This is a genomic window from Micromonospora sp. WMMD1102, assembly GCF_029626265.1.
Classification (GTDB): Bacteria; Actinomycetota; Actinomycetes; order Mycobacteriales; family Micromonosporaceae; genus Plantactinospora.
This window is the reverse complement of the sequence record NZ_JARUBN010000001.1, coordinates 1,431,036-1,892,408: the sequence shown is the minus strand read 5'-3', so window position 1 is coordinate 1,892,408 and position 461,373 is coordinate 1,431,036. Positions and strand designations below refer to the sequence as shown.

The 461,373-nt window shown below is 72.2% G+C and carries 384 protein-coding genes, 4 tRNA genes, 22 pseudogenes and 1 riboswitch (2 of these 411 running past the window's edge); of the genes and pseudogenes, 194 read left to right on the top strand and 216 right to left on the bottom strand.

Features of this window, described 5'->3' with window-relative positions; genetic code table 11:
• The 3 genes from O7626_RS08585 to O7626_RS08575 all read right to left on the bottom strand — a co-directional run.
• Window positions 1-713, bottom strand: partial view of a hypothetical protein gene (locus O7626_RS08585; RefSeq protein ID WP_278060615.1) — the 5' portion only. 667 nt of this gene lie to the left of the window's left edge; only the first 713 of its 1,380 coding nucleotides appear in the window; its start codon is at window positions 711-713; the stop codon falls past the left edge of the window.
• Window positions 668-1,756: a ThiF family adenylyltransferase gene (locus O7626_RS08580; protein ID WP_278060614.1), complete on the bottom strand. Its 1,089-nt coding sequence runs from the start codon at window positions 1,754-1,756 to the stop codon at window positions 668-670. Before O7626_RS08580 ends, O7626_RS08585 begins: the two co-directional genes overlap by 46 nt.
• Window positions 1,757-2,736: 980 nt before the next feature.
• A complete protein-coding gene (locus O7626_RS08575; protein ID WP_278060613.1) occupies window positions 2,737-5,592 on the bottom strand; it encodes a glycoside hydrolase N-terminal domain-containing protein in 2,856 nt (951 codons plus the stop codon).
• Window positions 5,593-6,415: 823 nt separating this feature from the next.
• Here O7626_RS08575 and O7626_RS08570 point away from each other — a divergent pair.
• The 3 genes from O7626_RS08570 (at window position 6,416) to O7626_RS08560 (ending at window position 12,014) form a co-directional block, all read left to right on the top strand.
• The gene (locus O7626_RS08570; RefSeq protein WP_278060612.1) at window positions 6,416-7,885 is read left to right on the top strand and encodes an arabinofuranosidase catalytic domain-containing protein; all 1,470 of its coding nucleotides are present in this window, start codon (window positions 6,416-6,418) and stop codon (window positions 7,883-7,885) included.
• A 135-nt stretch (window positions 7,886-8,020) separates the two neighbouring features.
• On the top strand, window positions 8,021-9,481 hold the full coding sequence (locus O7626_RS08565) for a ricin-type beta-trefoil lectin domain protein (protein WP_278060611.1): 1,461 nt from the start codon (window positions 8,021-8,023) through the stop codon (window positions 9,479-9,481).
• A 262-nt stretch (window positions 9,482-9,743) separates the two neighbouring features.
• Window positions 9,744-12,014 carry an alpha/beta hydrolase-fold protein gene (locus tag O7626_RS08560; RefSeq protein WP_278060610.1) on the top strand — a complete coding sequence of 757 codons (2,271 nt, stop codon included), beginning with the start codon at window positions 9,744-9,746 and terminating at the stop codon, window positions 12,012-12,014.
• Window positions 12,015-12,327: 313 nt separating this feature from the next.
• Here the strand turns inward: O7626_RS08560 and O7626_RS08555 are convergent, their stop codons facing one another.
• Window positions 12,328-12,696, bottom strand: a complete 369-nt coding sequence (locus O7626_RS08555; protein ID WP_278060609.1) for a DoxX family protein — start codon at window positions 12,694-12,696, stop codon at window positions 12,328-12,330.
• 120 nt (window positions 12,697-12,816) lie between these two features.
• Here O7626_RS08555 and O7626_RS08550 point away from each other — a divergent pair, with 120 nt between their 5' ends.
• Window positions 12,817-13,671: a sigma-70 family RNA polymerase sigma factor gene (locus O7626_RS08550; protein WP_278060608.1), complete on the top strand. Its 855-nt coding sequence runs from the start codon at window positions 12,817-12,819 to the stop codon at window positions 13,669-13,671.
• A 3-nt stretch (window positions 13,672-13,674) separates the two neighbouring features.
• Here the strand turns inward: O7626_RS08550 and O7626_RS08545 are convergent, their stop codons facing one another.
• From O7626_RS08545 to O7626_RS08535, 3 genes are all read right to left on the bottom strand, one after another.
• Window positions 13,675-16,233, bottom strand: coding sequence for an excinuclease ABC subunit UvrA (locus O7626_RS08545; RefSeq protein ID WP_278060607.1), 2,559 nt, complete (start codon window positions 16,231-16,233; stop codon window positions 13,675-13,677).
• Between the two features lie 71 nt (window positions 16,234-16,304).
• A complete protein-coding gene (locus O7626_RS08540; protein ID WP_278060606.1) occupies window positions 16,305-16,526 on the bottom strand; it encodes a hypothetical protein in 222 nt (73 codons plus the stop codon).
• Between the two features lie 166 nt (window positions 16,527-16,692).
• Entirely contained in the window at window positions 16,693-17,415 is a 723-nt protein-coding gene (locus tag O7626_RS08535; protein WP_278060605.1) for an IclR family transcriptional regulator, read from the bottom strand.
• Between O7626_RS08535 and O7626_RS41470 the strand changes: the two genes are divergently transcribed.
• From O7626_RS41470 to O7626_RS08520, 4 genes are all read left to right on the top strand, one after another.
• Window positions 17,300-17,815 carry a transposase gene (locus tag O7626_RS41470; RefSeq protein WP_347404764.1) on the top strand — a complete coding sequence of 172 codons (516 nt, stop codon included), beginning with the start codon at window positions 17,300-17,302 and terminating at the stop codon, window positions 17,813-17,815. The two genes, O7626_RS08535 and O7626_RS41470, sit on opposite strands and share 116 nt — an antisense overlap.
• Complete coding sequence (locus O7626_RS08530; protein ID WP_278060604.1) at window positions 17,761-18,618, top strand: NlpC/P60 family protein; 858 nt, start codon at window positions 17,761-17,763, stop codon at window positions 18,616-18,618. The genes O7626_RS41470 and O7626_RS08530 overlap by 55 nt, the downstream gene beginning before the upstream one ends.
• A 378-nt stretch (window positions 18,619-18,996) precedes the next feature.
• Entirely contained in the window at window positions 18,997-19,689 is a 693-nt protein-coding gene (locus tag O7626_RS08525; RefSeq protein ID WP_347404763.1) for a response regulator transcription factor, read from the top strand.
• The gene (locus tag O7626_RS08520) at window positions 19,686-21,155 is read left to right on the top strand and encodes a HAMP domain-containing sensor histidine kinase (RefSeq protein WP_278060602.1); all 1,470 of its coding nucleotides are present in this window, start codon (window positions 19,686-19,688) and stop codon (window positions 21,153-21,155) included. The genes O7626_RS08525 and O7626_RS08520 overlap by 4 nt, the downstream gene beginning before the upstream one ends.
• A gap of 175 nt (window positions 21,156-21,330) precedes the next feature.
• Here O7626_RS08520 and O7626_RS08515 read toward each other — a convergent pair whose 3' ends face one another.
• Window positions 21,331-23,481 (bottom strand): MMPL family transporter, encoded by a 2,151-nt coding sequence (locus tag O7626_RS08515; protein ID WP_278060601.1) that lies wholly within the window; start codon window positions 23,479-23,481, stop codon window positions 21,331-21,333.
• A 314-nt stretch (window positions 23,482-23,795) separates the two neighbouring features.
• Here O7626_RS08515 and O7626_RS08510 point away from each other — a divergent pair, with 314 nt between their 5' ends.
• The gene (locus tag O7626_RS08510; protein ID WP_278060600.1) at window positions 23,796-24,950 is read left to right on the top strand and encodes a monooxygenase; all 1,155 of its coding nucleotides are present in this window, start codon (window positions 23,796-23,798) and stop codon (window positions 24,948-24,950) included.
• A gap of 170 nt (window positions 24,951-25,120) precedes the next feature.
• On the opposite strand, the gene O7626_RS08505 is transcribed toward O7626_RS08510, so the two are convergent.
• The 5 genes from O7626_RS08505 to O7626_RS08485 all read right to left on the bottom strand — a co-directional run bounded on the left by O7626_RS08505 (window position 25,121) and on the right by O7626_RS08485 (window position 26,932).
• Window positions 25,121-25,786: a response regulator transcription factor gene (locus O7626_RS08505; protein ID WP_278060599.1), complete on the bottom strand. Its 666-nt coding sequence runs from the start codon at window positions 25,784-25,786 to the stop codon at window positions 25,121-25,123.
• On the bottom strand, window positions 25,783-25,905 hold the full coding sequence (locus tag O7626_RS08500; RefSeq protein ID WP_278060598.1) for a hypothetical protein: 123 nt from the start codon (window positions 25,903-25,905) through the stop codon (window positions 25,783-25,785). Before O7626_RS08500 ends, O7626_RS08505 begins: the two co-directional genes overlap by 4 nt.
• Window positions 25,906-26,335: 430 nt before the next feature.
• Window positions 26,336-26,467, bottom strand: coding sequence for a hypothetical protein (locus tag O7626_RS08495; protein ID WP_278060597.1), 132 nt, complete (start codon window positions 26,465-26,467; stop codon window positions 26,336-26,338).
• 29 nt (window positions 26,468-26,496) lie between these two features.
• Window positions 26,497-26,733, bottom strand: coding sequence for a hypothetical protein (locus O7626_RS08490; protein ID WP_278060596.1), 237 nt, complete (start codon window positions 26,731-26,733; stop codon window positions 26,497-26,499).
• Complete coding sequence (locus O7626_RS08485) at window positions 26,708-26,932, bottom strand: hypothetical protein (protein WP_278060595.1); 225 nt, start codon at window positions 26,930-26,932, stop codon at window positions 26,708-26,710. The genes O7626_RS08490 and O7626_RS08485 overlap by 26 nt, the downstream gene beginning before the upstream one ends.
• Before the next feature lie 128 nt (window positions 26,933-27,060).
• Between O7626_RS08485 and O7626_RS08480 the strand changes: the two genes are divergently transcribed.
• A complete protein-coding gene (locus tag O7626_RS08480; protein WP_278060594.1) occupies window positions 27,061-28,152 on the top strand; it encodes an IS630 family transposase in 1,092 nt (363 codons plus the stop codon).
• Between the two features lie 388 nt (window positions 28,153-28,540).
• Here O7626_RS08480 and O7626_RS08475 read toward each other — a convergent pair.
• From O7626_RS08475 to O7626_RS08455, 5 genes are all read right to left on the bottom strand, one after another.
• Window positions 28,541-28,615 (bottom strand) — tRNA-Val (locus O7626_RS08475).
• 11 nt (window positions 28,616-28,626) lie between these two features.
• Window positions 28,627-28,697, bottom strand: a tRNA-Cys gene (locus O7626_RS08470).
• A 32-nt stretch (window positions 28,698-28,729) separates the two neighbouring features.
• A tRNA-Gly gene (locus O7626_RS08465) sits at window positions 28,730-28,802 on the bottom strand.
• 193 nt (window positions 28,803-28,995) lie between these two features.
• A complete protein-coding gene (locus tag O7626_RS08460; RefSeq protein ID WP_278060593.1) occupies window positions 28,996-30,015 on the bottom strand; it encodes a TAXI family TRAP transporter solute-binding subunit in 1,020 nt (339 codons plus the stop codon).
• Window positions 30,012-32,258 (bottom strand): TRAP transporter fused permease subunit, encoded by a 2,247-nt coding sequence (locus O7626_RS08455; protein WP_278060592.1) that lies wholly within the window; start codon window positions 32,256-32,258, stop codon window positions 30,012-30,014. The genes O7626_RS08460 and O7626_RS08455 overlap by 4 nt, the downstream gene beginning before the upstream one ends.
• A 305-nt stretch (window positions 32,259-32,563) precedes the next feature.
• On the opposite strand from O7626_RS08455, the gene O7626_RS08450 reads away from it, so the two are divergent.
• From O7626_RS08450 to O7626_RS08435, 4 genes are all read left to right on the top strand, one after another.
• Window positions 32,564-33,166 (top strand): TetR family transcriptional regulator C-terminal domain-containing protein, encoded by a 603-nt coding sequence (locus tag O7626_RS08450; protein WP_278060591.1) that lies wholly within the window; start codon window positions 32,564-32,566, stop codon window positions 33,164-33,166.
• Window positions 33,167-33,265: 99 nt separating this feature from the next.
• A complete protein-coding gene (locus O7626_RS08445) occupies window positions 33,266-33,847 on the top strand; it encodes a TIGR03086 family metal-binding protein (RefSeq protein ID WP_278060590.1) in 582 nt (193 codons plus the stop codon).
• A gap of 221 nt (window positions 33,848-34,068) precedes the next feature.
• A complete protein-coding gene (locus O7626_RS08440; protein ID WP_278060589.1) occupies window positions 34,069-35,034 on the top strand; it encodes a sugar ABC transporter permease in 966 nt (321 codons plus the stop codon).
• On the top strand, window positions 35,031-35,867 hold the full coding sequence (locus O7626_RS08435) for a carbohydrate ABC transporter permease (RefSeq protein ID WP_278060588.1): 837 nt from the start codon (window positions 35,031-35,033) through the stop codon (window positions 35,865-35,867). The genes O7626_RS08440 and O7626_RS08435 overlap by 4 nt, the downstream gene beginning before the upstream one ends.
• Window positions 35,868-35,890: 23 nt before the next feature.
• On the opposite strand, the gene O7626_RS08430 is transcribed toward O7626_RS08435, so the two are convergent.
• Window positions 35,891-36,898, bottom strand: a complete 1,008-nt coding sequence (locus O7626_RS08430; RefSeq protein WP_278060587.1) for a PmoA family protein — start codon at window positions 36,896-36,898, stop codon at window positions 35,891-35,893.
• 578 nt (window positions 36,899-37,476) lie between these two features.
• Here O7626_RS08430 and O7626_RS08425 point away from each other — a divergent pair.
• The 9 genes from O7626_RS08425 to O7626_RS08385 all read left to right on the top strand — a co-directional run bounded on the left by O7626_RS08425 (window position 37,477) and on the right by O7626_RS08385 (window position 49,159).
• Window positions 37,477-38,514, top strand: a complete 1,038-nt coding sequence (locus O7626_RS08425; protein ID WP_278060586.1) for a substrate-binding domain-containing protein — start codon at window positions 37,477-37,479, stop codon at window positions 38,512-38,514.
• 88 nt (window positions 38,515-38,602) lie between these two features.
• Entirely contained in the window at window positions 38,603-38,956 is a 354-nt protein-coding gene (locus tag O7626_RS08420) for an L-rhamnose mutarotase (RefSeq protein ID WP_278060585.1), read from the top strand.
• A gap of 1 nt (window position 38,957) precedes the next feature.
• Window positions 38,958-40,121 (top strand): L-rhamnose isomerase, encoded by a 1,164-nt coding sequence (gene rhaI, locus O7626_RS08415; protein ID WP_278060584.1) that lies wholly within the window; start codon window positions 38,958-38,960, stop codon window positions 40,119-40,121.
• Window positions 40,122-40,124: 3 nt separating this feature from the next.
• The gene (locus O7626_RS08410) at window positions 40,125-42,188 is read left to right on the top strand and encodes a bifunctional aldolase/short-chain dehydrogenase (protein ID WP_278060583.1); all 2,064 of its coding nucleotides are present in this window, start codon (window positions 40,125-40,127) and stop codon (window positions 42,186-42,188) included.
• Window positions 42,185-43,684 carry a rhamnulokinase family protein gene (locus O7626_RS08405; RefSeq protein ID WP_278060582.1) on the top strand — a complete coding sequence of 500 codons (1,500 nt, stop codon included), beginning with the start codon at window positions 42,185-42,187 and terminating at the stop codon, window positions 43,682-43,684. Before O7626_RS08410 ends, O7626_RS08405 begins: the two co-directional genes overlap by 4 nt.
• A gap of 174 nt (window positions 43,685-43,858) precedes the next feature.
• Window positions 43,859-46,048 carry an acyltransferase family protein gene (locus tag O7626_RS08400; protein WP_278060581.1) on the top strand — a complete coding sequence of 730 codons (2,190 nt, stop codon included), beginning with the start codon at window positions 43,859-43,861 and terminating at the stop codon, window positions 46,046-46,048.
• A 398-nt stretch (window positions 46,049-46,446) separates the two neighbouring features.
• Complete coding sequence (locus O7626_RS08395) at window positions 46,447-47,730, top strand: histidine kinase (protein WP_278060580.1); 1,284 nt, start codon at window positions 46,447-46,449, stop codon at window positions 47,728-47,730.
• Window positions 47,721-48,380, top strand: coding sequence for a response regulator transcription factor (locus tag O7626_RS08390; protein ID WP_278060579.1), 660 nt, complete (start codon window positions 47,721-47,723; stop codon window positions 48,378-48,380). The genes O7626_RS08395 and O7626_RS08390 overlap by 10 nt, the downstream gene beginning before the upstream one ends.
• A 56-nt stretch (window positions 48,381-48,436) precedes the next feature.
• Window positions 48,437-49,159: a hypothetical protein gene (locus tag O7626_RS08385; RefSeq protein ID WP_278060578.1), complete on the top strand. Its 723-nt coding sequence runs from the start codon at window positions 48,437-48,439 to the stop codon at window positions 49,157-49,159.
• Between the two features lie 313 nt (window positions 49,160-49,472).
• On the opposite strand, the gene O7626_RS08380 is transcribed toward O7626_RS08385, so the two are convergent.
• Entirely contained in the window at window positions 49,473-50,030 is a 558-nt protein-coding gene (locus O7626_RS08380; protein ID WP_347404762.1) for a DinB family protein, read from the bottom strand.
• A gap of 740 nt (window positions 50,031-50,770) precedes the next feature.
• Between O7626_RS08380 and O7626_RS08375 the strand changes: the two genes are divergently transcribed.
• Window positions 50,771-51,691 (top strand): IniB N-terminal domain-containing protein, encoded by a 921-nt coding sequence (locus O7626_RS08375; RefSeq protein ID WP_278060577.1) that lies wholly within the window; start codon window positions 50,771-50,773, stop codon window positions 51,689-51,691.
• A gap of 153 nt (window positions 51,692-51,844) precedes the next feature.
• Here O7626_RS08375 and O7626_RS08370 read toward each other — a convergent pair whose 3' ends face one another.
• Together O7626_RS08370 and O7626_RS08365 are read right to left on the bottom strand one after the other, a co-directional pair.
• Window positions 51,845-53,140, bottom strand: coding sequence for an extracellular solute-binding protein (locus O7626_RS08370; protein ID WP_278060576.1), 1,296 nt, complete (start codon window positions 53,138-53,140; stop codon window positions 51,845-51,847).
• Window positions 53,141-53,647: 507 nt separating this feature from the next.
• Complete coding sequence (locus tag O7626_RS08365; RefSeq protein ID WP_278060575.1) at window positions 53,648-53,974, bottom strand: hypothetical protein; 327 nt, start codon at window positions 53,972-53,974, stop codon at window positions 53,648-53,650.
• Between the two features lie 326 nt (window positions 53,975-54,300).
• On the opposite strand from O7626_RS08365, the gene O7626_RS08360 reads away from it, so the two are divergent.
• From O7626_RS08360 to O7626_RS08350, 3 genes are all read left to right on the top strand, one after another.
• On the top strand, window positions 54,301-55,143 hold the full coding sequence (locus O7626_RS08360) for a helix-turn-helix transcriptional regulator (protein ID WP_278060574.1): 843 nt from the start codon (window positions 54,301-54,303) through the stop codon (window positions 55,141-55,143).
• Window positions 55,144-55,155: 12 nt separating this feature from the next.
• Window positions 55,156-55,344, top strand: a complete 189-nt coding sequence (locus O7626_RS08355) for a DUF397 domain-containing protein (RefSeq protein WP_278060573.1) — start codon at window positions 55,156-55,158, stop codon at window positions 55,342-55,344.
• A 241-nt stretch (window positions 55,345-55,585) separates the two neighbouring features.
• Entirely contained in the window at window positions 55,586-57,034 is a 1,449-nt protein-coding gene (locus O7626_RS08350) for an IS66 family transposase (RefSeq protein ID WP_278060572.1), read from the top strand.
• A gap of 57 nt (window positions 57,035-57,091) precedes the next feature.
• On the opposite strand, the gene O7626_RS08345 is transcribed toward O7626_RS08350, so the two are convergent.
• Window positions 57,092-57,529, bottom strand: a complete 438-nt coding sequence (locus tag O7626_RS08345) for a hypothetical protein (protein WP_278060571.1) — start codon at window positions 57,527-57,529, stop codon at window positions 57,092-57,094.
• 292 nt (window positions 57,530-57,821) lie between these two features.
• Entirely contained in the window at window positions 57,822-58,727 is a 906-nt protein-coding gene (locus O7626_RS08340) for a hypothetical protein (protein ID WP_278060570.1), read from the bottom strand.
• Between the two features lie 221 nt (window positions 58,728-58,948).
• Here O7626_RS08340 and O7626_RS08335 point away from each other — a divergent pair, with 221 nt between their 5' ends.
• Together O7626_RS08335 and O7626_RS08330 are read left to right on the top strand one after the other, a co-directional pair.
• Entirely contained in the window at window positions 58,949-59,608 is a 660-nt protein-coding gene (locus O7626_RS08335; RefSeq protein WP_278060569.1) for a 50S ribosomal protein L11 methyltransferase, read from the top strand.
• A gap of 62 nt (window positions 59,609-59,670) precedes the next feature.
• Window positions 59,671-60,861, top strand: coding sequence for a cytochrome P450 (locus O7626_RS08330; protein ID WP_278060568.1), 1,191 nt, complete (start codon window positions 59,671-59,673; stop codon window positions 60,859-60,861).
• Window positions 60,862-60,975: 114 nt separating this feature from the next.
• Here the strand turns inward: O7626_RS08330 and O7626_RS08325 are convergent, their stop codons facing one another.
• Window positions 60,976-61,617, bottom strand: a complete 642-nt coding sequence (locus tag O7626_RS08325) for a signal peptidase II (protein ID WP_278060567.1) — start codon at window positions 61,615-61,617, stop codon at window positions 60,976-60,978.
• 81 nt (window positions 61,618-61,698) lie between these two features.
• Here O7626_RS08325 and O7626_RS41465 point away from each other — a divergent pair, with 81 nt between their 5' ends.
• Entirely contained in the window at window positions 61,699-62,262 is a 564-nt protein-coding gene (locus O7626_RS41465; RefSeq protein ID WP_347404761.1) for an ATP-binding cassette domain-containing protein, read from the top strand.
• A 39-nt stretch (window positions 62,263-62,301) separates the two neighbouring features.
• Here O7626_RS41465 and O7626_RS08315 read toward each other — a convergent pair whose 3' ends face one another.
• From O7626_RS08315 to O7626_RS08300, 4 genes are all read right to left on the bottom strand, one after another.
• Window positions 62,302-62,949, bottom strand: a complete 648-nt coding sequence (locus tag O7626_RS08315) for a response regulator transcription factor (RefSeq protein ID WP_278060566.1) — start codon at window positions 62,947-62,949, stop codon at window positions 62,302-62,304.
• A 39-nt stretch (window positions 62,950-62,988) separates the two neighbouring features.
• On the bottom strand, window positions 62,989-64,635 hold the full coding sequence (locus O7626_RS08310) for a histidine kinase (protein ID WP_278066103.1): 1,647 nt from the start codon (window positions 64,633-64,635) through the stop codon (window positions 62,989-62,991).
• A gap of 162 nt (window positions 64,636-64,797) precedes the next feature.
• Complete coding sequence (bioD, locus tag O7626_RS08305) at window positions 64,798-65,502, bottom strand: dethiobiotin synthase (RefSeq protein ID WP_278066102.1); 705 nt, start codon at window positions 65,500-65,502, stop codon at window positions 64,798-64,800.
• A gap of 76 nt (window positions 65,503-65,578) precedes the next feature.
• Window positions 65,579-66,715 carry an 8-amino-7-oxononanoate synthase gene (locus O7626_RS08300; protein WP_278060565.1) on the bottom strand — a complete coding sequence of 379 codons (1,137 nt, stop codon included), beginning with the start codon at window positions 66,713-66,715 and terminating at the stop codon, window positions 65,579-65,581.
• Between the two features lie 312 nt (window positions 66,716-67,027).
• On the opposite strand from O7626_RS08300, the gene bioB reads away from it, so the two are divergent.
• The 6 genes from bioB to O7626_RS08270 all read left to right on the top strand — a co-directional run bounded on the left by bioB (window position 67,028) and on the right by O7626_RS08270 (window position 73,369).
• Window positions 67,028-68,023, top strand: coding sequence for a biotin synthase BioB (gene bioB, locus O7626_RS08295; RefSeq protein ID WP_278060564.1), 996 nt, complete (start codon window positions 67,028-67,030; stop codon window positions 68,021-68,023).
• 12 nt (window positions 68,024-68,035) lie between these two features.
• On the top strand, window positions 68,036-68,230 hold the full coding sequence (locus O7626_RS08290) for a hypothetical protein (RefSeq protein ID WP_278060563.1): 195 nt from the start codon (window positions 68,036-68,038) through the stop codon (window positions 68,228-68,230).
• 615 nt (window positions 68,231-68,845) lie between these two features.
• Entirely contained in the window at window positions 68,846-70,009 is a 1,164-nt protein-coding gene (locus O7626_RS08285) for an ROK family transcriptional regulator (RefSeq protein WP_278060562.1), read from the top strand.
• 40 nt (window positions 70,010-70,049) lie between these two features.
• Window positions 70,050-70,754: a PIG-L family deacetylase gene (locus O7626_RS08280; protein ID WP_278060561.1), complete on the top strand. Its 705-nt coding sequence runs from the start codon at window positions 70,050-70,052 to the stop codon at window positions 70,752-70,754.
• A gap of 33 nt (window positions 70,755-70,787) precedes the next feature.
• Window positions 70,788-71,711 (top strand): hypothetical protein, encoded by a 924-nt coding sequence (locus O7626_RS08275; RefSeq protein ID WP_278060560.1) that lies wholly within the window; start codon window positions 70,788-70,790, stop codon window positions 71,709-71,711.
• A gap of 62 nt (window positions 71,712-71,773) precedes the next feature.
• Window positions 71,774-73,369, top strand: coding sequence for a beta-N-acetylhexosaminidase (locus O7626_RS08270; protein WP_278060559.1), 1,596 nt, complete (start codon window positions 71,774-71,776; stop codon window positions 73,367-73,369).
• Window positions 73,370-73,593: 224 nt separating this feature from the next.
• Here O7626_RS08270 and O7626_RS08265 read toward each other — a convergent pair whose 3' ends face one another.
• Window positions 73,594-73,986 (bottom strand): integrase, encoded by a 393-nt coding sequence (locus O7626_RS08265; protein WP_278060558.1) that lies wholly within the window; start codon window positions 73,984-73,986, stop codon window positions 73,594-73,596.
• Between the two features lie 237 nt (window positions 73,987-74,223).
• Window positions 74,224-74,844 (bottom strand): hypothetical protein, encoded by a 621-nt coding sequence (locus O7626_RS08260; protein WP_278060557.1) that lies wholly within the window; start codon window positions 74,842-74,844, stop codon window positions 74,224-74,226.
• A gap of 345 nt (window positions 74,845-75,189) precedes the next feature.
• On the opposite strand from O7626_RS08260, the gene O7626_RS08255 reads away from it, so the two are divergent.
• The 3 genes from O7626_RS08255 to O7626_RS08245 all read left to right on the top strand — a co-directional run bounded on the left by O7626_RS08255 (window position 75,190) and on the right by O7626_RS08245 (window position 78,439).
• On the top strand, window positions 75,190-77,217 hold the full coding sequence (locus O7626_RS08255) for a glycoside hydrolase family 3 protein (protein ID WP_278060556.1): 2,028 nt from the start codon (window positions 75,190-75,192) through the stop codon (window positions 77,215-77,217).
• 152 nt (window positions 77,218-77,369) lie between these two features.
• A complete protein-coding gene (locus tag O7626_RS08250) occupies window positions 77,370-77,675 on the top strand; it encodes a hypothetical protein (protein WP_278060555.1) in 306 nt (101 codons plus the stop codon).
• Window positions 77,676-77,761: 86 nt separating this feature from the next.
• Window positions 77,762-78,439, top strand: coding sequence for an SMI1/KNR4 family protein (locus O7626_RS08245; protein ID WP_278060554.1), 678 nt, complete (start codon window positions 77,762-77,764; stop codon window positions 78,437-78,439).
• Between the two features lie 176 nt (window positions 78,440-78,615).
• On the opposite strand, the gene O7626_RS08240 is transcribed toward O7626_RS08245, so the two are convergent.
• The 3 genes and pseudogenes from O7626_RS08240 to O7626_RS08230 form a co-directional block, all read right to left on the bottom strand.
• Window positions 78,616-81,402, bottom strand: coding sequence for a glycoside hydrolase family 9 protein (locus tag O7626_RS08240; protein WP_278066101.1), 2,787 nt, complete (start codon window positions 81,400-81,402; stop codon window positions 78,616-78,618).
• Window positions 81,403-82,233: 831 nt separating this feature from the next.
• Complete coding sequence (locus tag O7626_RS08235) at window positions 82,234-83,463, bottom strand: GNAT family N-acetyltransferase (protein ID WP_278060553.1); 1,230 nt, start codon at window positions 83,461-83,463, stop codon at window positions 82,234-82,236.
• A gap of 383 nt (window positions 83,464-83,846) precedes the next feature.
• Window positions 83,847-84,548: pseudogene (locus tag O7626_RS08230) on the bottom strand (amino acid-binding protein); the annotation flags it as partial.
• 223 nt (window positions 84,549-84,771) lie between these two features.
• On the opposite strand from O7626_RS08230, the gene O7626_RS08225 reads away from it, so the two are divergent.
• Together O7626_RS08225 and O7626_RS08220 are read left to right on the top strand one after the other, a co-directional pair.
• Window positions 84,772-85,875, top strand: a complete 1,104-nt coding sequence (locus O7626_RS08225; RefSeq protein WP_278060552.1) for a phosphotransferase family protein — start codon at window positions 84,772-84,774, stop codon at window positions 85,873-85,875.
• Window positions 85,876-85,934: 59 nt separating this feature from the next.
• Complete coding sequence (locus O7626_RS08220; RefSeq protein WP_278060551.1) at window positions 85,935-87,161, top strand: acyl-CoA dehydrogenase family protein; 1,227 nt, start codon at window positions 85,935-85,937, stop codon at window positions 87,159-87,161.
• 117 nt (window positions 87,162-87,278) lie between these two features.
• On the opposite strand, the gene O7626_RS08215 is transcribed toward O7626_RS08220, so the two are convergent.
• From O7626_RS08215 to O7626_RS08190, 6 genes are all read right to left on the bottom strand, one after another.
• Window positions 87,279-88,322 carry a LacI family DNA-binding transcriptional regulator gene (locus tag O7626_RS08215; protein WP_278060550.1) on the bottom strand — a complete coding sequence of 348 codons (1,044 nt, stop codon included), beginning with the start codon at window positions 88,320-88,322 and terminating at the stop codon, window positions 87,279-87,281.
• Window positions 88,323-88,494: 172 nt separating this feature from the next.
• On the bottom strand, window positions 88,495-89,928 hold the full coding sequence (locus O7626_RS08210) for a GH1 family beta-glucosidase (protein ID WP_278060549.1): 1,434 nt from the start codon (window positions 89,926-89,928) through the stop codon (window positions 88,495-88,497).
• Window positions 89,925-90,803, bottom strand: coding sequence for a carbohydrate ABC transporter permease (locus O7626_RS08205; protein WP_278066100.1), 879 nt, complete (start codon window positions 90,801-90,803; stop codon window positions 89,925-89,927). Before O7626_RS08205 ends, O7626_RS08210 begins: the two co-directional genes overlap by 4 nt.
• Window positions 90,804-90,829: 26 nt before the next feature.
• Window positions 90,830-91,813 carry a sugar ABC transporter permease gene (locus O7626_RS08200; RefSeq protein ID WP_278060548.1) on the bottom strand — a complete coding sequence of 328 codons (984 nt, stop codon included), beginning with the start codon at window positions 91,811-91,813 and terminating at the stop codon, window positions 90,830-90,832.
• Between the two features lie 127 nt (window positions 91,814-91,940).
• Window positions 91,941-93,251, bottom strand: coding sequence for an extracellular solute-binding protein (locus O7626_RS08195; protein ID WP_278060547.1), 1,311 nt, complete (start codon window positions 93,249-93,251; stop codon window positions 91,941-91,943).
• A gap of 492 nt (window positions 93,252-93,743) precedes the next feature.
• Entirely contained in the window at window positions 93,744-94,289 is a 546-nt protein-coding gene (locus O7626_RS08190; RefSeq protein ID WP_278060546.1) for a plasmid pRiA4b ORF-3 family protein, read from the bottom strand.
• A gap of 149 nt (window positions 94,290-94,438) precedes the next feature.
• Between O7626_RS08190 and O7626_RS08185 the strand changes: the two genes are divergently transcribed.
• Complete coding sequence (locus O7626_RS08185) at window positions 94,439-95,182, top strand: pyrimidine reductase family protein (protein WP_278060545.1); 744 nt, start codon at window positions 94,439-94,441, stop codon at window positions 95,180-95,182.
• Between the two features lie 49 nt (window positions 95,183-95,231).
• Here the strand turns inward: O7626_RS08185 and O7626_RS08180 are convergent, their stop codons facing one another.
• Window positions 95,232-96,770, bottom strand: a complete 1,539-nt coding sequence (locus O7626_RS08180) for a glycerophosphodiester phosphodiesterase family protein (RefSeq protein WP_278060544.1) — start codon at window positions 96,768-96,770, stop codon at window positions 95,232-95,234.
• A 292-nt stretch (window positions 96,771-97,062) separates the two neighbouring features.
• Here O7626_RS08180 and O7626_RS08175 point away from each other — a divergent pair, with 292 nt between their 5' ends.
• From O7626_RS08175 to O7626_RS08130, 10 genes are all read left to right on the top strand, one after another.
• Window positions 97,063-98,820, top strand: a complete 1,758-nt coding sequence (locus O7626_RS08175; protein WP_278060543.1) for an ATP-binding protein — start codon at window positions 97,063-97,065, stop codon at window positions 98,818-98,820.
• A gap of 17 nt (window positions 98,821-98,837) precedes the next feature.
• Window positions 98,838-99,986 (top strand): exonuclease SbcCD subunit D, encoded by a 1,149-nt coding sequence (locus tag O7626_RS08170; RefSeq protein ID WP_278060542.1) that lies wholly within the window; start codon window positions 98,838-98,840, stop codon window positions 99,984-99,986.
• Between the two features lie 42 nt (window positions 99,987-100,028).
• Complete coding sequence (locus O7626_RS08165; protein ID WP_278060541.1) at window positions 100,029-102,512, top strand: SMC family ATPase; 2,484 nt, start codon at window positions 100,029-100,031, stop codon at window positions 102,510-102,512.
• Complete coding sequence (locus O7626_RS08160) at window positions 102,509-103,477, top strand: hypothetical protein (protein WP_278060540.1); 969 nt, start codon at window positions 102,509-102,511, stop codon at window positions 103,475-103,477. The genes O7626_RS08165 and O7626_RS08160 overlap by 4 nt, the downstream gene beginning before the upstream one ends.
• Window positions 103,478-103,592: 115 nt before the next feature.
• On the top strand, window positions 103,593-104,447 hold the full coding sequence (locus O7626_RS08155; protein ID WP_278060539.1) for a fused MFS/spermidine synthase: 855 nt from the start codon (window positions 103,593-103,595) through the stop codon (window positions 104,445-104,447).
• A gap of 273 nt (window positions 104,448-104,720) precedes the next feature.
• Window positions 104,721-105,413 (top strand): sigma-70 family RNA polymerase sigma factor, encoded by a 693-nt coding sequence (locus tag O7626_RS08150; protein WP_278060538.1) that lies wholly within the window; start codon window positions 104,721-104,723, stop codon window positions 105,411-105,413.
• Window positions 105,410-106,162 (top strand): zf-HC2 domain-containing protein, encoded by a 753-nt coding sequence (locus O7626_RS08145; protein ID WP_278060537.1) that lies wholly within the window; start codon window positions 105,410-105,412, stop codon window positions 106,160-106,162. Before O7626_RS08150 ends, O7626_RS08145 begins: the two co-directional genes overlap by 4 nt.
• A 308-nt stretch (window positions 106,163-106,470) precedes the next feature.
• Window positions 106,471-107,103 carry a hypothetical protein gene (locus O7626_RS08140; RefSeq protein WP_278060536.1) on the top strand — a complete coding sequence of 211 codons (633 nt, stop codon included), beginning with the start codon at window positions 106,471-106,473 and terminating at the stop codon, window positions 107,101-107,103.
• A 665-nt stretch (window positions 107,104-107,768) separates the two neighbouring features.
• The gene (locus tag O7626_RS08135) at window positions 107,769-108,737 is read left to right on the top strand and encodes a Pecanex-like protein 1 (protein WP_278060535.1); all 969 of its coding nucleotides are present in this window, start codon (window positions 107,769-107,771) and stop codon (window positions 108,735-108,737) included.
• A 269-nt stretch (window positions 108,738-109,006) separates the two neighbouring features.
• Window positions 109,007-109,927 carry a DNA-3-methyladenine glycosylase 2 family protein gene (locus tag O7626_RS08130; RefSeq protein ID WP_278060534.1) on the top strand — a complete coding sequence of 307 codons (921 nt, stop codon included), beginning with the start codon at window positions 109,007-109,009 and terminating at the stop codon, window positions 109,925-109,927.
• Window positions 109,928-109,981: 54 nt separating this feature from the next.
• Here the strand turns inward: O7626_RS08130 and O7626_RS08125 are convergent, their stop codons facing one another.
• Window positions 109,982-110,482 (bottom strand): DUF1990 domain-containing protein, encoded by a 501-nt coding sequence (locus O7626_RS08125; protein WP_278060533.1) that lies wholly within the window; start codon window positions 110,480-110,482, stop codon window positions 109,982-109,984.
• A 146-nt stretch (window positions 110,483-110,628) separates the two neighbouring features.
• Here O7626_RS08125 and O7626_RS08120 point away from each other — a divergent pair, with 146 nt between their 5' ends.
• The gene (locus tag O7626_RS08120) at window positions 110,629-111,315 is read left to right on the top strand and encodes a GNAT family N-acetyltransferase (RefSeq protein ID WP_347404760.1); all 687 of its coding nucleotides are present in this window, start codon (window positions 110,629-110,631) and stop codon (window positions 111,313-111,315) included.
• 52 nt (window positions 111,316-111,367) lie between these two features.
• On the opposite strand, the gene O7626_RS08115 is transcribed toward O7626_RS08120, so the two are convergent.
• Entirely contained in the window at window positions 111,368-112,375 is a 1,008-nt protein-coding gene (locus O7626_RS08115) for a helix-turn-helix domain-containing protein (RefSeq protein ID WP_278060532.1), read from the bottom strand.
• Window positions 112,376-112,513: 138 nt separating this feature from the next.
• On the opposite strand from O7626_RS08115, the gene O7626_RS08110 reads away from it, so the two are divergent.
• The 6 genes from O7626_RS08110 (at window position 112,514) to nrfD (ending at window position 120,447) form a co-directional block, all read left to right on the top strand.
• Window positions 112,514-113,341 carry an isocitrate lyase/phosphoenolpyruvate mutase family protein gene (locus O7626_RS08110; RefSeq protein ID WP_278060531.1) on the top strand — a complete coding sequence of 276 codons (828 nt, stop codon included), beginning with the start codon at window positions 112,514-112,516 and terminating at the stop codon, window positions 113,339-113,341.
• A gap of 124 nt (window positions 113,342-113,465) precedes the next feature.
• The gene (locus O7626_RS08105; protein ID WP_278060530.1) at window positions 113,466-114,548 is read left to right on the top strand and encodes a glutathione S-transferase C-terminal domain-containing protein; all 1,083 of its coding nucleotides are present in this window, start codon (window positions 113,466-113,468) and stop codon (window positions 114,546-114,548) included.
• A 156-nt stretch (window positions 114,549-114,704) separates the two neighbouring features.
• Window positions 114,705-114,995 carry a hypothetical protein gene (locus O7626_RS08100; RefSeq protein WP_278060529.1) on the top strand — a complete coding sequence of 97 codons (291 nt, stop codon included), beginning with the start codon at window positions 114,705-114,707 and terminating at the stop codon, window positions 114,993-114,995.
• 78 nt (window positions 114,996-115,073) lie between these two features.
• Complete coding sequence (fdh, locus tag O7626_RS08095; RefSeq protein WP_278060528.1) at window positions 115,074-118,358, top strand: formate dehydrogenase; 3,285 nt, start codon at window positions 115,074-115,076, stop codon at window positions 118,356-118,358.
• 17 nt (window positions 118,359-118,375) lie between these two features.
• Window positions 118,376-119,335: a 4Fe-4S dicluster domain-containing protein gene (locus O7626_RS08090; protein ID WP_278066098.1), complete on the top strand. Its 960-nt coding sequence runs from the start codon at window positions 118,376-118,378 to the stop codon at window positions 119,333-119,335.
• On the top strand, window positions 119,332-120,447 hold the full coding sequence (gene nrfD / locus O7626_RS08085) for an NrfD/PsrC family molybdoenzyme membrane anchor subunit (RefSeq protein WP_278060527.1): 1,116 nt from the start codon (window positions 119,332-119,334) through the stop codon (window positions 120,445-120,447). Before O7626_RS08090 ends, nrfD begins: the two co-directional genes overlap by 4 nt.
• A gap of 162 nt (window positions 120,448-120,609) precedes the next feature.
• Here the strand turns inward: nrfD and O7626_RS08080 are convergent, their stop codons facing one another.
• Window positions 120,610-121,299, bottom strand: coding sequence for a TetR/AcrR family transcriptional regulator (locus O7626_RS08080; RefSeq protein ID WP_278060526.1), 690 nt, complete (start codon window positions 121,297-121,299; stop codon window positions 120,610-120,612).
• 84 nt (window positions 121,300-121,383) lie between these two features.
• Between O7626_RS08080 and O7626_RS08075 the strand changes: the two genes are divergently transcribed.
• A complete protein-coding gene (locus O7626_RS08075) occupies window positions 121,384-122,556 on the top strand; it encodes an FAD-dependent oxidoreductase (protein ID WP_278060525.1) in 1,173 nt (390 codons plus the stop codon).
• 192 nt (window positions 122,557-122,748) lie between these two features.
• A complete protein-coding gene (locus O7626_RS08070; RefSeq protein ID WP_278060524.1) occupies window positions 122,749-122,952 on the top strand; it encodes a hypothetical protein in 204 nt (67 codons plus the stop codon).
• Window positions 122,953-122,984: 32 nt separating this feature from the next.
• Here the strand turns inward: O7626_RS08070 and O7626_RS08065 are convergent, their stop codons facing one another.
• Entirely contained in the window at window positions 122,985-123,209 is a 225-nt protein-coding gene (locus O7626_RS08065) for a hypothetical protein (protein ID WP_278060523.1), read from the bottom strand.
• Window positions 123,210-123,350: 141 nt separating this feature from the next.
• Between O7626_RS08065 and O7626_RS08060 the strand changes: the two genes are divergently transcribed.
• From O7626_RS08060 to O7626_RS08040, 5 genes and pseudogenes are all read left to right on the top strand, one after another.
• Window positions 123,351-124,445, top strand: a complete 1,095-nt coding sequence (locus O7626_RS08060) for an ATP-dependent DNA ligase (protein WP_278060522.1) — start codon at window positions 123,351-123,353, stop codon at window positions 124,443-124,445.
• A 34-nt stretch (window positions 124,446-124,479) separates the two neighbouring features.
• Window positions 124,480-126,054: an alpha/beta hydrolase gene (locus O7626_RS08055; protein WP_278060521.1), complete on the top strand. Its 1,575-nt coding sequence runs from the start codon at window positions 124,480-124,482 to the stop codon at window positions 126,052-126,054.
• 281 nt (window positions 126,055-126,335) lie between these two features.
• Complete coding sequence (locus O7626_RS08050) at window positions 126,336-126,803, top strand: GNAT family N-acetyltransferase (RefSeq protein ID WP_278060520.1); 468 nt, start codon at window positions 126,336-126,338, stop codon at window positions 126,801-126,803.
• A 211-nt stretch (window positions 126,804-127,014) separates the two neighbouring features.
• Window positions 127,015-127,537: pseudogene (locus O7626_RS08045) on the top strand (helix-turn-helix transcriptional regulator).
• The gene (locus tag O7626_RS08040) at window positions 127,528-127,716 is read left to right on the top strand and encodes a DUF397 domain-containing protein (protein WP_278060519.1); all 189 of its coding nucleotides are present in this window, start codon (window positions 127,528-127,530) and stop codon (window positions 127,714-127,716) included. The pseudogene O7626_RS08045 and the gene O7626_RS08040 overlap by 10 nt, the downstream one beginning before the upstream one ends.
• 25 nt (window positions 127,717-127,741) lie before the next feature.
• Here the strand turns inward: O7626_RS08040 and O7626_RS08035 are convergent, their stop codons facing one another.
• Entirely contained in the window at window positions 127,742-128,143 is a 402-nt protein-coding gene (locus tag O7626_RS08035; protein ID WP_278060518.1) for a MerR family transcriptional regulator, read from the bottom strand.
• Window positions 128,144-128,187: 44 nt separating this feature from the next.
• Between O7626_RS08035 and O7626_RS08030 the strand changes: the two genes are divergently transcribed.
• Window positions 128,188-129,078 carry an NAD(P)-dependent oxidoreductase gene (locus O7626_RS08030; protein WP_278060517.1) on the top strand — a complete coding sequence of 297 codons (891 nt, stop codon included), beginning with the start codon at window positions 128,188-128,190 and terminating at the stop codon, window positions 129,076-129,078.
• Between the two features lie 20 nt (window positions 129,079-129,098).
• Here the strand turns inward: O7626_RS08030 and ligD are convergent, their stop codons facing one another.
• Complete coding sequence (ligD, locus tag O7626_RS08025; protein ID WP_278060516.1) at window positions 129,099-130,130, bottom strand: non-homologous end-joining DNA ligase; 1,032 nt, start codon at window positions 130,128-130,130, stop codon at window positions 129,099-129,101.
• A 110-nt stretch (window positions 130,131-130,240) separates the two neighbouring features.
• Window positions 130,241-130,780 carry a hypothetical protein gene (locus O7626_RS08020; RefSeq protein ID WP_278060515.1) on the bottom strand — a complete coding sequence of 180 codons (540 nt, stop codon included), beginning with the start codon at window positions 130,778-130,780 and terminating at the stop codon, window positions 130,241-130,243.
• Window positions 130,781-130,891: 111 nt separating this feature from the next.
• Here O7626_RS08020 and msrB point away from each other — a divergent pair, with 111 nt between their 5' ends.
• The 4 genes from msrB (at window position 130,892) to O7626_RS08000 (ending at window position 133,834) form a co-directional block, all read left to right on the top strand.
• On the top strand, window positions 130,892-131,320 hold the full coding sequence (gene msrB / locus O7626_RS08015; RefSeq protein WP_278060514.1) for a peptide-methionine (R)-S-oxide reductase MsrB: 429 nt from the start codon (window positions 130,892-130,894) through the stop codon (window positions 131,318-131,320).
• Between the two features lie 44 nt (window positions 131,321-131,364).
• On the top strand, window positions 131,365-131,628 hold the full coding sequence (locus O7626_RS08010; RefSeq protein WP_278060513.1) for a Prokaryotic metallothionein: 264 nt from the start codon (window positions 131,365-131,367) through the stop codon (window positions 131,626-131,628).
• Window positions 131,629-131,729: 101 nt separating this feature from the next.
• A complete protein-coding gene (locus tag O7626_RS08005) occupies window positions 131,730-132,212 on the top strand; it encodes a GNAT family N-acetyltransferase (protein ID WP_278060512.1) in 483 nt (160 codons plus the stop codon).
• Between the two features lie 143 nt (window positions 132,213-132,355).
• Window positions 132,356-133,834 (top strand): hypothetical protein, encoded by a 1,479-nt coding sequence (locus tag O7626_RS08000; RefSeq protein ID WP_278060511.1) that lies wholly within the window; start codon window positions 132,356-132,358, stop codon window positions 133,832-133,834.
• A 51-nt stretch (window positions 133,835-133,885) separates the two neighbouring features.
• Here O7626_RS08000 and hemQ read toward each other — a convergent pair whose 3' ends face one another.
• The 3 genes from hemQ to hemE are packed head-to-tail and all read right to left on the bottom strand — an operon-like array spanning window position 133,886 to window position 137,204.
• Entirely contained in the window at window positions 133,886-134,590 is a 705-nt protein-coding gene (gene hemQ / locus O7626_RS07995) for a hydrogen peroxide-dependent heme synthase (RefSeq protein ID WP_278060510.1), read from the bottom strand.
• A complete protein-coding gene (hemG, locus tag O7626_RS07990) occupies window positions 134,587-136,101 on the bottom strand; it encodes a protoporphyrinogen oxidase (protein WP_278060509.1) in 1,515 nt (504 codons plus the stop codon). The genes hemQ and hemG overlap by 4 nt, the downstream gene beginning before the upstream one ends.
• Before the next feature lie 20 nt (window positions 136,102-136,121).
• Window positions 136,122-137,204 carry a uroporphyrinogen decarboxylase gene (hemE, locus tag O7626_RS07985; RefSeq protein ID WP_278060508.1) on the bottom strand — a complete coding sequence of 361 codons (1,083 nt, stop codon included), beginning with the start codon at window positions 137,202-137,204 and terminating at the stop codon, window positions 136,122-136,124.
• 205 nt (window positions 137,205-137,409) lie between these two features.
• Here hemE and O7626_RS07980 point away from each other — a divergent pair, with 205 nt between their 5' ends.
• Entirely contained in the window at window positions 137,410-137,982 is a 573-nt protein-coding gene (locus tag O7626_RS07980) for a DUF3000 domain-containing protein (RefSeq protein ID WP_278060507.1), read from the top strand.
• Window positions 137,983-138,155: 173 nt separating this feature from the next.
• A complete protein-coding gene (locus O7626_RS07975) occupies window positions 138,156-139,478 on the top strand; it encodes a ribonuclease D (RefSeq protein WP_278060506.1) in 1,323 nt (440 codons plus the stop codon).
• A 93-nt stretch (window positions 139,479-139,571) separates the two neighbouring features.
• Here the strand turns inward: O7626_RS07975 and galE are convergent, their stop codons facing one another.
• Window positions 139,572-140,615: a UDP-glucose 4-epimerase GalE gene (gene galE, locus O7626_RS07970; RefSeq protein ID WP_278060505.1), complete on the bottom strand. Its 1,044-nt coding sequence runs from the start codon at window positions 140,613-140,615 to the stop codon at window positions 139,572-139,574.
• A 206-nt stretch (window positions 140,616-140,821) separates the two neighbouring features.
• Here galE and O7626_RS07965 point away from each other — a divergent pair, with 206 nt between their 5' ends.
• From O7626_RS07965 to O7626_RS07950, 4 genes are all read left to right on the top strand, one after another.
• Window positions 140,822-142,015, top strand: coding sequence for an acetyl-CoA C-acyltransferase (locus O7626_RS07965; RefSeq protein WP_278060504.1), 1,194 nt, complete (start codon window positions 140,822-140,824; stop codon window positions 142,013-142,015).
• Window positions 142,012-144,111, top strand: coding sequence for a 3-hydroxyacyl-CoA dehydrogenase NAD-binding domain-containing protein (locus tag O7626_RS07960; protein ID WP_278060503.1), 2,100 nt, complete (start codon window positions 142,012-142,014; stop codon window positions 144,109-144,111). The genes O7626_RS07965 and O7626_RS07960 overlap by 4 nt, the downstream gene beginning before the upstream one ends.
• A 355-nt stretch (window positions 144,112-144,466) precedes the next feature.
• Complete coding sequence (locus tag O7626_RS07955) at window positions 144,467-146,074, top strand: radical SAM protein (protein ID WP_278060502.1); 1,608 nt, start codon at window positions 144,467-144,469, stop codon at window positions 146,072-146,074.
• On the top strand, window positions 146,064-146,816 hold the full coding sequence (locus O7626_RS07950) for a class I SAM-dependent methyltransferase (RefSeq protein WP_278060501.1): 753 nt from the start codon (window positions 146,064-146,066) through the stop codon (window positions 146,814-146,816). Before O7626_RS07955 ends, O7626_RS07950 begins: the two co-directional genes overlap by 11 nt.
• A gap of 136 nt (window positions 146,817-146,952) precedes the next feature.
• Here O7626_RS07950 and O7626_RS07945 read toward each other — a convergent pair whose 3' ends face one another.
• The gene (locus O7626_RS07945) at window positions 146,953-147,336 is read right to left on the bottom strand and encodes a VOC family protein (RefSeq protein ID WP_278060500.1); all 384 of its coding nucleotides are present in this window, start codon (window positions 147,334-147,336) and stop codon (window positions 146,953-146,955) included.
• Between the two features lie 472 nt (window positions 147,337-147,808).
• Between O7626_RS07945 and O7626_RS07940 the strand changes: the two genes are divergently transcribed.
• Complete coding sequence (locus O7626_RS07940) at window positions 147,809-148,834, top strand: DUF2637 domain-containing protein (protein ID WP_278060499.1); 1,026 nt, start codon at window positions 147,809-147,811, stop codon at window positions 148,832-148,834.
• A 367-nt stretch (window positions 148,835-149,201) separates the two neighbouring features.
• Here the strand turns inward: O7626_RS07940 and O7626_RS07935 are convergent.
• The 3 genes and pseudogenes from O7626_RS07935 to O7626_RS07925 all read right to left on the bottom strand — a co-directional run.
• Window positions 149,202-150,347: pseudogene (locus O7626_RS07935) on the bottom strand (HAMP domain-containing sensor histidine kinase); the annotation flags it as partial.
• Between the two features lie 8 nt (window positions 150,348-150,355).
• Complete coding sequence (locus O7626_RS07930; protein WP_278060498.1) at window positions 150,356-151,042, bottom strand: response regulator transcription factor; 687 nt, start codon at window positions 151,040-151,042, stop codon at window positions 150,356-150,358.
• A gap of 91 nt (window positions 151,043-151,133) precedes the next feature.
• Complete coding sequence (locus O7626_RS07925) at window positions 151,134-152,513, bottom strand: PQQ-binding-like beta-propeller repeat protein (protein WP_278060497.1); 1,380 nt, start codon at window positions 152,511-152,513, stop codon at window positions 151,134-151,136.
• 195 nt (window positions 152,514-152,708) lie between these two features.
• Here O7626_RS07925 and O7626_RS07920 point away from each other — a divergent pair, with 195 nt between their 5' ends.
• Complete coding sequence (locus O7626_RS07920) at window positions 152,709-154,724, top strand: hypothetical protein (RefSeq protein WP_278066097.1); 2,016 nt, start codon at window positions 152,709-152,711, stop codon at window positions 154,722-154,724.
• A gap of 176 nt (window positions 154,725-154,900) precedes the next feature.
• Here the strand turns inward: O7626_RS07920 and O7626_RS07915 are convergent, their stop codons facing one another.
• Window positions 154,901-156,856, bottom strand: coding sequence for a hypothetical protein (locus tag O7626_RS07915; protein ID WP_278060496.1), 1,956 nt, complete (start codon window positions 156,854-156,856; stop codon window positions 154,901-154,903).
• Window positions 156,853-158,847, bottom strand: coding sequence for a hypothetical protein (locus O7626_RS07910; protein ID WP_278060495.1), 1,995 nt, complete (start codon window positions 158,845-158,847; stop codon window positions 156,853-156,855). Before O7626_RS07910 ends, O7626_RS07915 begins: the two co-directional genes overlap by 4 nt.
• A 191-nt stretch (window positions 158,848-159,038) precedes the next feature.
• Here O7626_RS07910 and O7626_RS07905 point away from each other — a divergent pair, with 191 nt between their 5' ends.
• The gene (locus O7626_RS07905) at window positions 159,039-160,232 is read left to right on the top strand and encodes a hypothetical protein (protein ID WP_278060494.1); all 1,194 of its coding nucleotides are present in this window, start codon (window positions 159,039-159,041) and stop codon (window positions 160,230-160,232) included.
• A 71-nt stretch (window positions 160,233-160,303) separates the two neighbouring features.
• Here O7626_RS07905 and dxs read toward each other — a convergent pair whose 3' ends face one another.
• Entirely contained in the window at window positions 160,304-162,301 is a 1,998-nt protein-coding gene (dxs, locus tag O7626_RS07900; protein ID WP_278060493.1) for a 1-deoxy-D-xylulose-5-phosphate synthase, read from the bottom strand.
• A 333-nt stretch (window positions 162,302-162,634) separates the two neighbouring features.
• Here dxs and O7626_RS07895 point away from each other — a divergent pair, with 333 nt between their 5' ends.
• Together O7626_RS07895 and O7626_RS07890 are read left to right on the top strand one after the other, a co-directional pair.
• Window positions 162,635-162,886, top strand: coding sequence for a hypothetical protein (locus tag O7626_RS07895; protein WP_278060492.1), 252 nt, complete (start codon window positions 162,635-162,637; stop codon window positions 162,884-162,886).
• Window positions 162,887-162,982: 96 nt separating this feature from the next.
• Window positions 162,983-163,765 (top strand): RNA ligase family protein, encoded by a 783-nt coding sequence (locus tag O7626_RS07890; RefSeq protein ID WP_278060491.1) that lies wholly within the window; start codon window positions 162,983-162,985, stop codon window positions 163,763-163,765.
• A 42-nt stretch (window positions 163,766-163,807) separates the two neighbouring features.
• On the opposite strand, the gene O7626_RS07885 is transcribed toward O7626_RS07890, so the two are convergent.
• Both O7626_RS07885 and O7626_RS07880 read right to left on the bottom strand, forming a co-directional pair.
• Window positions 163,808-165,226: a TRAM domain-containing protein gene (locus O7626_RS07885; protein WP_278060490.1), complete on the bottom strand. Its 1,419-nt coding sequence runs from the start codon at window positions 165,224-165,226 to the stop codon at window positions 163,808-163,810.
• The gene (locus tag O7626_RS07880; protein ID WP_278060489.1) at window positions 165,223-167,346 is read right to left on the bottom strand and encodes an APC family permease; all 2,124 of its coding nucleotides are present in this window, start codon (window positions 167,344-167,346) and stop codon (window positions 165,223-165,225) included. The genes O7626_RS07885 and O7626_RS07880 overlap by 4 nt, the downstream gene beginning before the upstream one ends.
• 193 nt (window positions 167,347-167,539) lie before the next feature.
• Between O7626_RS07880 and O7626_RS07875 the strand changes: the two genes are divergently transcribed.
• Window positions 167,540-168,205: a TrkA family potassium uptake protein gene (locus O7626_RS07875; RefSeq protein ID WP_278060488.1), complete on the top strand. Its 666-nt coding sequence runs from the start codon at window positions 167,540-167,542 to the stop codon at window positions 168,203-168,205.
• Between the two features lies 1 nt (window position 168,206).
• Entirely contained in the window at window positions 168,207-168,899 is a 693-nt protein-coding gene (locus tag O7626_RS07870) for a TrkA family potassium uptake protein (protein ID WP_278060487.1), read from the top strand.
• A gap of 35 nt (window positions 168,900-168,934) precedes the next feature.
• Here the strand turns inward: O7626_RS07870 and O7626_RS07865 are convergent, their stop codons facing one another.
• Complete coding sequence (locus tag O7626_RS07865) at window positions 168,935-169,480, bottom strand: TetR/AcrR family transcriptional regulator (RefSeq protein WP_278060486.1); 546 nt, start codon at window positions 169,478-169,480, stop codon at window positions 168,935-168,937.
• Window positions 169,481-169,621: 141 nt separating this feature from the next.
• Here O7626_RS07865 and O7626_RS07860 point away from each other — a divergent pair.
• Window positions 169,622-170,522: pseudogene (locus tag O7626_RS07860) on the top strand (SDR family NAD(P)-dependent oxidoreductase).
• On the opposite strand, the gene O7626_RS07855 reads toward O7626_RS07860, so the two are convergent.
• The 4 genes from O7626_RS07855 to dut all read right to left on the bottom strand — a co-directional run bounded on the left by O7626_RS07855 (window position 170,458) and on the right by dut (window position 173,144).
• On the bottom strand, window positions 170,458-171,159 hold the full coding sequence (locus tag O7626_RS07855; protein WP_278060484.1) for a DUF3159 domain-containing protein: 702 nt from the start codon (window positions 171,157-171,159) through the stop codon (window positions 170,458-170,460). The pseudogene O7626_RS07860 and the gene O7626_RS07855 overlap by 65 nt on opposite strands.
• Before the next feature lie 43 nt (window positions 171,160-171,202).
• A complete protein-coding gene (locus O7626_RS07850; RefSeq protein ID WP_278060483.1) occupies window positions 171,203-171,583 on the bottom strand; it encodes an OB-fold nucleic acid binding domain-containing protein in 381 nt (126 codons plus the stop codon).
• Window positions 171,584-171,744: 161 nt separating this feature from the next.
• The gene (locus O7626_RS07845) at window positions 171,745-172,482 is read right to left on the bottom strand and encodes a DUF3710 domain-containing protein (RefSeq protein WP_278060482.1); all 738 of its coding nucleotides are present in this window, start codon (window positions 172,480-172,482) and stop codon (window positions 171,745-171,747) included.
• Window positions 172,483-172,592: 110 nt separating this feature from the next.
• Entirely contained in the window at window positions 172,593-173,144 is a 552-nt protein-coding gene (gene dut, locus O7626_RS07840; protein WP_278060481.1) for a dUTP diphosphatase, read from the bottom strand.
• 91 nt (window positions 173,145-173,235) lie between these two features.
• On the opposite strand from dut, the gene O7626_RS07835 reads away from it, so the two are divergent.
• Window positions 173,236-173,730 (top strand): DUF3093 domain-containing protein, encoded by a 495-nt coding sequence (locus tag O7626_RS07835; protein WP_278060480.1) that lies wholly within the window; start codon window positions 173,236-173,238, stop codon window positions 173,728-173,730.
• A gap of 13 nt (window positions 173,731-173,743) precedes the next feature.
• Here the strand turns inward: O7626_RS07835 and O7626_RS07830 are convergent, their stop codons facing one another.
• Together O7626_RS07830 and O7626_RS07825 are read right to left on the bottom strand one after the other, a co-directional pair.
• On the bottom strand, window positions 173,744-174,463 hold the full coding sequence (locus O7626_RS07830; RefSeq protein ID WP_278066096.1) for a hypothetical protein: 720 nt from the start codon (window positions 174,461-174,463) through the stop codon (window positions 173,744-173,746).
• Window positions 174,464-175,019: 556 nt separating this feature from the next.
• A complete protein-coding gene (locus O7626_RS07825) occupies window positions 175,020-175,316 on the bottom strand; it encodes a DUF4193 domain-containing protein (RefSeq protein WP_101370510.1) in 297 nt (98 codons plus the stop codon).
• Between the two features lie 423 nt (window positions 175,317-175,739).
• On the opposite strand from O7626_RS07825, the gene O7626_RS07820 reads away from it, so the two are divergent.
• Window positions 175,740-176,288: a LytR C-terminal domain-containing protein gene (locus tag O7626_RS07820; protein WP_278060479.1), complete on the top strand. Its 549-nt coding sequence runs from the start codon at window positions 175,740-175,742 to the stop codon at window positions 176,286-176,288.
• A 7-nt stretch (window positions 176,289-176,295) separates the two neighbouring features.
• Here O7626_RS07820 and O7626_RS07815 read toward each other — a convergent pair whose 3' ends face one another.
• Window positions 176,296-177,120 carry an inositol monophosphatase family protein gene (locus O7626_RS07815; protein ID WP_278060478.1) on the bottom strand — a complete coding sequence of 275 codons (825 nt, stop codon included), beginning with the start codon at window positions 177,118-177,120 and terminating at the stop codon, window positions 176,296-176,298.
• 290 nt (window positions 177,121-177,410) lie between these two features.
• Between O7626_RS07815 and O7626_RS07810 the strand changes: the two genes are divergently transcribed.
• Together O7626_RS07810 and O7626_RS07805 are read left to right on the top strand one after the other, a co-directional pair.
• Window positions 177,411-179,057: an RNA polymerase sigma factor gene (locus O7626_RS07810; protein WP_278060477.1), complete on the top strand. Its 1,647-nt coding sequence runs from the start codon at window positions 177,411-177,413 to the stop codon at window positions 179,055-179,057.
• A 244-nt stretch (window positions 179,058-179,301) separates the two neighbouring features.
• Window positions 179,302-179,535 carry a hypothetical protein gene (locus O7626_RS07805; RefSeq protein WP_101371992.1) on the top strand — a complete coding sequence of 78 codons (234 nt, stop codon included), beginning with the start codon at window positions 179,302-179,304 and terminating at the stop codon, window positions 179,533-179,535.
• Window positions 179,536-179,707: 172 nt separating this feature from the next.
• On the opposite strand, the gene O7626_RS07800 is transcribed toward O7626_RS07805, so the two are convergent.
• Window positions 179,708-181,417: a DEAD/DEAH box helicase gene (locus O7626_RS07800; protein ID WP_278060476.1), complete on the bottom strand. Its 1,710-nt coding sequence runs from the start codon at window positions 181,415-181,417 to the stop codon at window positions 179,708-179,710.
• 138 nt (window positions 181,418-181,555) lie between these two features.
• Between O7626_RS07800 and O7626_RS07795 the strand changes: the two genes are divergently transcribed.
• Window positions 181,556-182,203, top strand: coding sequence for an NAD(P)H-binding protein (locus O7626_RS07795; protein ID WP_278066095.1), 648 nt, complete (start codon window positions 181,556-181,558; stop codon window positions 182,201-182,203).
• A gap of 443 nt (window positions 182,204-182,646) precedes the next feature.
• On the opposite strand, the pseudogene O7626_RS07790 reads toward O7626_RS07795, so the two are convergent.
• Window positions 182,647-183,249 (bottom strand): annotated as a pseudogene (locus tag O7626_RS07790) (TRIC cation channel family protein); the annotation flags it as partial.
• 39 nt (window positions 183,250-183,288) lie between these two features.
• The gene (locus O7626_RS07785) at window positions 183,289-183,507 is read right to left on the bottom strand and encodes a DUF3039 domain-containing protein (RefSeq protein ID WP_278060475.1); all 219 of its coding nucleotides are present in this window, start codon (window positions 183,505-183,507) and stop codon (window positions 183,289-183,291) included.
• A 107-nt stretch (window positions 183,508-183,614) separates the two neighbouring features.
• Here O7626_RS07785 and O7626_RS07780 point away from each other — a divergent pair, with 107 nt between their 5' ends.
• The gene (locus tag O7626_RS07780; protein WP_278060474.1) at window positions 183,615-184,535 is read left to right on the top strand and encodes a pseudouridine-5'-phosphate glycosidase; all 921 of its coding nucleotides are present in this window, start codon (window positions 183,615-183,617) and stop codon (window positions 184,533-184,535) included.
• A complete protein-coding gene (locus tag O7626_RS07775) occupies window positions 184,532-185,482 on the top strand; it encodes a PfkB family carbohydrate kinase (protein ID WP_278060473.1) in 951 nt (316 codons plus the stop codon). Before O7626_RS07780 ends, O7626_RS07775 begins: the two co-directional genes overlap by 4 nt.
• A gap of 40 nt (window positions 185,483-185,522) precedes the next feature.
• On the opposite strand, the gene O7626_RS07770 is transcribed toward O7626_RS07775, so the two are convergent.
• The gene (locus O7626_RS07770) at window positions 185,523-185,879 is read right to left on the bottom strand and encodes a DUF3099 domain-containing protein (RefSeq protein ID WP_278060472.1); all 357 of its coding nucleotides are present in this window, start codon (window positions 185,877-185,879) and stop codon (window positions 185,523-185,525) included.
• A 164-nt stretch (window positions 185,880-186,043) separates the two neighbouring features.
• On the opposite strand from O7626_RS07770, the gene O7626_RS07765 reads away from it, so the two are divergent.
• Both O7626_RS07765 and O7626_RS07760 read left to right on the top strand, forming a co-directional pair.
• Entirely contained in the window at window positions 186,044-186,331 is a 288-nt protein-coding gene (locus O7626_RS07765) for a hypothetical protein (protein WP_278060471.1), read from the top strand.
• Window positions 186,332-186,422: 91 nt separating this feature from the next.
• Window positions 186,423-186,734, top strand: coding sequence for a hypothetical protein (locus O7626_RS07760; protein WP_278066094.1), 312 nt, complete (start codon window positions 186,423-186,425; stop codon window positions 186,732-186,734).
• Between the two features lie 106 nt (window positions 186,735-186,840).
• On the opposite strand, the gene O7626_RS07755 is transcribed toward O7626_RS07760, so the two are convergent.
• Window positions 186,841-188,070, bottom strand: coding sequence for a low temperature requirement protein A (locus O7626_RS07755; RefSeq protein ID WP_278060470.1), 1,230 nt, complete (start codon window positions 188,068-188,070; stop codon window positions 186,841-186,843).
• A gap of 195 nt (window positions 188,071-188,265) precedes the next feature.
• Window positions 188,266-188,847: an HhH-GPD-type base excision DNA repair protein gene (locus O7626_RS07750; protein WP_278060469.1), complete on the bottom strand. Its 582-nt coding sequence runs from the start codon at window positions 188,845-188,847 to the stop codon at window positions 188,266-188,268.
• Between the two features lie 190 nt (window positions 188,848-189,037).
• On the opposite strand from O7626_RS07750, the gene O7626_RS07745 reads away from it, so the two are divergent.
• The 5 genes from O7626_RS07745 (at window position 189,038) to O7626_RS07725 (ending at window position 192,859) form a co-directional block, all read left to right on the top strand.
• Window positions 189,038-189,469, top strand: coding sequence for a hypothetical protein (locus tag O7626_RS07745; protein ID WP_278060468.1), 432 nt, complete (start codon window positions 189,038-189,040; stop codon window positions 189,467-189,469).
• Window positions 189,470-189,945: 476 nt separating this feature from the next.
• On the top strand, window positions 189,946-191,130 hold the full coding sequence (locus tag O7626_RS07740; protein ID WP_278060467.1) for an MFS transporter: 1,185 nt from the start codon (window positions 189,946-189,948) through the stop codon (window positions 191,128-191,130).
• 33 nt (window positions 191,131-191,163) lie between these two features.
• Window positions 191,164-191,688, top strand: coding sequence for an SRPBCC domain-containing protein (locus tag O7626_RS07735; RefSeq protein WP_278060466.1), 525 nt, complete (start codon window positions 191,164-191,166; stop codon window positions 191,686-191,688).
• Window positions 191,688-192,011 (top strand): metalloregulator ArsR/SmtB family transcription factor, encoded by a 324-nt coding sequence (locus O7626_RS07730; RefSeq protein ID WP_278060465.1) that lies wholly within the window; start codon window positions 191,688-191,690, stop codon window positions 192,009-192,011. Before O7626_RS07735 ends, O7626_RS07730 begins: the two co-directional genes overlap by 1 nt.
• Complete coding sequence (locus O7626_RS07725) at window positions 192,011-192,859, top strand: DUF899 family protein (protein WP_278060464.1); 849 nt, start codon at window positions 192,011-192,013, stop codon at window positions 192,857-192,859. Before O7626_RS07730 ends, O7626_RS07725 begins: the two co-directional genes overlap by 1 nt.
• Before the next feature lie 247 nt (window positions 192,860-193,106).
• Here O7626_RS07725 and O7626_RS07720 read toward each other — a convergent pair whose 3' ends face one another.
• The 3 genes from O7626_RS07720 to O7626_RS07710 form a co-directional block, all read right to left on the bottom strand.
• Entirely contained in the window at window positions 193,107-193,532 is a 426-nt protein-coding gene (locus tag O7626_RS07720; RefSeq protein WP_278060463.1) for a peptidase inhibitor family I36 protein, read from the bottom strand.
• Window positions 193,533-194,004: 472 nt separating this feature from the next.
• Window positions 194,005-195,780, bottom strand: a complete 1,776-nt coding sequence (locus O7626_RS07715) for a hypothetical protein (protein WP_278060462.1) — start codon at window positions 195,778-195,780, stop codon at window positions 194,005-194,007.
• Between the two features lie 828 nt (window positions 195,781-196,608).
• Window positions 196,609-196,929 carry a hypothetical protein gene (locus O7626_RS07710; RefSeq protein ID WP_278060461.1) on the bottom strand — a complete coding sequence of 107 codons (321 nt, stop codon included), beginning with the start codon at window positions 196,927-196,929 and terminating at the stop codon, window positions 196,609-196,611.
• Between the two features lie 848 nt (window positions 196,930-197,777).
• Between O7626_RS07710 and O7626_RS07705 the strand changes: the two genes are divergently transcribed.
• Window positions 197,778-198,365: a hypothetical protein gene (locus O7626_RS07705; protein ID WP_278060460.1), complete on the top strand. Its 588-nt coding sequence runs from the start codon at window positions 197,778-197,780 to the stop codon at window positions 198,363-198,365.
• Window positions 198,366-198,541: 176 nt separating this feature from the next.
• Here the strand turns inward: O7626_RS07705 and O7626_RS07700 are convergent, their stop codons facing one another.
• Complete coding sequence (locus tag O7626_RS07700) at window positions 198,542-200,062, bottom strand: hypothetical protein (RefSeq protein WP_278060459.1); 1,521 nt, start codon at window positions 200,060-200,062, stop codon at window positions 198,542-198,544.
• A gap of 415 nt (window positions 200,063-200,477) precedes the next feature.
• Here O7626_RS07700 and O7626_RS07695 point away from each other — a divergent pair, with 415 nt between their 5' ends.
• The 5 genes and pseudogenes from O7626_RS07695 (at window position 200,478) to dtd (ending at window position 205,497) form a co-directional block, all read left to right on the top strand.
• Window positions 200,478-200,918: a cupin domain-containing protein gene (locus O7626_RS07695; protein ID WP_278060458.1), complete on the top strand. Its 441-nt coding sequence runs from the start codon at window positions 200,478-200,480 to the stop codon at window positions 200,916-200,918.
• 403 nt (window positions 200,919-201,321) lie between these two features.
• A pseudogene (locus tag O7626_RS07690) lies at window positions 201,322-201,945 on the top strand (lytic polysaccharide monooxygenase); the annotation flags it as partial.
• A gap of 316 nt (window positions 201,946-202,261) precedes the next feature.
• Window positions 202,262-203,482 carry a type II CAAX endopeptidase family protein gene (locus tag O7626_RS07685; protein ID WP_278060457.1) on the top strand — a complete coding sequence of 407 codons (1,221 nt, stop codon included), beginning with the start codon at window positions 202,262-202,264 and terminating at the stop codon, window positions 203,480-203,482.
• Window positions 203,483-203,584: 102 nt separating this feature from the next.
• A complete protein-coding gene (locus O7626_RS07680; protein ID WP_278060456.1) occupies window positions 203,585-205,069 on the top strand; it encodes a methyltransferase in 1,485 nt (494 codons plus the stop codon).
• Window positions 205,070-205,074: 5 nt separating this feature from the next.
• Entirely contained in the window at window positions 205,075-205,497 is a 423-nt protein-coding gene (dtd, locus tag O7626_RS07675) for a D-aminoacyl-tRNA deacylase (RefSeq protein ID WP_278060455.1), read from the top strand.
• A 26-nt stretch (window positions 205,498-205,523) separates the two neighbouring features.
• Here the strand turns inward: dtd and O7626_RS07670 are convergent, their stop codons facing one another.
• Window positions 205,524-206,312 (bottom strand): sporulation protein, encoded by a 789-nt coding sequence (locus O7626_RS07670; RefSeq protein ID WP_278066093.1) that lies wholly within the window; start codon window positions 206,310-206,312, stop codon window positions 205,524-205,526.
• 351 nt (window positions 206,313-206,663) lie between these two features.
• On the opposite strand from O7626_RS07670, the gene sigB reads away from it, so the two are divergent.
• Complete coding sequence (gene sigB / locus O7626_RS07665; RefSeq protein ID WP_278066092.1) at window positions 206,664-207,701, top strand: RNA polymerase sigma factor SigB; 1,038 nt, start codon at window positions 206,664-206,666, stop codon at window positions 207,699-207,701.
• 83 nt (window positions 207,702-207,784) lie between these two features.
• Here the strand turns inward: sigB and O7626_RS07660 are convergent, their stop codons facing one another.
• Entirely contained in the window at window positions 207,785-209,413 is a 1,629-nt protein-coding gene (locus O7626_RS07660; protein WP_278060454.1) for an anibiotic ABC transporter, read from the bottom strand.
• Window positions 209,410-210,336 carry an ABC transporter ATP-binding protein gene (locus O7626_RS07655; RefSeq protein WP_278060453.1) on the bottom strand — a complete coding sequence of 309 codons (927 nt, stop codon included), beginning with the start codon at window positions 210,334-210,336 and terminating at the stop codon, window positions 209,410-209,412. The genes O7626_RS07660 and O7626_RS07655 overlap by 4 nt, the downstream gene beginning before the upstream one ends.
• Before the next feature lie 193 nt (window positions 210,337-210,529).
• Here O7626_RS07655 and O7626_RS07650 point away from each other — a divergent pair, with 193 nt between their 5' ends.
• Window positions 210,530-211,417, top strand: a complete 888-nt coding sequence (locus tag O7626_RS07650; protein WP_278060452.1) for a TetR family transcriptional regulator — start codon at window positions 210,530-210,532, stop codon at window positions 211,415-211,417.
• An 85-nt stretch (window positions 211,418-211,502) separates the two neighbouring features.
• Here O7626_RS07650 and O7626_RS07645 read toward each other — a convergent pair whose 3' ends face one another.
• Entirely contained in the window at window positions 211,503-212,684 is a 1,182-nt protein-coding gene (locus O7626_RS07645) for an acetoin utilization protein AcuC (protein ID WP_278060451.1), read from the bottom strand.
• Between the two features lie 90 nt (window positions 212,685-212,774).
• Window positions 212,775-213,647, bottom strand: a complete 873-nt coding sequence (locus tag O7626_RS07640; protein ID WP_278060450.1) for a sulfurtransferase — start codon at window positions 213,645-213,647, stop codon at window positions 212,775-212,777.
• 96 nt (window positions 213,648-213,743) lie between these two features.
• On the opposite strand from O7626_RS07640, the gene O7626_RS07635 reads away from it, so the two are divergent.
• Window positions 213,744-214,430 carry a metal-dependent transcriptional regulator gene (locus tag O7626_RS07635; RefSeq protein WP_278060449.1) on the top strand — a complete coding sequence of 229 codons (687 nt, stop codon included), beginning with the start codon at window positions 213,744-213,746 and terminating at the stop codon, window positions 214,428-214,430.
• A gap of 23 nt (window positions 214,431-214,453) precedes the next feature.
• Here O7626_RS07635 and O7626_RS07630 read toward each other — a convergent pair whose 3' ends face one another.
• The 10 genes and pseudogenes from O7626_RS07630 to O7626_RS07605 all read right to left on the bottom strand — a co-directional run bounded on the left by O7626_RS07630 (window position 214,454) and on the right by O7626_RS07605 (window position 223,088).
• Window positions 214,454-215,002, bottom strand: a complete 549-nt coding sequence (locus O7626_RS07630) for a hypothetical protein (protein ID WP_278060448.1) — start codon at window positions 215,000-215,002, stop codon at window positions 214,454-214,456.
• A 148-nt stretch (window positions 215,003-215,150) separates the two neighbouring features.
• Complete coding sequence (locus tag O7626_RS07625) at window positions 215,151-215,435, bottom strand: DUF5522 domain-containing protein (protein ID WP_278060447.1); 285 nt, start codon at window positions 215,433-215,435, stop codon at window positions 215,151-215,153.
• 110 nt (window positions 215,436-215,545) lie between these two features.
• Entirely contained in the window at window positions 215,546-216,481 is a 936-nt protein-coding gene (locus O7626_RS07620; protein ID WP_278060446.1) for a DUF2332 domain-containing protein, read from the bottom strand.
• A 242-nt stretch (window positions 216,482-216,723) separates the two neighbouring features.
• Window positions 216,724-217,935 (bottom strand): annotated as a pseudogene (locus O7626_RS41460) (vitamin B12-dependent ribonucleotide reductase); the annotation flags it as partial.
• A 3-nt stretch (window positions 217,936-217,938) separates the two neighbouring features.
• Window positions 217,939-218,493: pseudogene (locus O7626_RS41455) on the bottom strand (LAGLIDADG family homing endonuclease); the annotation flags it as partial.
• Between the two features lie 729 nt (window positions 218,494-219,222).
• Window positions 219,223-220,401 (bottom strand): annotated as a pseudogene (locus tag O7626_RS41450) (adenosylcobalamin-dependent ribonucleoside-diphosphate reductase); the annotation flags it as partial.
• A 189-nt stretch (window positions 220,402-220,590) separates the two neighbouring features.
• A pseudogene (locus O7626_RS41445) lies at window positions 220,591-221,463 on the bottom strand (LAGLIDADG family homing endonuclease); the annotation flags it as partial.
• A gap of 9 nt (window positions 221,464-221,472) precedes the next feature.
• Window positions 221,473-221,949: pseudogene (locus O7626_RS41440) on the bottom strand (vitamin B12-dependent ribonucleotide reductase); the annotation flags it as partial.
• A 69-nt stretch (window positions 221,950-222,018) separates the two neighbouring features.
• The gene (gene nrdR, locus O7626_RS07610) at window positions 222,019-222,537 is read right to left on the bottom strand and encodes a transcriptional regulator NrdR (protein WP_278060444.1); all 519 of its coding nucleotides are present in this window, start codon (window positions 222,535-222,537) and stop codon (window positions 222,019-222,021) included.
• Between the two features lie 299 nt (window positions 222,538-222,836).
• Window positions 222,837-223,088 carry a LysM peptidoglycan-binding domain-containing protein gene (locus O7626_RS07605; RefSeq protein WP_278060443.1) on the bottom strand — a complete coding sequence of 84 codons (252 nt, stop codon included), beginning with the start codon at window positions 223,086-223,088 and terminating at the stop codon, window positions 222,837-222,839.
• 322 nt (window positions 223,089-223,410) lie between these two features.
• On the opposite strand from O7626_RS07605, the gene lexA reads away from it, so the two are divergent.
• Window positions 223,411-224,196 (top strand): transcriptional repressor LexA, encoded by a 786-nt coding sequence (lexA, locus tag O7626_RS07600; RefSeq protein ID WP_278060442.1) that lies wholly within the window; start codon window positions 223,411-223,413, stop codon window positions 224,194-224,196.
• Between the two features lie 54 nt (window positions 224,197-224,250).
• On the opposite strand, the gene O7626_RS07595 is transcribed toward lexA, so the two are convergent.
• From O7626_RS07595 to O7626_RS07585, 3 genes are all read right to left on the bottom strand, one after another.
• On the bottom strand, window positions 224,251-226,110 hold the full coding sequence (locus tag O7626_RS07595) for a hypothetical protein (protein WP_278060441.1): 1,860 nt from the start codon (window positions 226,108-226,110) through the stop codon (window positions 224,251-224,253).
• A gap of 81 nt (window positions 226,111-226,191) precedes the next feature.
• Entirely contained in the window at window positions 226,192-227,619 is a 1,428-nt protein-coding gene (gene hflX, locus O7626_RS07590) for a GTPase HflX (RefSeq protein ID WP_278066091.1), read from the bottom strand.
• Between the two features lie 235 nt (window positions 227,620-227,854).
• Entirely contained in the window at window positions 227,855-229,018 is a 1,164-nt protein-coding gene (locus tag O7626_RS07585) for a tetratricopeptide repeat protein (protein ID WP_278060440.1), read from the bottom strand.
• Between the two features lie 316 nt (window positions 229,019-229,334).
• Here O7626_RS07585 and O7626_RS07580 point away from each other — a divergent pair, with 316 nt between their 5' ends.
• Window positions 229,335-230,816: an NAD-dependent malic enzyme gene (locus O7626_RS07580; RefSeq protein WP_278060439.1), complete on the top strand. Its 1,482-nt coding sequence runs from the start codon at window positions 229,335-229,337 to the stop codon at window positions 230,814-230,816.
• A gap of 121 nt (window positions 230,817-230,937) precedes the next feature.
• On the opposite strand, the gene dapF is transcribed toward O7626_RS07580, so the two are convergent.
• The 3 genes and pseudogenes from dapF to O7626_RS07565 all read right to left on the bottom strand — a co-directional run bounded on the left by dapF (window position 230,938) and on the right by O7626_RS07565 (window position 233,743).
• Entirely contained in the window at window positions 230,938-231,783 is an 846-nt protein-coding gene (dapF, locus tag O7626_RS07575) for a diaminopimelate epimerase (protein WP_278060438.1), read from the bottom strand.
• A 317-nt stretch (window positions 231,784-232,100) separates the two neighbouring features.
• A pseudogene (gene miaA / locus O7626_RS07570) lies at window positions 232,101-233,003 on the bottom strand (tRNA (adenosine(37)-N6)-dimethylallyltransferase MiaA); the annotation flags it as partial.
• Window positions 233,000-233,743 (bottom strand): class III extradiol dioxygenase subunit B-like domain-containing protein, encoded by a 744-nt coding sequence (locus O7626_RS07565; protein ID WP_278060437.1) that lies wholly within the window; start codon window positions 233,741-233,743, stop codon window positions 233,000-233,002. The gene O7626_RS07565 and the pseudogene miaA, both read right to left, overlap by 4 nt.
• A gap of 209 nt (window positions 233,744-233,952) precedes the next feature.
• On the opposite strand from O7626_RS07565, the gene O7626_RS07560 reads away from it, so the two are divergent.
• Both O7626_RS07560 and O7626_RS07555 read left to right on the top strand, forming a co-directional pair.
• On the top strand, window positions 233,953-235,161 hold the full coding sequence (locus O7626_RS07560; RefSeq protein ID WP_278060436.1) for a DUF349 domain-containing protein: 1,209 nt from the start codon (window positions 233,953-233,955) through the stop codon (window positions 235,159-235,161).
• Between the two features lie 332 nt (window positions 235,162-235,493).
• Window positions 235,494-236,867 carry a cellulose binding domain-containing protein gene (locus O7626_RS07555; RefSeq protein ID WP_278060435.1) on the top strand — a complete coding sequence of 458 codons (1,374 nt, stop codon included), beginning with the start codon at window positions 235,494-235,496 and terminating at the stop codon, window positions 236,865-236,867.
• 83 nt (window positions 236,868-236,950) lie between these two features.
• Here O7626_RS07555 and miaB read toward each other — a convergent pair whose 3' ends face one another.
• Window positions 236,951-238,441 (bottom strand): tRNA (N6-isopentenyl adenosine(37)-C2)-methylthiotransferase MiaB, encoded by a 1,491-nt coding sequence (gene miaB, locus O7626_RS07550; protein WP_278060434.1) that lies wholly within the window; start codon window positions 238,439-238,441, stop codon window positions 236,951-236,953.
• Window positions 238,442-238,523: 82 nt separating this feature from the next.
• Between miaB and O7626_RS07545 the strand changes: the two genes are divergently transcribed.
• On the top strand, window positions 238,524-238,769 hold the full coding sequence (locus O7626_RS07545) for a DUF2277 family protein (protein WP_278060433.1): 246 nt from the start codon (window positions 238,524-238,526) through the stop codon (window positions 238,767-238,769).
• A 23-nt stretch (window positions 238,770-238,792) separates the two neighbouring features.
• On the opposite strand, the gene O7626_RS07540 is transcribed toward O7626_RS07545, so the two are convergent.
• Window positions 238,793-239,275 carry a hypothetical protein gene (locus O7626_RS07540; RefSeq protein ID WP_278060432.1) on the bottom strand — a complete coding sequence of 161 codons (483 nt, stop codon included), beginning with the start codon at window positions 239,273-239,275 and terminating at the stop codon, window positions 238,793-238,795.
• A gap of 452 nt (window positions 239,276-239,727) precedes the next feature.
• Window positions 239,728-239,941, top strand: a riboswitch (cobalamin riboswitch).
• A 272-nt stretch (window positions 239,942-240,213) separates the two neighbouring features.
• On the opposite strand from O7626_RS07540, the gene O7626_RS07535 reads away from it, so the two are divergent.
• Both O7626_RS07535 and O7626_RS07530 read left to right on the top strand, forming a co-directional pair.
• Window positions 240,214-242,541 (top strand): ribonucleoside-diphosphate reductase subunit alpha, encoded by a 2,328-nt coding sequence (locus O7626_RS07535; protein WP_278066090.1) that lies wholly within the window; start codon window positions 240,214-240,216, stop codon window positions 242,539-242,541.
• Entirely contained in the window at window positions 242,538-243,596 is a 1,059-nt protein-coding gene (locus O7626_RS07530; RefSeq protein ID WP_278060431.1) for a ribonucleotide-diphosphate reductase subunit beta, read from the top strand. Before O7626_RS07535 ends, O7626_RS07530 begins: the two co-directional genes overlap by 4 nt.
• A gap of 120 nt (window positions 243,597-243,716) precedes the next feature.
• Here the strand turns inward: O7626_RS07530 and O7626_RS07525 are convergent, their stop codons facing one another.
• Window positions 243,717-244,217, bottom strand: a complete 501-nt coding sequence (locus O7626_RS07525; RefSeq protein WP_278060430.1) for a hypothetical protein — start codon at window positions 244,215-244,217, stop codon at window positions 243,717-243,719.
• On the bottom strand, window positions 244,214-245,242 hold the full coding sequence (locus O7626_RS07520) for a LuxR C-terminal-related transcriptional regulator (RefSeq protein WP_278060429.1): 1,029 nt from the start codon (window positions 245,240-245,242) through the stop codon (window positions 244,214-244,216). The genes O7626_RS07525 and O7626_RS07520 overlap by 4 nt, the downstream gene beginning before the upstream one ends.
• A 299-nt stretch (window positions 245,243-245,541) precedes the next feature.
• On the opposite strand from O7626_RS07520, the gene O7626_RS07515 reads away from it, so the two are divergent.
• From O7626_RS07515 to O7626_RS07495, 5 genes are all read left to right on the top strand, one after another.
• A tRNA-Sec gene (locus O7626_RS07515) sits at window positions 245,542-245,637 on the top strand.
• A 261-nt stretch (window positions 245,638-245,898) separates the two neighbouring features.
• Window positions 245,899-246,654, top strand: coding sequence for an amino acid ABC transporter ATP-binding protein (locus tag O7626_RS07510; RefSeq protein WP_347404851.1), 756 nt, complete (start codon window positions 245,899-245,901; stop codon window positions 246,652-246,654).
• A gap of 81 nt (window positions 246,655-246,735) precedes the next feature.
• The gene (locus tag O7626_RS07505; protein ID WP_278060427.1) at window positions 246,736-247,671 is read left to right on the top strand and encodes a glutamate ABC transporter substrate-binding protein; all 936 of its coding nucleotides are present in this window, start codon (window positions 246,736-246,738) and stop codon (window positions 247,669-247,671) included.
• Between the two features lie 86 nt (window positions 247,672-247,757).
• Entirely contained in the window at window positions 247,758-248,414 is a 657-nt protein-coding gene (locus O7626_RS07500; RefSeq protein WP_278060426.1) for an amino acid ABC transporter permease, read from the top strand.
• Window positions 248,411-249,298, top strand: coding sequence for an amino acid ABC transporter permease (locus tag O7626_RS07495; protein WP_278060425.1), 888 nt, complete (start codon window positions 248,411-248,413; stop codon window positions 249,296-249,298). The genes O7626_RS07500 and O7626_RS07495 overlap by 4 nt, the downstream gene beginning before the upstream one ends.
• A gap of 58 nt (window positions 249,299-249,356) precedes the next feature.
• Here O7626_RS07495 and rny read toward each other — a convergent pair whose 3' ends face one another.
• From rny to O7626_RS07435, 12 genes and pseudogenes are all read right to left on the bottom strand, one after another.
• Window positions 249,357-251,132: a ribonuclease Y gene (gene rny, locus O7626_RS07490; protein ID WP_278060424.1), complete on the bottom strand. Its 1,776-nt coding sequence runs from the start codon at window positions 251,130-251,132 to the stop codon at window positions 249,357-249,359.
• 703 nt (window positions 251,133-251,835) lie between these two features.
• A complete protein-coding gene (locus O7626_RS07485; RefSeq protein WP_278060423.1) occupies window positions 251,836-252,543 on the bottom strand; it encodes a 3-keto-5-aminohexanoate cleavage protein in 708 nt (235 codons plus the stop codon).
• A gap of 9 nt (window positions 252,544-252,552) precedes the next feature.
• Window positions 252,553-253,323: a regulatory protein RecX gene (locus O7626_RS07480; RefSeq protein ID WP_278060422.1), complete on the bottom strand. Its 771-nt coding sequence runs from the start codon at window positions 253,321-253,323 to the stop codon at window positions 252,553-252,555.
• A 23-nt stretch (window positions 253,324-253,346) separates the two neighbouring features.
• A pseudogene (locus O7626_RS07475) lies at window positions 253,347-253,781 on the bottom strand (DNA recombination/repair protein RecA); the annotation flags it as partial.
• 1 nt (window position 253,782) lies between these two features.
• Window positions 253,783-254,579, bottom strand: a pseudogene (locus O7626_RS07470) (recombinase RecA); the annotation flags it as partial.
• A gap of 306 nt (window positions 254,580-254,885) precedes the next feature.
• Window positions 254,886-255,500 (bottom strand): annotated as a pseudogene (gene recA / locus O7626_RS07465) (recombinase RecA); the annotation flags it as partial.
• A 217-nt stretch (window positions 255,501-255,717) separates the two neighbouring features.
• Window positions 255,718-255,918, bottom strand: a complete 201-nt coding sequence (locus O7626_RS07460) for a DUF3046 domain-containing protein (protein WP_278060421.1) — start codon at window positions 255,916-255,918, stop codon at window positions 255,718-255,720.
• Between the two features lie 42 nt (window positions 255,919-255,960).
• Window positions 255,961-257,445, bottom strand: a complete 1,485-nt coding sequence (locus O7626_RS07455; protein WP_278060420.1) for an MFS transporter — start codon at window positions 257,443-257,445, stop codon at window positions 255,961-255,963.
• Window positions 257,446-257,615: 170 nt separating this feature from the next.
• Window positions 257,616-258,758: an acyl-CoA dehydrogenase family protein gene (locus O7626_RS07450; RefSeq protein ID WP_278060419.1), complete on the bottom strand. Its 1,143-nt coding sequence runs from the start codon at window positions 258,756-258,758 to the stop codon at window positions 257,616-257,618.
• A gap of 52 nt (window positions 258,759-258,810) precedes the next feature.
• A complete protein-coding gene (locus tag O7626_RS07445) occupies window positions 258,811-259,509 on the bottom strand; it encodes a UdgX family uracil-DNA binding protein (protein WP_278060418.1) in 699 nt (232 codons plus the stop codon).
• A gap of 132 nt (window positions 259,510-259,641) precedes the next feature.
• The gene (locus O7626_RS07440) at window positions 259,642-260,985 is read right to left on the bottom strand and encodes an aminotransferase class I/II-fold pyridoxal phosphate-dependent enzyme (RefSeq protein WP_278060417.1); all 1,344 of its coding nucleotides are present in this window, start codon (window positions 260,983-260,985) and stop codon (window positions 259,642-259,644) included.
• Window positions 260,986-260,990: 5 nt separating this feature from the next.
• Window positions 260,991-261,233: a hypothetical protein gene (locus O7626_RS07435; RefSeq protein WP_278060416.1), complete on the bottom strand. Its 243-nt coding sequence runs from the start codon at window positions 261,231-261,233 to the stop codon at window positions 260,991-260,993.
• A gap of 24 nt (window positions 261,234-261,257) precedes the next feature.
• On the opposite strand from O7626_RS07435, the gene O7626_RS07430 reads away from it, so the two are divergent.
• Together O7626_RS07430 and leuE are read left to right on the top strand one after the other, a co-directional pair.
• Window positions 261,258-262,544, top strand: coding sequence for a bifunctional pyridoxamine 5'-phosphate oxidase family protein/GNAT family N-acetyltransferase (locus tag O7626_RS07430; RefSeq protein ID WP_278060415.1), 1,287 nt, complete (start codon window positions 261,258-261,260; stop codon window positions 262,542-262,544).
• Window positions 262,541-263,209, top strand: coding sequence for a leucine efflux protein LeuE (gene leuE, locus O7626_RS07425; protein WP_278060414.1), 669 nt, complete (start codon window positions 262,541-262,543; stop codon window positions 263,207-263,209). Before O7626_RS07430 ends, leuE begins: the two co-directional genes overlap by 4 nt.
• Before the next feature lie 11 nt (window positions 263,210-263,220).
• On the opposite strand, the gene O7626_RS07420 is transcribed toward leuE, so the two are convergent.
• Genes O7626_RS07420 through O7626_RS07410 form a run of 3 tightly spaced genes read right to left on the bottom strand, consistent with a single transcriptional unit; the run spans window position 263,221 to window position 266,690 of the window.
• On the bottom strand, window positions 263,221-264,246 hold the full coding sequence (locus O7626_RS07420) for a sporulation protein (RefSeq protein ID WP_278060413.1): 1,026 nt from the start codon (window positions 264,244-264,246) through the stop codon (window positions 263,221-263,223).
• Between the two features lie 18 nt (window positions 264,247-264,264).
• Entirely contained in the window at window positions 264,265-265,329 is a 1,065-nt protein-coding gene (locus tag O7626_RS07415) for a hemolysin family protein (RefSeq protein ID WP_278060412.1), read from the bottom strand.
• Window positions 265,326-266,690, bottom strand: a complete 1,365-nt coding sequence (locus O7626_RS07410; RefSeq protein ID WP_278060411.1) for a hemolysin family protein — start codon at window positions 266,688-266,690, stop codon at window positions 265,326-265,328. Before O7626_RS07410 ends, O7626_RS07415 begins: the two co-directional genes overlap by 4 nt.
• A 250-nt stretch (window positions 266,691-266,940) precedes the next feature.
• Here O7626_RS07410 and O7626_RS07405 point away from each other — a divergent pair, with 250 nt between their 5' ends.
• Window positions 266,941-268,134 (top strand): D-arabinono-1,4-lactone oxidase, encoded by a 1,194-nt coding sequence (locus O7626_RS07405; protein ID WP_278060410.1) that lies wholly within the window; start codon window positions 266,941-266,943, stop codon window positions 268,132-268,134.
• On the top strand, window positions 268,134-268,514 hold the full coding sequence (locus O7626_RS07400) for a sensory rhodopsin transducer (protein ID WP_278060409.1): 381 nt from the start codon (window positions 268,134-268,136) through the stop codon (window positions 268,512-268,514). Before O7626_RS07405 ends, O7626_RS07400 begins: the two co-directional genes overlap by 1 nt.
• A 70-nt stretch (window positions 268,515-268,584) precedes the next feature.
• On the opposite strand, the gene O7626_RS07395 is transcribed toward O7626_RS07400, so the two are convergent.
• The 8 genes and pseudogenes from O7626_RS07395 to O7626_RS07360 all read right to left on the bottom strand — a co-directional run.
• Window positions 268,585-269,031, bottom strand: a complete 447-nt coding sequence (locus tag O7626_RS07395) for a hypothetical protein (protein ID WP_278060408.1) — start codon at window positions 269,029-269,031, stop codon at window positions 268,585-268,587.
• A gap of 135 nt (window positions 269,032-269,166) precedes the next feature.
• Complete coding sequence (gene mnhG, locus O7626_RS07390; protein ID WP_278060407.1) at window positions 269,167-269,526, bottom strand: monovalent cation/H(+) antiporter subunit G; 360 nt, start codon at window positions 269,524-269,526, stop codon at window positions 269,167-269,169.
• On the bottom strand, window positions 269,523-269,783 hold the full coding sequence (locus tag O7626_RS07385) for a monovalent cation/H+ antiporter complex subunit F (RefSeq protein ID WP_347404759.1): 261 nt from the start codon (window positions 269,781-269,783) through the stop codon (window positions 269,523-269,525). Before O7626_RS07385 ends, mnhG begins: the two co-directional genes overlap by 4 nt.
• Window positions 269,780-270,388 carry a Na+/H+ antiporter subunit E gene (locus O7626_RS07380; RefSeq protein ID WP_278060406.1) on the bottom strand — a complete coding sequence of 203 codons (609 nt, stop codon included), beginning with the start codon at window positions 270,386-270,388 and terminating at the stop codon, window positions 269,780-269,782. Before O7626_RS07380 ends, O7626_RS07385 begins: the two co-directional genes overlap by 4 nt.
• A complete protein-coding gene (locus O7626_RS07375) occupies window positions 270,385-271,890 on the bottom strand; it encodes a Na+/H+ antiporter subunit D (RefSeq protein ID WP_278060405.1) in 1,506 nt (501 codons plus the stop codon). The genes O7626_RS07380 and O7626_RS07375 overlap by 4 nt, the downstream gene beginning before the upstream one ends.
• The gene (locus O7626_RS07370; protein WP_278060404.1) at window positions 271,890-272,378 is read right to left on the bottom strand and encodes a Na(+)/H(+) antiporter subunit C; all 489 of its coding nucleotides are present in this window, start codon (window positions 272,376-272,378) and stop codon (window positions 271,890-271,892) included. Before O7626_RS07370 ends, O7626_RS07375 begins: the two co-directional genes overlap by 1 nt.
• Window positions 272,375-275,329 (bottom strand): Na+/H+ antiporter subunit A, encoded by a 2,955-nt coding sequence (locus O7626_RS07365; protein WP_278060403.1) that lies wholly within the window; start codon window positions 275,327-275,329, stop codon window positions 272,375-272,377. Before O7626_RS07365 ends, O7626_RS07370 begins: the two co-directional genes overlap by 4 nt.
• A 356-nt stretch (window positions 275,330-275,685) precedes the next feature.
• Window positions 275,686-276,006: pseudogene (locus O7626_RS07360) on the bottom strand (hypothetical protein); the annotation flags it as partial.
• A 181-nt stretch (window positions 276,007-276,187) separates the two neighbouring features.
• On the opposite strand from O7626_RS07360, the pseudogene O7626_RS07355 reads away from it, so the two are divergent.
• Window positions 276,188-280,555: pseudogene (locus O7626_RS07355) on the top strand (ATP-dependent helicase); the annotation flags it as partial.
• Between the two features lie 592 nt (window positions 280,556-281,147).
• On the top strand, window positions 281,148-282,083 hold the full coding sequence (locus O7626_RS07350) for a siderophore-interacting protein (protein ID WP_278060402.1): 936 nt from the start codon (window positions 281,148-281,150) through the stop codon (window positions 282,081-282,083).
• Between the two features lie 17 nt (window positions 282,084-282,100).
• Here the strand turns inward: O7626_RS07350 and O7626_RS07345 are convergent, their stop codons facing one another.
• Together O7626_RS07345 and O7626_RS07340 are read right to left on the bottom strand one after the other, a co-directional pair.
• The gene (locus tag O7626_RS07345) at window positions 282,101-282,703 is read right to left on the bottom strand and encodes a histidine phosphatase family protein (protein WP_278060401.1); all 603 of its coding nucleotides are present in this window, start codon (window positions 282,701-282,703) and stop codon (window positions 282,101-282,103) included.
• 9 nt (window positions 282,704-282,712) lie between these two features.
• Complete coding sequence (locus O7626_RS07340; RefSeq protein ID WP_278060400.1) at window positions 282,713-283,357, bottom strand: transcriptional regulator; 645 nt, start codon at window positions 283,355-283,357, stop codon at window positions 282,713-282,715.
• Window positions 283,358-283,455: 98 nt separating this feature from the next.
• Here O7626_RS07340 and O7626_RS07335 point away from each other — a divergent pair, with 98 nt between their 5' ends.
• Window positions 283,456-284,718, top strand: coding sequence for a PEP/pyruvate-binding domain-containing protein (locus tag O7626_RS07335; RefSeq protein WP_278060399.1), 1,263 nt, complete (start codon window positions 283,456-283,458; stop codon window positions 284,716-284,718).
• Window positions 284,719-284,805: 87 nt separating this feature from the next.
• Here O7626_RS07335 and O7626_RS07330 read toward each other — a convergent pair whose 3' ends face one another.
• The 3 genes from O7626_RS07330 to O7626_RS07320 all read right to left on the bottom strand — a co-directional run bounded on the left by O7626_RS07330 (window position 284,806) and on the right by O7626_RS07320 (window position 289,371).
• Window positions 284,806-285,744, bottom strand: a complete 939-nt coding sequence (locus O7626_RS07330) for an LLM class F420-dependent oxidoreductase (RefSeq protein ID WP_278060398.1) — start codon at window positions 285,742-285,744, stop codon at window positions 284,806-284,808.
• A gap of 148 nt (window positions 285,745-285,892) precedes the next feature.
• Window positions 285,893-288,070, bottom strand: coding sequence for a PQQ-binding-like beta-propeller repeat protein (locus O7626_RS07325; protein ID WP_278060397.1), 2,178 nt, complete (start codon window positions 288,068-288,070; stop codon window positions 285,893-285,895).
• Window positions 288,071-288,369: 299 nt separating this feature from the next.
• Entirely contained in the window at window positions 288,370-289,371 is a 1,002-nt protein-coding gene (locus tag O7626_RS07320) for an Lrp/AsnC family transcriptional regulator (RefSeq protein WP_278060396.1), read from the bottom strand.
• Between the two features lie 130 nt (window positions 289,372-289,501).
• Between O7626_RS07320 and O7626_RS07315 the strand changes: the two genes are divergently transcribed.
• From O7626_RS07315 to O7626_RS07265, 11 genes are all read left to right on the top strand, one after another.
• Window positions 289,502-290,845, top strand: coding sequence for an alkaline phosphatase family protein (locus O7626_RS07315; RefSeq protein WP_278060395.1), 1,344 nt, complete (start codon window positions 289,502-289,504; stop codon window positions 290,843-290,845).
• A 62-nt stretch (window positions 290,846-290,907) separates the two neighbouring features.
• On the top strand, window positions 290,908-292,284 hold the full coding sequence (locus O7626_RS07310) for an extracellular solute-binding protein (RefSeq protein ID WP_278060394.1): 1,377 nt from the start codon (window positions 290,908-290,910) through the stop codon (window positions 292,282-292,284).
• Window positions 292,281-293,240, top strand: coding sequence for a sugar ABC transporter permease (locus O7626_RS07305; protein ID WP_278060393.1), 960 nt, complete (start codon window positions 292,281-292,283; stop codon window positions 293,238-293,240). The genes O7626_RS07310 and O7626_RS07305 overlap by 4 nt, the downstream gene beginning before the upstream one ends.
• Before the next feature lie 103 nt (window positions 293,241-293,343).
• Window positions 293,344-294,204: a carbohydrate ABC transporter permease gene (locus tag O7626_RS07300; protein WP_278060392.1), complete on the top strand. Its 861-nt coding sequence runs from the start codon at window positions 293,344-293,346 to the stop codon at window positions 294,202-294,204.
• 62 nt (window positions 294,205-294,266) lie between these two features.
• Window positions 294,267-295,601, top strand: a complete 1,335-nt coding sequence (locus tag O7626_RS07295) for a Gfo/Idh/MocA family oxidoreductase (RefSeq protein WP_278060391.1) — start codon at window positions 294,267-294,269, stop codon at window positions 295,599-295,601.
• 2 nt (window positions 295,602-295,603) lie between these two features.
• The gene (locus tag O7626_RS07290) at window positions 295,604-297,844 is read left to right on the top strand and encodes an alpha-N-acetylglucosaminidase (protein WP_278060390.1); all 2,241 of its coding nucleotides are present in this window, start codon (window positions 295,604-295,606) and stop codon (window positions 297,842-297,844) included.
• Between the two features lie 103 nt (window positions 297,845-297,947).
• Window positions 297,948-298,724, top strand: coding sequence for an SAM-dependent chlorinase/fluorinase (locus O7626_RS07285; protein WP_278060389.1), 777 nt, complete (start codon window positions 297,948-297,950; stop codon window positions 298,722-298,724).
• A 137-nt stretch (window positions 298,725-298,861) separates the two neighbouring features.
• Complete coding sequence (locus tag O7626_RS07280; RefSeq protein ID WP_278060388.1) at window positions 298,862-299,107, top strand: CPCC family cysteine-rich protein; 246 nt, start codon at window positions 298,862-298,864, stop codon at window positions 299,105-299,107.
• Between the two features lie 287 nt (window positions 299,108-299,394).
• A complete protein-coding gene (locus tag O7626_RS07275) occupies window positions 299,395-300,936 on the top strand; it encodes an arabinofuranosidase catalytic domain-containing protein (RefSeq protein WP_278060387.1) in 1,542 nt (513 codons plus the stop codon).
• 187 nt (window positions 300,937-301,123) lie between these two features.
• Entirely contained in the window at window positions 301,124-301,954 is an 831-nt protein-coding gene (locus O7626_RS07270) for a DNA-formamidopyrimidine glycosylase family protein (protein WP_278060386.1), read from the top strand.
• Between the two features lie 197 nt (window positions 301,955-302,151).
• Window positions 302,152-305,802, top strand: a complete 3,651-nt coding sequence (locus tag O7626_RS07265; protein WP_278060385.1) for a fibronectin type III domain-containing protein — start codon at window positions 302,152-302,154, stop codon at window positions 305,800-305,802.
• A gap of 46 nt (window positions 305,803-305,848) precedes the next feature.
• Here the strand turns inward: O7626_RS07265 and O7626_RS07260 are convergent, their stop codons facing one another.
• The 8 genes and pseudogenes from O7626_RS07260 to O7626_RS07225 form a co-directional block, all read right to left on the bottom strand.
• Window positions 305,849-306,628: a hypothetical protein gene (locus tag O7626_RS07260; RefSeq protein ID WP_278060384.1), complete on the bottom strand. Its 780-nt coding sequence runs from the start codon at window positions 306,626-306,628 to the stop codon at window positions 305,849-305,851.
• 90 nt (window positions 306,629-306,718) lie between these two features.
• Window positions 306,719-307,585: a PspA/IM30 family protein gene (locus O7626_RS07255; protein ID WP_278066087.1), complete on the bottom strand. Its 867-nt coding sequence runs from the start codon at window positions 307,583-307,585 to the stop codon at window positions 306,719-306,721.
• 689 nt (window positions 307,586-308,274) lie between these two features.
• Window positions 308,275-308,541: pseudogene (locus O7626_RS07250) on the bottom strand (helix-turn-helix transcriptional regulator); the annotation flags it as partial.
• A gap of 210 nt (window positions 308,542-308,751) precedes the next feature.
• Window positions 308,752-309,279, bottom strand: a complete 528-nt coding sequence (locus tag O7626_RS07245; RefSeq protein WP_278060383.1) for a CinA family protein — start codon at window positions 309,277-309,279, stop codon at window positions 308,752-308,754.
• A gap of 74 nt (window positions 309,280-309,353) precedes the next feature.
• On the bottom strand, window positions 309,354-309,950 hold the full coding sequence (gene pgsA / locus O7626_RS07240; RefSeq protein WP_278066086.1) for a CDP-diacylglycerol--glycerol-3-phosphate 3-phosphatidyltransferase: 597 nt from the start codon (window positions 309,948-309,950) through the stop codon (window positions 309,354-309,356).
• Window positions 309,951-310,197: 247 nt separating this feature from the next.
• Window positions 310,198-311,766, bottom strand: a complete 1,569-nt coding sequence (gene rimO, locus O7626_RS07235) for a 30S ribosomal protein S12 methylthiotransferase RimO (protein ID WP_278060382.1) — start codon at window positions 311,764-311,766, stop codon at window positions 310,198-310,200.
• Between the two features lie 230 nt (window positions 311,767-311,996).
• A pseudogene (locus O7626_RS07230) lies at window positions 311,997-312,887 on the bottom strand (ornithine cyclodeaminase family protein); the annotation flags it as partial.
• Window positions 312,888-313,020: 133 nt separating this feature from the next.
• Entirely contained in the window at window positions 313,021-315,498 is a 2,478-nt protein-coding gene (locus tag O7626_RS07225; protein WP_278060381.1) for a DNA translocase FtsK, read from the bottom strand.
• A gap of 224 nt (window positions 315,499-315,722) precedes the next feature.
• Between O7626_RS07225 and O7626_RS07220 the strand changes: the two genes are divergently transcribed.
• On the top strand, window positions 315,723-317,054 hold the full coding sequence (locus tag O7626_RS07220; RefSeq protein ID WP_278060380.1) for a YbjN domain-containing protein: 1,332 nt from the start codon (window positions 315,723-315,725) through the stop codon (window positions 317,052-317,054).
• Here the strand turns inward: O7626_RS07220 and O7626_RS07215 are convergent.
• From O7626_RS07215 to thyX, 5 genes are all read right to left on the bottom strand, one after another.
• Window positions 316,979-317,479, bottom strand: a complete 501-nt coding sequence (locus O7626_RS07215) for a DUF2784 domain-containing protein (protein ID WP_278060379.1) — start codon at window positions 317,477-317,479, stop codon at window positions 316,979-316,981. The two genes, O7626_RS07220 and O7626_RS07215, sit on opposite strands and share 76 nt — an antisense overlap.
• A gap of 154 nt (window positions 317,480-317,633) precedes the next feature.
• Window positions 317,634-319,265, bottom strand: coding sequence for an alpha-lytic protease prodomain-containing protein (locus O7626_RS07210; RefSeq protein WP_278060378.1), 1,632 nt, complete (start codon window positions 319,263-319,265; stop codon window positions 317,634-317,636).
• 193 nt (window positions 319,266-319,458) lie between these two features.
• Window positions 319,459-321,147 (bottom strand): ribonuclease J, encoded by a 1,689-nt coding sequence (locus tag O7626_RS07205; RefSeq protein ID WP_278060377.1) that lies wholly within the window; start codon window positions 321,145-321,147, stop codon window positions 319,459-319,461.
• A gap of 79 nt (window positions 321,148-321,226) precedes the next feature.
• Entirely contained in the window at window positions 321,227-322,147 is a 921-nt protein-coding gene (gene dapA / locus O7626_RS07200) for a 4-hydroxy-tetrahydrodipicolinate synthase (protein WP_278060376.1), read from the bottom strand.
• A gap of 46 nt (window positions 322,148-322,193) precedes the next feature.
• Entirely contained in the window at window positions 322,194-322,937 is a 744-nt protein-coding gene (gene thyX, locus O7626_RS07195; protein ID WP_278066084.1) for an FAD-dependent thymidylate synthase, read from the bottom strand.
• A gap of 713 nt (window positions 322,938-323,650) precedes the next feature.
• Here thyX and O7626_RS07190 point away from each other — a divergent pair.
• Together O7626_RS07190 and O7626_RS07185 are read left to right on the top strand one after the other, a co-directional pair.
• Window positions 323,651-324,874, top strand: coding sequence for a helix-turn-helix domain-containing protein (locus tag O7626_RS07190; RefSeq protein WP_278060375.1), 1,224 nt, complete (start codon window positions 323,651-323,653; stop codon window positions 324,872-324,874).
• Window positions 324,875-325,044: 170 nt separating this feature from the next.
• Window positions 325,045-328,443, top strand: coding sequence for a S8 family serine peptidase (locus tag O7626_RS07185; protein ID WP_278060374.1), 3,399 nt, complete (start codon window positions 325,045-325,047; stop codon window positions 328,441-328,443).
• Window positions 328,444-328,516: 73 nt separating this feature from the next.
• On the opposite strand, the gene O7626_RS07180 is transcribed toward O7626_RS07185, so the two are convergent.
• On the bottom strand, window positions 328,517-329,212 hold the full coding sequence (locus O7626_RS07180; protein ID WP_278060373.1) for a hypothetical protein: 696 nt from the start codon (window positions 329,210-329,212) through the stop codon (window positions 328,517-328,519).
• 172 nt (window positions 329,213-329,384) lie between these two features.
• On the opposite strand from O7626_RS07180, the gene O7626_RS07175 reads away from it, so the two are divergent.
• Window positions 329,385-329,765, top strand: coding sequence for a VOC family protein (locus tag O7626_RS07175; RefSeq protein ID WP_278060372.1), 381 nt, complete (start codon window positions 329,385-329,387; stop codon window positions 329,763-329,765).
• Between the two features lie 19 nt (window positions 329,766-329,784).
• Here the strand turns inward: O7626_RS07175 and O7626_RS07170 are convergent, their stop codons facing one another.
• Both O7626_RS07170 and O7626_RS07165 read right to left on the bottom strand, forming a co-directional pair.
• Window positions 329,785-330,354 carry a DUF2752 domain-containing protein gene (locus O7626_RS07170; RefSeq protein WP_278060371.1) on the bottom strand — a complete coding sequence of 190 codons (570 nt, stop codon included), beginning with the start codon at window positions 330,352-330,354 and terminating at the stop codon, window positions 329,785-329,787.
• A 34-nt stretch (window positions 330,355-330,388) separates the two neighbouring features.
• A complete protein-coding gene (locus O7626_RS07165) occupies window positions 330,389-331,618 on the bottom strand; it encodes a crosslink repair DNA glycosylase YcaQ family protein (RefSeq protein ID WP_278060370.1) in 1,230 nt (409 codons plus the stop codon).
• A gap of 72 nt (window positions 331,619-331,690) precedes the next feature.
• Between O7626_RS07165 and O7626_RS07160 the strand changes: the two are divergent.
• Window positions 331,691-332,131, top strand: a pseudogene (locus O7626_RS07160) (GNAT family N-acetyltransferase); the annotation flags it as partial.
• Window positions 332,132-332,140: 9 nt separating this feature from the next.
• Here O7626_RS07160 and O7626_RS07155 read toward each other — a convergent pair.
• Window positions 332,141-333,445, bottom strand: a complete 1,305-nt coding sequence (locus tag O7626_RS07155) for a glycosyltransferase 87 family protein (protein ID WP_278060369.1) — start codon at window positions 333,443-333,445, stop codon at window positions 332,141-332,143.
• 35 nt (window positions 333,446-333,480) lie between these two features.
• Between O7626_RS07155 and O7626_RS07150 the strand changes: the two genes are divergently transcribed.
• Window positions 333,481-334,053 (top strand): GNAT family N-acetyltransferase, encoded by a 573-nt coding sequence (locus tag O7626_RS07150; protein WP_278060368.1) that lies wholly within the window; start codon window positions 333,481-333,483, stop codon window positions 334,051-334,053.
• 62 nt (window positions 334,054-334,115) lie between these two features.
• Here the strand turns inward: O7626_RS07150 and dapB are convergent, their stop codons facing one another.
• The 6 genes from dapB to truB all read right to left on the bottom strand — a co-directional run bounded on the left by dapB (window position 334,116) and on the right by truB (window position 341,634).
• Window positions 334,116-334,895, bottom strand: a complete 780-nt coding sequence (dapB, locus tag O7626_RS07145; RefSeq protein ID WP_278060367.1) for a 4-hydroxy-tetrahydrodipicolinate reductase — start codon at window positions 334,893-334,895, stop codon at window positions 334,116-334,118.
• A 98-nt stretch (window positions 334,896-334,993) separates the two neighbouring features.
• Entirely contained in the window at window positions 334,994-336,346 is a 1,353-nt protein-coding gene (locus O7626_RS07140; protein WP_278066083.1) for a pitrilysin family protein, read from the bottom strand.
• A gap of 162 nt (window positions 336,347-336,508) precedes the next feature.
• Window positions 336,509-338,899, bottom strand: coding sequence for a polyribonucleotide nucleotidyltransferase (locus O7626_RS07135; RefSeq protein WP_278060366.1), 2,391 nt, complete (start codon window positions 338,897-338,899; stop codon window positions 336,509-336,511).
• Between the two features lie 313 nt (window positions 338,900-339,212).
• Window positions 339,213-339,482: a 30S ribosomal protein S15 gene (gene rpsO, locus O7626_RS07130; RefSeq protein ID WP_278060365.1), complete on the bottom strand. Its 270-nt coding sequence runs from the start codon at window positions 339,480-339,482 to the stop codon at window positions 339,213-339,215.
• Window positions 339,483-339,666: 184 nt separating this feature from the next.
• Window positions 339,667-340,614, bottom strand: coding sequence for a bifunctional riboflavin kinase/FAD synthetase (locus O7626_RS07125; RefSeq protein ID WP_278060364.1), 948 nt, complete (start codon window positions 340,612-340,614; stop codon window positions 339,667-339,669).
• 126 nt (window positions 340,615-340,740) lie between these two features.
• Entirely contained in the window at window positions 340,741-341,634 is an 894-nt protein-coding gene (gene truB / locus O7626_RS07120; RefSeq protein ID WP_278060363.1) for a tRNA pseudouridine(55) synthase TruB, read from the bottom strand.
• Between the two features lie 228 nt (window positions 341,635-341,862).
• Between truB and O7626_RS07115 the strand changes: the two genes are divergently transcribed.
• A complete protein-coding gene (locus O7626_RS07115; RefSeq protein WP_278060362.1) occupies window positions 341,863-342,876 on the top strand; it encodes a DUF5954 family protein in 1,014 nt (337 codons plus the stop codon).
• A 343-nt stretch (window positions 342,877-343,219) separates the two neighbouring features.
• On the opposite strand, the gene O7626_RS07110 is transcribed toward O7626_RS07115, so the two are convergent.
• On the bottom strand, window positions 343,220-343,912 hold the full coding sequence (locus tag O7626_RS07110; RefSeq protein ID WP_278060361.1) for a serine protease: 693 nt from the start codon (window positions 343,910-343,912) through the stop codon (window positions 343,220-343,222).
• Window positions 343,913-344,265: 353 nt separating this feature from the next.
• On the opposite strand from O7626_RS07110, the gene O7626_RS07105 reads away from it, so the two are divergent.
• The 3 genes from O7626_RS07105 (at window position 344,266) to O7626_RS07095 (ending at window position 345,796) form a co-directional block, all read left to right on the top strand.
• On the top strand, window positions 344,266-344,604 hold the full coding sequence (locus tag O7626_RS07105) for a hypothetical protein (RefSeq protein WP_278060360.1): 339 nt from the start codon (window positions 344,266-344,268) through the stop codon (window positions 344,602-344,604).
• Between the two features lie 130 nt (window positions 344,605-344,734).
• Window positions 344,735-345,256 carry a hypothetical protein gene (locus tag O7626_RS07100; protein ID WP_278060359.1) on the top strand — a complete coding sequence of 174 codons (522 nt, stop codon included), beginning with the start codon at window positions 344,735-344,737 and terminating at the stop codon, window positions 345,254-345,256.
• Window positions 345,257-345,280: 24 nt separating this feature from the next.
• The gene (locus O7626_RS07095; RefSeq protein WP_278060358.1) at window positions 345,281-345,796 is read left to right on the top strand and encodes a hypothetical protein; all 516 of its coding nucleotides are present in this window, start codon (window positions 345,281-345,283) and stop codon (window positions 345,794-345,796) included.
• Window positions 345,797-346,043: 247 nt separating this feature from the next.
• On the opposite strand, the gene O7626_RS07090 is transcribed toward O7626_RS07095, so the two are convergent.
• Both O7626_RS07090 and O7626_RS07085 read right to left on the bottom strand, forming a co-directional pair.
• Complete coding sequence (locus O7626_RS07090) at window positions 346,044-346,370, bottom strand: nuclease-related domain-containing protein (protein WP_347404758.1); 327 nt, start codon at window positions 346,368-346,370, stop codon at window positions 346,044-346,046.
• A gap of 29 nt (window positions 346,371-346,399) precedes the next feature.
• A complete protein-coding gene (locus O7626_RS07085) occupies window positions 346,400-347,680 on the bottom strand; it encodes an MATE family efflux transporter (protein ID WP_278066082.1) in 1,281 nt (426 codons plus the stop codon).
• A 399-nt stretch (window positions 347,681-348,079) separates the two neighbouring features.
• Between O7626_RS07085 and O7626_RS07080 the strand changes: the two genes are divergently transcribed.
• The gene (locus O7626_RS07080) at window positions 348,080-348,550 is read left to right on the top strand and encodes a hypothetical protein (RefSeq protein WP_278060356.1); all 471 of its coding nucleotides are present in this window, start codon (window positions 348,080-348,082) and stop codon (window positions 348,548-348,550) included.
• A gap of 382 nt (window positions 348,551-348,932) precedes the next feature.
• Here the strand turns inward: O7626_RS07080 and O7626_RS07075 are convergent, their stop codons facing one another.
• The 5 genes from O7626_RS07075 to O7626_RS07055 form a co-directional block, all read right to left on the bottom strand.
• Entirely contained in the window at window positions 348,933-350,312 is a 1,380-nt protein-coding gene (locus O7626_RS07075; protein ID WP_278060355.1) for an ABC transporter substrate-binding protein, read from the bottom strand.
• Between the two features lie 8 nt (window positions 350,313-350,320).
• Complete coding sequence (locus O7626_RS07070; protein WP_278060354.1) at window positions 350,321-351,460, bottom strand: hypothetical protein; 1,140 nt, start codon at window positions 351,458-351,460, stop codon at window positions 350,321-350,323.
• On the bottom strand, window positions 351,460-352,995 hold the full coding sequence (locus O7626_RS07065; RefSeq protein ID WP_278060353.1) for a VWA domain-containing protein: 1,536 nt from the start codon (window positions 352,993-352,995) through the stop codon (window positions 351,460-351,462). Before O7626_RS07065 ends, O7626_RS07070 begins: the two co-directional genes overlap by 1 nt.
• 67 nt (window positions 352,996-353,062) lie before the next feature.
• The gene (locus tag O7626_RS07060; protein WP_278060352.1) at window positions 353,063-355,414 is read right to left on the bottom strand and encodes a serine/threonine-protein kinase; all 2,352 of its coding nucleotides are present in this window, start codon (window positions 355,412-355,414) and stop codon (window positions 353,063-353,065) included.
• The gene (locus O7626_RS07055) at window positions 355,411-357,057 is read right to left on the bottom strand and encodes a trypsin-like peptidase domain-containing protein (RefSeq protein WP_278060351.1); all 1,647 of its coding nucleotides are present in this window, start codon (window positions 357,055-357,057) and stop codon (window positions 355,411-355,413) included. The genes O7626_RS07060 and O7626_RS07055 overlap by 4 nt, the downstream gene beginning before the upstream one ends.
• A gap of 212 nt (window positions 357,058-357,269) precedes the next feature.
• Here O7626_RS07055 and O7626_RS07050 point away from each other — a divergent pair, with 212 nt between their 5' ends.
• Window positions 357,270-357,851, top strand: coding sequence for a Uma2 family endonuclease (locus O7626_RS07050; RefSeq protein WP_278060350.1), 582 nt, complete (start codon window positions 357,270-357,272; stop codon window positions 357,849-357,851).
• Window positions 357,852-358,046: 195 nt separating this feature from the next.
• On the opposite strand, the gene O7626_RS07045 is transcribed toward O7626_RS07050, so the two are convergent.
• The 3 genes from O7626_RS07045 to O7626_RS07035 are packed head-to-tail and all read right to left on the bottom strand — an operon-like array spanning window position 358,047 to window position 360,798.
• Complete coding sequence (locus O7626_RS07045) at window positions 358,047-360,236, bottom strand: hypothetical protein (protein ID WP_278060349.1); 2,190 nt, start codon at window positions 360,234-360,236, stop codon at window positions 358,047-358,049.
• Entirely contained in the window at window positions 360,233-360,487 is a 255-nt protein-coding gene (locus O7626_RS07040; protein WP_278060348.1) for a hypothetical protein, read from the bottom strand. The genes O7626_RS07045 and O7626_RS07040 overlap by 4 nt, the downstream gene beginning before the upstream one ends.
• Window positions 360,487-360,798, bottom strand: a complete 312-nt coding sequence (locus O7626_RS07035) for a DivIVA domain-containing protein (RefSeq protein ID WP_278066081.1) — start codon at window positions 360,796-360,798, stop codon at window positions 360,487-360,489. The genes O7626_RS07040 and O7626_RS07035 overlap by 1 nt, the downstream gene beginning before the upstream one ends.
• A gap of 320 nt (window positions 360,799-361,118) precedes the next feature.
• On the opposite strand from O7626_RS07035, the gene O7626_RS07030 reads away from it, so the two are divergent.
• The 6 genes from O7626_RS07030 (at window position 361,119) to O7626_RS07005 (ending at window position 364,354) form a co-directional block, all read left to right on the top strand.
• Window positions 361,119-361,364 (top strand): winged helix-turn-helix domain-containing protein, encoded by a 246-nt coding sequence (locus O7626_RS07030; RefSeq protein ID WP_278060347.1) that lies wholly within the window; start codon window positions 361,119-361,121, stop codon window positions 361,362-361,364.
• A gap of 156 nt (window positions 361,365-361,520) precedes the next feature.
• The gene (locus tag O7626_RS07025; RefSeq protein WP_278060346.1) at window positions 361,521-361,784 is read left to right on the top strand and encodes a hypothetical protein; all 264 of its coding nucleotides are present in this window, start codon (window positions 361,521-361,523) and stop codon (window positions 361,782-361,784) included.
• Between the two features lie 13 nt (window positions 361,785-361,797).
• Window positions 361,798-362,058, top strand: coding sequence for a hypothetical protein (locus O7626_RS07020; RefSeq protein WP_278060345.1), 261 nt, complete (start codon window positions 361,798-361,800; stop codon window positions 362,056-362,058).
• Window positions 362,055-362,735 (top strand): hypothetical protein, encoded by a 681-nt coding sequence (locus O7626_RS07015; protein WP_278060344.1) that lies wholly within the window; start codon window positions 362,055-362,057, stop codon window positions 362,733-362,735. The genes O7626_RS07020 and O7626_RS07015 overlap by 4 nt, the downstream gene beginning before the upstream one ends.
• The gene (locus O7626_RS07010) at window positions 362,714-363,145 is read left to right on the top strand and encodes a hypothetical protein (protein WP_278060343.1); all 432 of its coding nucleotides are present in this window, start codon (window positions 362,714-362,716) and stop codon (window positions 363,143-363,145) included. The genes O7626_RS07015 and O7626_RS07010 overlap by 22 nt, the downstream gene beginning before the upstream one ends.
• A gap of 60 nt (window positions 363,146-363,205) precedes the next feature.
• Window positions 363,206-364,354 (top strand): hypothetical protein, encoded by a 1,149-nt coding sequence (locus tag O7626_RS07005; RefSeq protein WP_278060342.1) that lies wholly within the window; start codon window positions 363,206-363,208, stop codon window positions 364,352-364,354.
• Window positions 364,355-364,430: 76 nt separating this feature from the next.
• On the opposite strand, the gene O7626_RS07000 is transcribed toward O7626_RS07005, so the two are convergent.
• Window positions 364,431-365,351: a hypothetical protein gene (locus O7626_RS07000; RefSeq protein WP_278060341.1), complete on the bottom strand. Its 921-nt coding sequence runs from the start codon at window positions 365,349-365,351 to the stop codon at window positions 364,431-364,433.
• Window positions 365,352-365,423: 72 nt separating this feature from the next.
• On the bottom strand, window positions 365,424-366,311 hold the full coding sequence (locus O7626_RS06995) for an NADP-dependent oxidoreductase (RefSeq protein ID WP_278060340.1): 888 nt from the start codon (window positions 366,309-366,311) through the stop codon (window positions 365,424-365,426).
• 161 nt (window positions 366,312-366,472) lie between these two features.
• Between O7626_RS06995 and O7626_RS06990 the strand changes: the two genes are divergently transcribed.
• Window positions 366,473-366,916 carry a helix-turn-helix domain-containing protein gene (locus tag O7626_RS06990; protein ID WP_278060339.1) on the top strand — a complete coding sequence of 148 codons (444 nt, stop codon included), beginning with the start codon at window positions 366,473-366,475 and terminating at the stop codon, window positions 366,914-366,916.
• Between the two features lie 170 nt (window positions 366,917-367,086).
• Window positions 367,087-370,563 (top strand): hypothetical protein, encoded by a 3,477-nt coding sequence (locus O7626_RS06985; RefSeq protein ID WP_278060338.1) that lies wholly within the window; start codon window positions 367,087-367,089, stop codon window positions 370,561-370,563.
• A 34-nt stretch (window positions 370,564-370,597) separates the two neighbouring features.
• Here O7626_RS06985 and O7626_RS06980 read toward each other — a convergent pair whose 3' ends face one another.
• From O7626_RS06980 to rimP, 13 genes are all read right to left on the bottom strand, one after another.
• Complete coding sequence (locus O7626_RS06980) at window positions 370,598-371,557, bottom strand: MOSC N-terminal beta barrel domain-containing protein (RefSeq protein WP_278060337.1); 960 nt, start codon at window positions 371,555-371,557, stop codon at window positions 370,598-370,600.
• Window positions 371,558-371,772: 215 nt separating this feature from the next.
• Window positions 371,773-372,204 carry a hypothetical protein gene (locus O7626_RS06975; RefSeq protein WP_278060336.1) on the bottom strand — a complete coding sequence of 144 codons (432 nt, stop codon included), beginning with the start codon at window positions 372,202-372,204 and terminating at the stop codon, window positions 371,773-371,775.
• A gap of 85 nt (window positions 372,205-372,289) precedes the next feature.
• Complete coding sequence (locus O7626_RS06970) at window positions 372,290-373,927, bottom strand: alpha/beta hydrolase (protein ID WP_278060335.1); 1,638 nt, start codon at window positions 373,925-373,927, stop codon at window positions 372,290-372,292.
• A 4-nt stretch (window positions 373,928-373,931) separates the two neighbouring features.
• Entirely contained in the window at window positions 373,932-374,300 is a 369-nt protein-coding gene (locus O7626_RS06965; protein WP_278060334.1) for a hypothetical protein, read from the bottom strand.
• A 677-nt stretch (window positions 374,301-374,977) separates the two neighbouring features.
• Complete coding sequence (locus tag O7626_RS06960; protein WP_278060333.1) at window positions 374,978-375,187, bottom strand: DUF6186 family protein; 210 nt, start codon at window positions 375,185-375,187, stop codon at window positions 374,978-374,980.
• A complete protein-coding gene (locus O7626_RS06955) occupies window positions 375,184-375,591 on the bottom strand; it encodes a hypothetical protein (RefSeq protein ID WP_278060332.1) in 408 nt (135 codons plus the stop codon). Before O7626_RS06955 ends, O7626_RS06960 begins: the two co-directional genes overlap by 4 nt.
• Window positions 375,592-375,643: 52 nt before the next feature.
• Complete coding sequence (locus O7626_RS06950; protein WP_278066080.1) at window positions 375,644-376,705, bottom strand: bifunctional oligoribonuclease/PAP phosphatase NrnA; 1,062 nt, start codon at window positions 376,703-376,705, stop codon at window positions 375,644-375,646.
• 20 nt (window positions 376,706-376,725) lie between these two features.
• Window positions 376,726-377,241: a 30S ribosome-binding factor RbfA gene (gene rbfA, locus O7626_RS06945; protein ID WP_278060331.1), complete on the bottom strand. Its 516-nt coding sequence runs from the start codon at window positions 377,239-377,241 to the stop codon at window positions 376,726-376,728.
• 165 nt (window positions 377,242-377,406) lie between these two features.
• Window positions 377,407-377,700, bottom strand: a complete 294-nt coding sequence (locus tag O7626_RS06940) for a DUF503 domain-containing protein (protein ID WP_278060330.1) — start codon at window positions 377,698-377,700, stop codon at window positions 377,407-377,409.
• A 136-nt stretch (window positions 377,701-377,836) separates the two neighbouring features.
• On the bottom strand, window positions 377,837-380,827 hold the full coding sequence (gene infB / locus O7626_RS06935; protein ID WP_278060329.1) for a translation initiation factor IF-2: 2,991 nt from the start codon (window positions 380,825-380,827) through the stop codon (window positions 377,837-377,839).
• 93 nt (window positions 380,828-380,920) lie between these two features.
• Complete coding sequence (locus tag O7626_RS06930) at window positions 380,921-381,265, bottom strand: YlxR family protein (RefSeq protein ID WP_347404757.1); 345 nt, start codon at window positions 381,263-381,265, stop codon at window positions 380,921-380,923.
• Window positions 381,266-381,280: 15 nt separating this feature from the next.
• Entirely contained in the window at window positions 381,281-382,336 is a 1,056-nt protein-coding gene (gene nusA / locus O7626_RS06925) for a transcription termination factor NusA (protein ID WP_278060327.1), read from the bottom strand.
• Window positions 382,333-383,085, bottom strand: coding sequence for a ribosome maturation factor RimP (gene rimP, locus O7626_RS06920; protein ID WP_278060326.1), 753 nt, complete (start codon window positions 383,083-383,085; stop codon window positions 382,333-382,335). The genes nusA and rimP overlap by 4 nt, the downstream gene beginning before the upstream one ends.
• A gap of 242 nt (window positions 383,086-383,327) precedes the next feature.
• Between rimP and O7626_RS06915 the strand changes: the two genes are divergently transcribed.
• The 3 genes from O7626_RS06915 (at window position 383,328) to O7626_RS06905 (ending at window position 384,956) form a co-directional block, all read left to right on the top strand.
• Complete coding sequence (locus tag O7626_RS06915) at window positions 383,328-383,789, top strand: hypothetical protein (RefSeq protein ID WP_278066079.1); 462 nt, start codon at window positions 383,328-383,330, stop codon at window positions 383,787-383,789.
• A 37-nt stretch (window positions 383,790-383,826) separates the two neighbouring features.
• The gene (locus O7626_RS06910) at window positions 383,827-384,249 is read left to right on the top strand and encodes a ferritin-like domain-containing protein (RefSeq protein WP_278060325.1); all 423 of its coding nucleotides are present in this window, start codon (window positions 383,827-383,829) and stop codon (window positions 384,247-384,249) included.
• Between the two features lie 203 nt (window positions 384,250-384,452).
• The gene (locus tag O7626_RS06905) at window positions 384,453-384,956 is read left to right on the top strand and encodes a nitroreductase/quinone reductase family protein (RefSeq protein WP_278060324.1); all 504 of its coding nucleotides are present in this window, start codon (window positions 384,453-384,455) and stop codon (window positions 384,954-384,956) included.
• Window positions 384,957-385,050: 94 nt separating this feature from the next.
• Here the strand turns inward: O7626_RS06905 and O7626_RS06900 are convergent, their stop codons facing one another.
• The 6 genes from O7626_RS06900 to O7626_RS06875 form a co-directional block, all read right to left on the bottom strand.
• Complete coding sequence (locus tag O7626_RS06900; protein WP_278060323.1) at window positions 385,051-385,761, bottom strand: VIT1/CCC1 transporter family protein; 711 nt, start codon at window positions 385,759-385,761, stop codon at window positions 385,051-385,053.
• 46 nt (window positions 385,762-385,807) lie between these two features.
• Complete coding sequence (gene map, locus O7626_RS06895; protein ID WP_278060322.1) at window positions 385,808-386,665, bottom strand: type I methionyl aminopeptidase; 858 nt, start codon at window positions 386,663-386,665, stop codon at window positions 385,808-385,810.
• A 77-nt stretch (window positions 386,666-386,742) separates the two neighbouring features.
• Window positions 386,743-387,513 carry a 3-oxoacyl-ACP reductase gene (locus tag O7626_RS06890; protein WP_278060321.1) on the bottom strand — a complete coding sequence of 257 codons (771 nt, stop codon included), beginning with the start codon at window positions 387,511-387,513 and terminating at the stop codon, window positions 386,743-386,745.
• Window positions 387,503-388,876: an aldehyde dehydrogenase family protein gene (locus O7626_RS06885; protein ID WP_278066078.1), complete on the bottom strand. Its 1,374-nt coding sequence runs from the start codon at window positions 388,874-388,876 to the stop codon at window positions 387,503-387,505. The genes O7626_RS06890 and O7626_RS06885 overlap by 11 nt, the downstream gene beginning before the upstream one ends.
• 22 nt (window positions 388,877-388,898) lie before the next feature.
• A complete protein-coding gene (locus O7626_RS06880; RefSeq protein ID WP_278060320.1) occupies window positions 388,899-390,269 on the bottom strand; it encodes a glutamine synthetase family protein in 1,371 nt (456 codons plus the stop codon).
• On the bottom strand, window positions 390,266-392,023 hold the full coding sequence (locus O7626_RS06875; RefSeq protein WP_278060319.1) for an amino acid permease: 1,758 nt from the start codon (window positions 392,021-392,023) through the stop codon (window positions 390,266-390,268). The genes O7626_RS06880 and O7626_RS06875 overlap by 4 nt, the downstream gene beginning before the upstream one ends.
• A 196-nt stretch (window positions 392,024-392,219) precedes the next feature.
• Between O7626_RS06875 and O7626_RS06870 the strand changes: the two genes are divergently transcribed.
• Window positions 392,220-392,900, top strand: a complete 681-nt coding sequence (locus tag O7626_RS06870; RefSeq protein WP_278060318.1) for a hypothetical protein — start codon at window positions 392,220-392,222, stop codon at window positions 392,898-392,900.
• Complete coding sequence (locus tag O7626_RS06865) at window positions 392,897-394,009, top strand: XRE family transcriptional regulator (protein ID WP_278060317.1); 1,113 nt, start codon at window positions 392,897-392,899, stop codon at window positions 394,007-394,009. The genes O7626_RS06870 and O7626_RS06865 overlap by 4 nt, the downstream gene beginning before the upstream one ends.
• 397 nt (window positions 394,010-394,406) lie before the next feature.
• On the opposite strand, the gene O7626_RS06860 is transcribed toward O7626_RS06865, so the two are convergent.
• The 3 genes from O7626_RS06860 to O7626_RS06850 form a co-directional block, all read right to left on the bottom strand.
• Window positions 394,407-394,910, bottom strand: a complete 504-nt coding sequence (locus O7626_RS06860; RefSeq protein WP_278060316.1) for a DUF456 domain-containing protein — start codon at window positions 394,908-394,910, stop codon at window positions 394,407-394,409.
• A 96-nt stretch (window positions 394,911-395,006) separates the two neighbouring features.
• Window positions 395,007-397,427, bottom strand: a complete 2,421-nt coding sequence (locus tag O7626_RS06855; protein WP_278060315.1) for an EAL domain-containing protein — start codon at window positions 397,425-397,427, stop codon at window positions 395,007-395,009.
• A 2-nt stretch (window positions 397,428-397,429) separates the two neighbouring features.
• On the bottom strand, window positions 397,430-398,248 hold the full coding sequence (locus O7626_RS06850) for an SAM-dependent methyltransferase (protein ID WP_278060314.1): 819 nt from the start codon (window positions 398,246-398,248) through the stop codon (window positions 397,430-397,432).
• Between the two features lie 238 nt (window positions 398,249-398,486).
• Between O7626_RS06850 and O7626_RS06845 the strand changes: the two genes are divergently transcribed.
• The 3 genes from O7626_RS06845 (at window position 398,487) to O7626_RS06835 (ending at window position 402,116) form a co-directional block, all read left to right on the top strand.
• Window positions 398,487-399,263: a DUF998 domain-containing protein gene (locus O7626_RS06845; RefSeq protein ID WP_278060313.1), complete on the top strand. Its 777-nt coding sequence runs from the start codon at window positions 398,487-398,489 to the stop codon at window positions 399,261-399,263.
• A 349-nt stretch (window positions 399,264-399,612) separates the two neighbouring features.
• Window positions 399,613-400,926: a dicarboxylate/amino acid:cation symporter gene (locus O7626_RS06840; RefSeq protein ID WP_278060312.1), complete on the top strand. Its 1,314-nt coding sequence runs from the start codon at window positions 399,613-399,615 to the stop codon at window positions 400,924-400,926.
• A gap of 122 nt (window positions 400,927-401,048) precedes the next feature.
• A complete protein-coding gene (locus O7626_RS06835; RefSeq protein WP_278060311.1) occupies window positions 401,049-402,116 on the top strand; it encodes an NADH:flavin oxidoreductase/NADH oxidase in 1,068 nt (355 codons plus the stop codon).
• Window positions 402,117-402,234: 118 nt separating this feature from the next.
• Here O7626_RS06835 and O7626_RS06830 read toward each other — a convergent pair whose 3' ends face one another.
• The 5 genes from O7626_RS06830 to O7626_RS06810 form a co-directional block, all read right to left on the bottom strand.
• Window positions 402,235-403,074 (bottom strand): DUF4081 domain-containing GNAT family N-acetyltransferase, encoded by an 840-nt coding sequence (locus tag O7626_RS06830; protein ID WP_278060310.1) that lies wholly within the window; start codon window positions 403,072-403,074, stop codon window positions 402,235-402,237.
• Between the two features lie 82 nt (window positions 403,075-403,156).
• Window positions 403,157-404,185 carry a LacI family DNA-binding transcriptional regulator gene (locus O7626_RS06825; RefSeq protein WP_278060309.1) on the bottom strand — a complete coding sequence of 343 codons (1,029 nt, stop codon included), beginning with the start codon at window positions 404,183-404,185 and terminating at the stop codon, window positions 403,157-403,159.
• A gap of 90 nt (window positions 404,186-404,275) precedes the next feature.
• A complete protein-coding gene (locus O7626_RS06820; RefSeq protein ID WP_278060308.1) occupies window positions 404,276-405,196 on the bottom strand; it encodes a carbohydrate ABC transporter permease in 921 nt (306 codons plus the stop codon).
• Window positions 405,197-405,242: 46 nt separating this feature from the next.
• Window positions 405,243-406,172 carry a sugar ABC transporter permease gene (locus O7626_RS06815; RefSeq protein WP_278060307.1) on the bottom strand — a complete coding sequence of 310 codons (930 nt, stop codon included), beginning with the start codon at window positions 406,170-406,172 and terminating at the stop codon, window positions 405,243-405,245.
• A 15-nt stretch (window positions 406,173-406,187) separates the two neighbouring features.
• Window positions 406,188-407,489, bottom strand: coding sequence for an extracellular solute-binding protein (locus O7626_RS06810; protein ID WP_278060306.1), 1,302 nt, complete (start codon window positions 407,487-407,489; stop codon window positions 406,188-406,190).
• A 182-nt stretch (window positions 407,490-407,671) separates the two neighbouring features.
• On the opposite strand from O7626_RS06810, the gene O7626_RS06805 reads away from it, so the two are divergent.
• From O7626_RS06805 to O7626_RS06770, 7 genes are all read left to right on the top strand, one after another.
• Window positions 407,672-409,804: a beta-galactosidase gene (locus O7626_RS06805; protein ID WP_278060305.1), complete on the top strand. Its 2,133-nt coding sequence runs from the start codon at window positions 407,672-407,674 to the stop codon at window positions 409,802-409,804.
• Between the two features lie 202 nt (window positions 409,805-410,006).
• The gene (locus O7626_RS06800; RefSeq protein WP_278060304.1) at window positions 410,007-411,584 is read left to right on the top strand and encodes an arabinogalactan endo-1,4-beta-galactosidase; all 1,578 of its coding nucleotides are present in this window, start codon (window positions 410,007-410,009) and stop codon (window positions 411,582-411,584) included.
• Between the two features lie 34 nt (window positions 411,585-411,618).
• Window positions 411,619-413,208: an arabinogalactan endo-1,4-beta-galactosidase gene (locus O7626_RS06795; RefSeq protein ID WP_278060303.1), complete on the top strand. Its 1,590-nt coding sequence runs from the start codon at window positions 411,619-411,621 to the stop codon at window positions 413,206-413,208.
• 274 nt (window positions 413,209-413,482) lie between these two features.
• Window positions 413,483-414,046: a DUF4956 domain-containing protein gene (locus O7626_RS06790; RefSeq protein ID WP_278060302.1), complete on the top strand. Its 564-nt coding sequence runs from the start codon at window positions 413,483-413,485 to the stop codon at window positions 414,044-414,046.
• Complete coding sequence (locus tag O7626_RS06785) at window positions 414,043-414,909, top strand: polyphosphate polymerase domain-containing protein (RefSeq protein ID WP_278060301.1); 867 nt, start codon at window positions 414,043-414,045, stop codon at window positions 414,907-414,909. The genes O7626_RS06790 and O7626_RS06785 overlap by 4 nt, the downstream gene beginning before the upstream one ends.
• A gap of 5 nt (window positions 414,910-414,914) precedes the next feature.
• Window positions 414,915-417,008 (top strand): CotH kinase family protein, encoded by a 2,094-nt coding sequence (locus tag O7626_RS06780; protein ID WP_347404756.1) that lies wholly within the window; start codon window positions 414,915-414,917, stop codon window positions 417,006-417,008.
• A gap of 169 nt (window positions 417,009-417,177) precedes the next feature.
• Window positions 417,178-417,759, top strand: a complete 582-nt coding sequence (locus tag O7626_RS06770; protein WP_278060300.1) for a PadR family transcriptional regulator — start codon at window positions 417,178-417,180, stop codon at window positions 417,757-417,759.
• Between the two features lie 180 nt (window positions 417,760-417,939).
• Here the strand turns inward: O7626_RS06770 and ispG are convergent, their stop codons facing one another.
• The 5 genes from ispG to O7626_RS06745 form a co-directional block, all read right to left on the bottom strand.
• Window positions 417,940-419,112 (bottom strand): flavodoxin-dependent (E)-4-hydroxy-3-methylbut-2-enyl-diphosphate synthase, encoded by a 1,173-nt coding sequence (gene ispG, locus O7626_RS06765; RefSeq protein WP_278060299.1) that lies wholly within the window; start codon window positions 419,110-419,112, stop codon window positions 417,940-417,942.
• 5 nt (window positions 419,113-419,117) lie between these two features.
• A complete protein-coding gene (locus O7626_RS06760; RefSeq protein WP_278060298.1) occupies window positions 419,118-420,359 on the bottom strand; it encodes a site-2 protease family protein in 1,242 nt (413 codons plus the stop codon).
• Window positions 420,359-421,570, bottom strand: a complete 1,212-nt coding sequence (dxr, locus tag O7626_RS06755) for a 1-deoxy-D-xylulose-5-phosphate reductoisomerase (RefSeq protein ID WP_278060297.1) — start codon at window positions 421,568-421,570, stop codon at window positions 420,359-420,361. Before dxr ends, O7626_RS06760 begins: the two co-directional genes overlap by 1 nt.
• Window positions 421,571-421,750: 180 nt before the next feature.
• Window positions 421,751-422,392: a response regulator gene (locus tag O7626_RS06750; protein ID WP_278060296.1), complete on the bottom strand. Its 642-nt coding sequence runs from the start codon at window positions 422,390-422,392 to the stop codon at window positions 421,751-421,753.
• Complete coding sequence (locus O7626_RS06745) at window positions 422,389-424,788, bottom strand: ATP-binding protein (RefSeq protein WP_278060295.1); 2,400 nt, start codon at window positions 424,786-424,788, stop codon at window positions 422,389-422,391. The genes O7626_RS06750 and O7626_RS06745 overlap by 4 nt, the downstream gene beginning before the upstream one ends.
• Before the next feature lie 130 nt (window positions 424,789-424,918).
• Here O7626_RS06745 and O7626_RS06740 point away from each other — a divergent pair, with 130 nt between their 5' ends.
• Window positions 424,919-425,770, top strand: coding sequence for a serine protease (locus O7626_RS06740; RefSeq protein ID WP_278060294.1), 852 nt, complete (start codon window positions 424,919-424,921; stop codon window positions 425,768-425,770).
• A gap of 318 nt (window positions 425,771-426,088) precedes the next feature.
• Window positions 426,089-426,538, top strand: coding sequence for a hypothetical protein (locus O7626_RS06735; protein WP_278060293.1), 450 nt, complete (start codon window positions 426,089-426,091; stop codon window positions 426,536-426,538).
• A 167-nt stretch (window positions 426,539-426,705) separates the two neighbouring features.
• Here O7626_RS06735 and O7626_RS06730 read toward each other — a convergent pair whose 3' ends face one another.
• Both O7626_RS06730 and O7626_RS06725 read right to left on the bottom strand, forming a co-directional pair.
• A complete protein-coding gene (locus O7626_RS06730) occupies window positions 426,706-426,894 on the bottom strand; it encodes a DUF397 domain-containing protein (RefSeq protein ID WP_278060292.1) in 189 nt (62 codons plus the stop codon).
• On the bottom strand, window positions 426,885-427,697 hold the full coding sequence (locus O7626_RS06725) for a helix-turn-helix transcriptional regulator (protein WP_278060291.1): 813 nt from the start codon (window positions 427,695-427,697) through the stop codon (window positions 426,885-426,887). The genes O7626_RS06730 and O7626_RS06725 overlap by 10 nt, the downstream gene beginning before the upstream one ends.
• A 666-nt stretch (window positions 427,698-428,363) precedes the next feature.
• Here O7626_RS06725 and O7626_RS06720 point away from each other — a divergent pair.
• Window positions 428,364-428,582 (top strand): hypothetical protein, encoded by a 219-nt coding sequence (locus tag O7626_RS06720; protein WP_278060290.1) that lies wholly within the window; start codon window positions 428,364-428,366, stop codon window positions 428,580-428,582.
• An 11-nt stretch (window positions 428,583-428,593) separates the two neighbouring features.
• On the opposite strand, the gene O7626_RS06715 is transcribed toward O7626_RS06720, so the two are convergent.
• Window positions 428,594-429,136, bottom strand: a complete 543-nt coding sequence (locus O7626_RS06715) for a GNAT family N-acetyltransferase (RefSeq protein WP_278060289.1) — start codon at window positions 429,134-429,136, stop codon at window positions 428,594-428,596.
• Window positions 429,137-429,341: 205 nt separating this feature from the next.
• Between O7626_RS06715 and O7626_RS06710 the strand changes: the two genes are divergently transcribed.
• Entirely contained in the window at window positions 429,342-429,590 is a 249-nt protein-coding gene (locus tag O7626_RS06710; protein ID WP_278060288.1) for a zinc-ribbon domain-containing protein, read from the top strand.
• 34 nt (window positions 429,591-429,624) lie between these two features.
• On the opposite strand, the pseudogene O7626_RS06705 reads toward O7626_RS06710, so the two are convergent.
• Window positions 429,625-430,038, bottom strand: a pseudogene (locus O7626_RS06705) (class I SAM-dependent methyltransferase); the annotation flags it as partial.
• A gap of 385 nt (window positions 430,039-430,423) precedes the next feature.
• Here O7626_RS06705 and O7626_RS06700 point away from each other — a divergent pair.
• From O7626_RS06700 to O7626_RS06665, 8 genes are all read left to right on the top strand, one after another.
• Complete coding sequence (locus O7626_RS06700; RefSeq protein ID WP_347404755.1) at window positions 430,424-431,212, top strand: glycoside hydrolase family 11 protein; 789 nt, start codon at window positions 430,424-430,426, stop codon at window positions 431,210-431,212.
• Between the two features lie 239 nt (window positions 431,213-431,451).
• The gene (locus tag O7626_RS06695; RefSeq protein WP_278060287.1) at window positions 431,452-433,071 is read left to right on the top strand and encodes an AAA family ATPase; all 1,620 of its coding nucleotides are present in this window, start codon (window positions 431,452-431,454) and stop codon (window positions 433,069-433,071) included.
• A gap of 33 nt (window positions 433,072-433,104) precedes the next feature.
• Window positions 433,105-433,569 carry a hypothetical protein gene (locus tag O7626_RS06690; protein WP_278060286.1) on the top strand — a complete coding sequence of 155 codons (465 nt, stop codon included), beginning with the start codon at window positions 433,105-433,107 and terminating at the stop codon, window positions 433,567-433,569.
• The gene (locus O7626_RS06685) at window positions 433,559-433,777 is read left to right on the top strand and encodes a DUF2997 domain-containing protein (protein WP_278060285.1); all 219 of its coding nucleotides are present in this window, start codon (window positions 433,559-433,561) and stop codon (window positions 433,775-433,777) included. The genes O7626_RS06690 and O7626_RS06685 overlap by 11 nt, the downstream gene beginning before the upstream one ends.
• Window positions 433,770-434,603: a helix-hairpin-helix domain-containing protein gene (locus O7626_RS06680; RefSeq protein ID WP_278066077.1), complete on the top strand. Its 834-nt coding sequence runs from the start codon at window positions 433,770-433,772 to the stop codon at window positions 434,601-434,603. Before O7626_RS06685 ends, O7626_RS06680 begins: the two co-directional genes overlap by 8 nt.
• Window positions 434,596-435,300 (top strand): 4Fe-4S single cluster domain-containing protein, encoded by a 705-nt coding sequence (locus O7626_RS06675; RefSeq protein WP_278060284.1) that lies wholly within the window; start codon window positions 434,596-434,598, stop codon window positions 435,298-435,300. Before O7626_RS06680 ends, O7626_RS06675 begins: the two co-directional genes overlap by 8 nt.
• 234 nt (window positions 435,301-435,534) lie before the next feature.
• Entirely contained in the window at window positions 435,535-435,903 is a 369-nt protein-coding gene (locus O7626_RS06670; protein WP_278060283.1) for a hypothetical protein, read from the top strand.
• An 8-nt stretch (window positions 435,904-435,911) separates the two neighbouring features.
• On the top strand, window positions 435,912-438,908 hold the full coding sequence (locus O7626_RS06665) for a hypothetical protein (protein WP_278060282.1): 2,997 nt from the start codon (window positions 435,912-435,914) through the stop codon (window positions 438,906-438,908).
• Between the two features lie 196 nt (window positions 438,909-439,104).
• Here O7626_RS06665 and O7626_RS06660 read toward each other — a convergent pair whose 3' ends face one another.
• Entirely contained in the window at window positions 439,105-439,545 is a 441-nt protein-coding gene (locus tag O7626_RS06660) for a DUF6326 family protein (RefSeq protein WP_278060281.1), read from the bottom strand.
• A 210-nt stretch (window positions 439,546-439,755) separates the two neighbouring features.
• Here O7626_RS06660 and O7626_RS06655 point away from each other — a divergent pair, with 210 nt between their 5' ends.
• Both O7626_RS06655 and O7626_RS06650 read left to right on the top strand, forming a co-directional pair.
• Window positions 439,756-440,895, top strand: a complete 1,140-nt coding sequence (locus O7626_RS06655; protein ID WP_278060280.1) for a histidine kinase — start codon at window positions 439,756-439,758, stop codon at window positions 440,893-440,895.
• Complete coding sequence (locus O7626_RS06650) at window positions 440,892-441,548, top strand: response regulator transcription factor (protein WP_278060279.1); 657 nt, start codon at window positions 440,892-440,894, stop codon at window positions 441,546-441,548. Before O7626_RS06655 ends, O7626_RS06650 begins: the two co-directional genes overlap by 4 nt.
• Here O7626_RS06650 and O7626_RS06645 read toward each other — a convergent pair.
• Window positions 441,545-441,811: pseudogene (locus O7626_RS06645) on the bottom strand (transposase); the annotation flags it as partial. The gene O7626_RS06650 and the pseudogene O7626_RS06645 sit on opposite strands and share 4 nt — an antisense overlap.
• 276 nt (window positions 441,812-442,087) lie before the next feature.
• On the opposite strand from O7626_RS06645, the gene O7626_RS06640 reads away from it, so the two are divergent.
• Together O7626_RS06640 and O7626_RS06635 are read left to right on the top strand one after the other, a co-directional pair.
• Window positions 442,088-442,717 carry a hypothetical protein gene (locus O7626_RS06640; protein ID WP_278060278.1) on the top strand — a complete coding sequence of 210 codons (630 nt, stop codon included), beginning with the start codon at window positions 442,088-442,090 and terminating at the stop codon, window positions 442,715-442,717.
• Between the two features lie 232 nt (window positions 442,718-442,949).
• The gene (locus O7626_RS06635; RefSeq protein WP_278060277.1) at window positions 442,950-443,876 is read left to right on the top strand and encodes a hypothetical protein; all 927 of its coding nucleotides are present in this window, start codon (window positions 442,950-442,952) and stop codon (window positions 443,874-443,876) included.
• On the opposite strand, the gene O7626_RS06630 is transcribed toward O7626_RS06635, so the two are convergent.
• Window positions 443,864-444,829, bottom strand: coding sequence for a LysR family transcriptional regulator (locus O7626_RS06630; RefSeq protein WP_278060276.1), 966 nt, complete (start codon window positions 444,827-444,829; stop codon window positions 443,864-443,866). The genes O7626_RS06635 and O7626_RS06630 overlap by 13 nt on opposite strands.
• A 176-nt stretch (window positions 444,830-445,005) precedes the next feature.
• On the opposite strand from O7626_RS06630, the gene O7626_RS06625 reads away from it, so the two are divergent.
• The gene (locus O7626_RS06625; RefSeq protein ID WP_278060275.1) at window positions 445,006-445,464 is read left to right on the top strand and encodes a DUF1801 domain-containing protein; all 459 of its coding nucleotides are present in this window, start codon (window positions 445,006-445,008) and stop codon (window positions 445,462-445,464) included.
• A 487-nt stretch (window positions 445,465-445,951) separates the two neighbouring features.
• Here O7626_RS06625 and O7626_RS06620 read toward each other — a convergent pair whose 3' ends face one another.
• A complete protein-coding gene (locus O7626_RS06620; protein WP_278060274.1) occupies window positions 445,952-446,449 on the bottom strand; it encodes a hypothetical protein in 498 nt (165 codons plus the stop codon).
• Window positions 446,450-446,591: 142 nt separating this feature from the next.
• Between O7626_RS06620 and O7626_RS06615 the strand changes: the two genes are divergently transcribed.
• A complete protein-coding gene (locus O7626_RS06615) occupies window positions 446,592-447,197 on the top strand; it encodes a hypothetical protein (RefSeq protein WP_278060273.1) in 606 nt (201 codons plus the stop codon).
• 67 nt (window positions 447,198-447,264) lie between these two features.
• Here the strand turns inward: O7626_RS06615 and O7626_RS06610 are convergent, their stop codons facing one another.
• Window positions 447,265-449,478 carry an MMPL family transporter gene (locus tag O7626_RS06610; protein WP_278060272.1) on the bottom strand — a complete coding sequence of 738 codons (2,214 nt, stop codon included), beginning with the start codon at window positions 449,476-449,478 and terminating at the stop codon, window positions 447,265-447,267.
• Between the two features lie 115 nt (window positions 449,479-449,593).
• Between O7626_RS06610 and O7626_RS06605 the strand changes: the two genes are divergently transcribed.
• Both O7626_RS06605 and O7626_RS06600 read left to right on the top strand, forming a co-directional pair.
• Window positions 449,594-450,304 carry a TetR/AcrR family transcriptional regulator gene (locus tag O7626_RS06605; RefSeq protein ID WP_278060271.1) on the top strand — a complete coding sequence of 237 codons (711 nt, stop codon included), beginning with the start codon at window positions 449,594-449,596 and terminating at the stop codon, window positions 450,302-450,304.
• A gap of 65 nt (window positions 450,305-450,369) precedes the next feature.
• Window positions 450,370-452,061 (top strand): NAD(P)/FAD-dependent oxidoreductase, encoded by a 1,692-nt coding sequence (locus O7626_RS06600; RefSeq protein WP_278060270.1) that lies wholly within the window; start codon window positions 450,370-450,372, stop codon window positions 452,059-452,061.
• A 47-nt stretch (window positions 452,062-452,108) separates the two neighbouring features.
• Here O7626_RS06600 and O7626_RS06595 read toward each other — a convergent pair whose 3' ends face one another.
• On the bottom strand, window positions 452,109-453,704 hold the full coding sequence (locus tag O7626_RS06595) for a Rieske 2Fe-2S domain-containing protein (RefSeq protein ID WP_278060269.1): 1,596 nt from the start codon (window positions 453,702-453,704) through the stop codon (window positions 452,109-452,111).
• Window positions 453,705-454,024: 320 nt separating this feature from the next.
• Between O7626_RS06595 and O7626_RS06590 the strand changes: the two genes are divergently transcribed.
• Entirely contained in the window at window positions 454,025-454,249 is a 225-nt protein-coding gene (locus O7626_RS06590) for a hypothetical protein (RefSeq protein WP_278060268.1), read from the top strand.
• A gap of 197 nt (window positions 454,250-454,446) precedes the next feature.
• Here the strand turns inward: O7626_RS06590 and O7626_RS06585 are convergent, their stop codons facing one another.
• From O7626_RS06585 to tsf, 6 genes are all read right to left on the bottom strand, one after another.
• The gene (locus O7626_RS06585; protein ID WP_278060267.1) at window positions 454,447-455,868 is read right to left on the bottom strand and encodes a DivIVA domain-containing protein; all 1,422 of its coding nucleotides are present in this window, start codon (window positions 455,866-455,868) and stop codon (window positions 454,447-454,449) included.
• 102 nt (window positions 455,869-455,970) lie between these two features.
• The gene (rlmN, locus tag O7626_RS06580; protein ID WP_278060266.1) at window positions 455,971-457,104 is read right to left on the bottom strand and encodes a 23S rRNA (adenine(2503)-C(2))-methyltransferase RlmN; all 1,134 of its coding nucleotides are present in this window, start codon (window positions 457,102-457,104) and stop codon (window positions 455,971-455,973) included.
• A gap of 145 nt (window positions 457,105-457,249) precedes the next feature.
• Window positions 457,250-458,971 carry a phosphatidate cytidylyltransferase gene (locus tag O7626_RS41435; RefSeq protein WP_347404754.1) on the bottom strand — a complete coding sequence of 574 codons (1,722 nt, stop codon included), beginning with the start codon at window positions 458,969-458,971 and terminating at the stop codon, window positions 457,250-457,252.
• A complete protein-coding gene (frr, locus tag O7626_RS06570) occupies window positions 458,971-459,528 on the bottom strand; it encodes a ribosome recycling factor (protein ID WP_278060265.1) in 558 nt (185 codons plus the stop codon). Before frr ends, O7626_RS41435 begins: the two co-directional genes overlap by 1 nt.
• 85 nt (window positions 459,529-459,613) lie before the next feature.
• A complete protein-coding gene (gene pyrH / locus O7626_RS06565; RefSeq protein WP_107258475.1) occupies window positions 459,614-460,381 on the bottom strand; it encodes a UMP kinase in 768 nt (255 codons plus the stop codon).
• 169 nt (window positions 460,382-460,550) lie between these two features.
• A protein-coding gene (gene tsf, locus O7626_RS06560) for a translation elongation factor Ts (protein ID WP_278060264.1) crosses the window boundary here: on the bottom strand, window positions 460,551-461,373 show its 3' portion. 8 nt of this gene lie beyond the right edge of the window; 823 of the gene's 831 nt are visible here — the last part of the coding sequence; its start codon lies beyond the right edge, outside the window; the stop codon is at window positions 460,551-460,553.

The following is a 461,373-nucleotide window of genomic DNA, read 5'->3' as shown; positions in this document are numbered from 1 at the left end:
ACCAGAAAGTACAGGCGGCGACTGATTGCGAACCGGGCAGCCACGCCTTCCCGGCAGGCAGCGAGCCAGTGGAACGCCTCGTGCGCGGCGGCGAGCACGAACGCGGTGACCGACAGGAGCGCCAGGCTTGTCACCGGGTCGTCCAGGAAGAAAAACGCGTCCGAACTGATCCGGTACGCCGGGTGGACCGCCAGCGTGGTCACGCAGACCACCGCGGCGAGGGCGTAGACCGCCCAAGCCACCGGACCAAAGAGCCAGCGGACGGCCCCGGGCGGCGGGCCTTGGACCCATCGTGGCCGCCGGCCCGCCCGCGCGCCGGCTGCGTCGTCCGGCACCTGGGCAACGCCGTCGATGTGACTGACGAAGCCGAGATCGATCAGCGTGCCGACGAAGTCGAGTACATCGATGTCTTCGCCGATGTCGGCCCGCAGGTCGGCGGAGGCCTGTGCGATGGTGTGCCCGGCACGCAGAAGCTCGATGGCCGCGACGGCGACCGGTGGTACTTCGACGAACATGCCGTGGTCCGCGCTGCCGACGACGAACCCCTCACCCTTCGCAACAATGCTCAGCGGGACCACCGTGACCCGGGAACCCGGGCGGGGACGCAGCGGTGGATCGGCGGCCGGGCGTGTCGGCTCAGGCTGCGACCCGCCAGTTGCAGGCGCGGTCAACACGCGCTCGTGCAGACGGGACAGTTGGCCCGCCGCGCCCAAGCCGTCAGGGAAGGCGACCCACCACCCGTCACGTCCAGTTCGTACACCGCCCCTGCAGTCACCGGGGGCGCGAACCGGGTCAGGTAGCGCAGCGCCTCCATCGCCACCAGCGAGCCGAGCAGGCTGGCGAACGGCCCGATGCCGTTGTTGGGTGGGGCCAGCCGCTGCCGTAGCTCGGCCATCGAATAGTCACGGGCGGCGTCCTCCTCATTTGCGGCCAGCTCCGCGCAATGTTGGCAGGCGGACACATCAGGATCGACGGAGTAGTACATCAGGCGGGTGCCGAACAGTCCGCCGCCGATGTGCGGCACCCCCGCCTGTGTGCACGCCTCGTTGACCCAACCCGCGATCTCCCTCGGCGGTTGGTCGACACCCCTGATCACGAGGTGGACGCCCGGCAGCAGGTCGGCAATGTCGCGTGGTCCGGCGATCCGGCGTTCGATCGCCCGGACCTCGATCGCCGGATCGAACTCTTGCACCCACTCCGCTGCCCGTTCGACCTTCGACCGCCCAATGTCGGCGGCTCGGTAGAGAAACTGCCGGGCGAAGTTCCGCGGCTCGACCGTATCGACGTCAAGCAGCGTGAGTCGACCGACTCCGAGACCGGCAAGATTCATCACGACGGTGCTGCCGAGGCCGCCAGTGCCCAGGACCAGTACGTGACTGTCGACCAACCGGCGTTGCAACTCGTTTCGGCCGAGGTGCAGGCGCGAAAAGTAGTCGAAGAACGCAAGGCTGCTGGCGAAGCGGCCGACCGCCTCAGTAGGCTGCGACCCCGCGACGTCTTCCAGGAAGCCGAGTTCATCGAGGCTGCTAACCGCTGCGTCCAGCTCGTCTCGGGTGACCTCGGGGAACTGCTGAGCGATCGCCGCATGAAGCTGGCCTACCGATCGGTCGCCCGCACGCAGCATTGTAAGCAACGCTTCGACCTGCCCATTCGGGTCGGCCAGAGTTGTTGCCTGGTGCGGGTGCACCAGAACGACGAGGGTGTCGTTGGTGCGTGTCCAAACGCAGTGCTTCAGCTTCGGAACGATCCCGTCCACCCCCTCGAGAAGGCCAGGCACGACCGTACCGGGCCGGAGACAACCGGCCCGGTACGGCATTGGTATCAGGTGCAGGGACCTTCGCCCCCGCAGGTCGTCCGGATCTCCTCGACCTTGCGAACCTCGATCTTCATGAGCACCTCTCCCAGGGTGGCGGTCTGCTGCGGGCGACAGTACGGATTATCGGCTTCATCCGAGCTTCGACTGGTTCGTCGATGGCCCGCCGACCCTTTCCTTGATATTCAATCTTCGAGGGTCCGTGGAGACCTGGCCAGGTAGGGAAACAGCCCGTGGTCGATGCTCGGGCTGGTCGTCGCCAGCGCGCGGCTCGGCCCGGCCGCGGCACTCGTCGCGGTCCCCGCGATGCTGCTCCAACGGGCCGTCTTAAGTGCTGCTGTCCAAGGTGGCTGGTCGGGCTGGTCGGGCTGGCGCTGCGCAGCCGGCTGCGGTGCTGCTGACGGTGGTATGCACGGCGATCACCGGTGGCCCGTGGCCACTGGCCCTCGCCCTGCTGCCCGCGCTGCTCGGCGGTGCGGACGGGCCTGGTCCCGCTGATCTCCGTCTACGGTCTGGTGCCGGGCACCGACCCGTACAGGCGGGCGAACAATCCACTGCGGACCACCGAGGACGAGGGATGCCTGACCGGCCCGGCGTACCTGGCACTCGCCCTGGTCGCCGCGACCGGGCTGCCGGCCGGTTACCTGGCGATCCGGTTCGGCTGGGCCGGGGTGGTCGTGGGGGTCGTGACGGGCGTGCTCTGCTGGTGGGGCCTCGGGCGACTGGCCGCGGTCCGGCTGCGGGAGCGCGGGCCGGAACTGCTGTCCACCATGTGGCTCGTCCTGCCGCCCCGGCGGGCCGCGACACGGGATAGCCTGGTCGGCCACGCCCAGTCTCGCCTCGACGCCGGCAGTCGAGGCATCGAGGCGAGACGGGGCCGGTGGTCCCGACGGGTGGCAGTCCCCCGCCGGCCGATGGAGGCCCTAGACCCGCTGGAGTTGGAATCGCTGGTTGGCGCCGGTCGACGGGGTCCACTGGGAGATGCGTGCACCGTCGGCTGTCGACGCCTGCCACACGTCCATGGCCAGGCCGCTCTGCCGGTTGACCATCCTGACCACCCCGCTGCCCTGGTCCTCCACCCGCCACTGCTGGCTGGTGGCGCCGCTGTCGGGCTGCTGGGTGATGTCGGCGCCGGTGCTGTTGCCGGCGACTTGGAGGACCAGACCGCTGTGCCGGGACCGGATCCGGTGGTAGCCGCCGTCCGAGGCGAGGAACTCGAACTGCTGGTTGAGACCGCTGCCGCTCTGCCACTGGATCAGCTGCGCACCCGCGGCGGTGGACGCACCGTTGATGTCGGCGGCCTTGCCGCTGTGCTGGGCCAGCAGCCGGTAGTACCCGCCGGTCTCCACCGGCCCGGACCGCTCCGCGGACGCGCGGTAGGTGTGGCCGGCCTGGCCGGCGAACTGGACGAGATCGGTCTCCAGCCGCGTCGGCTGGACCTGGGCGCCACTCGTCTCGTCGTGCAGTTCGAAGGTGCCGGCGAAGACCCGGCTCCGCACCCGGACGGTGCCGTCGCGGTCGGGAGTGACCGTGAGCTCGGTCCGGCTGCCGGTCCAGGTGGCGCCGACGGTGTATCCGCCGCGGCCACGCAGGCCGGTGACGCTGCCGGTGGACCAGGCCGACGGCAGCGCGGGCAGCACGTGCAACTCGTCGTTGTGGCTGTGCAGCAACATCTCGGCGATCCCCGAGGTGGCTCCGAAGTTCCCGTCGATCTGGAACGGCGGGTGCAGGTCGAACATGTTCGGTGCGAGCCGGTCCGTGCGCACCAGATCACGGACGAGTTTGTGCGCGCGGGCGCCGTCCTCCAGCCGGGCCCAGAAGTTGATTTTCCAGGCCAGTGACCAGCCGGTCCCGTCGTCGCCGCGCAGTTCCAGCGTCTGTCGGGCGGCCTGGTGCAACTGCGGCGTGCCCCGCCTGGTGATCTGGTTGCTCGGATGCAGGCCGTAGAGGTGGGAGACGTGCCGGTGGGTGCGCTCGATCTCCACCCAGTCGGCGAGCCACTCCTGCACGTTGCCGCGCGAGCCGACCCGGGTCGGCGCCAGCCGGTCCCGGGCGGTGAGCACCTGGGTACGGAAGCTGGCGTCCACCCCGAGGACCTCGCTGGCCCGGGCGCAACCGTTGAACAGGTCCCGCAGGATCTGGTTGTCCATGGTCGGGCCCGCGCAGACGCTGGCGTTGGCGTGGTGCGGCAGCTCCGGGGAGTTCGAGGGGTTGGTGACCAGGTATCCGAGCGTCGGATGGCTGACGAGGGTGTCGAGGAAGAACTGGGCGGCTCCCTTCATCGCCGGATAGTTGGCGCGGAGGAAGTCGACGTTGCCGGTGAACCGGTAGTGATCCCAGATCAGCGTGGCCAGCCAGGCGCCGCCGGTCTGCCACATGCCCCACAGGGCCCCGTCGACCACCGAGGCGCCCCGCCACCCGTCGGTGTTGTGGTGCGCCACCCAGCCGCCGGCGCCGTACTGCACCGAAGCCACCCGGGCACCGGTCACGGTCAGGTCTCTGATCATGTCGAAGACCGGCAGGAAGCACTCCGCCAGGTTTGTGGTGTCGGCGGGCCAGTAGTTCATCGGCAGGTTCGCGTTGATGGTGTACTTCGAGTCCCAGGACGGGGACAACGAGTCGTTCCAGACGCCCTGTAGGTTCGCCGGTTGGGTGCCCGGCCGCGACGAGGAGATCAGCAGGTACCGGCCGAACTGGAACAGCAGCGCCGAGAACTGCGGGTCGTTCACGCTCGCGTGCTGCGCGATCCGCACGTCCGTGGTCTGGTCTGCCGCGGACGTGCGACCCAGGTCGATCGTCACCCGGTTGAACAGCGTCTGGTAGTCGGCGACGTGCCGGGCCCGCAGCTGGTCGAAGCCGACGTTGCGGGCGGCGTTGAGGTGGTTGCGCGCGATGCCCTGGTAGTCGCCGTTGACGGTGCGGTAGTTGACGTAGCTGGTGCCGATCGAGACCAGCAGTGTCACGCTGGTGGCGCCGGTCACCCGCAGGGTGCCACCGGAGCTGCTCACGGTGCCGCCGGTCACCGCGGCGTGCGTCAACGCCAGGAACCGGACCTGCCCGCTGAGGCCCTCCATGTTGCCGGAGATGCCGTCCAGCCCGATCGTCGCGCCGTCCGGGCTCGACACCGTCGTCCGTTGTGGACTGTCGAAGGTGGCGGTGAAGGTGACGGAGTTGGCCCGGTCGGCGGTCAGCCGGACCACGATCACCTGATCCGGCGCGCTGGCGAACACCTCCCGCGAATGCCGCACCCCGTTCAGGACGTACGTCGTCGAAGCGATCGCCGACGTCAGGTCCAGCGTCCGGTTGTGCTGCGACGCCCCACTCGCCGACCCGAACGACAGCCGGAGGTTGCCGACCGTCTGGTACGCCAGCTGCCCGACGGGCCTGCTCAGCATCGTCTGGTTGATCAGGTCCTGCGCCGAGGTCCACTGGTCGGCGAAGACCCGCCGCCGGATCTCCGCGAGGTTGGCCGCCCCGGACGGATTGCTGGAGTCGTGCGGCCCACCGGCCCAGACCGTGTCCTCGTTGAGCTGTAGCCGCTCGGTGTCGACGTTTCCGAACACCATCGCGCCCAGCCGACCGTTGCCGATCGGCAGCGCCCGCAGCCAGTCCGTACCCGCACCCTCGTCGTACCACAGCGCCATGTCCCCCGCCGCCAGCACCTGCGGCGGCGCCACCGGATCGGCCTTGGCCGTCGCGGTCCAACCGGCCGGCATCAGCGCGGCTCCCGCGCCGGCCGCAGCGGCGGTGAGCAGTTTTCTTCGTGTCGTTTCTGTCATGGTGGTGTCTCCAGGTGGCGAGCGGTGTCGGTGCGAAGGGTTTCAGCGCTGGCCGGTACCGCCAAAACGGCTCCGGGTCACCGATCGGGTTCCGGCGGCGGCGGTGACCGGGCCGATTCGCGGCCCGGTGCCGGCCGCCGGGAGGACTGCCGCGGCTGTCGCCGCCAGCGCGCTTGTTGCTGTGGGACGGTCACACATCTGGTCGTCAGCTCTCGGCTCGAACGGGGGCAAGGGGCTCCCCGGATGCTGCGGCGGCCACCGCAACACCGGGTACGCCTCGCGGCCCGGCGCCGTCCGGTGCGCGCGATCCAACTGCGTCAGACGTCATACGTTAGGTCTCTTGATAGGGCTTAGTCAATACATTCGCTGGTCGTCGCAGCCGAGGCGAGCGGCCCCTCGCTGTCCAGGGCACGTACACCCCGAGAAGCCGCGCCGCCGCCCTCGCCCGGATCGACAGACCCGGCAAGCACCACAGAGCCGAGACGGTATAGATCCGATGTTTGGACTCCGCGCAGCGCGTCCGGCCCAACGGGCTGCGCCGACCCTCCGCGAGTCCTCCGGGATCACGGCGGGGAAGGCAGCGACACCGTCCCGGCGACACCGACCCATTGACGGTTTCCTATCGAGGTCCTAACGTATGACGTCTGACGTCGGCGCGTCACCGGGGGCACCCTACTGGGAGGAACTTCCTGTGGCCCGACCGCCCACGAGCTGCCACCGAGCAACGGGCGCCGTGCGCGACGGAAGTCTCTCCCGGCGGCTCCATTGTCGGCCGGAACTCAGCACCGTGGCGCCGGCCGGACCTCATCACCGGAGGGAATCCATGAACGCGAGAAGTAGCCGCCGTCGCCTCATGGGCGCAGGGATCTCGTTGACTCTCCTCAGCACCGGGATCGGAATCGTCTCCACCGCACCTCCGGCGACAGCCGGCCTGTCGGGACCCTGTGACATCTACGCCTCGGGCGGTACGCCCTGCGTGGCCGCGCACAGCACCACCCGGGCACTGTACGGCGCCTACACCGGCCCCCTCTACCAGGTTCGACGCTCCTCGGACAGCGCCACGCAGGACATCGGTGTGCGCAGCATCGGTGGTTATGCCGAAGCCGCCGCCCAGGACTCGTTCTGCGCGAACACGACCTGCCTCATCACGATCATCTACGACCAGTCCGGCCGGAACAACCGCCTCACCCAGGCACCGCCCGGTCATTTCGTCGGCCCTGCCCCCGGCGGGTGGGACAACCTCGCCGACGCGAAGGCCGCGCCGGTCACCGTCGGCGGCCAGAAGGCGTACGGCGTCTACATCGCGCCCGGCACCGGCTACCGCAACAACAACACCACCGGCGTCGCGACCGGCGACCAGCCAGAGGGAATCTACGCGGTCGTCGACGGCACCCATTACAACCAGTGGTGCTGCTTCGACTACGGCAACGCGCAGACGAACAACCTGGCGGACGAGCGCGCCATCATGGAAACCGTCTACTTCGGCGCCAACAAGCAGTGGGGCTACGGCGCGGGCAGCGGCCCCTGGATCATGGCCGACCTGGAGTGGGGACTCTTCTCGGGGGTCAACGCGGGCTACAACAACATCGCGTCCGTCAACCACCGCTTCGTCACCGCCATGGTCAAGGGCGAGCCGAACCACTGGGCGATCCGCGGCGGCAACGCCCAGTCGGGCGGCCTGACCACCTACTTCGACGGGCCACGCCCCGCCGGCTACCACCCGATGAAAAAGGAGGGGGCCATCCTCCTCGGGATCGGCGGCGACAACAGCATCACCGGCCGCGGCACCTTCTTCGAGGGCGTGCTGACCGCCGGCTACCCGTCGGAGGCCACCGACAACGCCGTACAGGCCAACATCACCGCCGCCGGATACGCCCCGGCCGCCGGCGGCAACCCGCAACAGAACGTGCAACTCCTGGGCGGCCAGTCCGGCCGCTGCGTCGACGTACCCAACGCCAGCACCAGCAACGGCACCCAGGTACAACTCTGGGACTGCATCGCCAACAGCACCGCCCAGCGCTGGAGCCACACCGCCAGCCGGCAACTCCAGGTCTACGGCAACAAGTGCCTCGACGCCAACGGCGCCGGCACCGGCAACGGCACCCAGGCGATCATCTGGGACTGCCACGGGGGCACCAACCAACAATGGAACCTCAACGCCAACGGCACCATCACCGGCGTACAGTCCGGGCTCTGCCTCGACGCGAGCGGCGCCGCGACCGCGAACGGCACCAAACTCATCCTCTGGTCCTGCAACGGCGGCGCCAACCAGCGATGGACCCCGCGTAGCTGAACGGAGCAGCGACAACCCTCGCCCCTGAATACCCATGCCGAGCCGGAGATCTCCGCGCCTCGACGTACTCGTCGCCTCGACCTGACAGTCGGCCTCGACCCAACAGTCGAACCTCATCCTCAAGGGGAACGCGCCATGCACGAATCCCGACCCAAACGCCAGCTGGTCCGGGCACTGGCCTGTGCGGTGGCCGCCGTCAGCGTGGCACCGATCGCCGCACTCGGCGGCGCCCCGCCGGCCGCCGCCGAGACCAGCCAGTTCCGCGGCGTCAACTGGGCCCGGCTCGGTGACAACTTCCACGGCGGACCACTGGTCCTGGCGGGATTGAGTGGCTCCGACAGCTACAGCACGGTCGTGGCCAAGGCGAACGCCGTGTACGCCGGCTTCCAGGACAATCTCGGCGCCAACACCGTGCGGCTGCCGGTCAACACGTTCAGCGTGGGTACGAGCTGGTGGAACGCCTACACCGGCGCGATCGACGCCGCCACGGCCAAGGGCTTCAAGGTGGTGTTGTCCTACTGGGAGGACGGCGTCGCCGCCAGCGGTGGCCGCATCGTGAACACGACGGCCTTCGACAACATGTGGAACACGGTGATCGCCAGGTACGGCAGCAACGACCTGGTCTACTTCGAGCCGATGAACGAGCCGGGCGGGCACAGCGCCGCCGACTGGGCGAACGTGGTCTACAACTGGATCAGCGCCCGCCCCTCGATCCCGCGAGGCCGCGTCTTCGTCAGCGGTGCAGGGTTGAACACCGACATCAGGTCGATGTGCGCCGACCGCCGCCTCGACGGGACGATCCTGTCACTGCACCACTACACGTTCTTCAGCGGCGCGAAAACCTACGACCAGTGGGTGTCGTTCCTGCGGGACGCGATCGGCTCCTGCGCCGAGCGCACGGTCATCGACGAGTTCGGCGCGCCGATGGATACCGGCCTGAACTACCACGACGCCGCCAGCACCGACAACTTCGTGCGCTACTTCCGGGCGACGACCACGGTCGTCCGGGAACTGCGGATGGGATCCGTCTACTGGCCGGGGCTGGGTGGCAAGGTCACCGCCGGCCAGAGTGACGACTGGTACGCGATGCAAAAGCTACACGGCACCGGCACCGCCCTCACCCTCAGTACGCCGAACGCCAGCGGTGTCGAGCGCCTCCAGTACGGCTGGGGAATGGGCGGCGGCCCCACCCCGACGCCGACCGCGACCTCGGCCCCGACGAGCCTGCTGCGAAACGTCGGCACCGGACGCTGCCTGGACATCCCGGGCGCCACGACGGCCAACACCCAGGTGCAGGTCAACACCTGCGCCGACTCGGCCGCCCAACGGTGGACCCGGACAGCAGGCGGGCAGCTCAGCGCCCTCGGCGGGCAGAAATGCCTGGACGCCTACAACGCCGGAACCACAAACGGCACCGTGGTCGGCACCTACCCCTGCAACGGCGGCGCCAACCAGCGATGGACGGTCAACACCGACGGAACCATCCGCGGCGCCCAGTCCGGGCTCTGCCTGGACGTCAACACCAGCACGTCCAAGGTCCAGCTGTGGACCTGCTGGGGCGGCGACAACCAGAAGTGGCAGACGCAGAACCCATGATCCTCGGTGCCGACCTCGCACCAAGCCCGGCCGAGTTGCATTGATTGACGTGCTTGAATGCAAGGGGTATGTTACCGATCACAACCAACCGGGTGGCGGTGCTCGGAACGGACCACGTCATGCCGCAGTGCCTGGGCAACCACGCAGAGCAAGGCGTCCTGTCGCAACCGACCTACCCGGCCGGAAAGCCGGCATCCGCTCCGCTGGACCACGTACACGAAGCCGACCGTTGCCGCCCATCTCAGCGCGAGGAGTCGAGGCAATGGCAGGTACGTTCCAGCAGTGGTGGCGGACACGCCGCACCGGTTTACGCCGCCGCCTGGCGGTGTTCGGCACCCTCGTCCTGGCAGCGACGACGGTGCTGACCGGAGCCCAGCCGGCCACGGCGGCGGTGACCGGAGCCCAGCCGGCCACGGCGGCGGTGACCGGAGCCCAGCCGGCCACGGCGGCGGCCACCCCCTGGCTCACCGTGTCCGACGGCTTCGTCTCGATCCGGGTTCCGGCCGCCGACCTGGAAAGCGCGCTCGGCGCGGTGTCGAGCGTCGTCGTCGAAGCGGACTTCGGTCCGTCCTTCGCCATCGCGGACCTGGGCCTCGGACGTTCCGGGGACGCCTGGACCTCGGTGATCGGCCCGCTGCGGCCCGGCCTGTACCAATACCGGATCCGGGCCGACGGCAGCAAGCTGCTCAAGGACCCGACCAACCCCAGCACGGTCACCTCGGACCCGACCTGGAGCACGTTCCTCGTTCCGGGTGACTCCGCGAGCCTGCTCGCGGACGTGCCCGCCGGTCAGGGCGGCACCCTCGGCACCGTCAGCTACCTGTCCGGGTCGCGGCAGGCGCGGTCCGCCACCGTCTGGACCCCACCCGGCTACGAGGCGCGCCGGAGCCGTCCCTACCCGGTGCTCTACCTCCAGCAGGGCGGGGACGGCAGCCGTACCGACTGGCTCGACCTCGGACGCGCCAAGCAGATTCTCGACAACCTCGCCGTGCAGCGGCGGATCGAACCCATGGTGGTCGTGCTGGGTGACGGCGACGCCCCCGACTTCCGGCAGGAGCTACGCGCCCTCGCGCGGGCGGTCCGGCGCGAATACAACATCGCCGACGACCCCGCGCGCCGGGCACTCGCGGGCGCGTCGGCCGGCGGAACCCAGGTGCTGCACTCCGCCCTCACCCATCCCGGTGAGTTCGGCTACGTGGGCTCGTTCGCCGGCCCGCTGACCGACGACCACCTCCGGATCGACGGCCGGGCCGTCAACGCCGGAACCCGGCTGCTGCGGCTGTACACCGGGAACATGACCGACCCCGGGTACAACCCGAGCTACCGGACGCTGCGCAAGCTGGACCGGTCCGGGGTCCGACACGACTTCGACGGAGTGAACCCGGACGACGGCCACACCTGGAACGCCTGGCGGGAGAACCTGGCGGACTTCCTGCCGCGGCTGTTCCGCCCGGTCCGCGACCACCGTCCGACCGCCGGCCACCTGCCGCTGGTCCGCGAGTTCGCGACGCCGGCCCCGGGCACCACGCCGACGCCGTGGCTCACCCAGGACGCCAACGGAGACACCTTCGTCACCGTCGAGACGGGCAGCGAGTTCGCGGGCGCGGGCCGGGTGACCCTCTGGGGCAACTGGGCGCCGGGCGGAAGCTGGGTCGACGTTCCGCTCACCCGCACCGGCGACCGGTGGCGGGGAACCGTGGGTCCGCTCAAGCCCTGGTTCTACTACTACAAGTTCATCGTGGACCTGGTGTCGAAGAAGGACACCGCGAACCCGACCCGCGTCACCACGGAACCGACCTGGAGCACGTTCCTCGCCCCGGGACGGGCCGCCCGGCCGCTGACCGACGTGCCCGCCGGTCGGGGTGGCACGCTCGCGACCCTGACCTACACCAGCACCGTGGTCGCGGCCGAACGCACCGCGTACGTCTGGACACCGCCCGGGTACGACCCGGCCCGCGCGCAGCCGTACCCGGTGCTGTACCTCCAACACGGCGGTGGCCAGAACTACACCGACTGGGTGGAGATGGGTCGCGCCAAGCAGATCCTCGACAACGGCTTCCGCGACGGGAAGCTCGTGCCGATGGTGGTGGTGATGGGCAACGGCAACGTGCCGGACTTCGGAAAGGAGTTGCTGGACAACATCGTCCCGGCGGCCCGGTCGGCGTACCACATCTCGGACGACCCGGCGCGGCAGGCGCTCGCCGGCCTGTCGATGGGCGGGTTCCAGTCTCTCGACATCCTCAAGGCGCATCCCGGGGAGTTCGCGTACATCGGTACGTTCTCCGCGGGGGTGTTCAACTCCACCGGCTTCGACGTGGCGGCCGTCAACGACGGCACGAAGCTGCTGCGGATATACACCGGCAACGTGACGGACTTCGTCTATCCGCTCGTGTTGTCCACGATGGCGACCTTCGACACCCTCGGAATCAGGTACGAGTTCGCCGGGCTGACGGCAGGCCCGCACGGCTGGGACGCCTGGCAGAAGAATCTCATCGACTTCGCACCGCGGCTGTTCCAGCCCGACCGGGACTGACGGGGCACCATTCCGGGGCGCCGGCAGGCGCCCCGGAATGCGTGGCAGCCGTCGCCGGGCCGGGCGCCGATGTCCGGGCCGACCAGACCGACCCAGGTGTGGAAGTCACCCTCGTCCGGCGAGCCCTTCCAGACGCTCCACAGGTCTCCCTGCACGGCACTGAGGACCTGCGCCAAGGTCGCGTCGACGCCGCCGGTGAGCGACGCGCCACGGCTTGCTCCGCACCCACCCCGGGCGGCAGCGTCCCGACGTCGACCGCCGACCGCGGCTCGGCGCCGCTGCTCCCGTACCGCTTGGGCCGATCGGCGATCGATCAGGCGGCCGTCCGCGCGAAATGTCCCACGGCGGCGACGGCGAGGACGAGGAAGACCGCGGGAAACGCGATGTTGTGGAACACCCGCGCGCGGACGTGGGCCAGGATCGCGCCGACGAAGAACAGGACGAGGCCGACGGCTGCGGCCAATCCGAAGGGAGGTACGCCGAGAAGGCCGAGCACCAGGCCGATGACGCCGGCCCCCTCGACCGCCGCGAGGTAGGGGATCCACCGCGCGGACAACCCGACCTCGGCGCAGTTGCGCGTCACGAAGTCCGCCCTGATCACCTTGGCGGTCACCTCGATGGCGTTGGCGAGGGCGCAGAGGACGGTCGCGACGACCAGGGCGCCCTCCAGTACGGCGATCATGGCTCGCACCGGGGCGATCGAGTAACCGGTAAGCTCATAGCTGCCTCCACGTGCGCGGGTTCATCAGGTTGTGGTCTCTCGCCCCACCTGACGCCCGGCACGCATGAAAGGTGACCAGACGTGCAACTCGTCGAACACTTCGAGGCTTCGCGGGCCCGACTGATGTCGCTGGCCTATCGCATCGTCGGCTCGCACCACGATGCCGAAGACGCGGTGCAGGCCGTCTGGCTGCGCGCCCGGTCGGCCGACCCGGCGCAACTGGTCAACCCCGAGGGCTGGCTCACCACGGTGACGGCACGCCTGTGCCTCGACCAGCTTCGCGCCCGCCATCGCCGGCGCGAGGTCCCGCTCAGGGCCGACGACATCCCCGACGAGCAACTCGCGGCCGACGAGGCGTTCGTCCGCCGCGAGGACGTCTCCCGGGCACTGCTGGTCGTGCTCGACGAACTGTCTCCCCAGCAGCGGGTGGCCTACGTGCTGCATGACCTCTTCGCCGTGCCGTTCGACGAGGTCGCGTTCGTGCTCGACGTGACGGTGGCCGCGGCGAAGAAGCTCGCGAGTCGGGCGCGGATCCGGCTCAGGGACGCTCGTGCGGTCGACCTGCCGGGGTCCGCCCACCAGCTGGAGATCATCGACGCGTTCCTCGCCGCGGCGCGTGGCGGCGACATCGCGCGGCTCGTCACGCTCCTGGCGCCTGACGTCGTCCGCACGGCCGACCTCGGATTCCTCGCGGACGGCGCCGCGCCTGTCGTCCAGGGCGCCTGGGCGGTCGCGAACGAGACCAGGGTGTTCGTGGACCGCATCGCCGCCGCCGTCCCGGTCCTCGTCGAGGGTCGCCCGGGAGCGGTGATCGCCCCTGGTGGGCACCCGTTCGCACTGATCCGGATCCGCGTCCACGACGGTCTCGTGACGAGCATCGACATCGTGCCCTACGAGCGGGGCACCGTGTCCCTCCCCGCTGCCGTGGATGCGTGATTCTCAGGGCGACAGCACAGCCGTGCCGTCGTACGCGTCCGACCTCCTCAGCAGCGCGCGTCGTTCCACCGCCAGGAGCGGCAGGCCAGCCGCGTACCGCCGGAAGAAGTTGGCGGTCGGAGTGTCCGCCGTCGCGACGGCGTCCGGGGTGCCTTCCGCGACCACCACGCCCCCGTGCGGTCCGGCTCCGGGCCCGAGGTCGATCACCCAGTCCGCCGACGCGGCGACGGGGATGTCATGTTCGGCCACGACGACGGTGTTACCCGAGTCGAGCAACACATCGAGTGCGTCCACCACCCGCTGGATGTCCGACGGGTGCAGGCCCGAGACCGGCTCGTCGAGAACGACGAGGCCGGCCCTGCGACTCGCGGCACCGCGCTGGATCGCGGATGCCAGCTTCAGACGCTGCGCCTCACCGCCGGACAACTCGGTGGCGCTCTGTCCGAGTTGGAGATAACCGAGCCCGACCCGCTCCAGTGCCCCCAGGGTATCGGCGAGCTGCCGGGGCTCGGAGAACCGCTGCACGGCTTCGGCGACGGTGAGGTCCAGCACCTCGTCGATGGCCAACCCGTCGTACCTGATGTCCAGAGCCTCCGGTTTGTAGCGGCGACCCTCGCACGCGTCGCAGACCACCCACACATCCGGCAGAAAGTGCATGTCGACCAGTTTGCGACCATAACCGGTACAGCTCTCGCAGCGACCGCCGCCCGCGGTGTTGAAGCTGAACCAGGAGGCGTCGGCCCCGCGCCCGCGCGCGATGTCGGTAGCGGCGAACAGCTTGCGGACGATGTCGAACGCCTTGCTGTACGTGGCCGGGTTGGACCGGGGCGTTCGCCCGAGCGGTTCCTGGTCGACGACGGCGACCCAACTGAACCCCTCGACGCCGGTGACCTCCCGCACCGTGTCCGCCACCGTCCCGTTCAGAGCGGCCTGCACACCCGATCCGAGCGCACCGAGCAAGCTGCTCTTGCCGCTGCCGCTCACCCCGGTCAGGCAGGTGAGCCGATTGGCCGGGAAACTCACCAGATTCGCGGTCACGTTGTGCGTACGCAGGCCGTGCAGCTTCACCCAGCCGGTGTCATCCCCGGCCGGGCGGCGGGTCCGGTGTAGCCGCGGCCCCTTACCGGCCAGATAACGGCCCGTCAACGACCTCGGGTGGACGGCCACGTCGGCGGGAGGCCCCGACACGAGGACCTCCCCGCCGAAACGGCCCGCACCGGGCCCCAGGTCGATCACCCAGTCGGCTCGGGCGATCAGCTCAGGGTCGTGCTCGACGAGGAGTACCGTGTTGCCGGCCTCGCGCAGCTCCAGTGCGATGTCGAGCAGGTGCGCCTTGTCCGCCGGATGCAGCCCGGTCCCGGGCTCGTCCAGGACGAAGATGATGCCGCTCAGTTCGGTGCTGAGCTGCGCGGCGAGCCGGGTCCGCTGCAACTCGCCCGCGGACAGCGTGGCCGCGCTCCGGGACAACTGGAGGTGGGCCAGGCCGAGCCGGTCAAGGATTCCCAACCTGCGGCCCAGGTCATGCAGCAGCGGCTCACCCACCTCGCGCTGCCGGGCGCTCAGGTCGTCCGCCACGCGGTCCGCCCAACTGCGCACCTCCCGTACTTCCACCTCGAGCAGGTCGGGGTACGTCAGCCCGCCGAGCCGCACGGAGCGGGCCACCTGGTCGTACCCGCTGCCCCCGCAGGTGCCGCAGGGCTGCTTGCGCATGTACGGCAGGTAGCGTTGCCGGGCGCTGGACGTCTGGGCGTTCACGAACACCCGCTCCACCTCGGCGAGCGCGCCCCGCAGCGGCTGGCTCGACGTGTAGGTCAACTGGACGGTCTCGTTCCTGTTCGACATGTCGACGGTCGCCTCGATCTTCTCGTCGCCCGTGCCGTACAACACGCAGCGACGGAACTCCTCGGGCAGCGACCGCCACGGCCGGCCGAGGTCCACGCCCCGCTTCTCGGCAAGCGCCGGTACGAACGCGTGCTCCCCCGACCGCCACTTCGCGTACCACGGCGAGGCCCCCTCGAAGAGCGGAAGCTCCGGGTGGGTGATGACCAGGTCCTCCCGCGCCTGCCAGTGTCCGCCCACCCCGTGGCACTTCACACAGCCCCCTTCCGCTGTGTTGCGGTCGAAGTGAGCGGTTGTCAGCCCGTCCCCGAGCGCCGCCGCCGAAACCGTGCCGACCCCCGGAAGACGCGAGTACAGCAGCCCCAGGTGCCCGTCGATGCCGGTGATCGTCGCGACCGTGGAACGGGGGTTGCGGTTCAGGCGGCGCTGGTCGACCGTGAGCGTCGCACCGAGTCCGAGGATGCGGTCGACCTTCGGCCGGTTGCGCTGGGTGATGTACTGCCGTACGAACGGCGAGAGCCCTTCGAGATAGCGCAACTGCGCTTCGTTGTGCAGGGTGTCGATGGCCAGCGAGGTCTTGCCGCTGCCACTCACTCCGGTGAAGGCGACGAGTTGTCCCTTGGGGATGCTCACGGACACGTCCCGCAGGTTGTTGGTACGAGCCCCCACCACGTCGATCGTCTCGGCGCCCGTACCCGCGACGTTCCGTACGAATGCAGTCAACCTTCGTTCACCCTCCCGCAACGCGGCATGGCCCGGGCGCAGCGGCCCACCACCCGTGCCGAACACATCGATCACGCCACTACCCGACCGGCCGTCATCAGCGGCGCGGAGCGGTCAACGCACCAGACCTCTCGGCCCGTCGCCCGGCCCCGGTGCGGCGTACTGCGAACCCAGGTCTCGGATTCCGCAGTGAGCTTCGCGGTGTCGGAGGCGAAGACGGTCCTCCGGTGCGGATGCGGCCGGTGGTAGACCACGTCGTAGTCCCAGTCGGAGAAGTCATGGAGTCGGTCCACCCCGGCGTCGACGCCGGCCCGACGAACCCCATCCTCGATCCAAATCCTGACGTCTAGTGTCAGGTATCCTCGTCCATTCTGCGGACGCCACCGGAACGCCGCGAAGACCAACGGCAGTGATCCCAGCGCCGCGAAGGTACCGGCCAGCACCAGACCCGCCGAGGGGTCATCCGCCGGCGATCAGCGCGGCCGTCCGGACGGCGGCCCGGCCGCAGCGCTCGATCTCCTCGCCGGTCATCCGGCTGGCCGGCGCGGAGATGGCGATGCCCGCCTGCACGTGACCCGGGTCCTGTGGGATGCGCGCGCCGACCGCCACGATGTCCGGGTCGCTCTCGGTACGGGCCAGGGCGAAGCCGGTCTCGCGGATCGCGACCAGCGCCTGCTCGAGTTCTGTCCGGGTGGCGAGCGAGTCGTCGGTCATCACCGTCAGTTGCTCCTCGGGATAGATCGCGCGCAGTTCCCGGGGTGGCAGTGCCGCGAGGATGGCCTTGCCGGCGGAGGTGCAGTGCGCCGGCCGGCGCAGCCCGATCCGGCCGCCGACCCGTAGTGCCCGCGGCGTCTCGATCGCGTCGACGAACCGGACGCTGTCGCCTTCGAGCACGACGAGGTTGACCGTCTCGCCGATCTCGTCACACAGGGCCTGCATGTGCGGCCGGGCCCGGGCGCGGATGTCGAGGCTGCGGATCGCGTTCAGGCCGATGGTCAGCAGCGCCTCGCCCGTGCGGTAGGTGCGGGTCGCCGGGTCGCGGCGGAGGAATCCGTGGTGGTCGAGCATGGCGAGCAGCCGGTGCGCGGTCGACCGGGCCACGCCGAGTTCCGCCGCGCAGTCCATCACCCGCAACTCGTCGCGGTCACGCAGCAGCAGCAACAGCCGGACCACCCGGCGCACGATCCGGGTCCTACCAGCACCGCCCGACCTGCCGTTCCCGCACGTCAACCAGGTCTGGCTGATCGAACGCTACGTCACCGACACTCACGGCGCGCACCTGTCCGCGGCCGCCCAACTCGGCGTCGCCAACCATACTCCCCAGCAGGCGACTCCCACTCACCTCGCGGCTTTCAACCAGGGCCACTGGGCCGTTGAATCGCTGCACTGGATCCGTGACACCTGCTACCGGGAAGACCACTCCCGCGTCCGCACCCGGTCCGGACCGCGCGCCCTTGCCTCGCTACGCAACCTGGCCGTCAATGCGCTGCGTCTGGCCGGACGCAGCGACATCACCGAAGCCACCCGATGGGCGAGCCGGAACATGACCAGGCCCTTCACCATCCTCGGAATCACATCATGATCTTGAAACGGCCGTGGAGCAACCCGAGTGGCACGCTCACCGTCTCCTGCCCGGGTGCCGAGGCCTTCATCCAGGTCGACTGGAAGGCCGGCGACAAGGTGACCGTCCGCTGGCGGATCGAGGACACCGGCACGGCGAGCAACATCTCTCCGGTGCTACGGATCCAGGCCCACAATGCCGACCACGACGCGGCACCGTTCATCTTTCCCAGTGGTGACCCCTTCTTCGTCCTCCGAGGCGGCAACGGTCATCACGAGGTCGGCCTCAGGTCCGACTGGAACCCCGACAACATCCCCAACATCAACCACCTCAAGGTGAGGGTCCAGAACGGGACGACCGAGCAGGGGACCTCGTGCTTCGAGGAGCGGGAGATCTTCAACTGGACGATGATCGGTCACAAGAACGCCATGGCGAAGCTCGGCGCCCCCTACGTTCTGGGGGGTGAGGGCCCAGGCTATGACTGCTCGGGTCTGGTCTACGCCTCCTACAACCCGATCGGCAACTTTCCCGGCTGGCCGGTCCGCCGTGCGGTCGACATGTGGAACTGGGCCAAGGACCACCAGTCCCCGGGCAAGTTCTATGCCAAGTCGGCCGACTACTCGGACCTGAAGGTCGGTGACCTGATCTTCTACAAGACGACCAGCGAAGCCGTCGGTCACGTTGCCTTCTGGGAGGGGGACGGCCGGATCCTCGACGCGCCCGAACCTGGCACCGAGGTCTCGGTCCGCGCCGAAGGCGGCCTCCGCAACGTCCGCGTCGCAGCCTTCCGCATCCTCGGAGTCTCGACCGTCGCCAACGGGTGACATCCGCTCCTGGGTGTCCCGGGCCCGCCCGGGACACCCAGGAGACGGTGACCACCGGCCCCAGCACCCGACCTCCAGAACATCGACCCCGTGCTCCCAACCGACAGCATCTGCTGCGGCAAGGCCTGCACCACCAGCTTCAACGAGCCGTCCTCTCGTCCTCCCGGGCCTTCGATACTCCGTCCCCGGACGCGAGGTGCTCACTGTCCCACGCCGGCGGGTCGGATGTCGTTGCGGAAGCGTTGAGACCTCGGGGAGGTGCAAGCGTCCGTAAGAGCACGGCCAGCGGGCACCACAGCGGCGACGGCTCTAATCCTGTCCTCAGGTTGACCGGGAAGAGTAAGCGGCAAAGGTATCGACCGGAGGGGGCGGTCCGGCATGCGGATCATGATCGCGGATGATGACGCGGCCATCCGTGAGTCGCTGGAGCGGGTGCTCCAGGTCGAGGGTTATGACACCAGCAGCGTCGCCAACGGTCTCGCTGTGCTCGACGGGGTCGGTGCGGCCGGCGGTGACGCGCTGGATCTGCTGATCCTCGACGTGATGATGCCCCGCCTCGGCGGGTTGGAGACCTGCCGGCGGTTGCGGGCCGCGGGCCAGGGTCTGCCGGTGCTGATGCTGACCGCCCGTGACCAGGTCTCCGACCGGGTCGCGGGGCTGGACGCGGGCGCCGACGACTACCTGCCCAAGCCGTTCGCCACCGAGGAGCTGCTGGCCCGGGTGCGGGCCCTGCTGCGCCGGCGCACGCCGGCCGACGGGGAGTCGCAGATCCTGTCGTTCGCCGATGTCCGGGTCGATCCCGACAGGTTCGAGGCGTGGCGGGGCGGGCGGCCGCTGCACCTGACCCGGACCGAGTTCTCCCTCCTGGAGGTTCTCGTGCGCAACGCGACCCGGGTCTTGACCCGCGACGCGCTGTTCGAGGCGATCTGGGGCTTCGACATGAGCGCCACCGCCAACAACCTTCAGGTGTACGTGAGCTACCTGCGCCGAAAGATGGAGGCCGAGGGTGAGCCGCGATTGATCTACACGCTGCGCGGCCTGGGATACACGTTGCGGGAGACTCCTCCGTGAGCAGGCCCGCCAGCCGGGAACCGCGCCGGCTGACCCGCTGGTGGCGCCGGCAGTCCCTGCGGACCAGGCTGACGGTGATCGCGGCGACGGCCATCGCGGTCAGCGTGTTCATGTCCTTTCAGGTAGCCAGCGAGCTGCTGGACTGGCAGCTGCGGGACACCGCCGAGAATCAGCTACGCGCCGACTCCCGCGTCCTGGCGACGGACGCGGAGCGCGCCGGTCTGGCGCAGGTCGAGCTACCGCCGTACTCCGGATCCGGTCGGCTGGTGCGGGTCATCCTGCCTGACGGCTCGACCCGGACGCCGGCCGGCCAATCCGCGCTGCCTCCGGTCAGCGAGCGCGCGGGGCGCGTGGCGCAGGGCGGGCTGGCCGACCTGGTGGAGTCGGGCGACAGCGACGAGGACGGCTTCCTCATCTACACGCTGCGGGCGGGCGACGGCGCGGTCCAGGTGGCCCGCGTCGTCGACGACAGCCCGATCAACCAGTTCGGGTTTGGCATGTTGGTGATCGGGCTGCTCTGCGTGGTCGGCGGCGCCCTTGTCGGGCGGACCGTGGCGCGGACCGGGTTGGCACCGATCGACCGGCTGACCGCCGCCGCGGTACGTGTCGCGCACACCCGGGATCTCGACGCCGACATCCCGGACGAGGGCGGTGGGGAGATCCGGCGGCTGATCCAGGCGATCAACGACATGCTCGCCGCGCTCCGGGATTCCCGGCGGGCCCAACGGCTGCTCGCCGAGGACGCCGCCCACGAGCTCAAGACCCCGCTCACCAGCCTGCGCCTCAACATCGAGCTGCTGGTCCGGCTCGACCGGCGCGGCACCCTCGACACTGCCCTCTCGGCGGAGAGCCGGACCCGGCTGCTCAATGATCTTGGAGCCCAGGTGGCCGAGTTGAGCACCCTTGCCGCCGAGCTGACCGACCTGGCACGCGGTGACGTCAGCGACGAGAGCACCGAGCTGCTCGACCTCGCCGACGTGGTGGTGGCCGCCGCGGCCCAGGCGCGTTCCCGCGTGCCCGACATCGAGGTCGCGCTCGACGTGACGTCCGTGTGGGTGAACGGGCGTCCCGCTGCGCTCCAGCGGGCGGTGCTCAACCTCGTCGAGAACGCCGGCAAGTGGTCCCCGCCGGACCAGCCGGTCCAGGTCCGGCTCCGTGCCGAGGGCGCGTCGGCGATGCTCGAGGTCGACGACGCCGGTCCGGGCATCGACCCCGCCGACGCACCGCGGGTGTTCGACAGATTCTACCGTGCCGACAGCGCCCGGGCGTTGCCGGGATCCGGTCTTGGGCTGTCGATCGTGCGGCGGGTCGTCTACGCCCACGGCGGCCGGGCCACCGTCGGCCGCTCCGCACGCGGTGGCGCACTGCTCCGGATCGACCTGCCGGCCGCGACCCCGCCCGCCCCGATCGCGCGCCGCGCCGCCGGGGAGGACAGCACGGCCCCCCGCCCCGGCGGCGCGGCGTAGGACAGGCGACGGCGGCCCTCGGGCAGGGCGCCGCGGCACTCACTGTCGGGGCAGCACACCGCGCAGTGCGCCGGCCCGGTCCCGGCAGGACCAACCGGCGGCGACTGTCGGGCCATGAAAAAGATCCGGGACGGGGCCTGGGTCCCCGTCCCGGATCTCGTCCGTGCCGCCGTGCTCACCGTTGCAGCGCGGGCTCCTCGTCGTCGGCGGGCGAGTGTCGCCCCTTCGGCGGCGCCGCCATCGGACGGGACAGCCGGCTCGGCCACCAGATCCGCCGGCCGATCAGCAGGGTGAGGGCGGGCACCAGGACCGACCGCACCAGCAGGGCGTCGAGCAGCACGCCGAAGGCGACCAGGAACCCGACCTCGATCAGCATCACCAGCGGAAGCGAGACGAGGACCGCGAACGTGGCCGCCAGGACCAGGCCGGCCGAGGTGATGACTCCACCGGTGGCCTTCAGGGCCTTGAGCATGCCCTCTCTGGTGCCGAGACGCGCGGTCTCCTCACGGGCCCGGCTGACCAGGAAGATGTTGTAGTCGACGCCGAGCGCCACCAGGAACAGGAATGCCAGCAGCGGCACCGAATAGTCGACACCCTTGAACCCGAGGATCGTGTCGAAGACGAATACGCTGCCGCCGAAGGCTGCGGCGAACGAGACGATCACGGTGGCCATCAGGACCAGCGGGGCCACGATCGCGCGCAGCAGCAGCCCGAGGACGATCAGCACGACGGCGAGCACCAGCGGAATCACCAGCTTCTCGTCACGACCGGTGGTCGCCTCGGTGTCGAGGTTCTCCGCACTCGGCCCGCCGACGATCGCCTCCGCCCCGTTCACCGCGTGCACGGCGGTACGCACCCGCTTGATCGTGTCGTACTCTGCGGCGGTGTCCGGCGCGTCCGTCGGGAACACGGAGATGTCGGCCCAGCCGCCGCTGGTCTGACCTGGGATGGCCACGGCCACACCGCGAGTGCCCTTGACGACGTCGAGCACCCGCTCCTGGTACGCCGGCCGTGTGTAGATCGTCATCGGCTGGCCGCCGAGTTCCGGGAAGTGCTGGCGCAGAACGGTGAAGCCGGTCACCGACTCCGGCGCGGACAGGAACTGGTCCTGCTCCCGCAGGGCGCCGGTGTTGCCCGACAGCCCGATGGCGAGCACGCCGAGGACTCCGAGCGAGCCGAGCGTCGCCACCCACCGGCGGCGCCTGATGGCGGCGCCAAGCCGTCCCCACAGCCCCGGCTTCTCGTCCAGGGTCGCGCTGAACCGTGGGATGGCCGGCCAGAAGATCCGCCTGCCGAGTACCACGAGCACCGCCGGGAACAGCGTCAGCATGGCCACCAGCGCGCACAGGATGCCGGCCGCACCGATCGGGCCCAACCCGCTGGTGCTGTTCAGGTCCGCGACGAGCAGGCAGAGCAGGCCGGCGACCACGGTGGCCGCGGACGCGACGATAGCCGGCGCCGCGCCGCGTAGCGCGTGGACCATCGCGACCCGGACGTTCTCGTGGTGGTGCAGAGTCTCCCGATATCGAGCGATGAGCAACAGCGCGTAGTCCGTGCCGACGCCGAACACCAGGATCGTCAGCAGCGCCGAGTTCTGGTCGTTGACCACGATGCCGAAGCCTTTGACGAGCAGGTAGACGGTCGCCATCGCGGTCAGTGCGGCCGCGCTCACGACCACCAGCGGGATGAACCACAACACCGGGCTGCGGTAGGTGAGGATGAGCAGGAGCGTGACGACGGCGACGGTGGTGAGGAACACCTGTAGGTCGATGCCGTCGAAGACGGCGTCCATGTCGCCGTCGACCGCGGCCGGGCCGGTCACGTCGAGTTCCAGGCCGGCGGGGCGGTCCTTCGCGGCGTCACGCAACGGGCCGACGATGGCCTCCGGTGCGCCGTAGCTCGTGCTCACGTCGAGGGTGAACATCATCGCCCTGCCGTTGGTGGAGAGTCTCGTCGGTGGGCCTTCGTCGTCCTCGCCGGCCAGGGCCGCCACCTTCGGCGGGTACCGGTTGGCAAAGACGTTGTAGTGGCGCTCGACCGTCGCGCGGTCGGCGTCGGTCAAGCCGCCGGCGCGGTGGTACACGAAGACGAACGTGTTGTCCTCACCGCCGGGGAGACTGTCCTCCAGCACCGCCACCTTGGTGGACTCGGCGCTGGCCGGCAGGGTGTCCACGGCTCTGTCGGTGGTGACCGAGCTCAACTTTCCGCTCAGCGGCACCATGACCGCCGCCAGCGCCAGCCACAAGCCGATCACCAGCCACGGCACCCACCGGCCTGCCAACCGACCGGGCGGCGCTTCCCTGGGCGGCGCTGCGTTGACTGACATCAATAGCCTCCTGACGGGTTGCATCGCTTGTCTGAGGCCGACTTCGTACCGAGCGAAGCTGAGACGACCGTTAAACCGGTGATCAGGCCGGTTGGACAGGGCCCAGGCGACACAGCCGTTAGACCGGATGAGCAACGCGGCACGGCTCTCGTGCGGGGGTCGAACGCGCTCCGTGCGTAGTACCGCGGTACCGCCTCCCTCCCGACGATCACGACCGCGGTACGACGAAACGAGGCGGAATCGGTCCTAGCGTCTGGATTATGAGGAAGACTGACAGTCCACGGTGGAAATTTGCAGCGGGCGCCGTGACGCTGGTGACAGCGTTCGCTGCTGTCCCCGCCTGCGGGTCGGACGCCGACAGTGCGGCGCCCCCAGCGGCCGGCCCGCACAGCGTGCACGCGGGCGGGTCGTCGGCTCCACCGCAGCCGCTGCGCGCCGGCGAGCGGTTCCTGGACCTGAAGATGGCCGAGGCCTACACGCCCACGCCGCCGGAGGGCGGCGGCTCGGACGAGTACCGGTGCCAGATGGTCGATCCGGGCCTGACCAGGACGGCGTTCCTGACCGGGACCCAGTTCGCACCGGAGAACGTCGCCATCGCGCACCACGCCATCGTGTACGCGGTGCCGCCGGGCGGCGCTGCCGCGGTGCGCAAGCAGGACGCGAGGACCCCTGGTCTCGGCTGGCAGTGTTTCGGCGGCACCGGCGTGGCCGGCGCCGAGGTCGAAGAGGGGGACGCGGCGTGGGTGGACACCTGGGCGCCGGGTGCCACGGAGACGCTGCTCGACCAGGACGCCGGCTACAAGCTGGAGCCGGGCAGCCTGCTCGTCCTCCAGATCCACTACAACCTGCTCGCGACCGACGGCAAGCCGACCGGGTCGGACCGCTCGGCGGTGCGGCTGCGGCTGACGGACGGCACGCCCCAGACCCGGGAACTCGACACGTGGTCGCTCGACGCGCCGACCGACCTGCCCTGCGCCGCCGACGAGTCCGGTCCGCTCTGTGACCGGGCGGCCTCGATCGCGGACGTGACGAAGCGGTTCGGGCCGGATGTCGGCGAGATGGCGGACCGTCAGGTGGAGGAATGCAACCAGGGCGGTGTGCCGAAGCCCGGTGACACCCAGACCTGCGACCACGAGGTGGAGGCGCCGACGACGCTGTTCGCCGGTTTCGGTCACATGCACATGCTCGGGCGGGCGCTGAAGGTCGAACTCAACCCGGGCACGCCGAACGCCAAGGTCGTGCTGGACGTGCCGCAGTTCGACTTCGACAACCAGCGGCTGATGAAGCTGCCGTCGCCGGTGGAGATCGGTCCGGGGGACACGCTGCGGGTGACCTGTACGCACGACGCGGGGCTGCGCAAACAGCTGCCTCAGCTGAAGAAGCTGCCGCCCCGCTACGTGGTGTGGGGCGACGGCACCAGCGACGAGATGTGCACGGGCATCATGACGGTCTCCCCCCGCGAGTCCTGACGAAGCGTCGAACGTGTGTGAGCTCACCGAGGTCGACGAGCCGAAAGGCGGCTCTGAGCTCACACACGTCCGCACTGAACGGGCGGTGCGGTGGGCGGCTGCCGGCGGACCGGGCGGCGGAGCGGCTGGGAACTACGGTCGCGCCTTCGACGCACGCGCGAGATGATGTGCTAAACCGGCCGGGTGAGTCTCAGGTTATAGGCGAGGATGACGGCCTGGATCCGGTCCCGTGCGCCGATCTTGGCGAGGACCCGCCCGACGTGGGTCTTCACCGTCGACTCCGACAGCGTGAACCGCTGCGCGATCTCGCCGTTGGTCAGGCCGTGGCCGATGGCGACGAGGACCTCGCGCTCGCGGTCGGTCAGTAGGTCCAGCCGGGGATCCTCCCGCACGGGCCCGCAGAGGTCATCGTCTAGCCGGTCGGCGAACGCGTCGAGCAGCCGCCGAGTCAGCGCCGGCGCGATCACCGAATCCCCGGCGGCGACGGCCCGGATGCCGGCGAGCAGTTCCTCCGGGCGGATGTCCTTGAGCAGGAAACCGCTCGCCCCGGCCCGCAGTGCGGCGAACGCGTACCGGTCCGAGTCGAACGTCGTCAGCACCAGGACCCGCGAACGCCCACCGGCAGCGACGATGCGCCGGGTGGCCTCGATCCCGTCGACGCCCGGCATGCGGATGTCCATCAGCACCACGTCGGGACGCAGCTCGGTGATCCGCCGAACGGCCTCGGCGCCGTCCTCGGCCTCGCCGACGATTTCGGTTTCGGGGGTGTTCTCCAGCAGCATGCGTAAGCCGAGGCGCTGCATCGGCTGGGCGTCCGCCACGAGCACCGAGATCATGAATGGCTGCCTTTCAGGGTCGCGGCCGTCCGGTGCTGAACCATGCCGCCGTGAAGCGCGGCGCGTTCGGCCATGCCGACGAGGCCGGGACCCGCGTCGCCCGGCGATGCCTTCTTCATACTGAGCGATCCTGAGACGACTGTTAAAACGGCGTTCAGGCCGGCCGGCCGAGGGCGCGGGTTGGTCGGCGGGCCGGTGTCGTGCCCGCGCAGTCCCCTGCGACCTCGCGCTCGACAAGATCGAAATAAACAGCAAAGAGGCCCGGCCGATATCTCGACCAGGGCACAGATGCCAGCTCGCGAAATGATCGCGAACGTAACCCGAGTGGGCGACACTGGGTTCGAACCGGGGGATTCCAGAAGGCAGGCCGAGGGCGCGGCTGCCGGTCATCCATCCGCAATCAAGATGGCAACCACGCCACCGCGTCCCGGACGTCTGATCAAACCGCGGTACTCGTCCTTGAGACGGCCGAAGAACGACTCGCTCCACGCCCGGGTTGAGGTGCCCGGCCCGCAGGGAAACCATCTGACCGCGGGCCGGGCCGGTGTATTACACCGTGGCGACCTGGTCGTGTTTCATGATCGGTCGCCACAGGTAGATCCCGATGGCGAGAATCAGTATGAACGGGACGTCGGTGAGGAACTTGCTCCAGTAACGGTCCAGTTCCGTTGCGGCCTGCACTGCCATGAGCAGGCCATGGCCCAATGCCGTCAACTTAGCGTGTCTGGCCTGGTCAGGATCCACAGTCTGATCGTCGTGCGGGGTGGTAGGGGTTTCTTGTAGTCGTCGGTCTGGCGGGGGTAGCGGCGGCCGGGTTGTCGTTGCTGGCGGGCGAAGCTGCGGTTGCGGGGTGTGGCGGGTAGCAGGTTGCGTTCGTCGGTGATTTCGTAGATGACGTCGTTGACCAGGTCGGTGAGGTCGTCAGGGGGAAAAGGCCGCGTCGTCACTGACGTGACGCGCGGCTGCTTGAAGGGTGCGGGTGAACGATATGCGGTCGGGGTCGAGGTCGGCGTGCTCGGCACCGGCCACGATCAGCGCGCGGATGGCCTGGTAGACGCAGAGCAGTGCGTAGACCTCCTGGTAGACCAGGTCCGGGCGGCCGGAGCGCAGCACGACCTCGGCACCGCCGCGTAGCCGGGTTTCCACATCACCGATCGCGGTTTCCAGGGTCCACCGTTCGTGGTAGAGCTCGGGGAAGTCGCCCAGGGGGTAGACGTCCGGGTCTAGTGTGTCGCGCCGGAAGTTCGCCTTATAAGTGGGTGTAGGCTGCGGAGATGCCGAGAACCGGGCGTCCGACCCCGCCGTTGACGTTGACGGATGAGGAGCGTGTGACGTTGACGCGGTGGTCACGGCGGGCGAAGTCTTCGCAGGTACTGGCGATGCGGTCACGGATCATCCTGGCGTGTGCCGAGGGCGCCTCGAACGTCGAGGTGGCGGCCGAGTTGAACGTCCACCTGTCCACTGTGGGGAAGTGGCGGCGGCGGTTTCTGAAACTGCGGCTGGACGGGCTGATCGATGAGCAGCGGCCGGGCCGTCCACCGTCGATCGGCCTGGACCGGGTCGAGGACGTCGTGGTGACGACCTTGGAGCAGACGCCGCGTAACGCCACGCACTGGTCCCGCACCTTGATGGCGCAGCGGTCGGGGCTGTCGAAGTCGACGATCGGCCGGATCTGGCGGGACTTCGGCCTTAAACCCCACCGCGCGGACACGTTCAAGCTGTCGACCGATCCGCAGTTCGTCGCCAAGGTCGTCGACGTGGTCGGCCTGTACCACAACCCGCCGGAGCGGGCGGTGGTGCTGTGCGTGGACGAGAAGTCCCAGATCCAGGCGTTGGACCGGTCCCAGCCGATACTGTCGATGATGCCGGGCATGCCGGAGCGGCGTACGCACGACTACCACCGGCACGGCATCACCAGCCTGTTCGCCGCGTTCAACATCGCCGACGGCACCGTCATCAGTGAACTGCACCGGCAGCACCGTGCCACCGAGTTCCGCACGTTCCTGACCACGATCGACAAGACCGTGCCCGCCGACCTCGACATCCACCTGATCTGCGACAACTACGGCACCCACAAGACCCCGGCCGTCCGGGCCTGGCTGGCCCGCCATCCCCGCTTCCACATGCACTTCACCCCGACCGGCTCGTCCTGGATCAACCAGGTCGAACGCTGGTTCGGCTACCTCACCGAGCAGAAGATCCGCCGCGGCGCCCACAAGAGCGTCCGGTCCCTCGAGGCCGATATCCGGGCGTGGATCGCCGCCTGGAACAGCAACCCACGCCCGTTCATCTGGACCAAGACCGCCGAGGAAATCCTCGAATCACTCGCCCGATTTTGTAGGCGAATTTCCGGCGCAGCACACTAGCTGGCGCGGCGGGAACTCTCGGCGGGAACTCAGTCCGATAGCCTCACGATTCTCACGGTGCAGTCCGACCGCGAGTTGATCGATGAGAGCTGAAGGGTGCGGACGGGAGGCCGATCAAGCGCTCCCCCAGCGACGCCACCCGCCGCCAGACATCCACTCACAGCCGCGACGACACGCGGGGAACCCCGGGCCGTAAACCACGGTCGGCTCGCCGCGCCCACCCCGTCCCGGATGGGCGCAAGCTGGAAATCGGCCGGACGCAACAACCCCTGCCGCCCAACCCCCGGCGCGAATCACTGCTCCCAGTTTGCTCCCATCGTAAGGAGCACAAGCAGAACGGCTCGTTACCGAAGATCCGGTAACGAGCCGTATGACCTGCTTGTATAGCTGGTGGGCGATACTGGGTTTGAACCAGTGACCTCTTCCGTGTCAAGGAAGCGCGCTCCCACTGCGCCAATCGCCCTCGTTTGACCGAGGTGGAGACGGGATTTGAACCCGTGTACACGGCTTTGCAGGCCGTTGCCTCGCCTCTCGGCCACTCCACCGAGGTAGCCCCCGACTTGTGGCGGCATCTCCGAGCGGACGACGGGACTCGAACCCGCGACCCTCACCTTGGCAAGGTGATGCGCTACCAACTGCGCTACGTCCGCTTGTCTCCGGTGTTTCCTGGTGACGGATGAGAACTTTAGCCGAGCCCGCGAACAGATGCCAACTCGGGGGCCCGCGCGGCGGGTCAGTAGGCCAGAGGCGTCCCCCGCGCCCCCCCTATAGCATCCTAGGAACCTGGAATGAAGGGGAGGGACGGCGCGGGGCGAACGGGACGGTGGCTCCGGCGGTGGCTGATTACTTCGCGGCGTTCAGGTCGTCGAGGGCCTTGCCGGCACCGCGGTGCAGGGGTACCGGGTCGGTCTTCCGGGCGGTGTCCAGGCTGATCTCCCTGGCCGCCGCGTTGGCCTGCTCCAACTGGGGTTTCCGGTCGAAGAGCGCCTTGGTCAGCACGCAGACCAGGTTGGCGTCGAGGTCGTCCTTCACCAGCAGGACGTTCGGCACCACGATGGTCCTGACCTCGGCCGGAGTGCCGTAGGTGGCGGCCGGGATGGTGCCCTCCTCGTACACCGGGTTGATCTTCTTCAGCTCCGGCAACAACGGCGTGATGTCCAGGAAGGCGACCTGACCCTTGGCGGTGGTGAGCAGGTCGGTGATGCCGGGGGTGGGCAGTCCGCCCGACCAGAACAGCGCGTCGATCGAGCCGTCTTTCATCCCGTCCACGGTCTTGGCCAGGTCCAGCCGCTGCGCCTGGACGTCCTTGGCCGGGTCCAGGCCGGCCGCCTGGAGCAGGCGGTTCGCGATCACCTCCGTACCCGACTTCGGCGACCCGGTCGAGATCCGCTTGCCCCGCATGTCGGCCACCGAGCTGATCCCGGCGCCGTTGCGCACGATCACCTGGGTGTAGTTGGTGTGGATCCGGGCCAGCGCCTGCACCGGCTGCCGCTGCCCGTCGAAGCTGCCGGTGCCCTGCACCGCGTCGGCGGCGGTGTCGGCGAGCGAGAACGCCACCGCGTACGTGCCGGCGACGAGCTGCTGGATGTTCTGCACCGAGGCCCCGGTCTCGGCGGCGGTCGCCTTCACCCTGCTGCCCGGCGCGTTGGAGACCTGCTCGGCGTACGCGTTGCCGAGCGCGAAGTAGACCCCTGTCGCGTTGCCGGTGGCGATCCCGATCCGGGTCTCCGTACCCACCTCGCAGCTGATCTCGCCACCCGCGTCGGTACTTGCCGTGTCCTGCCGTCCGCCGCAGCCGGCCAGCCCGGTCAGGCCCAGCCCGGTGGCGACGACCGCCGCCAGGATCCTCGTCGTACGCCTCATCTGACATCCTCTCCCACGCTCGAACAGATATCGGGGCTGTCCAGGCCGACGCCACCGCCCGACCGACCGGCGTCCCCCGCGCCGGGGTCTCGATCTCGGTCTCGGCGTCGGCGGGCGAGTGCCGTCAGCACGGCGGCGACGGCCAGCCCGGCGCCGATCGCGATCGACACCGGGTGCAGGTAGAGCAGCAGCAGCCCGGCGAGGCCGCCGAGCGCCCGCTCGATCGTTCCGGCCGGCCCGACGCCGAGCACCCAGCCGCCGGTCGCCACCGCCAGCGCCGCCACGCCGAGACAGCCGACCAGCCCGGCCCAGAGCACCTCGACCGGTGAGCCGCGGCCGAGCAGGTACTCCCCCGGCCCGGTGAGCACGAAGGCGATCGGGGCGAGGAAGGCCGGCAGGGCGTACTTGAGCGCCTGCCACATGGTCGGCACGGTCCGGCCGCCGGTGATCGCCGCCGCACCCACCGCCGCCAGTGCGGTCGGCGGGGTCACCTCGGAGAGCACCGAGTAGTAGAAGACGAACATCGCCGCGGCCGGGGCCGGTACGCCGAGCGCCAGCAGGGCCGGCCCGATGATCACCCAGCCGATGATGAACGAGGCGGTGACCGGTACGGCGAGCCCGAGCAGCGAGAGCGCCACCGCCGCGAGGAGCACGGTGAGCGCGAGTACCACCGTGGGGTTGTCGGTGACCGCCTCGGCGGCCCGGACCAGCAGCGAGGCGAACTGGGCGCCGAGCCCGGTCTTGGTGGTGGTGGCGGTGATGATGCCGGCGGCGCCGCAGACCGCCGCGACCGGGAGCACCCCGCGGACCCCGGCGGAGAGCGCGGTGTAGAGCCGCCCCGGGGTCAGCCGGTGCCGCCGGTCGAGGAAGCTGAGCAGCACCGCGAGCACGGTGGCGTAGACGACCGCCCGGGTGGCGCTCAGCCCGACCGCCAGCAGCACGACGATGACCAGCAGCGAGGAGAAGTGGTAGCCGAACCGGGCCAGCAGCCGCCAGGCGGACCCGGTGGCCACCTCGACCGGGCGTACCTTGAACCGGCGGGCGTCGATCTCGACGGCGAGCAGGATGCCGAGGTAGTAGAGCAGGGTCGGGATCACCGCCCAGCCGAGCACGGTCAGGTAGGAGACCTCGAGGTACTCGGCGACGATGAAGGCCGCCGCGCCCAGGGTGGGCGGCGAGAGGATCGCGCCGACCCCGGCTGCCGCCAGCATCCCGCCGGCGTGTTCGGCGGGATAGCCGGCGCGGCGCAGGATCGGCCAGGTGACCGCGCCGACGCTGACCGCCGTCGCGGTGCCGGAGCCGGAGACGGTGCCGAGCAGGAAGCCGGAGGCGACGGCGGTGCGGCCGGCGGCGCTGCGGGAGCGCCGGAACGCGGCCACCGACAGGTCGACGAAGAACCGGCCCGCGCCGGAGAGGTCGAGCACCGCGCCGTAGATCGTGAACAGCACGATGTAGGTGGCGGCGACGTCCAGCGGGGTGCCGTAGAAGCCGCTGCCGGAGTTGTAGAGCGCGTCGACGATCTGTCCGAAGTCGAGGCCGGCGTGCGCGATCGCCCAGCTCTGCGGCAGCAGCCCGCCGTAGTAGCCGTAGCCGAGGAAGAGCAGGCAGACCACCGGCAGGATCCAACCGGTGGTGCGTCGGCACGCCTCGACCAGCAGGACCAGCAGCAGCGCGCCCATCACCACGTCGACCGGGGCGAGCAGGCCCTGCCGGTCGAGGAAGGCGTCGTAGCCCCCGCCGGCGTCGCCGATCGCCAGCGGCAGCACCGGATAGAGGCAGACCACCAGGGCCAGACCGGCCAGCAGCCAGTCCGGCACCGTCGGCAGGTCCCGCCGCGCCGCACCCGGAGCACCCGGATCGGGTACCCGGCCAGCGGCGCCCGCCGGCAGTCCGCGCGCCGCCCCGTCCGGCGGTCGGCGTGCCAGCGCATCCGGCAGGCGGCGTGCCACTCCGTCCGGCAGGCGGCGTGCCAGCGCATCCGGCAGGCGGCGTGCCAGCCCGTGCGGCAGGCGCAGGCCGGACCGGTAGGCGAGGAAGGCCAACGGCAGCACGCCGGTGAGGAAGACGATCAGATAGAACTGGCTGCCCTGGGCCAGTGGCCGGAACACCTGCCAGAGCACCAGCAGCGCGACGGCGAAGGCGACCGCCGCCACCGCCGCCTCGACCGGTCCACTCAGCTGGCGGGCCGGCCGCTCCTCGTCGTCGTAGGTCACCGCGACGGCGGCGACGTCCGGGGCAGCCACGGCGGGCGGCTCGGTCCGCCCGGTCGGGACACTTTCCGGCGCCGGTCCAGCTCCGGCGGATGTCGGCGGAGGGACTTCGGCCACACCGTCTGGCATGAGCGGACACTACTACGCGGTACCGACGGTTGCCGATCTTTCGCCGCCCCGCGATCGGCCCCCGGATGCGGCGGTGCTGCGGCGATGGCCGGCGTGCCGGTACCCGGGCGTGCGGCTTCTGATGCGCTAGTGGACAGTCTGACCCGCTAGTAACTTATCCGTCGTGTTGATAGCTTATTGTCTTCGCCGGAATGGGCTAACGTAACCGCGTGACGAGACGTGCGGCAGAGGTGCGCCTGGATGCGCTACTACGCACCGCCTGCGACGTGATCGCGACGCGGGGGCTGGCCAACACGCGTACGGCGGACGTGGCCCAGGCCGCCGGGGTGAGCCAGGCGCTGGTCTTCTACCACTTCGCCACCAAGGAGCGGCTGGTCGCCCAGGCGTTCGCGTACGCCGCCGAGCAGGACCTGGCCCGGGTCGAGGCGGTGCTCCGCTCCCCCGCCACCCCGCTGGCCAAGTTGAAGAAGCTGCTCCGCCTCTACGCCCCGCCGGGCCGGTCCCGGTCCTGGGCGATGTGGATCGACGGCTGGTCGGAGTCGCTGCGCACCCCCGAGCTGGAGAAGGTGTCGCGGCGGCTGGACCTGCGCCGCCGGGAGGGGCTCGGCGAGGTGATCGCGGCCGGGGTGACCGACGGGGTGTTCAGCTGCGACGACCCGGCCGGGGCCGCGTGGCGGATCAACGCCCTGATCGACGGGCTCGCCGTGCAGCTCGCGGTGCACGACCGGGTGATTCCGCGCCGGCAGCTCACCGAGTGGGTCCGGCTCTCGGTCGCCCGCGAACTCGGGCTGCTCCCCGCCCAACTGGACTGAGCGGGTACGGGGTCGGGCCGTCCCGGCCGAGGCCCCGGCGGCCCCGGCACACCCCGCGCTTCGGCGGCGGACGGGCGCGGCGCCGGGCAGAATCGCAGCATGGACTTGCTGACGACGTACCGGCGGACGGTGGCGGACTTCGCCGACCGGGTGGGCGAGGTGGGGCCGGACCGGTGGGACGCGGCCACCCCCTGTGCCGACTGGGACGTCCGGGCTCTGGTGGGCCACGTGGTCGGGGAGGAGCGCTGGTCTGTGCCGCTCTTCGGCGGCGCGTCGCTGGCCGAGGTCGGCGACCGGTTCTCCGGTGACCTGCTCGGCGACGACCCGGCCGGCTCGGCCCGGGACGCGGCCGAGCAGGCGTGCCGGGCGGTTTCCGAGCCGGGCGTACTGGACCGCACGGTGGAGCTGTCGGCCGGGCCGACGCCGGGTCGGGAGTACCTGCACCAGTTGCTGGCCGAGCACCTGGTGCACGGCTGGGACCTGGCGGTCGCGATCGGTGTCGAGCCCGGGCTCGACCCGGCCGGGGTGGACGAGTGCGCCCGCTGGTTCGCCGAGCACACCTCGATGTACCGGGACAGCGGGCTGACCGCGCCGGACGTACCGGTGCCGCCGGGGGCGAGCGCGCAGGACCGGCTCGTCGCGGCGTTCGGCCGGGATCCGGGTTGGCGTCCGGGGTCCTGATCGACGGCGGTTCAAACACTGAATCGATTCATACCGCCCCGACAATCGGCCGACCCACACCGGCCCGAAGCTGGTCGAGGTAGCCTCCGTTGACAGGCTCCGCTCGTCGGCGGTACCTTCGTGCGGCTTGTTGAATGGTTTCATCACACCGCCTCGCCACCCGGGGGCGCGCACCCCGCCCGGCGCGGGCGTGGCCACCAGGAGCCGATGGGAATTCGACCATGACAACTGGGACCCTGCGCAGGCCGCCGCCCCGGCCCGCCGCGCCGGACGGCACCGCCGCCGGAGCCCGGCCCCGATACCAACGCAACCGGCCCGGGATCGCGTACCTCTTCCTCTCCCCCTGGGTGCTCGGGGCGCTGCTGCTGACCGTCGGACCGATGCTCGCCTCGCTCTACCTCTCCTTCACCGACTACGACCTGTTCACCTCGCCGGAGTGGGTCGGGCTGGAGAACTACCGGCGGCTCTTCGCCGACGACGCGCGGTTCCTCGCCTCGGCCAGGGTCACCGCGACGTACGTACTGGTCTCCGTACCGCTGAAGCTGGCCGCCGCCCTCGCCGTCGCCCTGCTGCTGAACCGCAGGCGGCGCGGACAGGGCTTCTACCGATCGGCCTTCTACGCCCCGTCGCTGCTCGGCACCGGGGTGGCCATCGCGCTGGTCTGGCGGGCGATGTTCACCGACGCCGGTGTGGTCGACTCGGTCACCGGCAACTTCGGCTGGGACACCGGCGGCTGGATCAACGAGCCGGACTACGCGCTCTACGTGCTGATCATCCTGGCCGTCTGGCAGTTCGGCGCCCCGATGGTGATCTTCCTGGCCGGGCTCAAGCAGATCCCGACCGAGCTGTACGACGCCGCCGCCGTCGACGGCTCCGGCGCCTGGCGCACCTTCCGCTCGGTGACCCTGCCGATGCTCTCCCCGATCATCCTGTTCAACCTGGTGCTGGAGACGATCCACGCCTTCCAGGCGTTCACCCCGGCGTTCATCGTCAGCGGTGGCCGGGGCGGGCCGAGCAACTCGACCCTGTTCTACACGCTCTACCTCTACGAGCGCGGATTCTCGCAGTTCCGGATGGGCTACGCCTCGGCGATGGCCTGGCTGCTGCTGCTCGTCATCGCGATCGTCACGGCACTGTTCTTCGGCACCTCGCGCCGCTGGGTGTTCTACTCCGGGGAGGACCGGTGAGCACACGGCTGCGTACGGCGGGCTGGCACGCGCTGATCATCGGGGTATTGGCCCTGCTGCTGTATCCGGTGGTGTGGCTGCTGTCCACCTCGGTCAAGCCGACCGACGAGATCCTCTCCAGCCTGAGCCTGCTGCCGAGCCGGCTGGCGCCGGAGAACTACTCCGCCGCCCTGGACGGGATCGCCGGGATCGGCGTCTGGCGGTTCTTCACCAACTCGGTGGTCGTGGCGGTCGGCGCGGTGATCGGGAACCTGGTCTCCTGCGCCCTGGCCGCGTACGCCTTCGCCCGGCTGCGGTTCAGGCTGCGCGGGCCGCTGTTCGCGTTCACCCTGCTGACCATCATGCTGCCGTACCACGTGGTGCTGATCCCGCAGTACACGATCTTCCAGCAGCTCGACCTGGTCGGCACCTTCGTCCCGCTGATCCTGCCCAAGCTGCTCGCCACCGACGCGTTCTTCGTCTTCCTGATGGTGCAGTTCATCCGGGGTCTACCCCGGGAGCTGGACGACGCGGCCGAGATCGACGGCTGCGGCCCGGTGCTCACCTTCCGGTACGTGATCCTGCCGCTGCTCAAGCCGGCCCTGGTCACCACCGCGATCTTCACTTTCATCTGGACCTGGAACGACTTCTTCAGCCAGCTCGTCTACCTCAACGACCCGGAGTCCTACACCCTGCCGCTGGCGCTGCGTCTCTTCATCGACCAGACCAGCGAGTCGGCGTTCGGCCCGATGTTCGCCATGTCGGTGCTGAGCATCGTCCCGGTGATGCTCTTCTTCCTGGCTTTCCAGCGCTATCTGGTCGAGGGGATCGCGACCTCCGGCCTGAAGGGCTGACCAGCGACCCGGGTTGGCGCCGGTCAGCCGGCGAGGACCGGTGCCAGCCGCACGATCTCGTCGCGGGTCAACCCGCCGTCCGCGACCACGATCCGGTGCCGGCGCCGGACGGTGCCGCCGGCCGGCACCGGCAGGGTCCGCGCGAAGGCGAGCGCGACGCAGACCCCGGGATAGATCCCGGTCCGCACGAACCAGTGGTCGCCGTCGGCAAGGCCGGCGAAGACCAACGTGTACGCCCGGCCGTCGCCCGCCGCGCCGGCCAACGCGAGCCACGGTTCGGTACTGCCGTTGACCCGCTCCTCCCCGTCGGCAGCCAAGCTGAACGCCCGGTGCCGCCCCGGGGCGACCCGCCAGAAGAACCCGCCGTAGCCGGCGCCGTCCGGCCGGCCGTTGGTGGCCGGGCTGCCGAGCACGATGTCCCGGTCGGTCGGCGCGGTCAGGGTGTAGCCGAAGTCGAGCAGCCAGGCGTCGTCCCGGCCGGCCAGCTCGGTGGCGGCCACCCGGCGCTCCTCGGTCAGCAGGGTGGCGCCGGCCGGATCCAGCCAGCACAGCCGCTCCGCGAACCCGTCGTCACACGTCCCGGAAGCCGCATTGCCGCGCACCGCGCCGTCGGGAGTCGCGCCGCCGGGAGCCGCACCGGCCAGAAGGTCGGGGAGCCAGTCGTCGTGCACGATCCGGCCGTGGTCGTCCCGCCAGGTGTAGCCGACGTCCCGCACGTAGGTCCTGCCGCCCCAGAGGTTGCTGCCGGAGACGTCCTGCACGGCGACCGAGACCCCGAGGTGCCAGCGGTGGTCCTCGGGCAGCGTGTCGGTCACCACCACCCCGCCGAGGGTACGCACCGGATGCAGGTACGGCCGGCGTCCCCAGCGCGGCTCGACGAACGGGTCGTCGAGGACGTACTCCGCCACGGTCTCGCCACGCAATCGCAGCCGTACCCCGGTCAGGTCCTCGCCCATGCTCGCCGTCCTCGGTCCGTCGCTGGCGTCGATCCGGTGCCGGTCGGGCGGCACCGGGTGGGAAAGCGCTTCCACTGATCCGACAGGGTACCGACGGTGGCGCCCGCGGGGGAACGGCGATGCGCCGTCCGTCCGCCGACCGGCCACCGCCGACCATCGCGTCGTCGCGGCGGCTCACCAGGGCCGGTTGGCCGGCGAGTGTCCGGTGGCGAGACTGTCGAGCTGCCCCGCCTGTGCACCCGCCCGCCGGGAGCGCGAGCGGGGCCGGGTGTCCCGTGCGTGCGCCCAGCTCGACAGTCGGCGCTCGAGAGATCTGCTGGCAGCGGGCGTGGCCGGACCGGACCGCACAGCCGGACCGCACAGCCGGACCGGACCCGCACGCCGGACCGCACAGCCGAACCGGACCGCGCAGCCGGGCGGCGAGGTGCGCCCGGCGTGGTGCGCCGGAGGGTTACTGTCGGTCGCACGCGGATCCTCGCCAGTCGGCGGCCCGCCCCGCGGTGCTGCCGGCTCCTTGCCGGCGGTCGCCGCAGGTGGCCGGGCCGGTGGGTCGGCGCGCCGGGTCGAGGTCCGGGCGTACCGGCAGGCGCAAACCGCCAGGTTAACCTTGACACGTTTCAGCCCGACGGACCGGGCTGCGGGAGGAGACGGCGGTGCCGGGACCAGCGGTGAGCATCCGCGACGTGGCCAGCCAGGCGGGGGTGTCGGTGGGCACGGTCTCCAACGTGCTCAACCGGCCGGACATCGTGGCGGCGTCGACCCGCAACCGGGTGCTCGCCGCGATCAGCGAGCTGGGGTTCGTCCCGAACGACGCCGCCCGGCAGTTGCGCCGGGGCCGGGGACGCACTCTGGGCCTGGTGGTGCTGGACGTGGCGAACCCGTTCTTCACCGATGTCGCCAAGGGGGTGGAGGACGCCACCGGTGCGGCCGGGATGGCGGTGATCTTCTGCAACAGCGACGGCGATCCGGCCAAGGAGAGCAGATACCTGGACCTGCTGGAGGAGCAGCGGGTCCAGGGGGTACTGATCACCCCGGTCGACGACGCCAACGAACGGCTGGTCCGGCTCCGGGACCGGGGCGTACTCGTTGTCCTGCTGGACCGGCGCTCCACCCGGCCGGACGTCTGCTCGGTGGCGGTCGACGACCGGCTCGGCGGGGAACTCGCGATGCGGCACCTGGTCGAGGCCGGGCACCGGCGGATCGCCTTCGTCGGCGGCCCGTGGCGGTTGGCGCAGGTGCGGGACCGCTACCACGGTGCCGGGCACGCACTGCGCGAGGCGGGGCTGGCCGAGGAGGAGACCCTGCGCCGGTTCGACACGCCGAGCCCGACCGTGGCGGCCGGCCGCGACGCCGCGTCCAGGATTCTCGGGCTGCCCCGGTCCACCCGGGCCACCGCGGTCTTCTGCGCCAACGACCTGCTCGCACTCGGCGTACTCCAGGAACTTACCCGGCAGCAGGTGCGGGTGCCGGAGGACATTGCGCTGGTGGGCTACGACGACATCGACTTCGCCGCCGCGGCTGCGGTGCCGCTCTCCTCGGTACGCCAGCCGCGGCAGCGACTCGGGCAGACGGCGGCGCAGTTGATGCTGGACGAGGCGAACGATCCGGCGAACCACGAGCACAAACAGGTGGTCTTCGAACCGGAACTCGTCGTCCGGGAATCCAGCCGGTATTCCCGTGCTCCCGGCTGACCGTTGGCGGTTTCTTGACAGTTCGGTGAGGGCGCTCGTATGTTGTCTGCGAGTTGTTGAAACGGTTCATATGTTGGGAGGCCCGCCGATGCGGCGCGTGTGCTTCGTCCTCCGGGTCCGGCCTGACCGGCTTGCCGAATACCGTGAACGGCACGCGGCCGTCTGGCCCGGGATGCTCCGGGCGCTGCAAGCGGCCGGGTGGCACGACTACTCCCTCTTCCTGCACGACGACGGACTGCTGGTCGGGCACTTCCGCACCGAGGACCTGGCCGCCTCGCTCGCCGCGATGGAGGCCACCGACGTCAACGCCCGGTGGCAGGCCGAGATGGCCCCCTTCTTCGTCGGTCTTTCCGACCGCCGCCCCGACGAGGGTTTCGTGGTCCTCGACGAGATCTTCAACCTGGACGCGCAACTCGCCGCACTCGACGACACGGATGCCTGACATGACCGAGACCGACGTCCGGGCGGCGCTGCGGGCGCAACGGATCGAGGTGCCCTCCTGGGCGTACGGGAACTCGGGCACCCGGTTCAAGGTGTTCGCCCAGCCCGGGGTGCCGCGCAACCCCGAAGAGAAGATCGCCGACGCGGCACAGGTGCACGCCTTCACCGGAATCGCCCCGGTGGTCTCCCTGCACATCCCCTGGGACCGGGTCGACGACTTCGGCAAGCTGGCGTCCTACGCGGCCGAGCGGGGGGTGCGGATCGGCACCATCAACGCGAACGTCTTCCAGGACGACGACTACCGGCTGGGCAGCGTCACCAACCCCGACCCGCGGATTCGGCGCAAGGCCCTCGGCCACCTGCTGGAGTGCGTCGACATCATGGACGCCACCGGCTCACGGGACCTGAAGCTGTGGTTCGCCGACGGCACCAACTATCCCGGGCAGGACGACATCCGGGCCCGGCAGGACCGGCTCGCCGAGGCACTGGCCGCCACCTACGCCCGACTCGGCCCCGACCAGCGGATGCTGCTGGAGTACAAGTTCTTCGAGCCGGCGTTCTATCTGACCGACGTACCGGACTGGGGCACCGCGTACGCGCACTGCCGCAGGCTGGGTGAGCGCGCCCAGGTGGTCATCGACACCGGCCACCACGCCCCCGGCACCAACATCGAGTTCATCGTCGCCTTCCTGCTCCGCGAGGGGAAGCTCGGCGCCTTCGACTTCAACTCCCGGTTCTACGCCGACGACGACCTGATGGTCGGTGCCGCCGACCCGTTCCAGCTCTTCCGGATCATGCACGAGATCGTCCGGGCCGACGCGCTGCGCGCCGGCTCCGGGGTCAACTTCATGCTCGACCAGTGCCACAACATCGAGCCGAAGATCCCGGCGCAGATCCGCTCGGTGATGAACGTGCAGGAGGCGACCGCCAAGGCGCTGCTCGTCGACGCCGAGGCCCTGGCCGCCGCGCAGGCCGCCGGGGACGTGCTCGGTGCCAACGGGCTGCTGATGGACGCCTACGCCACCGACGTACGGCCGCTGCTGGCCAGCGTGCGCGATGAGCTGGGCCTCGACCCGGACCCGATGGCCGCGTACGCCCGCTCCGGTTACGCCCAGCGGATCGCCGCCGAGCGGGTCGGCGGGCAGCAGGCGGGCTGGGGGGCCTGAGGCGTGCGCACCGGACAGACCCACCCGGAGGTCGCCGCGCTGCTGGAGCGCGGGCACCGGCTCGGCGCCGACCGGCGCAACACCAACTACGGCGGCGGCAACACCTCGGCGAAGGCGACCGGCACCGACCCGGTCACCGGCGGCCCGGTCGAGCTGCTCTGGGTCAAGGGCTCCGGCGGGGACGTCGGCACGCTCACCGAGGCGGGTCTGGCGGTGCTCCGGCTGGACCGGCTGCGCTCGCTCGTCGACGTCTACCCCGGGGTGCACCGGGAGGACGAGATGGTCGCCGCCTTCGACTACTGCCTGCACGGCCGGGGCGGCGCGGCGCCGTCGATCGACACCGCGATGCACGGCCTGGTCGACGCGGCACACGTCGACCACCTGCACCCGGACGCCGGGATCGCGCTGGCCACCGCCGCCGACGGACCCGAGCTGACCCGCCGCTGCTTCGGCGACCGGGTGCTCTGGGTGCCGTGGCGCCGGCCCGGCTTCCAGCTCGGCCTGGACATCGCCGCCATCGCCCGGGACAACCCGCAGGCGATCGGCGTGATCCTCGGCGGGCACGGGATCACCGCCTGGGGTGCCACCAGCGCCGAGTGCGAGGCCCGGTCGCTGGAGATCATCGAAACCGCCACCCGGTTCCTGGCCGAACACGGCCGGCCGCAGCCGTTCGGCCCGGTGCTCGACGGGTACCGGCCGCTGCCGGCGGAACAGCGGCGGGACCGGGCCGCCGCGATGGCCCCGACGCTGCGCGGGCTGGCCAGCACGGACAGCCGGCGGCAGGGGCGGTTCCAGGTCGGACACTTCACCGACGACGCCGACGTGCTGGACTTCCTGGCCCGCACCGAGCATCCGAGGCTGGCCGCGCTCGGCACCTCCTGCCCGGACCACTTCCTGCGGACCAAGGTCCGGCCGCTGGTGCTGGACCTGCCGCCGGACGCGCCGCTGCCGGACGTACTGGACCGGCTGCGCGAGCTGCACGAGGAATACCGGCAGGACTACCGGGCCTACTACCAGCGCTACGCCGGGCCGGACTCGCCGCCGATCCGGGGCGCCGACCCGGCGATCGTGCTGGTGCCCGGGGTCGGGATGTTCAGCTTCGGCCGGGACAGGCAGACCGCCCGGGTGGCCGCCGAGTACTACCGCAACGCGATCGAGGTGATGCGCGGCGCGGAGGCGGTCTCGACGTACGCCCCGATCGACGAGGCGGAGAAGTTCCGGATCGAGTACTGGCAGCTCGAAGAGGCGAAGCTGCGCCGGATGCCGAAGCCGAAGACACTCGCCGGCCGGGTCGCGCTGGTCACCGGCGGCGGCTCCGGGATCGGCGCCGCGATCGCCCGGCGACTCGCCGACGAGGGCGCCTGCGTGGTGGTGGCCGACCGGAACGTCCAGGGTGCCGCGTCGGTGGCCGACGGGATCGGCAGCGCCGACCGGGCGGTCGCGGTCTCGGTGGACGTGACGGAGGCGGCCGGGATCGAGGCGGCGTTCGCCGAGGCGGCGCTCGCGTTCGGCGGGGTCGACCTGGTGGTGAACAACGCCGGGCTCTCCATCTCGAAGTCGCTGCTGGAGACCACCGAGGCGGACTGGGACGTCCAGCACGACGTGATGGCCAGGGGCTCCTTCCTGGTCTCCCGGGCCGCCGCCCGGCTGATGCTGGCCCAGGGCCTCGGCGGGGACCTGGTCTACGTCGCCAGCAAGAACTCGGTGTTCGCCGGCCCGAACAACATCGCGTACAGCGCGGCAAAGGCCGACCAGGCACACCAGGTACGCCTGCTCGCCGCCGAACTCGGCGAGCACGGCATCCGGGTCAACGGGGTCAACCCGGACGGCGTGGTACGCGGCTCCGGGATCTTCGCCAGCGGCTGGGGAGCCCAGCGCGCCGCCGTGTACGGGGTGCCGGAGGAGGAACTCGGCGCGTACTACGCCCGGCGTACCCTGCTGAAGCGGGAGGTGCTGCCGGAGCACGTCGCGAACGCGGTCTTCGCGCTGACCGGCGGCGAGTTGTCGCACACCACCGGACTGCACGTACCTGTCGACTCCGGTGTGGCCGCGGCCTTCCTCCGATGACCGCCCCGACCTCCCCGACCCGCTCGACCGCCGTCGCGGCGGTCGACCTCGGGGCGGCGAGCGGCCGGGTGATGCTCGCCGAGGTCGCCCGGGACGGGGTGACGCTCACCGAGGTGCACCGGTTCGACAACGGGCCGGTCCGGTTGCTCGACACCCTGCACTGGGACGTGCTGCGGCTGCACGCCGAGACGCTGGCCGGGCTGCGGGCCGCCCTGCACCGCCGGCCCGACCTGGCCAGCGTCGGCATCGACTCCTGGGCGGTGGACTACGGCCTGCTCGACGCGACCGGGGCGCTCGTCGGCAACCCGGTGCACTACCGGGACCGGCGCACCGACGGGGTGCCGGAGTCGGTGGTAGCCGCGCTCGGCGCCGACTATCTCTACCGGACGACCGGGCTGCAACTGCTGCCGTTCAACACGCTCTTCCAGCTCACCGCCGAGCTGGGCACCCCGGCGCTGGACCGGGCGCGGGCGCTGCTGCTCGTGCCGGACCTGCTCGGCTACTGGCTGACCGGGGAGATCGGCAGCGAGGTGACGAACGCCTCGACGACGCAACTGCTGGACGTGCGTACCCGGGAATGGTCGGCCGACCTGATCAGCCGGGCGAAGCTGCCGGCCCGGCTGTTCGGGCCGCTGCGCCGGCCGGGTGACCGGGTCGGTGGGCTGCGGCCGGCGGTACGGGAGGCGGTCGGCACCGACCGGCCGGTACCGGTGACCGCGGTCGGCTCGCACGACACCGCCTCGGCGGTCGTCGCGGTACCCGCCGGGCCCGAAAGGTTCGCTTACGTCTCCTGTGGCACCTGGTCGCTGGTCGGCGTCGAGCTGCCGGCCCCGGTGCTGACCGAGGAGAGCCGGGCGGCCAACTTCAGCAACGAGGCCGGGGTGGACGACACGGTCCGCTACCTGCGCAACGTGATGGGGCTCTGGCTGCTCCAGGAGTCGCTGCGGGTGTGGCGGGCGCAGGGGGTGGCCGACGACCTGACCGGGCTGCTCGCCGCCGCCGCCCGGCAGCCCTCGCTGGCCGCCGTGGTCGACCCGGACGACCCGGAGTTCCTGCCGCCGGGCGACATGCCGGCCCGGATCGCCCGGGTGTGCGCGCGGCGTGCCGAGCCGGTACCGGACGGGCCGGCGGCGGTGACCCGGTGCATCCTGGACAGTCTCGCCCTCGCCCACCGGGTCGCGGTACGCCAGGCGCAGCGGCTGTCCGGCCGGGATGTCGAGGTGGTGCACGTCGTCGGCGGCGGTGCCCGTAACGAACTGCTCTGCCAGCTCACCGCCGACGCCTGTGGGCTGCCGGTGGTGGCCGGGCCGGTGGAGGCGACCGCACTGGGCAACGCGCTGGTGCAGGCCCGGGCGCTGGGCGTACTCGACGGCGGGCTGGCGGAGCTGCGGGCGCTGCTGCGGCGTACCGGATCGACCCGGTCCTACCGGCCGCGTGTCGGTGGCGAGGCCGCCTGGCGGGCGGCGGCGGAGCGGGCCGGCCTGGCCGACGGCTAGTTTCTCCGCCGGTGGTCCTCGGCGGTCCTTGGCCGTCGCCCGCGGTCCCTGGCCGTCGGCGCCGGTGCGGCGGGGACGTCGAAGGACATTCATGAAGGACAAAACACGTCTATCTCGGTGTTTATCTGTTAAGAAGGGGACTAACTGGACGGACGATCGGCCGGAGGTAGACAGATGAAGACGCGGCCACGGCCACGGCCACTGTCCGGGACGGCTGCCGTCCGCCCGTCCGGGCAGCGGGCGGACCTCGCCGGGCTGCGCGCCCTGGCGGTCGGCTCCCTGCTGCTCGGTACCACCGGGATCGGCATCGTCCCGGGTGGCTTCGTCGGCGTCGACGTCTTCCTCGTGGTCTCCGGTTTCCTGGTCACCGCCGCGCTGCTCGGCGACCGGCGGCGGATCGGCCGGGTCGACCTGGTCGGCTTCCTCGCCCGGCGGGTCCGGCACGCACTGCCGGCCGGCACCCTGGTGCTCGCCGCGTCGCTGCCGCTGGCGCTCGCCTGCCTGCCCCGGGAACGCTGGTCGGCGGCCGGTTGGGACGTGCTGGTCGGTGCTGGCCAGCTGCTGAACTGGCGACTCGCCGCGCAGGACGCCCAGGCGACGGTCCCGGACGCGGACAGCAGCCTGCTGGCCCACCTCTGGGCGGTCGGGGTCGCCGCACAGTTCGTGCTGGTCTGGGCACTGCTGGTGGCCGGCGTGACAGCCCTGGCGATACGCCGCCGACGGCCGCTGGACAGCGGTCCGCTGCTGCTCGTCGCCGGCCTGCTCGGGGTCGGCTCGTTCGCCTGGTCGGTCTGGTACACCACCGCCGAACCCGGACGCGCCTTCCTGGTCACCACCACCCGGTTCTGGGAGCCGGCCGTCGGGGCCGCGCTCGCCCTGCTCGGCACGCGGCTCGCCGGACTTCCCCGGTGGCTCGGCGCCCCGCTCGGCTGGGCCGGACTGGCCGCCGTGCTGGCCGCCGTCCTCACCCTGCGGCCCGGACCGGAGTTCCCCGGCTTCCTCGCCCTGCTCCCGGTGCTCGGCACGGCCGCGATCATCGCCGGCGGCGCTACCGGCGGCCCGGCCACCGCCGGCGGCAGCGGGCCGGCCGGCAGGCCGGCAACGGTGCGGCCGGGCGCGCTGGGCCGGCTGCTCGGAGCCGCGCCGTTGCGCGCGGCGGGCGCGGTCAGCCATCCGCTCTACCTCTGGTACTGGCCGCTGCTGGTCGCCGCGCACGCCCGGTTCGGCGAGCTGCGTCCGGTGGCCGAAGTCGGGGTACTCGGCGGGGCGGTACTGCTCGCCGTCCTGACCCACCGGTACGTCGAGATCCCGGCCCGGACCGGCGTGCCGAACCACTGGCCGCCGGGGCAGGTGCTACGGATCGGCACGCTGCTGCCGGCCGTCGGAGTGGTCGCCGGGCTGCTGTTCCAGCTCACCGTCTGGCCGCCCGCCCAGCCGCCCGGGGCAGCATCCGGGGCGGTGCTACCCGCACCGGCACCGTCGGCCTCCTCGGGTGCCGCCGCGCTGGGCCGATCGCCGGCGACCAGCCGGGCCGGCGTGCCGGTCGACCGGGTACCGTCGATCGACCCGAAGCCGGCCGAGGCCCGGGCCGACCTGCCCGACGCGTACCCGCACGGCTGCTTCCCACCGGCGACCAGCGCCGAGGCCCGGGCCTGCCTGTACGGCGACCGGACCTCCTCGTTCACCGTCGCGCTGGTCGGGGACACCCACGCGGCCGACTGGGTACCGGCGCTCCAGGCGGTCGCGGCGGCGAAACGCTGGCGGCTGGTCACCTACCTGAAGGCAAACTGTCCCTTCCTCCGACTGGAGGTATCGACCAGGAGCGAGGCGCAGCGGAACGCCTGTGCCGGGTGGTACCACAACGTGCACGCCACCCTCACCGGTCCGGAACGGCCGCAGCTGCTGCTCACCACCAGTTCCCGGTACCGGCCGTGGGTCGACGGCCGGGCTCTGACCGGTCAGTCCGCCCACGACGCGCTGGTCAGGGCCATGCGCCGGACCTGGTCGGAGCTGGCCTCGGCCCGGGTGCTCACGGTGGTGCTCCGGGACACCCCGATGCTCCCCGCCGACAACCCGAGGTGCGTGGCGGCGAACCCGGACAGGTTGACCCGGTGCGCGCCGCAGCGGCGGCCCGCGTTGTCGGCCAGCGCCGGGGAGGCGCAGCTCGCGGCGCTGGACGAACTCCCCGAGGTCGGCCTGATCGACCTGACCGGGGCGGTCTGCCCCGCCACACGCTGCGCCCCGGTCATCGGCGGGGTACTTGTCTATCGGGACAACCAGCACCTCACCGCCACCTACGCGGCGACGCTCGCGCCCCGGCTGCGCACCGCCCTCGACCGGATCGTCGCGTCGAGCTCGCCCTGACCGCCGCTCCGCCTGCTCGTCGCCCCGCCGCCTGATCACCACTCCCCTGGTCGTTCCCGCCCGCCAACCCGCCCGGCGACTTGACGTCTCAGCGGGAGACGCAGAGCTCGTTGCCCTCCGGGTCGGCGAGGGTCGCCCAGCCGTGCGGCCCTGCCGGCCGTGGTGCAGGAACGTCGCACTCCGGGCCACCAGTGCCTCGACCACCGGCGTGAGGTCGTCGGACCCGGTGCGGACGTCGAGGTGCATCCGGTTCTTCACCGTCTACGGCTCTCCGGAACGCGGGAGCAGACGCGACCCGGAACGCGGAGGCAGACGCGACCCTCCGGCCCTGGTGGGCTTGCCGTACGCCTCCAACACGACGCCGGCCACACCTGATGGCCACCGTACCCTGGGTCACGATGGGGAGGGCCTGGTTCGCGGCGGGGATCGCTGTCGCCGTTCTCGGAACGGCACTGACGGTCGTCGTGCTCGGTCGCGGCGGCGGCCTGAGCGTGTTGCACGTCGTGCTTACTCCGGTCGTGGGTTGGTCGTTCGGCCTCGCCGGCCTGGTGGCGTGGCGGCGTCCCCGGTGGCGGGCCGTGGGTGTGCTCATGGTGGCGGTCGGCCTGGCCTGGTTCGTCCACCTGTTGGACTGGACGCACTTGCCGGTGTTGGAGGCGGCCGCAGCGCCGCTGCGTAACGCGTACGCGGCCGTGTTCGTGCATCTGCTGTTGGCCTTCCCCACCGGCCGGCTCGGAGCGACGGGGACGCGTGCACTGGCCGTGGCCGGCTACGTCGACGCGGTCGGCCTGCATCTCGCGGCGACCACGACGGGAGCCACGATCTGGTTTGACGTCGAAGCCGCCGTGGGAGTCGTGCTGGCCGTCATCGTGATGGCGGTGCTGGTACGGCGCACCCGCAAGAGCGCTCCACGGCCCGCGATCGTCGTCTGGTGCGCCGCGCTGGTGGCCTGCGCCGCGCTGGTCGGAAACCTCACCAGCGGCTGGCTGGCGCCCGACCTGGCGCTGGCGCTATGGGTGGTGTTCTCGGCCGCGTTCTCGGCCGTGCCGTTCGGTTTCCTGGCCAGCGACCAGTTGGACGGCCTTGCCGCGCGGTTCGGCGCCGCCGAGCGGCGCCGCGTCGAGCGGAATCTGCACGACGGCGCGCAGCAGCGCCTGGTGTCGGTCGCGTTCGCGCTGGGTGTGGCGCAGTCGCGACTGTCCGGCGACCCGGCGGCGGCGAGCGCCGCGTTGGCCGAGGCCCGGACGGGCCTGGCCACCGCGCTGGACGAGCTGCGCCGCCTGAGCCAGGGTATTCACCCCGGCGTGCTCGTCGAGCGTGGCCTCCGCGCGGGCGTCGCGGAGCTGGCATGGGCTTCGCCGGTACCGGTGGATGTCGAGTGGCACGCGCGCGATGGGCGGCTGCCGGAGGCGGTCGAGCTGGCCGCGTACTATGTCGTGGCGGAGGCGCTCGCGAACGTGGCGAAGCACGCGCGTGCAACCGCTGTGCGCGTCCGGATGGCGGAGCGGCGTGGCCGGGTGATGATCGAGATCATGGATGACGGCGTCGGAGGCGCGTACATCGCCGGTGGCAGCGGCCTGCGCGGGCTCACCGAGCGGGTCGAGGGCGCGGGTGGCTCTCTGACGGTACGCGGTGGGCCGGCCGGCGGCACGACGGTGCGTGCGGAGCTGCCGTGCGGGTGATCGTGGCTGACGACGCCGCCCTGCTGCGCGAAGGGCTGCAGCGGCTGCTCGTGGAGGCCGGCATCGACGTGGTGGGCGCAGCCGGCGACGAACCGACCCTGCTGGCCCAGGTCGAGGCGGCGCGGCCCGACGTGGCCATCGTCGACATCCGGATGCCGCCCTCGTACACCGACGAGGGTCTGCGCGCCGCGCGGCGGATCCGGACCGACCACCCCGGTACCGGCGTGCTGGTGCTGTCCCAGCACGTGCGGGTGACGTACGCCCTCGACCTGTTCTCCGACGGGTCGCGCGGACTCGGGTACCTGCTGAAAGACCGTGTGGCCGACGTGGCGGAGCTCACCGCGGCCCTCGACCAGGTCGCGCGCGGAGGCACGGTGACTGACCCGGAGGTCGTCGCACTCCTCGTCGGTCGCGCCGCGCGGCGGCCCGGGGCGCTCGACGGCCTCACCGGACGTGAGCGCGACGTCCTCGGGCTGATGGCGCAGGGCCGCTCCAACCAGGCCGTCGGTCAGCGACTTGGGATCAGTGAACGCACCGTCGAGAAGCACATCGCCAGCCTCTTCGACAAGATCGGGTTGCCGGCGAGCCCGGACGGCCACCGGCGGGTGCTCGCCGTGCTCACCTTCCTCGGACTGCGTGCTGGCACGTAGCGGCGGGTCGGGCTGGCACGCTTCACCGCCGTGACCGTCCCGGCGAGGCTGTGCCGATGAAGCTGACACGACGGCGGCGGGTCGCCGTGTGGGTGGCGGGCGTGCTGGTCGCGGTGCTAGCAGCGACCACCGGTGCGCTCGCGTACGCGTACCCGTCCGTCGCCGCGACGACCTGCCCCCGCTGCTACGGCCTCATCCCGCTGCGCGACGGGCTGTACGCCGAACGGGGCCTGTCCGAAGCCCGGCGACAGCAGATCGTGGCGCTGTACACCGAGGCGAACGCCCGAGTCGCCGGCTTCTACGGCGGCCGCGCCAGCTCGCCGACGGTACTTGCCTGCGACACCGCCGCGTGCTACTCCCAAATCGGCGGCGGCGGGGAACGCGGCGTCGCCGTGCTGAACCGCGCGGTCATGCTGTCTCCGCGCGGCCTCGATGCGGTGATCGCGGCGCACGAGATGTCGCACGTCGAGCTGCATCAGCGCCTCGACGCCGGACACGTGCCCCAGTGGTTCGACGAGGGCCTGGCGGTGCTGATCGCTGGCGACGAGCGGTACCTGCTGCCGCACACCGGCGGGGACCGGTGCCGGCTCGCCTCTGACGAGGCCCTGCCGGAGACGCTCGACGAGTGGTTGCGGGCCGCGAGGAGCGACGAGCAGGTGTACGCCAAGGCGGCGTGCAGGGTCAGCCGGTACGTGGACGCGAACGGCGGCCCCCAGGCGATCCTCACCCTGATCAACTCCCTCAACCACGACGCCCCGTTCCCTGCGATCACCCCGTAGCCCTCCCTTCCCCATGATCCGGGCATCCCTCAGGTGGGAGGCCGAGCTGGCCGCCGTAGCCGCAGAACTGACCCATGTGGACGCCGTTTGACCTGCAGCCGCCGTCCTGATCCCATCTCGCTATCGGCACCGATGTATGCCCGACCGCACTCGACGGCGGCCGTCGACGGCCGTTGCCGTCGGGACCGGGTGCGCCGAGCCGGGATCTCGAGGCGCCGCTCACCCCGGCGCCGGAGATTCCGTGGCGGTAGCCGTTTCCACACGTGCGGGTCGGCGCTGTCCTGGGTCACCTGGAACTCGTACGCCATCGCCGTCACCGCCGGGCCCGGTAGAGGTCACGGAGCAGACTGATCTCCGCGCCGTGGTGGATGGTCTCGCGGTTGATGTGCAGCACCAGGGCGGCCAGCGGGTAGTCGGCGTACGGCCCCTCGGCCGGGCCGCACGGCCGGGCCAGCCCCGCCGCGCCGAGCCCGCGTACGCCGTCCCGCCAGGTCGCGTACGCCGTGTCGAGTTGGTGCAGCGCCGCGTCGGCGGTGCCCGCGAACTCGAAGCTGTCGTAGTCGACCGGCGGTGCTCCGAAGTGCGCCGCGCTGCGCTGCCCGAACACTCCGACCACGAGGTGTCCCAGCCGCCAGGCGATGGTGGTGACCGGTGGCGGCACCGGCGCGGGCACCGCGTACTCGACGACGTACCGGCCGGCGCCGTGCGCGCTGGTTGGGTCGACCTCGTCGCGCGGTCGTACGCCCCAGCCGCCGCCGGTCGGCTCCCAGTGGTACTCGGCGTCGGTCAGCCCGTCGAGCCGGGGTCGCAGCTGGTGTTGCCAGTGCCAGTCCAGCTGGTCCAAGAGTTGTCCGGTCCAGTCGATGTCCATGTCTGGCAGGCTAGCCCCGATTGCGGACTGGTACACCGGCCGGGACGGCACGGCAGGCCAGCGGGTCGAGCCGCACCGGCTGGTGCACACCGCGCCGCTGGTATCTGGTCGCCCGGGACGCCGACCGGGACGGCTGGCGTACGTTCCGGGTGGACCGGATCGGCGCGATCGGACCGCCCGGCCGCGGTTCACCCCGGTCGATCCGCCCGACGCGGCGACCTCCGTCGCGGAGTCGGTCGGGGCGGCACTGTACCGGTTCCGTGCCCGGGTGCTGCTGGTGCACGCCCCGAAGTCGGCGTACTGCCGGCCGGCTGGACCGGGCACGTGCCCGGTCCAGCCCCCGCACCGGAGCGCACCCGCCCGCTCGGAACCGGGCCGGCCGCGATCGGCTGAGCTGGGCGGGCCGCGCTGGGCTGAGCTGGGCCGTTCCGTCGGTCGGGCCGGGCGCACCGGCCCGGCACCCGAGCCGCAGCCCCGGGTCAGCACCCGTCGGCACCCCCTATGCCCCTAACCCGGCAGGGGTTCGCACACCCAACCGGTTGGGGCGAGAACGGGGTGTCGTCCCCGATGTCCGGTACCTCGGCAGGCCCGTACGGTCGACGCCAGATCTGGAACGACATGCCCAGATCATCCCGCCCAACTCTGAGGAGATCGTCACCGTGGAATCGGCACCGACCGTGGAGACCCCCGCCCCGGCTCCGGCCCCCGCCCCGGCCCCCGCCACCGAGTCGGCTCCCGCCGTGGAAACGACCCAGACCCTGCACGAGTTCGTGGTCAACCTGCTGACCGACGTGGACCTGCGCGCGGCCTACGAGCTCGACCCGACCGGCACGCTGGAGAGCGTCGGGCTCTGCGACGTGGTTCCCGGCGACGTCGCGGACGTCATCCCGCTGGTTGTCGACTCCGTACCGCTGGCCGGGCTGACCGACCTCAGCGCGGTGGAGAGCCTCGGCCTCGGCTCGGTCAGCCTCGGCCCGACCAGTGTCGTCGGCCAGGTGCAGACCGTCGCCAACCAGTTCACCGCCGGTGTCTACAGCACGGACGTCGACGTCGACCTCGCCGGCCTGGGTGCCGTCAGCGTGGACCCGAACGGCGTCGAGGTCGGCGTCGGCTCCACCCTGCCGGTGCTGGGCCTGGACAACGGCCTGAGCGTGGACCTGTCCGGGGTGCACGACCTGGCCGACAGCCTCGACTCGACGGTGCTCGGCACCGCGGGCGGCGTCGACACCGTCGACGGTGTGCTCGGCACCGCCGACTTCGCCGCCACCACCGTGACCTCCACGGTCGCGGGCACCACCGGCCTGGTCGGGGCCGGCGACCTGGGCAGCGTGACGGACCTGACCAACGTCACCGACCTGGCCGACCTGGGCACCATCACCGACCTGGGTAACGTCGCGGATCTCGGCAACGTCGCCGACCTGGACGGCACCGTGGGTAGCGTCACCGGCACGGTCAGCGGGGTCACCGGGACCGTCGACGGCACGCTCGGCACCGTCGGCCTGGACGGCGTGACCGACACCGTCGGCGGCGTGACCGACGTGACCGGGACCGTCGGCGTCACCGGCACCGTCGAGAGCACCGTGGGCAGCGTGACCGGGCTGGTCGGCGGCACCGCCGACCTGGGCGGCACCACCGACCTGCTCACCGACGGCCTGCTCTGAGCCGTAATCGCACAGTGACGGCGGTGCCCGGACCAGAAAGCGGCTGGTCCGGGCACCGCCGTCGGCAGGTCGGCCGTCCTCGGGCGGGGCGGTCGGCCCCGCCCGCAGCACCGTCCGGTGGGCGCCCGACCGAGGAGAGCCGGTTACCGACGCTCAGCCGAGCTGGCCCCTGGCCTCGTCGATAACCCGCTTCGCGCCTTCGGCAGCCGGGATCCGGCCGAAGATGACCTCGTCGTAGATCCGCTGGAACTCGGCCTTCACCGCGCCGCCGCCCTTGGGCTGCGGCGGCGGGGTCGGCAGCAGCTTGTCGACGACCGACTGCTCGAACTCGTAGACCAGCTTGTCGTTCGGGGACAGGCTCGGCGCGATCGCGTCCCGCACCTTGGCGTTGGCCGGCATGCCCCGGGAGACCGCCAGCACCTTGCCGGCCTCGACGTCGTTGACCAGGAAGTCGACAAGCATGGTCGCCTCCTCAGGGTGCTCGCTGCGCTGGGCCACGCTGTAGGCCATCGACATCGCCGCGATCATCCCCCGCTTCGGGGTGTCGCTCGGCATCGGCGCGATGGCCAGCGGCGCGCCGTACGCGCTGACCATGCCGGTGAAGCCGGAGTCGTAGTTGACCTCGGCGGTGACGCCCTTCTTGATCAGCGAGGAGTTCTGCACCGAGCCGTCGAGCTGGGTGGTGAGCGCCGGCGGGGCCAGCGCACCGACGGCCCGCATCTGGCCGGTCATCGTCCAGAACTGGGTCAGCTCCGCCTCGGTGAAGCCGAGTTTGCCGTCGTCGGTGTAGATGGCCTTGTCCCGCTGGCGCAGCCAGATGTCGAACCAGTCGATGGCAAAGCCGAAGTCGCCGAAGCCGGCGACCTTGCCGCCGCTGGACCGGCTGAGCTTCTGCCCGGCCGTCTGGAGGTCGGCCCAGCTCCACTCGGGGCTCGGCGCCGGCACGCCGGCCCGCTGCCAGAGCGCCGGGTCGTAGACGACACCCTGGGTGTTCTGCGCGATCGGCACCGCGTACGTCTCGTCGCCCACCTTGCCGGCCGGCAACAGCGTCGGCGTGATGTCGCCGACCTTCAGGGTGCCGTCCTCGATGTACTCGGTGAGGTCGCGCAGCGCGTTGCGGTCGGCGTACTCCCGCAGGTAGGCACGGTCCATCTGGACCACGTCGGGTGCGTCGCCACCGGCGATCTGGGTGGAGAGCTTCTGGAAGTACGCGTCGAAGGCACCGAACGAGGTGTTCACCTTGATGTTCGGGTACTTCTTCTCGAACAGGTCGATGGCCTGCTCGGTCACCTTTGCCCGGTCTTCGTTGCCCCACCAGGTGAAGTCGAGGGTGACCGGGCCGTCCGAGGCGTCGTTCCCACCACAGGCGGCGAGTGGCAGAACCAGCAGGGCCGTCGCGGCGAGAGCCGCCGCCCTTCCGGCTCGGCGGGCCCGTCGGATGTGCACCATGGACATTCTCCTTCCAGGCGCGACCGGCGGTGCGGTGGTGCGGACGTCGGAGCAGGAAACCGCTTGCCTGTGCGGGCGCAGGGGTGCCGGGGTGGGCAGCGGCGCGTCCTGGCTCGACGCCTGCCGGGTCGCGGGGCGGTAGTTGACGGTGACGGGTCGTGCGGTACGGCAACGAGACGATCTGTACGGCAATGAAACGATCCAACAGAACCGGACGCTAGGTGTGACGCCGGTCGCTTGTCAAGCGGTGCCGCCGCGACGAAGACCGACCGGACCTGCGAGAACACCGAAGAACAGACCTGCCGCGCCGAACCGTTACCCGAACGGGACCTACGCCATGCCGGGTAGCCGTGCTGGCCGCAGCCCTGCCGCCCGGCGCAACCGCCGCCGACGCGGCGCCCGCCACCGACCCCGGCGGCCCGGCCCAGCCGACAGAACACCCGGAGTCGTACACAGCAGCTACTGGCCCCCGGGTGATAGTGGCACCGGGGTCAGGGGCAGTACGGGTTAGATGCGCCGTGCCGCAGGCCGCAACAACTTCAGTCCGGCGACCTGGACATAGATTTCCCGCTTGTCGGTGGCGATTTCGTTTCGTCCAAGGACGTAGCCGGCGATCCACGCCCAGCCGTAGTACGTCGGGCGGGAGTCCACCGCCACGACGCGCAGCACGAGCTTGCGTTCTCCCCGGAACTGGATGTTGGCGGCAGGGCCGACCCCGACCACATCCCCGGGTACGGGCGCGCGGTTCATCGCATCCGAACCCAACGCCCATGCCGAGCAGACGAGATCAAGAAGATGCCCCGCCGCTCGCGTCGCTCGGGTTCCTGATGCCACCGGTAGTCCTTCACTCGGCCGTGGCGTACGGGACATGGCCACACTTCCCCACAACGGCACATCCACTTGTCGTATAGCCACGAGTGCACCGGCCCGTGTCGCTTGAAGACCTCACGCAGCTCGTTCAGGTACCACCGGACCAAGAACACGCCTGACCTCCCGTCGGCTGGGAGCACGGTGGCCGGGCCTTCGAGTTAGTCACCCGACCACCGCACCCGGCATCCATATTGCGCGCGCATTTTTACCAGGTCAATGACTGTAGGCCATTCATGTACTACGGCGTGTGAACGGCGCAGACTGCCGAGACCCGGAGCACAATGACCACCATGGACAGCCCGACGTTCCTTCGCTTCCAGCTCGGCGCGCGAATCAAGCGAGTCCGCGAGGAAGCCAACGTGACGGCCGAGCAAGCAGCCGACATCATCGAGGTCTCGGCGAGCACGATGCGCCGAATCGAGCAGGGCCGCGTCGGGATCAAGGGACCGGCACTGAACGCCTTGCTCGACCGGTACGGCGTAACGGATCCCGAGCTGCGCGAAACGTTGTTGACGATGGCCCGGTCGGGCAAGCAGCGCGGGTGGTGGGCCAAGTACGGCGATCTTCCACCGTCGTACCGGCAGTACATCGGGTTGGAGTCAGCCGCGGAGGAAATCCACAACTTCGAAACTCTGGTTGTGCCGGGCTTGCTTCAGACCGAGGACTACGCCCGAGCGATCATCACCGAGGACGCCTCTCGCCCGACGCCGGCCGGTGTGGAAGAACGAGTTGCCGCGCGAGCCCAGCGACAGAAGCTCGTCATGGATGGCGCACTCCCTCTGGTCGCGGTGATCGATGAAGCGGTGCTACACCGACAGATCGGCGGACCGGAGGTCATGAAGGCCCAGCTCACGGCGATGCTTGAGAAAGTAAAGCTGTGGAACGTCACGCTCCAGGTGATCCCGTTCCGCGAAGGTGCGTACGCGTCGATGTTGTCGAGCTTCCACATCCTGACGTTCAACGAGGGACCAGGAGTGGTCTACATCGAGGGCTTGACCGGTGACCTCTACGCTGAGGGCGAAGACGTACGACGGTGTGCCGATGTCTTCGCCAGCCTTCGCGCAGTAGCGTTGTCGGCAACCGCCTCGGCTGCGATGATCAAAAAGATCCGCGACACCGAGCACCAGACCTGAGGGAGAGGCGCCATGCTGACCGACCAGTGGCGCAAGAGCACCCGCAGCGGTGGGAACGGCGCGTGTGTGGAAGCTCGGTACCCCGGCCACACCGCCGAGGTCCGCGACAGTAAGGACACCGGTGGCCCGGTGCTGGCGTTCACCCCGGCTGCGTGGCGCGCGTTCGTCGCCTCCGCCGGAACAGCTCCGCGACAGCCTTGAGATGCCGGGCCGATCCTTCGGTTCGGACCCGCGCAGGGCCATTTGCACGACGCTGATCCGGCCGACGACTGCGGCCGTGAAGGTCAGGGCAAGAGGAAGAGGCCCTGTGCCACGAAGGGTTCGAGCATCGCCCGCCATATCTACGAGCAGCGCGCCGCTGCACCCTTCGCCGGACGTGACTGATCAGGTGCTCGTCGGCGGGTTGGCTTGACCTGAGCTGGTCTGGGTGGATCATGGTCGGGTGTCCGGAACGCCGTCCATCGTGGAGCTGCTTGAGCGGCTTGCCCGGCTGGAGGCCCGGGTTCTTGAGCTTGAGCGGGACAACGCCGGGTTGCGGCGGGAGAACGCGGTGTTACGGGCCGAGAACGCGGATCTGCGGGCCCGGCTTGGGCAGGACTCGTCGAACTCGTCGCGGCCGCCGTCGTCAGACGGGTTGGCCAAGCCGGCGCCGAAGTCGTTGCGAACCCGGTCGGGTCGGCGTGCCGGCGGTCAGCCGGGCCATCAGGGGCGCACGTTGCGGCAGGTGGATGACCCACACGAGTGGGTGGAGCACGAACCTGCTGGCTGTGGCGAATGTGGTGGGGATCTGACTGGTGCCAGGGTTGCCGGGGTCGTCGCGCGGCAGGTGTTCGACCTGCCGGAGGTTGGTGTGCGGGTGACCGAGCATCGGATCGTGTCCCGCCGGTGCGGGTGCGGGCACGTCACCGCCGGCCGGTCTCCGGACGGGGTGGACGCCCCGGTTCAGTACGGGCCGAGGGCTCAGGCCGCGGCGGTGTATCTGCAGCAGGCGTTGTTCGGGGCGCAGGCACGGACGGCGCAGGCCATGAGTGATTTGTTCGGCGTGCCGATGTCGGCGGGCGCGGTCGCCGCCGCTCACGCCCGCGCCGGGGATGCTCTGACCGATTCGGAGTTCGTGGATCAGGTCCGTGACGCGCTGGCCAGCGCGGGCGTGGTGCACGTCGACGAGTCCGGGCTGCGGGTCGCCGGCAAGCTGCACTGGGTGCATGTGGCTACCACCGGCAAGTACACCCTCGTCTGGGTGCACCCGAAACGCGGCCGGGCCGGGATCGACGCCGGCCAGGTGATGGCCTCGATCACCGGGATCGCCGTGCACGACGCGTGGGCCCCATACGACACCTACACCCCGGCCGCCCACCAGCTGTGCTGCGCCCACCTGCTGCGGGAACTGACCGCCGCCGCCGAACTGGCACCGCGGGCGGTATGGCCCGGGCAGGCAGCCGACGCGATCCTACGACTCAAGACCGCCGCGGACACCGCACGCGTCCACAAGGCGTCCGGTATCAACCCAGACCTGCTGGCCGAGCAGACCGGCCTGTTCCGCCAGGCCGCTCTGATCGCGGTCAAGGACCACCAGCACGAGAAGTCGAAGACCGGCCGGAAACTGACCGCGCTCGGCCGCCGGATGCGTGACCGCATCGACGACTACCTGCGTTTCACGGTCGACCTGCGGTCCCCGTTCGACAACAACGCCGCCGAGCAGCAGATCCGCATGGTCAAGATCCGACAGAAAGTATCCGGGAGCTTACGCACCCTCGACGGAGCCCAGCAGTTCGCGCTGATCCGCTCCTACCTCGCCACCACCACCGCACACGGCCGCAACATCATGAACGCCCTCACCGAACTCATCGCCGGCCGCCCCTGGCTACCCACCGCCACAGCGACCACCTGATCAGTCACCGCCGGACTAGGTCCAGCTACACGGGTCGGGTAGTTGAGACAGGAGCAGTCATGGGATGGGTACGGCGACGGGGATTGAACGCCCGTCCCAAGTAACCCAGAGTTCGTCTGGCGCTGGGTTACCCATAGTCGCGGCGATCAGAAACGGCACACCAGCATTAGGCGGCACCTCCGTCGGCACCTCGTCGACAGCCCAGAGGATCGCGTCGTGATCCTGGATTTGCACACCGGTCGCAGTTTCGACTCCAACGTTGCGGAGCACGTACCTGCTCTTCTGCTGATGGACGATGCGCCAGTCGACGGCCGGTGGCGGCGGCGGGACGGCCGCCTCAGCCGCAGCGGCTTGACGCTCTGCCGCGTCAGCGGACCGCCGGGCTGCCCCGGCAGAGTCCCTGGCGTGACGTGTCGCGCGTACCGCGACGAGGACCGAGACAACAGAGACGATCAAAGCCACCCACGCCGGGACATCACCAACGTCAAAATTCATGGTCGCGAGCGTATTGATCCTTTGTCTCGCGTTCTGTCGGCACCGTGACCGAACACGGCAACTATCAGGCATAATGCTGGGCACACTCGGAGGTAAGCCATCGTTCATGTGTCGTCATCGCCCGCCGTCTGGCGCCGGGCCATGCAGGCCACCTATGCGCAGGAGAAGCTCGCGGCCTTGCGGAACGGGGTGCTCATCACCCTGAGCGCGGACGCGCCGACCCTCGATGAGCAGACCCGGGTTCTTACGGCTGGTCGATCAGTTCGCTTCAGCGGGGCCTCGGCGTGCCGGATCACCAGTCGGAGTAGTGGCGGGCGGCGCTGTCCCGGCGGCGTACCGCCTCGGGGTTCCCCCGCCGGACCGCGGGCCGGCTCCGCCGCGACGGCGACGTGGCCGTGGCCGGCTCCGGGAAGCGGTTGCGGAAGTGCAGCCGGAGCAGCAGGCCGGCGCCGAGGAAGAGCAGCAGGGCACCGAAGCCGAAGCCGAGCAGGGTCAGCCCGGCACCGCCCCGGTCGGCGGCGGCGGCCTCGCCGCCGCCCGAGCCGCCGTCGGCCGCCCCAGCACCGTCCGTCCCCTCCGCGAGCACCGGTGCGTCGCCGTCGACCGGTTCGGTCGGGCGCACCGCCTCGGTGGGGGTGGGTCGGGCCTGCTGGGACGGGGTCGGCGCCCGGCGCCGTGACGCCGGGCCGCCACTGCGCTCGCTGACCACCTCGCGGGTGGCGCTGGCCGCATCGAGCAGCCGGGACTGGGCGTCGAACGCCTCGACCGTCAGCTCGATCCGCCCGTCCGTCACCGCCGCGTCGACGGCCAGCCGGTACTGCGCGGTGACCGTGCGGTTCCGGCACAGCGTGCCGGGGTCCAGTTCCCGGTCGGTGAGCCGGGCCCCGCCGTTCGCACCCCGGACCTCCATTCCGACGACGCCGTTCTGCTCGATCCGGTCGATCCCGACCTGGTCGAGCCGCAGGCCGTCCGCCCGCAGCACCAGCGACCAGCGGACCTTGCGGCAGCCGTCGTCCCGGTTGGTGGAGATCACCGCGGTGATCGTCTCGGCGCCGGCACCGGCGACGAACCGTCCGGGTAGCCGGGTCAGGGCGGTCTCGAAGCCGGGCGCCGCCTCGGCCGGGGGCACCGGCAGCAGGATCCAACCCGTCGTGGCACACACCAACGTGGACCCGAGCCGGATCGCGAACCGCCGCACCGTCACCACCACCCCATTCGCGCCGATCCCGACCTGATCAACGTTATGGGGCCGGTTGACCGGACGGAAGACTGGCGTATCAGCACCATCCAGTAATGAAAAGGGCACATTTGACGCGCAGTGCTGAACCCGTTACGAGCCCGCCGCGACACGCCCGAACGCGGGTCACGGAAGCGGGCCGGCGCCGCCGCCCCGGTCGGCTACCGGCACAATCGGCGGTTGTGTCCGAGAGTCCGGCGGAGTTCGTCCGAACGTACGCCCAACTGACCCCGGTTTCGGCGGTGCCGGAGATCCGGCTGCACCAGGCTGCCGAACCGATCGGCCTGTGGAAACTGACCGAGGGCGAGTTCCGCAGCGAGCAGCCGCCACCGTTCTGGGCCTTCGCCTGGGCCGGCGGCCAGGCGCTGGCCCGCCATCTGCTCGACCACCCGGAGACGGTCGCCGGCCGGCGGGTGCTGGACCTCGCCTGCGGCTCAGGGCTGGTGGCGATCGCCGCCGCCCGGGCCGGCGCCGCACGGGTCCGGGCCGTCGACGTCGACCGGGTGGCGGTGGCCGCCGTCGCGGTGAACGCCGAGGCCAACGGGGTGACGGTGGCCGGCGAGGTCGGCGACGTACTGGACGGCGACGCCGGCGACGCGGAGGTGGTACTGGCCGGCGACGTCTTCTACAGCCAGGCGATGGCGAACCGGGTGCTGCGGTTCCTGCTCCGAGCCAGCCGGGCCGGTGCCCGGGTGCTGGTCGGCGACCCGGAGCGGGCGTACCTGCCACGGGAACGGTTCCGGCCGCTGGCCGGCTACGACATCCCGGTCACCGTCGCCCTGGAGAGCGTCAGCGTGAAGCACAGCCGGGTCTGGGAACTGACGAGCGGGTCCGGGACCTGACGAACGTCACCCCGGCGACCGGCGGCAGCGGCCGGCGGGACAGCACTGGTTAGCGTGGTCGGGTGCTGTTCCGTAGCTGGCAGGAGCCGGTCGAGCGAACCTGGCCGGACCTGGTCGCCGTACCGGACCACCTCGGCGTCGAGCATCTGGTGGTGACCCGGCACGAGCTGGTCCGCCGGGTACTCGCCGACCCGGAGACGTTCCGCCCGGACAACGCGCTGGACGCGATGACCCCGATCCCGGTCGGCGCGCTGCGGATCCTCGCCCGGCACGGCTTCCGGCTGCCGGCGACGCTGGCCAACAACGGTGGGCCGAGCCATCCGCTGATCCGGGGCATCGTGGCCGAGGCGCTGCACCCGCACCGGGTCGCCGCCCAGCGGCCGTGGCTGACCGCCGTCGTGCGGGAGCGGGTCGGCCGGCTGCGCGGCACCCTCGACGCCGGGCATCCCGTCGACCTGTACGCGGAACTCGCCGCCGACCTGCCGCTGCTGGTACTGGCCCGGCTGGTGGAGCTGCCGGAGGCGCCCGCCGAGGTGGTCAAGGAGTTCACCCGGGCCGCCCTGGAACTGTTCTGGGCCCCGGTCGACCCGGACCGGCAGCGGGTACTCGTCGAGCTGGTGGGCCGGTTCCACGCCGTACTGCGGGAGTTCGCCGCCACCGGGGCCGGGCTGGCCGGCGAGCTGCGTTCCGCCGGGCAACCGCCGGACGTGGTGATCGGGGCGCTGTTCTTCCTGCTGGTCGCCGGCCAGGAGACCACCTCGCAGTTCCTCACCCTGCTGGTGCACCGGCTCACCGGCGCCCCGGAGGTGCTCGCCGGCCTGCACGCCGGCACGGTCGAGGTGGCGGACGTGGTCGAGGAGGGGCTGCGGTTGGACCCGCCGATCGTCACCTGGCGCCGGGTGGCCGCCCAGGACACCGAGCTGGCCGGCACCGCCGTACCGGAAGGGAGCAGCCTGGTGCTCTGGCTGGCCCGCGCCGGCCGCGACCCGGCGGTGGTGGCCGCACCGGAGCGGTTCCTGCCGGGGCAGCGCGGCTCCCGCCGGCACCTGGCGTTCGGGGCGGGGGCACACCGCTGCGTCGGCGCGCAGCTCTCCCGGCTGGAGGCGGCGGTGGTGGTCGCCGAGACGGCTCCGCTGCTGGCCGACGTGACGGTGCTGCGCGCGCCCTGGTGCCCGGACAACCTGTCGTTCCGGATGCCGGACGCGCTTGTCGTCACGCGCCGCCGACCGTCCGCTGCCGGCTCTGCCCGCTGACTCGTGCTGCCCGGTGCACGTGCCGCCCGGTGCACGTGCGGTGCCGCCCGGTGCACGTGCCGCCCGGTGACGGTTCGGAGCGGACGGTCCCGCCCGCTGACGGTTCCGGCCGGGTCAGGCCCGGTCGCGCCGGCCGTCGATGTCGACCCCGCGCAGGTACAGCAGCACGATGAGCACGCCGCCCAGCACCAGGCTGATGTCGGCGACGTTCCCGACGAAGAAGCCGGCGTAGTCGATGAAGTCGACGACATGTCCCCGGGCGAACCCGGGCTCCCGGAACAGCCGGTCCAGCAGGTGCGTGGTGGCGCCGCCGAGCACCAGGCCGAGGGCGATCGCCCAGGCCCGGTTGCGGACCTTCCAGGCGGCCCGGGTGATCGCCACCACCGCGACGGCGGCGATGATCGTGAAGACCCAGGTGACGCCGGTGCCGATCGAGAACGCCGCCCCCGGGTTGTAGAGCAGCCGCAGGCTGAGCAGGTCGCCGAGGACCGGTACGACACCGCCGTCGGAGAGTGCGGCCACGGCCAGGTATTTGGTGACCTGGTCCACCAGCACGATCACTACGGCCAGGGTGAGCACCTGCGGGTACCACCGCACGGAGCCGACAGCGCGGCCCGTTTCCGGCATCGAGGAACCCGCCTCGACGTGCTGCATGACGAAGACCTCCAGCGCCGACGGCTGTCCGGACGGCACCCAGCCTACGTCGCCGCCCGGCCCGGAGCACCAGCCGGCATTCCCGACCAAAGTCGGCCCCACCGGCCATCCATCGTCCGCTGTGTGACCGCCGTCCGGATTCCTAGCCTCGCTGCGGAGCTGCTGCGAACACCGGAAGGATCCATGATCACGTTAACCGAACTGACCAAGCGCTTCGGCGCGACCACAGCCGTCGACCGGCTCACGCTATCGATCATGCCAGGTCGGGTCACCGGCTTCCTCGGGCCGAACGGCGCCGGCAAGTCCACCACGATCCGGATGACCCTCGGCCTGGACCGCCCCGACTCGGGTACCGCCCTGATCGACGGCCGGCCCTACCGGAGCTTCCGGCACCCGTTGCGGGAGGTCTTTCCGGTCCTGTGCCCCGGACCGGACAGCCTCGGGCTGGCCGGGTACCTGGCGCTGATCAGCCTCTTCACCCTCGGCCTCGGCGCCGCGCTGCGCAGCGCGGTCGGCACCCTCGTGACGGTCTTCCTGCTGCTCGCGATCGTGCCGGCCACGCTGCGACTGCCGGACATCGGAGCACTCAACGCGATCGCCGACGCGCTGCCCGGCAGCGCCGGGCTGCACTTCCTGCGCGGCGAGACCGATGCCTATCCGTCGGCCGTCGGCCTGGTGCTCGTCGCCTGCTGGGCGGTCGCGGCCCTGCTGGCCGGGCTCGCCGTGCTGCGCCGCCGGGACGCCTGAACCGGGCGGGGCGCTCGCCGGGCGCCCCGCCCGGACGGCTCAGCCCGTCAGGCCCGCCTCGTACGCGATGATCGCCGCCTGCACCCGGTTGCGTACCCCGAGCCGGGTGAAGATGCTGCTCAGATAGCTCTTCACCGTTCCCTCGACCAGGAACAGCCGCCGGCCGATCTCGGCGTTGGAGAGCCCGGCACCGACTAGCGCCAGCACCTCCCGTTCCCGCTCGGTGAGCCCCTCGATCCGCTCCCGGGCGGCCGGTGCCCGGGCCAGCAGCCCGCCGCCGAGCTCGATCACCCGCCGCGCCACCTCCGGCGACAGGTACGCCGCACCGTCCGCCACGGCCCGCACCCCGGCGATCAGCTCCCGGGGGTCGCCGGACTTGAGCAGGAACCCGCTCATCCCCTCGCCGAGCGCCCGGGCGATGTAGTCGTCCTCGCCGAACGTGGTCAGCATGACCACCCCGGTCTCCGGGACCAGCCGGCGGATCTCCACCCCGGCGGCCAGCCCGTCGAGCCGGGGCATCCGGATGTCCAGCAGCGCCACCCGGGGCCGGTGGGCCCGGACCAGTTCGACCGCGTCGCGCCCGTCGGCAGCCTCGGCCACCACCTCGATCTCCGGGTCGGCGGCGAGGATCGCCCGGACCCCGGCCCGGATCATCGCCTCGTCGTCGGCCAGCAGGACGGGGATCACGGCACTCCTCTCGATAACTGTCGGTCTGGCTCGGCCGGGTCAGTCGCCGAGATGGTCCTTGAGCACCAGCCGACCGTGCAGGAAACAGACCTGGTAGACCGCCTCGCGGGACGGGAAGGCCCCGTCGGAGTAGAACTCGCAGCTGGCGCCGCTCGGCACCGACCGGCCGGCGTCGGGCGGCGCTTCGACCTGCCGGTCCGGCAGCAGGTCGCGCAGCTCGGCCCGGTCCTGGCCGACCCGTAGCTGCTCGTACCGGTCGGAGTCGAGCACCGTCCCGAACGTCGCGATCGGGTAGTAGGCGAGTACCAGCAGGGCGCCGACCGCCACCGGGACGGTGACCGCGGCCAGCAGGCTGCGCCGGACCCGCTGCCGGGCCGAACGCAGCCGGTGCGCGGTGGCCACCCCGGGCGGCCCGTACGGCGGCAGGGTCGCCTCCGCCGGTGCCCCCCGCTCCGGGTCCGCCGTCCCGGCCGGTCGCTCCGGGTCTGCCGTCCGGGCCGGTGCGGCCGGGCCGATGACCGGGCGGGGGGCGGCCGGCAGTTCGGCGTACACCTCGAAGCCGGTGCCGTCCGGGCCGGCCCGCAGGGTGCCGCCGGCCAGGCGTACCCGCTCACCGAGCCCGATCAGGCCGGAACCGGCGCCCCGGATCCCGGGCAGCGGTCCGGCCGGCCGGCCGTTGCCGACCCGCACCGAGATCCGGTCGGCGGCGCGGCGCACGGTCACCGTCACCGCTGCCCCGGGCGCGTGCCGGGTGGCGTTGGTAAGCCCCTCCTGCACCACCGAGCAGACCGCCTGCCGCACCATCGGCGGTACGCCGGCACCCGCTGCACCGGACGTGCCGTCCTCCTCGACCAGCAGGCGTACCGCCATCCCGGCGGCCCGGGCCCGCTCGACCAGGTCCTCGACCCGCTCCCCCGCCGGTCGGGTCGGCGCCGGCTCGCCGTCCTCGCGCAGTACGCCGATGACCTGGCGGAGCCGGTCGGTGGCCAACGCCACGCTGGTCCGCAGCTCACCGGCGGCCCGCCGGTGCCCCTCGTCGAGGTCGGCCGCCATCTCCAGGGCACCGGCGCGCAGCGCGATCAGGCTCAGGTCGTGGCCCAGCGAGTCGTGCATGTCCTGGGCGATCCGGGCCCGCTCGCGCAGCCGGATCCGTTCGGCGGCGCCGCGCTGCTCCCGCTCCAGCAGGTCGGCCTGCTCCCAGCCGGCCAGCACCAGCGCCCGGTGCTGCCGGTGGTAGCGACCGACCAGCCAGGGCAGGACCCCGCCGAACAGCAGCGTGCTGGCCAGCAGGAACCACACCTCGGCTGCGGTGCCGAGCAGACCGAGGTTGATCACGGTGCCACCGAGGCCGATCCCGGCGAAGACGGCGGTGGCCGGGCCGGAGCGGCGCTCACGCAGCCCGACGAGATAGCTCAGCACGGGAATGGCGAACATGAAGTTGCCGTCCCAGGCGGTCGGCAGCACCACCAGGACGAGGCCGAGCAGCGGCGCCCGCCGGCTGGCCGACACAGCCAGCCCGGTCACCAGCAGCGACCCGACCAGCCGGGCGGGATACCAGGGCCCGTGCGGCGGGGTGAGCAGCGCCAACGTGACCGGGGCCGAGATGACGCCCCAGAGGGTCAGGTCGAGCAGCAGGTCACGCCGGCGCGGCAGGCGCCGGAGCCGTACGTCGCGGAGCCCGGCCATCACCCGGCCAGGCTACAAGCCCCGGCACCCGCCGGTTACCGCCGAAAGTAAGCAACCGCCGGTGCGGTGCCCGGCTGCTGCGCCACAGCTCCCGGCTGCTGGGGCCAGAGTGCCCGGCTGCTGGCGCGACGGTCCCGAGCTGCCGGTGCGACGGTCGGACCGTCAGCTGACGTCTTCGGCCCAGGCCCGCCAGTCGTCGAGTACCCCGTATAGCGCCGGGGTGAGCCAGCCCGGGGCGGAGCGGCGGAACACCCCGGGTTCGAGCGTGCCCGCCCCGTCCGGCAGCGCGCCGACCATGTTGGGGACCAGGTCCCGCAGGTTGGCCCAGTGCACCAGCTCGGGCTCGGCCGGCCAGGCGCCGAGCACCACACCGCAGGGCACCGCCCGCCGGTCCAGCGCCTCCAGGGTGAGCGCGGTGTGGTTCAGCGTGCCGAGCCCGGCCCGGGTGACCACCACCGCCGGGGCGCCGATCGACACCGCCAGGTCGGCCAGGGTCCACGCCTCGCCGGACGGGCGCAGCCCCATCGGGACCAGCAGCCCGCCGGCCCCCTCGACGAGTACCAGGTCGTGCTTGTCCGCGTCGGCCCTGATCTCGTCGACGACCGCGTACAGCTCCAGCGGCTCGGCCTGGGCGACCCGGGCCGCCGCCAGCGGGGCCAGCGGATCGGGGTAGCTGACCAGGGTGCGTGCGGTCATCGGCGCGGCGAGCCGGTTCACGGTGTCGATGTCGGATTCCGCGCCGGTCGCCGTACCGGTCTGTCCGGGTTTGATGACCGCCACCCGCAGGCCGGCGGCCTGGGCGGCGGCGGTGACGGCTGCGGTGACCACCGTCTTGCCCACGTCGGTGTCGGTGCCGGTGACCAGGATCGGCCCCCGCCACGCCAGACCGGTCACCACTCGTCTCCGGTCACGGTTCTGCTCACGACACGCCTGGCGGTCCTGGTCACGGCGCACACTCCACGATCACCTCGATGGCCCGGTCGAAGGCGGCCCGGTCGACCCCGACGTTGATGGTCAGCCGCAGCCGCGAGCGGGTGTCCGGGGTCGACGGCGGCCGGAAGCACCCGACCGCGACCCCCCGGTCGCGGCAGTCGGCCGCCCAGGCCACCGCGGTCTCCGGGCCGGGCGCGGTCACCGAGACCACCCCGGCGGCCGGTGCGGAGACCTCCAGCCCGGCCGCGCCGAGCCGGCTGGTCACCGTGCCGGCCCGGTCGGCCAGCTCGGCCCGGAGCGCGTCGCCGGAGCGGGTCAGCCCGGCGGCGGCGAGCACCCCGGCCACCACCGCCGGGGGCGGCGCGGTGTCGTAGATGAAGGTCCGCCCGGTGTCGATCAGGTGTCGGACGAGTTCGGCCGGCCCGGCCACCACCCCGCCGGCACCGCCGAGCGCCTTGGATAGCGTCGCGGTGACCACCACGTCCGGCTCGCCGGCCAGTCCGGCGCCGGCCACCGCGCCCGCCCCGGCCGGTCCGAGTACGCCGAGCGCGTGCGCGTCGTCGACAAGCAGCAGCGCGCCGTACCGGCGGGCGACGGCGTGCAGCTCGGCGAGCGGGGCGAGGTCGCCGTCGACCGAGAAGACCGACTCGGTGACCACCACCGCCGGCCGGCCCGGTGCGCCGGCCAGCGCGGCCGAGACGGCGGCGACGTCCAGGTGTGGGGTGACCAGGGTCTCGGCGCCGGAGAGCTTGCAGCCGTCGATCAGCGAGGCGTGGTTGTGCGCGTCGGAGAGCAGCAGGGTGCGGGGTTGCACCAGGGCGCGTACCGCCCCGAGGTTGGCGAGGTAGCCGGAGGAGTAGACCAGGGCCTGCCCGGTGCCGAGCCAGTCGGCCAGGTAGGACTCCAGCGCGTGGTGGGCCTCGGTGGAGCCGCGTACCAGCCGGGAGCCGGTGGCGCCCAGCCCGTACCCGGCCAGCGCGTCGGCCGCGGCGGCGACCACCGCCGGATGCCGGGCGAGCCCCAGGTAGTCGTTGCCGGCGAGGTCGACCAGGTCCTCGGTGCCGTTCCTCGGCCGCAGCCGCCGGGTGAGCCCGGCCTTGGCGCGCAGCCGCGCCCGCCGGTCCAGCCCGTCCAGCCAGCTTGGCACCGCCACTCCCCACACTGGTCCGCGTCCGCCCCAGGCGCTGTCGGAAACCCGATCGCCGCAGGCTGCACGGCCTCCGGCCCGGGGCGGCCCTCGGCGCGCACCCGCCCCGGTCGGCTGGTCTGCGGCGCCGCCCGCGCGACAGCCCCCGACCGGCGAAAATACCACCCGGAGCGGTCCTGTGGCGGCTCGCCGGGCCGGCAGAACCGGCGGCCGGTCCGCCGGTCGCACGGCCCGTCGGCCGGGCCCGGGGTGTCCGGCCAGCCCTGCCGGGTGGCCCACATCGACCGACGGTGCGCTTGTAGGGTACGACCCATGCCAGAAATCCTCGACCGGGCCCGTACCCAGGTACTCGACGGCGGTGTCGGTCTCGACGAGGCCGGCGTGCTCGCCGTGCTGCGGCTGCCCGACGAGCACCTCTCGGCGGCGCTCCAGCTCGCCCACGAGGTGCGGATGCGCTGGTGCGGCCCGGAGGTCGAGGTCGAGGGGATCGTGTCGCTGAAGACCGGCGGCTGTCCGGAGGACTGCCACTTCTGCTCGCAGTCCGGGCTGTTCGCCTCGCCGGTCCGGTCCGTCTGGCTGGACATACCGTCCCTGGTCGAGGCGGCGAAGCAGACCGCCGCCACCGGCGCCACCGAGTTCTGCATCGTCGCCGCGGTCCGGGGGCCGGACGAGCGGCTGATGAAGCAGATGCGCGAGGGTGTCGCGGCGATCCGGGCCGAGGTGGACATCCAGGTGGCCGCCTCGCTCGGGATGCTCACCCAGGCCCAGGTCGACGAGCTGGTCGCCATGGGTGTGCACCGGTACAACCACAACCTGGAGACCTGCCGCTCCTTCTTCCCGAACGTGGTGAGCACGCACAGCTGGGAGGAGCGCTGGGAGACGCTGCGGATGGTCCGCGCCTCCGGCATGGAGGTCTGCTGCGGCGGCATCCTCGGGCTGGGCGAGACGGTCGAGCAGCGCGCCGAGTTCGCCGGGCAGCTCGCCGAGCTGGACCCGCACGAGGTGCCGCTGAACTTCCTCAACCCCCGGCCGGGGACCCCGCTGGGCGAGCAGCCGGTGGTCGCGCCGCGCGACGCGCTGCGGGCCATCGCCGCGTTCCGGCTGGCCATGCCGCGCACCATCCTGCGGTACGCGGGCGGCCGGGAGATCACCCTCGGCGACCTCGGCACCCGGGACGGCCTGCTCGGCGGGATCAACGCGGTGATCGTCGGCAACTACCTGACCACCCTGGGCCGCCCGGCCGACGAGGACCTGGCCCTGCTGGACGAGTTGAAGATGCCGGTCAAGGCGCTCTCGGCCACGCTGTGACCCGGTGACCCGGTGACTTCCGACAGCTGGTGCGACAGGTGCGGCGAAGCCGCCGACAGCGGGGGCCACGACGCCTGTCGGCTGGCCCGGATGCTGGAGCCGCCGCGCTACTGCCCGCACTGCCGGCGCCGGATGAAGGTGCAGGTGCTGCCCGCCGGTTGGTCGGCAAGCTGCGTCGAGCACGGCGGGACGGCTTCCGCCCGCTGAACGTCGCGGCGTCCGGCGGGCCCGCGCCCGGCCGCCGCATACCGTCGCACCGTCCACCGACCCACCGCCGCCCGGTCAGCGCCGGGCTGCTCGGGTTGCGGTTCATCGTTCGCGGCGCTGTGACGTGGCACCGGCATCGCTGGGCGGACGGCCGGCCAGCTGAGCGACCCGGCGGCGGAGCGGAGGTAGTCGGCGTGCAGACTGTCGAGCTGGGTGCACAAGCGGGGCACGGTAGCGGGTTGCCGATGGGGTGATGCGGTTCGGGTCGACCGGCGGGCTGGACCGGAGTTCGGGCAAGCCCGGCAGGATGGGCGCACAAGCGGGGCAGCTCGACAGTCTCCCCGGCGACTATCCCCGCTCCGCACCCGACCCGACGTCAGATCGCTGGCTCGATGCCGCACGATCGCCCGGTAGGAGCCACTCCTGCCGGGCGATCGTCATTCACCTGTCGACGGCGGAGTTGTCGACCGTGGACCTTGCTTGGCTCACCGCTCGCGGCGTAAGGTAAGTAATCCTTACTTACCTCCCAGGATGCAGCCTATCTTGACCAGCGCCGTGCCAGCTATGCCCCGAAAAGGGTCCCCGGCCCTGATGCGAGTGATCAACGCAGCCGGCGTGATCAGAGAGCTTCGCGCCAGGGGGCCGATGACCCGGGCGGATCTCGTCCGGGTGACCGGCCTGTCGAAACCCACTGTCACCAGCGTCGTCGCACACCTGGAGAGCCTCGGATGTATCGGCCTGGTTCCACCCGACGCGCGGGCGGTCCCGGCCCGGGCCCCCGTCTACGAATACGGCGCCGACCGCGGCCAGGTGCTCGGGATCGACGTCGGCGCCGGCAAGACCCTGCTGATTCTCGCCGACCTCTCGGGCAGAACACTCGCCTCCACCAGGTTGGCGACCCTGGCAGTCGCGCCCGACCAGCCCGAGCGGTTCTTCGGTACGGTCAGGAACGCGACCGACGCCCTGCTGGACCAGGCAGCGCCGCAGACCCGCAACCTGATGGCCGTCGTGGCGGGGACCCCCGGTGTCGTCTCCCCTGACGGCGTCGTCACGATGGCGCCCCAGTTGCCGGGCTGGGACGGCCTGCACCTCGTCGAGCGGCTGCGTGCCGCATTCGACTGCCTGGTCGTCGCCGAGACCGAAGCCACCCTCTCGCTGGAGGCCGAACGATCCGGCGGCGTCGCGCAGGGCATCGACGACGCGCTCTTCGTACACCTCGGCATCGGCATCGGAGCCGGGCTGCTGCTCGACGGGCGCGTGCACCGCGGTGCGCACGGCGGCGCCGGGGAGATCGGCCAGATGCCGTACCGGCAGTGGTCTGCCGGGCGTGACCCGGGCGTCGTCCCGCTCGAGGCCGTGGCCGGCGGCGGGGCAATCCGGCGCAGCGGGCGCGAGGCAGCCGGTACGGCCGGCGGCGCTGCCATCCTCGAACTTGCCGGCGGAGACGTCGACCGGGTCGAGGCGTCGACCGTCTTCGCCGCCTGCCGCGCCGGCGACCCGGTGGCCCGAGCCGTGGTCGACGCGGCCGTCGACGCGCTGGCCTGGGGAATCGCCGCGGTCGGAAGTGCGATCGACCCCCGCACGGTCATCCTGGGCGGTGGCATGTCGCGTTCTGCCGACCTCTTCCTCGACCGGCTCGCCGACCGGGTACGCGAATGGGCCCCGTTCAGCCCCGAGTGGGCCGTCTCGAACCTTGGCGACGAAGCCGTCGCCCTCGGCGCCGTCAACCACGCGGCGAACCTCGTCGAGCAGGAGTTGGTCCGTGCGCTGAGCAGCTGAGAGTCCAACCGGACAGGTGAACGGGAGAGGGGACGGTGCCGTGCGCGTACTGGCTGTTGCCGCACATCCGGACGACCTGGAGCAGTTGTGCGGCGGCACTCTGGCGAGGTTCGCCGCCGAGGGTCACGAGGTGACGATGTGCCACGTCTCGCGCGGCGACCGTGGCTCGTACGTCAACACGATGGAGGAGATCGCAGCGATCAGATTCGCCGAGGCCGGGCGGGCGGCTGCGGTGATCGGCGCGACCCACGTCACGATGGGCGTCTCCGACGGGGAGGTCAACGCCGCCGATCCCGCCCAGCGGACGCAGGCGGTCGAGATCGTCCGCCGGGCGAGGCCCGACCTGCTCCTCACCCATCACCCGCACGACTACATGCCCGACCACGTCGAGACCGGGCGGCTGTTCGAGGAAGCCAGCTTCATCGCGACCCTTCCGCTGTACGAGACGGCCGCGCCACACCATCCGGTCGTGCCGGCGGTGTACTACATGGACACGCTCGCGAGCGTGAACTTCGTGCCCACCGAGTACGTCGACGTCTCGTCAGTGATCCAGGTGAAGCTCGACGCGCTCGCCGAGCATTGCAGCCAGGTGGAGTGGCTTCGGGACCACGACGGCGTCGACGTGATCGAGCAGACCCGCACACTCACCGCGGCCCGCGGCTACCAGTGCGGAGTCGCCTACGCCGAGGGCTTCCTCCCGTCACTTCGCTGGCTGCGCCCCCGCACCGTACGGATGCTGCCGTGACCATCCGGGCCACCTTCCAGAAAGGACCGACCGGTGACTGTCGACTTCTCACCCGGGCTCGCCTCGATCAGCACGTTCCGGGACGCCGAGGCGTGTGAGCGGGCCCGCCGGATTCCCCGGTCACGGATCACCGAGCATCCGAATCCCGACTTCCGGATCAGGGTGATCGAGGACCCGTCCGAGTTCTACCAGGCTTTCGCGGCCGACCTCGTCGGCGAGATCAGGCGCAGCCGGGACGCCGGGCAGGGCCTGGTGCTGATCCTGCCGGTCGGCCCGGTGCCCCAGTTCGAGATCGCCGCCCGTCAGATCAACCGGGAGCGCCTCAGCCTCGCGCACGTGACGACCTTCAACATGGACGAGTACGCGGACTCGTCGGGTACCACCGCCCCGATCAGCTGGGCGGGGTCGTTCCAGCGTGCGATGTGGGACTCGTTCTTCTCCCGGATCGACGAGGAGCTCCGCCCACCCGAGACGCAGATCCACTTCCCCACCAGCGAGGTCGTCGCCGACTACAGCACGATGGTCGAGGACGCCGGCGGCGCGGACGTCGTCTACGGCGGGATCGGCTGGGGCGGGCACATCGCCTTCTGGGAACCACACCTCGCGGACGAGTTCCGGGACGACCCGGCCGGCTACCGCGCCGCGGGCGCCCGGACCGTCGAACTGCACCCCATCACGATCATGCAGAACGCCCTGCACTCGTTCGGCGGCGACTGGTCCTGGGTGCCACCGTTCGCCTGCACGATCGGGCCGAGAGAAATCCTGGGTGCCCGTCGCCGGAGTTTCTGGCTCGACGGGGATCTCGGCAACGGTTACTCGTGGCAGCGGTTCATCGCCCGACTCGTCGCGCACGGCCCGGTCACCGAACACGTTCCGGGGAGTCTGTTACAGGAGGCCGGGGCCGACTACGCCCTCCTCGGCAGCGTCGCCGACGACCTCGTCATCTCGATGGCCTGAGCGGTGCCGTACGCCCAGCCGGGCGCCGGACCTGTCGACCCAGCTGTGAAGGAGCGCGTCGGGTGGCCACCGGAATCATCCCTCGTCCCGAGTCAGTCACCGAACTTCCGACGACGTTCCGGATCGACGCCGAGACCGTGATCGGGGCCTCGGCGGAATGCCGCAGGACCGCCGAGTTGCTCGCCGCGAGGTTGCGGGCCTCGACCGGCCACGGCATCCCGGTCGTGGTCGGGCCACCCGCCGACAGTGCCACGATCTCGCTGTCCACCTCGCCCGGGTTGGTGGAGTCCGCGTACACGGTCGTGGTCGAGGAGTCGGGCGTACGGCTGACCGGGGGTGACCCGGCGGGTGCGTTCCACGCGACGCAGACCTTCCTCCAGTTGTGCCCGCCCCAGGTGTTCCGGCGGGTGCTTCTGGGCGGCGTCGACTGGACCATCGGCGGGATACGCGTCGCCGACCGTCCCCGCTTCGGCTGGCGCGGCATGCTCGTCGACGTGGCGCGGCACTTCTTCGGCCGGAACGCGATCTTCAAGCTCGTCGACGCGCTCGCCCTGCACCACATGAACGTGCTGCACCTGCACCTGACCGACGACCAGGGCTGGCGCGTGCAGATCGACCGCTATCCGGAACTCACCCGCGTCGGCTCCTGGCGGGAGTTCTCCACTGCCGACAGCCAGTACATCCGCCCCGAGGGGGCCCCGCCGGTACGCGACCACGCTCCGCACAACGGGTACTTCACCAAGGAGGACCTCCGCGAGATCGTCGCGTACGCCGCGGACCGGTTCGTCACCGTCGTACCGGAGATCGACCTGCCCGGCCACTCGCAGGCGGCGATCGCCGCCTACCCCGAGCTGGGTAACGTCTCCGGCCCACTCGACGTCTGGACGGACTGGGGTGTCAGCAGGCACGTGCTCAACGTCGAGGAGTCGACGATGCGGTTCTACGAGCACGTGCTCGACGAGGTACTGGAAATCTTCCCGGGCCCGTTCGTGCACATCGGCGGCGACGAGGTCCCGACGGACGAGTGGCGGACGAGTGCCGCGGCGCAGGCACGGATCCGGCAGCTCGGGCTGCGCGACGAGTCCGAGTTGCAGGGCTGGGTGACGGACCGGTTCGCGACCTTCCTGGAGAAACGTGGGCGACGGGCCGTCGGGTGGGACGAGATCCTCGACCACCGGGTCCCGGTGCGGACGGTCGTGATGTCGTGGCGCGGCACGGCGGGCGGGATCGCGGCCGCGCGGGCGGGTCACGACGTCGTGATGACCCCCGACAGCGAGACGTATCTCTACCACCCGCAGACGGACGACCGCGGCGAGCAGCCCCTCGCCGCGGAGCCGCCGGTCACGCTCCGGCAGGTCTACGACTACGACCCGATTCCGCCCGGCCTCGCGCCGTCGGACGGGGCGCGGATCCTCGGCGCGCAGTGCCAGATGTGGACCGAGTTCGTGGTGTCGGAGCGTCAGATGCACCAACTCGTGTTTCCGCGCTTCTGTGCCTTCGCGGAGGCGGTGTGGCGGACGGGTCCGGGAGACTTCGACGACTTCTCGGACCGGCTCGCGGCGCACGCCGCGCGGCTGCACGCCCTGGATATCGACGGCTTCGAGCGGCGACCCTCGCCGGGGCCGACCGAGTCGACGAGGTTCCGGCCGGCGCCCTGAGCGCGGCACCCGCCGCCGATCCTGGTGATCCAGATGCTTCCCGCGACCGCTCCGCTGATCCCGACCTCCCTGGTGTTCAACTGCTCGGCCTGCTCGGTACGTACGCCGGGCTCATCCTCAGCTATGTCGCGTCGGTACTGCCGATCACGATCTGGCTGCTCCGCGGATTCCTCCGGGCCACAGTGGCAGCGGGTGCGGTGCAGGGATGACCACGGCCGTGTCGGCTATCCTCCGCCGCCGTCCCGCTCGGCGAGCAGCAGCAGGTCGGTGAGGACGAAGCCGGGCAGCGGCAGCGCCTCGGCGTGCCCGGCACCGGTCAGCACGAAGGTGCCGCCGATCTCGTCCGGCTGCCAACCGTGCCCGAGGGCGTGGTCGATCACCGCCCGGACGTGCCTCGGCTCCGGGTATACGCCGTCGGTCGCCGCCGGGTCGCCCCACGCCGAGCGGGGTGCCGTGGAGAGCAGGTCCACCTGGAGTGCCCGGCTGTTCTTGCCGGCGCCCCAGACGCGTACCCGGACGCACCGGCGCCAGCCCTGGACGGTCCGAACCTGGTCGATCCGGGCCGTCCAGGTGAACTGCCGGTCGTGGGCGTGCAGCCGGCGCAGCCTGGACCTCAACGGGAGCCACCCTCTCGGCGTTTTCGGGCCGACCCGGCGCGGCTACCATCCCGGCGGCGCCGCGGTCCGCTTCACTTGCCGAGGGTACGGCGTCCACCGGTCCGCCGGAGCCGCACGCCGGTCCCCGGTCGCGGCCGGCGGGTCTGCGAAGCTGCGGGGCAGACCCGCCGGCTCCGACCGGGGACCCGCCGTACGTCCGGCTGCCCGGGTGGGCCGGACGTACGGCGGGCCGGACGGTCAGCCGCCGCTCGGGACGGGCGGCAGGTCCTGGTGCCGGACGGTGTAGTCACCCCGGACGACCGGGGCGAACGGGCCCGGTCCCATGCAGGTGCCGGCATCCGCCGGGCCCCAGGTGCCGTTCTCGTCCTGTTCCGCGTTCACCACCGACCAGGAGAAACCCACCCGGTCAGGGCCGCCGTGCCGGCCCGCGTCGTAGACGCTGAAGCCGAGGCGCCGGCCGATCTCGTCCTGCGCCGGCTCGTCGGCCTCGGTGACGACGGCCGTCAGGACCGCCACGCCGGGCCCGGTCGCCAGGCAGTCGACCCGGGCCACCATCCGGACGGTGACGTCCACCTCGGCCACCCGGTGCGCGATGCGCACCGTTCCGGAGGCGTCGGTGGGCAGGCCCTCCGGCAGGTCCGGCATCGGCCGGCTGTACGGCCTACCGACCGCGTCGAAGGTGAACGTCCGGACGTCACTGTCCGGCCAGTACGTCAGCCGGACGTCCGCCGAGCCCGTCACCCGGGCCGCTGGTTCGGGCCGGAACTCCGGTACGGGTGCGGCGGACGCTTGCGACCCGGTCAACACGATGGCCACCGCTGCCGCCGCCGCACCGATCCGATAACTTGTCGTACCCATCGTCTCCCCCTTCGGTGGACGCCCGTCCGGGCGCTCCGGAGTCCAGGGTCCGGACACCGGCGCTCCGGCACCTCCCGCTCCGGAGCCAGCCCGCCCCCCCCGCCCGGGGTAGTCACCCGGCCACCGGCACCGTCCACTCCGATCCGGCACGGTCCACCCGGGAGTTCGGTGCAGCCTCCGATGACCGCTCTCGACGGCGAAGAAATGAACCATCCCAAATAGGCGTCAAAGTGGACAAAAAGCCTAGGATAGAGCGCTCTCACAGGCGCTTCGATATTGACGTCGTCTTATGTTCGCGGGAAGGATCGGGCTGGCGCGTACCCGAACCGTCCTGGAGGCACGACAATGCGTTCGCACTCGCGACCCCGAACACCACTGATAACGCTGCTCACCGGTCTGCTCGTCGTCTCGCTGCTGCCCTCCGGCTCCGCGTCCGCGGCGCCCGGCGAAGCCGCCGACTCCGCCGCCGCCACCGGCACCGCCGCCGGCTCGGGCGGGCACGGCGGCCGGCCCGACTACCGCAACCCGAGACTGCCGATCGACCGGCGGGTCGCCGACCTGCTCGGCCGGATGACCCTGGAGGAGAAGGTCGGCCAGATGGCCCAGGCCGAGCGGGCGGCGGTGGACGCCGACCCGACCCTGGTCGCCGAGTGGAACCTCGGCTCACTGCTCTCCGGCGGTGGCTCGCTGCCAACCCCGAACACCCCGGAAGCCTGGCTGTCGATGGTCAACAACTTCCAGCGACAGGCGCTGACCACCCGGCTGGGCATCCCGATCATCTACGGCGTCGACGCCGTGCACGGGCACAACAACGTCTACGGCGCCACCGTCTTCCCGCACAACATCGGCCTGGGCGCCACCCGCAACCCGCGACTCGTCCGGGAGATCGGCAAGGCCACCGGCGAGGAGGTGAAGGCCACCGGCATCCCGTGGAACTTCGCCCCCTGCCTCTGCGTCTCCCGCGACGAGCGCTGGGGCCGGGCGTACGAGGCGTTCAGCGAGGAGCCGGGGCTGGTCGGCGAGATGAGCAGCTACGTCGACGGGCTGCGCGACGCCGGGGTGCTCGCCACCATCAAGCACTACGCCGGGGACGGCGACACCGTGTACGACCAGGCCACCGCCGACGCGAACGAGAGCCTGCCACCCGGCTCCCAGCGGTACACCATCGACCAGGGCGTCACCGTGACCACCCGGGCCGAATTCGCCCGGACCAACCTCGCGCCGTTCTGGACCGCGCTGCGCCGGCACGACGTGGACAGCGTGATGCCCTCCTTCTCCAGCGTGGACTGGATCGAGGACGGCGTCGGCAACCCGGTCAAGATGCACGCGCACAAGGAGCTGCTCACCGACGTGCTCAAGGGTGCGCAGCGGTTCGAGGGTTTCGTCGTCTCGGACTGGGAGGGCCTGCACCAGATCCCCGACCCGGACGAGCCGACCGTGGCCGGGCTGACCGCGCACAAGGTACGGACCGCGGTGAACGCCGGCATCGACATGGCGATGGTGCCGAACAACGCCAAGCTCTTCATCGACCTGCTGCTCGCCGAGGTGCGGGCCGGCCGGGTCAGCCAGGCCCGGATCGACGACGCGGTACGCCGGATCCTGCGGGCCAAGTTCGAGATCGGCCTCTTCGAGCGCCCGTACGCCTCCGCCGACGACCTCGACGAGGTGGGCAGCCGGGAGCACCGGGCGCTGGCCCGACGGGCCGTCGCCGAGTCGCAGGTGCTGCTGAAGAACAGCAACCGGGCGCTGCCGCTGCGCTCCGACGCCAAGATCTATGTCGCCGGGCGGAACGCCGACGACATCGGCAACCAGTCGGGCGGCTGGACGATCACCTGGCAGGGCGCCTCCGGTGACATCATCCCGGGCACCACGATCCTGGAGGGCATCCGCGAGGTGGCGCCGCGCGCGAAGGTCACCTACAGCGCGGACGGCTCCGCCCCGACCGCCGGCTCGGACGTCGCGGTCGTGGTGGTCGGCGAGACGCCGTACACCGAGGGTTTCGGTGACGTCGGCGGGCCGGAGTGCGGCTGGTGCAGCACGCCGCAGCAGGAGGAGAAGTCGCTCTCCCTCCAGCCGGGCGACAGGGCGGTCGTCGACAAGGTCTGCGGGGCGATCGACACCTGCGTGGTCCTCGTCGTCTCCGGCCGGCCGCAGGTGCTCACCGACCAGCTCGGCCAGATGGACGCGCTGGTCGCGTCCTGGCTGCCGGGCAGCGAGGGTGCCGGCGTCGCCGACGTCCTCTTCGGCCGGCGCCCGTTCACCGGCCGGCTCTCGGTGACCTGGCCGCGCAGCGAGGCGCAGGTGCCGATCAACATCGGTGACCGGAACTACCGCCCGCTCTTCCCGTACGGGTACGGGTTGCGTACCCGCTGAGAGTCCGTCCGAGGAGATGCCGCCGCCGGTGCCCGTGACCCGGGTGCCGGCGGCGCGCCCCGGCCTACGGCGGCGGGCACCGCCGCCATGCCGGCCCACCGTCCGGCGGGCTTACCCGGCATCCCCCGGACCACCTGGTTGAATACCGGTCCATGGAAATCTGGGTAGTCCTCGCCGTCGGTCTCCTCCTGCTCGTGCTGCTCCTGTTCGAGTCCTCCTCGGCCACCCAACGCCAGCGGGAGACCGCCGCCCGACTGCGCCGGGTCGAACGGAAGCTCGACCTCGTACTGGACCATCTCGGTCTGGTCGATCCCGAGGCGGTGCCGTCCGAGGTGGTGGAGCACCTCCGGAAGGGACAGCGGGTCGCGGCGGTGCGGGCGTACCGGCAGGCGACCGGTGAGGGCCTGCTGGATGCGAAGCAGGCGGTCGACCGGATCGCGGAGCAGCGCGGGCTCTGACCGGTCGCCAGGTCCGACGAACCTGTCGAGGTGGGGCGGCGACCGGCGCCGGAGGATCGTCGGACCGGCCCGGTATGGTCCGGCCCGTGACGCACATCGACTGGTCCGGGGTTCGCGACCAGGTGACCGCGCTGGCCGGTACGCCGGACGGCAGGGTCTTCGGCGCCAACCGTCACAGGTTCCAGCTCGAGCCACCGCTGCGCCCCGCCGAGCTGGCGGAGTTGGAGGAGCAGCTCGGCGTGCGGCTGCCGGACGACTACCGCCACTTTCTGCTGGAGGTGGGCCGGGGCGGGGCCGGGCCGTTCTACGGGCTGTTCCCGCCGCGCCGGGTGGACGGCCGCTGGGGCTGGGCGGGCGACGGCGCCGAACTCACCGGGTTGGAAACCCTCGCCGAGCCGTTCCCGCACACCGCCGCGTTCAACCCGGCGGTGGACCTGCCGGAGCCGCCGGACGAGGCGGAGTTCGGCACCGACGAGGAGTTCACCGCGGCCGAGACCGCCTACTGGGAGCACTACGAACGGGTGATGTACGACCCGAGGCACACCGTCGGCGCCGTCTACCTGTGCCATCTCGGCTGCGCGTACCGGCACGTGCTTGTGGTCAGCGGCCCGGAGCGGGGCTCGATGTGGGCCGACGACAGCGCCGACGACAGCGGTTTCAGTCCGCTGGCCGGGCCGCACGGCGAGCGGATCGGCTTCGCCCGGTGGTATCTCGACTGGCTGGACGAGGCGACCGCCAGGGCCGCTCAACCACTGCCGTCGTAGATCGCGGCTACCCCGAACGGGATGCGCCCGGCCGAAGCCCGGAACGGCACGCGACGGCATCGGACCGGGGCGGCGAGCCGCTGTCGGGACAGCCGGCGGCGACACCGGACCGGGGCCGTCGGGCAGCCTGCTGGTTATCACCCGACGGCCCCGGCGGGGACCGGCCAAGGGACGGATCAGCCGGTCGCGCAGGCCGCGCCGTTGAGCGTGAACGACGCGGGCCGAGGGTTGCTGCCGGTGTGCGTGCCGTTGAAGCCGAAACTCGTCGAGGCGCCCGGGGCGAGCGTCCCGTTGTAGCTCAGGTTGGTGGCGGTCACCGCCGCGCCGGACTGGCTCACGGTGGCCGACCAGGCCTGGGTGATCCGCTGCCCGGCGGCGAAGGAGAAGGCCAGCGTCCAACCGTTCACCGTGCTCGTCCCGGTGTTGGTGACGGTGATCGTGCCGCTGAACCCGCTGCTCCAGTCGTTGCTGATGTAGCCGATCCGGCAGCCACCGGCCGGCGCGCTCGGGGTGGTCACCGACACCGGCGCCGACGCCGCCGAGACGTTGCCGGCCGCGTCCACCGCCACCACGTAGAACTGGTACGTGCTGCCGGCCGTCAACCCGGTGACCGCGAATGTCGGGGTGGTCGGCGAGCCGAGCAGGGCGTCGGTGGCGCCGGCCTCCCGGTAGACCCGGTAGCCGGTGACGCCGACGTCGTCGGTCGACGCGGTCCAGCTCAGGGTCGCTCCGGTCGCCGTCACCGCCGGGGCGGTCGGGGTGCCGGGCGTACCCGGTGGGGTGGTGTCGCCGGTCCCGGTCGGACGGGTGGTCACCGAGACCGGCGCGGACGCCGCGGAGCGGTTGCCGGCGGCGTCCTTTGCCACCACGTAGAACTGGTACGTCGTTTCGGCCGCCAGCCCGGTCACCGCGTACGTCGGGGTGGCCACCGAGCCGAGCAGCACGTCGGTGGCGCCGTTCTCCCGGTACACGTCGTAGCCGGTCACCCCGACGTTGTCGGTGGCGGCGGTCCAGGACAGGGTGGCTCCGGTGGCGGTCACCGCCGAGGCGGTCGGGGTGCCGGGCGCGCCCGGCGCGGTGCTGTCCGGCGCCGACGGTGCCGGTTCGGCGCCCCAGATCAGCGAGCCGCCCGCGTAGAGCGCCACCTTCGGGTTGGGTCCGGCGGTGGCCTGGTACGACGGGTCGTTGCTCGGATCCCAGGTGCCGCCCTCCGGTACGCCGATCTTGAACTGCACCTCCATCCGGTGCGCCGACTGTCCGGCCGGGGCGATGGTGTGCCCGGAGCAGTCGACCTCGACATACCAGACGTCGCCGGAGAGTTGTCGGGCGGCGGTCGGTGCCGGGCAGCCCTGGGTGTAGCCGCTTGTCACCTGGATCGCGCTGGTCCCCTCTGGCCGGAAGTAGTACCGGAACGCGGAGTCGGTGAGCGCCCGGGCCGGGAACGCGGACTTGTTGTAGACGATCGCCTTGATCCCGGTGGCCCTCGGCTCGGCCTGCATCACAGTGGTCTCCACGGTGATCTCGTCGATGTCCGGCCGTTCGGTCGGCGGGAAGCTCGCCGACGGCGTGCCGCCGTACTCGGAGACCAGCCGGGCCAGCGCGGAGGTGAGCCCGGCGTTGTAGTCGGTGGCGACCTCGTTCATCACGTAGTCGCTCCGGCTGTCGGTGTACGCGTCGTTCGGCGAGGACGGCCCGCCGACGAGTGCGCCGTAGAGGGTGTGCCGGGTCGCCTCCGGCACCTGCATGCTGTCCCACCAGGAGCCGTGCGCGGTGCGGTGGTGCGGGTTCTTCGGCGGGTTGGCACCAAAGCCGATCATGTAGCTGGAGTTGCGCGGGTTGTCGCCGAGGGCGTAGTCGATCTGCCGCACCGCGAAGTCGTGGTAGCGGGCCTTCCGGGTCGCGTCGGTGGTCCTGTCGCTGTAGACGAGTGCCGCGAACGCGGTGTTGGCGGCGTAACGCAGCGCACCCCAGGTGTCCAGCACGGCCATCCCGCCCGGGGAGGTGCGCACCTTCTCCCCGTTCACCCCGACCGTCCAGTAGTCGAGCCAGCGGTTGGCGTCGTCGACGTACTTCTGCTTGCCGGTCAGGTTGGCCAGCAGCACGTACGCCCCGAACTGCTTGTTGTCCCAGGCCACCGTCCACTTGTACATCCGGGTGCTGGACTGCTGCTCGGTGCCGAGCCGGTCGTACTCGGTCTCCGCCTTGGTCAGGTAGCTGGCGTCCCCGGTGGCCCGGTAGAGCCAGATCGCGCCCCAGACCAGTTCGTCCTGGTAGCCACTCCACGACTTGTAGAAGTTCGTCACGTCGGTGATGCACTCGTGGTACGCCCGGCGCACCGTGTCGGCGAAGCTGTAGAGCTGCCGGGCGTGCGTGACCAGCCGGTCCGCGTAGGCCGGGTCGGTGGGACGGAACACCATCGAGGAGGCGGCCATCGCCGCCGCCGTCTCGCCGGCCAGGTCCGAGCCGCCACAGCTGGCATCGATCTTGTACGCCGGCCGCGCCATCGGCAGCACCTCGGCCGGGCCCCACCACTTGTGGTCGTCGTCGCCCTTGCCGACCTGCCCGTAGAGCACGTTCGCCGACGGGTGCGCCCTGATGAAGTAGTCGTTGACGAAGCGCAGGTTGTTCAGCAGGTGCGGGAGCTGGCCGGAGGCCTGGTAGCCGGCCCGGTACTCCACAGCACCCCAGGCCAGCATCGTGGTGCTGAACGCCATCGGGAAGCCGAACTTGACGTGGTCGCCGGCGTCGTACCAGCCGCCGGTGAGGTCCAGCCGCACGTCGGAGCCGTCGGTCAGGGCCGAGTCGCCGCGCCAGGAGACCCTGCTCCAGTCGGGCAGCGGACCGGACTGCTGAGCCTCGTAGAAGTAGAGCGACTTCTGCAGCGCCTCGGCGTAGTTGAAGGCCGGCGCCGCCGCCACGGCCGGTCCGCTTCCCGCCGCCGTCGATCCGGTCGCGGCGAGCATCGGTCCGTTCCCGGCGGAGTCCGATCCGGTCCCGGCAGCCGTCGGGCCGGTCCGGGCCGAAGCGCCGCCGGGCGGTGCCGGGGCGGCGGTCGCCGGGGCGACGCCGGTCAGCACCAGGGCTGCGGCGCTCAGCGCCGCCGCACCGGCCACCGCCACCGAGCGGAGGTACCAGCGGCCCGGCCGCTGGCCGCGGTCGGGCCGCTGCCGGCCGTCTGGTCGCTGCCGACCGTCGAGGCGTTGCCGGGCGCCTGGCTTGGGCCGGGGACCGGGCCGGGGACGTTGCCCGTTCGGCCGGGCCGGGGCAATGCGGTCGCGCACTAGAATCGCTCCTGTCCGTGGAGCCGCGCGCGGCGACGCGTAGCGGAGGACACGAGGGGCGGATGTGGGCGCATCCGCCCCTCTCCCTGCGCGGTGCACGACGCGGGTGCTGGGCCTGGGAATTTCTGCTGCGGTGTGGTGCCGGTGCGAGGGAGGGTGGATCTCGTCCGTCGGAGCCCCGGGAGCGCTCCCATGGATGTCCAACAATGTAACCGCGCCATTGCCGGTTTGTGAAGGACCCAAACCGGCGACACCTCGATCACGATCGGGGACCGGCGACAGCCGACGGGGGACATCGGCGGGTTCCGGCGCCGCCCGCCCCGCGTATCGGCGGTCCGCGCCTCCGGCCGTACGCCCCCGACTCCCGACTCCCGACTCCCGGCTTCCGGCGCTCGTGGCGAAGGGGCCCCTCCGGCCGTCCTACCGGAGGGACCCCTCCCTTCTCGCCCCAGTCAGGCGGTTCCGGGGCCCGGCCCCGAACCAGGACCGGACCGCCGGGTCTGTGCCACGCCGCTACGCCTCGGCGGCGGCGGGAGTCTCTACCTCGGACGTCGCGGCGGCGCGAGCCCCGGCATCGGGAGCCCCGGCCGTCGAAGCTCGGGCCGTCGAAGCTCGGGCCGTCGAAGCCCCGGCCGTCGAAGCCCCGGCCGTCGGAGTACGCGCCGCGGGGACTCCGGTGGGGCTCTCGGTGGCGGGGACCCCAGCGGCCTGCCGGTCGTGCAGCGGCACCGTCACGGTCCACCGGCTACCGTCCCGGTCGATCGTCCGCGGCCGGCACAGCCGGTCCAGGAGACGCAGCATCCCCACGTTGTCGGCCCGGGTGTGCGCCAGCAGCGCGGCGTAGCCGGCCCGGCTGCCGTACCCGACCAGGCGGCGCAGAAGTGCCGTGCCGAGGCCCCGACGCTGCCAGCCGTCCTCGACCAGCAGGGCGAGTTCGGCCAGCACCCCCTCGGCGGACAGGTTCGCCATCCCCACCACCCGCTCCGGCGTGCCGTCCGCACCACCGGCCAGCGCCAGCAGGGTCACCCCGTGTGCCGGGGAGAGCAGCCGGCGCACCCGTTCCGGCGTCGCCACGCCCCGCGCCGGATAACGCCGGCCCAGACTCCGCGCCGAGCAGCGTGCGTGCATCGCCAGCAGCCCCGGCAGGTCGGCCGGCACCGCCGGGCGTACGGTCAACTCGGCCCCGTCCGGCAACACCAGGGTCACCCGGTCGGCGGCCTGCCGGGCCAGCACACCGGCCAGGTCCACCAGCGCCTGCGCGCGGGCGTACTCGGCAGGGGTGAAGCTCGGTGCGGTCCGGAGCACCTCGAAGGAGCCGCCGTACGGGTCGGGCAGTCGCATCGTCCCGGCGCCGTGCCCCGGACCGGTCGGGCCGCCGGCCACCGGCCGCCAGGTGACCGAGTCCGCGTTGAGCAGGCTGCGCAGCGACTCGCCGAGGGCGTCCGGGTCACGCACCAGCCGGCTGGCCAGGCCGAGTGCCCGGGTCGGCTGGTCGGCCAACCCCTGCGCCTCGCTGCGGGCCACCCAACAGTTCCGACCCCTCCCGCGCTCCACCGCCGCGACCAGGTCGTCCGAGGTCAACTCGGCCGGCGCGTCCACCAGGAAGTCGTCGACCGCTCCCGCCTCGGTCGTGTGCACCTGGACGGTGAGGATGTTCACCCCGCGCAGCGCCAGGCTGGCGGTGAGTACGGAGAGGAACCCCGGCCGGTCGGCCACGGTCGCCCTGATCCGCCACAGTGTCATCGCAACTCCTTCCGCTTCCAGGCTGCCGCCCGCTGTTGCCGGCCGGTTGCTCAGCGGTGACGGGTCGTGATCGCCGGCAGTCGCCCGGCCGCCGGTGCCGGCCCGGCCGTACCGACCGGCGCCACGGCGGAGCCGGCCGTCATCCGGGCCGGACCGACCGGCGCCACGGCGGAGCCCGCCGTGATCCCGGCCGGCGTCATCGTCCCGGTCGTCTCCGGCCCGATCGCCGGACCGGGCCTGTGGGGCGCCATCGGCCCGGCCAGCATCGCCGTGGAGCCGCCCGGCACCACCACCGGCGGCATCGGCACCACCGGGGACGGCCCGTCCGCCACCGGCCCGTCCGCCACCGGCCCGGCCGGCGTCGCCGCCTGCCCCGCGGGCGGCGCGCTGACCAGGTCGAGCCGGTCACCGAGAATGGTCGCGGCGGCGCGCACAAGTTGGGCGATCCGGTCCACCTCGGTGACGTGGAAGCCAGCCGCCTTGAGCCCTTCGCCGTCCACCCGGGCGAGCATCAGCACCAGTCCCGCCCGGCCGAACGGGGCGGCCGCGTAGTGGGTGCCCACCGGCCCGTTCAGTGCCCGGGCCCGCAACGGGGTCACCTCCGGCAACTCCAGCGGGCTCGGTGCCCGCCAGCTCGCGTACGCGACGGCGGGTGCGCCGCTGCCCCGCACCGTCCCGGCGCCCATCCCGGTGCGCGCGGCCCAGTCCGCCGGCACCACGGCCGCCGCGGCCCAGTCGGCGGCGAGCAGGCCGGGTACGGCGTCGACCAGGGTGCCCAGCCCGTCCGCCGGGTTGGCGGCGATCTGGGCGAGCAGCTCGGCGTCCTGACCGCCGCCGGTCGGCGAGCCGATCGCCCGCCACATGCCGTTCACCCGCACCCCGGGGATGGCGCCGAGGCCGGCGCAGAGCCGGTCGACCCGGGAGGCGCCCGGCCAGACCACCGTGAAGTCGTCCACCGCCCGGCCACCCAGCCGCTCCAGCACCACCACCTGGACGATGTCGGCACCCGCGACGCCCAGCGTGCGAGCGACCTGCCCGAGCGTTCCGGGTCGATCCGGCAGGGTCACCCGAACCCTCAGCAACATGTCCGTCCCCTCCGTCGGCGGACCGGCGCGCGTTCCGCCGGCGAACTGTCAACCAGGCTGCCCGATGACCATTTCGCCCCTGTTGCCGTGCCATGTCCCCACCGCAACAACCCGTGTTCACCCCGGAGACGTACGGTGCGCGCCGGCGCGCGAGCCAGCCGGCTCGGCCGGTCTCCCCCGGCAGGGCTTGACCGGACGGCCGAAGATGTCATCAACTGTCCGGATGACCGATCCGCCGGCCACCGCCGTCCGGCCGGAACCACCCGCTCCGTCCGGGCTCGACCTCGACCGGCTGGCCGGGCATCTCGCGGCACACCGCCCCGACCTGCTGGCCGGCCCGCTCCGGGCGGAAGTGCTCGCCGGCGGCCGGTCCAACCTCACCTACCTGGTCCGGTCCGGCGACCGCGAGTTCGTGCTGCGCCGGCCGCCGCTGGGACACGTACTGGCCACCGCGCACGACATGGGCCGGGAGTTCCGGGTGATCTCCGCGCTCGCCCCGACCGGCGTGCCGGTCCCGGCCGCCCTGCTGCACTGTGCCGACGAAGCGGTGCTCGGCGCGCCGTTCTACCTGATGGAGCGGGTGCCCGGGGTGGTGTTCCGCAGCCGCAACCAGACCGATCCGCTGACCTCCGCGCAGCGCCGCGCGCTCGCGCTGGTCATGATGGACGTGCTGGCGGAGCTGCACACCGTCGACCCGGCCGCCGTCGGGCTGGCCGACTTCGGCCACCCGGAGGGCTTCCTCGCCCGGCAGGTACGCCGCTGGGGCGGGCAGCTCGACCGGTCCCGCAGCCGGCCGCTGCCCGGCATCGACGAGCTGCGCCGACGGCTGGCCGCCACCGCACCGGACGGCGCCAACGCCGGGCGGATCGTGCACGGCGACTACCGGCTGGACAACCTGGTCGCCGCGTGCGGTCCCGAACCGGGCGACGCCCCGGAGAGCCCGCCGGTCGCGGTCCGGGCGGTACTCGACTGGGAGATGGCCACCCTCGGTGACCCGCTCGCCGACCTCGGGCTGCTGCTGACGTACTGGGAGGTGCTCGGTAACTCCGAGGTGGCCGAGGGCAACCCGGTGGCGGACGGGCTCGGTCCGCGGGCCGGCTTCCCCTCCGGCGCCGAGTTGCTCGACCGGTACGCGTCACGCAGCGACGTCGACGTCGGCCCGTTGGACTGGCACGTGGCGTTGGGCTGCTTCAAGCTCGCCGTCATCTGCGAGGGCATCCACTACCGGCACACCCTGGGGCAGACCGTCGGCGACGGGTTCGACCGGATCGGCGCCCTGGTCCACCCGCTGGTCGCGTACGGCCTGACCGCCTTCCGCCGGAACTGACCCGCCCCCGCCGCCACACCGCCGGACATCCCGCCGAGCGCACCTGCCGAGGAGTACCGATGGACTTCGGGTTCGATCCGCGCACCGCCGAGCTGCACGAGGCGCTGCACGACTTCCTGACCGACCGGATCCTGCCGGCCGAGCCGGTCTACGCCGAGCAGGTCGCCGCCGCGGAGAGCGGAACCGGCCGGTGGAGCCGACCGCCGGTCATGGCGGAGTTGCAGGCCGAGGCCCGGCGCCGGGGCCTGTGGAACCTCTTCCTGCCCCATCCGGAGTACGGCGCCGGGCTCGGCAACCTCCAGTACGCTCCGCTGGCCGAACTGACCGGCCGCAGTCCGCAGCTGGCCCCGGAGGCGCTCAACTGCGCCGCACCGGACACCGGCAACATGGAACTGCTGGCCGACTTCGGCAGCCCGGCGCAGCGGGAGCGCTGGCTGCGCCCGCTGCTCGACGGCGAGCTGCGGTCGGCGTTCTGCATGACCGAGCCGGAGGTCGCCTCCTCGGACGCGACGAACATCGCCACGAGGATCGAGCCGGACGGCGACGGGTACGTGGTCACCGGGCGGAAGTGGTGGTCGACCGGGGCGATGGACCCGCGCTGCGGGATCTTCGTGGTGCTGGGCAGGACCGACCCGTCGGCGCCCCGGCACCGGCAGCACAGCATGGTGCTGGTGCCCCGGGACACTCCGGGGGTGACGGTGCACCGGGGCCTGACCGTCTTCGGCTACTCCGACGGCGCACACGGCGGGCACGCCGAGGTGAGCTTCGACGACGTACGGGTGCCGGCGGACCACCTGATCGGTGCTCCCGGCGACGGCTTCCCGATCGCACAGGCGCGGCTCGGTCCGGGCCGGATCCACCACTGCATGCGCCTGGTCGGGATGGCCGAGCGCGCCCTCGAACTGCTCTGCCGGCGGGCCGCCGAGCGGGTCGCGTTCGGCCGGCCGCTTGCCGAGCAGGGCGTGGTGCGGGAGTGGATCGCCGAGTCCCGGGTGCGGATCGAGCAGGCCCGGCTGCTGGTGCTGAAGACCGCCTGGCTGATGGACACCGTCGGCAACAAGGGCGCGCACACCGAGATCCAGGCGATCAAGATCGCTACTCCGGCGATGGCCGAGTGGGTGATCGACAAGGCGATCCAGGCGCACGGCGGGGCCGGAGTCAGCCAGGACACGCCGCTGGCCGCGCTCTGGGCCGGCGCCCGTACCCTCCGGTTGGCCGACGGCCCGGACGAGGTGCACCGGGCCGCGCTGGCCCGCCGCGAGCTGCGCCGCTGGACCGGCGACTGAGCCGCCGCGCCGCCCGGGGCGCACGGCCAGGATGTCAGCTGGCCGGACCACCGCTACCCGGGGGACAGAGCCACGACGCCGCCCGGCCGGAGCGGCGACCGGTGCGGCCGGCCGGGTTCAGCCGGACTGGCGGTGCACCAGATGGGTGTCGAGCAGCACGTAGGGCACGTCGCGCTCCTCCCGACGGATCCGCGAGACGAGCAACCGGGCCATCTGCCGCCCCATCTCCTCCATCGGCTGGAAGACGGTGGTAAGCGGCGGCTCGGTCTGCCGGGCGATCGGGGCGTCCTCGAAGCCGACCACCGCCACGTCCTCGGGGACCCGCCGGCCCGCCTCGCGCAGCGCCCGCAGCGCCCCGCAGGCCATCAGGTCGGAGGCGACGAAGACCGCGTCGAGTTCGGGGCAGCTGTCCAGCAGCCGGCGCATCGCCGCCGCGCCACTTGTCTCGCTGAAGTCGCCGTACGCGATCATGCCCTCGCTGACCAGCCCGCCGCTGTCGCGTACCGCCTCCCGGTAGCCGGTCAGCCGGGCCACGCCGACGCCCATGTCCTGCGGGCCGGCGATCGTCGCCACCCGCTTGCGGCCCTGCCCGACGAGGTATTCGACCGCCTGCCGGGCGCCACCGGCGTTGTCCACGTCGACGAAGTACGCCCCGGAGGGGTCGCCGAGCATCCGGGCCGGCCGGCCGCCGAGCACGGTCGGCAGCTCGCGCTGTTCCAGCAGGGTGGGCAGCGGGTCGGCGTCGTGCAGCGAGAGCAGCAGCACGCCGTCGACGTGCTGGTTGGTCAGGTGGTGCTCGACCCGTTCCCGCTCGGCCGGCGACTGTGCCATCGCCAGCCAGAGCTGCATCGGGGTCTCCAGCAGTGCGGAGCTGATCCCGCGCACGATGCCGGCGAAGAACGGCTCGCCGAAGACCCGCTCCTCCGACTCGGAGACCACCAGGGCCACCGAGTCGGTCCGCTGGGTGACCAGGGCCCGGGCCGCCCGGTTCGGCACGTAGCCCAGCTCGGCGATGGCCCGCTGCACCGCCGCCCGGGCCTCCGGGCTCACCTGTGGTGATCCGTTGACGACGCGGGACACGGTGCCCCGCCCCACTCCGGCGCGGGCGGCGACCGCGTCCAGGGTGGGCCGCCCGAGCGAGCGGGTGCGCTGGGTTGTCATCGTCTGTCCCTCCGACGTCGGATGTCCGGCACCGACCCGCTGCGGATCGGTGCCGGGCACCCCCAATACTGGCTGACCACGCCTATTGAACCCTCTTCGGCCTGGACAGCGCCTCGCCTGCGTCCCGACCTTCACTCGGGGGCATGCCGGACCGCGAGCAGAGGTCGAAGGTTCATTGTGCGGCCAAACCGTTACGTCGGACGACCTCCGAGTACCACCTGGCGCTCGACTTGGGTATCCGGCGCTGGCTGTCGTAGTCGACGTAGACCATGCCGAAGCGCTTGGTGTAACCCCACGCCCACTCGTAGTTGTCAAGCAGTGACCAGGCGAAGTAGCCGCGCAGCGGCACCCCCGCGCTGATCGCCGCGTGACAGGCCCGCAGGTGCGCGTCGAAGTAGCCGAGCCGGTCGACGTCGTCGATCCGGTCGTCCACCACCTCGTCGACGAACGCGGAACCGTTCTCGGTGATGTAGAGCGGCAGTTCCGGATATTCCCGGTGCACCCGCTCCAGGGTCTCGACCAGCCCGGGGGCGTCGATCTCCCAGTCCATGTCGGTCACCGGCACACCCCGGGTGACGAACCGGACCTGCTCGCTGCCGGGCCAGGTCGACGGGGCCCGCCAGTACGGCTCCGGCTCGACGCCCTCGATCGGGGCGGCGACCACGTGCCGGCTGTAGTAGTTGATGCCGAGGAACGACATCGGGGTGGAGATGGTCGCAAGGTCGCCCTCCCGGACGTGCCCGAAGTCGGTCACCGAGGCCAGGTCGGCGATCACGTCGGTCGGGTAGCTGCCGCGCAGCACCGGGTCCAGGAAGATCCGGTTGGCCAGCCCGTCGATCCGGCGGGCCGCGTCGGCGTCACCGGCCGAGGAGGTCTGCGGGGAGACCGCGTACAGGTTGAGGGTCACCCCGACCTCGGCCTCCGGCCGGGCCGCCCGGATGGCCTGGGTGGCCAGGCCGTGCCCGAGCATCAGGTGGTGCGCCGCCCGGACCGCCTCCCTCGGGTTGGTCCGCCCCGGCGCGTGCACGCCGGAGCCGTAGCCGAGGAAGGCCGAGCACCAGGGCTCGTTCAGGGTGATCCAGTGCCGGACCCGGTCGCCGAGGGCGGCGACGGTCAGCTCGGCGTACTCGGCGAACCGGGCGGCGGTGTCCCGGTTCGGCCAGCCGCCGGCATCCTCGATCGCCTGCGGCAGGTCCCAGTGGTAGAGCGTGATCCACGGCTCGATGCCGTGCTCCAGCAGCTCGTCGGTGAGCCGCCGGTAGAAGTCCAGCCCCTCGGCGTTGCCGGACCCGTGCCCGTCGGGCTGGATCCGGGGCCAGGCGACCGAGAGCCGGTACGCCTTCAGCCCCAGCTCGGCCATCAGCTTCACGTCGTCGCGGTAGCGGTGGTAGTGGTCGCAGGCGACGTCACCGGTGTGCCCGTGCAGGACCCGGCCGGGGGTGTGGCTGAAGGTGTCCCAGATCGATGCGCTTCGACCGCCCTCGTGCACCGCCCCCTCGATCTGGTACGCCGCGGTCGCCGCGCCCCAGACGAAGCCGGCGGGGAAGTCCGCGGCTCCGCCTCCCTCGAGCAGTTGCGTGGACTGTGGGCTCGCGGAGTTGCTCACGACTTGACGGCGCCTTCCATGATGCCGCCGATGATCTGGCGGCCGAAGATGATGAACACGATCAGCAGCGGCAGGGTCGCCAGCGCGGTACCGGCGAACAGGGCTACATAATCCGTCTGGTACGGGCCCGACGAAAGGATCTTCAGCGAGTACTGCACGGTCGGCGTGTCGGGGGTGAGCACGACGAACGGCCAGAGGAACTCGTTCCAGGTCTGCATGAAGGTCAGCAGGCCGAGTACGGCCGCCGCCGGGCGCAGCGCCGGCAGGACGACGTTCCAGTAGACCCGCCAGGTGGAGCAGCCGTCGAGCCGGGCGGCCTCGATCAGTTCGTCGCTGATCGCCGACATCGCGTACTGGCGCATCATGAAGACCCCGAAGCCCTGCACCAGGAACGGCACGATGACCGCCTGGAGGGTGCCGGTCCAGCCCAGCTCCACCATCATCAGGTAGAGCGGGATGATGCCGAGCTGGGTCGGCACCATCATGGTCAGGATGATCACCAGCAGCAGGGCGTTGCTGCCCCGGAACTTGAGCTTGGCGAAGGCGAAGCCGGCCAGGGTGGAGAAGAAGATCACCGAGATGGTCACCACGGAGGAGACCACCGCCGAGTTGATCAGACCGTAGACGAACGAGGCGTCCTCGTTGGCCAGCATCCGGTCGATGTTCTCGAAGAGCTTGCCGCCCGGGGTCGGCGGCATCTCGTAGACCGCGCCGTTGTCCCGGGATGCGATGATGAACGACCAGACGATCGGGAAGATCGAGAGCACCGAGCCGATGATCAGCGCGAGGTAGGTCAGCGGGCTGGCCTGCCAGAGCTGGGCACCGGGCGCCCCACGGCGGCGACGGCGACGGGCCGGTGCCGGGGCGGGGGTCACCGTCCGGGGCAGGGTCTGGATGGTGGTCACTTCTGCTCCCCCTTGACCGAGCGGCGGACCATCGCGAAGTTGATCAGCGCGAAGATGACGATCATCAGGAAGAGCAGCCAGGACATCGCGGCACCGGAGCCGTACTCGAAGTTGCCGGTGAAGGTGCGCTCGTAGATGTACATCGCCAGGGTCTGGAACTCGTTGGAGGCGCCGCCCCGGATCATGCCGAAGCCGTACATCAGGGGCTCGGTGAAGATCTGCAGGCCGCCGATGGTGGAGATGATGATCGTGAAGAGGATGGTGGGCCGGATCAGCGGGACGGTGATCTTCCAGAACTGCCGCCAGCTGGAGGCGCCGTCCAGGGCAGCCGACTCGTAGAGGTCCTTCGGGATGGCCTGCATCGCACCCAGGTAGATCAGGGCGTTGTAGCCGGTCCACCGCCAGTCGACCATGAAGGCGACCGCGAACCAGGAGGCGTAGCGGCTGTCCCGCCAGGCGACCGGGTCGAAGCCGACGGTGCCGAGCAGCCAGTTCACCAGGCCGTACCGGTCGGCGAAGATCAGCGCGAAGATGATGCCGACGGCGGCCACCGAGGTGATGTTGGGGATCAGGATGCCCATCCGGAACAGCGTGCGGGCCCGCATCTGCCGGTTCAGCAGGTTGGCCAGCATCAGCGCCACCACGAGCTGCGGCACGGTGCTGAGCACGAACATGCCGAACGTGTTGTAGGCGGCGTTCCAGAACTGGGAGTCGTCCATCAGGACCCGGTAGTTCTCCAGCCCGACGTACTCCTTGCTGCCGCTGAGCAGGTCGTACTCGAAGAGGGAGACGTAGACCGTGTAGAGGACCGGGAAGAGGCCGAAGATCCCGAAGAGGATGAAGAACGGTGCGACGTAGAGGTACGGCGAGTACTTGATGTCCCAGCGACCGAGGCGGTACGACCGCCGGCGGTGCGACGGTTCCGGGGTGGGTGGCGTGGCAGCGTGCCGTGGTGTTGCCGCGCCGACAGCAGTGCTCATTGCGGGGTCCTTCCGGGGAGGTGGACCGGCCGGTGACCTCGCGGCGGTGCCCACACCCAGCGCGGGTGTGGGCACCGCGCCGGGCCCACGGGCTGCTCACCCGTGGGCACGGCAGGTCACCGGTCGACTAGCTGGTCGCCTTCTTGGCCTCGTCCATCGCCTTCTTCCAGGCGGCGTCCGAGCTGAGCTGGCCGCGCTCGGCTGCCTGCATCTGCGGCTCGACGATGGTCTCCCAGACCTGCTGGTGCTTGGCACCGAGGAAGACCGGCTTCATGTTCTTGACGCTCTCGCCGAAGATCTGGCCGGTCGGGGCGCCGCTGAAGTAGTCGCTCTTCTTGTCCTTGAAGGCCGGGTCCTCGAGGCCGGCGATGTCCGACGGCATCGCACCGGCCTCCTTGAACGCCGCCAGGTGACCCTCCTTGCTGGTCAGGTACTTGGCCAGCTGGTACGCCTCCTTCGGGTGCTTGGTCTGCGCCGGCACCGCGAGGTAGGAGCCACCCCAGTTGCCGCCACCGCCGGGGATCTTGGCGATGTCCCACTTGCCGGAGTTCGCCGGGCCGGACCGCTGCGCGATGACGCCCTCGGTCATCCAGGCCGGGCAGGGGATGGTGGCGAACGCCGAGTTCTTGAAGGCGGCGTCCCAGTCGGCGCTCCAGCGCTGCGCCTTGGCGGTCAGCCCGTCGGCCGCCATCTGCAGGCCCATGTCCCAGGTCTGCTTGACGACCGGGTTGGTGTCACCGATGAACTTGTTGTCCTTGTCGAAGAAGAACGTCTCGGAGTTCTGCATGACGTGCGGCTGCATCAGGCTGGTGGCGCTGTCCAGCCAGGCGGCCTTGACCTTGCCGCTGGCCTTGAACTCCTTGCCCAGCGCGATGTAGTCCTGCCAGGTGCTGATCCGCTGCGAGACCTGCTCGCGGTCGGTCGGCAGACCGGCCTGCTCGAACAGGTCCTTGCGGTAGCACATGGCCAGGCCGCCGACGTCGGTGCCGAGCCCGATCAGCTTCTTGCCGTCCGGGGTGAGGGCGTTGTTCCACTTCCACTCCGGGAAGCTGGACTTCAGCTCGTCGGCCCCGAGTTCCAGCAGGTTGGCGAACTTGTCGTGGTTCTGCACGTAACCCAGCAGGACACCCTCTTCGAGCCCGACCACGTCGCCGGCACCGCTGCCCGCGGCGAGCCACTGCACCAGCTTCGGCTGGAAGTCGCGCAGCTCGCCCATCTTCTGGTGCTCGACCTTGATGTTCGGGTTGGCGGCCTCGAAGTCCTTGATCGCCTGGTCGTAGCCGAAGTTCTGGAAGGTCTGCAGGACCAGCTTGACCTGTCCCCCTTCGCCGGAGGACCCCTCGTTGTCGCTCTTGCTGCACGCCGTGCTGCCGAGAGCCACGCCCGCGGCGAGCGCGGCGACCGCGACGGTGCGGAGCCGGCGCCTGATGACGCTCATCCCTGACCCCTCTCAGGTGGGTTAACTCGTGTTGTGGTGGCGGAGATTTCGTGTGTCCGACGGTGCTGCTGGTGCGTTTCCCGGTGCGGGAAGGTGCGTATGTCCGCCCGCCGAGCGGCGCCGGGCTGATGGCTCGGCGCCGTGCGTTGGGGATTCGGTTCGACGCCTCGACGTGGCTTCTGTGGCTTGGGCCACAACCCTCGGGAGCGCTCCCATGAGATTGCCGGGACGTTTCGGGGGTGTCAATGGGCATCTGGGAGCGTTCCCATTTCGTTACCGTCGGCGCCGGGTCACTCACCCGCAAAGCGGGCGTTATCCCCGAGGTAACGCGGAAGCTGACCGGCGGGTAACCAGACCGGCCCGGGTGCCCCCGCCGCAGGACGGGTTCCGCACCCGACGTCGAGAAGGGGCCCGGTCCCGGGCGTCCGGGAGTTCACTGTGGAGCGGCGGAACGACGTGGCGGTGGAGCGTCGGTGCCGGCCCGGATCCGGGTCAGCTGAGCCAGCGGGCCAGGGTGCTGGCCCGGCCGGGGTCGAAACTCGACGGCTCGAAGGGCCGGCCGAGCCAGGCCCGCAACGAGTCGTGCTCCGGATGCCCCGGGTCGGCCATCGCGGCGAGGAACTGCCGGTAGCCGAACGGGCCGCCGACGTCCTCGGGCGGGCAGGCCCCCTCGCCGGCGGAACAGACCGGATAGCGCTCCTCCGGGTCGGCGCCGAAGACGTCCTCGACGGTCACGTCGTGTTCCCACCAGTCGCCGAAGTCGTAGGTGTAGAGGAACCGTCCGCCCTTGGTCGCCACCGCGTCCAGCCGGGTGTCCAGCTCGTCCCGGAGCGTCAACTCCCCCTCGGGGTCCGGTACGCCGTACTGGGCACCGTCGATGTCGAACGAGTGCAGGTGGCAGTTCTGCCAGCCCAGTACGGACTGGAACACCCGGTGCACCCGGTCCAGGGTGTAGCCGCCCGGCACCAGCACCCGCCGCCAGACCGGCGGTGTGACGTCGGCGAGCGACACCTTGAGCTGGAAGATCTGACGGCGCATCGTCTCCCACCCTCTCGGCATAGGCTTACCGGCATGATCTGCCGAGCCTGCCGGGACGACAGACACGACGAGTGCCGGGGCCGCAACTGGTGCGACTGCCAGCACCGTACCCCCGCACCCGTCCCTCCGGTCACCGGTCCGGCCAGCGAATGAGCGGGAATGTCGGAATATCCCGGCTCTGGCCTGCCCCGACGGCGACTCCGCTGGACTCACCGGCACTGATCGCGCTCTATCCGCGCGCCGACCGGCCACACCTGCGGATGAACTTCGTGACGAGCGTCGACGGTGCGGTGGAACTGGACGGGCACTCCGCCGGGCTCTCCAGCGGGCCGGACAAGCGGGTCTTCGGACTGCTCCGGATGCTCTGCGACGTGCTGCTGGTCGGCGCCGGGACGCTGCGGCACGAGGGGTACCGAGGGCTTCGGCTGGACGAGCGGCGCCGGGCGTGGCGGCGGGAGCACGGGCTGGCCGAGTACCCGACGCTGGTGGTGGTCTCCCGGACGCTGCACCTCGACCCGGAGTCGGCGGCCTTCGCGGACGCCCCGGTCCGGCCGGTGGTGCTCACGACCGGGCGGGCCGAGGCCCCGGCCGGGCTCGCCGGGGTCGCCGAGCTGCTGCGCCGGGGCGAGGAGCAGGTCGACCTGGCCGCCGGACTGGCCGAGCTGCACCGCCGGGGGCAGCACCAACTGCTCTGCGAGGGCGGGCCGCACCTGTTCGGTTCGCTGACCGCCGCCGGCCTGGTCGACGAGGTCTGCCTGACCGTGGCGCCGATGCTCACCGGTCCGGGCGCCGGCCGGATCACCGCCGGACCCACCACCAGACCGCACGGGATGACGCTGCGGCACGTGCTCGCCGCCGGGGACGAACTGCTGCTCCGGTACGTCCGGGAGTGAGCCGGCGGTGGTGCCCCGGCCCGGTGCCCGGGGCGCCGCCGCACACCACCTACCGCCGGGCGGCGTTCCAGCCGACCAGCTCGGCCGGACGGTTGGTGATGATCCCGTCCACCCCCAGGTCGTCGAGCTGGCGCCAGCCGGCCGGGGTGTCGACCGTCCAGACCATCAGCGCGATCCCGGCCCGGTGCAGGTCGCCGACGACCGCCGGCCGGCCGAGCAGCGCCGACGACGACGGGTTGTAGGTGGCCAGCCCCAGCTCGGCGGCGACGGCCACCGGGTCGGCGTCCAGCGTGCTGCGGAGCAGCCCGAGCGGCAGCTCCGGGGCGAGTTCGCGGCTGTACCGCAGCACGTCGACCTCGAAGCTCTGCACCAGTACCCGGTCGGCCATCTGCTGCTCGCGGACCACCGAGACGATCCGGGCGACCTCGGCCCGGCTGTGCGCGCCCTTGATTTCCAGCACCAGGCGGCCGCCCCGGGTACGCAGGTCCGCCAACTGCTCGGCCAGGGTCGGCATCCGGACCCCGGCGTAGTGCGGGGCGAACCAGGAGCCGGCGTCCAGCGCCCTGAGCCGGCTGCTGGTCAGCGTGCGGACCGCCCCGGTGCCGTCGGTGGTGCGGTCCACCGTCGCGTCGTGCAGCACGAACGGCACACCGTCGCTGCTCGGCTGCACGTCGTTCTCGATCCAGTCGGCGCCGCCGCGCCGGGCGATCTCCTGGGCGACGAGGGTGTTCTCCGGTGCCGCCGCCGAGGCGCCCCGGTGCGCGATCACCGCGACCGGGCTGCCCGGCGGCCGGAGCAGCGCGCTCGGGGCCAGCTCGGTGATCCGTACGTCGTCGAAGGAGACGGTGGCGCCGTTGACGAAGAGCGCCTGCCCGGCGCTGCCCGAGCGGCGCAGGCTGCCGGTCCGGAGCAGTTCCCGGCCGTCGAAGGACCACCGGGCCTGGCTGCCGTGCACGTCGATCGCCACCCGGACGTCCCGGCCGGTGCCGGCGGCGGTCGGCGCGGCGGCGGTGTCCGTGACGTTCCAGGCGTTCCCGGCGGTGCGCTCGGCGAACTCCAGCCCGTTGGCCGCGGTGGTGCCGCTGCGCACGGTGGCGATCCACCACGGCGTCGCCCCGGTGGCCGGTACGTCGAGGCCGAGCGCGGCCCAGCGGGTGCTGGCGGTCACGGACTCGAAGCGTACGGTCGCCTCGAACCGGAAGTGCTCCAGGTACGCGCCAAATGTGATCTTGTTGTTCTGCCCGGAGCCGGTCGAGGTGCCGTACAGCCGGCCGTCCCGCACCTGCCAACTGCCGTCCACCGCCCGCCAACCGGCCGGCAGCGTGCCGCCGTCGAAGTTCTCCGCGACATGCACCCGGCCCGGCTCGGCGGCGGCCGGTCCCGGCTCGGCGGTGGCGGCGGCTCCGGTGCCGGCGGCGACGGCCAGCAGCAGCGCGGCGGCGAACGCCGGGGCCTGCCGGCCGCGTCGGATGCCGGGTCGTCCCGGCCGGGCACCCGGACTCCGGCGGCTCGCGGCACTCCGGCGGAGAGGCTGCCGCCCCGCGACCGGCGTGTTGCCTCCGGCTCGCGCCGGATCGAGGGTCATCATGGCCACGGAGGTTAGCCGGGCAGCGGGAGCGGACCGCCAAGATCAGGTTAACGTGTTGCGAACCGACCGGGTACGGCCGAGCGCGGGACGAAGCCGGCGACCGCCCGGCGGTTCCGCACCGTCGGCCCGCCCGGCGGTTTCGCACCGTCAGCCCGCTCGCCGGGCCGGGCACCGCCGCGCCGCGTGGCACGGTGTCGTACTAGTGAGGCAGGATGCGACTCGTGTGTCTTGACCTGATTCCCACCCTGACCGGGGCGGCACGGGCCGGCGCGACACGGATCGGGGTGGCACGGTGACCGACAGTCCACCGGAGGGTCCGGGTCCGGTGGTCGGCCGGGTGCTCGGCACCGCCGACGCCACCCCGTTGCAGTTCTGGACCGCCGTCAACCCCGGCAGCTACCTCCAGCTCGACGACGTGGTGGTGACCCGTCGCGAGCTGCCCGACCGGGAGCCGGTCACCATCGCCGGGGTGGTCACCCAGGTCCGGGCCCGGCACGAGGGCGCGCAGTTCGACTCCGACGTCTTCGCCATCGCCGACGGCACCCTGCCGGCGATGGTGCAGGAGGCCGCCGAGATCACCACCACCCGGGTCGACCCGGAGCTCTACGTGCCGCCGTCACCAGGTGCGGTGGTGCACCGGGCCGAGGGCGAGGCCCGGTCGGCGGCGCTGCACTTCGACCGGATGGAGCGCCGGGTGCCGATGGGGATCGGCCGGGACGGCGTGCCGGTCTTCCTGAACGCCGACTTCCTGGACGGCTCGCGCGGTGCGCACGTCTCGATCTCCGGCATCTCCGGGGTGGCCACCAAGACCAGCTTCGCCACCTTCCTGCTCTACTCGGTGTTCCGCTCCGGGGTGCTCGGCGGCGACGCGGTGAACGCCAAGGCACTGATCTTCAACGTCAAGGGCGAGGACCTGCTCTTCCTCGACCACCCGAACAGCCGGCTCGACGCCGCCACCACCGAGACGTACGCGAAGCTGGGACTCGACGCGGGCGCCTTCCCGGACGTCCGGGTCTACGCGCCGCCCCGGGCCGGCGACTCCTCCGGCACCCCGGACGTGAGCAGCCGGCTCGCCGGGGTGGACAGCTTCTACTGGACGCTCACCGAGTTCTGTGCTGACCGGCTGCTGCCGTACGTCTTCGCCGACGCCGACGACGAGCGCCAGCAATACACCATGGTGGTGCACTCGGTCGCCGCCCACCTGGCCCGGTACGCCCAGCCCGCCGACGGCGGGGTGAGCGTCGACGGGGTGCGGATCCACTCCTACCCCGACCTGGTCGACCACGTCGTCGAGCAGCTCACCGACGACGAGACCCGCTCGGAGTGGGCCGGCAGCGCGGTCAACATGGGCACCGTCAACGCCTTCGCCCGCCGGCTGATCGGCAGCAAGAAGGACCTGGCCAGACTCATCCGGGGAGATCTGGCCACCCGCCGGCCGCACAGCGTGAACACCGCCGAGAGCGCCCAGGTGACAGTGGTCGACCTGCACAACCTGCCGGACCGGGCCCAGCGGTTCGTGGTCGGGGTGACCCTGAAGACCGAGTTCGAGCGCAAGGAGAAGGCCGGCACCGCCAAGCCGCTGCTCTTCGTCGTCCTCGACGAGCTGAACAAGTACGCCCCCCGGGAGGGGTCCTCGCCGATCAAGGAGGTGCTGCTGGACATCGCCGAGCGGGGCCGCTCGCTCGGGGTGATCCTGATCGGGGCGCAGCAGACCGCCAGCGAGGTGGAGCGGCGGATCGTCACCAACTCGGCGATCCGGGTGGTCGGCCGGCTCGACCCGGCCGAGGCGTCCCGCCCGGAGTACGGCTTCCTCCCCGCCGCGCAGCGGCAGCGGGCGCTGCTGGCCAAACCCGGCACCATGTTCGTCAACCAGCCGGACATCCCGGTGCCGCTCTGCCTGGACTTCCCCTTCCCGGCCTGGGCGACCCGGGTCTCCGAGGCCGGCGCCGCGCCGACCGGGACGCTCCGGTCGATCACGCAGGCCGCCGACCCGTTCGCGGTGGTCGGCTCCCGGGCCGGCACGCTCTCCGACGACGACATCCCCTTCTAGAAAACGACGGGTGAGGCGTGAAGATCCTGCACACCTCCGACTGGCACGTCGGCAAGGTCCTCAAGGGACAGTCCCGGACCGGCGAACACCGGGACGCTCTCGCCCAACTGGTCGAGGTCGCCCAGGCCGAGTCCCCCGACCTGGTGATCGTCGCCGGTGACCTCTACGACACCGCCGCGCCGACCCCGGAGGCGACCCGGCTGGTCACCCGGGCGCTCTCCGCGCTGCGCCGCACCGGCGCGCAGGTGGTGGCGATCGGCGGCAACCACGACAACGGCCCGGCGCTGGACGCGCTGCGCCCCTGGGCCGACGCGGCCGGGATCGCCCTGCGGGGCAGCGTCCGGGACAACCCGGCCGAGCACGTCATCGACGGCAGCACCGCCGACGGCGAGGAGTGGCGGCTGGTCGCCCTGCCGTTCCTCTCCCAGCGGTACGCGGTCCGCGCCGTCGAGATGTACGAGCTGACCGCCGCCGAGGCGGTGCAGACGTACGCCGACCACGTCGGCCGGGTGCTCGGGCGGCTGACCGAGAGCTTCGACTCCGCCGACCGGGTGCACCTGGTCACCGGCCACCTGACAGTGGTCGGTGCGCGCACCGGCGGCGGCGAGCGGGAGGCGCACACGGTGCTCAACTACGCCGTACCGGCCTCGGTCTTCCCGGGCAACGCGCACTACGTGGCACTGGGGCACCTGCACCGGGCCCAGCAGGTGCTCGGCCCGTGCCACATCCGCTACAGCGGCAGCCCGCTGCCGATCGACTTCGGGGAGGAGGAGAACCGCCCCTCGGTAAGCATCGTCGAGGTGGGCACCCGGACGGCCGCCCGGGTCCGGGAGGTGCCGATCACGGCGGCGGCGCCGCTGCGTACCGTACGCGGCACCCTGGCCGAGCTGGCCAAGGTCGACGACCCGACGGCCTGGCTGCGGGTCTACGTCCGGGAGGCGCCGCGAGCCGGGCTGCGCGAGGAGGTGCAGGAGCTGCTGCCCCGGGCACTGGAGGTGCGGATCGACCCGGAGATGCTGCCCGACACCGGTGCGACCCGGGCCGCCCAGCGCGCCGGCCGCTCCCCCCGGGAGCTGTTCGGCGACTACCTGACCAGCCGGGGTCAGGCCGACGACGGGGTACGCGAACTCTTCGACGAACTCTACGACGAGGCGAGCAAGGCGTGACCGAGGAGGCGAGCAAGTGATGGACGAGGAGGCGACCCGATAGTGCGTCCGCTCCGGCTCGACCTGGCCGGCTTCACCGCCTTCCGGGACGCCACCACCGTCGACTTCACCGACGCGGACTTCTTCGCCCTGGTCGGGCCGACCGGCTCGGGCAAGTCCAGCGTGCTCGACGCGATCTGCTTCGCGCTCTACGGCACGGTGCCGCGCTGGGGTGGCGCCCGGGGCATCGCGAACGCGCTGGCACCTTCGGCGAACGAGGCCCGGGTCCGGCTGGTCTTCGAGTCGGCCGGCGCGCGGTACGTGGCGACCCGGGTGGTCCGTCGGGACAGCCGGGGCAACGTCAAGACCGGCAACGCCGGGCTGCAACTGATGCCGCCCGGGTTCGACGTGACGAAGCTGGACACCGGGCTGAGCCCGGAGGATCTCGGCGAGGTGGTCGCCGGCACCCCGGCCGAGATGGACGACGCGGTGCTGGAGGCGGTCGGGTTGCCGTACGAGCAGTTCACCAGCTGCGTACTGCTGCCGCAGGGGCAGTTCGCCGACTTCCTGCACGCCAAGCCGGCGACCCGGCAGCAGATCCTGGTCAACCTGCTCGGCCTCGGCGTGTACGAGGAGGTGCAGAAGCGGGCCACCGCCCGGGCCGGCAGGGCCGACGCCGCGCTGGACGCGGTGGACCGGATGCGGCAGGGGCTCGGCGAGGTCGACGACGAGACGCTGGCCGCTGCCGCCGCCCGGGTCGACGCGATGCGGGAGCTGGCCGCCGGGGTGGACGCCGCCGTACCCGAACTCCGGGCCGCCCGGACCGCCGCGACGGACGCCGAGGCGGCGCTGGCCGGGCTCGACGCCGAACTCGCCGAACTGGCCCGGGTCCGCCCACCCGGCGACCTCGGCACCGTCGCCGAGGCGTTGACGCTGGCCCGGACCGGGGCGACCGAGGCCACCGCGGCGGTGACCGTCGCCGAGGAGCGCGAGGAGAAGCTCCGGGGCGAGCTGGCCGGTGCCGGCGACCCGGCGGCGCTGCGGCTGCTCCAGCAGGCGCACGCCGACCGGTTGCGGGTCGCCGACGAGGCCGCGACCCTGGCCGACGCGCTGGCCGGCGCCGACGCCGACCACGCCGCGGCGGTGGCCGCACTGGACCAGGCCCGCGCGCAGGCGCAGCGGGCCGGTGCGGAACTGGAGGCGGCCCGGGCCGCCTACCAGGAGGCGCAGACCGCCGACCGGGCCGCCGCGCTCCGCGCCCACCTGCATCCCGGGGCGCCCTGCCCGGTCTGCACCCAGCCGGTGACCGAGATACCGGAGCTGCCGGCCGGCTCGGCGGTGGCCGCCGCCAAGCAGGCCGGCGAGGCCGCCCGGACCGCCGCCGACGCCGCCGACCGGCTGGTCGGCCAGCGGGACACCGCCGCCCGGGAGCTGGAACGCACCCTGCACCAGGCGCGGGCCCGGCACGAGCAGCTCACCGGCCGGCTCGCCGAACTCGACACCCGACTCGCCGACTCCCCCGGCCCGGCCGCACTGCGCCGGGAACTCGACCGGATCGCCGGGCTGCGCCGCGACCTCGAGGCGGCCGGTGCGGCGGTCCGGTCCGCCCGGGAGGCGGCCCGGCGGGCCCAGTCCGGCGTGACCGCGGCCGAGGAGCGGCTGCGCGGCGCCTGGCACGCCTTCGACACCGCCCGGGACGGGCTGGCCCGGCTCGGCCCGCCGGCCGCCGACCGGACGGACGTGACCGCCGCCTGGGCCGGGCTCGCCGACTGGGCCGCCCGGGCCACCGACGAGCGGCGGGCGGGGCGGGCCGACGCCGCCTCGGCGGTGACCGGGGCACACGCCGCCGTCGACGCGGTCGCCGAGCGGATCGCCGGGCTCTTCACCGCCGTCGGGCTGGACCGGCCGGGCGCGGACACCGATCCGGTACGGCTGGCGGTGGTCGCCGCCGAGCGGGCCGACGCCGAGCACCGGCGGCTGGTCGAACGCCGGGAACAGCTCCGGGAGCTGACCGAGCAGCGGGCCGGGCACGAGCGGGAGTCCCGGGTCGCCAAGGCGCTCGCCGGACATCTGCGGGCGAACAACTTCGAGCGCTGGCTGCTGGCCGAGGCGCTCGACATGCTTGTCGACGGCGCCTCCCGGATCCTGCGCGAGCTGACCGGCGGGCAATACGACCTGGCGCACGACAAGGGCGAGTTCTTCGTCGTCGACCACCACGACGCCGGGCTGCGCCGGGCGGTCCGGACGCTCTCCGGCGGCGAGACCTTCCAGGCGTCGCTGGCGCTGGCGCTGGCCCTCTCCGAACAGCTCGCCGGGCTGTCGACCACCACCGCCAGCCTGGAGTCGATCGTCCTCGACGAGGGCTTCGGCACCCTCGACGCGGCCACTCTGGACACGGTGGCCGCCACCCTGGAAAATCTCGCCGCCCGGGGCGACCGGATGGTCGGGGTGGTCACCCACGTGCCGGCGCTGGCCGAGCGGATCCCGGTCCGGTTCGAGGTACGCAAGGACGCCCGCAGCTCCCGGGTGGAACGGACCGGCCGGTGAGCACCCGGCTCTTCGTCGACGCCTGGGATCCCGCCTACGGTGCCTCGTTCGAGGCGGCCGGCGGCCCGGCGGCACCGTCCAGCGCCCAGGTGCGGACCGACGTGGAGCTGCCCGCCGACGAGTGGCGGCCGATCGCCGCCCCGGACACCGTCGAGCCGCCGGACGTGGTGCTACTTGTCGACGGGGTACGCCGGATCGACGCCAGCGTCTGGACCGAGGAGCCGGACGGCACCTCCTTCCCGGGACTGGCCGCCTCGTACGCCGCCGGAGTGGTCCGCTGCGACCTGCGCCGGGGCGCCGCCGAGCTGGCCGGCGCCGAGGTCGAGCGGGGGCTCTTCACCGCCAGCCCGTCGGCGCAGGACGTGGTCGCCGGGCAGATCCGGTACGCCGTACACCGGTTGAGCGGGACCGGGGAGCTGAGCAAGTTGCCGGCGGCGGTCCAGGGGCCGCTGACCGCGCTGGAGGTGAAGGTCTCCGGTGCGGTCCGGGACGACGGCGACCTGCTGGTGGTGGACGGCCCGCTGCGCAGCCGGCGGCAACTGCCGCGCACCATCGGCTACATCAAGACCCAGCACAGCCAGTACCTGGACGCCCGGCACACCGCGCTGGTCACCGGGCTGGCCGCCCGGGAACGCTCCCCGGTCTTCCGGCTCGGCACCGCGTGGGGCGGCTACTCGTGGTATCTGCGGCTGCCCGGCTCGGGGCGCGGCCCGTGGGCCGGGATCGTCCGGGTCGAGTGCTCGGCCGAGCTGGCCGAGCGGCAGGCGATCGAGCTGGCCGACCTCTCCCTGGCCACGCTGCCGAAATTCGCCTCCACCCCCTACAAGGACCCCCGGGCACCGCAGAACCTGATCCCGATCGCCGGTCTGGAGCGCCGGCTGCGGGCCCGGCTCGGCGACGGCCGGCTGCTGCACCGCGCCCTCACCCTGGCCACCAGCCGAGCCGCCACCGGCCTCCCCCGGTGACCCGCCGGTCTCCCCCGGTGACCCGCCGGCCTCCCTCGCCGACCCGCTGCTGACCCGCCGCCGACCCCGCTGACCCGCCGGACCAGGTCGGACGGTTCGGCGGGATACTTCACCGGTGGGGCGGAAGAGGCGGACCGACGCGCTGGCGGTCAAGGTGGCGAGCGGGCTGGCGGAACTGCGCCCGGACCCGGACCGGCCCGAGTCGTACACCCTGCTCGTCGACGGGGCGCCGCAGTCGCACGTCGACCTCGCCGACCCGACCCACCTGGAGTTCGAGTACGTCCGCCGGATCGCCATCGTGCTCGACCTCGTCGCGCCCTCCGGCGAGCCGCTGCGGGTGCTCCACCTCGGCGGTGGTGCGCTGACCCTGCCCCGGTACCTCTCGGCCACCCGGCCCGGCTCGACTCAGCGGGTCGTGGAGATCGACGCCGGCCTGGTCGACCTGGTCCGGGAGAAGCTCCCCTGGCCCGCGGACTCCCGGCTGCGGGTCCGGATCGGCGACGCCCGGGAGGTGCTCGGCACGGCCCGGGGCGGCAGTTCCGACGTCGTGGTCGCCGACGTCTTCGCCGGGGCCCGCACCCCGGCACACCTCTCCTCGGTGGAGTTCGCCGCCGAGGCGGCCCGGGTGTTGCGCCCCGACGGCGTGTACGTGGTCAACGTGGCGGACGGCCCGCCGCTGCGGTACGCCCGCTCCCAGGTCGCCACCGTCCGGGCCGTACTCCCCGAGGCCTGCCTGATCGCCGACTCGGCGGTGCTGCGCGGCCGCCGGTACGGCAACCTGGTGCTCGCCGCCAGCCGGGCCGAGCTGCCGGTGCCGGAGCTGCTCCGGCGCGCCGCCGGGGACTGGTTTCCCGGCCGGGTGCTGGCCGGGGCCGACCTGGACCGGTTCGCCGACGGTGCCCGGGTGGTCGCCGACACCGCCGCCCGACCCTCCACCCCGCCGCCGGGCAGCGTCAACATCGCCATCTAGCCGGACGTCCGGGATCCTTGGACGTCGCCGTCCGGCGGACACCGGCGGATGCGTCGACGTCGCCGTCCACTCACGCGTCCGGCATCCCTCGACATCCCCATCTAGTCGGACATCGATGGATGAACCGTCGCCGGGCTGCCGCCGCCGGCGCCAACTTCTCCGAGCTGCGTTGATCCGGCCCGAGCCGGAATCCGTACATCCGGGCGGCGAGATCGACCGGGCCTCGGGTGTGGGGCCGGGCACGCGCGCCTTCGACGCGGAGGTATGGGTGGGATGCAGGCGGTAGCCGGCAGATGGTATGGCGACACGGTCATGCCGGGGCGAATGTGCGCCACCTCGCAACGCCGGTCAATTCGGCACCGGAAAAGTCTCGACGCGCGGCCCAACGGACGGAATGATGGGCCGGTGACACCGCGACCGGCTGCCGGCCGCCACAATTCGACCCCCGCCGAGACGAGGCACTCCGACGAACTCGTTCGAGTGCTCTACGAGGAACATGCCAAACCTCTGCTGATGTTCGTCCTGCGGCTGACCGGCGGCGACCGGCAGCGCGCCGAGGACGTGGTACAGGAAACCCTGTTGCGCGCCTGGCGCAACGCACATCGACTCGGCACCCACGGCCAGACGTCACTGCGCCCCTGGTTGGTGACGGTGGCCCGGCGGATCGTGATCGACGACCACCGCAGCGAGCAGGCCCGGCCCGCCGAGACGTACGACCGTGATCTCGAGGGGTTCTCCGAGTCGGACGACACGGATCGGGTGCTGCGGATGATGACCATCACGGACGCCCTGCGCACGTTGAGCCAGCCGCACCGGGAGGTGCTGGTGGCGACGTACTTCCAGGGGCGCACCGTGCCGGAGGCGGCCGAGGAGTTGGGGCTGCCGCTCGGCACCGCCAAGTCCCGGGTCTACTACGCGCTCCGGGCGCTCCGCGCGGCCCTGCTGGAGCGGGGGGTGACCGAGTGAGCGCCGAGATCCACTGGGACGTCGCGTCGTACGCGCTCGGCGTCCTGGACGAGCGGGACACCGTGCGTTTCGAGGAGCATCTGGCGAGCTGTCCGCAGTGCGGGCTGGAGCTGGAGTCGCTGCTGCCGGTGGCGGAGATGTTGGGCGAGGTCGACGGCCGCGACCTGATGATCGCCGAGCGCGCCGAGTCCGACGGGCTGCTGTTCGAGCGGGTCGCCGCGGCGGTCGGCGCGGACCGGCGGCGGGCCCGCAGCCGGCGGCTCTACAGCCTCGCCGCCGGGGTGGTGCTGGTGGCGATGCTGACCGGTCTGGCGCTGTTCGCCGGGACCCGGTTCGCCGACCCGGGTACGACCACCGCCAAGCCGCCGCAGACCGGCACGTCCGCCAGCCCGGGAGCCGGCGGCCGGCCCAGCCCGACCGGCGAGCGGTTCACCGCTACCGACCCGACCAGCGGGGTGAAGATGGAGGTGGTCCTCGGCTCGACCGCCTGGGGCACCCGAATCTGGTATTCGCTGAGCGGACTGTCCGGCCCGAAGACCTGCCGGCTGGTGCTGCTGCACAAGAACGGGCAGGCCGAGGCGCTGTCCAGCTGGAAGGTGCCCCGGAACGGGTACGGCACCGCGGCCCAGCCCAACCCGCTGATGCTGGAGACTGCCACCTTCGCCGGTCAGGACGACATCGACCGGATCCAGGTGCAGGTCATCGACGACGACGGTACGACCGAGCCGCTGGTGACCGTGCCGGCCTGACCACGCCGGCCGGTCACCACCGGTGGTCGGTCCCACCCGTGCGGCTGTTGGTCCGGCACCGCCCGACACGCATTGTTCCGGCGGCGCCACTCCTCGAACAATTGCGTGCCGAAAATCGGGTCGCGGGTCGACTCGTCGACGTTGCGACAGCACTCGGAACGGCGGACGGCCGGACGGCTTCTGATTTGTACGTGCCGCACGGCGGGGAAGTTCAACGTTTCGCTGTGAAATTGTCCACTGCAAATTGGCTCATCCGGGCGGCCGGGCCGGCCGTACTTCCCGGCAACCTGTCCAGCGAAGGAGGGGACGTGGCACCGACGAAGCGGACCGGCGTCGTCCTGGTCGGCGCGGCACTGGCCGCGATGACGGCCTGCGCACCAGCGGGAACCACCCCGAACACCAGTGTCGCCGGCAACGCGCAGCCGGCGGCGAACGCGGCCGCCGAGCCGACCGCCGAGCCCAGCCCCGTGCCGACCCCGGTCGAGGTGGCCGATGTGGACGTGACCGCCGGCCTGGTCGGCAAGCGGGTCCCCCGGATGGGGCAGGTGGTCACCGACGACAAGGGCTTCGTGCTCTACCGCTTCGACCGGGATTCGGCGAAGCCGCCGAAGACGAACTGTGCCGGCGAGTGCGCCCGGCTCTGGCCGCCGGCGCTGACCAACGGCAAGCCGGCGCTCAAGGGCGTCGCCGCGGACCGGGTCGGTACGGTCGCCCGCCCCGACGGCACCAGGCAGATCACCATCGGCGGCTGGCCGGTGTACCGCTACATCGGTGACAAGTCGCCCGGACAGTGGAAGGGCCAGGGTGTCGGCGGTACCTGGTTCGTGGTGACCCCGACCGGCGCCAAGAACCTGAGCTGCCTGCCGACCGGTACGCCGAAGCCGGTCGCCCCGCCGCCGGCCGACGGAGAGGAAGAGGAGCAGGCTCCGCTGAGTTACTGAGCGTCCCGCCACGGATGCTGTCCCCACAGTCGCGGCGGCCGGTCGTTGCCAGGGTGGGCGCGGTCGGTCGCCGCCGTGATTCCGGACGCGACGCGCGGCAACCGTCGCCGTCCGGCTGTGACGCCGGCCCTGCTCGGGGCCGGCGTCGCGGCCTGTTCAGCCCCGGCGTCGCGGCCTGTTCAGCCCCGGCGCCGACTGCCCACAGTGGACGGACACGACGCGGCGTTACGGGCTCCGGGGACCGCCGCGACGCCCCCCGCCGATGGTTCGCCCTCGGAAACATAATTTCCTTTTAAGTGGACCTCAAGAGATTCCTATCTTCTCTACTCCGGTTTGACTCTCAGGCAATGCATTCCGTACGGTTTTTTTCGCACCGTTACCGGCTGAATATTCGGAAAGGCAGGAAGATGGAGACGATATACGGGTTGCCACCCGGCGACTACGATCGTCCGTCCACTTCGCCGTTTTCCGTGGCCAGCGCCGCGCCCGATGACCCCCGCCGGGCCAACAGCACGCCGATCGCCGGCTTCCGGGCCCGCCGCAGCGCCGGCCCACCCAGCATCGGCGATCCGGCCGGAAGCCCCCCGTGGCCCCGGCATCACCGCCCTGGTCCCGCTGAGTTCCGACCTCGCTGACCGAACCCTCTAAGGAAGAGGTGGCACCACGTGAAGAACACCCCCGTCCGCTCCTCACGGCGGCGCTCGAACAAACCCCCACGCAACAAGCGCCTGATCGCCGTGCTGGCCACGCTGGGCGTGTTCGGCGCGATCGTCACCGTGACCCAGGTTTCGAACGCCGGCACGTGGAACCGGTTCGGCCGGCCCACGGCGTCCAAGCCCTGCCCGACCGCCCCGGCCCCGGCGACCAGCGCCCCGGGTGCGCCGAGCCCGTCCGCCTCGGCGGTCGCCGAGGGTCCTGGCACGGCGGCGAAGCCGCAGACCCGGTCGTACCACGACCACGGTGCCGTCCAGCACCCCGGTGACGGGCAGGAGCCGGGCACTCTGGCGCAGCGTGGTCGCCCCGGCGGCGGCGCGAACTGCACCCCGAGCCCGGGCACCAGCGGCAGCCCCGCGCCGGGCAACCCGGCCGCGCTCGAACCGCTCGCCGCCGACTGCTCCGACAGCGACCTCCAGGGGCACGACGGCTTCCAGAACGGGCCGCGCTGTGTCGGCACCGCGTTCGGCGAGGTCGGCGCGCCGGAGCAGAACCCGACCCTGCTGATCACCCAGGCGCCGAACTCGGTCCGGGTCAACCAGCAGTTCACGCTCCGGGTCAGCACCCGCAACCTGGTCCGGGACCGGTTCCTGCCGGCCGCCCAGGGCGGCTACTACAAGGAGAGCTCGTTCCTGACCGACGAGGGCCTGGTCCGCGGCCACTTCCACTCCGCCTGCCGGATGCTGACCAGCACCCGCAACGCGCCGGACCCGGCGCCGGTTCCGGCCTTCTTCGTGGCCACCGAGGACGGTAACGGCGGCGCCCAGCCGGACACCGTCACGGTGACCGTGCCGGGCCTGACCCAGCGGGGTACCGCGCAGTGCGCGGTCTGGGCCGGCGACGGCTCGCACCGGATCCCGATGATGACCCGCGCCAACCAGGTGCCGGCCTTCGACGTAGTGCGGATCACCGTCCGGTGATCCGCACCGGCTGAACGACCGGCCCGCTACAGGCCGGACGGCACCGGAACGCGCACGGGCGTTCCGGTGCCGTCCTGTCATATCCGCCCACGCTCCCCGTCCCACCGCCAGCCGTCCCACGCCCCCGTCCCACCGCCAGCCGTCCCACGCCCCCGTCCCCATCGTCGGCCCCCACGGTCCCCTACCCGTCGACTCGGCGGGCGTTCCGGTACGGGTGGCGGACACCTGCCGTCGGCGGGTTTCCCGGTCGGGCGTGGCAGAGTGTCCGGGTGACCGACACCGGGCCGAGCGCGAGCCGGCTGCTGCGCCCGCCCGAGCCCTACCGGTTCGGCGGCTCGCTCCGGTCGCTGGCGATGGGCGCGCACGACCCCTGCGCCCGGTTCGTCGGCGACACCTTCTGGTGGGCCACCCGTACCCCGGACGGGCCGGGGACGTTGGCGCTGCGCCGGGTCGCTGGCGACCTGGTCGCCGACGGCTACGGGCCGGGCGGCGGTTGGGTGGTGGACCGGGCCGATGCCGTGGCCGGGCTCCGCGACGACCTGACCGGCTTCGACCGGCTCGCCGCCGGGCACCCGCTGGTGGCCAGGCTGGCCAGCATCCACCGAGGGCTCCGGCTACCGGCCACCGGGCAGATCTTCCCCCGACTGCTCCGGGCGGTCCTGGAACAGAAGGTCACCGGCAAGGAGGCGTTCCGGGCGTACTCGGCGACGGTGCGCCGGTTCGGCGTACCTGCCCCCGGGCCGCTGCCCCGGCTCTGGGCGCCGCCGGAACCGGAGGTGGTCGCCGCCCAGCCGTACTGGGTGTTCCATCCCTTCGGGGTGGAGCAGCGGCGGGCCGAGACGCTGCGCCGGGCGGCGGGCGAGGCGGACCGGCTGGAACGGTGCGCCGACTCGGCCGAGGCGAGCCGCCGGCTCACCGCCATCGCCGGGATCGGCCCGTGGACCGCCGCCGAGGTGGTCCGGATCGCCTTCGGGGACCCGGACGCGGTGAGCGTCGGCGACTACCACATCCCGAACACGGTGGCCTGGGCGCTGGCCGGGGAGGCTCGCGGCGACGACGCCCGGATGCTGGACCTGCTGGAGCCGTTCCGGGGGCACCGTGCCCGGGTCTGCGTGCTGCTGGAGGCCGGCGGCCACCACGCGCCCCGGTTCGGCCCCCGGATGCCGATCCGCTCCTTCGCCCGGTTCTGACCCAGCCGGGGATCGGCCGACCGGCGGCGCATCAGGCAGTCGACCGACGGCCGGTCAACGGACCACCAGCCGGCGCAGGGTCGAGGCGCACCGCCAGGCGTAGCCGCGCTGGAAGAGCGGTAGCAGCGGGCCGGCGGTCCGGGTCAGCAGACTGGCGGGCCGGCTGAACGCGGTGAGGGTGAACCAGACCCGGCCGTCGTCGGCGCGCTCGACCAGGAACGCCTCCTCGCCCCGTACGGGGTGGCCGGGAAGGGTGCCGTAGCCGAAGCCGGCACGCCGGTCGTCGCGTACCGTCCAGACCACCTCGCAGGGTGCGGCCAGCCGGAAGCGGCCCAGTCCGAGCCCGGCGGTGACCGTCACCCCGGGCGCGGCCCGGGGCGCGCTGGCGTCGATGCGCACCCCCATGGCCCGGTGCATCCGCCAGCAGAGCACCGCCTCGCCCGCCACCTCGAAGCCGCCGGGCGGCAGGGCGGCACGGTACCGCAGGTGCCGGTAACCGGATGGCAGCCGGCCGGTACGGGTGGCGCCGACCTCCGGATAGGTCGGTCCGGACATCGCCTGGTGGCTCCTCCCCAGAGGTATCACCGGATGACCGGGGCTACCTGTCGATGGCGTCGCGGCGTCGCGTGCGCAGCCTAACCGCTGGGACACCCGCGCCCCCGGGATGGCCGGGATCGCGGCCCACCTGGTTGCCTGACGGCATGTCCACAGAGCTTCCCGCACCGAGCGCCGCAGACACCACCGACACCGCCGAAGACACCTCGGCCGACACCGCCGGAGACACCACCGGCGACACCTCCGGAGGCACCGCCGACACCGCCGGAGCGGTCGTCGTCTCGCCGGCCACGGTGGCCGATGCCGGCGAGATCCTGACCGTGCAGCGGGCCGCCTACCTGCGCGAGGCGCAACGCTACTCGGACCCGTGGTTGCCGCCGCTGTCCGAGACGCTGGCCCAGCTCCGGGCCGTACTGGCGCGGCCGTCCGAGGGCGGTGTCGTGCTTGTCGCCCGGCTCGGTACCCGCCTCGTCGGTGCCGTCCGGGTCCGGTTCGAGGACGGCACCGGGCAGGACGGTACGGGGCAGGACGGCACCGGGCAGGACGGCACCGGGCAGGACGGCACCGGGCAGGACGGCACCGGGCAGGTCGGCACCGGGCAGCTCGGTCGGCTCGCCGTCGCGCCCGACGTGCAGGGGCAGGGCATCGGCAGTCGACTGCTGCGCGCGGCGGAGGCGGCCAGCCCGCGCCGGATACGCCGGTTCGAGCTGTTCACCGGAGCCGACAGCGCGGAGAACCTGCGGCTCTACCGCCGGCACGGGTACGTCGACTACGCGCACCGGCCGCTCGACACCGGCCCGGGGCTGGTCTACCTGGAGAAGTACCGCTGCTGACCGGGCCACCCGCCCAGTAAACGGTCGACGGCCGGGTGCACTGGGTCGGGGGTCAGCCGGCCACCGAGAGCAGCGCCTCGGCGACCGTGGTACGACTGTTCAGCACGGTCCGGCCGCTACGGTGCGTGGTCACCAGGCCGGCAGCCCGGAGCACGGCGAGATGCTGCGACACGCCCCCGGCGGAGAGGCCGGTACGCCGGGCCAGCTCGGTGGTGGAGACCGGTGCCCGCATCTCGGCGAGTACCCGGGCCCGGCCCCGCCCGAGCACCGCCGCCAGACTGTCGGACGACTGCCGGGGCGTCTCCCACAGCGTGGCGACGCCCCGGGCCGGGTACGCCAGCTGCGGCGCCGGACCGGCGGCGACGCTCAACACCGACGGCCAGACGAAGACCGACGGGATCAGCACCAGCCCGTTCCCGTCCGGCACGTCGGCGGCGGTGCAGTGCTGCTGGGCGATCGCCAGTGTCTCGCCCTCCCAGCGCACCTGCCGGTGCAGGTCGTTGAGGAGTCCGGCGGCCCCGTCGGCGGCGAGCCGGCGGGCCCGGCGGTGCACCTCGGCGTCGAGCAGCAGCCGGAGCCGGGCCCAGTCCGGGGCGAGCGCGATCCGCCAGTACCGGACGATCTCGTCGGCGAGCCGGCGCAGCCCGGCGACCGGATCGGCGTACAGGTCGCGGACCGCCGGGGAGTGCCGGCCGGCGTAGCTGTCGAGGTCGGCCCGGACCACCTCGACCGGGGTGGCCAGGAGCCTGCCGAGTTCGGTGTCCAGGTCGGGGTTCAGCCCTTCGGGAGCCGGGGTGAGGAAGTCGGGCAGATAGTGCGGGCCGGCCGGAATCAGCTGCCAGAGCAGCCCGCCGGCGGAATCTCCGGGGAACGCGGCGGTGGCCGGGGGGATCAGGCCGGCGTCGGCGAGCCGGGGTCGTACCCGGGTCGCCCAGGGCAGGTGCACGGCGTGGTCGCCGGCGTCGCGCAGCACCCGGACGCTTGTCGCGACCTCCCAGAGGCAGGAGACGGCGAACCGGATCCGGGCCACGGCGCCACCCGGCAGGCCGATGGAGACCACGACACCCCCTCCGCTGCCGCGAACCGTCGCGGCCGTCCGTCCGCGCCCGGGTCTTCGCCCCGGGCGGGACCCTCGTTTACGTTTTAGGCAGGGCTGAAAGAATACGGCGGGTCGGGCGGGCGGGCGGAGACTACCCGCATGAGTGATCAACGCAGCCGCGCCGAACTGTTCCGCTCCCTGCATGTCCCGGGGAACCCGGTCGTCCTGGTCAACGCCTGGGATGCGGCCAGCGCCCGGATCGTGGCCGCCGCCGGTGCGCGGGCCGTCGCCACCACCAGCGCCGGGGTGGCGTGGAGCCTCGGCGCCCCGGACGGGGACGCCCTCGGCCGGGAACTGGCCACCGAACTCGTCGGGCGGGTCGTCGCCGCGGTGCCGCTGCCGGTCACCGCCGACATCGAGTCCGGTTTCGGGACCACCCCGGAGGAGGTCGCCGGGACCGTCCGCGCGGTACTGGCGGCCGGCGCGGTCGGGGTGAACCTGGAGGACGTGGCGCCGGCCGGCACAGCCGGGTTGCGCGACGTCGCCGACCAGTCCGCCCGGCTGGCCGCCGCCCGGGCCGCTGCGGACGAGGCCGGGGTGCCGCTGTACGTGAACGCCCGCGTCGACACCTTCCTGCGCGGTGCCGGCGGGCTGCCGGAGACGCTGGACCGGGCGGCCGAGTACCTCCGGGCCGGCGCCGACGGCATCTTCGTGCCCGGGGTGGTCGACCCGGACACCGTGACGGCACTTGTCGTCGGCATCCCGGCCCCGGTGAACGTCCTCGCCGGCCCGGGTGCCCCGACCGTGCCCGAACTGGCCGGGCTCGGGGTCGGCCGGGTCAGCCTCGGTTCGTCGGTGGCCGCGGCGGCGTACGCGGTGGTCCGGCGGGCCGCCACCCAGACGTATGGTGCGGGCGGCTACGACGCCCTCGACGGTGGCCTGGACTACGGAACGTTGAACGAGCTGATGCGCGATACGGGGCGTTGAACGAGCTGATGCGCGGCTGACCGCGGTGCCCGCGCCGCCTGCCGGCCGGTCCGTCGGGGGTGGTCGACCACCTACGGGGAGTATCGGCGGTGGATCCGAAGAAATTTTGGGGAACGATAGCGGGATGTCGAACACCGCAGAGGGCAACAGCAGCGCCGACGGGGACAGCACCACCGAGGGCGGCAGCGGCGCCAAGGGCAGCTACGTCAACCCGGGCGGCGAGTTCACCCGGGACCAGCGATACATCGCCACCCGGATCACCACCGACGGGCGGGACGGCTATCCGGTGGAGCCCGGCCGCTACCGGCTGGTGGTGAGCCGGGCCTGTCCGTGGGCGAACCGGGTGATCATCGTCCGTCGGCTGCTCGGGCTGGAGGACGTGCTGTCGATGGGGGTCGCCGGACCGACCCACGACGCCCGGAGCTGGACCTTCGACCTCGACCCGGGCGGGCGCGACCCGGTGCTCGGCATCGAGCGGCTCCAGGAGGCGTTCTTCGCCCGGTTCCCCGGCTACGAGCGCGGGATCACCGTGCCGGCGATCGTCGACGTGCCGACCGGGCAGGTGGTGACGAACGACTACGCCCAGATCACCCTGGACCTGTCGACGCAGTGGCGGGCGTACCACCGGCCCGGTGCACCCGACCTCTATCCGGAGGCGCTGCGGGAGGAGATCGACGAGGTGAACGGCGTCGTCTTCAAGGACGTCAACAACGGGGTGTACCGGTGCGGCTTCGCCGGCAGCCAGCAGGCGTACGAGCGGGCGTACCGGCGGCTCTTCGACCGGCTGGACTGGCTCTCGGCCCGGCTGGAGGGGCAGCGCTACCTGGTCGGCGACACCATCACCGAGGCCGACGTCCGGCTCTTCACCACCCTGGTCCGGTTCGACGCGGTCTACCACGGGCACTTCAAGTGCAACCGGCAGAAGCTGACCGAGCAGCCGGTGCTGTGGGCGTACGCCCGGGATCTGTTCGGCACACCCGGATTCGGCGACACCATCGACTTCGACCACATCAAGCGGCACTACTACGAGGTGCACCGGGACATCAACCCGACCGGGGTCGTACCGCTCGGGCCGGAGCTGGACAACTGGCTGGAACCGCACGGCCGGGAGGCGCTCGGCGGGCGTCCGTTCGGGGACGGCACCCCGCCGCCACCGCCGCGTGCCGACGAGACCGTGCCGGCCGGGCACACCCCGCTGGCCGGCTGAGATCGCCACGGACGGGCCCCGCCGGTGTGAAAACGACCGGCGGGGGCCCCGTCCGTGCCGGCAAACCCGCTCCGGTGGCCTGGGCGGAATGAGAGGCTTGTCGGCGATAGGCGGTCGGCCGGCAGGTGCCGGGCCGGCACGGCGAGCGGGGGCCGCGTGGCGAGCAAGGAGATGGTGCTGCACCTGGTCGGCCAGGGGCGCGGCTACCAGGAGATCGGCGCGGAGCTGGGCATCCCGGCCGGGCAGGCGTACCTGGTCGGCACCGGCCTCCCCGCCGACGGCGGCGGCACGGTCACCCGGGCGCAGCGGCAGCGGCCCGGCGTCCTGCCGTCCCGCTCCCAGGCCCTGGTGAACCCGCGCGAGGCCAACCCGACCTCGTCGTCCCGGGTGCACGACTGGATGCGGGAGCGGGCCCATGCCGACGGGCTCGGTCGACCCGGCCGGTGACCGACGGGCTGGGTCGAGCCGGCCGGTGACGGACGGGCTTAGTCGACCCGGCCGGTGACCCGAGGACAGGAGGCGCAGGTGCGCGGAGTACCGATCGGCTCGTGGCCGGTCTGGCGCCAGCTCACCGGTCCGGACCGGACCGGCCGGGCCGCCTCGGTGAAGTCGCGGCACAGCGCCGACCTGCACACCCGGACCGCCGACGCCGACCGGGTGGTCAAGTCCGTCTGCCCGTACTGCGCGGTCGGCTGCGCGCAGAACGTCTACGTCTCGGCCGAGCGGGTGGTGCAGATCGAGGGCGACCCCGACTCGCCGGTGAGCCGGGGACGGCTCTGCCCGAAGGGCGCCGCCTCGCTGCAACTGACCACCGACCCGGGTCGGCTGTCCAAGGTGCGTTACCGCTCGCCGTACGCGACCGACTGGCAGGACCTCGACCTCGACACCGCGATGGAGATGATCGCCGAGCGGGTGGTCCGGACCCGGCAGCAGACCTGGCAGGAGGAGCACGAGGGGACCCGGGTGGCCCGCACGATGGGGATCGCCAGCCTCGGCGGCGCCACCCTGGACAACGAGGAGAACTACCTGATCAAGAAGCTCTTCACCGCGCTCGGGGTGATCCAGGTGGAGAACCAGGCCCGGGTCTGCCACAGCTCCACCGTGATCGGCCTCGGCACCTCGTTCGGGCGCGGCGGGGCCACCACCTTCATGCAGGACCTCCAGCACGCCGACTGCATCGTGATCGAGGGCTCCAACTTCGCCGAGGCGCACCCGGTCGGCTTCCAGTGGGTGCTGGCGGCCAAGGCCCGCGGCGCCACCGTGATCCACGTCGACCCGCGGTTCACCCGGACCAGCGCGCTGGCCGACCTGTACGTGCCGATCCGGGCCGGCACCGACGTCGCCTTCCTCGGCGGGATCATCAACCACGTACTCAGCGAGGGCCGGGACTTCCGGGAGTACGTGCTGGCGTACACGAACGCCGCGACGATCGTCGACGAGCGGTTCCGGGACACCGAGGACCTCGACGGGCTCTTCTCCGGCTTCGACCCGGACAGCCACACCTACCGGGAGGAGAGCTGGCAGTACGAGGGCGTGCAGCTGGTCTCGGCGACCGGCGAGCGGGACCGGCAGTTCGAGGCCCGGGTGGCGGCCGGACGCGCCCGTGACGAGCCGGCGGGTGCGGCGGAGCGGGACGGGCGCGGCTCGGGCCGGGGCGAGAAGTTCGGCTCCGGCACCGCGGCCCTGGACGGCCAGCCCCGCCGCGATCCGACGCTGGCCGACCCGCACTGCGTCTACCAGATCCTCAAGCGGCACTTCGCCCGCTACACCCCCGAGATGGTCGAGCGGATCTGCGGCATTCCGCCGGAGGTCTTCGCCCAGGTCTGCCGGCACCTGGTGGAGAACTCCGGCCCGGAGCGGACCAGCGAGTTCGTCTACGCGGTCGGCTGGACCCAGCACTCCGACGGCTCGCAGTTCATCCGGGCGGCCAGCATCCTGCAACTGCTGCTCGGCAACATCGGCCGGCCCGGCGGCGGCATCCAGGCGCTGCGCGGGCACGCCAGCATCCAGGGCTCGACCGACGTACCGACGCTGTTCAACCTGCTGCCCGGCTACATCCCGATGCCGCACGCGCACCAGACGCAGACCCTGGCCGACTTCATCGTCGCCGACGCCGCCCGCAAGGGGTTCTGGGCGAACATGCGGGCCTACACGGTGAGCCTGCTCAAGGCGTGGTGGGGGGCGGCGGCGACGGCGGAGAACGACTTCTGCTTCGACTACCTGCCCCGGCTGACCGGCAGCCACTCGCACTACGACACTGTCTTCGAACAGCTCAACGGCACCTGCAAGGGCTACTTCCTGCTCGGCGAGAACCCGGCGGTCGGCTCGGCGAACGCCCGGATGCAGCGGCTCGGCATGGCCAAGCTGGACTGGCTGGTGGTCCGGGACCTCAGCATGATCGAGAGCGCGACGTGGTGGAAGGACGGGCCGGAGATCGCCTCGGGCGAACTGGCCACCGAGCGGATCGGCACCGAGGTCTTCGTGCTTCCGGCGGCGGCGCACACCGAGAAGGACGGCAGCTTCACCAACACCAACCGGCTGCTGCAATGGCACCACCAGGCGGTCGAGCCGGCCGACGACCGGCGCAGCGACCTCTGGTTCATGTACCACCTGGGCCGGCTCATCCGGCAGAAGCTGGCCGGCTCGACCGATCCGAAGGACCGGCCGATTCTCGACCTGACCTGGGACTATCCGACCGTGGGGCGGGCCGCCGAGCCGGACTCCGAGGCGGTACTCGCCGAGATCAACGGCTGGGACGCCGACGGCCGGCCGCTGTCGACGTACACCGAGCTGGCCGAGGACGGGTCGACGGTCTGCGGCTGCTGGATCTACTGCGGGGTGTACTCCGACGGGATCAACCAGGCCGCCCGGCGCAGGCCGGCCGAGGAGCAGCACTGGGTCTCGCCGGAGTGGGCGTGGGCCTGGCCGGCGAACCGGCGGCTGCTCTACAACCGGGCCTCGGCCCGGCCGGACGGCCGGCCGTGGAGCGAGCGGAAGAAGTACGTCTGGTGGGACGCCGACGCCGGCCGGTGGACCGGGTACGACGTGCCGGACTTCGAGCCGACCAAGCCACCCGACTACGAGCCGCCGGCCGACGCCAGGGGGATCGCCGCGCTGCGCGGCACCGACGCGTTCATCATGCAGGCCGACGGGCTCGGCTGGCTCTTCGCGCCGACAGGTGTGCTGGACGGCCCGCTGCCCACGCACTACGAGCCACAGGACTCCCCTGTGGACAATCCGCTCTACGGCCAGCAGCGCAACCCGGCCCGGCTGCTCCGGCCGCACGAGCAGAACAGGTACCACCCGAACGGCTCGCAGCGCGGCACGCAGACCTTCCCGTACGTCGTCACCACCTACCGGCTCACCGAGCACTTCACGGCCGGCGGGATGAGCCGGTTCACGCCGTACCTGGCGGAGTTGCAGCCGGAGTTCTTCTGCGAGGTCTCCCCCGAGCTGGCCGCCGAACGCGGGCTGGTGCACTGCGGCTGGGCCACCATCGTCACCGCCCGGGGTGCGGTCGAGGCCCGGGTGCTGGTGACCGAGCGGATCGCGCCGCTGCGCGTCGACGGCCGGGTGGTGCACCAGATCGGCCTGCCGTTCCACTGGGGACCGAACGGACACAGCCGGGGCGACGCGGCCAACGAACTCACCTCGATCTCGCTGGACCCGAACTCGCACATCCAGGAGAGCAAGGCGTTCTCCGCCGACATCCGCCCCGGCCGGCGGCCACGCGGCCCGGAGCGGGTGGCGCTGGTCCGGGACTACCAGCGCCGGGCCGGGGTCACCACGTCGACCGGGACCGAGGTGTGACGCCGGTGGCTCCGGACCTGCGCGAGACGACCGGGGACCGGCGCGATCCGGCCACCGCCGGCGGATATTCGCAGCCGCCGGAACGGGTCGGCTTCTTCACCGACACCAGCGTCTGCATCGGCTGCAAGGCGTGCGAGGTGGCCTGCAAGGAGTGGAACGCGGTACCCGAGGACGGGCTGAACTTCACCGGCATGTCGTACGACAACACCGGCCAGCTCGGCGCGAACTCCTGGCGGCACGTCGCCTTCGTCGAGCAGCCCCGCCGGCTCGGCCGGCAGGAGGCCCAGCTCGCCCCGGCCGAGGTCCCCGAGGCGCTGCGCCGGGCGGCCGGCGGCCGGACCGCCGTCTCGCTCGGGATGCCGGGGTCGGCACCGCCGGACGGGCACGTGGACGCCGTACCCGGGATGGACTTCCGCTGGCTGATGTCGTCGGACGTGTGCAAGCACTGCACGCACGCGGCCTGCCTGGACGTCTGCCCGACCGGTTCGCTGTTCCGCACCGAGTTCGGCACCGTGGTGGTGCAGCAGGACATCTGCAACGGCTGCGGCTACTGCGTGCCGGCCTGCCCGTACGGGGTGATCGAGAAGCGCGAGCGGGACGGCCGGGTCTGGAAGTGCACCCTCTGCTACGACCGGCTCTCGGTCGGCCAGGAACCGGCCTGCGCCAAGAGCTGCCCGACGGACTCGATCCAGTTCGGTGAGCTGTCCGAGCTGCGGGCCAGGGCCGCCGCCCGGGTGGACGCGCTACAGGCGGCCGGGGTGACCGACGCCCGGCTCTACGGCGCCGACCCGTACGACGGGGTCGGCGGGGCGGGCGCGTTCTTCCTGCTGCTGGACGAGCCCGAGGTGTACGGGCTGCCACCCGACCCGGTGGTCACCACCCGGGACCTGCCGGCGATGTGGCGCCGGACCGCACTTGTCGCCGCCGGGCTGCTCGCCGCCCTGGCCGCCACCGCCCTGCCCGGAGGTCGCCGATGACGCACACCGACGTACGCCTCGATGCCGCGCCGGACCTGCCGGTCGAGCGGGACGCGCTGGTCGGCTCGGCCGGCCGGCCCGGTCGGCGGCAGCGCGGCGAGCGGCTGATGGTGCCTCGGGCCGAGTTCCGGTCCTACTACGGCCGGCCGGTGCTCAAGCCGCCGCCCTGGGAGGCGGCGGACATCGCCGGCTACCTCTTCCTGGGCGGGCTGGCCGGCGCCTCGTCGACGCTTGCCGCCGCCGCCGAACTCACCGGCCGGCCGAGGCTGGCCGCCGGGCTCAAGGCCGGTGCCGGGGTGGCGCTGGCCGGGTCGCTCTACTCGCTGGTGCACGACCTGGGTCGCCCGGAACGGTTCCTGCACATGCTGCGGGTGGTGAAGGTGACCTCGCCGATGAGCATCGGCTCCTGGCTGCTCGCCGGGTACGGCCCGCTGACGCTTGTCGCCGCCGGCAGCGCGGTGACCGGTCGGCTGCCCCGGCTGGGCCGGCTCGGCACGCTGGGCGCGGCCGTGCTCGGGCCGGCTGTCGCCTCGTACACGGCGACGCTCGTCGCGGACACCGCCGTACCGGCCTGGCACGAGGCGTACCGGGAACTGCCGGTGCTCTTCGCGAGCTCGGCGGCGGCCTCGGCCGGTGCGCTCGGGCTGCTCGCCGCTCCCGCGTCCGAGGCCGGTCCCGCCCGCCGGGCCGCGCTGCTCGGTGTGGCCGGCGAGCTGGCTGCGGCGTACCGGATGGAGCGCCGGCTCGGCATGCTGGCCGAGCCGATGCGGCAGGGGTTGGCCGGCGGGCTGCTCCGGGCCGGCCGGCTGCTCAGCACGGCCGGCGCCCTGGCGGTGGCGGCCGGCGCCGGGCCGACCGGCCGACAACGGCAGCGGGAGCGGCCGGGCATTGGCGGCCGGGTCGCCACGGTGACCGGCGGCCGGATGGCGACGGTGGCCGGCGGGCGAGTGGCGACGGTGGCCGGCGCGGTGGCGATGCTGGCCGGTTCGGTCTGTCTCCGGTTCGGCGTCTTCCAGGCCGGGGTGGCGTCGGCGCGTGATCCGAAGTACACGGTGCAGCCGCAGCGGGACCGGGTGGCGGCGCGTACCGGCCGGCGCAGGCGGAACCCGTGAAGGCGGTGCTCCGGTTCCTGCCGTTCGCCGGCATCGTGCTCGGCACCTGCGCGGCGGCCGTGCTCGCCGGCCGGCGAGCCGGGCCGACCGGTCGGCGCGGCCGGCGCCGCTGACCGCTGAACGCTCACCGCCGCGTCGTCACCGTCACCGTCACCGTCACCGTCACCGGTCAGGCTCTGGCGGCGCCGAGGGGTCGGCGCCGGCCAGTGCGAACAGTACGGTGCGGACGGCCTGCTGGAGGTCCTGCCGGTTCTGCTCGCTGCCGGGGGGCGGGGCGGTAAGCGAACCGGCCCCGGCCAGGCGGTCGAAGAGCAGCCCGTCCACGCAGGCGACGAGGTGGTTGCCGCTGCGCTCCGGGTCCGCCGCACCCGCCTGGGCGAGCAGTGCCCGCGCCTGGTTCCGGGACGCGGTGCCGTAGGCGAGGATCTCCCGCAGCTCGGGGTGGTGGGTGGCCTCCAGCAGGCAGGCGTACCGGGCCAGCGTCCGGGTGCGTCCGGCGGTCAGCCAGTGGTCGAGCACGTTCGCGATCCGGCCGGCGAGCTGGTCGAGTTCCCGGGGTCCGAGCGGTCCACCCCAGGCAGGCGACTCGGCGGGTGGCTCGGTGGGTGACTCGGCGGGTGGCTCGGTGGGCAGGTCGGTGGCTTCGAGGTCGGCCCGGTCAAGGTCGGCGAGGCGGCGTACCACCGCCTCGATCAGCGCCTTGCGGGTCCGGAAGTACACCGAGGTCGAGCCGAGCGGCAGCCCGGCGCGGGCGTCCACGGCCCGGTGGGTGAGTCCGCGCATGCCGAGTTCCGCCACCAGTTCGATCGCGGCGTCGGTGATCACGGCGAACCGGTCCCGTCCTGCGGTCACCCGGTGCTCCCTCCGATGTCGTTTCTACGGCTGTAGTATGGCCTTCTACAGATGTAGAAGGGCCAGTTCTCGGAGGTGGGCGGGATGGATCGGACCGCAGTGGTGGTCGGGGCCGGAATCGGCGGTCTCTGCGCGGCCCTGGCGCTGCGCCGGCACGGGTGGCAGGTGACAGTCCTGGAACGGGCGCCCGCGTTCGGGGCGGTCGGCGCGGGAATCACCCTGCTGTCCAACGCGCTGACCGGGCTGGCGGCGCTCGGCCTCGACGAGCGGATCCGGGCCGCCGGCCGGGTGGAGGCGGCCGGCGGGACCCGGACCGCCGACGGCCGGTGGCTGTCCCGGCTCGACGCCGCCGACCTGGCCGGCCAGCTCGGCACGGAGTCGCTGGGCATCCACCGGGCGACGCTGCACGAGATCCTCCGCGCCGCCCTCCCCGAGGGCACGGCCGTGCACACCGGGGCGGAGGTGGTCGAGCTGGTCGCCGGACCACCCGCCGAGGTCACCTACGTCTCCGGCGGCGTCCGCGACACGCTCCGGGCCGACCTGGTGGTCGGGGCGGACGGGCTGCGCAGCGCGGTACGCCGCAGCCTGTGGCCGGACGCCCCCGCCCCGGCGTACGTCGGCAGCACCGCCTGGCGGGGGGTGACCGCCGCACCGTGGACCGGTGAGCTGCTGGTGGCGATCACCTGGGCCCCGGGTGCCGAGTTCGGGATGGTGCCGCTCGGCGACGGCCGGGTCTACTGGTTCGGTGCGGTGAACGCCCCGGAGGGCGGACGGGCGCCGGACGAGTTGCGGGCGGTCCGGGAGCGGTTCGGGTCCTGGCACGCGCCGATCCCGGCGCTGCTGGACGCGACAGGGCCGCAGGGGGTGCTGCGCAACGACCTCTACCACCTCGGCACCCCGCTGGGCAGCTACGTGACGGGGGCGGTGGCGCTGCTCGGCGATGCCGCGCACGCCATGACACCCAACCTGGGCCAGGGTGCCGCACAGGCCGTCGAGGACGCGGTGGTGCTCGGGTCCAGCCTGCCGGACGGCACCGAGGTGTCGACCGGTCTCGCCCGGTACGACGCGCAGCGCCGCCCGCGCAGTCAGCAGGTGGCCCGCGCCTCCTACCTGGTCGGCCGGTTCGGACAGCAGCTGCGCAACCCACTGGCGGTAGGACTACGCAACGTGACGATGCGGCTCACGCCACCCCGGGTCGCGCTCCGCTCGATGGCCCGGTACGCGGACTGGCGCCCGCCGGCCGAAGCCCGCGACTGAGCCGCCGCCCCGGGGCACCCCAATAGCAGAAAAAGCCCCGTATCCGGCGCGAGATGAATCGACCATTCACCTACATTCACGCCACCACGGTGCCGTAATCCGTGCCCGAACGTCCCGATTAGCCGCATAATGCAACACGGACCGCAGGGGCATCCGCCCCAAAAGCGGCTAAAAGGAGCGAAAGGCCCGATCGTGAAGCTCACTTTCATTCGCAAGACGGCGCAGTCCCAGGTCAACAACTGCCCGTCGCTGTACCGCACGGACCGTGACACCTTCATCGTGCAGGGCTGGCGCGTCGCGGACCCGGAGGCGCTGGCCCAGCTCGACATCCCGGCGCACGAAACAGCGGTGGAGGTGCCGGCCGACGTACTGGCCGAGATCGCGAAGACGCTGTAGGGACGCGCAGCCCCCCGATAGACATCGTCGGTTCACGAGGCCCGGCCGGCCGGACGTTCGCGCAGGTCGGCCAGGGTCACCGGGGTACGGGCCAGCAGCAGCCGCTCCAGCGCCGCGACCGTACCCACCTCGCCGACCACGTCCACCCCGCCCACCTCCCCCCGATAGGCGTACGCCAGCCGGTAGAGGTACCTCCCGGCAAGCCGCTCGACGGTCACCTGCCACCGCCCGCAGCAGGTGCAGACCCAGCCCCGCATCCGGCGAAGATAGCTCTGAACTGCGAAAACTCCTCGGTCGAGGTACCCGAGGCGAGACTGGCGGGCCAGTTGGGGCGGATGTGACACCGGGTACGGCCGCAGGGCACCCCGGCCCGTCGCCCATCTGGTTGACTTGGCCGGGTGGAGCTGCCGATCAACCCGCCGGTCGAACCGATGCTGGCCAGGAGCGTGCCGAAGATCCCCACCGGGCCCGGGATGAGTTACGAGCCGAAGTGGGACGGCTTCCGCTGCATCGTCTTCCGGGACGGTGACGAGGTCGAGCTGGCCAGCCGGGGCGGCAAGACGCTGACCCGGTATTTCCCCGAGGTCGTCGCGCAGGCCCGGAGGCAGTTGCCGACCCGCTGCGCGGTCGACGGCGAGCTGGTCGTGATCCGCCGGGACGGCCCGGACGGCGAGCCGAGGCTCGACTTCGAACTGCTCAGCCAGCGCATCCACCCGGCCGCCTCCCGGGTCAACATGCTGGCCGAGACGACCCCGGCCGACCTGGTCGCCTTCGACCTGCTCGCGGTCGGCGACGAGTCGCTTGTCGACCGGCCCTACCAGGAGCGCCGGGCCCGGCTGGTCGAGGAGCTGCGCGACGTCGTACCCCCGGTGCACGTCACCCAGACCACCAGCGACCCGGAGACGGCGGCCCGGTGGTTCGAGATCTTCGAGGGAGCCGGGCTGGACGGGCTGGTCGCCAAGCCCGCCGACATCCCGTACGAGCCGGGCAAGCGGCTGATGTTCAAGGTCAAGCACACCCGCACCGCCGACGTGGTGGTGGCCGGCTTCCGCTGGCACAAGTCCGGCCCGGTGGTCGGCTCGCTGCTGCTCGGGCTCTACGACGAGGCGGGCACGCTGCACCACGTCGGCGTCTCGGCGTCGTTCACCGCCGCCCGCCGGGTCGAGCTGCTGGACGAGCTGGCGCCGTACCGCGAGGGTGTCGAGGAGCATCCCTGGGTGCACGGCGACCACACCGCCGGGCAGCGCATCCCGGGCGGTCCGAGCCGGTGGTCCGGCACCAAGAGCCTGGAGTGGGTGCCACTGCGGCCGGAGCTGGTGGTCGAGGTCGGCTACGACGCGATGGAGGGGGACAGGTTCCGGCACACCGCCCAGTTCGTCCGCTGGCGGCCCGACCGGGAGCCGGCCTCCTGCGGGTACGACCAACTCGACCGTCCGATCCGGTTCGACGTCGACCAGGTGCTCCGGGGCGACCCGCTCGCCTCCGGCGCGTAGCCTGACCGTCGACACGAACACGGAGGACGTTCCCTTGCCCCGCTCGCACCTTCGCCGACTGCCCCTGGCCGGTCTCCTCGTCGCCGTGCTGCTGGTCGCCGGCTGCACCATCCCGCTGTTCCGGCCGGACGACGCGGGCGAGCGCGGTGGGCCGGCGGCGCAGCCCAACGGCGCCGCCGCCGCGGACTGGAAGCCCTGCCCGGAGGTGCCGCGCAAGCTGGTCGGCCGGGCCGCGTCCGGCATGCGGTACGACTGTGCCACCATCGCCGTACCCGCGGACTGGAACACGCCCGGCGGTGCCGGCGCGGGCGGCGACAAGCTGGAGATCTCGCTGCTGCGGATCCGCTCGGCGAAGCAGCAGGACCGGATCGGCTCGCTGCTGGTCAACCCCGGCGGGCCCGGCGGTTCCGGCGTCGACTCGGCGGTCTACCTGTCGTTCGGGGCCAGCTTCGGCGGGCTGCCCGACGAGGTGACCCGGCGTTTCGACGTCATCGGCTTCGACCCTCGCGGAGTGTCCCGCTCCTCCCCCGTCAAGTGCGTCTCCGACGCCGACCTGGACAGCACCTTCGGCTTCGAGCCCGACCCGGCCGACCAGGCCGAGTTCGACGAGCTGGTGGCGCTGAACCGCAGGATCGGCGACACCTGCGGCAGCAGGTACGGCGAACGGCTGCGGCTCTTCTCCACCGAGCAGGCCGCGCACGACATGGACGCGATCCGCACCGCCGTCGGCGACGAGAAGCTGAGCTACCTCGGCTACTCCTACGGCACCCTGCTCGGCGCGACGTACGCCCAGCTCTTCCCGCGCAATGTCCGGGCGCTGGTGCTGGACGGCGCGGTCGACCCGAAGCAGGACATCGTGGCCGGCTCGGAGAGCCAGGCCAAGGGCTTCGAGCGGGCCTTCACCAACTTCACCACCTGGTGCCGGCAGACGCCGGGCCGCTGCCCGATCGCCCCGGACGCCCGGGGTGCGGTGACCGACGCCCTGGAGAAGGCCCGGGTGAATCCGGTACGCGGCGAGGGCGGCCGGGATGCGACCGCCGGCTGGATCTTCTACGCCGTGATCTCCTCGCTCTACACCGAGTCCGGTTGGCAGAAGCTCGCCGCCGCGATCGACTCGCTCGGCGCGGGCGACCCGAAGGAGGTCTTCGAACTCGCCGACGCCTACGCCGAGCGGGGCGAGAACGGGACCTACACGAACCTGTTCGACGCGAACCTCTCGGTGAACTGCGCCGACGAGGAGGGCAGGGTCGGGGTGGAGCGGATCCGGTCGTTGCAGTCGGAGTGGCGTGAGAAGTACCCGCTCTTCGGCGCCCCGCTGGCAGTCGGCATGCTGAGCTGCGAGTTCTGGCCGGGACAGCGGGACCCGTACCCGACCGGCCCGGCGACCGGCGCCCCGCCGATCGTCGTGGTCGGCACCACCGGCGACCCGGCCACGCCCTACGAGCAGACGCCGAAGCTGGCCGAGATGCTCGACGTCGGCGTGGTGCTGACCTGGCAGGGCGAGGGACACACCGCCTATCCGCAGACCCGCTGCATAACCGACGCCGTCGACGACTACCTGATCGACCTCAAGCCGCCGAGCGGCGGCACCACCTGCCCCGCCCGCTGACACCCGGGGTCCGAGCGTCTCTCCTGGGCGGGTGGGGCGGTCCGGGCGCCCGGACCCAACCTCTCGGGCAGACTGTCGAGCTGGGTGCACAAACGGGGCAGCCGGCGCACACGCACCGCCCGACAGCAGGCCCACACGCACCGCACTGCAGCGGGCGCACGAACGGAGCAGCTCGACAGTCTGCGCTGCGACTACCTGCCGACCGCCAGGCCATGGCGGTCCGCCCGGATCCGCCCATTCGGTAGCGGCACCAGCAGGTGCGATGTGCCAGGCTGACCCGCATGGCTGAGCTGATCTTCCGAACCGCCCGCCGCGAGGACGTGCCGGCGATCGTCGCGATGCTGCTCGACGACGAGGTGGCCGTGAGCCGGGAGCCGGCGGAGCCGACCGGCGAGGAGGTCGACGCCGCCTACTGGGCCGGCTTCGAGGCGGTCGACTCCGACCCGCGCAACGAACTGGTCGTCGCCGAACTCGACGGCGAGCCGATCGGCACCATGCAGCTCACCTTCATCCCCGGAGTGAGCCGGCGCGGCGCCGAACGGATGCAGATCGAGGCTGTCCGGGTCCGCTCCGACCGGCGCGGCGACGGCATCGGGCGGCGGATGATGACCTGGGCGGTGGACCAGGCCCGGGAACGCGGCTGCCGGCTGGTCCAGTTGACCACCGACAAGCGGCGTACGGACGCGCACCGCTTCTATGCCGGACTCGGCTTCCGGGCCAGTCACGAGGGCATGAAACTGTCGCTCTGACGCGCTTAGCGAATCGCCGCTCCGACCGCAACACTGTTACTCGCCCGATCATGAGCAATCGTTGCTCAGCCGTTCCTCAACATATCGTCGCACGGCGGTTCGGTGTTTACAGCCCTGGTCACCACCCCTAAGGTCGGGAGTCCTACCAGGACCGTCCCGTGTGCCAGCGGATCGGACCCGCGCCGACATCTTCTGTGGGGAGTGAGCGATCGTGGGCGGCATGTCGGAATTCCTGATCACGGAACTGCGGATCCTACGCACGTCACGCGGCTTGAGTCAGGAGGACTTCGGAAAGGCGATCACGTATTCGGGAAGTCATGTCTCGTCCGTGGAGACCAGGCAACGGCCACCGACCGAGGACGGCCGGGAGAAGCCGCCGCTGGTCTTCGCGGTGCTGGACGAGGCTGTGCTACGCCGCTGCGTCGGCGGCCCGGCGGTGATGCGGGAACAGCTCGAACATCTGTTGGTGATGGCGGAGCGACCGAATGTGAACATCCATATAGTCCCGGCCGCCACCGGGGCGTACGTTGGACTGGCCGGTGCGTTCGCGATCGCCACGCTGGCGGACTGCCGGGACCTGGTCTATCTCGACCACCAACTCCAGGGGCTGGTCTCGGAGCGGCCGGGACGATCTCCTGCTCGTCCGTGAGGCGTGGGAGAAGGTGCGCGGCGTTGCACTGCCTGTGCAACAGTCCATCGAGTTGATCAGGGAAGTGGCGGAGACATGGACGTAGCAGAGGCCCGGTGGCGCAAGTCGACCCGATCCAGCCCCAACGCCGGCAACTGCGTGGAGGTGACCGGCAACCTGCCCGGCCGGGTGCTCGTCCGGGACAGCAAGGACCGGTCCGGGCCGGTGCTGGCCTTCGGCCCGGACGCCTGGCGGTCCTTCCTGGCCGAGGTGTCCCGGGACTGACCGGGCGGGCACGCGAGCACGCGGCTCACTCCGTCGGGCAGACGCCGGAACCGCCCGGGTACGTCGACACCCGCCGCTCGGTGACCGCGATGTAGTCGACAAGCGCCTGCCGGGAGCGGGTGAGCGTGTCGGTCCGGTCGTCCAACCCGTGCAGCCGGGCCCGCAACGTGTCCAGCAGTTCGGGGCAGGGTTCGAGTTCCGGGGCCGTACCGGTGGCGCAGGGCAGCAGGAATCCGATCTCCTGTGTGGAGAGTCCGGCTTCGAGCAGTCTCCTGATCTGGGTGACGGTCACCACGTCGCCGTCGCCGTACTCCCGGTAGCCGCTGCTGGCCCGTGCGGGTTCGAGCAGGCCCTGGGCCTCGTAGTAGCGCAACTGGTGCGTGTTGACTCCGGTCTGCCGGCTCAGCTCCCCGATCAGCACGGTCACGCCTCCTTGACCTTCATATCGGTGTGAACGTCGATGATCCTGCCATGAACATCGACAAGACTCCGGTGACCGTCGTCGGCCTGGGCCTGATGGGCCGGGCGCTGGCCGGAACGTTCCTGCGCGCCGGTCACCCCACCACCGTGTGGAACCGGACCACGGCGAGGGCCGCCGAACTCGTCGCCGAGGGGGCGCGGCTCGCCGGCTCGCCCGCCCAGGCGGTGGCGGCCAGCCCGCTCGTGATCGTCTGCGTGTCGGACTACGCCGCCGTACGCGAACTCCTGGAACCGCTGGGCGACAGCCTCGGCGGGCGGGTCCTGGTGAACCTGACCTCGGGTACCTCCGAGGAGGCCCGGCGGACCGCCGAGTGGCTGACCCGGCGGGGCGGCAGCTATCTGGACGGGGCGATCATGGCGGTCCCGCCGGCGATCGGCACGGCCGAGGCCACCCTCTTCTACAGCGGCCCCCGGGCCGCCTTCGACCGGCACGAACCGACGCTGCGGCTGCTCGGCGCCGGCACGACATATCTGGGTGCCGACCACGGGTTGTCGTCGCTGCACGACGTGGCGATGCTCGGGGCGATGTGGAGCGTGCTGAACAGCTTTTTCCAGGGCGCCGCCCTGGTCGGCACGGCCGGCGTGGACGCCGCTACCTTCGCCTCGTTCGCCGGCCCGCTGATCGGGACGGTACGCGACTGGCTGCCCGACCTGGCACAGCAGATCGACAAGCGCGAATACACGGCGCGGGACGCGACCATCGGCACCCACCTGGGCGCGATGGCGCACCTGGTGCACGAGAGCGAGTCGCTGGGAATCGACGCCGAACTGCCGAGGCTGCTGAAAGCGATGGCGGACCGGGCCGTCGCCGACGGGCACGCCGACAGCGACTACGCGGCGATGATCGAGCAGTTCCGCAGGCCCAGCCACGACGACGGGTGAGTCGACGCGGCACCAGTCGGTCAATCCTTGCGGTCGCGGTCCCGGGACGGCTGGACCCGCTTCGGCTCCCCCGGCATTTTCGGGTGGTCCGGCGGATAGGGCAGGTCACCGGAACCGTCCCGGTCGTCCCGGTCGGCCCACTCCAGCAGCGGGCCGATGTCCCACGGTGCGTCGTCGATGCCGGCGTGCGGGTCGCCGATCTTCGCGATCCGCTCCGGCACCGTCCGCAGGTCGAAGTCGTCCGGCTCCACGTCCGGCAGCTCGTCCCAGGTCACCGGGGTGGAGACGGTGGCCCGGGCGTTGGCCCGCAGCGAGTAGGCACAGGCGATCGTGCGGTCCCGGGCCATCTGGTTGTAGTCGACGAAGACCTTCTCGCCGCGCTGCTCCTTCCACCAGGCGGTGGTGACCAGATCGGGGCGGCGCCGCTCCACCTCCCGGGCGAACGCGATCACCGCCCGGCGCACCTCGGTGAAGGTCCAGCGGGGCTCGATCCGCAGGTAGACGTGCACACCCCGGCCGCCGGAGGTCTTCGGCCAGCCGGTCGCGCCCAACTCGTCGAGGATCGCCCGCACCTCGCCGGCCGCCTCCACCGCGTCGGCGAAGTCGGTGCCCGGCTGCGGGTCGAGGTCGATGCGCAACTCGTCGGGACGGTCGACGTCGCCGCCCCGGACCGGCCAGGGATGGAAGACCACCGTCCCCATCTGGGCCGCCCAGGCGACGTGCGCCAGGTCGGCCGGGCACAGCTCGTCGGCGCTCCGGCCACTCGGGAACTGGATCCTGGCGGTCTGGATCCAGGGCGGCACACCCCGGGCCGGCACCCGCTTCTGGTAGAACATCTCCCCCTCGATGCCCTCCGGGAAGCGCTGCAACGCCGTCGGCCGGTTGCCCAGCGCCCGCACGATCCCGTCGCCGACCGCGAGGTAGTAGTCGAACATGTCCTTCTTGGTGAACCCGCGACGGGGGAAGTAGACCCGGTCCGGGCTGCTCAGCCGCACCGTGTGCCCGGCCACCTCGACCTCGACGGGCTTCGCCTTCGCGCTCCCACCAGCCATGCGCCGACCCTATGCCACCGGTACGACACCCGCGGCCCGACCCGGAGACGCCGTCGGGCGGCACACCTGCCCAGCTCAGCCCAGCCCAGCCCAGCTCAGTGCAGCCCAGCTCAGCGCAGCGGTCGCGGCTCCGGCTCCGGCTCCCAACTGCCGTGCCGGTGCGCCTCCCAGACCTGGCAGAGCAGCACCAGCTTCTGCTCGAACCGGGGATCACGGTCGAAGAGGCCGCCGTCGTACGGGGCGGGAAGCCGCAACGGCGCGGCGTCGTCGAGATAGACCGCCACGACGGTACGGCCACGGCGCCGCTCCGCCCGCACGTCGGCCACCCGCGACCAGGCCACGAACGCGCACGACCGGTACGCCCGGCCGCACAGTCCCGCCTCGTCCAGCCGGACCCGGGTGCGGAGCCGGTCGGCGGTGCCGCAGAGCACTCCGAGCGGCAGCGGCGCCAACACGGCGACCCAGCCCAGTTCGCCGAGGTCCCCCTGGCCGGGCAGGGCACCCGCGATCACGATCGCGGCGCCGCTGCCCAGTCCGCCCCAGCGCAGTCCCCGGACCACCGCCTGCCGCCAGGTCAGCCGGAACTCGGCGAGCACCGGCCGGTGCTCGCGACGCCGTCTACTCCCGCCCGGCCAGGTGGCGGTTCGCATGTCCTGTCAACGATCCGGCCGCCGGCCGGTGATTTACCAGTTGTTTCCCGCTGTTTTCGCAAGTCTTCACGGCACTTCGCCGCCTGACGATCTCCGCCGTACCGTAGGAGCATGGCTGACAGCACCCGGGACGACCGGGGGAACACCCCCCTGCCCAGCAACGAGGAGGAGTGGCGGGTCCGGCTCACTCCGGAGGAGTTCACCGTGCTCCGCAAGGCGGGCACCGAACGGCCCTGGACCGGCGAGTACGTGGACACCAAGACCCCCGGCACCTACCACTGCCGGGCGTGCGGGGCGGAACTCTTCGCCAGCGACACCAAGTTCGACTCGCACTGCGGCTGGCCCAGCTTCGACCGGGCGCTGCCCGGCGCGATCCGCTATCTGGAGGACCGCTCGCTCGGCATGGTCCGGATCGAGGTGCGCTGCGCCAACTGCGACTCCCACCTCGGGCACCGCTTCGACGGCGAGGGCTTCACCCCGACCAACGCCCGGTACTGCATCAACTCGATCTCGATGCGCCTGGACCCGTCGACCACGTAGAATTGCCCCATCTGCGGTGAAACGGGGAATACGGGGGATTCGACATGGCGACCACCTGCGAGGTCTGCGGCAACGACTACTGGATGGCGTTCGAGGTCCGCACCACCAGCGGGGACGTGCACACCTTCGACTCGTTCGAGTGCGCGGCGCACAAGCTCGCCCCGGTCTGCGAGCACTGCGGAATCCGGATCATGGGGCACGGCGTCGAGGTCTCCGGCCGGTTCTTCTGCTGCGGGCACTGTGCCCGCGCGGTCGAGGGCGAGCGGGGGGCGGAGATCCGCGACGCCGTCGGCGCCCGCCCCGCCTGACGGGAAGGAAGGGCCCCTTTTTAGCGGATTCTGTAGATGCGGGGGCCCTTCCTAACACCCTCAGCGGCGGCGTGGGCATGGTCGGCGCCTACCATCGCGGGATGCACCAGTCGCAGACGCCATCGCTGGCGGCGGACCCCGCCAGCCGGGAGAAGTTCCGGGTCGCATCCTTCGCCGACCTCGACGCCCGGACCCTGCACGACCTGCTGAAGCTGCGGGTCGACGTCTTCGTGGTCGAGCAGGAGGCCGCCTATCCCGAACTCGACGGCCGGGACGTCGAGCCGGGCACCCGGCACCTCTGGTTCAGCCGGGGCGGCCGGCCGGTGGCGTACCTGCGACTGCTCGCCGACCCGGGCGGGGTGGAACGGATCGGCCGGGTGGTGGTGGCCCCCGAGGCCCGCGGCGGCGGGTACGCCGGACGCCTGATGACCGAGGCGCTGGCCCTGGTCGGCGCCCGGCCCTGCGTACTCGACGCCCAGGCGCACCTGGCCGACTTCTACGCCCGCTACGGCTTCACGGTCAGCGGCCCCGAGTACGTCGAGGACGGCATCGCGCACGTGCCGATGCGCCGCGAGCCGGTGTAGCACGCCGTTTCCGATGAATACTGCCGGTTGTCCGGCCGGTCGGGATTGTTCGGTCGGGGTCGCCGCACCGAGTGGCGCTGTCTAGGCTCGGGCCGTCAGCCAGGCTGCGCCTGCTTCGCCGTCCACCTCTCCGGGAGGCGTCCGTGCGTTCCCTCCGACAGATGTTCCGGATCGGCCTGGCCGTCTCGCTGGCCGGGCTGCTCTCGCCGGCCGTCGGCAGTCCCGCCGAGGCCCGCGAACCGGCAGCCGTGGTCGCCCTCACCGCACCGAGCCAGGTCCGGGTGCCGGAGGCCACCACCAGCCCCAAGTCGGCCAAGTTCCTGATCGAGAACCCGTCCGGGCAGACCGCCCGGAACGTCTCGGTGCGGATCGACGTCGCCGGCCTACCGGACACCATCACGACGGTGATCCCGGCCGAGGAGCGGGGCTGCCGCCAGGTCGAGGAGATCGTCTGCACCCTGCCGGAACTCGCGGCGGGCAGCGCACACACCTTCACCGTCGGCGTACTGCCCGCACCCGGGGCCGGCGCCCGGTCCGGCACGATCACCGCCAAATCGCGGGCGGACAACGCCGCCGAGTCCTACCCCGCCACCACCCAGGTGGCACTGGTCCGGGGCAGCCGCCACGACCTCTTCGTCGCGGCGATCGACGAGTTCGAGCTGGCGGCCGGCAAGACGGCCGAGCTGCCGGTGGCGATCCGCAACGAGGGCAGCGCCACCGTCTCCTCGGTGAGCATCGGCGTGCAGGTCTTCGCTCCGCTGGAGACACCCGACCCCTACGGCAACTGCGAGTACTTCGCACCCAACCGGACGCTGATCTGCCGGGTGGACCAGCCGCTCGCCCCGGGCGAGACCCTGGTCGTCGATCCGGCGACCCCGCTGCTGGTCAAGGTCGCGGCGAACGCTCCCGGACCGTACACCTACCGGGGCAAGGTGTCCGCCTATCCGTACGTGGACGAGGAGCCTCCGCTGCCCGAACCCGACTCCGCCGGGCGGTCCGGCGGACGGCAGCTCCGGCTGGTCCCGGCCAGCACCGCGGCGCGGGTGCCGGTCGAGGACGTCAACGAGGACGACAACACCAGCCTGGTCAGCATCCGGGTGCCGCTGAACCCGGCGGACAGCGTCGCGCTCGGCGCCAGTGTCAGCGGCCCGCTGGGCGTGACGAAGACGGTCCGGGTCGGCATCCGCAACGACGGGCCGGCCGACGTGCTGCTGCCCGACGTCGAGCCGTGGCGACCCTCGGCGCTGGTCACCATCCCCGAGGGCCTCAGCGTGCAACGCTTCCCGGCGGAGTGCGAAGCGGACGGCACCGGCGGGCTCCGCTACCGCTGCTATCCCGCCGACCCGCTGCGCGCCGGGGCCACCGTCCACTTCGAGTTCGCCGCCGAGGTCGCCGGCCCGGCCGGTGCCGCCGGCTCGATCGTCGTGGACGGCGGCGTGCAGGACCTGGAGACCGCGAACAACACGGCGACGATCACGTTCGACGACGGCGGGGGCGGCGGCGCTGACGAGCTGCCGATCACCGGCACGCCGACCGGTCCGACGGCGACGTTCGGGACGTTGCTGGTGACCGCCGGTGTGCTCTGCGTCGTGCTGACCCGGCGCCGCCGGCAGGAAGCCTGACGACGGCCCCGCCGGGCGTGACCGCTACGGCAGCCCCGCCGGGCGTGACCGCTACGGCAGCCCGTTCACCAGCTCGCCGATGCTGCGGCGCCGGCCGGTGTAGAACGGCACCTCCTCGCGGACGTGCCGGCGGGCCCCGGAGGCGCGCAGGTCACGCATCAGGTCGACGATCCGGTGCAGTTCGTCGGCCTCGAAGGCGAGCAGCCACTCGTAGTCGCCGAGCGCGAACGAGGCGACCGTGTTGGCCCGGACGTCCGGATAGCCCCGGGCCATCATGCCGTGCTCGGCCAGCATCTCCCGGCGCTCGGCGTCGGGCAGCAGATACCACTCGTAGGAGCGGACGAACGGGTAGACGCAGATGTAGGCCCGGGCCGGCTCACCGGCCAGGAACGCCGGGATGTGGCTCTTGTTGAACTCCGCCGGCCGGTGCAACGCCATCTGCGACCAGACCGGCGCCAACTGCCGGCCGAGCGCGGTGCGCCGCAGCCGCCCGTACGCGTCCTGGAGGGCATCGCTGGACGGCGAGTGCCACCAGACGAGTACGTCCGCGTCGGCGCGCAGCCCGGAGACGTCGTAGCTGCCCCGCACCACCACGTCCTTGCCGGCCAACTCCTCGAAAAGCGACTCGACCTCGGCGGCCACACCCTCCCGGGCCTCCGGCAGCGGCCCGGTCGCCCGGAACACCGACCACATCGTGTAACGGATGCTCTCGTTCAGCTCGCGCAGCCGCGCCGCGTTGCTCTGCTCCGCAGTCATGCCCTCGATACTCCCAGCACTTTGATGATCTCTTCGGCCGCGGTCTCGCCGGAGCGTACGCAGACCGGAATCCCCACCCCGTCGTAGCCGGCGCCGGCCAACGCCAGGGTCGGATGCGCGGTCCGCAGCGCCGCCCGGGCCGCCGCCACCCGGTCCAGGTGACCGGGGGCGTACTGCGGCAGTGCGCCGCCCCAGCGTTGCACGTGGCTGTCGACCGGCTCCGGCAGCGCCGCGCCGAGCAGCCCGGACAGCTCCCGGTGCACCGCCGTCACCAGCTCGTCGTCGGCGCGTTGCAGCAGGTGCTCCTCGCCGTACCGGCCGACCGAGGCGCGCAGCAGCACGGTGCCGTCCGGCCGGCGCAGGTGCGCCCACTTGCTGGTGAAGAAGGTGGCCGCCTTGACCAGGGTGCCCTCGGCGGCCGGCACCAGGAATCCGGAGAGGTCGGCCGGGACGGTGCCGGTCGCGGGGACCCGGCCGGCGGTCGGGGCGACGGCGGCCGACAGTGCCGACGGCCCGGCGCCGGCCGGTCCGGTTTCGGCCACCGGGCCGGGCAGGGCCAGGCTGACCAGCGCCACGCTGGCGTAGTCGAGCCGGCCGACCAGCGCGCCGGCCGCCACGTCGACCCCGCCGAGCAGCCGGGCGGCGGGCCGGGCCGGCAGGGCCAGCAGCACCGCGTCGACCTCGACCAGTTCCGGGTCGCGGGTCGGGCCGATCACCAGCCGCCAGCCGCCGGGGACGGGCAGCAGCTCCCGGACCGCCGCGTCCAGCCTGATCCGGGCCCGGGCCGCCTCGACCACGGCCGCCACCAGCCGGCTCACCCCGCCGTCGACGGTGGCGAAGACGGGGGTACCCGCCGGCCGGGGCGCGGCGGCCAGCGCCGCCCGGACCGCCCCGGTCAGGGTCGGTTCGGCGCGGGCCGCCCGGGCCAGCCCCGGCATCGTGGCGGCCAGCGAGAGTTCGTCGGCGCGGCCGGCGTAGACGCCGCCGAGCATCGGGTCGACGAGCCGGTCCACCACCTCGTCGCCGAGCCGGCGCCGGACCAGCTCGCCGACCGTCGGGTCCTCGTCCGGGCCGAGCAGCGGGTGGCCTCCGTCGGCGTCCCGCTCCGCCGCCGGCCGGGCCACCGGAGCCACCGCGGTCAGGTCACCGGGTACCCCGACCAGGGTGCCCGGCGGCATCGGCCGCAGTTCACCGGCGATCGCCAGGGCCGCCCGGCCGGTCGCCGGGTGCACCAGCGCGTCGGCCAGCCCCACCCGGCGGGCCAGGGCGATCGCCGCCGAGTCACCGCCGGCCGGGTCCCGGGTCAGGAACGCCTCGGCGCCGAACTCGACAGTCGATCCGGCCAGTTCCCCGGTGCGCAGCTTGCCGCCGAGCGCGCCGGACTGCTCGTACACGGTGATCTCGGTGTCGGCGGGGAGCCGGTCCCGCAGCCGGAGCGCGGCGGCCAGCCCGGTTATCCCGCCGCCGACCACGGCGATCCGGAACCCGTCGGCCCGGGTGGTGTCACTCACCGGCGTGCCCGCCTCCCGCCTCAGCTCGCGGACGCCTCGTGGACCAGGGCGACGACCCGGGTCAGCACGTCCGGGTCGGTCTCCGGCAGCACGCCGTGCCCGAGGTTGAAGACGTGCCCGGGTGCGGCGGCGCCCTCGGCGAGCACCCGGCGCACCTCGGCCTGCACCGCCGGCCAGGGCGCGAAGAGTACGGCCGGGTCCAGGTTGCCCTGCACCGCCCTGTCCTGCCCGATCCGCACCGTCGCCGCGTCCAGCGGGGTACGCCAGTCCACCCCGACCACGTCCGCGCCGGCCTCGCCCATCGCGCCGAGCAGCTCGGCGGTGCCGACCCCGAAGTGGATCCGGGGCACGCCCGCGTCGGCCAGCCCGCGCAGCACGGCCGTCGAGTGCGGCAGTACGAACCGGCGGTAGTCGGCCTCGGAGAGCGCCCCGGCCCAGGAGTCGAAGAGCTGCACCGCCGAGACGCCGGCACCGACCTGCACCCGCAGGAAGGCGAGGGTGATCTCGGCCAGCCGGGCCAGCAGGGCGTGCCAGACGTCCGGGGCGCCGTGCATCAGCGCCTTGGTCCGCAGGTGGTTGCGGGACGGGCCGCCCTCGACGAGATAGCTGGCCAGCGTGAAGGGCGCCCCGGCGAAGCCGATCAGCGGGGTGTCGCCGAGTTCGGCGACGAGCAGGCGTACCGCTTCGTCCACAAAGGAGACGTCGGTCGGGTCGATGACCCGGATCCGCTCGACGTCGCCGAGGGTGCGCACCGGCTCGGCCACCACCGGGCCGGTGCCGGGGACGATGTCCAGGTCCACCCCGGCCGCCGCCACCGGTACGACGATGTCGCTGAACAGGATCGCCGCGTCGACGCCGTGCCGACGTACCGGCTGGAGGGTGATCTCGGTGACCAGTTCGGGGCGGCGGCAGGATTCCAGCATCGGTATCCCGGCCCGCACCTCGCGGTATTCGGGCAGCGAGCGCCCGGCCTGCCGCATGAACCAGACCGGGGTGTGCGGCACCGGCTGCCGCCGGCAGGCCCGGACGAACGGCGAATCGGCCGGGCCACCGGTGGCCGGCTGGTCGTCTCGGGCCGCGTTGCCCGCAGTCGTGGTGCTCATCGGCGCAATCGTGCCACGCCTTCCGAACCCGGCGACGCCCACCGCCGGGTTTTGTGGCCTGCCGGACGGACCCGCCGGTGCGGCGGCGGACGTACCCGTCGGTGCCGCACCGGACGTACCCGTGGTGCGGCCGGCCGTTCGTCGGGGGCCGGCCGACCGGCGCGGCGCCCCACCACGGCGCCGACGATCGGCTTAGGCTGCGGATATGGCCTCCCCGATCGTCCAGCCCGAGACCTTCGCCCGCGCGGTGGCCGGGTTGCGGTCGGCGGCGCCGCGCGCCGAGATCGTGCTGGAGGAGGTGGGCGCTCCGCAGCGGCTCGCTCCGTACGCCTTCGCGCTGGCCGCCACCGTGCGCCGCGACGGCGAGGAGGTGGCCACCGGACGCCTGATCCTGCTGCACGACCCGGCCGGGCACGAGGGCTGGGAGGGAACGCTGCGCCTGGTCACCTACGTCACCGCCGAGCTGGAGATCGACCTCGCCGCCGACCCGCTGCTGCCGGGCGTCGGCTGGACCTGGCTGACCGACGCCCTCCAGGCGCGGGACGCGGCCTACCGGGCGCTCGGCGGCACGGTGACGCAGACCATGTCGACCCGGTTCGGCGAGCTGGCCGGCCCGCCGGCTGCCGGTGACATCGAGATCCGCGCCTCCTGGACCCCGACCGACGACGACCTGCGGGCGCACCTGCTGGCCTGGTGCACGCTGCTCGCCTCCACCGCCGGGCTGCCGCCGCCGGGTGTCACCGCGCTGCCGCAGTCCCGGCCGGCCGGCGCCGCCTGAGCCCGCCGACGCCACGCGATAGTCCCCGCACCGCCTGACCTCGGGTGAGCCCCGCCGGCTCGCACCGAAACCCGCTGCGTCCCAACCGCTTCACCGATCCCAGCCGCCCCACCCGACCCGACTCGCCGGACCGGCTGCACGATCACCAACGTGGCGAAGACTAGGGTTGTCAGGTGACCGACGAACCACCCCTGCGCCGTCGGGCCGCGCAACGCCGAGCAGGGGACGAGCCGCACAGCCTTCCGGTGACCGCGCCGGATTCCGAGACAGTGGGGCCCGACCCAACGCCCGGCGGGCCCGTACCGCTTCTCGCCCCTCGCGACGGCACCCCGGCCCCCGTCGAGACACCCGACGGCCTGGCCGAGCTGGTGTCCCGGTTCGCCGCCGGCACCGGCCCGGTCGCCGTCGACGCCGAACGCGCCTCCGGCTACCGCTACAGCCAACGGGCCTACCTGGTCCAGCTCCGGCGGGCCGGGGCCGGCACCGTGCTGATCGACCCGCTGCCGCTGGGCGACCTGCATACCCTGGACGAGGCGATCGCGGACACCGAGTGGGTGCTGCACGCCGCCAGCCAGGATCTCGCCTGCCTCGCCGATATCGGGCTGCGCCCCAGACGCCTCTTCGACACCGAGCTGGCCGCCCGGCTCGCCGGTTTCGAACGGGTCGGCCTGGCCGCGCTGACCGAGCAGCTGCTCGGCTTCACCCTGGAGAAACACCACTCGGCGGCAGACTGGTCCACCCGGCCGCTGCCGGAGTCATGGCTGACCTACGCCGCGCTGGACGTGGAGATGCTCGTCGAGCTGCGGGACAGGCTCGCGGCCGAGCTGGACCGGCAGGGCAAGGCGAAGTGGGCGGCGGAGGAGTTCGCCGCGCTGGTGGCCTGGGGCACCCAGCCGGCCCGGCAGCGACCGGACCCGTGGCGGCGGACCTCCGGCATCCACCGGGTGCGGGGGGCACGGGCGCAGGCCCGGGTGCGCTCGCTCTGGTACGCCCGGGACGAGATCGCCGCCCGCCGCGACTCGGCACCCGGCCGGGTACTTCCGGACGCTGCGATCATCGCCGCCGCCGAGCTGGACCCGAAGGACGAACGGACCCTGCTGATGCTGCCCGGCTTCGGCGGCCGTTCGGTACGCCGGCTCGCCCGGACCTGGCTGGACGCCCTCACCGACGCCCGGCAGTTGCCGGACGACGCGTTGCCGGTGAGTCCGACGATCGACGGCCCGCCCCCGCCGCACCGCTGGGCCGAGCGGGACCCGGTGGCGGCCGGCCGGCTGACCCGGTGCCGGGATGTGGTGACCCGGATCGCGGCGGCGCACACCCTGCCGCCGGAGAACCTGATCACCCCGGACTCGGTACGCCGGCTGGCCTGGATCCCGCCCGAGGAGATCACCGCGGATACGGTCGCCGAGACGCTGCGCGGGTACGGCGCCCGGGGCTGGCAGGTCGGCCTGATCGCCGAGGAGCTGGCGGCGGCCCTGGTCGAGCCGACCGCCTGACCCACCGACCCGACCCGGCCCGCCAGCCGATCCGGGCGGGCCGATCCGGACCGATCCGATCCGATCCGGGCGGTCGGGCCGGGCCGGCGGCGGTCAGCGGCCGTCGGAGGCGTGTAGTTGCAGGTGCCGGGCGGGTCGGCGGAGGCCGAGCAGTTCGTCGCGGATCCGGCACCACCGCACGGCGTCCCGGATGCCGTCGGCGACGGAGTACTCCGGTTTCCAGTCCAGCAGCAACCGGGCCCGGGTACCCCGGGTGAAGGCCCCGGCCCCGTCGCCGGGGCGGGGCGGGGCGTCCCGGGTGCGTACCGGGCCGACCGTCTCGGTGAAGGCGGCGACGAGTTCCCGGACGGTGGTGCCGTCCCCGGTGCCGAGGTTCACCGCCTCCACCGAGCGGCTGCCGCCGGCCGGCAGGATCTCGTCGAACCGGCGCAGCGCCCGCACGTGTGCCCGGGCCAGGTCCCAGACGTGCACGTAGTCGCGGACTCCCGAGCCGTCCCTGGTGGGCCACCCGGTGCCGGTGATCAGGAACTCCCCGCCCTCGGTCCAGGCGTCGATCAGCCTGCCCAGCGCGTGTGTCGGGCGGGGCAGCTGGAGGCCGGTACGCAGCAGCGGATCGGCGCCGACCGGGTTGAAGTAGCGCAGCGAGAGAGCCCGCAGCCCGGTCGCCTCGGCGGTGTCCGCGAGCACCGTCTCCATCATCGCCTTGGTCCGGGCGTACGGGCTGGCCGGCGCAAGCGGTGAACTCTCGTCGACCGAGAAATCGGCGCCGGCCCGGTAGATCGCCGCCGAGGAGCTGAAGACGTAGCGGGTGACCCCGTTGCGGATCACGTGTTCGAGCAGGTCCAGCGACTTGGCGACGTTCTCCCGGTAGTAGCGCAGCGGCTGGCTCACCGACTCGGGCACCACGATCAGCGCCGCCGCGTGCAGCACCGCGCCGATCTCCGGATGCTCGGCGAAGATCCGGTCCAACAGTGCCCCGTCGGAGATGTCGCCGCGGTAGAAGGTCCGTCCCCGGGTGAACTCGGCCCGGCCGGTGCAGAGGCTGTCCAGGATGACCGGCTCGATGCCGTCGTCGAGGCAGGCCGACGCGACGGTGCTGCCGATGAAGCCGGCACCGCCGGCGATCAGCACCTTCACCCGGACTCCTGGAGATTCGGAAAGTGTGGCTGATTGGTGGCCTTTACCGGCGTTAGTCGGCGTTTAGCCGGTGATAGCAGGATCAGCGGCCATCCAGCCGGACGATATGTGTTCCGGGCCACACGGGGGGCGCGAACGACTTTAGTTACTGGCTAGTAGCATCCGTGGTACCCGCCCACCCGGGCCCCTGCGGCAAGGAGGCTCCAGTGCCCCGTGAAGTCCGGGACGTCGTCTTCGTCGACGGCGTCCGCACCCCGTTCGGCAAGGCGGGTGGGATGTACGCCCACACCCGCGCCGACGACCTGGTGATCCGCTGCATCCGCGAACTGCTGCGACGCAACCCCGTGCCGCCGGAGCGGGTCGACGAGGTGGCGATCGCCGCCACCACCCAGACCGGCGACCAGGGCCTCACCATCGGCCGTACCGCCGCGCTGCTCGCCGGGCTGCCCAAGACGGTGCCCGGGTACGCCATCGACCGGATGTGCGCCGGGGCGATGACCGCGGTCACCACGGTGGCCGGCGGGATCGCGATGGGCGCCTACGACGTGGCGATCGCCGGCGGCGTCGAGCACATGGGCCGGCACCCGATGGGCGAGGGCGTGGACCCGAACCCGCGGATCCTGGCCGAGAAGCTGGTCGACCCCTCCGCCCTGGTGATGGGTTCCACCGCCGAGAACCTGCACGACCGGCTCCCGCAGATCAGCCGGGAACGCGCCGACACGTACGCGCTCGCCTCGCAGGTCAAGACCGCCAAGGCGTACGCCGACGGCAAGCTCCAGCCGGACCTGGTGCCGGTGGCCGTCCGGGACCCGGAGAACGGGTGGGGACTCGCCACCGTCGATGAGGCGCCCCGGGAGACCTCCCTGGAGAAGCTGTCCACCCTGAAGACCCCGTTCCGCCCGCACGGCCGGGTCACCGCCGGCAACGCCGCCGGACTCAACGACGGTGCCACCGCCGGCCTGCTCGCCGCCGAGGACGTCGCCCGGGAACTCGGGCTGCCGGTGGCGATGCGGCTGGTGTCGTACGGCTTCGTCGGGGTGGAGCCGGAGGTGATGGGGTACGGCCCGATCCCGTCGACTGAGAAGGCTCTGCGGATCGCCGGCCTCACCATCGACGACATCGGCCTGTTCGAGCTGAACGAGGCGTTCGCGGTGCAGGTGCTGGCCTTCCTCGACCACTTCGGCATCGCCGACGACGACCCCCGGGTCAACCCGTGGGGCGGGGCGATCGCCATCGGCCACCCGCTCGCCTCCTCCGGGGTACGGCTGATGACGCAGCTCGCCCGGCAGTTCGCCGAGCACCCCGAGGTGCGGTACGGCATCACCGCCATGTGCATCGGCATCGGCATGGGCGGCACGGTCATCTGGGAGAACCCGGCCTGGGAAGGTGGCGACAAATGACGGTCCCGCAGAACCCGAACGAGGTGGTCACCCGGGCGCTGCTGCGCCTGGTGCGGGTGCCGGGGCTGGACCGGCCGGCCGCACTCATCACCCTCGACAACGGACTCGACCACACCAGGCCGAACACCTTCGGCCCGGCCGGACTCTCCAGTCTGGACGAGGCGGTCACCGCGGCACTCGCCGCCGAGCCGGCGTTCGTGGCGGTGACCGGCAAGCCGTACATCTTCTGCGTCGGCGCCGACCTGACCGGCCTGCCGCTGCTCGCGGACCGCGACCAGGCCCGCCAGATCGGCCGGCTCGGCCACCGGGTCTTCGGCCGGCTGCGCACCAGCACCGTGCCGACCTTCGCCTTCGTCAACGGCGCCGCGATGGGCGGCGGGCTGGAACTGGCGCTGCACTGCCACTACCGGACCCTCTCCGGCGGCGCGGCGGCGCTGGCCCTGCCCGAGGTCTCCCTCGGCCTGGTGCCCGGCTGGGGCGGCACCCAACTGCTGCCCAACCTGATCGGCATCGCCGGTGCCGCCCAGGTGGTCATCCAGAACCCGCTGATGCAGAACCGGATGCTCAAGCCGAAGCAGGCCGCCGAGCTGGGCATCGCGGACGTGCTCTTCGAGCCGGCCGACTTCCTGGAGCGTTCGCTCGAGTGGGCCGCCCAGGTGGTGCGCGGCGAGGTCCAGGTGTCCCGGCCGGAGGTCGACCGGGAGATGTGGGACGGCGTCCTCTACTTCGCCAGGAAGACCCTGGACGAGCGGCTGCACGGCGCGGTTCCGTCCGCCTACCGGGCGCTGGAGCTGCTGGAGCTGGCCCGCGAGGCGCCGGACGTGCCGGCCGAGGGCGACCCGGACGGGCTGCCGAAGGGGATGGCCGCCGAGGTCGAGGCGCTGGCCGACCTGGTGTTCAGCGAGGAGCTGCGCAGCGGCCTCTACTCCTTCGACCTGGTGCAGCGCCGGGCGAAGCGGCCGGCCGGCGCCCCGGACAAGGGGCTGGCCCGGCCGGTGACGAAGGTCGGCATCGTCGGCGCCGGCCTGATGGCCTCGCAGCTCGCGCTGCTCTTCGCCCGCCGGCTCCAGGTCCCGGTGGTGCTCACCGACCTGGACCAGTCCAGGGTGGACAAAGGCGTCGGCTACGTGCACGCCGAGATCGACAAGCTGGTCGGCAAGCGCCGGCTCCCGGAGGGTACGGCCGCCAAGCTGCGCGGCCTGGTCAGCGGCTCGGTCGACAAGGCCGTCTTCGCCGACGCCGACTTCGTGATCGAGGCGGTCTTCGAGGACCTGGCCGTGAAGAAGCAGGTCTGGGCCGAGCTGGAGAAGATCGTCTCTCCGGAGGCGGTACTCGCCACCAACACCTCCTCGCTCTCGGTGAGCGCGATGGCCGCCGACCTGGAGCACCCGGAACGGGTGGTCGGATTCCACTTCTTCAACCCGGTCGCGGTGCTCCCACTGCTGGAGATCGTCCGGGGCGAGCGCACCGACGACGCCACCCTGGCCACCGCCTTCGCGGTCGGCAGGGAGCTGCGCAAGTCCTGCGTACTCGTGGCCGACGCGCCGGCCTTCGTGGTGAACCGGCTGCTGACCCGCTTCCTCGGCGAGATCTTCGCGGCCGTGGACGCCGGCACCCCACCCGAGGTGGCGGACGCCGCGCTCGACCCGCTCGGCCTGCCGATGCGCCCGCTGGCGCTGCTCCAACTCGTCGGGCCGGCGGTGGCGTACCACGTCGGCGGGACGCTGCACGCCGCCTTCCCGGACCGGTTCGCGGTCAGCGAGAACCTGCGGCGGATCGCCGAGTCCGGCAAGCCGCTGGTGGTCGACGGCGACGTCAACCCCGAGGTGGCCGGGCTGCTGGAGGTCGGTTCCGCACCGCTGACCGCCGAGGAGGTACGTCGGCGGGCGCTGGACGCCCTCGCCGAAGAGATCCGGCTGATGCTGGACGAGGGTGTGGTGGCGCAGCCGCAGGACATCGACCTGTGCATGCTGCTCGGCGCCGGCTGGCCGTTCCACCTCGGCGGGATCACGCCGTACCTGGACCGGTCCGGCACCGCCGAGCGGGTCACCGGCCGCCGCTTCCTGGCACCGGGCGTGGCCAGCCTGCCCGGCTGACCGACCGACGATCGCGGTGACCAGGGACCTGTCCCGGCGGGTCGCACGGCGCGCTGTGCGACCCGGTCCCTGATCACCGCGATCTGCCCGGACACCGGCGGCGTACGCCGATCGGCGGGTCAACCGATCCGCAGCCGCCGGCCCTCGGTGTGGCGGTGAGCCTGCCCGGCCGGGCGGGGGCGCCGGCCGGGCAGGACTCGAGATTCGCGTACCGGACTGAACCATCACTGGACGCCGACTGGATTCGTCCCGTCGGCAGGACCCGGACGGAAATCTTCACCGGTTCCGCACAGCGCGCACGGCCTGCACGGCGGGCACACCTTCGCCCCGCACCGGCGGTCTAGCGTCGCCTGACATGCGCGTCAAACTGATCCTGCCGGCCCTGACCGAGGCGACCAGCCCGTTCTTCCGACCGATCAAGTACTCGCTCTTCCCGCCGCTGGGCCTGGCCACCCTGGCCGGCTACCTGCCCGAGGACGTCGAAATGAGCCTGCACGACGAGCACGTCGAACGGCTGGAGCTGAACGACGACACGGTACCCGACCTGGTGGTGATCCAGGTCTACATCACCTCGGCCCGCCGGTCGTACGAGATCGCCGACCACTACCGGGCGCGTGGCGCGTACGTCGTGCTCGGCGGACTGCACGTCACCGCGCTGCCGGAGGAGGCGGCCGGACACGCCGACACGATCTTCCTCGGTCCCGGCGAGGACACCTGGCCGCGGTTCCTCGCCGACCTGCGCCGCCGCCAGCCGCAGCCCCGGTACGTCTCCACCACCCGGACCCTCGCCGGCCTCCCCCCGGTGCGCCGGGACCTGATCGCCCGGCACCGCTACCTGGTGCCGAACTCGATAGTGGTCTCCCGGGGCTGCCCGCACCACTGCGACTTCTGCTACAAGGACGCCTTCTTCAGCGGCGGGAAGTCGTTCTACACCCAGGCGGTCGACGACGCGCTCGCCGAGATCGACCGGCTGCCCGGCCGGCACCTCTACTTCCTCGACGACCACCTGTTCGGCAACCGGCGGTTCGCCCGCGCCCTCTTCGACGGGATGGCCGGGATGGACCGGCTCTGGCAGGCCGCCGGGACCGTGGACGCGGTGCTCGGGCCGGACCTGCTGGAACGGGCCGTCGACGCCGGGCTGCGCAGCCTCTTCGTCGGCTTCGAGACCGTCAACGACGGCAACCTGGCGGCCACCCGCAAGCGGCAGAACGTCGGCCGGGACTACTCGGCGGTGGTACGCCGGCTGCACGAGCACGGCGTGATGGTCAACGGCAGCTTCGTCTTCGGGCTGGACGACGACGGGCCGGACGTCTTCGACCGTACGGTGGACTGGGCGGTTGCGCAGGGGGTGGAGACGGCCACCTTCCACATCCTCACCCCGTACCCGGGGACCGCACTGTACGACCGGATGGCCGCGCAGGACCGCATCCTGCACCGGGACTGGGACCGGTACGACACCCGCCAGGTCGTGTACCGGCCGAAGCGGCTCACCCCGACGCAACTCGCCGACGGCTACCGGCGGGCGTACCAGGACTTCTACCGCTGGCCGGCGATCTGGCGTGGCGCGTCCACGAAGGACACGGTACGCGGCCGGGTCCGGCACGTCGCCTACGCGGGCGGCTGGAAGAAGTTCGAACCGGCCTGGGACGCGGTGATCCGGGCCGGCCGGGTGCTGCACGCCCTGCCGCTGCTGGAGGCGGTGCTCGGCGCCTTCGGCGAGCGCCCCGCCGCAGGGCGCCGCTCGGGCCGGGGCGGCGAGGGCGGCGCCCAGACCGACACCGGCACGGACGGCGCCCAGAACGGGGCCGTCCGGAGCGGCGTCGGGACCGAGGTCGGCCAGGGCGGTGTCGGGACCGAGGTCGGCCAGGGCGGTGGAGGCGACGGCGACGGCGGGATCCGGGCCGGGATGAATCCGGTTGCGCCGGTGCCGGTACCGGTCGAGATTCGGTCACATGGATCCTGAGACGAGACGGAACCGGGTCGCCTGGGAGACCGCCTCCGAGAAACACGTCCGGGAATACCAGGACCTGCTGCGACAGGCCCGGGAGGAATCGTCGCTCTTCCCGGCCGAACTCGCCCTGCTCCGGCCGCTGCTGCGCTCGGCGCCCGAGGTCGTACACCTACAGAGCGGGCACGGTCTCGACGACGTGGCGCTGGTCCGGGCCGGAGCCCGGTCCGTCGTCGGCGTCGACTTCAGTTCGGTCGCCGCCACCGCCGCCGGTCGCCGGGCCGCCGAGCTGGCGGTCCCCTGCCGCTACGTCGTCGCCCGGCTGCCCGGTGCCCCGCTGCGGGACGGCTGCGCCGACCTGGTCTACACCGGCAAGGGCGCGCTGATCTGGATGCCCGACCTGCGGGCCTGGGCCCGGGACGCCGCCCGGCTGCTCCGGCCCGGCGGGCACCTCTTCGTCTACGAGGGCCATCCGGCGGTTCCACTGTGGAGCTGGGACGCCGACGAGCCCCGGATCCGGCCGGACCACAGCTATTTCGGCCGCTCGCACGTCAACGACACCTTCCCGGGGAACGGTGCGGTGGAATGGCAGTCGACGCTGGGCGAGACCGTCGGCGCGGTACTCGCGGCCGGGCTGGAGCTGCGACACCTGGCCGAGTTCCCGGAACCGTTCTGGCGGCCCGAGGGGGTGTCGGCGGCGGCCTGGCAGGGCCGGCTCCCCAACGCGTACGCCCTGCTCGCCCGACTGCCCGGCTGAGGACCGCCGCGCACCGCCGCCGGTGCGGGGCGGCCCTCGGCCGGGCGCGGCGGCGGCCGGCCGCCGCCGCGCCCTTCACCGACACCAGCGCCACAACCGACGTCGTCTCCGGCGCGGCGCGACGGTGGCCGGTGACTCAGCCGGTGCGCTCGGCGACGCTGCGCAGCACGCAGAACTGGTTGCCCTCCGGGTCGGCCAGCACCGCCCAGCCGGTGCCGTCCGGCCGCCGACGGTCGGCGGCCAGGGTCGCGCCCAGTCCGAGCAGCCGCTCGACCTCCTCGTCCCGGGTCCGGTCGGCCGGTTGCAGGCAGACGTGCAGCCGGTTCGCCCCCGAGCTGCCCTCCGGCACCTGCTGGAAGAAGACCTGCGGTCCGACGCCGTCCGGCGCCAGCAGGGTGATCTCGTCGTCACCGGGCTGGTCCTCCGGGCGCAGGGACCGGCCCAGCACGGCCGCCCAGAAGCGCGCCAACTCGTACGTGTCGGCGCAGTGGAAACTCACGTTGTGAATGGTGGAACTCACGGATCCTCCGGATGGAAGTGTGCGCCTCGCGGAGAAACGCGGTTCGGTCAGCGGTGGCCGAGGCGAGGCGCGGGACAAGACGTGGAAACCATCACCGCACCTCCCTCCCATGATCAGGGCTGACGGCGGCAAGCTTTGCACGAGCGCCACGGGATTGGCAACCCGGGTTCCCCGCCGCCCGGGTGGGCGCTTCCGGTGGGCGCTTCCGGTGGGCGCTTCCGGTGGGCGCTTCCGGTGGGCGCTTCCGGTGGGCGCTTCCGGTGGGCGCTTCCGGTGGGCGCTTCCGGTGGGCGCTCGGACAGCAACGCCAAGCACACGGAAGGCCACCAGGCGGTGAGCGACACGCCGGAAATTCGACCGGTACACCGGCTGGACCGCTCCGGCCGCAAGGATGAACGATCAGGCCGGCTGGTCCGCTGCGGTGCCGGGGGACGGCCCGAGAGGAAGCACGACGACAGGCAAGGAGCGATCGGTGCCCCTCCCACAGCTTCGCCGGGTCCGCTGGGCCGTACGCGCCACCCTGGCCCTCGGGGTGGCCGCCTCGGTGGTCGCCAACGTCCTGCACGCCCGGGACAACCCGATCAGCCAGGCCATCGCCGCCTGGCCGCCGCTGGCGCTGCTGCTCACCGTCGAGTTGATCTCACGGGTGCCGGTGCACCGCCGCTCGCTGGCGTTCGCCCGGATGGCCGCCACCGCCACCATCGCCGGGATCGCCGCCTGGGTGTCGTACTGGCACATGGTCGGAGTGGCCGCCCGGTACGGCGAGACGGGCGCCTCGCCGTACCTGCTGCCGCTCTCGGTCGACGGGCTGATCGTGGTGGCCAGCATCTGCCTGGTCGAGCTGGGCGGCCGGATCTCCGCCGCCCAGGCCGCCACGACGGCTGACCCGGCCAGCACGGCTACCGCCGCCGCGACGGCCACGGCGATCCCGTCGGCCCCGGCGGTGGAGCCCGCCGTCCCGACCCAGCCGGCCGGCCGGAACCGCGACGAGGTCACCACCATCGCACCCGCCGTCACCAGCCCCGGAACGGCCCAGCCCACCAGCACGGCCGCCACCCGACCCGCCGCTGCGGGACCCGCCCGGCCGGTCAGCACCGGACGGGCCCAGCCGGTCAGCACCGGACGGGCCCGGCCAGCCGACACGGGTGTGGCCCGGCCAGCCAGCCTGGGAACGGGCGGGTCCGCCGGCAGGGGTGCCGCCCGGGCCGCCAGCGCGGGAGCGGGCGGGTCCGGGACACCGGTGCCGGGCCTGGCCGCGGCAGCGGCTGGGACAGTGGGCGGGACGGTCCGGAAGCGCGGCTCGGCCGGCCGGGCGGCCAGGCCGGGTAGCCAGGCACGGCCACGCCGCCCGATCACCGAGACCGCCGCACTGGCCGCCGCGATCCAGGCGGAGCGCCCCGAGGCCAGTGACGCCGACGTGGCGCAGGAACTCGGCATCACCACCGCCCGGCTGCGAGCGATCCGCCGCGAGGTACGCGACCTCGACCTGGTCGCCTGAACGCTTGAACGTCTGAACGCCTGAAGGCTCCGCCGCGCACCAGCGAGGCTCAACCGGGCACCAGCAAGGCTCAGTGGGCGCCAGCAAGGCTCGGTGAGCGCCAGCAAGGCTCAGTGGGCGCCAGCAAGGCTCAGTCGGGCGTCGAGGCCGCACCGGGGCCCGGCTCGGCCGGGCCGGACGGGGTGCCGGCGGTCGGCTGGGGCGGCGTACCCGAACTCGCCAGCCCGGCCGGGGTGGTGCGGCCGGCGACCGAGCCGAGCGGGTCGGTGCTGGCGGCGCTCAACGCGTGCGGCGGTGGCAGCGGCCGAACCGGCACGGCGACCGGGTTGCCGCCCACCGCCGCCGAGGCGGCCACCACCGGAGTGGTCTCGGCCGCCGGCAGTGTCACGGTCACCTCCAACCCGCCGCCGTCCTGGGCGATCGCGCTGACCGTGCCGCCGTGCGCGTCGCAGACGGCGCGGACGATCGACAGCCCCAGCCCTGAGCCACGGGCGCCGGTCCGCTCCCGGCCACCCCGCCGGAACGCCTCGAACAACCCGGGTACGTCCGCCTGCTCCACCTCGAACCCGGTGTTGCCGACCACCAGCCAGGCCTGCTCGGGGCCCGAACCGGTCCGCACCCACATCCGGCCGTGCAGGTGGTTGTAGCGCACCGCGTTCTCGATCAGGTTGCCGGCCAGCCGCTCCAGCAGGCCGGGATCGCCGACCACCGGCGCCGGGGCCAGCGCCGTGGAGACCTGGAGCTTGAGCCGGCTGGTCTCGTTGCGCACCGCCGAGAGGGCCGCGCTGGCCCCGGTGGCCAGGTCGGTCGGCGCCTTCCGGCCCAGCCGGCGGCCCGACTGCGCCTCGCTGCGAGCCAGCACCAGCAGCGCGTCGACCAGGTTGTTGGCCCGCTCCGAGGCGTCCCGGACCACCGTCGCCATCCGCCGGTACTCGGCCACGTCCGCCTCGTCGTCGGCCATCGTCACGTCGATCTCGGTACGCATCACCGCCAGCGGCGTACGCAGCTCGTGCGAGGCGTTTGCGACGAACCGCTTCTGCGCCTCGAAGGCGTCGGCGATCCGGTCCAGCATCGCGTCGAAGGTGCCGGCCAGCTCGGCCACCTCGTCGTCCGCCCCGGAGTAGCGGATCCGCTGGTCGAGGGTGGCCTCGCCGAGCCGGCGGGCCGTCGAGGTGACCTGGTGCAGCGGGCGCAGCGCCCGGCCGGCCACCGCGTACGCCCCGGCCACCCCGACGATGCTGATCACCAGCAGCGCCAGCAGCGCCTTGACCAGCAGTTCCCTGGTGGCGGCCTGGGCCATCTCCTGGTGCCACTGGATCGCGCCGACCGTCCGGCCGTCCGAGAGCACCAGATCGGGGTTCGACCGGAGCTGGATGTCCGGGGCCAGCGCGTCCCGGACCAGCAGCCAGGCGAGCAGCACCAGGATCGCACCGGCACCGATCAGCAGGATCCCGTTGAGCAGGGTCAGCCGCAGCCGCAGGGTGGGCCGCACCCGGGGCCGGCGGCGGGTCAGATAGACGGTCACGCGCTCACCTGCCCCGGCAGGTACGGGTCGGCCACCCGGTAGCCGGCGCCGACCACCGTCTCGATCAGCGGCGGATCACCGAGTTTCTTCCGCAGGGTCATCACGGTCACCCGGACCGTGGTGGTGAACGGGTCGGTGTTGGCGTCCCAGACCCGTTCCAGGAGTTCCTCGCTGGAGACCACCGCCCCGCGCGCCTTGACCAGTTCCTCAAGCACGCCGAACTCCTTGCGGGTCAGGTCCACCGCCGCACCGCCCCGGGTCGCGACCCGCCGGGCCGGGTCGACCGACAGGTCGGCCACGGTCAGCACCGGCGGGGTGACCGGGGTGGCCCGGCGGCCGAGCGCCTGCACCCGGGCGACCAGCTCGTCGAAGGCGAACGGCTTCGGCAGGTAGTCGTCGGCACCGAGTTGGAGCCCCTCCACCCGGTCGGCGACCGTACCGCTGGCGGTCAGCATCAGCACCCGGGTCAGGGTGCCGGAGCTGACCAGGTCGGCACAGATCTGGTCGCCGTGCACACCGGGCAGGTCCCGGTCCAGCACCAGCACGTCGTACCGGGTGACGAACGCCATCTCGTGTCCGGTCGAGCCGTCGTAGGCGACGTCCACCGCCATGCCCTGTCGGCGCAGCCCCCGGACGATCGCGTCGGCCAGGTTCCGCTCGTCCTCAACCACAAGTACCCGCACCACGACCTCCCCGGCTGCCTGTACGGGACAACCTATCCGCGCCCGACAAGTGACAGTCCGCTGGCGTCGGCCCGTTGGCGTCGGGCCGGGGTTATCCGGGCAGCCGCCACACCCCGATCGAGGCGTCCACCCGCCGGCAGTGCAGCACGGTGGCGCTCAGCCGGCAGTCGCCGGAGACCTCGGAGAGCACGGCCAGCGGCCGGGCCCGCCAGGTCGCCGGGTCGAACTCCAGCACCCAGGCCCGCCGGTCCGCGCCGTACCGGACGCCGTCGAGCTGCGATCCGCGTGGCGTCAGGTGCCCCAGGGCACCGAGGTCGGCGAGCACCCGCCCGGTTGCCGGGTCCAGCACCGCCAGCGTCCCGCTCGGGCCGGAGCCCTGGGCGGCGACCAGTGCGTCGCCGATCGTCCAGAGCCTGGTCCAGCGCCCGTCCGACCAACGGGTCGCGCCGGTTCGCGGGTCCCAGACCCGGATCCCCTGCTGGGGATACAGACTGCACAGGTCGGCCCCGCAGGCGACCGGCCCGCGTCCCATCTCCGGATCGGTGCGCATGGACCAGCGCCGGTCCAGCTCCGGTAGCTGGTACCCGGTCACCGTGCTCTCGTCGTACATCAGGAACATCCCGGCGATGACCTCGGCGTCGAAGCGGGGCGGCGAAGCGGTTACCGGCACCGGCAGCCGCACCGGCCGGACGACGGCCCCGGTGCCCAGGTCCCGCACCTCGACCAGACCGGACGGCAGGGCCAGGACCAGCGTCGACGCCCGGGCGAGTGCCGTCGGGTCGGCCGACGTCGCGTCGAAGTGCGGCAACACGCCGTCCGGCACCGGCAGCGACCACCGCACCGCGCCGGTGGCCGGATCCACCGCCTCCAGCCGGCCGGACCCGGCCGGCACCCCCGGCCGCCGGTCCTCGGCCGTCGTCCAGAGCACCAGGTCGCCGCCGTCGCTCGAGACCATCAGGATCGCCTGGCGCTCCCAGGCCAGGGTGCCGGTCCGCACGTCCAGCACGGTCAGCCGGGCGTTACGACCCAGCGACGCTTCCGGGTAGGTCGTCAGCAGCACTCGGTCACCGAGTACCTGGACATCGTCGACCCCGTCGGGCGGCGACAGCCGCCAGCGCGGCTCGACCGCGGGCAGCTCGTAGGCGACCAGTTCCCGACCGTCCCGGCCGCCCGGACCGGACCGGTCGGGTTCGCTGACGATCAGCCAGTCCCGGTCGGCGAGGACGGTGGCGCCGAGCCGGGCCGGTAGCACCGTTTCCGGCCACGGCCGGGGGAAGGGATTTCCGGCCGCCACGGTGCCGAGTACGACGATCAACATCGCGCCCAGCAGTCCCGGCCGGACCGCCCGGCGCCTCGCCGTTCGACGCCGGTCCGACCGGTGCACCGCCGTCCGGTGCCCCGCCGTCCGGTCCGGTCCGGTCGGTTGCCCACCCGACCCGGCGGGCAACTCCCCGAGCTCGATCGTGCGCATCCTGCTGCTCCTCCCCCGTTCTCCGTCCCGACACCGCTTTCCGCCGCCCTGTCGCCCCCCGGGTCGCCGCCGACCGGCGCCCGGATGGTCCGGTATGGCCGCCGTCCTGCGCGGGCACGTTCCGGATACACCGGAGCGGGTACCGGCAATTCGGACGCGAAGCCACCTGTACGATGGCGCCTCGTGGCAGTTCCGGTGGTGGACAGTTCTTCGGACGCCGAAGCCAGCTCGACCGAGGTCGGTCGCTCCCGACAGTGGCGGATTCTCCGCCCTCCGGTCCGGATCGACATACTGGCCATCGGAGCGTACGTCCTGCTCGGCGTCTTCATCTGCGCCAACTACTGGGTCGACGTGAACCACCGGGTGTCGTCGCACCTGCCGACCGACCACAGCTGGTTCGAGTGGCTCTTCGCGCATGGCGCGTACTCGGTCCGGCATCTGGAGAATCCGCTCTTCTCCGCCCGGCAGAACGCCCCGGACGGGGTGAACATGATGGCCAACACCTCGCTGCTGGGCGTGACCCTGCCACTGGCCCCGCTCACCTGGGCGTTCGGCCCGCAGGTGACGTACGCGCTGTATCTCGGCGGGGCGCTGGCGGCGACCGCGGCCACCTCGTACTGGGCACTCTCCCGGCACCTGGTCCGGTCCCGGGGTGCGGCGTTCGTCGGCGGGGCGTTCCTCGGCTTCGCCCCCGGCATCGTGCACCACGCCAACGGGCAGCCGAACTTCGTCTCCAACTTCCTGCTCCCGCTGATCGTCGTGCGGGTGTTCCGGCTCGGCGAGCCGGGGCGCTGGCCGCGCAACGGGCTGGTGCTGGGGCTGCTGGTGGCGTACCAGATCTTCGTCAACGAGGAGATGCTGCTGCTCACCGCGCTGGCCTGCGCGGTGGCCGTACCGCTCTACGTCGCCTTCCGGTGGTCGCTGATGCGCAGCCGGATCTGGACCTTCCTGCGCGGCCTCGGCGTCGGCGGCGCGCTGGCGCTGCTGCTGGCCGGCTATCCGATCTGGTACCAGTTCAACGGTCCGCAGTCCTACCGGGGCCTACAGGGCGGCGTCTTCCACAACTGGGGCGAGGACCTGCGGGCCTTCGTCACCTACTCCCGGGACACCATCGCCGGCTCGCCGGAGGTGGAGAAGACGATCGGGGTGACCGAGCAGAACACCTGGCTGGGCTGGCCCCTCGTCGGGCTGGTCGTACTGGTCGCGGTGCTGCTCTGGCGGGGCTCCGTCGCCGCCCGGATCGCCGCGCTGCTCGGTGCCGGTTTCGCGCTCGCCTCGCTGGGCCGGCAGATCCGCTACGACGGCCAGCTCACCGAACACGAGGGGCCGTGGCGCCTGCTGCCGGAGGACCTGCCGCTGGTCGAGATGATGATGCCGACCCGGCTCAGCCTGGTCACGGTCGCCACCGTCGGCATCCTGGTCGCGCTCGCCTGGAACGAGGTCGCGAGGACCCGACCGCGACCGGCGAACGCGGACACCACCGCGCCGGCCGGTTCGAACGGCATAACGTCGAACGGCACGGCATCCAACGGCACGGCATCGACCGACGCGGCCGACACCGTTGCGATCGGCAAGACCGGCACGACCGACCCGACCGGCACGACGGCGGCCGGCCAGGCCGCCCCGACTCCGGCCAGCGCGAACGGCACCGCTCCAGGCCGCCCGGACAGCGCCGGGCCGGTCGCGCGGCGGCTGCGGATCCTGGCGTACGCCGCGATCGTGCTCGCGCTGCTGCCGATCGTCCCGCGCCCGCTGCCGGCGATGCACGTCGATCCGCCGCCGACATTCATCACCTCCGGAGCCTGGCGCCCCTACGTACCGGCCGGCCGGACCCTGGTGCCGGTGCCGATCCCGAGCAACGTGCACGGCCTGTCCACACTGCGCTGGAGCGCCCTGACCCAACAGACGTTCCCGATCCCGGCCGGCTACTTCATCGGCCCGGACGCCGACGGCTTCGGGGTCTTCGGTGCGCCGTCCCGGCCGACCAGCCTGCTGATCTACGGGACCATGGACCGGGGCGCCGCACCGCTGGTCACCGAGGAGAACCGCCGGCAGGCGATCGAGGACCTGCGGTTCTGGAAGGCCTCGGTGGTCGTGCTCGGTGACCATCCGGCCGCGCCCGCCCTGCACGTCCTGCTGGCGGGACTGCTCGGCCCGGGACAGCGGGTGGACGACGTCTGGCTCTGGGACGTCCGCCCACTCGTCGACTGACGCCCGCCCGGCTCCCGGCTCCCGGCTCCCGGCCGCGGCTCCCGGCTTGCGGTCCCGGGCTCGCGGTTTCCGGCTCGCGGCTTGCGGTCCCCGGCTCCCGCCTCCCGGCTTGCGGTTGCCGGCTCGCGGTTGCCGGCTACCGCAGTTGGGGAAGACCGGCGTCAGCCGTCGGCGACTCAGCCGACGAGGGGGCGGACGTCCCAGACCCAGGCGCCGGAGATGTCCCGGCCCGGCCCGAGCAGCTGGTCCAGGGTCTCCCGGACCGGTACGCCCCGGTGCAGGCCGCCCTGCACCACGATCGCGGCCCGCCAGTGCCGCAGGTCCTCGACCGCCTGCCGTCGTTCGACGTCACCGATCGGCGGGACCTCGCCGGTGGCGGCCACCCGGTCCAGCAGCACCGCCGTCGGGCGGTCCGGCGCACCCCAGCGCCCCTGCGGATCATCCGGGCCGGTGGGTCCGATGAAGTAGCCGCCCGGCGTGGTGAAGGCAAGCCCGGTCCGGGCCGACCAGAACATCCCGGCGGTCGCCTCGGCGCCCCGGGTCGGCGGAACCGCCACGAGGGAGCGCCCCGGCGGCACGTACGAGCGCCACTCGCCGCTGGCGACGAAGTCCGGTACCGGCCAGACCGGCCTGGTCTGCAACGGAGTCGGGGTCAGTGGCAGCAGGGCGGCGGCCACCGCCCCGGTCCAGAGCAGCCGGACCGGCACCCGCCCGCCGGCCACCCCCGCCCCGGCCGCCGTCGCGGCACCGGACGACGCCCCCGCCCCGGCCCCCGCCGTCGCACCGGTGCCGGCGGTCCGCCGGAACACCTCGTCGAAGGAGAGCGCCAGCAGGATCGCCAGGGCCGGTACGCAGATCAGCGGGAACCGGGCCGGCACCGCCAGGTCGATCGGCGGCAGCGCGGAGACCAGCCGGTACGGGCCGGGCACGTCCAGGATCTCCCCGTTCAGCCGCAGGTCCTCGCCGAGGGAGAGCGCGGAGAAGACGAGTACGCAGAGCACCAGCGCCCGAACCAGCGGCCGGCGCCACAACCAGATCGCCACCACCGCGCAGAGCACGATGAGCGCCAGCCCGAAGAAGGAGTTCTCCTCGGTCAGGTTCGGCGACAGCATGCCCGGTACCGAGTCGTGACCGGTGATCGTCTGCCGGGACGCGGCGGTGAACGACGCCAGGTCCAGCGGGTACGCCTTCGGGTCGAACGGCAGCCCGCGATAGTGCCCCGGGCCGAAGAACTGGAACCACAGCGGGTACGCCAGCAGCACCACCCCAACCAGCGTGCCGACGCCGAGCCGGCCGAGGAACGCCGGGGCGAGCCGCCGGGCGGTACGCGGGGCGGAGACCGCGTGGCCGACGGTGAACAGCCCGCAGGCGAGTACCAGGAAGGCCAGTACCTCCTCGCCGAGGAAGACCTGGTAGCTGACCAGCACGCCGAGCAGTACGCCGCGCCGCACCACCCGGTCGGTGCGCGGGTCGAAGACCACCGCCAGGATCGCCGGTACCAGGAACTGGGCGATCATGTGCAGGTGCCCGGTGGCCTGCGAGATCATCCCGGGTGCGAACCCGCAGAACAGGCCGGCGACGGCGGCGCCGAGGCGGGAGTCCACGATCCGGCGGGACAGGAAGAGGTACCAGGCGGTGGCCGTACCGGCCAGCGAGAGGACGACCGCGAGCAGATAGCTGGTCTGCGAGCCGGAGAGCAGGGTCACCGGGGTCAGCGGGACGCCGAGGCCGAGCACCGAGGTGTTCGCCATCAGGTTGATCCCGTCCGGCGCGTTCAGCGCGGTGCTGTAGAACGGGTTCTCCAGGTGGGTCACCGCGCGGGCGGCCCGGGCCAGCATCCACTCGAAGAGCATCATGTCGTTGCCGGCGTACGTCATCCGGTCCCGGTGCAACCACAGTCCGGAGGTGACGTGACCGGCGGTGACCAGGTAGAGCAGCACGGCCGCCGCGTCGGCCAGCGGCCCCCGCCGCCGGGCCGCCCAGACCCGCGGCCCGGCCAGCCGGTCGGCGGCGGCGTGCCGGACGGCAGTCCACCGGCCGGCGCCGGCCGCCGGCACCGCCGCCACCACCGGCACCGCCGCCGGGACCGCGACCTCGGGCGCGGTCTCGGCGGGTCGCCCCGGCCCGCTCACCCAGCCGTGCGGTCGGTCAGGGCGCGGACGTCCCACAGCCACACGTCACCGGTACGCCGGGCCGGGCCGGCGAGCTGGTCGACGGTGCTGCGCAGCGCCTCGACGTTGTGCTGCTTCAGCGGCAGCACCAGGATCGCGGCCCGCCAGTGCCGCAACTCGTCCAGGGCGCGTCGGCGCTGCCGGTCGTCGAGCGTCGCCGGCTGGCCGCTGGTGGCGACCTGGTCCAGCACGGCGCTCAGCCCGCTGGGCCGCCCGCCGAACCGGCCCGGATCACCGGTGTTGCCGTTGCGGGGCGCCAGGAAGTAGCCGCCGGGGATCTTGAAGTCGAGGTTGACGGCGGCGGCCCAACGCATCCCGTTGGTGTGTCCCATCGCCGGGATCGGCACCGGAACCAGCGTCTGGTCCGGGCCGACGTACGGCCGCCACTGGCCGGAGGTGATGAAGTGCGGCACCGGCGGCCGGCTCACCTCGCGCAGCGGCAGCGGCAGGACCGGCACCAGCGCGATCGCCAGCGCGGCCACCACCACCGCCCGCACCGTCCGGCGGTCGGCCACCTCCGACTTCCAGGCGCGGTCGGTGGCGAGGGCGATCAGCAGCCCGATCACCACCGTGGTGATCAGTCCGAACCGGGTCGGCACCACCGCGTCCAGCAACGGAGCCTTGACCAGGACGTCCCACGGTCCCCAGAGGGCGCCCCGGTTCCACCAGGAGATCCGCTCGCCGAGCGACAGGATCGCGAAGAGCAGGCCGGTCACGGCGAGCGCCCGGATCACCACCTCGCGGCGGAGCCAGACCACGACCGCCACGGTCAGCAGCGCCAGGCTCCAGCCGAAGAAAGCGTTCTCCTCCGAGTAGTTCGGGGCGAGGTCGGCGTTGGCCTCCTGGTTTCCGCCGAGCGTGGTGGAGCCGGGTACGAAGAACGCCGCCAGGTCGTTGCCGTAGTCGCGTACCGCGTCGCTGAGCCCGTGGTACGCCTGCCGGCCCGCGAACTGCACGATCAGCGGGTACGCCAGCAGCGCCCCGGCGAGCACGGCGCAGACCGCCAGCCCGGTGCCGAGCGGGCGCCACGCCGCCTTCCAGCGGCCCGGTTCCTGCGCCAGTACGGCGAGCAGGAAGACGCCGCAGGCCATCGCGGTGAAGAGCAGGATCTCCTCGTTGATGAAGGCCTGGTAGGTGACGAGTAGCGCCAGGATCACGCCGTCGACGACCGGCCGGGTGGACCGGATCAGCACCAGCACCCGCCAGACGATGAACGGCAGCAGGAACTGCGAGATGATGTTCGGGTGCCAGTTGGCGTGCGACAGCAGCGCCGGGGAGAAGCCGCAGAACCAACCGCCGACGACGGCTGCGACCGGGTGGCCGACCAGGTGCCGGGACAGCACGTAATACCAGGCGGAGGCGGTGCCGGCCAGGCCGAGCGTCACCAGCACCACGAAGGAGACCGCCGGGCCGAACAGCAGTGTCACCGGCACCATCGGGATGCCGAGTCCCAGGATGGCGGTGTTGGCCATCAGGTTGACGCCGTCAGGATAGTTCAACCGGTCGGTGAAGAACGGGAATTCGCCGTGCAGCACCACCCGTACGGAGTGGGCGAGGAAGTACTGCACCTGCGCCGGGTCGCTGCTGTAGAGCGAGGCGACCCGGCCGGCCGGGTCGAGCCAGATCTGGCTGGTCACCCAGAAGCCGGCGACCAGGAAGGCCGCGTACACGGCGAGGTCGCGGCGCCAGGTGGGCCAGCGGGCCGGCCGGGTGGCCGGACTGCCGGTGTTCCGGTCCGGGGTACCCGGATCCCGGTCGGCGTCGCCGGAGCGCGGGGCCGGCTCCCGGCCGGCCGGCGCAGCCGCCGTCGCGGTTTCCGAACCGGTCTCGGAACGGCTGCCCGAACCCGTCGACTCCGCCGCGCCGCCGTCGGTTCCGGTCGCCGTTCGGCTGCCTGACCCGGGGCCATCCGGGTCGGGCGTGCTGTGCAGACGTGGCTCGGCAAGCGTCACAGTCGGCGGAGTCTACAGGAGTACCCCTTTGGTCCCGGTTGCCTGGGCGGCGGGTTTCCGCAGGGCGAGTCGCGGCGTCGGAGGCGGTGGTTCCCGATCGGTCGGGCTTTTCCGGGTCACGCCCGAGCCGCGTCCGAGATCTCGTAGGATGTGGCTTCTGTAGACGACTGAGGCGGATCAGGAGCACAGCGGTGGGTTCACTCGCTCGTAGCGGGATCGTCGGCACGGCCCTCACCCTGGCCCTCCTCAGCAGCGGGTGCGGCACCGTGCCGAAGGAACCTCCGGTGGCGCTCCGGATCGGCTACGACACACTGGACGGCACCCTCCAGGTGTGGCCCTCGCGGGGTGCCCTGGCCGGTGACGCGGCGGCTGCCGCCGCGGTGGCCCGAGCCGTCGACGCGTGGCGCTCCCCGGTCGAGGACCGGGTACACCTGCCCTCCTCCGGCATCCTCTGGCTCGGCGAGGTCGACGGCGGCCGGCTGGCGCTGGTCGCCGCCGACGTGCCCGGCGAGGCGGGGTCGTGGCTGTTGCAGCTCACCGGCGACGGGGCGGACTTCACCGTCGACCGGGCGGTCGAATACAGCGACCCCGGCTACCTGGTCTACTCCGACGTGCTGCCCGTGCAACTGCCGACCGGACGGCGCTACCTGGTCTCCGCCCGGGTGGACCGGCTGCTCGGGCCGGACCGCCGACCGCTCGCGGTCACCGACGGCCTGACCGGCCCGGTGGCGCTGCCGTCCTGTGCCGCCAGCACCGTCACCGCCCGGCTGCGTCCCAGCGAGTCGCTGCCGACCGGCAAGTCCGCCGACCGGCTCGTCGACCTGGGCACCGGCGTCGAGGGACCGCGCTACCCGCTGCTCGTCGACGACACCGGCTCCGCCGCCCGCGTGCTGGAGGGTCTGGACACCTGCGCCCTCGCCGCCAAGACCGGTCCGTTCGGCAGCATCGCGCACCGGGTGCACGGCGAGGTCCATCCCGGATCGGTGCCGGCGTCCTGGCCGATCGACCAACTCCGCAGCAAGGAGTTGGCCAAGGTGGAGCTGGCCGGCGCCGGGCCGGAGCCGGTCCGGCTCGAACAGCTGAGCTGGCGCACCGACGAGGGGACGATGACGGCGGCGCTGATCCGGCCCGCCGACGGGCCGCCGGTGGTCTCGGCCGCCGACCGGCTGGAGCCGCTCCAGGGGTACGTCCTGCCGCTGCCCAGCCCCGTCGTGGTGCTGGTCTGGACGCCGGACCCGGAGACCACCAGCCTCACGGTGCCGCCGAACACGACCCGCCTGGTCGACCGTCCCGGCCTGGTCGTGGTGCCGAAGCCGGCCGAGCGGGAGACCTTCAGGCTGATCGGCCCGGACAAGACCACCGACCGCTCGGCCGGCGGCAAGTAGCAGGTACGCCGGGTGTAAGGAAGGGCCCCTTCTACAACAGAAAACGATAAGAGGGGGCCCTTCCTTACACCTCAGCCCCGGCCGTTGCGTCCCTTCGCCGCCCGGTCGCCGTTCGAGGTGGCCACCCGGACCGGGGCGATCGGCTCGTCGTCGAGCTGGGAGACCCAGCCGGTGACGTCCCGGGCCACGTCCTGCGCGGTCAGTCCGAGGTCGGCGAGGATCTGTGCCCGGGTGCCGTGCGGCTGCCACACCGGCGGTACGCCGAGGTCGCGCACCGGCACCCGGACGTCGGCGTCCCGCAGCGCCTTGGCCAGCGCGTCACCGACCCCACCGGCGCGTACGCCGTCCTCGACGGTCACCACGAGTCGATGTCCGGCGGCCAGGGTGACCAGCTCGGTCGGTACCGGCCGGACCCAGCGTGGGTCGACCACCGTCACGCCGTAGCCCTGCTCGGCGACCCGGGCGGCCACCTCGACGCCGAGCTGCCCGAACGCGCCGACCGCGACCAGCAGCACGTCGGTGCGGGCCGACTCGGCGAGTACGTCCACCCCACCTGCCACCGAGTCGGCGGCGGTGACCCGGCGCAGTGCCGGCAGGTCGGCGACGACGGCACCGGTCGGGAAACGCAGGATGGTCGGCCCGTCCTCGACGGCGACCGCCTCGCGCAGCTCCGCCCGCAGGGTCGCGGCGTCCCGGGGGGCGGCGATGCGCAGCCCGGGCACCACTCCGAAGACGGACATGTCCCAGATGCCGTAGTGGCTCGGCCCGTCCGGACCGGTGATCCCGGCCCGGTCCAGCACGAACGTCACCGGCAGCTTGTGCATGGCGACGTCGAGCAGCACCTGGTCGAAGGCGCGGTTGAGGAAGGTCGCGTAGACCGCGACCACCGGGTGCAGGCCGCCCATCGCCAGGCCGGCGGCCGAGGTGGCGGCGTGCTGTTCGGCGATGCCGACGTCGTAGACCCGCTCCGGGTACTTGCCGGCCATCGTGGCGATGCCGGTCGGCTCGGCCATCGCGGCGGTGATTCCCACCACGTCCGGCCGCTCGTCGGCGATCGCGACCAACTCGTCGGCGAAGACCTGCGTCCACTTCACCGACGACGCGGCCAGCATCTTGCCGGTCTCCACGTCGAAGGCGCTCGGGCTGTGCAGGCAGTCGGCGTCGTCCTCCTCGGCCGGCCGGTAGCCCAGGCCCTTGCGGGTCACCGCGTGCACTATCACCGGCCCGCCGAAGCCCTTGGCCCGGCGCAGCGCCGACTCCATCGCCGCCACGTCGTGCCCGTCGACCGGGCCGAAGTACTTGATGCCGAGGTCCTCGAACATCGCCTGCGGCGCGACCGCGTCCTTGATGCCCTTCTTGACCGCGTGCAGCACCTCGTACATCGGCTTGCCGACCAGCGGTGTGGAGCCGAGCGCCTCCTTGACGGTGTCCAGCACCTTCTCGTAGCCGGGGTTGAGCCGCAGCGTCGCCAGGTGGTCGGCCAGGCCGCCGATCGTCGGGGCGTACGACCGGCCGTTGTCGTTGACCACGATGACCAGCGGGTTGCGGGCGGCGGCGATGTTGTTCAGCGCCTCCCAGCACATGCCGCCGGTCAACGCCCCGTCGCCGACCACCGCCACGACGTTGCGCGACTCGCCGCGCAGCGCGTACGCCTTGGCCAGTCCGTCCGCGTAGGAGAGTGCGGTCGAGGCGTGCGAGTTCTCGATGATGTCGTGTTCGCTCTCCGCCCGGCTCGGGTAGCCGGAGAGGCCGCCGCGCTGCTTGAGCTGGTCGAAGCCCTCCTGCCGGCCGGTGAGCATCTTGTGCACGTACGCCTGGTGGCCGGTGTCGAACAGGAAGCGGTCCCGGGGCGAGTCGAAGACCCGGTGCATGGCGAGGGTCAGCTCGACGACTCCGAGGTTCGGGCCGAGGTGCCCACCGGTCCGGGAGACCTTGGCGACCAGGAAGTCCCGGATCTCGGCCGCGAGCAGGGTCAGATCCTCGGCGGACATCCGCTTGACGTCCTGCGGTCCCCGGACCGCACCCAGCAGCCGTCGTCCGTTCGACGTCTCCGACTCCTCCACGGTCATGCCGTCACCTCGCGCTCGGCAGGGGTATCGGGCCGCACGGCGGTGGGCTGGCTGATTCGCTCCCTACACAGGCTCATAGCCGCAGAGTCTATCGGGGCCGGCCGGACGCGCAGCCGGGCCGCCGAAGCAGGGCCGCCGGATCCGGGTGGAGAGCGACGACGCCCGCCACCGATCATCAGAGTCCCGTTGACCGGACGGCGGACGGTCGCGGACAGTCGACGACCCCGTACCGCGAGTGGTGGGTCGGCGGTCCGCCAAACGAACGAAAAATCGGGCAGATGCCGCCAAGGGCCGTAGCATTGCCGGTAACCCACCCTCCTCGAAGGTTGCGACATGTCGCCTGCTGGCTCCCGCCCCGACCGGTCCACCGGTCGCGCCCGAACCACCCCGACATCCGGCCGGTACGCCGTCGGCCAGTTCCTCGCCGTCGGCATCGTGCTGCTGGTCGCCCTGCCGCTGCTGCCGCTGATCGCGCTGATCGTCGCCTGGATCCGGCTCCGCGACCGGGCTGCCGCCCGAGCCGCCCGCCGGGATACGGAGGCGGTTCCCACCGCACCCCGGTCCGCCCTGCACGCCACCCCCTGACCCCCGCGTCGAATCCCCGTTGCCCGCCCGGTCGGTGATCCCGCAGAGTTGCCGGAACACCGACGAGGGCCGGAAGGCAGATCACGGGGAGGCAGCATGTCCGACTTCGACGTGCGTACGGCAAACCTGGCGGCCGTCAACTCGTTGACGAAGTACCCGTCCATCCCGACCTACCACTCGCTCGACCCGCGCAACGGCGGCCTGCTCGACGAGACCGTCGCCTTCTCCGGCCGGGTCCTGCTGACCGAGAAGCTCGACGGTACGAACGGCCGGATCGTCTCGCTGCCGGACGGCAGTTACCTGATCGGCAGCCGCGAGGAGCTGCTCTACGCCCGGGGTGACCTGATCGGCAATCCCGCGCTCGGCATCGTCGACGCACTCCGCCCGATCGCCGACCGGCTGCCCCCGGTCGACGGGGACGCCGTCGTGGTGCACTACCTGGAGGTCTACGGCGGCAGGGTGACGGCCGCGTCGAAGCACTACACCGGCTCCCGCGCGGTCGGCGCCCGGCTCTTCGACGTGCTGGTGCTGCCCGGCTACGCCGAGCTGCTGGAGTGGCCGGCCGAGCGGATCTCGCGCTGGCGTGAGTCGGCCGGCCAGCCGTTCCTCGCCGAGGCCGAGCTGCTGGCCCGGGCCGAGGCCGCCGGGCTGTCGACGGTGCCCCGGCTGGACGTGCTGGACGCCGCCGAGCTGCCGACCGACCTGGAGAAGACGCACCGGCTGCTCGGCGACTACCTGCCGGCGACGACGGTGGCCCTGGACGGTACACCGGGCCGGGCCGAGGGCGTCGTGCTGCGTACGGAGACCCGCTCGGTCATCGCCAAGGCGAGGTTCCAGGACTACGAACGGACCCTGAAGCGCCGCCGTACGGGCCGCTGACCGCCACCCGGGTGGCCGGTGGGTCCGTCGGCGGACCCCGGCTCAGTCCTCGTCCGGCAGCAGCAGCGCCACCAGCTCGACGTGCTGGGTCATCGGGAAGAGGTCGTACCCGCGCAGCGCGGCGAGCCGCCAGCCCGCCTGCCGGAAGGTGCGGGCGTCCCGGGCGAACGCCGCCGGGTCGCAGGCCACGTAGGCCACCGCCCGGGTGGTGGCCACGGCGACCGCCCGGACCACATCGGCGCCGGCACCGGCGCGCGGCGGGTCCAGCACCACCAGGTCGACCGGCCCGACGATCCGGCGGCGGCACAGCGCCGGACCGACCGAGGCCCGGACCACCTCGATCGAGGGCAGGTCGCGCAAATTGTCCCGGGCGGCCTCGACCGCCGGCTCGGCCGACTCGACCAGGGTGATCCGGCCGGCCGGGCCGACCCGGCCGGCCAGCGCCGCCGCGAACAGTCCGGCACCGCCGTACAGGTCCCAGGCGGACTCGCCGGGCCGGGGTGCCAGCAGGTCCAGTACGGCCGCCGCCAGGGTGTCCGCCGCCGCCGGGTGCACCTGCCAGAACGCCTCCGGCGGCAGCCGCCACGTCCGGCCGACCGCCACCTCCCGGACCCGCTCCGCACCACCCGACGGGTCGCCACCGGCGGACGGGCCGGCGGCGGACAGGCCGGCGGTCGACAGACCGGCGGTGGACGGGCCGGCGGCGCGCCGGCCGCGTACCGTCACGTCGCCGGCCGAGGAGGCGACCACCTCCACCAGGTCGACGTCGGGCCAGCGGTGACCGCCGGGGGCGAGTACCGGCAGCTCCTGGAGGGCCGGGCGGGCGATCCGGCACCTGTCGATCGGGACCACCTCGTGTGAGCGGTGCTTGAGCAGCCCGGCCCGGCCGGCGGCGTCGACGGCGTACCGGACCCGGGAGCGCCAGCCGAGCATGCCGCCGGGCAGCTCGTCGACCCGGACGTCCAACGCGGCCACCTGCTCCGGGGTCAGGCCGGCCAGCCGGCGCAACTGTTCGTGGACCACCTCGGCCTTCCAGTGCCGCTGCGCGGCCGGGGAGACGTGCTGGAGATCGCAGCCGCCGCACCGCTGCGGCCCCGCCCACGGGCAGGGCGGGTCGACCCGGTCCGGCGAGGCGTCGAGTACGGTCACCGCGTCCGCCCGCAGGAAGTCCCGGCGTACCTCGGTGATCTCGGCGACCACGCGCTCCCCCGGCAGGGCGTGCCGGACGAAGACCACCTGCCCGTCCAGCCGGGCCACGCAGTGCCCGCCGTGTGCCACCGGGCCGACGGTCAGCTCGACCCGCTCCGCCTCACCCGGACCGGTCGATCCCTCACCCGGACCGGTCGATCCCTCACCCGGACCGGTCGATCCCTCACCCGGACCGGTCGATCCCTCACCCGGACCGGTCGATCCCTCACCCGGACCGGTCGGCAGCGCTCGGAGCTGCTCTCCCGCGTTCATCGCGGACCGGCCGCGTCCCGCCCGGGGGCGGGCGGCGGCTCTTCGAGGTCGGTACCGGCCAGCGGTGGCGGCGGGGCTGCGGCGGCCGCGGTGTTCGACGGTGGGGGCGGGCCGAAGAGCCCGCCGACCGGGGCACCGCCGCGCGGTCCGCGGGCCGGTCCACGGCTGAGGGTGGCGTCGAACCGGTCCAGGTTCTTCCGGGCGGTGGAGGCGAGCTGCCACGGCACGCTCGTCACCATCACCCCGGGTTCGAAGAGCAGCCGTCCCTTGATCCGCAGTGCGCTCTGGTTGTGCAGCAGGTTCTCCCACCAGTGCCCGACGACGTACTCCGGGATGAAGACCGTGACCACGTCGCGGGGCGACTCCCGGCGGGCCGACGCGACGAAGTCGAGGATCGGCCGGGTGATCTCCCGGTACGGGGAGTCGATCACGGTCAGCGGGACGGTGACCCCGTGCCGTTCCCACTCCGCCTGCACCGCCCGGGTGTCCGCCTCGTCGACGTTCACGGTGAGCGCGGTCAGGGTGTCCGGCCGGGTCGCCAGGGCATAGGCGACCGCTCGCAGGGTCGGCTGGTGCACCTTGCTGACCAGCACGATGGCGTGGTTTCGGGCCGGCAGCACCGGGCGGCCCTCGGCCGGGGTCAGCTCGGCGGCGACCCGGTCGTAGTGCCGGCGGATACCGAGCATCATGGCGAAGATCACCGCCATCGCGGCGATGGCGATCCACGCGCCGAGCAGGAACTTGGTGACCAGGACGATCACCAGTACCGCCCCGGTCAGCCCCATCCCGAAGGCGTTGATGGCCCGGGACCTGACCATCCTGCGCCGCACCACCGGATCCCGCTCGGTACGCAGCAACCGGTTCCAGTGCCGGATCATCCCGGCCTGGGAGAGCGTGAACGAGACGAAGACACCGACGATGTAGAGCTGGATCAGCCGGGTCACCTCGGCCTGGAAGGCGACGATCAGCAGGATCGCGGTGAGCGCCAGGAAGAAGATGCCGTTGGAGAAGGCCAGCCGGTCGCCCCGGGTGTGCAGCTGCCGGGGCAGGTAGCGGTCCTGGGCCAGGATCGAGCCGAGCACCGGAAAGCCGTTGAACGCGGTGTTGGCGGCCAGGAACAGGATCAGCGCGGTCGCGCCGGCCACCACGAAGAGGAGTACGCCGCCGCCGAAGATGGCCTCGCCGAGCTGCACGGTGACGGTCTTCTGCACGTACCCGACCGGGCCGTCCTCGAGCTGCCGGGCCGGGTTCTCCATGAACTGCAGGCCGGTCAGCCGGGAGAGCCAGATGATCCCCATGATCATGATGATCGCCACCGAGCCGAGCAGCAGCAGCGTGGTCGCGGCGTTGCGGCTCTTCGGCGGCTTGAACGCGGGTACGCCGTTGGAGATCGCCTCCACCCCGGTCAGCGCGGCACAGCCGGAGGAGAAGGCCCGCAGCAGCAGGAAGGCCATCGCGAAGGCGGTCAGGTCGGCGTGCTCGGCGCTGACCACCAACTCGGCGCTCGGCGCCCGGAGGTCGTGGCCGAGCACGAAGATCCGGACCAGTCCGGTGAGGATCATCCCGATGATGACGATCATGAAGCCGTAGGTCGGGATCGCGAACGCCGTACCGGACTCGCGCAGACCGCGCAGGTTGATCGCGGTCAGCAGGGCCACCGCGGTCACCGCGACCCCGACCCGGTGCTCGGCGACGAACGGCAGCACCGAGCCGAGGTTGGCCACCCCGGAGGAGACCGAGACGGCGACGGTCAGCACATAGTCGACGAGCAGCGCGCTGGCCACCCCGACACCGAACTTCGGCCCGAGGTTGACCGTGGCCACCTCGTAGTCGCCGCCGCCGGACGGATAGGCGTGCACGTTCTGCCGGTAGCTCGCCACCACGGTGAGCATCACCACCACGACGGCGAGCGCGACCCAGGGCGAGAAGAGGTACGCCGACGCGCCGGCGATGGAGAGCGTCAGCAGGATCTCGTCCGGGGCGTACGCCACGCTGGAGAGCGCGTCGGAGGCGAAGACCGGCAGCGCGATGCGCTTCGGCAACAGCGTGTGCTGCAACTTGTCCGACCGGAACGGTCGGCCCAGCAGCAGGCGCTTCACTAGCGAGGTGGGACTGGCCACAACCGCTAAGGGTACGGCCGCCGGATTCGCCCGGCCGTCCGGTGCGGCGATCTTCGGGACTGCCGGTCGGTCCGGCGCCCCGGGACGGTGCCGGGGAGGTCGGGCGGCACGGACGGGACGCCGGATGGCTACGCTCATGGTGACATCACCCCGCCGTCGGGTTCGGTCCCGCGGTGTCCCGGGAGGACGTACCTTGCACGTCGTGATCATGGGCTGTGGCCGGGTCGGTTCGACCCTGGCGCACAACCTGGAGTCGCGCGGCCACTCGGTGGCCGTCATCGACCAGGACGCGGACGCGTTCCGCCGGCTCGGCCCGGACTTCGGCGGGATCACCGTCACCGGCGCCGGGTTCGACGCCGAGGTGCTCCGGCAGGCCGGTGTCGAGCGGGCGGACGGCTTCGCCGCCGTCTCCAGCGGCGACAACTCGAACATCATCTCGGCCCGGCTGGCCCGCGAGACGTACGGCGTCTCCCGGGTGGTGGCCCGGATCTACGACTCCAAGCGCGCCCAGGTCTACGAGCGGCTCGGCATCCCGACCGTGGCCACCGTCCGGTGGACCGCCGACCGGATCGTCCGGCACCTGGTGCCGGAGGGACACGTGGAGATCTTCCGCGACCCGACCAGCACCGTGTCGATCATCGAGGTGCCGGTGCACGACCACTGGATCGGCCGGCCGATCCGCGGGCTGGAGGAGGCGACCGGCGCCCGGGTCGGCTATCTGACCCGGTTCGGGATCGCCGCCCTGCCCACCGCGTCGAGCGTGCTCCAGGAGGGCGACCAGGTCTCCATGCTGGTCACCGACGACATCGCCGACCAGGTGACGACGGTGGCCGGCTCGCCACCCGAAGGAGGGCGCTGAGATGCGGGTCGCCATCGCCGGAGCCGGCAACGTCGGGCGCTCCATCGCCCAGGAGCTGATCGAGAACGGCCACCAGGTGATGCTTATCGAGCGGAAGCCGAAGATGCTCCGCCCGGAACGCGTACCGGCGGCCGAATGGGTACTCGCCGACGCCTGCGAGCTGACCAGCCTGGAAGAGGCCGACCTGGCCAGTTGCGACGTGGTGGTGGCCGCCACCGGCGACGACAAGGTCAACCTGGTGGTCTCGCTGCTGGCCAAGACGGAGTTCGCCGTCGCCCGGGTGGTCGCCCGGGTCAACCGGGCCGAGAACGAGTGGCTCTTCACCGACCAGTGGGGCGTCGACGTGGCGGTCAGCAAGCCGCGGGTGATGGCGGCCCTGGTCGAGGAGGCGGTGACCGTCGGCGACCTGGTGCGGCTGATGACGTTCCGGCAGGGCGAGGCGAACCTGGTCGAGATCACCCTGCCGCCGACCGCCCCGTACGTCGGACACCCGATCCACTCCGTGCCGCTGCCCCGCGACTCGGCGCTGACCGCGATCCTGCGGGGCAAGCGGGTGCTGGTGCCGAGCCCGGACGATCCGCTGGAGGCCGGCGACGAGCTGATCTTCGTCTGCACGGCCGAGGTCGAGGACGAGGTCCGCAAGGTGGTCCTCGGCCCGGACAGCGTCGAACGGACCCGGGGCGGCAGCCTTTAGTACACCGTCCGGGCCGTTGCCCGGCCGGATCGGGCTCAGGCTTGCAGCAGGCGCAGCACCAACGCGAGGTAGCGCCGGGAATGGGCGGCGGCGTCGGGACCGGCGGCCAGGATCACGCCGTGATGGGCGGCGACCAGCAGCCGGAAGTCGGCGACGGTCAGGTCGGCGCGGACGCTGCCCACCGCGTGGGCTTTCTCCAGCAGCCGGGCGACGACACGTTCGGTCTCCAGCCGCTCGTGGTCGAGCCCGCGCCCGGCGACCACCGCGTCGACGTACGCCCTGGTGAAGCCTCTGTCCCGTAGCTGGTACGCGCAGAGCGTGGGGGTCAGCTCCCGCAGCGCACGCGCCGGATCCGGGTCGCGCAGGGCTGCGGCGTGCATGGCCGTGCAGTCGTTCCACTGGTCGGCGTAGGCGTCGGCGATCAGGCGATCCCGGGTGGGAAAGCGCCGGTAGACGGTGGCGACGGAAACCCCGGCGCGCCGGGCGATCCGAGCCACCGCGACGTCCTCACCCTTCTCGGCGAAGGCGTGCCGGGCCGCGGCCAGGATCCGGAGCCGCTTCTCCTCGGCGTCCCGGCGCATCCAACGAGCGTACGCGCGGACGCTGCCAGGCATCGGGTAGTGCGGCAACCGTACACCGCGATCTCTCAGTCCGTTGCGGTGCGCAGAACGCGGACCGGATCGTGGCTCCTGCTGCCCGACACGAGAAGCAGAGGAGAAGGCATGGGAACACTCGACGGCACCACCAGCCTCGTCACCGGCGCGAGCCGGGGCATCGGTCGCGCGATCGCCAGGCGGCTCGCCGCGGACGGGTCTCTGGTGGCGGTGCACTACGGCACGAACGAGTCGGCCGCGGCAGAAACGGTCGCCCGGATCACCAGGGCGGGCGGCGCGGCGTTCGCTGTCGGCTCGCGGCTCGGGATCGCGGGGGACGCCGACCGGCTCTGGGCTGCCGTGGACGCCGGTTTGGCCGAGCGCGGCGCGCGACCCGGCATCGACGTACTGGTGAACAACGCCGCGATCGGCGGTGCCACGCCGACGCTGGCCGGCGCGCGGCCGGAGGATTTCGACGAGTTGCTCGCGATAAACGTCAAGGCGCCGTTCTTCGTGGTCAAGCATGGTCTGGACCGGCTCCGGAACGGTGGCCCGGATCGTCAACATCTCGTCCGTCGCCACCCGGATCGCGATCTCCGACACGCTCGCGTACGCCATGACGAAGGGCGCGATCAACACGTTCAGCGTCACGTTGGCGCAGGAACTGGGCAGCCGGGGCATCACGGTGAACGCGGTGATGCCCGGGACCACCGCCACCGAGACCAACCTCGCGTGGTTCGACGCCCAGCCGTCGGTCCGCGAGGTCGTGACCGGGCTCTCGGCCCTGCGCCGGCTGGGAGAGCCGGACGATGTCGCGGACGTGGTGGCCTTTCCTCGCCTCTCCGGCGGCGCGCTGGGTGACCGGCCAGGTGATCGACGCGTCCGGCGGGGCGCATCTCGGCTTCTCGATCGGCCAGGGCCCACCGGAGAAGCTGTGACCCGCGAGTCCGCTGGCCCGAGCCGGGTCAGCCGCCCAGTGGGGCCGGTACGCTCGGCACCCGGTTCACCCGGCGGACCACCCAGATCGTGATCACCAGCAGCAGCGCGTACGGCGGGTAGCCGAGCAGCAGCCGGGCGATGCCGAGCGCGGTGTCCATGTCGGCCAGGTAGAGCCCGGCCTGCACGCCCACCTTGGCCAGCCACACCACGCCCCAGAGCACGGTGAGCCGGGTGAAGGTGCGGACCAGCCGGGGATCCTGCCGCCATTCCGACCGGCCACCGGCGGCGATGATCGACCAGATCCAGCCGACCAGCGGCTGCCGGATCACCGCCGAGCCGAGCAGCACCAGCCCGTAGACGATGCCGTAGAGGATGCCGGGCAGGTAGAAGTCGCGCTCGTCTCCGGTGCGCCAGGCGATCATCGCGCCGATGCCGATCCCGACCAGGCCGTTGACGGCATGCCGTACCGGGCGTCGCTGGAAGAGCCGGACGGCCGCGATCAGCACCGCGATCGAGACCGAGGCGATCACCGCCGGACGCAGTTCGGTGATGATGTTGACCGTCACGAAGACGACCACCGGGACGCTGGACTCGACCATCCCGCGCCAGCCGCCGAGCTGCTCGGCCATCTGCTCGGTCAGGCTGGGAAGCGGCTCCTCCTCCGCCACCTTCCGGCCGGCGGTCGGGTCGCTGCCCGTGCTGTCGGTGCGGGGCTGTCCAGCGGTCATCTGGGTATCTTCCGGTCGCGTCCGGGGCCGCCGCCGTCGATGCTCACCGCGGCGACTCCAGCTCGTAGTACGGGTTGTAGATGACTTTACGGTCATCGCGTACCGCCATGCGACCGCGCGCGGTCAATTGCCGGCCCGGCTCGATCCCGGCGATGTGCCGGCGGCCCAGCCAGACCAGGGTCACGACGTCGCTGCCGTCGTAGAGGTCCGCCTCCAGGGTGGGCAGGTTCGTCCGGGGGGTGTAGACGACGGTACGGAGCCGACCCGAGACCGACACCACCTGTCCTCGGCTGCACTGCCGGGCCGGGGTGCTGCCGCACTCCGCGCTCTCCCGGAGCAGTTCCTCGGCCTCGATCTCGGCCTCGCTCGCGGTCAGCCGTTGCAGGAAACCCCGCCACGAGACTCGGCCCTGGTCGGTGGCCATCTCCCGGTGTCACCCTCCTCGAGGCGCTGTCCCGGCGCGTAGCGCGTACCCGACACGACTGGCGGCGCGCCGTCCCGCAAGCGTACGCCGTCGCGGCACCGCGCACCGCCTGGCGGGCGGTGGGCGGTAGGCGGTGGGCGACGGGCGGCGGTGGGTGGGGCTCAGGAGCCGTCGCGGCGGGGTCGCGGCTCGGCGTGCCGCGGATGCTGCTGGCCGGAGACCACGCCGTTGACCGCGGTGCCGGCCTCGCCGCCGTCCGGCTCCGGTGCGGCCGCGGCCGCCTCCCGGGGCAGCCGCAGCGGCAGCGGCTCGCGGACCGGCTTGGCCTCCTGGCCCCGGTCGACCACCAGCCCGTTGAGGCACTCGGTAAGCGGTCCGGCCGCGTCCGGGTCGCTGGCGGCCCGTCCCTGGAAGACGCCCTGGATCATCCAGCGCGGCCCGTCCACCCCGACGAACCGCAGGTCGGCGAGGCCGCCGTCCGGGGTACGGACCCGGGCCCGCAGCTCGGTGCCGTAGTCGCCGGTCACCTCCTCCGCCGTCACCCCGTCGGCCGCCAGCGAGGTACGGATCTCCTCCCGCCACTCCGGCCAGATGTCGTCGCTACGCGGCGCCGCGAACACCCCCAGTTGAAGGGCGCTCTCGCCGTGCACCAGTACGACCTGCTGGATCACGCCGTCCGGGTTGGCCTGGACGCGCACCTCCACGTCCTGCACGGCGGGGATGTGCAGGCTGCCCAGGTCGAGCCGCTGGACTCCCGAGGGCGCGTCGTGGATGTCGTACGGCCCATGGCTGGGCCCCTCGGGCTCGGTCGCGGCGGCGAGGTCCTGGGTGTCGGCCGACTGCCGACCGGAGCGCTCGTCGCGGGAGTGGCGCCCGCCGCGTCCTCGGGAGAAGATCATCTTGCTTACCTGCTACCTTCCGTTTCCGGCTGTCGGATGGGCGGATCTCACTCGCATTGTCGGCCACGGCCCACGGCGACGGCCGACCCGGGCTCCACTTTCCGGCCCGTTCACCGACCACCCGCCTCCGCCACCGCCCGCTCGCCCCCGTCGACCGGCCCGCCGAGCCCGACGGACCCGGTGGGCTGGACCGGCGTGCGCGGGGCGGCCAGGCCGGCGTGTCCGCCGGTCGAGCCGTGTCCGCCCGTACCCCGGGCGGAGTCGGGCAGCTCGTCGACGGGCAGGAACTCCGCCCGCTCCACCCGCTGCACCACGAGTTGCGCGATCCGGTCGCCCCGGGAGATCTTCGCCGTGCGGTCCCGGTCGTGGTTGACCAGGTTGACCAGGATCTCGCCCCGGTAGCCGGCGTCGACCGTGCCGGGCGCGTTCAGCACCGTCACGCCGAGCCGGGCCGCCAGGCCCGACCGGGGGTGGACCAGGCCGACGTACCCGGGTGGCAGGGCGAGCGCGACACCGGTGCGGACCAGCCGCCACCGGCCCGGCGGGATCTCCACCTCCTCGGCGGCGACCAGGTCGGCCCCGGCGTCGCCGGGATGGGCGTACGCCGGCAGCGGCAACTCGGGGTCGAGCCGCCGGACGGGTACGGGCACAGGCTGCGTCACGCGCTCACTCTCCTGTCAGGGTTCGTCGGTCCACCGGTGCTGCCCCCATCCTGCCGGGTCGACCGGCCGCGCCGGGCCGTACCCTTCCAGCGTGGCCCCGACAAGTTCCGAGCCCTCCGCCGTCGTGCCGAGCAGGGCCGGGTTCGCCGAGCGGCTGACCCTGCCCTGGTGGCTCTGGCTGGCCGGGCTCGCCGTCGCCGGGTTGCTGGCCACCGAGCTCTGGCTCGGCTCCACCGGGGTACGCGCCTGGCTGCCGTTCGTGGTGCTGTTGCCGCTGGCCGCCGTGGGTCTCGGCTGGCTGGGTCGGATCCGGCTCGCCGTACGCGACGGCGAACTCCTGGTCGACGACGCCCGGCTGCCGGTGCGGTTCGTCGCCGACGCGATCCCGCTGGACGCCGAGGGCCGGCGCGAGGTGCTCGGGGTCGGTGCCGACCCGCTGGCCTTCGTGGTGCAGCGGCCGTGGGTGCCGGGGGCGGTGCAGGTGGTCCTGGCCGACCCGGCCGACCCGACGCCCTACTGGGTGGTCAGCACCCGCCATCCGGTACGCCTGGCCGAGGCGATCCTGGCCGCCCGCGCCCCGAACTGACACCCGGGTCCGGTCAGCCGTCGAGGGCCTTGGGCCCCTGGCGGAGGTCCTCCCGGATCCGGTCGCCGAGTCCCCGGGTGGCCCGGCCGTTGAGGAAGCCGGCCACCGCCGCGCCGGTCAGGAACGGCCCGAGGGTGGTCAGGTTGCGGCCGAACCGCCGCAGCAGCCGGTCCCGCAGCTCCTTGCGGGCCGCCGTACCGAGTACCGCGCCGACGCCCACCCCGGGCAGCAGCGGGTTGACTCCGCGCTGGGCCGCCCAGGCGCGGACCAGGGTCACCGCACGCTGGCTGCTGCCGCCGGGCAGCCGCACCCCGTACGCCTCGTGCAGCTCACCGATCAGCTTCAGCTCGATGGCGACCACGGCGACGGTCTCGGCGGTGAGCAGGATCGGTGCCGAGAGCAGGGTCGGGGTGACCACCCACTCCACCGCCGCCACCCCGCCACCGGCCGCGCCGATCCCGGCGGTGGCCCGTACGGCGTTGCGGACCAGTCGCTCGGCCAGGGCGTCCCCGTCGAGCCCGTCGAAGTGCCGGCGCAGTGTCTCCCGGTCGCGCACCGGGATGTGCGGCGCGATCTCCGCCACCGTGTCGGTGAGCCAGCGCAGCGCCGCCCTCGGCTTGAACAGGTTGCCGGGCCGGGCGACCCGCACCTGGTTGACCAGCCGGCCGAGCAGCCGGCGCCGCCGGGTCTGGTTGAGCTCGTCGGCGGTGAGCGCTGCGACGGTCGTACTCAGCTCGTCGTCGCGGAGCGCGAGTTCCCGGGCCGACGTGTCGGCCTCCGGGTCGTCCCCGGCGAGGGGCGCGGCGGACCGCTCGTCGACGGACGTGGCGGACCCGTCCGGAGCTGTCGACTCCGGCCCGGACGTGCCAACCCGCCCGGTCGCGGGCGTGCCGGCCGCGGGCGTGCCGGCCGCGGGCGTGCCGGCCGCGGGCGTGCCGGCCGCGGGCGTGCCGGCCGCATTCGGCGACCGGTCGCTCCGCGCCGGCGCGGACGGGTCGGCCGGTGCCGGCGCGTCACCCCGTGCCGGCGCAGGCTGGTCGGCGGGTACCGGCGAGTACGCGTCGGGCGCCCGGTCGGAGCGGCTCATCATGACCTCCCAGCGCGTGTCCTCGGATGGGCGTGCCAGCACGCGCCTCGAGTCAAGCAGTTACCCGCCAACCCCGCATGTCGAATCACGCGCGGCGACCCCCGGTGCGTGGAGGCCGCCGCTCCCCCCGTCCCGGCGGGTTCACCCCGTACCCGCCGGACCGGCTTCCCCGCCCGGGAAGGCCACTTCCGTCAGGCGGCTGTCAGGCGCACTCACGGCAGATGAGGTCACCGTTGCGCTCCACCGCGAGCTGGCTGCGGTGGTGCACAAGGAAGCAACGCGCGCAGCGGAACTCGTCCGACTGCATCGGCAGCACCTTGACGGTGAGCTCCTCGTCGGCCAGGTCGGCACCGGGCAGCTCGAAGCTCTCGGCGACCTCGGCCTCGTCGACGTCCACGGCGGCCGACTGTGAGTCGACCCGCCGAGCCTTGAGCTCTTCCAGGCTGTCCTCGCCGAGGTCGACCTCGTCGCGACGCGGGGCGTCGTAGTCGGTGGCCATCGGTCTCACTCTCCCATATCGATATAGTCGCTTCCGGTTGTAACGCCGGAGGACGCTGTTTCGGTTCCCGCTGGCCGGCCGTCTTTTCCGGTCGCCCGACCCGACGCACGCCCCGGGTCGCGGCCGCCGGGTGGAACTGCCCCGGCGAGCGGGGTACCTTACCCCCCTTCGGGCGAGGCATGTATACCGTCCCTGCGGCATGCATGTACGTCCGAGCGCGCGGAGTTGTTCCCAATGTGACTCAGGCGACACGAAGATAGGGGTACCGGTCGGCCGATCGTCGTCGCCGCGCCGACAAATCTGGCGGATTCAGCACCCGGTCGGACAACCGCCGGGCGCACCGGCATACTCGATAGCCACGGCGGCCCGTGTGGCCGGCCGGTCGGGGTCGTTCCACAAACCAGCTTCGCAGGAGCCAAGCAGATGAGTTTCGCGCGCGTCCGGGCCCTCGTCGTCGTCGGCGTGCTCGCGGTGATCGCCATGGTGTTCGTCGGCGTCACCCTCGTCCGCGACACCCAGGCCGGCAAGGAGGTCGCCAGCGACTGCCAGGAAGGCGACAAGCTCGCCGACACCCGGTTGCGGCAGTCGAAGGACATCAAGATCAACGTCTATAACGGGACCGACACCGTCGGCATGGCCAACACGCTGAAGATTGACTTCCAGAACCGGCAGTTCAAGGTGCTCAAGGCCGGCGACGCACCGAAGAAGGTGAAGGGCATCGACGAGGCCGTGGCGATCCTGCGGTACGGCCCGAAGGGCGTCGGCTCGTACCAGGTGCTCAGGGCGTACTTCCTGAACGAGGCGCAGCCGGAGTTCCAGCTCGAACGCGAGGACGACACGGTGGACGTGATCATCGGCGGCGAGTTCAAGCAACTGGCCACCATCACCGAGGTCAACCAGGCGCTGAGCCAGCGGGACCCGGAGAGCACCCAGCTGCCGCCGCGGACCTGCGCCGACCCCAACCTGAGCTGACCGCCGCTCAGGGCCCGCCGGCCGCGTCGAGCCGGGCCAGGTGGTCGTGCAGCGGCCCGAACAGCGCCGGTGGGGCCGCGATCACCAGGTCCGGTCCCGGGGCGGCACCGGCCAGCCCGGCGACCCGGAGTCCGGCCTCGGTGGCGACCAGCCCGCCGGCCGCGTGGTCCCAGAGGTTCAGGCCCTTCTCGTAGTAGCCGTCGACAAGCCCCTCGGCCGCCAGGCAGAGGTCGATCGAGGCGACGCCGAACCGACGGATGTCCCGGACGTGGGGAATGAGCCGGTGCAGCACCCCGGCCTGGTGTTCCCGGCGCGCGGGGTCGTAGCCGAACCCGGTGGCCACCAGCGCCTGGCCGAGGTCGGTCTCGGTCGAGCCGGCCAGCCGCCGGCCGTCCCGGTGGGCGCCGCCGCCCCGCACCGCCGTCCACTCGTCCCCGGTGGCGGCGTTCCGGACCACTCCGGCGACCACCTCCCCGTCGACCTCGGCGGCCAGCGAGACGGCGTAGTGCGGCAGCCCGTAGAGATAGTTCACGGTGCCGTCGATCGGGTCGAGGATCCACCGTACGCCGCTGTCACCGGCCGGGCCGGCACCGTCGGCGTCGCCGTACTCCTCGCCGAGTACCGCGTCGGCGGGCCGGGTCGCCCGCAGGGTCGCCACCGCCTGCCGCTCCACCGCCCGGTCGGCGGCGGTCACCACGTCGGTCACGGTGCTCTTGGTGCCGATTCCGGACACTCCCTCGGCACGCATCCGGTACGCGGTCTCCGCCGCCTCCCGGGCCACCTCGACCGCGATCTTCAACAGCTCCTCCGGAGCCGGTGCCGTACCACGCATGACGTCCCCTTCCCGCACGCCTGTGACGTGCCGCCCCGGCCGCGAGTATCATCCTTACAAAGTCAAAACGCGCATCGAGTCGGTGGCCCCGGACCACGTCTCCGGCGTGCGGCGCGGGATGATCGCCGCAGACGGCGCTACAATTCACGCCTGCCCACGCGCCACGGACCGCCGAGCACCGGCCGGCCCGGGACACGGGGGTCCCTCAACCACATCGGCCCGACACAACGCACCGCGCTGCGCCGGCCGATCCCGGCCGTGCTCAGCTCATCGCCTCCGGAAGGTCATTCGTGACAGAACCCCGCCACACCGGCGCCGACGTACGCTCGCTCACCGACACCCTGATCGCGCGGGCGCAGACCGCCGGCGGCCAGCTCACGTCGGCTGAGCTGGCGCGTACGGTCGAGTCTGCTGAGGTGACTCCGGCCCAGGCCAAGAAGATCCTGCGTGCGCTCTCCGACGCCGGGGTCACCGTCGTGGTCGACGGCTCGGCGAGTACCCGTCGCCGGGTCGCCGCCGCCCGGTCCGCCACCCCCGCGTCCCGGGCGACCACCGCCAAGGCGACCAAGAAGTCGGCGCAGCCGGCCCCGAAGCAGGCGCCCGCCGCCGACGAGGCGGCCGGCGCGGTCCGCAAGCCGGCGGTCCGCAAGCCGGCGCTGGCGGCCGACGGAGCGTCGCCGGCCGGTGCCGCGAAACCGGCCGCCAAGGCCGCCGAGGCAGCCGCCAAGGCTCCGGCGAAGGCCGGCCGGGCAGCGACCGGCGCCGGCCCGGCCAAGGCCGCCAAGGCCGCCAAGGCCGCCACCCCGGCCAAGGCCGGCGAGCCGGACGGCCCGGCCGAGGACATCGATCCGGAGGCGCTTGCCGCCGAGATCGAGGACGTGGTGGTCGAGGAGCCGGCCGAGCTGACCAAGGCCGCCGAGGCGGACGCCGCCGACGCCGCGACCGACAACGACTTCGAGTGGGACGACGAGGAGTCCGAGGCGCTCAAGCAGGCGCGCCGGGATGCCGAGCTGACCGCCTCGGCGGACTCGGTCCGGGCCTACCTCAAGCAGATCGGCAAGGTCCCGCTGCTCAACGCCGAGCAGGAGGTGGAGCTGGCCAAGCGGATCGAGGCCGGGCTCTACGCCGCCGAGCGACTGCGCGCCGCGGAGGAGGGCGAGGAGAAGCTCGTCCGGGAGATGCAGCGCGACCTGATGTGGATCTCCCGGGACGGGGAGCGGGCCAAGAACCACCTGCTGGAGGCGAACCTGCGGCTGGTGGTCTCGCTGGCCAAGCGGTACACCGGGCGGGGGATGGCCTTCCTCGACCTGATCCAGGAGGGCAACCTCGGCCTGATCCGCGCCGTCGAGAAGTTCGACTACACCAAGGGCTACAAGTTCTCCACCTACGCCACCTGGTGGATCCGGCAGGCGATCACCCGGGCCATGGCCGACCAGGCCCGCACCATCCGCATCCCGGTGCACATGGTCGAAGTGATCAACAAGCTGGGCCGGATCCAGCGCGAGCTGCTCCAGGACCTGGGCCGCGAGCCCACCCCGGAGGAGCTGGCGAAGGAGATGGACATCACACCCGAAAAGGTGCTGGAGATCCAGCAGTACGCCCGGGAGCCGATCTCGCTCGACCAGACCATCGGCGACGAGGGGGACAGCCAGCTCGGCGACTTCATCGAGGATTCCGAGGCGGTCGTCGCGGTCGACGCGGTCTCCTTCTCGCTGCTCCAGGACCAGCTCCAGCAGGTGCTCCAGACGCTTTCCGAGCGGGAGGCCGGCGTGGTGCGGCTGCGGTTCGGGCTGACCGACGGGCAGCCGCGTACCCTGGACGAGATCGGTCAGGTGTACGGCGTGACCCGGGAGCGGATCCGGCAGATCGAGTCCAAGACGATGTCGAAGCTGCGCCACCCGTCCCGTTCGCAGGTGTTGCGCGATTATCTTGACTGACCCCAAAAGTCAACCAGTCGTGTCCATCTGATCACCACACGTACATCGGGCGGTGGTGATCAGTTGGTTCCCCATTTGTGATCGTTGACGTGGCACCCTGGTAGCACGGCACACTGTCTCTACCACGTGTGACATCGGTCCCCCGGGGGCACACTGGGAAGGGCACACCCCACAAGGGTGTTGCACGATAGGTGAGCAATGAACGACGAGAGTGTTCATCGGTGACGACCGCAGGAGGAAGGCGATGACCCCGACCCTCACGCCGCCGCCCGAGACGGTGGCTCCCCCAGCCGCCGATGAACGGTGCGACCGCTGTAACGCCGCCGGCAAGCTCCGGATCACCCTCGCGGGTGGGAGCGAGCTGGTGTTCTGTGGCCATCACGCGAACAAGTACGCCGAGGATCTCGTGAAGATCACGGTTCGGTACGCGGTTGACCCGGAATTCAGCTGGCGTGGCGCCGATTTGATGGCGAACTAACCCAACCAGGACATAACTGACCGGAGGTGCCCGTACGGGCGCCTCCGGTCGTCTATCCCGGCTTTCGCTGGTGTCCCGGCTTTCGCTGGCCGCCCCGGCGGCGACAGCTGGCGACGCCGGCCGGGCGCGACCCCGGCAACCCGGAGAAAGCCGGCAGGCGGGCTTTCCCCGGTCAGAGCGTCTGGACGGTGGCGATCCGCTCCTCGAGCTGCTCGATCGTGGCCTGGGCGCTCGGCGGACCACCGCAGCGGCGGCGCAGCTCGGCATGGATCTTCCCGTGTGGCAGTCCGGTCCGGTGGTGGTGCGCCGCGACCAGCGCGTTGAGCTGGCGGCGCAGGGTGACCCGCCGTTCCGCCGCGCTCATCGGCCGGGGCGCCGGCACCGGCTCGGCGGTCTTCCGGCGGCGCTGGGCGGCCAACTGGTCGGCCTGGCGCTTGCTCAGCAACACCGCAACCTGGTCGGCGGTGAGCAGGCCGGGCAGGCCGAGATATTCCTCCTCCTCCGGCGTACCCGCCTGGGCGGCGGTGCCGAAGGAGGCCCCGTCGAAGATCACCTGGTCGAGTTCGGCGGTCGCGGAGAGCGCCTCGAACCGCTTCTCCAGCTCACCGCTGGCCTGCTCGTTGCGCTGCGCCCGCTCCAGCAGGTCGTCGTCGAGCCCGTCGCCCCGCTTCGGCCCGCCGAGCACGTGGTCCCGCTCGACCTCCATCTCGCTGGCCAGCCCGAGCAGGTGCGGCACGCTGGGCAGGAAGACCGACGCCGTCTCGCCCGGCCGACGGGCCCGGACGAACCGCCCGATCGCCTGGGCGAAGAAGAGCGGCGTGGAGGCGCTCGTCGCGTAGACGCCGACGGCCAACCGCGGGATGTCGACCCCCTCGGAGACCATCCGCACCGCGACCATCCAGCGCTGCTCGGAGACGGTGAACGCGGCGATCCGGTCCGAGGCGCCCTGGTCGTCCGAGAGCACCACCACCGCCCGCTCCCCGGTGATCCGTTCGATCAGCCGGGCGTACGACCGGGCCGCCTGCTGGTCGGTGGCGATCACCAGACCGGCGGCGTCGGAGACCCCACCGGCCCGGAGCACCTGCAACCGGGCGTCGGCGGCCCGCAGCACCTGCGGCATCCAGTCCCCGGCCGGGTCCAGCGCGGTACGCCACGCCTGGGCGATCAGGTCCTGGGTCATCGGCTCACCCAGCCGGGCCGCCAACTCGTCCCCGGCACTGGTCCGCCACCGGGTCTCCCCCGAGTACGCCAGGAAGATCACCGGGCGGACGACGCCGTCGGCGAGCGCGTCGGAGTAGCCGTACACCGAGTCGGCCCGGGAACGTTGCAGGCCGTCGGGGCCCCGCTCGTAGCTGACGAACGGGATCGGGTTCTCGTCGGAGCGGAACGGCGTACCGGTCAGCATCAGCCGGCGTACGGCGGGCTCGAAGGCGGCCTTGACCCCGTCCCCCCAGGATCGGGAGTCGCCGGCGTGGTGGATCTCGTCCAGGATCACCAGGGTCCGCCGGGTCATCGTCCGGCGGCGGTGCACCTGCGGGGCGATCCCGACCTGCGCGTAGGTGACGACCGCACCGTGGAAGTCCGCCGAGGAGTGCAGGTCGGCGTTGCGGAACGCGGCGTCGAGCTGGATGCCGACCCGGGCCGCCGCGACCGCCCACTGGGTCTTCAGATGCTCGGTAGGTGCGACCACGGTGACCGCCTCGACCGTACCGTCGGCGAGCAGTTCGGCGGCGATCCGCAGCGCGAAGGTGGTCTTGCCGGCGCCGGGGGTGGCGACGGCCAGGAAGTCATCGGAGCGGCGTCGCAGGTACTCCACCAACGCCTTGCGCTGCCAGGCCCGCAGCGCGGGGAACGATTCGAGTACCGGCAGTCGGGCTCCCACGCGAACACTCCCCTCCGACGGCCAGATATCCAGGCACACGAAAACGCCTCCGCGACCGGACGAGCGCGAAGGCCGTACCAGCATAACCAGCCGGCCCCGTGGGACCCAGGCGACACCGGCGGCACAGCAGCCCCAGAGCTGTCTCGCATCACTGTCCTCGGCGGTACCGGGTACGCCGGATCGGCCATCGTCGCCGAGGCCGCCGCTCGCGGTCACGAGCTCACCGCGTTCAGCCGGTCAGTTCCGGCCGACCCCGTCCCGGGCGTGACCTATGTCCGGGGCGACGTCACCGACCAGGCGGCGCTGACCTCGGTCGTCTCGACTGCCGACGTCGTGGTCGGCGCGCTCGCGCCGCGTGGTCCGCTGGCCGGTTCCTTCCGCGACGTCTATGCCATGATCGCTCGAATCGTCGACGCCGAGGGGATCCCGCTGTACGTCGTCGGCGGCTTCTCGTCATTGCGCCCAGCCGCCGGCGCGCCGCGCTTCGTGGCGGATCTGAGCCACGCCCCGGCCGAGTACCACGACGAGCTCGTCACCGTGGCGGCGCTGGTCAGCGACGACCTCCCGGCCACGCCGGAAACGCTCGACTGGGTTTTCGTCAGCCCGGCGGGCAGGTTCGGCGGACACGTTCGCGGGGAGCGGCTGGGCACGTACCGGGTCGGTGACGACGTCGCCGTCCAGCCCCGGGACGGCGGAGCGATCTCCGGCCCGGACTACGCACTCGGATTCGTGGACCTGATCGAGAAGCGCGAGCACCACCGGGCTCACCTCAACCTCGCGTACTGAGCCGCACCGTTCTGGCGGAGCTGTCCCCACCCGAACGCCCGATGATCACCAGGGCGCGGGGCTCCATCCCAGCAAGGGATTTCGCCGGCCCGGACCGGAATGGTTAGGATTCCGCCGAGGCCGCGGCAAGCCCGTCCGGCTGGCACTGCTGCCCGGCCCTGCGCCACCTGGCGATGTGCTCCGGCTGACGTCCATCACCAGCCGTCGACCCGACGCTCCTCCGGTGACCTGTCCGTCTCAGCTGAGCCATCGGTCGATGCCGGTGAGCCGGACTGGTTGGATGGGCCCGCCGAGCACCCCGGGATCGTGGCGACCAGGTCCGGTGCGGTCACGGTCGCCGCAGCCTGGGCCGGAGCAGCCTGAGCCTGGGCCGGAGCAGCCTGAGCCTGGGCCGGAGCAACCTGAGCCTGGCCCGGAGCAACCTGGGGCGGAGCGGCCAGCGGGACCGGCGCGGACCAGCGGCGGCGCAGCGCCACCAGCCGGAGGGCGAAGACGAAGAGCGCCGCCGCCATCAGCGGTCCGGGGCCGGCCAGGTCGACCCGGTCCAGGCCGACCACCGCGACCGCACCGGCCAGCGCCGCCACCGCGTAGATCTCCCGGCGCAGCACGACCGGAATCTCCCCGGTCAGCAGGTCCCGGCCCAGGCCGCCGCCGATCCCGGTCAACATGCCGATCATGCAGGCGCCGACCGGGGGCAGCCCGGCGTCCAGCGCGGTGAGGGTACCGGTGACGGTGAAGAGGCCGAGCCCGGCCGCGTCGAGGACCAGCACGGTGGTACGCAGCCGCGCCAACTGGGGGTGTAGCCAGAAGACCGCCGCGGCGGTGACCGTCGCGGTGACCGCGTACCGCCAGTCGGCGAAGGCCAGCGGCGGCCCGTCGTCGATCACCAGGTCCCGGAAGATGCCGCCGCCAAGTGCGGCGACGAAGCCGACGAAGACCACCCCGAACAGGTCCAGCCGCTTCACCACGGCGGCGGAGGCGCCGGACGCGGCGAAGATCGCCACACCGGTGAGGTCGGCGAAAAGCAGGGCGGCTGCGGCGGTCACCGCAGGATGTTACGCGCTGACGGGCGGCTCCGGCCCGGCTCAGTCGCGCATCGAGTCGTAGATCTCCTTGCACTTCGGGCAGACCGGCGAGCCCGGCTTGGCGGCCTTGGTGACCGGGAACGTCTCACCGCAGAGCGCGATCACGAAGGTCCCCATGACCGCACTCTCGGCGATTCTGTCTTTCCGGACGTAGTGGAACATCTCCGGCCCGGTGTCCGCGTCCTTCAGTTCCGGACGCTCGAGAACCTCAGTGCTCACGGCAGCGATTCCTCCCTCGGTGACCCCGCCAACGGTCAAGTCTGGCAGGTCACTGCCGAGCGGTCCACCGGAACACCCCCCGGCCCCGGCCCGTACGGTGGTCAGCCGTGACCGATTATCAGATCCGGTACGGCGCCGAGGTGGCCGAGGCACTGCGCGCCGACCGCCCCGTCGTCGCCCTGGAGAGCACCATCGTCTCGCACGGCCTGCCCCGCCCGGACAACCTGCGGGTGGCCCGCGAGATCGAAGCGGCGGTACGCGCCGACGGGGCGGTCCCGGCCACCATCGGAATGGTCGACGGCGACCTCGTGGTGGGCCTCGACGACACCCAGCTGACCCGGCTCGCCTCCTCGGACGGCGTGGCGAAGCTCTCCGTACGCGATCTGGCGCTGGCCGCCGCCACCCGGGCCGACGGGGCCACCACGGTGGCCGCCACCAGTGCGGTCGCGGCGGCAGCCGGGATCCGGGTATTCGCCACCGGCGGCCTCGGCGGGGTGCACCGGGAGGCGGCGCAGACCTTCGACGAGTCGGCCGACCTGACCGCGCTCTCCGGTACCCCGATCGCGGTGGTCTGCGCCGGGGTGAAGTCGATCCTCGACGTCGGCGCGACCCTGGAGCGGCTGGAGACGCTGGGTGTGGCGGTGGTCGGTTACCGCAGCCGCCGGTTCCCCGGCTTCTTCGTCACCGACGGCGGCTTCGACCTGGACTGGTCGGTCGATTCGCCGGAACAGGTGGCCGCCGCGCTCGCGGCCCGGGCCGGGCACGGGGTCTCGGCCGGCGCGCTGATCGTGGCCAACCCGCTCCCCACCGACGAGCAGCTCGACCCGGCCCTGCACGACCGCACCCTGGCCGACGGCCTGGCCCGGCTCGCCGCCGAGGCAGTGACCGGCAAGGCGGTCACCCCGTTCCTGCTGGCCCACTTCCACTCCGCCACCGACGGTGCCAGCCTGGCGGTCAACGTCCGGATCATCCTGCGCAACGCCGCGCTCGCCGCCCGGATCGCCGTGGCCGCCGCCGGCCGGCGATGACGCCCGGAGGTCCTCCTCCGGCTCCGCCGACGGGCGGGGGTGGGCCGCCGCACCGGATCGTCGTGGTCGGCGACGTCGTCACCGACGTGCTGGCGGTGCTGGCCGGACCGGTGGCGCCCGGCTCCGACACCTCGGCCGAGATCCGGGTCACCGGCGGTGGCCAGGCCGCCAACACCGCAGCCTGGCTGGCCTGGCAGGGCTGCCCGGTCACCCTGGTCGGCGCCGTCGGCGTGGACGACGCCGGCAGCTCCCGGATCGCCGAGCTGACCACGCTGGGCGTGCACTGTGCGGTGCGCCGGGATCCGGACGCCCCGACCGGCACCGTCATCGTGCTGGCCGGCGACGGCGAGCGGACCATGGTCACCCAGCGCGGGGCGAACCTCCGGCTGACTCCGGAGCAGGTCGACGCGGCGCTGGGCGAAACCCTGGACGCGGGGCATCTGCACCTGTCGGCGTACACCCTGTTGGACGCCGGGTCGCGCCGGGCCGGGCTGGCCGCGCTGGCCGCCGCGCGCGGGCGCGGCCTCAGCACCAGCGTCGACGCGGCCTCCGCCGAACCGTTGCGCCGGGTCGGTGCGCCCGCGTTCCTGGCCTGGGTACGCGATGCCGACCTGCTGCTCGCCAACGCGGACGAGGCGGTGGTGCTGGCCGGACCGGGTACGCCCGCGGCGCAGGCACGCACGCTGACCAGGGTGGCCCGGCACGTGGTGGTGAAGGACGGTGCCGCCGGTGCGGTCTGGGCCGAACGCGGCGGCCCGGTGGTCTCCGTGCCGGCCCGGCGGGTGCCGGTGCGCGACGTGACCGGGGCCGGGGACGCGTTCGCGGCCGGCCTGCTGGCGGCCCGGATCGGCGGCGCCAGCCCGGCCGAGGCGCTGGACCGGGCGGCCGAACTCGGCGCGGCGGCGGTCGGCACCCTCGGGGCCCGGCCGCCGGCCGAGCGGAGTTGATCACCGGCCCGGTTCGGCGTATCGGGGCGGTCAGCCCGGATCAGGGCTCGGCGTCGATCACCCGGTGCGGGCGTTCCTCGGCGGGCAGCGCCCGGGGCGGCGTCTGGTCGAGATGGTTCCGCCGCATCCGCGCGCCGATCCGGTGCTCCTCCTTCGGCGGGCGGTCGTTCGCGAGCAGCACGGCCAGCCAGGGGATCAGGACCATGCCGACGGCACAGAGCGGCAGCCAGAGCCAGAGCAGCGGCGCCTTGGCGCCGACCAGGATGGCACCGACGACGACACAGAGCGCCCGCACCGACATCATCACGAGGTAGCGACGCTGCCGGCTGTGCAACTGGTCGTCCTGGCTGCGTGAGGCGTCGGTGATCAGGATCGGCTGGTACGCCTGACGCTTCACCACGGGCCTCCGGAGGGATGCGGTCGGTCCTCCCCGGAACTCTCCCGTCCCGGGATGCCGTCTCCCATACTCGCACCTTCCACCGCGCGACGACGCCGGGCCGGCACCCGGGCCGGGTTCGTCGCGTCACATCCGCGTGTTACGTACGTGGTACGCTCCCTCGGGTGGGCAGCAGGTTCAGCTTCACCGACGAGGCACTGGGAAACCTGAAGGTCCACGACGTCACCCCCGGCGAGGTGTGGGAGGCGCTGCACAGCGCCCGACGGGTCATCCGGCACCTCGGCGACGACGTCATGATCGTCTATGCCATGGCACGGCGCGGACGACGACTGGCCATCCTGCTGGCCGAGGCCGATCAAGTTGACAACGACTGGGACATCCTCTCCGCGCGTGACCTGACCGACATCGAGTCCAAGCGCTACGAGGAGGCGATCCGGGGGCGCCGGCGATGAGTCCGTCCCACCAGGCGGGCCCGGGATCGCGCACCAGGAGACCGGGATCGATCACGAGATCGAGCACGGAGACGAGGAGGAGGCGGTGACGATGCACCGAGACGATGCCGTCAAGCGGTTCCACGCCGAAGACGACCAACTCGCGGATCTGATCGACGACGCGCAGCCGGTCGAACTGCCCACCCCGGACACCGACGTGCCGATGGTCAGCCGCTCCGTACGCCTGCCGCTGGACACCTACGAACGGGTCCGCTCGGCCGCCGAGGCGCGCGGCATCGGGGTGACCACCCTGATGCGGCAGTGGATCGAGGCAGGACTGGCCGACCTGGACGACTCGGCCACGGTGTCGCTGGCCGACGTACGCCGGGCACTGGCCGCGCTCGCCCACCCGACGGCGGCCTGAACCGGCCGCCGACCGAACGCCGACCGAACCGGCTGGACCGGTGGCAGCCGGGCGCGCTCCGGACCGGCTGCCGGCCAACGGGGCGACCGGGCTGTCTCCCGTTGCCTCAGACCGGCGGCGCCGGCTGCTCGGGCGACTGTCCCCATGCCCGGCGTAGGTCGGACAGGGCCACCCCGAGCAGCACCGCTGCGGTGACGCCGGCGACGGTCAGCAGTGGCAACCGGGTCGTCACCGGTACCACCACCGCAGACGCCGCCAGCAGGACCAGGCCGGCCACCCGGGTCCAGGAGACCCGAGCGAACACCTGGAACTCGAAACCGGCCCGACCGGCCAGGAAGAGCGCGGGACCGCCCAGGATGGCGATCAGCCAGGCGGGCGCGGTGTGCCCGAACGGGTGGGTGATGGACAGTTCGTAGCCGACCCCGGTGAGCACGATGCCGGCGATCATGACCAGGTGCGTGTAGGCGGCGGCCAGGCCGAGCCGCGTCGGATCCCGCGCCTGGATGATCGCGTTCGGTAGTACGTGCCCGGCCCGGTAGAAGTAGATCCGCCAGAGCAGCACCGTGGTCAGCAGCGCCAGCCCGAGCGCGGCACTCCTGGCCGGGGTGAAGGCGGCCCCCTCGGTGCTGCTGAAGCTGATCCCGGTGACCAGGATCAGCTCGCCGAGCGCGATCAACAGGAACTGCTGGTAGCGCTCGGCCAGGTGCTCCCCGGCGAACGGCTGCCCCCCGTGGCGTGCCCGGCCGAGTCGGGGCGTCGGCCAGCCCAGGGTGAAGCCGAGGTAGTCCACGCCGATCGCGATGCTCCAGAACACCCCCCGCAGGACGTTCTCACCGGCCAGTCCACCGACGAGCCACGGCAGGGTGGTCATCCCGGCCCAGAAGAGCACCCGACGCGGCGTATCAGGGTCGCCCGGAACGGACCGACCCCGCGTGGCCAGCAGGAAGAACCCGACACGGCCGTACTGGACCGCGAGGTACGCGCCGGCGAAGATCAGGCCCCGGTCGCCGAACCCCTCCGGGAGGGCGACCGCCACCACCATGCTGCACACCACGGTCACCACCACGACGCCCTGCACGGCCAACGTCTCGGGCTCCTGGGTGCTGGTGGCCCAAGCCGTCGAGGCCCAGATGAACCAGAGCGCCAGGAAGAGCAGCAGGGTCTGGCCGGCCTCGGAGAGCAGGATGCCCTGATCGCTGGTGAAGTCCTCGACCAGCCGCTGGGAGACCCGGGTGAGCGCGAAGACGAAGACCAGGTCCAGGAAGAGTTCCAGAAAGGTGGCCCGTTGCGAACTGGCCTCGGTACGCAGGAGCGGATCGATCGGCGTATCAGCCATGCGGCGTCGGCCCACCGGTTCGGCGCGGTGGTCCGGGGCGCACCCGGACCGGAGCCGGCGGTCCCGGGCCTACGCCGACCAGAACCTTCCGGGCCACTGCGTCGCTCCCTGAGTGTCGACGATCTCCTCAATCAACGAGCCAGTCCCCGCCGAGGCTCGCCGGACACGACGGCACAGCCCGGCGGACACGACGGATCAGCCCGGGGCGGCTGCGGCCTTGGCGGCGGCCTTCATCTGCTGCTTGTGCTGGCGCACCTTGGCCAGGGACGACTCGTCCACCACGTCGGCGACGGAGTGGTGGACGCCGTCGAGCCCGTAGTCGCCGGCCGCCTCCCGCCAGCCGGGCGGCTGCACACCGAAGCGTTTGCCGAGCAGAGCCAGGAAGATCTGCCCCTTCTGCCTGCCGAAGCCGGGCAGCCCGGTGATCCGCTTCAGCAGTTCACGGCCGTCCTCGGCCCCGGACCAGAGCCGGCTCGGGTCACCGTCGTACCGCTCGACGAGGGCTCGGCACACCTCCTGCACCCGAGCTGCCATGGCCTTGGGGAACCGGTGCAGGGCGGGCCGCTCGGCGAAGATCGCGGCCAGCGCCTCCGGATCGAAGCCGGCCAACTCGGCCGCGTCCGGGACGTGCCCGAGCCGCTTGACCAACTCGTACGGGCCGGCGAACGCCTTCTCCATGCTGACCTGCTGGTCCAGCACCATTCCGATCAACAGCGCTAGCGGGTCCCGCCGGAGCAGTTCGTTGGCTTCGGCGTCGATGGGCAGCGAGAGTGGCATGGTCCGATGATGCCGTAATCGGCGCCTGAGCAGTGCGACGGTGCGTTCATTGGTGACGAGGACGTCAGACCAGGTCGGCGAGATACTGCGTGATCATCCGCTGGCGGAGCGCATCGTCGTCAGACCAGCCTGGTACCACGGACACGGACGGTGCTGGGAGAATGATCCTTGCCTGTCGAATTGGAGGGCCATGGCGTTGATCCTGGCGGCGACGTCGGGTGCGCTCGTCGCCGTACTGGCGGTCGGCGTACTCGTGTTGACCGGTAGGGGTGGCGAGGGGCAGCGGCTGGTCCGCTGGTCGGGGCTGGTGATCACGGTGCTGGTGGCGCTCGTCCTCGCACCGCTCACCGTCGAGGATTCCGGTGCGGCGGCGGCGCTGGTGCTGCTCGGCGTACCCGTGCTCGCCGCCGCCCTGCCGGCACTGGCCCAGCAGCTCGCCGCACGCCTGGCCGGGTACCTCGACCTGGTCGCCGCGGTCGCGATCGGCGGCTGGGGCCTGCTGCTGGCCCTCGGCGGCCTCGGCGTCGCGTTCCTGCCCTCGGCGCTGTTGTTCCTGGCCGGCGCCGTCCGGAGCCTGGTAACCGGTCACCGGGCGCCCTCCGGTCCAGCGCCCGGCGGCTGACGGGCGCCGGGAGACGGCTGACGACTGACGGACAGCAGAGCCACCAGCCCCAGGGAGTCGCCGAGCACGGAGACGGCGCGAGCCGACCACAGCACCCGGAAGTCGCGGTTGCTTCGGAGTAGCCGAAGCGCGCCACCGCAGCAGGGAATCGAGGGCTCGACAGGCCCTCCCGCGCAACTCTCAGCAGGCGTTGGCCCAGGCGAGCCGGAACGCTCGATCGGCTGTGCCCCACAGCCGCACCAGCCGGTCTACCCCTACGGGTTCGCCGAGGACAGCGGTGAAACCCCACGGGGTTCCCACTGGGCGCTTACCACGGCCTCGACCTTCCCTAAACCTGGACGCTGAACGGCTACAACACCTATCCGTCGCACACCTGCAATCAATCGGTTGCATGTCACGGCAAACTGCAATACATTGGTTGCATGAGCTCTCGCACAGACCTCACACACCCGACAGGCAACCTCGGTGGTCACGGCATGGTTCTTGTCGTGTTGTTCGCTGGGGCGTTCGCGATGGGCAGTGCGGAGATGCTGGTCATGGGAATCATCGATCTGGTCGCCGTCGGCCTTGCGGTGTCGCTCCCGGCCGCCGGGGTGCTCATCACCGCCTTTGCCCTCGGCGTGGCGCTCGGCGGCCCGTTGCTCGCTCTGCTGACGGCATCGCTCGACCGCCGAGTGGTCCTGCTCGGCGCGGCCGCAACTTTCGTCCTGCTCAACCTGGTACCCGTGCTGGTCGCCGACTACTCGCTCTTCATCGTCGCCCGCGCCGCGGTCGGCGCGGTCCAGGGTCTGTTCATTGCTGCTGCGCTGACCACGGCGGCAGGCATCGTGCCGGCCGATCGCGCCGGCCGCGCTATGGCCACCGTGATCTCCGGGTTCGCCGCCGCGAGTGCCCTGGGCCTTCCGCTGGGGGCGCTGGTGGGCCGGACCCTCGGGTGGCGTGCCTCGTTCGCGGGACTCGTCATCCTCGGATCCGGAGTGTTCCTCGCCATCTACCTGGTACTCCCCTCGGTCCCCTCGGTGCGGGAGAGTCGTGCCAGGACCCAGCTGCGTCATGCCTTCGCGCCGCGAGTGCTCGCGGTACTGGTGCTGTGCGGCCTGGTCTTCGTGGCTGTCCAGTCGACACTGACCTACCTCGTGCCGTATCTGCGCGACGTCACCGGGGTTTCCGGGACTGCGGTGACGGGATTCCTGATCGCCTTCGGGGTGGCGACCACGGTCGGCACGGCGGCGGGGGGACGCCTGGCCGATAGCCACGCCGAGCGCACGCTGAAACTGGGGTGTCTCGGAATGACGATCTCGCTGCTGGCGATGTACCTGTCCGGCGCCCGGGCGGGAGTGGCGCTGGTCGCCGTGATCGGCATCGGAGCATTCGCCATGGGACTCGCACCGGCCTTGCAGACCCGAACAATGAGCCTCGCCGGGCCTGGAGCGGCGCTGGCGGCCTCGCTTCCGGCGTCTGCGGCCAGTGGTGGTGACGCCATCGGCGCAATGGTCGGAGCTGTCGCGATCGGACAGTGGGGGATTCCCGCCGCGGTCCTCGCAGGAGCCGTGGTTGCCCTGACGGCTGTCGCCGTCGCCGTCGCCACCGGCCGACTCCACCACCCGGTCCCGCCGAGCCTGGAGGACACTCGGCGGGCAGTCGAGCCCGTCCCCGCCTAGGAATCGAATTCGAGCAGAAGGGAAACCCGCGACATGACCGACAACCCGCTGTCCATCGTCGACCACGACACCTTCACCGTGCGACGTACGATCCGGATCGCCGCTCCGGTCGAGAAGGTGTGGCGCGCCGTCACCGAACCCGAGCACATCTCCCGCTGGTTCGGGCACACAGTGCTCGTCGGCGACGGCGACGGCGCCGGAGCCGGAGCCGGAGCCGGAGCCGGAGCCGGAGCCGGAGCCGGAGCCGGAGCCGAGGGCACAATCGTCTGGCCGGACGAATCCGCCATCCCGATCCGCGTCGAAGAGATGGATCGGCCACGGATGGTCTCCTACCGGTGGTGTAACAGCGAGGGCGCCGAACCGGTGCCGGGTCAGCTCGACCATGGCCATTCGACGGTGTTCACGTTCACCCTCGAGCCGGTGGGCGGCGACACACAGCTCACCGTGGTCGAGACAGGGTTCGAGACCTCTGCCGACCCCGCCGCCGATCTCGACAGCCACCGTCTCGGCTGGGACGAGCAGCTGGACCGGCTCGTCGGCGCGCTCGAGGCCCGGTGATGACGGTGACCTCGGAGACGGTGGTCCACGTGTGCGCCGCGCTGGGCGACGAAACCCGCTGGAGCATCCTGACCGCGCTGGGCGAGGGCCCTGCCTCCGCCTCGGCGCTGGCAACCCGGATGCCCGTCAGTCGTCAGGCGATCACCAAGCACCTCGAGATCCTCCAGCGGGTCGGGCTGGTCAAACCGGTCCGGGTCGGCCGCGAGATTCGCTACCAGGTGCTCGGCGCGGAGCTGAGCGCGACCGCACGCCGCCTCGACGCCATCGGCAGCGAGTGGGAGCGGCGTCTCGCAGACATCAAGGCGATTGCGGAGGACCTCTGATGAGCACGCGCGCCACGGCTCTCCACGACGCCGGCCTACCGCCCACCACCCACCGGGCGGCATACGAGGCCCAGATCCAGCAGCTGCGCCGACGGGAGAAGGCACATACCTGCGAGGCGGACGCGATCGCGGCAGCCCGTCGTCGGCTGCCGATGGTGGAAGTGGACGGCAGCTCGGAGCTGCTCGGCCCCGAAGGCTCGACCACGCTCCTCGACGCGTTCGAGGGACGCCGCCAGCTGCTGGCCTACTACTTCATGTGGTGGCCCGGACGTCCGGCCGCAGACCAGTGCGAGGGCTGCACCTACTACACCAACCAGGTCGCCGAACTGTCGGGCCTGCACTCACGCGACATCACCTTCGCAGTCCTCCTCCAGGGTCGCAACACCGCCTACGGGCCGGGTGACGCACAGGAGTCCTACGACGCGAGCCGGCGGTACCGGAAGTTCATGGGCTGGACCATGCCCTGGTACTCCGCCCAACCCTCACTCGAGGCGCTGCTCCCCGGCCGCGAGCTCGGGCTGTTCCACCTGGTCAGCTATGCCCGCGACGGCGACCGCGTCTTCGAGACCTACTGGACGACGCGACGCGGCGTGCAGGCGATGGACTACAACTACGCGATGATGGACCTGACCGTCTGGGGGCGTCAGGAGTCCTGGGAGGACTCGCCGGCCGGTTGGCCCCAAGCCTGCACCAACGTCCGCACCGACGCCGGCGCGCCTGCCTGGACACCCACGCCAGACTGGACCGGCCGCCCTGTCGGCCAGTGGCCCCGCCTCGATGCCGGACACGACGACGCCCTCGGGACCGGGGACACCGGACCCACGCCCACCCCAGCGCCCTGTCACTGACCGATCCCGCTGCCGTTTCTTCCGCTTCGGCGGCCGACCCGTTCCCGGTGCGGCAGGCAGCAGCGGGCCGGAGCAGCCCACTGCCTGTCGGTCAGGTCGTGCCGCCTCGTCACCGCCACGCTGGGCACGAGGTCTCCGGTATGAAGTTCCTGCTTGGTCGCAGAACCAGATACCGGAGACTCTCCAGTTGTCGATCACCGCCACGCCGTGACCTCGACGCGAGCCAGCCCGGCTTACGAAACACGCCTCAGCAGTACCGGTGCACGTGGGTGGCCCAGTTCCGGTACGGCGCGACGTCGCCGAGGGCCCGTGCGGCGGCGCCGACCGAGAAGAGTCGACTGCCGCTGTAGAGGAACGCCACCGACCCGCTGGAGAGGTTGTAGTGCGCGGATTCGACCCGGTACCGCCAACCCCATGCGGCCAGGTCCTGCCGGCCGCAGTCGGAGAGCCTGCCCCGGGGATAGCCGTAGCTGGTGCGGTCGTAGAAGCAGAACCAGCCCTGCGGGCAGTCGGCGACGGCGGCCCGGGTATGGGCGGGCCGGGTCAGGGCGACGACGAACCGTCCCCCGGCGTAACTGATCTCGTTGTCGTCGAGCAGCACGCCACCGGGGTGCGCGGCGAGATATTCGGAGACCGGTTTCGGGAGATCGGCCGACCGGGCCGGTGCGCCCACGGCCGGCGGAACGGAAAATGCGACGGCTGCGGTGCCGACGAGTGTGAGCAGGACGGCTGAGCAACGTCTGACAATTGTTGTCATGGACGACCTCACGGGGGTGATTGCATGACAGGGCAACACCGGTGCCGCGGTCACCCGGAGGGCCTCGACGACGCCGGACGACTAGGTAGCCGTATCAACACTCTCCGCTGTCACCGCTGCTCCCAGAGTAGGAACGCGGGGTCCGTGATCGCCACTCGACACAGTCGAATGACGTGAGTGAATAGCTGTCGGAAATCGGAACGTGGCACGGGCCTTCTAGACTGCCCGCCCTCGGGCAAGGTCCGCCGCCAGGTCAGGGCTGTTCGCGGCGATATCGCGGTCGATCGGGTACGCGAATATGCCGTGAATCAGCGGTGCGCCACAGTGCCCGGGTGCCCGGTGACGTAAAAGTGACAGCGGTGCGTGCGGTGAAATCGGCGCCCTCGGCTCAACCCCCGAGGCGGTCGGTACGCGTCCGTTCGAGGAAGAGCACGTAGCCGCTCGTGGCGCCGTCGGTCGGGTCGGGGCCCTCGGGGCCGGGCAGCCTGCTCGTCTCCTGGCTGAGCAGTTCACCGGTCAACGTACTGAACACCAGGGTGACCCGCTCGCCGGACGGGCCGCTCTCGGCGATGTCGGCGCTGATCGCGATGCCGCCGCGTCCCGCCCGGTCCTGCACCGTGCCCCGGTAGGTCAGGCCGGCCGTTCCGGCGAGCACGGTCAGCGCGGCGGCCCGCTGCGCACGGTCGAGCGGATGGAACATGTTGAGGTCGGCCACGGCCCGCAGCCGACCCACCGGCCCGACCTGCGGCGGCTGGACCTCGTCGAGCTGTCCGGCCAGGACCGCCGGGTCCGTCGAGGGGGACGGGACGACGATCGGCAGCTCACCGGGTGGGAACGGGTGCGAGGTGCGTCGCTCGACGCCCCCGTCGGTACGGACCACGACCCGTAGCCCGGACAGGTCCCCGGCCCACCAGAGCCGCTCCTCCTCGACGGTGGCGGCCTCGTTCCGTCCGGCCGGCGTGGTCTCCCGGGACCAGAGCCGGATCCTGGTGTACGCGTACCGCCCGACCGGCGGGTCGTCGGTGCCCTGCCGGACCAGCTCGGCGAGGTAGCCGAGCCAGTCCTGCGCGGTCGCCGGTGCGGCCGGGGGCACGGGTACCCCGGGTTGGACCGGTGGACTGGACGGTGCGCGGCCGATGCCCGGAGTCGTACCGTCGGGCCGGGTGGCCAGCAGCACTCCCCCGCCACCCAGCACCACCAGCCCGGCGGCCCCCGCCACGGTGGCGGTCAGCACCCTGCGCCGGGTCCAGCCGCTGCCTACCCACCTCGGTCGGACCCGTGACGGCCGCACCGTCCCGGGCGGCCACGCCGCTGCCGTCGCACCCGCCGCCATTGCTGCGGACGCCACCGTCGCTGCGGACGCCGCCGTCGTTACGGGCAGCGCCGCCGTCGTTACGGGCAGCGCCGCCGTCGCTACGGGCACCGCCGTCGTCGGCGCTGCCGCCACCGGTGTCGTTACGGAAGCCGTTGTCGTGGGCACCACTGTCGCCGGGGACGGCAACGGGGGTCGCTGCGCTGGGCCGGACCCTCCGCACGGGTGCGGCGGCGACCCGAGGGTCGCCAGTACGTGCCGCTCGCGTTCCAGTTCGCGTACCCGGCCGAGATGCTTGCGCCAATGCCGGACGTCCGCGTCGATCCCGCCGCAGGCGAAGATCACGTGATCCAGTACCCGCTCGGTCGGCGGGCGGGTCCGGTCGACGAACTCCGCGACGATCTCCGCCTCGCCGATCGCCTCGACGGTCCACTTCCGCCGGTCCTTCCTGGTCTCACCGACGACGCTGCCGGCCGCCTCGGCCAGCCGCCGGGCCAGCTCGGCGGTGTGCAGCCGCCGGTCGGCAGAGGTGAGCACCTGACTCCGGGCGAGTGTGAGCACCGCGTCGACGAGGGCGGCACCGGTCTCGCAGCCGGCCAGCTCCGGCCGGAACGCCTTGACCGCCTCGGACGTCTCCGCCCACCCCCGAAGCACCCGGTCGTGGATGTCGCCGCCCGTGATCCGACAACCGCGCAGGAACGCCTCCACACACTCCCGGGTCGGCAGCACCTGACCGCTCCAGGCCCGAGACAACGTGGGGGTACTGCTGCTGCGGCCGATTCTCATCTGATCCAGCGGCGGCTCGCCGGCGTCCTCGTGCACCTTGCGGAGCAACCGCGCCAGCTCGGCCACCGGCCCGAACCCGAGTACCGGATTGCCGGGCCGTCCGGTCCTGGTCCCGTCGGTACGCGGTCGGCGAATGCCGCCCGCCCCGCTGGCCGGCAGGCTGGCCGGGGCAGGGTGCCCGGCCGGGCGGGGCTGGCCCGACGGACCGAACCGGCCCGACGGACCGGGCTGGCCGGGTGGATCGGACCGGCCCGACGGACCGGGCTGGCCGGGTGGACGGGCGAGCCCGCGCGGTCGGGGATCGGAACCGTGGTCGGTCGGCTGCTGGCGACGGTGCCAGTCGTTGTCGTGCACGCTCAGGCCTTTCGAGGGGCGGGTAACGCATGACCGACGTGCTGCGTCACCCGCCGGGTCCAGCGGTTCAGACCATCGTTGGAGATCATTCCCCGTCCGGGACGGTTGCAGCCGATCCCGGATGATCTCGAACGACAATTCGGATCATCCCATCAGTGGGCAGCCGAGGCTAGTCCGGAAAAAGCAAAACCTCGGCCGCGATCCGGCGGTAAATCGGTCACTCCCTATGTGTCGTGACAACATTCGCACCGTCAAGAAGTTGTCGATCAATCCGAAAATGCTTCACTTGTTCCCGTGCACGTGCATTCGCAAAACCATCCCGGAGGCCCTGTCGCCATTCGGCTACGTACTGTAAGGTCTCCACGAAACGTGGTCAGCCGGTCACAGGTTCCCGGTTCGGCCTTCGTCATGGGTCCAGCGGAATCGGGCGGGGGTCTTCCGTTGCAGCGGAAGGCCCCCATTCAACCCGTCCTCGGGACCGGTGACCGGGCCGCGCCGCAGCTTCGCCGGCCCAGTCGGATCGAGCCGTGAAGTCGCAGCTCAACCCGCCGATCCCGGGCCCGCTCCGAGCAGCACCAGCAGCTTCAGCAGCCGACCCGCCCAGCCGTCGCGCCCCGCACCCGACGCTGGCACCGTCACCCGGCGAACCACCACGACAGCCAGCAGACAGAGGACGACCACGACCACCACCGCAGGCCACAACGGCACCCCTATTTTCAGTAACAACACGATGCAGACCATCGACAACGCGAGTACGGCGACGAGCAGCATTCCGGCGACGGCGGCGCCGGCAGCGCCCCGCCCCCGCTCCGACGATTCCACACCGGAGCCGGTATCCGGATCTCTCTTCTTCCCAGCCATTGTCGGCCTCCTTGCCTACGCCGGACAGCGACACACGATGGCGCACGCCGCCCGGGGTTTTCGATGGTCACGTCGAGAGCAGCGTTTACCGGACACCATTGGGCCGCCCACTGATCTCCTCGATTCAGGGATCATGTGCAAGTGAGGAGGATTCGTCAAGACGTGCCAGAAGTCCGTGCTTGTTCCGATTTACCGACGCATTGTTCTGTGCACCGGAGGCGCGACTCGCACCACGGCGGAAAAATTGGATCGGAGGGTGGAAGAAGGTCGCAAGCTGCGACATCGTCCGACGGAACAACTCCACCGAGAGCCGGAAGAACCGGCCCGGAAACGGAGTTGCCGGCCGGGCACCGGGTACCGGGCAGGACGCCTGGCCGGAACGGCGAAAAAACCTGCTGTCCCCGACCCGACACCCGCTCACCGCTACCCGTCACCCACCGGTGGCGGTACGTGTCGCGAAGGCCCGTGGTCACTTCCCGACCAGCGGAGCCCGACCGGTTGCCGGCGAGGCAGCCGCGCCACCGGGTCCCGGCGGTGCGGCCGGACGCGCCCGACGAGGTCCGGGGCGCCGCTGAGGATCGTCGATGTTGCCGGGGCGGGCCGGCCCGTGCTGGAATGGTTCATATCGCCGCAGTGCGGGGGCAACCGCACTGGGAACGGCCAGCACGGGAGCACCGCAGCGCCGGCAGCGCGCCGCCAGCACGACGCAGTCACGACGCCGGATCCGCGCTGCGTTCGCCGGGCCAGATTCCAACCGACGACGGCAACGCTCCCGCCCAGCCCGGGTCGGCGCGTCCGACGAGATATGCCAACGCAGCAGCAACCCGGCGACGAGAGAAGACACGATCATGAGTACCCGGAACGTTTTGGCGGGGTGGTACCGCAACCGCTTCGTGTGGGTGGCGGTCATCCTGCTGGCGGTGTCGGCCGGCACGGTCGTACTGGTGAACACGGCCGGTTCCGACGCCAAGCCGGCGGATCTCCGCGGGCAGATCATGACCCGGCTGCGTACCACCCTGGAGTCGGCCGACCCGGGGCAGCACCAGCACGCCGGCCACAACGTGCAGCAGGCGACCGCCGAGAAGGACGGCAAGAAGCCGGCGATCATCTGCGGCGTCCGCGTCTACGGCTTCGAGCCGGGCGAGGTCAGCACGCTGGCCGAGGTGAAGACGGTCTACGGCTTCCACCTCTGCGGCGTCGCCGAGCAGAAGCGCCCGTGGGACTGGGCGGTCAAGCTCGCCGGACCGGTGATCGTGGACATGAACACCGAGCCGCCGGGCATCCAGGTGGTCGAGGCGACCGAGAACGTACGGTTCGTCGACCGGCTGCGGGAGATGTTCCCGGACAAGTACGAGGAGCTGGCGCTCAAGGAGTCGCTGGACGAGGACGAGATGGCCAGCCTGCGCCGCCGGTACGACGAGGCGGCAGGGCTCTGACCGTTGACCCGAGCGGCAGTCGACCGGCGACCAGCCGGCGTGACCGGGCGACCAGCCGGCGTGACCAAGCGACCAGCCGGGATGACCGGGCGGGGGCGTCGTACCGCACCCACCCGGTCGTCCGAGGTCCCGCACGGCATCCGCGGCTGCAGGGCTGACCTGCCGCGAAGCCGCCCCTAGAGGCTGAACAGCTCGGCCACCCAACCGTTCGGGCCGCCACCCGGAAGGCTCGCCCAACCGGTGCCGGTCCACCGGGCGAGGTAGTCGGTCGGCGAGCCGAGCGCCTGGGTGAACCCGCCACCGACGATCAGCTCGCCGTAGTGCACGGTGACCGCGTAGACGGTGCTGTTCAGGGTCGTACCGGGTGCGGTGGTGAACGCCGACCAGGCGCTGCCGTCCCACCGCGCGACGTGGTTCACCGCGAGCGAGCCGGCGTGGGTGAACTCCCCGCCGACCACCAGCGTTCCCTGGTAGACGGCCATGTCCCGGACCGAGTTGGACAGGCCGGTGCCGGACGGCCCGGTCAGTGCCGACCAGGCGTTGCCGTTCCACCTGGCGATGTTGTTCACCTGCACACCGTCCGCGGTGTCGAAGGAGCCCGCCGCGACCAGGTTGCCGTTGTAGTTCTCCAGCGACGCGACCGAGCCGTTGAGTTCACCGGGGTTGATGCCACCGGCCAGCGCCGACCAGGCGCTGCCGTCCCACCGGGCGATCCGGCTGGCCGGCACCCCGCCCGCCTCGGTGAAGCCGCCGCCGGCGATCAGGGCGCCGTTGTGGACGGTCAGGTCCCAGACGGCGGCGCTGTTCAGCCCGGTACCGGACGGACCGGTCAGGGTGTGCCACTCGGTGCCGTCCCAGCGTGCGATGTGGTTGGCCGGCAGACCGCCGGCGTTGAGGAACTGGCCGCCGACGATCAGGCTGCCGTTGAAGACCTGGAGGCTGCTGACGAAGTCCAGCAGGTAGGTCATCACACCGGTGCCGGCGGAACCGGTCAGCGGCTGCCAGTCCGTGCCGTCCCAGCGGGCGATGCCCCGGACGAGTTTCCCGCCCGCGTAGACGAAGGCACCACCCGCGATCAGGTCTCCGTTGAAGACCGTCATGGCACTGACCTGACTGTCGGTCCCGTTGCCGCCCGGGCCGGTGAACGCCGACCAGGCGCTGCCGTCCCACCGGGCAACGTCGTTGGCCGGCACGGCGCCGGCCTGGTCGAAGGAGCCGCCCACCATCAGTCCCGGGAGCGCGGCGGAGACGCCCGACCGCCAGGCGAAGGCGGACTCGGCGCGCAGCGCGGCAAGGTCCTCGGTCAGGATGCGCAGAGGTGGTCCGGAACTGCCGCGTACCTCCATCCGCAACGTCCCCGCCGCGTTCGCCGGGAGCGCCAGACCGAGCAGGTTCGCCCCGGCGGAGAGGGGCTGGTCGGCGACCAGCAACCGGGACGTGCGCCCCGCCGTGGTCAGGCTGACCCGCAGGTGTACGCCTGCGTCGCCCGCCCAGTCCACGGCCAGCCGGGACCGGTCGGCCCGCTCGGGACTGGGCAGCAACGTGGCGGTCAGGCTGGTGCCGGTCCCGGCTCGGGCCGCCACCGGCAGCTGGGCGCCTGCCGCTCGGCCGTCCACCAGCACGGAGAGGCAGATCGCCGCCAGCGCCAGCAGCAACGCGGCGCGTCGACGGGTCGTGGCCCCGGGTCGATGACTCATGCTCGGATTCCCTCCACCAGGTCGGACGGTGCCATTTCGGCACGGGACACGGTGACATGGGGAACCCGCCGGTCGAGGCGCGGCTCGGAGCGGCACAGCTGATCCCAGATTCCCCCGTGTACGCACCGCCAGCAGCGCGTAGATCGATCCTCCACAATTTTTCAATCACCTGTCAAGGAATTGCTGGACCTGTCGCTCGGAGGCGACTTGCCTTTACGTTGACATGAACTGTTCGACCGCAATATCTGCCGACCACGAGTGCGGCGAAGAGGTTTTCGTCGATGACAATCCCAATTTCCGAGAAGAGCGACCGCGATCCTTCCGTCCCGTAGCCGCACGGCAGCGTCGCCGCCGCCCACGCCGGCCCCTGCCGGCCCGGTACGCTGCCCACCTGCCCCGAAGACCGGAGTGAACCGTGACGACGCCGAACCGACCCCCGACCGCCGAGCACCTCGACCTGGCGCCGCATCCGGAGGGCGGCTGGTTCCGCGAGACCTGGCGCTCGGCGCACGCCTTCACCCCCGACGGGTACACCGGTCCGCGGGCCGCCGCGACCGCGATCTACTTCCTGCTGAATCCCGGGGAGCGGTCCCGCTGGCACGTCGTCCGCTCCGACGAGCTGTGGCTGTGGCACTCGGGCGGCCCGCTGCGGCTCTGGCTCGGCGGCGCGGCCGAGGAGCCGGCGACGACGCCGACCGAGATCCGGCTCGGCCCGGAGGTGGCCGCCGGTGAGCGGCCGCAGGCGGTGGTCCCCGGCGGTGTCTGGCAGTCGGCCGAGCCGGCGGGCGAGCAGCCGGTCCTGGTGAGCTGCGTGGTGGCGCCGGGCTTCGACTTCGCCGACTTCCGACTGGCCTGACCCTGGCCCTGAGTCTTGCCCTGGGTCTGACCCCTTGCCCTGAGTCTGATCCCTTGCCCTGAGTCTGACCCTGAGCGGCCCGACCGCCTGCCCCGACCGGACATGCAGGATTATTCCGCGCGTCCGATATCTATCGGCATCTATTGAAGTGAGTCGGCCGGTCGTGCTCCAATGGTTCATATCGCCGCAGTACGGGGGCAACCGTGCTGCGTGTGTGGGATCCGGGCTAAACCCAGTATCCGGTGACCGGGCGCGACGAGACACCACCACCACGCCCGTACGCCCCACCGGAGTCGCCCGACCGCGCCGCCCGACTACGAACTCCCGCCGGCAGCGGTCGAACAGAAGGGATCAACTCGTGAAACTCCTGCGCAGACTGACGGTCGTCGGTGTCACCGCCGTACTGGCCGGCGGACTCCTGGCGGTCATCTCGCCGAACCCGGCCAACGCACACGGCGCGCTGATGGTTCCGGCGAGCCGGACGTACGCCTGCTACCGCGACGGCCTGACCCCGCAGGGCAACATCGTGAACCAGAACCCCGGCTGCGTCGCCGCGGCCAACGTGAGCGGCGTCTCCCCGCTCTACAACTGGTTCAGCGTGCTCCGCTCGGACGGCGCCGGCCGGACCCAGGGCTTCATCCCGGACGGCCAACTGTGCAGCGGCGGCAACTCCACCTTCCGGGGCTGGGACCTGGCCCGTGCCGACTTCCCGAAGGCGCAGGTCAGCTCGGGCGCCAGTATCGAGTTCCGATACAGCAACTGGGCCGCGCACCCGGGCCGGTTCGACCTTTACGTCACCCGGGACAGCTGGAGCCCCACCCGCCCGCTGGCCTGGAGCGACCTGGAGTCGACGCCGTTCTCCTCGGCCACCAACCCGCCGCAGCGGGGCAACGTGGGCAGCAACGACGGTCACTACTACTGGACCGGCCGGCTGCCGTCCGGCAAGAGCGGCCACCACATCATCTACTCGGTGTGGACCCGGTCCGACAGCACGGAGACCTTCTACGGCTGCTCGGACGTCACGTTCTGACGCACCGGCACGGCGGAGGCACGACCCTGCGCCGACGCATCGCTGCCGCTGACGCACATGCCGTGCTGACGCATCGGTTCGTCCGGCCGCTCGGCAGGGCGGGCCGCGGGCACCTCGCCCGCGGCCCGCCACCAGCCACCCTCGCCACCAGCCACCCTCGCCACCAGCCACCCTCGCCACCAGCCACCCTCGCCACCAGCCCCCCTCGCCACCAGCCACCCTCGGCACCGGCCACTAACCCCCACCGGCACCTTCGCGCCGGCAACCCTCGCTGCCCGTACCCCGGCTGGCGCCGGGGCGGCACCCTTGTCCCATGACGACCGCACCCCCGCCCGGCACCTCCTACCACCGGCTGGCCCGCACCGACCGGCACCGCTGGTGGCGCCCGCTGCTCGGCAGCCTGCTGGTCCTCGGCGGCACCTTCCTGGTGCTCTGCCTGCTGTTCGGGATCGGCGCCGCGATCGCCGCCGCCACCGGACGTCCGACCGGTCCGGACGGCCTGCCGGCACTGGGCGCGCTCGCCGACCTCGTACTGCTGCTGGCCTCGATCGGCGCCGCCCTGCCGTTCGTACTCCTCGCGGCCCGCTGGGTGCAGGCCCGTCCGGCCGGTACGGTCTCCTCGGTACTCGGCCGGTTGCGCTGGCGCTGGCTCGGCTGGTGCGCCCTGGTCTCCGTGCCGGCGGTGCTGCTGTTGCTGGTCGGCAGCTTCGGGCTGCTCGCCTTGACCGGCAGTGTGGACGACGCCGGGGCCGCCGGGACCGGCTGGCCGGGCTGGGCCGGTTTCCTCGGCGCACTGGCCCTGCTGCTCCTGCTGGTGCCGTTCCAGGCCGCCGCCGAGGAGTACCTCTTCCGGGGTTGGCTGTTGCAGGCCGTCGGGGCGTTCCTCCGCACACCGTGGCCGGCGATCACCCTCCAGGCCCTGCTCTTCGCCTCGGCCCACGGCTGGGGCACCGGATGGGGCTTCGCCGACCTGGCGGTGGTGGGCGGCGTACTCGGCTGGCTGACCATCCGGACCGGCGGGTTGGAGGCGGCGGTCGCGCTGCACGTCGTGAACAACCTGGTCTCGTTCGCCGGGGCGGCGGCCCTGGGGCAGCTCGCCAGTGAGGAGACGGCCGCGGACGGCCCCTGGGAGATGTTCGTGGTGAGCCTGCTGGTGCACGCCGGGTATGCCGTCGTGGTGCTCCGGCTGGCCGGCCGCCGCCGGTTGCCGACCCGCTCAGCCGAGCAACCGGCCCCCGCACCCGGCGATCCGGCGGCGATCGCGCCCGGCCGTCCGCTCCCCCTGCCCGGACACCCGCTCCCGCCGCCGGGAGCCCAGATCCCCGCGCCAGGACACCCGATCCCCATACCGGCACACCAGGCCGCCGCCCCCGGACAACCCGACGCCGCCCCGGGACCTCCGCAAGCCGTCGCCGATCCGGCTCCGGCGGACCCGGTGCCAGCGGGCCCGGTGCCAGCGGGCCCGGTGCCAGCGGGCCCGGTGCCAGCACCACCGCTGTCAGCTGGGGAAACGCCCGGCCGATCGGTGAGCTGAGGCCGCGACGACGGACCGGTTACACCCGACGGGGTGGTTCCGGGCCGGCAACTGCGGGGGTTGCGGCTCGGTCCGTCCCGGCCGGCGGGCAGGATGGACGCCGTGGACGGGAACGAGATGCTGCTGTCCCCGGCTGGGGTGGACCAGCTCCGGACGGCACTGACCAGGGCGGGCTACACGTCGAGCGGCATCGCCGACCGGCTCGGCCCGGCGGCCACCAGCGGCCTGGCCCGCAACGACTTCCGGGCGGCGCTGCGGGCCACCGACGACCGCGACCCGCTCGCCACCCTGATCCGGCTCTTCGTCTGCGCCCAGACCGAGCCGGAGCCGGCGGTACGGGCCGCCTTCGACCCGCTGCCACTGCCCGAGGCGCTCGGCGGAGGGCTGCTCGAACGGGTCGGCGACGGGTTCCGGCAGGGCGTCGACCTGGAGCCGTACGGCGACTCCTGGTGGATTCTCTCCGACGTGCCGGCGGACGCCCGGCCGGGCCAGCCACTCGCCGCCGACCACGTGCTCGGGATCGGCGGGGCGACCACCACCCTGGTCGGGGCGACCGTCCGGCGGCCGGTCGGCAACGCCCTCGACCTCGGCACCGGCAGCGGCGTGCAGGCCCTGCACCTGGCCGAACACGCCCGCTCGGTGACCGCCACCGACGTCTCCGACCGGTCGCTGCGGTTCGCCGCCACCACCGCCGCGCTGAACGGTCACCGCTGGGAACTGCTCAAGGGTGACCTGGTCGCCCCGGTGGCCGGCCGCCGCTTCGACCTGGTGGTGAGCAACCCGCCGTTCGTGGTCGGGCCCGGCACCACCACGCACAGCTACCGGGACTCGGGCCGGGTCGGTGACGGGATCGCCGCCGAGCTGGCCGCCGCCGCACCGGGGCTGCTCACCGAGGGCGGCACCATGCAGTACCTGGCCAACTGGCTGCACGTGGCCGGGGAGGACTGGGGCGAGCGGGTGGCCGGGTGGTTCGCCGGTACCGGCCTGGACGCCTGGGTCATCCAACGCGAGGTCGCCGACCCGATGGCGTACGTCGACCTGTGGCTCGCCGACGCCAGCGAGGCGGCCGACCCGCACCGGGTGGCCGCCTGGCTGGACTGGTTCGACGCGCAGAAGGTGGAGGCGGTCGGCTTCGGCGTGGTGAGCCTGCGCCAGGGTGGGCACGTCGATCCGGTGGTACGGGTCGAGGACCTGCGGCAGGCCGTACAGCCGCCGATGGGCGAGCAGATCGCGGCCTGGTTCGACCGGCAGGACTGGCTGCGCACCCGGGACGACGACGCGCTGCTGGCCACCCGGTTCCGGGCGGTCGACGGGCTGAAGCTGCGCCAGGAGGCGTCGATGGGCTCCGACGGCTGGGTGGTGGACCGGCAGGTGCTGGCCCAGTCGCACGGGCTGCGCTGGACCGAGGAGGTGGATCCGCTGGTGCTCGCCCTGGTCGGCGGGGCCAACGGTCAGGTGCCGCTGCGCGAGCAGCTCGCGGTGCTGGCGCTGGCCCACGACGTACCCGCGGAGGATCTTGCCGACGCAGCCGGGCCGATCATCGCGCACCTGGTGGAACGCGGCGTCCTGACACCCGTGGCAGACTGACCGCCGTGCGGGCGGTGGTGCAGACGGTCAGCCGGGCCAGCGTGACGGTCGACGGCGAGGTGGTCGGAGCGGTCTCCGACGGGTTGCTGGTGCTGCTCGGGGTGACCCACCCCGACACCGCGGCCACCGCCTCGACGATGGCCCGCAAGGTGCACGAGCTGCGCATCCTGGACGACGAGCGGTCCGCCGCCGAGGTCGGGGCGCCGCTGCTGGTGGTCAGCCAGTTCACCCTGTACGGTGACGCCCGCAAGGGCCGCCGGCCCAGTTGGGGCGCGGCGGCCCCGGCCGAGCTGGCCGAACCGCTGGTGACCGCGTTCGTCCAGGCGCTGCGGGACCGGGGCGCGAAGGTGCAGACCGGCCGGTTCCAGGCGCACATGCTGGTGGAGAGCGTCAACGTCGGCCCGCGCACCGTGCTCCTGGAGCTGTGAGGCCCCGCCCGGCGGCGCGGGACAGCTCAGAAGAAGAGGCCGCGCTTCTGCATCGACTGGCGCAGCCAGCCGTCGAGCTGGCGGACCCAGTCGGTCCGGTCCACCGTGGCGTGGTCGACGACGAACCGGCCGAACGCGTCACGGCCCTCGGTGAAGAGCCCGCCCCGCTTGTCGATCTCCAGCACGATCTGCAACTGCTGCGGTGTGGCCACGAAGGTCAGTTCGAGCTGGTTGATCGCCCGGGCGTACTGCGGGCCCGGGTAGAACTCGATCTCCTGGTAGAACGGCAGGCTCTGCTGTACGCCGTAGATCTGGCCGCGCTCGACGTCGGCCCGGCTGAACCGGAAGCCGAGCTGGAGCAGGGCGTCGATGACCCGCTCCTGGGCCGGCAACGGGTACACCGCCACCGGGTCGAGGTCACCCTTGTCCACCGCCCGGGCGACCTCCAGCTCGGTACGCAGCCCCATGGTCATCCCGTGCAGGTGGCGACCGCTGATCTCGGTAAGCGGCGTCTCCCACGGCACCTCGAAGCGGAACGGGATGTCGTGGCGCTGGCCGCTCTCCAGCCGGAACGGACCGGTCACCCGCTGCCGCTGGAACTCCTGGGTGGTGTTGTACTCACTGTCACCGCTCTCCACCTCGACCCGGGTCACCAGGCCGAGTGCGACGTACTCGACGTCCACCGGGTGGTCGCCGCCGGCAACGTGGATCTGGCCCTCCAGATGGCCGCCTGGCCGGCAGTTCGGGTTGCCCAGCACCGTCTCGACCGACGGACCGCCGACACCCATCGCCTGCATCAACCGCTTGAAGACCACCACGTCCTCCATCCGTCGTCGATCTCGATCCGTCTCGCACGGTAACCGCCATCGGCAAGTACCGCCCCGGGCCGCACACCTTCGCGGCTGCCGGGCCGAGCCGAATCCGGCCGACCGGCTGACGGCTGACCCGGCCCGACGGCTGGCCGGCCGACCGCTGACCGGCCGGCAGATGATCTATCGGATCAAGGGCAGGAAACCGGGACGAACCATCCCGGACAGCTTCCCGGTTTCATGCCAACCGCACGCTCTCCTCACCTCGGCTTCACGCCCTACCGGCCAAGCTATGTGTCACCAGCGCGGTTGTCCGCTGGGACGCGCCACATTGTCGAAGCGGGGAGGCGACAGATGATGGTCCTGCAGCACAGCGAGAGCCACACTCACCCGGCCGGCGCGGCCGGCGTCGAGAACGAGCCGGCGGGGGACGGTGGGCAGGTCGTGGTCGACCTCGATGCCACCGACGAGCGCGGCGCCTCGGCGGACCTGGTCCGGGCCTACCTGAACGGTATCGGCCGGACCAAACTACTCACCGCCGTCCAGGAGGTGGACCTGGCCCGGCGGATCGAGGCGGGGCTCTACGCCGAGGAGAAGCTGAACACCGACTCCCGGGGCGAGCTGCCGGCGGAGCTGCGCGCGGATCTGGGAATCATCGCCGCCCAGGGGCGGGCCGCGAAGAACCACCTGCTGGAGGCGAACCTGCGGCTGGTGGTCAGCATCGCCAAGCGGTACACCGGGCGGGGGATGGCCTTCCTCGACCTGATCCAGGAGGGCAACCTCGGCCTGATCCGCGCCGTCGAGAAGTTCGACTACACCAAGGGCTACAAGTTCTCCACCTACGCCACCTGGTGGATCCGGCAGGCGATCACCCGGGCCATGGCCGACCAGGCCCGCACCATCCGCATCCCGGTGCACATGGTCGAGCAGGTCAACCGGATGGTCCGGACCCGACGCGACCTGGCCACCCAGTTGGGCCGGGAGCCGGGTGTGGCCGAGGTGGCCGCCGCGCTGGGCGTACCGGAGTTCCAGGTCATCGAGCTGATCTCGTACGACCGGGAGCCGGTCAGCCTCGACCAGGCGGTCGGCGAGGACGGCGAGAGCGCCCTCGGTGATTTCGTCGCCGCCGTCGACCCCCGGGAGGAGCCCGGTGACACGGTCTCGGCGGGCATGCTGCGCAACGAGGTGGAGATCGTGCTCGCCACCCTCTCGCAGCGCGAGCAGGCCGTGATCCGGCTCCGCTTCGGCCTGGACGACGGCCGGCAGCGCACCCTCGACGAGGTGGGCCGGGAGTTCGGGCTCTCCCGGGAGCGGATCCGGCAGATCGAAAAGGTCACCCTGCTCAAGCTGCGCCACCCGTCCCGGGCCGATCGTCTGGAGGCGTACGCGAGCTGACCCGCACGACGCGCGGAGCCCTCGCCACCTGGTCGACAGGGGCGAGGGCTCGCGCGTCGAGAGGCTCAGCCGATCGACACGGCTCAGCCGATCGACAGGTCCCGGCGGCGGAAACTGGCCAGGCCGAGCCCGGTCAGCGCGACCGCGACGGCGAGCAGCACCACCAGCGGCGTGACGCTCGGGTCGGCGGCCGGCACCGCCGGCAGGTGGGTGAACGGCGAGAGGTTCAGCACCGGCTGCGGAAGCTCCAGCAGCGCACCGAGCTGGCCCAGCAGCACGCAGAGCAGGAACACCGACCAGGACAGCGCCACCGACAGCCGGGGCAGCAGCCCGAACAGCAGCACCACCAGGCCGGCCAGGACCAGCGCCGCCGGTGCCTGCACCAGTCCGGCCACGGTGAGCCGGGCCGTCTCGCCGAGCACGTCGCCGCTGACCAGGCCGTAACCGAGCCCGGTACTCGCGCCGGCCAGCGCCAGCAGCACGACCGTGCCGAGCGCGGCCCAGAGCAGGTGGCCGAGCAGCCAGCGGGGCCGACTGACGGCGGTGGCGAGTACCCCCTCCAGGGTCCCGGCCGCCTCCTCGGACCGCAGCCGGAGCACCGCCTGCACCGCAAAGCCGGCCACCGCGAGTGCGAACATCGCCATCATGGTGCCGAAGAACGCGTCGATCAGCCTGTCGCTGCCGCCGAGTTGGGCGATCAGCTCCATGGCCGCCTCGTTCTCCCCGACCAGGTCGTCCACCTCGTCGCCGACCGAACCCATCGACAGTCCCATGACCACGACGCCTACCGTCCAGCCCAGCACCACGCCGCGCTGCAACCGCCAGGCCAGGCCGCTCGGGCGGAGCAGGCCACGGGCTGCCGTCGCCGGCCCCCGGCGGACCGCCAGCACCCCGCTGCCCAGGTCGCGGTGGGCGGTCAGCACGAACGCGACGCCGATCGCGAGCAGCGCGAACCCGGCGGTCAGGGCGAGCACCGGCCAGCGGTTGCCGTCGAACGCCTGGACCTGGTTGGCCCAGCCGAACGGGGAGAGCCAGGACGGCCAGGCGCTGACCACCCGCATCCCGTCGGCGGTAACGGCCCCCCAGGCGTCCCCGGCGGCCCTGAGCAGGAAGGCGAGCCCGACGAAGGCCGCCGCCATGCCGTTCGCGCCGCGCGCCGTGCCGGAGAGCTGAGCGGTCACCGCGGCCACCGCCGCGAACGCCACCCCGATGCCGGCGATCGCCGCGCCGAGGGCGAACGAGCCGGCCACCGGCAGGTCGACTGCGATGATTACCAGGGCCAGCAGCGCCCCGCTGAGCAGGTTCGCCGCGACCGCGACGAGTAGGGCCGCGGTGAGCGGCGCATGCCGGCCGACCACCGCCGAGCCGAGCAGCTCCGCCCGGCCGGTCTCCTCGTTCTGCCGGGTGTGCCGGACCACCGCGAAGGTGCTGAGCAACGCGGCGAGCAGGGCCAGCATCGTGTACGACTCTGCGGTGACCACCGACCCGAGGCTCGGCCCCGAGACCGGCCCGTTGAACGCCCGCGCGACCACGCTGGCGGCGCTGGTGGTGGCGTAGCCGATCCGGTCGGCCTCGGTGCCGTAGAGGCCGGCGACGCTCTGCGCCACCGCCGCGGTGACCCCGGGCACCGCCAGCGCCCAGACCAGCAGCTTCACCCGGTCCCGGCGCAGGGCCAGCCGGGTCAGCCGGGCGGTGCCGGTGAACGCGGTCATCGGGCTGCCGCCGGCACCGCAGGCCGCGCGGTGGTGGCCGCATCGCCGTCGCCGTAGTGCCGCATGAACAGCTCCTCGAGCGTCGGCGGCGTACTGGTCAGGGCCCGTACCCCGAACCGGGCCAGGTGGGCCAGCACCGGGTCGAGCGTGCCGGCCTCGACCTCGAACCGGGTGGTGTCGCCGGAGACGGTCACCTCGTGCACCCCGGCGAGGTCGGCGAGGCCGTCCACCGGGCGCTCGGTCTGCACCGTCATCGGGGTCCGGGTCAGGTGCCGCAGTTCGGCCAGGGTGCCGGACTCGACGGTACGGCCGGCCCGGATGATGCTGACCCGGTCGCAGAGCGCCTCCACCTCGGACATCACGTGGCTGGAGAGCAGCACGGTCCTGCCCGCGTCGCGCAGTCCGGCGACGTACTCGCGGAACACCGCCTCCATCAACGGGTCCAGCCCCGAGGTCGGCTCGTCGAGGATCAGCAGTTCCACGTCGGAGGCGAACGCGGCCACGATCGCCACCTTCTGCCGGTTGCCCTTGGAGTAGGTCCGGCACTTCTTGGTCGGGTCCAGGTCGAAGCGCTGCAACAGCTCGTCCCGGCGGGCCCGGTCCAGGCCGCCGCGCAGCGCGCCGAAGAGGTCGATCGCCTCGCCGCCGGAGAGGTTGGGCCAGAGGTTGACGTCGCCGGGCACGTACGCCAGCCGGCGGTGCAGCGACACGGCGTCCCGCCAGGGATCACCGCCGAGTACGCCGACCTTGCCCGCGTCCTTGCGGAGCAGGCCGAGCAGGATCCGGATGGTGGTGGACTTGCCGGCACCGTTCGGCCCGAGGAATCCGTGCACCTCGCCGGACCGGACGGTCAGGTCCAGCTCGTCCAGGGCGCGGGTGGTCCCGAAAGTCTTCACCAGGCCGGCCACCGAGATCGCGGTCATGACCCTCCCTTGCTAGTCGCCGATTGCGTTGTCAGTTGTCGAATGACCCGTGGACCGGTGCCCGGCGGTGGTCCGCCCAGCGTGTCCGACCACCGACGGTCCGGAAGGTTGTCTCGGCCTCAGTGTACTGACCGATGGTAGGACGACGGTCACAGATGCCTGGTCATCGGTCAGTGGCCGGTACGCTGGCCGGATGGACCGTCCGCCGCCCGTGCCAGACACCCGGAGCCGGATCCTGCGAACCGCCCTGGACCTGTTCGGCGCACAGGGCTACCAGCGCACCTCGCTGCGGCAGATCGCCGACCGGCTGGGCCTGACCAAGGCGGGCATCCTCTACCACTTCCCCAGCAAGGAACACCTGCTGGTGGCCCTGGCCGAGCCCCTCGTCTCCGACCTGGAGGCGGCGCTGGACCGGGCGGCCCGGCTGCCCTGGCCGGCGGCCCGCTGGGCGGTGCTGGAGGGCTGGCTCGACACCCTGCTACGGCACCGCCGCCCGCTGGGGACGCTCTACCACGACATGACCCTGCTCGCCCGGGGCACCACGTACGCCCGGATCATGCGCCTCGCCACCCGGGCGTACGACCTGGTCGCCGGGCCGGGTGCGACCCGGGCGGAACGGATCCGGGCCATCCAGGCGACCGGGATGCTCGGCGACCCGATCGTGTTCTTCGCCGACGTACCGGACGAGGAACTGCGGGCCGCGCTGCTCGACGGGGCGGTCCGGCTCCTCGCCGAGCCGGCGCCACCGCCCGGCGGGGGTTTGCCGCGCCCGGCCCAGCCGACCGCACGGAGCGAACCGGCCCTTCCCGACGGCCCTACGGACGACCGGCGGGAGGGCCCGACCGAGGGCCGGGAGAGCGGCCCGGCGGGCCGGGCGGCCGGTCCGGAGCGGGTCCGGCCGGGACGGCGGCGGCGGGCGGGACGGCCACCCGGCCTCGACCCCGAACAGGTACGCACGGCCCGCGCGATGCACGACGCCGGGCTGTACACCGTGGACCAGATCGCGGCCGGGCTGGGCGTCTCCCGGGCCACCCTCTACCGGCACCTGCGGGCCGCCGACCCGACCCGGCCCGAGTCATAACGAGACAGCTTTCAAGACGGATTCGAGACAGTTTTGCGACAGCCTCCGGAGGGTTCCGTCGACTGTCCCGGCCCCGCCTGCCGGCTCAGAGCGCCGGATCCTGCGGGTCGAGGCCGAGCAGCGGGAAGACCGCCTTGCGGGTCGCCATGATCGCCCGGTCAACCGCGTCCGGCTCGCCGCTCGGCTGCCACGGCTCGTACGAGCCGTCCGCCTCGTCGGTCATCCGCAGCGGCACCTCACGCTCCGGACGACGGTCCTTGGCCAGCGCCCGCCAGGCCGGCGGAGTGAGCGCGTCCGGCGCGACCGGCTCGCCGGTGGCCACCGCGAGCAGGTGCGTCCAGGCCCGGGGTACCACCTCGACCAGCGCGTAACCGCCGCCGCCGGTGGCCACCCAACGGCCCTCGCAGAGCTCGTCGGCCAGCGCCCGCAACGCCAGATAGCTCGCCCGCTGCCCGTCCACGCTCAGCCGCAGGTCCGCCAACGGATCGAGCCGGTGGCTGTCCGCGCCACACTGGGTGACCAGGATCTGCGGCCGGAACGCGCGCAGCAGCGCCGGGACGGTGGCGTGGAAGCCGCGCAGCCAACCCGCGTCACCGGTGCCGGGCGGCAGTGGCAGGTTGACCGCGCTGCCCTCGGCGCCCGGCCCCCCGGTCTCGTCGGAGAAGCCCGTACCCGGAAAGAGGGCCAGCGGCGTCTCGTGCAGGCTCACCGTCAACACCCGGGGATCGGCGTAGAAGACCTCCTGCACGCCGTCACCGTGGTGCACGTCGACATCCACGTAGGCCACCCGCTCGGCGCCGAGGTCGAGCAGCCGGGCGATGGCCACCGCCGGGTCGTTGTAGACACAGAACCCGGCAGCCCGGCTCGGCATCGCGTGGTGCAGCCCACCGGCCACGTTCACCGCCCGCCGGGCCTCACCCCGCCAGACCGCCTCGGCCGCCGCCAGGCTCGCGCCGGCCACCAGGGCACTCGCCTCGTGCATCCCGTCGAAGATCGGATTGTCCGGCGTGCCGAGGCCGTACCCGGAGAAGAGCGGGTCGCTCGGCGCCGCCCGTACCGCGTCGAGGTAGTCCGGCCGGTGCACCCGGGCCAGGGCCGCGTCGTCGGCCGGGGATGGTGCGACCAGGCGTACGCCGGGGCGGTCCAGCACGCCGAGTTCCCGGGCCAGTGCCATGGTCAGTTCCACCCGTACCGGATCGAGCGGATGGTCGCCCAGGTCGTACGCCAGCAGACTCTCGTCCCAGACCACCACCGTGTCGTCCGACATGTCGTTCATCGTCGCACGGCGCGCGGCGACCAGCCGTGATCGCGTACCGGAGCGCCGCGCGCCGCCAGCACGACCGCCAGACCAGCCCGGCTACCGCTCGGCGGGGGGCGGGTCGCCCGGATCGGCGCCGAGCGCGACCGGCCGGCCGGGATCGGTGATCCAGTTGCTCCAGGAGCCGACGTAGAGGGCCGCCCCGGGACAACCGGCCCGGTGCAGGGCGAGTACCGCCTGTGCGGCGGTCACCCCGGATCCGCAGTACGCGCCGACCCGTAGCCCGGGCCGGACGCCCGCCGCGGCGAACCGGGCCCGTAGCGCCTCGGCGGCGGGGAGCCGGCCGTCCGCGCCGACGTACTCGGTGGCCGGCACGTTCACCGCGCCGGGAATGTGCCCGGCGACCGGGTCGACCGGCTCGGTCTCGCCCTGGTAGCGGGCCGCCGCCCGCACGTCGACCAGCACCCCGTCCGCCGCCACCTCGGCCGCCGAGCCGGCGTCCAGCACCGGCATGCCGCCGGGACGCACCGTCACATCCCCCGGCCGCGACGACGAAGGCTCGGTGCTGACCGGCAGCCCGGCCGCCGTCCAGGCCGGGAAGCCCCCCTCGAGTACCCGGACCTCGGCGTGTCCGGCCCAGCGCAGCGTCCACCAGGCCCGGGCCGCCGCCATCCCGTCGCCGCCGTCGTAGACCACCACCGGCCCGCCGGTCCGGACGCCGGCGGCACGGAGTACCCGTTGCAACGCCGCCGGGTCCGGCAGCGGGTGCCGGCCGCCCTCGCCGGGCGGCCCGGACAGCTCGGTGTCCAGGTCGACGAAGACCGCGCCGGGCAGGTGCCCGGCCAGGTAGTCGGTGCGGCCGGGCGGCCCGACGAGCCGCCAGCGGACGTCGAGTACGATCGGCGGCTCGGCCGAGGCCAGTGCGGCGGCGAGCCCGGTCGGGTCAACGAGAAGGTCATCCGGTACGGACACGGCCTCCAGTCAACACCATCCGGTACACAACCGCCGGCTCGGCGGCACTGAATATCGGTGTCCCGAGGTACCATCGTGACCGGGAGGACCACTGACGTGAACGACCTAGTCGACACCACCGAGATGTACCTGCGCACCATCCTCGAGCTGGAAGAGGAGGGGGTGCCGCCGCTGCGTGCCCGGATCGCCGAGCGGCTGCGCCAGAGTGGTCCCACCGTCAGTCAGACCGTGGCCCGGATGGAGCGCGACGGCCTGCTGACCGTCGAGGACGATCGTCACCTCCAGCTCACCGCGCTCGGCCGGACGCAGGCGATCTCCGTGATGCGCAAGCACCGGCTCGCCGAACTGCTGCTCGTCAACGTGATCGGGATGCCCTACGAGGAGGCCCACGACGAGGCCTGCCGCTGGGAGCACGTGATGAGTGACTCGGTGGAGAAGAAGGTCTACGAGCTGCTCGACCGCCCGACCCGGTCGCCGTACGGCAACCCGATCCCGGGGTTGGAGGCGTTCAGCACCAACCCGGACGTCACGGTCGAAACGGTCACCGAGGGTGAGCGGAACCTCGCCTTCCCCGGGCTGAGCGGCCCGGTGGTGGTCCGGCGGATCTGCGAGAGCGTCCAGAAGGACGGCGACGTACTGCGGCAGTTGCACGCCGCCGGGGTCGACCCGGGCGCGATGGTGACCGTGGCCCAGGAGCGGGACGGGGTGACCATCGACCGCTCCGGCGACAAGGTACGCCTGCCCCGGGAGGTCGCGTCCCGGGTCTTCGTCGCCGCGCACTGACCGTCACCTGACACCGGCGGCCCTCAGCGACTACTGGTGTCGATCTTCTTCGCCAGGTTGATCATCTTAGGTGCGAGGGCGTCAGCCTCGGCCTGCTCCTGCCCGGCCGGGAAGGTGAAGCGGAGGCTGACCAGCCGGCCGTTGCCGGTAAGCCAGCCCACCTCGATCGCGCTTCCGGCGCTCTTCGCCGGGGCGGTCGTGCTGCGGTAGGCGGCCTTGCCCAACCCCTTGACGGTCTTGCCGCCGCTCGGCACCACCTCGTCGGCGAAGATCGCGGCGTCGGCCGTGGTCGGCGTCACCGAGAGCGCGAGTTCGGGCCGGGCCTCCGCCTCGCCACGCAGAACGCAGGTGTCGGTCTTGCCGTGCCGGCTCGCCGCCGCCACCTCGAACCGGGTGCCGATGGCCTCCTCGACCGCCGGATATTCCAGCAACTGGCAGGCACCGCCGGCAGCCGACGCCGGCAACCGGACCACCTTCGGGGCCGGCCCGACCGGCTGCGGCGCGTCGACCTCCTCGGCGCAGCCGGCGAGCACCAGCAGGCCGGCGCCGATCAGGCAGAGTCGTCCGCGCACCTCGCACCTCCCGCCCCACCCGGCTCGACCGCCGGGAAGTCCGTCGGACACCGTACGGGTTCGACGCTCCCGACGAAAGCCCGCGCCCGCCACCTGGCGCGCCGCGGTCGCGCCCGGACAGCAGACCCGGCTGGTGCCCCGCGCTGGCTCAGCCGGTCGTGGGGGATGCCGGGTCGTCCAGGTACGGGCAGTGCCGGCAGCCGCGTCCGCAGCAGGTGCCACGCCGGGCCAGGAAACCGGCGGTGAGCACGAACAGCCCGGTGGCCGGGTCCCGGTAGCCGGCCTCGCCGGCCGCGAGCGCGGCGGTGTGAGCCGCCAGGATCCGCGCCCGGTCCGGATGCGTCGACGAAAGCCGGGACGGATGCGGCTGGTCGAGAGGCCGAGGCGCCAACGGCAGCCGCCGCCCGCCGGTCTGCTCCTCCACCCCGTCCATCGCGTCGACCCTACGACACCCGGACCGACGGCTCCCACCGGCAGCCGCGGCTATCCGGCAGCCGCAGGGGCTACCCGGCAGCCGCAGGGGCTACCCGGCAGCCACAGGGGCTACCCGAACCAGGCCATCGACTGTCCGTGTCCCCGGGTCCAGGCCAGTGGCCGGCCGTCCAGTGCGAGCACGTTGTGGAACCCGTCGCCCGGCTCCGCCGGCAGGCCGTCGTACGGCAGCACCTCCGGCGCCTCGTTCGCGATCCAGTGGCCGGGCAGTCCGCGTACCAGTTCGGCGAAGGCCGCCTGGCGCGGCGCCGGCACCTGGTAGAGCACCGAGGTGTGGAAGACCACCAGGGTCGCGCCGGCCGGCGCCTGCGCGGCGAGCGCCGGCAGGTCGTCCACCAGGTCGCCGCGGACCAGCAGTGGCGGGTCGGCCGCCACGACCGCCGCCGCGGCCCGCAGCCGGGCCCGCCGGTGCGCGTGCTCGGGCCAGATCGTCGCGTCCAGCCAGGCGAGGTCGGCGGGTACGGTCACGTCCAGCGGGTTCAGGTCCAGGCCGGCCCGCCACACCACCTCGGGCAGCCGGGCCGGCGGCTCCGTCCCGGTGAGGGCGCAGTCGAGCACCGGCTCGCCGGCGCCGAGCGGCTGGTCGTCGTAGCGGTAGGCGTAGCGGTCCGGATAGAGGCAGAGCCCGGCGGAGGCGCCGACCTCCAGCAGCGCGAGCGGCTGCGGCAGGCGCGCGAGTACCGGCAGCAGCAGGGCGCACCGGCCCGCCTCGTTGGTCTGGGTGGCCCGGTCGACGACCTCGTCGGCGATCACCGCCCAGTTCTCCAGCACGTAGTCGTGGAAGGCCGCCGGGTCCTCGACCGGGCCGCCGAGCAGGCGTACGACGCCGAAGAGCAGGTTCGGCTGCTGCTTGGCCGGCGGCAGCGTGCCGATCAGGTCGAGCAGTTCGTCGTCGCGGGCGACCGCGAGGGAGAGCCGCTCGTAGGCGGGCGAGACGCCCCGCGCCTCGCGGGAGCCGAACTCGGCATACGTGGTGGCGATCGTCATGTCCCGATGATCGCAGCGGGTCGGGTAGCAGTCCGTCCACATCGGGTGTGGCGGGAGGTGTCCCTGCTCACCTCGTGACCGTCAACAGTCGGGATCCCGTCGGTCGCACCCTTGAGGATTCGACCGGGTCCCCGACGGCCGGACGGGGAGCCGGCTCGGCGCCGGCTCCCCGTCTGTCGCAACGATTTGCGGTCCTGACTAACTCGGGCCGGTTCTCGCGGCCGAGGCGGTTCGGTCCGACATCAGCTGCAACCGGAGGTCGAGCCGCAGCCCTCGCAGACGTAACAACTGCCGGCCGGCCGCATCTTGGTGCCGCAGGTGAAGCAGAGCGGGGCGTCGGCCGCGGTGCCGAGTACCGCCTCCAGCAGTTCGGTGGAGGAGCCGGCCTGCACCGCCGAGCGGTCCGGCGCCGCCGCGACCGGCGGCTCCGCAGCCGCCGGCTCCGGCTTGGCGGTCTCCACCGGCGCCGAGGCGGCCATCGCGGCGAGGTCCACCGCGCCTTCCGCCTCGGCCTCGGCCCGCAGCTGCGCGGCCCGCTCCTTGGCCGTGAAGATGCCCAGCTCGGCGCGGCGCTCGTAGGGCAGGAAGTCCAGTGCCAGCCGGCGGAAGATGTAGTCCATCACCGAGGCGGCCATCCGGATGTCCGGGTCGTCGGTCATCCCGGCCGGCTCGAACCGCATGTTCGTGAACTTGCTGACGTACGTCTCCAGCGGAACGCCGTACTGCAGGCCGATCGAGATGGCCACCGAGAAGGCGTCCATCACCCCGGCCAGCGTGGAGCCCTGCTTCGACATCTTCAGGAAGACCTCGCCGAGGCCGTCGTCCGGGTAGGACGAGGCGGTGAGGTAGCCCTCGGCACCGCCGACCGAGAACGAGACCGTCTCGGAGGGCCGCTTCTTCGGCAGCCGCTTGCGCACCGGCCGGTACTCGACGACCTTCTCGACCGCCTTCTCCACCGCGACCGGCTCGACCGCCTTCTCCGGCTCCTTCTTGGCGGCGGAGAGCGGCTGGCCGACCTTGCAGTTGTCCCGATAGATCGCCAGCGCCTTGAGGCCGAGCTTCCAGCCCTCGAAGTAGATCTCCTCGACCTCCTCGACGGTCGCCGACTCCGGCATGTTGACCGTCTTGGAGATCGCGCCGGAGATGAACGGCTGCACCGCCGCCATCATCCGGACGTGCCCCATCGGGGCGATCGAGCGCTGCCCCATCGCGCAGTCGAAGACGGCGTAGTGCTCCGGCTTCAGCCCCGGCGCGTCGACCACGTGGCCGTGCTCGGAGATGTGCTCGACGATGGCCTCGACCTGCTCCTCGGGGTAGCCGAGGCTGCGCAGGGCGCGCGGCACGGTCTGGTTGACGATCTGCATCGAGCCGCCGCCGACCAGCTTCTTGAACTTGACGAGCGCGAGGTCCGGCTCGACCCCGGTGGTGTCGCAGTCCATCATCAGCCCGATGGTGTTGTGGCTGACGAAGCCGCTGGCGACGTAGGTGACGTTCTCCGGCACCGACAGGTCGTACGTCGGCTGGATTCCGCCGTCCTCGTTTGCCGCGACCGTCTCGAAGAGGTAGCCGAGCGCATGCCCGAGCCGGTCGTCACCGGTCTCGGCGAAGAGCCGCATCGCCACTGCCCGGGGCACTCCGCCGGTCTTGCGAATCGACTGGGTGACCGCGTCACGCAGTTCGTGGCCGGCCGGCACGAGCAGGTCCCAGAGCCCGGCAGGCAGGTGAATCCGGTCCCGGTTGCCGGTCTGGGTCGGCTCGACGACCAGCAGGCGAGCCTTGCGCTCTCCGATGAAGCCGACCACCTCCTCGAATGCCAGGGCGTGCTCCATGTTGCGCAGCCGAACCTGCCAGATGTCGGAGCCCATACCGCTTGTCGTCCGCCGGGTGGTGCTGGCCATCCCGAGCGTGAGCAGCAGCGTCCGGACCTCGGCGGCGAACGATTCGGTCGACGTCGAGACAGCCGGCACACCGGCGGCGACACTGCCGTCCGCCTCGAACAGACCGCGCAGGAACGCCGCGTACACGGCGGGGTCGTTGGTTTCCAGGACCGCCGACGGCACCCTGGGGGACCAGCCCTTGCCGGTGTGGTCGGCCTGCGGCAGGGTCTTGGCGAATCCGGCCGCCTGCCACCACCGGGCCAACCGCACCGACTGCAGCGTCACCTCCTGGTAGCCGGTCCGTGCCGTGACGACCGGCTCCAAACCGAAAAGCCCCTTGCTCAGCACCCGGAGCCGTTCGACGACGTCCAGATCGGTGTCGGCGACGCAGAACCGCAGACCTTCGGCGTGCAGGCTGCCGTCGCCCATGAAGTAGCCGACCAGTTCGGCGAGGTCCGTGTCGACCTGGTCGGGCGCGTGCAGCCGACGATCGCCTGCGTAGTACGCCTGGTCGAGCACTGGCAGCGGCACCCGACGCGGCTCGCCGACAAGCGTGCCGAGCTGGATCGGCACCAGGTCCCCCGGGGCGACGTCCGCCATCCGCTTCCAGACCCACTCGCCGGACCGCGCGTCGACGATCTTGATCCGGTGCGCGAGGGTGCCCTGGATCGCGTAGCCGCCGGCGGTGACCACCCGCCGGGTCGGCTCCTCCCCGTTGACGAAGAACTTGGTGGCCCTGCGGGCACCCTCGTCGGTGGAGACCCGCATGTCCAGGTCCTGCCAGCGATCGCCGTAGACGTCGCCGATCTCGCCGAGCCGCGTCAGGCCACGGTCGGTCGTGACAAGCGTGTCCGGGGTCAGGCATCCGGTGGGCGCCAGCACGCTCGCCTGGGCGTTGCGCCAGCCGTGCTTGTCGCCGACCTTGTTGCCCTGGGTCCACTGCCTGGTGGCCTCCCGGACGATCTCGGTGGCGACCGCGCCGGTCGGCTTGATCGCGTCGTTCGCGGCGGCGTGCTTGCGCATCACCCGCTTGTGCGGCTCGGCGTTGCGGGCGTACCCGTCGTAGGAGCCGACCACGCCGGCCAGCTCGGCCGAGCGACGGTAGGCGGTGCCGGTCATCAGCGAGGTGATCGCGGCGGCCACCGACCGTCCGCTCTCCGAGTCGTACGGGTGGCCGGTCGCCATCAGCAGCGCGCCGAGGTTGGCGTACCCGATGCCGAGCTGCCGGTATGCCCGGGTGGTCTCGCCGATCTTCTCGGTCGGGAAGTCGGCGAAGCAGATCGAGATGTCCATCGCGGTGATGACCAGCTCGACCGACCGGACGAACTTGGCGACCTCGAACCCGCCGTCGGCGCGGAGGAACTTCATCAGGTTCAGCGAGGCGAGGTTGCACGAGGAGTTGTCCAGGTGCAGGTACTCCGAGCAGGGGTTGGAGGCGGTGATCCGGCCGGTCTCCGGGCAGGTGTGCCAGTCGTTGATGGTGTCGTCGTACTGCAGGCCGGGGTCGGCGCACTCCCAGGCTGCCTGGGAGATGGTCCGGAACAGGCCCTTGGCGTCGATGGTCTCGATCACCGCGCCGTCCAGCCGGCCGCGCAGGTCGAACTTGCCGCTGTCCTGGACCGCCCGCATGAACTCGTCGGAGACCCGGACCGAGTTGTTGGCGTTCTGGTACTGCACGCTGACGATGTCGGAGCCGCCGAGGTCCATGTCGAAGCCGGCGTCCCGCAGCGCACGGATCTTGTGCTCCTCGCGTGCCTTGGTGAGTACGAACTCCTCGACGTCCGGGTGGTCGACGTCCAGGATGACCATCTTGGCGGCCCGCCGGGTCGCCCCGCCGGACTTGATGGTGCCGGCGCTGGCGTCCGCGCCGCGCATGAAGCTGACCGGGCCGGAGGCGGTGCCGCCGCTGGAGAGCAGCTCCTTGGACGAGCGGATCCGGGAGAGGTTCACCCCGGAACCGGAGCCGCCCTTGAAGATCAGCCCCTCTTCCTTGTACCAGTCGAGGATCGAGTCCATCGAATCATCGACAGCAAGGATGAAACAGTTGTGCACGCGGAGGTTGTCGGAAAGGTACTCCCCCGACTCGGTCTGGATGTCGTAGACCTCCATCGGGCCGAGGCGCTCGATCCGGTCGATCTGCAACCGCTTGGTCGGCTTCGCGGCCCGACCCGGCTTGCCGAACCCCTGCTCCAGCCGGTCCGACTTCCAGACATCGACGAACCCGATCTCGTCGGCGAAGATCTGCCGGTCGCCGTCGTTCTGGATCCCCAGCGACCAGCAACCGAGACGATCTTCCCGCTTATCGGCCTTGTAGGAGACCCGGGAGAAGATCCCGAAGCGCAGCAACAGCCGTTGCAGGCCACGGACCAGCTTCTCGGACACCATGTCGACCGCCACCCGGGTGGAGCTTTCCCGCGCCGAGACATACCCCTCGGCCTGGAAGATGCTCTTCAGGTACGCGGCGACCACCGGCAGCGGTGCCGCGAAGAGGGCGGCCGGCACCTCCATCGCGGTTCCCCGGTTCAGCAGGCCCCACTTGTCCACGAAGGGCCGCAGGTGCTCGCCGTAGAGGCGGGTACGCCGGCAGTCCAGGTTCTCGTCCTGGGTCGCGACCTCGCGCTCGTGTCGGTGTGCTCCCGGGAACACTTCGTCGATGGCGGTCACCACCCAGTCGAGCTCGTAGTCGTTCACCGTGATGGCCTCGATGGTCAGCGATCGGTTCGTGCCATGCGGGTACTGCCCCACGAAGCCGTCCGACTGCATCCATCCGGCCAGCGCCGCCTCGGCGATCTCCCGCAGCTGGATCTCGTCCTCGCCGTGGGCGTCCCGGCGGTGCCACTGGAGCTCGTCGCCGGCGACGAGCGTGCCTGCGGGCACGAACTGACCGCTCTCCTCACCCGTCGACTTCCAGACCAGGTGGTCGGCGGTGACATCAAGCGTGTAGCCGGCCTTGGTGTGTAGCCGCAACACGTCCTTCACGCCGTTGGCCTTGACCGCGAGGATCCTGGTCAGCCCGTGGGCGTCGTAGACCTTCGTGCCGACCGCGTTCTCCTCGACGAGCCGGCCGATCGGCACCAGGCCGCCGGGGGTACTCACCAGCGAGTCGTAGGGCTGACAGGCACTGACCTGCTGGGGCGACGCCGTTCCGACGTTGAACCAGACCGGCGAGTTGAAGCTGAACACCTGGTGCAGCAGCATCCAGGTCAGCTCGTGCGCGAAGACCTCCGCGTCGGCCGGGCTGGCGAAGTAGCCGTGCTGCTCCCCCGCCGCCCGGTACGTCTGCACCACCCGGTCGATGAGCTGCTTGAGCGACCACTCCCGCTCCGGCGTGCCGACCGCACCCCGGAAGTATTTGGTGGTGACGATGTTGGCCGCGTTGACGCTCCACGACTCCGGGAACTCGACGCCCCGCTGCTCGAAGTTGATCGAGCCGTCCCGCCAGTTCGTCATGACGACGTCCCGGCGCTCCCAGACCACCTCGTCGTACGGGTGCACTCCCTCGGTCGTCCAGACGCGCTCGACCTTCAGGCCGGCCGCCGCCGACGTCGCCCGACCACGTGACCTGCTCGCTGTCACACCTTCCCCCGACATCTCATCCGCCCCCTCACGCACGCACGACTCTTCCCGCCGTACGGCTCTGCTGATCTTTACCCGAAAGAACTAGTCGACCGACTGGCCCTGGCCCGCCGGCTGGACGGCCCCGCCACCGTCCTGCACCGGCCGGCTCCGAGCCACCGCCGCCGTCCGCAGCGAGTCGATCTCCCGCTCGAAGTCGTCCAACGACTCGAACGACCGGTACACGCTGGCGAAGCGCAGGTAGGCAACCTCGTCCAGCTCGCGCAGTGGGCCCAGGATGGCCAGCCCCACGTCGTGACTCGGGAGTTCGGCCGCGCCCTTGGCCCGGACGGTCTCCTCCACCCGCTGGGCCAGCAGGGCGATCGCGTCGTCGTCGACGGGACGGCCCTGGCACGCCTTGCGCACCCCGCCGATGATCTTCGTCCGGCTGAACGGCTCGGTGACACCGCTCCGCTTGACCACAGCCAGCACGGCCTCCTCGACCGTGGTGAACCGCTTGCCACACTCCGGGCAGGCCCGCCGGCGCCGGATCAGCTGACCGTCGTCGGCCTCCCGCGAGTCGACCACCCGCGAGTCGGCGTGCCGGCAGTACGGACACCGCATCGCCGACCTCCTTCGCACCGCCGGAACCACCCCGCCGGAGAACCACCGCGCCCACCGCCGCCCAGCGCGCGGCGACCCGCCCACAGGCAGCCGGCACCGGCGGTCCGGCCACAGTCGTGGCGCCCGCGATGTCGGGTGGACCTGAGAGCTGTGGGTAGTGGAACCCCAACTTCTAGGCGACTTACACCCATGTTACTACTACATCTAGGGGTCGACGGTATGTCGCCGAGCAGCCGAGGTCAAGTTGAACAGGGCGTGGCGCGCCCCGCAAATCTTCCAACCGCGGTGCCGAGGATCGGTTACCGCTCCGCCGGCAGGATCAACCGCTGACCGGCGTGCACCGTGTGGTCCTCCAGCCCGTTGAGCCGGCGGATCTCGTCGATCACCGCGAACGGCCGCTGGCCGGGTCGGTGCCGCTCGGCCACCGACCAGAGAGTGTCGCCCGGCAGCACCACGGCGGTCTCCGCCGGCCGGGCCGGGTCGGCCGCCCGGGAGGCGGGCGAGAGGACCGCCGCCAGCCCCGCCACGAGAAGCAGCAGGAGCACTGTCACGACCACTCGCCCCCGGCGGGTCAGCCGCAACCGGCCGGCGCCCCGGGAAGCCCTCGGGTACCCCGTCGAACCCATCGTGACCTCCAAGATCGAACATAAGTTCGAACGAACGGACGTACGATGGTTTATCAGAACAGGCGTTCGATGTCGAGCCGGCGGAAGCGACACGCCGCGCGGAATGTCGTACAGATGTTTGAAACTATGTGATCTCACCTATACGGTTTTGAACATCGACCCCGGGACCGCGTGGCACGCGGCACCGGTGCCGAGCCTACGACGCACCACGAGCCGCCAAGGCACCCACCGCCACCAGGAGGACGACGTGTCGACCGACGACCGGACGAGCCGGCAGAAGCCCCAGAAAAGCGGCGCACCGGGCAGCCGGGCCAGCCGACGTACGGCCACGCCGCGCAGCCGGGACGGCGGCCCGGCCCTGCGTGCGGTCACTCCGGTGGTGAGCGCCTTCCCCGACCTGGTCTCGGCGGACCTCACCGCCCGGCAGCGGCGCATCCTCGAGTTCATCCGCGACTGGGTGGAGCGCTACGGCTATCCGCCGAGCGTGCGGGAGATCGGCGAGGCGGTCGGCCTGGTCTCTCCGTCGAGCGTGGCCTACCAGCTCAAGGAGCTGGAGCGGAAGGGCTTCCTCCGGCGTGACCCGAACCGGCCGCGCGCCGTCGACGTGCGCCCGCCGAGCGAGCTGATCGACGACGAGACCGCCCGCGCCCAGCGCCCCACCCCGGCCTACGTGCCGCTGCTCGGTCAGATCGCCGCCGGTGGCCCGATCCTCGCCGAGCAGGCCGTCGAGGACATCTTCCCGCTGCCCCGGGAACTGGTCGGCGAGGGCGAGGTCTTCATGCTCCAGGTCAAGGGCGACTCGATGCTCGACGCGGCGATCTGCGACGGCGACTGGGTGGTCGTCCGCCAACAGCCGACCGCGAACTCGGGCGAGATCGTCGCGGCGATGCTGGACGGCGAGGCGACGGTCAAGACCTACCGCCGTCGGGACGGGCACGTCTGGCTGATGCCGGCCAACTCGGCCTTCGACCCGATCCCCGGCGACAGCGCCACCATCATGGGCCGGGTGGTGGCGGTCCTCCGCCGAATCTGACCGGCGAGTCCCTCCATCGAGACGGGCCGGTTCGTAGCCCCCGGGGTCAGTCGGTCAGCGGTAGTCGTGGTCGTCCGGGGGCCTGCCGGAGCGCTGCCGAGGCTGGCCGTACTGGCCACCCCGAGGTGCTCCACCACGCGGCCCGGCGCCCTGACCGCTGCGCGGCTGGTCGCTCCACTGGTCGTCCGGGCCGGGGCGACCACCCCGGCCGTTGCCGTTGCCGTAGGTGCCGCCCGAGGGCTGGCCGCCGTAGACACCGCCACCGCCGCCACCACCGGCCCGGGGGCGACCGGCCGGGGCGCCGCCACTGCCGCCGTAGACGCCACCGCCCGGGGCACGGCCACCGCCCTGGGAGCGTCCGCCACCGCCCTGCGGGCGGCCACCACCCCCGCCGCCCTGTGCACGGCCGCCGGCACCCTGCTGCGGGCGGCCACCGCCGGCACCCTGCGGGCGGCCACCGCCGGCACCCTGCGGACGGCCACCGCCACCCTGGGGGCGTCCGCCGCTGCCGCCGTACCCACCACCGTCGCCGGCCGGCTTCGCGCCGCCGTAGACACCACCGCCGGCCGGCTTTCCGCCGTAGACACCGCCGCCGCCCGAGGACCTGCCCCGGCCGGCCGGCTCGTAGTCGTCGGCCGGACGGTCCGAACGGTAGCCGTCGTCGTACCCGCCGGAGCGCGCCGGCCCCCAGTTCGAGTCGTCGTCGTAGTCCGATCGCCGGCCACCGGACTGCTCCCGGTCGCCACCCGGCGCCCGGTCCCGACCCGCCCGCGGGTCGAGGTCGTCACCGCCCGGCCCGACGGCACCCAGACCGTCGTCCCTCGGCCGCTTGCGGGCCCGGACGATCCCGAAGATGCCGAGCCCGACCAGCAGGGCTCCGAGCACCCCCACCGCCGCGATGAGGTAGGTGATGTCGTCAAGGGTCAATGAGCTGGTCCAGGAACCCGCCGACTTCTTGGTGTCGGCCTCGGATCCGCCGGCTGCCGCCGCCAACTCCTTCGCCGGGGTGTAGCTCAGCACCGTCACCTCCGCCTCCTCGTCGTTCAGCGAGGCGACGTCGGAGACGGTCAGGAAACTCTTGCCGTCCGCGGTGTAGGCGATGGCCTCGCCGAACGGGTCGGCCAGGGCGGTCATCCGGGGCTTCCCGGTGGTCAGGGTCTTGACCAGGTCGTCACCCTGGACGTCCCACTCGAAGGCGTCCGCGTACGTACGCAGCACCACCCGCCCGCCGTCCGGCGAACTGGCCCCGCCGGTGACGGTCACCCGGCCCGCCCCGCCGAACGGGTTGGCGGTGGTGGACTTGGGCAGGCTGATCTCACCCGCCTTCGTCAGCGGCACACCCTCGTCGTTGTTCTTCTCCAGGGCCGCGCTCGGCTTGAAGATCTCCGCCTTGCCGGTCGTCTTGGTGATGATCAACGGTACGTCGTCGGCGCCGATCAGCAGCGCCTCCGCGTCATGCCGCTTGTTCCCGGGAAAGGTGAGCCGGTGCAGGACGGGCTTGGACGCACCGCTGACCGGCATGCTCCAGAGCACGACGCTGGAGCGCCGCTCGGAATCGTTGTCACCCGTGTCGGCGATCCAGACGGTCTTGCCGTCCGCCGAGAGCGCGAGATCCTCCGGGTCGCGCGGATTACTCGCGAACTGGACGGCCTTCTTCAGCTTGCACTTGTTGTCCAGCAGGAAGACCCGCTCCCGGGAGGCGTCCTCGCTCCCGTCGTTGACCAGCACGTAACCACTCGACGTAGCGATCATGCCGGAGAGTTCCGTCATCCGCTCGTCGGTGATCGTGCAGACCTTCTTGCCGGCAGCGGCGGAGGCCGCGACAGCTCCGAACCCGAGGCTGGCTCCGAGCAGGCCAAGGGTCAGCCCGAGCAGGCCGGAGGCAACCAGCACCATGGAGAGGACTCGCCGCATCCGCCCAGTGTCGCATGCGGAGGCCGCCAACCGGGGAGGCGGCGTGATCGACGCTCCGTCACCAGCCAAGGCTACGAAGGGTCATGCCACTACCTCCCCGTACGGGGCCAACTCCGCGGCGAGCGCCTCGTCCACCCGTACGTGCAGTTTCGTCCCCTCCGGCAGGTGCGCGGTGCCGAGCACCTCGCCCCGGCGGTGCACCCGGGCCACCAGATCACCCCGGTCGTACGGCAGCACCGCGCGTACCTCGACCGCGGGGCGGGGCAGCCGGGCCTCGATGGCCGCCCGGACGTCCTCGACACCGCCACCCGTACGCGCCGAGACGAAGACCGCCTCCGGCCACGCCCGCTTCAGCCGGAGCAGGGTCTCCTCGTCCGCCGCGTCGGTCTTGTTGACCACCAGCAGCTCGGGGAGCTTGTCGGCGCCGACCTCGGCAAGGACCTCGCGTACCGCCCGGACCTGCTCCTCCGGGTCGGGGTGCGCCCCGTCCACCACGTGCACGACGAGATCGGCGTCGGCCACCTCCTCGAGCGTGGAGCGGAACGCCTCGACGATCTGGTGCGGCAGGTGCCGGACGAAGCCGACCGTGTCAGCCAGGGTGTAGATCCGCCCGTCGGCCGCGTACGCCCGGCGGGTCGTCGGGTCCAGCGTGGCGAAGAGGGCGTCCTCGACAAGTACCCCGGCATTTGTCAGCCGGTTGAGCAGGCTGGACTTGCCCGCGTTGGTGTAGCCGGCGATGGCCACCGCCGGCACGCCGTTGCGGGCCCGCCGGGCCCGCTTGGTGATCCGGGCCGTCCGCATGTTCTTGATCTCGCGGCGGAGCCGGGAGATCCGGATCCGGATCCGCCGCCGGTCGGTCTCCAGCTTGGTCTCACCGGGACCACGCAGCCCCACCCCACCACCGGCGCCGCCACCACGGCCGCTACCACCGGCCTGCCGGGAGAGGCTCTCACCCCAACCGCGCAGCCGGGGCAGCAGGTATTCGAGCTGGGCCAGCTCGACCTGGGCCTTACCCTCCCGGCTCTTGGCGTGCTGGGCGAAGATGTCGAGGATCAGCGCGGTCCGGTCGACGACCTTGACCTTGGTGCGCTGCTCCAGGTTGCGCAGCTGGGACGGGGACAGCTCGCCGTCGCAGATCACGGTGTCGGCGCCGGAGGCGAGCACCACCGAGCCGAGGTCGTCGACCTTGCCCCGGCCGATGTAAGTGGCCGGGTCGGGCCGGTTGCGCCGCTGGATCAGGCCCTCCAGCACCTGCGAACCGGCGGTCTCGGCGAGCGCGGCCAACTCGGCGAGGGAGTTCTCCGCCTCGGTCACCGAGCCTTCCGTCCAGACGCCGACCAGGACCACCCGCTCCAGCCGGAGCTGCCGGTATTCGACCTCGGTGACGTCGGCGAGCTCGGTGGAGAGGCCCGCCACCCGGCGGAGTGCCTGGCGGTCCTCCAGCTCCAGCTCGCCGGTGGTGACGTCGTCGCCATCGATGACGATGGCGTCAAGGTCCTCGTCCGCCAGCCGAACGAAGCTTTCCTGGTCTCGCAAGCCGTTCCTCCTGATCTCGTCCTGCCCATCCAGCCCGGTCAGCCCGTCCGCTCGCCGTCCGGCTGTCGCCTTCCGGTGGTCGGCCCAGCCGGTCGGAAGTTGTCGGGTCCGTCCCCGCCACTGCGTGTCGGCGACGTTCGTCGCATTGGTCACGCTCTGCGCGCTGGTCGCAATCAATCGTTACACGCGCGCTCCCGAGACGCACCCGCTATATACCCGGCTTCCGCCGGGCGGCCCGTGACTCGCGGCGACGGTCGCCCGCCCACCGCCAGAACGCCGCCACGCAGGCGGCCACCCAGCGGCCGAGGACGCGCAGGCTGGGATCGACGGCGTTCGCGCCGACATGCTCCGCCAGCAGGCAACCCACCAGAACCGGAACGAGAGCCAGCGCGAGCAGCGATCCCGGCCACCAACCGGTGGCGGCGTACCCGACGAGCAACCCGACCATTCCGAGCGAGGTGAGCAGGCCCAGGCCGAGTGCCCCGCGCAGCAGTGGGGACACCAGCGGCAGGCACCGCCACGGCGTGCGCCCGCCGTGGCGCAGCAGCCGGATCCAGAAGGCGACGGGGACCACGACGACCAGCGCGGCGACCACCCGAACCGGGACAGTGGCCGGGACCGGCAGCGCCTCGGCTGTGAGCGGAGCGGCCACGGCCAGCAGGCTGGCGCCGGCGACCAACCACAGGCTGGGCCCGGCAAGCGCCCGGCGCACCGGCCAGATCATGGCCAGCGGCCCGGTGCCGGCCGGATCGTCGGCGGCGAGGGCTGTGACGGTACGCATGAAGCCGTCGACCCGCCCCCGGTCGGCGTGCAGGAGCGCGAGCAGGCGGCGGCCCTCGACGTTGTCCGGATCGCGTCGCAACGCAGCCCGGACCGCCGCCTCCGCCGCGGCCTGGTCGGGGGCAGCCCGTTCCACGGTGGCCAGGGTCAGCAGCGAGAAGACCGAGTCCGGGTCATCCGCCAACGCCCGCTGAACCGCCTCCCGCGCCCGGTCGTACGCCTTCTCGAAGGCGAGCGCACGGGCCAGGGTCCGGTAGCTCCGGGGTTCCTGCGGATCGAGTCGGACCCCCTCGGTGGCGGCCCGCACCGCTGCCTCGCCCCGGCGAAGCGCGAGCAGGCACTCGGCCCGTTCGACGTAGGTGTCGGGGTAATTGGGCGCGACTGCCACGGTGGCGGCGCAGACGGCGAGGGACTCCGCGTACCGCCCGCACATCCGGAGCAGGTACGCGAGCAGGACCAGCAGCTCCGGGTCGTCGGGTGCGGCGGCCAGCCCGGCCCGGATCTGGCGCTCGGCCTCGTCGTACCGGCCGGACTCGACGAGCAGCCGGGCCCGCTGACGCACCTGCGCGACCGGTCTCGATACCTCGGACATCAACACATCTTGCCGGTTCCCGCCCACGGTTCGCGCGGGCGCCTCGGTGCGGAACCGCCCGAGGCCCCGCCGCGATCAGCGGGTGGGCCGGACAGCACACGGTCGGCACGCCCGCTGTGCGGGTGCGCGGACAGCAGGCGACGGCGACCGTTCGGCACAGCGGGCACTCCCCGCACCGAGCACCTGCCCGGCCCTCGGACCCAATCATCTAGTGTGGTGCGGACTCGCCGGGCGTCGGCCGGCCGACGGACGATCCGGCCCGCGGGCGAGAATGTTACGGCGGCAGCGAGGCCGCGGTAGGACGACGGAGGACCACGTGGCGATCACCCGACTGCCGAGTGCCGGATTCTCGATCACCATCCGGATCAGCGTAACGGCGGACGCCTCGGCCATCGGCCGGCTGACCACCTGTGTCGGCGAGGCCGGCGCGATCGTCACCGCACTCGACGTGGTCGACTCCGACCCCACCACGGTGGTCGTGGACCTCACCTGCGACACCGCCGACGCCACTCATGCCGACCAGGTGGTGAAGGCCCTGACCGCGCTGGACGGGGTGGACGTCCGGAAGGTCTCCGACCGCACCTTCCTGCTGCACCTCGGCGGCAAGATCGAGGTCTCCCCGAAGGTGGCGCTACGGAACCGGGACGAGCTGTCCCGGGCGTACACCCCGGGTGTGGCGCGGGTCTGCCTGGCCATCGCGGAGAATCCCGCCGACGCGCGGCGGCTCACCATCAAGCGGAACACCGTGGCGGTGGTTACGGACGGCTCGGCCGTACTGGGACTCGGCAACATCGGTCCGGCCGCCGCACTTCCGGTGATGGAGGGCAAGGCCGCGCTCTTCAAGCGGTTCGGCGGGGTGGACGCCTGGCCGGTGGTGCTGGACACCCAGGACCCCGACGAGATCGTCTCGATCGTCCGGGCGATCGCACCGCAGTACGGCGGGATCAACCTGGAGGACATCGCCGCGCCGCGCTGCTTCGAGATCGAGAACCGGTTGCGCGAGATGCTCGACATCCCGGTCTTCCACGACGACCAGCACGGCACGGCGATCGTGGTGCTGGCCGCGCTCACCAACGCGCTGCGGGTGGTCGGCAAGAAGCTCGCGGACGTCCGGGTGGTCGTCTCCGGTGCCGGCGCCGCCGGTACGGCGATCATGAAGCTGCTGCTCCGGCAGGGCGTCGGCGACATCATCGCGTACGACCGCCAGGGCGCCCTGCACCGCGGCCTGGACGGGCTGAACCCGGCCTGGCAGTGGCTCGCCGAGAACACCAACCGGGACGGCTTCTCCGGTGACCTCAAGGCCGCCCTGAACGGCGCGGACGTCTTCATCGGGGTGAGCGCCCCCAACCTGCTCACCGGCGACGACATCGCCGGGATGGCCGCCGGCTCGATCGTCTTCGCGCTGGCCAACCCGGACCCGGAGGTGGACCCCCGGGAGGCGCGCCGGCACGCGGCGGTGGTCGCCACCGGCCGGTCCGACCAGCCCAACCAGATCAACAACGTACTCGCCTTCCCGGGCGTGTTCCGCGGCATGCTGGACGCGCACGCCGAGGAGTTCACCGAGGAGATGGCGATCGCCGCCGCCCGGGCCATCGCGGACGTGGTGGGGGCTGAGAAGATCAACCCGACGGTCATCGTGCCGAGTGTCTTCGACGCCCGGGTGGCACCGGCGGTGGCCGCCGCGGTGCGGGCCGCCGCACAGCACCCGACGCCTCCGCCGGCCGCGGACCCCGGACCGGCCGACCTTCCCGAGATCGCCGCCGAGGCCGCCGCCCCGGCCAGCCCGCTGTCGAGCTGACCAGCAAGGCGTGTCGCCCACTGGACGAGGCGTCCCGGGCGGGGCGGAAACTCCCCTGTGGACCCCACCGGCGCCACAATCCTGAAGTCCGGGAACGCGGGCCTGGTCGACGCGGGAACGCTCAGGCGGCCAACGTGGCCAGCTCGACCTCGCCGTGCGCGACCAGCACGGCCGGGCCGGCCAGCCAGCAGCTCTCGTCGCCCACGGTCACCGTGAGCCGGCCGCCGGGCACGTCCACCGCCACCACTCCACCGGTACGCCCGGCGTCGCGCAGCGCCACCGCCGCCACCGCGCAGGCGCCGGAGCCGCAGGAGAGCGTCTCGGCCGAGCCGCGCTCGTACACCCGCATCCGCACGTGCAGATCGGCGCCGTCGACCGGCTCGGCCGGGGCGACGAACTCGACGTTCACGCCGCTCGGGAAGGCCGCCGGGTCGAAGCCGGGTGAACGGGTCAGGTCGAGCCCGCCCAGCTCGATGCTGGCCGGCAGTACGCAGACCAGGTGCGGGTTTCCGCAGTCCACCGCCGTACCCGCCAGGGTCAGGCCACCGAGCGTCGCCACGGCACCCCCGGTGATCCGAGGCGCCCCGAGATCCACCGCGATCTCCCCGGCCGCCACCTCGGCACGGACCACTCCGGCCCGGGTGGCGATCGGCAGGCCGCCGTCGACCGGCTCGGCCAGCCCGTTCGAGATCAGGTACCTGGTGAAGACCCGTACCCCGTTGCCGCACATCTCCGCGACGGAGCCGTCGGCGTTCCAGTAGTCCATGAACCACTCGGCCGCGTCGGCGTACCCGACCGCGTCCGGGTGCTTCGCCGCCCGGACGACCCGCAGTACCCCGTCCGCGCCGATGCCGCGACGGCGGTCGCAGAGCGCCGCGACGATCGACGGGGTCAGGTCGAGCTGGCTGTCTGGGTCGGGCAGGAGCACGAAGTCGTTACCGGTGCCGTGGCCCTTGGTGAACCGCACCCGTCCATCATCCCCGAGCGCCCGCCGGCCCCGCCGGGCACCCTCGCCCGCCGCCGTCGGACCAGCGGGTCCGGCCACCACTTCCGCCCCATCCATCCCTTCCGTCCCGCTCGTCACCGGTTCGTCACCGCCGGACCCGGGCCCGGCGACCCGGCCGGCGAGGACGGGTCGGCAGGGGAAGCCGGATCGGCCGGCACGGCCGGGTCGGCGGGTGACGCCGGATCGGCCGGTGACGGCGGGTGGGCCGGTGACGGCGGGTGGGCCGGTGACGGCGGGTGGGCCGGTGACGGCGAAGCGGCGGATGACGGCGGGGTGGCGAGGAGCGCCAGGGCTGCCTCGACCAGGTCGTCCCGGGCACCGTCCAACCAGTGGATCCGTCGGTCGCGGCGGAACCAGGAGCGCTGCCGCCGGACGAAGCGCCGGGTCGCCCGGACCGTGTCGGCCCGCGCCTCCGACTCGGAGATCTCACCGTCGAGCAGCCGGAGCACCTGCTGGTAGCCGAGCGCCCGGCTGGCGGTCCGGCCCTCCCGCAGGCCCTGTTCCACCAGCGCCCGGGTCTCGTCGACCAGACCGTCGGCCCACATCCGGTCCACCCGTACGGCGATCCGCTCGTCCAGCTCGGCCGTCTCCCGGTCCACCCCGAGCTGCACCGCGTCGCCGTAGTACGGCGTCGGGTGCGGCAGCGCGGCGGTGAACGGCGCGCCGGTCAGCTCGATCACCTCCAGCGCCCGCACGATCCGCCGCCCGTTGCCGGGCAGGATGTTCTCCGCCGCCGTCGGATCGGCGACCCGCAGCCGGGCGTACAGCGGAGCCGGCCCGGACTCGGCGAGTTCCGCCTCCAGCCGGGCCCGGACCAGCGGGTCCGTTCCGGGGAACTCGAACTCGTCGAGCACCGCCCGGACGTAGAGTCCCGAGCCGCCGACCAGCAGCGGTACCCGTCCCCGGGCCAGGATGTCGTCGACCGCCGCCCGGGCCAACGCCTGGTACGCCGCCACGCTGGCCGGCTCGGTCACCGCCCAGATGTCCAGCAGGTGGTGTGGTATCCCGGCCCGCTCGGCCGGGGTCAGCTTGGCGGTGCCGACGTCCATCCCCAGGTAGAGCTGCATCGAGTCGGCGTTGACCACTTCGCCACCGAGCGCCTCGGCCAGCGCGACGCTCAGCCCGGACTTGCCGGTGGCGGTGGGGCCGACGACGGCGACGACCCGGCCATGCCCGGTCATGCCGACGCTCCATCCGGCGTCGACGGCAGCCAGGTCGCCACGAAGTAGCTGACCCCGTAGGGCGCGGCATAGTAGGTGAGGTCGCCGTGCCAGGGTGTCCCGCTGCCGACGGCCGCGGCGGCGAGCACCTGCCAGGGTGCCCGGCCGGCGACCAGCAGCCGGGTCGCGAGTTCCGGCTCCAGACCGAGCAGGGCGGGACAGTCCGCATCCCGCAGTGCCGCGGCTGTCCGGTCGTCGTAGGGCCGGGCGCGCGGGTCGTCGTACCCCGGGGACCGCTCGCCCCGGCAGGCCGACCCGTCCCCCGACACCAGCAACGCGACCCGCTCGGCCGGATTCTCGACGAGCTCGGCACCGATCCGCCGGCACTGCTCGACGGTGGCGTCGGCGGCGACGCCGTATCCCCGGCGCGCCCCGGTCGCACCCGCCCGGTCCAGCAGCCAGGCACCGACCAGCAGACTGAGCGGCAACTCGGCCCGGCCGGTCCGGGCCCCGCCGGGCGCCAGCCGTACTTCCCGGTCCAGCCCGTACGGCCGCAGGGTGCCGGAGTCGCCGGGCCCGTAGCGGTCGCTCCGCTTCCCCGCTCCCACCAGGACGACGACGTCCGGCCCGGCCGCCAGCATCCGGCCGACCGCCTCGGCACAGGCCGTACGGAGATCATCCAGCTCACCGGCCGCGGCGGCGGCAAGTTCCGGAACGAGCAACGGAGGATGCGGGCAGACTGCGGCGGCGACCAGTGGCACGCCCCCACCGTAGCGGGGAGCGAACCTTACACCCGCGGGGTGGACGATCCGGGTGCGCTCTAGGACACCGTATGGTCACGGTCGACGATAGGCGCTCGACGCGGACGGGGTTGGACCTGTGACAATGCCGGGAGGAACTTCGCTGCGCCGTGGCGGCGACCGCCGGGGACCCCCATCCCCGGCAGCGCCGGGAGAACGAGGATGGGCTCATGAGTGACTGGACTGCCTTTGGACGGGTGGATGCGGACGGGAACGTCTACGTCAAGACGGCCGAGGGTGAGCGGATGGTCGGTTCCTGGCAGGCCGGTGCGCCGGAGGAGGGTCTGGCCCACTTCGCCCGCCGCTTCGCCGACCTGGTCACCGAGGTCGACCTGACCGAGGCCCGACTCAACTCGGGAGCGGCGGACCCGTCCGGATCGCTCGCCACCATCCGGCGGCTGCGGGCCTCCCTCGCCGACGCGCACGTGGTCGGTGACATCGACGCGCTCGCCACCCGGCTGGACCGGCTGGCCACCCTCGCCGAGGGAAAGGCCGGCGAGGCGCGGGCGGCCCGGGAGACCGCCCGGGCCGAGGCGGTGGCCAGGAAGACCGGTCTGGTCGAGGAGGCCGAGAAGCTGGCCGCGGAGTCCACCGGGTGGAAGACCGCGGGCGACCGGCTCAAGGAGATCCTGGAGGAGTGGAAGACCATCCGGGGGGTCGACAAGAAGACCGACGGCGAGCTGTGGAAGCGGTTCGCGGCCGCCCGGGACGGCTTCACCCGGCGCCGTGGGGCGCACTTCGCCACCCTGGACGCCCAGCGCAAGCAGGCTCAGGCGGCAAAGGAGGAGCTGGTGGTCGAGGCCGAGTCGCTGGCCGACTCGACGGACTGGGCCGCCACCGCCAACCGGCTGCGGGAGCTGATGGCCGAGTGGAAGGCCGCGCCGCGTGCCTCGAAGGAGGCCGAGGAGCGGCTCTGGGAACGGTTCCGAGGCGCTCAGGACAGCTTCTTCTCCAGGCGTAGCGAGGTCTTCTCGGCCCGGGACGCGGAGCAGCGCGGCAACCTCGATCGCAAGCAGGCTCTGCTCGCCGAGGCCGAGGCACTCGACGTCGACGGCGATCCGCGTGGTGCCCAGGCGAAGCTGCGGGAGATCCAGGGGCAGTGGCACGAGGCGGGTCGGGTGCCCCGGGACGCGGCGGCCAACCTGGACCGCCGGCTGCGCGCGGTGGACGAGAAGGTCCGCCAGGCGATGGACTCGGCGTGGCGGCGTACCGAGCCGTCGGCCAACCCGCTGCTCGCGCAGATGCGCGACCAGGTCGCCGAGGCCGAGCAGCGGCTGGCCCGGGCCCAGGCAGCCGGTGACGCGAAGCGGATCCGGGAGGCCGAGCAGGCCCTCGTCGCCAAGCGCCGGTTCCTGGAACTGGCCGAACAGGCCAGCTGACCCTCCTCGCGGGACCAGACCGCTGACGGTCCTCTCAGGACAGCACAGCTGACCGCCGCGCTCCGGCCACCCGGTACGTACCGGGTGGCCGGTCCGTTCCGGCCGTCCGGCCATTTACAACCATCGAAGACCGTGATTCCATCTTGAGGAAAGCGCTTGCCTCCGGACGCGACCAGAACCAGGCCGTACGGGGGCAGCGTAGGCGTGGGAGCCATCGTCTCGAACACGGCTTGGAACCGCGGCGCGGGTCGGCCGGCCACCGGGCGCCGCAGGGCACGGCACCCGAGGTGACCGGTCCAACGCGCGTGCGTCCGAACGAGAAGGAGAGCACGATGCTCGTACGACGGCGCCGGACGGCGCTGATCCTCAGCACTGCCGCCACCACTGCCGCGCTCGCCGGAGCAGGCGTCATAACCGCCGTATCCGCCTACGCCGCGGTCGGTTGTTCGGTCAGCTACTCGGTCGGCTCACAGTGGCCGGGTGGCTTCAACGGCAACGTCACGATCACCAACCTCGGCGACCCGCTCAACGGCTGGACCCTGCGCTGGTCGTATTCGGCCGGGCAGGCGGTGACCCAGGCGTGGAGCGCGAACGTGACGCAGAGCGGGAGCCAGGTCACCGCGACGAACGTCGACTACAACGGCAGTGTCGCCACCAACGCCAGCGTGTCGTTCGGGTTCAACGGCAGCTACTCGGGCTCCAGCAACCCGGCGCCGACCAGCTTCACCGTCAACGGCGTGGCCTGCACCGGCGGCACCAACCCGGGGACCCCCGGGCCGACCGCGACCACCCGGCCGCCGACCGACCCGACCACCCCGCCGACCACCGGCCCGACGCTGCCGCCGCAGACCGGGCTGGTCGGCTGGGCCACCCAGAACGGCGGCACCTCCGGCGGCGGCAACGCCGCGGCCACGACGGTGACCAGCGCGTCGGCGCTGACCAGCGCGGTCGGCTCCAGCAGCGCGGCGGTGATCCGGGTCTCCGGCACCATCTCCTGCTCCGGAATGCTCCGGGTCCGCTCCAACAAGACGATCGTCGGGGTCGGCTCCGGCGCCACCATCTCCGGCTGCGGGCTCAACATCAACGGCGACCGCAACGTCATCATCCGCAACCTCAACTTCCGGGGCTGGGACGACGACGCGATAAACGTCCAGGAGTCGGCGACGAACATCTGGATCGACCACAACAGCTTCACCAGCGGGTACGACGGTGCCGTGGACATCAAGCGCGGCTCCGACTTCGTCACCGTCTCCTGGAACCGGGTCTACGGCCACGACAAGTCGATGCTGCTCGGACACAGCGACGACAACGCCAGCCAGGACCGCGGCCACCTGCGGGTCAGCTACCACCACAACTGGTTCGACGGGTCCAACCAGCGGCACCCCCGGGTCCGGTTCGGCAACCCGGTGCACGTCTACAACAACTACTACAACAACATCGGCGGCTACGGTGTCGCCTCCACCGAAGGAGCCGGGGTACTCGTCGAGGGCAACTACTTCGAGAACACCGACGACCCGTACCACCTCGGTGAGGGCGACTCGGGGCCGGGCAGCCTGGTCGCCCGGAACAACCACTTCGTCAACTCCGGCGGCGGGCAGACCGGCGGCAGCGTGGCCGGCATCCCGTACTCGTACCAGCTCGACAGCGCCAGCAGCGTGAAGTCGATCGTCACCAGCGGTGCCGGCACCGGTCGCATCGGCCTCTGACACCCGGACCGGCCTCTGACACCCGGACCGGAAGGGCCGCCGTCGCCCGTCAGCGGGCGGCGGTGGCCCTGCCCCGGCAGCACTCAGCCGTTGCAGGCGGCGGCGGTGGGCAGCGGCGGCGGCACGCCGATGGCGGGCAGGCCGAGCGAGACCCCACCGGTACGTGTTGCCCGGCCCGCCTCGGCCGCGTCCCCGGCCCGGGTACGCCGGTGGGCCAGCGGCTCCCCGTCGGCGTTCAGGTGGTGCGGGGCCGCGTAGCTGACCGTGGTGTGCACGATGTCGCCGGGCCGGATCTTCCCCTCGTACGAGCCGGCGGCGAAGTGCACCAGCCGGCCGTCCCGGGCCCGCCCGGAGAGCCGTCCGGTGCGCTCGTCCTTGCGGCCCTCGCCGACCGCGACCAGCACCTCGACCGGGCTGCCGACGAGCTTCCCGTTCTCCGCCCAGGTGATCTCCTCGACGCAGCTGACCAGCCGCTCGTAGCGCTCCTGGACGACCTGCTTGGGCAACTGGTCCGGCATGGTCGCGGCCGGGGTGCCGGGACGCTTGGAGTACTGGAAGGTGAACGCCGAGGCGAACCGCGCCGCCCGGACCACGTCCAGGGTGCGTTCGAAGTCGGCCTCGGTCTCGCCGGGGAAACCGACGATGATGTCCGTGGTGATCGCCGCGTCCGGCATCGCCGCCCGGACCTTTTCGATGATCCCGAGATAGCGGTCCGCCCGGTACGACCGACGCATCGCCCGGAGCACGTCGTCCGAGCCGGACTGCAACGGCATGTGCAGCGAGTGGCAGACGTTCGGCGTCTCGGCCATCGCCGCGATCACGTCGTCGGTGAAGTCCTTCGGGTGCGGGCTGGTGAACCGGACCCGCTCCAGCCCGTCGATCTCGCCGGTGGCCCGGAGCAGCTTGCCGAACGCGAGCCGGTCGCCGAACTCCACGCCGTACGAGTTCACGTTCTGGCCGAGCAGGGTGACCTCCAGCACACCCTCGGCGACCAGGGCGCCTACCTCGGCCAGGATGTCGCCGGGGCGGCGGTCCTTCTCCCGGCCACGCAGGGCCGGCACGATGCAGAAGGTGCAGGTGTTGTTGCAGCCCACCGAGATCGACACCCAGCCGGCGTACGTCGACTCGCGCCGGGTCGGCAACGTGGAGGGGAAGACCTCCAGCGACTCCAGGATCTCCACCTCGGCGGCGGTGTTGTGCCGGGCCCGCTCCAGCAGCACCGGCAGCGAGCCGATGTTGTGGGTGCCGAAGACCACATCCACCCAGGGCGCCCGGCGGACGATCTCGCCCCGGTCCTTCTGCGCCAGACAGCCGCCGACCGCGATCTGCATGCCGGGGTGCTTGTCCTTGACCGGACGCAGGTGCCCGAGATTGCCGTAGAGCCGGTTGTCGGCGTTCTCACGTACCGCACAGGTGTTGAAGACCACGACGTCCGGATCGTCGGAGTCGGCGGCACGCACGTAGCCGGCCTGCTCCAGCAGTCCGGAGATCCGCTCGGAGTCGTGCACGTTCATCTGGCAGCCGTAGGTGCGCACCTGATAGGTGCGCGGGCTGCCGAGGGTTGCGGTAGTCATGACAGTGACAGAGTATCCGCAGGACCCGGGAAGCCCGATCCCCCCGGGACGTCCACCCCTGCCCCGACGGGAAGGTAGCGCCATGTGCCGGAGCATCAAGACCCTTCGCCAGCCGTACGCCGAGGTCGTCACCGAGACGGACATCGAGGCGGCGGCGTTGCAGTACGTCCGCAAGATCTCCGGGTTCCGGGCCCCGGCCGCGCACAACGCGGCGGCCTTCGACGCCGCGGTGGCCACGGTGGCCGAGGCGACCCGGACCCTGCTCGACCAGCTCGTGGTGAAGGGCGGCCCCGGCCGACCGACGCCGACCGAGCGGGCCGCAGGCTAACGACCGGGCGACCCGGTCGGCGGTCAGGCGGCGGCGAGGGCCGGGATCACCGAGTCCGGGGTCCAACGCGACCGCTGGCAGGGCGACCAGCCCCGGCAGCGCGGGCTGAGCACGGTGCAGAGCCGCTGCTCGGAGAGGACTTCGCCGTCCTCGTCCTCCCGCACGTCGTGGTGCACCGGTCGTATCGTGCCGTCCGCCGCCACCAGCAGGTGCCGTCCGGCGTCGAGGGTGTCGTCCGGCAGCAGGCAGGCCCGGCCCAGCCGCCGGGCGAACGCCGCGACGGCGCCCACCTCCGGCAGCCCTGCCGGCACCCCGTAGCAGTCGACGGAGGTCGGAAAGTCCCCGCGACGGTGCCAGACGTCGACAAGCAGCGCGCCGGACGGCACCCGAGCCGGGTCGACCCCGCCGAACGGCAGCACCGGTACGTCGAGCGCGTCGGCAAGCGCGCGGCGGATCTCCGAGGCGGCGACGCGCCTCTCCGTCCTCCAGTTCCACAGCTCGATCATTGCCGCCTCCTCGCCGTAATCGTTCGTGGCTGGATGCCGGTCTCACCTCGGGCATCCCCCGTCGGGCCGGATCACCCCTGGTGTCTGGGTGTAACGGCCTCACCCACGATGGTGCCGGGCACACCGGGCCGAGAGCGGCTAAGTTACCGGTCTGTGACCATATCCGCCGAAATAGACGAGCCTTGACTACCTATTGTAGTCGGAGCAGCACCTCGTTCCGGTGCGGCCTCGCCGGTGGCGCTCACCCAGCGTGGCCTGTTCGGCCAGCCCGGTCGGGCACCGGACAGTTCCGGACCGACCATCCTCCGGGCCCGGCTGCTCGCCAACGCTCCGACCTGGATGACGCCGGGGCCGGGTTTCCGGTCCGACTGTCGACCGGGGACACGACTGCTGGGATCCACGACACGCCCGACACACCATCTGGTGTTGCCCATCTCCCATCCCACCCAGATATGGTGTTTCCCGCAGCTGGTTCGGCCGTCCTGACTGGTCGGTCGAGACAACAGGGAACCCGGTGGAAGTCCGGGACTGCCCCGCAGCGGTGAGTGGGAACGACCGCCGTCAACCAAGCACTGGACCAGCCGGTCCGGGAAGCGACGGCCAGTAGGCGACGCCCCGGCGTCCTGCCCACGAGTCCGAAGACCTGCCAGCGCGCCGTACGCCGACCGGTGTGCGGCGGTCGAAGGCCGCGCGGGACGGCCGACGCCGGAGCCGGCCGCGGTTGTTCGCCGCGGGCCGGCGGCGTCCTCCCGCGCGCTCGACGACCTCGGGCGAGGCGTGAGGAGAGGGCCATGACGGTCGCGCACGAGCAGACCGCGGCGCCGGAGCAGGCTGCGGGTGGGCCGGACCAGGATGCAACTGGGCCGGGGCAGGCCGCGGTGCCGGAGCCGGCCGCGGTGCCGGAGCCGGCCGCGGTGCCGGAGCAGCGCCGGCAGGTCATGCGGGTCCGCAAGCGGAACGGCGACCTGGAGTCGGTGGACGTCAACAAGATCGTCCGGGCCGTGGAGCGCTGGGTCGACGACCTGGACGAGGTCGATCCGCTACGGGTGGCGACGAAGACGATAAGCGGGCTGTACGACGGGGCGACCACCGCCGAACTGGACAGGCTCTCGATCCAGACGGCGGCGGAACTCATCGGCACGGAGCCGCAGTACTCGAGACTGGCGGCCCGGTTGCTGGCCGCGTTCGTCGACAAGGAGGTACGCGGTCAGGGGGTGGCCAGCTTCAGCCAGTCCATCCGGTACGCGCACGGTCTGGGCCTGATCGGCGACGACACGGCCGCGTTCGTGGCCCGAAACGCCCGCAAGCTCGACGACGCCGTCGACCCGGACGGTGACCGGCGGTTCGAGTACTTCGGGCTGCGTACCGTCGCCGACCGTTACCTGCTGCGGCATCCGGAGACCCGACTGGTGGTGGAGACGCCGCAGCACTGGCTGTTGCGGGTCGCCTGCGGACTGTCCCGGACGCCGGGCGAGGCGATCGGGTTCTACCGGCTGATGTCGTCGCTGGCCTACCTGCCGAGTTCGCCGACGCTGTTCAACTCCGGCACCCGGCACACCCAGATGTCGTCCTGTTTCCTGGTCGACTCGCCGAGGGACGAGCTGGACTCGATCTACGAGCGTTACCACCAGGTGGCGAAGCTGTCCAAGTTCTCCGGTGGCATCGGCATCTCCTGGTCCCGGGTACGGGGCCGGGGCGCGCTGATCCGGGGCACCAACGGCCGGTCGAACGGGATCGTGCCGTTCCTCAAGACGCTCGACGCGGGTGTGGCGGCGGTGAACCAGGGTGGCCGGCGCAAGGGTGCGGCCTGCGTCTACCTGGAGCCGTGGCATCCGGACGTCGAGGAGTTCCTGGAGCTGCGGGACAACACCGGCGAGGAGGCCCGGCGTACCCACAACCTGAACCTGGCGAACTGGATCCCGGACGAGTTCATGCGTCGGGTCGAGGCCGACGGCGACTGGTCGCTGATCGACCCGTCCGACGCGCCCGAGCTGCCCGACCTGTTCGGGGACACCTTCGACGAGGCGTACCGGGCGGCCGAGAAGAAGGCCGTCCGGACCGTGCGGGCCAGGGAACTGTACGGGCGGATGATGCGCACCCTGGCGCAGACCGGCAACGGGTGGATGACGTTCAAGGACGCCTCGAACCGGCTCTCCAACCAGACCGGCGAGCCGGGCAACACCATCCACCTGTCGAATCTCTGCACCGAGATCCTGGAGGTCAACAGCGACACCGAGACCGCGGTCTGCAACCTCGGCTCGGTCAACCTGGCCGCGCACGTCACCGCCGACGGGGTCGACTGGGCGAAGCTGCGCGACACCGTACGCACGGCGGTGGTGTTCCTGGACCGGGTGATCGACATCAACTACTACCCGGCGGCGCAGGCGGCGGCGTCGAACCCCCGCTGGCGGCCGGTCGGGCTCGGGCTGATGGGCTTGCAGGACGCGTTCTTCACACTTCGGCTGCCGTTCGACTCGGCGCCGGCCCGGGAGCTGTCGACCCGGGTACAGGAGGAGATCTTCCTGACCGCGTTGGAGACCTCGGCCGGGTTGGCCGAGCGGTTCGGTCCGCATCCGGCGTACCCACAGACCCGGGCGGCCCGGGGTGAGCTGCACCCGGACCTGTGCGGCGCGGAGCCGGCCCAGGCGGAGCGGTGGGCCGCGCTGCGGTCGACGATCGCCGCGCACGGCCTGCGCAACTCGCTGCTGGTCGCGATCGCCCCGACGGCGACGATCGCCTCGATCGCCGGCTGCTACGAGTGCATCGAGCCGCAGGTCTCCAACCTGTTCAAGCGCGAGACGATGTCCGGGGAGTTCCTCCAGATCAACACCTATCTGGTACGCGAGCTGAAGGCGCGCGGACTCTGGACGGCGCCGATCCGCGACCAGATCAAGCGGGCCGAGGGCTCGGTGCAGGGCATCTCCGAACTGCCGCCGGAGGTACGGGAGCTGTTCCGCACCGCCTGGGAGCTGCCGCAGCGGGCGCTTGTCGACCTGGCCGCCGCCCGCGCGCCCTACGTCGACCAGTCGCAGTCGCTGAACCTGTTCATGAGCGCGCCGACCATCGGCAAGCTCTCCTCGATGTACCTGCACGCCTGGAAGTCCGGGCTGAAGACCACCTACTACCTGCGTTCCCGACCCGCCACCCGCATCCAGCAGGCCACCGTCGCCGTCACCCCGGTCGTCAAGCCCCTGGTGACCGTGACTGAGGACGAGGCGCTGGCCTGTTCCCTGAAAAACCCCGAGAGCTGCGAGGCCTGCCAGTGACCACCACTCCCGATCTCCGTACCAGTACCAGCAGCAGTACCGGCTCCGCTGAGCGGCGGATGCTGCTCGACCCGGGGATGGACCTGACGCTGCGACCGATGCGCTACCCGCAGTTCTTCGACCGGTTCAAGGACGCGATCAAGAACACCTGGACCGTCGAGGAGGTCGACCTGCACTCCGACCTCGCCGACCTGGCCCGGCTCTCCCCCGCCGAGCAGCACCTGGTCTCCCGGCTTGTCGCGTTCTTCGCCACCGGCGACACCATCGTGGCCAACAACCTGGTGCTGAACCTCTACCAGCACGTCAACTCCCCGGAGGGCCGGCTCTACCTCTCCCGGCAACTCTTCGAGGAGGCGGTGCACGTCCAGTTCTACCTGAACCTGCTCGACACGTACGTCCCGGACGAGCGGGAGCGGTTCGCGGCATTCGCGGCGGTGGAGAACATCCCGTCGATCGCCCGCAAGGCCGAGTTCTGCTTCAGGTGGATCGAGTCCATCTTCGAGCTGCGCGAACTGCGGACCCGGGCGGACCGGCGGGCGTTCCTGCTCAACCTGATCTGCTTCGCCGCCTGCATCGAAGGGCTGTTCTTCTACGGCGCCTTCGCGTACGTCTACTTCCTGCGCTCCCGGGGAGTGCTGCACGGGCTCGCCTCCGGCACCAACTGGGTGTTCCGGGACGAGTCCATGCACATGGCGTTCGCCTTCGACGTGGTGCAGACCGTACGCGCCGAGGAGCCGGAGCTGTTCGACGCCGAGCTGGAACAGCAGGTCCGGCAGATGCTGGCCGAGGCGGTGGAATGCGAGGTCCAGTTCGCCGAGGACCTGCTCGAACAGGGCGTCTCCGGTATGTCGCTTGCCGACATGCGCGAGTACCTCCAGCACGTCGCCGACCGCCGGCTGGCCGTACTCGGCATCGAGCCCAGCTACGGCAGCCGCAATCCGTTCGCGTTCATGGAGTTGCAGGACGTCCAAGAACTGTCGAACTTCTTCGAGCGGCGGGTCTCGGCCTACCAGGTCGGGGTGACCGGCTCGGTCAGCTTCGACGACGACTTCTGATCGAGGACCACGCCATCCGACGAGGGACCGCTGACCGGTCAAGCCGGACCGGTCGGCGGTCCCTCGTCGTGGGATGGCGGCGGTGCTGGTTCGGCACGGTCGTGGCGTCCTGAGAGGGGACTAGCAATGGCCGCAGATCGGGTTGGGAGCGCCGTCCCCCCGCCGTTGGAACGGCCGGTCGACGAGTTCGTCGTCGACGGGCGTGGGCCACACCAGCATCGGTGATGTCGCGCTCTTCCGGGTGACTTCGACACACGCGATACGCACCTCGTAGTCCGTGACGACGCAGATTCCCAGCTCCAGGAGCCTGTCCACGCGCATCCTGTCGGAGAACGCCGTCCTGCCCTCATAGGAGTACGCCCGCAGGTCCGTGTCGTTGAGGGAGCCGTAGGGGAGACTCCCGATGAAGACGGCGTATCCCCACCGCGCTTCGAGGCTGCTGTCCGGCACGTCGCAGTCCAGATATCCGGTCAGGGTGAGATAGTCGCCGTCGGTGACCTGCGTCTGCTCGATGGCCCCGGAGAAGCACGGAACGCGCAGCCATCCGCCGTCCGCCGCAGCGGATGCACCGGCGCCGAAGATCGCGACGAACGCGGCGGTCAGCACAGCCAGGTATTTCATCGGTTCTTCCCATCGATGCTGTCGGTGGGTGCGGACGAAACGGATGGCGTCGCCACGTTCAGTGCGCCGAGCGCGAGGCCCAACTGGAAGCGGTTGTCGACACCGAGGCGGTCCATCAACGCCCTCAGGGTGTAGGTGAGCGAACGGGTGGAGATGCCCATCTCCTGCGCGGAGGCGGCATCGGTGTATCCCTTGGCGAGCAGTGCGACGATCGCGTTCTCGCGTGATGTCAACACGATTGCAGGCACTCCGTTTCGGCTAGGGTCCACCGCGTTGCTCCAGTGCCGGATGAACAGTCTGACAAGCGAATCGACCGCAGCGTGGTCGACGATCTCCCATGTGCCGCGATCCAGGTCAAAAGGATCGACGGCGAGCAGTGCCACGCGTCGGTCGAAGATCATGAGTTTCTGCGGAAGCCGCGCCGCCTCCCGGTACTCGCCGCCGAGCCGGCCGAACTCGACCGCATGCTGCGCCGAGCGGTCCCCGTCCGCGGGCGGGCGGCTCAGCGTGCGCATTCGCACGCCGCGACGCAGGGCCGCGACATCCAGCGGCGCTCCGACCGTCAACTCGTCCGTGCTGAAAACCTGCTCGGGCTGCATCGACAGATGCTCGATCCGCTCCAGGGCGGCCAACTCGGCGATGCGCCGGCGGCGCGACTCGCGGTCCGGCAGGTGCCTCGCCGAGAGCGCGACCCGCTCAGATGGCCCAACAGTGCCGCCGGTAGCCGCAGCGGCACGCCGGAGCGCTTGGCGCCGCAGGGTCGTCACCACCGCAGCTGCGGGCCGTGCCCGCCAGACCGAGGCGTCCGCGCCGTGCCCCGACGGCTCGCGCTCCACCTTGACGATGTCGACGGCCAGCAACTCGTCCAGCGCGGTCCGGATCCTCCGTACCCCCAAACCAAGCTCTACCGCGACTTCACCGGCGGCTTGTGGCCCGAAGGTCAGCAGACATCGGTACACCAGATCGGCGTCCGCCGAGACCCCCCAGCGAACCAGCGCCGGTACGGCCCTTCCGATCGTGAGCACCCCCGCTCTCCTGCCTGTCATCTACGCCCTCCCCCGAACCGACAGACCTGGTACGCAGCGATACAAGCACGTGAGTACGACGATGTCTGCATTCCGCAAGATCATCAAAGAATTCGTTGCGTGATTCCGCAATCCAGCACGGTCCGCGCCCCCGCGGAACAGTCGCAGGCTCCAGGTGGACCGGGCGCCCGTGCGGGCAGACGATCTGACCGCCAAGCGGGGGAGTTATGGCAGACCCGGCGGAACACCGGAAACGGCGCACCGCCTACGATCAGGGGCGAAACAACGCCGCTGGCCTCGGAGGCGGGCAGGCGCCTGGTGGTCCTCACGGTCTTCAACACCGATGCGGCCGAGCAGCTCGGTCGGGCGGGTTCGATTCCCGTACGCCTCCGCCAGCTTTCCTCCCCGCACGGACCGCTCGCCCGGTTCGGGTCCCGCCCGAGCAGCGGACCGATGAGATGTAACTACTCACAGTCACATCTCGTTGACGGATGGTGAGGATCACCAGCCCTGCTGTTATCGCCCCGTGATGAACTCGATTACATTCCAGCACGTCAGGTCCCCTACAGTTGCGTAACCGATTCGGCCTGAATCCGGTGCGACAGCTCATGGACGAGACAGGTGGGGGCATGACCGAGCGGAGCGAGGCGGGCGAAGTGGCCGGTGCGACGACCGACCAGCCGCTCATCAGGCTTGACGGGGTCAACAAGTGGTTCGGCCCGCTGCACGTGTTGCAGGACGTCGACCTCTCCGTGCACCGGGGCGAGGTCGTCGTGGTCATCGGCCCGTCCGGCTCCGGGAAGTCGACCCTGTGCCGGGCGATCAACCGGCTGGAGCCGATCAACTCCGGGACGATCACGTTCGACGGCCAGCCGCTGCCGGCCGAGGGTCGGGCGCTGGCCCGGCTGCGCAGCGAGGTCGGCATGGTCTTCCAGTCGTTCAACCTCTTCGCCCACAAGAGCATCCTGGACAACGTGACCCTCGGCCCGATCAAGGTCCGCAAGGAGAAGCCGACCGCCGCCCGGGACCGTGCGATGCAGTTGCTGGAGCGGGTCGGCATCGCCAGCCAGGCGGAGAAATATCCCGCCCAGCTCTCCGGCGGGCAGCAGCAACGGGCCGCCATCGCCCGGGCCCTGGCCATGCAGCCGAAGGCGATGCTCTTCGACGAGCCCACCAGCGCGCTGGACCCGGAGATGGTCGGCGAGGTGCTGGAGGTGATGACCTCGCTGGCCAACGACGGCATGACGATGGTCGTGGTCACCCACGAGATGGGCTTCGCCCGGCACGCCGCCAGGCGGGTCATCTTCATGGCCGACGGCCAGCTCGTCGAGGACGCGCCGCCGGACGAGTTCTTCGGCAACCCGCGCAGCGAGCGGGCCAAGGACTTCCTGTCGAAGATCCTGACCCACTAGGTCGAACACCGGCCCCGAGCCTTTAGGTCCAGTGTGGAGCGTCGCTGCGGGCGCCGCTCCGTCAAGAGGAGGAGAAAGATAATGCGTATCGCACGCATGGCGGCGCTGACCGCGATGGCGGCGCTCGCCCTGTCGGCGGCGGCCTGTGGTGAAGAGGGCACACCGACGCCGAGCGGCGCCGGCAACGGTTCCGACGCCCCGAGCAGCGACACCTGCCAGACGTCCGGCACGACCTTCACCCCGGCCTCCAGCGTGACCATCACCGGCAGCCCGACCTACGACAAGATCAAGTCGGCCGGCAAGGTCACCGTCGGCGTCAAGTTCGACCAGCCCTTCCTCGGTTACAAGGACGCCCAGGGCACCCGGTGCGGCTTCGACATCGAGATCGCCCAGTACGTCGCGAGCAAGCTCGGCGTCGACCCGTCGAAGATCGAGTACAAGGAGATCCCGTCGGCCAACCGGGAGACCGCGATCAAGGGTGGCGAGGTCGACTACTACGTCGGCACCTACTCGATCACCGACAAGCGGAAGAACGACATCTCCTTCGCCGGGCCGTACTACGTCGCCGGGCAGGCGCTGCTGGTCCGCAAGGACGAGTCGGCGATCACCGGCAAGGACACCCTCAAGGGCAAGAAGGTCTGCTCCGCGACCGGGTCGACCCCGATCCAGAAGGTCCGGGACGAGGGCCTGACCGAGCCGGAGAACATCGTCGAGTTCAAGACGTACTCCGAGTGCGTGTCGCAGCTGCTCGACAAGAAGGTCGACGCGGTCACCACCGACGACGCCATCCTGAAGGGCTATGCCGCGCAGGCCGGCGACGAGCTGAAGGTCGTCGGCGAGCCGTTCAGCACCGAGAAGTACGGCATCGGCCTGCCCAAGGACGACAAGGCGCTGCGGGACTACGTCAACGACCAGATCGAGGCGGCGTTCACCGACGGCACCTGGCAGAAGGTCTACGACGGCACGCTGGGCAAGTCCGGCTCCGCGGCGACCCCGCCGACCCTGGAGCGGTACTGACAGTCGCGCAACCGCAACTGACCTGCTGACGACGCCGGGCGGGGAGTCCGCTCCCCGCCCGGCCCGGCGAGAACTGAGAGCGAGGCATGGGCGAGTTCTTCCGCGTGCTGACGGACAACCACAAACTGTTCGTCGACGGGTTCACCACCACCGTCCAACTCTTCCTTATCTCCGCCGTCTTCACCCTCGTTCTCGGCACCCTGCTCGGGGCGATGCGGGTCTCCCCGATCCCCGCGCTGCGCGCCTTCGGGGCAACGTACGTCAACGTGCTCCGCAACACCCCGCTGACCCTGGTCTTCGCCTTCCTCGTCTTCGCGGTGCCGAAGCTCGACGTCAACATCGACTACTTCCCGGCCGCCTGCATCGCCCTCACGCTCTACACCTCCGCGTTCGTCTGCGAGGTGGTCCGCTCCGGCGTGAACACCGTGTCGGCCGGGCAGGCCGAGGCGGCCCGGGCCCTGGGCATGACCTTCGACCAGGTACTCGGGCTGATCGTCCTGCCGCAGGCGTTCCGCTCGATGGTCCCGCCGATGATGAGCGTGCTGATCGCGATGCTCAAGAACACCACGATCGCCGCCGGCTTCTCCGTGCTGGAGGCCGGCGCCATCCCGGCGTACATGGCCGAGCGGGGTGAACCGCAGTTCGCCGTGCTGCTCTGGATCACGATCGGCTTCCTCATCCTCATCCTCCCGCTGGTCTTCCTACAGCGGTTCCTCGAGCGCAAGTGGACGGTGGCACGGTGAGCCAGGCGACGGTTCTCTATGACCTGCCCGGGCCGAAGGCACGCCGCCGCAACGGCCTGATCGGGATCCTCACGATCGTCGGCATCGCCGGCCTGATCGCCTTCGTCGGTTACCGGCTCTGGGAGACCGGCCAGTTCGAGGCGCGCAAGTGGGAGCAGTTCAGGTTCGAGGCCGTCCAGATCGAGCTGCTCAACGGGCTCTGGGCCACCCTCAAGGCGGCCGGCATCGCCGCCGTGCTCGCCCTGCTCTTCGGCGCCGTGTTCGCCAGCGCCCGGCTCAGCGACAAGTGGATCCTGCGTGCCCCGGCCAGCTTCGTCGTCGAACTCTTCCGGGCCATCCCGCTGCTGATCCTGATCTTCTTCGGCTACTACGTGCCGTTGCAGTACGGCTGGCCGATCGACAAGATCTGGGCCCTGGTCATCGGGCTGACGCTGTACAACGGCTCGGTGCTGGCCGAGATCTTCCGGGCCGGCCTCAACGCCGTGCCGCGGGGCCAGTCCGAGGGCGCGTACGCGATCGGCCTGCGGAAGAACCAGGTGCTGCGGCTGATCCTGCTGCCCCAGGCGGTCCGCTCGATGCTGCCGGCGATCGTCAGCCAGCTCGTCGTGCTGCTCAAGGACACCGCACTCGGGTTCATCATCACCTACCCGGAGCTGCTCTACGTCGGCAAGACGATCGGCGGCCGGCTGTCGTTCGGGCTGCCGTACGTGCCGACGTACCTGATCGTCGCCGCCATCTACATCTCCATCTGCGGCCTGCTCTCGCTGCTGGCCTGGTGGCTACAGAAGCGGATGACGCGTACCCCGAAGACGGCCGCCCCGGTGGTGCAGGCCGGGGAGGACCTCGGCAAGCCCACCAGCGGCACCACCACCGGCACCGCCTGAGAAGCAACCGGCGGCCGGCCCTTGAGAGGCGTACGCGCGGTCGTGGTGGTCGGTCCGGTCAGCGGGCGATCTCGGTGACCCGGGACTCGCGTACCACTGTCACCCGGATCTGACCGGGATAGGTCAGCTCCTCCTCGATCTGCTTGGCCACGTCCCGGGCCAGCACCGCGGCGCCGATCTCGTCGACGTCGTCCGGCTTGACCATCACCCGGATCTCCCGTCCGGCCTGCATCGCGAAGACCTTCTCCACCCCGGACTTGCCGGCGGCGATCTCCTCGATCCGCTCCAGCCGCTTGACGTACGCCTCCAGGCTCTCCCGGCGGGCGCCCGGCCGACCGCCGGAGCAGGCGTCGGACGCCTGGGTCAGCACCGCCTCGACGGTCTGCGGCTGCACCTCGTTGTGGTGCGCCTCGATCGCGTGCACCACCTCCTCGGTCTCGCCGTACTTGCGGGCCAGGTCGGCGCCGATCAGCGCGTGGCTCCCCTCGACCTCGTGGGTGAGCGCCTTGCCGATGTCGTGCAGGAAGGCGGACCGCTTGATCAACGGGATGTCCAGGCGCAGCTCGGCAGCCATGATCCCGGCGATGTGCGCGGTCTCGACCAGGTGCTTGAGCACGTTCTGCCCGTACGACGTCCGATAGCGCAACCGGCCGAGCAGACTGACCATTTCCGGGTGGATCTCGGTGATCCCCACCTCGACCAGGGCGTCCTCGGCGGCCCGCTGGCAGAGCCGCTCCACCTCGTGCCGGGCGGTCTCGAAGACCTCCTCGATCCGGTGCGGGTGGATCCGGCCGTCGAGGACCAGCTTCTCCAGGGTCAGCCGGCCGATCTCCCGGCGTACCGGGTCGAAGCAGGAGAGCAGCACCGCCTCGGGGGTGTCGTCGATGATCAGGTTGACCCCGGTGACCGACTCGAAGGCCCGGATGTTGCGCCCCTCGCGGCCGATGATCCGGCCCTTCATCTCGTCGCCGGGCAGGTGCAGCACGCTTACCACGCTCTCGGCAGTCTGCTCGCTGGCCACCCGCTGGATGGCGTCCACCACGATGTGCCGGGCCCGCTGTTCGGCGGTGTTCCGGGCGTCGGACTCGATGTCCCGGACCAGGATCGCCGCCTCCCGCTTCGCCTGGCCCTCGATCGCCTCCACCAGCTCGACCCGGGCGGACTCGGCGGTCAGCCCGGCGATCCGCTCCAGCTCCCGCCTGCGCTGCTCCTCCGCCTCGGCCAGCGCCTTCTCCCGGGCGACCAGTGCCGCCTTGCGGGCGGCCAGTTCGGCGGCCATCGCGGTCAGCCCGCGCTCCCGCTCGGCGAGCCGCTCCACCTCCTCGGTGTGCAGCCGCTCCCGCTCGTCCATCCGCTGTGCCCGCCGCTCCACCTCGGCCGCCTGTTCCCTGGTGGTGGAGGCGAGCAGCGAGATCTCCCGCTCGCCGCTGCGCCGGGCCGCCGCGCGTACCTGCTCGGCATCCGCCTCGGCCTGCCGGTGCGCCCGGTCCAGCACGGTGTCGGCCTCGGCCCGGGCGGCGTCGAGTACCCGCTGTGCCTCGGCCCGGGCGGCGCTCGCCTCGGCCTTCGCCGCGGCGGCGTCGGCTCGGGCGGCAGCCGCGGCGGACTTGGCCGTGTCGACGCTCGACGACGCCTCGTCGGCTGCGGTACGCAGCGCCGCAAGCGACTGCTCCTGCCGGTCCTTCTCGGCGACGAAGGCCGGGTCGTCGGCTGCCGGCGCGGCGGTCACGGTTCCGATCCGGCGCAGCGCACGGGCACCCAGACTGATCGCGACGACCACCAGCGCGGCCAGCCCGACGATGGCGGCCAGCAGCGCCCATTCGAGGGCGCTCATGCCGGCACTCCGCTGCGCTGCGTGCCGCCATGAGGCACATCCGCACTGAACTGGCCGATTCGCTCGCGCTGCTCGCTCATGCCGGCACTCCGCTGCGCTGCGTGCCGCCATGAGGCACATCCGCACTGAACAGGCCGATTCGCTCGCGCTGCTCGCTCATGCCGGCACTCCGGCGTGCCTGCATCCGCTACCGATCTTGGCCCGCTCGGTCATGGCCGCCTCCCCTGTGCCGTCCGCGCCGGAGGTCACGTCCATGGGTGAGACGTGCCCTACGGCTGTCACGACGCCCGACCGAGGCGGCTGGCCGAGGGTACGGCCACCGGGCAGTGCCCCCGGGGACACCGCCGACGACCGGGTGCTGCTGGTGCTGCGGTCACCGGACCGGCCCGTTCGGTGACCGAAATATCTGGCCGGTGAACCCGGCCTGAAGTGATGCCGTACTGTTACGCGATCTATGTTGTGCGCTTAGCCTGCAATGGTCGGGAAAACTCGTCTAAGGCGAGGCTAGGTCGCGATGGGGCATTCGGTCAAGAAACTCATGATCCAGCCCCCTGCCTGACGGAGGGCGACGGCACGCTCACCACTAGCTGTTAGCAGGGCGGGCATAAGGGGGCGAGTCCGAAATCCGACTCCACCGTCGGGGCCGGCGCCGCTCAACTTTCGGTTGTCCCGAGGCCCGACGTTCGGCCGTGCCGCTGCGCGGTCAACCGGCGCCCAGCGCCACCGCCGCCGCGACCAGCTCCGCGTTGCCGGGTGCGGGTGAGCCGTCCGGGAGGGTACGGATGTCCTCCAGTCCGATCCGGGTGGCGAGCCCGCGCCGGACCGCGTCGGCCAGTACCGCCCAGGTCGCCGGGCCCTCGCCGTGCAGCAACACCGGTGGGGCGTCGTCGGGAAGTGTGCCGAGGATCGCGACGGCGTCGGCCAGCGCGTCGGCCGGCTCCGGGCGCATGCACTCGACCAGGACCCGCAGGCAGGGCACCCGCCACCGCCGGTGATTCGCCGCGGCCTCGACCGTCCAGACGCCCGCCTCGACCCCGACGCCCCGCTCGTGCAGGGCGGCGGCCACCAGCTCGGCACCCGGCTCGTGCGCGTTCACCGAGGCGAAGTCCGGCAGCACGGTCCAGCCGCGCACCGCCGCCACCCGGGCCGCCGGATCCGGCTCGATCCAGGCGCCGGTGCTGACCCCGACCGGCAGGCCGGGGCAGGCTCGACGGATCGCGCCGACCGCGGCCGCGACGTCGGCACCGGCCAGCGACTCCCGCCCGTCCCGGTCCCGAGGGTGGACGTGCACCGCGCCGGCACCGACGAGACGGCACCGGGCCGCGTCGGCGGCCAGCTCGGCGGGACTGATCGGCACGGCGGGGTGCTCGGCACGGCGTACCCCGCCGTTGAGGCATGCCTTCAGCAACACGAGAGGTCCCTAGATCGCGTCCCGATCGGGTTCCGCACCGGATTCGGCCAGCGCGTCCGCGTCGATCTGGTCGGCGAACTCGGCCGCCTCGGCGTCCCGCTCGGCAAGCGCGTCCTTCACCGCCCGGATCGCCACCCCGGGCGGGTAGCCCTTCCGGGCCAGCATCCCGACCAGCCGCCGGAAGACCGCCTCCGGCGAGCCGGTAACGGTACGCAGTTTCCGGTCGACGAGTTGCCGGGCGGTCTGCGCCTCGGTCGACTCGTCCAGCTCGCCGAGCGCCTCGGTGGCGATCTCGGCATCCACACCCCGCTGGCGCAACTCGTTGGCGAGCGCCCGGCGGGCCAGCCCCCGACCCTGGTGACGGCTGCTCACCCAGGCCCGGGCGAAGGCGGCGTCGTCGATGATGCCGACCTCGTCGTAGCGGTCGAGGACCTCGGCGGCCACCTCCGTCGAGATGCCCCGCCGGGCCATTGCGGTGGCCAGCTCGGCTCGGGTACGCGGACGTACGGCGAGCTGGCGCAGGCAGATCTCCCGGGCCGCCTCCGCCTCGTCACGCGGCTTCGGCGCCGGCGCCTCGTCCGCCCCGTCACCGGACCCGGGTGCTTCGCCGGGCCCGCCGCCCCTCCCGGGCCACCGGCCCGCGCCGGCCCCCTGGCCGGAAGCCGCCGCCGGGTCACCGGCCCTGCCTCGGCGCGAGCGGCCACTGCCACTACCGCCCGTACGGGCCGACGGGGCGGCATCCCACCCCCGGCCCGTACGGGCACCACGTCGTCCTGCCACGTCGATGTGGAGTCAGTCGACGGTCAGAAGTCCACCGGCGGCAGCTCCGGCCCGCCGGCCGCGTCCGCGCCGGAGGCCACCCCGACGCCGAGCTTCTCCAGGATCTTCTTCTCGATCTCGGCGGCCACGTCCGGGTTCTCCCGGAGGAACTCGCGGGCCTTCTCCTTGCCCTGGCCGAGCTGGTCGCCGTCGTAGGTGTACCAGGCACCGGACTTGCGGATGATCGACTGCTCGACGCCGACGTCGATCAGCGAGCCCTCCCGGGAGATGCCCTTGCCGTACATGATGTCGAACTCGGCCTGCTTGAAGGGGGCCGCGACCTTGTTCTTGACCACCTTGACCCTGGTCCGGTTGCCGACCACGTCGGTGCCGTCCTTGAGGCTCTCGATGCGTCGCACGTCGAGCCGGACCGAGGCGTAGAACTTCAGCGCTCGCCCACCGGTGGTGGTCTCCGGGCTGTTGTGTACCAGGATGCCGTCCGCGAGGTAATTGTGCGAGCCCTCGATCTCGATGTCGAACCGGTCCATCGTCTTGTAGTCGCGCCGCACCTCGATGTCGAGAATCCGTGCGGGAAGCGGATGCATGACCGGCTCCATGAACTCCGGCACCACGGCACACTGCCTACGGAACTTCGGCAGGAGCTTGTATTCCATGCATTCGGGGATGTAGGGCGCCACGAGCTCCTGGAACTTCTCCGATGCTGCGGTGGTGAACAACAAAGTGTTGACCTGGCGCTTACCTCGGCGGTCCAGTTTGACGTCGAGGCGCCAACCGTCGCGTAGGTATTCCAACAGACGTTGCCGACTTCCCTCGCTCATCGCCTCGACACAGATCTCGACGCGACCGCTGCCGCCCCTGGTTCGTTCCTGGAGCCCCTTCGAGCGCAGGGTGAAAGTCCCGTCGTCCATGTACCACACGGCGAGAGCCAGCGGAGTGAGCCCCTTGAGGTAATCCCAGCTCAGGTGCTTCTTGCCATCGCCCAGGTAGACCGCCTGACGCAACTCACCCAGCTCGGCGAGCGGTGTGAAGTCGGCGAAGACGGCACCCTTGGCGTTGGAGGTGCGACAGTGCGGGACGTTGGCCAGCAGCGAGACCTTCCAGTCCAGGTAGGTGGCCTGCTTGGCGCCGTGCCCCATCCGGAACCTTCCGCTCTCACTGTCTGGCCGGGCGGCAGGCGAGAGATTGCCGTCTCCCATCAGCGAGCCGAGCACGATCTGCCACTGCGAGGGGCCGAGCAGGTGCGGCTGGGCGAGCATCACCCGGTCGCCGACCGTAAGCTCGCCGGCCTCGCGCCAACCACCGGGGGTCATGATGAGATGGTTCCGGGTCATCGACATGGTTGCCCGACCATGTCCCGAGCCACCACCGGCCCGATCGACCTTGAACCGCAGGAACTCCTCGGTCTTACCGTTGTTGAACCAGTTGACGACCCGACGCGGCCTGAGGCAACCCAGCTCTCCGTCGTAGGAGAGCACCTCGACGTCCATCTTCTCCGTGACGATCCTGCCGAGAAGCTCCTGAGATCCGTCGGCCAGGGTCACCTTCGTATCCCATGATCCACAACCGAACATGACCCCGATCTTTTCCCGGAGCTGGTTGATGAAGATCGCGGTGGTGCCGGTGTGGCTGAGCACGCCGGTGATCTTCCGCAGCGCCTGGCTCATCAGCCGGGCCTGGAGGCCGACGTGGCTGTCGCCCATCTCACCCTCGATCTCGGCGCGCGGCACAAGCGCGGCGACCGAGTCGATCACGATGATGTCCAGCGCGCCGGACCGGATCAGCATGTCGGCGATCTCCAGCGCCTGCTCACCGGTGTCGGGCTGGGAGACGAGCATCGCGTCGGTGTCGACGCCCAGCGCCTTCGCGTACTCCGGGTCGAGGGCGTGCTCGGCGTCGATGAACGCGGCGATCCCGCCGGCCTTCTGCGCGTTGGCCACCGCGTGCAGCGCGACGGTGGTCTTACCGCTGCTCTCCGGGCCGTAGATCTCGACGACCCGGCCGCGCGGCAGGCCGCCCACGCCGAGCGCCACGTCGAGCGCGATGGAGCTGGTCGGGATCACGGCGGTCTGGATGACCGGCCGCTCCCCCAGCCGCATCACCGAGCCCTTGCCGAACTGCTTGTCGATCTGAGCGAGAGCAAGGTCGAGTGCCTTCTCCCGGTCAGGCCCTGCCGCCATGGTTGCCACCCCTGCCTTCGCCGGCTGCTTCGCTGAGCTTTTCGTCACGCGCACACGCTAGGCGCTCGGTCCGACAGAAAACAGCCGGCTGGCCGCGACCTGTGGACGGGCACCCCGCTGTGGACAATAGCCGAACAGGTGTACGACTCGACACACGACACGCCAAACTACCGTAAGTGCCCAAGCGATCACGTGGAGACGTACGTCGATCGACGGGTCAGCGTAGCCGAGCCGGCACCCGGTCGGGGTACGCCGCGCAGACCGCCCGCCACACCACCACGGTCTCCTCGCCGGCCTCCAGCGCCTCCCGGACGGTCCGGCCACCCAACTGCGGCAACACCTGGTCGGCGGCGATACTGCCGGCGTACGCCGGACCGAACGCCTGCTCCAGCCGCGCCCAGAAGTCTGTCAGCCGCACCGGAAACTCCCCCTCCACCCCGGACCCGCCGGCCCGGTCGCCTCACCCGTCGGCGCGTACCCGTGGCAGCGCCGTCCGCAACGCTAGCGCCAGCAGCGGCACCACGGCGACCGCCGCCAGCAGGTTGAGCACGGGATAGCCGGCCACCTGGATGACAAACCCGCTCAGCGCCCCGGCGAGCGCTCCGGCCAGCCCCATCGTCAGGTCGGAGAGCCCCTGCACCGACGGACGCACCTCGACCGGCACCGACTCCGACAGCAGGGTCGAGCCGGCCACCATGGTCCCGGACCAGCCCAGCCCGAGCAGGGTGAGCCCGATCGAGATCCGGACCGTGTCGTGCCCGGCCGTCCCGGCGACCGCGCAGGCGACCAGGAGCAGGCCGAGCCCGCCGAGGATCACCGCCCGCCGGCCGACCCGGTCGGTGAGCCAGCCGACCACCGGGGCGAGCGCGAACATCCCGGCGATGTGCAGGCTGAGGACCAAGCCGACCACCCGGAGCAGGTGGGCGTCGGAGTGCCACTCGCCGAGGCGTACCGGGGTCATCACCATCACCCCGACCATCACCAGGTGCCCCATCGCGACGGCGGAGATGCCGAGCCGGGCGGCCGGCAGGTCCCGGACCACCCGCAGCGCGCCGCGCAGCCCCTCGTCCCGCCCGGCCCGCGCCCCCTTGCCCGGCGCACCGCTGGCGGGCGCGCCACTGCCCGGAGCACCGGCGCCGGAAACCCCGCTGCCGGGAACGCCGCCGCCGGGCGCGCCACTGCTGGGAACGCCGCCGCCGGGAACGCCGTCGGCAGCGGTGGCGGTGGTCCCGGCACCGTCGACGGGGGTGCCGGTCGCCGCGGCGCCGTTGGCACCGGCCGCCGCGAGCCGGCGCGCGGTCAGCAGCGGGTCGGGCCGGAGGAACACCAGGAGTACGCCGGCAGCCAGCACGAAGGCGAGCACGCTGAAGACGAACGGGCCGGCCAGCACGGGTACCCCGGTCCAGGCCAGCGCCCGGTCGGCCGGCGCGGCGAGGTTCGGGGCGGTGACCGCGCCGATGGTGGTGGCCCAGACGGCGATCGACAGGTGCCGCCCCCGGCGGGTCGGCTCGGCCAGGTCGACGGCGGCGTACCGGGCCTGGAGCCCGGCGGTCGTCCCGCCGCCGAAGAACACCGCGCCGACGAAGAGCAGCGGCACCCACTCCAGCATCGCCGCGACGACGATCAGGACCCCGCCCAGCGCACCGGCCAGGTACGCGACCGCCAGCCCCGAGCGCCGCCCGCCGGTACGCATGATCCGGCTCACCGGCAGGGCGAGCAGCGCGCCGCCGACCACCGAGGCGCTCTGCACCAGGCCGGAGACCGCGGTGCCGCCGAGTCGGGCACCGAGCAGCACGCCGACGGTCATCCCGATGGTCATCCCGGTGCCGCCGATTACCTGGGTGAGGCAGAGCAGCAGCAGGGTGCGCCGCTGGACCCGGCGTACGTCGAGGGGTGCCGCCCCGACGGGTCGGGCGTCGACTCCGGTGCGCAGTTCCGTCGCCATGCAGGCCGCTCCCGTCCCCCGTCCGGACCCGCCACCGCCAGGCGCCGGGCGGCACCCGTCAGCCGCGGCAAGGAGCGGTGGGCGGGGCCATCCTTACCCGCGGATCGAAGCACGCCCGCCGGGAACTCTTCAACCCCGATTCGCCGAGGGCGCAACCCGCCCGGCCGCCGTCACAGGCCCAGATCGCGGCCGATGATCTCCTTCATGATCTCGGTCGTACCGCCGTAGATGGTCTGCACCCGCCCGTCCAGCCAGGCCCGGGCGACCGGGTACTCCAGCATGTAGCCGTAGCCGCCGTGCAGTTGCACGCAGCGGTCGGCGACCCGGTTCTGCAACTCGGTGGTCCACCACTTCACCTTCGCCGCGTCCACGGCGGTCAGCCGGCCGGCATTGTGCTCGGCGACACAGTGGTTCAGGAACGTCCGGGCGACGGTGACCTCGGTGGCCAGCTCGGCGAGGAGGAACCTGTTGTGCTGGAACGCCCCGATCGGCTGCCCGAACGCCTCCCTGGACCGGGCGTGTTCCAGGGTGACCGCGAGCAGCCGCTCGGCGGCGGCGACCGCCGCGACCGCGATGCCGAGCCGTTCCCGGGGCAGGTTCGCCATCAGGTGGTAGAAGCCCCTGTTCTGCACGCCTAGCAGGTTGGCCGCCGGCACCCGGCACCCGTCGAAGAAGAGTTCGGCCGTGTCGTTGGCCCTCAGGCCGACCTTGGCCAGCCGGCGGCCCCGGGTGAACCCGGGCGTGCCGCGCTCGACCACCAGCAGGCTCACCCCGTGCGCGCCCCGCTCCGGCGCGGTCTTCGCCACCACCACGACGAGGTCGGCCAGCTCGCCGTTGGTGATGAAGGTCTTCTGGCCGTCCAGGACGTAGTCGTCGCCGTCCCGGGTCGCGGTGGTGCGGATCCCGGCCAGGTCGGAGCCGGCGCCGGGCTCGCTCATCGCGATCGCGGTGACGATGTCGCCCGCGCAGAAGCCGGGCAGCCAGCGCGCCCGCTGCGCCTCGGTGGCCAACTCGCTCAGGTACGGCGCCACCACGTCGTTGTGCAGCCCGAATCCGAGCCCCGAGCAGCCACTGGCCACGATCTCCTCGACGAGTACGGCGTTGAACCGGAAGTCGCGCTGGCCGCCGCCGCCGTACTCCTCGGGGATGTCCGTCCCGAGCAGCCCGGCGGCACCGGCCCGGCGCCACACCTCGCGGTCCACGATGCCGGCGGACTCCCACCGGTCGTGGTGCGGCACCGCCTCGCGGGCCAGGAACGCCCGGCACAGCTCGCGGAACTCCTCGTGCACGGGCTCGTAGAGGTGCTGTTCCATGCCGGTCAGTCTGCCCCGGCGACGCACGGGGCCCAACCCGCCGTCCTCCGGCTCAGCCGAGGGCGCCGGCCACCACCAACAGGTCGGCGACCAGACCGGCGTACGCGGCGTCCCGGTCGTCGGCCCGAAGCACCGCGGACGGGTGGATGGTGGCGACCAGCCGGGTCGGCGCGACCGACTCCTGTTGTCCGGTCGGCCCGACCGGCACCTTCGCGAAGTCCTGTGGCCGCTGCGCGGACTCGGGCCAGGGCAGGATCACGCCACGGGACTGGGTGACCCGGAACGACGGGCCGAGCAGCGCCTTGGCAGCCGTCGCGCCGAGCACCACCACGACCTCGGGGTGCAGCCGGGCGAACTCGGCGACCAGCCAGGGCCGGCAGGCGACGATGTGCACCCGGTCCGGTGTCTTGTGCAGCCGGCGCTTGCCGCGCATCTCGAACCTGAAGTGCTTGACCGCGTTGGTGATGTAGAGCTGGGCGGGGTCGATGCCCGCCTCGTCGACGGCCCGCCGCAGCAGGTGCCCGGCCGGCCCGACGAACGGCAGTCCCTTCTGGTCCTCCACGTCGCCGGGCTGCTCGCCGACGAAGACCACCCGGGCGTGCTCGTCGCCCCGGCCGAAGACCGTCTGGGTGGCGTCCCGGTGCAGCTCGCAGCCCCGGCAGCCGCCGGCCGCGTCGCGCAGCTCGGCCAGGCTGCCGGCGTCGGGTGGGATGAACTCCTGCGCTCCGGGAGCGGTCTCCGTCTCAGCCATAGCGCATGTTCTACCCGCCACCCCGGCCTCACGCACCGAGCCCGCCCGGCGTGGCGGGCCGGCAAGATTCTTGTTGATCCGTGGCGAGCTGCTGACCACGGATCAACAAGAATCTTGACCGACCGGGGTGGGTCAGGCGCTCAGTGGGGTGGGGGTGGTGGTGGGGGTGGTGGCTTGGGTTATGGCGTCGGCCAGGGGGGTGATGTCCGGCTCGGCGAGCGGGCTCACCGTGATCCGGATTCCCGGGGCGCTGGCCAGCCGGAACAGCGAGCCGGGCGCCACCACGTAGCCGGCGTCGCGCAGCACCGCGACCGCCCGAGTCTCGTCGGAGACCGGCAACCAGACGTTGATCCCGGTACGCCCGTGCCCGGTCAGTCCCCGCTCGGCGAGCGCGGCACGCAGCGCGGTCACCCGCCCGGCGTAACTCCGCCGGGCCAGCGCGATCCGTTCGGCGACCGCCGGGTCCCGCCACAGCGCGAGGGTGAGCCGTTGCAGCAGCGTGGAGACCCAGCCGGAGCAGACCCGCAGCCGCCCCGCCACCCGGGCCACTGTCACCTCGTCGCCGGCCAGCACGGCCAGCCGCAGGTCCGGCCCGTACGGCTTGCTGGCCGACCGGACGAAGGCCCAGCTTCCGGTGGCGCCGGCCAGGGTGTGCAGCGGCTCGACGGACAGCTCGGCGGCGTGGTCGTCCTCGACGAGGAGTACGTCCGGGTGGCCGGCGAGTTCCGTCCGCAGCGCCGCCGCCCGCGCCGCGGTGACCACCGCCCCGGTCGGGTTCTGTGCCCGGCTGGTCACCAGCACGGCCCGGGCTCCGGCGGCAAGTGCGGCGCGCAGCCCGGCCGGGGTGGGACCGGCGTCGTCGACAGGCATCGGCACCGCCCGCAGCCCGAGGGTGGCCACCAGGTCGATGGTGTTGGCCCAGCCCGGGTCCTCGATCGCGACCGCGTCGCCGGGGCTCAGGTTGCCCAGCAGCAGCAGCTCGATGGCGTCCGACGCGCCGCCGGTCACCGTCACCGCCTCGACCGGCACCCCGTCGGCGGCCAGCCGCTCCCGGGCCGCCTCGACGAGTTCGGGGAGCAGGCCGCCGTCCCGGTAGTTGACCGGGGCACCCGCGGTCTCGGCCAGCGCGGCCAGGTGTGGGCCGATCGGCGGCAGCAGCGCCGGGTCGGGCTCGCCGACCGAGAGGTCGAGCGCGCCGGGCGGCGCGGGCAGTCGCAGCGCGGCCCGCCGGCCGGTGACAGGTGGCGTCGGGCGGATCCGGGTGCCGTTGCGACCGGCGGTCTCCACCACGCCACGCTGACGAAGCCCCTGGTACGCCTTGGCGACCGTTCCCGGGCTGACTCCGAGCCGCTGGGCGAGCGCCCGGACGGCGGGCAGCCCGGCACCGGCCGGCAGCTCTCCGGTGCGGACTCCCGCCTCCACGCTGGCCGAAATCTCGGCCGCCGTCGCCCCGGCGATCTGATAATGTGCTGTCACAGTTGTCAGATTGTACTAGAACAAAGAGCGGACGCACAATGGCCGAGCAGCCCCAGCCCCAGACGCAGCCCCAGCCCCAGACGCAGCCCCAGCCCCAGACGCAGCCCCAGCCCCAGACGCAGCCCCAGCCCCAGACGCAGCCCCAGCCCCAGACGCAGCCCCAGCCCCAGACGCAGCCCCAGCCCCAGACGCAGCCCCAGCCCCAGACGCAGCCCCAGCCCCAGACGCAGCCCCAGCCCCAGACGCAAGGTCAGGCACTGGCACCGGCACAGATGCCGAGTCAGCCGCAGCCGCAGCCGGCGGGGTCCCGGACGTATCCGCAGACCCGGCGGACCGTCGCCAGCCGGGACCGGTCGAAGATGAACTACCGGCGGGACGCCGCGCACGACCTGCTCGACGAGGCGTACCACTGCCACCTCGGATTCACCGTGGACGGTGAACCCCGGATCCTGCCCACCCTGCACGTACGGGTCGGCGAGACGCTCTACCTGCACGGCTCGACCGGCAGCCGGCCGCTGCTGGCCGCCCGGGGCGACGGCGGCCTGCCGGTCTGCGTCGCGGTCACCCAGCTCGACGGGCTGATCTACGGACGGTCCCACTTCCACCACAGCGCCAACTACCGTTCCCTGGTCGCGCACGGCACCGCCCACCTGGTCACCGACGAGGCGGAGAAGCGGCACGTGCTCACCGCCCTCGTCGAGAAGGTCGGCCGGGGACGCAGTGCCGACAGCCGGCCGCCGAGCCGCCGGGAACTCGCGAAGACAGCCGTACTCGCGCTGCCGCTGTCCGAGGTGTCGCTGCGTACCCGCACCGGGAACGCGCACGACGAGCCCGACGACTACGACCTGCCGCACTGGGCCGGGGTGCTGCCGCTGCGTACCGTCGCCGGGCGGCCCGAGCCGGACGCCGGGGTGACCGCCCCGCTGCCGGCGTACCTGCGCCCGGAACGCTCCCCCTGGCACACCCCGGCGCCGATGGCGGGCATCCACGTCCGGCTCGCCCCGCTGGCCGAGTCGCACGTCGACGCCCTCTACGCCGCCAGCCGCGACCCGGAGGTCTGGCCGCACCTGTCCGTCGCCCAGCCGGCCGACCCGGCCGGGATGGCCGGGATCGTCCGGACCGCCCTGGACGCGCACTGGCGGGGCGAGCGGGTGCCGTGGGTGCAGCTCGACGCGACGACCGGCGAGGTGGTCGGGACCACCTCCTACTACGAGATCGACCCCGAGCACCGCCGCGTCGCGATCGGGCACACCTGGCTGGGCCGGCGCTGGTGGCGTACCGGGGTGAACACCGAGGCGAAACTGCTGCTGCTGACCCGGGCCTTCGACGAGCTGGGCGCCGAGCGGGTGGTCTGGCACACCGACATCCGCAACGAGCGCTCGCAGCGTGCCATCGAGCGGCTCGGCGCCACCCGGGAGGCGGTGCTGCGGCGGCACCGGATCCGGCCGGACGGCTCGTGGCGGGACACCGTGCAGTACGTGATGCTCGCCGACGAGTGGTCGAAAGCACAGGTCAGGCTACGGGAAAGGCTTCGCGCGGCGGTCCCGGCGGGGCAATGATGACCGGCGTGCTGGGGATCACCGACATCTGGACCTACGTGCTGGGCACGGTCGCCATCATCCTGCTGCCCGGACCGAACTCGCTCTACGTGCTGACCACCGCCGCGAAGACCGGGGTACGGGCCGGCTACCGGGCGGCCGCCGGGGTCTTTCTCGGCGACACCGTGCTGATGGTCCTCTCCGCCGCCGGGGTGGCGTCGCTGCTGAAGGCGTACCCGCCGATCTTCCTGGTGATCAAGTACGCCGGTGCGGCGTACCTGGGCTATGTCGGGCTGATGATGCTGCGCGGCGCGTGGCGGCGCTGGCGTACCCGGAACGACCCGGCGGTCGCGCCGCTCGTCGACACCCGGCCGGCGGCGGCCGACCGGCCGTTCCGGCGGGCGGCGGTGATCAGCCTGCTGAACCCGAAGGCGATCCTCTTCTTCATCTCGTTCTTCATCCAGTTCGTCGACCCGGCCTATCCCTACCCGGCGCTGTCGTTCCTGCTGCTCGGGGCGATCGCCCAGGTCACCAGCGTGATCTACCTGACCATGCTGATCTTCGCCGGCACCTACCTGGCCGCGCAGTTCCGCAGTCGTCGGCGGCTGGCCGCCGGGGTGAGCACCGGGATCGGCGCGCTCTTCCTCGGCTTCGGTCTCAAGCTGGCCACCGCCAGCGCGGGCTGAGCCGGAAGCCCTCACGTGCCGCCGCCGCCACCGCCGCCGGCGGCCCCGCCCGCACCGCCGCCGATGCCGCCCTCGCCGCCGCCGATCGGGCGCAGCCCGCGCTCCGGGTCGTGGCCGGCGGCCGGCGCGGCGCCGGACGGTTCCTCGCCGGGCGGGACGCTGTCCCGGGTGTTGGTGCCGGACGGGCCGGTGTGCGACTTGTCGGGGTCACTCGGCCGGGGCGGCGGCGACGGCCGGCGTTCGGTGAGCACCCGGTAGCCGGCGGCGGTGGCCGCGTGCCGCTGTACGGCGTACCGCAGCCAGCTGTCCAGCACCGTGACCCAGTCCAGTTCGGCCGCGCCCCGGTGCGCCGCCCGGAACCGGCTGAAGCTGACGTGCCCGGCACCGGCCAGCGCCACCCGGCGGTCCAGCGCGAAGAGCACCTCCACCCGCTCCGGGTCGGTGAAGAACGACACCTCCAGCTCGCTGAACGGGCCGCCGTACAGCGGCGCCGCCCAGTACGCGATCTTCTGGTGGAACGGCAGCCGTTGGTCGATCCCGGGCAGCCGCTCGGCGAGCAGCCCGACCTGCCGCAGCTCGAAGCCGAGTTCGGCAAGTGCGCCGAGCACCCCGGCCTGGGCGGGCAGCGGATGCACGTACACCGGGCGCAGGTCACCCCGGTCGAGCAGCGCGCTGACCGCGACCTCGGTGCGCAGTCCCATCCGCAGGTTGAGCAGGCAGTGCCCGTCGACCACCGTCACCGGGGTCTCCCAGGGCACCGGCAGCTCGAAGTCGAGGACCCGGCGCTCGCCGGGGGCCAGCACGAACGCACCGGCGGCCGGCACCCGGTGGAACTCCACCGGCTGGTACTCCACCGCGCCGCCGGCCGGCTCGACCCGGGTGACCAGGCCGAGGGTGACGCGATCGACGGTTGCCGGCGACCGGCCGGCGGTGACGGTGACCCGGCCGGGCAGCGACAACCCCGGCCGGGTACTCGGATTCGGCAGCGTGGTCCGCACGGTCAGTCCCGCAGCGGGCGGAAGTCCCCCGAGACCCACCGTCACCACCTCCGGTGCTCAGCGCAGGCGGCGGCCCCGCGGGATCGGGTCGGTCTCGTCGTCGAACTCGCCGATGACCTCTTCCAGCAGGTCCTCCAGGGCCACGAAGCCGATCGGCCGACCCGCGCCGGCACCGTTGCTGACCAGCGCCAACTGCACCTGTTCGGCCCGCATCGCGGCCACCGCCTCGGTGACGGTCGCGGTCGCCTCCAGGGTGAACGGGACGGTCATCAGCTCCCGTGCCGTCGCCGCCCGGCCGGCGGTGGTGGCCCGGACCGCCTCCCGGACGTGCACCAGCCCGGCCACCTCGCCCGGTGAGTCGAAGACGGCCAGCCGGGACCGGCCGCTGGACCGGCACACCTCCTCGATCCGCTCCGCGGAGTCGTCGGGGCGTACCGAGACGATCGTGGCGACCGGCTCCATCACCTGTTCGACGGTGGTGCCCTGGAGTTGCAGCATGCTGGTCAGCATCTCGTGCTGGTCGGCGGCGAGCAGGCCGTGCTCGCGGGACTGCTGGATCAGCATCCGCAGCTCCTCCGGCCCGTGCGCCACCGCCAACTGCTCCTCGGGGCGTACCCGGACCAGCCGCAGTGTGACGTTGGCCAGCCCGTTCAGTGCGGAGAGCACCGGCCGGGCCACCCGGGCGAACGCCCGGAACGGCAGGGCGAGCAGCAGCGCGGAGCGCTCCGGGTCGGTGATCGCCCACGACTTCGGGGCCATCTCGCCGACCACCAGGTGCAAGAACGTGACCAGGCCCAGCGCGAAGACCAGCGCGACGATGTGGCTCGCCGTGTTCGGCAGGCCGACCGCGTGCAGCGCCGGGCTGAGCAGGTGTTCGATCGCCGGCTCGGCCAGCGCGCCCAGCCCCAGGGTGCAGACGGTGATGCCGAACTGCGCGCCGGCCAGCATCAGGGTCAGCTCGCGTACCCCGTCCAGCGCCGCCCGGGCCGCCCGGCCGCCGGAGGCGGCGGCCTGCTCCAGCCGGTAGCGCTTCGAGGCCAGCAGGGCGAACTCGGCGGCCACGAAGAAGCCGTTCAGGGCGAGCAGCAGCAGCGAGATCAGCAGGGCCCAGGTGGCGCTCACGAGGACCGCTCCGCCCCGCCCTGCGGCACCAGGATCCGGAGCCGGACCGAGTCGGCGACGTGCCGGTCGACGGCGAGCACCTCGACGTGCGCCCGGGGCAGCGTCGCCTCCTGGTCCGGTTCCGCCTCGGCGGAGAGCCTGATCTCCAGCCGGTCGCCGACCTCGGGGATCCGGCCCAGCTCCCGCATCACCAGCCCGGAGAGGGTGTCGTATTCGGGCGCCTCCGGCAGGGTGATCCCGGTGCTGTCGGCGACCTCGTCGATCCGCCAGCGGGCCGGCACCACCCAGGAGCCGTCGGCCTGCCGGACCGGGGCCCGCTCCGGCGGGTCGTCCTCGTCCCGGATCGGCCCGACCAGTTCCTCGGCGATGTCCTCCAGGGTGATCACCCCGGCGAAGCCGCCGTACTCGTCGACCACGCAGGCGAGCTGGCGGTGCCCGGCCCGGAGCCGGTCCAGCACCGTCGGCAGCGGCAGCGTCGCCGGCACCAGCAACGGGGGTACGGCGACCGCCTCGACCGGGGTACTGGCCCGCTTGGCCGGCGGCACCCCGAGTACGTCGGCGATCCCGACCACCCCGACGACGTCGTCCACCCCCTCGGCACCGCGGACGGGGAAGCGCGAGTGTCCGGTGTCGAGCAGCTCGACCAGCCGGCTGAGCGGCTCGTCGGGCCGTACGGTGTGCACGTCGACCCGGGGCACCATCGCCTCGGCGGCGGTGAGTTGCCGGAAGTCGAGTCCCCGGTCGAGCAGGGTGGACATCTCGGCGTCCAGGTGCCCCTCCTCGCGGGACTCGGCGATGATCTGTTCCAGGTCCTCCGGGGTCGCGCCGCTGGGCAGTTCCTCGACCGGTTCGATGCCGACCCGGCGCAGCAGCCGGGTGGCGGCGGCGTCGAAGAGCCGGATCACCGGCCCGGCGACGGCGAGGTAGAACAGCGTGGAGCGGGACAGGGCCCGGGCGAGTGCCTCGGCCCGGACGATGGCGAGATTCTTCGGGGCGAGTTCGCCGAAGACCATCTGCACGACCGTGGCGATCACCAGGGCCAGCGCGACCGCGAGCGGCGTGCTGACCGCGGCCGAGACGCCGGCCACCCCGAGCAGGTCGGCGAGGCCGTCGCCGAGGTACGGCTCGGCGACGTAACCGACGAGCAGGGCGGTGACGGTGATCCCGAGCTGGGCCCCGGAGAGCATGAAGGAGAGCCGTCCGGTGACCGTCAGGGCGCGTTCGGCGGCGACGTCGCCGTCCTCGGCGAGTTGGCGCAGTTTGTTGCGGTCTGCGGCGACGTAACCGAATTCCTGGGCGACGAAGTATCCCGTCGCCGCGGTGAGCACGATGATCAGGACAAGACCGATTGCGATCAGCACGGGGTGCTCAGCGCTCCCCGCTGTCGCGGCCGGTACGAGAGGCGCCGGGTCCGACCCGGCTGGCTACAGCTGCCCTCCTGGACAGTTGAGTCGATCACCAGACCATCCTACCGAGCCCCGCCGGCCGCTGCCGGGCAACCGCCACGGGCTGTGACCAGCCGTTTCCCGGACCTCCGACCGGGTAGAGACGCGTGTCCCGATCTGTCCCGACCCCGAGAACGCAAGGCCGGGCAGCCGAGAAGGGAGGCTCGTGTTGGGACGGGAGTGGTGCAACTGGTCGGGCAGCCTTCGATTCACCCCTCGGGAGTACGCCACGCCGGAACGCGAGGAAGACGTCCGGGCGCTTGTCGACCGGGCCCGGCAGACCTCGACCAAGCTCCGGCCGGTCGGCTCCGGCCACTCGTCCAGTCCGCTGGTCCGCACGGACGACGTACTCGTCAGCCTGGGCGGGCTGCCGCGCAGCGTGCGCCGGCACGACGACCCGAACCTGGCCACGGTCTGCGCCGGGATGCCGCTCGGCGAGTTGGGCGAGTCGCTCTACGAGGCCGGGCTCGCCATGGACAACCTGGGCGACGTCGACGTGCAGTCGATCGGAGGTGCCACCGCCACCGGCACGCACGGCACCGGTCTCCGGTTCGGCAACCTCTCCACCCAGGTGGCCGGGCTCCGGCTGGTCACCGGCACCGGCGAGGCGCTGGACATCTGCGGGCAGCGCAACCCCGAACTGCTGCCGGCGGCGCGGCTCTCCCTCGGCGCGCTCGGCGTGGTGACCGAACTGACGCTCCGGCTCACCCCCACCTACCAGCTGCGCCGGCGCAACTGGTGCTCGTCGATCGCCTGGACCCTCGATCACCTGGACCAGTTGCAGCGGCAGAACCGCAACATGGACTTCTACTGGTATCCGCGCACCGACACCACCCAGATCCGCACCCTCAACCGGGCCGGCGAGGAGCCGGAGGTGATTCCGTCCGGCGAGCCCCGGACCATGGAGACCGGCCCGAGCCACCGGACCATCCCCCGGCACCGGGACCTGCGTTTCGAGGAGATCGAGTACGCCGTGCCGTCGGAGGCCTTCCACGCCTGCTTCACCGAGATCCGGCGCCGGGTCCTGGAGCGGCACCGGACCGGGGTGGCCTGGCGGGTCCTGGTCCGCACCATCGCCCCGGACGACATCTGGCTCAGTCCGGCGTACGACCGGGCCACCACGACGATCGCCTGCCTACAGAACAACTCCCTGCCCCACCACGAGTACTTCGCCGACGTCGAGGCGGTGTTCCGGGAGCACGACGGCCGCCCGCACTGGGGCAAGAAGCACTCGCTGACCGCTCCGGACCTGCGCCGGGTCTATCCGTGCTTCGACAGCTTCCGGGAACTGCGCCGCCGGCTCGACCCGGACGGGGTGTTCCTGACCCCCGATCTCGCCCAGCTGTTGGAGGACGGCTGATGGCCGGGCTCGGCGGGCGGGTCTGGGTGGTGCCGGGCGGCCGGATCCCGTTCCCCAGCCACGGAGAGGAGCCGGAGTTCACCGGCTTCGACCAGTTGTCGGTGCTCAACACCGGGGACGAACCGGCCCACCTGGAGATCACCGTCTACTACCAGGACCGGGAGCCGGTCGGCCCGTACCCGGTCACGGTCGGCGCCCGGCGGATCCGGCACGTACGCCTCAACGACCTGGTCGACCCGGAGGCGATCTTGCTGGACCGGCCGTTCGGCTGCGTCGTCCGCTCGCCGGTACCGGTGGTGGTGCAGTTCCTCCGCCAGGACACCCGGCTGCCCGGCTCCGTCGGGCTGACCGGCACGATGGCCTTCCCCGCCGAGCCCTGACGGTCGCCGCCGAACTCGCGGTACTCGTTCCGCTGCGGACACCGTCGCCGAAACGCGGGCCACGCCCCGGCTACCGGCCGTGCGCCACCTCGACGGTCGCCTGCCACAGCAGCACCGGCGCGCCGCAGGGCGGTCCGGTCTGCGGGCAGATGTCCCAGTAGGAGGTGACGGTGGCCGGCCCGGCACCGGTGACCACGAAGCTCGCCGCCGTCACACCGGGCGGCGGCAGGGCCGGCAGGGGTACCGGGGTGAGCGCCGTGCCGGAGGTCGTGATGGGCTTCCACCAGTTGGCCGGGTTCGGATACCTGGTGGCGTCGACGGTCAGTGTCACGTGCAGGCGCTGGCGCCGGAGCAGGCAGAGGGTCCGGCCGTTGTCGGCGTTGCCGAGCCGGACGGGCCGACCGGTCGGGTCGGTGGGGGCACAGCTCGGGGTGGCCGCGGGGCCGGCCGGGGCGGCCAGGCTCAGCGCCGCCGTCACCGCCGTCGCGGCGGCGGCGAGCAACGAACGGGTACGCATGGTTCTCCTCGGTGCCGGCAGGTGCCGGTCGACTTCGCCCGTAACGGACGGCGCTCGGCACCCGGGGCCACGAATCCTATTTACAGTCTTCTATTTAGCGCAAGACTCCGACCGGACATCGTCTGGCCCGGCCGCTCACTCCACCGCGCCCGGCGCGCGGTCCCGGTCGGCCAGCTCGTCGGCGTCCAGCGAATCCCGGTCGACCCGCCCGGTGCGGTAGGCGGCCCGGCCGATCATCTGCGCCGCGAGCGGGGCGGTGGCGAGCTGCAACCCGCCGATCAGCACCAGCGTGGCCAGCTCGGCGCCGTCGCGCAGGCTCACCGCCAGCGCCAGCAGGATCAGCAGTACGCCGAGCACCTGCGGCTTGGTCGCGGTGTGCATCCGGCTGATCACGTCCGGAAAGCGGGCCAGCCCGATCGCGGCGACCAGGCTCAGCAGTCCCCCGGCGACCAGGAAGATCCCGGTCAGCACGTCCAGCGCGACGGTACAGCTCACGCCTCCTCCCCGGCGGCGAAGCGCACCAGGGCCACCGAGCCGACGAAGCCCAGCGAGCTGAGCACGATCAGGATCGGCAGTGTGGTGGCGTGCCGGTTGACCGCCGCCTCGGCGCCGAGCGCCCCGATCATGATCGAGATCAGCACCTCGGCGGCGACCACCCGGTCCAGCAGGTTCGGGCCGCGTACCACGCGGAACAGGGCCAGTGCCGCCGCGCTCGAGAGCAGGAGGGCGACGAGGATGACGGCGACGATCACGATGGTCCTCCCGGTTCGGCGTTCTCGACCGTCGCCCTGAGCAACCGAAGCTCGGCCTCGGATCCGACGGTACGGACGATGCGGGCCTCGACGGCCAGGATGCGCTCCCGGCTCCGGGTCAGGTCCTCGGCGCCGCGCACGTCCAGCACGTGCACGTAGAGGGTGCCGCTGTCCCGGTCCGCCTCGACGATCAGCGTGCCCGGGACCAGCGACAGCACCTCCGCGGTCAGCGCCAGGTTGAGGTCGGTACGCACCCGCAGCCGGACGGCGATGATCGCGTTGCGGGGCCCCGGCCCGGGGCGTACGGCGGCCCAGCCGACGTGCACGCTGGCGGCCACGAGTTCGGCGACGAACCGTACGACGAAGCCGATCACCGCCAGTGGCCGGAGCCGGCCCCCGAAGGTCACCCGGGGCAGCGGCAGGAAAACCAGGATCACGGCGGCCACCAGTACGCCGCTGACCAGGTTGCCGAAGCTGAACTCGCCCCAGAGCAGGCTCCAGGCCACGACCAGCCAGCCGACCGTGATCAGCTGGTCCCGCCAGCGTCGCCGGTCCGGAAGCCGGTCCCGCAGCGCCCGCCAGCGCAGCCGCCCGGCGCCGGTCACGGCTTGCCCTCCGGTAGCACCGCTCGCACGTACGGAAGACGTTGCCGTAGGTCGTCGGCGGCCTCGGTGCTGACCTCGAAGAGCGGCCCGGCCGCCACGGTCAGCCCGAGCCCGATCAGCACCAGCAGGGTGGTGGCGCCGACCATCAACCGGGGCAGCCGGGTCGGCTCCTCGGGATCGGCCAGCCGGGGCTGCCGCCAGAACGCCAGGCTCCACACCTTCGTCGTCGCGTAGAGGGTGAGCAGGCTGGTCAGCGTGCCGCCACCCACCAGCAGCCAGGGCATCACCCCGCCGACCGACACCCCGGCCTGGATCAGCCCCAGCTTGCCGAGGAAGCCGGACAGCGGCGGGATGCCGGACAGGCTCAGCGCCGGCACCAGGAACAGCACGCCGAGCAGCGGGGCGACCCGGGCCAGCCCGCCGATCCGGTCCAGGTGGGTGCTGCCGGCCCGCCGCTCGACCAGCCCGGCCGCCAGGAACAGGGCCGTCTGCACGGTGATGTGGTGCACCACGTAGTAGATCGCGGCGGCCAGCCCGGGTCCCGAGGCCAGCGCCACCCCGAAGAGCAGATAGCCGATGTGGCTGACCAGGGTGAAGGACAGCAGCCGCTTGATGTCGGACTGCGCGATCGCGCCCAGGATGCCGACAAGCATGGTCAGCAGGGCCAGGGCCAGCAACACCTCGGCGGCGCGGCGGTCCGGGAAGAGCAGCGTCTCGGTCCGGATGATCGCGTAGATGCCGACCTTCGTCAGCAGGCCGGCGAAGACCGCGGTGACCGGCGCCGGAGCGGTCGGGTAACTGTCCGGGAGCCAGGCCGCCAGCGGGAAGACCGCCGCCTTGATGGCGAAGGCGAGCAGCAGCAGCCCGTGCAGCGCCAGCCGCAGGTCCGAGGGCAGGGCGTCCAGCCGGCCGACCAGCTGGGCGAGGTTCAGCGTGCCGGTCGCGGCGTACACCAGGGCGATCGCGGTGAGGAAGATCAGCGACGAGAGCAGGCTGACCACGACGTACGTGGTGCCGGCCCGGATGCGCTCCTCGGTGCCGCCGAGGGTGAGCAGTACGTAGCTGGCCGAGAGCAGCACCTCGAAGCCGACGAAGAGGGTGAACAGGTCACCGGAGAGGAAGGCGTTCGTCACCCCGGCCGTCATCACCAGATAGGTGGGGTGGTAGATGACCACCGGGGCGTGCACCCCGGGATCGGCCTGGTCCTCGCCGATCGAGTAGAGCAGCACGCAGAGCGTCACCGCCGCCGAGACCGCCAGCATCAGCGCGGCCAGCTGGTCGGCGACCAGGACGATGCCGAGCGGGGCCGGCCAGCCACCGAGGCGTACGACGAGCGGGGCGTGCCAGTGCGCGTTCAGCAGCAGCAGGAGTGCGACGACCAGGGTGATGGTCAGGACGCCGACGCTGATCATCCGCTGCGCCACCGGCCGGCGGGCCAGCACCAGGGTCAGCGCGGCACCCAACAGCGGCATCACCACCGGCAGCGGTACGAGGTACCTCATCAGTCCGGCCCGTCGTCGAGTCGGCGCGGCGGCGGTTCCGGGTCGACCTGCTCCGGGTCGACGCCGGGCACCCCGTCGGGCGGCGCCCACGGCCCCTCCCCGGCGTTGTCGTCCGGGCCGGCGAGTTCGTGCCGCTCGGCGCGGCGCACGATGCGGCGGTCCTCCGGGTCGTCGCGTACCTCGTCGTGGCCGGTCAACTGCCAGCTCCGGTACGCCATCGCCAGCAGGAACGCGGTCAGGCCCAGGGTGATCACGATCGCCGTCAGCACCATCGCCTGGGCCAGCGGATCGCTCATCTCCGCGGTCGGCGTGACGCCGAGGATCGGTGCCCCGCCGGACCGGCCGCCGAGCAGGATCAACAGGTTGGTGCCGTTGGTGAGCAGGATGGTGCCGATCAGCACCCGACTGAGGGTGCGTTCCAGCAGCAGGACGACCCCGCAGCCGAAGAGCACCCCGACGACCAGCGCCAGCACCAGGTTCGGTCTCACCGCCGACCCTCCGTGCCAGCCGGCCCGGGACCGGCGGTCGGGTCGGCACCGCCGATCGGGCCAGGGGCAGCGGCCGGTCCGGGGTGGCCGGCCGGATCCGGGCCGGCCGCGGCGTCCACCGACCGCGGCGCCGGTCCCGGCGGCCGGTCCGTGCGCAGCCCGGTGCCCGGCTCGTCCTCCACCTCGATCTGCCGGTCCACCTCGGCACCGAGGCTGCGCAGGATGTCCAGCATCAGGCCGACGACGATCAGGTAGACACCGATGTCGAAGAAGACCGAGGTGACCAGGTGCAGCTCCCCGACCAGCGGCAGCTCCCAGTTGAGCTGGAAGCTGCGCAGGATCTCCCCGCCGGTCGTCATGGCCAGCAACCCGGTGCCGACCGAGACGAACAGGCCGACCCCGAGCAGCATCCCGGCGTCGACCGGGGCCGCCTGGTCGAGTTCGTGCCGTCCGCTGGCGAGGTAGCGGACCGCGAGCGCGAGTCCGGCCACCAGACCCGCGACGAAGCCGCCACCGGGGGCGTTGTGCCCGGAGAAGAGCAGGAAGATCGAGAAGAGTACGACGGTGTGGAAGATCAGCCGGACGACCACCTCGAAGACGATCGACCGGCTCCGGGTCCGCAGCGTGGGCCCGGCCCGCAGCCAGACCCGCTCGGCGCCGGGCGGCGGAAGCTCCTCCGGCCGGACCCGGTCCGGACCGCGCTTGCGCTGGAAGATCAGGCTGGCCACCCCGGTCGCCGCCACCACCAGCACGGCGATCTCGCCCATGGTGTCCCAGGCACGGATGTCCACCAGGGTCACGTTCACGATGTTGCGGCCGTACCCGAAGGACTGCGCCGGTCCGGGAAACTCGGTCGCGACCGTCGGTGCCCGCCGGGCCCCGGCCGCGACCACCGCCGCCGCGCTCACCACGGTCGCGACCGCCACCCCGAGGGCGACCCGGAACCACCGGCTGCGCCGCAGCGGACGCACCGAGAACCGTTCCGGCAGCCGGCGCAGCACCAGGACGAAGATCACGATGGTGACGGTCTCCGCCAGGAACTGCGCCAGCGCCAGGTCGGGCGCGCCGTAGAGCACGAACAGGACACCGACGCAGTACCCGGAGACGCCGGTCAGGATCACCGCGGTCAGCCGCCGTCGGGCCTTCACGGCGAGCACCGCGGCGACGGCGAGCACCACCCCGACGACGGCCTGGATCGGGTTGTCCCAGGCGCGGACGTGATCCGGCCACGAACCGCCCAGCAGCGCGCCGCCCAGCACCACCAGCAGGACCAGCAGGATGACACCGAGGTACTGCGGCAGCGAACCGCGCTGGGTCGCCCCGGTCACCACCACGGCCAACCGGTCGAGTCCCCGGCTCAGCACCTGGTAGGCGGTGTCCCCGTCGAACGGCGCCCGCACCCGGGCCTGCACCGCCCCTACCGGAGTCCGCAGCAGGAAGAGCAGCAGACCGGCGGAGAGCGCCAGCAGGGACAGCACGATGGTGAGCCCCGATCCGGGCAGCAGCCCGAGTTCGTGCGGGATCGGCCCGAAGAGCCGCGGATAACCGGCGAGCGCCTCGCCGACCGTCCCGGCCAGTACGCCGAGCACCACGACCGCGACGGCGAGCACGGCAGCCGGGGCGAGCAGGATCGCCTCGACCGGCCGGGACGGGGTCGGCTCCGCGTGCGGCCGGCTCCCGAACGCCCCCCAGGCGAACCGGATGCTGTACGCGGTACTCAGTGTCGACCCGAGCACCATCGCGGTGAGCAGCAGCGGGTCGCCGGTGAACGCGGTCAGCACCGCCTCCTTGCTGACGAACCCGAACAGCGGCGGTATCCCGGCCATCGAGGCGGTGGCGAGCAGGCCGGTCGCGCAGACCACCGGCATCCGCCGCCACAGCCCGGAGAGCAGGGCCAGGTCCCGGGTACCGGCCCGCTTGTCGATCACCCCGACCACCAGGAACAGGGTCGCCTTGAGCATGGCGTGCCCGAGCAGCAGCGCCATGCCGGCGAGCGCGGCGTCCGGGGTACCGGCGCCGAAGAGTACGACAAGCAGCCCGAGCCGGCTGACCGTGCCGTACGCCAGCAGCAGTTTCAGGTCGACCTGGCGCATCGCCGCCCAGCCGCCGGCCAGCATGGTGACGATCCCGGTCAGGTAGACGATCGGGCGCCACGGGCCGACCTGGGCGTAGCCGGGGGCGAGCAGGGCGACCAGGTAGACGCCGGCCTTCACCATCGCGGCGGCGTGCAGGTAGGCGCTGACCGGGGTGGGTGCGGCCATCGCCGCCGGCAGCCAGAAGCTGGTCGGGAAGATCGCCGACTTGCTCAGCGCGCCGACCAGGATCAGCACCAGCGCGGTCCCGAGGTACCCGCCGGGCGGCGGCGGCCGGGCCGCGATCTCCGACCACCGGTACGTGCCGGCATGCTGGCCGAGCATGACGAAGCCGACAAGCATGGCCAGCCCGCCGAGGGTGGTGACCAGCAGTGCCTGGTTGGCCGACCGCCGGCTGGCCTGCTGCTCCGGATGGTGTGCGATCAGCAGGTAGGAGAAGACGCTCGTCAGTTCCCAGAAGACGTAGAGCAGCAGCAGGTCGTCGGCGACCACGACCCCGAGCATGGCGCCGGCGAAGCCGACGAAGACGGCGGCGAACCGGCCGAGTCCGGGCTCGTCGGCGTCGAAGTAGCGGACGCAGTAGACCAGCACCAGCGCGCCGATCCCGCCGACCAGCAGCACCATCAGCCAGGAGAGGGTGGTGACCCGCAGGGCCAGCCCGATACCCAGTTCCGGCACCCACGGGTACGCCTCGACGACCGCCCCGCCGGCCGTCACGACACCCGTCTGCCCGAGTGCCCAGCCGAACGCGGCGGCCGGTGGCAGCGCCAACGGCAGGAAGGCCAACCGGCCCCACCGGTGCACCAACGCGGGCGCCAGCGCCGCAGCCACCAGGTGCAGCGCCAGCAGCATCAGCATGCGTACTCCAGGTAGGTGCCGGCACGGCCCGGCGGCGAGGACGTGGACTCAGACAGATCACACGGCGAAGTCCGGCTCGGCGCCCGAAATGGCGCGAAACCACCCGAGCGGGGCGGTATCGCTGTTCGTACGACCAGCCACTCCGCCGGGAGGTCGAGAACCGGCGGGCCGAACGCTGGCCGGGCCGAACGCTGGCCGAAGGCTCGCGGGGTTGGCGGGCTACCGGGCCGGGATCAGCCGACGGTGCACGGGAAGTCGACGGCGGGCGTCGGGCTGCCGTCGAGGCGGACCGGGGCCGTGCGCCGGTCGGGGCGGGCACCGGCGGCGCTGTCGTCCGAGGCGTCCGGTGTGGACGGCACCACCAGGTCGGGACGGCCGAGTTGCCGGACGATCTGGTTGATCACTTGTTGGGCGGCGCCGAGAGACCGCTTGGGCAGCACCCGGCCGCGCGCCGCCCGGCGCAGCACCAGGGCGTGCACCGCGGCCCGGACCCGGGCCCGGTCCGCCGCGCTTGCCGTGGCGGTGGCGGCGACCAACTGGCGGAGGGAGGCGGCGAGCCGTTCGGCGAGTTCGAGGTCGTCGCCGCGCAGGCCGGCCCGCGCCACGGTCAGATAGGTCTCGACCCGACGGGTCAGCACGTCCGTGGTGGCGGGGGCATCGCGCGGAACGCCTGTCATCCGGACCCCCTCTGGCGCCGAGCTTGGGTTTCCGAGAAGTTACTGTAAGTTGCACATCATTCGCAAGCAGTTAAGTGAGACTTAGCCCTCATCTCAGCCGAAAACAACGATCAACCGGGCATGCGGACAACCGTCCGGTGAACCTGTCGGACCGACCGGGCACGATAGTCCGGTGAGCGATGTGCTGGCGACGTTCGGCGCGGCGACCCGGGAGTGGTTCGGCGCCGCGTTCGCCGCACCCACCGAGGCCCAGGCCGGGGCGTGGCGTGCCGTCGGCGCCGGCCACAACGCCCTGGTGGTCGCGCCGACCGGCTCCGGCAAGACCCTCGCGGCGTTCCTCTGGTCACTGGACCGGTTGACTCGCGAGCCGGCCGGGGCAGACCCCCGGCGGCGCTGCCGGGTGCTCTACGTCAGCCCGCTGAAGGCGCTCGCCGTCGACGTCGAACGCAACCTACGCGCTCCGCTCACCGGCATCCGGCACGCGGCGGCCCGGCTGGGTCTGCCGCCACCCGAGATCACCGTCGGGATGCGGACCGGTGACACCCCGGCCGACGAGCGGCGGGCGTTCGCGCGTACTCCGCCGGACATCCTGATCACCACGCCGGAGTCGCTCTTCCTGCTGCTCACCTCCGCCGCCCGGGACTCGCTGCGCGGCGTGCAGACGGTGATCGTGGACGAGGTGCACGCGGTCGCCGGGACGAAGCGCGGCGCCCACCTGGCGCTCTCCCTGGAGCGGCTGGACGCCCTGCTGCCCACCCCCGCCCAGCGGATCGGGCTCTCCGCCACGGTGCGCCCGATCGACGCCACCGCCCGGTTCCTCGGCGGCGCCCGGCCGGTGACCGTGGTGCAACCGGAGACCGCGAAGACCATCGAGGTCAGCGTGCAGGTGCCGGTCGAGGACATGACCCGGCTGGACGAGCAGGAGGCGCCGGACGACGAGTTCGGCACCCCGCGCCGGGCGTCGATCTGGCCGGCGTTGGAGGAGCGGGTCTACCACCTGGTCCGGTCACACCGGTCCACGATCGTCTTCACCAACTCCCGACGCGGCGCGGAGCGGCTCTGTGCCAGGCTCAACGAGCTGGCCGCCGACGAGGCCGAGCTGGCCCCCGACCCGAGCGCCGCGGCCGGCACCGGCCGGAGCGGCGCGCCCGCTGCCGACCCGACCAGCGCACCCGGCGCCGGCCGGAGCGGCGCACCGGCGGTGCCGCCCCGGCTGCCGGCCGAGATCATGGCGCAGTCCGGGGCGGCGGCCGGGGCGGCACCGGTGATCGCCCGGGCGCACCACGGCAGCGTGTCCCGGGAGGAGCGCCGGCACATCGAGGAGGCGTTGAAGTCCGGCCAACTGCCGGCGGTGGTCGCCACCTCGAGTCTGGAACTCGGCATCGACATGGGCGCCGTCGACCTGGTGGTGCAGATCGAGGCACCGCCGAGCGTCGCCGCCGGGCTGCAACGGATCGGCCGGGCCGGGCACCAGGTCGGCGCGGTCTCCCGGGGGGTGGTCTTCCCGAAGCACCGGGGCGACCTGCTCTCCTGCGCGGTGGTGGCGGAGCGGATGACCGACGGCGCCATCGAGGAGCTGCACTATCCGCGTAACCCGCTGGACGTGCTCGCCCAGCAGATCGTGGCGATGGTCGCCCTCGACCCGTGGCGGGTCGCCGACCTGACCGCGCTGGTCCGCCGCGCCGCCCCCTTCGCCGAGCTGCCCGACTCGGCCCTGCACGCCGTACTCGACATGCTCTCCGGGCGCTATCCGTCGACCGCCTTCGCCGAGCTGCGCCCCCGGCTGGTCTGGGACCGGGCCGCCGACCTGCTCACCGGCCGGCCGGGCGCGCAGCGGCTGGCGGTGACAAGTGGCGGGACCATCCCCGACCGGGGACTCTTCGGCGTCTTCCTGGCCGGAGCCGAGCGGGCCGCCCGGGTGGGCGAGCTGGACGAGGAGATGGTCTACGAGTCCCGGGTCGGCGACGTCTTCCTGCTCGGCTCGTCGTCCTGGCGGATCGAGGACATCACCCCGGACCGGGTGCTGGTCTCCCCCGCGCCGGGCCAGGCGGCCCGGATGCCGTTCTGGAAGGGCGACCAGCTCGGCCGCCCGGTGGAGCTGGGTCGGGCGCTCGGCAGCCGGCTGCGTGGACTGGTCCGGGCCGACGACGAGGCGGCCCGTGCCGCGCTGCGCTCCGGCGGGCTGGACGACTGGGCCGCCGACAACCTGGTGGCGTACCTGCGCGAGCAGCAGGCCGCCACCCGTTCGGTGCCGGACGACCGGACGGTGCTTGTCGAGCGGTTCCGCGACGAGCTGGGCGACTGGCGACTGGCCGTGCACTGTGTGCTCGGCGCCCGGGTCAACGGCCCGTGGGCGCTCGCCGTCGCCCGCCGGCTCACCGAGCGGTACGGCGTCGACGCCCAGGTCGTCCCCTCCGACGACGGTATCGTGGTCCGGTTGCCGGACACCGCCGACGATCCGCCCGGCGCAGAGCTGGTCGTCTTCGACCCCGACGAGATCGCCGCCGTCGTGGAGGAGTCGGTCGGCACCTCCGCCCTGTTCGCCGCCAGGTTCCGGGAGTGTGCCGCCCGCGCCCTGCTGCTGCCCCGCCGCGACCCGCGCCGCCGCCAGCCGCTCTGGCAGCAACGCCAGCGGGCCGCCCAGCTGCTCGACGTCGCCCGGGAGTACGCCGACTTCCCGGTCACCCTGGAGGCGGCCCGGGAGTGCCTCCAGGACGTCTTCGACCTGCCCGGCCTGGTGGCGCTGATGCGGGAGGTTGCCGCCCGGAAGGTGCGGCTGGTCGAGGTGGAGACGCCCCGGCCGTCGCCGTTCGCCCGTTCGCTGCTCTTCGGCTATGTCGGCGCGTTCCTCTACGAGGGCGACGCGCCGCTCGCCGAGCGGCGGGCCGCCGCGCTGGCGCTGGACTCGGCCCTGCTCGGTGAGCTGCTCGGCCGGGTCGACCTGCGGGAGCTGCTCGACCCGGCGGTGGTGGCCGAGACCGAGCGGCAGTTGCGCTGGCTGACCGAGCAGCGCCGGCCCCGGGACGCCGAGGACACCGTCGAGCTGCTCCGGCTGCTCGGCGACCTGACCGACGACGAACTCGCCGAACGCGGCGTCCGGCCGGACTGGTCGACCGGGCTGGCGGAGAGCCGACGGATCCTCCGGATCCGGGTCGCCGGGCAGGAGCGCTGGATCGGCGTCGAGGACGCCGGCCGCTACCGCGACGCACTCGGGGTGGCCCTGCCGGTCGGAGTCGCGCAGGCGTACCTCGAACCGGTGGCCGACCCGCTCGGCGATCTCGTCGCCCGGTACGCCCGGACCCACGGACCCTTCGCCGCGACCACCTGCGCGGCCCGGTTCGGCCTCGGGGTCTTCGTGGTGGAGCAGACGCTGCGCCGGCTCGGCGCCGCCGGCCGGGTGGTCTCCGGCGAGTTCTCGCCGACCGGTGCCGGTCCGGAGTGGTGCGACGCGGAGGTGCTGCGGCTGCTGCGCCGCCGCTCCCTGGCCGCGCTGCGCCGGGAGATCGAACCGGTACCGGGCCAGGCGCTGGCCACCTTCCTGCCCCGCTGGCAGCAGGTCGGCGCGGCGGCCCGGGGCGTCGAGGCGGTGGCCGCCGTGGTGGAGCAGTTGCAGGGTGTCGCGGTGCCGGCGTCCGCGCTGGAGAGCCTGGTGCTGCCCGCCCGGGTCGCCGACTACTCCCCCGGCTACCTCGACGAGCTCTGCGCCAGCGGCGAGGTGGTCTGGGCGGGCTCCGGTGCGATCGGCCGGGGTGACGGCTGGATCACCCTGGCCTACGCCGACAGTGCGGCCCTGCTGCTGCCACCGCCGGACGAGGCGCTGGCGCTCACCCCGCTGCACGAGGCGGTGTTGGCGGCCCTGGACGGCGGACAGGCGCTGTTCTTCCGGTCGCTGGCCGAACGGGTCGCCACCGACGAGCGGATCGTCGGTTCGGCCAGCGGGTCGATCAGCGGCTCGGCCAGCGGCCCGGTCGAGGACGCGACGCTTGTCGGTGTCCTCTGGGACCTGGTCTGGGCCGGCTGGGTCGGCAACGACACCCTCGCCCCGCTGCGGGCCGTGGTCGGAGGCGGTGGTGCGCACCGGCCGCGGAGCGCAGCGCCCCGGACCCGCTACCGGCGCCCGGGTCGCCAGGCGCTGCCGGCCCGAGGTGGACCGCCGACGGTCGCCGGGCGCTGGTCCCGACTTCCGGTACGCGACACCGACCCGACCCGGCGGGCGGCCGCGCTCGCCGACGTACTGCTGGAACGGCACGGGGTGGTGACCCGGGGAGCGGTCGTCGCCGAGGGGGTCACCGGCGGTTTCGCCGCGGTCTACCCGGTGCTCGCCGCGCTGGAGGAACGCGGGGCGGCCCGACGGGGCTACTTCGTCGAGGGGCTGGGCGCGGCGCAGTTCGCGGTCCCCGGTGCGGTGGACCGGCTGCGGGCGCTCGCCGAACCGGACGAGTTGCGCCGACGGGGCGGCGGTGCCAGGGTGCTCGCCGCCACGGACCCGGCTAACCCGTACGGCGCCGCCCTGCCCTGGCCGTCCCGGGTGGTCGACACCGGCGACGGGACCATCGGAGTCGACACCGGCGCGACCGGCGGTACGGCCGCGACAGGCAGCACGGCCGCTGCCGGCGGTTCGGCCACGACAGGCGGCCCGGCCACGGCCGGCGCTACCGGCGCAAAGGCAGGCCCCGGCGTTACCGGCGCGAGAGCGGGCCACGGCGCTGGCGGCGGTAACGCGACCGGACACCGGGCCGGGCGGAAGGCCGGTGCCCTGGTGGTGCTGGTCGACGGCGCACTGGTGCTCTACGTCGAGCGGGGCGGCCGGACACTCCTCTCGTTCAGCGACGACGCCGGGACGCTGGCCACGGCCGCCTCGGCGCTGGCCGCCTCGGTCGCCTCCGGCGCGCTCGGTGCCCTGGCGGTGGAACGCGCCGACGGCGCCTCGGTGCACGCCTCGCCGCTGCGCGACGCGTTGACCGCCGCCGGCTTCCGGACCACTCCACGCGGGCTGCGGCTACGCGGCTGAGCCGCCGCGGGAGCCGGGCGTCGGCGGGACGAAGATCGGATCCCCCGCTGACTTTACCGCGAGGTTAGGCTAACCTAACGAGGCGCCGCACTCGTCGTACCTGCGGCGACGCGTACCGAGAGGTTGGCCGATGACCGAGCTGTCCACCGCACCGTCGCTCGTCGCCCCGTGGCGGCTCTTTCCGGCCGAGGTCGTCCGGCTGCACCGGTTGAGCCCGTCCTTCCTGCGGGTGACCTTCACCGGCGACGACTTCGACACCTTCGCCGACCCCGGCTACGACCAGCGGATCAAGCTCGTCTTCCCGCTTGCGGCGCACGGCTTCGGGCACCTGCCGACCGGTCCCGACTGGTACCCGCGCTGGCGGGCCCTCCCCACCGAGCTGCGCAACCCGTTCCGCACCTACACCACCCGGGCGGTACGCCGGGAGATCCGCGAGGTCGACGTCGACATCGTGCTGCACCCCGACGGCGGTCCGTACGGCGCGCACGGCCCCGCGGCCCGCTGGGCGATGACCGCCGCACCCGGCGACCACCTGATGATCATGGGACCGGACCACGGCTACCCCGGCGACCACGGCGGCCGGGAGTTCCAACCCGCACTCGCCGACCGCACACTGCTGCTGGCCGGGGACGAGACGGCGGTACCGGCGATCGCCGCGATCGTCGAACGGCTGCCGGTCGACAGCCGGGGCGAGGTACTGCTGGAGGTGCCGGAGCCGGCCGACGTGCTCGCTCTGTCGGCCCCGCCGCTGCTGACCGTGACCTGGTTGCCCCGGGCGGCTGCGGCGCACGGCAGCCTGCTGGTCCCGGCGGTCCGCGCCGCCGCCGAGCGGCTCCTCCCGGCGGACCGGCCAACCCAGGACGACGGGTCGGAGGACGCCCCGGACGACGAGTTGTGGGAAGTACCGGTCGGCCTCTCCGGCGGTGGGCACTACGCCTGGCTGGCCGGCGAGTCCGCCGTGATCCGGGCGTTGCGCCGGCATCTGGTCGCCGAGCGCGGCCTGGACCGCGAGTCGGTCGCCTTCATGGGCTACTGGCGGCTCGGCAAGGCGGACGACGCGGCCTGACCACACCAGCGCGGCGCTCAGGGGCGTGCGTTCGCCCGGACCCCGGTCCAGCGCAGGTCGGTCGGCAGGTGGCTCATGTCGTTGAACATCACCAGGGTGGGTGCCAGGCCGGTGCGGTACTCGATCATCGTGAGTCCCGTGTTGGCGCTGTCCAGGCTGAGCCATCGGACCGGCGGCGCCTGCAGGGCGTCGCGCACCAACCAGGCGATCGGGTACGCGTGCGTGACCAGTACCTCGTAGCTGTCGGGCCAGCCCGGCTCGGGCACCCGCGCGAACCGGTCCAGTAACGCCGCCGCCACCCGGCTGCCCGCCGCCGCCTCGGCCTCGTCGTAGCCGTCGAAGAAGCCGGCCCAGGACCGGGGCAGCTCCGCCTCGTCGGGCACGTACGGCACGTGGTCGACGAGTTCGGCGGCCTCGGCTACCGGCACACCGGGCAGGTAGCGGGCAAGCTCGTGGGCGCTGGCCACGGCCCGTGGCAGCGGCGAGTGCCAGATGTTGCCGACCGGCAGCCCGGCGAGTCGTCCGCCCAACAGGGCCGCCTGCCGGCGTCCGGACTCCTTCAACTCCCCGAACGCGTCCGCCGCACCGTGCCGGGCCAGGTAGAGGTGCCGGGTTGCCATCGGACGAACCTATCGGGTGCCCTGTTCCGCGCCGCGTGCGATGCCGAGCGTCGAGAGCAGGTCCTCGTGCAGTTCCATCCAGACGGCGTGACACGAGGCGACACCGACCCCGGCCACCCACTCCAGCTGTCCCGCACGGGCCCGGCCCAGGGCTGCCGAGAACCTCTCGTCGTAGCCGCCGAACCGGGCCAGCACCGCGGACAGGTCGCCGACGACCCGGGCCAGTTCCCGGGCGAGCGTGCCGAGTTCGTCGAGCACCCGGGCGTCCCAGGCCGGATCGCCGTGGTCGTTGGCGGCCAGCCGGTCGCCCTGGCTGGGCCGCAGCTGCCAGTCGGTGCACGCCTTCACCAGGCGCCCGTTGAGCGACTCGAACTCCTGGTGCGCCCGCTGCACGACGGTCCGGGCGCCGGCCCGGTCCAGCTCTTCGGAGAGCCTTCCGGAGTCCTCCTCGCGGCCCCGCTCGGTGAGCGTCCATCCGCCGGTACCGGCGAACTCGGCGTGGGTCACCCAGCCGTACGCCTCGTAGTCCTTCAGCAGTTCCGAAACCGTGTCCGGGTCGACACCGGTGCGCCGCGAGACGGCCGCGTCCTCGGCCAGTCCGGTCACCCGGACGGTGTGCAGGACAAGCAGTTCCGGCGTGGAGGCGTGCGTCATGACAGCGAGCATCCCCGCCGCCGGGGCGGAACGCCAACAGGTTCGTCGGGAAAGCCGGTGACCGGTGGGATGCAGCGGACGAAGTAGAGTCTGCGGCTGTGTCCGGTCAGTCACCGGTCCGGCAGGGGGAACTGGTGCTCATCGACCTGGCTGACGCCGAACCCTCGACGTCGGGCGGCAAGGCCGCCGTCCTCGCCCGGCTCCTCGGGGCGGGACTGCCGGTACCGCCGGGATTCGTGGTGCCGACAGCCGCGTACGAGGCGGCGGTCGCCGGCCTCGACCTCGCCGAGCCCGGCGCCGCGCGGCGGCGGATCGGAGAGTTGCCGCTGGCCCCCGCACTGGTAGAGGCGATCTCCCGCGCCCTCGCCCGGCTCCGCCACGAGTCCGTCGCGGTGCGTTCCTCGGCGAGCGGCGAGGACACCGCCGACGGCACGGCGGCCGGACAGCACGACACGTTCCTGGGCGTCAGCGGGCCCGAGCAGGTGGCCGGGGCGGTGGGCGGGTGCTGGGCCTCGCTGTGGTCCGAGCGTGCCGTCGGTTACCGGCGCTGGCTGGCCACGCACGGGCCGGACCGGTCGCCGACGATGGCCGTGCTGGTGCAGCGCCTGGTGGACGCCGACGTCGCGGGAGTTCTGTTCACCGGGGCGGAGGTCCGGATCGAGGCTTCGTGGGGACTCGGCGAGAGCGTGGTCGGCGGGCGGGTCACCCCGGACTCGTGGACGGTCCACGGTGACACCGTGCTCCGCCGGGTACTCGGCGGCAAGGCCAACCGGCTCGACCGGGTGCGGAGCCGGGTCGTCGCCCGCGCCGTCCCGCTCGCCGACCAGGAGCGCTTCTGCCTGACCGACGAGCAGCTCGGCCGGCTGGTGGCACTCGGCCGCGACACGGCGGACCTGCTGGGTGGGCCGCAGGACATCGAGTGGGCGATCGCCGACGGTCGGATCTGGCTCCTGCAAGCACGCCCCGTCACGGCCCCGCCGCCGGACGCGCCGGCAGCGCACCCTGGACAACCACGGCACGGCCGGTCCCCGGCGGTGGGAACCAGCGTCCTGACCGGTACGCCCGGCAGCCCGGGAATCGCAGTCGGACCAGCCCGGGTGGTCGGCGGGCCCGGCGACTTCGCCCGGGTACGCGCGGGCGACGTCCTCGTGTGCCGGACCACCGACCCGGCCTGGACACCGCTGTTCGGCGTGGTCGCCGCGGTGGTCACCGAGACCGGAGGTGTGCTCTCGCACGCCGCCATCGTGGCGCGCGAGCAGGGCCTGCCCGCCGTGCTGTCGGTGCCCGGGGCGATGGCCGCCCTGCCGGACGGTGCGACCGTCGAGGTCGACGGCGGCACCGGCCGGGTCACGTCGGCGTGATCCCGTGAGCGCGGTTGCCGGCGTCCCCCTGGCGAGAACGGTCGCGGGATCGTGGCGGGCGGGTCGGACACCAACCCGGTAACGCCGTCAGAGCCGGGGTGCCACCTCGGCGGCGATCAGGTCCAGGTGGTCCAGGTCGGCGATGTCCAGCACCTGGAGGAAGATCCGGCTGGCGCCGTGCCGGGCGTACGCCTGGATCTGTTCGACGACCTGGTCCGGCGTGCCGGCGACGCCGTACGAGCCGGCCATCTCGACCGGGTCGCGGCCGATCGCCTCGGCCCGGCGGCGCACCTCGGCGTCCGACCGCCCGCAGAGCACCGCCAGCGCGGCGGAGAGCACCAGCGGATCCCGCCCGGAGTCCGCCCGACCGGTCCGCTCGGCGGCCTCGGCCACCGCCGCGTAGCTGCGGGCCACCTCGTCGGGCGAGCTGAACGGCACGTTGAACTCGTCGGCGAACCGGGCGGCCAGCATCGGGGTACGCCGAACCCCCTTGCCACCGACGATCACCGGTATCCCAGGCGTCTGGACCGGCTTCGGCAGCGCGGGCGAGTCGGTGAGCTGGTAGTAACTGCCCCGGTGGTCGAAGGTCTCGCCGAGCGGGGTACGCCACAGCCCGGTGACCACCTGCAACTGCTCGGTGAGCCGGCCGAACCGCTCGGCGAGCGGCGGGAACGGGATGCCGTACGCCAGGTGTTCCTCCTCGAACCATCCGGTGCCGAGGCCGAGTTCGACCCGGCCGCCGCTCATCTCGTCCACCTGCGCGACGCTGATCGCCAGCGGTCCCGGCAGCCGGAACGTCGCCGAGGTGACGAGCGTGCCGAGCCGGATCCGGGTGGTCTGCACGGCCAGGGCGGCGAGGGTGAGCCAGGCGTCGGTCGGACCGGGCAGCCCGGTGCCGCCCATCGTGAGGTAGTGGTCGGAGCGGAAGAAGCCGTCGAACCCGCACTCCTCGGTGTGCCGGGCGATCCGGAGCAGGTCGGCGTAGCTGGCGCCCTGCTGGGGTTCGGTGAAGATAACCAAGCGCATGCGGCTACCTTGCCAGGTGCCGGGCGGCAGGGCGGCAGGGCGGCACCTGGTGAGGCTTCCGGTCCGGACGTCCGGACCGGCGGAACCGATCCGGACGCCTCCGGCCAGCCGGACGCCTCCAGCCGGCCGGGCCTCAGCGCACGTCGCCTCAGCGCACGTCGATGCCGTGCAGCAGCCCGTCCTGGTCGCCGACCAGGAGTAGGTCACCGACGACGACCGGCGGGCTGTAGCAGTACCCGGTGGTGGTCATCTGTAGCCGGGCCCGGACCGATCCGGTGGCCAGGTCGAGCGCGACCAGCAGGCCGGTGGTGGTCGGAATCCACGCGACGGAACGGTGGATCGCCGCGCCGGTGCTGACCGGGCGCGCGCCGAGCCCGGTCGTCCACCGGGCCACTCCGGTGTCCGGGTCGACCCGGGCCGCGGTACGCCCTCCGTCGTCGCACATCAGCACGTCGCCGTCGTCGAGCAGCAGCTTGGGGGCGTAGATGTAGGAGCCCGGCACCGACCAGCGCTCCTGCCCGGTGACGGCATCCAGCGCGGACGCCTTCGCCACGGTGGAGACCAGGACCAGGCCGTTCGGGAGTACCTCCAGGTTGTCCGCCCACGGGCCGTAGATGAGCCGGCTGTACGCGGTGGTGCGGTCGGTGGTGGAGAACGACCACTGGACGGCGCCGGTCCGGGCGTCATGGGCGTAGACGTTGCCGTCCCCGGCACCGGCGTAGACCCGGGTGCCGTCGCTGGCCGCGCGCCCGGCGAACATGCCCGACCCGGTCACCCGCCACACCCGGACGCCGGTGCGCGCGTCGACCGCCTGCCGGGTCTCGCCGGCGGCGAAGACGACCAGGGTGCGGCCGGCCACCGTGGTGACCAGCGGGCTGCCCAGCACCGGGGCGCCGGCCCGGTAGGCGAACCTGCGCCGGCCGGTCGCCGGGTCGAGGGCGTGCAGATGGTGGTCGGCCGAGGGCACGTAGACGGTCCGGCCGTCGGGTGCGAACGCCGGCCGGCCGTACACCGAGCCGATCCGGGTCCGCCAGCTCTGCCCCAGTCCCTTGCGGGTGGGCCGGGCGCCGAGCACGGCGCCATCGCTGGTGGTGGCGACCAGCAGGCCGTCCCGAGCGGCAAGGCCGGCCTGCACCGGTGCGCCGAGCTGTTCCCGCCAGCGCAGCCGCCGCCGGGGGTCGGGGAGGGCGAACGTCCGGGTCTGCTCGTACCAGGCGCCCTCGGGGTCGGTGACCCGTACGGTCATCCGGTGCTCGCCGGGCGGCAGTGCGGCGATGTCCAGGTTGGTGCCGAAGCGGCGGCCGGAGGGGTCGGCGGCGAGGTCCCGCCACTGGCCGGCGTCCTTGAGACCGTACGTGTGCTGGGGGTAGAGCTGGGCCTGCACGCTGGCCGCCGTCGCGCGCGGAGCGAGCCGCACCGAGACCGCCAGGGCGGAGCCGGCCGGGGTCAGCGAAAGCGCCTGGGGCCGCTGCGCGAAAGCGGTCCGTGCGCCGTCGAGCGGGATCTCCAGCACCGGTCGGGTCTCGGCGCTGCCGTCGGCGGCCCGCTGCACGGCCGTGATCCGCAGCGCCGAACCGGCCCGGCCGGAGGTGCGCTCCACCCAGTAGTAGATCGGTGTCCCGCGGGTGTCGTCGACCGCCAACTGGGTCAACCCGTTGAACCGCTGGACCTGCTCGGCGTGCACGTGCCCGGCGAACACGGCCCGTACGTTGTGGCGGTCGAGGAGACCCAGCAGCCGTTCCTGGTCGTTGACGTAGTAGTTGTCACCGCCGAACGGGAAGTGGCAGAGCAGCACGATCGGCACACTGGCCGGTACCCGCTTCAGGTCCCGGGTCAGCCAGGCGATGCCGGACTCACCGAAGCCGCCCGGCTCCTGAAGCAGGTGGCTGGGGTCCAGTGCGACGAAGTGCAGGCCGGCGTGGTCGAAGGAGTACCGGCTCGGCCCGAACAGCGCGCCGTAGCGCGCCCCGGCGGTGCTGTCCCACCGCCAGTCGTGGTTGCCGGGAACGTGCCGGATCCGGGGCCGCAACGCCGCCGGAATGGTGCCCAGGTAGGTGTCGTACTCGGCCACCGAGCCGTGCTCGACGATGTCTCCGACGTGGCAGACGATCGACGGGTCTGCCGCGGCCATGTGCTGGTACGCCCAGCTCACGATCTCGGTCCGCTCGGGGATGTCCACGTCGATCTGGGTGTCACCGAGCAGCGCGAACCCGGACCGGGCGGGGCCGCCGGGCCAGGGCCAGTTGGCGGCGGTCGGTGCGCCGAGGGCGGGCGAGCCGCCGACCGCCGCGCCGGCGGCCACCGCGGCGGCGGTACCGGCGCTCAACCGGAGGATCCGGCGGCGGTCCAGCCGGAGGGGGTCAGGCTCACGGGCGGGCATCGATGACATCGGGTCCCTGTCCTTCCGGCTGACGTCGTCTGAAGTGCCGGTGAGCGTGGCACGGGCCCGAGTTTTCGATCAAGGTGGTCCGGGTGAATCGGCGATGATCTCGCAGGAAACCGTCAAAGATGGCCGGCGGAATGTCGGCTCCTTGCATCCGCCCCGGTCACCGCCCCGGCCGGACCTGGTGCGCGGCCTGGCGCAGGTGCCGGCATGGCCGTGGCAAGGGGTCGGCCGGGCCGGGCTCAGGTGCCGGCGTGGGCGGGCTCGGGTGCCGAGACGGGTAGCACCATCCCGGCCCGTTTGACGGAGCGGAGGGCTACCGCGACGTCGGCGTGCTGGAGGCCGGGTAGCTGGCCGACCGTCTCGGAGAGGAAGTCGTAGAGCGCGCTGTCGCTGGCCAGCGCGATCTCACCGCAGAGGTTCCGGTCTCCGGTCGTCGCGGCGATCATGAGTACGGCCGGGTGGGCGGCGAGGAGTTCGCCGGCCTGCCCGAGCTGGGTCGGATTCACGTTGAGCGAGACGAAGGCGTTCACCGGAAGCCCGACCACAGCTGGCTCGACAAGCGTCCGCATACGCAGGAACCCGGCGGTCATCATCGCCTCGGCCCGCCGCCGTACGGTGACCGGACTCGCGCCGCACCGCTCGGCCAACTGCTGCCAGCCCTGACGGCCATCCCGGCTCAGACCGGTGACGATCGCCTCGTCCAGCGGGCTCAGCCGTGGTGGCGGGACGGTGGGCACCTGTTCGTTCCACTGGTCCATCCGCTGGTCGCGCAGCCGGTCGACCACGTCGGGGGGAAGCAGGCTCGGGCTCCAGCCGTGTGGGGTGGAGAACCTGCGGATCACCTGGTTGCTCCAGACGGCGAGGATCCCGTCCAGGCCGGGCAGTTGCTCGAACATGAGCTGGCAGAGGTGCTCGTTCGAGGTGTAGGAGACCTCGGCCACGCACTCGACGCTGCCGGTGACCAGCTTGACCGATCCGCTCTCCGACCACCGGGCCAGGTGCTCCGCCGACCGGCTGGCGGTACCCGGCCGGCAGCGCAGCCGGACGAAGAGCGATCGCGCCCGACGGGTCGTCTCGCTGTCCATCACCCCGATCACCCGGACGGCCCCGCTGCGCATGAGTCGTGGCAGCCGGCGGGAGACGGTCGCCTCCGAGGTGAAGACCGCCTCGCCGATCTGCGCGTGGGTGGCCCGCGGATGTGCGAGCAGGGCGCCGATGATGCGGCGATCGAGTGCGTCCAACAAAGCCCCATACCCATCACTTTGGCGCGATGACATGCTGAAGTCTTGCATTCGCCGTGGAAAAGTTGACACTCTACCTCGCCGGTCCGCAGACTCGCGCTCACCTTCTTCCGGGGTGAGGAGACAGCGAATGGCGCTTCCGGTCAGGCGGCGGCACGTGGTCCGGACAATCGCGGCGGCGACGATCGCGCTGCTCGCGGCCGTTACGGTACCCCCAGGCCCGGCACCCGCCACCCCGCCGCCGCCCTCGTCGACGCCGCTGGCCCGGCCCGCGCAGCGGGTAATTTTGTTCGACTTCGACGGATTCGACCCACGGTTCGTCTCCGGCCGGTACGCCGGCGTGGCGGAGCTGCCGAACCTTCGGGCACTGATCGAAGAGGGCTCGTACGGCGTCGCGCGCGGCTCCTTCTCGTCGTACTCGAACTCGTCGAGGGCGACGACAGCGACCGGCACGTACCCGATCACCCACCGGAACACCGGCTACTACTACAGCCGGGACACCGATCGGGGCGTCTCCCAGGAGCGCTACCTCGAGCCCGGTGTCGAGACGATCGCCCAGTCGCTGCGGCGGCAGGACCGCACCGCCGCCTACCTCCAGTGGTACGTCGTGCAGAACTACGGTGCCGCCTTCGGCGACCCCGCCGCCCTCTACACCCAACCGGGCGGAGACTGCCAGACCCGCGCCGACCAGGCGATCGCGCTGCTGCACGGTGAGCCGGTCGACTCCGGGGGCACGATGGTCGACCCGGCGCGGATCCCGGACCTGATCACCGTCTACTGCGACGACGTCGACGCGGTGCTGCACTCCGACGGGTTCTCCGCCGCCGGCCTGCCGGCCGCGCTGGCCCGGGTGGACGCCCAGATCGGGCGGGTCCGGGACGCCGCCCGGGAGGCGGGCATCCTGGACGAGACCGCATTCGTCGTCACCGCCGACCACGGCGCCCGGGACTGGACCATCCCGCTGCTGCCCGAGGTGGTCGACCGGCTCGCCGGGACGGGCCTGACGGTCGAGGTCATCTCCTCCTCCGGTGGTGCACCGGACCCGGCGAGTGAGATCGTCATCGTGGCGGCGCCGCGTACCGCCGACATCACCCTCCGGGGCCGGGCCGACACACCGGCGCAGGCCCGGAACATCGCCAGGATCATCCGTTCCGTCCCTGGGATCGCGGCCGTCTACGACGAGCGGGACCTGCGCCGGATGAAGGCCAGCGACAAGCTCGGTGACCTCGTCGTCGAGCCGATCGAGCCGTACCACCTCTCCACGCTCACCGACGGCAAGCCGCGCGGCTCGCACGGCGGCCTGGCCGAGGCGTACGTGCCGCTGGTGCTCTCCGGCGCCGGGATCCGGGCCGGTGTCCCGCTGCACGACGTCGGTCTGGTCGACGTGGCCGCCACCATCGGCGCCCTGCTCGGTGTGCATCCGCCGTCGACCTCCCGGGGGCAGGCCGTTCGCCAAGCCATCGAGCGGCCCTGACCGGGCCGGGCTCTGCCGCCGACCCAGCTCCGATCCCAACGCATATCGAGGAGATGACACATATGACCCAGCGGACCAGGCGCGGGTACGTGGCGGCGGTCGCCGCCACGGCCGCGCTCACACTGCTCGCCGGCTGCGGCGACTCCGGTGATTCGGATGCGGGCGACCGCAACGAGATCACCGTCTGGACGCCGCAGACGACCCCGGAACGGGTCGCGGTGCAGCAGCAGGTGGCGGCCCGGTTCACCGAGAAGACCGGCATCGCCGTACAGGTCGTACCGCTGGCCGAAGCCGACCAGCGGCAGTCCCTGGTGACCGGCGCCGCCTCCGGCGACGTACCCGACGTGATCCTGCACAGTGCCACGTCGACGTCCGCCTGGCGCTCGCAGGGGCTGCTGGACACCAAGGCCGCGCAGCAGGTCGTCGACGACCTCGGTGCCGGCACCTTCAACCAGAACGCCCTGACCGCCTTCGGTCTCGACGGCGAGGTCGGCGCCGTGCCGAGCGACGGCTGGGTGCACCTGCTCGCCTACCGCAAGGACCTGCTCCAGGCCGCCGGGGTCCAGGTCCCCACCAACCTGACGGAGGTGGCGCAGGCCGCCACCAGGATGAAGGCGACCGGGGTGACCGGCATCGCCCTCGGCACCCAGACCGGCACCGCCTCGGGCACCGAGGCGATCTACTCGATGTTCCAGAGTGCCGGCTGCGAACTGGTCGACAACGGCGCGGTCACGATCGACTCGGCCGAGTGCACCCGGGCGGCCGAACTCTTCAAGGCGCTGCGGGACTCCAGCGTGCAGGGGGACTTCGACGTGACCAGCGCGCGGGCGGCGTACCTCGCCGGGCGTGCCTCGATGCTGCTCTTCTCGACCCACATCCTCGACGAGCTGGCCGGCCTCGACCCGGCGAACCCGCCGACCTGCCCGCAGTGCAAGGACGACCCGGCGTTCCTCGCGAAGAACTCCGGCTTCATCACGGTGCTCGACCGCAACCACCCGGCCCAGTACGGTGCGACGCTCGGCTACGCCATCCCGGAGGGCGCCCACACCTCGGAGGCGCAGCAGTACGTCAAGTTCGTGCTGGAGGAGGGGTACGCCGACACGCTCGGCTCGGCGACCGAGGGGCGGATCCCGCTGCGTAACGGCACCGCCGCCGAGCCGAACGCCTACCTCGACGCGTGGGGCAAGCTCGGCATCGGCCCGCAGCGGACGAAGTCCGTGGCCGAGCTGTACGGCCCGGAGATGGTCACCGCGATCCGGGACGGCATGAACGCCGTCCGGCTGTGGGGCATGGGGACCAAGGACTCCCCGCTGGCCGGTGAGGTCACCACGCAGGGCACCCTCGCACAGTTCCTGGAGCGGCTCTACGGCGGCACCCCGCCCGCAGAGGTGACCAAGGCGATGGCCGAGGAGGTCAAGAAGGTTCAAGCCGAGCTGTGAAGACACCGACAGCTCGAACCCTCGCCCGTTGGGAGCGGCTGAGCCGCTCCCAGCGGGAGAACCTCAACGGCCAACTCCTCACCGGGCCGTCGCTACTGCTGGTCACCCTGGTCGTCCTGCTCCCGTTCGTCCTGGTCGTGGTCTTCGCCCTCTCGGACACCCGGCTGGTCGACATCCCGAGGTTGTCGCCGTCCACCATCGAGTGGAGCCTCGACAACTTCAGGGACGCGGCGCGGTCGGAGGCGTTCTGGGACGCGCTCTGGACCACGATCGCCTACGCCGGTCTGACCACGGTCGGATCCATCGGGGTCGGCCTGGCCCTCGCCCTCGCGCTACGGCGCCCGTTCCGGGGACGCGGGCTGGTCCGGGCGCTGCTGCTGGTGCCGTACGTGCTGCCGGTCATCGCGGCGGCGACGATCTGGCGCACCATGCTCAACCCGCAGTACGGCATCGTCAACGCGGTGGGCCAGGAGTACCTGGGCTGGCAGACTCCGATCGGTTTCCTCAGCACCACGTCCGCGGAGCTGGCCGGGGTACCGGTGCCGGTGTCGCTGCTCGTCGTCATCTGTTTCGAGATCTGGAAGTCCTTCCCGCTCGCCTTCCTGTTCATCACCGCCCGGCTGCAGAGCGTGCCGGGCGAGATCGAGGAGGCCGGCGCGCTGGACGGGGCCTCCGGCGGGCAGAGCCTGCGCCACCTCGTCCTCCCCCAACTGCGGGGGGTCATCCTGCTCCTGGCGCTGCTGCGCTTCATCTGGTCGTTCCAGAACTTCAACGACGTCTACCTGTTGACCGAGGGTGCCGGTGGCACCCAGGTCATGGCGATCAAGGTCTACACGGAGTTGGTCACCAGGGCCGACATCGGCGGCGCCGCGGCGTACGGGCTGCTGATGTCGCTGATCCTGAGCGTGCTGCTCGCCGGCTACCTGCTGCTGTCCCGGCGCAAGGAGCCGATGTGAACACCGGTGACGGAGTCGAGATGCACACCGGCGACGGAGTCGACGTGCACACCGGCGGCACGGCGCGGCCCCGCGGCACGGCCACGAACCGAGGAGGCAACCGGTGAGTTCACCGATGCGGCCGTCACGTCCGGCCACCGTCCTGCGGTGGACGTTCATCGTGGTGGCCCTCGCATGCAGCGTCGGACCGGTCCTCTACGGGGTACTGCTGTCGCTGCGCCCGTACTCCGCCGCCCTGCTGGACCCGCTCGACATCGTTCCCGGGCTGGGCGAGATCGACCTGTCCAGTTACGTCGCGGCGATGAAGGACGAGTCGGCCGGAGGATTCGGGCTGGGCCGGTTCGTGCTCAACTCCCTGCTGGTCGCCCTCGCCACCGTCGTCGTGTCGATCGTCGCGTGCATCTTCGGGGCGTACGCCGTCGCCCGGCTCCGCTATCGGGGCCGCCGCGTCACCAGCGCGATCATCCTCGGCGTCTACCTGTTTCCGGGCATCGTGCTCGCGGTACCGAAGTTCGTCATCCTGAGCCGGCTGGGGCTGACCGGGTCGCTCGTCGGGCTGCTCGTCATCTACGTCGCCGCCACCGTCCCGGTCGCGCTGTACATGATGCGCAACTACTTCCTCGCCCTGCCGGAGAGCGTCGAGGAGGCGGCCCTGCTCGACGGCTGCTCGCTGCCGATGATGCTGCGCAAGGTGGTGCTGCCGATCGCCCTGCCCGGCGTCGTCGCAACCGCCATCTACGTCTTCATGATCGCGTGGAACGAGTACTTCTACGCGCTGCTCTTCCTCGTCCAGGACCGTTCGCTGTGGACCGCGCCGCTCGGCCTCTCCCAGCTCACCGACTTCCAGGTGCCGGTGACCGTGCTCCTGGCCGGCTCCATCGCGGTGACCGTGCCGGTCATCGTCATCTTCTTCCTCGCCCAGCGCTACATCGTCGCCGGCCTGACCTCGGGAGCGGACCGGTGAGCCCGGAAAGGACGTCGGTGAGCCCCGACAGGATGTTGGTGACCCCAGAAAGGATGATCGACGTGACAGGCCCGGCGCCATCCGGCACACGTCCGTTACGACTGCTCGTGCTCGGCGCGGGAGGGAGGGGCGCGCACGCGTACGCGCGGTGGTGCCTGGAGCACCCGGACGAGGCCCAGGTCGTCGCGGTCGCCGACCCCGACCCGGAGCGCCGCCACCGGCTGGGCGACACCCACGCCGTCCCGGACTCGGGACGGTTCACCGACTGGCGGCAGGCGCTCGCGGCGCCCGGACCGTGGGACGGCGTCATCGTCGCGACACCGGACCGCGACCACGTGGAACCCACGCTCCGCGCCCTTGAGCTGGGACGGCACGTCCTGCTGGAGAAGCCGATCGCGCCGACGCAGGAGGAGGTGCAACGGCTAACCGTCGCGGCCCAGCGCAGCAGCGGCACGGTCACCGTCGCCCACGTACTCCGGTACACCCCGTTCTTCCGTACGCTCCGCAGGCTGCTCGACGAGGGACGCATCGGCCAGTTACAGGGCATCTCCCACATCGAGAACGTCGCCTACTGGCATTTCGCGCACAGCTACGTACGCGGCAACTGGCACCGCACCGACCTGTCGAGCCCCATGCTGCTGGCGAAGGCGTGCCACGACATCGACATCCTCCGGTGGCTGGTCGGCGCGCCGTGCGTGGCGGTCGCGTCGTTCGGCGAACGCCGGCACTTCCGGGCCGAGCACGCCCCGAAGGGATCGACGGAACGCTGCATCGACGGCTGCGCCGCCGCCGACACCTGCCCGTACAACGCCGAACGGCTCTACGTCGACCAGCTCGCCACCGTCAACGGCCCGCCGGTGACGGTCATCACGAACGACACCAGCGTCGCCGGCCGGCGCCACGCACTGCGGACGACCGACTACGGGCGGTGCGTCTATCGGATGGACAACGACGTCGTGGACCACCAGACGTCGACGCTGCTGTTCGGCAACGGCGTCACGGCGTCGCTGGTGGTCTCCGCGTTCACCGCCCAGAACACCCGCACCCTGGTGCTGATGGGCAGCCACGGGCAGATCACCGCCGACATGCGCTCCGGACGGATCGAGGTCGCGCCGTTCCTGGAGACACCACCCCAGGTGGACGGGCGCAGGGCCAACCCGACGCTGGAGGTCGGCGCCGGCGCCCGCGGGATCACCGAGGAGGTCACCGAGGCCTTCACCGGGCACGGCGGCGGAGACTCCGGGCTGATGACCGACTTCGTGCGGCGGGTCCGGCACCGGCTGCACGGCGACGACCTCGGGGACGCCCCGAGTTCGCTGGCGGAGAGCCTGGAGAGCCACCTCATCGCGTTCGCCGCCGAACGGTCGCGGCGCAACCGCACGGTGGAGGAGCTGTAGCGATGCGGGGCCTTCTCCGGGAGCTGCTGGTGCGCGTCACCGGCAGCGCCGACCGGGTACGGGTGGAGCGGATCCCGGCCGCCGACGACGGCAGCGCGGTCGCCGGGTACGAGTGCCGGGACGGCGAACTCACCCTGCGCGGCTCGGCCCCGGTCGCCGCGGCCGCCGCCTTCGGGCAGTACCTGAAGGCGTACGCCGGCCGCCAGGTGAGCTGGGACAGCCCGCGCCTCGACCCGCCGCTGGCCTGCTGGCCGGCGGCCCCGCCGACCCGGCTGGGCACCCCGTTCCCGATCCGCTACCACCTCAACGCCGTGACCTACGGGTATTCGACGGCGTTCTGGGACTGGGACCGCTGGGAGCGGGAGATCGACTGGATGGCGCTGCACGGCGTCACTTATCCGCTCATGCAGGTCGGGCACGAGGCGGTGCTGGCGGAGCTGTACCGGCGGGCCGGGCTCGCCCCGGCCCGGATCGACGAGTGGATCGGAAGCGCGGCACATTTCCCGTGGACCTGGATGGGCAACACCCACTCGTTCGGCGGACCGCTGCCGGCGACCTGGATCGGCCGGCACGTCGAGTTGGCCCACCGGATCCTTTCCCGGATGCGGGCGCTGGGCATGACGCCGGTGCTGCCGACGTTCGGCGGGCACGTGCCGCCGGAACTCGCCGACCCGTCGGCCGGTGAACTCGAATGGCAGGGCTGGCGCACGCCGATCCTCGGGCCGGAAAGCCCGCGGTTCGCGCGGCTCGCCGCCGAGTTCCTGGGCATCCAACGCGAACTGTTCGGCACCGACCACCACTACGCCGTCGACCCGTTCGTCGAGTCCGTGCCGCCGAGTGGCGAGCCCGGCTATCTGGCGTCGATGGGTCGGGCGGTCTACCGGACGATGGCGGAACGCGATCCCGAGGCGGTCTGGGTACTGGCCGGCTGGCCGTTCCACTACCAGCGCGAGTTCTGGACGCCGGACCGGGTACGCGCGTTCCTCTCCGACATACCGGCCGAGCGGCTGCTGCTGCTCGACCTCTGGGGCGAGTACGCCCCGATGTGGCGCCGGGACGGCATGTACGGGCGGCGCTGGATCTGGTGCGCGATCCACAACTTCGGCGGCCGTTTCGCGCTCTTCGGCGACCTGCATGGGCTGGCCCGGGACGTCGACGAGCTGCGGCAGCGCCGGCCGTCCGGGTTGGTCGGCATCGGGCTGGCCCCGGAGGCGATCGAGAACAACACCGTCTTCTACGAGTTGGCCACCGACCTCGCCTGGGGCGTACCGCTGGTTTCCGAGTGGCTCGACGCGTTCGCCCGGCAGCGCTACGCGACCGCGCACGACGACGTCGTACGGGCGTGGCGGATCCTGGCCGACACGCTTTACGGGCCGGGGCGTACCCGTTCCATCCCGTCTCCGGTCATCGCCCGCCCCTGGGGGGTCGGCACCCCCTTCGCGGCGCAGCGCCTCGCCGGCGAATTCGTCCCGCAGGACGCCGAGCCACAATTCGTCCCGCAGGACGCCGAGCCACAATTCGTCCCGCAGGACGCCGAGTCACCACCGGAGCTGGCGGACGGCGACGCGGAGGTGGTACGGCCGTCGGCGAACATCGACGCGGAGAACGACCCGCTGGTGCTCGGCGCCCTGCCCCGGATCGCCCAGGCCGCGCGGCTGCTGCTGCGGCGGGCGGCCGAGGTGACCGTCCGGGATCCGCTGGAACGCGACGTCGCCGAACTGGTCGGCCACGTGCTGGCCCAGGGCGCCCGGGTGCACATCCGCGGCATCGTGGCGGCCTTCGCCGAGCGGGATCCGGCGGCGATCCTGGCGCATCTCGCCCGGCTCCGGAGCGACCTGCTCGACCTCGACGAACTCGCCGGCACCCGGGCGGATTCCAGGGTCGGGCAGTGGATCGCCGCCGCCCGCGCCTGGGGTGACTCCCCGGCCGAGGCGGACGTGATGGAGCGGGACGCCCGCAGCCTCGTCTCGGTCTGGGGACACCAGTCGAGCGGGCTGCACGACTATTCCGGACGCCACTGGTCCGGCCTCGTCCGGGATTACTACCTGCCCCGCTGGGAGTTGTGGGGCAGCTGGCTGGCCGAGGCGGCACGGGCCGGACGGGAGCCGGACGTCGGCGTGCTGCGGGATCGCATCGTCGCGCACGAGGAATCCTGGCGGGACGCCCTGGGCGGCTACTCCGCCGAGCCCGACGGCGACACCTGCGAGGTCGCGGCGCGGATCCTCGACCGGCTCGGGCGCTGACCCGGGCGCTCCCGGCCGCGCAGCCCGACTTCCCCGGCTCGGTCGAACCGTCTGCGCCGGCCTGAGCTGGTCCGGGCGCCGCGCCGGGCTACCCTTTACGGCTGTGCCCGGTTACCCATGGCTCAGCCTGACCACCGACTACGGTCTCTCCGACGGGTTCGTGGCCGCCTGCCACGGGGTGGTCGCCCGGATCGCCCCCGCCGTCCGGGTGATCGACGTCAGCCATCTGATCCCGCCCGGAGACGTCGCCCGGGGCGCCACGGTACTGGCCCAGACCGTCGGACACCTGCCGCCGGCCGTGCACGTGGCGGTGGTCGACCCGGGCGTGGGTACCGCGCGCCGGGGCGTCGCCCTGGGTACGCCCGGCGGCGTGCTCGTCGGGCCGGACAACGGACTGCTGCCCCGGGCCGCGGAGGTGCTCGGCGGGATCGTCGCGGCGGTGGAGCTGACCAGTCCGGAGTGGTTTCCCGAGCCGTCCCGTACCTTCCACGGCCGGGACGTCTTCGCCCCGGCCGCCGCCCGGTTCGCGCTCGGCGCCGCGCTGACCGAGGCCGGTCCGGCGTTCGACCCGGCGACCCTGGTGCGCCTTCCCGAGCCGGTCTTCGTGGCGGGTGCCGGCTGGCTGGAGGCCGAGGTGCTGACGGTCGACCACTTCGGCAACGTGCAGCTCGCCGCCCCCGGGTCCGCGCTGCGGCGGCTCGGTCCGGTGATCCGGATCGGCGAACGCCGGGCGGTCCGGGGCGGTACCTTCGGCGACGCCCCGCCCGGCGACCTCGTCGTGTTCGCCGACTCGGCAGACCGGCTGGCGGTCGCGGTCAACGGCGGCCGGGCGGACGCCCTGCTCGGCGTCACCCCGGGCGACGTACTCCGCCTGGAATGACCGCTCCCGGCCCGACGCTCCTGCCCTGCGCTCCCGGCCCGACGCTTGCGGCCCGGCAACGCAGGCCGGCGGGACGACGGAGGATGGCAGAACCGTCTACTGTGCCCGTGCCGGGGCGCTGTGAAATGCTTACCCGCGTGGGGAAACACTCGATCGATGTCGCCTCCTGCCCGTGCTGCGCGCACCGGACCGGCGGGGGCACCTGCCCAGTCTGCTTCTGGACCGACGACGGTTCCACCGACCAGAATGCCGGCACCGCCCGGGGCGGCCCCAACGGTGACCTGAGCCTGTCCGACGCCCGGCTCAACTACGCCATCTACGGCGCGAGCCACCCGCGTTACCAGGACGCCGTGCGTCCGGCCCGTCCCGAGGAGTTGCCCTGATCCTGGGTGGACGGCGCTAGGCGGGCCGCTGGCGTCCACCTCGCCGTCCACCCGACGGGCAGGATCATCAGACGTTTCGGGCGCGGTGCCCGGCGCGGTGTGCCGGTCGGCACCACCCTGAAGGGCCGCTTCGGGTCCATGATCGCGGCAGATTCCCTCTTCCCGGCCCAGATGCCGCCGGCACGGCTTCAGCGTGCCTCCGATAAGACGTCATACCAATTACGTTCAAGTTGTTCTATGATTTCGGCGCGGTGCTCGCCGGGCTCCTACCACACCGAGGAACCAGCATGAACGTCTTGAACCTCCGCCGCGGACGGCTGGCGGCGATCGGCGCGTTAGCGCTCAGCATGGTCGGTGGCTCCGTCCTGGCCACCCAGGTACACGTCGCCGTCGCGGCGCCGGGCCCGTCCCCGGCCGCGGCCATCGTCCCGGGCCAGAGCGCACCGATCACCGGTGTCGCGTCCGGCCGGTGCATGGAGGTGCCGAACTCCAGCACCACCAACGGCACCCAGACACAGCTGTGGGACTGCACCGGCGCCACCAACCAGACCTGGACCTACAGCTCCAACCGGCAGTTGACGGTGTACGGCAACAAGTGCCTGGACGCCAGCGGTGGCGGCACCGGCAACGGCACCCAGGTGATCATCTGGGACTGCCACGGCAACGCCAACCAGCAGTGGAACGTCAACAGCAACGGCACGATCACCAGCGCCCAGTCCGGACTCTGCCTGGACGCGAACGGGGCCGCCACGGGCAACGGCACCAAGCTCATCCTCTGGTCCTGCCACGGCGCCACCAACCAGCAGTGGAGCTCACCGTCGACGCCGCCGACCCCCACGCCGACCGTTACCCCGCCACCAGCCGGCTCCCTGCCGTGTGACATCTACGCGGCCGGTGGTACGCCATGCGTGGCGGCGCACAGCACCACCCGGGCGCTGTACGCGACCTACCGGGGGAACCTCTACCAGGTGCGGCGCTCGTCCGACAACACCACCCGGGACATCGGCCTGCTGACCACCGGCGGCACGGCCAACGCGGCGACGCAGGACTCGTTCTGCGCCGGCACACAGTGTGTGATCACCGTGGTCTACGACCAGTCCGGCCGGGGCAACGACCTGTGGTACCAGGGCTCCACCGTCGTACCCGGCTCGCCGCAGAGCCGGCCCGCGATCGCCACCTCCGAGTCGTTGAGCATCGGCGGCGGCAAGGCGTACTCGTTGTACATCAATCCGGGCAACAGCTACTGGCGCGACGGTCACCTCACCGGCGTGCCGACCGGTGCCGCACCCGAGGGCATGTACATGGTGACCAGCGGCACGCACGTCAACAACGGCTGCTGCTTCGACTACGGCAACAGCGAGACGACCCGCAAGGCGGACGCGGCCGGGGCGATGGACGCGATCAACTTCAGTACCCAGTGCTGGTTCGGCGGCTGCTCCGGGACGGGGCCGTGGGTGCAGGCGGACCTGGAGTGGGGCCTCTTCCCCGGCGGCAGCCAATCCTGGAACCCGAACCAGCGGGCCTTCCCGCACAAGTTCGTCACCGCCACCCTGAAGAACAACGGCACCACACGCTTCGCCATCAAGGGCAGCAACGCCCAGTCCGGCAGCCTCTACACGCTCTACGACGGGGCGCTGCCGCCGGGATACAGCCCGATGAAGAAGCAGGGCGCGATCATCCTGGGCAGCGGCGGCGACTGCTGCAAGCCCGACGGCGGGGCGAACCTCAGCGCCGGCACCTTCTACGAGGGTGCGATGGTCGCCGGCTACCCCTCCGACGCCACCGAGAACGCCGTGCACGCCAACATCATCGCCGCCAACTACCGCTAGGCGGTCCCGCTACCACCCCGACCATCCCCGCAACCGGTGGCCGGCGTTCCGTCCCGAAGCAGGGCGGCGCCGGCCACCGCTGTCGAGGAAACTCCGCCGGCCCCGGCCCCGGCCAGGCCCGGGGCGGGCGGGCCACCCGTCGGCGCGTACGCCGCTTCCAGCGGTGTCGCCGGAGGAGGATGGACGGGTGCCCGAAGGCGACACCGTGTGGAACACCGCCCGCGCGCTGCACCGCGCCCTGGCCGGTGACCGGCTGACCGCCAGCGACTTCCGGGTACCGCAGCTCGCCACCGCCGACCTGGCCGGGGCCACCGTGCTGGAGTCCGCCGCCCGGGGCAAGCACCTGCTGCTGCGGCTGCTGACCCCGGACGACGGGGCACGGCTCACCCTGCACTCGCACCTGCGGATGGACGGCGCCTGGCGGGCGTACGCCCCGGGGGAGCGCTGGGCGGCCCGCCCCGCACACACCATCCGGGTGGTACTCCGCAGCGCCGCGGCGGTGGCCGTCGGCTACCACCTGCACGAGCTGGCCCTGCTGCCGACCGCCGACGAGACCTCGCTGGTCGGGCACCTCGGACCGGACCTGCTCGGCCCGGACTGGGACCCGGCCGAGGCGGTACGCCGGCTCGCCGCCCAGCCGTCCCGGAGCATCGCCGAGGCACTGCTCGACCAGACCAACCTGGCCGGGATCGGCAACCTCTACAAGTCCGAGCTGCTGTTCCTGCGCGGCGTCTCGCCGTGGACGCCGGTCCGGGAGGTCCCCGACCTGCCCGGCATGGTGGCGCTGGCGCACCGGCTGCTGATGGCGAACCGGGGTCGGTGGACGCAGAACACCACCGGCTCGCTGCACCGGGGCCGGACCAGTTACGTCTACGGCCGCCGGGCCGAGCCGTGCCGCCGGTGTGGCGCGACGATCCGGAAAGGGGACCAGGGTGAACGGGTCACCTACTGGTGCCCGATCTGCCAGCCCGAGCCGGGGCACCGCGCGGGCTCCGGCCCCGGCCGGCCCGCCCGCTGAGGACCGCTCGATCCCGGCCGGAACCAGAAGGTTTTCAGCTGCCTGGCGACCGTATCCAACACTGGCCGTACGCGGTTGACTGCTTACGGATCGTCAGCAGCCCAGCGGGCCGGTCGGGCAGAACTCCTCCGGGTTCCCGTGGCGCTGGCGGACGGAGCGATCCGGTCGAGCTGATCTTCCCGGAAAGGGGTGCGGTCATGTTCAAGAGGTTCGCGGCAAGCCTGGCGGTCCGGGCGGGACAGGCCAGGCGATTGAGCGGGGACAGCCCGGAAGCCGGCACCGGCCGGACCGCTGCGACGGTGGTGCCGGCCGCCCGGACCAGCGCCGACGCCCTGCCGGCGGCCACCCTCGACCCGACCGCCCCGCCGGACTACTTCGGGTTCGTGCCCAACTTCGCCTACAGCCCGCTGCCGGTCTGCGACGCCGCCGGGCGGGTGGCGCCGGGCACCGGCATCCGCAAGTTCGTCGCCGCCCTCCCCCGGCCCGGCGACGTCCCGAACGAACTGGGCAACCTGATCCCGGTCGCGGTGCCGGACACCATCACCTACCCGGGCTGCGACTACTACGAGATCGGCGTGCAGGAGTACCGGCAGCAACTGCATCCCGACCTGCCGCCGACCCGGCTGCGCGGCTACCGGCAACTGAACAACGGCACCGACGACACCGGGCACAACACGGTGGCGCCACCGCTGCGGCCGTACCACCTCGGGCCGCTGATCCTGGCCCGGCGGGACCGCCCGGTCCGGGTCAAGTACGTCAACCGGCTGCCGGTCGGCCCGGCCGGCACGCTCTTCCTGCCGGTGGACCCGACCGTGCCGGGCGCCGGTACGGGTCCACTCGGCGGCACCGAGCACTATCCGCAGAACCGCTGCGCCGTCCACCTGCACGGCGGGTGTACCCCGTGGATCAGCAACGGCGGCCCGGCCCAGTGGACGACCCCGGCCGGCGAACCGACGTCGTACCCGCGCGGCGCCGGCTTCGCCGCCGTGCCGGACATGCCGGAGCCCGGTGCCGGGGCGAGTACCGCCTACTACCCCAACCAGCAGAGCGGGCGGTTGCTCTGCTGGCATGACCAGTCCGAGGGGATCGCCCGGCTCACCGTCTACTCCGGACAGCTCGGCCTCTACCGGCTGGACGACCCGGTGCAGCGCCGCCTGGTCGACGACGGCGTACTGCCGGCCGAGGAGGTCGTGCTGGTGCTCCAGGACCGGACCTTCGTACCGGACGAGACCCAGCTCGCCGCCCAGGACCCGACCTGGGACGTGGCCCGCTGGGGCGGCCCGGGGAGCCTCTGGTTCCCGCACGTCTACATGCCGAGCCAGAACCCGTACAACGAGTCGGGGACGAACCCGATGGGCCGGTGGGACTACGGGCCGTGGTTCTGGCCGCCGTTCACCGGCATCACCCACCCGGCGGCACCGAACCCGCACCACGACCCGCTGGCCCGGCCGTGGCAGCCGCCGGTCCAGCCGGGCACCCCGACCCCGTCGGCGGTGCCGGACGCCTTCGGCGACACCCCGCTGGTCAACGGTGCCGCCTACCCCTACCTGCGGCTGCGGCCGGCGGCGTACCGGTTCCGGATCCTCAACGCCTGCAACGACCGCAGCCTGAACCTCCAGCTCTACTACGCGGCCTCGAACGCGCCGATGTGGGGTCCGGACGGCACGCTGCTCGACGGCGGGGCCGGCGAGGTGCCGATGGTCCCGGCCCGGCCGAACCCGGACTTCCCGCCCGGCTGGCCGACCGACGGCCGGTGTGGCGGGGTGCCGGACCCGAACGCGACAGGTCCGGACTGGATCCAGCTCGGCACCGGCGGCGGGCTGCTGCCGGCGGTCGCGGTGCTGCCCAGCCAGCCGATCGACTACCGGTACGACCGGCAGGACGGCGCCGTGCCCGAGGTGACCGGGCACGCCCTGCTGCTCGGCCCCGGCGAGCGCGCCGACGTGGTCGTCGACCTCTCCTCCGTACCGTCCGGGTCGAACCTGGTCCTCTACAACGACTGCCCGGCGCCGCTGCCGGGCTGCGACCCGCGCAACGACCAGTACACCGGCGCCCCGGACCGGACCCCGTCGGGCGGGCCGCCGGGCACCCGCCCCGGCTACGGCCCGAACACCCGGACACTGCTCCAGATCCAGGTGGTCGGGACCCCGGCACCGCCGTTCGACACCGACCGGCTCCGGGTCGCGCTCCCGGCGGCGTACGCGGCGAGCCAGCCGCCGCCGATCGTGCCGCAGCCGGCGTACGACGTGGCGTTCGGCACCGCCACCGCGCCGGACGGGTACGCCCCGGCCGAGGCCGATTCGCTCACCTTCGTCCCGTACGGCGGCGGCACGCCGGTGACCCTGCCGTTGCACCGCAAGGCGATCGTGGCCGAGTTCGACACCGGGTACGGCCGGCGGACCTCCCTGCTCGGCACCGAACTGCCGAAGTCCAGCTCGCTGGTGCAGACCACCGTCCCGCTGACCCGGATCGACCCTCCGACCGAGGTGCTGCTCCCCTCCGACCCCGCCGCCCCGGTCGGCTCCCCCGGCGACAACAGCCAGCTCTGGAAGATCGTGCACCACGGCACGGAGACCGAGTTCGTGCACTTCCAGCACGTCGACGTCCAGTTGGTGAACCGGATCGGCCGGGACGGCACGGTCCGGCCACCCGAGCGCAACGAGTTCGGCTGGCGGGACACCGTCCGGGTGCACCCGTTCGAGGCGGCGGTGGTGGCGCTCCGCCCGACGCTGCCACCGGCGCTGCCGTTCACCGTGCCGGACAGCGTCCGGCTCGCCGACCCGACCCGTCCGGCCGGCGAGTCCGAATGCCACGCCCAGGTCGACCCGGTGACCGGCGAGCCGGCCGTGGTGGTCAACCGGCGGCACGACCTCGGCTGGGAGTACCTCTGGCACTCGCAACTGCTCGGCCACGCCGAGGGCCGGATGGCCCGGCCGTTGGTGCTGCGCTTCTCCCCGGCGGCGCCGACCGGTCTCGCCGCCCGGCCGGAACCCGGCTCGGCGAGCGTGCTCCCGGCGATCGTCCTGGCCTGGACGGACAACTCCCGGCGCGGCGCCGTGCCGGGGCCGCCAGCCACCCGCTGCCGGGTGCAGCGGGCCGTCGACCCCGGATTCGGCCGGGACCTGCACACCTTCGTCGTCCCGGCCGAGCAGAACCGGTACGTCGACTCGACGGTCGTCCCCGGAGTCACCTACTACTACCGGGTACGGGCCGAGAACGCCGTCGCCCACTCCGGGTACTCCAACACCACGAGCGCGCAGGTGTGGCTGCGGGCGCCGACCGGACTGGTCGCCACGGTGGCGAGCGGGCCACCGCTGCGGGTCAACCGGGGCTGGGTGAACCGCTCCTTCGCCACCACGGTGGAACTGCAACGGGCCACCAACCCGACCTTCAGCAGCGGGCTGGTCACCAGCACCCGCCCGGTCACCGGCAGCTGCCCGGACACCCGGGTGACGCCGGAGACCACCTACTACTACCGGGTGCGTACCAGCTATCTGGGCGCCTCGTCACCCTGGTCGAACGTCTGCACGGTGGTGATCCCGGCGGTGCCGCCGACGCCGACCGACCTCACGGTGACGCTGGACCGCACACCGGGGCCGGGCGGCGGCAGCCTGGTGCTGACCTGGCGGGTCCCGTTGACGAGCGTGGTCGGAAGTTTCCGGCTGCACCGGGCCACCGACGCCGGTTTCAGCTCGGCGCTGGTGACGTCCCGGCTGCCGGGCACGGTCCGCTCGTTCACCGACACCGGACTCGCCCCGGACACCGTCTACCACTACCGGATCCAGGCCGCCAACCCGGCCGGTACGTCGGAGGTCAGCCGCCCGGTCTCGATCCGCACCCCGAGCTGACCTGTCAGGTGTCAGGGCCGCCCCGCCCCCACCACTGTCGGCTCGGTCAGGACATCGCCTGGGTCGGGCCGGTCCGGGAGCGCAGCTCCGCCAACCCGCCGGCCACGCCCCGGAGCAGGTCGGTCGCCTCGGTGAGCCGGGTCACCGAGGAGTGGTCGTCGTACTCGCGGCCCTCCTCGGCCACGAAACCGGCCGCCGCCGCCACCAGCCGCTCGTACGCCGACACACCGCTCTCGAGCTGCGCGGTCAGGTGCCGGTGCGCGGCCTCCAGTTCGGCGCGGGTGTCGGCGGGCGCCACCCGCACCGCCCGGTCCACACTGGCCACCCGCTCGGCGAGGTCCCGGAGGGACTGCTCCGCCACCGTCGCCTCCAGCAGGGCGGGGCCGGCCGGACCGGTGAGCCGCCCGGCGAGCCCGGCCATCGTGACCGCGGCCCGGTCCAGCCGGGCCCACGGCTCGGCCGCGGCCGAGCCGCGCAGGGCGACCCGGGCACGCTGCCGGCGTACCTCGGCGAGAGCCTGACGCCCGGCGGGCAGTCGCTCGACCGCGGCGACCAGCCGGGCACCGACCTGTTCCGGGGTGATCGGCTCGGGAGGCGGCGGCACCGGCTGGGCGGCCAGCTCGCGGAGATCGGCCCAGCGCCAGACCGCCAGCATGACCGAACCACCGGCCGCCGCCACCCAGGCCGCGTCCGGCAGCCCCAGCCCCTGGTAGGGGGTGAGGACCGCCGCCGCACCGCCAAGACCGCCCGCGAGCACGCTCCACCGCCGCACCGACCGGCGCAGGCTACGCAGCCGGCGCAGGTGGCGGGTACGCAGATCCGCCATCTCGACCCCACTCCCCGACGACCGCCGGCCCGGCCGGCGGCTCCGCTGTGGTTCACCGGCCGCTCCGTCCGGGCCGCCGGGTCCTGCCGGTCAGCCTGCGGCGCTGCTGCTGCCGCCGCCGGTCTGCTTGTCCCGGCCCAGGCTGGCCCGGATCTCGTCCAGCCGGGCAACCCCGGCCGGATCCGCCGCCGGTGCCGGCTCGACCGCCGGGTTGGCGGTCCCGCCGGCAAGCTTCTCGCCGGCCATGCTGGAGCGGATCTGCTCCAGCCGGGACGCGCCGGCCAGGTCGAGGGTGGACTTCTGGATCTCCAGCATCCGCCCCTCGACCGAGTTGCCGGCCAGCTCGGCCCGGCCCATCGCGTTGGCGTAGCGCTGCTCGATCCGGTCCCGCACCTCGTCGAGCGACGGGGTGTTGCCGGGTGCGGCCAGCGCGGACATCGACTCCAGCGACTTGGCCACACTCTCCTGCATCTTGGCCTGTTCGAGCTGGCTGAGCAGCTTCGCCCGCTCGGCCAGCTTCTGCTGGAGGATCATCGAGTTGTTCTCGACCGCCCGGCGAGCCTGTGCGGCGGCACCGATCGCCTGGTCGTGCAGGGTCTTGAGATCCTCGGTCGACTGCTCGGCGGCGACGAGCTGGGTGGCGACGGTCTGCGCACTCTGCTCGTACTTGGTGGCCTCGGTCTCGTCACCGGCGGCCCGGGCCCGGTCGGCGAGCACCAGGGCCTGCCGGGCCATGCCCTGTAGCCGCTCGACCTCGGACATCTGGCGGGACAGCCGCATCTCGAGCTGACGCTGGTTGCCGATGACCGCCGCAGCCTGCTGGACGAGCGCCTGGTGCTGGCGCTGCGCCTCCTCGACAGCCTGCTGGATCTGCACCTTGGGATCGGCGTATTCGTCGATCTTGGCGCCGAACAGCGCCATCATGTAGCGCCAGCCCTTGACGAACGGGTTCGCCATCTCCCGGTATCCCCTCAGTGTCATCAGTCCGGTGGCCATGTCGGCCGGCGGCGGAAAGCGCCCGCACGACAGGATCTCCATCGTCCCAGGATCGCGCCACCCCGGCCTACGACCTCAGGGGGATATCCACCGGATATGCCGCTGGGGCCCACCGTAACGCGGTAGGCCCTCGGCGAGCCACACTTCACCGCCGCCGGGCCCCTGACGGACGGATCAGCCGGCATCGCGGCCGGTCAGCCGACGCAGACGACGTCGCGCTCGGGACTGGCGGTGGGGCGGATCCGCCGGGTGGTCCGCAGGGTCGTCTTGAGCGGCGATTCCTGCCGTACCGTCACCGAAACGGTGCCGTCGGTCGCGATCTGCCGTACCGGCTCGGCGGCCAGCGGGTGCACGCCGCCGTCGGCGAGCGTACGCACGGTCCGGTCGGCCAGCGCCGGCCCGACCAGGGACGCCTCGACCAGCGCCGACTGGGCGGCGGGCTCGGTACGCGCCGGCTCGGCCGCTGCGGCCTGCCGGGCCGGCTCGGCGGTCCCGGACTGGCGTACCGGCTCGGCCGCCGTCTCGCGGGTCGGCTCGGCCGCACCGGACTGCCGGGCCGGTGCCGGGTAGGTCGGAGCGGCCCGCCCGGCCTCCTCGGCCGGTCCACCCGACTCCGGACGCTTCGCTCCGGCCCGCCCCGGGGCCGGGCTCTCCTGGACCGGTATCAGCACTCCGGGCACCCCTTCGGCCACTTCGACCGTGTCGCTGACGTCCCGGAGCAGCTCGGAGAGCCGGGCTCCCAGCGCGTCGCAGATGGCGGCGAGCAGCTCGCTCGATGCCTCCTTCTGACCGCGCTCGATCTCGGAGAGGTAGCCCAGGCTGACGTTCGCGGCGGAGGAGACCTCGCGCAGGGTCCGGTGCTGCCCCTGCCGACGCGCCCGTAACGCGTCACCGATCACCCGGCGTAGCAGGACCATCGCACCTCCCGTGTCGCGGGCTCAGACTCTCCCGGACGTCGGACCGGCGTCGTCACGCCGACCCCGCCGTGCTGCGGCGACACCGACCTCGCCGCGGGTGCGGCGCGTCGATCCGGCCGCGATGCGGGGGGTACCGCGACGTCGACTGCCCGAGCCTTCCCGCAACCGTACCCGCTACGGCCGCCGACGACATCCCGCCCCGCCAGTTGGTCAGCGGGCGCCGCCGACCGGGCTCCCGTCGACCCCGGCGTGCAGCCGCTCGCTGAGCAGGTGCAGGGCACCACTCACCGCCTCGATCCGGATCCGCAGCCGGTTGCCGCTGATGTCGAGCCGGCGTACCTCGGTGCCGGTGGGTCCGGCCGCCGCCACGAAGACGAGCCCGACCGGTTTGCCGTCCTGTGGTTCGGGACCGGCGACGCCGGTGGTGGCGAGGCACCAGTCCGCGGCACAGCGCTGCCGGCCGCCCTCGGCCAGCGCCACCGCCACGTCCGGGTCGACCGCGCCGCGCTGGTCGAGCAGCTCGGCCGGTACGCCCACCAGCGACGACTTCAACTCGGTCGCGTACGCCACCAGGCCGCCCCGGAACACGCTGCTGACCCCGGCGATGTCGACGATGGTGGCGGAGAGCAGGCCGCCGGTGAGCGACTCCACCACCGCGAGCGTGGCACCCCGGTCGGCGAGCGCGTGCACCACCGCCGCCGCCGCGTTGTCGGCTGCCCGTGCGGGATCCTCCGCCATCCGGTCCTCCTGTCGGTTCTCGGCCGGGCCGTGCGGCCGGTACTGCTGTGCGTGCCCCGTCCTGCGGCGGCCGGTCAGCGGGCCGGGCGACGCAGCCGCAGCGCCCGGACCACGTAGTCGAGCCCGGTCACCACGGTCACCACCACGGCGACGCCGAGGATCCACGGTCCTACCCAGGCGACGCTCTCCGGAACCGGCCAGAGGTACCAGACGATGGCCAGGATCTGGACGGCGGTCTTGGCCTTGCCGCCCCGGCTGGCCGCGATGACGCCGTACCGGATCACCCAGAAGCGCATCAGCGTGATGCCGAACTCGCGTACCAGGATGAGCACGGTGATCCACCAGGGGATCCGGTCATACCAGGACAATAGAACCAGAGCGGTGCCGGTCAGGGCCTTGTCGGCGATCGGGTCGGCCACTTTTCCGAACGAGGTGACCAGCGCCCAGCGCCGGGCGATCCACCCGTCCACCAGATCCGTCACCGAGGCGACGACGAAGGTCAGACAGGCGGCCACCCGCCAGCCGGGGTGCACCATCCCGGAGGCGACCACCAGACCGACGAAGACGGGCACCAACGCCAGTCGGAGCGCGGTGAGCCCGTTGGCCGCGTTGACCAGCGGAACCGGACCCACCCGCCCGGTCGCCACCGGATCGGTCACCGGATCGGCCATCGGGTCGGTCCGCACCGGATGGAGCGCCATCGGATCGCCGGTCGCCGGATCGACGTCCGCGGCAGCCCGGCCAGCCGGTACCGCCGACGCCGCCACGCCTGGTACCGCCACGCCGGGTACCGCCGCGCCCGGCACCGCCGAGGCCGCCGCGCCGGGTACCGGATCCGCCGCCCCGGTCACGACGGCTTCCCGCCGCCGGCGGCGCCCCGGCGGGTCATCCCCGGCGGGACCGTCGCTGCCACCGGGGTCACCCCGCCCCACGCGGCGCCGCCGAGATCATCTCCTCCGGCACGGCCACCAGGTCCACGCCCTCGGTGCCGGTGACCCTGGCCCGGACCAGGTCGCCCGGGCAGAGCGCGGCCAGGTCGACCCCGCCGCCGGTCGGCGCGACCAGGGTGGTCGAGCCGTCCACCTCCGGCGCCTGGTGGGCCGCCCGGCCCTCCACGACGCCGTCGTCCACCGAGTCGACGAGCACCTCGACGCTGGAGCCGAGCCGCTCCTCGGCACGTTGCGAGCAGAGCTCGTCGGCGAGCGCGGAGAGCCGGTCGTAGCGCCGCTTGACCGTGGCCGGCGACACCTTGCCCGACAGGGTGGCGGCCTCGGTGCCGTCCTCGTCGCTGTAGTCGAAGACCCCGATCGCGTCCAGCCGGGCGGCGGTGAGGAAGCGCTCCAGCTCCGCCACGTCCGCCCGGGTCTCGCCGGGGAAGCCGACGATCACGTTGCTCCGGGCTCCGGCGTCGGGCGCGAGCCGCCGGACCGAGGCGAGCAGGTCGAGGAACCGGTCGGTCGAGCCGAATCGGCGCATCCGGCGGAGTACCGCCTCGCTGGAGTGCTGGAACGAGAGGTCGAAGTAGGGCGCCACCCCGGGTGTGCTGGCGATCGCCTCGACCAGCCCCGGACGGGTCTCCGCCGGCTGGAGGTAGCTGGCCCGGACCCGGACGATGCCGTCGACCGCGGCCAGCTGCGGGAGCAGTTTCTCCAGCAGCCGGGGGTCGCCGAGATCCTTGCCGTACGAGGTGGAGTTCTCGCTGACCAGCACCAGCTCCCGTACGCCGGAGCGGGCCAGCCACTCCGCCTCGGCGAGCAGCTCGTCCGGGGTACGCGAGACGAAGGCGCCACGGAACGCCGGGATCGCGCAGAACGCGCAGCGCCGGTCGCAGCCACTTGCCAGCTTCAACGAGGCGACCGGGCCGGAGTCGAGCCGGTGCCGGAGTACCGGGCGCAGGTGCGCCGGGGTGTGCTCGTCGGCCACCAGCGCACCGCCGGCCGGACGGCTCGCGGCGCCGCCCGACACCGGCCCGCCTGCCGGCCCCGGCACCGCCGCGTCGCCGGCCGGACGGCCGGCCGCGTCGCCGTGCCCGGGCACCACCACGGAGCCGCCGTGCCGGGCCACCGGAGTCAACGGCAGCAGCTCGCGCCGGTCCCGGGGGGTGTGCGCGGGGAGCTGCTTGCCGGCCAGCACGTCGTCCAGCCGGGCGGAGATGTCGGGATAGTCGTCGAAGCTGAGCACGGCGCCGGCCTCGGGCATGCCGTCGGCCAGCTCCCGGCCGTACCGCTCGGCCATGCAGCCGGCCGCCACGACCTTGGCTCCGGTGTCGGCGGCGGCCAGCAGGGTCTGGATCGAGTCCTGCTTGGCCTTCTCCACGAAGCCACAGGTGTTGACCAGCACCACGTCGGCGCCCTCGCCGTCGGTGGTCACCTGCCAGCCGTCGGCGTCCAGCCGGGCGGCCAGCTCCTCCGAGTCGACCTCGTTACGGGCACAGCCGAGAGTGAGCAGCGCGACCCGGCGCCGGGAGGAGGAATCGGCAGACACCATCCGAGCCTACCGGGAGGGCGGGCGGGCCCCGGCACGGCGCCCGCCCGGAGCGCTCGGGTCACCCCGCCCGGCGGCTCGGTCACCCCGCCCGGCGGCCCGGGTCACCCGCAGCCGGCGTTCCGTCCCGGCGCCGCCACACCGGCCGCCTCGCCCGGAGCCGCACCCGTCGACCCGGCCGGGACCGCATCCGTCGACCCGACCGAGGCGGCACTGGTCGGCTCCCGCTTCGGCCTGGTCAGCCGGTCGAGCAGGAACGCCTCGGCGCCGGCCAGGCCCACCGAGCAGAAGACGGTCACCTGGTCCGCCGTGGTCCGGCCGGGCAGCACCCCGCCCAGCGCCCGCAACCGCCCGGCGTACGCCCCGACGGTGCCGAGCATCGGCGGGTCGTACGCCCCGGCCTGCTCTAGTGACTCGGTGACCAGCAGATCCGCCCGGTCCAGCAGGTCGGGACCGAACTCCGCCCGACCCACCTGCTTGGGGCCGACGGTGTTGAGGTGGCAGCCGGGGCTCAGGTCGGCGGCCGAGATCACCGGTGTAGGGCTGCTGGTGGCGAGTACCACGATGTCGCGGTCGCGTACCGCCTCGGGGCCGGTGGACACCGGCCGGGCCGGGATGCCCAGTTCGGAGCGGACCCGGGCGGCGAACTTCTCCCGCCCGGCGGGGCTACGGCAGAAGACCGTCACCTCGCGCAGCCGGCGCACCGCCGCGACGGCCCAGACCTGCGCCCACGCCTGGCCACCGGCCCCGATCACACCCAGGGTGGCCGCGTCCGGCCGGGCGAGTGCCCGCACCGCCACCCCGCCGAACGCCCCGGTACGCCGGGACCCGATCTCCGCGCCGACCGCGATCGCCCGGACCCGTCCGGTACCGGCCTCGTGCAGGGCCACCACCTGCTCGCTCTCGCCATGCCCGAAGGTGTCGTACGAGCCGTAGCCGTACCACTCGCCGGTGAGCTGGCCGGCGGCGAGCACCAGCCGGCCACCCGCCAGCGGCACGGCCGCCCTGGGCGGGGTGACGAACCGGCCCCGGTACGCCGCCAGCAGGGCGTCCCGGATCGCCTCCACCGCGGTCGCCGCGTCCAGCCGGGCCGAAACCTCGGCGTCGGTGATGAACTGGGTCATCATCCGATTCTGGTACGTGAACCACGATTGAGGTCAACCGTGGTGTCCGGGTGAGGTGTCCCGGAGGGTGAACGCCGCTGCGGGTGCGGAGCCATTCCGGGATCTCTCCGACCTGTCCACTCCTCCGGCCGGCTCAGTCCTCCGGCCGGAGCGCCGCCAGTGCCTCCTCCAGCTCGTCTGGCTTGACCAGCACGTCCCGGGCCTTCGAGCCCTCGGACGGCCCGACGATCCCCCGGGTCTCCATCAGGTCCATCAGCCGGCCCGCCTTGGCGAAGCCGACCCGCAGCTTGCGTTGCAGCATCGAGGTCGAGCCGAACTGCGATGTCACCACCAGCTCGATCGCCTGCACCAGCAGGTCGACGTCGTCGCCGATCTCCTCGTCGACCTTTTTCTTGGTGTCCTGCGCCGGGGTCAGCACGTCGGGCCGGAACTCCGGCTCCCGCTGGTCCTTGCAGAACTTGACGATGTCGTTGATCTCGTTTTCGGTCACCCAGGCGCCCTGGATGCGTACCGGCTTGGAGGCGCCCATCGGCAGGAACAGCCCGTCGCCCCGGCCGATCAGCTTCTCCGCGCCGGGCTGGTCGAGGATGACCCGGGAGTCGGCAAGCGAGGAGGTCGCGAAGGCGAGCCGGGACGGCACGTTCGCCTTGATCAGACCGGTCACCACGTCGACCGAGGGGCGCTGGGTGGCCAGCACCAGGTGGATACCGGCGGCCCGGGCGAGCTGGGTGATCCGGACGACCGAGTCCTCCACGTCGCGCGGCGCCACCATCATCAGGTCGGCCAGCTCGTCCACGATCACCAGCAGGTACGGGTACGGCCGGATCTCCCGCTCACTGCCCGGCGGCGGCTTGATCTGCCCGGCCCGGACCTTGCGGTTGTAGTCGTCGATGTGGCGCACCCCGGCGGCGGCCAGGTCGTCGTAGCGCATGTCCATCTCGCGGACCACCCAGTCCAGCGAGTCGGCCGCCTTCTTCGGGTTGGTCACGATCGGGGTGACCAGGTGCGGAATCCCCTCGTAGTTCGTCATCTCGACCCGCTTCGGGTCGATCAGCAGCAGCCGCACCTCGTCCGGAGTGGCCCGGGTCAGAATTGACACAAGCAGACTGTTCAGACATGAGCTCTTGCCCGCACCCGTCGCCCCGGCGATGAGGATGTGCGGCATCTTGGCCAGGTTGGCCACCACGAAGCCGCCCTCGATGTCCTTGCCGAGCGCCACCAGCATCGGGTGGTGGTCACTCGCCGCCGCCCGGGACCGGAGCACGTCGCCGAGCGCCACGTCCTCCCGGTCGCTGTTCGGGATCTCGACACCGACCGCGCTCTTGCCCGGGATCGGGCTGAGGATCCGGACGTCCGGCGACTTGACCGCGTACGCGATGTTGCGGGAGAGCTGGGTGATCCGCTCGACCTTCACGCCGTGCCCGAGTTCGACCTCGTACCGGGTGACGGTCGGGCCCCGGGTGAAACCGGTCACCGCCGCGTCCACGTCGAACTGCTCGAAGACCCCGGTCAGCGCAGCGATCACCTCGTCGTTGGCCCGGCTGCGGGTCTTCGGCGCACCGCCGGGACGCAGCAGGTTGGCCGGTGGCAGCGTGTAGTCGCCGGCCAGCCCGGTGATCGCCAACTGCTCGGCCCGGGTCGGTGCCGGCGAGTGCTCCGGCGGTTCCGGCGGCTTCCGGGCCGCCGGTACCTTCCCCTTCGACCGGCGCGACGGCGGCACCGCCTCGGGCTCCGGAGTGTCGACCTCGTAGCCGGGCTCCTCCTCCTCGTCGGCCGGGCCGGGCAGCGGCGACGGGCGGCGGCGGGCCGGCCGGCGTCCCTCCGCGCCACGCGCCGATCCGGCTTCGGCGTCCTCGTCGGACTCCGGCCGGCCGAGCACCGCGCCGGCCAGCAGCCCGAGTCGCTCCGGCACCTTGTTGATCGGGGTCGCGGTCACCACCAGCAGACCGAAGAGCAACAGCAACACCAGCAGCGGTACGGCGACCCAGGCGCTTACCGCGCTCTCCAGCGGGCCGCCGACCCCGGCCCCGATCAGGCCACCGGCGTAGTCCCGCTCGGCGTTGTTCACCGGACGGGTTCCGATGTGCAGCAGGGCTGCCGTACCGACGATCAGCGCGGTCCAGCCGACCAGGCCCCGCCCCCGGTGCTCCGGCTCGGTGGGTGCCCGCATCAGCCTGACCGAGCCGATCAGCAGCAGGACCGGCAGCACGATGGAGATCGCGCCGAAGAAGAGCCGGATGGTGTCGGCGAGCTGGCCACCCAGCGGCCCGGCCGAGGAGAACCAGACCGCCACGGCACTGAGAATCGCCAGGCCGAGCAGGAGCAGGCCGGCACCGTCCCGGCGGTGCTCCGGGTCGAGGTCGCGGGCGGTCGCCGCCTGCCGGCCGGCCGCCCGCATGGCCCAGCCGACGCTGTGCGCCAGCCCCATCCAGGTCGCCCCGATCGCCCGGCCGACGTAGACCGCCGGACTGGTCCGGGTCGGCCGGCGTGCGGCGGCGGCCCGGCCCCGGGTCGGCTGACGTGCCCGGGTGTTGCCCGCCCGGGTACCGCCGGCGCGGGATGTCGACCCGTTCCGGCGCCGGTTCGCCTGAGAGGAGGCACGGCCCGCCATAAGTTCACACGTTAGCGGTGCGCGCAGGAGATTCCCCGCTTCTGCGGGTCGTGTCGGCCCGGCTACCTCGCAGATCACAGGTGCCGACGTAGTGAGCGCCGACGCGGGCAGTGCCGACGCAGCGAGTGCTGACGTAGCGAGGCCGCCACGCTGGGTAAGCTCACCGCCGGTCGGACCTCGCCGAAGAAAGGCACTCCCATGACCCAGCCCCGGGCAGCGGTCGGGTGACCGCCGACGAGTTGGCCGCCGCACTGGCGGACGCCCGGGACCGGCCGGACGACGCGGCCAAGCTCGCCGAACTCGACCGGATCGTGGCGTACGCCGACGCGGCCGGCGACCTGCGGCTCGGCTTCACGGCCCGGCTCGCCCTGGTCGAGGTGCGACAGCAGATCGAGCCGTGGCGGCTGCTCCCGCCGGTGCGATGGTGTCTCGACCTCGTCGACCGGGTGCCGGGGACGGTCGAGCAGTTCGACGCCGACCGGCTGCCCGACTACCACCGGGCGGCGGTGGCCGCCCTCTGCGCCACCTCCCGGCTGGCACTGGCCCGCGCCGAAGCCGCCCTCGACGACCTGGAGCGGCGACTCGGGGCGGCCGGGCGGAGCCGACGTCCGGCGTACGCGCTGCGTTGCCGGATCGCCGACCACGTCGGTGCCGAGCCGGCCGCCCGGCGGTGGTTGGCGCGGTGGCGGGCGGCGCCCCGGGACGGCTGGAGCGGTTGCGCCGGTTGCGAGGCGGTCGAGCAGGCGAGGCTGTTGACCGGCTGGGGCCGGTGGACCGAGGCGGTGCAGACCGTCGAGCCGGTGCTCACCGGCCGGCTGGACTGCCCCGACCAGCCGGAGCGGGCGCTCGGCACCGTCCAGTTGGCATATCTGCGCCTGGGCCGGTACGCCGAGGCCGCCGACGCGCACGTACGCGCCCACCGGCGGCACCGGCGGGAACGGGCCGGGTTCGCGTTCCTCGCCGACCACCTGCGGTTCTGTGCGCTCGCCGGGCACCACGACCGTGGGCTGACGATCCTCGCCCGGCACCTGCCCGAGTTGGACCGCCGGCACGACGAGGCGTCCGCGCTGGAGTTCGCCGCCGCCGGTGCGCTGCTCTGCCGGCTGGCCGGCGCGGCCGGTCTCGCCCGGCACCGGCCGCACCGTGCCGGACACGCGCAACGGCACCCCGCCGAGCTGACCGTCGCCGCGCTCGGCGGCGAACTCACGGTCACCGCCGAGGATCTGGCCGGCCGGTTCGACGCCCGCAACGGGACGAGCCACCAGTCCGGCCGGATCGCCGGCTGGCTGGCCGAATGCCCGGTGCCCGGCCCGGTGCCGCTGCCACCGGCGCCGACCGGCGCCGATCGGCGACCTGCTGCGATGCCGGGCGATCCGCGACGTGCCGAGGAATCAGGCGATCGTCGACCTGCTGCCCTGTCGCGCGATCCCCGGCGTGCCGGAAGACCAGACGATCCCCGGCGTGCCGAGGGACCAGACGATCACCGACGTGCCGAGGGACCGGGCGGAGCGCCACGTTCGCGGTCCGGCGGACACGATCGCGGACCGGTGGCGTGACGGGCTGCCCTGATCCGCGGCGCCGGCCCGGAGTCCTGGGCCGGGTCGAGCCGGTGCGCCGGGCGCAGCCGCCGGAACAGGCCGAGCCGGTGGGCCAGGCCGAGCCAGGAGACCAGGATCAGCACCGCGACGAGCGTCTGGGCGAGCCCGGCGTACCGCTCGGGATAGACCACGCCCTCGATGTAGCGGTCGATGAACCCCTGCCCGACGCCGGACTCGCCGGCCCGACGCCGTGCCCAGTGTTCGAGGTGGGTGAGCGGGCAGGCCAGGCGGGCGGCGACCACCAGCACCGCCCAGCCGGCAGTCGCCAGGTGCGGCCAGATCGTCCTCGGCCAGCGCCAGGCGATGAATCCGCCGAGCACCAGGTAGGCCAGGAAGCCGAAGTGCAGCGTCAACGCCAGCGTGACCAACAACCGGTAACTCATTGCCGCCTCCCGGGGCAAAGGCTACCCAGTCGGGCGACCGGCGGACCGGGTACGGATACTCAGCCCGCCGGCCGGCGCTGTATCGACTCGGGCCCCGGCCCCGCCCTTCGAATCGGAGCCGGGGTCGAAGCCAGAGCCGGGGTCGGGGGCAGCCTCAGCGAACCGAGAAGCCCAGGGTGTAGTCGCCGGAGCCGCGCCGGGCCTCGACCCGGTATCGGTAGAAGCCGGCGCTGCCGGTGAAGGAGATCCGCTCGTCGGCGGTCGGCCCGGCGGAGACGGCCACGGTACGCCAGCCACCCCGGCTCCACCTCTGGAGTACCAGGTCGAAGTTGGCCCCGTCCGGCCCGTCCAGGCAGCCGGTCTGCCGGCCGTGCCCGGCCCGGAAGTAACGGCCGGCGGGCTGCACCTGGCGGCGCCCGGCGCCCAGGGTGGCCGCCTTCAACGCCCTGTGCCCGACACACTCCGAACCCGGCGGCGCCTCGGCCGCTGGCGGGTCCTCGCCGGCCGGCGGCTCGGTGGCCGGCGGTTCGGTCGCGGCGGGCGGCTCGGTGCCGGCCGGCGGCTCGGCAGGCGGCGTCGCACCGTCGGCGGTGGTGACCAGGGTGAGCTGGTTGACCTCCAGGATCTCGGTCAGCGGCTGGAAGAACGTGGTGCCGCCCACCGTGCAGTCGCCGGAGCCACCGGAGGTGACCCCCTGGGCCTGGTCCCCGGACATCCACGAACCGCCGGAGTCGCCCGGCTCGGCGCAGACGTCCGTCCGGGTCAGCCCGGTGACCGTGCCCTCCGGGTAGACGACGGTGGCGTTCAGCGCCTCCACGACACCGCAGCGGGCCCCGGTGGTGGAGCCGAAGCGGCAGATCGAGCTGCCCACCGGCGCCTCCTGGCCACCGGCGACGGCGATCGTGCCGCCGTCGAAGTCGTTCACCACCGGCTGCGGCACCCAGTCGTCGTTGGTCTGCACCACGCCCCAGTCGTCACCGGGGAACGAGGAGGCCGAGACGACACCCTGGGCGACCCCGTCCGGGCTGCTGGTGGTGGCACCCTCCGCTCCACAGTGGCCGGCGGTGACGAAGCCGCCGACGACGGAGAAGCCGATCGAGCAACGCGCCCGCCCGTCGATCAGGTAGGGGTCACCGCCCCGCACGTCGATCAGCGGCACCGGCGCCTCCGCCGAGGCGACCACCTCGACCGCGTCCGCCGGGGCGCCACTGGCCCGGACGAAGCGCCGCACGTCGGCCTCGGTTCCCGGCTGGGCGCGTACCACGACGCGGTTGTTGGAGACGTCGACGTACCAGCCGGCGACGTCCGGGGTCGCCTCCTCGGCGATCCGGTCGAGGCTCGCCTTCACCGTGTCGAGCTGTCGGGCGTTCCGGGTGACGAGCTTCGGCTCGGCCCCGGCGGCACGTACCCGCGCCGCGGTCCCCTGGTCCGTCACCGCCACCATCAGCCGGTTGCCGTCGGCGGTGAACCAGGCGCCGCCGTACCCGGCACCCAGCTCGGCACGCAGCTGACGAGTGGTGGTCCGGGCCCACCGCTCACGGTCGAGGCGGGTGCGCGCCTGCGCCTCGGTCAGCGACAGGTCCCGGCGCAACGCGTCGACGAGCTGGCGGGACGGGTTGGCCGGTTCCGGTCGCGGCGGATCCTCGCCAGCCAACGCCGGCCAGGTCACCGCCGCCAGACCGGCCACGGTCGCCACCGTCACGCCGATCGCGATCCCCCGCCGCTGTGCCGTACTCCGCCGACTGACCGTGCCTCGCCGGCTCCGCGTCGCGCGTCCGCGATCCATCGATCGCCTCCTTCACCTCGGGCAGCCCGCGGGAAGGTACGGCCGACAGCCAGCCGGCGATGAACGATCGGCGATGGGCAATCTCACAGCCGATCGGTTGAACCGTCAGCGCCACGGCTACGTAGAAGGAAGGGCCCCCTCTTATCGCTTTGCGTTGTAGAGGGGGCCCTTCCTTACACCTGAGGCGGGGCGGTCAGACCTCGACCACGGTCGGGACGATCATCGGGCGGCGCCGGTACGCGTCGTTCACCCAGCGGCCGACGGTCCGGCGGACGATCTGCTGCAACTGGTGCGGGTCGGTGATCCCGTCGGTGGCCGCCCGGCCGAGCGCCTCGGTGATCAGCGGGATCACCGGGTTGAACGCCTCCGGGTCGTCGGAGAAGCCCTTGGCGGAGATGGCCGGGCCGCCGACCACCTTGCCGGTGACCGAGTCGACCACCACGGTCGCCGAGATGAAGCCGCCGTCGCCGAGGATCCGCCGCTCGGTGAGGAGCGACTCGCCGACGTCGCCGACGGCGAGGCCGTCGACGTAGACGTACCGGCTCTTCAGGTGGCCGACCACCCGGGCGTGCCCCTCGACGAGGTCGACGACGTCGCCGTCCTCGCAGAGCACCACCCGGTCCGGCGAGACCCCGGACTCGATGCCGAGCCGGGCGTGCGCCCGCAGGTGCCGCCACTCGCCGTGCACCGGCATCAGGTTGCTCGGTCGGACGACGTTGAGCAGGTAGAGCAGTTCACCGGCGGGGGCGTGCCCGGAGACGTGCACCTTGGCCACGTCCTTGTGGATCACGGTCGCGCCGGCCCGGGAGAGCTGGTTGATCACCCGGTAGACCGAGGTCTCGTTTCCCGGCACCAGCGAGCTGGCCAGCACGACGGTGTCGCCGGGGGCGACGGTGATGTGCCGGTGGTCGCCGGTGGCCATCCGGCCCAGCGCGCTCATCGGCTCGCCCTGGGAACCGGTCGACATCAGCACGATCCGGTCCGGCGGCAGCGCGGTCGCCTCGTCCAGCCCGACGACCAGGCCCGGCTCGATCCGGAGCAGCCCGAGGTCGCGGGCGATGCCCATGTTGCGCACCATCGACCGGCCGATGAAGGCGACCTTGCGGCCGTGCTCGGCGGCGGAGTCCAGTACCTGCTGCACCCGGTGCACGTGCGAGGCGAACGAGGCGACGATGATCCGGCCGCGCGCCTTGGCGAAGATCGAGTCGAGTACCGGGCCGATCTCCCGCTCCGGGGTGACGAAGCCGGGGATCTCGGCGTTCGTCGAGTCGGAGAGGAGCAGGTCGACGCCCTCGCCGCCGAGCCGGGCGAAGCCGGCCAGGTCGGTGATCCGGCCGTCCAGCGGGAGCTGGTCCATCTTGAAGTCGCCGGTGTGCAGCACCAGCCCGGCCGGGGTGCGGATCGCCACCGCGAGGGCGTCCGGGATCGAGTGGTTGACCGCGAAGAACTCACACTCGAACGGGCCGAGCCGCTCCCGGCCGCCCTCCCGGACCGTCAGGGTGTACGGCTCGATCCGCCGCTCGGCCAGCTTCGCCTCGACCAGGGCGAGGGTGAACTGCGAACCGACCAGCGGGATGTCCGGTTTGTGGGCGAGTAGGTATGGAACCGCCCCGATGTGGTCCTCGTGCCCGTGGGTCAACACGATCGCCTGCACGTCGCCGAGCCGGTCCAGGATCGCGGCGAAGTCCGGCAGGATCAGGTCCACCCCGGGCTGCTCGACGTCGGGGAAGAGCACCCCGCAGTCGACGATCAGCAGCTTGCCGTCGTACTCGAAGACGGTCATGTTCCGCCCGATGGCGCCGAGCCCGCCCAGTGGCATGATCCGCAGCCCGCCCTCGGGCAGCGGCGGCGGCGGCTCCAGCTCGATTCCCGGCTGGCTCATGCCGTCACTCCGCAACGCCGTGCCCCGGCAACACCCCGCGCCCCGGCGCGAAGCCGTGCCCCGATCTTCCCGCGCGTGCTCACGGCAGCTCCAGCCCGGCGTCGGCGCAGTCGACCCGCAACTGGGCGACCTCGTCGGCGGTGGCCTCCACCAGTGGTGGGCGTACCGGCCCGGCGGGCAGCCCCCGGGCGGCCAGGGCCGCCTTGACCAGGATGGTGCCCTGGGTGCGGAAGATGCCGGTGAACAGCGGCAGCAGCCGTCGGTGCAGGGCCAGCGCCTCGGCGGTGGCGCCCCGGTCGTACGCCTCGATCATCTGCTTGGTGAGTGCCCCGGTCAGGTGGGTGGAGGTGCCGACCAGGCCGACCCCGCCGATCGCCAGGGCGGGCAGCGTCAGGGCGTCCTCGCCGGAGTAGTACGCCAGGTCGGTCCGGCCGGTAACCGCCGAGCTGGCGATCAGGTCGCCCTTGGCGTCCTTCACCGCGACGATCCGCTCGTGCCCGGCGAGCCGCAACAGGGTCTCGGTGGCGATCGCCACCCCGCTGCGGTGCGGGATGTCGTAGAGCATCACCGGCAGCGCGGTGGCGTCGGCGACCGCGGTGAAGTGCCGGACCAGCCCGGCCTGCGGCGGCTTGTTGTAGTACGGCGTGACCACCAGCAGCCCGTGCGCCCCGGCCTTCTCGGCGGCACCGGCCAGCTCGATGGTGTGCCGGGTGTCGTTGGTGCCGACCCCGGCGACCACCCGGGCCCGGTCGCCCACCGTCTCGACCACCGTGCGGACCAGCCGCTCCTTCTCCGCGTCGCTGGTGGTCGGCGACTCACCGGTGGTGCCGTTCACGACCAGCGCGTCGTTGCCCTGCTCGTCCACCAGGTAGGCCGCAAGCCGGGCCGCACCGTCGAGATCCAGCGAGCCGTCGGTGGTGAACGGGGTCACCATCGCGGTGAGCAGACGGCCGAACGGGCGGGGTGCGGCCCGATCGGCGTTGACAGGGTGGTGGGTCATGCGAACAACCTATCGGACTGCCGCCGCCCGACCGGCGGGGAAGGGTTCAGGACAACTGGGCGTACGGGCTGGTGGCGATCTCGGTGCCGTCCGGCAGCGCCTTGATGGTGAAGTCGCCGAAGACGTTCGGGGCGACCCGCTGGAGTTGCCGCAGGCACTCGACGGCCAGCTCGCGGATCTCGACGTCGGCGCCCTCGGTGGCCCGCATCGCCACGAAGTGCCGCCAGGCGCGGTAGTTGCCGGTGACCACGATCCGGGTCTCGGTGGCGTTCGGCAGCACCGCCCGGGCGGCCTGCCGGGCCTGCTTGCGGCGCAGTGTCGGGTTCTGCACGTCGGCGAACCGCCGCTCCAGCCCCTCCAGCAGGTCGTTGTACGCCCGCAGGCTCGCCACACCCGCCTCCACGAAACGCTTGTGCAGCTCCGGGTCGTCGGCGATCACCGCCGGCTCCACCATCGCGGCCTCCCGCTCCGGCACGTACCGCTGGGAGAGCTGGGAGTAGGAGAAGTGCCGGTGCCGGACGAGTTCGTGGGTGAACGAGCGGGACACGCCGGTGAAGTAGAAGGTCACGCTGCCGTGCTCCAGCACGGAGAGGTGCTGGCTCTCCAGGATGTGCGTGAGATAGCCCGCGTTTGTCGCGGTGGCCGGGTTGGGCTTGCGCCACGACTGGTAGCAGGCCCGGCCGGCGAACTCGGCGAGCGCCTGGCCGCCGTCCGCGTCGGTCGACCAGGGGACGTCCTCCGGGGGTTCGAAGTGCGTCCACGCGATGACCTTGACCTGGGGGACCACCATCTCCGGCATTCCTCGGACTCTAGTCCGCCCCCGCCGCCGGCCGGACGACCCCCTGCCGACCTGTCGGCCGGCGCGTGCGGAGCGGTCGCCGGGGACGGCGGCCGGGCATGCCGGATCGGGCCTCAACGCTGGCCGGGCCGCCGGGGGCCGGGATGCGGGCGGGGGCCGGGATGCGGGCGGGGGCCGGGATGCGGGCGCGCAGGCCGGCGGCGGTGCCGTGGCCGATACCCGGCGGGTGGGCGGTCCCGCGGCCGATCCGGCACGATCACCCCGCCCGGCCCGCCCGGCCCGCCCGGCCCGCGCAGCCCTGCCGACCTGTCCGGCCCGTCCGGCGCCGGTTCGTCCGGGCGGGGCGGGCGGGGCGCCGGGGGACCGCACCGGCGCAGCCAGGCCCGAGCGGTCGCGGTCGCCACGGCGGTGCCGAGGAGCAGCAACCCGGTTCCCCAGAGTCGGGCACGATGAGGCATTCTGTCATCGACCTTCCACGATCAGTGATCTTCCCAGTGGTGGTCCTGCCGCAACCGGCGCGGGCTTGCCGACCGGCCGGCGCGGCAGGACCACGGCACGCCCGCCAGCCGGACCGACCGGCGAGGAACCGCAGGTACTCTCGCCGGCCCGTCGACTGTCGGAAAAGAGCACCGGCGCCCTACCCCCGCGTTCCCGACAGCCCCGCCGAATGTCGGGAACACCCACACCCGGCAAGGACGACCGACATGCCCTCCGGACCTCCCGGCATCGACGACGACACGATCCGCGCCCGCTGCGCCAGTACCGAGGCGGCGGCGTACACGCTCTACGTCCGGCGGCTGGCCGGCGGGCCGGAGCTGGCCGGCGGGCCGGCGGAGGTGCTGCGCAGGGCGGCTGCCCGGGGCGTACTGCCGGCCCGTTTCAGCAGGCAGACCCTCTCCGAGCACCTTTCCGGGCGCTACCGGCACGGGCCGCCGTGGGAGACCACAGAGATGATCATCGAGTGCCTGCCGGCGGACGCACCCCGGGACCGCATCCGGGCCGAGGCCGCCGACCTGCACCGCCGGGCCGAGGCAGCCGCGGCACAGCACCGGCCTTCCGCCGGACAGCCCGCCCGGCGTCGGAAAACGGCGCACCCGAGTTCCGACAAGCCGAGTTCCGACAAGCCCGGTTCCGACAAGCCCGGTTCCGACAACCCGCCCGATCCCGCTCGGACGGCGGCGCACACCAGTTCCGACAGACCCGGACCCGACAACCCGACCGGTCCCGACAGGCCGCCCCGCCCGGACAACTTGCCCCGCCCGGACGTCACCGGTCCGGAACCGGCCGGTTCCGGCGGCTCCGTCGACCGCTCTGCGGTCCGGAACCGGGCCGGTCTGGGGGTACGCCGGCCGAACGCCCCCGGGCCGGGCCGGCACGCCGCGACCCCGGCCGGACGTACCCCGAACAGCGCACCGGGCGCCGACGGCAGGCCGGACGCCAACCAGGCCCGGAGGCAGTACGGGTCGGCAGCGGATCGGGGCGGGCCGGGCCGCGACGTCGCGGTCGACATCGCGGACCTGCGGGCCGACTGTGCCCGGCTGACGGTGCAGGTGCTGCTGCTCGGGGAACACGGCAGCCGTCCGGACCACCGGACCGCCGAGCTGTTCGCCGCGCTCCAGGGACGGCAGCGCGGCCCGCTCGGCCAGCTCTCCCGGCACATCGTCCCGGCCGCGCCACTGCCGCTGCGCGCCCTGGCCCAGTACCTCTGCGCGTACGCCGAACTCGGTCGCTGCACCGTCACCGAACTGGCCGTCCGGACCGGGCTCTCGGTGGCGACGGTGGCCGAGATCCTCGCCGCCCGGCGGCCGCCGACCGAGGCCGAGCTGCACGACCTGGCCACCGTGCTCGGCGCGGACGCCGGGGTCGTCCGGCAGCTCGCCGGTCACGCCCGGAGCGTCCGGGCCGGCACGCCGGGGGCGCACCGGTAGATCCGCCCTGGCCGGTCCCGGTGGGCCGGGCCGGCCGAGTCCTTTTCGGACAGCTGAACCGCCGGTCGATCATCTCAATCTATGGACGTCAATGTTGCTGCTTCTCCGGCGATGTGTTTCGGTCGATGTGCAGCCGTGCCGGTATGACCGGTATCCAGGGGAGGCACACCATGAATCCAGTTAAAAGGCTTACGTGGGGAGTAACGGGTCTCGCCCTGCTGGTCACGTTCGCCGTACCGGGACCGCCGGCCGGCACGGCTGCCCTGGCGGCACCGCCGGGACAGACCGGGTACGCGGCAGCGGCGCCGACCGGGTTCCCGCCAGCGGCCGGGTCGCCGACCCCACCCGGCACCGGCCAGACCGACCCGTCGGCGGGTACCGGCGCCCGGACGGTCAGCCTGGTCACCGGCGACCGGGTCACCGTCACGGCCGACTTCAAGGCCAGCGTCGAGCCAGGACCCGGCCGGACCGGCGTCGAGTTCCTGACCCGCCGGATCGGCGACCGGCTGCACGTGATCCCGACCGACGCCCTCGCCCTGGTCCGGGGTGGGCGGCTGGACGAGCGGCTCTTCGACGTCACCGCCCTGCTGGAGTTCGGCTACGACCGCCGGGGCGACCTGCCGCTGCTGGTGACGTACGCCGGTGCCGACGACCGGGCACAGGGCGGGAGCGCGCTGGTCGGAGCCGGCGCACGACTGGTCCGCGACCTGCCGCCGGTGGCCGGACAGGCGGTGACGGTGGACCGGGACGGGCTGCCCCGGTTCTGGACCGGCCTCACCGGCGCCGAGCCGACCCGGCGCACCATGGCCGCGACCGTGCGCACCGTCTGGCTCGACGGACTGCGCCGGCCCGCCCTCGCCGAGAGTGTGCCCCAGGTCGGCGCCCCGGCCGCCTGGGCCGCCGGTTTCGACGGCAGCGGGGTGACGGTCGCCGTACTGGACACCGGGATCGACGAGACCCACCCGGATCTCGCCGGACAGGTGACCGGACAGCGCAACTTCACCGACGGCGTCGAGGACGACCGGGACACCATCGGGCACGGCACCCACGTGGCCTCCACGGTGGCCGGTACCGGCGCGGCCCGATTCACCGGCGTCGCACCCGGCGCCCGGCTGCTGGACGGCAAGGTCTGCGCGGCGAACGGCTGCACCGAGTCGGCGATCATCGCCGGGATGCAGTGGGCGGCGGAGTCCGGCGCCCGGGTGGTCAACATGAGCCTGACCGGCACCGACACCCCGGTGGTGGACCCGATCGAGCAGGCGCTCGGGCAGTTGACCGAGGCGCACGACACCCTCTTCGTCGTCGCCGCCGGCAACATCCCGGGCGCCGGTACCGTCGGCTCGCCGGCCACCGCCGACGCCGCCCTGGCGGTCGGCGCGGTGAGCAAGTCCGACGGGCTGGCCGGCTTCTCCAGCCAGGGCCCCCGACTCGGCGACGGCGCCATCAAGCCCGACCTGACCGCGCCCGGCCTGGAGATCGTCGCCGCCCGCAGCGTCGACTCCGGGCCGGAGGTGCCGGAAGGAAGCGGCATCGCCATGTCCGGCACCTCGATGGCCACCCCGCACGTCGCCGGAGCCGCCGCGATCCTGGCCCAGCGCCGGCCGAACCTGCCGGCGCCCCGACTCAAGGCGGCGCTGATGGCCGCCGCCCGGCCCAACCCCGAACTCGGCGTCTTCGCCCAGGGTGCCGGCCGGCTCGACGTCGCCCGCGCCGTCGACCAGCAGGTCACCGCCGACCCGCCGAGCCTGAGCTTCGGCCGCCAGTCCTGGCCGCACGACGACGACACCCCGGTCCGGCGTACGGTGCGCTACCACAACGCCGGCAGCACGCCGGTGACGATGCAGGTCGGGGTACGGGCGGTCGCGCCGGACGGTGTCGCCGTACCCGCCGGGATGTTCACGGTCACGCCGAGCAGCGTCACCGTACCGGCCGGCGGCACCGCCGAGGCGACGGTCACCGCCGACACGGCCGGCAGCGGCGGCCCGCTCGGGCAGCTCACCGGCCTGCTCACCGCGACCGTGAGCGGCGGCGGCGGTGTGCCCACCCCGCTGGCGCTGGACCGCGAGGTGGAGAGCTACGACGTCAAGGTCGCGCACCTCGGCCACGCCGGCGAGCCGACCACCGGCTACCTGACCATGCTGGCCGGACTGGACCGGTCGTACGCGGTCTCGATGCCGGCCACCGGCGACGGCACGGCCACCCTGCGGGTGCCGAAGGGGCGCTACTCGGCCCTCACCGCCATCACCAGCCCGCTGGACGGGGTCTACCTGACAAGCGTCCTGGCCCAGCCGGAGCTGGACGTCAGCGGCGACCGGAGCGTCGTGCTCGACGCCCGGCTGGGTCGGCCGCTCTCGGTGACCGTGCCGACCAGCGGCGCCCGGCAGGTCTTCGCCGAACTGGCCACCAGCGTGCTGGCCGCCGGGCGCACCGTCGAGGTCGGCACCCTCGGCAGCACCTTCGAGCGGCTGCGCACCGGCCGGGTCGGGCCGGACCAGGCCGCCGCCGGGTTCGTCTCCCGGACCACCGCCACCTTCGCCCCGCCGGAGCCGGCCGACCACTCGTACGCGTACCTGCTCTGCTGGCTGGACGAGGGGCGGATGGGCAGCGGCTTCACCCGGCAGGTGACCGCCGCCGAGCTGGCGACCGTCCGGGCCGACCACGGTCACGAGTCCTCCGGCAGCAACGGCCGGAAACTCGCCTGGGCGGTGCTGCCGGAGTCGGTGATGGGCGGCTTCGCACACGCGATGACGTTCCCGCTGCCGTCGACCCGGACCGAGTACTACAACACCGACGGCCGGGCCCAGTGGTTCCGGTCGGTCGACGAGACCACCGGCTCCGGTGCGGAGCAGGCGTACCTGACCAGCCTGGTGGCGCCGCCGATGACGTACCGGCCCGGACAGGCGTACCAGGAGCAGTGGAGTCGCGGGGTGTTCGGGCCGACGGTGGCGGCACCGCCGTACGAGCACCAGTGGGTGACCCGGCTCGGCGACACCCTCACCGTGCAGGCCCCGCTCTACGGCGACGGCGTCGGCCGGGCCGGCTTCTCCTCGATCGCCACCGGACGGATAACCCTGGAACACGACGGCAAGGTGATCAGCGACCTCGACGGCCTGTACGGGACGATCGAGCTGCCCCCGGAGACCGGCGACTACCGGCTGACGATGACGGCCGAACGCGGCGGCCCGGCGACGCTCTCCACCAGGGTCGGCGTCACCTGGACCTTCCGTTCCGGGCACGTCGACGGGGAGACGCCGAGCCGGTTGCCGATCTCCACCGTCCGCTTCTCGCCCCGGGTGGACAGCGACAACAGCACCCCGGCCGGCCAGACCGGCACCGTGCCGGTGACCGTCACGGCACAACCCGGGTCGGGAGCCGGCGCCAACGAGGAGCTGACCGTCGAGGTGTCCTACGACGACGGCGTCACCTGGGCTCCGGCCGAGGTGACAGCCGGGCAGGCGGTACTGCGGCATCCGGCCGAGTCGGGGTACGTCTCGCTGCGGGCCAGCGCCACCGACACCGCCGGGAACACGGTCACCCAGACGGTGATCCGGGCGTACAGGATCGGCTGACGGCGGATCTGGGCCTCCGGCCGCAGGTTGGCGGTGGGCGGGCGACGGGCTTGTCCGGGGTGGCCCGGCCGGCTCAGGTCGGCGGCTCGACGAGGAGGGACTGCCGCTCGCTCCACAGCCAGTGCAGGTACTGCCGCAGCTCGTCCAGGGTGGCGACCCAGCCCCGCTGCTGGTAGCTGAGGATCCGGACCGCCTCGCCGGGAAGCAGGTCGTAGGCGCTCGCCCCGGTCTCCGGGACGGCGCTGCCCGGCGGGACCGGTGTCGGGTCCGGGACGAGGGCCACCCGGACACCCCGCCGGCCGAGCGCCTTGAGCACCGTGAGGTAGACCCGGGGCAGGTGGTACGCGGAGACGCTGAGCCCGAGGCTCGCCAGGCCGAGCACGTCGACCTGCTCGGCGATCCACCCCGCCTGTAGTCCGGTGTTGGGGGCCGGCTCGGCCTGTAGGTGCACCCGGTCGAGCCGGCGCAGGCCGAGCCCGCGCAGGTAGTCGAGGGTGATCTCGGTGTACGTCTCCTCCGCCGGGTTGCCGTTCGCGACCAGGAGGTGGCCGATGTCCCGGTTGGTCTCCCAGCGCCGGATGGCGTGCCGCAGCCGGCCTTCCTCGCCCTGGCCGACCGGCACGACGAGCGCGTCGACGCGGTCGACGGCCGCCCGCGGCAGGGCCAGGATCGTCGTGAAGGCCGCCAGCACGTCGGTCAGCTGGGCGGCCGTGAAGCCGGCGAGATCTTCGGCCGGCGTCACCCGGCGGGGCAGTGTGGTCAGCGGCACCGGAGGTGGGTCTCCCGTCTCGGTTCTGGACATTTCGGATTCAGTTCTGGCGCTGGCTCTGGCGTGGAACGCGTGCAGGTTAGCGTGCGGGTCAGCCGGTCGAGGTACGGTCCTGGCGATTCGTACCCCGAAATCCGGCGAGGATGCCGGGCCGACGGACTGGAGGACGCCGATGGCCGGGCCTGTCACCTTCGACCGGGTCGCCCCGGTGGTACCGGTACGCGACCTGGACGCCGCGCTCGACCGCTACCGGCGGCTGGGCTTCACCGTACGCCCCTACACCGGTGCCGACCGGTACGGCTTCGTCGAGCGCGGTGCGGTCTGCCTGCACCTGACGGAGTGGGCCGAACACGATCCCGCCAGGACAGCCTCCACCGTCTACCTCTACGTCTCGGACGCCGACGCCCTGCACGCCGCCTGGGCCGGCGCGGGTGTCGAGGGCCGGCTCGGCGAGGTACGCGAGACCCCCTACGGGCTGCGCGAGTTCGCGTTCGTCGACCCGGACGGGACGCTGCACCGGATCGGCTCCCCGAGCCCGACCGGCACGCCGTAGCGGGCCGGGTGGGGCCGGATCAGACGTAGAACGCGTCGAACGGGGCCCAGGGCAGGTTGCGCAGTACCGAGAAGACGCCCCAGGCGGCCAGGAAGATGCCGATCGTCTTCGGGGTGATCTCCAGTTGAGGCAGCCGCCAGCCGAAGATCTGCTTCCCGGCCCAGGCGACGTAGAGGTAGAGCAGGAAGGGCAGGGCGAAGACGAAGAGCAGGTGGTGCCGGGCTGCTGCCGGCAGGTCGCCGTTCAGGACGTACCAGAAGGCGCGGGTGCCGCCGCAGCCCGGACAGTCCAGTCCGGTGGTGAGCTTGAGGATGCAGGACGGGGCGGCGTCGGGAGCGCTGCGGGTCGGATCGGTGAAGAGGGTGAAGCCGACGGCACCGGCCAGGCAGCCGAGCGCCGCCACCGGGGCGAGCCAGCGGGGTGCCCGCGCCTGGATCCGGTTGACGAACCGGGTGAGCCGGTCGGGTTCGGCGGCGGCGTACGGCGGCACCGCATAGCCCGGGTAACCCGGATAGTCGGGGTGACCGGGGTGACCCGGATGCTCGGTGGTCCCGGCCGGATCGGACCGGGTGTCGTCAACGTTTGTCATTCCGCCTCGCCCGTCACCGGTTCCGTCCACCAGGTCACCGTACCGCGAGCATGCCGGCGAGGGCGGCGGCGAGCGGCCCGGCCAGGTCTCCCCCGGTCGGCGGCGCCACGGTGGCCAGGCCGAGCCAGCCGGCCAGCCGGTGCAACTCGGCGGCGAGCGCCCCGGCCGTCTCGACCGGGTCGGTGCCGGGCTCGGCCCAGGCCGCCGGCACCAGCAGTGTCCCGGCCTTCCGGTCGGCCTTCAGGTCGACCCGGGCGACGAACCGGTCGCCGAGCAGGAACGGCAGCACGTAGTAGCCGTGGACCCGCTGCGGGGCGGGCACGTAGATCTCGATCCGGTAGCTGAACCCGAAGAGGCGTTCGGTGCGGGACCGTTCCCAGATCAGCGGGTCGAAGGGGCTGACCAGGGTGCTGGCCCGGACCCACCGAGGCAGCCGGGCGTCCCGGTGCAGATAGGCCGGCAGCCGCCAGCCCCGCACGGTGACCGGGCGCAACTCGCCCGCCTCGACCAGCTCGGCGAGGGCGGTCCGGGCGGCGGCGACCGGCAGCCGGAAGTAGTCCCGCAGCTCCGGCTCGGCCGCCACCCCGAGCGCCTGGGCCGCGATCCCGACCAGCTGCCGGTAAGCCTGCGCCGGCTCCGGGGTCGGGGTGGCCAGCACCTCCGGCGGCAACACCCGCTCGGGTATGTCGTAGACCCGGGCGAAGGCGCTGTTCCGGGCGGCGGCGGTCAGTTCGCCGGCCCAGAAGAGGTATTCGCAGGCGCGTTTGACCGCCGACCAGTTCCAGCCCCAGTTGCCGGTCTCCCGGGGCGCGTCGTGCTCGATCTCGGCGGCGGTCATCGGGCCGCCGTCGCGTACCTCGTCGAGGACCCGGGCGACCAGGGCCGGCTGCTCGACCGCGATCCGGCGCATCCCGCCCCAGGCGTCGGTGTGCGCGGCAGCCATCCGCCAGCGCAGCGCCGGTTGCAGGTCGACCCGGACCAGTGACGCCTCGTGCCCCCAGTATTCGAAGAGATCCCGGGGGCGCCGGTAGGCGGACCGGTCCAGCAGCTCGGTCGGATAGGGCCCGAGCCGGCTGTAGAGCGGCAGGTAGTGCGCCCGTTGCAGGACGTTCACCGAGTCCATCTGGAGCAGCCCGAGCCGGCCGAGCACCCGGCGCAGGTGCCGGCGGGTCGGCACGGCTCCCGGAGCGGGGTCACCGAAGCCCTGGGCGGCCAGCGCGATCCGCCGGGCCTGGGACAGCGACAAAGATTCGGGTACGGCCATCGCTGTAGGACCCTAGCCGATAGGTCCGACACCGTGCTGGACCTGACCGCCGGAACCGGATAAAACCGTCATGTGCCAGCTATCAGTCCCGAGCTTCCCGACGACGCCCCGGCCATCGCCGAGGTGCACGTGCGGAGCTGGCAGGCGGGGTACGCCGAACTCATGCCCGCCGAGGTGCTGGCCCGGCTGAACGTCGCCGCCTGGGCACAGCGCCGCCGCGACCTCGGCACCGCCGAGCCCGACCACCCGTTCCGGACCCTGGTGGCCCGGGACGTCGACGGCGGGGTGCTCGGCTTCTGCACCGCCGGGCCGTACCGGATCGAACAGGACCCGGACCGCCTCGACCACCGGTACGCCGAGATCCTCGGCCTCTACGTCCGGCCCGGCCGCTGGGGTGCCGGAGTGGGCCGGCGCCTGCTGGCCGCCTCCGTCGCCGAGCTGACCGCCCTCGGCTGGACCGAGCTGCGGCTCTGGGTGCTCGCCGGCAACCTCCGGGCCCGCCGGTTCTACGAGCGGGCCGGACTAGTCGCCGATGGCGAGCGGTCGACCTACGAACTGCAACGGCCGGGGGGACGGCCGCCGCTCGGGCTGCTCGAACTCCGCTACGCCGGCCGCCTCGGCGAGCTGGCTCGGCCCCCGCACGGGTAGCACCAGCAGCAGTGCGACGCTGATCCAGACATAGAAGTTGCTGCCCAGGAAGCCGAGCAGGCCGTCGAAACGGCGCTCCCAGACCCAGACCAGTCGACTGATCAGCACCAGGTAGGCGAAGACGGCGAACCGCAGCAGCCAGCGCCGCCGCCCGCTCCCGGCCGGGGCCGCGTAGGCGTTGTCGACGAGCAGGATCAGCGCCGGGATCAACCAGACCAGGTGGTGTACCCAGGTGACCGGGCTGACCAGGCTCTGCACCACACCGGTCAGGGCCAGCCCGGTCGCCTCGTCACCGACCGCCGCCGTGGCCCGTACCCGCCAGATCCAGACCGCCACCGTCGCCGCCACCAGCGCCAGCCAGAGCACCGTGTTCGGATGGTCCGGGTCCAGCCGGGCGACCACGCCCTGCCAGGACTGGTTCGAAATGAAGGACAGCGAACCGACCCGGTCGGTGTCCCAGAGTGCGGTGGTCCAGAACTCCCGGGACGCGTCCGGGGCGATCGCGGCGGCGAGCAGGGTGGCCCCGGCGGCGCTGCCGCTGGCCACCAGCGCCGCCCGCCAGCGCCCGGTGACCAGCAGGTAGACGATGAAGATTCCCGGGGTCAGCTTGATCGCGGTGGCCAGCCCGATCCCCACCCCGGCGAACCGGCGGTACCGTTCCGGCAGCCGCCGCCCGAACGGGGTGACCGGGGCGACCAGCCAGAGCAGGTCGGCGCCGACCAGGAAGAGCAGCAGCATGTTCACCTGGCCGAAGTTGACCGTCTCACGCATCGGCTCGAAGGCCGCCGCCAGGCAGAGGGCGACGGCCAGGGTGAACCACCGGGTCCAGCCCGTCCGGCGGGCGATCGGGTCGACAAGCCACCAGATCAGCAACGCGCTGGCCAGCCCGGTCAGGATGACGCTGATCACCATCGCCGCCGGCCAGTTCAGGTACGCCAGCGGCAGCATCACCAGCGCGGCGAACGGCGGATAGGTGAAGCCGTACTTGCTGTCCGGCTTGAGCCAGTCGTAGATCTGGCCGTCGGCGCGTACCCAGTGGTGCAGCGCCCCGTAGTAGACCCGCAGATCGAAGAAGCCGTGCCGGGCGGCGGCCACGGAGAGGAACCCGGCGACCAGTACGGCCAGTGCGATCACGAACAGCACCTGGTACCGGGTACGCCAACCGGCACCCTGCGCCATTACCGCCCTCCCTACCCTGCGTAGGCTTCCCACTCATGGCTCTCGGGTACGTCCGCCCGGCGCGTCCGTCAGACGCCGGCGAGATCGCACGCATCCAACTCGCGACCTGGCGGACCGCGCACCGCAGGATGCTGCCCAAGCACGTGCTCGACAACCTGGACGAGGAGTGGCTCGGTCGCCGGTGGAGTGCGGCGGTCGAGGCGCCACCCTCCGAGCGGCACCGCGTCCTGGTCGCCGTCGAGCAGGCCGAACAATCGTATCTGGTGGGATTTGCCGCATCCGGGCCCCCCGACGAGCAGGCGCTGGCCCCGCAGGAACCGGCCGAGGCGCTCGGTCCGGCTGTGGTCGCCGTGACCGACCTGCTGGTCGAGCCGCGCTGGGGACGGCGCGGGCACGGCAGCCGGCTGCTCGCCGCCAGCGTCGACCTGTGGCGTACCGACGGCTTCGACACGGCGGTGGCCTGGGCGTTCGACGCCGACGCCGCGACCCGGAAGTTCCTCGGCGGTGCGGGCTGGGAGCCGGACGGCGCCGCCCGGGCGCTGGACGTCGACGACCTGCTGGTCCCGCAACTCCGGCTGCACGTCTCACTCGCCGCCGAACCCGGCTGAGCTGTCACAGGTGTTAGGCGGGGGCCCTTCTACCACCGAAAACGATAAGCGGGGGCCCTTCCTTACAGCAGTGGGTCGATGCCGACGGTCAGGCCGGGGCGGTGCGGCACCGAGCGCACCGCCAGCAGTACGCCCGGCATGAACGACGCCCGGTCGTACGAGTCGTGCCGGATGGTCAACGTCTCACCGGCGGTACCGAACAGCACCTCCTGGTGCGCGACCAGGCCGGTCGCCCGGACCGCGTGCACGCGTACCCCCTCGACGTCGGCGCCGCGCGCACCCGGCAGCTCGTCCTTGGTGGCGTCCGGCACGGCACCCAGGCCCGCCTCGGCCCGAGCCTGGGCGATCAGCCGGGCGGTGTGCGTGGCGGTGCCACTGGGCGCGTCGAGCTTCTTCGGATGGTGCTGCTCGATGATCTCGACCGACTCGAAGTACCGGGCCGCCCGCGCCGCGAACTGCATCATCAGCACCGCCCCGATCCCGAAGTTCGGCGCGATCAGCACGCCCACCCCGGGCCGCTCGGCGAGCCAGTCGCGCACCTGGTCGAGTCGCTGGCCGGTGAAGCCGCTGGTGCCGACGACCACGTGGATGCCCTGCTCGACGCACCAGCGCAGGTTGCCCAGCACCGCGTCCGGGTTGGTGAAGTCGACCACCACCTGCGCGGCCGCGTCGGCCACGGTGGAGAGCGGGTCGTCCTGGTCGACCCTGGCCACCAGTTCGAGGCCCTCGGCCGCCTCCACCGCCCGGCACACCTCGAGACCCATCCGGCCCCGGGCGCCCAGTACGCCGACCCGCAGCGGCCGGTCCGTCGCATCGTTCACAGGTGCACGCTCATCGCTCACGGGCCACAACCTATCCCACCGCCACACCGACCCAGGCCGCTCACCACGCCCGCAGGGACCCCGTCCGATGGCCGGCCCGCCACCGGCGAGTCGTGGCGTCAGCCCCGGGCGATGGAGAAGTCGTCGCCGTCGAACGGGCCGACCACGGCCAGCGACATCGGCCGGGCCAGCAGGTCGGCGGCGAGCGTGTTCACCTCGTCCGCGCTCACCGTGTCGACCCGGGCCAGCAGCTCGTCGACCGGCAACAAATCGCCGAAGAGCAGCTCGCCCTTTGCCAGCCGGCTCATCCGGGACCCGGTGTCCTCCAGGTTGAGCACGTAGGAGCCCTTCGCCATGCCCTTGCCCCGGGCCAGCTCGGCGTCCGTGACGCCGTGCGCGGCAACCTCGGCCAACTCGGCCCGGACCAGTTGCAGCACCTCGTCGACCTTGCCCGGGGCACAGCCCGCGTAGACGGCGAAGAGGCCGGTGTCGGCGTACTGGCTGGAGTAGGAGTAGACCGAGTAGGCCAGGCCACGCCGTTCGCGGATCTCCTGGAAGAGCCGGCTCGACATGCCGCCGCCCAGCACGTTGTTGAGTACCCCGAGGGCGAACCGCCGGTCGTCGAGCCGGCCGATGCCGGGGCAGCCGAGCACCACGTGCGCCTGCTCGGTCTCCTTGTGCTCGACGAGGCTGTCCGGTCGGCTGGTGCGTACCCGGGTCTCGGCCGGACGCAGCGGGGCCGGAGCGGCCGGCTCACCGTCGAGGGACGTACCGGCCAGCGCCTGCCGGACCAGCTTGACCACCTCGGCGTGGTCGAGATTGCCGGCGGCGGCGATCACGATCGACGGCGCGGTGTAACGGCACCGGTAGAAGCTCTGGATCTGCCGGCGGGACATCGGCGAGACGGTCTCCTCGGTGCCGGAGATCAGCCGGCCCAGCGGATGGTCGCCGTAGACCGCCCTGGCCAGCAGGTCGTGCACCTCGTCGCCGGGCTCGTCGTCGTGCATGGCGATCTCTTCGAGGATCACCCCGCGCTCGGTCTCCACGTCGGCGGCGGCCAGCACCGAGTCGGCGACCAGGTCGCACATCACGTCGATGGCCAGCGGCAGGTCCTGGTCGAGCACCCGGGCGTAGTAGCAGGTGTACTCCTTGGTGGTGAAGGCGTTCGTCTCGCCGCCCACCGCCTCGATCGCCGCCGAGATGTCCAGCGCGCTGCGCTTGCGGGTGCCCTTGAAGAGCAGGTGCTCCAGGAAGTGCGAGACACCGGCCTGCGAACCGGTCTCGTCCCGGGAGCCGACCGCCACCCAGATGCCGAACGAGACGCTGCGCATCGCCGGGATCGCCTCGGTGAGCACCCGCAGCCCGCTGGGCAGCACGGTACGGCGTACGGTGCCGCCGAGCGGGTCGCTGTCCACCACCCGGGTCACCGCCCGACCCGGCGAAACCCGACCGGGCGAAATCCGATTCGACAACGGAACCCGACTCAACGGAACTGGCTCCTCGCTCGACGTCGACGCACGTGGCGTACGCCGCTCCTGCAACGGTGCGGCAGCCGTACCCGGAGAAGGGTCCGCCTGCCGCGCGCGCCGCGCCGGCCGGGCCGCACTCTGGCCCGGCCGGCGCGGCGCGGTCGATCAGCTGTGCCGGTTGCGCCGACGGCGCGGCGCGTCGCCGCCACCGCCCTCGCCGCCGCCCTCGCCACCGTCGCGGTCGCCGCGGCTCGGGCCACGGTCGCCGCGGTCCCGGTCGCCGCGGTCACGCGGACCCCGGTCGCCGCGGTCCCGGCCGGCCGGCCGCTCGCCGCCGGACGCCTCGGCCGGCGCCTCCGCCCCCTCGGGCCGCACCTTGTCCAGGTAGATCTTGCCCCGGGCGTCGATGTCGGCGATCTGCACCTCGACCTTGTCGCCGACGTTGAGGAAGTCCTCGACCCGCTCGACCCGCTTGCCGTCGCCCACCTTGGAGATGTGCAGCAGGCCGTCCCGGCCGGGCAGCAGCGAGACGAACGCACCGAACGCGGCGGTCTTGACCACCGTGCCGAGGAACTTGTCGCCGACCTTCGGCAGCGTCGGGTTCGCGATCGCGTTGATCCGCTCGACCGCGGCCTCGGCCGACGGGCCGTTGGTCGCCCCGACGTAGATGGTGCCGTCGTCCTCGATCGAGATCTCGGCGCCGGTCTCGTCCTGGATGGCGTTGATGGTCTGGCCCTTCGGCCCGATCACCATGCCGATCTTGTCGACCGGAATCCGCACCGTGGTCACCCGGGGGGCGTAGTCCGACATCGTGGCCGGACCCTCGATCGCCTCCTGCATCACGCCGAGGATCACCTGCCGCGCCTCGTACGCCTGCTGCAGCGCCGCCGCCAGCACGTCGGACGGGATGCCGTCCAGCTTGGTGTCGAGCTGGAGCGCGGTGACGAACTCCCTGGTGCCGGCGACCTTGAAGTCCATGTCGCCGAAGGCGTCCTCGGCACCGAGGATGTCGGTGAGCGTCACGTACTGCGTCTTGCCGTCGACCTCGTCCGAGATCAGGCCCATCGCGATGCCGGCGACCGGCGCCTTCAGCGGCACACCGGCGCTCAGCAGCGCCAGGGTGGAGGCGCAGACCGAACCCATCGAGGTCGAGCCGTTCGAGCCGAGCGCCTCGGAGACCTGGCGGATCGCGTACGGGAACTCCTCGCGGCTGGGCAGCACCGGGATCAGTGCCCGCTCGGCCAGCGCCCCGTGCCCGATCTCGCGCCGCTTCGGCGCACCCACCCGGCCGGTCTCACCGGTCGAGTACGGCGGGAAGTTGTAGTTGTGCATGTAGCGCTTGGTCTTCTCCGGGGAGAGGGTGTCCAGCGCCTGCTCCATCCGGAGCATGTTCAGGGTGGTGACGCCGAGGATCTGCGTCTCGCCACGCTCGAAGAGCGCCGAGCCGTGCACCCGGGGCAGCACCGCGATCTCGGCGGTCAGCGGCCGGATGTCGCGGGGACCGCGGCCGTCCATCCGGACCTGCTCGCGGAGCACCCTGGCGCGTACCTCGGACTTGTTCAGCGAGCGGAACGCCGCGCTGAGTTCCTTTTCCCGGCCCTCGAAGTCGCCGGAGAGCTGCTCGACGACCCGGTCCTTGATCCGGTCCAGCGCCTCTTCGCGGTCCGCCTTGCCGGCGATCTTCAGCGCCTCGCCGATCTCGGCCCGGGCCACCCCGGCGACCGCCTCGTAGACGTCGTCGGAGTAGTCCAGGAAGACCGGGAAGTCGGCGACCGGCTTGGCCGCCACCTCGGCGATCTCGCTCTGCGCCCGGCACAGCTCCCGGATGGCCGGCTTGGCCGCCTCCAGGCCGCTCGCCACGACCTCCTCGGTCGGCGCCGGGGCACCACCGGCGACCAGCGCCACGGTGTGCTCGGTGGCCTCCGCCTCGACCATCATGATCGCGACGTCGCCGTCCGGCAGCGCCCGGCCGGCGACCACCATGTCGAAGGTGGCCCGGGACAGCTCCTCGACGGTCGGGAAGGCGACCCACTGGCCGTCCACGTGCGCCATCCGGGTCGCCCCGATCGGGCCGGAGAACGGCAGGCCGGAGAGCTTGGTGGAGAGCGAGGCGGCGTTGATCGCCACCACGTCGTACGGGTGCTGCGGGTCGAGCGCCAGCACGGTCTCGACGACCTGCACCTCGTTGCGCAGCCCCTTGACGAACGAGGGGCGCAGCGGCCGGTCGATCAGTCGGCAGGTGAGGATGGCGTCCTCGCTCGGCCGCCCCTCGCGGCGGAAGAACGAGCCGGGGATCCGGCCCGCCGCGTACATCCGCTCCTCGACGTCGACGGTGAGCGGGAAGAAGTCGAACTGCTCCTTCGGCTGCCTGCCCGCGGTGGTCGCGGAGAGGACCACGGTCTCGCCGAGCTGGGCGAGGACGGAACCGGCGGCCTGCTTGGCGAGCCGCCCGGTCGAGAAGGTGATCTCACGGGTGCCGAAGGACCCGTTGTCGATCACGGCGGTGCGGTGCTGGGTGCCCAGCGTGCTGCTGTTGGGGTTGGACGTTTCGGTCATGGTGCGGTAGCACTCCTTCGATCGGGGGCCGCCCGCGACTGCCCTGTCGCGCCGGTGCACACCGGCGCGGGACCGTGCCCAGCGGAGCTGCTCGGACAACCGGTCTTCGATCGAAGCGCCCGGGGCGCCGGCGGTGCCGGCCGGCCCGGGGGCCACTACCGAGGACCGGTGCGTCGACCGGCTCCCATCGGGAGGTCGCGCTGGCCCCTGGTTACGGGTTTGCGAGCTGGGCGGGTGGAGCGGCTGGCCGGGTTCCGGGCCGACGACGTCGCGTCGCCGGGACGGCACCGGGACGGCCGCTCCCCCGCTCAGATCACCGCCGCAGGCCGAGCCGCTCGATGAGCGACCGGTAGCGGCTGATGTCCTTCTTCTGCATGTAGTTGAGCAGCCGCCGACGGCGACCCACCAGCAGCAGCAGACCACGACGGCTGTGGTGGTCGTGCTTGTGCACCTTGAGGTGCTCGGTGAGGTCGGCGATCCGCTTGGTCAGTACCGCCACCTGAACCTCGGGCGACCCGGTGTCACCCTCGACGGTCGCGTACTCCTGGCGGATCTTGGCCTTGGTCTCCTGGTCGAGCGCCATTTCTCCCTGTTTCTGGATTGTCGTGTCCGCCCGTGGCCGGTCGGTGGACCGGGCCGGGGCGACCTCGCACCCGCGGCGTCGTGCAGGCACGCGAGGCCACGCCGGTAAGCCGACGTTCCCGTCAGGCTACCAGCCTGCTCCGGCCCGGCCGAGTCAAGGGCACGCCGGAGCCGGGCGCACCAGCTCAACCGAGCAGTTCCCGGGTCTGCTCGACGTCCGCGTTGATCTGCGCGACAAGCGGTTCGATCCCCTCGTAGCTGCGCGTTTCCCGCAGGTACGCCACGAAGTCCAGGGCAAGTCGCTCACCGTAGAGATCGCCGGTGAAGTCCAGCACGTACGCCTCGATCCGGCGCTCCCGGCCGGAAAAGGTCGGGTTCGTGCCGATCGACACGGCGGCGGGGAGCCGCTGCCCGCCGTTCCCGGCCGGACCGCCGCCCCGGCGGATCAGCCAGGCCGCGTAGATGCCGTCCGCCGGCACCGCCGCATAGCGGTGGCAGAGCAGGTTGGCGGTGGGGAAGCCGATCTCCCGCCCCCGCTGGTCGCCCCGGACCACCACACCCTCCAGCCGGTGTGGCCGGCCCAGCGCCGCCGCCGCGGCGGTGACGTCACCGGCGGCGACGCAGGCCCGGATGTAGGTGGACGAGAAGACCGTCTCCGCGTCGGCGACCAGCGGCGCGCCCTCGACCCCGAAGCCGAAGGTACGGCCGAGCCGCTCCAGCAGCGCCACGTCCCCGGCGGCCCGGTGGCCGAACCGGAAGTTCTCCCCCACCACCACCAGCGCGGCGTGCAACTGCTCCACGAGTACGTCGTGCACGAACGCCTCCGGCGAGAGCCGGGAGAAGTCCGGGGTGAACGGCACGACGCAGAGTACGTCCACCCCGAGTGCCTCGATCAGCTCCGCCTTGCGGGCCGGTTCGGTGAGTACCGCCGGATGTGAGCCGGCCCGGACCACCTCGGCGGGGTGCGGGTCGAAGGTGACCACCACCGACTGCACGCCCATGTCCCGGGCCCGCTTCACGGCGTGCCCGATGATCGCCTGGTGCCCCTGGTGTATCCCGTCGAAGACCCCGATGGTGACCACCGAACGGCCCCAGCCGACCGGCGCCCCGTGGTACCCCCGCCACCGCTGCATCCTGACCCGCTCCCTCTCCTGCCGTTCCTGCCGTCCGTCGTCGCCCCGCCGCGCGGACGCGTCGCCCCGCCGCGCGGACGCGTCGCCCCGCCGCGCGGACGCGTTCAGGCCGGGGCGAACACGCGCTCAGGCCGGGGCGAGCACGATCTCCGCCCGGGCCCGGCCGTCCCGGTCGCTGACGATGGCGATCAGGCCGCCCTCGGGGCCGAAAACCGCGTACGGCCCGACGATGCCGGCCGGGTCGAGCGGGCCGCCGTGCGAGAGCACCTTGGCCTCGTCGATGCTGGCCTGCCGCTGCGGGAAGAACCGCCGGGCCGCCGCCTCGACCGTGAGGTTCACCACATCCGGGGACCGGTCCGCGAGCTGCGGCAGGGTCGCCGCCTCGGCCAGGGTGAACCCGCCCACCGCGGTGCGCCGCAGCGCGGTCAGGTGCCCGCCGACCCCGAGCGCGGCCCCGAGATCCCGGGCCAGCGCCCGGATGTACGTCCCGGAGGAGCAGTCCACCGCCACGTCCACGTCCAGCACCGCCGCCCCGTCGACGGTGTCGCGCCGAAGGTCGAGTACGTCGAGGCGGGAGACGGTGACCCGACGCGCGGCCAACTCGACCGCCTCGCCGTCGCGTACCCGCTTGTAGGCGCGCTGCCCGTCGATCTTGATCGCGCTCACCGCGCTCGGCACCTGGTCGATCTCGCCGGTCAGCGGCAGCACGGCGGCGCGCACCGCCTCCTCGGTGACCCCGGCGGCGTCGGCGGTGCCGACCACCTCGCCCTCGGCGTCGTCGGTCACCGTCGACTGGCCGAGCCGGATCGTCGCGGTGTAGCTCTTGCCGGCCCCGATCACGTACGTCAGCAGCCGGGTCGCCCGGCCGACCCCGATCACCAGCACGCCGGTGGCCATCGGGTCCAGGGTGCCGCCGTGCCCGACCCGGCGGGTCCGGGCCAGCCGGCGGATCCGGGCCACCACGTCGTGCGACGTCATGCCGCCGGGCTTGTCGACCACGATCAGACCGTCAGCGCTCACGGGATACCAGCCTGCCAGAGCCCGGCGGTGCACCGGCAGGGCGCCCTCGACCCGGACTGGGGTCCCGGCTCGGGATCGATACGGGGCTCTGCCCCGGCGCGACGATGCTCAGATTCGAGGAGCCCGTTGCCGGCAGCTGTGGAGCGTCGTGGCGAAACGCCGAAATCTGTGCAGAACTGTGGTGGTGGCGGAGCCCTGTTCCGGCGCCCGTGGTAACACAATGCGTACATGGCCAATCACGACAGGTCGGTGCCTGATCACCTGCTGATCAAAATCGAGCAGCCGGACGACCCCGTCTCGATGATCTCCGAGGACGACGCCCGACGTCGCTCGCTCGCCTACCCCAAGACCATGTGGGGTGCCCCGGTCTTCGGCCTCGCCGAAGAACTGGATGCCGGTCGGTGGCGGATCATCCGGCTCGACGCCGAAGAGCCGCAGTACGCCCGGGACAGCCTCGCCCACCACCTCCGCACGCGGCACAGCGAGACACCGGACACTTCCGAGAACGCGACCGAGCGTGCCGAATGCGAAACCGCGTACGAACTGCTCGACTGGGAACCCGTCGACGACCTCACCGTCAACGGCCGCCGATACCGGATCATCCGCGCCCAACCGTTCATCCGGATAGGGCCGGACGGGCCCGAGCCGCCCCGACCCACCGACCCCGATCCGTACCCGCCCGGCCAGGCGGAGAAAGCTCCGTCCCGGATGGACGGGTTCGTCATCGACCCGACCGCCGGCACCGGGCTCACCGACGGAATCCTCCGGATGGAGATGACCTCCGCCTTCCACCGCGCGGAAACCGTCCCCGACGAGGTCCGCGCCCACTCCTACCAGGCACTGGACACCCACCCCAACGTGGTGCTGCTCCCGGTCGGTTTCACCGTCGGCGGTTACGTCGACGGCAGTTGGCGACCCAAGTCGTTCGACGCCTACCCGACCCCACAGGCTGCCCGGGACGCCGTCTCCTACTCCATCGTGCGGCCCCGGATGGACGAGAACACCACGATCGAGGAGTTCCTGGCGACGTGCGAGCGCGCCCGCGCGGCACACCAGCCGCCGCGTACCGACGACTTCGAACTGAACGGCGTGCGGTGCCGGGTCACCCGGATCGAAACCTTCGTCCGGGTCGGCCCCGACGGGCCGGAAGGGCCGCGCCCCTCGGACCACGACTCCCAACCACCACCGGCCCGACATGTCGCCGACCTTCGCGCCCAGGGCCTGATGCCCGACCCCGACTGACCTACCCGCCCCCGACCTTGTCGCCCGCCCCTATCCTGAAGGACGCTCAGCGTAATCGGAGCGGTGAGGTGCGTAGTCGAACTACCAGCCGATACGCCGGCCCGCCGCGAACGGCTGTCAACGGGAGACGGGTACACATGGGATCCATTGCCGACACCTAAGTCGGCGATCCGGGCGGCCAGCAGTTCGAGCGCCGCGTACGGAAGGCTCGGTGCCCGGTCGTCGTGGAAGGCGAGCAGCAGCCGGAGGTCGCGTCCCGGCCACCCCTTGGCGATCGGGCGCACCACCTCGACGACCAGCGCTGCCGGATCGGCCGCCCGGCCCACGCCGTCGAGCACCAGGTTCATCGGCGGCGGCTCACCGGCCAGGCTCTCCGCCAGCGACTTCCGACCGCCGAGTCGCCGCTGACCCATCCGCGTACCCGGGGTAGATATCTGATGATCGTCTCGACCGGGATCATCCAGGAGAGTGCCGAGCCCCGACCGGCGAGATAGCTGACCACGATCCCGAGGACGTGCTCGGTCTCCTCGTCGAAGACCGCCGTGCCGCTGAACCCGGGCTCCAAGGCGGGGCCGGTCGGCTCGGAGTCGAGTTGGATCCACACGCCGCCGGGTCCGCCGTCTCCGGCGAGCCGGGTCCGGGCCCAGACGCCGGTCGGGACCGTCGCGGGGAAGCCGAACATCCGTACCGCCCGACGGGCACCGGACGGCAGCCGACGCAGCACCGGACCGGAGCCGTACGGCAGCGGTTCGGCGAGCCCGAGCAGGGCCAGGTCGACCCGTTGGTCGTCCTGCGGCGGTTTCCAGCAGCCGTCGGACACGCGGCCCCGGGGAGCTGGTCCGGCGGCACGATGCCCGACCAGCTCCACCTGGAAGTCCTGGTCCGGCCGCCGGGCCTCCGCGCCCGCGATCTGCGGCAGCAGGATGTGCGCACAGGTCAGCACGTGCCGGTCACCGAGGACGATGCCCGCGCCACGGATCGCGGCGCGATCGTCCCGAATGCACGCCCGCCACTGTGCGCTGCCCGAATGCGACACACGGCAACGTTATTCGCAGGTGTCGGATCGGTGCCACCCGCAACAAGGTCGGAAAACAGTCTGCACCTCGGGCCTGCACCGAACAGGTCCGGCGAACGCCCGCCAGGTTCTCGGGTACCGGGATCAGCCCCGGTCGAGCCGAGGGCGGTGCGGACACGCCCCCCGGTGGGCGGAACCCCTGCTCGTCCGATGGAGCGTGGCTCTGTCCGGGTGCGGCGGACCGGGCGATCGACTGTCGACGATATCGCTGGCCGCCGTCATCGGCACCGAGGTGAGCTGCCGCGAAGCCGGGATGAAGCAGCGCTTTGCTTGAATGGGATTGTTCGTACTCATCGGTGCTTATTGGAGAGAGCATGTCACCAAATGGCTTTCGCTTTGGGCGGCCGGTGCTGTCATTGGCTGCGGTGGCCTGCGTGGCTGCGCTGACGGTGACGACGAATCCAGGTCCGGCGTACGCGGCCACCGATCAGCTCGCACTCTGGCTACACCCGGCCGGCCCTGTTTATCGACTCGTCGATCCACCGGCCGGATGTTTTCCGATCCGGAGTGGCTACACGGTCGTCGACAACCGCCTGGACACGTACGTCGTCGCGTTCCAGGGCGACTTCTGCACCGGACGGTCGGTTCGGGTCGAACCCGGGGTGCCGACGCAGCTTGACGTGGTCTCCCACAGCGTCCGCGTGCCTCGGTGAGAGTCCCACTCGCCCAGCTCAGCGATCCGACGGAACGGGTTCCACGGCGCTGCACGAGGTCCGGATCGGAGGTGGTGACGCACATCGCACATGTGCCTGACGTTCGCCACAGAATCAAGGAGTAACCAGCATGAAATTGTTCCGTGCATTGCTTGCCCTCATGGTCGCCAGTGTCGTTCTGGCTACCGGCACGCCGGCATCTGCCGATCCGGCACCATCGGGGGACAAAGCGGGCCGGCAGGGCCTGCTGCTGACCGGGTCGACCGCGCCGCAGTGCGTGCTGACCCTGGACCGTCCCGTGCCTGGCCAGGATCGACGTGCCGTCCGGTCCTACGAGTGCCTGTCACCCGGGGAGCAACGGTTCATCCCGCAAAGTTCACTGCTCATGACCTGGTACGACAATGTCGATTACTACGGGGCATCGACTGTCGTCGAGGACTCGTGGCCCTGCGACCCGTCGGGTTATCGGATCCCCACCGGGAGTTGGGTCAACCGCATCACGTCGTTCAAGGTTTGGAACGACTGCTACCGGACGACGGCATATGTCCAGTCCGACTGCCTCGGAATCTCCAGAGGGTACACCGGAAATGTCCCCTACGTGGGAAGTGTCATGAACGATCGCATCGGATGTTTCCGCACCCGCGCGGCCTAGCTGCAACAAGGAATGGAGAAAACAATGGCAAGGACATTCCACAAGAGGGTCTTCGGTGTGGGCCTCGCGGTATTGACGGCCACCGCCATGAGTAGCGGTCCCGCCTTCGCCGGCACCGCCGGGGCGCAGTCGGAGGCCACGGTGCAGCGCTGCGTCCTGACGCTGGGAGAACGCCCGGCGGGCTCGCTGTACAACACCATCAAGTCGTACGAATGCTTCACCGCCAGTCAAGATCGACGTCGGGTTCCGGCGGGAATGGTCGAGTTCTACAAGGGATCCGACTTTCGTGGCGACGTGTTGGAGATTGATCCCGGCGGAGGCCCCTGCGACAGCTCGGGATGGGGGATTCGACAGATGCCCTCCGGCTGGGACAACCAGATCTCTTCGTACTACACGGCCACCTGGTCTCAATGCACCAGGACCCAGGCCTTCGACCTGGCGAATTACGGTGGGTACAGCCAGACTTACGGAGGCACGGTGCCATGGGTCGGCAGTAGCCTGAACGACAAGATCACCTCCTTCCGGTGGTGGAAGGGCTAGCCGACCGGCACCCCGAATAGTGGTGGGCGCGGCTACGGAACACCCACGGGACGTGGCCGCATGACGGCGGGCATGGCCGTTCGGAAGATCGTCAAGGGTGTCGAAGCCCGGATCGACCGAGGCGGGACCATGCCCGCCGCCATCTCACCGACCGTCCTCGCGCCCGTCACGCTTCCGGTCCGGCCGGCGGCGCGATCGGCGGTCCGGGTGCCATGCTGACCCTCGTCCTCGCCCGTCCCGTTGCCGGCTAGCCTGCCGTACGCCTCGGTGAGCACCGGAAGCGCGGTCCGGCCGGTGCGCGGCCACGATCCTCGTGGCGGGCATGCAGGAACACGATCGCGCCCACGTACGGCACCTGCGCATTCCTGGGGGCGTAGTGCTTGATCAGGCTGGCCAGCCGCTTCGCCTTACGGTTCGCCAGGATGTACGGGTTGTCCTCCGGGAACGTCCGGCCGTTCGGCAGCTGCCGGGTCCAGTGGGTGCCGCTGCCCTCGATTACACCCTGCCAGTGCTTCAGCTCCACCACGTACAGACCACTGCGGGTGAGCACCGACGAATCCCGGTCAGTGGGCATATTCCGGTAGGAGCCGCCGACGGCCGTCCTTAACGGGTGGCGCCGAGTACGGCCCAGCGGCCGGAGCGGATCCGGAGCAGCAGTCCGACCAGCCGGGCCAGCACGAAAAGGGTGAGCCCGGCCCAGATCCCGCCGAGGCCGAGATCGAGGGCGTAACTGAGCCAGATCGTCGGCAGGAAGACGCCGAGACCGCTGACCACGGTCAGGTCGCGCAGGAACCGGACGTCGCCGGCACCGATGAGTACCCCGTCGAGGGCGAAGACGACGCCGGCCAGCGGCTGCATCCCGACGAACCACGGCCAGGCGATCATGGCCTGCTCACGTACCTGTGGGTCGTCGCTGAACCAGCCCGGCACCACACCGGCACCGGCGCCGATGACAACTGCGAAGGCGATCCCGCAGACGCCGCCGTAGATCGCAATCCGCCGACCCAGCAGCCGGGCGCCGGCACCGTTCCCCGCGCCGAGGGCGGCTCCGACGAGCGCCTGGGCGGCGATGGCCAGCGCGTCGAGCAGCAGCGCGGTGAAGAACCAGAGTTGCAGGGCGATCTGGTGCGCGCCGACGGCGGCCACCCCGAATCGGGCCGCCACGGTGGTCGCGGAGAGGAAGCTGACCTGGAAGGCGGCGCCCCGGATCAGCAGGTCACGGCTGAGCACGAGTTGCCGGCCGATCACCCTCGGGCGGGGTGCCAGCGGAACCCGCTCGGCGACCAGCGCGGCCGCGAAGAGCAGCCCGGAGAGGGTCTGCGCGATCGCGTTGGCGATCGCCGAGCCAGCCAGGCCGAGCCCGGCGGGATAGACGAGCAGCGGGCAGAGCAGCGCGGAGAGCAGGTTCGGCCCGAGCACGAACCAGAGCGGCCGCCGGGTGTCCTGCACGCCGCGCATCCAGCCGTTGCCGGCCGCGGCCAGCAGCAGGCCGGGGGCGCCGATCGCCGCGATCCGCAGCCAGGCTGCCGCGCCGTCGGCCACCTCGGGGGATCCGCCACCCGCGACGGTACGCGCCAGCGGGCCGGCCGCGAACTGCATGGCGACCGCCAGCAGCACTCCGGCGGCGAGGGCGAGCCAGGACGACTGGACGCCCTCGGCGACGGCTGCCGCCCGGTCGCCGTACCCGAAGCGGCGGGCCGCCCGCCCGGTGGTGCCGTACGCGGTGACGGTGCCGATCCAAACGACCAGGGTCATCACCGGCCCGCCGACGGCGAGCGCGGCGAGCGGCACCGCGCCGAGATGTCCGAGTACGGCGGTGTCGACGAGTACGTAGAGCGGCTCGGCGGCGAGCACCAGCAGGGCCGGCAGGGCGAGTCCGAGGATCCGCCGCCCGGACGCGTCGACCGCCCCCGACCCCGGTGCGCCCTCGGACGCCGGCCCCGATCCCGGGGTCGATGCGGCTCCCCGAGTCGGCACGGCCTGCGAGGTTCGTGCGTCTCCCCGGCCCGACACGGCTTCCGGGCCGGACACGGCTCCCGCGATCGGTGCACCTTGCGGGGTCGGCACGGTTTCCGGGGGCGGCGTGGTCGGCTGGTTCATCGGAACCGATGCTGGCACGGCAGTCGTAAGGAACGCAAGGCTTTCTGACGCTTACCAGCACCGCTCGGCGAATCGCCGCGGCGCGCGTCGCACTGGCCCGATCAGCGACCGGTGCCTATGCTCCGGAACCGTGTCGAACCACGGCGGGGGCCGGGCGCGAGCCGGGTAGGGCTGGGCGCCCGAGTGTTGGCAATGCCGCTGCGCTGGCTGGGGGTCGGCACCGGCGTGGCCGGGCTGGCCGCGTCGAGCCTGTTCGGCGGCCTGGAGACGGTGGCGAAGGCCGAGGTGCCGACGGTCGAGGTCGGCCAGCGGGTCGACGGCGGACCGTGGCAGGTGACGGTGACCGGCAGCAGGCTGGTCGGCAAGCTGCCGACGCTCTACCTCGCCGACGGCAAGCGCTGGTTGACGGTACTGGCGACGATCGAGAACGCCGCCAACAAGAGCCGTACCGACTTCGACGACGCCGTCAGGCTGGCCGGTGTCGCCGGAGTCACCCGGGAACAGGACGACGGCACCGCGGTGCCGGAGAGCGTGACGGTGCAGGTCTGGGGTACGACGCGCCGCCTCGACACCGTAGGCGACCGGTGGGAGTGGCTCGATCCCGAGCGTCGGGCCGAGGTCCGGGTGCCGGTGCAGGACGGGATGGCCGGATGACCGGGCCGGCCGGGCGACCCGGTTCTGATCCGGTCGCCAGTCACCGGACGCCGCCCGGTCCCGTGCAGCGGTTGGGTCTGCGAGCCGGCGCCGGCACCCTGGTCGTCGCCGCGCTGGCGGTCGGCGGGGCCATCGCGAACTGGCGGCCGGTCAACGGCGGCGGGGCCGATCACGGCTACGGACTCCAGCACCGCCGCGCCGAGCGTACGGCGTCGTCGGGCGGGCCGGCTCCGGGCCGGGGAGGTCACCGCAGTCGCGCCCGGGGTCGCCACCGATCACGGGTCACAGGGTACCGGTGCGCGGGCCGTCCCCGTGGTCCGTGCCGACCGGCTACGAATGCGCGGCCACCAAACCGGTGCGCCGCCGCTAAGCGGGTACGCCGCTAAACCGGTGCGCTGCACGCACCCGGCAGCCACTCGTCGGGCGGGATGGCGACGCGGAGCCGTTCCAGGTCCCCCAGCAGCGAGTCCAGCCGCTCCGCGCCATACTGGAGATATTCGAGTACGGCGGTCTGGAAGGCGTTCGCCATCGCGCTCGGCATCACGTCCGAGGCATCGAGGCAGAGTGGACTCCGGCTCGCCGTCAGGGTCTCCGCGATCCTCCTGCTCACCTCCGGCCGCCGGTCCACAGTGTCCGGCGCGGCGGTGTCGTCGTCGGGCCGGACGTCCCGGTTGACCGAGAAGAAGCTGCCGGCGCTGCCACCCTGCCAGATCCGCTGGGCCTGGTCGGTGGCGAGGAACTCGATCAGGCGACGGGCCGCCGGCTTGTCGCTGAACAGACCGGCGAAGTCGGCCGAGGCCATCGAACCGTCCCGCCCGGCCGGGCCGGCACCGGCGAAGACCGGGAAGGGGAAGTAGTCCGCACCGAGCACGTCCGCCGCCCGGACGGTGCCGCTCGACTCGCCTTCGAGATAGCCGGCCCGCATCCCGATCACGAACGACGCCTGGTGTTCGAGGAGGCAGCCGGGCGATCCGGTGAACATCGGCCGGCCGGCGTCGGTGAACTCGGTCAGCAGGGCGGCGGCGCTGCCGCCCCGGACCATCCCCGGGAAGCCGACCAGGTCGCCCCAGGCGTTCCAGGCCGCCCGTACCTCGGACGAGGTCCAGCCGAGCCGCCCGGCCGACCAGGCGTCGTAGGCCGCCGCGCCCGAGCGGTGCAGCAGGATGTCCTCGATCCAGTCCGTTCCCGGCCAGCCGGAGCCCGGGGTGGCGCTCATCCCCAGACACCACGGGGTCTGCCCAGCCCGTGCCAGCGACCGGCTGGTCTCGACAAGCGCCGCCCAGTCCTGCGGCGGCCCGGCCGCGCCGAACGGCACCCGCCCCGGCACATACCAGACCAGGCTCTTCAGGTCGGCCTTGATCGGCACGACGTCCAGGCCGCCACCGCCGTTGAGTTGGGCCAGTGCGCGCCACTGCGGGCTCATCGACGAGGCGGGATCGGCGTCGAGCGGCCGGAGTACGCCCCGGCGCAGGTACGCCGCCAGTTCGCTCACCGTCGGCAGCACGGCGACGTCCGGCGGGGTGCCCTTCTGCACCTCGGCCAGGAGGATCTGCCGGACCGCCCGGGTGCCCCGGTAGTCGACGTCGACGCCGAACCGCTCCTCGAACTCGCGCAGCACCGCCCGGAAGCTCTCCTCCTCGGCACCGGTCCAGGAGGCCAGCACGGTGACCGTCTCCTCGTCGGGCTGGCCCAGGCAGCCGCCGAGGCCCAGCCCGACGGCGAGCACCGGCAGCAGGACCAGCTTGGCGAGCGTTCGTCGCATCCGTTGCCTCATCTCGACCGGTACCGGTATTCCTCGATCCGCGGCCGCAGCCCCAGCCAGACGAGGAACGGAAACGGGGACGTCAGCAGCAGTACGACGAAGGCACCCGAGGTCGCCGCGGTGGCCAGTGCGGCCTGGTCGTCGACCTCCTCGGCGCGGCGCAGCACGTCCGGGTCCGCCGCCGGAAGCGCCGGGGACGACACCGCGTCCGGCGAACCGGCGGCCGTACCGGTGCGGAACACGTCGCTGGTGACCTGGCAGCCGTCCGTCGGCGGGCAGAAGTCGGCGAGCAGTTCGTCGAGTGCGGCGACCCCCTCCCGGTCGGCGCCGGTGGACTGCTCCGCCGACAGCCGGCGGACCTCCGCCAGCTCCCCGTGCGCGTCGGCGAGTTGGCCCTTCGAGACGAGCACGAACGACGTGCCGGCGGTGAGCAGCACCAGCAGCACCGTGGCGGCGGCCAGTCCCCAGTTGACCGCCCGGCGGAACCGGCGGCGCACGAAGACCTGGGTGCCGACGAGCAGGGCGAGCAGCAGCAGCGCCGGCACCAGCCAGAGTAGCGTGGCGCCGGGGCTCAGCCAGCCGGACGAGAGCCTCGCCTCCAGCGCCTCGCTCTCCGCCGCCAGCAGGCTGTCGAGCAGGGCCAGGATGCCGCCGTCGGAGTGCAGCAGGCGGGAGGCGTACCAGGCGTAGGCGGTGGCGAGGCCGCCCGGCCCGCTCTGCCGGTAGTGCGCGTCCGCCTGCCCCATCAGCCCGACGTACGTGACGAGCAGCCCCTCGACCACCTGGATCTGCCGGCTGCCGGCGCCGCCGGAGCCGATGTCCTCGGCGGCCTGGGCCAGGCTCTGGCTGGCGGCGGCGATCTGGTTCTGGTACTCCTCGCCCGGCCCGACGAGGCCGGCCTGCCGGGTCTGGAAGCTGGTGATCGCCGCCGTGTCGGCCCGGACCAGTGCGGTACGCACGGCGGACAGCTCCATCACCGAGGGCAGGCTCCGGCCGCGTACGGTGTCGGCGGTGCGGTGGGTGCCCCAGACCACGGCGAGCGAGCCGGCCAGCACCAGCGCCGTCACGCCCAGCAGGGCGCCGAGCAGGCGCAGCAGGGTACGCCGGGTGGTGCTCGCCCGGGTCGGCCCGGTCGGCGCCGTCGTCATCAGTTCACCTCGCCGCCGGCCGTCGCCGCCTCGAACGGCCGGCGGCACGCCTCACACGCCGCCGCCTCGGGTGGCGAGATCCGCCCGCATGGACAGACCTGGTCGGCACCGCCCCGGGGTGTCGGCACGGCGGCGGGCTCCGTCCCCGGCTCCGCCTCGGCCGGCAGCGGCGACCGGGGTGCGGGCCCGGGGTGCGGGGGATCCCAGGGCGGCTCCGCGTCGCCGACCATCACCGAACTGACCGCGACCCGGAGCAGCGCGCTGCGGGTCCAGTCCTGCCTGAGCCGTGCAGGGTGGTCGGAGTCGCCGGTGATCTCCACCAGCCCGGCCAGCCGGTGCAGCACCTCGGTGGCGCCGAGCCGCTGCGCCAGGACGACGGCGAGTCCGAGTTGCTCCTCGGCGAGCTTCCGGTTCCCCGCCTCCAGCGCGTCGCAGCCGGCCGCCACGGCGTCGCCCAACTCCTCCTGGCCCAGGTGTCGGGCGAGCACCGGCTCGATCCGGGTCGGCGCCACCGGGTCGTCGGTCCAGCGCAACACGATCGGCCGTGGGTCGGCGCACCGCTCGCCGGCCATCAGCAGGTCCACCCGGGCCGCCCGGCGTTCCTCCTCCAGCGGTGGGCGCTCGCCGGCGGATACGTAGCCGATCGCCAGGTCGACCAGGAAGTCGCGGCTCTCCTCGCCGGACCAGGAACCGGGGTAGAACTCGGTGGTGCGGTCGTCCAGCACCGTCGCGTGCTCGGTGAGGTCGGCAAGCGTCGGCGTCTCCTGGCGTACCGACCGGACCCGTACCCCGGGTGCGGTGGTGAGCCGGATCCGCAGGTCGGGCACCTGCTTGCCCATCGCCCTGTCCATGATGGACCCGAAGTCGGCGACCAGCTCCTCGACCTGTCCGACCGCCTCGGCCGTGCCGCGCAGCACCGAGGTGATCCGTAGCAGTTGACGGTGGTCCCAGTCGTCGCCGATGCCCCGGGCGTCGCAGACGAAGGTGCCGGCGCTGCTCGTCAGCACCTCTTCGAGCTGCTCCGCTGTCTCGTGCTCGTTACGCCCGTCGGTCAGCAGGATCGCGTGCCGCACCAGGTCCGGGTACGGCCCCAGCAGCTGGTGCGCCAGCCGCAGCCACTGCCCCATCGCGGTACCGCCGCCCGCGTAGAGGTGCCCGACCGCCCGCTTCGCCGCCGTCCGGGTACTCGCGCTGGCCACTGCCGTCCTCGCCCGGTCGGGATAGACCATCCGGGCGGTTTCGGTGCCGGCGACGATGGCGAAGCTGCTGCCGTCCCGGATGGTGTCGATCGCCGCCCGGGTCGCCTGCTTCGCCGCCACGATCTTGGACTGCGGGTAGCCCATCGAGCTGGAGCAGTCGACGAGTACCACCACCCCGGCCGTGCCGGCCGCCGGCAACGCCGACCGGTCCGGGGTCCGGGCCGTGACCCGGAGTACGACCGCCATCCCGGTGTCCGAGGTCGACCGGTACGGGTTCTGCACGACCTCCAACCCGAACGCGTGTGGCGGGCCTCCCCCGCCGGGACCTGACGTCACGCCGGCACCTCCCATCGGATCGCCACCGTCCCGGGACTCGAACCGTCGCCAGCGGCGTGTGGACTCGTCACCACGGGGTCCTCGGGCGTACCGCGTTGGCGAGGTCCACCAGGGCACCGTGGTCCTCGATCGTCCGGGCCTGCCCGGCGAGTACCCGCATCGACCGTTCCAGCCGGCGCCGGAGGCCGTCCTCGGTCGGCTCCGGGCCGAGCACGTCGGCACGGTCGCCGAGCCCTCCGCCGAGCCTCTCGCCAAGCCCTTCGCCGAGCCTGGAGCCGTGCCCTTCGCCCGGCCCGGCCCGGCCGCCGTCCCGGAACAGGCCGAGTGCCGCCGCCTGGACCAGCGCGGTCAGTCGGTCCCTGGCCTCCCCGGTCGGGTTGCCACCGTCCAGGTGCAGCGCCGGCAGCCGGCGCAGCGCCTCGGCGATGTCGTCGACGCTCGGCCCGCCGACCGGCAGCCGGCCGCAGAGGATGCGGACCGCCGCGACCCGGGCCCGCTCGTAGTGCAGGGTCTCCCTCGGCACCTCGTCCAACACCCGCACCGCCCCGGCCCGGTCGCCGTCGTGCAGCCGCAGCCGGGCCAGCCCGAACGCGGCGCTGCCCTCGCTCCGGTCCCGCCGCCAGATCGCCTGGTAGAGCTGCTCCGCCCGGAACCGCTCGCCCAGGTGCTCGGCGCAGAAGGCGAGAGCGAGCTTCGGGGCGATCTCGCCGGGACAGTCGGAGTAGACGGCGTTGAACTCGGTGTCGGCGGCGTTGAGCTGGGCCCCGGCCGCCCATGCCTCCGCCGCCGGCCCCGTCGCCCGGGACAGCGCGAGCAGGCCGCGGTGCCAGCGGACCCGCCAGTCGTGGTCGGCCAGCGGTCCGAGGTCGGTCACGGCCGCGTCCAGGGCGCCGGCCGCGCTGTCCGGATCACCCGCTTCCAGGTACGCCCGGCAGAGCGCGAACCGCACCTCGACCGACCGGAGCCCGGAGTTGGCCAACTTCTCGACCAGTCCGCGCGGGTCCGCCGCACCGGCGGTGGCCAGCAGGTCCACCGCCTCGTCGTCCGGGTCCACGACCGGCTGCGGCAGCGCACCGGCCGCCGACGACGGGGACGGCGGCGCGATGTCGAGCAGCCCGGTCTCGCCCCGGATCCAGACGTCCAGCCCCGGCACGGCGCCGAGCCCGGCGTCCAGCAGCACCGGGGTCGGCGCGAAGACGGTGGACCGGACCGGGTGCGGCCGGCCGGTACGCAGCGACAGCAGTTCCCGGAGTACCCCCTTGAGCTGCTGCGACATCTCGGCGGCGGTGGCGAACCGGCGGTCGTGCCCGGCGACGGCCCGGTTGACCAGCCGGACGAAGGACTCCACCCCGAACGCGATCCCGTCGGCCCGCCCGGCCGGCGCCGCCCGGCGCCCCTCCTCGCTGACCTCGAAGAGCACCTGGAGGGTCCGGCCGACGGTGTGGATGTCGGACCGGACGGTCAGCCCGTGCCGGCGGATCTCGTCCGGCGGAACCTGGTAGAAGTCGGTGCCGACCTTGGGACTCTGGTCGTCGTCGATCCGGCGTACGCCACCGATGTCGATCACCTTGATCCGGTCCGGGCAGCGGATCACGTTCGCCGGCTTCATGTCGCAGTAGAGCAGCCCCCGGCCGTGCAGGTACTCCATCGCCGCGAGGATCTCGTGCCCGTACGCCAGGACGTGCTCGACCGGCAGCGGCGCGACACCCCGGGCGGCGGCCTCCTGCACGTCCTGGAGGGACTGGCCGTTCAGGTACTCCATCACGATGTAGCCGGCCCGCTCGCCGGTCTGCGGGTCGCGGTGGTTGACCGAGTTGAAGATCCGGACGATGTTGGGATGGTCCAGGGTGGTCAGGAAGCGCCGTTCGGCGACCGCCAGCCGTAGCGCCGCGTCGCTGTTGGTGATCAGTCCCTTGAGGACGACCGGATTGCCGTCCAGGTGGGTGTCCCGGGCCAGGTAGACCCAGCCGAGGCCGCCCCGGGCCAGACAGCCGTCGACCTCGTACTGGTCGGCGACCAGGTCACCCCGGTGCAGCTTCGGGGCGAACGAGAACGGCGTCGTGCAGTGGCCGCAGAAGCCCTCCAGCAGGCCGGGCTGGCCGGCGTACCCCCGGCCGACCTCGGCCCGGCACCGGCCGCAGAACCGGCTCGCCTCGGGCACCTCGGTGTCGCCGCGCAACCGGCTCACCGGGTCGGCCGGTTCCAACTCCGGCATCGGCACCAGGCCGCCGACCAGCCAGGACGGGCCACCGGAGGCTGTGGAGCCAGAGCCAGAGCCGGAGCCGGTGGTGCCGGTGACGGCGAAGGACGCCGGTCCGCCGCCGGTCGTGGCGGGCAGCGGCCGGCGGTCGCAGGTGTCACAGAAGCCGGTCTCGTCCACCGTCCCGGTGCAGTCCGGACGGTTGCACCTGTCGGTCACCGCACCGCCCCCCCGTCCTGCCCCGGCCCGTCCTGCCTCAGCCCCGGCCCGTCCTGCTTCGGCGTCGAGCCGGTGGTGTGGCGCCGGATCACCGTGCCGTACCGGTCGACGAGCACGGCACACGCCGTCAGGTCGGCCGGCCCCTGCCAGAGCGCCTCGTGGGCCCGCCGGTACAGCGCGGTCAACTCCCGGTCCTCGCGCAGCGGCGCGGGCACGCCCGAGCGGTATCCGTCGAGCCGGTCCCGCAGCCGGTCGCGTTCGTCGAGGAGCGACTCCATGTCCCGCACCGCCCGCCTGGCGGCATCCAGGGCCCGGTCGGCCCTGCGCCGGCACGACTCGACGACGGGCAGCAGCGGTGTGCTGCCGGGCTGCGCGGCGGCGGCCCGCAGCGCGGTCAGCCGCAGCCGCAGCCCCGGTTCGTGTGATCCGGGAGCCGAGACCGGGGTGACCCGGGCGGCGACGTGGACGTACCGCTCCCGGGCCGCCTGTTCGGCGGCCCGCACCTCGGCGATCCGGGCGGCCAGCAGTTCGATCGCGGCGTACGGCAGGCTCGGCGCGTCGTGGTCGTGGAAGGTCAGCAGCAGCCGGAGGTTCCGTCCGGCGACCCGCTCGGCGATCGGCCGGACCACCTCGGCGACCAGTGCCGCCGGGTCGGCCGCCCGGTCCACCCCGTCGAGTACCAGGTTCATCGGCGGCGGCTCGCCCGCCATGCTGTCGGCGAGTGACTTCTCCAACTCGGCGCCGACGCTCATCCAGTTGACGATCCGGCTGCTGACCTCCGCCACCGTCCGGCCCGACACGTCGAGCGCCAGGTCGATCCGGCCCGGCCGGGACTCACCGGCGACGGCCGGCGGCGGCCCGCTCCGGTCGGGGCCGGCGGGCCGGAACTCCCGGCTGGTCCGCAGCACGACGTCGCGCAGGGCGGCCTGCGCGGGCGAGCCGGGCGCGGTGACCATGATCCGCGAGTCCGGCGGGGCGCCGGGGGCGAGAAAATCGGCGAGTTGCCGGACCACCGCCTCGTCGCTGTGCACCGGACCGACGGGCGCGGCCAGGCTGGCGTCCACCGCCGAGTCGCCGCTGACCCACTCGCGGACCCGGGGCAGGTACCTGATGATCGTCTCGACCGGGATCATCCAGGACAGTGCCGAGCCCTGGCCGGCGAGATAGCTGACCACGATCCCGAGCACCTGGTCGGTCTCCTCGTCGAAGACCGGCGTACCGCTGAACCCGGGCTCCACGGTCGGACCGGTCGGCTCGGAGTCGAGTTGGATCCACTCGCCACCCGGTCCGCCGTCCCCGGCGAGCCGGGCCCGCGCCCAGACCCCGGTCGGGACCATGTCGGGGAAGCCGAACATCCGTACCGCCCGGCGGGCGCCCGACGGCAGCCGGCGCAGCACCTGACCGGTCTCTTCCGGCAGTGGCTCGGCGAGCCCGAGCAGGGCCAGGTCGGCCCGCTGGTCGTCCTGCGGCGGCTTCCAGCAGCCGTCGACCACTCCGGCCCGGATCGGCGCCACGGCGGGACGTCGCCCGACGAGTTCGACCTCGAAGTCCCGGGCGGGCCTGGCGTGCGCGGCACCCGGTTCGCCGTGCGGCGCCGGAAGGAGGATGTGCGCACAGGTCAGCACATGCCGGTTGCCGAGCACGAGGCCGGCACCGCGAATCCCGGCATGATCGTCTCGGATGCATGCCCGCCACCGTGCGCGGCCCGAATGCGACACACGGCAACGTTATGCGCAGGTGTCGGATCACTGCCACCCGGAAAGGGGTCGGAAATCGGCCAGCATCTCGGCAGCGCGGCTGCTGGTGCTCGTTATGCTGGGCGGCACGACGGGTCGACCGCAGGGGGGGTGAGGCGATGAGCGCCGAGCCGGCGTACGAGAGGTTCCGACCGCCGCCCGGTGGGTTCACCGCCGAGGACCTCGACCGGATCCCGGGTCTTCCCCCGCACACCGAGCTGATCGACGGGAGCCTCGTCTTCGTGAGCCCGCAGAAGCTCTTCCACATGAAGACTCTTCGGTTGCTGGAGCAGGCACTGGCGCGTTCGGCGCCACCCGAGCGCTTCCGGGTCCGCCGCGAGATGTCCGTGGTGCTCGGTCCGCACCAGCGCCCCGAGCCCGACCTGATTGTGGTGAGCGCCGACGCGGACATCGACAACGACCAGACCTGGTATCCCGCCGATGCGGTGTCGCTCGCGGTGGAGGTGGTCTCGCCCGACTCGTGGTTGCGCGACCGCGAACGAAAGCCGCAGCTCTACGCGAAGGCCGGCATCCCGCACTTCTGGCGAGTGGAGGAGGCCGATGGCCAGCCCACGGTCTACGTCCACGAGCTGCTCGAGGCGCAGCGTGTCTACCAGCCGATCGGCATCTTCCACGGCCGGGTGAAGGTGAGCACGCCCTTCGAGCTCGACATCGACCTCACCGAGATCGACCGGCTCTGACGGTCGCGTCGCACGCACCGGCGACGCTGACCCGGCCCGGATCGGTTCCGGACCGACACTCTGTTCAGCCGTGATACCAGGGTGTCGTCACGATGACACACTGGTATCCACGGGCTGACGGACCTACGCCGCCCAGGTGGGGCCCAAGCCGCCGTCGGACGAGGGGCACCATCCACCCGGAGCCGTCCACCGGGGTCAGCGGCGGCCGAGGCCGAGGGCGGCGAGCGCGGCGAGCAGGGTCGGGGCGGCGCAGAGTCGGCGTACGCCGTCGCGGTCGTGCACGAGCAGCTGGCAGGTGGTGCCGTCGTAGTGGACTGCGACGGGTTGACCGGTGTGGTGCCGGGCGAGCCGGCGGATCAGCGGTACGGGATCGTCGACCTCGACCAGGCCCGGGACCGGGGTCTGCGGTACCGGGATCGGCTGGGCCGGGTCGTCGGGGACCCGCCGGGCGACGGCGGTTTCGAGCTGTTCGAGGCAGCGTGCGATCGCGGCTTCCGGGGTGGGACGGGCCGGCAGGGCGTCCGGGGCGACCGGCAGCCCCGGCGGTTCGACGCCGACGTCCCACCCTTCACCCTGGACGAGACGGGGGTCTCCCGCGTTGTCGCCGTGGTCGACGAGGGTGACCGTGACGGTGAGTCGCAGCCCGAGGAGGAGCCGGACCAGGTCGGCCAGGGGCGGCACGTCGGGCCGGCGGGCGAGCACGAACAGCCGGGCACCGGGCCGGCCTCGGGATGCCTGGCGCAGGTGTTCGGTGAGCGGATCGGCGCCGGGATAAGGCAGGGTGACGGTCCCGTCCAGCAGTCCCTGGCCGATCGAGCCGCCGCCGTCGAGTTCGGTGAGGTCGTCCGGGCGTACGGCGAATTGGTCGGCCCAGGTCGCCAGCCGGAACGGGTCGGGAAGCTGGTACACCGGCTTGCCGCCGGGTTGGGTCGCGACGTGCGGCGCCGCAAGCCGTTCGCCGGTCTGCCAGCCCTGCTCACCGGTTGCCGAGGGGTGCGCGTCGCCGTGCCAGGTGAGGTCGCCGGCCCGCCAGCCGTCCCGGTCGGCCTGCCAGTGCAGGTGGGTGACCCGGTCGGCCAGGTCGGTGAGCGTGACCGTCAGGCTGTGGTGGATACGGTGACTGTCCCGGCAGGTGTCGCAGGGCAGCGCCGACGGTCGACGACCGGCACCGGAGCACTGTGGGCAGTCCGGGTCGGCCCGGCCGGTGAACAGGACGCAGTCGCAGCGGCGGAGCCGGCTGTGCGGATCGCAGTGCGGGCAGTCGACGTACGGGATGGATGGTCCCTGCCACGACGGTGCCGGCGGCTGCCAGCCGCGCCGCAGGACGATGGTCTCCCGGAGATAGATCTGCCCGGTGTCCCATTCGCTGAACGTCTCGGCGGTGCCGGCGATCCGCAGACTGGTGTGCCACCAGCGACCGTCGCGCCAGATCGCCTGCGCCCCGGCGGTCGGCGCCCCGGTGGACAGGTCGGTGCAGTCGGCGAGCATCCGCCGTTCGAGCTGGCCCAGGTCGACGTCCGGCGGGGCGGCCGGCGGCGACGCACCGCCGGTCAGGTAGTGGGCCGGGGCGGTCCGACCGCGCGCCTCAAGGTCATAGAGCGCGTCGAGATCGGTGGTGGCGACGATCGCCCCGGTCAGGTCGTCAGAGCCGGCGCGCACGTCGGTCGGCACCGGCCCGCCCGGCACCTCGTAGCGGAGCTGCCAGGTCGGCTCGGCGGCGAGGTGCCGACGGCGGGCCTCCAGCACCAGGTCGAGGCGGAGCAGGTCGGCCAACCGGCAGCGTCGGGCCAGCTCGCGGGCGGGGTCAAGGGGCGGCTCGGCGGCGGTGCGACCGAGGTAGAGTTGCCAGGCGACATGGCCGTGCGACGCGATCGTCTCCGCCTCCAGCACGGCCCGGGTCTCCGGCGGCAGGTCCGGCCGCCAGCGGGACGGCAGCAGCAGCACGGGCCCGTCGGGTGAACCGGGTGGGTTGCGCGCCTCGGTCCAGGACCCGGCGCCGACGCTGGCGGCCAGCTCCGCCAGGATCGGCGCCAGCGGCAGATGCCAGCTTCCGCCGTCACCGGGCCAGCGCGCCGGTTCCACCACTCCGGGTACGACGTTCGCCGAGGCCACCGCCCCGGTGTCGGCATTCGCCAGGGTCAGCACGAGTTGGCCGCGCAGCCGCCCGGCCTGCCGGCAACGGTGGCAGGGGCGGGGCAGGGTGCCGGCGCCCCGGCAGAGCTGGCAGTCCAGGTATGCCTCCCCATCGCCCTGTTGCCCCGCGTCGACGAGCATCCGGTCACCGCCGCTGGTGCAGGGGCAGGCGTCGAGGACAACGGTGAGCCGGTGACAGGCGGGACAGTCGACTACCGGCGGACCGGCGCCGGGCAGCACCGCCCCGGTCACCGGTCCAGCTCCACGCTCGCGCACGGCACCTCGTGCTCGGCCCGCAGCGCGCAGCGCCGACCGGCGCCGAGGAGCCGGTCGCAGAAGAGTCGGGACTGCACGATCTGGTCGTCCTCGGCCGAGACGGTCGCCTCGGCCTGGTCGACCTGCGGCTGCTGGCCGAGCGTCCGGGCCAGCAGCCGGGCCGTCCGCCGGGCCGCGTCCTGGTCCGGCGCCGTGAACGGCACGTGTACGACGTAGCGGCCGGTCATCAGCGATCCGCCAGCCGGTGAGCCGTGGTCGACTGGCGGGACTGCCAGCGGCGCAACGCGTCCTTGATCCGGGCGTTCTGCTCCCGGACGGTCGCCAGCTCGTTGTAGGCCCTGGCCAGGTCACCGGCCACCTGGTCGAGAAAGGCTGCCACCTCGGCCGGATCGACGCCCCGCCGGGCGAAGCCGACCCGGGTGAACCGGCGCATCCTGACCTGTGACGGCAGGAGCGGCCGGTAGGTCGCCGACCGGTAAGCCTGGCCGAGTTGCCGGGGCGGCCTCCGGTACCGCCGGAACAGCCGTCGAAGCAGCATCCGCACGACACCACCAACCTTTCCGGAGCAGCTCAGGGCGTGGATGGGCGGTGCCTGCCCGGATCCCCTCTGCTGTCGGGCCGGCACCGCCCCGCCCCACCGCCGCAGCCGGAGGCAGGTACGACAGCAGGGCGTGACTCGGTGGGTCGGGGCGGGCGACTCGGACGAGCCGACCGCCCCGACCGGGAGGCACGAGCGCACCGGAGGCTGGAGACCAAGGAGCACCCGCAGGAGGGAACTTAAGCGAACTAGTTCGCTCAAGTCAAGCGTACTAGTTCGCTGTACCTACAACTTGCTGGCTGAACCCTCGTCGTGATCTCATGGCAGGCGGAGACCAAGGAGTGCCGATGCCTGTCACGAAGTGGGAGAAGCTTGCCAACCACATCCGGAACCAAGTCCAGACCGGAGAGCTGAAGCCAGGTGACAAACTGCCCTCAACCGCACAGCTCAAGGCCGAGCACGACGTGTCGGACGCCGTGATCCGCTACGCCATGCACGCGCTTCGAACCGAGGGTTTGGTCGAGAGCGTGCACGGGGTCGGCGTCTTCGTCGCCCAGCCCAAGTAGTTCTTGTGGCGGCACGGACAGCACCAGCGGGGCCGCACGCCGCACTGCTCTCAGATAGTGTTCGCTCGACCACGCGCGCGTGATGACCCGTGGCCCTACTTGCGCCCGATCCATGCGGCCATCACTCGCAGGGAGCCGGTAACTGGGGAGGACTGCATGGCCAGCATTGAGGAAGTCAAAGCAGCACTGGCACAGGCTGCGGAGCAGGGCAACACCACGCTCAACCAGATCCGGTCGTCAATCGAGAACACCGAGCAGGTGCTGGCTCGTCTCCGTGCGGTGGCTGCCGGCACCAACCACGCCATGATCGCCGAAGCGATCCAGCGCGCGGAGCAGAGCAAGCAGCGGCTCACCGAGGCGGCCACACTCATCCAGGGCAGTGCCGCCGCCGCTCGCCAGTACACAAGCGTCCTCGGCTAACCAGGGCGGCGTCGTGAGCATCCACGAGCTCAAGCGCACCATCCACAATGGCAACCAGGCGGCACACCAGGCCAAGAGAACCTTGGAGCAGGCCGCCTCCGCAGCGGGCAGCATCACAGAGCTCGCGCAACTCACCATCCACGACAGCCAGGATTGTGATGCCGAGAAGGCACTGAAGCTTCTTTTAGGCATAGACGAAGAGATCGACCACGCGGTACGGCGCATCGATGCCGCAGTCGCACATGCCAACGCCTACCTTACCTCCCTCGGATGACCGGGGACATGTCCTCAGTGGTGGCTCAGCTCTTGGAGGTACGCGAACGCCTTGCCACCACCGCCGTTGTCGCCATGCGAGCCAAAGCAGACACGCAAGTAAGCCTCGGCCACTATGCCGAAGCAACAAAAGGTGCGAGCAGATCCAGACTTGAGCAAGCCAAGACGGACATCGAGATCGCCGGCGCCAAGGCGGCAAAAGTCGCCGGTCTGTTGAGTAAGGCACGCGATCATATTTCCGCGTACGTCGACAAGATAGCTCCCGGCAGCATCGGGGGCAAGGACGACCCCGTGGATGCGATGCCCTCCGGGGAGGAACTGGTCGAGGATGCCGAGAGACGTGCCGATGCAACACCGAGTTGGGCGAGCTTCGTCCGAAAAGCGACACGAAACGCCGACAACATCCAGGACTCGACAAAAACCGTCGCGGAAGTCGCCGAACAGGGCTTCAAGATCCTCCGCAACCCTTCGGGCCCATCCGGAACCCAGACGACGGGCACACCAACCACTCCGACCGCCGCGACGCCCACAGCGAGAGCAAAAATAGACATCCCTGATACCGCCAGCCACTTGCTCGTGGTTGGCATCACCGCAATCGTCGCCGCACAAAAGGCGGATCAACTCTTCCGTAAAGGTTTTGCGAGGTTGAGGAATCGATGGACACACAGACAGAACTGAGTGAACTGATTCGGGCTATGGCTCGGCAAGATTGGGGAACCATCGATCGCCTCCTCGATGATCTCCGTCAGAAAGAGTGGGCGGGCGCCACACAGGTCATCGCCATCGCTTTCGCACTTGCGGTCCACCGCCGATTTCAGCCGAGTTATGATCTGCGAGAAATAACGAACTTCGTCACTGAAACGCGTTCCCGCTACCAGGACGGGAAGGAACTCCCCGCCCTGGCCCTGGAAGGACTAATCAGGGCAGCACTCGGCGAGGCCGACCTGATGGATGAAATCAGTCCTGAAGTGGCCTTGCCCGGCCAGATCGTAATTCTCGGCACCCTACTTCAAGAAGAGATCCAATCAGAGGCGCAACTTGAGAAATTCGTTCAGGATGTCGAAAAGTCCGCAGCGGATTTCACGTAGAACCTCAAGCGCCTGCCGGACAGTACCCACCCACCAGCTCCGACCGTCTAATCTGCACTGATGGATGTTGGCCAGCCGCCGTCGGCGCCGGTTCCTGGACAGCCGATCCCCTGGCAGCCCACGGCACCCCCGCCCGGAACCGTCCCCGGCAAGCGCCGAAAGCTCGGCCTGGGGATCGTCGCGGCCGGGCTGGCCGTGGCCGTACTCTGCTGCGCCGGGGCGGTGACGCTGGCCTTCGTGGCCCGGGATCGATTCCGTCCCGGCCCACCCGGCAGCACCACGATCCGTCTGGAGGCGGTCGGGCCGGCGGGGGCGGCCCTCGATGAGGCCGCGATCGATCGAGCTGCCCAGATGCTCGGCGACCGGGTCAGGGCCGCCGGGCTGACCAAGCCGTCGGTGCAGCGCGCCGGCAGCCGCCAGATCGTCGTCCGGGTGGCCGGGACCGGCCAGGAGGAGCAACTGCGCGCCCTGGTGGCCGTCGGCGACCTCCGGTTCCGTCGGGTACTCGCCAGCATGCCCGAGTCCGACGCCGGAGCCACCGGCGCACCGACGAGGCCGACTCCCGGGGACGTACCGCCGCCCAGCCGGGACCAGGTGATCGCCAAGCTCGGTCCGGCGTACCAGGTCGCCGCGTCGCTCGCCCGCGCGCTGCCTGTCTCGCCCCAGCCCGACCCGGCGACCTCGGAAGCGCTGCTGCCCTTCGCGGCGCTCTCCGCCGCCGAACTCGCGGTCCTGCCGGCCGAGGTGCGGTACGTCGTCCCGACGGTCACCTGCGCGCAGTTGCTGGCCCGTCCGGTCGAGATGCCCGGTGCGCCCGGTGAGCGCACCGCCACCTGTGGCCGTGAGCACCCACCGGTCAAGTATCTGCTCGACGCCGCCGTACTGTCGTCGGCGGACGTGCGGACTGCCCAGGCGACGAACGAGACTGCCGGCTGGATGGTCACCGTCGGTTTCACTCCGGACGGGCAGCAGCGGTTCACCGAACTGACCCGGGTGGCGTCGACTGCTCCGGAGGGCTTCCGCCAGGTGGCCATCGCCGTTGACGACGTGGTGATCTCCGCGCCCGAGGTAGTAGGGGTGATCACCGGCGAGGTCCAGATCAGCGGTGCTTTTTCCCGGTCGGCGGTGGAGGCGCTGGCGAGTCAGCTCCGCTCCGGGCCGCTTCCGGTCGCGCTCCGGGTCGTTGACCTGACAACCAACCCGGACTGACCAGCAACCCGGAGTGGCTCTCCACGGTGGCCACACTGCTCCCGCGTTCCGTGCTCGCCGAATTTGCCTGCTGATGTCATGCGTTGGCCTGGCGGAGGCGTTCGGCTGCCTGCACCCGCAGCGCATCGGCACCCGCCGGGGCGCCACCGCACAGTGCCATCTCCCGGGCGTTGTACGCAGCCATCCACAGACTCGCCGCCCACGCGATCTCCAGCTCCACAGCCGTGAACAGGCGCCGTCGGATGTCCTGATAGGCCACCAGGAACGCCTCGGAGCTCTCGACCGGTGCCAGCGTGGGCGGCCCGTCACTCGCGAACGACCCGCTCGCCGCTCCCACCAGCGCCGCCTCCGGCTGCCACACCAGGCTGTCCCAGTCGTGCACCGCCCACACCTGCCGACCCTGCCACCGCAGGTTCTGCGCCTCGAAGTCGGCGTGGCCGAGCACGCACGGCAAGCCTGCGGCCAGCAACCGCCGCCGGGCCTGCTCAGCCGTCTGGACAACGTGCTCGGGCACGACTCCCTGGTCCAGGTTGTCGAGAAAGTCGATCGCCGGCCACACCCCGGCATCGGTGTGGTCCCAGCGCACCCAGGGCGGATTCGGCAGCGGCGGCGCGACCGTCATGCCGGCAAGTTCGGCCGTCAGCCGGGCGTACACCTTCGCGCAGCGCACAGCAATGTCCGGCGAGTTCCCGTGCAACACCTCGCCGCCACGCCGGTATTCCTCGGCGTGCACGGCCAGCGCACCGACACCGACCACCGGCGTGAGCGGCCGGGCACACGCGAACCCCTGCTCAGCCATCCGGGCCTGCGCCGCGACACACGACAAGGCCCGGCCGGCGTCGGCGCGCGCCTTGACCACGACGTCCCTGCCATCGGCCAGCCTGAGGCCGAACACCATCGAGGCCTGTTGCGTCCGGAACAACACGCCGGCCGGTTCGCCGCCCAGATGGTCAAGACACCAGGCCGGCAACCAGTTCGGCAACTCGTCCGTCGGCACACTCAGGACTGTGCCACAGGCACCGCACGCACCGGAGGCGAGACGGTGGAGCGGGCCCGGCCAGTCCTGCCGTCACGGCTTGAGCACGTACCGACCGCGTACTCCGCCCTTGGCCATCGCCCGGTGGGCGTCGGCAACCCGGTCCAGCGGCAGGACCGCGTGCACCCGGACCGGCAGCTCACCTGCGGCGGCCCGGGTGAGCAGGTCAGCCAGTCGAGAGCCGTCGGAGCGGGTCTCCACGGCAACCGGAGTGATCCCGCGTTCCGGGGCCGGGACGGCGTTCGGCCGGACGCCGACGTAGACGCCGCCGTCGCGGACCAGGGCGAGACCCCGCTCGCCGAGCGTGGCGCAGTCGGCGACCGCGTCCCAGCCGGGCTCGGCGTGTGCGGTGAACTCGGCCCCGAGGCTACCGACGAACTCCTCGTCGCCGTCCCGGGCCAGCCCGGTCACCTGCCAGCCGCGCTCCCGGGCCAGCGACAGGACGTACCCGCCGACCGCGCCGGCGGCCCCGGTGACCAGCAGCCGGTTGCCGTCCGCATCCGGGTCGCCGAGCAGGTCGACGAGCTGGGCGGCGGCCAGCCCGTTGAGCGGTACCGTCGACGCCTCGACCAGGCCCAGCCCGTCGGGTACGACGGCGACGTCGCCGGCCGGCACGACAAGCTGTTCGGCGTAGGTGCCGTAGTCGCGGTCGAAGCCGCCGACCATTCCGGCGACCCGGGCCCCGACGCGCAGTCGCACGCCGGGGCCGGCGGCCACGACGGTGCCGGCGAAGTCCCAGCCCAGACCCGTGTGCTCGGGCTGGTCGACCAGTCCCAGGCCGTGGAAGAAGCCGCCCACGACGCCGAGGTCGACGGGGTTGACCGCCGCGCCGGCGATCTCGACCCGGACCTCGCCGGGCCCGGGCTCGACAACGGGTACGTCGATGATCTCGATCGAATCCGGCCCCTCCGGAGTACGCACGACAGCGGCACGGAGGGTGGAAGTGGAAGTGGAAGTGCTCAAGGCTTCGCTCCTCGGCAAAGATGTCCAACTGTTGCCCTGCACCACTATTGGTCGGTAACTTTCCAACAGGAAGTGGGCACTTCGAAGTGCGTAGGTAACCCCTCAGGAAGGAGAAGCCGATGTCGACCCTGACGGCGGCCCAGCAGCGGGCACGGGCAAAAGCCGACTACGACGCGTTCCTGGCGGGCTGCCCCAGCCGCCAGCTGCTCGACCGGATCTCCGACAAGTGGGTCGCGCTGATCCTCGCCGCGCTCGGCAGCGACGGCCCGCAGCAGAGCCCGGCCGACCGTGTCGGCGGGCCACGGCCGATGCGCTATTCCGAGCTGTCCCGCCGACTGGCCGGGGTCAGCCAGAAGATGCTCACCCAGACGCTCCGGTCACTCGAACGCGACGGCCTGCTCACCCGGACCGTGACCCCGACCGTGCCGGTCACGGTGACCTACGAGCTGACCGAACTGGGCCTCTCCCTGCACCACCTGGTGCGCGGCATCAAGAGCTGGGCCGAGACCCACATGGACGAGGTCTACGCCAACCGCGAGAAGTACGACGTCGGCGTGGCCTGAAGTCGAACCCCGCCCACCGCCACCCGGTACGACGATCAACTCGCGGGCTCCGGGAGACCGCCTCGGACCCGTCTCCACTGCACTAGCCTGGTTTCGACATGTCTCATCGCTTATGCCGCTTTTACTCGCGCGCGGAGGCGGTATAGCCGAGACGCCAGGGAGGGCAGGTCGTGACGCGTCGGTGGCGGGGCGGACAGCCGCCGAGGCCCGTCCTCTGGCTTCGGCAGCGCAGCCGGTCGTACCGCACCAGCCAGCAGCACCTACAGGAGCCGTTGCGCCGCCGGTACGACGAGCATCCACGCACCCTCACCCAGTGGGGGCACCGGTTCGCCTGGTGGAAGGCGTTCGCCCTGCTGGGGCTTCTGGCGGCGTTCTGGGTGCTCTTCTCCGCCGTGATGCTGGTCCTGGGTTGGTTCGATTTCCAGCCCGTCCACCTCCAGAAATTCTGCTCCGGCGACAACCCGAACGACTTCTACTGCGACCAGGTGAAGTCGTTCCTCGGGATTCTGGTGCCCGCCGCCCTGCTGACCCTCGCCTTCGTCGTCCTGGTCTACTTCCGCCTCTGCCGGAGATATCGACGTCGCACCCTGAAGGAGCCGCATCGGATCATCCCGACCGCCGGTCGCGGCATCGACCGGATCGTCGGGCGCGACGAGCTGTGCCGGCTCCTCTTCCAACGCCTGCGGGACCGGCAGGACCAGCGCCCGCTGGTACTGGTCGGCGGAGTGGGCACCGGCAAGACCGTCACCCTGCTCTGCCTGGCCACGCTCCTCGCCCGGAAATGGGTACTGCCCGTCGGCATCGACCTGAGCACCGTCGATTCGGGCACGACGCTCGACTTCCGCAGTCTCGCCCGCAAGCGCCTGGAGGAGGTCATCGATCCGTGGCTGTGGTCCGGGAACGGCGCTGACCGCTTCTGGCGCTACCTGCTCCGGGAGAAGCGGATCGCCGTACTCGCCGACGGCCTGGACGAGGCACGGCCACACGATCCGGAAGGCGACCGGGACAGCGCCATCCGGACCGCCGTCCAGCAGGCCATCGACGCCGAACTGCCACTGGTGATCGCGTCACGCCCGCACCACCCGTTGCGTGGCCTCAACGCCTTCCTGTTGCAGCTGGAACCGCTGGGCGAGGGCGCGGCGATGAACTACGTGATGCCGCGCAGCTCGGCGGAGCCGGGTTGGGAGCGGATCATCCGGCTGGTCAGGGAGGCCGACATCGCCGACTCCCCGGCGTACCTGCCGGTCATCCGGGACCTCCGCGAGAGTGGCGGCCTCCCCGAGGTCGCGGACGACCTGGTCGACCGGGTCTACTCCGACCGGACCGCTTTCCGCTGGCACCTGATGCAACACTGGTGCCGTGCGTTGGTCGAAGGCCACGTGCGGGAGGACTACGACCTGCCGGAGCAGTCGCGTGCGGATGCGATCGAGCTGCTCTCCGCCCTCGCCGTCGTCGGGCTGGCCCGCGGCAGCACTTCGGTAGGGATCACCGACCTCCGGCTTCCCGACGACGACGCTCCGGTCGGGGCGAGCCAGGACCGTACCCCGCTGCTGCTTCCGGTCGGCCAGCTCCGAACGGCCATGGTGGCGGTGCGGCAGACGCTCGGCGAGGTCGGAGCGCCCGGCGGCGCCGAGCAGGACGGGCCGGACATGGCGGCGCTGCGCCGGTGTCTCCGACGGGCGTTGTTGACCAGGTTGTACCGCCTCAACCCGGCCAACCGCTCCGACCTCGATCTGGCCACCACGACCGGCCACGAGCTGGGGATCGTCATCCGGCAGGACGACAGGGTCCGGTTCCAGCACGGGGTGATCCAGGCGTTCCTGGCGGCCCGACTTCTCGATGCCGTCCTGCCGCCGTTCGATTCCGTACCGCCGGAGCATCCGGACCGCGACAGCCAGTGGTTCCTGTCGCTGGCGTTCCGGCACGGTCCGAGCAGGGAACTGCTGGCCGCGCTGACCCTCTTTTCCCGCTCGATCTCCTTCGCCGACCGGGCCCGGCCGACGAAGGACACCCAGATCGCCGACCTACTGCGGGACACTGCCGCCGATCTCAGCTCACGCGTACACGCCGGTCCGAGCAGGGTCAAGATCTTCCGAGGGGACCGGACCAAGGCGGTCGAGATGTTCGCCACCGCCCTCGACATCGACAGCCGGCTCGCCAGGTCCGGGCACCGGAAGCTGATGTACGAGATCGCCCGCCGGTGGGACGACCTGCACGAGGACCACACGGTCACCGACCGGCCGCTGGAGGAGGCGAAGCAGGTCCTGGTCCGCCGGTTCGGGGCCGCCGCCGAGTTGCTTCTCGCGCGACAGCGCGACGGCGAACCCGACCTGCCCGAACCGGAATGTCAGCTGTTCTTCCAGATGGTCCAGGTGTCGTCGTACCGGATCCGGCTGATGGCGGTGCGGGAGATAGCCCGGTTGGGTCCCGGCCCGGTGCGGTGGCTGCCCGGACGCTCGGAGTCGACGCCACCCACCGGACCGGTCGCCCATCCCGGCCCGCCCGACCGACCCGCTTTGTCGACCAGACCCGCCGAAGAGCGCCAGATGCTCGCCTGGCTGGCGCCGCTGCGCTGCATCCACGCCGGCACCGACGCCTACTCCGGATCCCACGGCGAGGCCGACGCCGACTCCGGACCGCAGAGCGGGGCCGACGCCGGCGGGGACGACCACAAGGCCGCCTGGCGGAACCTGCGGAGTTGGCTGGACCTGCTCGAACAGGACGACACCGACGACCGGATCGTCGACGAGATGAACCTCGCCCAGGGCTTCCGGCTGGCCGCCAACTGCCGGTACCCGGAAAAGGAGTCCGCAGACCGGCTGCGGCTGGTCGAGTACGCCGAGACCGCGCTGCGGCACAGCCGCTTCTGGTACTCCCAACTCGCCCTGCTACAGGCGCTCACCCTGCTGTCGCTGCCCGACGACCCGCGCCACCGACTTCCGCCGGACGGACCGACGACCGACCCGCGCGGACTTGTCGACTTCTGGCTCAGCATCGCCGGCGGCGGCACCGACGCCCCGGCACCGGACCGGCCGGCCGTGCACCCGTTCGTCCGGCGGACCGCCGACCTCTGCGCCCAGGCGCTGCTTGGTGGACATCCCGAGCGGCACCTCTGGATCGACGAGCAGGACGTCGTCCGGCGGATCGGCTCCTACAACCCCGATGCGGAGATCCGCCGCCACCAGGACTCCTGGTGCCCGGAGGCGGTGGGTTGGATGGTCCTGACCCGGCAGGCACAGCGGCTGCTCGCCGACGTCATGCTGCTGCTCAACCTCGCCGACCGGCTGGACACCCCGCAGCCCGAACGCGCCCACCGGCTCGTCCAGGCCAACCGCCGCGACCTGCCGCCGTGCCTCACGCTCGATCCGACCCCGATGCAGCCCGGCCGCAACTTCCACGCCGGCCGGCCGGCCGAACCCGGGTCGACCTGCCCCAGCGACTGCCCGTACCGGCTCTGCCCGCTGCCGTCCCAGCGCACCGGGCTCGCGTATCCGATGGACGAGGTTTTCTGCGCCCGCCAGATCGACCTGGCCGGGCCGTGGTGGCGCCGGATGGGCACCTCGTACTCCTGGCTCACCTCGCGACGCCGGATCCACCGGTTCTGGCGGGACCTGTCCCAGCGGATGGTGCCGTCCTGGCGGAGGTGAGCCCGGTCGCCGACCAGCTCGACTACCACGAGCCTCAGCCGCCGGTCCGGCCGGACAGCGCCGGCGCCGCCGGTCCGGCCGGTTCAGCCGGTCCGGCCCGTTCAGCCGGTTCGGCCCGTTCGGCCCGTTCAGCCGGTTCGGTCCGGGGCGGGGGCCGCCACTCGCCGACGACCGCCTCGGCCCCGACCTCGACCACCCCCGGACCCGGCACGGCGTACTTCACCCCGAACGCGATCCTGCCGTCGACCCGGCGATAGCCGGCCAGGGTACGCAGTGGTTCCGGTCCGGTCCGCATCCCGGTGCGCGGCTCGACCGTGGTCACCGCGCAGCGGTCGGCCAGCTTCGCGTAGACCAACTCGACGGTCCCGACGACGAGCCGGCGTGCCCGGTCCTCGGTGTGCGGGTCGGGCCAGCCGTCCAGCACGATGTTCGGGCGGAACCGGCTCATCGGCACCGGTGCGGCGTCCCGGTCGAGCAGCCGCTCGTTGAGCAGGTCCAGAGTGGACCGGGACAGCAGGTGCACGGCGCAGCTGTCGGCGTACCCGGAGGTGCCGGGATGCTCGCCGTCGGTGACCCGGTCGTGTTCCGGCGGTACCCGCACCAGCCGGCTCGGCGCCCCGAGCACCTCCGACAGCCATCCGGCGACCGCGTCCCCCTGGTCGATGCCCCGGTAGCGGGTGCCGAAGAGCAGCACGTCACGGCGGGCCGCGTCGAGTTCCACCGCCATCTCGAGCGGAGCGATGCCGGGGGCGCGCAGCGTCAGCCGGGTACCGTGCGGGTCGACCACCGGCCGGACCAGCGCCAGCCGGGGATCCCGGCGCTGGCTGCGGAAGACGCCGCCGGGGTCGACGACCATGAAGCTGCGGTCGTGGGCGAGGCCGGCCGGGGTGACCTGGCTGCGGGTCACCGGCATTCCGGCGCAACCCTTGATCGGGTACGAGATCAGTTCCCGGACGACGGCCTGCGGGGTGCGGCGGACGGCGCGGTCGGGCATCGGCGGCTTCTCCTCCTGACGGAGGCGCCCTTGTCCCGGTGGGATTCCGGGCCGAGCGTGGCGGACAGGGTCCGTCGCAGCGCCTCTCGACCCGACGTCGACAAGTCTGCGCAGCCCCGCCACCGACAGTCAAGGCCAATACCTGCCGGGCCGCTGACCGGCAGAGCCGACCGATCCCGGACCGGCGGGCCGGCGCCGGGCCGATGGTCGTGCGGTTACGACGCGTCGGGAGTGCCGCGTCGCCAGACGCAGGGCGAGCTCCCGATCAGGTAGACGTCGACCGAGCCCGGTGCGCGGTGGTAGACGGTGACACCGACCCGGTAGCCGTCGGCCGGGTCCTGCACGGTAAACCTCGGATCACCGTGGTCCCGCAGGTCGTTGACGACCTGGTAGCCGCGCCACTGCCAGTACGCCGCCAGGGTCGGCAACGCCTGGTCGGCGGGCCAGCCCGGCGGGAAGTCCAGCTCGTACTGCTGCTCCACGAAGACGCGGCCGGCCGGGCCGCCGTCGGTCGGGTCGTCGCACGGCAGCGTCCCGGTGTGGCCGAACGGCTTCATCTCGGCCCCGGGCGGGAGCTGCGCGGAAGCGTCCCGCAGGATCTCCTCGACCCGCTGGGCCGCCTGCGCGGCGGTGACGGTGGGCTGCACGTCGTCGTCTCCTCCACATGCCGAGCTCGCCAGGACGGCCACCAGAGCTGCCGCCGGTACGCCGACCCGCAGCCGGCACACCCCGTCACCGAACCTTGTCGTTCTGCCCGGTCACGATGTACGCGATGTTCTCCCGGGCCAGGTTGCCGGGATCCCAGTACGCCGAGTGGGTCGCCACCCAGTCGTCGGGGTTGCCGGGGTCGCTGCCGAACACCCGCCCGCCGAATCCCGGCTCGGTCGGGTCGACGCCGTGCACGAAGTCCGGCGACCATTCGGCGATCTCGTCGTGTCGTGCCCGGGTGGCCCACACCTCGTGGGCGGGGACGCCGCGCAACTCCGGCGCCGAGTCGACGTCCACCCCCGGGGCGCCGACGAAGACCACGGCGTCGGCGTCGATCCCGGCGCCACTGCCGGCGTGCCCGATCACCAGCGAGCCATAACTGTGCCCGAGGACGACGTTGCGGGACTGCTCCCCCTCGTGGCTGACCCGCAGGCCGTCCTGGAACCGCTGGAGTTCCCGGGCACCGGCCTCGGCGTAGCTGTTCGAGCGGGCGTCGACGACGGCGTCGTCCGGTGCGTCATAGCCGAGCCAGTACAGCGACGCGGTCTCCTGGCCCGGGTCGACCCGCCTGGCGTCCAGGGCCATCCGGTCGGCCCGTTCGATACCGGTCTCCACCCCGGCCAGCTCGGCCCCGACCCCGGGGACGTAGGTGAGCACGTTGTCGGCGGCGTCCGGGTTGCCGACCGAGACGATCGCCCGGCCGTCGTCGGCGGTGGAGAGCCCGATCAGGTACGCCCGGGGCTTGTCCGGGTCCGCCAGCCGGTCGTCGATCGGGCGGAGCCCACGCAGGGTGTCGTCGATGCGACCGCGCTCTTCGGCGATCTCGCGGAGTTCCCGTTGCCCGAGCAGGGTGCCCGGGTGGTTCCCGTTCGGATAGAGTTCGGCGGCCCGACCCTGCTCCAGCATGGCCCGGATGTGCGCCTCCCGGGCGTCCAGTTCGGCCCGGCGCTCGGTGCGCCCGTCGAGTTCCCGGTCCAGCACGATCCGGTTGGCGACGTCCCGTCTCGCCACCGGTACCCCGTCCAGGGCCCCGACGAGGTGCGGATGTTCCGAGACGGCGTACCGACGCTGGGCCGGGGTGAGCGAGTCCCACCATCTCTTCACCTCGGCCGGCGGAGTGCCCCTGGCCGGCACGCTGGAGCCGTCCACCCTGGCCGCGGGCGTACCCGAGGTCGTCGCCGTGTTCTCGGCGATCACCCTCGCGGTCCGCGCGTCGAGTTCGGCGGCCTCCCGCAGCAGCGCGTCCCGGGCCGAGACCAGCGCGGAGAGCGCCCGGGCGGTCGCGTCGGTGGCGTGTGCCTCCTCGACAGTCATCGAGCCGTCCGGATGCACGGTGACCTGTGCGGCCCGGCCCTGCTCGACGAGCTGTCGGGCCCGGCCGCGCAGTTCCGCGACGGTGTTGCCGTGCTGGGCGAGGGCCTGGGCGATCAGCAGCACCGGTGGGAACGCCGCGTCGAGTTCGCCGCACAGGCCGTCGCAGCGAGCTCCGGCCGCCGCCGAGGCCGGGCCCGACTCCCAGACAGCCGGCAGTCGCCGCCTCGATCGGACGAGCGCATCGGCCCGCTCGTCGACCGACCCGCCGAGCCGGTCCCAGTCGGCCGCCGCCCGGTGCCAGGGTTCGGGATCGACGCGCAGCAGTAGTTCGAAGGAAAGCCCGGCCATCGGGTCAGCCCACGGCACCGAGTCGGTTGCCCGGCCCGGCTGCTCCGGACGCTCCCGGTGCCGTCATCCGGCGGACCCGGGCGACCCGCTGCACGGAGCGTCTCTCGGACTCCTGGTAGTTCTCGGCGGAGCCGACCAGCAACGTCCCGGTCGCCTCGATCCGGTGGCCGAGGCCGTCGAGATAGGCCCGCCAGCCCGCCGAGGCCCTGGCGGTCGCGTCGAGGGTGGTCCAACCGTCCATCCCGGATCCGGCCGGTGGTGTCAGTCGGCCCTCGGCCGCGGCGACGTCGCGGCGCAGTCCGGCGCCGTGGCCGGCGATCTCGTCGCCGAGCCTGCGCAACCCGGGAACGTCGACCCGAACCGGCTGCGTCATCGCGCCTCCCCGCCCCGCCGTCGGCCCCGGGACACCACCCGGTCGACCAGGCTCCAACGGGAAAGCAATATAGCAACGTCGACGTACCGGTCAGCGCCCGTCGACCGTCCTCGACCGACATACGACCGCACCGGCTCTCCGGGACGGATCGGGACCGTCCGGCGGGCCGGTGCGGGTGAAGCGGTCCGGTTCGGTCACTGGCGGGTGTCCATCGACATCTGGAGTGCCCGGCGGGCCTGCTCACGGGCCTCGTCGGTGTTCTCCGGCTTGGGCTTGGTCGGCTTGGTGGCCATCGGTGGCTCCTTCCAGGGCGGGTGGCACCGCACGGGCGCGGCGCACCGCGACAGGGGTCCTGCTGATCGGCCGGGACGGCGGGGTCCGGGATCGCCGGACGGGACGGCCGGGACGGCGTGAGCCCCGGGTCGGTTGACCCTGGCAGGGCGGCTGGGCTGCGGGTTTGGCACGCCCGGTCACGGGTGGGACCGGTGCGACCGCAACCCTAGCTATCGTTCAGTTCCCTTACCCAAGTTATCGTTCAGGTCCACATCCTGTGCAGCATTCCCGGCATGCGGGACAGCGCGGCGGGCAGGCCGGACAGGCACGCGCGCGACGGGGCAGGCAGGGCGTGCGGCGCGGGGCAGGCAGATCTGGCGCGGGCAGCGTTCGGTGGCGACCGTTCAGCGGGCGAAGAAGTGCCAGCCCATCCACCACCAGAACCCGAAGAGGGCGATCCGGCCGACCGGCACCGGGCCGACCTCGTACCGCATGACGTAGGCGCAGACGTCACCGAAGGTGGGAATCCGGGACCCCTCCCGGCGGGCGGCCCACTCGACCACCACCAGGAGCACCAGCGCCACGGTGAAGCCGGCGATCGCGACGTACCTCATCGGCGCACCAGCACCCAGAAGGCGGAGAGCCAGCCGAAATAGGCGACCGAGCGGACCAGCGGGTCGTCCAGCAACGGGTCGGCTAGTTTGGAGAAGGTCGGGAAGTCGTCCCGGGAGCCGAGCATGAAGGTGCTGGCCTCGAAGACCCCGAAGACGAGTACCGGCACCAGCCACCAGCCGGCGCCGGAGCGCAACCGGTGCGGCACCGGCCGCCGGGGCACCCGGTTGGCCAGCCCCAGCCAGACCAGCGCACCACCGGTGCCGATGGCGTAGACGTTCGCCTGCGCCGAGAAGGACGGGAACTGCCCGCCGATCAGGGACAGAACGGTGAGGGTCGGAACCGTGACGACCGGCCGGTCCCAGGCCCGGGGCACATCCGCAGAGAGCTCCGGCTGCTGTTCCATGCACCGATTGTCCCCGGGCCACCGCCCAGCGGAAAGCACGACGCCGCTACGGTTACCCCTGATCTCGCCCGTCGGCGTCGCCCCGCCCGGCCACGGAAGCAGCCAGGCCCAGCTCCGACCGGATCGCGCCGACGACCTCGGACGCCGAGCCGTACCCGGTGAAGCCGGCCGCCAGCCGGTGCCCGCCGCCGCCGAGCGCCACCGCCACCCGGCTCACGTCGGTGCCGCCCTTGCTGCGCATCGAGACCGCCCACTCCCCCTCGGCGATCTGCTTGAGCACACAGCTCACGTCCGCCTCGGCGGTGCAGCGCACCGAATCGATCAACGGCTCCAGAGTGTACGGGCGCTGCCCGTGCCGGCTCAGGTCCGCAAGCGTCGCGTACGTCCACACCAGCCCCAGCCCACCGGCCCCCGACGGCTCCAGCTGGGTACGCCCCAGCACGTCGCCGTAGAGCCGGACCGCGCCGAACGGCCGGGTGTCGAAGATCCGCCGGGAGATCTCCCCGGGGCGGATGCCGGTGGCCAGCAACCGGGCGGCCATCTCGTGCACCGCCGGAGTGGTCATGTCGAACCGGAACGAGCCGGTGTCGGTGGCCAGCGCGATGTAGAGGCACTCGGCGATCCCGGCGTCCAGCGGCACCCCGAGCCGGACCAGCAGCTTCTCCACCACCACCGACGTCGCGGCGGCGTCCGGGTCGACCAGGTGGATCCCGCCGAACCCGGTGTTCGAGGCATGGTGGTCCAGCACGATCGCGGCGCCGGCCCGGTCCAGCCGGTCGGCGAGGTCGCCGAGCCGGGAGACGGCGGCGACGTCGAAGCAGATCACCAGGTCCGGGTCCGGGTCGGCGGCGGTCGCCGGGACCAGCAGGTCGAGGCCGGGCATCTCACGGAACGGCTCCGGCACCTCGGGACGGCCGGGGAAGGTGGCCTGGAGCTGCCGTACGCCGAGCCGGCGCAGGCCGAGCCCGAAGCCGAGCATGCTGCCCAGCGCGTCCCCGTCCGGGTTGACGTGGCAGATCAGCAGGATCCGGCCGTCGGCGGGCAGCCGGGTGATGGCGGAGACCGCCGCCGCCCACTCCGCCTCGGTCGGCTGGTCCGGGGCCGGCTGGGACACGGCGGCGAGCAGTGTGTCGCTCACGGCCGGTCTCCACCGTTCCCGGCGCTTCCGGCCGGCGGCCGGTCCTGGTCCCGACCCTCGTCGACCTCGTCCTCGCCCTCGACCTCGTCGTCGTCGGTTTCGAGCTTGTACGGCTGGGGCTCGCCCGCGTACTCGGCCTGGGCGGCCAGCCGCTGCACCTCCGCGTCGGCGGTACGGGCCGCGGCCAGCAGCTCGTCGATCTGCTTGACCTGGTCCTGCACGTCGTCGAGGACGAAGGTCAGGCTCGGCGAGTGCCGCAGCCCGAGTGCCTTGCCGACGGTGCTCCGCAGCAGCCCCTTTGCGCTCTCCAGCGCGGCGGCGGTGGACGCCTGGTCGGAGGCGTCCCCGAGCACGGTGTAGAAGACCGTGGCGTCCCGCAGGTCCGGGGTGATCCGGGCGTCGGTAATGGTGATCATGCCGAGGCGGGGGTCCTTGATCTGGGTACGCACCACCGACGCCACCAGTTCCCGAACCCGCTCCGCATGCCGACGCACCTTGGCCTGGTCCGTCATCTCCGCACCTCCACGCCCATCCGCGCTTCCGGGCCGGACCGGCGACGCTGGCGCGTCGCGGCCGGACCGGCCGACCTGGGAAACACTACCCGCGCATCCTGCGGCCTCGCCGCCGCCGTCGGCATCGGCCGTACCGACCGAATACCCCGCTGGGGGCGGGGTGATTCAGTCTTCCTCGCCGTGCAACCGCCGCCGTACGGAGAGCAACTCGATCTCCGGTCGACCGGCGACCAGACGCTCGCAGGCGTCCAGCACAGTACCGACGTGGGCGGGTTCGGATGCGACCAGGGCCACCCCGATCCGGGCCCGGCCGTGCAGGTCCAGCGCACCCACCTCGGCGGCCGAGACCTCGAACCTGCGCAGTGCGGCGACGATCGGGCGGACGTACGACCGCTTGGCCTTCAACGAGCGTGAGTCGCCGGGCAGCAGCAGGTCGAAGACGACGGTTCCGGTATACACGGCCGGTAACGGTACGCCATTCCAGGTATGCCTTTCGAGGCGTTTCCGCGCCGGACGGCGGGGTGGCCCGTCGACGGCCCCGCACAGGCCGGTGGCCGGAACCCCGAAGGGCTCCGGCCACCGGCATCGAACTCGCTCAGGCGCGCGGCTTCTCGCGCATCTCGAACGTCTCGATGATGTCCCCGACCTGGACGTTGTTGAAGTTGCCCAACGTCAGACCGCACTCGAAGCCCTCGCGGACCTCGGTGGCGTCGTCCTTGAACCGCTTGAGCGAGCTGATCGTGACGTTGTCGGCCACGACCGTCCCGTCACGCAGCAGCCGCGCCTTGGCGTTGCGGCGGATGACACCGGACCGGACGATACAACCGGCGATGTTGCCGATCTTGGAGGAGCGGAAGACGTCGCGGATCTCCGCGCTGCCCAGCTCGACCTCTTCGAACTCCGGCTTGAGCAGACCCTTGAGCGCGGCGTCGATCTCCTCGATGGCCTGGTAGATGACCGTGTAGTACCGGATCTCCACACCCTCGCGGTCGGCGATCTCCCGGACCTTGTTCGAGGCCCGGACGTTGAAGCCGATGATCGTGACCGCCTCGGACGAGGCACTGGCCAGCATGACGTCGCTCTCCGTGATGGCACCGACGCCCCGGTGGATGATCCGCAGTTGGACCTCCGCCGGAATGTCGAGCTTGAAGAGCGCGTCCTCCAGCGCTTCCACCGAGCCGGAGCCGTCGCCCTTGAGCACCAGGTTGAGCGAGGTCTTCTCGCCCTCCTTGAGCTGCTCCATGATCGTTTCGAGGCTCGGCCGCCGCTGCGAGTTGGCGAAGCTCGCCGCCCGCCGCCGCGCCTGCCGCTGCTCGGCGATCTGCCGGACCGTACGGTCGTCCTCGGCGGCCAGGAAGGTGTCACCCGCTCCCGGCACCGCGGTCAGACCGAGCACCATGACCGGACGTGCGGGGCCGGCCTCGGTGACCGGCTTGCCGTTCTCGTCCAGCATGGCCCGGACCCGGCCGTGCGCCCCACCGGCGACGATCGAGTCGCCGGCCCGCAGGGTGCCCTTCTGCACCAGCACCGTGGCCACCGCACCGCGACCCTTGTCCAGGTGCGCCTCGATGGCCACACCCTGGGCCGGCCCGTCGATCGGAGCGGTCAGCTCCAGCGACGCGTCGGCGGTGAGCAGGACCGCCTCGAGCAGTTCCTCGATGCCGATGCCCGGCTTGGCCGCAACGTTGACGAACATGGTGTCGCCGCCGTACTCCTCGGCGACCAGACCGTATTCCGTCAGCTGCTGCCGGACCTTGTCCGGGTTGGCCTCCGGCTTGTCGATCTTGTTGACCGCCACCACGATCGGCACGTCCGCCGCCTTGGCGTGGTTGAGCGCCTCGATCGTCTGCGGCATGACGCCGTCGTCGGCGGCGACCACCAGCACCACGATGTCGGTGACCTGGGCACCACGGGCACGCATGGCGGTGAACGCCTCGTGACCCGGGGTGTCGATGACGGTCAGCGCCCGGTCCTCACCGTCGTGCGGCACGTGCACCTGGTAGGCGCCGATGTGCTGGGTGATGCCACCGGCCTCGCCCTCGACCACGTTCGCCTTGCGGATCGCGTCGAGCAGCTTGGTCTTACCGTGGTCGACGTGACCCATGACGGTCACCACCGGCGGCCGGCTGACCAGCCGGTCCGTGGCGACCTCGGCGTCCAGGTCGATGTTGAACTGGGCGAGCAGCTCGCGGTCCTCGTCCTCCGGGCTGACGATCGAGACCTCGAAGCCGAGGTGCTCGCCGAGCAGCAGGAGGGTGTCGTCGGAGACGGACTGGGTCGCGGTGACCATCTCGCCCAGGTTGAACATCTCCTGGACCAGCGAACCGGGGTTCGCGTTGATCTTGTCCGCGAAGTCCGACAGCGACGCGCCGCGAGGCAGCCGGATGATCTGGCCCTGACCGCGCGGGGCGCCAGAGCTCATGGTCGGCGCGGACAGGTTGTCGAACTCCTGTCTGCGCTGCTTCTTGGACTTGCGACCACGGGTCGGCTTGCCACCCGGACGCCCGAAGGCACCCGCCGCACCGCCGCCACGGCCACGGCCGCCACCACCGGGGCGACCGGCACCGCCGGCCGGCGCACCGCCACCGGGACCACCCCGGTAGCCGCCGCCACCGCCGCCGCCCCCACCGGGACCACCCCGGTAACCGCCGCCACCGCCGCCGCCCCCACCGGGACCGCCACGGAAGCCGCCGCCACCGCCGCCGCCCCCACCGGGACCGCCACGGAAGCCGCCGCCGCCCCCACCGGGACGACCGGCACCGCCACCGCCACCGGGACGGCCGGGGCCGCCGCCGGGACGACCGGGCCGCTGCGTCGGCATGGACGCGGGGCTCGGCCGGGGCGGCATCGAGGCCGGGCTCGGCCGGGGCGGCATGTTCGCCGGGTTGGGCCGGGGTCCGCCCGGAGCAGCCGGACGCTGCCCGCCCGGCGTGATGCCGAACGGGTTGTTACCGCCGCTGCGTCCCGGCGGCCGGCCACCGGGCCGGCCGGGGCCGGGCGTCGGTGCGCCGGGCGGCGCGGGACGGGCCCCCGACGGGGTACCCGGACGCGGCGGAGCGGCGTTCGGACCCGGCTTCGGCCGGTTCGTCGGGCCGCCCTCGGTCGGCGGCTCCCGCCGGACCGTGTCGTTGCGCTGCTGCCGAGCCGCCTGGGCGGCCTTGACGGTCGCCTCCTGCTCGGCCTTCAGCGCGGCCGCCCGCGCCTCGGCGGCGGCCAGTTCGATGTCGTGCGCGCTCGCCGGCTTGGCGACCGGAGCCGCCGGTTGCGGCGGACCGGGCACCGGCCCCTTGGGCCTGGCCGGCGGCGTCGGGCGTCGGGGTGGTCCCGGCTTGGCGGAAACCCTGGGCTCGCCCGGACCCGGCGCCGGAGCCGTTTTCGGCGCCGGCGGCGGCGTCGGGGCGGCAGCGGGTGCCGCCGGTTCCGAGGACGCGACGAAGGCGCCGCGCAGCCGTCGGGCCACCGGGGCCTCGACAGTGCTCGACGCTGATTTGACGAACTCGCCCATTTCCTTCAACTTGGCGAGAACGGTCTTGCTTTCGACCCCGAGCTCCTTAGCCAGCTCGTGTACGCGGGCCTTGCCTGCCACTGCACTCCTCACTCCGAGGTCGTGCGGGCAGCACCCGCAGCGACCTCACTCGTGCACTTGAAGCCTGGTCATTTCTGGGACTTCATCGTGTGCTCATGTCGGTCGTCCTACCTTGCTCGGGTTCCGTTGCGTCGATCCCGCCCGGCCGGATGGCCGGTCGTGGTCGTCGACGCCTTGGATCTGCTCGGCCAACTCACTCACCTCGGGTACGCCAGCGACACGCAGCGCGCGCCCGAAGGCCCGTCGCCGCACTGCCAGCGTGAAGCAGGCCGGGTCGGGATGCAGATGCGCTCCCCTCCCCGGCAGCTTACGGGTCGGATCGGGTCGGAGGCTGTGACCAGTCTCATCGCCGACCGCTACGATCCGCAGCAGCTGGCCGGCCGGCGCCCGTTGCCGACAGCCCACACAGGTGCGCTCCGGCTCCGCACGTCGTACCACTGAGAAAGTCTACCCCTACCCGGCCGAGATCGCTCCGTCCGCCTCGGCCGCGTGATCAGGACCGCCCTGCCGACCGGCCGGCGCCTGGCTCGGCATCTGCTCGGTGTCCGGCCGGATGTCGATCCGCCAACCGGTCAACCGGGCAGCAAGCCGGGCATTCTGCCCCTCCCGACCGATGGCCAGTGACAGCTGGAAGTCCGGCACGGTCACCCGGGCGGTCCGGGTCGCCGCGTCGACGACCTCTACCCGGAGCGCCTTGGCCGGCGACAGGGCGTTGCCGACGAACTGCGCCGGGTCCTCCGACCAGTCGATGATGTCGATCTTCTCACCGTGCAGCTCGCTCATCACCGCCCGCACCCGCTGCCCCATCGGGCCGATGCAGGCGCCCTTGGCGTTCACGCCCGGCACTGTCGAACGGACGGCGATCTTGGTGCGGTGGCCGGCCTCCCGGGCGATCGCGGCGATCTCCACGGTGCCGTCGGCGATCTCCGGCACCTCCAGGGCGAAGAGCTTCTTCACCAGGTTCGGATGCGACCGGGAGAGGGTGATCTGCGGGCCGCGGAAGCCCTTGACGACGTGTACGACGACGCAGCGGATCCGCTGGCCGTGCTCGTACAGCTCGCCGGGGACCTGCTCGGCCTGGGGCAGTACGGCCTCCACCTTGCCGAGGTCGACCGAGACGATGCCCTTCTCGCTGCGCGCCTCGTGCGCCTGCACCACACCGGTGACCAGGTCACCGTCCCGGCCGGCGTACTCGCCGAAGTGCACCTCGTCGGTGGCCTCGCGCAGCCGTTGCAGGATGACCTGTTTGGCCGTCATCGCGGCGATCCGACCGAAGTCGTGCGGGGTGTCGTCGAACTCCCGGATCACCGTGCCCTCGTCGTCCTGCTCCTGGGCATAGACCAGGGCCGCGCCGGTCTTACGGTCGATCTCGACCCGGGCGTGCGCCTGGGCCCCCTCGGTGTGCCGGTACGCCGTCAGCAACGCGGTCTCGATCGCCGCGAGAATCGTGTCGAACGGGATCTCCCGTTCGCGCTCCAGGGCGCGCAACGCCGCGAGGTCGATGTTCACCGCTCCTCGCCCTCCACATCTTCGTCGTCGCCGTTCCCGACGTCGTCATAGTCGTCATCGCCGGCGTCGGTCAGATCGTCGTCGGTCAGATCGTCGTCGCCGGCATCGGCGTCGTCGTCGCCGATTTCGTCGAGCCGGCTGAACTCCACCTGGACCCGCCCCGGCCCGAGGTCGGGGTAGGCCCAGCCGACCGGTCCGGCCTCGGTCTCCAACACCACCCGCTCGTCGTCGGCGGCGACCAGCCGGGCGGTCAGTTGCCGGTCCCCGGACGCCGGCCGCTCGCCGGCACCGGCGGTCGACAGCTGCCCGGCACCGCCGGCCACCGGTTCCGGGCGCTGGCCCGGACCGTGCACTGTCACCTTCACCAGCCGGCCGACGTTGCGCCGCCAGTGCCGGGGCAGGGTCAGCGGCCGGTCCACCCCGGGCGAACTCACCTCGAGCTGGTACTCCCCGGCGACCAGGTCACCACCGGTCTCCTCCGCCTGGTCGAGCGCCTTGGACAGCAGCCGGGACACGTCCGCCACCGCGTCGAGGTTCACCCCGCCGTCGCCGTCCACCACCACCCGGACCACGTACCGCCGGCCGGCCCGGGACACCGAGAGGTCCTCCAGGTCGTAGCCGGCGGCGGTGACCACCGGTTCGATCACGGCACGGAGCCGGAGCCGACGCGCGGACTGGTCCTCGCGGGGACGGTCCGGAGCCCGGCGACCCGCTCGGGGCCGACCGGTGGTCCGGCCACGCTGCGTCATCTCCGCACCTCTCTCGGAATCGCCGGCTGCGCCCGGCGGCCATACCAGGGTGCCACCGGACTGACGCGCCCGGCGGCTGCGCAGAGCGTAACGCGCTGGCCGCCGGAGAGCCCGATCGGCGCACCGACGAGCCACGCGGACCGGGCTGACCCCGCCGGCGGCACCGCATGGTGTTGACTTGCCGGGTGCGCACCGGCAGGACGAAGCAGACGATCGGCGTGCCGGGGCGGTCCCGGCGCGAGGTGGTACGGGCCGCCGGCCTGGTGGCGCTGGCCGGAGTTGCCGGCCCGCTCACCGGCTGTGGTCTCTTCGGCGGCGAGCCGGACCCGCCACCCGCACCGGACCCGCTGGCCCCGTTGATCACCGGCGCCCTCGACCTCGCCGCCCGGTACGAGGCCGCGGTCACCGCCTTCCCGGAGCTGGCCGACCGGCTCCGCCCGGTGGCCGAGGCGCACCGTGCGCACGCCGCCGAACTGGCCCGGGTGACCGGCACCGCGCTGCCGAGCGCCAGCGCCAGCGCACCCACTCCGGGCACCGGAACGCCGGCCGGCAGCTCCGGCCAGGCCCTCGGCGAGCTACGGGAGGCCGAGCGGCAGGGCCGGGACGCCGCCGCGAAGGCCACCGCCGAGGCGCCGGCCAGCCGGGCCGCACTGGTCGGCTCGATCGCCGCCGCCCGGGCGACACACCTGGAGGTGCTCCGATGACCGCTGACGGCGGCGGAGTTCGGGAAGGGGTGGGCTGATGTCCGAGGCACTCGCGGCGGCGCTCGGCGCGGAGTACGCGGCGATCTACGCGTACGGGCTGATCGGGGTACGCCTGAAAGGGGGCGCCGCCGAGCAGGCCCGTTCCGCCGAGGCGGCGCACCGCGGCCGGCGGGACGCACTCGTGCTGCTGCTCACCGAGCGGGGCGGTCCGGTGCCGGCGGCCGAGCCGGCGTACGCGCTGCCGTTCCCGGTCACCGACCAGGCTGGTGCGCTCCGGCTGGCGGTCGAGGTCGAGGAGCGGACCGCGGCGGTCTGGCGGGCCGCGCTGCCGGCCACCGAGGGCGCCGAGCGCACCCGGGCACTGGACGGGCTCACCGACGCGGCGGTGCGCGCCACCCGGTGGCGCCTGGCGGCCGAGGTCAGCCCGGCCACCGTGCCGTTCCCGGGCCGCCCGGCCTGACCGCCGCGCCGTTCCCGGGCCGCCACCGTTCCCGTCTGGCTGGCTGGGTGGCCTCGCCCGGCCGTCGCGGAGACGGTGGCGTGGCGGGACAGTGGTGTGGCGGGACAGTGGTGTGGCGGGACGGTGGCGTGGCGGAGACGGTGGCGTGGCGGAGACGGTGGTGTGCGTGGGACCGCACGGAAGGCGGCGGGCACACTGTAGCGATGTCCGCTCTGGGAAGGCCGGTCTCCGCCGTCGGCCGGGCCGTACGCCGGCTCGGCCACTCGCGCTGGTTCGCCGCGTGTACTCCGCTGCTGGTTCCGGCCGACCGGCTGGTGGCCCGGCTGACCCGGGGCCGGGTGGTGGCGCTCGGCCTGGTGCCGTCGCTGCTGATCACCACCACCGGGCGGCGCTCCGGGCAGCCGCGCAGCAACCCGCTGCTCTACGTGCCGGATGGCGACGCCTTCGTGGTGACCGGCTCGAACTGGGGTCGGCCGGAACAGCCCGCCTGGGCGCTCAACCTGCTGGCCGACCCGTCCGCAACGGTCAGCATCGGCGGCGCCCGGATTCCGGTCCGGGCCCGGCTGGCCGAGGGCGCCGAACGGGAGCGGCTCTGGGCGCTGCTGGTGGCCGAGTGGCCGGCTTACCGGACGTACCTGCGCCGGGCCGGCGGTCGCGACATCCGCGTCTTCCGACTCGAACCGACCGCCGCACCCGACCGGAGGTAGTCACCTGGACGCCAGAGGCGTAACGCGGCCGCCGTAACGCCTCTGGTGTCCAGGTGAAGACGTGGCCGGCGCTGCCCCCGGTGGCGGGCGGGGGTCAGGTGACGCCTACGCCGATCAGTCGGCCGACCAGGTACGTCGCGGCGGCGGCTGCCGCACCGAGCAGCAGTTGCCGGCCGCCGCTGACCCACCACCGCCGTCTGGTGAAGCGGGCGACGACCGCACCGGCGACGAAGAGGCCGAGACCGCCCACCCCGAGCGCGAGCCACAGGCTGGCGAAGCCGAGCAGATAGGTGATCAGCGGAATCACCGAACCGACCGAGAAGCAGAGGAACGACGAGAAGGCGGCGGTCCACGGACTCGGCCGCTCGTCGGCGTCGACGCCCAACTCCTCCTGGACGTGCACCCGGAGTGCCTCCTCCGGGTTGTGCCGGAGTACGTCGGCGACCTGCTCGGCCAGGTCCCGGGGCAGTCCCCGCCGCACCCACGCGTCGGCGAGTTCCCGGGCCTCGCCGGCCGGGTTCCGCGCCAGCTCGCGGCGCTCCTTGGCGACCTCGGCGGCCACCTGCTCGTTCTGCGACTGCACGCTCGTGTACTCGCCGAGCCCCATCGAGATCGCCCCGGCGACCAGCCCGGCGAAACCGGTGAGCACGATGGTGCGCGGCGCGACGCCACCGCCACCGACGCCCGCGATCAACGCGATGTTGGTGACCAGGCCGTCCATCGCGCCGAAGACGGCGGGGCGCAGCCAGCCGCCGGAGACGTCGGCGTGGTGGTGCTCGCCGACCGGGGTGGACGCGTCCGTCACCGGAAAACGCCCGTGGCGACCGGCTGAGGAGCTCGTGGAGCGCCCGTCACGGCAGGGTGAGGATCTCGTGGCCGTCCTCGGTGACCACGATGGTGTGCTCGAACTGCGCGGTCCAGCGCCGGTCCTTGGTCACCACGGTCCAGCCGTCGTCCCACATGTCGTACTCGTGGGTGCCGAGGGTGATCATCGGCTCGATCGTGAAGGTCATCCCCGGCTCCATCACGTCGGTCGGCCGGGGGCTGTCGTAGTGCGGCACGTAGAGCCCGCTGTGGAACGCCTCGCCGATGCCGTGCCCGGTGAAGTCCCGCACGACGCCGTAGCCGAAGCGCTTGGCGTACGACTCGATCACCCGGCCGATCACGTTGATCTGGCGGCCCGGGGCGACCGCCCGGATGCCCCGCATCATCGCCTCGTGGGTCCGCTCGACCAGCAGCCGGGCCGGCTCGGCCACCTCGCCGACGCAGAAGGTGGCGTCGGTGTCCCCGTGCACCCCGTCCTTGTACGCGGTCACGTCGACGTTGACGATGTCGCCGTCCATCAGCACCGTCGAGTCCGGGATGCCGTGGCAGATCACCTCGTTGATGCTGGTGCAGCACGACTTCGGGAAGCCCTTGTAGCCGAGGGTGGAGGGGTAGGCGTCGTGGTCGACCAGGAACTCGTGCACCACCCGGTCGATCTCGTCGGTGGTGACGCCGGGCTTGCAGTGCTCACCCGCGAGCTGGGTGGCCTGGGCCGCGATCCGGCCGGCGACCCGCATCTTCTCGATCGTCTCGGCGGACTGCACGTGCGAGCCGCGCCACTCCTTCGGCCGCTTCTTGCCCACGTACTCGGGGCGGACGATGTGGGACGGCACCTGGCGCCACGGGGAGAGCGTGCCGGGGGTCAACGGCGCACGGACGGTCATGGCCTCCAGCCTAACGTCGGCGCCTCGGAGCGCTCACGCGTCGGTGACCCGTACGACAGCGCGGCAACCGGACGAGTTCACAGCGGGGTGACGTACGCGCCCGTTATGCCCCCGTCGACCACGAACTGCGCGGCGGTCATGAAGGAGGCGTCGTCGCTGGCCAGGAACGCGACGGCGGCGGCGATCTCCGCGGGCTCGCCGAACCGGCCCATCGGTACGTGCACCAGCCGCCGGGCCGCCCGCTCCGGGTCCTTGGCGAAGAGTTCCCGCAGCAGCGGGGTGCCGATCGGCCCCGGGCAGAGTGCGTTGACCCGGATCCCCTGCCGGGCGAACTGCACGCCGAGTTCCCGGGTCAGCGCCAGCACGCCGCCCTTGCTCGCCGTGTAGGCGATCTGCGAGGTGGCCGCCCCCATCAGCGCGACGAAGGAGGCGGTGTTGACGATCGAGCCCTTGCCCTGCCGGAGCATGTGCGGGATCACGTACTTGCAGCAGAGGAAGACGCTCGTGGCGTTGACCCGGAGCACCCGCTCCCAGGCGTCCAGGCCGGTGGTCAGGATCGAGTCGTCGTCCGGCGGGGAGATGCCGGCGTTGTTGAACGCGACGTCGATCCGGCCGCGCCGGGCCGCGACCCCGTCGAAGAGCTCGCGTACCTGTGCCTCGTCCGCCACGTCGCAGGCCACGAACTCGCCGTGCACCTCGTCGGCGGCGGCCTGCCCGGCCTCGGCCGCGACGTCGACGCAGACCACGTACGCGCCCTCGGCGGCGAGCCGGTGTGCGGTGGCCAGCCCGATCCCGCTGCCCGCTCCGGTCACCACCGCCACCCGTCCGGCCAGTCGGTCACTCGTCATCGCCGTACTCCTCCCGAGCGGGTTCGGTGGCCAGGAAGACGTTCTTGACGTCCGTGAAGGCGTGCAGGGCGTCCGGTCCGAGTTCGCGGCCCAGGCCGGAGCGCTTCATCCCGCCGAACGGCGTCCAGTACCGCACCGAGGAGTGCGAGTTGACGCTGAGGTTGCCCGCCTCGACGCCCCGGGCCACCCGGATCGCCCGACCCACGTCCCGGGTCCAGATCGAGCCGGAGAGGCCGTACTCGGTGTCGTTGGCCAGGGCCACCGCCTCGGCCTCGTCGTCGAACGGGAGCACCGAGACGACCGGACCGAAGATCTCCTCCCGCCAGTGCCGTTCGGTCGGCGAGCGGGCCAGCAGCACCGTCGGGGCGTACCAGAAACCGGGGCCCTCGGGGCAGCCGCCGGTGAAGGCGACCTCGGCACCGTCGACGGCGGACGAGACCGACTCCCGCTGGCCCGCCGAGATCAGCGGGCCCATCTCGGCCGTCTCCAGCGCCGGATCCTCCACCCGGAACGCCTTGACCGCCGGCTCCAGCAGTTCGAGGAAGCGGTCGTACACCTGGCGTTGCACCAGGATCCGCGACCGCGCGCAGCAGTCCTGCCCGGCGTTGTCGAAGACCGCGTAGGGTGCGGTCGCCGCCGCCCGCTCCAGGTCCGCGTCCGCGAAGACCAGGTTGGCGCTCTTGCCGCCGAGTTCCAGGGTGAGCCGCTTCACCTGGGCCGCGCAGCCGGCCATGATCCGGGTACCCACCTCGGTCGAGCCGGTGAAGCAGACCTTCCGGACCGCCGGATGCGCGACGAACGCCTCGCCCACCACGCTGCCCCGGCCGGGCAGCACGGTGAGGACGTCCGGCGGCAGCCCTCCCTCCCGGGCCAGCTCGCCGAGGCGGATCGCGGTCAGCGGGGTCAGCTCGGCCGGCTTGAGCAGCACCGTGTTGCCGGCGGCGAGTGCCGGGGCGAAGCCCCAGGCGGCGATCGGCATCGGGAAGTTCCACGGCACGATCACCCCGACCACGCCGAGCGGTTCGTGGAAGGTGACGTCCAGCCCGCCCGGGACCGGGATCTGCGCCCCGGTCAGCCGCTCCGGCGCCCCGGCGTAGTAGTCGAGGACGTCCCGGACGTTGCCGGCCTCCCAGCGGGCGTTGCCGATGGTGTGCCCGGCGTTGCGCACCTCCAGTTCGGCCAGTTCCTCGACGTGCGCGTCGACCACGGCGGCGAACCGGCGCAGCAGCCGGGCCCGGTCCGCCGGCGCCACCCGCCGCCACGGCCCGTACGCCCGGGCGGCCCGGTCGATCGCCGCGTCCGCCTCGGCGGCGGTGGTCCGTGGCACCGTCGCCACCACCACCCCGGTGGCCGGGTTGCGCACCTCGGTGCCGGCATCTGTGGCGTCAGAGTCGTTCGAACCCACGTCGCAACTCCCAGTCCGTCACCGCCGCGTCGAAGGCGGCCAACTCCACCCGCGCCTGGTTGGCGTAGTGTGCCACCACCTCGGCCCCGAACGCCTCGGCGGCCAGCGGCGAGGCCGTCCAGCGGTCGACGGCGGTCCGCAGGCTGGCCGGCACCCGGGGCGCGGACTCGTCGGCGTAAGCGTTGCCGGTGAACTCCGGCTCCAGCTCCAGTTCCGCCTCGATCCCGTGGACCGCCCCGGCCACCAGCGCGGCGATCGCCAGGTACGGGTTGACGTCCGCGCCCGGCAGCCGGTTCTCCACCCGCATCCCCTGGCCGTGCCCGACCAGCCGCAGCGCGCAGGTGCGGTTGTCGGTGCCCCAGCGCAGCGCGGTCGGCGCGAACGAGCCCGGCTGGTAACGCTTGTACGAGTTGACGTTCGGCGCCATCAGCAGCGCGTACTCGGGGATCGTGGCCAGCAGCCCGGCCAGTACCCGCTGCCCGGTGTCCGACAGCCCGGCCGGCCCGTCGCCGAGCATCGCCGAGCGGCCGTCCCGGCCACGCAGCGAGAAGTGGATGTGGCAGGAGTTGCCCTCCCGCTCGTTCGGCTTGGCCATGAAGGTGATCGACATGCCCTCCTGGGCGGCGATCTCCTTCGCCCCGTTCTTGTAGACGACGTGGTGGTCGGCACAGGTGAGCGCGTCGGCATACCGGAAGGCGATCTCGTGCTGGCCGAGGTTGCACTCCCCCTTGGCGCTCTCCGGGGTCAGCCCGGCGCCGGCCATCTCGGTGCGGATCCGCCGCAGCAGCGGCTCGACCCGGGCGGTGCCGAGCAGCGAGTAGTCCACGTTGTAGAGGTTCGCCGGGGTCAGCTCGCGGTAGCCCCGGCGCCAGGCGTCCTCGTACGAGTCGCGGTAGAGCACGAACTCCAGCTCGGTCCCGGCGTACGCGGTCAGCCCGTGCGCCGCCAGCCGGTCGAGCTGGCGGCGCAGGATCTGCCGGGGCGAGGCGAGTACCTCGCCGGTGCCGTCGAGCCAGCGCAGGTCGGCCAGCAGCATCGCGGTGCCGGGCTGCCAGGGGACCCGGCGCAGGGTGCTCAGGTCGGGGACCATCGCGAAGTCGCCGTAGCCGCGTTCCCAGCTCGACATCGCGTACCCGTCCACGGTGTTCATCTCGACGTCGACGGCGAGCAGGTAGTTGCAGCCCTCGCTGCCGTGCGCGAGCACCTCGGCGAGGAAGTACGGTGCGTGGAACCGCTTGCCCTGCAACCGGCCCTGCATGTCGGTGAGGGCCAGCACCACCGTGTCGATCTCGCCGCCGTCGACCGCCACCCGGAGCGCCTCCAGGCTCAGCGCCGGCACCCGGGCCGTCATCCGCGCTCCCCGCCGGCCGCGTCCGCACCGTCCACCGCGCCGGCCCGACCCGCTCCGGGTTCCACCGGGTCGGCGGCGGCGTCTTGCACCGCCGGGTCGGCAACCGCCTCCGGTACGGCCGGATCGGCGACCGCCTCCGGGGTCCCGGGGTCCGGGTCCGGTGTGGCGGGGTCGGGGGTCGGGCCCGGTGTCCCGAGTTCGGGGGCGGGGTCCGGAACCTCCGGGTCGGGCTGTGCGACGGTCGGCACGAGGTTCTGCCGGGGACCGGTGAACCAGTGCCGGGCGCCGAGCAGCCACCAGAGCCAGGCCGCGCCGAGCACCACCGCGACCGCCACGATCGTGTAGTTGAAGGTGGCCGGGGTGACCGGCGAGGTCGTCGGCAGCACGAAGAGTACGCAGATCACCCCCACCCAGCCGATCGCCAGCCAGCCGACCAGCGGGCTCCACCGGCCCAGGTGCCACGGGCCGGGCCGGAAGTCCGGGCTGCGTCGGCGCAGGAAGACCGGCCCGACGTACGCGATGTAGAGGCCGATCACCGCGATCGAGGTGGCCGCCAGGTAGGCGGTGGTGTTCCACAGCGACGGCAGCACCAGCAGGGTGGAGCAGGCCACGCAGAGCCAGATGGAGTTGGTCGGCGTACCTGTGCGGGGGTTGACCCGGCGCCAGATCGCCGAGCCGGGCAGCGCGCCGTCCCGGCTGAACGCGTACGCCATCCGGGAGTTGGCGGTGACCGAGGCCATCCCGCAGAAGAACTGCGCCACCACGCAGATGAAGAGCAGGAAGGTGCCCGTCGTCTGGCCGGTGGCGTCGATGAAGATCTGTGCCGGCGGCAGCCCCAACTCGGTCTGCCGCTGGGCGTCGTAGTCCTGGATCGCCCAGGTGATCGCGAAGAGCAGGACGAAGCCGGCGACCACCGAGACGACCACCGACAGCACGATGCCCCGGGGTGCGGCCCGGGCCGCGTCGTGGGTCTCCTCGGCGACGTGCGCGCTGGCGTCGTAGCCGGTGTACGTGTACTGCGCCATCAGCAGGCCGATCAGTACGGCGTAGACCGCCGCGCCGGAGAAGTCGAAGCCGGTGGCGTTGCGTACCTCGAAGAAGACCTCGGAGATCGGCTTGTGCTGGTCGGGCACCACCGCCAGCACCCCGACGATGACCGCCACCCCGACCAGGTGCCACCAGGCGCTGACGTCGGAGAGCACCCGGACCAGGTTGACCCCGAAGGTGTTCAGCAGGCCGTGCGCGACGATGATCACCAGGAAGACCACGAAGGTGCGTTCCGGGGTGACCGCCAGGTCGAAGGTGAGGCTGAGGAACGCCGAGGTGGTGATCGCGGCCCCGAAGTCGATCGCGGCGGTGACCGCCACCTCGCCGAGGAAGTTGAACCAGCCGACGAACCAGGCCCAGGCCGCCTTGTTCCGTTTCGCCAGGGCCGCCGCCCACCAGTAGAGCGCGCCGGCGGTCGGGTAGACCGAACAGATCTCGGCCATGGCGAGGGCGACCAGGGTCACCATGCCGCCGACGACGAGCCAGCCGAGGGTGATCGCCAGCGGGCCACCGGCGGTCATCGCGATGCCGTACGAGGTGATCGCGCCGGCCAGGATCGAGATGATCGAGAACGAGACCGCGAAGTTGGAGAAGCCGGAGAGCTTCCGGCGCAGTTCCTGCTGGTAGCCGAGTTCGGCCAGGCGCTGCTCGTCCAGGTCGGCCTCGGCCACCACCGGGGTACCGGTCGACCGGGTGGATGCGCTCATCGGTGTCTCCTGCCATCCGGGGGGATGGAGACTGTGACCGTCGTCACGCCTCTGTCGAGATCGTCCGCCCCGCCGGGATCCACGTCAACCGATCACCGGCGACGCCGCGCCGAGCGGGCGCGGTGCGGGGCGGGCCATGGCGTGTCGGCACTTGATTTCGGCAACATCATCCGGCGCATCGGCTAGGTTTTCCCGCATGGGCTTGCTGGACGACGCGGTGGCGGTACTCGACGAGCGGGGCGTACTCGACCGGCTGGGCCGGTTGATCCAGCAGGTCTACCGGCGGGCGGCCGACCGGCACGAGCCGGAACTCGGCGACGACGCGATGAGCTTCGGCACCACGGTGTGGCGCAACCTGACCAACCTGGGCAAGGCCGAGTTCGACACTCTGGACGGGATCGGGGTCCGGCTGGAGGACAACTCGCTGGAGGTCCTCTGCGCCGGCTACGTCGTCCGGCTCTACTCGTTGCAGGGCGGGATCGAGTCGATCCGCTGGGAGGGCAGCGAGGCCCGGCTCGGCGGTGCCGTGGAGAACAGCCGGCACGGGCAGCTCGCCTTCGACGACACCGAACAGTTCGCCGAACTCTTCGCCCGGGTGGCACCGCCGAAGCGGCACGTCCGGATCGCGCACACCGGCGACATCGTCACCGGCGAGCCGGTGGCGTACATCGGGCTGCCCCGGGACAACCGGGACGGCGGCTCGCCCTGGTTCGAGGTACGCCTCTGGTTCGGCGAGCCGGCCACCGCCGCCACGCCGCTGCCGATCGTCGACGGCGCCGTGCCGCAGCCGCGCACCGACGAGCTGCCCATTCCCGAGCTGGACCTGCTCGCCCTGCAGAGCGACGACCACGGCCGGTCGGCCGAGCGGTCGGCGTGACGGGTCGGCTCCGCCCGCCGGTACCCGCCGCCGCGGCCGCCGCCGCGTTCGCGCCGCACGCCCTGGCCCTGGCCCGTAGGTGGCGGCGGATACGCAAGAACGAGCTGGCCCGGCAGGTCGGGGTCACGGCGGCGGCGGTCAGCCAGTACGAGCTGGGCCAGGCCCGCCCGTCGGCGGCGACGCTGGCCCGGCTGGCCCTGGCGCTCTCGATGCCGGTCGAGTTCTTCGCCGCCGGCTTCTCCGTCCCGGTCACCTCCGGGCAGGCACACTTCCGCAGCCTCCGCACGACAAGCCAGGCCGAACGGGACCAGGCGGAGGCGTTCGGCGAACTCGCCTGGCGGGTGGTGGAGGTGGTCGAACGCCAGCTCCGGCTCCCCCGGCTGCGGCTGCCGCACCTGGAGCTGGCCGAGCCGATCGGCCCGGCCGAGGTACGCGCCGCCGCCGGCACCGCCCGGGAGGCGTTCGGCCTCGGTGCCGCCCCGGTACCGCACGTGGTGCGGCTGCTGGAATCCGCCGGGGTGATCGTGCTGGCCCTGCCGGACGTCTCCGAGCGGGTCGACGCCTTCTCACACTGGTACGGCCAGCGTCCGTTCGTCTTCCTCAACCCGGGCAAGGACGACCACGCCCGGTCCCGGATGGACGCCGCGCACGAGTTGGGCCACCTGCTGATGCACCACGACGCCGAGCCGGGCAGTCAACTGCTGGAACGGCAGGCCACCGCGTTCGCCTCTGAGTTCCTGGCCCCGAGCGTGGCGCTGCGCGACGAACTGCCGCCCCGGCTCGACTTCGACCGGCTGCACGAGCTCAAGCGCCGCTGGGGGATGAGCCTGAAGGCCCTGGTCTACCGGGGGCACGACCTCGGCGTCTACCGGGAGCACACCTACCGGCGCGGGATGGCGCTGCTCGCCCAGTGGGGCTTCCCGGAGCCGGGCGACCTCGGCCCGCGCGAACAGCCGTCGCTGCTCGGCAGGGCCGTGGAGCTGCTCGGCGGGCAGCAGGCCGCCGTGCACCGGCTGGCGGCCGGCGCCGGACTGCCGCCGGGGCTCACCGGGGACGTACTCGCCGCCGGCACCGAGCACGTACCCGAACTGGACATCACACTCGGCTGACGCTCGGCTGACCGCGACCCGGCCGCCCCGGCCCGGTGGAGGTCGACACCGGTAATTACGTTGCCGACCTGCTGTTACGTCGGCATGATTCAAGGCGTGACAGGGCAGGAATCGCACACCGGGTGCCGTCGATGTCGACGTCGGCGCGCCGGGTCGCTGGCCTGACCGGACGGCTTCGCGCGCGATCCCGCGCGCCGGTCCGGCCCAGCCGGACCTGACGGGCTCCACGGCAGGAGCCCGACGCCGGGTTCTCGGAAGACCCGGCTTCCCGCGGCGGCGCGGGGCGCGGTCACCTCTCTCACCGGGTACGACGCCTGTCGTGCCAACGCCCGCCCCGCGCCGCCGCACCACGACACAGCCCCCACAGTGGCCGGCGGCCCGGTGACGTGGTGCCGGGTCAGGTGAGGACGAGGCCGATCAGCCAGACACCGGTGATGCCGAGCGCCGCCGCCAACTCGACCAGCAGGGCCAACCCGACCGCGGACAGGGCGTGCCGGGTGGACGGCCACGCCTGCTTCGCGTCCCCGAGCCGGGCCAGCTCGGCGAGCCAGAGCCCGAGTACGAAGCCGAGCACCAACCCGACCACCGGCACCACGAAGAACCCGACCAGCCCCAGTACGCCCCCGGCGAGCAGGGACATCGTCGGCACCCCGCTGCGCTTCAGGTTCCGCCCCGGCCAGAGGTACTTGACGATGGTGCCGAGCGCCGCGATCACGGTGGCCAGGCCGAGTACCACCCAGCGGCCGAAGCCCTCGCCGTCGCCGAAGAACGACCAGACCAGTACACCCAGCCAGCACAGAATCAGCCCCGGGATGATCGGCACGATCACCCCGCAGACGCCGACCAGGATCGTCACGCCACAGAGCAGGGTCACCACTGACTCGGTCTCGGTCATGTCCACGCCTCCCAGACTGCCCTACCGGCACCGGTCCCGCCGCATCCGCCACCCGGCCTCGGCTCGGGCAGCCACCCGGCGTCAGGTCGGGCGGCGCGGACGTCAGGCCGTGCGGTCCCCGGTGGGGAGGCCGTCCCGGCGCCGCTCGGCCCGGGCGGTGAGCCACTTGGCGATCTGGCCCTCCGCCGACGGCGCGGCGAAGTAGCGGCCCTGGGCGGCGTCGCAGCCCAACGCCCGGAGCTGGTCGGCCTGGCCGAGCGTCTCCACCGCCTCGGCGGTGACCGTCAACCCGAGGGCGTGGGCCAGCCGCACCAGCGCGTCCACGATCCGCCCGTCCACCAGGCCCTGCCGGTCGCTGGACCGGATTCCCTCGACGAACGGGCCGGCGAGCTTGAGATTGTGGATCGGCAGCCGGCGCAGGTACGCCAGGTTGGAGTACCCGGTGCCGAAGTCGTCGATCGCCAGCCGTACCCCGAGGGCGGCCAGCCGGCGCAGCGCGGGCAGCGGCTCGCCCGCGGTGGCCATCACCGCGCTCTCGGTCAGTTCGAGTTGCAGCAGGTCGGCCGGGAGGCCGGTCTGCCGCAGCACCTCCGAGACCGTGCCGACGACGGCCTGGTCGCGGGCCTGCCGGGCGGCCAGGTTCACGCTGACCACCAGTCGGGCGTCGGGGAACTCCCGGTACCAGCGGCTGGCCGCCTCGCAGGCCCGGGTCAGCACCCAGCGGCCGAGTTCGACGATCAGCCCGGTCTCCTCGGCCAGCCCGATGAACTCGTCCGGGCCGAGCAGGCCCAGCTCGGGATGCTGCCACCGGACCAGCGCCTCCACCGCGCAGATGGTCTCGTCGGCCAGGGTCACGATCGGCTGGTACTCGATGGTGAACTCGTCCCGCCGGAGTCCCGCCGACATGCCGGCGACCAGAGCGGACCGGGTCTTCTCCCGGGCCCGCCGGGCCGGGTCGTAGCTCACCCACCGGTTCCGGCCCTCGGCCTTGGCCCAGTAGAGGGTCACGTCGGCGGCCCGCATCAGTTCGGCGACCGAGGTGGTGCCGAGCGGCCCGGAGACGACGCCGATGCTCGCCGACACCGAGAGCCGGTGCTTGCCGATCTGCACCGGCTCGGCGACCGCCGCCAGCGCGAGGTCGGCCACCGCCTTGACCGCCCGGCAGCCGGCGTCGTGGTCGAGCAGGATCACGAACTCGTCGCCGCCCATCCGGGCCACCAGGTGTCCCTGCCCGGCGACGCAGTCGGCCAGCCGCCGGGCCACCGTGACCAGCAGGTTGTCCCCGAGGTCGTGGCCGAGGCTGTCGTTCACCGCCTTGAAGCCGTCGAGGTCGAGGAAGCAGATCCCGACCCGGTCGTCCGGCCCGCCGGCCGCGAAGACCTCGCCGAGCCGGTCGAAGAAGAGGGTACGGTTCGGCAGCCCGGTCAGCGGGTCGTGCGACGCCTGGTAACGCAGCCGCTGCTGCAACCGGTGCCGTTCGGTGATGTCCTCCACCATCGCCACGGTGAACCGGGGCCGCCCGTCGTCGTGCCGGATCAGCGAGACGGCGAGGTCCGTCCAGACCGCGCTGCCGTCCTTGCGGTAGTAGCGCTTCTCCACCCGTACGGCGTCCCGCTTGCCCTCGATCAGCTCCTGGTACAGTTCCCACATCCCGGCCGCGTCGTCGGGGTGGAACAGTGCGGCCACGTTGATCTGCCGCAGTTCGGCGACCGAGTAGCCGAGCAGCTCGGCGAAGGCCCGGTTCACCTCGATGACCTGACCGTCGATGTCGGCGATGCCGATCCCGATCGCCGCGTCGACGAAGACCGCCCGGAACCGTGCCTCGCTGTCCCGCAGGGCCCGCTCGACCTCGTTCCGGGCCTCCCAGGCGGCTCGGGCGATCCGCTCCTGCTGGTGCAGGGTGCGTTCGCGCAGCGCGCCGGCGAATCCGGCCGACAGGGCACCCTGGAGGGCGGCGATCCGGGTCGCCGCCGCCGGCTCGGGCAGGGTGGGCAGCACGAGCGGGCGGAACTGCTCGCCGAGGGCGCGTACCGACCAGTCCAGCATGTCCGGCTCGGCCAGGTGGGCTTCGACCAGGGACCGGCCGGTGTCGTACCCGGGCTGCGCGCTGAACGGTTCGGCGAGTACCGCCCGGGCCAGCCGTACGGTCTTGGCCAGCAGCAGCCGCTCGGTCTCGGCGGTGCTCGTCGACACGAAACCGCGGTCGGACACCTCCCGGGCCCAGCGTCGCGCGTACCGCTGCGCCCCGGAACGGTCGAACCCGGATCCGGGCGGCGCGGAGCCCTCGGGGTGCCCGGAATCCGCGGCGTGCGCGGGTTCCGGGGGGCCGGGGTGCCGGGACTCCCCGTGGCCGGCACGCACGATCTCCGAGCCGCCGGACGGCGCGGGCTGCGGCTCGACGGGGTGCACGATCTCCGAGCCGCCGGACGGCGCGGGTTGCGGGTCGCCGGGGTGCGCGGTCTCCGGGACGGCGGTGGCGACCGGCGACTCGTCCCCAGCGGCTCCGGTGACGGGGGTCGACACCGCTAGCCCGCGCCCCGGTCGTGCCGGCCCACGCCGCCGAACGCGCCGAGCCGCTCCGGGTGCTCCCCCGGGTCGGCGGGGTCGTCGGGCCGCCACAGCGGCATGTGCACCAGGCCCGGCTCGACGAGCGTGAAGTCACCGAAGAAGGCGGCGATCTCGGCCCGGGAGCGGAGCGTGATCTCGGTCGCCGTCCGGGCGGAGAGGCGTTGCGCGTCCAGCATCTCCGGCGGCTGCTCCTCGTGGGTGGAGTGGGAGAGCAGCAGATAGCTGCCGGGCACGGTGGCGGCGCGCAGGGTGGCCAGGATCGAGTGCGGGTCGTCGCTGTCCGGGACGAAGTGCACCACCCCGGCCAGCAGTACGGCGACCGGCCGGTCCAGGTCGAGCACGCCCAGCTTGCCGACCTCGGCCAGGATTCGCTCCGGCTCCCGCAGGTCCGCGTGGACCACACCGGTGTACTCGTTGCCGGCCAGGATCGACCGGCTGTGCGCCACCGCCACCGGGTCGATGTCGACGTAGACGATCCGGGCCTGCGGGTTGACGGCCTGGGCGACCTCGTGCACGTTCCCGACGGTGGGGATGCCGGAGCCGATGTCGAGGAACTGGTCGATGCCCTCGCCGACCAGCATCCGTACGCCCCGGCGCAGGAACGCCCGACCGGCCCGCATCGTCTCGGCCAGGTTCGGCGTCATCCCGGCGATCTGCTCGGCGAGTTGCCGGTCGACCTCGAAGTTGTGCGCGCCGCCCAGGAAATAGTCGTAGACCCGGGCGGCGCTGGGTCGGGTCAGGTCGATGTCCGCGGGTAGCCCGTCCGGGAGTCGCATGTCCGCCTCAGCTCGTCGCTCCGGCCCGTCCAGGGGCTGTGGTCGGCCACGACCGCACCGGCAGGCAGCGCCGACCGTCCCGGCGGGTCGTGGTGATCGACCCACACTTTAGGGCCTGCCCAACGGATCCTCTACCGGCTGTCGGGCGGCGGGATAGGTTTGGCCACATGGTGCAGGCACACGTCCTCCGGGAGACCGACGTCGATGGCCCGGTCGTCGGAGGGGCCGGCGCCCAGCGGTGACGGCGGTCAGTCGGCCGGCCGTCGCGTTCGGCGCCGCGGCCTGCGTGCTGGTCGGCACGGTCGCGGTGGCCGTCGCGGTGTTCGCCGGTCCGGCTCCGGACCTCGGCGGGTACGTCAGCGAGGCCGGCGCCTCGGGCAGCAGCACGGTGTGGCCGTACCGGATCGGCCTGCTGGCCGTCGCCGCCGGACAGGTACTGCTCGGCGCGGCCCTGCCCCGCTGGCTGCGGTTGGCCTCCGGGCTGCTTCTGGCGAGCGCGGTCGCGACGGCGCTCTCGGCCGGGGTGAGTTGCCGGGCCCAGTGCCCGTTGCCGCCCTTCGACCGGGTGACCCTGGCCGACCTGGTGCACGGCGGTGCCAGTATCGCAGCGGTGGCGGGCACGGTCTTCGCGATGCTGGCCGTGGCCGGACCACCGCGCGACCTGTTCCCGTTCCCGGCGCCCCGGGGCGTGGCCGGGACGCGGCCGGTCGGCGGCCCGCCGCCCCTGGACGACGCGGTCGGGACGGGCCGGTCGGCCCCGGCGCTGCGCCGGCTCTCGGTCGTCGCCGCCGCTGTCGCGCTGCCGCTGTCGGCGGTCGCCGGCCTGGCCCTGCTGCTGGTCGGCCGGGGCGTCCTGACGGGTGCGGTCGAGCGGCTGCTCCTGCTGGACCTGGCCGTCTGGGGGGTGGCCGCCGGGCTCATCCTCGGACTCGCCCGGGAGCCCGCCGCGTCCCGGGCGCCCGCCGCGCCGTCCGGCCGTGCCGGGGGCGGGCCGCCGGAGAGGTACCCCGGATGACAGCCGGCCTGTCGGACAGCCGTCCCAGGTGAGCTGTAAGGCGTCTCACCAAGATCTGTCCTTTCGTTGCCGGCTCCGGCGTCGTATCGTCAGCGGACGATGACCAACGTCTGGTTCCTGACCGTGCGCCTGTATGTCGATCTCCGACTACAGGCCAGCGGTTGCTGTCGCGGCTGACGCGTTCCCCCCGCAGATCAGAGATCGCCTCCGGCGTAGATCACGGATCGAGAGATCAACAGATCACAGATCGATAGATCCACGGATCAGAGATCACCGACCGCAGCCCGCCGATCCGGCGCCCTCGGCGGCCAGTACCCCGCCCGCCGGATCCAGACGTTGGGACCTCCCGATGATTTCCGCACTTCGCAGAATTCCGTTCTCCGTCCAGATCCTCGCCGGTCTGGTGCTCGGTGTCGCACTGGGTTACCTGGCCCGGGCCGGCGACATCTCCTGGCTCGGCACCACCCTCGACCAGATCGGTGGCATCTTCGTCCAGTTGCTCCGGCTCGCCGTGCCGCCGCTGGTCTTCACCGCCCTGGTGGTCAGCGTCGTCAGCCTGCGCGGGGTGGCCAACGCCGCCCGGCTGGCGTTGAAGACCCTGCTCTGGTTCGGCATCACCGCGCTGATCGCGGTGAGCGTCGGCATCGGGCTGGGTCTGCTGACCAACCCGGGCCGGGGCGTCACGCTGGACGTCGCCGGTGCCGAGGCACCGGAGCGGACCGGATCGTGGACCGACTTCCTCACCGGGATCATCCCGGAGAACCCGGTCGGCGCGTTCGTCGAGAACAACGTTCTCCAGATCGTCTTCCTGGCCGTTGTCGCCGGCATCGCCGCGCTGCTGGTCGGCCAGGCCGCCGAGCCGTTCGTCAACTTCAACCGGGCGCTGCTGGCGATCACCCAGAAGGCGCTCTGGTGGCTGATCCGGCTCGCCCCGCTCGGCACCCTCGGGCTGATCGGCCACGCCGTCGAGGCGTACGGGTGGGACCTGCTGGCGCCGCTGGCCAAGTTCACCACCGCGGTCTACATCGGCTGCGCGATCGTGCTGCTGGTGGTCTACCCGCTGGTGCTGCTCGTCGCCGGCAAGCTCAACCCGCTGCGCTTCTACGCCGGCACCTGGCCGGCGATCGAACTCGCCTTCGTCTCCCGCTCGTCGGTCGGCACCATGCCGGTGACCCAGCGCTCGGTGGAGCGGATCGGCGTGCCGCGCGAGTACGCCTCGTTCGCCGTGCCGTTCGGCGCGACCACCAAAATGGACGGCTGCGCCGCGATCTATCCCGCGCTGGCGGCGATCTTCGTCGCCCAGGTCTTCGGGGTGAGCCTGAGCCCGCTGGACTACCTGCTGATCGCCTTCGTCTCGGTGGTCGGCTCGGCCGCCACCGCCGGACTGACCGGCGCGCTGGTGATGCTCACGCTGACCCTGAGCACGCTGGGCCTGCCGCTGGCCGGGGCGGGCCTGCTGCTCGCCATCGACCCGATCCTGGACATGATCCGGACCGCCACGAACGTCGCCGGGCAGGCCCTGGTGCCGACCGTGGTCGCCGCCCGGGAGGGCGTACTGGACCGGGCCGCGTACGACTCGGCCGGCCGGCGGGAGCTGCTGGACGAGGAGCCGCCGACCGGGCGGCCGACCCGGGACCGGGACCCCGCTCCGCAACCGGCCTGACGCCGGCCCCGTCGGTCCGTGGTCTCCCACCGTCGGCTGTCCGTCGGCGGTGGGAGACCGTCGGCGGTGGGAGAGCATTGCAGCTCGGCGCCCCGACCGGGGCGCCGGAGGAAGAGGCGAGGATGAGTGTGCTGTTCAGTCCGTTGACGCTGCGCGGCCTGACGCTGCCGAACCGGATCGTGATGTCGCCGATGTGCCAGTACTCGGCCGGGCCGGACGGGTTGCCGACCGACTGGCACCGGGTACACCTCGGTGCCCGCGCGGTCGGCGGGGTCGGGATGGTGATCAGCGAGGCGACCGCGGTCGTGCCGGAGGGCCGGATCAGTCCCCGGGACACCGGGCTCTGGTCGGACGCGCACGTCGACGCCTGGCGGCCGGTCACCGGGTTCGTCGCCGCCGCCGGGGCGGTGCCGGCGGTGCAGCTCGCGCACGCCGGCCGCAAGGCGTCGACCTACTGGCCCTGGTCGCCGACGAAGGGCGGGGTGCCGGACGCCGAGGGTGGCTGGCCGCCGGTCGGGCCGGGGACCGAACCGTTCGCACCGTCCTACCGGACACCGGCGGCACTGGACCGGGCCGGACTCGACCGGGTTGTCGAGGCGTTCGGACAGGCCGCCGGCCGGGCGCTGGCGGCCGGGTTCCGGGCCGTCGAGGTGCACGCCGCACACGGCTACCTGCTGCACGAGTTCCTCTCCCCGCTGGTCAACAAGCGCACCGACGACTACGGCGGTGACCTGGAAGGGCGGAGCCGGCTCGCTGTCGAGGTGACCCGGGCGGTCCGCTCGGCGGTCGGCGACGCCGTACCCGTGCTGGTCCGGATCTCGGCCACCGACTGGGTGCCGGGCGGCTGGACGCCGGCCGACAGCGTGCTGCTGGCCGGGCTGCTCGCCGAGGCCGGCGCCGACCTGGTGGACTGCTCCTCCGGCGGGGGCGTGCCGGAGGCCGAGATCCCGCTCGGTCCGGGCTACCAGGTGCCGCTGGCGGCCCGGGTACGCCGGGAGAGCAAGGTGCCGACCGGCGCGGTGGGACTGATCAGCGCGCCCAAGCACGCCGAGGCGATCGTGGCGGGCGGGGACGCCGACCTGGTGCTGCTGGGCCGGGAACTGCTGCGCGACCCGTACTGGCCGCGTCGCGCGGCGCAGCAACTCGGCGCGGCCGTGCACACTCCGGAGCAGTACCTGCGGGCCTGGTGAACACCTCCGCCGCCCGGACCGGCGCGGCGGCGAGGGTGCCTCGGATCAGCACGGCAGAGCTGCCTGAGAACAGCACGGTCGCGAAGCTGCCTCAGAACAGCACGGTCGCGAAGGTGCTTCAGAACAGCACGGTCGCGAAGGTGCCGACCGAGCGGAAGCCGCAGCGTTCGTAGACGCGGCGGGCCGGGACGTTGTAGTCGTTGACGTAGAGGCTGACGGTCGGGGCGACCCGGGCCAGCGCGTCCCGGACCACCGCCGCCATCGCGGCGACGCCGATCCCCCGCCCCCGCCAGGCGGGATCGACCCAGACCCCCTGGATCTGCGCGGTGCGCCGGGTGACGACCGCCAGTTCGGCCTTGAAGACCACCTGGCCGTCGACGATCCGGGCGTACGCCCGGCGGGCCCGGACCAGCTCGGCCACCCGCTGCCGGTACGCCCGCCCGCCATCCTCGGCCAGCGGCGACACGCCGACCTCCTCGGTGTACATCGCCACCGCCGCCGGGAACAGCGCGTCGATCTCGCCGGTGCGCACCGGGTGTACCTCCGGGTCCGGCGCCACCTGCGGCACCGAGCCGGTCATCAGCAGCGGCTGGTTCGGGCGTACGTCCCGGGCCGGTCCCCACCGCCCGGAGAGCCGCTCCCAGAGCCCGAGCACCCCGTCGGCCCGCCCGACGATCGACGAGCAGGTGCGTTCCTCGGCACCGAGCGCCTCGGCGAAGGCGGCGATCGCCGGCCGGCCGGCGCAGACCGGGGTGACCTGCCCGCCGAGCCAGCAGACGGACTCGAGGTTGTCCCGGGTGCCGTAGCCGAGCACCCGACCGTCGGCCCGCCACCAGGACAGGCCGTTCGCGGCGACCCGCTCGGCCACCTGCGCGGCGGCGAAGGGGTCGAGGTCGAGGATCCGCTCCACCGCGCCGCGCTCGGCCTCTCCGAGCTGGCGTACCGGCACCATCAGCACGCCTTCCAGCGTGCCAGATCATCGAGCGCGGAACCGGGCGGATCACCGTGCCCGCCCCGGGCAGGTCCGGACATCCCGGTCGTTACGCGGACTCCCGGACCACCAGCTCGGTGGGGAGGATGACCGCGGCGTGCGAGTCGCCGGCCAGGTGGCCCAGGAGCAGCCGGACCATCTCGGCGCTGATCCGGGCCCACGGCTGCCGGATCGTGGTCAGCCGGGGTACCGAGGTGCTGGCGACCTTGGAGTCGTCGAAGCCGCCGACGGCGACGTCCTCGGGTACCCGTCTGCCGGCCCGGTGCAGCGCGGCGATCGCGCCGGTGGCCATCAGGTCGGAGCTGACGAAGACGGCGTCCAGTTCGGGCGCCTGGCGCAGCAGCCGTTCCATCGCCGCCTCGCCGCCGTCCGAGGTGTAGTCGCCGGCCACCACCAGCCGGGGGTCGGTCTCGCCGAGCACGTCGTGGTAGCCGGCGAGCCGGTCGACGCCACCCGAGGTGTCCAGCGGGCCGGTGATGGTGCCGATGGTCCGGTGTCCCCGGGAGCGCAGATAGCTGACCATCTGCCGGGCTCCGCCCCGGTCGTCGGCGGCGACGTAGCTGACCTCGCGGTCCCAGCCGAGCGGGCGGCCGACGGCGACGAAGGGCAGCCCCCGGGCGTCCAGCTCGTCCAGCAGCGGGCTGCCGGCGTGGGTGGAGATCACCAGTGCCCCGTCCACGTGCCCGGCGGTGACGTACCGGCCGACCCGCTTGCGGTCCTCGGAGGTGCCGGCGATGGTCAGCAGCAGGGTGATGTCGTGCTCGGCCAGCTCCTGGGTGCAGCCCCGGAGCAGGATGTTGAAGTTCGGGTCCTCGAAGAGCCGGTCCTGCGGCTCGGAGAGGATGAAGGCGACCGAGTCCGAGCGCTGGGTGACCAGGCTCCGGGCGTGCTGGTTGAGCACGTACCCGGTCTTGCGGATCGCCCGGCGGACGGCCTCCAGCGCGGGGCCGCTCACGTTGTGCCCGCCGTTGAGCACCCGGGAGACGGTCCCCCGGGATACCCCGGCCACCGCCGCCACGTCGTCCATGGTCGGGCGGGGCCTCGTCCGGCGGGTACGGCTGCGGTCAGGCGCGGTCACCCTGTCATTGTCCCTGCGTCCGCACCCGGCGGCGGCACCGGAGCTTGTGACACGGCTCGCCCCCGCCCCGTCGCCCGCCGCCACGCCCCGTCACGCCTTGGTCGCGCCGGAGAGCAGGTCGATCCGCCAGTAGCGTTGCAGCGACAGGAAGAGCGCCACCAGCGGAATGATCGACACCAGCGACCCGGCGATCACCAGCCGGTAGAGCGCCGGCTGGGTGTTGCCCTGGTTGAGCAGCGTGTAGAGGCCGAGCGTTACCGGGAACCGCTCGTCGTTCGCGAGCATGATGAACGGCAGCAGGAAGTTGTTCCAGATCGCCACGAACTGCAACAGGAAGACGGTGACCAGGCCGGGCACCATCATCGGCAGCGCCACCCGGCGGAAGATGCCGAACTCGCCCGCCCCGTCGACCCGGGCCGCCTCGACGACCGAGTCCGGCACCGCCGCCGCCGCGTAGATCCGGGCCAGGTAGATGCCGTACGGGCTGACGATGCTGGGCAGCAGCACCGACCAGTACGTGTCGGTCATCCCCACCTTCGCCAGCAGCAGGTACTGCGGAACCGCCAGGGTGATCTGCGGCACCAGCACCCCGGCCAGCAGTACGTTGAACACCACCGCCCGGCCCGGGAACCGGAACTTGGCCAGGGTGTAGCCGCTCAGCCCGGAGACGGCCGCGGAGAGCGCCGCACCGACCCCGGCGTAGAGCAGGGTGTTCAGCATCCACCGCCAGAACAGCCCGTCCCGGTACGTCGAGACGTCGGCGAGGTTGCCCGGCAGCGCGTCGCCGGGGGCGAAGGTGGAGCTGGTGAAGAGACTGGCCGCGTCCTTGCTCGCGGCGACCAGCACCCAGGCCACCGGCAGCAGGCAGTAGAGCGCCCCGACCAGCAGGACCACGGTCGGGACCAGTCGGCCGAGCCGGCCCGGCGCGGGCGCACCGCCCGCCGGGTCGCGCGCCGGCAGTCCGGCCCCGGCGACCGTGGCCGGGGTGGAGACGGTGTCGGTTCCGGCCATCGCTACCGCTCCTGTCCGGCCATTGCTGCTGCTCGTCCGGCCATCGCTACTGCTCCTGTCCGAAGGCCCGCCGCTGCACCAGGCGCAGGAAGCCGAGCGACAGCACCAGGGTGGTCGCGGCGAGCAGCACCGAGGTGGCCGCGGCGGCGTACCGGTCGTCGGTGGCGAAGGCGTCCCGGTAGACCTTCATCAGCGGGGTCCAGGTCGACGGGATCGAGTTGGTCATCGGGGCCAGCGTCATCGGCTCGCTGAACACCTGCAACGTGGCGACCATCGTGAACAGCGTGGTCATCACCAGGGCCGGCGCGAGCAGCGGGATCTTGATCCGGAGGGCGATCTGGATCTCGTTGCAACCGTCCAGCCGGGCCGACTCGTACAGCTCCGGCGGGATCGCCCGGAGCGCGGTGTAGAGCACGATCATGTTGAACCCGACGCCGCCCCAGAGGGCGATGTTGACCACCGCGTAGAAGACCGCGTCGGTGCCGAGCAGGTCCGGCTCGGGCAGTCCGAACCGGGCCAGCAGGTCGTTGAGCGGACTCGTCGCCGGCAGGTAGAGGAAGCCCCAGAGCAGGCTGGCGATCACCGCCGGCACGGCGTACGGCAGGAAGATCGCGGTACGGCTGAACCGGGCGAGCTGGGCCCGGGGCCGGTCCAGCAGCAGCGCGAAGAGCAGTGCCAGCCCCAGCATGGTCGGCAGCAGCAGCGCGCCGTAGCCGAGCACCCGCAGCACCCCGGACCAGAGTTCTGAGTCGGTGACGGCGTTGCGGTAGTTCTCCAGCCCGGCGAAGACCTCGGTCCGGGAGCCCCGCCCGAGCCCCAGCCCGGAGACCCGGACCTTGCGCAGGCTCAGATATCCCGCGTACCCGATCGGGGCGAGGAAGAAGGCGAGGAACAGGATCACCGCCGGGGCGAGGAAGACGTACGGGATGCCCGTACGTCTTCCCCGGCGGCGCACCCCGGGGGTGGCCGTTCGCATCGAATCTCCGTTCGGTCAGCCGGCGATGGTGAAGCCGTTCTTGCGCATGTCTTCCACGGTTGCGGTCTGCATCGCGTCCACCGCCGCGCCGAACGGCGTCTTGGCGGTGATCGCCCTGCCGAACGCGTCCTGGTAGGTCTCGTAGGTGACGTTGACGTTCGGCCCCCAGGTGACCCCGGCGGCGGTGTCGGCGATCTGCTTGGCCAGCGGATAGAAGTCGGCCTGGTTGGCGAAGAAGTCGGGCGGCGAGGCGAGCGCCGGGCCGGACTGGGCGTCCCGGGCGGCCGGATAGACCGCGCAGTCCCGGACCAGCATGGTGGTGGCGGCCGGGTCGCTGTTCAGCCAGGTGGCGAAGCGGACCGCTGCCGTCTTGTGCTTCGAGGCGGCGGTGACCCCGGTCGAGGAGCCGCCCCAGTTGCCGGTCCTGTTCTCGCCGGCGTTCCACTGTGGCAGCGGCGCCATCGCCCATTTGCCCTTGGTGGCCGGCGCGTTGCCGACGAGCACGCCGGGGGCCCAGACCGCGCTCGGCCAGGCCAGCAGGGTGCCGTCGTTGAGCGCCTTGTTCCACTCCGGGGTGTACATCGGCTTGCCGTCGACCACGCCCTCGGCGACCAGCCCGCCCCAGTAGTCGGCGACCTTCTTCGTGCCGGCGTCGTCGACGGTGACCCGCCAGGACTCGCCGTCGATCGACCACCAGTTCGCGCCGGCCTGCTGGGCCAGCCCGGCGAACCAGCCCGGGTCGGTGGCCGAGAAGGTGGTGAGATGGTGCTTCTTCGTCTTGCCGCGCAGGCTACGGGCGGTCTGCGCGAACTCCTCCCAGGTCTTCGGCACGGTCAGCCCGTACTGTCCGAAGAGGTCGGCGCGGTAGTAGAGCATCATCGGCGCGGCGTCCTGCGGGATCGCGTACACCGCGTCGGTGCCGAGGGTCACCTGCTGCCAGTTGCCCTCGGCGAACTTCTCCTGAAGCGGCTTGGCCTGCTCGGCGATGTCGGCCAGCACGTCGTTGCTGACCAGGGTCGGCAGGGACTGGTATTCGACCTGGGCGAGGTCCGGCGGGTTGCCCGCCTTGGCGGCGGTGAGCAGCTTGGTGACGATGTCCCCGCCGCCGGCCTGCTTGCTCAGCGTCACCTTGGTCTCCGGGTTGTCGGCGTTCCACCGGTCGACCAGCTTCTCGATGTTCGGCGTCCAGGACCAGAAGGTCAGCTCGACCGGGCCGGTGGGCTCCGCCGGGTCGTCGTCGGACGAGGATGTGCAGGCGGCGACCAGGCTGGCGCCGAGAGCCACCGCGAGGATCTTCGCACCGAGCGTACGGGTCATCTCAACCTCTCAGTTTCCGTGGTGTCATCGGCTGGTGATCGACCAGAAACAACTGGGAGCGCTCACAGTCTTGGACTGGCGATCGATCATGTCAAGACACGGTTCAGCACTTGTTCGCCTTGTAGATCCGTGTGCAATCATGCGCACTACCGTTGGGAGCGCGCACAGTACGGAGAGCCCGCATGAGTCAGACCCCGCAACTCGTGGCCGCCGCCGAGGACTCCGCCGGCCGGGCCGGGCCGCTGCCCCGACTGGCCCGGCTGGCGTACGGCGGCGACTACAACCCCGAGCAGTGGCCCGAATCCGTCTGGGCCGAGGACGTCGAGCTGATGCGGGTGGCCGGGGTGAACCTGGTGAGCGTCGGGATCTTCGCCTGGGCGCTGCTCGAGCCGGCCGAGGGCCGGTTCGAGTTCGGCTGGTTCGACCGGCTGCTCGACCTGCTGCACGACGGCGGGATCGGCGTCGACCTGGCCACCCCGACCGCCGTACCGCCGGCCTGGTTCCGGCGCCGTCACCCGCAGGCCCGGCTCGTCGACCGGCACGGGACGACACTAGGCGGCGGGGCGCGACAGTCGTTCTGCCCCAGCTCCCCCGCGTACGCCGAGGCGAGCGCGCGGATCACCGAACAGCTCGCCCGCCGCTACGCCGGGCACCCGGCGCTGGTGCTCTGGCACTCGCACAACGAGTACGGCGGCGCCAACGCGCTCTGCTACTGCGCCACCTCGGCCGAGGCGTTCCGGGACTGGCTGCGTAACCGGCACGACGACGACCTGGACCGGCTCAACGCCTCCTGGGGTACCACCTTCTGGGGCCAGCGCTACTCCGACTGGGCCGAGATCGAGCCGCCGTACGCCGCGCCGACCTCGGTCAACCCGACCCAGCAGCTCGACTTCCTGCGCTTCTCCTCCGACGCCCACCTGGCCAACTTCCGGCGGGAGCGGGACATCCTGCACCGGCTCTCCCCCGGCGTGCCGGTGACCACGAACTTCATGATCGCCAACTGCAAGACCATCGACTACTGGCGCTGGGCCGCCGAGGTGGACGTGGTCTCCAACGACCACTACCTGCGGGCCGAGGAGCCGGACAACCACATCGAGCTGTCCATGTGCGCCGACCTGACCCGGGCGGTGGCCGGCGGCCGGCCCTGGCTGCTGATGGAGCACGCCACCTCGGCGGTGAACTGGCAGCCCCGCAACATCGCCAAGCGCCCCGGCGAGCTGCGCCGCAACAGCCTGGCCCACCTGGCCCGGGGTGCCGAGTCGGCGCTCTTCTTCCAGTGGCGGGCCTCCCGGTTCGGTGCCGAGAAGTTCCACAGCGCGATGCTGCCGCACGGCGGCACCGACACCCGGATCTGGCGCGAGGTGGTGGCGCTCGGCGCCGACCTGCCCAGCCTGGAACCGCTGCGCGGCACCCGGGTGGTCGCCCACGCGGCGGTGCTCTGGGACTGGGAGTCCTGGTGGGCGCTGGAACTGGACTGGCGGCCCTCGGTGGACCTGGACTACCGGGAGCGGATGGCCGCCTACTACGAGCGGCTCTGGCGGGACCGGCTCACCGTGGACTTCGCGCACCCGGAGCGGGCGCTCGACGGCTACCGGCTGGTGGTGGTGCCGAGCCTCTACCTGACCACCCCGGCCGCGGCGGAGAACCTGCGCCGGTACGTGGCGGGCGGCGGGACGCTGCTGGTCTCGTACTTCTCCGGCATCGCGGACGCCGACGACGCCATCCACCCCGGCGGGCACCCGGGGGCGCTGCGCGAGCTGCTCGGGCTGACCGTGCAGGAGTTCCTGCCGCTGCGGTCCGGCGAGACGGTCCGGCTCGGCGCCGACGGCGTCGACCCGACCGGGGAGCTGGTCGGGGACGACTCGGCCGGGGAGCTGGTCGGCAAGCTGGTCGGGGACGACTCGGCCGGGGAGCTGGTCGGGGACGTCTGGGCCGAGGTGGTCGTGCCGGACGGCGCCGCACCGGTGCTGAGCTATCTGGACGGTCCGGCCGCCGGTGGGCCGGCGGTGACCCGGCACGCCCTCGGCTCCGGCCACGCCTGGTACATCTCCACCCGGCTCGACGCCGCCGACCTGGCCCCGGTGCTCCGGGCGGCGTACCGGGACGCCGGGCTGGTCCCGCCGGACGGGATGCCCGCGGGGGTGGAACTCGTCCGCCGGGCCGGAGCCGACGGCAGCCGGTTCCTGGTCGCGGTCAACCACACCGACCGGGAGCTGGAGCTGCCCGGCACCACCGGCACCGACCTGCTGGACGGCACCTTCCACCGGGGCGTCTGCCGGGTGCCGGCCGGCGGCGTACGCGTGCTGCGTTGCTGACCAAGCGCTCGCAGCGCGGGCCCCTTGACATCGATCCACCGTGATGGTTCCGTGAGCGCTCACAACGCACTTCGTCGATATCCTTCGGAAGATCGTCGGTACTGCCAGTTCAGCACGAGACAGAACGGGCTGTGAGCGCTCCCAGCCAGTTGCCGGGACGGACAGGCGTCGCCCGGTGTTCGTCGAGGAGGAACGTGCACTGATGCCTAACCGCAAACTCGCCCTCGGGGCACTCGCGCTCGTCGCCGCCGTGGTCGTACCCGGTCCCGGTCGAGCGGCGGCGGCCGATCCCGGCAGTCCGGCGACGGTGCTTAACCCGGGCTTCGAGGCGACCGCCTCCGACGGGTCCCCGACCGGCTGGTCCGTGCGTGGCCAGCGCTCCGCCAGCTTCGTCGAGCCGGGCGGTCGGAGCGGGGCCAACCGGCTCACCCACTGGGCCGACCGGCCCTACCGGGTCGAGACGTACCAGCGGCTCACCGGGCTGCGCCGGGGGGACCACACGCTGCGGGTCTCGGTGCGCGTCAGCGGCGGCCAGCGCGACGCGTACGTCGCGCTTACCGGTTGCGGCGGCCCGGCCCGGCGGGTCGACCTGCCGCGCACCGGTGCCGAGTGGTGGGTGGAGGTGGCCGTCACCACCCGGGTCAGCACCGGCCGGTGCACCGTGGCACTGGTCTCGGACGGCAACGCCGGGGACTGGGCGCACTTCGACGACCTCGCCGTCACCCCGGCCAGCCGGCCGGCCGGCGCCCCCGCGCTGCGAATCGTCGGAGCCGACATCTCGCACCTGACCAAGAACGAGCACCACGGCGCGGTCTACGCCGATCACACCGGGCGGCCCGGCGACGCGCTGCGGATCCTCGCCTACAACGGGGTCAACTACGCCCGGCTGAAGGTCTGGGTGGACCCGGCCGACGGGTTCAGCGACAAGGCGGACGTGCTGGCCAAGGCCCGCCGGGCCAAGGCGCTCGGCATGGGGCTGCTCATCGACTTCCACTACTCGGACACCTGGGCCGACCCGGGCAAGCAGTTCAAGCCGGCCGCCTGGGCGGACCTGCCCTTCGACCAGCTGCGCGAGGCGCTCTACGCGCACACCCACGACGTGGTGGACAGCCTGCGCCGGCAGGGCACCCCGGCCGACATGGTCCAGGTCGGCAACGAGATCAACGGTGGGATGCTCTGGCCGGACGGGCGCTGGGACAACTGGGACGGGCTGGCCGCGCTGCTCACCGCCGCCAGTACCGCCGTCACCGACGCCGCACCGGGCACGACTGTCGCGCTGCACCTGGCCGAGGGCGGCAACAACGGCGGCCACCGCTGGTGGTTCGACAACGCGGTCAGCCGGGGCGTGCCGTTCGACCTGATCGCCGTCTCGCACTACACGTACTGGCACGGCCCGCTCGGCGCGCTCCAGGCCAACCTGCTGGACCTGACCGCCCGCTACGACAGGCCGGTGCTGGTGGTGGAGACCGGGTACGGCTTCACGCTCGCCGAGCACGACCACCAGGCGAACATCTTCGACGCCACCCTGCAACAGGCCGGCGGCTATCCGGCCACCCCGACCGGGCAGGCCGAGGCGATCCGCGACATGGTGAACACCGTCGCCGCCGTACCGGGTGCGCTCGGTCTCTTCTACTGGGAGCCGACCTGGACGGCTGTCGACGGGGCCGGCTGGGATCCGGCCGACCCGTCCTCCGGGGACGGCTGGGAGAACCAGGCGCTCTTCGACTACTCCGGTCGGGCGCTGCCCGGACTGCGGGTGCTCGGCGGCGCTGCCCGGTGAGCACCATCCCATCCACTCGACGGAAGGAATCCCGATGAGCGGTCCGTCCCATCCGCTCCGTACGGCCGCCGCCGCTCTCGGCGCCGTACTGCTCGCCGCTGGTCTGGTCGCCGGCCCCGCACCGGGTCCGGTCCGCGCCGCCGCCACCATCACCAACCCGGGCTTCGAGTCGTCGGGTGCCAGCCAGAGCCCGCCGGGCTGGTCCGAGTCGTCCAGCTCCGGCCAGCAGAGTGCCAGCTTCACCGAGGCCGGTGGGCGCTCCGGCAACTACCGGCTGTCGCACTGGGCCTCCGGCGCCTACCGGGTGGAGACGTACCAGCAGCTCACCGGGCTGGGCTCCGGGTCGTACACGCTGCGGGCCTGGGTCCGCTCCGGCGGCGGGCAGGTCGCCGCGTACCTGGCGCTGCGCAACTGCGGCGGCGCCGAGCAGCGGGCGAACATCCCGACCACCTCCAACTGGACCCAGATCTCGGTGACCGCCCAGGTCAGCAGCGGGCAGTGCACGGCCGCGGTGGTCTCGGACGCCCGGGCCGGCAACTGGATCAACGTGGACGACGTGGAGTTCACCGGGGGCGGCACCGGGAATCCGGGCGGCAGCATCTCGATCCGCGGCGCCGACGTCTCCACCCTGCTCAAGAGCCAGGACCGCGGCGGGATCTACCGGGACGCCGCCGGCAACCAGCGCGATCCGCTGCAACTGCTGCGCGCGGGCGGCGTCGACTACGCCCGGCTGAAGGTCTGGGTCAACCCCGCCGACGGCTACAACAACAAGGCCCGGGTGCTGAGCATGGCCAGCCGGGTCAAGGCGCAGGGGATGCGGCTGCTGATCGACTTCCACTACTCGGACAGCTGGGCCGACCCGGGCAAGCAGAACAAGCCCGCCGCCTGGAGCGGCTACAACTTCAACCAGCTCCGGGACGCGGTCTACCACCACACGTACGACGTGCTCAGCGCCCTCAAGGCGCAGGGTACGACGGCCGACATGGTGCAGGTCGGCAACGAGATCAACGACGGCATGCTCTGGCCGGACGGGCGGAGCAACAACTGGGCCAACCTGGCCGCCCTGCTCACCGCCGGGGGCAATGCGGTGAAGGCGGTGAACGGCTCCACCCAGGTGCTGCTGCACCTCGCCGAGGGCGGCAACAACTCGCAGCACCGGTGGTGGTTCGACCAGGCCGTCTCGCGGGGTGTGCCGTTCGACGTGATCGGGGTGTCGCACTACCTCTACTGGCACGGCTCGCTGAGCAGCCTCCAGGCCAACCTCAACGACCTCGCCGCCCGGTACGGCAAGCCGGTGCTGGTCGCCGAGACCGCGTACGGCTTCACCCTGAACGCCGACGACAGCGAGCCGAACATCTTCAACTCCTCGCTGCAACAGGCCGGCGGCTATCCGGCCACCCCGCAGGGCCAGGCCGACGCGTTGCGGGCGGTCTTCGACGTCGTCCGTTCGGTGCCGAACGGACGGGGGCTGGGGGTCTTCTACTGGGAGCCGACCTGGACGGCGGTCTCCGGCAACGGCTGGGACCCGACCAACCCGTCCTCCGGCAACGGTTGGGAGAACCAGGCGCTCTTCGACTACGGCGACCGGGCACTTCCCGGGCTCTCGGTCTTCGGCTCGGTCTGATCCGAGGCCCGACCGGTCAAGTCGGACCGGCGTAGGCGGCCCCGCCCGGACCCACCGGGCGGGGCCGCCGTGCCGTGCGTCCCGCGATGCCCCATAAGATAGACAGGACTAAATAAAACCTGTTACAAGGTGTTAGCGAAGGTCACGGGTCAGTATCGAAGTCCTTCGATGTAATCTGGTAGCCGGCGTCCGTTTACCTACCGGCCACCGGATGATATCCAGGAGGACAGGACCCATGCCCCAACTCGCCCTCTTTGCGGCGGACATCGTCGCAGTGATCTTGCTCGTGTTCGGGCTCTACTTCCCCCGCCACCGGCGCCGAGACCTGGTCGCCGCGTACCTCGGTGTCAACATCGGGGTGATGGCGGTGGCGAGTTCGCTCGGCACCAGCAGCGCCGGCACCGGCCTGGGGCTCGGACTGGCGCTCTTCGGGGTGCTCTCCATCATCCGGCTCCGCTCCACCGAGCTCGACCAGCACGAGGTGGCGTACTACTTCTCCGCGCTGGCCCTCGGCATCCTCTCCGCCCTCGGCGGCGGGCCGGCTTGGCAGGTCCCGACCATGATGACCCTGATCCTGGTGGTGATGTTCGTCGGCGACCACCCCCGGCTGTTCCGCAGCTACCGGCGGCAGAGCATGTTCCTCGACTCGGCCATCACCGACCACGTCGCGCTGGTCGCCTACCTCGAACAGAAGCTCGGCGCCCGGGTGCACTCGGCCAGCGTCCAGCGCCTCGACCTGGTCAACGACACCACCCTGGTCGACGTGCGGTATTCCTACCCGGCGGTACAGCGGGCGGTCCGCAACGCCGAGGTGGCCACCAGCGGGGTGCCGCGATGACCACCGCCGCCGGCTGCGCCCCACCGGCGCACCTCGAGTCGATCGGACTCGCCGAACTCACCGAACGCGCCGCGTTGCAGACCCGGGTGGACCGCAAGTACGTCCTTCCGATCGACGAGGCGCGGTCGGTCGTCAGCCAGGTCGGGCCGGACACCATGGTCCTGGAGATCGACGGGCAGCGCTGCTTTGGCTACCGCTCCGTCTACTTCGACACCCCGGAGCTGACCAGCTATCTGCTCACCGCCCAGCGCCGTCGGCGCCGGTTCAAGGTGCGCACCCGGACCTACCTCGACTCGGCGGAGTGCTGGCTGGAGGTGAAGACCCAGGGCCCCCGGGGCAACACCGTCAAGGACCGGCTGCCGTACCGGCCGGACCACGAGACGAGCCTCTCCCCCGGGCGGCAGTTCGTCGACGACGTACTGGCCAGAGAGTCGATCGAGGTCGGCGACCGGGTCTTCGCCCCGGTCCTGGTCACCCGCTACCGGCGCAGCACGCTCTTCCTCGCCGCCACGGTGAGCCGGGTGACGATCGACACCGACCTGACCTGGGAGGACGACTCCGGTCCGCTCCGGCTTCCCGAGCTGGCGGTGATCGAGACCAAGACCGGCTCCACCGCGTCCTGCGTGGACCGCCTGCTCTGGGCGCGCGGCCACCGGCCGGTACGGATCTCCAAGTACGCCACCGGACTGGCCGCACTCCGACCGGAGCTGCCGTCCGCGCCCTGGCGCCGAACCCTGCGCCGGCACTTCACCCTCATCGGGGCCCCCACCGACGGCCAGCCCGCCCGGTCCGAAGTCGAACGAGCCGACTTCAGCCTGGTGGCGAGCACGGTCCGTCCCCCGAGCAGCACCGGAACGGAGTAGGGAAGATGCGCAGATTCGGCTATCTGCTGGCGGGCGTCCTGGTCGCCGCCGCACTGGGCCCGGCGGCCGGACCCGCCCAGGCCCGCGAAGACAGGTCGGACCGGCCGGTCCCGGCCGCCCAGGACACGTCAACGCGGAGCGGCGGCGGGGCGGCTGCCCCGCCCGCGAGCGGCGCAACCGACGCGGCGGTCGCGGCCCAGGCCGACCCGACCGGCGACATCACCTTCTCGGTGCCGAGCGGCACCTTCCAGGGCCAGGTCTCGGTCGCACTGGGCAGCACGGTGGCCGGGGCGGAGGTGCGGTACACCACGAACGGCCAACCGCCCGTCGCCAGCTCGCCGGTCTACGCCGGCACCCCGCTGACCTTCACCCGCAGCACCCAGCTGCGGGCCCAGGCATACCTGAACGGCGCCCCGACCGGCGAACCCGGCACCGCCATGTACGTCGCCCGCGCCGTCAACACCGCCCACGACCTGCCGGTACTCCTGCTCGACGCGTACGGGGCCGGCGCACCGGGGCGGGAGTACGTCGACACCGCCGTCATGCAGTTCTCGCCGACGAACGAGACGACCTCGCTCTCCGCCGCGCCGAGCCTGGTCAGCCGGGGCGGTTTCCACCTGCGCGGACAGTCCAGCGCGACGTTCCCGAAGACGCCGTACCGGCTGGAGTTGCGGGACAACGCGGACGACGACGTCGACCTGCCGCTGCTCGGCATGCCGGCGGACTCGGACTGGGTGCTGCGCGGGCCGTACACCGACAAGGCGCTGATCCGGGACGCCTTCGTGCACGGCCTCGGCCAGGACATGGGCCTCTACGCCTCGCGCTACGCCTTCGCCGAGGTGTATGTGAACACCGACGCGAACCCGGTGGCCGCGAACGACTACCTCGGGGTCTATCTGATCATCGAGACCATCAAGAACTCGAAGAACCGGCTCGACCTGAAGCAGCTCGACGAGGAGGACGTCACGCTGCCGAAGATCACCGGAGGTTACATCTTCAAGTTCGAGTGGCTGGCGGCCGAGGAGCCGATCCTGCCCTGCCAGGGTGCCGACGCCACCTGCTGGCACTACCTGGAGGTGGTCGACCCGGACCCGCTGCAACCCGCCCAGGCCGAGTGGCTCCGACAACACCTCCAGCAGTTCCACGACGTGCTGCGAAGTCCGAACTTCGCCGACCCGACGACCGGTTATCCCTCGTTCATCGACGTCGACTCCTGGGTGGACATGCTCATCGTCAACGAGCTGACCCGGGGCATGGACGCGTACCTGCGCAGCGCGTACTTCTACAAGGACCGGGACAGCAAGATCGTCGCCGGGCCGCTCTGGGACTTCGACCTGACCTTCGGGGTGGGTGGCTACTTCCAGAACGACCAGATCGCCGGCTGGCAGTACCTACAGACCCGCAGCCCGAGCGCGAACGACTGGTTCCAGCGGCTGATCCAGGATCCGGGGTTCGTCAACCTGGTCAAGGCGCGCTGGCAGGAACTGCGCCGGGGACTGTTCTCCAACGCCCAGCTCCAGGCCCGGATCGACCGGCTGACCGCACCGCTGACCGCCGCCGCGCAGCGGAACTTCCAGCGCTGGCCGAACCTGAGCACCCGGATGCTCGGCCCGTTCATCACCCCGACCTCGCCGACCTGGCAGGGACAGGTGCAGTACATGCGCGACTGGATGTTCCAGCGGGCGAACTGGCTGGACACCACCGGCGGCTGGGGCACCGGCGGGCCGACCAGCCCGCCCACCACCCCGCCGACCACCAGGCCGCCGACTCCGCCGGCCACCACCCCACCGGCCTCCGGCCGCACGTGTACGGCGGCCTACAGCATCGTCGGCCAGTGGACCGGTGGCTTCCAGGGCAGCGTCCGGGTCACCGCCGGTTCGTCGGCGATCAGCGGCTGGCGGGTCACCTGGACGTTCGCCAACGGCCAGACGGTGAACCAGTCCTGGGATGCGACGGTCACCAGCAGCGGTGCGGCGGTGACCGCGACCAACGCCGCGCACAACGGGGCGCTGGGAGCCGGCGCGAGCGCCACGTTCGGGTTCCTCGGCAGCTGGAACGGCACCAACAGCCTGCCCACCGCGACCTGTACGGCGTCCTGACCGCAGGCACCGGGTAAGCCGAACGCCTCTCTGCCGGCGTCGGTCCTTCTGGGCCGACGCCGGCAGCGTGATTTGGGTCACCCCTCTGTCCTTGTCGAGCAGGCGCGTTGTCGTCGATAGCTTGCCGATATATCGTCGAGGTATCAACGACAGTATTGAGGAGGCTCAGATGGGTTGGCATCGAGGATTCCAGGCGATGCACGAGACGCGGATGCGAGGTTTCGGCTTCCCGGCGGGCGGCCCCGGTTGGGGCGGCGGGCACGGTCGCGGCCGGGGGCGCGGCGGCGGCCGGGGGCGGCGGCCGAACGTCCGGGCCGCCGTACTGGCCCTGTTGACCGAGCGGCCGATGCACGGCTACGAGATGATCCAGGAGCTGGACTCCCGCACCGGGGGTGCCTGGCGGCCGAGTCCGGGGTCGATCTATCCGACCCTGCAACTGCTGGAGGACGAGGGCCTGATCGCCGGCACTTCCGACTCGGGCGGCGGACGGCGCCGCTTCGGGCTCACCGAGGCCGGGCAGGCGGAGGCAACCCAGGCCGCCGCGCAGCCACCGTGGGCGGAGTTCGCCCAGGACACCATCAACAGCTGGCACGACATCCGGGAGGCCGGCTTCCAGGCGATGAACGCGCTGCGCCAGGTGATGATGACCGGTACCGACGACCAGCGCGAGCGAGCCGCTCAGGTGCTCGACGAGACCCGCCGCAAGCTCTACGCGATCCTCGCCGAGTCGGACCCGGAGTCGGCGGAATAGCTCCCAGCCGGGCCCGGGCGGCGACCGAGGCCGGGCCGGGCAGGCGGTACCCCGCTGCCCGGCCAGCCGGCCAGCCGGGAGCGGGATGGTCGAGCGGGAGACTGTCGAGCTGCCCCGCCTGTGCTACCGGCCTCGGCTACCGCCGTCGGCATTGTCCCCGGGTCGTTGCCGGCTGCGCGGTCAGTGCACCGTGACGGTGGGCTTGACGACCAGGTCGCGCAGCTCCTCGGGCAGTTCGGCACCCATCTCGTCGGCGAGCCGGACAGCCTCCTCGATCAGGGTCTCCACGATCTGCCCCTCGGGCACGGTCTTGATCACCTGACCCTTGACGAAGATCTGCCCCTTGCCGTTGCCGGAGGCGACCCCGAGGTCGGCCTCGCGCGCCTCGCCCGGACCGTTCACCACGCAGCCCATCACCGCCACCCGCAGCGGCACCGGCAGTCCTTCCAGACCGGCGGTGACCTCCTCGGCCAGCTTGTAGACGTCGACCTGGGCCCGGCCGCAGGACGGGCACGAGACGATCTCCAGGCCGCGCTCGCGCAGCCCCAGCGACTCCAGGATGGCCGCGCCGACCTTGATCTCCTCGACCGGCGGGGCCGAGAGCGAGACCCGGATGGTGTCGCCGATCCCCTCCGCGAGCAGCGCGCCGAAGGCCACCGCCGACTTGACGGTGCCCTGGAACGCCGGACCCGCCTCGGTCACCCCGAGGTGCAGCGGATAGTCGCACGCCTCGGCGAGCTGCCGGTACGCCCGGATCATCACCACCGGGTCGTTGTGCTTGACCGAGATCTTGATGTCCCGGAAGCCGTGCTCCTCGAAGAGCGAGCACTCCCACAGTGCCGACTCGACGAGCGCCTCGGCGGTGGCCTTGCCGTACTTGGCCAGCAGTCGCTTGTCCAACGAGCCCGCGTTGACGCCGATCCGGATCGGCGTACCGGCAGCCGAGGCCGCCGCCGCGATCTCCTTGACCTTGTCGTCGAACTGCCGGATGTTGCCCGGGTTGACCCGGACCGCCGCGCAACCGGCGTCGATCGCCGCGAAGACGTACTTCGGCTGGAAGTGGATGTCGGCGATCACCGGGATCTGCGACTTCTTGGCGATCGCCGGCAGCGCCTCCACATCGTCCTGGGACGGCACCGCCACCCGGACGATCTGGCAGCCGGAGGCGGTCAGCTCGGCGATCTGCTGGAGGGTGGTGTTGACGTCGGCGGTAAGCGTGGTGGTCATCGACTGCACCGACACCGGCGCCCCACCGCCGACCAGCACCGAACCGACCTTGATCTGTCGGCTGGCCCGCCGGGTCGCCAGTGGTGGCGGCGGTACGGCGGGCATGCCGAGGCTGACGGCGGTCACTGTCTTCACCTCTGGATCAGGGTTATCGGATTGACCACGTCGGCGGTGATGGTGAGCAGCGTGAAAGCACCGCCGATCAGGATCAAAGCGTACGTTACGGGCATCAGTTTGAAATAGTCGACCCGCCCCGGGTCGGGCTTGCCGAGCCGGGCGAAGAGCCAGGACCGGGCCCGTTCGAACCAGGCGATGGCGATGTGCCCACCGTCCATCGGCAGCAGCGGGAGCAGGTTGAACACGCCGATGAAGAAGTTCAGTGAGATGAAGAGGAGGACGAAGACCTCCCAGAGGCCGTGCTGGACGGCCTCGCCGCCGAGCCGGCTCGCCCCGACCACGCTGATCGGGGTGTCGATGTCCCGCTCCTCGCCGGTGATCGACGCCCAGAGGGCCGGAATCTTCTGCGGAAGCCGCTGGATCGCCCTGGCGGTGTTGACCGCCATGTCGCCGGTGAAGTCGGCGGTGGCACCGAAGGCGCCGATCGGACTGTAGGTGACCGTCGGCGGGGTGCCGAGCCCCACGCCGAGCGCCGAGACCGGACCGACCGGGCCGTCCGCCTGGTCCTGCGGCGGACGCTGCACCTCGGCCAGGTCGACCCGGGTGGTCTGGGTCGCGCCGTCGCGCCGGAAGGTCACGTCCACCGGCCCCGGCTTGGTGGCCCGGATGGCGTCCAGCATCTGGCCCCAGTTCGCCACCGGGATGGTGCCGATCGCCGTGATCACGTCACCGTCGCGCAGGTTGGCCTGGGCCGCCGGGCTGGCCAGGTCGCCGGGCTGGCAGGCCCGGGGCTCGTTCGGCTGGACCACGCAGGGCGCCAACTCGATCCGGGCCGGCTCGCTGCGGATCTCGGCGGTGTTCGTCGGGTAGTCGGGGTTCGGCAGTCCCATGAAGATCGCGGCGAACCAGAGGGTGACGATGGCGAGGGTGAAGTGCGCCACCGAGCCGGCGGCCATCACGGCGGTCCGCTTCCAGAGCGGGTACCGCCACATCACCCGGGGCTCGTCCGCCGGGTCCACGTCGTCGTCCTGCGGCGTCATGCCGACGATCTTGCAGAAGCCGCCCAGCGGGATGGCCTTGAGGCCGTACTCGGTCTCGCCGCGCCGGAAGGACCAGATGGTGGGGCCGAAGCCGACGAAGTAACGGGTGACCTTCATCCCGAACCGCTTGGCCACGAGCATGTGCCCGGCCTCGTGCAGGCTCACCGAGATCAGGATCCCCAGGGCGAATGCCACCACCCCGAGCAGATACAGCATCAGGCTCCTTCCACCGCTTCCGCGATGATCTCCTGGGCGTGCGCCCGCGCCCAGGACTCGGCGGCGAGCACTTCCTCGACGTTACCCGGTTCGGCAAAATCCGGGGCCGCCTCCAACACCCGCTCGAGCGTGTCGACGATGCCGAGGAACGGCAGCCGGCCGGCGAGGAAGGCGGCGACACACTCCTCGTTCGCCGCGTTGTATATCGCCGGACGGCAGCGGCCCGCCATCCCGGCCTGCTTGGCCAGGCGTACGGCCGGGAACGCCGACTCGTCGAGCGGGCCGAAGTCCCACTTCTGGCCGGCGGTCCAGTCGACCGCACCGGCGGCGTCCGGCACCCGGTCCGGCCAGCCGAGGGCGAGCGCGATCGGCAGCCGCATGTCCGGCGGGCTGGCCTGGGCCAGGGTCGAGCCGTCGACGAACTCGACCATCGAGTGGATCACCGACTGGGGGTGCACCACCACGTCGATCCGGTCGTACGGCACGCCGAACAGCTCGTGCGTCTCGATCATCTCCAGCGCCTTGTTCACCAGGTTGGCGCAGTTGATCGTGATCACCGGCCCCATGTTCCAGGTCGGGTGCGCGAGGGCCTGCTCGGGCGTGACCCGGGTCAGCTCGTCGCGCCGCCGGCCCCGGAACGGGCCGCCGCTGGCGGTCAGGAGCAGCCGGCGCACCTCTGCCCGGCTGCCGCCACGCAGGCACTGGGCCAGTGCCGAGTGCTCGGAGTCGACCGGCACGATCTGGTCCGGGCGCTGGATCGCGGCCCGCACCACCGGACCGCCCGCCACCAGCGACTCCTTGTTGGCCAGCGCCAACGTACGCCCGGCGCGCAGCGCGGCCAGGGTCGGCGCCAGCCCGAGCGAGCCGACGACGCCGTTGAGCACGATGTCGCAGGGCCACTCGGCAAGCTCGGTCATCGCGTCCGGCCCGGCGACGATCTTCGGAAGCTTGAAGTCGCCGCTGGACCAGCCCCGCTTGCCCGCCTCGGCATAGAAGGCCAGTTGCAGGTCCTGCGCGGCGGAGGCCTTGGCCACCCCGACCGCCTCGACCCCGAGTTCGAGGGCCTGGGTGGCGAGCTGGGCCACGTTGCCGCCACCGGCACCGAGGGCGACCACCCGGAACCGGTCCGGGTTGCGCCGGACTATGTCGATCGCCTGGGTGCCGATCGAGCCGGTCGAGCCGAGCAGGACGATCTCGCGCGGGGAACTCACCCGGCCATTCTCCCTGACCGCCGCCGGACGTCCGCCGGAGCCTCGACCCTTCGCCCCCGAGGTCCCTCTCACTGCCTCGTTGAGCGGCCGAGAGCCCGCCACACCGAGCGGCCGAGAGCCGGTCGCGTCTCGGCGGGCCGGTGCGTCGGCCACGGGCTGCCAGACGGCGTCCTGGCGCCGTCAGAGTTCGTCGGTGGTGATCAGGCCGTCCTGCAACGCGCGGGCGACGAGGGCGGCCTTGGTGGGTGCCTCGCGGCCGACGTTCGCGTACTTGACGCGTACCCGTTCGAGGCAGGAGTTGACCCGGTGGACGGTGAGCCGGAGGCGGCGGGCGACCATCTCCTTCGACTCCGAGTGGAACCATTCGATCAGCACCTGGTGCTCGCGCGGGGAGAGCCGGGGGCGCTGCGGACGCTCGTCGGTGCCGAAGGCACCGGCAAGGGCGGGCGGGGTGTACGGCGTCCCGGCCGCGGCGGCGGTGATGGCGGCCACCAGGTGCTCCTCCCCCTCGGCCTTGGTCAGATAGGTGAAGGCGCCGATGTCGAGGGCGGTGAGGACGCTGTCCCGGTCACTGCGCATGCTGTAGACGACGACCTGGCGACCCGCGTCGACGAGCCGCTTCAGGTCGCCGTACGCGGGGCCGGTGACGTCGAGTTGGAGGTCGAAGACGACGACGTCGGCCCGGTCGCCCGGGTCGAGCCAGGCGACGGCGACGGTCGGGCCGGCGGCGACGACGCTTATCGGCGGGTCGGCCAGGGCACACCAGGCGCGCACCCCGGCGACGACGACGGGATGGTCGTCCACGACTACCGCAGTGATCATCGTTCTCCCTGCCAGGCGGCCTGGATCCACAGGCGATCTCCGACGACCGTCCTGGACTGCCGGACCCCGTCGCCGTCGGGCATCGGTGGCGGGGCCGAACACGCGGCGACGACGCTGACCGTCACCGTCTCGCGGATGCCGCTGACGGCCACCGTCTCACCGGCGCTGCTCACGGACACCGTCTCGCGGGTGCCGCGGGCGGACACCGTCTCGCGGGTGCCGCGGGCGGGCACCGTCTCACCGGCGCTGCTCACGGGCAGCGTCTCGCGGATGCCGCTGACGGGCACCGTCTCGCGGGTGCTGGCGACCGTGAGCCGGGCCCTGCCACGGGCGGTGGCGAGGGCGGCGATGGCCGGCTCGACGAGCCGCTGGCAGACAAGTGGCGGCAGCTCGGGGCGGGTGCCGCACTCCGCGAAGGAGACCGCGACGCCGTTGCGCTCGGCCTGCTCGATACAGGCCCGCAACTCGTGCGACAGCGAGTCGGCGGCACCGTCGGTGGCGATGAGCCGGCGCATCCGGGCGGCTTCGGCAGCGCACCTCCGGCGCACGGACTCGTCACCCGGGTCCAGCTCGCCGGAGGCCAGGCCCGCCAGCAGCGGTACGGCGGTGGCCGCCAGCCCGGACAGCCTGCTGGTCCGGTCGGCGTGCAGGTGCCGGGCGACATCGTCGGAGGTACGTGCCCGTTCGGCGGCGCGCAGGGCCTGGGCGGTCGAGGTCGCCATGCCCCGCAGGACGGCGGCGATCATCGCGATCGCGAGCTGGTAGGCGAGTACGGCCCAGGTGGCGCTCACCGCACCGGCGACGCTCAGGGCGGCCTCACCGGCTGCGACGGCCTGCCCGAACGTCAGAAGGTAGTGGGCGGCGAGGACGGCGACGAAGGCGGGGATCCGGCCGTCCATCATCAGCAGCACGACCTGCCAGCCCGCGTCCCCCTCCGACCAGTGCGCGGCGCCGAGCAGGTATTCCGGTCGCACCGACGCGGTCGCCAGGGCGGAGAGCGCGAAGACCAGCACGAGCAGCACCGGCCGCCACCGGCCGAGCGGGCGGTCGCGCCAGGTGGCCAGGGCTACCGCCAGGGTCACCGCGACCAGACCGACCCAGGTGACGACCTGGGGCCAGGACGCGGTGTACGCCTCGCCGCTGGACAGCAGCCGTGGCAGGTCGAGAAGCAGCAGGATCGCCAGGGACATCACGACGACTGCCCAGCGCAGCCCGCGTTGGAACGAGCTGGCGATGATCTCCTGATCGTTGCCACCGAGGTCCGGGACGGTACGGGGACAGCTGAGCGTGACGGTCGTACCCTGGCCCGGACGGCTCTGGATCCGCGCCGCACCGCCGATCCGGATCATCCGTTCCACAAGTGACCGGGTCACCCCGTACCGGTGGCTGCCGACGCTGGCCGGGTCGAAGCCGCGGCCCCGGTCGGTGATCTGCACGGTGACCCGCTCGGCGTCGTACTCCACCCGGATCTCGGCCCGGTCGGTGCCGGCGTGCCGGGCGACGTTCGTCAACGCCTCGCGCACCCCGCGACTGAGCGACACGGCGTCCGCGGCCGGCAGCAGCAAGGCGTCCGGAGTCTGCCAGGCGATGTGCGGAAGGGCGTTGTCGGCGACCTCGTGCAGCAGCGGGACCAGGTCTGCCTCGCCGTGCAGCACGTCCTCGGAGCGCCGCAGCTCCCGCAGGTCCCGGCGGGCCTGCTCGGCGAGCCACGGCCCGGTCCGGTCGACCACGCCGCTGCCCACCATCAGCAACGTCGCCGCTGCGGTGTCGTGCAGTGCCGCGAGGTACTCCCGTTCGTCGCGCCGCCGCGCCGCCGCGACCGCCGCGGCGTGCCGCAACTCGGCGGCGCGTGCGATGGTCCGGTCCGCGGTCCGGGCACCACGCCGGACGAATCGGTAGAGCCCCCACGAGAGCGCCGCCTCGGCGGCCGTCCAGGGCCCGATCGACGGGTCGACGAGCCAGCCGCCCGGATCGGCGAGCGTCGCGCCCACGTAGTAGGCGGCCACGATCGTGACCGTGGCCCCGGCGAGCAGCCGCCAGCCGAGCTGCCAGGGGTAGGTGACGACGACCAGGTTCACGGCGACGAAGATCCAGGTCCCACCGCCGCGCGGGTCGGAGGTGACCGTCCAGGGCTGGGTCAGGCAGGCGGCGCAGACCGCCGCGACGTCGGCGAGCGGCAGCCAGCGGCGGACCGATCGGGAGCCCCGGACCAGGGCCACGGCGTAGCACAGGCTCCAGCAGTTGAAGGCGGCCACCACGGGCACGGCGACTGCCCGGTCGGGCACCGGCGCGAGCGCGAGGTAGACCGCACTGGACAGACCGATCACGACGAGGCGGAGACCGAGCGCGTAGATCAGCCCTCGACGGAGGAGCCGTTGTTCCACCGGGCCCGGCACGCGGCTCATGCTATCGCCGCGTGTCACATCCGGGGTACCGATGGTGGTCGAACGACCATCACCGCCCAACCGACCCGATTCATACGCTCGATGACGCAGGCGAAACAGCGGGTAGTCGAATGGGGGCACCATGACGGGTGGGCTGCCGTACCCGGCCGGTCCGGTTCCGCCCCGGCCGCCGAGGCCGTTCCGTTGGGCGACCGGGCTGCGCTGGGCCGCCGCGGTAGCAGCCACGGCTGCCCTGATCGGGCTCGCGGTGATCGTCTTCGTGCAGGCGGGTGAGATCGACGAGTTGCGCGGCGACGTGGCCCGGGCACAGCGCGACGCGGAGAACGCCGCGGACGGTATTGACCAACGACTGGACAGTATGGACGGTCGGCTCAGCTCGGTGGAGAAGCAGAACGAGCAGGACTTCGACCCGCAGGCGGTCGCGGCCGCCGTGCTGCCCAGCGTCTTCCAGGTGATCGCGGACGACTTCACCGGCAGTGCGTTCGCGGTCGGAAAGGCCAGCGCGACCGGGCGTACCAACGTGTTGACCGCCTTTCACGTCATCGAGCCGGTCTGGGCCCGGAACGGCAGGTCGGTGAAGCTCGAACGGGACGGCAAGCGGTACACCGCGCAGATCGCGGACGTGGACCAGTCGCAGGACATCGCGCTGCTGCGGGTCGACACCGCGCTGACCGGACTGCCGGCTGCCGCCGAGGAACCCGATCCCGGCGAGAACGTCCTGGTCGTCGGCACGCCACTCGGCCTCTCCCAGACCGTCACGACCGGCGTGGTCAGTGCGGTTCGTGAGCGGCCCGACGGACCCGGGTCGATGATCCAGTTCGATGCACCGGTCAATCCCGGCAACTCCGGCGGGCCGGTCGTCAACACGCGCCGGGAGGTCGTCGGGATCGCCGACGCGAAGGCCCGGGACGCGGAGGGCATCGGGCTCGCCGTACCGATCCGGGCCGCCTGCGCGACCTTCAACGTCTGCTGACCACAATCGCGGAGGAAACCCATGTCGTACCCGTCGTACGGGCCGGATGACACCCAGTACCGTCCACCGGCCGCGCCCCAGCAGCCGCACCAGCCGTACCCGCCGCACCAGCCGCACCCGGGCAGCGCCTACCCGCAGGCACCCACGCAGCCGGTCGCTCCGGCCCCGTCGGTGTCGCCGGCGGCTGCCCCGCCGACATCGGTACCGCCCACCTCGGCACCGCCGACGCAGGCGTTTCCGGCGCAGCAACCGTATGCGCCGGGCACGACGTATGCCGCTGGCCCGCCGAACAACCCGGGTATGCCCTATACACCCGGCATGGCGGCAGCCGAGACTCCGGGGTCGTCGTACCCGCCGAGGGCGCCGTCCGTGTTCAGCGGCCGCGCCCCGCTGCTCCTCGCGATCCTGGCGGTCGCGCTGCTCGTCCTCGGTGGAGTCGGCTTCGGGTTGTACTTCAACGAGCGCGGTGAGCTGCGCGAAACCAGATCGGACCTCAACACCCAGCTTCAGGAGCAGCGCGACATCGTCACGCAACGGGACGCGAAGATCGCCGAGACCGAGAAGAAGGTAAGCGATCTCAACACCGAGCTGACCACCACGAAGAACAACCTCTCCGACGTCACCAAGGAACGCGACATCCTGCTGCCGTGCATGCGGCGGGCACAGGACATGTTCGACGCTGCCCGGGACAGGAACGAGAGCAGGCTGAGCACGGCACTACGCCAGGCCGACACCGCGTGCAGCAAGGCCCAGGCCGGCATCGACTGAGCAGCACGGGCCGGCTGAGCTGCACGCGACGGAAGAGCTGTATGCGACGGAATTGCTGTATGCGCCGGAGGAACCCGCCGGCCCGGCGGGCCCACCGGGTGACATGTTGTGACACCACCGCGGCGTCGTGCTGGCCCGGTGGTGTCACGGCCGGTCCGGCAGCCGGATCAGCGAGACCTGAGGGTACGCAGGAAGGAGCGCCAGGCGGGTGCGGTGAAGGCGAGTACCGGACCGGTCGGGTCCTTGCTGTCCCGCACGCCGACCACCTCCGGCAGGTTTCCCGCCACCTCCACGCAGTTGCCGCCGTGGCCGTTGCTGCGGCTGCTCTTGCGCCAGAGCGCACCGTTCAGTTCCATGACTCCGCCACTTCCCGGATCATCTCGATGGACTGCTGATGGGACAGCGCCTCGGCCCGGACCGAGTCCCAGAGCTGCTGGACGGTCTTGACGTCCCCGCCACGCTCGACGAACCGCCCGTCGAGTTGGTCGTCGAGATAGGCGATGTCGTCGCCGCCGGGATGGGTCACGATCACGAAGGGGCCGTTCAGGCCAGCGTACGCACCGACGCTTGTCGGGACGACCTGGATCCTTACCCGGGGCTGCTCGGCGCAGAGGTTGGCGATGTGCCGGAGCTGCTCGCGCATCACCTCGGCGCCGCCGACCGGCTGGTGCAGCACCCGTTCGTCCAGCACGGCGGTGAACATCGGCGGGTCGGGGCGGGTCAGGATCTCCTGCCGGGCCAGCCGGGTCGCCACCTGCTCCTCCACCTGCTCGGCGGTGAGCAGCCCACCGCTGGCCAGCAGCGCGCGGGCGTACGCCTCGGTCTGCAACAGGCCCGGAACCGCTGACAGCTCGAAGCAGCGGATGTCGGTGGCTTCCTGTTCGGCGGTCACGAAGTGCCGGAACCACGGCATCACCGGCCCCGGGCCGAGCACCGCCTGGATGCGTTCCAGCAGACCACCGGTGTCGAGTACGCCGTCGCAGCGCTTGGCGAACTCGCGGGTCGGGCGGCGCTGGCACAGCTCGATCTTGGCCACGAGTGCCGAGGAGAAGTTGATCCGGTGCGCCAGGCCGTCCTGGGAGAGCCCGGCCACCCCGCGAAAGCGGCGTAACTCTCCGGCGAACAGACCGAGGGTCGTAGGTGTGCCAGATTCGGCCACGGACAGGCTCCTTACCTGCGGATTGGGCATCCCGGACAGCGACCCGGGTGCTCGGATCGACACTTCCGAGAGTAGTCACCCGATCACCAGACTGGAACCCGGGAAACGCGCCCGACGGCAAACCGGGACCCGAACCCGGTGGGCCCCCACTCCTGGGATCGAACCGGTGGGCGCACCGCTCCCGGGGACAGGCCCGGTGGGCGTCCCGCTCCCGGGGACCGGCTCGCAACTCGTCCTTGCCCGAGCCGGCCCCGGGTTCCCAGCCCGAGGAGGTCGCGGTCCAATGTGGTCACTGGTGCGGGGCAAACCCGAACCCGTCCGGTACGCCCCGCTGCACCGGCGGAACTGGCGCCGGCTGTGGTGGCGGCACTGCCGCTGTGGTTACCGGTGGCCGTGTCCGGACCGGTTCGACCCGCCACCACTGGTGCCGCCGTACCCGGCGGGGCCTGGGGCGCATCCGGCGTACCCGGCGGGGCCTCGGATCGGTGCGAACCTGCCGCCCGACCGTCTCCGCGAACGCCCGACCAACCGGGGGCCGGTCAGTAAGTCCGACCGCGAACCGGGCGGCGATGCGGCGACGGCCCGGCTGCCGACGCGGTTTCCGGCGTGACTCCGGCAAACCGTCCGTCTTGCGCCCGGCCACACCTGCCGTTACGTCCACTGTGGATGTGCCGGACCTGTGGTCATCCGTGGCCGTGCGCGGTGGCACGGCTGGCGCTGCTGACCGACTACCGCGACGACCGGGTCGGGCTGCACGTGTACCTCGGTGCGGCGCTCTTCGCCGCCACCGCCGACCTGTACCGGCTCAACCCACATCCCGGCCCCGAGCCGGCGGCCCTGTTCGCCCGCTTCCTCGGCTGGGTCCGGCCGCTCCGGGCACGCTGATCCCACCCGGGTCAGGGGCGGCTGAGCCGGAAAGTCTCCAGTTCCTCGCCGCCGTACCAGTCGGTGCGCCGGCCGATCGCGGCCATCCCGAGCCGACGGGCGACCGCCATCGACGCCTCGTTGCCGGGCGCCACCACGGCGTAGATCTCCGGCACCCCGGCGGCGAAGGCGCGCTCGACCGCGCCCCGGGCCGCCTCCGTGGCGTAGCCGTGCCCCCAGGAGTCGGGGTGCAGGTGCCAGCCGACCTCGATATCGTCGGTCAGCTTCGCCTCGTCGCGTCCCGGCATCGGCTTCAGCAGTACCGTGCCGACCACCCGGCCGTCGTCCCGGCGCTGCATCGCCCAGATGCCGTAGCCGGCACCGAACCCGGCGTTGCGGGCGTGCCAGCGGCGTACCGTCTCGGCGGCGTCGTCCGGCTCGCGCAGCGGCAACCAGGGCGCGTTGAGGAAGCGGGCCACCTCCGGCCGGGAGTACGTGTCGTAGACCCGGGCCAGGTCGTCGGGCTCCAGCGTCCAGTCGCGGACCACCAACCGCTCGGTCTCGTAAATCGTCACGGGGCCGGATGCTAGTCAACCGGCATGCAGCCGAACAGCCATTTGCGGAACGAGGGGCGGGTCGGGCGCGGCGGGTCGGGGCGCGGCGCGATCCTGGCCCACCTGGGTGAACCGTCCAGGGCTGAGCCGGCTCTCATCGGGGTACCACCCTGGAAGAGTCTGGTGGACCCACCCCGGACGCGATCGGGGCGAACAGGAGTACCGCATGTTTCTGATCTTCGGTTTGCGCACCAGGTCGGAGCGGCTGGGAGTGGTCCCGGGAGCCTGCCGGGTCTGCGATCACTCCGGCGGCATGCTGCTGGTGCGGGAGACCACCCGGTTCAGCCTCTTCTTCGTACCGCTGTTCCGGGTCCGGACGAAGCACGCGCTCTACTGCACCAACCCGCTCTGCGGCGCGCGTACCGAGATCGGAGCGGGCGAGGCCCGCCGACTGCTTGCCGCAGCACCGCACTGATTGCCGCAGCACCGCACTGACCCGCTGCGCAGGGCTACAGCTGCCCGCTTCCGAGGTCGGTCCTGCGGACCAGCATGTACCCGTACGGCGGCCCTGATTCCTCGGGCGGGGTGCTGCCCTGGAAGACCAGGGCGAACCCGGCGGCGACGAAGCGTTCCGCCATCTCCCGAGCCGAGAGCCGGTACCGGTCGAAGTCGACCCCGAGTTCGGTGCTGGGCCCGTTGCGGCGCAGGCTGCCGTCGCCGTGCTTGAAGGCCGTCACCAGATATCCGCCCGGCTTGACGACCCGGCCCAGTTCGGCAAACGCAGGTGTCCTGGCGTCCGGCGCGAGGAAGATCAACGAGAACCAGCACACCACCCCGGCCAGCGGAGCGTCCTCGAACGGCAGCTCCCGCAGGTCGGCGACCTCGTACGCGAAGCCGGGGTGCTCACGCCGCGCCACCTCGACCGTGCGCGTCCCGCAACTCCTCGGTGCTGGCGTCCATCCGCCGTCAACCCCCCGTCGAGCCCGGTGTGCCGGCGAATCTACCGCTGCCTGCTCAGGGTGGCCACCAGGCAACCGCTCCTCGACCGCCGACCCTCGCACCGCGTCCCGCGCGGCTCGCGGCTCGCGGCTATAACGACACCGCCGCCGGCGTGGCCGACTACATCGCCTGGTTCCACGCCGGGAACCTGCGGTGACACCCGATGGAAATTTCCGGGGGATTTCCGGAAGTTGTTGACACTGTCACGGACTCGACCGAATACTGTGACCAATCCCCAGACATCGACTTTCATCACTGAGTCGGCTCTCGGACCTCCACATTGGTCGCCCGGCCGAGGCAGGAGTACAGATGACCGAGATTCCCGTCCGGCCGGTGCGGCAGCGGGGTGGCCGAGTGCGGCGGCTGCTCGGTGGCGCCTGCGCCGTCGTGCTGGCCGTGACCGCGGTGACCGTGGCCGGACCCGCCCACGCCGAAGCCGACCGGACCGTCACCGCCAACGAGGAGGGCACGCACAACGGGTACTTCTTCTCGTACTGGAAGGACAGCGGCAACGTCACGATGACGCTGGGCGCCGCCGGCAGCTACCGGGTCCAGTGGGCCAACGGCACCAACAACACGATCGTGGGCAAGGGCTGGAACCCCGGCGCCCGCCGCGTGGTCAGCTACTCCGGCACCTGGCGCAGCAACGGCAACGGCTGGCTGGCACTGTACGGCTGGACCCGCAACCCGCTGGTCGAGTACTACGTGGTCGAGACGTTCGGAACCTTGATTCCCACCGCCGGTGCCAGCCGGCTCGGGACGATCCAGAGCGACGGCGGCACCTACGATATCTACCGCAGCCTGCGGGTGAACCAGCCGTCGATCGACGGCATCGCGACCTTCTACCAGTACTGGAGCGTCCGGCGGCAGAAGCGCGTCGGCGGCACGATCACCGTCGGCAACCACTTCGACGCGTGGACGCAGTCCGGTCTGCAACTGGGCACGCACCACTACCAGATCCTGGCCACCGAGGCCTACCAGAGCAGCGGCAGTGCCACCATCACCGTGAGCGAGGTCCTGGGTCCGCAGCCGAGTGCCAGCACCCCCGGACCGGAACCGTCGACTCCGCCGCCGAGCACGGCGGAGGCTATCGGGTGACCACCCCCTCAACGGCACCCCGGGCCCAGAGTTACTAACGGACGCTTGACTCCCTGACCAGCCGACCTTCGGCGCCCCGCCGCCCCGCCCCGCCCCTCGAGGAGGGTGCGGGCACGCCTGATCGGGCGCGAGTCCTTGGCCACTGTTGCTACAGTCTCGCCGGGCAGCTGCCAGCCGAGCTGGGCCGCGACATTGACCGGACGGGGGGAACAGCGGTGCCGACGTGCTTTCGGGATCATTTGGCGCAGCTGTTCAAGGCACGATTTCCGATCCTGTACATCGAATCGTACGAGGAGCACCGGGTCGTCGCGGATGTCACCGCCGTCGCCCGGGACGGTGCACTGGTCCGCACGCCCCGGGCGGTCTGGACCTGGTCGGCAACCGAAGGGCTCGTCGGGCCGGACGGCACCACGCGCACTGGTACCACCGAGCCGATGGACGCCCTGGGCGCCGCGCTCCGGCTCGACGAGTCGAGTGTGGTGATCCTGCGGGACCTGCACCCACACCTCGGCTCGGCCGAGCGTCCCGGCGACCCCAGGATCATCCGGCGGCTCCGGGACGTGGCGTCGGCCTTCAAAGCGGGTCCCGTACCCCGGTCCCTCGTACTCGTGTCGCCCGTACTGCGCATCCCGGTCGAGTTGGACCGGGAAGTGGCGATCGTCGACTTCCCGCTGCCCACCGAGCACGAGATCCGCCTCGTACTCGAAGGACTGATCGCGGCGAACTCCACCAGCGGCCGGATCCAGGTCAGGCTCGACGAACTGGGGCGCGAACGCTTCGCGAAGGCCGCCGTCGGACTCACCCTGCACGAGGCGGAGAACGCTTTCGCCCGTGCGATCGTCAATGACGGCGTACTCGACGTACACGACCTTCCGGTGGTGCACGAGGAGAAGCGGCAGGCCGTACGCAAAGCGGGGTTGTTGGAGTTCGTCGACGCCGACATCGACCTTGCCGACGTTGGTGGCCTGGAGACCCTCAAGCGGTGGCTGGCCAAGCGGGACGGCGCCTGGCTGGCGGCGGCGGCCGAGTACGGGCTGCCGGCGCCGCGAGGCGTGCTGATCACCGGCGTACCCGGCTGCGGCAAGTCGCTGACCGCGAAGGCCATCGCGGCGGCCTGGCAACTGCCCCTGCTGCGCCTCGACGTCGGCCGGGTCTTCTCCGGCCTGGTCGGGTCGAGCGAGCAGAACCTTCGCACCGCGATCCGGACCGCCGAGGCCACCTCCCCGTGCGTTCTGTGGGTGGACGAGATCGAGAAGGGCTTCGCGCCCGACGCGGCGGGGGATTCGGGCACCTCGTCGCGGGTGTTCGGCACCTTCCTCACCTGGATGCAGGAGAAGATCCGGCCGGTCTTCGTCATCGCCACCGCCAACGACATCGAACGGCTGCCGCCGGAACTGCTCCGCAAGGGCCGGTTCGACGAGATCTTCTTCGTCGACCTGCCGACCCGGGCCGAGCGGATGTCGGTCTGGACCGTCCACCTCAACCGGCGGCTCCGCAACCCGGCCGTCGCCGGCTCCCTCCTCGTCGACGACACCCAGCTCATGGAACTCTGCGGGTTGACCGAGGGCTATTCGGGGGCCGAGATCGAGCAGGCGGTCGTCGGCGGGCTCTTCGAGGCCTTCTCCGCCCGGCGACCACTGACCCGGGACGACCTGGTCCGGGCCGTCGTCAACATGGTCCCGCTCAGCGTGACCCAGGCGGAGCGGATCGACGCGCTACGCGCATGGGCCGCGACCCGAGCCGTGGCCGCCACCGCCGCCGAGGACCAGGACGCCGGCACCCCTCCGGCGGCTCCACTCCGTCCTGGTCGGGACGGAGTTCCACCGCGTGCGAGCGGTGGCCGGATCATCGAGTACTAGAGCCACTGTTCGACGTCGAGGGAGGAGGCCCTGGTGAGTGTGTCGCTGATTCTCATCCCGCTGGCCGTGGCCGCGGTCGCCGCCGCGCACGGCTCACAGTCCGCCCGGGACGAGGCCGGCCAGGTCGTGTGCCGGGTGCAGACCCGGATGCGCGACGAGAAGCTGCTCGCCGACGCGCTCCGGGAGACGGGCGCGGCGGTCACCGCCGGCCCGCAGGAGATCACGGCGGCGTGGGACGGCATACGGGCGGGCTTCGCCCGCGGCGAGGACGGGGTATGGTCTGCGCACTTCACCGGCCAGGTCGACGAATCCCGGGCAGTCGAGATCGTCCGCGCTGTCGACGCCGGCTACGGGCGGCAGGTGCAGCGGGCCGTACTCGATCGGCTCCGGGATCGGGCACCTGCCGCCGGCCTGGTGCTGGAGTCGGAGACGGCCACCGAGGACGCCGGCGTACGCCTGGTCTTCGCCGTCGGGAGGGAGGGCCACTGTGCAGGCTGAGCCTTGGATCGTGGTGACCGTCGCCACGGACGGCACCGTCAGCGCCGAGACGGTGGGACTGACCGGCGCCGCATGTCTCGACTACATCGGGATTCTGGAGGACTTGCTGGAGGCGCGCACCGTACGGAGTGCCTACACGGCGGAGTACGACCAGCCGAACGTGCACGTGGCAGACCAACAGGAGCTGCGCGGTGTCGACCATGCCTGACGGCGGCCCATCCGTCTCCTCCGCTGCCGGCCGGCCACGGCCGACCATCCGCTGGCGGATCCTGCACAGCTGGTGGCTGCTGCTCTCGATCGTCGGCATGGGCTGCCTGAACGGGCTCGGATTCCTCTACGTCGGGCTCCGGGCCCGGCGACCCGAGTGGTGGATCGCCGGTGTCGTCTACCTGGTGCTCGGCTGGGCCTGCTTCCTCTTCGGCACGGCGGGCAGTCCGGAGAAGGAGCCCAACGGCTGGCTGATCAGCGGCCTGATGGCCGTCTGGGTCGCCAGTCTGGCGCACGCCTTGATGATCAACTCGTCCTGGTTGCGCTGGCGGGCCGACTACGTGCCCTGGCATGCTCAACAGCCGGCAACGGCACCCGGCCGTCCCAGCGCGCCGGACGGGCAGCCGAACGTGTCGGGACTACCGGCCGGCCTCGCGCCGCCGATACAGCATTACTACGGTCCGGGACCGGCGGCGGTCCCGCCGATCTCCGCCAAACCGGTTCCGTCGGTCGCGCCCGGACTGGTGTCACCGAGCGGTCCAGGGGCAGGGGCGCAGCCAGCCGGTCCGCTGGATGTGAACACCGCCGGGCCGGAACACTTCGCCGCGCTACCAGGATTCGATCCGGAACGCGTGCGGCGGGTGCTGGCCGAACGGCACGCCCGGCGGGGCTTCGGCAGCGTCGAGGAGTTCGGGGCGGTCGCCGAACTGGCCCCGCACGAGTTCGTCAGGGTACGCGACCTGCTGGTCTGTATCCCGCCCGGGACGACCGGCCGACGGCCGTCAGACTCCGGACCGTGGGCCCAGGGGCGGATTCTCGATGTCTGAGTCCGGGCGGACTCCGGCAACGAGCGGTTCACCGGACCTCGTGTCGATGGCCCGGTTTCTCGGCTCGACCCGGGCCGAGGGACCGGGCGAACGTACGGCGGTCTGGGTGCAGGGCTGTGCGATCCGCTGCACCGGCTGCTTCAACCCACACCTGTGGAGCGTCCGGGGCGGTGAGCCGGTCGCGCCGGCCGAACTGGTCACCCGCGTACTCGACGCGGGGACGGACGGGTTGACGCTGCTCGGCGGTGAACCCTTCGACCAGGCGGCCGCGCTGTCCCGGGTGGCCTCCGGGGTACGTGCGGCGGGCCGCTCGGTGATGACGTTCACCGGCTACCGCACCGACGAACTCCACCGGGCCGCCGAGGCCGGCCGCGACGACGTCGCCGCCCTACTCGGCGAGACCGACCTGCTCGTGGCCGGCCCGTTCCTTGCCGACCGGATCGACCGGGTACGGCCCTGGGTCGGCTCGACCAACCAGGAGTTCGTCCTGCTCACCGATCGGATGGCCGACTCCCTTGCCGGCCTGGCGTCGACGCCGGACCGGCTGGAGATCGTTGTCGGCGCCTCCGGCCGGGTTGCGGTGAACGGCTGGGCGGCGCCGGACGTCCTGGACGAACTACTCGCCGACCTCGGCACCCGCCTGCCCACCGGGTCGTCAGCGAGCGCGTGCCGGCCCCACGCGGACGGCTCGGAGTGAGCGTTCCGCTCCGGCCTTCCGGCCATGCCCGTGGCCCCGAAACCAGCCAGCGGTAGACGCCGGTCGCGGTGGCCACCTACACCGCGGCAGCTGCACACGCCCGGCTGCGTCGCACCGAGCGCATAGGACATATGACCCGGCGATGGCACCAGACGTCGAGCCCGGACTGCGCGGTTCGCCGATCGCGGTCCACTATTGAGCCGAAGGTGCGCGATGGGATGGTGGTGGTGCGCGATGGATCCGGTGTCGCTCGTGACTGGTGCGCTGGCGGCGGGACTGTCGGAGACGGTGTCCGGGGCGGTGCAGGATGCCTATCGCGGCCTGCGGGATGCGCTGATCCGCCGGCTGCGCCGGGACGGCGACGAAACCTCCTCCGAGGAGATGGTGCGTGCGCTGGAGGGGCGAGCTGACGACGTTCCGGCGTTGCGTGCCGCGGTGTCCGAGGCCAGTGTGGCCGACGACGAGGAAGTCGTCGCCGCCGCGGCACGGCTGCTGCGGGCTACCGACCCGGCCGGCGCCAGGGTCGGCAAGTACCTCGTCGACCTGCGTGAGGCTAAGGGCGTGCAGGTCGGCGACTACTCCAGCATGAACATCAACTTCTAGGCGGCGGGGTGGATGAGCCGACGCGTATGGATCTTCGGGGTGCGACCGGTGTCCAGATTGGCGATTACCCGCAGATGCACCTCCACGTCCGCGATACGCCGCCCTCGTGGTGGATCCGGTCCGGTTACATCGACCAGGTACGCGACATCGCGCCTGGGGGCGGCGCGCCGGGGGCTCTGAAAGACCGCGGTGCCGAGCTTGCGGAACTGGCCGCGTTTTGCGCCGGCGATCAGGAATACCTCTGGTGGAAGGCGCAGCCGTGGGCGGGCAAGTCCGCGCTGCTGTCCACCTTTGTGCTGAACCCGCCGCCGTCGGTCGAGGTAGTCTCGTTCTTCGTCACCATGCGGGTGGCCGCGCAGTCGGACAGTGTCGCCTTTACCGACATGCTCATCGACCAGCTCGCCGCGATCCTCGGCGAGCCGGCGCCGGGACCGCTTTCACCCGGCCGCGCCGACGCCCTCCGACGGGCGTTGTTGCTACAGACGTCGGGCAGGCTGCACGCCGAGGGCCGTCGCCTGGTGCTGGTCGTAGACGGGATCGACGAGGATCGGAGTGTCCGGCCGCGATCCGGGCTCGCCAGCGTCGCCTCACTGCTGCCCAAAGCTTGCGGCGACGGCCTGCGGGTCGTGGTGTCGAGCCGCCCGGATCCGCCGCTGCCGGCCGACGTGGCCGCCGACCATCCCCTGCGGCGCGGCATCCGGATCCGCAGTTTGACCATGTCGCCGCACGCAAGTGAGGTCGCCCGGCACGCCGGCCGGGAACTGTACGACCTGCTGCACGACGACGGCCTCGGACGCCAGGTACTCGCTCTGATCACCGCCTGCGGCGGCGGGTTGACCCTGGCCGAGCTGGAGGAACTGACCGGCGAGCCACCGTTCCGGCTGGAAGGCCTGCTCGGTGGCGTGTTCGGGCGCACGGTCGCCGGGCGGGAACCGGATCGGCGGTACGTCTTCACCCACGAGACGCTGCGCAGCACGGCGGTCCGCAGCTTCGGCACCACCCTCGCGGCGTACCGGGAGCGTCTGCACCGGTGGGCCGACGACTACCGCGACCGATCCTGGCCGCCGGAGACCCCGCGATATCTGTTGCTCGACTACCCAGCCCTGCTGGCTGAACTGTCCGACGTCGGCCGCCTCGTGGATCTGGCACTCGACCACGCCCGGCACGACCGAATGCTGCTGCGTACCGGCGGCGACGCAGCCGCGTTCGCCGAGTTGCACGCCTGCCAGAACATCCTGCTGACACGCCGCGAACTCACCGAGGCCGACCTCGGCTGCCTGCTGCGTCTGTCTCATCACCGCGACGAGTTGGAAACCCGCAACCGCAACATTCCCGTACGGCTCCCGGCTGTCTGGGCGACTCTGGGCCACGCCGACCGCGCCGAAGCCCTTGCCTACAGCATCGCCGACCGGTACGAGCGGACAGCCGCGCTGGTCGCCTTGTCGGAGGCGCTGGCCACGGCGGGCGAGACGGTGCGGGTTGAGCGGATCATCCGGGACATCATCGACCCGTACGAGGGTTCACGCGCGCTGCTCGGCGTGGCCACGGTGGCGGGCCGGGCCGGCGACACGGAGCGCGCGATGGCCGCGGCAGACTCCGCGAGGGACCTGATCACGACTATCGACAATTCGTACGAGCGGGAGATGGCACTGGCCGGTCTGGTGGAGGTACTCACGATCACCGGTGCCGTCGGGCAGGCCGAGGCCATCGCCCGCAGCCTGACAGACGCACACCATCGGGCGCGGGCGCTCACCGCCGTGGCGAAGGCGAACGATACCGACGGCGCACTGCGGATCATCGACGACATCACACTGACCGATCAACGGGCCTCGGCGCTGGTCGACCTGGCGGACCAGGCCGAGCCGGGACGGGTGGACGGCCTGGTCGATATCGCCGAGCAGGCAGTTGCTTACATCGATGATCCGTATCGGCGTGCCCTCTTGCTCGCCGGGTTGGCAGGAGTGAGCGCCAAGGCCGGCAAAGGGCGTCGTGCACTACGGCTACTGGCGGTAGCGGAGCAGACCGGGCATTCGTTGGTCATTCCATTCGAGCGGACGCTCGTGCTCACGCGGCTGGCTGAGGCCATGACCGCGGCGGGCGAGGACGAGTGGGCGGAGCGGCTTGTCCGCGATATCACCGATCCGTACGAACAGGTCACGGCGCTTAGCCAGCTTGTGTCGACGTCCGCCGCCGGCCTTCACCGCGCGGAGCGGGTCGCCCTTGGCATCGCCGACGCCGGATTACGGGCGCAAGCAATGACCGACCTGGCAGCGGCGGCGGCCGCAGCCGGCCGCCACGAGCATTCCGCCGACCTGGCACTAACCGCCGAGCAAATCGCCCGAGCCATCACCGACACCTCCGGACAAGCCGGCGCTCGGGCCGATCTGGCGATAGCGCTGGCTGTCGCGGCAGAGGTGGAATGGGCCGAAGAGACTGCCCGCAGCATTGACGACCGTGACGAGCGCGAGCGAGCCCTCGCCGGCGTGGCCGAGGCGGTCGCGGCGGCCGGGGACGTACCGCAGGCGCAACGGATCATCGATCTGATCACCGACCCGGACTGGCAGGCCGGTGCTCTCGCCGGACTTGCAGAAGCACAGGGCGCGATCGGCGATGTCGACGGCGCGGAGCGGATCGCCCGTGAGATCGACGACCCGGAGTGGCGGGCAAGGGCACTGGCTGGCGTCCACGGCGCCTCGCAAACCGTCGTCAACCCGACGAACGACCCCGACGAGCGGGCTCAGGCCCTCACCGCGGAGCTCGCAACGGCCGGCGACCTTACAGGGGCGGAGCGGGTCGCCCGCAGCATCACCGACACGGGACGACAGGCTCGGGCACTGCTCGTGGTGGCAGCGGCGGCAGAACGTGGCGAGGCCGGACGCCTAATCGGGTCGGCCATGGGGATGGCGAGCTGGCGATACGCCGTGCGGGCACTCGCAGCCGTCTACCCCCAGGTCGTCATCGAGGCCGCTCCGACGCTGGATAACAACGTGCCCGGCACCAGGTGAGGAGGACAAGCTGATATCTCTCGAGTTGGAGTGAGTAAGCGCTGTCCGGGGGTGAACGCCAGGCTGCGCGTTATTCGCGGCAGTTGTGCGCAGTCGATCACGCAGCCTTGTGGTAGTTGGCGTCCCACCCGCCCGGAGGTCTACACCGCGGCACCGAGGGCGACGGCTTCGAACAGGACGGGGACTGCTCCTGGGTTCACGCTTGCTGCTGAGCGCGAACGGTTTCACGGTCAGGGCTGGTCGCCATGGTCGCCGACGACGCGGTGCGGGGCCAGGTCCATGCGTACCGCACGATGAGGGTGAGAACGACCAGTTCCAGGACGGCGCCGAGGCCGTAGAAGTACAGCCAAAACCCGCCCGCCACGTTGAACACCGTGACGGGTACGTAGAGCGCGGCCACGACGAGGTTCGTGATGCGGTTCACCCGGGTGGGCAGCGTCATCGACAGTACGCCCATGAAGATCGGGATGGCCATGAGGGTCAGCGCCGTGGTCGAGAAGGTCTGGGAGAGGTTGAACACGAAGACCTTGCCGTCGAGGATGTCCTCGACGATGCCGGGCGTGAAGAAGCCGAGAATGTCCACGTAGGCATAGAGGAACATGAAACTCGTCCACGCTGCGGCGAGCTTGGCTTTCACCGGGATCGGCTGGTCTTGCAGTGTGGTAGTGGGTTGAGGTGTTCTCATCATGGGCTCCGTTGTCGTGTCGGGGATTGGTAGGTCCACGATCGCTGAGCCCGGCGGCGGGCACACCGGGCCGGAGGCCGGAGCTGGCCCGGCCGATGGCATGGTCTGTCTCTCGTTCTTTAGACGGGTACGCTGAGGAGCGCCGATCCCTAGGCTGGAGCCGTGGTCACTGTCCGGCGCTCCATCTGGCATGAGCCGCGGCCTGCTGACGCCCCACCCATCGGTCGTCTCGACTGGCTGCTGGTGGGCGTGTTCGCGGCCACCGCCTTGGTCGAGGGCATCGTTCGGCCGGGCTTGGCCTTGCGACCTCTTGTGACGGTGCTCGCACTGGCGCTGATGCCTGCCCTGCTCTGGCGGCGGGGGCGCCCCCTGTTGGCCGCCCTGGTCGGGTGGGGCGTCGCCGGGCTGCTCTCGGTCCTGCAGCTGACTGCGCACGCCGGGGACCTCGACCCCTACTCCATGATGGCCGTCCTGATCCTGCTCTACTCCCTGGTGCGGTGGGGCTCGGGACGGGAGATGGTCTTGGGGACGGCGTTCGTGACGGTCGTCGTCGCGCTGGGAATGTACGTCTCCGCCGCGGGCTGGGCCGACGTTTTCGGCGGGAGCGTCTTCTTGCTGTTGTTCGTCGCCCTCGCGGCGGTATTCCGCTACCGCGCGGACCTCTGGCATCGCCGACAGTGCGAGATCCGTAATCAGGAGCGGATGGCGCTGGCGCGCGAGCTGCACGACACCGTGGCGCACCACGTCTCGGCCATCGCGGTGCAGGCGCAGGCCGGTCGCGTGGTCGCCGGCATCCAGCCTGAGAAGGCTGCCGAGGTCCTAGCCGTCATCGAGTCTGAAGCGTCGCGAACCCTGGCGGAGATGAGATCCATGGTGCGGGTGCTGCGTGAGGAGGAAGCCGTCGCCTACTCACCGCAATTGGGTGTCGCGGACCTGCCTGCTCTCGCGCGGGCCGACGCGACGCCCACCGTCGAGGTCTCGTTGGACGGTTCGTTAACCCGGCTGGCACGACCCGTGGACGCCGCGCTCTACCGGCTCGCGCAGGAGTCGCTGACCAACGCCGTACGGCACGCCCGGAGCGCGACCCGCGTCGGGATCGACGTACGCCGGGAGGGGGACGCCGTCAAGCTGCGTGTCAGCGACGATGGACAGACTGAGCCGGGGGCAGCCCTGGAGCCTGGGTTCGGCCTGCTGGGCATGGCCGAACGCGCCCAGCTCCTCGGCGGATCGCTCTCCGCGGGGCCGGGGCCCGAGGGTGGCTGGGTGGTCGAGGCCGTGCTGCCGGTGGAGGCGCAGGCATGAGCATCCGAGTTGTCGTAGCCGATGACCAGGACTTGGTCCGGACCGGGCTGGTGATGATCCTCGGCGCGCAACCCGACCTCGACGTTGTGGGGGAGGCAGCAGACGGGCTCGCCGCGCTCGACCTGGCGACCCGGCTGCGTCCCGATGTCCTCCTCGTCGACATCCGGATGCCGGGGCTCGACGGCGTCGAGGTAACGCGGCGCCTGGCCGGGCCAGACGTGAGGGACCCGATGGCGGTCGTCGTGATCACGACCTTCGACCTCGATGAGTACGTCCTCGGCGCTCTACGCGCCGGCGCCCGCGGATTCCTGCTCAAAGACGCCGGGCCGGTGATCCTCGTGCAGGCCATCCACGCGGCGGCCAACGGGGACGCGCTGATCGCCCCTAACGTCACCCGCCGGCTCCTGGCGACCTTCGCCGACCAGGCACCGGTTGTACCGGTCCAGCCCATCGACCCACTCACGAAGCGCGAGGAGGAGGTGCTCGCGCTGGTGGCACGGGGCCGGACCAACGCCGAGATCGCCACCGAGCTCTTCGTCGGCCTGAGCACGGTGAAGACCCACGTCGCATCGTTGATGACCAAGCTCGGCGCCCGCAACCGCGTCGAGATCGCGATGTGGGCATACGACACCAGACGCGTGAGAGCGGATTAGTGGGTACAGATCGCGGCGTAGGCTCGTGGGGCTCGGTAGCCCAGCGATGAGTGCTGCCGGTCGTGGTTGTACTTCTTCTTCCAGTCGCCGATGGTGACCTTGGCGTGGGCCAGGGACCAGAACAGGTGCAGGTTGAGACATTCGTCGCTGAGCCGGCCGTTGAAGGATTCGATGAAAGGGTTTTTCCAGGGTTCGCCGGGCGGAATGAAGATCATCCCGGTCCGGGTGCCGGCCCATTCGGCGAGTGCGGCGGCGATCATCTCCATTCGCGGGTGTGCCGATCGACCACGGAACGGTCTTGATCGAGCACTTGGGTCCGGTCGACCTTGAGGAGCCGGGTGTCAGTGTGGAGCTGGTCCAGCGGCTGCGGACGTGAGAACGAGCGCTTCAACGGCATTGCGTTGACAGGCTTTCAGTTCGGCGGCCCGATGAGGACTGGCGGTGGCAGCAGGAAGGACTACGACTGGCTAATGAGATGCAGGACGAGCTGCCTGACATCGAGGTCAGCTACGCCCACGACATGGACGAGATGGCCCTGTGTGAACGTCGCGGCTCCTGACCGCGCCGCTATCAATCGAATCGCGGCAGTTGAGTGCGCGGACGAGATACAGGATGGCTCGGTGGAGATTCGGTTTGGCTTCGGTGACGAGCGTGGCCGAGTGTTGGTGGAGGTTGCGCCGAATGCCGACCCGGTGGCCGTCGGTAAGACCGAGCAGGAGCTGGGCATGCCGGTGTGCACCGCGTCAGTCGAATTCAGTGCCCAGGGTTATCGATCGCTGCTGGGCTGGGTGCAGCTGGTCCGCGAGCCCAGCGCGACGGACCGATTCGGGATCGACCCGTTCGACCTGTTCGCCGACTCCAGCGCGCCCTTCGCCTGGTACGGAACGCGGCCGGTGCTCTTCGACGCTCCTTCCCGTTGGCGCTCGGGTGCGGTGCGGTGGGAGGCGCACAGCTTCCTGACTATCGGGCCCTGGGACCTTGACCGGCGGCTCGTCGTTCCGCTGGTCGGGTTCGCGTGGGGCTACGAGCAGGATCCGGAGGAGCGGCTGCGACTGTCGCCGGTGCGATTGCTCGGGCCGGCTGACTGGGACGGCCACCGCCCCTACATGTCCGAGAGATACCCGACGTGGAAGTTCAGCGACGGCGACCACCTTGCCGAACAGCACTGAAGATCGTCCGATCCGCTGGGCGGCACACTCTCTCAATGTCAGCGATCCGGAAGCCGATCGACATGGAGCGTCAGCTACCGAGCGTGACGATGGCCAGGTTCGGAGCGCACGGTCGGCGGCTACTTGATGAGCGTGGGGATCCCGCCGCTACGCTTCGACCTCGGATGCCTCTCGTCTTGGCAGGGGGGTCACGAACCTTACGGGCCTGCGTACGTTGCCGTACATTGCCGCCGTGACCATCGACGTGCGAGCGCTGCTGGAACAGTTGCGGACGGCCGGTCCGTACGACCGCATCGACGTGCTGGGGTTGTTCGCTCCGGACGATCCCGCGACCCGGGAGGCGCTGCTCGCGGTGCGCCGGCACGGACCAGGCAGGCTGCGCGCCAGCGCGCTGCACGCCCTCGCCCACGTGGCCGGCGAGCCCGGCCTCGACCCGGCTGACGTGGCCCTCGTCGAGCGTCTGGTCCGCATCCGCCTGCACCTGGACGCTCCGCGCCTGCTCTCCGGTTGCTGGCTGCGGTGGTGGTGCGTGCGCAGCGACGACCCGACCGCCGTCATGGCGTCGATCGGACTGCACGACCCCCGTCCGGTGACCTTCGGGCTCGCCGACAGCGTCCTGGAAACGATCGAGCACTGCCGTGCGGGGCAACCACTGGTCTTCGTCGGCCCGGCGCGCGACGGGTGGACGACGATCACCGGACCGTGGTGTGACGTGTTCAACGAGTTGCCCGACCATCCCGCCCGGCCGGCCGAGGCCCGTGCCACCGTCGAACGGTTGAGTGCGGAGTTCGGCGAGGCCCACGCGTTCTACGACGGCGAGCGCGACGACGGGTCGGCGTGGTTGGTCGCCCGGGACGGCGCGACCGTGCGCACCTTCGACCTCAATGACGCCGCGGGTTGCACCGGGGAGCCGCTGGCGTTCGAGCTGAAGTGGATGGACGCCAACGGGCTGTCCGGCCGGCCCGAGGACCATTTCGACGACGTCGACCTGCCAGAGCCGTTCTACGACTTCTTCCCTGCGCCCGTCATCGCCGCCGAGATCAGCGACATTCCCTGTTGGTCCGTACCGACCGATCAGCGGCTCGGCCTGCCGGTGATCGCCACGCTGCCCGGGTTCAGCGGCGCCGCACCGTTCCCGCCGGCCGTCTACACGATCTGACCGCTCGCTGCGGAGACGGCGGACCCGGTGCCTTCCCGGGCAGGTGGGGCCGACTCTGCGGGCTTTGCGGGCGGGGAGTTGGCGTCCAGCGCGGCCGGGACGAACTGTCGTACCCGGGTGGTCGTGTTCGCCTCCAGCCAGACCGGTCCGCGCTCGATGGGTGGGGCGTCGTGAATCGGCAGGTAGGCGATGTCGGGCCGGGGGTAGTACCGCTGGGTCTGCTCGCCCACCGGCAGCACGCCCCGGCCCATCGCGACGAGGGACAGCATCCCGGAGAAGGTGTTGCCGTGCGGGCCCTTGGGGATGGGGCGGCCGGCCGGCGTGTGCTCGGGTGTGCGGTCACGCTTGAACGCCGCGGACGTTGTCGGCGGGTACTGGACCACCGGGTGGCCGGCGAGCACCTCCAGCGAGACCGACTCCGCGTCGGCCAGCGGATGCGTCGCGGCCACGGCCAGCACGCGCCGCTCCGCCATCAAGACGGGCCCCTGCGCCATGCCGTCGAACGGGTACGAGGCGATGAGGATGTCGATCGAGCCGTCCACCAGGCTGGCCCGTGAGCTGGACAGCTGCACCTCGCGTACGTGCACGTCGCAGTCGGGGTGCCGGGCGGTGAACAGCTTTACCGCTTTGAGCAGTACCGGCGCGAGGTACTCACCGAGGAACGCCACCCGGAGCTGACCGGTCACGCCGCGGCCGGCCTCGACCGCGCGACGCAGGGCGGCGTCCATCTGCTCGACAAGCGGGGCCAGGTCGTCGGCCAACTGCCGGCCGATTGGCGTGATCCGGACGACTCGACTGGTCCGCTCGAACAGCGGAGCGCCGATCCGCCGTTCCAGCTTCCTGATGACGTGGCTGATCCGGCCGGTGGTCACGCCCAGCCGTTCGGCGGTACGACCGAAGTGCAGCTCGTCGGCGAGCGTCAGGAAGGTCTCGACCTCGTGTCGCTCCAGCATCCCCGCCACCCCCTTCGTTGAATCCGGCTCAACGATCGTAGAGCGATCGTGGCTTGGTCGGTGGCGCCGATTCGCGAATCGTTAGGGGCGTCACCAGGGCTTACCGGACAGGCCGGCAGTAATGGATCGCCCGCGTCAGCCGCCGAGCAGGCTCTCCCCGATCGAGAGGAAAGATCATGAAGACGACAAGCGCCGACGGCTACCTGACCGGACTCGACACCTCGTTGACGGAGACGTCCCTGACGGTCCGCCCGGTCATCGACGCGACGCTGACCGACGCGACCTGCGTGATGTGGCACGGCCACCCGGTGTGGGGCCTCGGCGAGACCCCGGGACGGCGGCCGATCTGCCTGCTCAAGGCCTATACCTCGTACGTCACCTTCGGGCTGTGGCGCGGCCAGGAGATCGTCGACCGGTCCGGTCGGCTGATCCCTGGCGCCCGGCAGATGGCCTCGGTACGGCTCTCCACTCCCGCCGACGTCGACGAACCGCCGTATGCCTTCCGCCGGAACATACCGAAGCAGGCTGGCGGTATGTCGACCTCGAACTCGACCCGGTGCTGCATGAGCGGGATTCGCGTGTCGAGATCGAAGACTGGGACGAGTACGAGCAGGCGTGCCGTAACGGCTGGATGAGCGCAGCCGAGGCCAAGGTCGCACAGTCCACGGCGGAGGCTCGCGCTGGAGCACTCCGGCGCCGGAATGAGCCCTGGCAGGAACGCGGGTGGCAGATTCTCTCTCAGTAGGCGTGAGGACTCGGACTGCCGACGGTGCGCTTGAGAGTTCTGCGCAGTTGCGGCAGCCGAGCTTGTACCCAGAAGTCGCCTTCCTCTGGGGCCTCCTCCGGCAACCGAACGTCCGGTGGTCGGGCGTCCCGAGTCGGACCGGCCGCTCGACCGGCCCGGGGAAGGTGGGTGGAGCGTTGTCGCCACGCTGAACCGACGGGCGGATGGCCGCTACCGTCCTGGTCATGGCGCCCGTCGATCCCGAACGCGGGACGTCGGCGTTTCGGGGCTGCCCGGGGCCATCGCCGACCGCCTAACGATCTATCGGCCAGGCTACGGCTCCTGCTCGTACTCTGCCTGATCTGCTGCGGGCTGGCCGGCTATCACAATCGACGACCTCACCCGGTGGGTTCGATACGCAGGACGGCGACCTTACCGCCGACCTCGACGACCTCCAGGCTCATGACGTCGTTGATGGTCGCGACGGCGCCCACCTTGCAGCTCATCCGGACACCGCCGCCGCCCTGCGACGACACGCCGCCGCCACCGGAACAGCCCGAAACGCTGTAACCGGACCCGGTCAGCGGCGCGACCATCTCGACCTCGGCAGCGGCGATCGCCGTGACCTCGATCGGCCCGAGGCCGTACCTTTCCGGCACGGCCACGACGTCGCCCACGGCGACATCGATCTCGCACGTTCCGTCGGCGCACGGCCCCGTCGGTGCAGGCGACGGTGTGGTCGCCTGGGTGGGCGTCGACATGCCGTCGGACGCCGACGGCTCGGAGCCGGGCCCATCCGAAGAATCCGCCGAACACGATGTGAGAGCAGCGAAACCGACTGCGACGACAACGGCGACGAATGCGGTGTACGACATCCTCCGCGCCAGGATTGCCATGCGATCCAGGCTACCCGGCCCGACCGAGTGCGGGCCCATCGGCTTCTTGGGACCTGGCGGCTGCCCGGGCACCGGGCGCTGGCCGCCCGGCCGGGCCTGACCCGGACCGACCGTGCACCGGGATTGTGGGAAGGTTGGCTGTATGGGCTTCTTCGACCGTCCGCCCGTCGCACCGGACCCCGAACCGGAGCCGCCCGCTCCGCCCCGTCCTTCCTGGACGAAGCCCGAGTCGGTGTTCCCCGGCGTCGTGGCCGAGCAGCGCGTGCTGGCCCACACCGACAACGCCGCAATCATGATCAGTAACCTGCTCGCCTATCCCACCGGCTTCGAGTTCACCGTGACCGCAGTGCTCCGGACCCCTGACCGCCGGCCGGACCTTCCGCACCACGGCATCCACCGGATGGGGTACTGGGCAGGCCGGCACCTGCCCGACCAGTTTCTCCGCGTGGGTGTGCAGTTCGCGGACGGGAGCAGCATCACCAACCTGGATCGGCACGCGTTCCCGCCGCGGGACGCCGAGCCGGCCGGTCCGGTGCTGTTCGCGGGCAGCGCGGAGTCGGATGACCGGCGACACGTCGCCCAGTACTGGGTCTGGCCGCTACCGCCGTCCGGGCCGGTCGCCTTCGTCGCCGAGTGGCCGGGGTACGGCATCCCCGAGTCACGAGCAGAGGTCGACGGCCAACTGGTCATCGACGCCGCCGCACGGGCGATCCGACTCTGGCCCGAGGCTCACGAAGCGACCGACTGATGATCCCCCGAGCCCTCAGGCCGACCGGGCAAAGTGAGCAGGTTGTGCCATCTCGGAGAAGCCCAGTTCACCTCTCGCGGCCACCGGCGACATCAGGCGCCGACTCGCGGATGCCGTACCGGCGGTAGACCTTGGCCAGCGGGCCCGGCGCCCACCAGTTCCACCGGCCGAGCAGCCGCATCGTGGCCGGCACCAGCAGCGCCCGCACCAGCGTGGCGTCGACGACGATCGCCACGATCATCCCGATCCCGATCAGCTTGACGAAGACGACGCCGCCGGTGGCGAACCCGGCGACCACCACGATCAGCAGCAGCGCGGCGGCGGTGATGATCCGCCCGGTGTGCTGGAGGCCGGCGGTCACCGAGGCGGTGTTGTCGCCGGTGGCGTCCCACGCCTCGCGTACCCGGGAGAGCAGGAAAACCTCGTAGTCGGTGGCGAGTCCGAAGAGGACCGCGAGCATCAGGATCGGGTTGCTCGGTTCGATGAAGCCGGTCGGGGTGAAGTCGAGCCATTCCGCGAGGTGCCCGTCCTGAAAGATCCAGACCACCACGCCGAACGACGCGCCGATCGAGACCAGGTTCATCAGCACCGCCTTGATCGGCAGCAGCACCGACCCGAAGGCGAGGAAGAGCAGCACAAGCGTTGCCGACGCCATGATCAGGGCCATCAGCGGGAGCCGGGCGGTGAGGCTGTCCAGCATGTCCACGTCGAAGGCGGGCCGCCCGCCGACGAGTACCTCCGCGCCGGCCGGTGTCGGCAGGTCCCGGATCTGCCGGACCACCCGCTCGGCCACCGGGCCGGTCGGCTCGCCCGGATAGGTCACCAAGAGGAGCGTGGAGTCGCCCCGGTTCGCGGTCGGCTGCACACCGGTCACCCCGGGGAGCTGCCGGATCGTATCGGCGAACCGTTGTGCGTCGGCGGCGGGAGCGCCGGAGAGGAGTACCTCGACCGGGCCGACGCTGCCGCCGGGGAAGTCCGCGGCGATCCGTTCGGCCACCACCCTGGGTACCGCGTCGGCCGGGAGCACCCGCTCGTCGAAGCCGCCGGCCTCCATCCGCAGCGAGGGGGCGGCCAGCACGGCCAGCACCGCGAGCACGCCCAGCAGGTAGAGCACGGGTCGGCGCATCACGCTGCGGGCCAGCCGCGCCCAGGCACCGGAGCCACCGATCCCGGCCGACCCGCCGATCCCGGCCGAGCCGCCGATCCCGGTCGTGGCGTCCGGACCCGGGTCGGTGCCGCCCTTGCGGCGGCGCCACGGCGGGCGTACGGCCAGGGCGTTGATCCGGGTCCCGAGTACCGCCAGCAGGGCCGGCAGCACGGTCAGCGCGGCGAGCATCGCGACCAGGACTGCGGCGATCCCGCCCAGCCCCATCGAGCGCAGGAACGACTGCGGGAAGATCAGCAGGCTGGCCAGTGCGGTCGCGATGGTGAGCCCGGAGACGAGTACGGTCCGGCCGGCGGTGCTCATGGTGCGCCGGATCGCCTCGGTGCCGGACCGGCCGGCGGCGAGTTCCTCGCGGAACCGGCTGACGATGAAGAGGGCGTAGTCGACGGCCATGCCGAGGCCGATCAGCGTGATGATGTTGATGGCGAAGACGGAGACCTCGGTGAACGTGCCGATCAGGCGTACCGCCACGAAGCCGCCGAGGATGGCCAGCCCGCCGACCAGCAGTGGCGTCGCGGCGGCGACCAGGCCACGGAAGATCAGGATGAGCAGCACCAGCAGGATCGGCAGGGAGAGCATCTCGGCCCGGGTGATGTCCTCCTTGCTCTGCTCGTTCGCCTCGTCGAGGAAGGCGACCGTGCCGCCGGTCTCGGTGCGGACTCCGGGCGCGTCCAGGGCCGGCCGCAGTTCCCGGTACGCCTCGGCCTGCTCGTCGGGGTCGGTCGCCCGCAACCGCACCGCCGCGTACGTGGCGTGCCGGTCGGTCGAGACCAGCGCCGGTGCCCGTGTCTCGTACCAGCTCGTCACGCTGGCCACCTCGGGGTGCTGGCGGAGCCGGTCCAGGGCGGCGGTGACCGGGTCGCGGAAGGCGGGCTGCTCGACGGTGCTGTCCGGGCTGGAATAGAGGACGAGCAGGTCGACGCTCTGGTTGCCGAGTTCGGCGTCGATCCGCTCGTGGGTGCGGACCGATTCGCTGCCCGGGTCCTCGAAGCCGCCGCCGGTCAGCGAGCCGAAGACCCCGGCCCCCCAGGTGGCGCCGACCGCGACCAGCACCAGGCCGGCGGCGAGCACCGCCCAGCGGAGTCGGACCACCGCCCCGCCCCACCACGTGAACATCGCCCGCACTCCTGTCAGCCGCTAAGGTCTTAGCCGTACCGCCGTAACGAGGCTTCAATGAGATAAACGCCGTTTACTATTGCAACGCCGTTCTCTTTCGTCAAGGGAGTTCGCGATGACGGCACCGACCCGCCGGGAACGCCTGCGCACCGCCGCGGTCTCCGAGATCAAGGACGGGGCGCGACAGCTGCTGGTGACCGGCGGCCCCCAGGCCATCTCGCTGCGCGCGATCGCCCGGGAGATGGGCATGACCGCTCCCGCCATCTACCGATACTTCCCCAGCCTGGAAGCGCTGATACTCGACCTCGCCAGCGACCTGCTCGACGAACTCTGCGAGCACCTCGAAGCGGCCCGGGACGCCGCCGGCACCGAACCGGTCGACCAGCTCGTCGGCACCGCCCGCGCCTTCCGGCACTGGTCGGTCCGGCATCCAACCGAGTTCCGGCTGGTCTTCGGCAACCTGGTACCCGGAGTCGACGCCTTCCCGGAGGACGGCCTCGACTACCCGGACGACCCCGGCGCCCGGCTCGGCGAGGTCTTCATCGACCCCCTGGTGGAGCTGTGGCGGCGCAGGCCGTTCCCGGTGCCGCTGGCCGGGCAGGTCGACGACCGGCTGGCCAGCGCACTCACCCCGCTGCGGACGAACTGCCCCGAACTGCCGGCCGAGGTCGCCTGCCTGATCCTCTCCGGTTGGACCATGCTCTACGGCCTGGTCTCGATGGAGGTCCACCACCAGCTCCGCTGGGCGGTGACCGATCCGGAGGCACTCTTCGAAGCCGAACTGGCCGCCTTCCTCCAGCAACTCGACACCACCCCTGGCCAGTAGTTCCTCGGCAGCGGCCCGGCCAAGGCCGCACCCGCGACGGCCGGGGCGAACTAGGCTTGCCGAGCATGACCGCCGAGCTTCCCGCCCCCGCCGAGCTGCCCGCCCCCGCCGAGCTGCCCGCCCACAGCGAGCTGCCCGCCCGCGCCGACGTCGTGATCGTCGGCGCCGGCCACAACGGCCTGGTGTCCGCGATCCTGCTGGCCCGAGCCGGCCTCGACGTGGTGGTGCTGGAGGCCGCCGGCACGATCGGCGGCGCCGCCCGCACCGAGAACCCGTTCCCGAAGGCGCCGAAGCTGTGGCACTCCACCGGCTCGTACCTGCTCGGCCTGATGCCGCCGGAGCTGATCCGGCTGCTCGGCGTGGAACTGCCGGTGCTGCGCCGGGACCCGCACTACTTCCTGCCCACCCCGGGCGGCCCCGGCTCGCCGTACCTGCTCTTCGGTTCCGACCGGGAGGCGACCCGGCAGCAGATGGAGCGGCACTTCTCCCGGGCCGACGTGGCCGCCGACGACGCGATGCAGGCCGAGCTCGCCGCGCTCCGCGACGACCTGGCGCCGGCCTGGCTGGCCGAGCCGCTGCCGGTGCCGGAGACCGCCGACCGCTACGTCCGGCCCGCGCTGCGCCAGGTCTTCGTCGACCTGGTACGCGGCTCGGTCGCCGACTACCTCGCCCGGTTCGACTTCCGCTCCGAACTGCTGGTCTCGATGTACGCGGTCACCGACGGCCTCTCCGGGCTGAACGCCGGGCCGGACGACCCGGGTACCGGCTACAACTTCCTGGCCCACAACATGTGCCGGCTGCCCGGTGCGGGCGGCACCTGGATGATCGTGGCCGGTGGGATGGGCACCGTCAGCCGGACGTTCGCCGACGCCGCCCGGTCCGCCGGGGCGAGGATCTTCGCCGGTACGCCGGTGAGCGCGATCACCCTGGACCGCGGCGCCGCCAGCGGAGTCGTACTCGAAGACGGGCGCAGCGTCGCCGCCGAGGTGGTGCTCGGCGCCGGTGACCCGTACCGGCTGATGGAGCTGGTGCCGGACGGCGCCGTGCCGGCCGCGCTGGCCGAGCGGATGGAGTCGGTCCGGCGCACCGGCACCACCCTAAAGGTCAACCTGGCGCTGGCCGGGCTGCCCAACTTCTCCTGCCTGCCCGAGGGGGCACCGAGCCCGTTCGGCGCCACCATCCACCTGCTGCCCGGCTCCGACACGCTGCTGCCCGGCTCGGGCGGCACGCCACTGCCCGGCTCGGGTGGCTCGGGCGGTGGCTCGCCGATGGCGGCGCTGCGCGGCATGTGGGCCGACGTCCAGGCCGGTCGGCTGCCGGACGAGCCGACGATCGAGTGGTACCTGCACACGACCGTCGACCCGTCGCTCCAGGATCCCGCCGGACACCACTCGTCGGCCCTCTTCGTGCAGTCCGTGCCCTACGCCCCGACCGGCGGGGACTGGGCCGACCTGCTGCCCGGCTACGTGGACCGGCTGCTGGAGATCTGCGACAGGTACGCCCCCGGCACCAGCGGGCTGGTCGCCGACGCGGTGCCGCTGACCCCGCCCGGTATCGAGGCGCACTTCGGGATCACCGGCGGGCACATCCACCACGTCGACAACACCGTCTCGTTCACCGACCGGATGCCGTACCCGACCGGGATCGACGGGCTCTACGCCGGCGGCGCCGGCTGCCACCCGGCCGGCAGTGTGATCGGCGCGGCCGGGCACAACGCCGCCCGGCGCATCCTCACCGACCTCGGCCGGGTCGTCTGAAAGGAAGGGCCCCCTTTTATCGCTTTTCGTTGTAGAGGGGGCCCTTCCTAACCAGCTTCGGCAGGGGCGTCGGCGGGGGCGGGCTCGCCGACCCGGTGCGCCCGGATCGAGTGCCCGACGCTGGTCAGGCAACGGCCGCTGGCCAGGTCGAACCGCCAGCCGTGCAGCTGGCAGGTGAGCTGGCCGTCCTCGACGATGCCGAACCGGGTCAGGTCCGCCTTCAGGTGCGGGCAGCGCCGTTGCAGCACCCAGTCGCCGATGGTGATGTCCTCGGCGTCGGTGGTCCGCTCGTGCTCGTCGTACCAGCCCTCGGCGTACTGGAGGCGCTCCTCGGAGAGGCACTTGAAGAAGGCGTAGACGAACTCGTTGTACTGGCCGATCCGGGCCGCCGAGAACCGGCAGGAGAGGAAGAGCGAGTTGACCCAGTCCACCTCCTCGATGTGCAGCAGGTGCTCGACAAGCGCCCGCTCGGTACGGAACCGGTAGCGGACCTTCTCGTCCGCGTACGGCCGGACCTGCTTGCCCGGGAAGTCCACCAGGATGGATTCGACGGTCTCCCCGCCGGCTTCCCCGGAGGGTCCGACCAGGTCGAACCGGACCGGTCCGCCGACCCCCTTGGCGAGATAGATCGACTCGTCGAGCAGCGGCTCGATCCGCCGCTTCATCTCGGCCAGTACGTCGATCTCCGGGTGCCGCCAGGACGCCTTCGCCGCCTCGATCACCGGCCGCGCCCGCTCCTGGTACTCCCGCAGGTGCTCCTCCTTGCGGTCGAAGAACTCCCGCACGTCCGGCACCGGATGGGTGGTGTGCACGGTGTCGGTGCCGACCTGGGCGACACTGCCGGGGAGCAGGATCATCCCGTTGTCGTAGCCGAGCCCGGTGTAGTGGTCGAGGAAGACCTGCTGGTCGGGGAAGATGTTCCCCTCGTCGCCGTGGATGTCGTTGAACTGCCACAGCTCGTCGTCGAGGAAGCACGGCGGGCCGGCGATCGGGAACACCCAGGACGCCTTGAGGTCGTCGATGTAGCGGATGGTCCGGTCCATCTGCCGGTCCCGCTTCTGCTTGCCGAACGCGGTCTTCGCCGCACCGGGCAGCTCGTAGACCATTGGATACCAGATCGCGCCGGAGAACTGGAGCAGGTGCGCGTGCACGTGCCCCAGCTCGGCGAAGACGCCCAGGTCGGTCGGTCGGGCGTCGTTCTGGTTCAGCACCCGGACGCCGTCGTACTCGACCCAGAGCGAGGAGTCGCCGATCGGGCCGTCGGTGGGGCTGGTCAGGGCCTGGATCATCACCTTGAGCCCGCCGTCCAGCTCCACGACCTCCTCACTCCTCGTACGCAGGAAGCTGGTGAAGCCGAGTTCCCGCAGCTCGTCCTCCAGCTCCGAGGTCGGGTACTCCGGCAGCAGCACGGTGGCCTTCTTCGAGACGTACCGCTTGAGGTGGGCGGCGTCGAAGTGGTCCCGGTGCAGGTGGGAGACGTAGAGGTAGTCGACGTCGCCGAGACTCTCCCAGTCGAGCTGTGAATTGTCCGGGAAAGGGAACCATGAGGCGAAGTAGGCCGGGTTGACCCACGGGTCGCACAGGATGCTGCCCGCACCCGTGTCGATCCGCATGCTCGCGTGCCCCGTACCGGTCAGACGCACCGCACAGTCCCCCTAGACATAGACAATTTCGTCCCTCGCCGCAGGCGATCAAAGGCGTACGCCCAAACGCTACCGGAGGCCCCGTACCGGCCGTCCCGCGACGCCGGGTTGTGCCACCCGATCACGCTCCGGGGCGTACTCCGGGGCGTGCTCCGGTGTGGGCCAGGGCCGGGCGTGCGGCGGTCCGGAGCCGGGCGTGGAGCCAGCCGGCAGCCCGGTTCCGGGCGGGACGGCCGGACGTCGGGGTCCGGCCCGTCCGGTGTACCTCGGGAGGCGCATGCCAGACTTACCAGCATCCGATCGTGAGGAAGGACCGGAAAGTGGCTGGAAGCGAGCCGGTGACGTCACCCGACCAACGCAAGCCGGGGCACCGCAGGGCGGGTCGGATCGGCGCGATCCTCTCCGCGGCGGCGCTGGTGCTGATGATGTTCAACAACAACGAGGTCAGCGGCACCGCACGGATCTGGCTCGGTGCGATCGCCGCCGCCCTGGTGCTCGCCGTCATCGGCGACACGGTCCTGCGCCGCAACGGCCTGCGTTCCTGACCCCTGGCAGCGACGTCGAACTAGTTCGGACGCGCTGGCGGCCGGTGCCGGGCGGCACCGGCCGCAGCCGTCGGAACCGGAATCCTTCCGGCCGTCGCCGGAGCCCTCGGCCGGCGCACACCCTGCCGCTCGCGGCCGGCCCACGCCCTGCCGCGCGCGCGGCAGGGCACGCGGCGTCGCCGGTAAAGCCAGGTCGCTCAGTGACCGAGTAGCAGGTCCTTGACCTCCTTGAGTGCGGCGTCGACCTCGGCCTCGAAGTATCCGCCGGGAACCAGCCCGAACCGGGTGGTGTCGAGGTCGGCCGGGTTGACCGGCATCGGCCCCCGACCCGCCATGCTGCCGAGGATGCCCTCGAACAACCGGTCGACCTGGTCCGGGTCGTAGCCGCTGCCGAACCGGCGTACCTGGAAGGAGCGCCGGATGTGGTCGATCCGGGCCATTTCACTGCCGGGCGGCCCCATCAGCGGCGGCCCGCCGAGCCCCGGACCGCCCGCCGGTGGGCCGCCCATGGGCGGGCCGCCGGCCGGTGCGGGCATCGGCGGCAGGGCATCGCCCAGCCCCCGCCCCGGGCCGCCCCGGGGGTCGCGGTCCGGCATCCGGATCTCGGCCGTCATGTCCGCCCGGGTCGGCCGCCCCGCGTCGAACCCGTCGAACCGCTCGTTCGGCCCGAACCCCCCACCGGGCGGACCACCCGGACCGGCCGGAACGCTGGGCGTACGCGGCGGAAGCGGTGGGCCGCCCTGCCCGCGCTGCGGCTCGAACGCGCCCCGCTGCGGCGGTTCCATCGCACCACGCTGCGGATCGAAGCCACCCCGCTCGGGCGGACCACCGCGCTGCGGATCGAAACCACCGCGCTGCGGATCGAAGCCCCCCCGCTGGGGATCGAAGCCACCCCGGTCCGGCGGACCACCGCGCTGCGGATCGAAACCACCCCGCTCGGGCGGGCCACCCCGCTGAGGCTCGAAACCACCCCGGTCCGGCGGACCACCGCGCTGCGGATCGAAACCACCCCGTTGCGGCGGCTCCATCCCACCGCGCTGCGGATCGAACCCGCCCCGCTGGCCGCCGAAACCGCCTCCGAAGGTTCCGGTCGGCTCGTCGTACTGGCCGTAGGGGTCGTTGGGCGGACCGACCTGGGCCGGCATCGGTCGCGGCGGAAGCTGGCCGGGCGGAAGGGCCCGGTCGTCACGCGTCGGCGGCCCCATCCGGTCCGGCGGCCCCGGCGGCCCCATCCGCTCCGGCGGCCCCGGCGGCCCCGGCGGCCCCATCCGGTCCGGCGGGCGCATCCGGTCGGGCGGTCCCATCCGGTCCGGCGGGCCGAGCCGGTCGGGCCCACCCCGGTCGGACAGCCGCGGATCCCCGCCCCGACCGCCGCCGCGCTCCTCCAGCTCGGCGATCTGCCGCTCCACCCGGTCGAGGTGCAGGTCCACCTGCCACTCGTCGTAGCCGCCGAAGCGCACCCGGAAGACGACGTCGTGCACCTCCTGGGAGGCGACGGGCTCGCCCAGCGACTCACCGGCGAGCGTGGCCTCGACACGGTCCAGGAACGTGTCCACCTCATCGACCTTGTAGCCCCGCCGGAGCGCCTTGCGTCGGAAACGCTGACCCTGACTCGCCACTATGTCTCCTGGTTCGCTCGCTCGCTTCGCTCGCTCACGCCGCCGCCCCGCCACGCGCGTCGGCGCCGCAAGCGGCACTACTAAGCCTGTCGACCCGGTCGCTCACCGCGTCACCGTCGCGGCGGCCAGCTGGCCGCACGCCCCGTCGATCTCGCGCCCCCGAGTGTCCCTGACGGTCGTCGAGACACCGGCCGCGCGTAGCCGCCGGACGAACTCCCGCTCCACCGGCTTGGGGCTCGCGTCCCAACGGCTCCCCGGAGTCGGGTTGAGCGGGATGAGGTTCACGTGGGTCAGTCGACCGGCCAGCAGTCGACCGAGGAGATCGGCCCGCCACGGCTGGTCGTTCACATCCCTGATCATCGCGTATTCAATGGACACGCGACGCCCCGTCCGTTCCGCGTAGTGCCATGCGGCGTCCAGCACCTCGGCAACCTTCCACCGCTGGTTGACCGGAACCAGTTCGTCGCGCAGCTCATCATCGGGCGCATGCAGCGACAACGCAAGAGTCACCGAGAGTCCCTCGTCGGCCAGCCGGCGCATCGCCGGGACCAGACCGACGGTGGAGACCGTGACGTGCCGCTGAGAGAGGCCGAGCCCCTCCGGGGCGGGAGCTGTCAGCCGCCGGACCGCGGCCACCACCCGGGAGTAGTTGGCCAGCGGCTCGCCCATGCCCATGAAGACCACGTGGGACAGCCGGGACGGTGATCCGGCGATCGCGCCGGACGCGGCCACCCCGGCCAGGTACACGGCCTGGTCCACGATCTCGGCGGTGGAGAGGTTCCGGGTCAGTCCGGCCTGTCCGGTGGCGCAGAACGGGCAGGCCATGCCGCAGCCGGCCTGGCTGGAGATGCAGACGGTGACCCGGTCCGGGTATCCCATCAGCACGCTCTCCACCAGCGATCCGTCGTGCAGTCGCCAGAGCGCCTTGCGGGTCGCGCCGTCGTCGGTGGCGACCTCGCGTACCGGGGTGAGCAGATTGGGCAGCAGCTCGCCCGCGATCCGGTCCCGTGCCCCGGCGGGCAGGTCGGTCATCCGGGCCGGATCCCGGACCAGTCGGCCGAAGTAGTGGGTGGAGACCTGCCGGGCCCGGAACGCCGACTCCCCCAGCCCGGTGACCACCGCCTGCCGCCCGGGCAGGTCGAGGTCGGCGAGGTGGCGGGGCGGCATCGCCGCGCGGCGGGCCGGAGACCCGGTGGGGTCGACCGGTGCGATCGGGATCAAGGGCAGGCTCGTCATGGCCCGTCCAGTCTCCCACGTCGGCGCGACAACGCACCTGGCCGGAGGTGCCGAACCCGTGACCAGGCACGTGACCGACAGACGCGCCGGCTCGCCGCGCCGACGGACGGGCTCGGGTCACCGGGATGTCGGCTCGTCACCTCGCTCACCCGACCGGGGCGAAGATCGCCAGCAGGAGATAGGCGGTGGGCACCGCGAAGAGGATCGAGTCCAGCCGGTCCATCAGCCCACCGTGCCCCGGCAGCAGGTTGCTCATGTCCTTGACCTTGAGATCCCTCTTGATCATGGATTCGGCGAGGTCGCCGAGGACGGCCGCGACCGAGACCGCGATCCCGAAGAGCGCGCCCCACCAGAACGCGACGTCGAGGAGGACGGCCAGCAGCACCGAACTGCCCACCGCAGCCGCCGCCACCGAGCCGGCGAAGCCCTCCCAGGACTTCTTCGGGCTGACCGACGGGGCCATCGGATGCCTGCCGAAGGCCACCCCGGCGGCGTACCCGCCGGTGTCGGAGAGGACCACCGCGGCCAGGGTGATGAGTACCCGCAGGTCACCGTCGGCCGGCTCGGCGGCGAGCAGCGCCGCGAACCCGCCCAGGAAGGGCACGTAGACCGCGATGAGGGTGGCCGCGGTCATGTCCCGCTGGTATCCGGCCGGTCCGTCGCCGAGCCGCCAGACCATGGTGGCCAGCACCGTCACCAGCAGCCCCAGGCTGAGCGCGTCCGGGCCGGCCCACCAGGCGAGTCCGACCATCAGCAGGCCGCCGGCGACCAGCGGCACCAGCGGCGGGTGCATCCCGCCGGGGCGTACCGCCCGGGTCATCTCCCAGATGCCGATGGTCACCGCCAGCGCCACCACGACCAGGAAGGCCGGGCGGAAGAGGAAGAGCGGAACGACGATCGCCGCGCCGAGCCCGAGCCCGACACCGATCGCGGCCGGCAGGTTCCGGCCGGCCCGGGACTGTCCGGCGGGTTTGCCGGACCGGGTCGCCCGGCGGCGTCCCCGGCCGGTCGCCGCCTCGTCGGGCTCGGGGTTCAGTTCCGGATGCGGGGTCGGATCGCCGACGAGCGGCCAGCCGACCGGATTTGTCGGAGCATCCGCGCCGACCGGGACCTCGCCCGGCCGGGCGTCGGCGGGGACGCCCCCGGCGGGGCGGTCAACTCCGCTCCGGTACGCCGCCGCGTCGCCGTCGGAACGGCCCGGCCGACCGGACGGTTCGGGGCTGCCCCACCGCGCCGCCGGGTCCGCCACGTCCTCCGGCGGCGAACCGTTGCGGTACGCGGCCGAGCGGCCCAGCCGTGGCCCCGCGCCGGAGTGCTCGTCGACCACCCCCGGGTAGCCCTGGACGGCGGCCGGGTAACCCTCGGACGCGGCCGGATAGCCCGGGAAGGCGGGCGGGTAGCCCTCGGACGCGGGCGGATAGTCCTCGGTCGGGATCGGGTGGCCGGCGGGCCCCGGCGGGTAGCCCTCGGACGCGGACGGGTAGGTGGGCGCCGCTCCCGGGTAGCCGTCCGCCTGGTTCCGGTACGTCCCGGCCGCCCCGGCCGCTCCGGAACGGCCCTCGGGCACGGCCGGACGGCCATCGGGCCTGGCCGGGTACTCCTCCGCCGGCTGCGAGTACGCCCCGGGGCCGCCGGGATAGGTCTCCGGGGTCACCGGGTAGGCGTCCGTCGGGGTCGAGTAGGCGTCGGGCGCGGCACCACCGTGCCGCGCCCGTGCCCAGGCGTCGTCGTCACCGGCCGGCCACCGACGGCCCGACGGCCCGTTCTGGTGTCCGGGTTCGGGAGACCACTCCGGGCCGCGCGTCTGCTCCGGCCGCCGCCAGCCACGCGGCTCCGAGGTACCGCCGTAGGGGTCGACGTGGGACATCAGACCTCGAGCAACTCGGTTTCCTTGTGTTTCACCAGCTCGTCGACGTGGGAGACGTACCTGTGGGTGAGGTCGTCCAGTTCCTTCTCGGCCCGCCGGCCGTCGTCCTCACCCGCCTCGCCGTCCTTGACGATACGGTCGAGTTCCTCCTTGGCGCGCCGGCGGACGTTCCGGATCGCCACCTTGGCTTCCTCGCCCTTGTGCCGGGCGACCTTGATCATGTCCCGCCGCCGCTCCTCGGTCATCTGCGGCAGCAGGATGCGCAGCTGGGTGCCCTCGTTGTTGGGGTTCACGCCGAGGTCGGAGTCACGGATCGCCTTTTCCATGGCCTGCAACTGCGACGCGTCGTACGGCTTGATGATCGCCATCCGCGGCTCGGGCACCCCGACGGAGGCCATCTGGGTCAGCGGGGTGGGACTGCCGTAGTAGTCGATAATGATCTTGGAGAACATCGCCGGAGTGGCCCGCCCGGTACGGATCGCGCCGAACTCCTCCTTGGCGTGCTCGACCGCGCGCTCCATCTTCTCCTCGGCCTCGAGGAGGGTGTCGTCGATCACCTGCTCCTTCGCCTCCCTCTGCTGGCTGGTGCTCTGCGGAATACTCCATCCGGGCCCCGCCCGCCGGCCCGGCTCCCTGCCCCACTCACGTCGTGATCAACGTGCCGATCGGCTCGCCCGCGACCGCCCGGATGATGGTGTCGTCGCCCTCGGCGCCGAAGACCAGCATCGGCAGGCCGTTCTCCTCGCAGAGGCTGAACGCGGCGGCGTCGGCGACCCGGAGGCCACGACGCAGCACCTCGGAGAAGGTGATCTTGTCGAGCTTGCTGGCGTCGGGGTCGGTGCGCGGGTCGGCGGTGTAGACGCCGTCCACCCCGTTCTTGCTCATCAGCACCACGTCGGCACGGATCTCCAGGGCGCGCTGGGCGGCCACGGTGTCGGTGGAGAAGTACGGCATGCCGGCGCCCGCGCCGAAGATGACCACGCGGCCCTTCTCCAGGTGCCGGATCGCCCGCAGCGGGATGTACGGCTCGGCCACCTGGGCCATCGTGATCGCGCTCTGCACCCGGGTCTCGATGCCTTCCTTCTCCAGGAAGTCCTGCAACGCCAGGCAGTTCATCACCGTGCCGAGCATGCCCATGTAGTCGGCCCGGGCCCGGTCCATGCCGCGCTTCTGCAACTCCGCGCCCCGGAAGAAGTTCCCGCCGCCGACCACCACCGAGACCTGCACACCCCGGCGAACCACGGTGGCGATCTGCCGCGCGATGGCCTGCACCACGTCCGGGTCGACGCCGATCGCCCCACCGCCGAAGACCTCACCGGAGAGCTTGAGCACCACCCGGCGGGCCCGCCCGGGCGGCGGTGCCGTCGGGTCGTCCGCCGCCAGGGTCCGGTCACTCACAACCTGCGTCATCCGACCCGCCTTTCCCACGCCGGTACGCCGGCGCCCAGTTCAGCCAACCTGCCGCTGCTGACCCTACGTGACGAGGAGGCCGCGGTGTCCGTCACGTACACCTGCGGCCTCCCGTCCGTGTCGACTCGTCGCGGGCCCGGGTCGCGGCGATCCGGGCCCACGGTCGCGCTCAGGCCTGGCCGACCTCGAACCGGACGAACCGGGTCACCTCGATGCCGGCCTCGGCCAGCACCTGCTTGACCGACTTCTTGTTGTCGGCGACCGAGGCCTGCTCGATCAGGACGTAGTCCTTGAAGAACGCGTTGACCCGACCCTCGATGATCTTCGGCAGGGCGGCCTCCGGCTTGCCCTCCTCGCGGGCGGTCTGCTCCGCGATGCGCCGCTCGGAGGCGACGGTCTCGGCCGGCACCTCGTCCCGGGTCAGGTACTTCGGACGCATCGCGGCGATCTGCATGGCAACACCGCGCGCGTCGGCGTCACCCGCCTCGTCGGTCTTGCCGGCGTACTCCACCAGCACGCCGACCTGCGGCGGCAGGTCCTGCGCCTTGCGGTGCAGGTAGACCGCGACGGTGCCCTGCACCGCGGCGAAGCGGTTGAGCACCAGCTTCTCGCCGATCTTGGCCGACTGCTCCTGTACGGCGTCGGCGACGGTTCGGCCGTCCGGCAGGGTGCTGCCGAGCAGCGCCTCGGCGTCGGCGACCCCGGCCTGCGCGCCGTGCTCCACCAGGAGCTGCGCGAACGCGACGAAGTCGTTGTTCTTGGCGACGAAGTCCGTCTCGCAGTTGAGTTCGAGCAGCGCCTTGCCGGAGTGCGCCACCAGACCGTTGGCGGCCGTCCGACCGGCCCGCTTGCCGACGTCCTTGACGCCCTTGACGCGCAGGACCTCGACAGCCTTGTCGAAGTCGCCCTCGGACTCGGTGAGGGCCTTCTTGCAGTCCATCATGCCGGCGCCGGTGAGGTCCCGGAGCTTCTTGACGTCCGCGGCGGTGAAG

What these genes read in the sequence shown, in the direction of transcription:
- O7626_RS06780 (WP_347404756.1), top strand. Translation starts at nt 414,915, where the DNA reads ATGCGCAGATTCGGCTATCTGCTGGCGGGCGTCCTGGTCGCCGCCGCA.
- O7626_RS07090 (WP_347404758.1), bottom strand. Translation starts at nt 346,370, where the DNA reads ATGCCCACTGACCGGGATTCGTCGGTGCTCACCCGCAGTGGTCTGTAC.
- O7626_RS06810 (WP_278060306.1), bottom strand. Translation starts at nt 407,489, where the DNA reads ATGACCCGTACGCTCGGTGCGAAGATCCTCGCGGTGGCTCTCGGCGCC.
- O7626_RS07895 (WP_278060492.1), top strand. Translation starts at nt 162,635, where the DNA reads ATGTCGCCTGCTGGCTCCCGCCCCGACCGGTCCACCGGTCGCGCCCGA.
- O7626_RS07395 (WP_278060408.1), bottom strand. Translation starts at nt 269,031, where the DNA reads ATGCGTACCCGTTCGTTGCTCGCCGCCGCCGCGACGGCGGTGACGGCG.
- O7626_RS08440 (WP_278060589.1), top strand. Translation starts at nt 34,069, where the DNA reads ATGACAACTGGGACCCTGCGCAGGCCGCCGCCCCGGCCCGCCGCGCCG.
- O7626_RS07105 (WP_278060360.1), top strand. Translation starts at nt 344,266, where the DNA reads ATGTCACCAAATGGCTTTCGCTTTGGGCGGCCGGTGCTGTCATTGGCT.
- leuE (WP_278060414.1), top strand. Translation starts at nt 262,541, where the DNA reads ATGATGACCGGCGTGCTGGGGATCACCGACATCTGGACCTACGTGCTG.
- O7626_RS07855 (WP_278060484.1), bottom strand. Translation starts at nt 171,159, where the DNA reads ATGACCGCTGGACAGCCCCGCACCGACAGCACGGGCAGCGACCCGACC.
- rimP (WP_278060326.1), bottom strand. Translation starts at nt 383,085, where the DNA reads ATGACGCAGCGTGGCCGGACCACCGGTCGGCCCCGAGCGGGTCGCCGG.
- O7626_RS07275 (WP_278060387.1), top strand. Translation starts at nt 299,395, where the DNA reads ATGAACGTCTTGAACCTCCGCCGCGGACGGCTGGCGGCGATCGGCGCG.
- O7626_RS07805 (WP_101371992.1), top strand. Translation starts at nt 179,302, where the DNA reads ATGACCCCGACCCTCACGCCGCCGCCCGAGACGGTGGCTCCCCCAGCC.
- O7626_RS07955 (WP_278060502.1), top strand. Translation starts at nt 144,467, where the DNA reads ATGCGCGTCAAACTGATCCTGCCGGCCCTGACCGAGGCGACCAGCCCG.
- O7626_RS08110 (WP_278060531.1), top strand. Translation starts at nt 112,514, where the DNA reads ATGAGTGATCAACGCAGCCGCGCCGAACTGTTCCGCTCCCTGCATGTC.
- O7626_RS07170 (WP_278060371.1), bottom strand. Translation starts at nt 330,354, where the DNA reads ATGACAAACGTTGACGACACCCGGTCCGATCCGGCCGGGACCACCGAG.
- O7626_RS07040 (WP_278060348.1), bottom strand. Translation starts at nt 360,487, where the DNA reads ATGACCGGCCGCTACGTCGTACACGTGCCGTTCACGGCGCCGGACCAG.
- O7626_RS06805 (WP_278060305.1), top strand. Translation starts at nt 407,672, where the DNA reads ATGAGTCAGACCCCGCAACTCGTGGCCGCCGCCGAGGACTCCGCCGGC.
- O7626_RS07215 (WP_278060379.1), bottom strand. Translation starts at nt 317,479, where the DNA reads ATGAGTTACCGGTTGTTGGTCACGCTGGCGTTGACGCTGCACTTCGGC.
- O7626_RS06600 (WP_278060270.1), top strand. Translation starts at nt 450,370, where the DNA reads ATGACCGCCGAGCTTCCCGCCCCCGCCGAGCTGCCCGCCCCCGCCGAG.
- O7626_RS08575 (WP_278060613.1), bottom strand. Translation starts at nt 5,592, where the DNA reads ATGACAGAAACGACACGAAGAAAACTGCTCACCGCCGCTGCGGCCGGC.
- hemQ (WP_278060510.1), bottom strand. Translation starts at nt 134,590, where the DNA reads ATGACTGCGGAGCAGAGCAACGCGGCGCGGCTGCGCGAGCTGAACGAG.
- O7626_RS08505 (WP_278060599.1), bottom strand. Translation starts at nt 25,786, where the DNA reads ATGATCTCGGTGCTCGTGGCGGACGCCCAGCCGATGCAGCGCCTCGGC.
- hemE (WP_278060508.1), bottom strand. Translation starts at nt 137,204, where the DNA reads ATGAGCACCACGACTGCGGGCAACGCGGCCCGAGACGACCAGCCGGCC.
- O7626_RS07745 (WP_278060468.1), top strand. Translation starts at nt 189,038, where the DNA reads ATGGCGTTGATCCTGGCGGCGACGTCGGGTGCGCTCGTCGCCGTACTG.
- O7626_RS06910 (WP_278060325.1), top strand. Translation starts at nt 383,827, where the DNA reads ATGTCCGAGGCACTCGCGGCGGCGCTCGGCGCGGAGTACGCGGCGATC.
- O7626_RS08560 (WP_278060610.1), top strand. Translation starts at nt 9,744, where the DNA reads ATGGCAGGTACGTTCCAGCAGTGGTGGCGGACACGCCGCACCGGTTTA.
- O7626_RS07445 (WP_278060418.1), bottom strand. Translation starts at nt 259,509, where the DNA reads ATGGCTGAGACGGAGACCGCTCCCGGAGCGCAGGAGTTCATCCCACCC.
- O7626_RS07400 (WP_278060409.1), top strand. Translation starts at nt 268,134, where the DNA reads ATGGCCGGGCTCGGCGGGCGGGTCTGGGTGGTGCCGGGCGGCCGGATC.
- O7626_RS08040 (WP_278060519.1), top strand. Translation starts at nt 127,528, where the DNA reads ATGGACGTAGCAGAGGCCCGGTGGCGCAAGTCGACCCGATCCAGCCCC.
- O7626_RS07845 (WP_278060482.1), bottom strand. Translation starts at nt 172,482, where the DNA reads ATGATCTTCTCCCGAGGACGCGGCGGGCGCCACTCCCGCGACGAGCGC.
- rpsO (WP_278060365.1), bottom strand. Translation starts at nt 339,482, where the DNA reads ATGGCGCTCGACCAGGAGACCAAGGCCAAGATCCGCCAGGAGTACGCG.
- O7626_RS06980 (WP_278060337.1), bottom strand. Translation starts at nt 371,557, where the DNA reads ATGCCCGACCGCGCCGTCCGCCGCACCCCGCAGGCCGTCGTCCGGGAA.
- O7626_RS08010 (WP_278060513.1), top strand. Translation starts at nt 131,365, where the DNA reads ATGGCGACCACCTGCGAGGTCTGCGGCAACGACTACTGGATGGCGTTC.
- O7626_RS07255 (WP_278066087.1), bottom strand. Translation starts at nt 307,585, where the DNA reads ATGGCGAACCCGTTCGTCAAGGGCTGGCGCTACATGATGGCGCTGTTC.
- miaB (WP_278060434.1), bottom strand. Translation starts at nt 238,441, where the DNA reads ATGACTACCGCAACCCTCGGCAGCCCGCGCACCTATCAGGTGCGCACC.
- O7626_RS06735 (WP_278060293.1), top strand. Translation starts at nt 426,089, where the DNA reads ATGGCGGCAGCCGAGACTCCGGGGTCGTCGTACCCGCCGAGGGCGCCG.
- O7626_RS08420 (WP_278060585.1), top strand. Translation starts at nt 38,603, where the DNA reads ATGCGGCGCGTGTGCTTCGTCCTCCGGGTCCGGCCTGACCGGCTTGCC.
- O7626_RS07345 (WP_278060401.1), bottom strand. Translation starts at nt 282,703, where the DNA reads ATGGCAACCCGGCACCTCTACCTGGCCCGGCACGGTGCGGCGGACGCG.
- O7626_RS06820 (WP_278060308.1), bottom strand. Translation starts at nt 405,196, where the DNA reads ATGGCCGGAACCGACACCGTCTCCACCCCGGCCACGGTCGCCGGGGCC.
- O7626_RS07870 (WP_278060487.1), top strand. Translation starts at nt 168,207, where the DNA reads ATGCGGGTCGCCATCGCCGGAGCCGGCAACGTCGGGCGCTCCATCGCC.
- O7626_RS41435 (WP_347404754.1), bottom strand. Translation starts at nt 458,971, where the DNA reads ATGTCCCACGTCGACCCCTACGGCGGTACCTCGGAGCCGCGTGGCTGG.
- O7626_RS07225 (WP_278060381.1), bottom strand. Translation starts at nt 315,498, where the DNA reads ATGGCGGGCCGTGCCTCCTCTCAGGCGAACCGGCGCCGGAACGGGTCG.
- O7626_RS07740 (WP_278060467.1), top strand. Translation starts at nt 189,946, where the DNA reads ATGGTTCTTGTCGTGTTGTTCGCTGGGGCGTTCGCGATGGGCAGTGCG.
- O7626_RS08180 (WP_278060544.1), bottom strand. Translation starts at nt 96,770, where the DNA reads ATGATGACCCTCGATCCGGCGCGAGCCGGAGGCAACACGCCGGTCGCG.
- O7626_RS07980 (WP_278060507.1), top strand. Translation starts at nt 137,410, where the DNA reads ATGGCCTCCCCGATCGTCCAGCCCGAGACCTTCGCCCGCGCGGTGGCC.
- O7626_RS07100 (WP_278060359.1), top strand. Translation starts at nt 344,735, where the DNA reads ATGAAATTGTTCCGTGCATTGCTTGCCCTCATGGTCGCCAGTGTCGTT.
- O7626_RS07375 (WP_278060405.1), bottom strand. Translation starts at nt 271,890, where the DNA reads ATGAGGTACCTCGTACCGCTGCCGGTGGTGATGCCGCTGTTGGGTGCC.
- O7626_RS07865 (WP_278060486.1), bottom strand. Translation starts at nt 169,480, where the DNA reads ATGCGCCGGGACGCCGAGGAGAAGCGGCTCCGGATCCTGGCCGCGGCC.
- O7626_RS07815 (WP_278060478.1), bottom strand. Translation starts at nt 177,120, where the DNA reads ATGCGTGGTACGGCACCGGCTCCGGAGGAGCTGTTGAAGATCGCGGTC.
- O7626_RS07310 (WP_278060394.1), top strand. Translation starts at nt 290,908, where the DNA reads ATGACCCAGCGGACCAGGCGCGGGTACGTGGCGGCGGTCGCCGCCACG.
- O7626_RS07190 (WP_278060375.1), top strand. Translation starts at nt 323,651, where the DNA reads ATGCCCTCCGGACCTCCCGGCATCGACGACGACACGATCCGCGCCCGC.
- O7626_RS06605 (WP_278060271.1), top strand. Translation starts at nt 449,594, where the DNA reads ATGACGGCACCGACCCGCCGGGAACGCCTGCGCACCGCCGCGGTCTCC.
- O7626_RS06970 (WP_278060335.1), bottom strand. Translation starts at nt 373,927, where the DNA reads ATGGCCGGGCTTTCCTTCGAACTACTGCTGCGCGTCGATCCCGAACCC.
- map (WP_278060322.1), bottom strand. Translation starts at nt 386,665, where the DNA reads ATGACCGTCCGTGCGCCGTTGACCCCCGGCACGCTCTCCCCGTGGCGC.
- O7626_RS07710 (WP_278060461.1), bottom strand. Translation starts at nt 196,929, where the DNA reads ATGGCTGGGAAGAAGAGAGATCCGGATACCGGCTCCGGTGTGGAATCG.
- O7626_RS07755 (WP_278060470.1), bottom strand. Translation starts at nt 188,070, where the DNA reads ATGGCTGATACGCCGATCGATCCGCTCCTGCGTACCGAGGCCAGTTCG.
- O7626_RS41465 (WP_347404761.1), top strand. Translation starts at nt 61,699, where the DNA reads ATGATCACGTTAACCGAACTGACCAAGCGCTTCGGCGCGACCACAGCC.
- O7626_RS07660 (WP_278060454.1), bottom strand. Translation starts at nt 209,413, where the DNA reads ATGACCGCGTTCACCGGCACCGCCCGGCTGACCCGGCTGGCCCTGCGC.
- O7626_RS08105 (WP_278060530.1), top strand. Translation starts at nt 113,466, where the DNA reads ATGTCGAACACCGCAGAGGGCAACAGCAGCGCCGACGGGGACAGCACC.
- O7626_RS08200 (WP_278060548.1), bottom strand. Translation starts at nt 91,813, where the DNA reads ATGAGCACTGCTGTCGGCGCGGCAACACCACGGCACGCTGCCACGCCA.
- O7626_RS07760 (WP_278066094.1), top strand. Translation starts at nt 186,423, where the DNA reads ATGCACCGAGACGATGCCGTCAAGCGGTTCCACGCCGAAGACGACCAA.
- O7626_RS07645 (WP_278060451.1), bottom strand. Translation starts at nt 212,684, where the DNA reads ATGTCGGACGACACGGTGGTGGTCTGGGACGAGAGTCTGCTGGCGTAC.
- O7626_RS07545 (WP_278060433.1), top strand. Translation starts at nt 238,524, where the DNA reads ATGTGCCGGAGCATCAAGACCCTTCGCCAGCCGTACGCCGAGGTCGTC.
- O7626_RS07050 (WP_278060350.1), top strand. Translation starts at nt 357,270, where the DNA reads ATGAGCGCCGAGCCGGCGTACGAGAGGTTCCGACCGCCGCCCGGTGGG.
- O7626_RS06675 (WP_278060284.1), top strand. Translation starts at nt 434,596, where the DNA reads ATGTCTGAGTCCGGGCGGACTCCGGCAACGAGCGGTTCACCGGACCTC.
- O7626_RS06965 (WP_278060334.1), bottom strand. Translation starts at nt 374,300, where the DNA reads ATGACGCAGCCGGTTCGGGTCGACGTTCCCGGGTTGCGCAGGCTCGGC.
- O7626_RS07430 (WP_278060415.1), top strand. Translation starts at nt 261,258, where the DNA reads ATGCCGAGTCAGCCGCAGCCGCAGCCGGCGGGGTCCCGGACGTATCCG.
- O7626_RS06620 (WP_278060274.1), bottom strand. Translation starts at nt 446,449, where the DNA reads ATGGCAATCCTGGCGCGGAGGATGTCGTACACCGCATTCGTCGCCGTT.
- O7626_RS08525 (WP_347404763.1), top strand. Translation starts at nt 18,997, where the DNA reads ATGCGGATCATGATCGCGGATGATGACGCGGCCATCCGTGAGTCGCTG.
- O7626_RS08125 (WP_278060533.1), bottom strand. Translation starts at nt 110,482, where the DNA reads ATGTCCGGACCGACCTATCCGGAGGTCGGCGCCACCCGTACCGGCCGG.
- O7626_RS07340 (WP_278060400.1), bottom strand. Translation starts at nt 283,357, where the DNA reads ATGACGCACGCCTCCACGCCGGAACTGCTTGTCCTGCACACCGTCCGG.
- O7626_RS08405 (WP_278060582.1), top strand. Translation starts at nt 42,185, where the DNA reads ATGACCGCCCCGACCTCCCCGACCCGCTCGACCGCCGTCGCGGCGGTC.
- O7626_RS07540 (WP_278060432.1), bottom strand. Translation starts at nt 239,275, where the DNA reads ATGATCGAGCTGTGGAACTGGAGGACGGAGAGGCGCGTCGCCGCCTCG.
- O7626_RS08235 (WP_278060553.1), bottom strand. Translation starts at nt 83,463, where the DNA reads ATGACACTGTGGCGGATCAGGGCGACCGTGGCCGACCGGCCGGGGTTC.
- O7626_RS07450 (WP_278060419.1), bottom strand. Translation starts at nt 258,758, where the DNA reads ATGGAACAGCACCTCTACGAGCCCGTGCACGAGGAGTTCCGCGAGCTG.
- O7626_RS08565 (WP_278060611.1), top strand. Translation starts at nt 8,021, where the DNA reads ATGCACGAATCCCGACCCAAACGCCAGCTGGTCCGGGCACTGGCCTGT.
- O7626_RS07330 (WP_278060398.1), bottom strand. Translation starts at nt 285,744, where the DNA reads ATGCGCTTGGTTATCTTCACCGAACCCCAGCAGGGCGCCAGCTACGCC.
- O7626_RS08515 (WP_278060601.1), bottom strand. Translation starts at nt 23,481, where the DNA reads ATGTCAGTCAACGCAGCGCCGCCCAGGGAAGCGCCGCCCGGTCGGTTG.
- O7626_RS06795 (WP_278060303.1), top strand. Translation starts at nt 411,619, where the DNA reads ATGAGCGGTCCGTCCCATCCGCTCCGTACGGCCGCCGCCGCTCTCGGC.
- O7626_RS08215 (WP_278060550.1), bottom strand. Translation starts at nt 88,322, where the DNA reads ATGACAACCCAGCGCACCCGCTCGCTCGGGCGGCCCACCCTGGACGCG.
- O7626_RS08530 (WP_278060604.1), top strand. Translation starts at nt 17,761, where the DNA reads ATGGGCGAGCCGGAACATGACCAGGCCCTTCACCATCCTCGGAATCAC.
- O7626_RS07125 (WP_278060364.1), bottom strand. Translation starts at nt 340,614, where the DNA reads ATGCAGCGGTGGCGGGGGTACCACGGGGCGCCGGTCGGCTGGGGCCGT.
- O7626_RS08075 (WP_278060525.1), top strand. Translation starts at nt 121,384, where the DNA reads ATGGATCGGACCGCAGTGGTGGTCGGGGCCGGAATCGGCGGTCTCTGC.
- O7626_RS08020 (WP_278060515.1), bottom strand. Translation starts at nt 130,780, where the DNA reads ATGCGAACCGCCACCTGGCCGGGCGGGAGTAGACGGCGTCGCGAGCAC.
- O7626_RS06850 (WP_278060314.1), bottom strand. Translation starts at nt 398,248, where the DNA reads ATGCGACTCCCGGACGGGCTACCCGCGGACATCGACCTGACCCGACCC.
- O7626_RS07775 (WP_278060473.1), top strand. Translation starts at nt 184,532, where the DNA reads ATGACGCCCGGAGGTCCTCCTCCGGCTCCGCCGACGGGCGGGGGTGGG.
- O7626_RS06800 (WP_278060304.1), top strand. Translation starts at nt 410,007, where the DNA reads ATGCCTAACCGCAAACTCGCCCTCGGGGCACTCGCGCTCGTCGCCGCC.
- O7626_RS08570 (WP_278060612.1), top strand. Translation starts at nt 6,416, where the DNA reads ATGAACGCGAGAAGTAGCCGCCGTCGCCTCATGGGCGCAGGGATCTCG.
- O7626_RS06990 (WP_278060339.1), top strand. Translation starts at nt 366,473, where the DNA reads ATGTCGACCCTGACGGCGGCCCAGCAGCGGGCACGGGCAAAAGCCGAC.
- O7626_RS07185 (WP_278060374.1), top strand. Translation starts at nt 325,045, where the DNA reads ATGAATCCAGTTAAAAGGCTTACGTGGGGAGTAACGGGTCTCGCCCTG.
- O7626_RS06670 (WP_278060283.1), top strand. Translation starts at nt 435,535, where the DNA reads ATGGATCCGGTGTCGCTCGTGACTGGTGCGCTGGCGGCGGGACTGTCG.
- O7626_RS08220 (WP_278060551.1), top strand. Translation starts at nt 85,935, where the DNA reads ATGGACTTCGGGTTCGATCCGCGCACCGCCGAGCTGCACGAGGCGCTG.
- O7626_RS06680 (WP_278066077.1), top strand. Translation starts at nt 433,770, where the DNA reads ATGCCTGACGGCGGCCCATCCGTCTCCTCCGCTGCCGGCCGGCCACGG.
- O7626_RS07950 (WP_278060501.1), top strand. Translation starts at nt 146,064, where the DNA reads ATGGATCCTGAGACGAGACGGAACCGGGTCGCCTGGGAGACCGCCTCC.
- O7626_RS06840 (WP_278060312.1), top strand. Translation starts at nt 399,613, where the DNA reads ATGATTTCCGCACTTCGCAGAATTCCGTTCTCCGTCCAGATCCTCGCC.
- O7626_RS07750 (WP_278060469.1), bottom strand. Translation starts at nt 188,847, where the DNA reads ATGCCACTCTCGCTGCCCATCGACGCCGAAGCCAACGAACTGCTCCGG.
- O7626_RS07210 (WP_278060378.1), bottom strand. Translation starts at nt 319,265, where the DNA reads ATGGATCGCGGACGCGCGACGCGGAGCCGGCGAGGCACGGTCAGTCGG.
- O7626_RS06870 (WP_278060318.1), top strand. Translation starts at nt 392,220, where the DNA reads ATGGGCTTGCTGGACGACGCGGTGGCGGTACTCGACGAGCGGGGCGTA.
- O7626_RS07265 (WP_278060385.1), top strand. Translation starts at nt 302,152, where the DNA reads ATGTTCAAGAGGTTCGCGGCAAGCCTGGCGGTCCGGGCGGGACAGGCC.
- O7626_RS07315 (WP_278060395.1), top strand. Translation starts at nt 289,502, where the DNA reads ATGGCGCTTCCGGTCAGGCGGCGGCACGTGGTCCGGACAATCGCGGCG.
- O7626_RS07010 (WP_278060343.1), top strand. Translation starts at nt 362,714, where the DNA reads ATGGACACACAGACAGAACTGAGTGAACTGATTCGGGCTATGGCTCGG.
- O7626_RS06630 (WP_278060276.1), bottom strand. Translation starts at nt 444,829, where the DNA reads ATGCTGGAGCGACACGAGGTCGAGACCTTCCTGACGCTCGCCGACGAG.
- O7626_RS41470 (WP_347404764.1), top strand. Translation starts at nt 17,300, where the DNA reads ATGGCGAGCAGCCGGTGCGCGGTCGACCGGGCCACGCCGAGTTCCGCC.
- O7626_RS08360 (WP_278060574.1), top strand. Translation starts at nt 54,301, where the DNA reads ATGGACAGCCCGACGTTCCTTCGCTTCCAGCTCGGCGCGCGAATCAAG.
- O7626_RS07035 (WP_278066081.1), bottom strand. Translation starts at nt 360,798, where the DNA reads ATGCTGCTTCGACGGCTGTTCCGGCGGTACCGGAGGCCGCCCCGGCAA.
- O7626_RS08310 (WP_278066103.1), bottom strand. Translation starts at nt 64,635, where the DNA reads ATGGCCGGGCTCCGCGACGTACGGCTCCGGCGCCTGCCGCGCCGGCGT.
- O7626_RS07205 (WP_278060377.1), bottom strand. Translation starts at nt 321,147, where the DNA reads ATGAGCCAGCCGGGAATCGAGCTGGAGCCGCCGCCGCCGCTGCCCGAG.
- O7626_RS07350 (WP_278060402.1), top strand. Translation starts at nt 281,148, where the DNA reads ATGACCGAGCTGTCCACCGCACCGTCGCTCGTCGCCCCGTGGCGGCTC.
- O7626_RS07585 (WP_278060440.1), bottom strand. Translation starts at nt 229,018, where the DNA reads ATGTCCGAGGTATCGAGACCGGTCGCGCAGGTGCGTCAGCGGGCCCGG.
- O7626_RS06730 (WP_278060292.1), bottom strand. Translation starts at nt 426,894, where the DNA reads ATGGAACTGAACGGTGCGCTCTGGCGCAAGAGCAGCCGCAGCAACGGC.
- O7626_RS07700 (WP_278060459.1), bottom strand. Translation starts at nt 200,062, where the DNA reads ATGAGTCATCGACCCGGGGCCACGACCCGTCGACGCGCCGCGTTGCTG.
- O7626_RS07560 (WP_278060436.1), top strand. Translation starts at nt 233,953, where the DNA reads ATGAGTGACTGGACTGCCTTTGGACGGGTGGATGCGGACGGGAACGTC.
- O7626_RS06785 (WP_278060301.1), top strand. Translation starts at nt 414,043, where the DNA reads ATGACCACCGCCGCCGGCTGCGCCCCACCGGCGCACCTCGAGTCGATC.
- O7626_RS06880 (WP_278060320.1), bottom strand. Translation starts at nt 390,269, where the DNA reads ATGACGGCCCGGGTGCCGGCGCTGAGCCTGGAGGCGCTCCGGGTGGCG.
- O7626_RS06740 (WP_278060294.1), top strand. Translation starts at nt 424,919, where the DNA reads ATGACGGGTGGGCTGCCGTACCCGGCCGGTCCGGTTCCGCCCCGGCCG.
- rimO (WP_278060382.1), bottom strand. Translation starts at nt 311,766, where the DNA reads ATGGTGTCTGCCGATTCCTCCTCCCGGCGCCGGGTCGCGCTGCTCACT.
- rny (WP_278060424.1), bottom strand. Translation starts at nt 251,132, where the DNA reads ATGAGCGCCCTCGAATGGGCGCTGCTGGCCGCCATCGTCGGGCTGGCC.
- O7626_RS07025 (WP_278060346.1), top strand. Translation starts at nt 361,521, where the DNA reads ATGGCCAGCATTGAGGAAGTCAAAGCAGCACTGGCACAGGCTGCGGAG.
- O7626_RS07175 (WP_278060372.1), top strand. Translation starts at nt 329,385, where the DNA reads ATGGCCGGGCCTGTCACCTTCGACCGGGTCGCCCCGGTGGTACCGGTA.
- O7626_RS06905 (WP_278060324.1), top strand. Translation starts at nt 384,453, where the DNA reads ATGTCCGCTCTGGGAAGGCCGGTCTCCGCCGTCGGCCGGGCCGTACGC.
- O7626_RS08480 (WP_278060594.1), top strand. Translation starts at nt 27,061, where the DNA reads ATGCCGAGAACCGGGCGTCCGACCCCGCCGTTGACGTTGACGGATGAG.
- O7626_RS07260 (WP_278060384.1), bottom strand. Translation starts at nt 306,628, where the DNA reads ATGGCGGATCTGCGTACCCGCCACCTGCGCCGGCTGCGTAGCCTGCGC.
- O7626_RS07155 (WP_278060369.1), bottom strand. Translation starts at nt 333,445, where the DNA reads ATGGCGCAGGGTGCCGGTTGGCGTACCCGGTACCAGGTGCTGTTCGTG.
- O7626_RS08005 (WP_278060512.1), top strand. Translation starts at nt 131,730, where the DNA reads ATGCACCAGTCGCAGACGCCATCGCTGGCGGCGGACCCCGCCAGCCGG.
- O7626_RS07245 (WP_278060383.1), bottom strand. Translation starts at nt 309,279, where the DNA reads ATGGCGGAGGATCCCGCACGGGCAGCCGACAACGCGGCGGCGGCGGTG.
- thyX (WP_278066084.1), bottom strand. Translation starts at nt 322,937, where the DNA reads ATGGTGGTCCCCCAGGTCAAGGTCATCGCGTGGACGCACTTCGAACCC.
- O7626_RS08120 (WP_347404760.1), top strand. Translation starts at nt 110,629, where the DNA reads ATGTCCACAGAGCTTCCCGCACCGAGCGCCGCAGACACCACCGACACC.
- O7626_RS07135 (WP_278060366.1), bottom strand. Translation starts at nt 338,899, where the DNA reads ATGACCGAAACGTCCAACCCCAACAGCAGCACGCTGGGCACCCAGCAC.
- O7626_RS07500 (WP_278060426.1), top strand. Translation starts at nt 247,758, where the DNA reads ATGGGCGAGTTCTTCCGCGTGCTGACGGACAACCACAAACTGTTCGTC.
- O7626_RS06700 (WP_347404755.1), top strand. Translation starts at nt 430,424, where the DNA reads ATGACCGAGATTCCCGTCCGGCCGGTGCGGCAGCGGGGTGGCCGAGTG.
- O7626_RS06770 (WP_278060300.1), top strand. Translation starts at nt 417,178, where the DNA reads ATGGGTTGGCATCGAGGATTCCAGGCGATGCACGAGACGCGGATGCGA.
- O7626_RS07730 (WP_278060465.1), top strand. Translation starts at nt 191,688, where the DNA reads ATGACGGTGACCTCGGAGACGGTGGTCCACGTGTGCGCCGCGCTGGGC.
- O7626_RS08150 (WP_278060538.1), top strand. Translation starts at nt 104,721, where the DNA reads ATGCAGGCGGTAGCCGGCAGATGGTATGGCGACACGGTCATGCCGGGG.
- O7626_RS08345 (WP_278060571.1), bottom strand. Translation starts at nt 57,529, where the DNA reads ATGAATTTTGACGTTGGTGATGTCCCGGCGTGGGTGGCTTTGATCGTC.
- O7626_RS07290 (WP_278060390.1), top strand. Translation starts at nt 295,604, where the DNA reads ATGCGGGGCCTTCTCCGGGAGCTGCTGGTGCGCGTCACCGGCAGCGCC.
- O7626_RS08555 (WP_278060609.1), bottom strand. Translation starts at nt 12,696, where the DNA reads ATGATCGCCGTACTGGAGGGCGCCCTGGTCGTCGCGACCGTCCTCTGC.
- O7626_RS06625 (WP_278060275.1), top strand. Translation starts at nt 445,006, where the DNA reads ATGAAGACGACAAGCGCCGACGGCTACCTGACCGGACTCGACACCTCG.
- O7626_RS07820 (WP_278060479.1), top strand. Translation starts at nt 175,740, where the DNA reads ATGAGTTTCGCGCGCGTCCGGGCCCTCGTCGTCGTCGGCGTGCTCGCG.
- O7626_RS07685 (WP_278060457.1), top strand. Translation starts at nt 202,262, where the DNA reads ATGACGACCGCACCCCCGCCCGGCACCTCCTACCACCGGCTGGCCCGC.
- O7626_RS07525 (WP_278060430.1), bottom strand. Translation starts at nt 244,217, where the DNA reads ATGAAATACCTGGCTGTGCTGACCGCCGCGTTCGTCGCGATCTTCGGC.
- O7626_RS06720 (WP_278060290.1), top strand. Translation starts at nt 428,364, where the DNA reads ATGTGCCGGACCTGTGGTCATCCGTGGCCGTGCGCGGTGGCACGGCTG.
- O7626_RS07075 (WP_278060355.1), bottom strand. Translation starts at nt 350,312, where the DNA reads ATGCGACGAACGCTCGCCAAGCTGGTCCTGCTGCCGGTGCTCGCCGTC.
- rbfA (WP_278060331.1), bottom strand. Translation starts at nt 377,241, where the DNA reads ATGACGGACCAGGCCAAGGTGCGTCGGCATGCGGAGCGGGTTCGGGAA.
- O7626_RS08240 (WP_278066101.1), bottom strand. Translation starts at nt 81,402, where the DNA reads ATGCTCGCCGCGACCGGATCGACGGCGGCGGGAAGCGGACCGGCCGTG.
- O7626_RS07620 (WP_278060446.1), bottom strand. Translation starts at nt 216,481, where the DNA reads ATGACGATCGCCACCACGTATGCCGAGTTCGGCTCCCGCGAGGCGCGG.
- O7626_RS07725 (WP_278060464.1), top strand. Translation starts at nt 192,011, where the DNA reads ATGAGCACGCGCGCCACGGCTCTCCACGACGCCGGCCTACCGCCCACC.
- O7626_RS06960 (WP_278060333.1), bottom strand. Translation starts at nt 375,187, where the DNA reads ATGAGGTACGTCGCGATCGCCGGCTTCACCGTGGCGCTGGTGCTCCTG.
- msrB (WP_278060514.1), top strand. Translation starts at nt 130,892, where the DNA reads ATGGCTGACAGCACCCGGGACGACCGGGGGAACACCCCCCTGCCCAGC.
- O7626_RS07890 (WP_278060491.1), top strand. Translation starts at nt 162,983, where the DNA reads ATGTCCGACTTCGACGTGCGTACGGCAAACCTGGCGGCCGTCAACTCG.
- O7626_RS07625 (WP_278060447.1), bottom strand. Translation starts at nt 215,435, where the DNA reads ATGGACGGGGTGGAGGAGCAGACCGGCGGGCGGCGGCTGCCGTTGGCG.
- O7626_RS07925 (WP_278060497.1), bottom strand. Translation starts at nt 152,513, where the DNA reads ATGCGCACGATCGAGCTCGGGGAGTTGCCCGCCGGGTCGGGTGGGCAA.
- O7626_RS08195 (WP_278060547.1), bottom strand. Translation starts at nt 93,251, where the DNA reads ATGAGCGTCATCAGGCGCCGGCTCCGCACCGTCGCGGTCGCCGCGCTC.
- O7626_RS08500 (WP_278060598.1), bottom strand. Translation starts at nt 25,905, where the DNA reads ATGAAGAAGGCATCGCCGGGCGACGCGGGTCCCGGCCTCGTCGGCATG.
- nrdR (WP_278060444.1), bottom strand. Translation starts at nt 222,537, where the DNA reads ATGCGGTGTCCGTACTGCCGGCACGCCGACTCGCGGGTGGTCGACTCG.
- O7626_RS08250 (WP_278060555.1), top strand. Translation starts at nt 77,370, where the DNA reads ATGGAAATCTGGGTAGTCCTCGCCGTCGGTCTCCTCCTGCTCGTGCTG.
- O7626_RS07165 (WP_278060370.1), bottom strand. Translation starts at nt 331,618, where the DNA reads ATGGCCGTACCCGAATCTTTGTCGCTGTCCCAGGCCCGGCGGATCGCG.
- O7626_RS06875 (WP_278060319.1), bottom strand. Translation starts at nt 392,023, where the DNA reads ATGAGCGCATCCACCCGGTCGACCGGTACCCCGGTGGTGGCCGAGGCC.
- O7626_RS08050 (WP_278060520.1), top strand. Translation starts at nt 126,336, where the DNA reads ATGGCTGAGCTGATCTTCCGAACCGCCCGCCGCGAGGACGTGCCGGCG.
- O7626_RS06815 (WP_278060307.1), bottom strand. Translation starts at nt 406,172, where the DNA reads ATGCGAACGGCCACCCCCGGGGTGCGCCGCCGGGGAAGACGTACGGGC.
- O7626_RS08065 (WP_278060523.1), bottom strand. Translation starts at nt 123,209, where the DNA reads ATGCGGGGCTGGGTCTGCACCTGCTGCGGGCGGTGGCAGGTGACCGTC.
- O7626_RS08030 (WP_278060517.1), top strand. Translation starts at nt 128,188, where the DNA reads ATGAACATCGACAAGACTCCGGTGACCGTCGTCGGCCTGGGCCTGATG.
- pyrH (WP_107258475.1), bottom strand. Translation starts at nt 460,381, where the DNA reads ATGACGCAGGTTGTGAGTGACCGGACCCTGGCGGCGGACGACCCGACG.
- O7626_RS07015 (WP_278060344.1), top strand. Translation starts at nt 362,055, where the DNA reads ATGACCGGGGACATGTCCTCAGTGGTGGCTCAGCTCTTGGAGGTACGC.
- O7626_RS08370 (WP_278060576.1), bottom strand. Translation starts at nt 53,140, where the DNA reads ATGGTGCACATCCGACGGGCCCGCCGAGCCGGAAGGGCGGCGGCTCTC.
- O7626_RS06615 (WP_278060273.1), top strand. Translation starts at nt 446,592, where the DNA reads ATGGGCTTCTTCGACCGTCCGCCCGTCGCACCGGACCCCGAACCGGAG.
- O7626_RS08255 (WP_278060556.1), top strand. Translation starts at nt 75,190, where the DNA reads ATGCGTTCGCACTCGCGACCCCGAACACCACTGATAACGCTGCTCACC.
- O7626_RS06650 (WP_278060279.1), top strand. Translation starts at nt 440,892, where the DNA reads ATGAGCATCCGAGTTGTCGTAGCCGATGACCAGGACTTGGTCCGGACC.
- O7626_RS08380 (WP_347404762.1), bottom strand. Translation starts at nt 50,030, where the DNA reads ATGGACATCGACTGGACCGGACAACTCTTGGACCAGCTGGACTGGCAC.
- O7626_RS06835 (WP_278060311.1), top strand. Translation starts at nt 401,049, where the DNA reads ATGAGTGTGCTGTTCAGTCCGTTGACGCTGCGCGGCCTGACGCTGCCG.
- dxs (WP_278060493.1), bottom strand. Translation starts at nt 162,301, where the DNA reads ATGACCGTGGAGGAGTCGGAGACGTCGAACGGACGACGGCTGCTGGGT.
- O7626_RS08385 (WP_278060578.1), top strand. Translation starts at nt 48,437, where the DNA reads ATGAAGCTGACACGACGGCGGCGGGTCGCCGTGTGGGTGGCGGGCGTG.
- O7626_RS08355 (WP_278060573.1), top strand. Translation starts at nt 55,156, where the DNA reads ATGCTGACCGACCAGTGGCGCAAGAGCACCCGCAGCGGTGGGAACGGC.
- O7626_RS08460 (WP_278060593.1), bottom strand. Translation starts at nt 30,015, where the DNA reads ATGAGGCGTACGACGAGGATCCTGGCGGCGGTCGTCGCCACCGGGCTG.
- dapA (WP_278060376.1), bottom strand. Translation starts at nt 322,147, where the DNA reads ATGACCCACCACCCTGTCAACGCCGATCGGGCCGCACCCCGCCCGTTC.
- O7626_RS07150 (WP_278060368.1), top strand. Translation starts at nt 333,481, where the DNA reads ATGGCTCTCGGGTACGTCCGCCCGGCGCGTCCGTCAGACGCCGGCGAG.
- O7626_RS08260 (WP_278060557.1), bottom strand. Translation starts at nt 74,844, where the DNA reads ATGGGTACGACAAGTTATCGGATCGGTGCGGCGGCGGCAGCGGTGGCC.
- ligD (WP_278060516.1), bottom strand. Translation starts at nt 130,130, where the DNA reads ATGGCTGGTGGGAGCGCGAAGGCGAAGCCCGTCGAGGTCGAGGTGGCC.
- O7626_RS07365 (WP_278060403.1), bottom strand. Translation starts at nt 275,329, where the DNA reads ATGCTGATGCTGCTGGCGCTGCACCTGGTGGCTGCGGCGCTGGCGCCC.
- O7626_RS07555 (WP_278060435.1), top strand. Translation starts at nt 235,494, where the DNA reads ATGCTCGTACGACGGCGCCGGACGGCGCTGATCCTCAGCACTGCCGCC.
- O7626_RS06955 (WP_278060332.1), bottom strand. Translation starts at nt 375,591, where the DNA reads ATGGAACAGCAGCCGGAGCTCTCTGCGGATGTGCCCCGGGCCTGGGAC.
- O7626_RS07705 (WP_278060460.1), top strand. Translation starts at nt 197,778, where the DNA reads ATGAGTACCCGGAACGTTTTGGCGGGGTGGTACCGCAACCGCTTCGTG.
- pgsA (WP_278066086.1), bottom strand. Translation starts at nt 309,950, where the DNA reads ATGGCCGATCCGGTGACCGATCCGGTGGCGACCGGGCGGGTGGGTCCG.
- rhaI (WP_278060584.1), top strand. Translation starts at nt 38,958, where the DNA reads ATGACCGAGACCGACGTCCGGGCGGCGCTGCGGGCGCAACGGATCGAG.
- O7626_RS07650 (WP_278060452.1), top strand. Translation starts at nt 210,530, where the DNA reads ATGGACCGTCCGCCGCCCGTGCCAGACACCCGGAGCCGGATCCTGCGA.
- O7626_RS07095 (WP_278060358.1), top strand. Translation starts at nt 345,281, where the DNA reads ATGGCAAGGACATTCCACAAGAGGGTCTTCGGTGTGGGCCTCGCGGTA.
- O7626_RS07005 (WP_278060342.1), top strand. Translation starts at nt 363,206, where the DNA reads ATGGATGTTGGCCAGCCGCCGTCGGCGCCGGTTCCTGGACAGCCGATC.
- O7626_RS07070 (WP_278060354.1), bottom strand. Translation starts at nt 351,460, where the DNA reads ATGACGACGGCGCCGACCGGGCCGACCCGGGCGAGCACCACCCGGCGT.
- O7626_RS07030 (WP_278060347.1), top strand. Translation starts at nt 361,119, where the DNA reads ATGGCAGGCGGAGACCAAGGAGTGCCGATGCCTGTCACGAAGTGGGAG.
- O7626_RS06610 (WP_278060272.1), bottom strand. Translation starts at nt 449,478, where the DNA reads ATGTTCACGTGGTGGGGCGGGGCGGTGGTCCGACTCCGCTGGGCGGTG.
- O7626_RS08190 (WP_278060546.1), bottom strand. Translation starts at nt 94,289, where the DNA reads ATGCGCCGTCAGATCTTCCAGCTCAAGGTGTCGCTCGCCGACGTCACA.
- O7626_RS06890 (WP_278060321.1), bottom strand. Translation starts at nt 387,513, where the DNA reads ATGACGAGTGACCGACTGGCCGGACGGGTGGCGGTGGTGACCGGAGCG.
- O7626_RS07885 (WP_278060490.1), bottom strand. Translation starts at nt 165,226, where the DNA reads ATGAACGCGGGAGAGCAGCTCCGAGCGCTGCCGACCGGTCCGGGTGAG.
- O7626_RS08185 (WP_278060545.1), top strand. Translation starts at nt 94,439, where the DNA reads ATGAGCGGGAATGTCGGAATATCCCGGCTCTGGCCTGCCCCGACGGCG.
- O7626_RS07595 (WP_278060441.1), bottom strand. Translation starts at nt 226,110, where the DNA reads ATGCGGCGAGTCCTCTCCATGGTGCTGGTTGCCTCCGGCCTGCTCGGG.
- O7626_RS07505 (WP_278060427.1), top strand. Translation starts at nt 246,736, where the DNA reads ATGCGTATCGCACGCATGGCGGCGCTGACCGCGATGGCGGCGCTCGCC.
- O7626_RS07455 (WP_278060420.1), bottom strand. Translation starts at nt 257,445, where the DNA reads ATGGCGACGGAACTGCGCACCGGAGTCGACGCCCGACCCGTCGGGGCG.
- O7626_RS07825 (WP_101370510.1), bottom strand. Translation starts at nt 175,316, where the DNA reads ATGGCCACCGACTACGACGCCCCGCGTCGCGACGAGGTCGACCTCGGC.
- O7626_RS07655 (WP_278060453.1), bottom strand. Translation starts at nt 210,336, where the DNA reads ATGACCGCGATCTCGGTGGCCGGCCTGGTGAAGACTTTCGGGACCACC.
- O7626_RS08445 (WP_278060590.1), top strand. Translation starts at nt 33,266, where the DNA reads ATGGACTTGCTGACGACGTACCGGCGGACGGTGGCGGACTTCGCCGAC.
- sigB (WP_278066092.1), top strand. Translation starts at nt 206,664, where the DNA reads ATGGTCCTGCAGCACAGCGAGAGCCACACTCACCCGGCCGGCGCGGCC.
- O7626_RS06710 (WP_278060288.1), top strand. Translation starts at nt 429,342, where the DNA reads ATGTTTCTGATCTTCGGTTTGCGCACCAGGTCGGAGCGGCTGGGAGTG.
- O7626_RS06760 (WP_278060298.1), bottom strand. Translation starts at nt 420,359, where the DNA reads ATGCTGTATCTGCTCGGGGTGGTGGCATTCGCCCTGGGGATCCTGATC.
- O7626_RS08395 (WP_278060580.1), top strand. Translation starts at nt 46,447, where the DNA reads ATGGGGAGGGCCTGGTTCGCGGCGGGGATCGCTGTCGCCGTTCTCGGA.
- bioB (WP_278060564.1), top strand. Translation starts at nt 67,028, where the DNA reads ATGCCAGAAATCCTCGACCGGGCCCGTACCCAGGTACTCGACGGCGGT.
- rlmN (WP_278060266.1), bottom strand. Translation starts at nt 457,104, where the DNA reads ATGACGAGCCTGCCCTTGATCCCGATCGCACCGGTCGACCCCACCGGG.
- O7626_RS07115 (WP_278060362.1), top strand. Translation starts at nt 341,863, where the DNA reads ATGGCCAATCACGACAGGTCGGTGCCTGATCACCTGCTGATCAAAATC.
- O7626_RS06750 (WP_278060296.1), bottom strand. Translation starts at nt 422,392, where the DNA reads ATGATCACTGCGGTAGTCGTGGACGACCATCCCGTCGTCGTCGCCGGG.
- O7626_RS07735 (WP_278060466.1), top strand. Translation starts at nt 191,164, where the DNA reads ATGACCGACAACCCGCTGTCCATCGTCGACCACGACACCTTCACCGTG.
- O7626_RS07850 (WP_278060483.1), bottom strand. Translation starts at nt 171,583, where the DNA reads ATGGCCACCGACCAGGGCCGAGTCTCGTGGCGGGGTTTCCTGCAACGG.
- O7626_RS07960 (WP_278060503.1), top strand. Translation starts at nt 142,012, where the DNA reads ATGACGGTCCCGCAGAACCCGAACGAGGTGGTCACCCGGGCGCTGCTG.
- O7626_RS08225 (WP_278060552.1), top strand. Translation starts at nt 84,772, where the DNA reads ATGACCGATCCGCCGGCCACCGCCGTCCGGCCGGAACCACCCGCTCCG.
- nrfD (WP_278060527.1), top strand. Translation starts at nt 119,332, where the DNA reads ATGACGCACACCGACGTACGCCTCGATGCCGCGCCGGACCTGCCGGTC.
- O7626_RS07535 (WP_278066090.1), top strand. Translation starts at nt 240,214, where the DNA reads ATGCGGGTCCGCAAGCGGAACGGCGACCTGGAGTCGGTGGACGTCAAC.
- O7626_RS08400 (WP_278060581.1), top strand. Translation starts at nt 43,859, where the DNA reads ATGAAGACGCGGCCACGGCCACGGCCACTGTCCGGGACGGCTGCCGTC.